General features: G+C 72.5%; 426 protein-coding genes, 8 tRNA genes, 1 other RNA gene and 2 riboswitches (2 of these 437 only partly in view). Of the genes, 261 read left to right on the top strand and 174 right to left on the bottom strand.

All coding sequences use genetic code 11. From position 1 onward, the window contains the following. The 4 genes from recD to GD748_RS03945 form a co-directional block, all read left to right on the top strand. On the top strand, window positions 1-786 hold the 3' end of the coding sequence (gene recD, locus GD748_RS03960; RefSeq protein ID WP_152193860.1) for an exodeoxyribonuclease V subunit alpha. It extends 1197 nt beyond the left edge of the window; only the last 786 of its 1983 coding nucleotides appear in the window; its start codon lies beyond the left edge, outside the window; the stop codon is at window positions 784-786. A gap of 182 nt (window positions 787-968) precedes the next feature. Next, window positions 969-1958, top strand: a complete 990-nt coding sequence (locus tag GD748_RS03955) for an alpha/beta hydrolase (RefSeq protein WP_152193859.1) — start codon at window positions 969-971, stop codon at window positions 1956-1958. Window positions 1959-2064: 106 nt separating this feature from the next. Continuing rightward, a complete protein-coding gene (locus tag GD748_RS03950) occupies window positions 2065-3153 on the top strand; it encodes a GmrSD restriction endonuclease domain-containing protein (RefSeq protein ID WP_226920725.1) in 1089 nt (362 codons plus the stop codon). Between the two features lie 42 nt (window positions 3154-3195). Next, window positions 3196-3804: a GNAT family N-acetyltransferase gene (locus GD748_RS03945; protein WP_152193858.1), complete on the top strand. Its 609-nt coding sequence runs from the start codon at window positions 3196-3198 to the stop codon at window positions 3802-3804. Here the strand turns inward: GD748_RS03945 and GD748_RS03940 are convergent. The 6 genes from GD748_RS03940 to GD748_RS03915 all read right to left on the bottom strand — a co-directional run bounded on the left by GD748_RS03940 (window position 3780) and on the right by GD748_RS03915 (window position 9237). Continuing rightward, a complete protein-coding gene (locus GD748_RS03940) occupies window positions 3780-4190 on the bottom strand; it encodes a VOC family protein (RefSeq protein WP_152193857.1) in 411 nt (136 codons plus the stop codon). The two genes, GD748_RS03945 and GD748_RS03940, sit on opposite strands and share 25 nt — an antisense overlap. A gap of 222 nt (window positions 4191-4412) precedes the next feature. Continuing rightward, window positions 4413-4850, bottom strand: coding sequence for an ester cyclase (locus tag GD748_RS03935; RefSeq protein WP_152193856.1), 438 nt, complete (start codon window positions 4848-4850; stop codon window positions 4413-4415). Between the two features lie 260 nt (window positions 4851-5110). Then, window positions 5111-6118 (bottom strand): LacI family DNA-binding transcriptional regulator, encoded by a 1008-nt coding sequence (locus tag GD748_RS03930; RefSeq protein WP_152193855.1) that lies wholly within the window; start codon window positions 6116-6118, stop codon window positions 5111-5113. A gap of 27 nt (window positions 6119-6145) precedes the next feature. Continuing rightward, window positions 6146-6898: an SDR family NAD(P)-dependent oxidoreductase gene (locus GD748_RS03925; RefSeq protein WP_226920723.1), complete on the bottom strand. Its 753-nt coding sequence runs from the start codon at window positions 6896-6898 to the stop codon at window positions 6146-6148. Then, the gene (locus GD748_RS03920) at window positions 6895-7674 is read right to left on the bottom strand and encodes an enoyl-CoA hydratase/isomerase family protein (protein WP_152193853.1); all 780 of its coding nucleotides are present in this window, start codon (window positions 7672-7674) and stop codon (window positions 6895-6897) included. Before GD748_RS03920 ends, GD748_RS03925 begins: the two co-directional genes overlap by 4 nt. Before the next feature lie 9 nt (window positions 7675-7683). Next, window positions 7684-9237: an acyl CoA:acetate/3-ketoacid CoA transferase gene (locus GD748_RS03915; RefSeq protein WP_152193852.1), complete on the bottom strand. Its 1554-nt coding sequence runs from the start codon at window positions 9235-9237 to the stop codon at window positions 7684-7686. A 437-nt stretch (window positions 9238-9674) separates the two neighbouring features. Between GD748_RS03915 and GD748_RS03910 the strand changes: the two genes are divergently transcribed. From GD748_RS03910 to GD748_RS03850, 13 genes are all read left to right on the top strand, one after another. Further along, window positions 9675-10718, top strand: a complete 1044-nt coding sequence (locus GD748_RS03910; RefSeq protein WP_152193851.1) for an ABC transporter substrate-binding protein — start codon at window positions 9675-9677, stop codon at window positions 10716-10718. Window positions 10719-10725: 7 nt separating this feature from the next. Then, window positions 10726-11496 carry an ABC transporter ATP-binding protein gene (locus tag GD748_RS03905; RefSeq protein ID WP_152193850.1) on the top strand — a complete coding sequence of 257 codons (771 nt, stop codon included), beginning with the start codon at window positions 10726-10728 and terminating at the stop codon, window positions 11494-11496. Between the two features lie 86 nt (window positions 11497-11582). Beyond that, window positions 11583-12320 (top strand): ABC transporter permease, encoded by a 738-nt coding sequence (locus GD748_RS03900; protein WP_226920721.1) that lies wholly within the window; start codon window positions 11583-11585, stop codon window positions 12318-12320. Next, complete coding sequence (locus GD748_RS03895) at window positions 12317-13003, top strand: GntR family transcriptional regulator (RefSeq protein ID WP_152193848.1); 687 nt, start codon at window positions 12317-12319, stop codon at window positions 13001-13003. Before GD748_RS03900 ends, GD748_RS03895 begins: the two co-directional genes overlap by 4 nt. Window positions 13004-13100: 97 nt before the next feature. Continuing rightward, complete coding sequence (locus GD748_RS03890) at window positions 13101-14186, top strand: Ldh family oxidoreductase (protein WP_152815360.1); 1086 nt, start codon at window positions 13101-13103, stop codon at window positions 14184-14186. Further along, window positions 14183-14911, top strand: coding sequence for an SDR family NAD(P)-dependent oxidoreductase (locus GD748_RS03885; RefSeq protein ID WP_152193847.1), 729 nt, complete (start codon window positions 14183-14185; stop codon window positions 14909-14911). The genes GD748_RS03890 and GD748_RS03885 overlap by 4 nt, the downstream gene beginning before the upstream one ends. Window positions 14912-14916: 5 nt before the next feature. Further along, the gene (locus GD748_RS03880; RefSeq protein WP_152193846.1) at window positions 14917-16557 is read left to right on the top strand and encodes an FAD-dependent monooxygenase; all 1641 of its coding nucleotides are present in this window, start codon (window positions 14917-14919) and stop codon (window positions 16555-16557) included. After that, complete coding sequence (locus GD748_RS19400; RefSeq protein ID WP_193312802.1) at window positions 16554-17249, top strand: cupin domain-containing protein; 696 nt, start codon at window positions 16554-16556, stop codon at window positions 17247-17249. The genes GD748_RS03880 and GD748_RS19400 overlap by 4 nt, the downstream gene beginning before the upstream one ends. Next, complete coding sequence (locus tag GD748_RS03870) at window positions 17246-17794, top strand: cupin domain-containing protein (RefSeq protein ID WP_152193845.1); 549 nt, start codon at window positions 17246-17248, stop codon at window positions 17792-17794. Before GD748_RS19400 ends, GD748_RS03870 begins: the two co-directional genes overlap by 4 nt. Before the next feature lie 65 nt (window positions 17795-17859). Then, complete coding sequence (locus tag GD748_RS03865) at window positions 17860-18264, top strand: RidA family protein (protein ID WP_152193844.1); 405 nt, start codon at window positions 17860-17862, stop codon at window positions 18262-18264. Beyond that, a complete protein-coding gene (locus tag GD748_RS03860) occupies window positions 18264-19157 on the top strand; it encodes a fumarylacetoacetate hydrolase family protein (protein ID WP_152193843.1) in 894 nt (297 codons plus the stop codon). The genes GD748_RS03865 and GD748_RS03860 overlap by 1 nt, the downstream gene beginning before the upstream one ends. Further along, window positions 19154-20092, top strand: coding sequence for an amidohydrolase family protein (locus tag GD748_RS03855; protein WP_152193842.1), 939 nt, complete (start codon window positions 19154-19156; stop codon window positions 20090-20092). Before GD748_RS03860 ends, GD748_RS03855 begins: the two co-directional genes overlap by 4 nt. A gap of 75 nt (window positions 20093-20167) precedes the next feature. Then, on the top strand, window positions 20168-21160 hold the full coding sequence (locus tag GD748_RS03850; protein WP_152193841.1) for a pirin family protein: 993 nt from the start codon (window positions 20168-20170) through the stop codon (window positions 21158-21160). 149 nt (window positions 21161-21309) lie between these two features. Here GD748_RS03850 and GD748_RS03845 read toward each other — a convergent pair whose 3' ends face one another. Together GD748_RS03845 and GD748_RS03840 are read right to left on the bottom strand one after the other, a co-directional pair. Continuing rightward, window positions 21310-22482, bottom strand: coding sequence for a Gfo/Idh/MocA family protein (locus GD748_RS03845; protein WP_152193840.1), 1173 nt, complete (start codon window positions 22480-22482; stop codon window positions 21310-21312). Window positions 22483-22611: 129 nt separating this feature from the next. Continuing rightward, entirely contained in the window at window positions 22612-24120 is a 1509-nt protein-coding gene (locus GD748_RS03840) for a glycoside-pentoside-hexuronide (GPH):cation symporter (RefSeq protein WP_152193839.1), read from the bottom strand. Between the two features lie 324 nt (window positions 24121-24444). Here GD748_RS03840 and GD748_RS03835 point away from each other — a divergent pair, with 324 nt between their 5' ends. The 4 genes from GD748_RS03835 to GD748_RS03820 all read left to right on the top strand — a co-directional run bounded on the left by GD748_RS03835 (window position 24445) and on the right by GD748_RS03820 (window position 28113). Further along, window positions 24445-25272 carry a sugar phosphate isomerase/epimerase family protein gene (locus GD748_RS03835; protein ID WP_152193838.1) on the top strand — a complete coding sequence of 276 codons (828 nt, stop codon included), beginning with the start codon at window positions 24445-24447 and terminating at the stop codon, window positions 25270-25272. Then, the gene (locus GD748_RS03830; RefSeq protein WP_152193837.1) at window positions 25269-26174 is read left to right on the top strand and encodes a sugar phosphate isomerase/epimerase family protein; all 906 of its coding nucleotides are present in this window, start codon (window positions 25269-25271) and stop codon (window positions 26172-26174) included. Before GD748_RS03835 ends, GD748_RS03830 begins: the two co-directional genes overlap by 4 nt. Window positions 26175-26185: 11 nt before the next feature. Next, entirely contained in the window at window positions 26186-27187 is a 1002-nt protein-coding gene (locus GD748_RS03825) for a Gfo/Idh/MocA family protein (protein WP_152193836.1), read from the top strand. Window positions 27188-27252: 65 nt separating this feature from the next. Continuing rightward, a complete protein-coding gene (locus tag GD748_RS03820) occupies window positions 27253-28113 on the top strand; it encodes a sugar phosphate isomerase/epimerase family protein (protein WP_193312801.1) in 861 nt (286 codons plus the stop codon). A 180-nt stretch (window positions 28114-28293) separates the two neighbouring features. Here the strand turns inward: GD748_RS03820 and GD748_RS03815 are convergent, their stop codons facing one another. From GD748_RS03815 to GD748_RS03775, 9 genes are all read right to left on the bottom strand, one after another. Beyond that, window positions 28294-29724, bottom strand: a complete 1431-nt coding sequence (locus GD748_RS03815) for a glycoside-pentoside-hexuronide (GPH):cation symporter (RefSeq protein ID WP_152193835.1) — start codon at window positions 29722-29724, stop codon at window positions 28294-28296. Window positions 29725-29765: 41 nt separating this feature from the next. Beyond that, a complete protein-coding gene (locus tag GD748_RS03810) occupies window positions 29766-30425 on the bottom strand; it encodes a cytidylate kinase-like family protein (protein ID WP_152193834.1) in 660 nt (219 codons plus the stop codon). 119 nt (window positions 30426-30544) lie between these two features. Further along, entirely contained in the window at window positions 30545-31777 is a 1233-nt protein-coding gene (locus tag GD748_RS03805; RefSeq protein ID WP_152193833.1) for a glycosyltransferase, read from the bottom strand. Continuing rightward, window positions 31777-32379: a TetR/AcrR family transcriptional regulator gene (locus tag GD748_RS03800; protein WP_152193832.1), complete on the bottom strand. Its 603-nt coding sequence runs from the start codon at window positions 32377-32379 to the stop codon at window positions 31777-31779. Before GD748_RS03800 ends, GD748_RS03805 begins: the two co-directional genes overlap by 1 nt. 100 nt (window positions 32380-32479) lie before the next feature. Next, window positions 32480-34579, bottom strand: a complete 2100-nt coding sequence (locus GD748_RS03795; RefSeq protein WP_152193831.1) for a glycoside hydrolase family 3 protein — start codon at window positions 34577-34579, stop codon at window positions 32480-32482. Window positions 34580-34660: 81 nt separating this feature from the next. Next, window positions 34661-35239: a thymidine kinase gene (locus GD748_RS03790; protein ID WP_152193830.1), complete on the bottom strand. Its 579-nt coding sequence runs from the start codon at window positions 35237-35239 to the stop codon at window positions 34661-34663. Window positions 35240-35295: 56 nt separating this feature from the next. Then, window positions 35296-36306, bottom strand: a complete 1011-nt coding sequence (locus tag GD748_RS03785; RefSeq protein ID WP_152193829.1) for an HNH endonuclease signature motif containing protein — start codon at window positions 36304-36306, stop codon at window positions 35296-35298. A gap of 90 nt (window positions 36307-36396) precedes the next feature. Further along, the gene (locus GD748_RS03780; RefSeq protein WP_152194363.1) at window positions 36397-37044 is read right to left on the bottom strand and encodes a DUF2306 domain-containing protein; all 648 of its coding nucleotides are present in this window, start codon (window positions 37042-37044) and stop codon (window positions 36397-36399) included. A 212-nt stretch (window positions 37045-37256) separates the two neighbouring features. Further along, the gene (locus GD748_RS03775; protein ID WP_193312799.1) at window positions 37257-37946 is read right to left on the bottom strand and encodes a hypothetical protein; all 690 of its coding nucleotides are present in this window, start codon (window positions 37944-37946) and stop codon (window positions 37257-37259) included. A 321-nt stretch (window positions 37947-38267) separates the two neighbouring features. Here GD748_RS03775 and GD748_RS03770 point away from each other — a divergent pair, with 321 nt between their 5' ends. From GD748_RS03770 to GD748_RS03755, 4 genes are all read left to right on the top strand, one after another. Further along, window positions 38268-39200 carry an ABC transporter ATP-binding protein gene (locus GD748_RS03770; RefSeq protein WP_152193828.1) on the top strand — a complete coding sequence of 311 codons (933 nt, stop codon included), beginning with the start codon at window positions 38268-38270 and terminating at the stop codon, window positions 39198-39200. Then, entirely contained in the window at window positions 39197-40060 is an 864-nt protein-coding gene (locus GD748_RS03765; protein ID WP_152193827.1) for an ABC transporter permease subunit, read from the top strand. The genes GD748_RS03770 and GD748_RS03765 overlap by 4 nt, the downstream gene beginning before the upstream one ends. A 202-nt stretch (window positions 40061-40262) precedes the next feature. Continuing rightward, window positions 40263-41087 (top strand): VOC family protein, encoded by an 825-nt coding sequence (locus tag GD748_RS03760; RefSeq protein WP_152193826.1) that lies wholly within the window; start codon window positions 40263-40265, stop codon window positions 41085-41087. Between the two features lie 129 nt (window positions 41088-41216). Then, on the top strand, window positions 41217-41765 hold the full coding sequence (locus GD748_RS03755; protein WP_152193825.1) for a DoxX family protein: 549 nt from the start codon (window positions 41217-41219) through the stop codon (window positions 41763-41765). A gap of 85 nt (window positions 41766-41850) precedes the next feature. On the opposite strand, the gene GD748_RS03750 is transcribed toward GD748_RS03755, so the two are convergent. Together GD748_RS03750 and GD748_RS03745 are read right to left on the bottom strand one after the other, a co-directional pair. Further along, the gene (locus GD748_RS03750) at window positions 41851-42282 is read right to left on the bottom strand and encodes a YkvA family protein (RefSeq protein ID WP_152193824.1); all 432 of its coding nucleotides are present in this window, start codon (window positions 42280-42282) and stop codon (window positions 41851-41853) included. A 167-nt stretch (window positions 42283-42449) separates the two neighbouring features. Continuing rightward, window positions 42450-44006 (bottom strand): serine hydrolase domain-containing protein, encoded by a 1557-nt coding sequence (locus GD748_RS03745; RefSeq protein ID WP_152193823.1) that lies wholly within the window; start codon window positions 44004-44006, stop codon window positions 42450-42452. Window positions 44007-44227: 221 nt separating this feature from the next. Between GD748_RS03745 and GD748_RS03740 the strand changes: the two genes are divergently transcribed. Further along, window positions 44228-44749, top strand: a complete 522-nt coding sequence (locus GD748_RS03740) for a DUF421 domain-containing protein (RefSeq protein WP_226920717.1) — start codon at window positions 44228-44230, stop codon at window positions 44747-44749. Between the two features lie 12 nt (window positions 44750-44761). Here the strand turns inward: GD748_RS03740 and GD748_RS03735 are convergent, their stop codons facing one another. The 4 genes from GD748_RS03735 to GD748_RS03720 all read right to left on the bottom strand — a co-directional run bounded on the left by GD748_RS03735 (window position 44762) and on the right by GD748_RS03720 (window position 48923). Further along, on the bottom strand, window positions 44762-45610 hold the full coding sequence (locus tag GD748_RS03735; protein WP_152193822.1) for a shikimate dehydrogenase family protein: 849 nt from the start codon (window positions 45608-45610) through the stop codon (window positions 44762-44764). Between the two features lie 30 nt (window positions 45611-45640). Beyond that, window positions 45641-46414 carry an enoyl-CoA hydratase/isomerase family protein gene (locus GD748_RS03730; RefSeq protein WP_152193821.1) on the bottom strand — a complete coding sequence of 258 codons (774 nt, stop codon included), beginning with the start codon at window positions 46412-46414 and terminating at the stop codon, window positions 45641-45643. Beyond that, on the bottom strand, window positions 46411-47985 hold the full coding sequence (locus tag GD748_RS03725) for an acyl CoA:acetate/3-ketoacid CoA transferase (protein ID WP_152193820.1): 1575 nt from the start codon (window positions 47983-47985) through the stop codon (window positions 46411-46413). Before GD748_RS03725 ends, GD748_RS03730 begins: the two co-directional genes overlap by 4 nt. Window positions 47986-48128: 143 nt before the next feature. Then, complete coding sequence (locus GD748_RS03720; RefSeq protein ID WP_152193819.1) at window positions 48129-48923, bottom strand: SDR family NAD(P)-dependent oxidoreductase; 795 nt, start codon at window positions 48921-48923, stop codon at window positions 48129-48131. A gap of 53 nt (window positions 48924-48976) precedes the next feature. Between GD748_RS03720 and GD748_RS03715 the strand changes: the two genes are divergently transcribed. From GD748_RS03715 to GD748_RS03700, 4 genes are all read left to right on the top strand, one after another. Then, complete coding sequence (locus GD748_RS03715; protein ID WP_152193818.1) at window positions 48977-50020, top strand: amidohydrolase family protein; 1044 nt, start codon at window positions 48977-48979, stop codon at window positions 50018-50020. A gap of 266 nt (window positions 50021-50286) precedes the next feature. Beyond that, window positions 50287-51486 carry a Gfo/Idh/MocA family protein gene (locus GD748_RS03710; RefSeq protein WP_152193817.1) on the top strand — a complete coding sequence of 400 codons (1200 nt, stop codon included), beginning with the start codon at window positions 50287-50289 and terminating at the stop codon, window positions 51484-51486. Then, the gene (locus GD748_RS03705; protein WP_152193816.1) at window positions 51483-52655 is read left to right on the top strand and encodes a dihydrodipicolinate synthase family protein; all 1173 of its coding nucleotides are present in this window, start codon (window positions 51483-51485) and stop codon (window positions 52653-52655) included. Before GD748_RS03710 ends, GD748_RS03705 begins: the two co-directional genes overlap by 4 nt. Window positions 52656-52657: 2 nt before the next feature. Further along, complete coding sequence (locus tag GD748_RS03700) at window positions 52658-53461, top strand: sugar phosphate isomerase/epimerase family protein (protein WP_152193815.1); 804 nt, start codon at window positions 52658-52660, stop codon at window positions 53459-53461. Window positions 53462-53465: 4 nt separating this feature from the next. On the opposite strand, the gene GD748_RS03695 is transcribed toward GD748_RS03700, so the two are convergent. Beyond that, window positions 53466-54518 carry a LacI family DNA-binding transcriptional regulator gene (locus tag GD748_RS03695; RefSeq protein ID WP_193312798.1) on the bottom strand — a complete coding sequence of 351 codons (1053 nt, stop codon included), beginning with the start codon at window positions 54516-54518 and terminating at the stop codon, window positions 53466-53468. Window positions 54519-54680: 162 nt separating this feature from the next. Between GD748_RS03695 and GD748_RS03690 the strand changes: the two genes are divergently transcribed. The 14 genes from GD748_RS03690 to GD748_RS03625 all read left to right on the top strand — a co-directional run bounded on the left by GD748_RS03690 (window position 54681) and on the right by GD748_RS03625 (window position 69328). Then, complete coding sequence (locus GD748_RS03690) at window positions 54681-56150, top strand: glucose-6-phosphate dehydrogenase (NADP(+)) (protein WP_152193813.1); 1470 nt, start codon at window positions 54681-54683, stop codon at window positions 56148-56150. A gap of 378 nt (window positions 56151-56528) precedes the next feature. Next, entirely contained in the window at window positions 56529-57779 is a 1251-nt protein-coding gene (locus GD748_RS03685) for an amino acid ABC transporter substrate-binding protein (RefSeq protein WP_152193812.1), read from the top strand. 4 nt (window positions 57780-57783) lie between these two features. After that, window positions 57784-58671, top strand: coding sequence for a branched-chain amino acid ABC transporter permease (locus tag GD748_RS03680; protein WP_152193811.1), 888 nt, complete (start codon window positions 57784-57786; stop codon window positions 58669-58671). Next, window positions 58655-59764 carry a branched-chain amino acid ABC transporter permease gene (locus GD748_RS03675; protein WP_226920715.1) on the top strand — a complete coding sequence of 370 codons (1110 nt, stop codon included), beginning with the start codon at window positions 58655-58657 and terminating at the stop codon, window positions 59762-59764. The genes GD748_RS03680 and GD748_RS03675 overlap by 17 nt, the downstream gene beginning before the upstream one ends. Continuing rightward, complete coding sequence (locus GD748_RS03670; RefSeq protein ID WP_226920713.1) at window positions 59751-60521, top strand: ABC transporter ATP-binding protein; 771 nt, start codon at window positions 59751-59753, stop codon at window positions 60519-60521. Before GD748_RS03675 ends, GD748_RS03670 begins: the two co-directional genes overlap by 14 nt. Beyond that, entirely contained in the window at window positions 60511-61248 is a 738-nt protein-coding gene (locus tag GD748_RS03665; RefSeq protein WP_152193810.1) for an ABC transporter ATP-binding protein, read from the top strand. The genes GD748_RS03670 and GD748_RS03665 overlap by 11 nt, the downstream gene beginning before the upstream one ends. A 106-nt stretch (window positions 61249-61354) precedes the next feature. After that, window positions 61355-62437 (top strand): DNA polymerase IV, encoded by a 1083-nt coding sequence (locus GD748_RS03660; protein WP_152193809.1) that lies wholly within the window; start codon window positions 61355-61357, stop codon window positions 62435-62437. Window positions 62438-62582: 145 nt separating this feature from the next. Beyond that, a complete protein-coding gene (locus GD748_RS03655) occupies window positions 62583-63245 on the top strand; it encodes a DUF192 domain-containing protein (RefSeq protein ID WP_152193808.1) in 663 nt (220 codons plus the stop codon). 116 nt (window positions 63246-63361) lie between these two features. Then, the gene (locus GD748_RS03650; protein ID WP_193312797.1) at window positions 63362-63937 is read left to right on the top strand and encodes a DUF998 domain-containing protein; all 576 of its coding nucleotides are present in this window, start codon (window positions 63362-63364) and stop codon (window positions 63935-63937) included. 50 nt (window positions 63938-63987) lie between these two features. After that, window positions 63988-64926, top strand: coding sequence for a PfkB family carbohydrate kinase (locus GD748_RS03645; protein WP_152193806.1), 939 nt, complete (start codon window positions 63988-63990; stop codon window positions 64924-64926). Between the two features lie 91 nt (window positions 64927-65017). Next, window positions 65018-66160: a hypothetical protein gene (locus tag GD748_RS19395; protein WP_193312796.1), complete on the top strand. Its 1143-nt coding sequence runs from the start codon at window positions 65018-65020 to the stop codon at window positions 66158-66160. A 189-nt stretch (window positions 66161-66349) separates the two neighbouring features. Further along, entirely contained in the window at window positions 66350-67291 is a 942-nt protein-coding gene (locus tag GD748_RS03635) for an alpha/beta hydrolase family protein (protein ID WP_152193805.1), read from the top strand. Window positions 67292-67353: 62 nt separating this feature from the next. After that, entirely contained in the window at window positions 67354-68073 is a 720-nt protein-coding gene (locus GD748_RS03630) for a hypothetical protein (RefSeq protein ID WP_152193804.1), read from the top strand. Window positions 68074-68128: 55 nt separating this feature from the next. Beyond that, window positions 68129-69328 carry a dipeptidase gene (locus GD748_RS03625; RefSeq protein ID WP_152193803.1) on the top strand — a complete coding sequence of 400 codons (1200 nt, stop codon included), beginning with the start codon at window positions 68129-68131 and terminating at the stop codon, window positions 69326-69328. A gap of 1 nt (window position 69329) precedes the next feature. Here GD748_RS03625 and GD748_RS03620 read toward each other — a convergent pair whose 3' ends face one another. The 6 genes from GD748_RS03620 to GD748_RS03595 form a co-directional block, all read right to left on the bottom strand. Then, window positions 69330-70349 (bottom strand): proline racemase family protein, encoded by a 1020-nt coding sequence (locus GD748_RS03620; protein WP_152193802.1) that lies wholly within the window; start codon window positions 70347-70349, stop codon window positions 69330-69332. Continuing rightward, window positions 70349-71806 carry an aldehyde dehydrogenase (NADP(+)) gene (locus GD748_RS03615; RefSeq protein ID WP_152193801.1) on the bottom strand — a complete coding sequence of 486 codons (1458 nt, stop codon included), beginning with the start codon at window positions 71804-71806 and terminating at the stop codon, window positions 70349-70351. The genes GD748_RS03620 and GD748_RS03615 overlap by 1 nt, the downstream gene beginning before the upstream one ends. Continuing rightward, window positions 71803-73284: an FAD-dependent oxidoreductase gene (locus GD748_RS20185; RefSeq protein ID WP_152193800.1), complete on the bottom strand. Its 1482-nt coding sequence runs from the start codon at window positions 73282-73284 to the stop codon at window positions 71803-71805. Before GD748_RS20185 ends, GD748_RS03615 begins: the two co-directional genes overlap by 4 nt. After that, window positions 73277-73525 carry a (2Fe-2S)-binding protein gene (locus GD748_RS20115; RefSeq protein WP_264372466.1) on the bottom strand — a complete coding sequence of 83 codons (249 nt, stop codon included), beginning with the start codon at window positions 73523-73525 and terminating at the stop codon, window positions 73277-73279. Before GD748_RS20115 ends, GD748_RS20185 begins: the two co-directional genes overlap by 8 nt. 317 nt (window positions 73526-73842) lie before the next feature. Continuing rightward, window positions 73843-74982, bottom strand: a complete 1140-nt coding sequence (locus GD748_RS03600) for an NAD(P)/FAD-dependent oxidoreductase (protein ID WP_152193798.1) — start codon at window positions 74980-74982, stop codon at window positions 73843-73845. Beyond that, window positions 74979-75980: a proline racemase family protein gene (locus tag GD748_RS03595; protein ID WP_152193797.1), complete on the bottom strand. Its 1002-nt coding sequence runs from the start codon at window positions 75978-75980 to the stop codon at window positions 74979-74981. The genes GD748_RS03600 and GD748_RS03595 overlap by 4 nt, the downstream gene beginning before the upstream one ends. Before the next feature lie 196 nt (window positions 75981-76176). Between GD748_RS03595 and GD748_RS03590 the strand changes: the two genes are divergently transcribed. The 7 genes from GD748_RS03590 to GD748_RS03565 all read left to right on the top strand — a co-directional run bounded on the left by GD748_RS03590 (window position 76177) and on the right by GD748_RS03565 (window position 83415). Then, window positions 76177-76860 (top strand): GntR family transcriptional regulator, encoded by a 684-nt coding sequence (locus GD748_RS03590; RefSeq protein WP_152193796.1) that lies wholly within the window; start codon window positions 76177-76179, stop codon window positions 76858-76860. Between the two features lie 286 nt (window positions 76861-77146). Then, entirely contained in the window at window positions 77147-78319 is a 1173-nt protein-coding gene (locus GD748_RS03585; RefSeq protein ID WP_152193795.1) for a branched-chain amino acid ABC transporter substrate-binding protein, read from the top strand. Between the two features lie 85 nt (window positions 78320-78404). Beyond that, entirely contained in the window at window positions 78405-79298 is an 894-nt protein-coding gene (locus GD748_RS03580; RefSeq protein WP_152193794.1) for a branched-chain amino acid ABC transporter permease, read from the top strand. 130 nt (window positions 79299-79428) lie between these two features. Next, window positions 79429-80466, top strand: coding sequence for a branched-chain amino acid ABC transporter permease (locus tag GD748_RS19390; RefSeq protein ID WP_452176679.1), 1038 nt, complete (start codon window positions 79429-79431; stop codon window positions 80464-80466). Continuing rightward, window positions 80463-81302, top strand: a complete 840-nt coding sequence (locus GD748_RS19385; protein WP_193312794.1) for an ABC transporter ATP-binding protein — start codon at window positions 80463-80465, stop codon at window positions 81300-81302. Before GD748_RS19390 ends, GD748_RS19385 begins: the two co-directional genes overlap by 4 nt. Further along, window positions 81299-82009 carry an ABC transporter ATP-binding protein gene (locus GD748_RS03570; RefSeq protein WP_152193793.1) on the top strand — a complete coding sequence of 237 codons (711 nt, stop codon included), beginning with the start codon at window positions 81299-81301 and terminating at the stop codon, window positions 82007-82009. Before GD748_RS19385 ends, GD748_RS03570 begins: the two co-directional genes overlap by 4 nt. A 467-nt stretch (window positions 82010-82476) precedes the next feature. Beyond that, a complete protein-coding gene (locus GD748_RS03565; protein WP_152193792.1) occupies window positions 82477-83415 on the top strand; it encodes a dihydrodipicolinate synthase family protein in 939 nt (312 codons plus the stop codon). Between the two features lie 282 nt (window positions 83416-83697). Here GD748_RS03565 and GD748_RS03560 read toward each other — a convergent pair whose 3' ends face one another. From GD748_RS03560 to GD748_RS03530, 7 genes are all read right to left on the bottom strand, one after another. After that, window positions 83698-85842 carry a M6 family metallopeptidase gene (locus GD748_RS03560; protein WP_152193791.1) on the bottom strand — a complete coding sequence of 715 codons (2145 nt, stop codon included), beginning with the start codon at window positions 85840-85842 and terminating at the stop codon, window positions 83698-83700. A gap of 266 nt (window positions 85843-86108) precedes the next feature. Next, window positions 86109-87605, bottom strand: a complete 1497-nt coding sequence (locus GD748_RS03555; RefSeq protein WP_152193790.1) for an ATP/GTP-binding protein — start codon at window positions 87603-87605, stop codon at window positions 86109-86111. Further along, the gene (locus tag GD748_RS03550; RefSeq protein WP_193312793.1) at window positions 87602-89119 is read right to left on the bottom strand and encodes an SCO6880 family protein; all 1518 of its coding nucleotides are present in this window, start codon (window positions 89117-89119) and stop codon (window positions 87602-87604) included. The genes GD748_RS03555 and GD748_RS03550 overlap by 4 nt, the downstream gene beginning before the upstream one ends. Beyond that, window positions 89094-90659: a hypothetical protein gene (locus GD748_RS03545; protein WP_152193789.1), complete on the bottom strand. Its 1566-nt coding sequence runs from the start codon at window positions 90657-90659 to the stop codon at window positions 89094-89096. The genes GD748_RS03550 and GD748_RS03545 overlap by 26 nt, the downstream gene beginning before the upstream one ends. Further along, complete coding sequence (locus GD748_RS03540) at window positions 90656-91375, bottom strand: hypothetical protein (RefSeq protein WP_152193788.1); 720 nt, start codon at window positions 91373-91375, stop codon at window positions 90656-90658. The genes GD748_RS03545 and GD748_RS03540 overlap by 4 nt, the downstream gene beginning before the upstream one ends. A gap of 15 nt (window positions 91376-91390) precedes the next feature. Continuing rightward, on the bottom strand, window positions 91391-91690 hold the full coding sequence (locus tag GD748_RS03535; protein WP_226920711.1) for a hypothetical protein: 300 nt from the start codon (window positions 91688-91690) through the stop codon (window positions 91391-91393). A 1-nt stretch (window position 91691) separates the two neighbouring features. Next, window positions 91692-92276 (bottom strand): DUF6668 family protein, encoded by a 585-nt coding sequence (locus tag GD748_RS03530; protein WP_152193787.1) that lies wholly within the window; start codon window positions 92274-92276, stop codon window positions 91692-91694. A 164-nt stretch (window positions 92277-92440) separates the two neighbouring features. Here GD748_RS03530 and GD748_RS20110 point away from each other — a divergent pair, with 164 nt between their 5' ends. The 6 genes from GD748_RS20110 (at window position 92441) to GD748_RS03500 (ending at window position 96551) form a co-directional block, all read left to right on the top strand. Beyond that, window positions 92441-93001 carry a hypothetical protein gene (locus GD748_RS20110; protein ID WP_152193786.1) on the top strand — a complete coding sequence of 187 codons (561 nt, stop codon included), beginning with the start codon at window positions 92441-92443 and terminating at the stop codon, window positions 92999-93001. Window position 93002: 1 nt separating this feature from the next. Next, on the top strand, window positions 93003-94085 hold the full coding sequence (locus tag GD748_RS03520; RefSeq protein WP_152193785.1) for a M23 family metallopeptidase: 1083 nt from the start codon (window positions 93003-93005) through the stop codon (window positions 94083-94085). Window positions 94086-94189: 104 nt separating this feature from the next. Further along, the gene (locus GD748_RS03515; RefSeq protein WP_152193784.1) at window positions 94190-94471 is read left to right on the top strand and encodes a hypothetical protein; all 282 of its coding nucleotides are present in this window, start codon (window positions 94190-94192) and stop codon (window positions 94469-94471) included. A 108-nt stretch (window positions 94472-94579) separates the two neighbouring features. Then, window positions 94580-95473 carry a hypothetical protein gene (locus GD748_RS03510; RefSeq protein ID WP_152193783.1) on the top strand — a complete coding sequence of 298 codons (894 nt, stop codon included), beginning with the start codon at window positions 94580-94582 and terminating at the stop codon, window positions 95471-95473. Further along, window positions 95470-95907 (top strand): phage holin family protein, encoded by a 438-nt coding sequence (locus GD748_RS03505; RefSeq protein WP_152193782.1) that lies wholly within the window; start codon window positions 95470-95472, stop codon window positions 95905-95907. Before GD748_RS03510 ends, GD748_RS03505 begins: the two co-directional genes overlap by 4 nt. Continuing rightward, window positions 95904-96551 (top strand): DUF3618 domain-containing protein, encoded by a 648-nt coding sequence (locus GD748_RS03500; protein ID WP_152193781.1) that lies wholly within the window; start codon window positions 95904-95906, stop codon window positions 96549-96551. Before GD748_RS03505 ends, GD748_RS03500 begins: the two co-directional genes overlap by 4 nt. 60 nt (window positions 96552-96611) lie before the next feature. Here GD748_RS03500 and GD748_RS03495 read toward each other — a convergent pair whose 3' ends face one another. Both GD748_RS03495 and GD748_RS03490 read right to left on the bottom strand, forming a co-directional pair. Next, window positions 96612-97712, bottom strand: a complete 1101-nt coding sequence (locus tag GD748_RS03495) for an App1 family protein (protein ID WP_152193780.1) — start codon at window positions 97710-97712, stop codon at window positions 96612-96614. 161 nt (window positions 97713-97873) lie between these two features. Then, a complete protein-coding gene (locus GD748_RS03490) occupies window positions 97874-98107 on the bottom strand; it encodes a DUF6458 family protein (RefSeq protein ID WP_152193779.1) in 234 nt (77 codons plus the stop codon). A 296-nt stretch (window positions 98108-98403) separates the two neighbouring features. On the opposite strand from GD748_RS03490, the gene GD748_RS03485 reads away from it, so the two are divergent. From GD748_RS03485 to GD748_RS03475, 3 genes are all read left to right on the top strand, one after another. Beyond that, the gene (locus GD748_RS03485) at window positions 98404-99993 is read left to right on the top strand and encodes an OmpA family protein (RefSeq protein ID WP_152193778.1); all 1590 of its coding nucleotides are present in this window, start codon (window positions 98404-98406) and stop codon (window positions 99991-99993) included. A 252-nt stretch (window positions 99994-100245) separates the two neighbouring features. Then, window positions 100246-100920, top strand: a complete 675-nt coding sequence (locus tag GD748_RS03480; protein WP_152193777.1) for a maleylpyruvate isomerase family mycothiol-dependent enzyme — start codon at window positions 100246-100248, stop codon at window positions 100918-100920. Between the two features lie 29 nt (window positions 100921-100949). Next, window positions 100950-101573: a maleylpyruvate isomerase family mycothiol-dependent enzyme gene (locus GD748_RS03475; protein WP_193312846.1), complete on the top strand. Its 624-nt coding sequence runs from the start codon at window positions 100950-100952 to the stop codon at window positions 101571-101573. 55 nt (window positions 101574-101628) lie between these two features. On the opposite strand, the gene GD748_RS03470 is transcribed toward GD748_RS03475, so the two are convergent. From GD748_RS03470 to GD748_RS03435, 8 genes are all read right to left on the bottom strand, one after another. Further along, window positions 101629-102411: an amino acid ABC transporter ATP-binding protein gene (locus GD748_RS03470; protein ID WP_152193775.1), complete on the bottom strand. Its 783-nt coding sequence runs from the start codon at window positions 102409-102411 to the stop codon at window positions 101629-101631. After that, a complete protein-coding gene (locus tag GD748_RS03465) occupies window positions 102408-103193 on the bottom strand; it encodes an amino acid ABC transporter permease (RefSeq protein ID WP_152193774.1) in 786 nt (261 codons plus the stop codon). Before GD748_RS03465 ends, GD748_RS03470 begins: the two co-directional genes overlap by 4 nt. Before the next feature lie 6 nt (window positions 103194-103199). After that, window positions 103200-104024, bottom strand: coding sequence for an ABC transporter substrate-binding protein (locus GD748_RS03460; RefSeq protein ID WP_152193773.1), 825 nt, complete (start codon window positions 104022-104024; stop codon window positions 103200-103202). Window positions 104025-104333: 309 nt separating this feature from the next. Beyond that, window positions 104334-105242, bottom strand: a complete 909-nt coding sequence (locus GD748_RS03455; protein ID WP_226920709.1) for a sugar kinase — start codon at window positions 105240-105242, stop codon at window positions 104334-104336. A 167-nt stretch (window positions 105243-105409) separates the two neighbouring features. Next, window positions 105410-106102 (bottom strand): bifunctional 4-hydroxy-2-oxoglutarate aldolase/2-dehydro-3-deoxy-phosphogluconate aldolase, encoded by a 693-nt coding sequence (gene eda / locus GD748_RS03450; RefSeq protein WP_152193771.1) that lies wholly within the window; start codon window positions 106100-106102, stop codon window positions 105410-105412. 4 nt (window positions 106103-106106) lie between these two features. After that, window positions 106107-107078, bottom strand: a complete 972-nt coding sequence (locus GD748_RS03445; protein ID WP_152193770.1) for a C-terminal binding protein — start codon at window positions 107076-107078, stop codon at window positions 106107-106109. 31 nt (window positions 107079-107109) lie between these two features. Beyond that, the gene (locus GD748_RS03440) at window positions 107110-108135 is read right to left on the bottom strand and encodes a zinc-binding dehydrogenase (protein WP_152193769.1); all 1026 of its coding nucleotides are present in this window, start codon (window positions 108133-108135) and stop codon (window positions 107110-107112) included. Window positions 108136-108192: 57 nt separating this feature from the next. Beyond that, on the bottom strand, window positions 108193-108960 hold the full coding sequence (locus tag GD748_RS03435) for an SDR family oxidoreductase (protein ID WP_152193768.1): 768 nt from the start codon (window positions 108958-108960) through the stop codon (window positions 108193-108195). 335 nt (window positions 108961-109295) lie between these two features. On the opposite strand from GD748_RS03435, the gene kduI reads away from it, so the two are divergent. Then, window positions 109296-110123: a 5-dehydro-4-deoxy-D-glucuronate isomerase gene (gene kduI, locus GD748_RS03430; protein WP_152194357.1), complete on the top strand. Its 828-nt coding sequence runs from the start codon at window positions 109296-109298 to the stop codon at window positions 110121-110123. 164 nt (window positions 110124-110287) lie between these two features. On the opposite strand, the gene GD748_RS03425 is transcribed toward kduI, so the two are convergent. Next, window positions 110288-111649, bottom strand: a complete 1362-nt coding sequence (locus tag GD748_RS03425; RefSeq protein WP_152193767.1) for an enolase C-terminal domain-like protein — start codon at window positions 111647-111649, stop codon at window positions 110288-110290. 572 nt (window positions 111650-112221) lie between these two features. On the opposite strand from GD748_RS03425, the gene GD748_RS03420 reads away from it, so the two are divergent. The 5 genes from GD748_RS03420 (at window position 112222) to GD748_RS03400 (ending at window position 117283) form a co-directional block, all read left to right on the top strand. After that, the gene (locus GD748_RS03420) at window positions 112222-113301 is read left to right on the top strand and encodes a TRAP transporter substrate-binding protein (RefSeq protein ID WP_152193766.1); all 1080 of its coding nucleotides are present in this window, start codon (window positions 112222-112224) and stop codon (window positions 113299-113301) included. Window positions 113302-113430: 129 nt separating this feature from the next. Then, window positions 113431-113961 (top strand): TRAP transporter small permease, encoded by a 531-nt coding sequence (locus tag GD748_RS03415; RefSeq protein ID WP_152193765.1) that lies wholly within the window; start codon window positions 113431-113433, stop codon window positions 113959-113961. A gap of 2 nt (window positions 113962-113963) precedes the next feature. Next, window positions 113964-115274: a TRAP transporter large permease gene (locus tag GD748_RS03410; protein WP_152193764.1), complete on the top strand. Its 1311-nt coding sequence runs from the start codon at window positions 113964-113966 to the stop codon at window positions 115272-115274. Between the two features lie 321 nt (window positions 115275-115595). Beyond that, a complete protein-coding gene (locus GD748_RS03405) occupies window positions 115596-116489 on the top strand; it encodes an aldo/keto reductase (protein WP_152193763.1) in 894 nt (297 codons plus the stop codon). Between the two features lie 47 nt (window positions 116490-116536). Beyond that, window positions 116537-117283, top strand: a complete 747-nt coding sequence (locus GD748_RS03400) for a FadR/GntR family transcriptional regulator (protein WP_152193762.1) — start codon at window positions 116537-116539, stop codon at window positions 117281-117283. A 247-nt stretch (window positions 117284-117530) separates the two neighbouring features. Here the strand turns inward: GD748_RS03400 and GD748_RS03395 are convergent, their stop codons facing one another. The 4 genes from GD748_RS03395 to GD748_RS03380 form a co-directional block, all read right to left on the bottom strand. After that, window positions 117531-118910, bottom strand: a complete 1380-nt coding sequence (locus GD748_RS03395) for a GntP family permease (protein WP_152193761.1) — start codon at window positions 118908-118910, stop codon at window positions 117531-117533. 290 nt (window positions 118911-119200) lie between these two features. Continuing rightward, complete coding sequence (locus GD748_RS03390; RefSeq protein ID WP_152193760.1) at window positions 119201-119713, bottom strand: gluconokinase; 513 nt, start codon at window positions 119711-119713, stop codon at window positions 119201-119203. Window positions 119714-119938: 225 nt separating this feature from the next. Next, entirely contained in the window at window positions 119939-121681 is a 1743-nt protein-coding gene (locus GD748_RS03385; protein WP_152193759.1) for a pyruvate dehydrogenase, read from the bottom strand. 80 nt (window positions 121682-121761) lie between these two features. Beyond that, window positions 121762-122979, bottom strand: a complete 1218-nt coding sequence (locus GD748_RS03380) for an MFS transporter (protein WP_226920705.1) — start codon at window positions 122977-122979, stop codon at window positions 121762-121764. Window positions 122980-123256: 277 nt separating this feature from the next. On the opposite strand from GD748_RS03380, the gene GD748_RS20105 reads away from it, so the two are divergent. The 4 genes from GD748_RS20105 (at window position 123257) to GD748_RS03365 (ending at window position 125657) form a co-directional block, all read left to right on the top strand. Further along, complete coding sequence (locus GD748_RS20105; RefSeq protein ID WP_264372465.1) at window positions 123257-123382, top strand: hypothetical protein; 126 nt, start codon at window positions 123257-123259, stop codon at window positions 123380-123382. A gap of 20 nt (window positions 123383-123402) precedes the next feature. Next, window positions 123403-123852, top strand: a complete 450-nt coding sequence (locus GD748_RS03375) for a nucleoside deaminase (protein ID WP_152193757.1) — start codon at window positions 123403-123405, stop codon at window positions 123850-123852. A gap of 178 nt (window positions 123853-124030) precedes the next feature. After that, window positions 124031-124975, top strand: coding sequence for an alpha/beta hydrolase (locus tag GD748_RS03370; protein WP_152193756.1), 945 nt, complete (start codon window positions 124031-124033; stop codon window positions 124973-124975). Between the two features lie 97 nt (window positions 124976-125072). Further along, window positions 125073-125657, top strand: a complete 585-nt coding sequence (locus GD748_RS03365) for a sugar O-acetyltransferase (protein ID WP_193312792.1) — start codon at window positions 125073-125075, stop codon at window positions 125655-125657. A gap of 175 nt (window positions 125658-125832) precedes the next feature. Here GD748_RS03365 and pgm read toward each other — a convergent pair whose 3' ends face one another. After that, a complete protein-coding gene (gene pgm / locus GD748_RS03360) occupies window positions 125833-127512 on the bottom strand; it encodes a phosphoglucomutase (alpha-D-glucose-1,6-bisphosphate-dependent) (RefSeq protein WP_152193755.1) in 1680 nt (559 codons plus the stop codon). 166 nt (window positions 127513-127678) lie between these two features. Here pgm and GD748_RS03355 point away from each other — a divergent pair, with 166 nt between their 5' ends. The 3 genes from GD748_RS03355 (at window position 127679) to GD748_RS03345 (ending at window position 129879) form a co-directional block, all read left to right on the top strand. Next, a complete protein-coding gene (locus tag GD748_RS03355; RefSeq protein ID WP_152193754.1) occupies window positions 127679-128029 on the top strand; it encodes a rhodanese-like domain-containing protein in 351 nt (116 codons plus the stop codon). A gap of 27 nt (window positions 128030-128056) precedes the next feature. Then, entirely contained in the window at window positions 128057-128932 is an 876-nt protein-coding gene (locus GD748_RS03350; protein WP_152193753.1) for a DUF5926 family protein, read from the top strand. Window positions 128933-129054: 122 nt separating this feature from the next. After that, on the top strand, window positions 129055-129879 hold the full coding sequence (locus tag GD748_RS03345) for a glycosyltransferase family 2 protein (protein WP_226920703.1): 825 nt from the start codon (window positions 129055-129057) through the stop codon (window positions 129877-129879). On the opposite strand, the gene GD748_RS03340 is transcribed toward GD748_RS03345, so the two are convergent. Beyond that, window positions 129825-132602 carry a hypothetical protein gene (locus GD748_RS03340; protein ID WP_152193752.1) on the bottom strand — a complete coding sequence of 926 codons (2778 nt, stop codon included), beginning with the start codon at window positions 132600-132602 and terminating at the stop codon, window positions 129825-129827. The genes GD748_RS03345 and GD748_RS03340 overlap by 55 nt on opposite strands. Window positions 132603-132721: 119 nt before the next feature. On the opposite strand from GD748_RS03340, the gene pheA reads away from it, so the two are divergent. Beyond that, window positions 132722-133726 (top strand): prephenate dehydratase, encoded by a 1005-nt coding sequence (pheA, locus tag GD748_RS03335; protein WP_152193751.1) that lies wholly within the window; start codon window positions 132722-132724, stop codon window positions 133724-133726. Window positions 133727-133888: 162 nt separating this feature from the next. Here pheA and GD748_RS03330 read toward each other — a convergent pair whose 3' ends face one another. Further along, window positions 133889-135151: a diacylglycerol/lipid kinase family protein gene (locus GD748_RS03330; protein WP_152193750.1), complete on the bottom strand. Its 1263-nt coding sequence runs from the start codon at window positions 135149-135151 to the stop codon at window positions 133889-133891. A 103-nt stretch (window positions 135152-135254) separates the two neighbouring features. Here GD748_RS03330 and serS point away from each other — a divergent pair, with 103 nt between their 5' ends. From serS to GD748_RS03305, 5 genes are all read left to right on the top strand, one after another. Beyond that, complete coding sequence (gene serS / locus GD748_RS03325) at window positions 135255-136523, top strand: serine--tRNA ligase (protein WP_152193749.1); 1269 nt, start codon at window positions 135255-135257, stop codon at window positions 136521-136523. Beyond that, complete coding sequence (locus tag GD748_RS03320; protein ID WP_152193748.1) at window positions 136520-137401, top strand: HAD family hydrolase; 882 nt, start codon at window positions 136520-136522, stop codon at window positions 137399-137401. Before serS ends, GD748_RS03320 begins: the two co-directional genes overlap by 4 nt. 320 nt (window positions 137402-137721) lie before the next feature. Next, complete coding sequence (locus GD748_RS03315) at window positions 137722-139113, top strand: ABC transporter substrate-binding protein (RefSeq protein WP_152193747.1); 1392 nt, start codon at window positions 137722-137724, stop codon at window positions 139111-139113. Window positions 139114-139197: 84 nt separating this feature from the next. Beyond that, window positions 139198-140184 carry a carbohydrate ABC transporter permease gene (locus tag GD748_RS03310; protein ID WP_152193746.1) on the top strand — a complete coding sequence of 329 codons (987 nt, stop codon included), beginning with the start codon at window positions 139198-139200 and terminating at the stop codon, window positions 140182-140184. Next, window positions 140181-141131 (top strand): carbohydrate ABC transporter permease, encoded by a 951-nt coding sequence (locus GD748_RS03305; protein ID WP_152193745.1) that lies wholly within the window; start codon window positions 140181-140183, stop codon window positions 141129-141131. Before GD748_RS03310 ends, GD748_RS03305 begins: the two co-directional genes overlap by 4 nt. A 146-nt stretch (window positions 141132-141277) precedes the next feature. Here the strand turns inward: GD748_RS03305 and GD748_RS03300 are convergent, their stop codons facing one another. After that, the gene (locus tag GD748_RS03300) at window positions 141278-142246 is read right to left on the bottom strand and encodes an NAD(P)H-quinone oxidoreductase (RefSeq protein ID WP_152193744.1); all 969 of its coding nucleotides are present in this window, start codon (window positions 142244-142246) and stop codon (window positions 141278-141280) included. Between the two features lie 214 nt (window positions 142247-142460). Here GD748_RS03300 and GD748_RS03295 point away from each other — a divergent pair. The 6 genes from GD748_RS03295 (at window position 142461) to GD748_RS03270 (ending at window position 148425) form a co-directional block, all read left to right on the top strand. Beyond that, window positions 142461-142545 (top strand) — tRNA-Ser (locus GD748_RS03295). A gap of 272 nt (window positions 142546-142817) precedes the next feature. Further along, entirely contained in the window at window positions 142818-144329 is a 1512-nt protein-coding gene (locus GD748_RS03290) for a right-handed parallel beta-helix repeat-containing protein (RefSeq protein ID WP_152193743.1), read from the top strand. A gap of 77 nt (window positions 144330-144406) precedes the next feature. Continuing rightward, window positions 144407-144495, top strand: a tRNA-Ser gene (locus GD748_RS03285). Window positions 144496-144600: 105 nt separating this feature from the next. Further along, window positions 144601-145356: a DUF5995 family protein gene (locus GD748_RS03280; RefSeq protein ID WP_152193742.1), complete on the top strand. Its 756-nt coding sequence runs from the start codon at window positions 144601-144603 to the stop codon at window positions 145354-145356. 87 nt (window positions 145357-145443) lie between these two features. Next, window positions 145444-145516, top strand: a tRNA-Arg gene (locus GD748_RS03275). A 395-nt stretch (window positions 145517-145911) separates the two neighbouring features. After that, entirely contained in the window at window positions 145912-148425 is a 2514-nt protein-coding gene (locus GD748_RS03270; RefSeq protein WP_152193741.1) for a right-handed parallel beta-helix repeat-containing protein, read from the top strand. Here GD748_RS03270 and GD748_RS19775 read toward each other — a convergent pair. Continuing rightward, window positions 148422-149027, bottom strand: coding sequence for a TetR family transcriptional regulator (locus tag GD748_RS19775; protein ID WP_226920701.1), 606 nt, complete (start codon window positions 149025-149027; stop codon window positions 148422-148424). The genes GD748_RS03270 and GD748_RS19775 overlap by 4 nt on opposite strands. Before the next feature lie 113 nt (window positions 149028-149140). On the opposite strand from GD748_RS19775, the gene GD748_RS03260 reads away from it, so the two are divergent. Then, window positions 149141-150670 carry an MDR family MFS transporter gene (locus GD748_RS03260; RefSeq protein ID WP_152193740.1) on the top strand — a complete coding sequence of 510 codons (1530 nt, stop codon included), beginning with the start codon at window positions 149141-149143 and terminating at the stop codon, window positions 150668-150670. A 74-nt stretch (window positions 150671-150744) separates the two neighbouring features. Here the strand turns inward: GD748_RS03260 and GD748_RS03255 are convergent, their stop codons facing one another. Together GD748_RS03255 and GD748_RS03250 are read right to left on the bottom strand one after the other, a co-directional pair. Further along, complete coding sequence (locus GD748_RS03255) at window positions 150745-151020, bottom strand: hypothetical protein (protein WP_152193739.1); 276 nt, start codon at window positions 151018-151020, stop codon at window positions 150745-150747. A gap of 205 nt (window positions 151021-151225) precedes the next feature. After that, window positions 151226-151882, bottom strand: coding sequence for a hypothetical protein (locus GD748_RS03250; protein WP_193312791.1), 657 nt, complete (start codon window positions 151880-151882; stop codon window positions 151226-151228). On the opposite strand from GD748_RS03250, the gene GD748_RS20230 reads away from it, so the two are divergent. From GD748_RS20230 to GD748_RS03225, 6 genes are all read left to right on the top strand, one after another. Continuing rightward, window positions 151862-152305 (top strand): AAA family ATPase, encoded by a 444-nt coding sequence (locus GD748_RS20230; RefSeq protein WP_405002659.1) that lies wholly within the window; start codon window positions 151862-151864, stop codon window positions 152303-152305. The two genes, GD748_RS03250 and GD748_RS20230, sit on opposite strands and share 21 nt — an antisense overlap. 91 nt (window positions 152306-152396) lie before the next feature. Next, window positions 152397-153251, top strand: coding sequence for a GntR family transcriptional regulator (locus tag GD748_RS03245; RefSeq protein ID WP_152193738.1), 855 nt, complete (start codon window positions 152397-152399; stop codon window positions 153249-153251). Further along, entirely contained in the window at window positions 153248-154774 is a 1527-nt protein-coding gene (locus GD748_RS03240; protein WP_152193737.1) for an MmgE/PrpD family protein, read from the top strand. The genes GD748_RS03245 and GD748_RS03240 overlap by 4 nt, the downstream gene beginning before the upstream one ends. Then, window positions 154774-155673, top strand: coding sequence for a methylisocitrate lyase (gene prpB / locus GD748_RS03235; protein ID WP_152193736.1), 900 nt, complete (start codon window positions 154774-154776; stop codon window positions 155671-155673). Before GD748_RS03240 ends, prpB begins: the two co-directional genes overlap by 1 nt. A gap of 124 nt (window positions 155674-155797) precedes the next feature. After that, window positions 155798-156934 (top strand): bifunctional 2-methylcitrate synthase/citrate synthase, encoded by a 1137-nt coding sequence (locus GD748_RS03230; protein WP_152193735.1) that lies wholly within the window; start codon window positions 155798-155800, stop codon window positions 156932-156934. 80 nt (window positions 156935-157014) lie between these two features. Continuing rightward, window positions 157015-158757 carry a DUF429 domain-containing protein gene (locus GD748_RS03225; protein WP_152193734.1) on the top strand — a complete coding sequence of 581 codons (1743 nt, stop codon included), beginning with the start codon at window positions 157015-157017 and terminating at the stop codon, window positions 158755-158757. 5 nt (window positions 158758-158762) lie between these two features. Here the strand turns inward: GD748_RS03225 and GD748_RS03220 are convergent, their stop codons facing one another. The 4 genes from GD748_RS03220 to GD748_RS03205 form a co-directional block, all read right to left on the bottom strand. Further along, the gene (locus GD748_RS03220; protein ID WP_152193733.1) at window positions 158763-158993 is read right to left on the bottom strand and encodes a hypothetical protein; all 231 of its coding nucleotides are present in this window, start codon (window positions 158991-158993) and stop codon (window positions 158763-158765) included. A gap of 127 nt (window positions 158994-159120) precedes the next feature. Beyond that, a complete protein-coding gene (locus tag GD748_RS03215) occupies window positions 159121-160443 on the bottom strand; it encodes an FtsX-like permease family protein (protein WP_152193732.1) in 1323 nt (440 codons plus the stop codon). Next, a complete protein-coding gene (locus tag GD748_RS03210) occupies window positions 160440-161174 on the bottom strand; it encodes an ABC transporter ATP-binding protein (RefSeq protein WP_152193731.1) in 735 nt (244 codons plus the stop codon). Before GD748_RS03210 ends, GD748_RS03215 begins: the two co-directional genes overlap by 4 nt. A 234-nt stretch (window positions 161175-161408) precedes the next feature. Then, window positions 161409-161813: an OsmC family protein gene (locus GD748_RS03205; RefSeq protein WP_226920858.1), complete on the bottom strand. Its 405-nt coding sequence runs from the start codon at window positions 161811-161813 to the stop codon at window positions 161409-161411. Between the two features lie 525 nt (window positions 161814-162338). Here GD748_RS03205 and GD748_RS03200 point away from each other — a divergent pair. The 4 genes from GD748_RS03200 to GD748_RS03185 all read left to right on the top strand — a co-directional run bounded on the left by GD748_RS03200 (window position 162339) and on the right by GD748_RS03185 (window position 164500). Then, window positions 162339-162683, top strand: coding sequence for a DUF488 domain-containing protein (locus tag GD748_RS03200; RefSeq protein WP_152194354.1), 345 nt, complete (start codon window positions 162339-162341; stop codon window positions 162681-162683). Window positions 162684-162747: 64 nt separating this feature from the next. Then, window positions 162748-163389, top strand: a complete 642-nt coding sequence (locus GD748_RS03195) for a hypothetical protein (RefSeq protein WP_152193729.1) — start codon at window positions 162748-162750, stop codon at window positions 163387-163389. Beyond that, window positions 163386-163964, top strand: a complete 579-nt coding sequence (locus GD748_RS03190; protein ID WP_152193728.1) for a DUF4352 domain-containing protein — start codon at window positions 163386-163388, stop codon at window positions 163962-163964. The genes GD748_RS03195 and GD748_RS03190 overlap by 4 nt, the downstream gene beginning before the upstream one ends. Next, window positions 163961-164500, top strand: coding sequence for a hypothetical protein (locus GD748_RS03185; RefSeq protein WP_152193727.1), 540 nt, complete (start codon window positions 163961-163963; stop codon window positions 164498-164500). The genes GD748_RS03190 and GD748_RS03185 overlap by 4 nt, the downstream gene beginning before the upstream one ends. Here GD748_RS03185 and GD748_RS03180 read toward each other — a convergent pair. The 12 genes from GD748_RS03180 to GD748_RS03125 all read right to left on the bottom strand — a co-directional run bounded on the left by GD748_RS03180 (window position 164414) and on the right by GD748_RS03125 (window position 181264). Beyond that, on the bottom strand, window positions 164414-165769 hold the full coding sequence (locus GD748_RS03180; RefSeq protein ID WP_152193726.1) for a hypothetical protein: 1356 nt from the start codon (window positions 165767-165769) through the stop codon (window positions 164414-164416). The genes GD748_RS03185 and GD748_RS03180 overlap by 87 nt on opposite strands. 95 nt (window positions 165770-165864) lie before the next feature. After that, entirely contained in the window at window positions 165865-167670 is a 1806-nt protein-coding gene (ctaD, locus tag GD748_RS03175; RefSeq protein ID WP_152193725.1) for an aa3-type cytochrome oxidase subunit I, read from the bottom strand. A 267-nt stretch (window positions 167671-167937) separates the two neighbouring features. Then, the gene (locus GD748_RS03170; protein ID WP_152193724.1) at window positions 167938-169197 is read right to left on the bottom strand and encodes an ABC transporter ATP-binding protein; all 1260 of its coding nucleotides are present in this window, start codon (window positions 169195-169197) and stop codon (window positions 167938-167940) included. Continuing rightward, entirely contained in the window at window positions 169194-170000 is an 807-nt protein-coding gene (locus tag GD748_RS03165) for an ABC transporter permease (protein WP_193312790.1), read from the bottom strand. Before GD748_RS03165 ends, GD748_RS03170 begins: the two co-directional genes overlap by 4 nt. A gap of 11 nt (window positions 170001-170011) precedes the next feature. Further along, window positions 170012-170785 (bottom strand): molybdate ABC transporter substrate-binding protein, encoded by a 774-nt coding sequence (modA, locus tag GD748_RS03160; RefSeq protein WP_226920697.1) that lies wholly within the window; start codon window positions 170783-170785, stop codon window positions 170012-170014. Window positions 170786-170978: 193 nt separating this feature from the next. Then, window positions 170979-171383, bottom strand: a complete 405-nt coding sequence (locus tag GD748_RS03155; RefSeq protein ID WP_152193722.1) for a TOBE domain-containing protein — start codon at window positions 171381-171383, stop codon at window positions 170979-170981. 154 nt (window positions 171384-171537) lie between these two features. Beyond that, window positions 171538-172656: a maleylacetate reductase gene (locus tag GD748_RS03150; protein ID WP_152193721.1), complete on the bottom strand. Its 1119-nt coding sequence runs from the start codon at window positions 172654-172656 to the stop codon at window positions 171538-171540. A 175-nt stretch (window positions 172657-172831) separates the two neighbouring features. Next, window positions 172832-173611, bottom strand: coding sequence for a respiratory nitrate reductase subunit gamma (narI, locus tag GD748_RS03145; RefSeq protein WP_152193720.1), 780 nt, complete (start codon window positions 173609-173611; stop codon window positions 172832-172834). After that, window positions 173608-174306 carry a nitrate reductase molybdenum cofactor assembly chaperone gene (gene narJ, locus GD748_RS03140; RefSeq protein WP_152193719.1) on the bottom strand — a complete coding sequence of 233 codons (699 nt, stop codon included), beginning with the start codon at window positions 174304-174306 and terminating at the stop codon, window positions 173608-173610. The genes narI and narJ overlap by 4 nt, the downstream gene beginning before the upstream one ends. Beyond that, window positions 174303-176186 carry a nitrate reductase subunit beta gene (gene narH, locus GD748_RS03135; RefSeq protein WP_226920695.1) on the bottom strand — a complete coding sequence of 628 codons (1884 nt, stop codon included), beginning with the start codon at window positions 176184-176186 and terminating at the stop codon, window positions 174303-174305. Before narH ends, narJ begins: the two co-directional genes overlap by 4 nt. A 108-nt stretch (window positions 176187-176294) precedes the next feature. Next, on the bottom strand, window positions 176295-180065 hold the full coding sequence (locus tag GD748_RS03130) for a nitrate reductase subunit alpha (protein WP_152193718.1): 3771 nt from the start codon (window positions 180063-180065) through the stop codon (window positions 176295-176297). Window positions 180066-180112: 47 nt separating this feature from the next. Beyond that, window positions 180113-181264, bottom strand: a complete 1152-nt coding sequence (locus GD748_RS03125) for an MFS transporter (RefSeq protein WP_452176678.1) — start codon at window positions 181262-181264, stop codon at window positions 180113-180115. 566 nt (window positions 181265-181830) lie between these two features. Between GD748_RS03125 and GD748_RS19770 the strand changes: the two genes are divergently transcribed. Then, a complete protein-coding gene (locus tag GD748_RS19770) occupies window positions 181831-182388 on the top strand; it encodes a MogA/MoaB family molybdenum cofactor biosynthesis protein (RefSeq protein ID WP_452176672.1) in 558 nt (185 codons plus the stop codon). Beyond that, a complete protein-coding gene (locus tag GD748_RS03115; protein ID WP_152193715.1) occupies window positions 182385-183338 on the top strand; it encodes a sulfite exporter TauE/SafE family protein in 954 nt (317 codons plus the stop codon). The genes GD748_RS19770 and GD748_RS03115 overlap by 4 nt, the downstream gene beginning before the upstream one ends. A 240-nt stretch (window positions 183339-183578) precedes the next feature. Here the strand turns inward: GD748_RS03115 and mobA are convergent, their stop codons facing one another. From mobA to GD748_RS03095, 4 genes are read right to left on the bottom strand one after another with little or no spacing between them, the layout of a single operon-like run. Beyond that, on the bottom strand, window positions 183579-184238 hold the full coding sequence (gene mobA, locus GD748_RS03110; protein ID WP_152193714.1) for a molybdenum cofactor guanylyltransferase: 660 nt from the start codon (window positions 184236-184238) through the stop codon (window positions 183579-183581). After that, entirely contained in the window at window positions 184238-184711 is a 474-nt protein-coding gene (moaC, locus tag GD748_RS03105; protein ID WP_152194352.1) for a cyclic pyranopterin monophosphate synthase MoaC, read from the bottom strand. Before moaC ends, mobA begins: the two co-directional genes overlap by 1 nt. 5 nt (window positions 184712-184716) lie before the next feature. Beyond that, window positions 184717-186000 (bottom strand): molybdopterin molybdotransferase MoeA, encoded by a 1284-nt coding sequence (locus tag GD748_RS03100; protein WP_152193713.1) that lies wholly within the window; start codon window positions 185998-186000, stop codon window positions 184717-184719. Between the two features lie 25 nt (window positions 186001-186025). Beyond that, on the bottom strand, window positions 186026-187399 hold the full coding sequence (locus tag GD748_RS03095; RefSeq protein ID WP_152193712.1) for a ThiF family adenylyltransferase: 1374 nt from the start codon (window positions 187397-187399) through the stop codon (window positions 186026-186028). Window positions 187400-187494: 95 nt separating this feature from the next. Here GD748_RS03095 and GD748_RS03090 point away from each other — a divergent pair, with 95 nt between their 5' ends. The 7 genes from GD748_RS03090 to GD748_RS03060 all read left to right on the top strand — a co-directional run bounded on the left by GD748_RS03090 (window position 187495) and on the right by GD748_RS03060 (window position 192970). After that, window positions 187495-188253, top strand: coding sequence for a hypothetical protein (locus GD748_RS03090; protein WP_152193711.1), 759 nt, complete (start codon window positions 187495-187497; stop codon window positions 188251-188253). A gap of 34 nt (window positions 188254-188287) precedes the next feature. Continuing rightward, window positions 188288-188806 carry a DinB family protein gene (locus GD748_RS03085; RefSeq protein ID WP_152193710.1) on the top strand — a complete coding sequence of 173 codons (519 nt, stop codon included), beginning with the start codon at window positions 188288-188290 and terminating at the stop codon, window positions 188804-188806. A gap of 88 nt (window positions 188807-188894) precedes the next feature. After that, window positions 188895-189176 carry a DUF7218 family protein gene (locus tag GD748_RS03080; RefSeq protein WP_152193709.1) on the top strand — a complete coding sequence of 94 codons (282 nt, stop codon included), beginning with the start codon at window positions 188895-188897 and terminating at the stop codon, window positions 189174-189176. A gap of 211 nt (window positions 189177-189387) precedes the next feature. After that, complete coding sequence (locus tag GD748_RS03075) at window positions 189388-189804, top strand: VOC family protein (protein ID WP_152193708.1); 417 nt, start codon at window positions 189388-189390, stop codon at window positions 189802-189804. Window positions 189805-189879: 75 nt separating this feature from the next. Beyond that, window positions 189880-190476: a LysE/ArgO family amino acid transporter gene (locus GD748_RS03070; RefSeq protein ID WP_152193707.1), complete on the top strand. Its 597-nt coding sequence runs from the start codon at window positions 189880-189882 to the stop codon at window positions 190474-190476. Between the two features lie 191 nt (window positions 190477-190667). After that, the gene (locus GD748_RS03065; protein ID WP_193312789.1) at window positions 190668-191168 is read left to right on the top strand and encodes a MarR family winged helix-turn-helix transcriptional regulator; all 501 of its coding nucleotides are present in this window, start codon (window positions 190668-190670) and stop codon (window positions 191166-191168) included. Further along, on the top strand, window positions 191165-192970 hold the full coding sequence (locus GD748_RS03060) for an MDR family MFS transporter (RefSeq protein ID WP_226920693.1): 1806 nt from the start codon (window positions 191165-191167) through the stop codon (window positions 192968-192970). Before GD748_RS03065 ends, GD748_RS03060 begins: the two co-directional genes overlap by 4 nt. Before the next feature lie 11 nt (window positions 192971-192981). Here GD748_RS03060 and GD748_RS03055 read toward each other — a convergent pair whose 3' ends face one another. Both GD748_RS03055 and GD748_RS03050 read right to left on the bottom strand, forming a co-directional pair. Further along, window positions 192982-194028, bottom strand: a complete 1047-nt coding sequence (locus tag GD748_RS03055) for an alpha/beta hydrolase (RefSeq protein WP_226920691.1) — start codon at window positions 194026-194028, stop codon at window positions 192982-192984. 81 nt (window positions 194029-194109) lie between these two features. After that, the gene (locus tag GD748_RS03050) at window positions 194110-194739 is read right to left on the bottom strand and encodes a TetR/AcrR family transcriptional regulator (protein ID WP_193312788.1); all 630 of its coding nucleotides are present in this window, start codon (window positions 194737-194739) and stop codon (window positions 194110-194112) included. Window positions 194740-195180: 441 nt separating this feature from the next. On the opposite strand from GD748_RS03050, the gene GD748_RS03045 reads away from it, so the two are divergent. The 9 genes from GD748_RS03045 to GD748_RS03005 all read left to right on the top strand — a co-directional run bounded on the left by GD748_RS03045 (window position 195181) and on the right by GD748_RS03005 (window position 203099). Beyond that, window positions 195181-195393, top strand: coding sequence for a Flp family type IVb pilin (locus GD748_RS03045; protein ID WP_226920854.1), 213 nt, complete (start codon window positions 195181-195183; stop codon window positions 195391-195393). Between the two features lie 97 nt (window positions 195394-195490). Further along, entirely contained in the window at window positions 195491-195880 is a 390-nt protein-coding gene (locus GD748_RS03040) for a TadE family protein (RefSeq protein WP_152193703.1), read from the top strand. Then, window positions 195868-196815 (top strand): pilus assembly protein TadG-related protein, encoded by a 948-nt coding sequence (locus GD748_RS03035; RefSeq protein ID WP_152193702.1) that lies wholly within the window; start codon window positions 195868-195870, stop codon window positions 196813-196815. The genes GD748_RS03040 and GD748_RS03035 overlap by 13 nt, the downstream gene beginning before the upstream one ends. Before the next feature lie 13 nt (window positions 196816-196828). Next, window positions 196829-197548, top strand: coding sequence for a Flp pilus assembly protein CpaB (gene cpaB, locus GD748_RS03030; RefSeq protein WP_152193701.1), 720 nt, complete (start codon window positions 196829-196831; stop codon window positions 197546-197548). Continuing rightward, window positions 197545-198813 carry an AAA family ATPase gene (locus GD748_RS03025; RefSeq protein WP_152193700.1) on the top strand — a complete coding sequence of 423 codons (1269 nt, stop codon included), beginning with the start codon at window positions 197545-197547 and terminating at the stop codon, window positions 198811-198813. Before cpaB ends, GD748_RS03025 begins: the two co-directional genes overlap by 4 nt. A 356-nt stretch (window positions 198814-199169) precedes the next feature. Next, window positions 199170-200525, top strand: coding sequence for a CpaF family protein (locus tag GD748_RS03020; RefSeq protein ID WP_452176677.1), 1356 nt, complete (start codon window positions 199170-199172; stop codon window positions 200523-200525). Then, complete coding sequence (locus tag GD748_RS03015; RefSeq protein ID WP_152193699.1) at window positions 200522-201472, top strand: type II secretion system F family protein; 951 nt, start codon at window positions 200522-200524, stop codon at window positions 201470-201472. Before GD748_RS03020 ends, GD748_RS03015 begins: the two co-directional genes overlap by 4 nt. A gap of 27 nt (window positions 201473-201499) precedes the next feature. After that, window positions 201500-202387 carry a type II secretion system F family protein gene (locus GD748_RS03010; RefSeq protein ID WP_152193698.1) on the top strand — a complete coding sequence of 296 codons (888 nt, stop codon included), beginning with the start codon at window positions 201500-201502 and terminating at the stop codon, window positions 202385-202387. 67 nt (window positions 202388-202454) lie between these two features. Next, the gene (locus GD748_RS03005; RefSeq protein ID WP_152193697.1) at window positions 202455-203099 is read left to right on the top strand and encodes a prepilin peptidase; all 645 of its coding nucleotides are present in this window, start codon (window positions 202455-202457) and stop codon (window positions 203097-203099) included. Window positions 203100-203251: 152 nt separating this feature from the next. On the opposite strand, the gene GD748_RS03000 is transcribed toward GD748_RS03005, so the two are convergent. Continuing rightward, window positions 203252-203701 (bottom strand): SRPBCC family protein, encoded by a 450-nt coding sequence (locus tag GD748_RS03000; RefSeq protein ID WP_152193696.1) that lies wholly within the window; start codon window positions 203699-203701, stop codon window positions 203252-203254. 146 nt (window positions 203702-203847) lie between these two features. Continuing rightward, window positions 203848-203930: riboswitch (SAM riboswitch) on the top strand. Window positions 203931-203938: 8 nt separating this feature from the next. Between GD748_RS03000 and GD748_RS02995 the strand changes: the two genes are divergently transcribed. Beyond that, on the top strand, window positions 203939-205261 hold the full coding sequence (locus GD748_RS02995; RefSeq protein ID WP_152193695.1) for an O-succinylhomoserine sulfhydrylase: 1323 nt from the start codon (window positions 203939-203941) through the stop codon (window positions 205259-205261). Between the two features lie 191 nt (window positions 205262-205452). Here the strand turns inward: GD748_RS02995 and upp are convergent, their stop codons facing one another. Continuing rightward, window positions 205453-206091, bottom strand: a complete 639-nt coding sequence (gene upp / locus GD748_RS02990; protein ID WP_152193694.1) for a uracil phosphoribosyltransferase — start codon at window positions 206089-206091, stop codon at window positions 205453-205455. 298 nt (window positions 206092-206389) lie between these two features. On the opposite strand from upp, the gene GD748_RS02985 reads away from it, so the two are divergent. From GD748_RS02985 to GD748_RS02975, 3 genes are all read left to right on the top strand, one after another. Continuing rightward, window positions 206390-206878 (top strand): nucleoside deaminase, encoded by a 489-nt coding sequence (locus tag GD748_RS02985; protein ID WP_405002658.1) that lies wholly within the window; start codon window positions 206390-206392, stop codon window positions 206876-206878. A 26-nt stretch (window positions 206879-206904) separates the two neighbouring features. Next, a complete protein-coding gene (locus tag GD748_RS02980) occupies window positions 206905-207171 on the top strand; it encodes an acylphosphatase (RefSeq protein ID WP_152815407.1) in 267 nt (88 codons plus the stop codon). 125 nt (window positions 207172-207296) lie between these two features. Then, window positions 207297-208451: a cytochrome P450 gene (locus GD748_RS02975; RefSeq protein WP_152193692.1), complete on the top strand. Its 1155-nt coding sequence runs from the start codon at window positions 207297-207299 to the stop codon at window positions 208449-208451. 166 nt (window positions 208452-208617) lie between these two features. Here GD748_RS02975 and GD748_RS02970 read toward each other — a convergent pair whose 3' ends face one another. Beyond that, complete coding sequence (locus tag GD748_RS02970) at window positions 208618-209616, bottom strand: Sir2 family NAD-dependent protein deacetylase (protein WP_152193691.1); 999 nt, start codon at window positions 209614-209616, stop codon at window positions 208618-208620. A 74-nt stretch (window positions 209617-209690) separates the two neighbouring features. On the opposite strand from GD748_RS02970, the gene GD748_RS02965 reads away from it, so the two are divergent. Beyond that, entirely contained in the window at window positions 209691-210143 is a 453-nt protein-coding gene (locus GD748_RS02965; protein WP_152193690.1) for a hypothetical protein, read from the top strand. 28 nt (window positions 210144-210171) lie between these two features. After that, window positions 210172-211326 (top strand): NAD(P)/FAD-dependent oxidoreductase, encoded by a 1155-nt coding sequence (locus GD748_RS02960; protein ID WP_152193689.1) that lies wholly within the window; start codon window positions 210172-210174, stop codon window positions 211324-211326. A gap of 27 nt (window positions 211327-211353) precedes the next feature. Here GD748_RS02960 and GD748_RS02955 read toward each other — a convergent pair whose 3' ends face one another. Together GD748_RS02955 and GD748_RS02950 are read right to left on the bottom strand one after the other, a co-directional pair. Further along, window positions 211354-212376 (bottom strand): adenosine deaminase, encoded by a 1023-nt coding sequence (locus GD748_RS02955; RefSeq protein WP_152193688.1) that lies wholly within the window; start codon window positions 212374-212376, stop codon window positions 211354-211356. 25 nt (window positions 212377-212401) lie between these two features. Continuing rightward, window positions 212402-212980 carry a protoglobin domain-containing protein gene (locus GD748_RS02950; RefSeq protein ID WP_152193687.1) on the bottom strand — a complete coding sequence of 193 codons (579 nt, stop codon included), beginning with the start codon at window positions 212978-212980 and terminating at the stop codon, window positions 212402-212404. A 133-nt stretch (window positions 212981-213113) separates the two neighbouring features. Between GD748_RS02950 and GD748_RS02945 the strand changes: the two genes are divergently transcribed. After that, window positions 213114-213199: transfer RNA gene (locus GD748_RS02945), tRNA-Ser, on the top strand. 152 nt (window positions 213200-213351) lie between these two features. Here GD748_RS02945 and GD748_RS02940 read toward each other — a convergent pair. Next, window positions 213352-214059, bottom strand: a complete 708-nt coding sequence (locus tag GD748_RS02940; protein ID WP_152193686.1) for a hypothetical protein — start codon at window positions 214057-214059, stop codon at window positions 213352-213354. A 106-nt stretch (window positions 214060-214165) separates the two neighbouring features. Then, window positions 214166-214993 carry an HAD family hydrolase gene (locus GD748_RS02935; RefSeq protein ID WP_152193685.1) on the bottom strand — a complete coding sequence of 276 codons (828 nt, stop codon included), beginning with the start codon at window positions 214991-214993 and terminating at the stop codon, window positions 214166-214168. A gap of 223 nt (window positions 214994-215216) precedes the next feature. Between GD748_RS02935 and GD748_RS02930 the strand changes: the two genes are divergently transcribed. Genes GD748_RS02930 through GD748_RS02920 form a run of 3 tightly spaced genes read left to right on the top strand, consistent with a single transcriptional unit; the run spans window position 215217 to window position 217799 of the window. Next, on the top strand, window positions 215217-216188 hold the full coding sequence (locus tag GD748_RS02930; protein ID WP_152193684.1) for a zinc-dependent alcohol dehydrogenase: 972 nt from the start codon (window positions 215217-215219) through the stop codon (window positions 216186-216188). Next, window positions 216188-216565 carry a 6-pyruvoyl trahydropterin synthase family protein gene (locus GD748_RS02925; protein ID WP_152193683.1) on the top strand — a complete coding sequence of 126 codons (378 nt, stop codon included), beginning with the start codon at window positions 216188-216190 and terminating at the stop codon, window positions 216563-216565. The genes GD748_RS02930 and GD748_RS02925 overlap by 1 nt, the downstream gene beginning before the upstream one ends. Window positions 216566-216587: 22 nt before the next feature. Then, a complete protein-coding gene (locus GD748_RS02920; RefSeq protein WP_152193682.1) occupies window positions 216588-217799 on the top strand; it encodes a glycosyltransferase family 4 protein in 1212 nt (403 codons plus the stop codon). A gap of 80 nt (window positions 217800-217879) precedes the next feature. Here the strand turns inward: GD748_RS02920 and ribA are convergent, their stop codons facing one another. The 4 genes from ribA to GD748_RS02900 all read right to left on the bottom strand — a co-directional run bounded on the left by ribA (window position 217880) and on the right by GD748_RS02900 (window position 221569). Continuing rightward, on the bottom strand, window positions 217880-219277 hold the full coding sequence (gene ribA / locus GD748_RS02915) for a GTP cyclohydrolase II (protein WP_226920687.1): 1398 nt from the start codon (window positions 219275-219277) through the stop codon (window positions 217880-217882). Window positions 219278-219424: 147 nt separating this feature from the next. Then, window positions 219425-220417, bottom strand: coding sequence for a bile acid:sodium symporter family protein (locus tag GD748_RS02910; RefSeq protein ID WP_152193681.1), 993 nt, complete (start codon window positions 220415-220417; stop codon window positions 219425-219427). 150 nt (window positions 220418-220567) lie between these two features. Next, window positions 220568-221065 carry a GNAT family N-acetyltransferase gene (locus tag GD748_RS02905; protein ID WP_152193680.1) on the bottom strand — a complete coding sequence of 166 codons (498 nt, stop codon included), beginning with the start codon at window positions 221063-221065 and terminating at the stop codon, window positions 220568-220570. 9 nt (window positions 221066-221074) lie between these two features. Next, window positions 221075-221569 (bottom strand): MarR family winged helix-turn-helix transcriptional regulator, encoded by a 495-nt coding sequence (locus tag GD748_RS02900; protein ID WP_226920686.1) that lies wholly within the window; start codon window positions 221567-221569, stop codon window positions 221075-221077. A 113-nt stretch (window positions 221570-221682) separates the two neighbouring features. Between GD748_RS02900 and GD748_RS02895 the strand changes: the two genes are divergently transcribed. Beyond that, window positions 221683-222582 carry an EamA family transporter gene (locus GD748_RS02895; protein ID WP_152193678.1) on the top strand — a complete coding sequence of 300 codons (900 nt, stop codon included), beginning with the start codon at window positions 221683-221685 and terminating at the stop codon, window positions 222580-222582. Window positions 222583-222671: 89 nt separating this feature from the next. On the opposite strand, the gene GD748_RS02890 is transcribed toward GD748_RS02895, so the two are convergent. Together GD748_RS02890 and GD748_RS02885 are read right to left on the bottom strand one after the other, a co-directional pair. After that, on the bottom strand, window positions 222672-223541 hold the full coding sequence (locus GD748_RS02890) for a Sir2 family NAD-dependent protein deacetylase (protein WP_152193677.1): 870 nt from the start codon (window positions 223539-223541) through the stop codon (window positions 222672-222674). Next, window positions 223538-224269 (bottom strand): glutamine amidotransferase, encoded by a 732-nt coding sequence (locus GD748_RS02885; protein WP_152193676.1) that lies wholly within the window; start codon window positions 224267-224269, stop codon window positions 223538-223540. The genes GD748_RS02890 and GD748_RS02885 overlap by 4 nt, the downstream gene beginning before the upstream one ends. A 154-nt stretch (window positions 224270-224423) precedes the next feature. Between GD748_RS02885 and GD748_RS02880 the strand changes: the two genes are divergently transcribed. Both GD748_RS02880 and GD748_RS02875 read left to right on the top strand, forming a co-directional pair. Next, window positions 224424-225872, top strand: coding sequence for a NupC/NupG family nucleoside CNT transporter (locus GD748_RS02880; RefSeq protein ID WP_227659347.1), 1449 nt, complete (start codon window positions 224424-224426; stop codon window positions 225870-225872). Window positions 225873-226123: 251 nt separating this feature from the next. Next, a complete protein-coding gene (locus GD748_RS02875) occupies window positions 226124-227458 on the top strand; it encodes a uracil-xanthine permease family protein (protein ID WP_152193675.1) in 1335 nt (444 codons plus the stop codon). A 136-nt stretch (window positions 227459-227594) separates the two neighbouring features. On the opposite strand, the gene GD748_RS02870 is transcribed toward GD748_RS02875, so the two are convergent. The 4 genes from GD748_RS02870 to GD748_RS02855 all read right to left on the bottom strand — a co-directional run bounded on the left by GD748_RS02870 (window position 227595) and on the right by GD748_RS02855 (window position 229954). After that, window positions 227595-228236: a LytR C-terminal domain-containing protein gene (locus GD748_RS02870; protein WP_152193674.1), complete on the bottom strand. Its 642-nt coding sequence runs from the start codon at window positions 228234-228236 to the stop codon at window positions 227595-227597. 19 nt (window positions 228237-228255) lie between these two features. After that, entirely contained in the window at window positions 228256-228579 is a 324-nt protein-coding gene (locus GD748_RS02865) for a type II toxin-antitoxin system VapB family antitoxin (protein WP_152193673.1), read from the bottom strand. Window positions 228580-228686: 107 nt separating this feature from the next. Next, the gene (locus GD748_RS02860) at window positions 228687-229508 is read right to left on the bottom strand and encodes a C40 family peptidase (protein ID WP_152193672.1); all 822 of its coding nucleotides are present in this window, start codon (window positions 229506-229508) and stop codon (window positions 228687-228689) included. A gap of 3 nt (window positions 229509-229511) precedes the next feature. Continuing rightward, a riboswitch (cyclic di-AMP (ydaO/yuaA leader) is annotated at window positions 229512-229660 on the bottom strand. Between the two features lie 209 nt (window positions 229661-229869). Then, window positions 229870-229954: transfer RNA gene (locus tag GD748_RS02855), tRNA-Ser, on the bottom strand. 297 nt (window positions 229955-230251) lie between these two features. Here GD748_RS02855 and ffs point away from each other — a divergent pair. The 6 genes from ffs (at window position 230252) to GD748_RS02825 (ending at window position 237175) form a co-directional block, all read left to right on the top strand. After that, an RNA gene (gene ffs, locus GD748_RS02850) (signal recognition particle sRNA small type) lies at window positions 230252-230348 on the top strand. A 66-nt stretch (window positions 230349-230414) separates the two neighbouring features. After that, window positions 230415-233177, top strand: coding sequence for a DNA polymerase III subunit gamma and tau (locus tag GD748_RS02845; RefSeq protein WP_152193671.1), 2763 nt, complete (start codon window positions 230415-230417; stop codon window positions 233175-233177). Window positions 233178-233187: 10 nt separating this feature from the next. Continuing rightward, entirely contained in the window at window positions 233188-233787 is a 600-nt protein-coding gene (gene recR, locus GD748_RS02840) for a recombination mediator RecR (RefSeq protein WP_152193670.1), read from the top strand. A 5-nt stretch (window positions 233788-233792) separates the two neighbouring features. Next, complete coding sequence (locus GD748_RS02835) at window positions 233793-234575, top strand: sulfite exporter TauE/SafE family protein (protein WP_152194346.1); 783 nt, start codon at window positions 233793-233795, stop codon at window positions 234573-234575. 261 nt (window positions 234576-234836) lie between these two features. Beyond that, a complete protein-coding gene (locus GD748_RS02830) occupies window positions 234837-236114 on the top strand; it encodes an aspartate kinase (protein ID WP_152193669.1) in 1278 nt (425 codons plus the stop codon). Next, window positions 236111-237175, top strand: a complete 1065-nt coding sequence (locus tag GD748_RS02825; RefSeq protein ID WP_152193668.1) for an aspartate-semialdehyde dehydrogenase — start codon at window positions 236111-236113, stop codon at window positions 237173-237175. The genes GD748_RS02830 and GD748_RS02825 overlap by 4 nt, the downstream gene beginning before the upstream one ends. A 68-nt stretch (window positions 237176-237243) precedes the next feature. On the opposite strand, the gene GD748_RS02820 is transcribed toward GD748_RS02825, so the two are convergent. Continuing rightward, window positions 237244-237840 (bottom strand): hypothetical protein, encoded by a 597-nt coding sequence (locus GD748_RS02820; RefSeq protein WP_152193667.1) that lies wholly within the window; start codon window positions 237838-237840, stop codon window positions 237244-237246. A 43-nt stretch (window positions 237841-237883) separates the two neighbouring features. Then, window positions 237884-238249 carry a VOC family protein gene (locus GD748_RS02815; RefSeq protein ID WP_152193666.1) on the bottom strand — a complete coding sequence of 122 codons (366 nt, stop codon included), beginning with the start codon at window positions 238247-238249 and terminating at the stop codon, window positions 237884-237886. 128 nt (window positions 238250-238377) lie between these two features. On the opposite strand from GD748_RS02815, the gene GD748_RS02810 reads away from it, so the two are divergent. Then, the gene (locus GD748_RS02810; protein WP_152193665.1) at window positions 238378-240105 is read left to right on the top strand and encodes an alkaline phosphatase D family protein; all 1728 of its coding nucleotides are present in this window, start codon (window positions 238378-238380) and stop codon (window positions 240103-240105) included. Between the two features lie 103 nt (window positions 240106-240208). On the opposite strand, the gene GD748_RS02805 is transcribed toward GD748_RS02810, so the two are convergent. From GD748_RS02805 to GD748_RS02790, 4 genes are all read right to left on the bottom strand, one after another. Continuing rightward, complete coding sequence (locus GD748_RS02805; protein WP_152193664.1) at window positions 240209-240730, bottom strand: hypothetical protein; 522 nt, start codon at window positions 240728-240730, stop codon at window positions 240209-240211. Next, window positions 240727-241425 carry an FAD-dependent monooxygenase family protein gene (locus GD748_RS02800; RefSeq protein WP_152193663.1) on the bottom strand — a complete coding sequence of 233 codons (699 nt, stop codon included), beginning with the start codon at window positions 241423-241425 and terminating at the stop codon, window positions 240727-240729. Before GD748_RS02800 ends, GD748_RS02805 begins: the two co-directional genes overlap by 4 nt. A gap of 193 nt (window positions 241426-241618) precedes the next feature. Further along, window positions 241619-243484, bottom strand: a complete 1866-nt coding sequence (locus GD748_RS02795) for a S9 family peptidase (RefSeq protein ID WP_152193662.1) — start codon at window positions 243482-243484, stop codon at window positions 241619-241621. Between the two features lie 29 nt (window positions 243485-243513). Then, entirely contained in the window at window positions 243514-243990 is a 477-nt protein-coding gene (locus tag GD748_RS02790) for a nucleoside deaminase (protein WP_152193661.1), read from the bottom strand. 237 nt (window positions 243991-244227) lie between these two features. Between GD748_RS02790 and GD748_RS02785 the strand changes: the two genes are divergently transcribed. Beyond that, window positions 244228-245112 (top strand): universal stress protein, encoded by an 885-nt coding sequence (locus tag GD748_RS02785; protein ID WP_152193660.1) that lies wholly within the window; start codon window positions 244228-244230, stop codon window positions 245110-245112. A 30-nt stretch (window positions 245113-245142) separates the two neighbouring features. Here the strand turns inward: GD748_RS02785 and GD748_RS02780 are convergent, their stop codons facing one another. The 3 genes from GD748_RS02780 to GD748_RS02770 all read right to left on the bottom strand — a co-directional run bounded on the left by GD748_RS02780 (window position 245143) and on the right by GD748_RS02770 (window position 248527). After that, window positions 245143-245628 carry an NUDIX hydrolase gene (locus GD748_RS02780; RefSeq protein ID WP_152193659.1) on the bottom strand — a complete coding sequence of 162 codons (486 nt, stop codon included), beginning with the start codon at window positions 245626-245628 and terminating at the stop codon, window positions 245143-245145. Between the two features lie 72 nt (window positions 245629-245700). Beyond that, complete coding sequence (locus GD748_RS02775) at window positions 245701-247707, bottom strand: PhoX family protein (protein ID WP_152193658.1); 2007 nt, start codon at window positions 247705-247707, stop codon at window positions 245701-245703. 241 nt (window positions 247708-247948) lie between these two features. Continuing rightward, window positions 247949-248527 (bottom strand): TetR/AcrR family transcriptional regulator, encoded by a 579-nt coding sequence (locus GD748_RS02770; protein WP_152193657.1) that lies wholly within the window; start codon window positions 248525-248527, stop codon window positions 247949-247951. 91 nt (window positions 248528-248618) lie between these two features. On the opposite strand from GD748_RS02770, the gene GD748_RS02765 reads away from it, so the two are divergent. Beyond that, on the top strand, window positions 248619-249065 hold the full coding sequence (locus tag GD748_RS02765; RefSeq protein WP_152193656.1) for a DUF1772 domain-containing protein: 447 nt from the start codon (window positions 248619-248621) through the stop codon (window positions 249063-249065). Between the two features lie 65 nt (window positions 249066-249130). On the opposite strand, the gene GD748_RS02760 is transcribed toward GD748_RS02765, so the two are convergent. After that, on the bottom strand, window positions 249131-250651 hold the full coding sequence (locus GD748_RS02760) for a DUF4041 domain-containing protein (protein WP_152193655.1): 1521 nt from the start codon (window positions 250649-250651) through the stop codon (window positions 249131-249133). A gap of 66 nt (window positions 250652-250717) precedes the next feature. Continuing rightward, window positions 250718-251977 (bottom strand): hypothetical protein, encoded by a 1260-nt coding sequence (locus GD748_RS02755; RefSeq protein WP_152193654.1) that lies wholly within the window; start codon window positions 251975-251977, stop codon window positions 250718-250720. Window positions 251978-252167: 190 nt separating this feature from the next. Here GD748_RS02755 and GD748_RS02750 point away from each other — a divergent pair, with 190 nt between their 5' ends. Continuing rightward, complete coding sequence (locus GD748_RS02750; protein ID WP_152193653.1) at window positions 252168-252407, top strand: hypothetical protein; 240 nt, start codon at window positions 252168-252170, stop codon at window positions 252405-252407. 88 nt (window positions 252408-252495) lie between these two features. Here the strand turns inward: GD748_RS02750 and GD748_RS02745 are convergent. From GD748_RS02745 to GD748_RS02735, 3 genes are all read right to left on the bottom strand, one after another. Next, window positions 252496-252569 (bottom strand) — tRNA-Pro (locus GD748_RS02745). Window positions 252570-252698: 129 nt separating this feature from the next. After that, complete coding sequence (locus GD748_RS02740) at window positions 252699-253577, bottom strand: metallophosphoesterase (protein ID WP_152193652.1); 879 nt, start codon at window positions 253575-253577, stop codon at window positions 252699-252701. Window positions 253578-253669: 92 nt separating this feature from the next. Continuing rightward, the gene (locus tag GD748_RS02735; RefSeq protein ID WP_226920682.1) at window positions 253670-256153 is read right to left on the bottom strand and encodes a penicillin-binding protein; all 2484 of its coding nucleotides are present in this window, start codon (window positions 256151-256153) and stop codon (window positions 253670-253672) included. 224 nt (window positions 256154-256377) lie between these two features. On the opposite strand from GD748_RS02735, the gene GD748_RS02730 reads away from it, so the two are divergent. The 3 genes from GD748_RS02730 (at window position 256378) to GD748_RS02720 (ending at window position 257582) form a co-directional block, all read left to right on the top strand. Further along, window positions 256378-256722: a WhiB family transcriptional regulator gene (locus GD748_RS02730; RefSeq protein WP_152193651.1), complete on the top strand. Its 345-nt coding sequence runs from the start codon at window positions 256378-256380 to the stop codon at window positions 256720-256722. A gap of 231 nt (window positions 256723-256953) precedes the next feature. Continuing rightward, the gene (locus GD748_RS02725; protein ID WP_152193650.1) at window positions 256954-257118 is read left to right on the top strand and encodes a DUF4177 domain-containing protein; all 165 of its coding nucleotides are present in this window, start codon (window positions 256954-256956) and stop codon (window positions 257116-257118) included. After that, complete coding sequence (locus GD748_RS02720; protein ID WP_152193649.1) at window positions 257115-257582, top strand: RidA family protein; 468 nt, start codon at window positions 257115-257117, stop codon at window positions 257580-257582. Before GD748_RS02725 ends, GD748_RS02720 begins: the two co-directional genes overlap by 4 nt. 165 nt (window positions 257583-257747) lie before the next feature. Here the strand turns inward: GD748_RS02720 and GD748_RS02715 are convergent, their stop codons facing one another. After that, the gene (locus GD748_RS02715; protein ID WP_152193648.1) at window positions 257748-258437 is read right to left on the bottom strand and encodes a Crp/Fnr family transcriptional regulator; all 690 of its coding nucleotides are present in this window, start codon (window positions 258435-258437) and stop codon (window positions 257748-257750) included. A gap of 121 nt (window positions 258438-258558) precedes the next feature. Between GD748_RS02715 and nth the strand changes: the two genes are divergently transcribed. Then, window positions 258559-259266 (top strand): endonuclease III, encoded by a 708-nt coding sequence (gene nth, locus GD748_RS02710; protein WP_152193647.1) that lies wholly within the window; start codon window positions 258559-258561, stop codon window positions 259264-259266. 88 nt (window positions 259267-259354) lie between these two features. Here nth and GD748_RS02705 read toward each other — a convergent pair whose 3' ends face one another. From GD748_RS02705 to GD748_RS02680, 6 genes are all read right to left on the bottom strand, one after another. After that, window positions 259355-260266, bottom strand: coding sequence for an alpha/beta fold hydrolase (locus GD748_RS02705; protein ID WP_152193646.1), 912 nt, complete (start codon window positions 260264-260266; stop codon window positions 259355-259357). Window positions 260267-260323: 57 nt separating this feature from the next. Then, window positions 260324-260647: a branched-chain amino acid transporter permease gene (locus tag GD748_RS02700; protein WP_152193645.1), complete on the bottom strand. Its 324-nt coding sequence runs from the start codon at window positions 260645-260647 to the stop codon at window positions 260324-260326. After that, a complete protein-coding gene (locus GD748_RS02695; protein WP_226920680.1) occupies window positions 260640-261539 on the bottom strand; it encodes an AzlC family ABC transporter permease in 900 nt (299 codons plus the stop codon). The genes GD748_RS02700 and GD748_RS02695 overlap by 8 nt, the downstream gene beginning before the upstream one ends. 53 nt (window positions 261540-261592) lie before the next feature. Then, window positions 261593-263584, bottom strand: coding sequence for an acetate--CoA ligase (gene acs / locus GD748_RS02690; protein WP_152193644.1), 1992 nt, complete (start codon window positions 263582-263584; stop codon window positions 261593-261595). Between the two features lie 134 nt (window positions 263585-263718). Beyond that, window positions 263719-264693, bottom strand: a complete 975-nt coding sequence (locus tag GD748_RS02685) for a hypothetical protein (RefSeq protein ID WP_152193643.1) — start codon at window positions 264691-264693, stop codon at window positions 263719-263721. Between the two features lie 184 nt (window positions 264694-264877). Beyond that, window positions 264878-265861 (bottom strand): hypothetical protein, encoded by a 984-nt coding sequence (locus GD748_RS02680; protein ID WP_152193642.1) that lies wholly within the window; start codon window positions 265859-265861, stop codon window positions 264878-264880. Between the two features lie 427 nt (window positions 265862-266288). Between GD748_RS02680 and ssd the strand changes: the two genes are divergently transcribed. The 7 genes from ssd (at window position 266289) to GD748_RS19765 (ending at window position 271548) form a co-directional block, all read left to right on the top strand. Next, window positions 266289-267302 (top strand): septum site-determining protein Ssd, encoded by a 1014-nt coding sequence (ssd, locus tag GD748_RS02675; protein WP_152193641.1) that lies wholly within the window; start codon window positions 266289-266291, stop codon window positions 267300-267302. Continuing rightward, the gene (locus GD748_RS02670; protein WP_319593293.1) at window positions 267299-268789 is read left to right on the top strand and encodes a TadA family conjugal transfer-associated ATPase; all 1491 of its coding nucleotides are present in this window, start codon (window positions 267299-267301) and stop codon (window positions 268787-268789) included. The genes ssd and GD748_RS02670 overlap by 4 nt, the downstream gene beginning before the upstream one ends. Next, a complete protein-coding gene (locus tag GD748_RS02665) occupies window positions 268786-269610 on the top strand; it encodes a type II secretion protein F (RefSeq protein ID WP_152193640.1) in 825 nt (274 codons plus the stop codon). Before GD748_RS02670 ends, GD748_RS02665 begins: the two co-directional genes overlap by 4 nt. 110 nt (window positions 269611-269720) lie before the next feature. Further along, the gene (locus GD748_RS02660; RefSeq protein WP_226920678.1) at window positions 269721-270170 is read left to right on the top strand and encodes a type II secretion system F family protein; all 450 of its coding nucleotides are present in this window, start codon (window positions 269721-269723) and stop codon (window positions 270168-270170) included. Between the two features lie 159 nt (window positions 270171-270329). Beyond that, a complete protein-coding gene (locus GD748_RS02655) occupies window positions 270330-270551 on the top strand; it encodes a DUF4244 domain-containing protein (protein ID WP_152193639.1) in 222 nt (73 codons plus the stop codon). Then, window positions 270548-270946 (top strand): TadE family type IV pilus minor pilin, encoded by a 399-nt coding sequence (locus GD748_RS02650; RefSeq protein WP_152193638.1) that lies wholly within the window; start codon window positions 270548-270550, stop codon window positions 270944-270946. The genes GD748_RS02655 and GD748_RS02650 overlap by 4 nt, the downstream gene beginning before the upstream one ends. Before the next feature lie 2 nt (window positions 270947-270948). After that, entirely contained in the window at window positions 270949-271548 is a 600-nt protein-coding gene (locus GD748_RS19765) for an Rv3654c family TadE-like protein (RefSeq protein WP_226920676.1), read from the top strand. 136 nt (window positions 271549-271684) lie between these two features. On the opposite strand, the gene GD748_RS02640 is transcribed toward GD748_RS19765, so the two are convergent. Beyond that, entirely contained in the window at window positions 271685-274144 is a 2460-nt protein-coding gene (locus GD748_RS02640) for a DEAD/DEAH box helicase (RefSeq protein WP_152193637.1), read from the bottom strand. Between the two features lie 232 nt (window positions 274145-274376). On the opposite strand from GD748_RS02640, the gene GD748_RS02635 reads away from it, so the two are divergent. The 4 genes from GD748_RS02635 to GD748_RS02620 all read left to right on the top strand — a co-directional run bounded on the left by GD748_RS02635 (window position 274377) and on the right by GD748_RS02620 (window position 282652). Beyond that, window positions 274377-274739 carry an STAS domain-containing protein gene (locus GD748_RS02635; protein WP_152193636.1) on the top strand — a complete coding sequence of 121 codons (363 nt, stop codon included), beginning with the start codon at window positions 274377-274379 and terminating at the stop codon, window positions 274737-274739. Window positions 274740-275250: 511 nt separating this feature from the next. Further along, complete coding sequence (locus GD748_RS02630; protein ID WP_152193635.1) at window positions 275251-277629, top strand: sodium-translocating pyrophosphatase; 2379 nt, start codon at window positions 275251-275253, stop codon at window positions 277627-277629. A 215-nt stretch (window positions 277630-277844) separates the two neighbouring features. Beyond that, window positions 277845-279425 (top strand): DUF7059 domain-containing protein, encoded by a 1581-nt coding sequence (locus GD748_RS02625; protein WP_152193634.1) that lies wholly within the window; start codon window positions 277845-277847, stop codon window positions 279423-279425. Between the two features lie 404 nt (window positions 279426-279829). Continuing rightward, window positions 279830-282652 carry an HNH endonuclease signature motif containing protein gene (locus tag GD748_RS02620; RefSeq protein WP_152193633.1) on the top strand — a complete coding sequence of 941 codons (2823 nt, stop codon included), beginning with the start codon at window positions 279830-279832 and terminating at the stop codon, window positions 282650-282652. A gap of 213 nt (window positions 282653-282865) precedes the next feature. On the opposite strand, the gene GD748_RS02615 is transcribed toward GD748_RS02620, so the two are convergent. Next, window positions 282866-286510 (bottom strand): methylmalonyl-CoA mutase family protein, encoded by a 3645-nt coding sequence (locus GD748_RS02615; protein WP_152193632.1) that lies wholly within the window; start codon window positions 286508-286510, stop codon window positions 282866-282868. 293 nt (window positions 286511-286803) lie between these two features. Here GD748_RS02615 and GD748_RS02610 point away from each other — a divergent pair, with 293 nt between their 5' ends. Further along, window positions 286804-287709 carry a phosphatase PAP2 family protein gene (locus GD748_RS02610; protein WP_193312787.1) on the top strand — a complete coding sequence of 302 codons (906 nt, stop codon included), beginning with the start codon at window positions 286804-286806 and terminating at the stop codon, window positions 287707-287709. Window positions 287710-287916: 207 nt separating this feature from the next. Here the strand turns inward: GD748_RS02610 and GD748_RS02605 are convergent, their stop codons facing one another. Next, complete coding sequence (locus tag GD748_RS02605; protein WP_152193630.1) at window positions 287917-289089, bottom strand: YihY/virulence factor BrkB family protein; 1173 nt, start codon at window positions 289087-289089, stop codon at window positions 287917-287919. 248 nt (window positions 289090-289337) lie between these two features. Between GD748_RS02605 and topA the strand changes: the two genes are divergently transcribed. From topA to GD748_RS02590, 3 genes are all read left to right on the top strand, one after another. Next, complete coding sequence (gene topA / locus GD748_RS02600) at window positions 289338-292100, top strand: type I DNA topoisomerase (RefSeq protein WP_152193629.1); 2763 nt, start codon at window positions 289338-289340, stop codon at window positions 292098-292100. Next, on the top strand, window positions 292100-292435 hold the full coding sequence (locus GD748_RS02595) for a hypothetical protein (protein ID WP_152193628.1): 336 nt from the start codon (window positions 292100-292102) through the stop codon (window positions 292433-292435). Before topA ends, GD748_RS02595 begins: the two co-directional genes overlap by 1 nt. Window positions 292436-292556: 121 nt before the next feature. Beyond that, on the top strand, window positions 292557-293600 hold the full coding sequence (locus GD748_RS02590) for a Gfo/Idh/MocA family protein (RefSeq protein WP_152193627.1): 1044 nt from the start codon (window positions 292557-292559) through the stop codon (window positions 293598-293600). 117 nt (window positions 293601-293717) lie between these two features. Here GD748_RS02590 and GD748_RS02585 read toward each other — a convergent pair whose 3' ends face one another. Together GD748_RS02585 and GD748_RS02580 are read right to left on the bottom strand one after the other, a co-directional pair. Then, window positions 293718-295019, bottom strand: coding sequence for an RNA polymerase sigma factor (locus tag GD748_RS02585; protein WP_152194341.1), 1302 nt, complete (start codon window positions 295017-295019; stop codon window positions 293718-293720). Beyond that, window positions 295016-295393 carry a YciI family protein gene (locus GD748_RS02580; protein WP_152193626.1) on the bottom strand — a complete coding sequence of 126 codons (378 nt, stop codon included), beginning with the start codon at window positions 295391-295393 and terminating at the stop codon, window positions 295016-295018. Before GD748_RS02580 ends, GD748_RS02585 begins: the two co-directional genes overlap by 4 nt. 149 nt (window positions 295394-295542) lie before the next feature. On the opposite strand from GD748_RS02580, the gene tmk reads away from it, so the two are divergent. The 9 genes from tmk to GD748_RS02540 all read left to right on the top strand — a co-directional run bounded on the left by tmk (window position 295543) and on the right by GD748_RS02540 (window position 303767). After that, the gene (gene tmk, locus GD748_RS02575; RefSeq protein ID WP_152193625.1) at window positions 295543-296238 is read left to right on the top strand and encodes a dTMP kinase; all 696 of its coding nucleotides are present in this window, start codon (window positions 295543-295545) and stop codon (window positions 296236-296238) included. Further along, window positions 296235-297407, top strand: coding sequence for a DNA polymerase III subunit delta' (locus tag GD748_RS02570; protein ID WP_152193624.1), 1173 nt, complete (start codon window positions 296235-296237; stop codon window positions 297405-297407). The genes tmk and GD748_RS02570 overlap by 4 nt, the downstream gene beginning before the upstream one ends. Window positions 297408-297555: 148 nt before the next feature. Further along, window positions 297556-299091 carry an alpha/beta hydrolase gene (locus GD748_RS02565; protein WP_152193623.1) on the top strand — a complete coding sequence of 512 codons (1536 nt, stop codon included), beginning with the start codon at window positions 297556-297558 and terminating at the stop codon, window positions 299089-299091. Window positions 299092-299192: 101 nt separating this feature from the next. Continuing rightward, window positions 299193-299265 (top strand) — tRNA-Thr (locus GD748_RS02560). A gap of 710 nt (window positions 299266-299975) precedes the next feature. Beyond that, the gene (locus tag GD748_RS19380) at window positions 299976-300134 is read left to right on the top strand and encodes a hypothetical protein (RefSeq protein ID WP_193312786.1); all 159 of its coding nucleotides are present in this window, start codon (window positions 299976-299978) and stop codon (window positions 300132-300134) included. Between the two features lie 159 nt (window positions 300135-300293). Continuing rightward, window positions 300294-300632 carry a histone-like nucleoid-structuring protein Lsr2 gene (locus tag GD748_RS02555; RefSeq protein WP_152193622.1) on the top strand — a complete coding sequence of 113 codons (339 nt, stop codon included), beginning with the start codon at window positions 300294-300296 and terminating at the stop codon, window positions 300630-300632. Window positions 300633-300736: 104 nt separating this feature from the next. Continuing rightward, the gene (locus tag GD748_RS02550; RefSeq protein ID WP_152193621.1) at window positions 300737-301474 is read left to right on the top strand and encodes a phosphoglyceromutase; all 738 of its coding nucleotides are present in this window, start codon (window positions 300737-300739) and stop codon (window positions 301472-301474) included. 234 nt (window positions 301475-301708) lie between these two features. After that, complete coding sequence (locus tag GD748_RS02545) at window positions 301709-302467, top strand: SDR family oxidoreductase (protein ID WP_152193620.1); 759 nt, start codon at window positions 301709-301711, stop codon at window positions 302465-302467. A 10-nt stretch (window positions 302468-302477) separates the two neighbouring features. After that, on the top strand, window positions 302478-303767 hold the full coding sequence (locus tag GD748_RS02540; RefSeq protein ID WP_152193619.1) for an MFS transporter: 1290 nt from the start codon (window positions 302478-302480) through the stop codon (window positions 303765-303767). A 72-nt stretch (window positions 303768-303839) separates the two neighbouring features. On the opposite strand, the gene phoU is transcribed toward GD748_RS02540, so the two are convergent. After that, window positions 303840-304523, bottom strand: a complete 684-nt coding sequence (gene phoU / locus GD748_RS02535) for a phosphate signaling complex protein PhoU (protein ID WP_152193618.1) — start codon at window positions 304521-304523, stop codon at window positions 303840-303842. 164 nt (window positions 304524-304687) lie between these two features. On the opposite strand from phoU, the gene GD748_RS02530 reads away from it, so the two are divergent. Together GD748_RS02530 and GD748_RS02525 are read left to right on the top strand one after the other, a co-directional pair. Next, complete coding sequence (locus GD748_RS02530; protein WP_152193617.1) at window positions 304688-305896, top strand: sensor histidine kinase; 1209 nt, start codon at window positions 304688-304690, stop codon at window positions 305894-305896. Beyond that, window positions 305893-306591 (top strand): response regulator transcription factor, encoded by a 699-nt coding sequence (locus GD748_RS02525; protein WP_152193616.1) that lies wholly within the window; start codon window positions 305893-305895, stop codon window positions 306589-306591. The genes GD748_RS02530 and GD748_RS02525 overlap by 4 nt, the downstream gene beginning before the upstream one ends. Window positions 306592-306811: 220 nt before the next feature. Here GD748_RS02525 and GD748_RS02520 read toward each other — a convergent pair whose 3' ends face one another. After that, on the bottom strand, window positions 306812-307288 hold the full coding sequence (locus GD748_RS02520) for a hypothetical protein (protein ID WP_152193615.1): 477 nt from the start codon (window positions 307286-307288) through the stop codon (window positions 306812-306814). A gap of 197 nt (window positions 307289-307485) precedes the next feature. On the opposite strand from GD748_RS02520, the gene GD748_RS02515 reads away from it, so the two are divergent. From GD748_RS02515 to ispF, 3 genes are read left to right on the top strand one after another with little or no spacing between them, the layout of a single operon-like run. Further along, window positions 307486-307968: a CarD family transcriptional regulator gene (locus tag GD748_RS02515; protein WP_152193614.1), complete on the top strand. Its 483-nt coding sequence runs from the start codon at window positions 307486-307488 to the stop codon at window positions 307966-307968. Between the two features lie 36 nt (window positions 307969-308004). Then, entirely contained in the window at window positions 308005-308763 is a 759-nt protein-coding gene (gene ispD / locus GD748_RS02510) for a 2-C-methyl-D-erythritol 4-phosphate cytidylyltransferase (protein ID WP_152193613.1), read from the top strand. A 5-nt stretch (window positions 308764-308768) separates the two neighbouring features. Further along, window positions 308769-309266: a 2-C-methyl-D-erythritol 2,4-cyclodiphosphate synthase gene (gene ispF, locus GD748_RS02505; protein ID WP_152193612.1), complete on the top strand. Its 498-nt coding sequence runs from the start codon at window positions 308769-308771 to the stop codon at window positions 309264-309266. A gap of 4 nt (window positions 309267-309270) precedes the next feature. Here ispF and GD748_RS02500 read toward each other — a convergent pair whose 3' ends face one another. Then, window positions 309271-310596, bottom strand: coding sequence for an MFS transporter (locus GD748_RS02500; protein WP_226920674.1), 1326 nt, complete (start codon window positions 310594-310596; stop codon window positions 309271-309273). 105 nt (window positions 310597-310701) lie between these two features. Here GD748_RS02500 and cysS point away from each other — a divergent pair, with 105 nt between their 5' ends. The 3 genes from cysS to GD748_RS02485 all read left to right on the top strand — a co-directional run bounded on the left by cysS (window position 310702) and on the right by GD748_RS02485 (window position 314596). Beyond that, window positions 310702-312150, top strand: coding sequence for a cysteine--tRNA ligase (gene cysS, locus GD748_RS02495; RefSeq protein ID WP_152193611.1), 1449 nt, complete (start codon window positions 310702-310704; stop codon window positions 312148-312150). After that, window positions 312150-313253 (top strand): 23S rRNA (guanosine(2251)-2'-O)-methyltransferase RlmB, encoded by a 1104-nt coding sequence (rlmB, locus tag GD748_RS02490; protein WP_152193610.1) that lies wholly within the window; start codon window positions 312150-312152, stop codon window positions 313251-313253. The genes cysS and rlmB overlap by 1 nt, the downstream gene beginning before the upstream one ends. 182 nt (window positions 313254-313435) lie before the next feature. Further along, window positions 313436-314596 carry a hypothetical protein gene (locus tag GD748_RS02485; RefSeq protein WP_152193609.1) on the top strand — a complete coding sequence of 387 codons (1161 nt, stop codon included), beginning with the start codon at window positions 313436-313438 and terminating at the stop codon, window positions 314594-314596. Window positions 314597-314668: 72 nt separating this feature from the next. Here GD748_RS02485 and GD748_RS02480 read toward each other — a convergent pair whose 3' ends face one another. From GD748_RS02480 to GD748_RS02465, 4 genes are all read right to left on the bottom strand, one after another. Further along, entirely contained in the window at window positions 314669-315910 is a 1242-nt protein-coding gene (locus GD748_RS02480) for a DUF4032 domain-containing protein (RefSeq protein ID WP_152193608.1), read from the bottom strand. Window positions 315911-316346: 436 nt separating this feature from the next. Continuing rightward, the gene (locus GD748_RS02475) at window positions 316347-317474 is read right to left on the bottom strand and encodes an ABC transporter ATP-binding protein (RefSeq protein WP_152193607.1); all 1128 of its coding nucleotides are present in this window, start codon (window positions 317472-317474) and stop codon (window positions 316347-316349) included. 140 nt (window positions 317475-317614) lie between these two features. Next, the gene (otsB, locus tag GD748_RS02470; protein WP_193312785.1) at window positions 317615-318502 is read right to left on the bottom strand and encodes a trehalose-phosphatase; all 888 of its coding nucleotides are present in this window, start codon (window positions 318500-318502) and stop codon (window positions 317615-317617) included. Continuing rightward, window positions 318499-319902 (bottom strand): alpha,alpha-trehalose-phosphate synthase (UDP-forming), encoded by a 1404-nt coding sequence (locus GD748_RS02465; RefSeq protein ID WP_405002657.1) that lies wholly within the window; start codon window positions 319900-319902, stop codon window positions 318499-318501. Before GD748_RS02465 ends, otsB begins: the two co-directional genes overlap by 4 nt. Window positions 319903-320444: 542 nt before the next feature. On the opposite strand from GD748_RS02465, the gene GD748_RS02460 reads away from it, so the two are divergent. The 5 genes from GD748_RS02460 to GD748_RS02440 all read left to right on the top strand — a co-directional run bounded on the left by GD748_RS02460 (window position 320445) and on the right by GD748_RS02440 (window position 325937). Then, complete coding sequence (locus GD748_RS02460) at window positions 320445-321497, top strand: hypothetical protein (protein ID WP_152193604.1); 1053 nt, start codon at window positions 320445-320447, stop codon at window positions 321495-321497. 323 nt (window positions 321498-321820) lie between these two features. Beyond that, on the top strand, window positions 321821-324013 hold the full coding sequence (locus tag GD748_RS02455; RefSeq protein ID WP_152193603.1) for a serine/threonine-protein kinase: 2193 nt from the start codon (window positions 321821-321823) through the stop codon (window positions 324011-324013). 264 nt (window positions 324014-324277) lie between these two features. Further along, window positions 324278-324769: a hypothetical protein gene (locus tag GD748_RS02450; RefSeq protein ID WP_152193602.1), complete on the top strand. Its 492-nt coding sequence runs from the start codon at window positions 324278-324280 to the stop codon at window positions 324767-324769. A 55-nt stretch (window positions 324770-324824) separates the two neighbouring features. Continuing rightward, window positions 324825-325628 carry a DsbA family protein gene (locus tag GD748_RS02445; RefSeq protein ID WP_152193601.1) on the top strand — a complete coding sequence of 268 codons (804 nt, stop codon included), beginning with the start codon at window positions 324825-324827 and terminating at the stop codon, window positions 325626-325628. Window positions 325629-325865: 237 nt separating this feature from the next. Next, window positions 325866-325937 (top strand) — tRNA-Thr (locus GD748_RS02440). A gap of 171 nt (window positions 325938-326108) precedes the next feature. Here GD748_RS02440 and GD748_RS02435 read toward each other — a convergent pair. The 3 genes from GD748_RS02435 to GD748_RS02425 form a co-directional block, all read right to left on the bottom strand. Beyond that, entirely contained in the window at window positions 326109-326858 is a 750-nt protein-coding gene (locus GD748_RS02435; RefSeq protein ID WP_226920672.1) for a Crp/Fnr family transcriptional regulator, read from the bottom strand. Window positions 326859-326946: 88 nt separating this feature from the next. Next, complete coding sequence (locus GD748_RS02430) at window positions 326947-327192, bottom strand: hypothetical protein (RefSeq protein WP_152193600.1); 246 nt, start codon at window positions 327190-327192, stop codon at window positions 326947-326949. Window positions 327193-327351: 159 nt separating this feature from the next. After that, on the bottom strand, window positions 327352-328029 hold the full coding sequence (locus GD748_RS02425; protein WP_152193599.1) for a uracil-DNA glycosylase: 678 nt from the start codon (window positions 328027-328029) through the stop codon (window positions 327352-327354). Window positions 328030-328176: 147 nt separating this feature from the next. Here GD748_RS02425 and GD748_RS02420 point away from each other — a divergent pair, with 147 nt between their 5' ends. The 3 genes from GD748_RS02420 to GD748_RS02410 are packed head-to-tail and all read left to right on the top strand — an operon-like array spanning window position 328177 to window position 330668. Next, window positions 328177-328482 carry a DUF3263 domain-containing protein gene (locus GD748_RS02420; RefSeq protein ID WP_152193598.1) on the top strand — a complete coding sequence of 102 codons (306 nt, stop codon included), beginning with the start codon at window positions 328177-328179 and terminating at the stop codon, window positions 328480-328482. Between the two features lie 51 nt (window positions 328483-328533). After that, complete coding sequence (locus GD748_RS02415) at window positions 328534-329175, top strand: LytR C-terminal domain-containing protein (RefSeq protein ID WP_226920847.1); 642 nt, start codon at window positions 328534-328536, stop codon at window positions 329173-329175. Window positions 329176-329177: 2 nt separating this feature from the next. Then, window positions 329178-330668: a phytoene desaturase family protein gene (locus tag GD748_RS02410; RefSeq protein ID WP_152193596.1), complete on the top strand. Its 1491-nt coding sequence runs from the start codon at window positions 329178-329180 to the stop codon at window positions 330666-330668. Window positions 330669-330697: 29 nt separating this feature from the next. On the opposite strand, the gene GD748_RS02405 is transcribed toward GD748_RS02410, so the two are convergent. Genes GD748_RS02405 through GD748_RS02390 form a run of 4 tightly spaced genes read right to left on the bottom strand, consistent with a single transcriptional unit; the run spans window position 330698 to window position 334019 of the window. Continuing rightward, window positions 330698-331108 carry a flagellar assembly protein FliW gene (locus GD748_RS02405; protein WP_152193595.1) on the bottom strand — a complete coding sequence of 137 codons (411 nt, stop codon included), beginning with the start codon at window positions 331106-331108 and terminating at the stop codon, window positions 330698-330700. Beyond that, window positions 331105-332037 carry a flagellar hook-associated protein FlgL gene (gene flgL / locus GD748_RS02400; RefSeq protein WP_152193594.1) on the bottom strand — a complete coding sequence of 311 codons (933 nt, stop codon included), beginning with the start codon at window positions 332035-332037 and terminating at the stop codon, window positions 331105-331107. The genes GD748_RS02405 and flgL overlap by 4 nt, the downstream gene beginning before the upstream one ends. Before the next feature lie 2 nt (window positions 332038-332039). After that, window positions 332040-333527 carry a flagellar hook-associated protein FlgK gene (gene flgK, locus GD748_RS02395; protein ID WP_152193593.1) on the bottom strand — a complete coding sequence of 496 codons (1488 nt, stop codon included), beginning with the start codon at window positions 333525-333527 and terminating at the stop codon, window positions 332040-332042. 9 nt (window positions 333528-333536) lie between these two features. Beyond that, the gene (locus GD748_RS02390) at window positions 333537-334019 is read right to left on the bottom strand and encodes a flagellar protein FlgN (RefSeq protein ID WP_152193592.1); all 483 of its coding nucleotides are present in this window, start codon (window positions 334017-334019) and stop codon (window positions 333537-333539) included. A gap of 479 nt (window positions 334020-334498) precedes the next feature. On the opposite strand from GD748_RS02390, the gene GD748_RS02385 reads away from it, so the two are divergent. From GD748_RS02385 to GD748_RS02185, 40 genes are all read left to right on the top strand, one after another. Next, entirely contained in the window at window positions 334499-335368 is an 870-nt protein-coding gene (locus GD748_RS02385; RefSeq protein ID WP_226920671.1) for a sigma-70 family RNA polymerase sigma factor, read from the top strand. Window positions 335369-335473: 105 nt separating this feature from the next. Further along, window positions 335474-336613: a flagellin N-terminal helical domain-containing protein gene (locus tag GD748_RS02380; protein ID WP_152193591.1), complete on the top strand. Its 1140-nt coding sequence runs from the start codon at window positions 335474-335476 to the stop codon at window positions 336611-336613. A 116-nt stretch (window positions 336614-336729) separates the two neighbouring features. Then, entirely contained in the window at window positions 336730-338175 is a 1446-nt protein-coding gene (gene fliD, locus GD748_RS02375; protein ID WP_152193590.1) for a flagellar filament capping protein FliD, read from the top strand. 8 nt (window positions 338176-338183) lie between these two features. Continuing rightward, window positions 338184-338651, top strand: coding sequence for a flagellar export chaperone FliS (gene fliS / locus GD748_RS02370; RefSeq protein ID WP_152193589.1), 468 nt, complete (start codon window positions 338184-338186; stop codon window positions 338649-338651). A gap of 154 nt (window positions 338652-338805) precedes the next feature. Beyond that, on the top strand, window positions 338806-339147 hold the full coding sequence (locus tag GD748_RS02365) for a hypothetical protein (RefSeq protein ID WP_152193588.1): 342 nt from the start codon (window positions 338806-338808) through the stop codon (window positions 339145-339147). 298 nt (window positions 339148-339445) lie between these two features. Continuing rightward, window positions 339446-339787, top strand: a complete 342-nt coding sequence (locus tag GD748_RS02360) for a flagellar basal body rod protein FlgB (RefSeq protein ID WP_152193587.1) — start codon at window positions 339446-339448, stop codon at window positions 339785-339787. Next, window positions 339787-340188 (top strand): flagellar basal body rod protein FlgC, encoded by a 402-nt coding sequence (flgC, locus tag GD748_RS02355; RefSeq protein ID WP_152193586.1) that lies wholly within the window; start codon window positions 339787-339789, stop codon window positions 340186-340188. The genes GD748_RS02360 and flgC overlap by 1 nt, the downstream gene beginning before the upstream one ends. After that, entirely contained in the window at window positions 340188-340514 is a 327-nt protein-coding gene (fliE, locus tag GD748_RS02350) for a flagellar hook-basal body complex protein FliE (RefSeq protein WP_152193585.1), read from the top strand. The genes flgC and fliE overlap by 1 nt, the downstream gene beginning before the upstream one ends. Continuing rightward, window positions 340514-342088: a flagellar basal-body MS-ring/collar protein FliF gene (gene fliF, locus GD748_RS02345; protein WP_152193584.1), complete on the top strand. Its 1575-nt coding sequence runs from the start codon at window positions 340514-340516 to the stop codon at window positions 342086-342088. The genes fliE and fliF overlap by 1 nt, the downstream gene beginning before the upstream one ends. After that, complete coding sequence (fliG, locus tag GD748_RS02340) at window positions 342085-343122, top strand: flagellar motor switch protein FliG (RefSeq protein WP_152193583.1); 1038 nt, start codon at window positions 342085-342087, stop codon at window positions 343120-343122. The genes fliF and fliG overlap by 4 nt, the downstream gene beginning before the upstream one ends. Further along, window positions 343112-343834 carry a FliH/SctL family protein gene (locus tag GD748_RS02335; RefSeq protein ID WP_152193582.1) on the top strand — a complete coding sequence of 241 codons (723 nt, stop codon included), beginning with the start codon at window positions 343112-343114 and terminating at the stop codon, window positions 343832-343834. Before fliG ends, GD748_RS02335 begins: the two co-directional genes overlap by 11 nt. Next, a complete protein-coding gene (locus GD748_RS02330; RefSeq protein WP_152193581.1) occupies window positions 343831-345150 on the top strand; it encodes a FliI/YscN family ATPase in 1320 nt (439 codons plus the stop codon). Before GD748_RS02335 ends, GD748_RS02330 begins: the two co-directional genes overlap by 4 nt. Next, window positions 345147-345569: a flagellar FliJ family protein gene (locus GD748_RS02325; RefSeq protein WP_152193580.1), complete on the top strand. Its 423-nt coding sequence runs from the start codon at window positions 345147-345149 to the stop codon at window positions 345567-345569. Before GD748_RS02330 ends, GD748_RS02325 begins: the two co-directional genes overlap by 4 nt. Then, window positions 345566-346291, top strand: coding sequence for a C40 family peptidase (locus tag GD748_RS02320; RefSeq protein WP_193721672.1), 726 nt, complete (start codon window positions 345566-345568; stop codon window positions 346289-346291). The genes GD748_RS02325 and GD748_RS02320 overlap by 4 nt, the downstream gene beginning before the upstream one ends. Continuing rightward, a complete protein-coding gene (locus GD748_RS02315; protein WP_152193579.1) occupies window positions 346288-347874 on the top strand; it encodes a flagellar hook-length control protein FliK in 1587 nt (528 codons plus the stop codon). The genes GD748_RS02320 and GD748_RS02315 overlap by 4 nt, the downstream gene beginning before the upstream one ends. Before the next feature lie 8 nt (window positions 347875-347882). Further along, window positions 347883-348416, top strand: a complete 534-nt coding sequence (locus GD748_RS02310; protein WP_152193578.1) for a flagellar hook assembly protein FlgD — start codon at window positions 347883-347885, stop codon at window positions 348414-348416. A 54-nt stretch (window positions 348417-348470) separates the two neighbouring features. Next, window positions 348471-349652 (top strand): flagellar hook protein FlgE, encoded by a 1182-nt coding sequence (locus tag GD748_RS02305; RefSeq protein WP_152193577.1) that lies wholly within the window; start codon window positions 348471-348473, stop codon window positions 349650-349652. 309 nt (window positions 349653-349961) lie between these two features. Next, window positions 349962-350234: a flagellar FlbD family protein gene (locus tag GD748_RS02300; RefSeq protein ID WP_152193576.1), complete on the top strand. Its 273-nt coding sequence runs from the start codon at window positions 349962-349964 to the stop codon at window positions 350232-350234. Then, the gene (locus GD748_RS02295) at window positions 350235-350999 is read left to right on the top strand and encodes a motility protein A (protein WP_152193575.1); all 765 of its coding nucleotides are present in this window, start codon (window positions 350235-350237) and stop codon (window positions 350997-350999) included. Further along, window positions 350996-351844, top strand: coding sequence for an OmpA/MotB family protein (locus tag GD748_RS02290; protein WP_152193574.1), 849 nt, complete (start codon window positions 350996-350998; stop codon window positions 351842-351844). Before GD748_RS02295 ends, GD748_RS02290 begins: the two co-directional genes overlap by 4 nt. 23 nt (window positions 351845-351867) lie before the next feature. Next, a complete protein-coding gene (locus tag GD748_RS02285) occupies window positions 351868-352365 on the top strand; it encodes a flagellar basal body-associated FliL family protein (RefSeq protein ID WP_152193573.1) in 498 nt (165 codons plus the stop codon). Window positions 352366-352425: 60 nt separating this feature from the next. After that, the gene (locus tag GD748_RS02280; protein WP_226920669.1) at window positions 352426-353343 is read left to right on the top strand and encodes a flagellar motor switch protein FliM; all 918 of its coding nucleotides are present in this window, start codon (window positions 352426-352428) and stop codon (window positions 353341-353343) included. Then, complete coding sequence (gene fliN, locus GD748_RS02275) at window positions 353340-354029, top strand: flagellar motor switch protein FliN (protein ID WP_152193572.1); 690 nt, start codon at window positions 353340-353342, stop codon at window positions 354027-354029. The genes GD748_RS02280 and fliN overlap by 4 nt, the downstream gene beginning before the upstream one ends. Then, the gene (locus tag GD748_RS02270; protein WP_193312784.1) at window positions 354029-354634 is read left to right on the top strand and encodes a FliO/MopB family protein; all 606 of its coding nucleotides are present in this window, start codon (window positions 354029-354031) and stop codon (window positions 354632-354634) included. Before fliN ends, GD748_RS02270 begins: the two co-directional genes overlap by 1 nt. Continuing rightward, entirely contained in the window at window positions 354631-355593 is a 963-nt protein-coding gene (fliP, locus tag GD748_RS02265; RefSeq protein WP_152193571.1) for a flagellar type III secretion system pore protein FliP, read from the top strand. Before GD748_RS02270 ends, fliP begins: the two co-directional genes overlap by 4 nt. Further along, complete coding sequence (locus GD748_RS02260; RefSeq protein ID WP_152193570.1) at window positions 355593-355865, top strand: flagellar biosynthetic protein FliQ; 273 nt, start codon at window positions 355593-355595, stop codon at window positions 355863-355865. The genes fliP and GD748_RS02260 overlap by 1 nt, the downstream gene beginning before the upstream one ends. A gap of 8 nt (window positions 355866-355873) precedes the next feature. Beyond that, the gene (locus GD748_RS02255) at window positions 355874-356611 is read left to right on the top strand and encodes a flagellar biosynthetic protein FliR (protein WP_405002656.1); all 738 of its coding nucleotides are present in this window, start codon (window positions 355874-355876) and stop codon (window positions 356609-356611) included. Continuing rightward, on the top strand, window positions 356608-357708 hold the full coding sequence (locus tag GD748_RS02250; protein ID WP_152193568.1) for an EscU/YscU/HrcU family type III secretion system export apparatus switch protein: 1101 nt from the start codon (window positions 356608-356610) through the stop codon (window positions 357706-357708). Before GD748_RS02255 ends, GD748_RS02250 begins: the two co-directional genes overlap by 4 nt. Further along, window positions 357705-359762 carry a flagellar biosynthesis protein FlhA gene (flhA, locus tag GD748_RS02245; protein WP_152193567.1) on the top strand — a complete coding sequence of 686 codons (2058 nt, stop codon included), beginning with the start codon at window positions 357705-357707 and terminating at the stop codon, window positions 359760-359762. The genes GD748_RS02250 and flhA overlap by 4 nt, the downstream gene beginning before the upstream one ends. After that, window positions 359737-361017 carry a hypothetical protein gene (locus GD748_RS02240; protein ID WP_152193566.1) on the top strand — a complete coding sequence of 427 codons (1281 nt, stop codon included), beginning with the start codon at window positions 359737-359739 and terminating at the stop codon, window positions 361015-361017. The genes flhA and GD748_RS02240 overlap by 26 nt, the downstream gene beginning before the upstream one ends. A gap of 73 nt (window positions 361018-361090) precedes the next feature. Further along, window positions 361091-361336, top strand: a complete 246-nt coding sequence (csrA, locus tag GD748_RS02235) for a carbon storage regulator CsrA (protein ID WP_152193565.1) — start codon at window positions 361091-361093, stop codon at window positions 361334-361336. A gap of 94 nt (window positions 361337-361430) precedes the next feature. Next, a complete protein-coding gene (locus tag GD748_RS02230) occupies window positions 361431-363938 on the top strand; it encodes a chemotaxis protein CheW (RefSeq protein ID WP_193312783.1) in 2508 nt (835 codons plus the stop codon). After that, the gene (locus GD748_RS02225; protein WP_152193563.1) at window positions 363935-364348 is read left to right on the top strand and encodes a chemotaxis protein CheW; all 414 of its coding nucleotides are present in this window, start codon (window positions 363935-363937) and stop codon (window positions 364346-364348) included. Before GD748_RS02230 ends, GD748_RS02225 begins: the two co-directional genes overlap by 4 nt. Window positions 364349-364386: 38 nt before the next feature. After that, window positions 364387-366318, top strand: a complete 1932-nt coding sequence (locus GD748_RS19760) for a methyl-accepting chemotaxis protein (protein WP_226920667.1) — start codon at window positions 364387-364389, stop codon at window positions 366316-366318. 65 nt (window positions 366319-366383) lie between these two features. Then, window positions 366384-367451 (top strand): chemotaxis-specific protein-glutamate methyltransferase CheB, encoded by a 1068-nt coding sequence (gene cheB / locus GD748_RS02210; RefSeq protein ID WP_264372463.1) that lies wholly within the window; start codon window positions 366384-366386, stop codon window positions 367449-367451. Further along, window positions 367448-368263, top strand: a complete 816-nt coding sequence (locus GD748_RS02205) for a CheR family methyltransferase (RefSeq protein ID WP_152193560.1) — start codon at window positions 367448-367450, stop codon at window positions 368261-368263. Before cheB ends, GD748_RS02205 begins: the two co-directional genes overlap by 4 nt. Beyond that, window positions 368260-368658 (top strand): response regulator, encoded by a 399-nt coding sequence (locus GD748_RS02200; protein ID WP_152193559.1) that lies wholly within the window; start codon window positions 368260-368262, stop codon window positions 368656-368658. Before GD748_RS02205 ends, GD748_RS02200 begins: the two co-directional genes overlap by 4 nt. Next, window positions 368655-369242, top strand: coding sequence for a chemotaxis protein CheX (locus GD748_RS02195; RefSeq protein WP_152193558.1), 588 nt, complete (start codon window positions 368655-368657; stop codon window positions 369240-369242). Before GD748_RS02200 ends, GD748_RS02195 begins: the two co-directional genes overlap by 4 nt. A gap of 20 nt (window positions 369243-369262) precedes the next feature. Beyond that, window positions 369263-369622, top strand: coding sequence for a response regulator (locus GD748_RS02190; protein WP_152193557.1), 360 nt, complete (start codon window positions 369263-369265; stop codon window positions 369620-369622). Further along, window positions 369619-370104 carry a hypothetical protein gene (locus GD748_RS02185; protein WP_226920665.1) on the top strand — a complete coding sequence of 162 codons (486 nt, stop codon included), beginning with the start codon at window positions 369619-369621 and terminating at the stop codon, window positions 370102-370104. Before GD748_RS02190 ends, GD748_RS02185 begins: the two co-directional genes overlap by 4 nt. 77 nt (window positions 370105-370181) lie before the next feature. Here GD748_RS02185 and GD748_RS02180 read toward each other — a convergent pair whose 3' ends face one another. From GD748_RS02180 to GD748_RS02165, 4 genes are all read right to left on the bottom strand, one after another. Next, window positions 370182-371003, bottom strand: coding sequence for an SGNH/GDSL hydrolase family protein (locus tag GD748_RS02180; RefSeq protein ID WP_226920663.1), 822 nt, complete (start codon window positions 371001-371003; stop codon window positions 370182-370184). Next, the gene (locus tag GD748_RS02175) at window positions 371000-372472 is read right to left on the bottom strand and encodes a glycoside hydrolase family 15 protein (protein WP_152193556.1); all 1473 of its coding nucleotides are present in this window, start codon (window positions 372470-372472) and stop codon (window positions 371000-371002) included. The genes GD748_RS02180 and GD748_RS02175 overlap by 4 nt, the downstream gene beginning before the upstream one ends. A 57-nt stretch (window positions 372473-372529) precedes the next feature. Next, complete coding sequence (locus tag GD748_RS02170; RefSeq protein WP_152193555.1) at window positions 372530-373117, bottom strand: COG4315 family predicted lipoprotein; 588 nt, start codon at window positions 373115-373117, stop codon at window positions 372530-372532. A gap of 92 nt (window positions 373118-373209) precedes the next feature. Next, window positions 373210-373779, bottom strand: a complete 570-nt coding sequence (locus GD748_RS02165; RefSeq protein WP_152193554.1) for a COG4315 family predicted lipoprotein — start codon at window positions 373777-373779, stop codon at window positions 373210-373212. A 245-nt stretch (window positions 373780-374024) separates the two neighbouring features. Here GD748_RS02165 and GD748_RS02160 point away from each other — a divergent pair, with 245 nt between their 5' ends. From GD748_RS02160 to groL, 3 genes are all read left to right on the top strand, one after another. Continuing rightward, window positions 374025-374600, top strand: coding sequence for an RNA polymerase sigma factor (locus tag GD748_RS02160; RefSeq protein ID WP_226920661.1), 576 nt, complete (start codon window positions 374025-374027; stop codon window positions 374598-374600). Further along, window positions 374593-375279: a cupin domain-containing protein gene (locus tag GD748_RS02155; protein WP_152193552.1), complete on the top strand. Its 687-nt coding sequence runs from the start codon at window positions 374593-374595 to the stop codon at window positions 375277-375279. The genes GD748_RS02160 and GD748_RS02155 overlap by 8 nt, the downstream gene beginning before the upstream one ends. Before the next feature lie 253 nt (window positions 375280-375532). After that, a complete protein-coding gene (gene groL / locus GD748_RS02150; protein ID WP_152193551.1) occupies window positions 375533-377161 on the top strand; it encodes a chaperonin GroEL in 1629 nt (542 codons plus the stop codon). A 314-nt stretch (window positions 377162-377475) separates the two neighbouring features. On the opposite strand, the gene GD748_RS02145 is transcribed toward groL, so the two are convergent. Next, the gene (locus GD748_RS02145) at window positions 377476-377916 is read right to left on the bottom strand and encodes a hypothetical protein (RefSeq protein ID WP_152193550.1); all 441 of its coding nucleotides are present in this window, start codon (window positions 377914-377916) and stop codon (window positions 377476-377478) included. Window positions 377917-378205: 289 nt separating this feature from the next. Between GD748_RS02145 and GD748_RS19375 the strand changes: the two genes are divergently transcribed. The 3 genes from GD748_RS19375 to GD748_RS02130 are packed head-to-tail and all read left to right on the top strand — an operon-like array spanning window position 378206 to window position 380623. Then, a complete protein-coding gene (locus GD748_RS19375) occupies window positions 378206-378571 on the top strand; it encodes a YciI family protein (RefSeq protein WP_193312782.1) in 366 nt (121 codons plus the stop codon). Beyond that, window positions 378568-379902: an RNA polymerase sigma factor gene (locus tag GD748_RS02135; protein ID WP_152193548.1), complete on the top strand. Its 1335-nt coding sequence runs from the start codon at window positions 378568-378570 to the stop codon at window positions 379900-379902. The genes GD748_RS19375 and GD748_RS02135 overlap by 4 nt, the downstream gene beginning before the upstream one ends. 55 nt (window positions 379903-379957) lie before the next feature. Next, complete coding sequence (locus tag GD748_RS02130; RefSeq protein WP_152193547.1) at window positions 379958-380623, top strand: DUF998 domain-containing protein; 666 nt, start codon at window positions 379958-379960, stop codon at window positions 380621-380623. A 105-nt stretch (window positions 380624-380728) separates the two neighbouring features. Here GD748_RS02130 and GD748_RS02125 read toward each other — a convergent pair whose 3' ends face one another. Next, window positions 380729-382366 carry a multicopper oxidase family protein gene (locus GD748_RS02125; protein ID WP_152193546.1) on the bottom strand — a complete coding sequence of 546 codons (1638 nt, stop codon included), beginning with the start codon at window positions 382364-382366 and terminating at the stop codon, window positions 380729-380731. Next, a complete protein-coding gene (locus GD748_RS02120; RefSeq protein WP_226920659.1) occupies window positions 382363-382929 on the bottom strand; it encodes a hypothetical protein in 567 nt (188 codons plus the stop codon). Before GD748_RS02120 ends, GD748_RS02125 begins: the two co-directional genes overlap by 4 nt. A 155-nt stretch (window positions 382930-383084) precedes the next feature. Between GD748_RS02120 and GD748_RS02115 the strand changes: the two genes are divergently transcribed. Genes GD748_RS02115 through GD748_RS02105 form a run of 3 tightly spaced genes read left to right on the top strand, consistent with a single transcriptional unit; the run spans window position 383085 to window position 385595 of the window. Continuing rightward, the gene (locus tag GD748_RS02115; protein ID WP_226920657.1) at window positions 383085-384425 is read left to right on the top strand and encodes a sensor histidine kinase; all 1341 of its coding nucleotides are present in this window, start codon (window positions 383085-383087) and stop codon (window positions 384423-384425) included. Continuing rightward, the gene (locus GD748_RS02110; RefSeq protein ID WP_152193545.1) at window positions 384422-385081 is read left to right on the top strand and encodes a response regulator transcription factor; all 660 of its coding nucleotides are present in this window, start codon (window positions 384422-384424) and stop codon (window positions 385079-385081) included. Before GD748_RS02115 ends, GD748_RS02110 begins: the two co-directional genes overlap by 4 nt. A gap of 46 nt (window positions 385082-385127) precedes the next feature. Next, the gene (locus GD748_RS02105; protein WP_152193544.1) at window positions 385128-385595 is read left to right on the top strand and encodes a UPF0158 family protein; all 468 of its coding nucleotides are present in this window, start codon (window positions 385128-385130) and stop codon (window positions 385593-385595) included. A 29-nt stretch (window positions 385596-385624) separates the two neighbouring features. Here GD748_RS02105 and GD748_RS02100 read toward each other — a convergent pair whose 3' ends face one another. The 4 genes from GD748_RS02100 to GD748_RS20180 form a co-directional block, all read right to left on the bottom strand. Next, window positions 385625-385906, bottom strand: a complete 282-nt coding sequence (locus tag GD748_RS02100; RefSeq protein ID WP_152193543.1) for a dsRBD fold-containing protein — start codon at window positions 385904-385906, stop codon at window positions 385625-385627. A gap of 215 nt (window positions 385907-386121) precedes the next feature. Continuing rightward, complete coding sequence (locus GD748_RS02095; protein WP_152193542.1) at window positions 386122-387030, bottom strand: DUF4031 domain-containing protein; 909 nt, start codon at window positions 387028-387030, stop codon at window positions 386122-386124. 45 nt (window positions 387031-387075) lie between these two features. Beyond that, window positions 387076-387366, bottom strand: a complete 291-nt coding sequence (locus GD748_RS02090; protein WP_152193541.1) for a WXG100 family type VII secretion target — start codon at window positions 387364-387366, stop codon at window positions 387076-387078. Window positions 387367-387679: 313 nt separating this feature from the next. Continuing rightward, complete coding sequence (locus GD748_RS20180) at window positions 387680-389467, bottom strand: HD domain-containing protein (RefSeq protein WP_193312781.1); 1788 nt, start codon at window positions 389465-389467, stop codon at window positions 387680-387682. 159 nt (window positions 389468-389626) lie between these two features. Here GD748_RS20180 and GD748_RS02080 point away from each other — a divergent pair, with 159 nt between their 5' ends. The 5 genes from GD748_RS02080 (at window position 389627) to GD748_RS02060 (ending at window position 395995) form a co-directional block, all read left to right on the top strand. After that, window positions 389627-391894, top strand: a complete 2268-nt coding sequence (locus GD748_RS02080; protein WP_152193540.1) for an HAD-IB family hydrolase — start codon at window positions 389627-389629, stop codon at window positions 391892-391894. Continuing rightward, window positions 391891-392724: an SDR family NAD(P)-dependent oxidoreductase gene (locus tag GD748_RS02075; RefSeq protein WP_152193539.1), complete on the top strand. Its 834-nt coding sequence runs from the start codon at window positions 391891-391893 to the stop codon at window positions 392722-392724. Before GD748_RS02080 ends, GD748_RS02075 begins: the two co-directional genes overlap by 4 nt. Next, window positions 392721-393464, top strand: a complete 744-nt coding sequence (locus tag GD748_RS02070) for a lysophospholipid acyltransferase family protein (RefSeq protein WP_152193538.1) — start codon at window positions 392721-392723, stop codon at window positions 393462-393464. The genes GD748_RS02075 and GD748_RS02070 overlap by 4 nt, the downstream gene beginning before the upstream one ends. After that, window positions 393461-395149 carry an FAD-binding oxidoreductase gene (locus GD748_RS02065; RefSeq protein ID WP_152193537.1) on the top strand — a complete coding sequence of 563 codons (1689 nt, stop codon included), beginning with the start codon at window positions 393461-393463 and terminating at the stop codon, window positions 395147-395149. The genes GD748_RS02070 and GD748_RS02065 overlap by 4 nt, the downstream gene beginning before the upstream one ends. 231 nt (window positions 395150-395380) lie before the next feature. Then, a complete protein-coding gene (locus GD748_RS02060) occupies window positions 395381-395995 on the top strand; it encodes a methyltransferase domain-containing protein (protein ID WP_193312780.1) in 615 nt (204 codons plus the stop codon). Here GD748_RS02060 and GD748_RS02055 read toward each other — a convergent pair. The 8 genes from GD748_RS02055 to GD748_RS02020 form a co-directional block, all read right to left on the bottom strand. Next, a complete protein-coding gene (locus GD748_RS02055) occupies window positions 395992-397653 on the bottom strand; it encodes a sensor histidine kinase (RefSeq protein WP_226920656.1) in 1662 nt (553 codons plus the stop codon). The genes GD748_RS02060 and GD748_RS02055 overlap by 4 nt on opposite strands. After that, window positions 397653-398414: a response regulator transcription factor gene (locus GD748_RS02050; RefSeq protein WP_152193536.1), complete on the bottom strand. Its 762-nt coding sequence runs from the start codon at window positions 398412-398414 to the stop codon at window positions 397653-397655. Before GD748_RS02050 ends, GD748_RS02055 begins: the two co-directional genes overlap by 1 nt. 79 nt (window positions 398415-398493) lie before the next feature. Next, window positions 398494-398697 (bottom strand): hypothetical protein, encoded by a 204-nt coding sequence (locus GD748_RS02045; protein WP_152193535.1) that lies wholly within the window; start codon window positions 398695-398697, stop codon window positions 398494-398496. Then, entirely contained in the window at window positions 398694-399545 is an 852-nt protein-coding gene (locus GD748_RS02040) for a PhzF family phenazine biosynthesis protein (protein WP_152193534.1), read from the bottom strand. Before GD748_RS02040 ends, GD748_RS02045 begins: the two co-directional genes overlap by 4 nt. Window positions 399546-399622: 77 nt before the next feature. Then, window positions 399623-401152 (bottom strand): HNH endonuclease signature motif containing protein, encoded by a 1530-nt coding sequence (locus GD748_RS02035; protein WP_193312779.1) that lies wholly within the window; start codon window positions 401150-401152, stop codon window positions 399623-399625. Window positions 401153-401445: 293 nt separating this feature from the next. After that, on the bottom strand, window positions 401446-403158 hold the full coding sequence (locus GD748_RS02030; RefSeq protein ID WP_226920654.1) for an amidohydrolase: 1713 nt from the start codon (window positions 403156-403158) through the stop codon (window positions 401446-401448). 171 nt (window positions 403159-403329) lie between these two features. Continuing rightward, window positions 403330-403896: an NYN domain-containing protein gene (locus GD748_RS02025; RefSeq protein ID WP_152193532.1), complete on the bottom strand. Its 567-nt coding sequence runs from the start codon at window positions 403894-403896 to the stop codon at window positions 403330-403332. Window positions 403897-403964: 68 nt separating this feature from the next. After that, entirely contained in the window at window positions 403965-404744 is a 780-nt protein-coding gene (locus GD748_RS02020) for a hypothetical protein (RefSeq protein WP_226920652.1), read from the bottom strand. Window positions 404745-405147: 403 nt separating this feature from the next. Between GD748_RS02020 and GD748_RS02015 the strand changes: the two genes are divergently transcribed. Then, on the top strand, window positions 405148-406212 hold the full coding sequence (locus GD748_RS02015; RefSeq protein WP_452176676.1) for a Glu/Leu/Phe/Val family dehydrogenase: 1065 nt from the start codon (window positions 405148-405150) through the stop codon (window positions 406210-406212). A 114-nt stretch (window positions 406213-406326) separates the two neighbouring features. Here the strand turns inward: GD748_RS02015 and GD748_RS02010 are convergent, their stop codons facing one another. From GD748_RS02010 to GD748_RS02000, 3 genes are all read right to left on the bottom strand, one after another. Then, on the bottom strand, window positions 406327-407895 hold the full coding sequence (locus GD748_RS02010; RefSeq protein WP_152193531.1) for an FMN-binding glutamate synthase family protein: 1569 nt from the start codon (window positions 407893-407895) through the stop codon (window positions 406327-406329). Window positions 407896-408208: 313 nt separating this feature from the next. Further along, entirely contained in the window at window positions 408209-409009 is an 801-nt protein-coding gene (locus tag GD748_RS02005; RefSeq protein ID WP_152193530.1) for a PspA/IM30 family protein, read from the bottom strand. Between the two features lie 87 nt (window positions 409010-409096). Then, the gene (locus GD748_RS02000) at window positions 409097-411124 is read right to left on the bottom strand and encodes a TPM domain-containing protein (protein WP_193312778.1); all 2028 of its coding nucleotides are present in this window, start codon (window positions 411122-411124) and stop codon (window positions 409097-409099) included. 141 nt (window positions 411125-411265) lie between these two features. Between GD748_RS02000 and GD748_RS01995 the strand changes: the two genes are divergently transcribed. Beyond that, window positions 411266-412036: a type 1 glutamine amidotransferase gene (locus GD748_RS01995; RefSeq protein WP_152193528.1), complete on the top strand. Its 771-nt coding sequence runs from the start codon at window positions 411266-411268 to the stop codon at window positions 412034-412036. Between the two features lie 121 nt (window positions 412037-412157). On the opposite strand, the gene GD748_RS01990 is transcribed toward GD748_RS01995, so the two are convergent. Genes GD748_RS01990 through GD748_RS01975 form a run of 4 tightly spaced genes read right to left on the bottom strand, consistent with a single transcriptional unit; the run spans window position 412158 to window position 417427 of the window. Continuing rightward, entirely contained in the window at window positions 412158-413957 is a 1800-nt protein-coding gene (locus tag GD748_RS01990; protein ID WP_152193527.1) for an SLC13 family permease, read from the bottom strand. A 12-nt stretch (window positions 413958-413969) separates the two neighbouring features. After that, entirely contained in the window at window positions 413970-414455 is a 486-nt protein-coding gene (locus tag GD748_RS01985) for a DUF1269 domain-containing protein (RefSeq protein ID WP_152193526.1), read from the bottom strand. A gap of 57 nt (window positions 414456-414512) precedes the next feature. Next, the gene (locus GD748_RS01980; protein WP_152193525.1) at window positions 414513-416066 is read right to left on the bottom strand and encodes a YfcC family protein; all 1554 of its coding nucleotides are present in this window, start codon (window positions 416064-416066) and stop codon (window positions 414513-414515) included. Then, a complete protein-coding gene (locus GD748_RS01975) occupies window positions 416063-417427 on the bottom strand; it encodes a M20/M25/M40 family metallo-hydrolase (protein ID WP_152193524.1) in 1365 nt (454 codons plus the stop codon). Before GD748_RS01975 ends, GD748_RS01980 begins: the two co-directional genes overlap by 4 nt. 166 nt (window positions 417428-417593) lie before the next feature. On the opposite strand from GD748_RS01975, the gene GD748_RS01970 reads away from it, so the two are divergent. After that, the gene (locus tag GD748_RS01970) at window positions 417594-420416 is read left to right on the top strand and encodes a LuxR C-terminal-related transcriptional regulator (protein WP_193312777.1); all 2823 of its coding nucleotides are present in this window, start codon (window positions 417594-417596) and stop codon (window positions 420414-420416) included. Between the two features lie 12 nt (window positions 420417-420428). Here the strand turns inward: GD748_RS01970 and GD748_RS01965 are convergent, their stop codons facing one another. Then, a complete protein-coding gene (locus GD748_RS01965; RefSeq protein WP_152193522.1) occupies window positions 420429-421649 on the bottom strand; it encodes an ROK family protein in 1221 nt (406 codons plus the stop codon). Window positions 421650-421757: 108 nt separating this feature from the next. Between GD748_RS01965 and GD748_RS01960 the strand changes: the two genes are divergently transcribed. The 6 genes from GD748_RS01960 (at window position 421758) to GD748_RS01935 (ending at window position 429032) form a co-directional block, all read left to right on the top strand. Further along, on the top strand, window positions 421758-423278 hold the full coding sequence (locus GD748_RS01960) for a sugar ABC transporter ATP-binding protein (protein WP_152193521.1): 1521 nt from the start codon (window positions 421758-421760) through the stop codon (window positions 423276-423278). Beyond that, window positions 423275-424351 carry an ABC transporter permease gene (locus GD748_RS01955; protein ID WP_152193520.1) on the top strand — a complete coding sequence of 359 codons (1077 nt, stop codon included), beginning with the start codon at window positions 423275-423277 and terminating at the stop codon, window positions 424349-424351. Before GD748_RS01960 ends, GD748_RS01955 begins: the two co-directional genes overlap by 4 nt. Window positions 424352-424484: 133 nt before the next feature. Further along, window positions 424485-425540: a substrate-binding domain-containing protein gene (locus tag GD748_RS01950; RefSeq protein ID WP_152193519.1), complete on the top strand. Its 1056-nt coding sequence runs from the start codon at window positions 424485-424487 to the stop codon at window positions 425538-425540. 82 nt (window positions 425541-425622) lie between these two features. Beyond that, window positions 425623-426888: a Gfo/Idh/MocA family protein gene (locus GD748_RS01945; RefSeq protein WP_152193518.1), complete on the top strand. Its 1266-nt coding sequence runs from the start codon at window positions 425623-425625 to the stop codon at window positions 426886-426888. Window position 426889: 1 nt separating this feature from the next. After that, window positions 426890-427894, top strand: coding sequence for a sugar phosphate isomerase/epimerase family protein (locus GD748_RS01940; protein WP_152193517.1), 1005 nt, complete (start codon window positions 426890-426892; stop codon window positions 427892-427894). Window positions 427895-428105: 211 nt separating this feature from the next. Further along, a complete protein-coding gene (locus GD748_RS01935) occupies window positions 428106-429032 on the top strand; it encodes a sugar phosphate isomerase/epimerase family protein (protein ID WP_152193516.1) in 927 nt (308 codons plus the stop codon). 174 nt (window positions 429033-429206) lie between these two features. Here the strand turns inward: GD748_RS01935 and GD748_RS01930 are convergent, their stop codons facing one another. Further along, window positions 429207-430850, bottom strand: a complete 1644-nt coding sequence (locus GD748_RS01930; protein WP_152193515.1) for a DNA repair helicase XPB — start codon at window positions 430848-430850, stop codon at window positions 429207-429209. 180 nt (window positions 430851-431030) lie between these two features. Between GD748_RS01930 and GD748_RS01925 the strand changes: the two genes are divergently transcribed. After that, window positions 431031-432233 (top strand): aminotransferase class I/II-fold pyridoxal phosphate-dependent enzyme, encoded by a 1203-nt coding sequence (locus GD748_RS01925; protein ID WP_319593292.1) that lies wholly within the window; start codon window positions 431031-431033, stop codon window positions 432231-432233. Between the two features lie 115 nt (window positions 432234-432348). Here GD748_RS01925 and GD748_RS01920 read toward each other — a convergent pair whose 3' ends face one another. After that, window positions 432349-432756, bottom strand: a complete 408-nt coding sequence (locus GD748_RS01920; RefSeq protein ID WP_452176675.1) for an HIT family protein — start codon at window positions 432754-432756, stop codon at window positions 432349-432351. An 89-nt stretch (window positions 432757-432845) separates the two neighbouring features. Beyond that, entirely contained in the window at window positions 432846-433250 is a 405-nt protein-coding gene (locus tag GD748_RS01915) for a DUF2237 family protein (protein ID WP_152193513.1), read from the bottom strand. Window positions 433251-433492: 242 nt separating this feature from the next. On the opposite strand from GD748_RS01915, the gene GD748_RS01910 reads away from it, so the two are divergent. The 5 genes from GD748_RS01910 (at window position 433493) to GD748_RS01890 (ending at window position 439114) form a co-directional block, all read left to right on the top strand. Continuing rightward, entirely contained in the window at window positions 433493-434788 is a 1296-nt protein-coding gene (locus GD748_RS01910) for an ABC transporter substrate-binding protein (protein WP_193312776.1), read from the top strand. 107 nt (window positions 434789-434895) lie between these two features. Then, window positions 434896-435768, top strand: coding sequence for a carbohydrate ABC transporter permease (locus GD748_RS01905; RefSeq protein WP_226920648.1), 873 nt, complete (start codon window positions 434896-434898; stop codon window positions 435766-435768). Window positions 435769-435871: 103 nt separating this feature from the next. After that, on the top strand, window positions 435872-436633 hold the full coding sequence (locus GD748_RS01900; protein ID WP_452176674.1) for a carbohydrate ABC transporter permease: 762 nt from the start codon (window positions 435872-435874) through the stop codon (window positions 436631-436633). Then, the gene (locus tag GD748_RS01895) at window positions 436630-437697 is read left to right on the top strand and encodes a Gfo/Idh/MocA family protein (protein ID WP_152193509.1); all 1068 of its coding nucleotides are present in this window, start codon (window positions 436630-436632) and stop codon (window positions 437695-437697) included. The genes GD748_RS01900 and GD748_RS01895 overlap by 4 nt, the downstream gene beginning before the upstream one ends. A gap of 196 nt (window positions 437698-437893) precedes the next feature. Continuing rightward, window positions 437894-439114: a hypothetical protein gene (locus GD748_RS01890; protein WP_152193508.1), complete on the top strand. Its 1221-nt coding sequence runs from the start codon at window positions 437894-437896 to the stop codon at window positions 439112-439114. Between the two features lie 100 nt (window positions 439115-439214). On the opposite strand, the gene GD748_RS01885 is transcribed toward GD748_RS01890, so the two are convergent. The 6 genes from GD748_RS01885 to GD748_RS01860 all read right to left on the bottom strand — a co-directional run bounded on the left by GD748_RS01885 (window position 439215) and on the right by GD748_RS01860 (window position 449091). Beyond that, the gene (locus tag GD748_RS01885; RefSeq protein ID WP_152193507.1) at window positions 439215-439658 is read right to left on the bottom strand and encodes a hypothetical protein; all 444 of its coding nucleotides are present in this window, start codon (window positions 439656-439658) and stop codon (window positions 439215-439217) included. 240 nt (window positions 439659-439898) lie between these two features. After that, window positions 439899-441653: a hypothetical protein gene (locus tag GD748_RS01880; RefSeq protein WP_152193506.1), complete on the bottom strand. Its 1755-nt coding sequence runs from the start codon at window positions 441651-441653 to the stop codon at window positions 439899-439901. Between the two features lie 425 nt (window positions 441654-442078). Then, complete coding sequence (locus GD748_RS01875; protein WP_152193505.1) at window positions 442079-442561, bottom strand: hypothetical protein; 483 nt, start codon at window positions 442559-442561, stop codon at window positions 442079-442081. Then, window positions 442558-445017: a molybdopterin oxidoreductase family protein gene (locus tag GD748_RS01870; RefSeq protein ID WP_152193504.1), complete on the bottom strand. Its 2460-nt coding sequence runs from the start codon at window positions 445015-445017 to the stop codon at window positions 442558-442560. The genes GD748_RS01875 and GD748_RS01870 overlap by 4 nt, the downstream gene beginning before the upstream one ends. A 217-nt stretch (window positions 445018-445234) precedes the next feature. Next, window positions 445235-447838 carry a helicase-associated domain-containing protein gene (locus tag GD748_RS01865; protein ID WP_152193503.1) on the bottom strand — a complete coding sequence of 868 codons (2604 nt, stop codon included), beginning with the start codon at window positions 447836-447838 and terminating at the stop codon, window positions 445235-445237. Window positions 447839-447960: 122 nt separating this feature from the next. Beyond that, entirely contained in the window at window positions 447961-449091 is a 1131-nt protein-coding gene (locus GD748_RS01860) for a hypothetical protein (protein WP_152193502.1), read from the bottom strand. Between the two features lie 256 nt (window positions 449092-449347). On the opposite strand from GD748_RS01860, the gene GD748_RS01855 reads away from it, so the two are divergent. The 11 genes from GD748_RS01855 to GD748_RS01810 all read left to right on the top strand — a co-directional run. Beyond that, window positions 449348-449722, top strand: coding sequence for a cold-shock protein (locus tag GD748_RS01855; protein WP_152193501.1), 375 nt, complete (start codon window positions 449348-449350; stop codon window positions 449720-449722). Between the two features lie 79 nt (window positions 449723-449801). Next, window positions 449802-450794 (top strand): DUF3027 domain-containing protein, encoded by a 993-nt coding sequence (locus GD748_RS01850; protein ID WP_152193500.1) that lies wholly within the window; start codon window positions 449802-449804, stop codon window positions 450792-450794. 454 nt (window positions 450795-451248) lie between these two features. Continuing rightward, complete coding sequence (locus GD748_RS01845) at window positions 451249-451638, top strand: hypothetical protein (protein WP_152193499.1); 390 nt, start codon at window positions 451249-451251, stop codon at window positions 451636-451638. Window positions 451639-451783: 145 nt separating this feature from the next. After that, entirely contained in the window at window positions 451784-453514 is a 1731-nt protein-coding gene (locus tag GD748_RS01840) for a sensor histidine kinase (protein WP_152193498.1), read from the top strand. Then, window positions 453511-454722 carry a GGDEF domain-containing protein gene (locus tag GD748_RS01835; protein ID WP_152193497.1) on the top strand — a complete coding sequence of 404 codons (1212 nt, stop codon included), beginning with the start codon at window positions 453511-453513 and terminating at the stop codon, window positions 454720-454722. The genes GD748_RS01840 and GD748_RS01835 overlap by 4 nt, the downstream gene beginning before the upstream one ends. Window positions 454723-454867: 145 nt before the next feature. Further along, on the top strand, window positions 454868-455473 hold the full coding sequence (locus GD748_RS01830; protein ID WP_152193496.1) for an alternate-type signal peptide domain-containing protein: 606 nt from the start codon (window positions 454868-454870) through the stop codon (window positions 455471-455473). Window positions 455474-455566: 93 nt separating this feature from the next. Beyond that, the gene (locus GD748_RS01825; RefSeq protein ID WP_152193495.1) at window positions 455567-456160 is read left to right on the top strand and encodes a TasA family protein; all 594 of its coding nucleotides are present in this window, start codon (window positions 455567-455569) and stop codon (window positions 456158-456160) included. Window position 456161: 1 nt separating this feature from the next. After that, window positions 456162-457103 carry a hypothetical protein gene (locus GD748_RS19365; protein WP_193312775.1) on the top strand — a complete coding sequence of 314 codons (942 nt, stop codon included), beginning with the start codon at window positions 456162-456164 and terminating at the stop codon, window positions 457101-457103. Beyond that, window positions 457100-457732 (top strand): signal peptidase I, encoded by a 633-nt coding sequence (locus GD748_RS01820; RefSeq protein WP_193312774.1) that lies wholly within the window; start codon window positions 457100-457102, stop codon window positions 457730-457732. The genes GD748_RS19365 and GD748_RS01820 overlap by 4 nt, the downstream gene beginning before the upstream one ends. Further along, on the top strand, window positions 457729-458088 hold the full coding sequence (locus GD748_RS01815; protein ID WP_152193493.1) for a hypothetical protein: 360 nt from the start codon (window positions 457729-457731) through the stop codon (window positions 458086-458088). The genes GD748_RS01820 and GD748_RS01815 overlap by 4 nt, the downstream gene beginning before the upstream one ends. 245 nt (window positions 458089-458333) lie before the next feature. Next, window positions 458334-458409, top strand: the start of a protein-coding gene (locus tag GD748_RS01810) for an Hpt domain-containing protein (RefSeq protein WP_152193492.1). The gene runs 266 nt beyond the window's last position; the window shows 76 of its 342 coding nt (coding positions 1-76); its start codon is at window positions 458334-458336; the stop codon falls past the right edge of the window.

Here is a 458409-nt window from a genome sequence, read left to right as displayed (position 1 = left end):
ACCACCGTCTACCGCCAGGAGGAAGGCAGCGCCATCCTCCCGCTCGCCGCGGCCATCCGGGCCGGCGACGCCGAGGCCGCGCTCGCCCAGCTGCGGGCCGGGTCCACGTCGGTCCGGCTCGTCGAGGTCGACGGGGACCGGATCACCGAGGCAGACGTCGCCGGGGTACGGGCCGACGCCGAGCAGGCGGGTGCCGCGCTCGTCGAGGCGGCCCGCCGCGGGGACGGCGCCGCGGCGCTGCTGGCGCTCAGCGCCCACCGGCTGATGCTCGCCCACCGCCGCGGGCCCGCGGGCGTCGCGCACTGGTCCGCGCTCGTCGAGGACTGGGTGGCCGAGGCCGCAGGCCCCGACCCTGATGCTCCCGCCGCTCTCGACCGCCGGGCCGGGCCCGCTCCCTGGCACCCTGGCCGACCGCTGCTCGTGACGGCCAACGACCGCGAGACCGGGTTGTACAACGGGGACACCGGGGTCGTGGTCTCCGACGGCGAGGGCGGCGTCACCGCCGTCTTCGGCGACCCGGCCGGCCCGGTACGCGTGCGCCCGCACCGGCTGCCCGCGGTGGAGACGGTCCACGCGATGACCGTCCACCGCGGTCAGGGCAGCCAGTTCACCAAGGTCTCGATCGTCCTGCCGCCGGCCACGTCGCCGCTGCTGACCCGCGAGCTGCTCTACACAGCCGTCACCCGGGCGAGCGAGTCCGTGCGCGTCGTCGGCTCGGAGGAGGCGGTGCGCAAGGCCGTGGAGACCCCGGTGCGCCGGGCCAGCGGGCTGTGCGAGCGGCTCTGAACCGCACCCTCCCGCCGTAGTCCCGGCCGCCCGTTGCCACCGCGCCTCGTGTGTGTCGAGCACGAGGTGCGAGGAGGCCGTCTTAGCAACGAGCACGTGCGCGGGCACCTGACGGACCTTGTGGCTGGGCGGTGCGCGCGTGACCATGGTCGCTGCGTGGGTGACGCGAAGGAGCGTTCGGCATGGCACTGCCGTGGAGGGTTCGGGCCCTGGGGTGGACGGTGCGCACCGTCGTGGGGCCGTACGCCAAGATGTCCGACGCCAAGCGACAGGTGCTGCAGGCGCACGACGGTCCCCGCTGGGTCGGCGGGCTCATCAACGGCAGACCGGACCCGGCGGCAACGGCCACCGACATCACGGTGCCCGGACCGGCCGGAGCGATCCCGGCGCGCCTGTACCGGCCGCCCGGCCGGCACGACGGACAGCGTGCCCCGGTCGTCGTCGTCATCGCCGGCGGCGGCTTCGTCTTCGGCCACCCGGAGATCATCGCGTGGCTGGCGAGCCGGCTGAGCACACGGCTCCGCGCCGTCGTCGTGGTGCCGCGGTACCGGTTGGCCCCCGAGCACCCGGCCCCCGCCGCGGGGGAGGACTGCTACGCCGTGACCTCCTGGGCGGCGGCGAACGCCGAGCCGCTCGGGGGCGACGGCGAGCGGCTGGCCGTCGTCGGGGAGAGCTCGGGCGCGAACCTGGCGGCCGTCGTGACCCTCATGGCACGGGAGCGCCACGGTCCGGCGATCCGGGCGCAAGGGCTGCTCCAGGGCGGTTTCGACCTGCGCCCGACCGCGCCGGCGATGACCTCCCAGGTCACGTGGCCCTTCGGGCGGGCGAGCGACGCGCGAGACACCGTCCCCGCGTATGTCGGTGCGCACGGGGACGCGGCCGACCTGCTCATCTCCCCGCTGCTGGCGCCGGACCACTCCGGTCTCCCCGCGGCGTTCGTGCTGACGAGCGACCACGACTACCTCAGGGAGGACGGCGAGCGCTACGCGCAGGCGCTGCGGGCGGCAGGTGTGCCGGTCGAGCACGCGCACTTCGACGACAGCCCGCACGGCATCTTCTCGTTCCCCGCGTGGTGCGCGGCATCGGGGCCGGCACTCGACCGGCTCACGGAGTTCCTGAGTCGCGAGCTGGCGCCGGTCACGGCACAGGGAGCTGCCGACGCCTCGGGATGACCCGACCGCCGACGAGTCCGGCAACCACCGTGAGATAACGCACTGTCCACTCCGAAACCTATGCCGTTCACGCCCGGAAAGCTGTGCGGTTGGCTAGCGTCGAAGGGTGTTCAAGAAGGTCGGTCCCAAGCGTCGCTCGCGGTGGCGCACCCCGCTCGTCGCCGCGGCAGTGGTGGCCGTGCTCGTCGGCGGTGCGAGCGCGTTCGACGACCCGGTCGAGAACGCACCGGTGGCCGTCGAGGCGCCGACGGCCGTCGAGACGCCGACGGGCGACAGCGGCACCGAAGCAGCTGCGACCCCGGATGCGATCACGCCGTCACCCTCGCCCTCGGCCGCCCCGTCCGTCGCGCCGTCGCCCACGCCGACCCTGCCGGCGGAACCGGTCGCCGCGGCCGGGACCGCACTGGCCGCCGTCGCCGACCTCGAGGTGAAGGGACGCGCGCCCAAGACCGGCTACGACCGGGACCTGTTCGCCTACCGCGAGTACGACCAGGACCGCAACGGCTGCGACATCCGCAACGACATCCTGCGCCGGGACCTTGCCGACCTCGTGACCGGCGTCGGTACCAACGGGTGCGTGGTGGAGACCGGCACGCTCGACGACCCGTACTCCGGCACGCCCATCGCCTTCACCCGCGGCTCCAGCACCTCCGGCCAGGTGCAGATCGACCACGTCGTCGCGCTGTCGGACGCCTGGCAGAAAGGCGCCCAGTCCTGGGACGTGACCACCATGCGCGAGTTCGGCAACGACCCGCTCAACCTGCTCGCCGCCGACGGGCCGCTCAACGCGCAGAAGGGCGACGGCGACGCCGCCACCTGGCTGCCGCCGAACAAGGTCTTCCGGTGCGGCTACGTGGCTCGTCAGGTCGCCGTGAAGCGCGAGTACGACCTGTGGCTGACCGAGGCGGAGCGTGACGCGATGGTCCGGGTGCTCGGCGACTGCCCGGCGCAGGAGCTGCCCTCGCGCGAGACCGCCCCGCTGATGCCCGAGCTGGCCGCACCTTCCCCCGCCGCACCGGCGCCTGCCGTCGAGGCTCCCGCGCCGGCGGCGGACGCGGCGGGTGCCCAGGACCCGCGCTTCGACTCGTGCAAGGACGCGAAGGCGGCGGGCTACGGCCCGTACGTCTCCGGCGTCGACCCGGAGTATGGCTGGTACCGCGACGGCGACTCCGACGGGACCGTCTGCGAGGGCTGAGTCGGCCGTGACGGTGTCGGCGGTCGGTGGTTCAGTGGTGCCATGAGCTGGGAGACGCATCCTGTGACCGCCGACCGCTTCGAGGACTTCGCCGACGTCATCAACCCGAACCGTCGCGAGAACCACTGCTGGTGCCTCTCGCACCGGCTCCGGACCAAGGACATCGAGGAGCTCGGCGGCGGCTCGCGCGAGAAGGCCATGCGGTCGCTGTGCGAGCGGGAGAACCCGCCCGGCGTCGTGACCTACCTCGACGGCGTCCCCGTCGGATGGTGCAACGTCGGCGCGCGCACCGACATCCCGCGGCTGGCGGGCTCGAAGCTGATCCGGCCGGTCGACGACGTCCCGGTGTGGAGCGTCATCTGCCTCGTCGTCCGCAGCGGCCACCGCAGAAAGGGTGTGACCGGTCAGCTGATCGACGGCGCGGTAGCCTACGCGGCCTCGCGCGGCGCACCCGCCGTCGAGGCGTATCCCGTGGACCCCGACGGGCGCATGGACACGACCATGGCGTTCGTCGGCACCCGGTCGATGTTCGAGCGGGCCGGCTTCCGGGTCATCGGCACGACCGACGCGGTGGCGAGCAGGATGCCGCGGCTGGTCATGCGTCGGGACATCAGCGGATCGGACGGTCAGCTCGTCGCTTCAGCCTCGTAGCCGACGAGCCAGTGGAGGCCGTAACGGTCGACGACCTGACCGTCGGAGGCGCCCCAGGGGCGCACCTGGAGCGGGTCGACCACCCGGCCGCCATCGGCGAGGGCCTCGAACCAGCTCCGCATCGTGGCGGGCGCAGCCGTACCGAGGAGCGACAGCATCAGACCTTCGCACCGCACCGGCCGTCCGTCCGCCGAGGCATCGGCTGCGTAGAGAGTGACCGGGCCGTCCATCAGCTGACCGTGGGCGACGGCGTCGGCAGGACCGTCGTCCCTGTTGAACTCGGCGAAGGTGTGCACCTGTACGGTGCCACCGAAGATCTCGCCGTAGTAAGTCAGGGCGTCTCGTGCGGTGCCGGGAAAGTGGATGTACAGCGTGAGGCTCGTCACAGGACGCATAGTAGCCATGCCCCGACAGGCGCCTCGCACCAGTGGGCACCATGCGGCACCGGACGTGCGCCGCGCCCGTACCAGCGGGGCATCAGGCGGCACCGGACGTGCGCCGCGCCGGCGCGTGCGACCGTTCAGTGTGCGCCCGAGACCGCGCCGCAGGAGAGCACCACGGCAGGCGGGGTGTGCTTTCTGCGCGGCTCGGGTGGCGTGAGAGTTCGCTCAGTCGGTCAGGCCGACCTGCCTCTGAAAGGTGGCGCTGTCGTAGAAGAGGTACTCCTCGACGATCCGGCCGTTTCGCCACTTCGCCGCCGTGGAGTACAGGACGTCGAAGGCCTTGCCCGTGGGTGCCACCTCGGTCCCGTCCGGGAACTTCCACGGCGCGGTGAAGGTCCCGGTGAACCGGGTGACGAAGCAGGTGAAGTCGCCCTCGCCGAAGAGGATGTCGTAGGGGCGGTTGGTCACCTTGTTGTCCGGGAAGGCCTCGCAGAAGGCGATCGCCTCGGCCCGGTGGTCCACGCCGCCGTGGGTCGGGGAGTCCTCCTGCCCGGGCCAGTAGACGACGCAGTCCGGGTCGTGGAGCTCGTCGAACCTGTCCCAGTCCCTGCCGTTCCACGCGTCGTCCGTCTGCTGCATGCGTTCAGCGTTCTCGGTGGTCATCGGATCCTCCTGCCGTCGCCCGGCCCCCGCCGTCGGGTCCGTGAGCCTGCGACCGACCCGGGATGCCGGTGAGCTGGGGCGCCCCGCTCGGGCGCGCCCTGGATGTCGGTGCGAGCCCCTGTTCCTGGTGCTCGCGTGGTGCGGTCCTCTCAGGTCCGCGCACGAGTGCGAGCCCCGCCAGTGGGGGCCCGAGTGTCTCAGCGCCTACGGCAGACAGTCTGCGCCGAACCGGTCCCCTCTGGCAACGGAGCTGCGGGCGGTCACCCCCGCCCGCGCGGCGGGCCGGTGGAGGCGCGGACCACGAGCTCCGCGCTGAGCGGGGCGGGGGAGCGGCTCGGCCGTCCCGTCATCCGTTCGTGGAGGAGCTCCCACCCGAGCCGGCCGAGCTCCTCGCGCGGGGTTGCGACGGTGGTCAGCGCGGGGGAGGAGAACCCGCTGAAGGCGATGTCGTCGAACCCGGTGACCGAGACGTCCTCCGGCACGCGCACGCCGCGCTGGCCGAGCCGGTGCAGGGCACCGAGGGCGACCAGGTCGTTGTAGCCGGCGATCGCTGTCGGCTCGTGCGCCAGCGCCGCGTCGGTGGCGTCGCGCCCGGCCTCGATCGTGCCGCCGGCCGGCACGACGACGACCTCGAGACCCAGGTCGGCCGCCTCGAGCGCGGCCTCCTGGCGGATGGTGTTCTGCAGCGCCGCCGCAGGACCGCCGAGGTAGACGACGCGCCGGTGCCCCAGCTCGGCGAGGTGCTGGTACAGGGCGAGCATGCCGCCGCGGTTGTCCACGGTGGCGTCGGGCAGCGGGCCGGCGGCGTGCGGGCCGATGAGCGTCACCGCCGGCTTGGCGGTCGCGGCGAGGGCGTCGAGCTGCGCCCGCGCCTGTCGCGGCGCGACGAGGACGAGGGCGTCGACGAACCGCAGGAGGTCCTCGACGAGGTCGCGCTCGGCGGCGGGATCCTCCATCGAGTCCGAGACGACCATCCGGTAGCCGCCCGCGGCGCTGGCCCGGCCGAGGCCGCGGATGACGTCGTAGAAGTAGGGGTTGGACAGGTTGGGGACGACGACGCCGACCGAGCGGGAGCTGCCCGTGGCGAGGCTGCGGGCCATCTGGTTCGGCTGGTAGCCCAGCCGCTGCGCCGCGGTGAGGACCTGCTCGCGGCGCTCGGCGGAGACGTTCGCGGCGCCGGCCATCACGCGGCTGACGGTCGCCACGGAGACGCCGGCCTCCTGGGCGACCGACCGCACGGTCACGGAGCCGCTGTTCGACCTGCTCATCGTCCTCCCCTCAGGTTCCCGGCGCTCTCAGACGAGCGCGTACCCGCCGTCGACCGGCAGCGTGTGCCCGGTGACGAACCCGGCGGCGTCCGACAGCAGGAACATGGCCGGCCCGGTGACGTCCGCCGGGTCGCCGAGGCGGCCCATCGGCGTCCGCTCGACGATCCGGTCGTGGTTCTCCGGCAGGCTCAGCATCTCCTGGGTCATCTCGGTGACGATGTAGCCCGGCGCGATCGCGTTGATCCGCGGGCCGGTGCGGCCCAGCTCCGCGGCGAGCCCGCGGATGAGGTGGGACAAGCCCGCCTTGACCGCGCCGTAGGGGACGATGCCGGGGACAGCCCGGTCGGCGGACATCGAGGAGATGGCGAGCACGCTGCCCGGCCGGCCCCGGGTTCCCTGCTGGAGGGCGCCGAGGAGCCCACGGACCGACCGGTAGAACGCCGAGAGGTTGATGTCGAGGAGGCGGGTCCAGTCCTCCTCCGCGATGTCCACGGCCGCCGTGCGGACCTGGATGCCGGCGGCGGTGACGAGGTGGTCCAGTCCCCGCCCGTCCAGCCAGGCGAGGACCTGGTCCGCCAGGTCGGGGGCGGCGACGTCGGCCACCAGACCGGTCGCGCCGGCCGTGGCGGCGACCTCGGTGACGGCCGGGTTGCGGTCGACGAAGAGCACGTCGGTACCCGCGGCGGCGAGCGCCTGGGCGATGTCGCGGCCGATCCCGCTGGCGGCCCCGGTGACCGCGGCGGTACGGCTGGCGAACTCGCTCATCGAAGGCTCGCTCATCGGACAGTCGCCTTCGCGGCGGCCCGCGCGGCCTTCGCCGCGGCGAAGTCGGCCATCCGCCCGGCGAATTCCGGCCCCTGCAGGGTGTGCTCGGCCAGCTCGTTCAGGGCCGCCTCGGAGTCGCGGACGCCGAGGTCGAGCAGCTCGCGGTTGAGCCACCGCTTGGACCGGGCGACGGCGTCGGGAGCCCCGGCCCGGACGCCGTCGAGCACGCGACCGAGGGTCTCCTCGACGGCACCGGCGTCGACCGCGTAGGTCGCGAGGCCGAGGTCCTTGGCCTCGGTGTGGCCGAGGCTGTCACCGGCGAGGGCGAGTCGGGCGCCGAGCCGGCGGGCGGAGGCGTACGGCATGGCGCCGAAGTACACGGTCGCCCACACCCCGATCCTCGCCTCGGGCAGGCCGAACGTGGCGTTCGAGCCGGCGATGACGATGTCGCTCCACGTGACGAGCTCGACCCCGCCGCCCAGGGCCGAGCCCTCGACGACGGCGATCACGGGCAGCGGCGACTCGGCGATCGCCCGGAAGGTCGGCAGCATGCCGGTCACGAAGTAGTCCTTCGCGTCCTGCTCGCCGTCCAGCGCTGCCATCGAGTCGATGTCGTTCCCGGCGCAGAAGGAGCGGGCGTCCCCACGCAGGACGATCGCCCGGTTCGCGGGGTTCCCCGACGCGGCCTCGACCCCCTCGCGCAGCGAGGTCCACGCGGCGAGGTCCATCGAGTTGCGCTTGTGCGGGCGGTCGAACGTGATGACGACGTGGTCGTCGTGCTGGGCAATCATGGGGATCTCCTATCGGCCGACGGGCTGCAGGTCGGTGGTCAGCGGCGCGAACACCTCGGCGGGCATGAGGCGGACGTCCCGGACGATCGGGCGGAAGTCGAGCAGGTCGAGGACGTCGCGCTCGACGTCGATCCCGGGGGCGACCTCGATGAGCTCGAGGCCCTCCTCGGTCAGCTCGAAGACGCACCGCTCGGTGACGTACAGGGCACGGCGGCCCTCCCGGGCGGCGAACGGCCCGGAGTAGGTGATCTCCTCGACGTCGGGGACGAACTTGGCGATCTGCCCCTCGGAGTCGATGACCAGCCGGCCGTCCTCGAGATGGACCTTGAGCCCCTTCGCACGGAAGGCGCCGCAGAAGACGGCGGTGCGGGCGTTGGAGCTGATGTCCACGAACCCGCCCGGACCCATGACCTTGCCGCCGAACGCCGAGACGTTGATGTTGCCGTGCCGGTCGGCCTGCGCCATGCCCAGGCACGTGACGTCGATGAGACCGCCGGAGAAGATGTCGAACTGCACGGCGGAGCTCACCCGGGCCGAGGGACCGGTGGACATGCCGAACAGGTCGCCGAGCTCGGGGACGCCGTCGTAGAGGCCCTGCTCGACGGCGAGCTGGACGCTGCTCAGGCGACCCTGCTCGCGCAGGATGTTGCCGACGTCGGCGCTCATCCCGAACCCGAGGTTGAGGACGTCGCCGGCGTTGACCTCCAGTGCGGCGCGGCGGGCCACGATCGCGCGGATCGGGTCGCTCACCCCGGAGGGTCCGACGAGCGCCTCGGGGGCGACCGGCGCGAAGAGCTCGGGGTCCTCCTCGGTGAGGTAGGTCTGGGTCTGCTCGGGCGCGACGACGACGTAGTCGACGAGGGCGGCCGGGATGAGGACCCGGCGGGGGTCGAGCTGGCCGGCGACCTTGCGCTTGACCTGGACGATGACGATCCCGCCGGACCCGCGGGCGGCCTGCGCGGCCTCGAGGGCGTCGAGGACCGCCGGCTCGGAGTCCGCGGCGATGTTGCCGCGCTCGTCGACCTCGGTGCCGCGCACCAGCGCGACGTCGACGTGGAACGGCTTGTAGCGCAGGTAGTCCGCGCCGTCGAGCTCGAGCACCTCGACGAGGTCCTCCGTGGCGGCGGCGTTGGCGCGGCAGCCCTTCTGGCGCGGGTCAGCGAAGGTGTGGAGGCCGGTGCGGGTGATGTACCCGGGGCGGCGGGCGCCGGACTCGCGGTACAGGTGGGTGATGACGCCGGCCGGCATGACGTAGGCGGCGATCTTGTTCTCGGCGGCCAGGCCCATCATCGTCGGCGACCAGGTCCAGTGGCCGCCGACGACCTTCCTGACCATCCCCTCGTGGGCGAAGCCGTTGACGCCGCGGGAGCCTCGGTCGCCGACGCCGAGCGCGTGGATGAGCGTGAGGTTCTGCGGTGAGGCGGTCTGGACGAACCGCTCCTCGACCGCCGCGATCACCGCCGTCGGCTCGAGCATCCCGCCGCCGTTCGCGGCCAGCGCCACCGTCCCGCCGTCGGGCACCTGGGCTGCCGCCTCCGTGGCGCTGACGAACTGCACCGTCATCCTTGACCTCCTCGTTCAGAACCGCTGTGTAACCGGTTACAACAACGCCAATGTAACCGGATACATCGGTGCCTTTGCAAGCCAGTTCCCGGTTGTTGCCCCCGAGGTGACGGTTCGCCAGTTCACTTAGACCTGCCCAAAAGGGGGCGTCGCAGACGGATGCTCAAGTCGGTCGACCACCTGCGCTGTCCGGACGTTGCGCACGGTGTTCGCGTCGCGTTGAGGAGGTCGAGGGCGTCGGCAGATCTGACACTTGACATCTGATCAAATATGCCTAAAGATGATGTGTGGGCGGTCACACCATGTCGTCCATCGCCACAAGCGACTACTTGCCAACGATGACAGGGAACCCGTACGAGCCTGACGACAGCGGGCCACGGTCTCCTACTCAGGGGTGGACGAGGACCGTCCGCCGAGTACCGAGCGACAGGACAACCATGAACACACGACGACGTGCGCTGAACACCACCGCGGCCCTCGCGGGCATCTTCGCCCTCGCTGCGTGCAGCGCGACCTCTGGACAGACCGACGAAGCTTCCGGGGGCGCTACTGACGGCACGTCCTCAACGTCGCGGTCCGAGACCGACGAGGTCACCTACCTCACCTCCTTCAATACCTTCGGGCGGGACGCATACGTCTACGTCGCCTCGGAGAAGGGCTATTTCGAGGAGGCAGGTATCGACGTCACGATCCAGCCGGGATCTGGCACGGTCGACGTCATGAAGCTTGTCGCCTCGGGCAGCGCCGACTTCGGCACAGGCGACTTCTCCACGGTGGTCGTCACGGTCGCCAACGAGGACCTGCCCGTCACCACCGTCGGTGTCATCCACCAGAAGTCACTCGCCGCGATCGTCACCCTCGGCGACAGGGGCATCGCCGAACCCACAGATCTCGAGGGCAAGCAGATCGGTGACCAGCCGGGCTCGACGAACGAGGTCATCTTCCCGACCTACGCCGCTGCCGCCGGGCTCGACCCTGCGACCGTCGAGTTCGTCCCGGCGGCACCTCCAGCGCTGCCTCAGCTCTTGGTCAGTGGTCAGGTAGACGGAATCGGTCAGTTCGTAGTCGGTGAGCCGCTCATTGCCGCCGCCGCGTCGGGCAAGGACGTGGTCGTCCTTCCCTACGGTGACGTCCTGCCGGAGCTGTACGGCAACGTTCTCGTCACCTCCGAGGAGCTTGCCGGCTCTGACCCCGAGCTCGTCAGCCGATTCACCGAGGCGCTGTTGAAGGGCCTCGAGTACTCCATCGAGAACCCCGAAGAGACTGGCGAGATCCTCAAGAAGTACCAGCCAACTCAGGACGCCGACGTCGCCGCCACCGAGGTCGAACTGATGGCGCCATATGTCGACGTCGATGGCACAGACATCGGAGCGATCGACCAAGCCCGCGTCCAGTCCGTCATCGACATCATGGCTCCGGCGCTGGAGACCGAGATCGCCCCGGCCGATGTTGTCGACTTCGACCTCGCACCTGGGGAGTGAGGTAGCCGTGATCTCTATCGACCAGGTCTCCCAGGTGTTCGAGACGAAGTCGGGCACGGTCCATGCGTTGGAGAACATCAATCTCGAGGTTGGCACCAACGAGTTCGTCACTCTCGTGGGGCGTTCGGGCTGCGGAAAGTCCACCCTCCTGCGGGTGATCTCCGGACTCATCACCCCCACGGCGGGGACGGTGATGGTGGGGGGCGAACCCGTGACGTCGCCCCGACGGGACGTGAGCGTGATGTTCCAGCGACCGGCCCTCCTGCCGTGGCGCAGCGTCGTCGAGAACATCATGCTGCCGGTGGAAGTCTTGAAGCTGGACCGGCGCACGCATCGGGCTCGCGCACACGATCTCGTCGAGCTCGCGGGCCTCAAGGGGTTCGAGGACAAGCTCCCGCACGAGCTCTCCGGGGGTATGCAGCAGAGGGTGTCCCTGTGCCGCTCACTCATCCAGCAGCCACAAGTGCTCCTGATGGACGAACCGTTCTCCGCTCTGGACGCCCTCACCCGTGAAGAGCTCTCCGTCGAGCTGCAGCGCATCGTCGCCGAGGAGAGCACCACGATCGTCTTCGTCACGCACTCCATCGACGAGGCTGTTCTCCTTGCCGACCGGGTGGTGGTCCTCAGCCCCCGACCGGGCCGGCTGCGCGAGATCGTGGAGGTGGACATCCCGCGTCCGCGCTCCCTTGGTCAGACGGCTCACGCCGACGAGGTCACGAAGGTCAGTGCCCGGCTGCACGACCTCCTCATGCCCGAGAGTGAAGGAGTCGCAGCATGACCGCCGTGACCGCTACCGGGAGTGCGGCCACTGGCCGCGCGGAGCCGCAACGTGGGCGTCGTCGGGGTGGCCGCAGTATCGCCGCCGTGGGCCTACCGGTCCTCGCCGTCGTCCTCATCGTCGCCCTGTGGTGGCTGGCAACCGTCCTCTTCAGCATTCCTGAGTACCTCGTGCCCGGCCCCCACGTCGTGGTTGCCACCATCGTCGAGCTCGGCCCCTACCTTCTCGAGCAGGCGTGGGTCACCCTGGGGGAGACCGTTATCGGCTTCGTCCTCTCTATCGTCATCGGGGTCCCGGTGGCCATGGCCATCTCCCGGTTCGTGATTGTCGAACGGATGCTCTACCCGCTGCTGCTAGCCGTGAACTCGGTGCCGAAGGTGGCCATCGCCCCGATTCTCGTCGTCTGGATGGGGTTCGGACAGACGCCGAAGATCGTCATGGTGATCCTGCTGTGCTTCTTCCCGATCGTCCTCTCGACGGTCTCCGGCCTGCGCTCGACGCCGTCCGAACTAGTTGAGCTCTCTCGCTCGCTCGACGCCTCGGAGATGCAGGAGTTCCGCAAGATCCGCTTCTGGTGGGCGTTGCCCCAGATCTTCGTAGGGCTGAAGAACGCAATCTCGCTGGCTGTCATCGGTGCGGTCATCGCGGAGTTTGTCGGAGCCTCCTCGGGACTCGGTTTCGTCATCGTGCAGTCCGGAGCGAGCGCGGACACGGCACTGGCATTCGCAGCGATCGTGCTGCTCGCCCTGATGAGCATCATCCTGTTCTACCTGCTTGTATGGCTGGAGAAGATGTTGCTGCCGTGGGCGGAGGAGCACCGATGAGCACGTCGAGCCAACTCTTCGATCTCGCCGAGGCCGGCACCGGGATCCAACGCACGCTCGCTGAGCGGGTGGCTGTCGAGCTGCACCGGGCGATCCTGCGAGGGGACTTCGAGGCGGGCGCCTGGCTGCGGATCCAGGAGATTGCCGAGCACTACGAGACCAGCGCCATGCCGGTCCGTGAGGCCCTGCGCCGTCTCGGAGCCCTCGGTCTCGTCGAGGTGGTCCCGCACCGGGGAGCGCGGGTGGCCGAGCTGTCGGTGGCCGACCTGGAGGACACGTACGCGACGCGTCTGGCCCTTGAGCCGATCGTTGTTGCAGCAGCAGCCCGGCGGTTCACCTCCGGCCAGGCCGCCGAGGCTGGTCGCGCGCTGGACCGTCACGAGGAGCTGCTCGACGCGCGAGAGATCGATGCCGCCCGTGCCGCGCACACAGAGTTCCACTTCCTCCTCTACCGCGCGTCCGGCTCGCGCTGGCTGCTGCGTGCGATCGACCCGGTGTGGCAGAACAGTGAGCGGTATCGCTTCGCCGCGCCGCGGGATCGCGATGCACAGGAGCGCAGCCACGCCGAGCACAGCGAGATTCTCCGAGCCTGCGTGGAGCACGATCCCGAAGCCGCTGCCGAGGCGATGATGCGCCATCTGAATGGTGCGATGGAACGCATGCGTCACGCCATGACGTCCTGACACAGGCTGGCCACCCTCATCGACTGACCACCCTCATCGATCAGCACACCTCCCGGTGCAGCGTCTTGATCAGATATCAAACCGAAGGAACCTCACGTTGACCACACGAACGACAGTGCGTCCCGAATGGCTGGCTGACGCGACCGCGACGGTGTTCGAGGGCGCCGGCCTCAACAGTCGGCAGGCTCGAGTGCTCGCGGACAGCCTCGTCGACGCCGACCTGCACGGCGTTGCCTCTCACGGCGTCATGCTGGTCCCGATGTACGTCTCGCGCCTGAGGAACGGCTCGGTCACGCTTGCCGAGACGGCCGACGTCGTGCGTGACGACGGCGGTGCCGCCGCCGTTCTGGATGGCGCTCACGCGTTGGGACAGTTCACGGGGGCCCAGGCGATGACGCTCGCCGTGGAGAAGGCAAAGCGGCTGGGCGTCGGGGCGGTCACGGTACGTCACGCCTTTCACTTCGGCCGGGCGCTTCCCTATGCCGAGCTGGCTGCCGAGCAGGGGTGCATCGGCGTCGCCATGGCCAACACGCGACCCTTGATGCCCGCCCATGGCGGCGCCGAGGCGGTCGTCGGCAACAACCCGCTCGCCATCGCTGTCCCCGGTGGTGAAGGAGCGGGCTTCGGACTCGACATGGCGCTGTCTGAAGCGGCTCTGGGAAAGATCCGTATCGCTGCTGCCGAGGGCAGATCGATCCCTGACACCTGGGCGACGGACGAGCACGGGCTGCCGACCGAGGACCCTGCTGCGGCACTTGCCGGCCTTCTGCTTCCCGTCGGTGGCGCCAAGGGGTTCGGCCTCGCCCTCGTCGTAGACATCCTGGCGGGTGTCCTCTCGGGCGGCGCATTCGGTGACGCGGTTGCCCCCTTGTACAAGGACACGACGGTGCCCAACGACTGCTCGCACTTCTTCCTCGCCCTGGACGTCGAGCACTTCGTCGGCCGCGCCGGTTTCGACGCTGGGGTTGCCCAGCTCGCCGCGGCCGTCCTCGGCTCGCGCCCGCGTCCCGGGGTCGAGCGCATCATGCTCCCCGGTCAACCCGAGGCCGAACGTGCTCGCCGCACCGCTGTCGATGGCATTGCGCTGGACCCGACCACCCTCGCCGGGCTGCACGCGGCTGCCGCCGAGGTCGGGGTGACCCTGCCCGCGCCGGTCTCGCACAGCGTGGGGGCCGTCCGATGAGGGCCACCTTCGACGCCACCGGCGAGGTCGTCGTCGTCACCGGCGGGGCCAACGGGATCGGTGCCGCGCTCGCGCGCGCCGTGGGTGACTCCGGCGGCAGTGCCGTGGTGCTCGACGTCGCCCACTCCCGCGACCTGGAGGGGGCACCGGGCGTGCGCCAGCTCCCGGTCGACGTCGCAGATCGTGAGGCTGTGCGCGCCGCCGTCGCCGACGTTGTCACTGAGCATGGCTACGTCTCCGGTCTCGTCGCCGGCGCCGCCATCCAGCCGCGCACGACGGTGTCAGAGATGTCCCCGGCCGAGTGGCAGAGGGTCCTCGGAGTCAACCTCGACGGCGTGGTCTGGGCCTGCCAGGCCGTGCTGCCGTCCATGGTCGCCCGACGCGGTGGATCGATCGTCATGTTCACCTCCGGCCTGGCGCACATGGGCCGCGCCGGGGCCGCTGCCTATGCGGCGAGCAAGGGCGCGCTCATCCCGTTCGCCAAGTCGCTTGCCGCCGAGGTCGCCGAGCACCGTGTCCGGGTCAACGTCCTGGCGCCCGGCGTCATCGACACGCCGCAGTTCCAGGCCGCGAACCCCACCGGGGGCGAACGCGAGCACTGGACCCGCACCACCGGGATCGGCACTCCGGAGGATGTGGTCGGGCCCCTGCTCTTCCTGTTGTCGGAAGCTGCCACGATGACCGGCTCGACGTTGAGCCGTGACCGGTCCTACGCGAAGGAGTGACATCCATGACGCCCACCCTTGCTGCACCGGTCGACGACACCCTGCCCGTGGTTGTCGTCGGTGCGGGACCGATCGGCCTGATCACCGCGCTCGGCCTGAAGCACTACGGCGTGCCGGTCACCGTCCTCGAAGAGGACGACCAGCTCTCGCTGGACACGAAGGCCGGCACGGTCCTCACCCGCACCATCGAGGTTCTTGACCGCTATGGCGCCGCCGTGCCGGTGCTGCGCGCCGCTCTGCGAATGGACGAGATCGGCGAGGTGAACCGAGCCACGAACACCGCCGCACCTAGCGTGAAGATGGACGTCCTTGCCGGCGAAACCAGGTACCCGTTCGTGCTCAACATCCCTCAGAACAGTCTCGAACGCGTACTCGAAGAGGTTCTGCGCGACAGGGACCCGCAGGCGCTGCGGCTACGGACCAGGGTTACCGGGCTGGTCCAGCACCCCGACCGGGTCACCCTCACCGTGACCGACGAGCACGGGACCCGCGAACTCGACGCCAGGTACGTCCTGGCTTGCGACGGCGGCCGGTCGAGCATCCGCGAGGGTCTCGGCATCACGGTCGAGGGCAAGACGCTCGAGGACCGGTACATGCTTGTCGACCTGAAGGTCGACCTCGACGTCGACAACCCGCGCGACTACCCCTACCTCGCCTACTTCGCCGACCCTGAGGAATGGATGATCCTGGTGCGTCAACCGCACTGCTGGCGATTCCTCTTCCCGCTGGCGCCCGGCGCGGTCGAGCCGGGGCCCGAGGAGCTCCGGGACAAGGCACTGCGATTCATCGGCGATGTCGACGACGTCGAGGTGCTCGGTACAAACGTGTACACCGTGCACCAGCGCGTCGCGAACCGGTGGAGCGAGGGCCGTGTCTTCCTCATGGGTGATGCGGCGCACCTCATCACCCCCATGTGGGCGCTCGGCCTCAACACCGGCGTGCTGGACGCCTCGAACCTGCCCTGGCGCCTCGCCTGGGTGTTGCGCGGATGGGCGGACCCGGCCCTGCTGGGTGGCTATGAGGCCGAGCAGTCGAGCGTGGCGATCAAGGGCTCGGGGCAGATGGCCGAGAACGCCAGGCTCGCCATGGGTGGCGCCGACGGTGCTGAGCGGGAGAGCACTTCGGGCTGGGGCTGGGCAATGACCCGGTCGCTCCTCGGCGTCTCGCTCGACGTGGACGGCACGGGTGACTGGTCGATGGTCAAGGAAGGTGAGCCCCAGGCCGTGCGCGTGGGCGACCGGATGCCGGACGTGGCCGTCTACGGGATCGACGGCGATGAGACGCACCTGCACCGGCTCGCGGGTGACAGCTTCGTCGCCCTCCATTTCGCCGACGCCCGGCGCCGACCCACGCTACCCGTCGGGGGCACACCCGGCCTGACTCACCTGCTGGTCAGCCGGTGGGATGCGCCGCACGACTCTGGGCTCCGGGACCGGGCATGTTTCGATCCGGGCGACCGGCTGCGCAAGCGCCTGGGCGTGGGAGAGGGCACCGTCGTCCTCCTCCGACCGGACGCCCACATCGCCGCGATCGCGGCCTGGAGCAGCGGCTCCGACGTGGCTGAGCAGATCTACGACCGGATCGTCCACCCGGGCAGCCAGGCCACTACCAGCGAATCTCAGCGACTTCAGGAGGTCCACTCATGAACCATGTCGTCACCGCTCCGGACGGTACCGAGATCACCCTCGTCGGCGTCGGGACAAGCGTGATCTTCGACAACGGGCCGGTGCGGGTGTGGGACGTCGTTCTGCCTGCGGGCGGCACTCATCCGTGGCACCAGCACCACAATCCGTACGTCGTGCTGTCGGTCGCCGGATCCTCCGGGCGGATGGACTGGCTCGACGGCAGCGAACCGCGCCACGTCTCCGAGTACCCCGGTGGCGTCGTATTCCGTCCTGTCTCGCCGATCCACCGGCTCACGAACACTGGCGGAACCCGTTACCGCAACCGACTCATCGAGCTGAAGGACCTCGGCGAGACCCGGGAGGCGGGAGTCCTGGACGTAGGGCCAGGTGCTCGCAGTGTCGCCGGGGACGCTCCGGACCTGCCGGTACCGGACGACGGCCGCGTCCCGGTCATCGGCACCGAGTACGTCAGGGTGTGGACGTTGCTCGTTCCGGCCGGGACTCAACGCACCCTTGAGCTCGACGACTCGCCGCACGTCCTTGCCGAGCTCGACGCCGAGCTCGAGGGAGAGGCCCTGGCCGCTTCGGTCAGCTTCCACGAGGGCGGGGCACGAGAGCTCGTCAACGACACCGACGGCGACCGAACCTACTTCATCGTCGCACTGGACTACCTGGCTCACCACGGCAGCACCACCTCGAAGGAGATCTCATGACCGACACGGGCGTATCCGCGCTCCCGCTCGTCCCGACGCCGCCCAGACCGGAGGCCGTCGACGCACACGAGTGGGCCGAGAACCTCTCCGAGCCCGCCCGGTACGAGGGAGAGGCCCCCGACCGTTCCCGTGAGCAGGCCGGCCCAGTCCTTGACGGTGAAGCCTCCTTCCGCTTCCGTGAAGTACTTGTGCACACGGGTGACCTGGAGTGGGTCGACAAGACTCTCGCCGGCCTGAGCCACAAGACGCTGTGGCGCAACGAGGACACCGGCGCCTCGATCACGCTGGTGAGATTTGAGAAGGGCTCAGGCATCCCCAGCCGACACTCCCATGCCTCGAACCAGTTCATGTTCTGCCTGTCCGGCAAGTACACCTATGTGCCGACCGACTTCACCCTCACCCCGGGATCCTTCTACTGGAACCCACGGGGGAGCATGCACGGACCGACCCTCGCCGAGGAGGAGACCGTGCTGCTCGAGGTCTACGACGGCCCGCACTACCCGACCCAGCCGAGCTGGTACACAGACCCGGCCGACGCCCGCTGAGGGCAACACCGACGCCCACTTACGGGCACCGACGACCCCGACGGGGTACTGAAAGGAAAGACACCTTGAGCAAGACAGAGGTTCGTAGCGAGAAGCTGGCCGTCCCGAACGGGCACTTCTCCCAGGCGACGGCGATCAAGGCCGAGGGCACGATGGTCTTCATCTCCGGGATGACCGCCCGCAACGCCACCGGCGGAGTCACAGGCGTCGGAGACGTCTCCGCGCAGACCCACCAGGTGTGCCAGAACCTGCAGGGCGCCGTCGAGGCTGCGGGTGGCACGATGGACGACATCGTCCGGGTGGACGTCTACGTCCGGAACATGGAGGACTTCAAGGCTATCCACGCCGTGCGTACCCAGTACTTCACCGGCGTCGCACCTGCCTCGACGATGGTTGAGGTCTCGAAGTTCGTGAACAAGGACTACCTCATCGAGATCAACGCCATCGCCGTTCTGCCCCAGGCGTCCTGATGCGCTACGGAGCTACCCGTCACGGCGGAGAACGGCGCACGTTCCTGATCGAGGGGGAGGAGGCGCTCGTGCTTCCGGCGGGCGCCCCCACCCCCGACGACATCGTTCGCGAGGCGGCGGCCCGGGAGGCCGCCGCCTCTGCGGCAGGCAGCTCTGAGCGGCTGCCGATCGACGAGCTTGATCTGCTCGTACCGCTGACCCGCTTCAACCGTGACATCTTGTGCACCGGGTGGAACTACTGGGATCACTTCGAGGAGTCGAAGGGCAAGCGCGAGGGGCAGGATCCCGTCGAACGGCCGGCGCATCCGACCTTCTTCACCAAGGGCCCACTCAGCGCCACCGGACCACACGACCCGATCGCCTGGGACCCGCAGGTCTCCGGGAAGTGGGACTACGAGGCGGAGGTCGCCGTCGTGATCGGTCGAGGCGGGCGGTCAATTCCCCCTGAGCGGGCGATGGATCACGTCGGCGCAGTGCTGGTGGCCAACGACGTCTCTCAACGTGACCTCCAGCGGGCCCACGGCGGTCAGTGGCTCAAGGGCAAGAGTCTCGACTCGACAATGCCGCTCGGTCCGTGGCTCACCACGCCCGACGAGGTGGACGTCGCCGACCTGCGCATCACGCTCGAGCTCAACGGTAGGGAGCTGCAGTCAGCGAGCACGCGCCAGATGGCGTTCGCCGTTGAGCAGATCATCGCCGAGCTGAGCTGGGGCATGACCCTGCTGCCGGGAGACGTCATCCTGACCGGGACGCCGAGCGGCATCGGTAACGCCCGTGAGCCGCAGGTCTTCATGAACGGTGGAGACGTACTCGTCACACGTGTCGAGGGTCTGGGCGAGCTGCGCAACACCGTGACCGCGTCCTCGCTGTCCGAGTACGTGGTGGTGGGATGACCGCGACGGACATCCACACCCACCTGATCCCGGTGCTCCCCGCCGACGTCCTCGCTGCTTCCGGGCTGCGGGACGTCGGCGGGCGGGTGGCGGTGGGGGATCATGTCATCGGTCCGGAGGAGATCTACGAGCCGGCCAGCCTGGTCGCATGGCTGGAGCGCGTTGGACTGGAGCGCGCCCTTGTGTCGATCCCGCCACCGCTCTACCGGCAGGGTCTGGAATTCGCCGATGCCGCGCGCTGGGTCCCGGCAGTGAACGACGCTCTCGCCGCCTCCACCGAGAGTCATCCAGCCCTGGTTCCACTGGTCTACCTGCCCTTCGAGCATCCCGAGCTCGCCCTCGCGGAGATCGACCGAGTGGGGGCAGGGTGTGCAGGCTTCACCGCCGCGGCCGGCGGAGGGTCTGTCAGCCTGGCCGACCGGCGCCTGGATCAGGTATGGCGCCGCATCGTCGACCTCGATGCGCCCGTCGTGCTGCATCCAGGCGCCTCCCCGGACCAGCGCCTGACGCAGTTCTACCTCGGTAATCTGCTGGGTAACCCGGTCGAGTCGGGGTTGGCCGCTGCCGAGCTGCTCCTCGGCGGTGTGCTCGACCGTTATCCCGAGCTCCGAATCGCCCTGGTCCACTGCGGGGGCGTGCTGCCTGCGGTGCTTGGGCGCTACCAACGTGGTGTGGACGCCCGCCGGCCCGGAGTCGGGCGTGAAGGAGCGGATCTGCGGAGGGAGGCGGCTCGGCTCTGGGTTGACTGCCTTGCCCACGATCCCCGGGTCGTCGATCTCGCGGCTGAGATCGTCGGTGAGGAACACCTCCTCGTCGGGAGCGATTGGCCCTTCCCGATGGGGACGGACGATCCGCTCGGTCTGCTCGGTCACCGCGGCGCTGCTGCTGTTTCCCGTGCGGCCTCCAGCAATGCTGCCGTGTTCCTCGGCGAGTGAGCTGCACGCTCGGGTCTGCGCCGCTGCGTGCCTGCCCGGCCGTCGGGAACGGCGTCGGTTGCCTACGCTGAGAAGATGACGAACCTCGAGACCCGGCCGCAGGAGCACGTGTGCACCACCGGCCCCGGCACGTCCGCCGTCGAGCTGGTCGAGCCACGCGAGGTCCCGCTCGGCGGCCCGAGGGCGATGACGGTGCGTCGCACGCTCCCCACGAGAGCCCGTTCGCTCATCGGCCCGTTCTGCTTCGCCGACCACTACGGCCCGGACGACATCTCGGTCACCGGCGGGATGGACGTGGCCCCGCACCCGCACACCGGGCTGCAGACGGTGACCTGGCTGTTCGAGGGCAAGGTCCTGCACCAGGACGCGCTCGGCTCGGTGCAGACGATCGAGCCCGGACAGCTCAACCTCATGACGGCGGGGCACGGGATCTGCCACTCCGAGGAAGGCACCCTCAAGAGGTTCCCCGGACAGGGACGGATCGCCGGGGTGCAGCTGTGGACCGCCATGCCGGACGCCGACCGGCAGGGGGAGCGCGACTTCGAGCACGTCGCCGAGGTCCCTACGGTCGAGCTCGACGCCGCCACCGTCCAGGTCTTCATGGGCACCCTTGCCGGGGTCACCTCGCCGGCGCGCGCCTACTCCCCGCTCGTCGCCGCCCAGGTCGACATCCCCGCCGGCGCCACCGTGCACCTGCCCGTCGACCCGGCGTTCGAGCACGGGATCCTCGTCGACGACGGCGACCTCACCGCGGCGGGCACCGAGGTGCCCGCCTCCTGGCTCGCCTACCTCGCCCCGGGTCGGGAGGAGATCGTCCTGGTCGCCGGCGAGCACCCGGTGCGGGCGGTCCTCTTCGGTGGCACCCCGTTCGGCGAGCAGATCCTCATGTGGTGGAACTTCGTCGGCCGCACCCACGACGAGGTCGTCGAGGCCCGGCGGCTGTGGCAGGCCGCGATCGCCGGCGACGCCGAGGGTGTCGCCCGGTTCGGCCGGGTCACCGGCTACGACGGTCCCGACCTGCCGGCCCCGGACCTGCCGAACGTCCGCCTCCGTCCGCGCGATCGATGACGTCCCCGAGCGCCGAGATCACGACGAGGTCGCTGATGTGGTCGCAATGACGACCAGTTCAGCGACCTCGTGCGCGTCACGCCGGAGGGCTTGGCGCGAGTCGCGCCGGAAGGCCAGGTGCGCACCGCGCGCCGGAGGCGGCGGTCGTGTCAGGCCTTCTGTCGCTCCGGGAACTTGCCCTCCTCGCGGATGCGCTTGTTGAGCTCGGTGAGGTAGAGGTCCTCGTCGAGGTCGAGCGGGACCTCCTGCCCGGTCCAGGACGACAGGTGGATGGCGTTGGCCAGGCGCACGCCGTTGATGCCGTCGGACCCGGGCGCGAGCAGCGGGGTGCCGTCGAGGATGTTCGCGGCGAAGTTCTCCAGCACGCCCGCGTGCTGCCCGCCCCAGGCGGACTCGAACTCGATCGTCTCGGTCGTGTAGAGGTCTTCGGTGTTCGCCTGCCCCATGAACAGCTTCATCACGTCCTCCATGTCCATGGACGCCGACAGCTCGGTCTCGTCCTTGACGAGGCGGGTGACGGTGGCGGTCTTGGAGCCGTCGACGACGATCTTGCCCTTGTCGCCGAGGATCTCGAACCGGTCGGTGCCGACCAGGTCGTGCACTGCGGTGACGAACGTGCCGGTCGCGCCGTCGCCGTAGTCGACCACCGCTGTGACCTCGTCCTCGACGGCGATGTCCCGGCGGAACCCGTAGGCCACCTTGGCGTACACCGACTTCGGGACCCCGCAGATCCACTGCCACAGGTCCAGCTGGTGCGGGGCCTGGTTGACCAGCACCCCGCCACCCTCACCGCCCCAGGTCGCGCGCCAGGCGGACTGGTCGTAGTAGCCCTGCGGACGCCACCACGTGGTGATGATCCAGTTCGTGCGCCGGATCGCCCCGATCTCGCCGGCGTCGACGATCTCCTTGATCTTGCGGTACAGCGGGTTGTTGCGCTGGTTGAACATGATCCCGAACGTGAGCTCGGGCTTGGTCGCGGCGAACGCGTTGAGCTCCTTGACCTGGGCGGTGTAGACCCCGGCGGGCTTCTCCACCAGGGCGTGGATCCCCGCGGCGAGCGCGTCGATGCCCATCTGCGGGTGGAGGTAGTGCGGCACGCACGTCACGACCGCGTCGACGTCGCCGGAGGCCAGCACCGTGGCGTAGTCCTCGTAGACCGGGACACCGGGGTACTCCGCCGCGGCCTTGTCCCGCTTGGCCGGGTCGGGGTCCACGATCGCCCCGATCTCCATGTTCGGGACCTGACCGTCCTTGATCAGCTTGGCGTACATCCCGCCCTGCGCTCCGAGCCCGATGATCCCGAGCCTGACCTTCTTCGTCATGGTGACCTCTCCGTTCGATCGTGCCTGTGGATGGCTTGTGAGCCCCGGGCCGGCCATGTCGGCCTGGTCCCGTTCGGGCCGGGCCCCGGCCGGTTCGTGGCCCGGGCGTCGCGTGTCGTCGAGATGCTGTCAGTGTGCCGCGTCGGCGGCCTCGGCCGCCTTGCGAGCCTCGGTCTCCGCGGTGATCTCCTTGAAGCGCTTGTCGGTGAGCGGGTACTTCCACATCACGACGAGGGTGAGCAGCGCGAGCGCGGCCGGCACCAGGCCGGTGGCCACCCGGATGCCCTGCAGGGCCTCGTCGGTCTGGATCGCGGCGGTGCCGACGTAGCCGGTGAAGCCGATGATGCCGGCCGCGCCGGCGCCGCCGAACGCCTGGCCGAGCTTGCGGATGAAGGAGAACACGGCGTACGTGGTGCCCTCGGTGCGGCGACCGGTCTTCCACTCGCCGTACTCGATGGTGTCGGCCTCCATGGCCCACATGAGCGTGTTGACCAGGCCGAGCCCGACGCCGACGAGGAAGTAGCCGACGACGGCCATCCACGGCGCGGAGGCCGGGGTGACGAACAGCAGCAGGGCGCCGACGATGAAGGCGACGGCGCCGCCGAGGTAGCCCGTGCGCTTGCCGAACCGTCCCACGATCTTGGCGATGAAGGGGGCGAGCACGAAGATCGCGCCGGTCTGCACGATCGTGAAGACCGCGAAGAGGCTGCCGTTGCCGAGCACGTCGCGGGCGTAGTAGATCCCCATGGTGCTGAAGGCGATGAACGAGGTGAGGAAGAGCAGCGAGCCGACGCACAGCCAGATGAGCGGCTTGTTCTTGCGCAGCGTGTCGACGGCCTCGCGCAGGGTGGCCTTGTCCTGGGCAGGGCGGGCGACCTGCTCCTTGGCGGTGAAGAAGGTGGTCAGGTACAGCGCCATGCCGACGAAGACGAAGATGAGCGTGATCGTGGTCAGCGCACCCTGCAGACCGGTCGAGGCCTCGGCCACCGCGGCGGCCTTGGCGGCGTCGAGCTGGGCCTGGGTGGCCGCGGCCTCGCCGCCCAGCGCCTCGACCTTGGCCTCGTAGAGGCTTGTCGAGCTCCACCGCTGGACCTGCGGGGCGACGACGAGGGCCAGCACGAGGCCGGTCGCCGCGGCGCCGACGGAGCGGAAGGTGGCGAGCTTGGCGCGCTCGGTGGGGACCTGGGTCATCGCCGCGGCGAGGGAGCCGTAGGGGATGTTGACCATCGAGTACAGCATCGCCAGGACGCCGTAGGACAGGTACGCCCAGAACAGCTTCATGGTGAGGCTGTCGGCCTGCGGGAGGCTGAAGACCCACACGCTCGAGAGCAGCAGCGGCAACGAGGACCACAGGATCCAGGGTCGGAACTTGCCCCACCGGGTGCTCGTCCGGTCGACCCAGCGACCGACGATGACGTCGCCGATGCCGTCCCAGATCCGCACGATCAGGAAGATCGGCGCGGCGTAGGCGGCGGGGATGCCGACGACGTCGGTGTAGTAGAGGAGCAGGAACATCGACGCCATGGTGAAGGCGAGGTTGTTCCCGGCGTCACCGGCTGCGTAGCCGAGGTACGCGCCGAGGCCGAGCTTCTTCGGCGGCGCGGCGGCCGGAGCCGCGGGGGCCTGTGTTGCGGTCATGGAAGGGATTCCTTGTCGTCAGCGCCTGAGTCGGCGCGGTCGGCACCGTTGCGTCGCCAACTGTGTGCCTCGGCCGTGGCAACCGACCACGAGTTGCCACAAGTTGCCAAGGCAACGGCCGCGCGCCAGTCACGGTGCACCCTTCGCACACCGGCGGGCGTGGCGGCGTCGTCGCAGGTCAACGGCGCTCCTGACGGCGGAGGCGGCGCACCCGGGCCGGCCCTCGGGAGGTGGCAACAACTGGCAACGGGTGGCCCGGGTGGCGTCGACCGCGCAGAGTAGGGCGGGACAGCCCACCGCCCACGCTCACCGAGGAGCACCACCATGTGGACCCTTTCCGGATTCTCCGACGAGATCTCTCCCGACCTCGAGGAGCAGTGCTCCCTCGTGGCGAAGCTCGGCCTGTCCTACCTGGAGTTCCGCAGCGCGTGGGGCACCAACGTCCTCGACCTCGACGACGCCCAGCTGGCCCGCGCCAAGGAGATCCTCGACTCCCACGGCCTGAAGGTCTCCAGCATCGGCTCCCCGATCGGGAAGATCTTCGTCGACGAGGACTTCGACGCCCACCTCGAGCGCGCCCGTCACGCCGTCGACGTCGCCGACCACTTCGGCGCGAGGTACATCCGGATCTTCTCCTTCTTCATCCGTGAGGGCGACGACCCCGACGACCACCGCGACGAGGTGCTGCGTCGTATGCGCGCGCTCGCCGAGGTGGCCGAGGCCGGCGACGTCGTGCTGCTGCACGAGAACGAGAAGGAGATCTACGGTGACATCCCGCGCCGCTGCGTCGACATCCTGCAGTCCGTCGGCTCGCCGCACCTGCGCGCCGCCTGGGACGCCGCCAACTTCGTGCAGGTGGGGGTGCGCCCTTTCACCGAGGCGTTCGCCGACATCCGCCCGTACCTGGAGTACGTCCAGATCAAGGACGCGCACCTGGCCGACGGCGAGGTGGTCGCCGCTGGGCGCGGCGACGGCGAGGTCCGCGAGACCATCCGGGCCCTGCGCGAGGACGGCTTCGACGGCTTCTTCTCCCTCGAGCCGCACCTGTCGCAGGCCCACAGCCTCGGCGGGTTCTCCGGGCCTGAGCTCTTCACCGAGGCGTTCGAGGCGTTCACCGACCTGTTGAAGGCCGAGGGCATCGAGTACCGATGAGCACGACGACGTCGCGGCGCACCCGACCACGCCTGGCCGCCAGCCCGATGGCCTACGCGTACGTGCCGCTCACCCTCGCGCCGCTGGAGCAGCTGGCGCAGGCGTTCGCCGACCTGCACGACATCGGGTTCACCGCGGTGCGGTCGGACGTCCCGCAGGAGCTGCCGCTGGACGACTACGCCCACTGGCTCGACACCTATGACCTCAGCCCCGCGACCGGGATCTTCGCCGCCACGTTCGACGGTGAGGAGGAGCTCGCCCACGTCCTCGAGCGGGCCCGGCGCACCGCCGCCCAGCACACCGAGCTCGGTCTCGACCGGGTCATGCTGCTCGCCGACCCGGTGCCCGCCCGCAGGGCCCGGCCCGCCGTCGGTGCCGACTTCGACGCCGCGCGCCTGGACCGCGTCGTCGAGGAGATCGGCACCGTCGCGCGCACCCTCGCGGCGGAGGGGCTGCGTCCCCTGCTGCACCCGCGCGTGAGCGGCCTCGTCGAGACCGAGCGGGAGGTCCGCGCAGTGCTCGACACCCTCGGTCCGGACGTCATCGGCTTCGGTCCGGACACCGGCCACCTGCGGTGGGCCGGCATGGACCCCGTGGCCATGGTGACCCGGTACGCCGAGCGGGTCGGCGCCGTGCACCTCAGCGACGTCTACGGCGACTACGCCCAGCCCACCCGCCGCGGCCGGGGCAAGAGCTACGACGAGCTCGTCGCCACCTGCCGCGTCTGGGCCGAGCCCGGCAGCGGCGTCGTCGACCTGAACGGCGTCCTCCGGGCGCTGCCGGCGAGCTTCGACGGCGACCTGGTCGTCGAGATCGAGCGCGCCAGCATCTTCTCCGTCTACGAGGCGTACCGGACGGCGCACGAGTGGGCCGCGCAGGCCCCCGTCCCGGTCGGCGTCTGAAGGAGCACGACATGCCCACAGCAGCAGTCATCGGGTGCGGCGACGTCGCCACCGTCCACTTCGAGGCCATCGCCGCGATCGACGACATCGACCTCGTCGCCGTGTGCGACACCGACCCGGACGTCCTCGCGGCCGCCGTCGAGGCCTACGGCGTGCCCGGGTTCGCCGACCACCGCGCCCTCCTGGCCGAGATGCGTCCCGACGTCGTCCACGTCTGCACGCCTCACGACCAGCACGTGCCGGTGGCGCTGGACTGCCTGGCCGCCGGGGTGAACGTGCTGACGGAGAAGCCGCTCGCGCACACCCTCGAGGACGCCGAGCGTCTCGTCGCCGCCGCCGAGGAGGGCGAGGCCCGCATCGGTGTGTGCTTCCAGAACCGGTACAACGCGACGTCGCAGGCTGCCCGGGAGGTGCTCGACTCCGGCGAGCTCGGCAAGGTCGTCGGTGCCACCGCCACCGTCATGTGGACCCGAACGCCCGACTACTACCGCGCCAAGCCCTGGCGCGGGAGGTGGGAGACCGCGGGCGGCGGGCTGCTCATCAACCAGGCCATCCACACCCTCGACCTGCTGCAGTGGCTCGTCGGCGACGTCACCGGCGTCGCCGGGCACGCCGCCACCCGCGTCTACGGCGACGTCATCGAGGTCGAGGACAGCGCCGAGGTGGTCCTGAGCCATGCCGACGGCGCCCGCAGCGTCTTCTTCGGGACGCTCGGCAACGTCGTCAACGCCCCCGTCACCCTGGACATCACCGCCGAGCGCGGGGCGCTGTCGCTGCGCGGCGACCTGACCATCACCTACGCCGACGGCCGGGTCGAGACGGTGGCCGAGCGGCAGGCGCCGTCGGGCGGGCGCTCCTACTGGGGTGTCTCCCACGAGCTGCTCATCCGTGACTTCTACGCCCGTCTCGGCGACGCCGAACCCTTCTGGATCAGCCCGCGCGAGGCGATGAAGTCGCTGCGCATCCTCAAGGACGTCTACGCCCAGAGCTTCGGGCCGGCCGCGATCGGCTGACCCACCCGCACGAACCGCCGACCTGCACCGGCCGGCGTCCCGCCCCTCGAAGAGGAGACCCACCAATGGCCACCATCGGCGTCCAGATGATGATGCTCAAGTCCAAGGTCGAGGAGTCCGGCCCCTACGAGACGCTGCGCCGTCTCAAGGAGATCGGGTTCAGCGCCGTCGAGGTCTCGCAGATCCCGATGACGGCGGAGAACGTCGCCGAGATGGCCCGCGCCCGGGAGGAGCTCGGCATCGACTTCGCCGCGCTCTCCGCCGCGATGGAGGCCCCCAAGGGCGCCGGCAACGACGCCCTGACGACCGACTTCGACAAGATCGTCGCCGACGCGAAGACCCTGCGGGCGGACATGCTGCGCATCGGCATGATGCCGTTCCCGGCCATGGCCTCCCACGGGGCGCTGCTGGAGTTCTGCCACGCCGCCGACGAGATGGCCGTCCGTCTCGCCGACGAGGGGATCGGGCTGTACTACCACAACCACCATCTCGAGTTCGCGAAGGTTGACGGCCGCTCGATCCTGGACATCATCCGCGACGAGGCGCCGAACATGCGCCTGGAGATCGACGTCCACTGGGTCCAGCGCGGCGGCAAGGACCCCGTGCGCACCCTGCAGAAGTACGCCGGCCTCGTGGACCTCGTGCACCTGAAGGACTACCGCATCGGCGCGATGGACCCGGCCGCGTTCGACGCGCTCGCGGCCGGCGACTTCCAGGCCTTCATGCAGGCCTTCACCGGTGTGGTCCAGTTCGGCGAGGTCGGCGAGGGCAACCTCGACTGGCGCGAGATCATCGACCAGGCCCTCGAGTCCGGCGCGAAGTACCTCCTGATCGAGCAGGACGACCAGTACGGCCGCGACCCGTTCGACTGCCTCGTCACCTCGCACGACAACCTCGTGGCGCTGGGGTACGAGAAGCTGCTCTGACCCGTCCTGCGCGGCGGTGGGTTCGCCCTCCGAGGGCGGGCGTCCCCGCACCTGTCGCAGGTCGTGGCTCGACGTCTTGCGCTGACGTCGGGCGGCCCGCCGCAGTCTCACGGGAGTCCGGGCGCCGTCGCAGGTCGTGACTCGACGCCTCGCGCTGACGTCGGGTGGCCCTTCGGGGCCTCACGCCTCCCGGTCGGCGGCCCGCCGCGCGGCGATCTCGCCGGTGATCTCCTGGAACTTCGCCTCGGTGAGCGGGTAGAAGGCCATCACCAGCAGCGAGAGCAGCATGAACCCGCCGACCAGCCCGCCCGCGACCAGCTGGATGTTGTCCGCCACCCCCGCCTCCTGCGTCTCCCCGGAGGAGGCGCGGGCGGCGCTGAACCCGGCCCAGGTCAGGCCGAAACCGCCGACGAACCCGCCGAGCGCCTGCCCCATCTTCCGCGTGAAGGAGAAGACGGCGTAGGTGGTGCCCTCGGTGCGGTTGCCGGTCTTCCACTCGCCGTACTCCACCGTGTCCGCCTCGAGCGCCCACATGAGGGTGTTCACGCCGTTGATGCCGATACCGATGAGGAAGAACGCGACAGGGCCCCAGAGCGGCGTCGTCGGCAGCGGTGCCAAGGCGAGCACGACGGCGCCCACCAGGCTGACGCCGCCGAAGATCAGGTAGCCGGCGCGCTTGCCGATGGTTCGGACCACGGTGGGGATGAGCGGGCCGACGACGAAGATCGCGATCGTCTGCGCCAGGATGTTCCAGGCGATGAACCCGGCGTCCTGCTGGACGTAGATGGCGATGTAGGTGCCGAGGGTGCCGACGGCGGTCAGGCCGGTGAGGAACAGGACGGCACCCGCGGAGAGCCACAGCAGCGGCTTGTTCGACGTCAGGGTCTTCAGGCTGTCGCGGAACGACACCGTCGCCGTCGGGCGGGCCACCTGCTCCTGGGTGTTGAAGACCAGGAAGAGGTACAGCGCCATACCGACGACGACGAAGCCGGCCGTGGTGATGAACAGGGACCGCTGGAGCGCGTCGGGGTCGTTCGCGTTGCCCTGGATCTGCGGCGAGATGATGAAGGCCAGGGCCAGCACGGCGAGCGCCGCGCCGTAGCTGCGGAAGGTGGCGAGCTTTCCGCGCTCGGCCGGCACCTGCGTCAGGGCGGGAGCCATCGAGCCGTACGGGATGTTCACCAGCGTGTAGAAGATCGACCCCATCAGCAGGTACGTGACGTACATGTACACGATCGCGGCGGTGCCGGAGATGTCCGGGAAGAACACCTGGGCGGAGTAGATCGCCATGCTCGACAGCAGCAGCGGCAGCGAGAACCACAGGATGAACGGCTTGAACTTGCCGAGCCGACCAGGCTTCTTGGCGTCGACGAGCCGGCCGGTGACGACGTCGGTGATCGCGTCGACGAACCGCACGATGAGGAACATCGTCCCGATCACGGCGCCCTCGACGCCGACGACGTTCGTGTAGTACAGGATCAGGAAGAACGAGGCCATCGTGAACGAGAGGTTGTTCGCGGCGTCCCCGGCGGCGTAGGCGAGGTAGTTCCGCGTCGTGAGCTTGCGGGGCACCACGACGTCGGTGTCGGTGCGCGGAGTCGTCCTGTCCATGGTGTGGCCCCCTCGACGTGCTGCTCAGGTGGTTCGACAGGTCACTGGATGGTGGCCCGGACGGCGTTGACGATGGCGGCGGCCGCCGCCTCGAGCGGGATGCGGCTGGTGTTGATGACGATGTCGTACCGGTCGGGCAGGCGCGGGTCCCACCCGTAGAGCACCTTCGACATGTCGGCCCGGACCTCGTCCTCACGCTTCTGGCGCTGCGTGGCGCGGGCGGCGTCGATCCCGGCCTCCTCGGCGGCGCGTGCCACGCGGTCCCCGGTGGCGCCGGTGAGGAGCACGTGCAGCGTGGCGGGTCGCTCGGCGAGGATCACCGTGGCGTTGCGTCCGACGATCACCCCGCCGTCGTCCGCGCTCGCCCACACCGCCTTGTTGTTGTCCGTCACCAGGTCGCGCTTCTGCTGCTGGGTGGCGATGACGTCGCGGCCCTCGAAGCCGCCGTACGCGCCGCCCATCGCAGCGAACACGGTGGCCAGCGTGGCGCTGTTCTTCAGGGCCGCCTCGGGCCCGCCCTCGATGTCCTCCGAGCTGAACGCCTGGGGGTGGAACGGGACGCCGAGCGCGTCCGCGACCTGCCGACCGACCTGCGTGGCCCCCGCGCCGTAGTACTCGAAGATCGTCACGACCGGCTTGCCGGCCGTGCCCTGGTGCTCCGCGGCGTGCCGCGGGGTCCTGAGCGCTGAGCTGTCAGACATGGCGACCTCCTCGTCGAAGTCTCAAGGCACAAGGTAGCGCGACCCGACGTCCGGTGGGCAGCGAACGGCCGAGCCTGGTCCGCGTGCTGACCCGCACCCCTGACCTCGACCAGACCGACCTAAACCCGGGCGGGCCGGAGCAGCTCCTCCACCGCCGTCGCGCCCGCGGCCGGACCGCCGGCGGCCGCGTAGCCGTGGGCCACGCGCCGTGCGCCCGCCGTCTTGGTGGCCGCCTCCCGGACCTTCGCTCGCAGGCGCTCCGGCGTCAGCCGCGCGGCCGGCAGCCGGGTGCCGCTGTCGGAGGTGACGACGCGGGCCGCCACCTCGAGCTGGTCCCTGCCGAACGGCACGACGCAGACGGGGACGCCGCGCGCGAGCGCCTTCTGGGTGCTGCCCATCCCGCCGTGGGTGACCGCCACGGCGGCACGCTCCAGCACCGGGCCGTGGGGGACGAAGTCCACGACGTGGGCGTTCGCCGGCACGGCGGTCCTGGCACTGGCGCGGGCGGGCATCGTAGCCACCACTGTGTACGGCTCGTCGGCGAGACCCTCCAGCGCGGACCGCACGAGTGCCTCGTCGGCCTGGTACTCCGAGGACGTCGTCACCAGGACGACGTCGCCCTCGAGCTCGTCGAGCCACCCGGGGCGCTCCGCCGGCGGTTCCCACGACATCGCGCCGATCATCCGCACCCGCTCGCCCCAGTCGGGGTGCGCGTACTCGAACGGCTCGGCCGTCGCGACCAGCATGACCGGCGCCCGGCGGAAGAACTCGTCCGCCGTCGAGATGGGGCCGAGGCCTCGCTCGGCGCGCAGCGTGTTGATCCGGGGCGTCATGGCCTTCTCGGTGGTCCCGATGACGAGCGGCCGGACGACGGCGTCGCGTGCGCGGCCGAGCAGGCCGGGGCTCGGCAGCAGGCCGGGCCCGAACGGCGGCGTGCCGGCCGAGCGGATCGGCGGTGTGTAGGGGCTGAAGGTGGCCCACGGCCGGCCCCACGCCTCGGCGGCGAGCAGTGCACCCCAGGCGTTGATGTCGACCACGACGGCGTCCGGAGCCACCTCGGTCAGGGCGCGGTCGAGGTCAGGGCCGTCGAGCGCGGCCCGTTCGGTGAAGGTCTGCACGGCGGACCGGAGGGCTGCCCGGGCGTTGCCTGCCCGGAAGTCGGACGGGAGCACCCGGCCCACGCGCGGGTCGATCGGCTCGGCGGCCAGGCCGAGATCGCGCAGCATCCCGACGTGGTCGCCGAGGGTCCGCACGTGGACGTCGTGGCCGCGGTCTCGGAGCTCGAGGAGGAGCGGCACGGTGGGGAACAGGTGCCCGATGGCGGGCGAGGTGTAGGCGAGAACGGTAGCCATCACGGCCTCCCGGTCAGGGGCTCGAGCAGCTCGAGCAGGGCGATGGTGGTCTGGCGGCGGCTGAGACCGGCGTCGCGGCGCAGCAGCTTCCAGGTGTGGACGTCGCAGACGGCGACCAGCTGGGCCAGGCGGCGGTCGCGGTCGACCCCCGTCTGGCCGGAGAGGTATGGCCCGAAGACCCGAAGGCACCAGGCGCGGTGGTACTCGCGTCCGGCACGGGCGAGGGCACCGATCGTGGGGGAGGCGTCCTCCTCCGAGAGGAGACGCAGCGCGATGGGTGCCGTGCGCTCGTAGTGCTCGACGAGGTTCGCCACGATGCCGGGCAGGTCTCCGGCGGGTGCCTGGTCGCGCAGGACGGCGACGGCCGCGACCTCCCGCTCGGCGGCCGCGGCGACGAGTCCCTCCTTGTCGCCGAAGCGGCGGATGACGGTCTGGACCGTCACGCCGGCGCCTCGGGCTACCCGTCCCAGGGTGATGAGGGAGTAGGGAGTGCTGATGAACAGCTCGACGACGGCGTCGAGGATCCGTTCCGCGGTCTCGGCAGCGGACCGGGCACGCTCGCGCATCACGTACGGCCGCGTCGTCGCGTCCGGAGCTTTCATGTGAACGAGACTAACTTCAATGGTGCGGTCGGACAAGGGTCCAGGGCGACGGACGGGGCGGCACGGACCTGGTCCGCACCGCCCCGTCCGGCAGGTGCTCTCAGAAGTCCTGCAGCCCGTAGCCGAAGGTGTACTGCGCGCCGGTGGCGTCGGTGTAGGCGTACCCGGTCGGCTCCTCGGCGCCGGGGATGTCCGAGTTCTTGGCGAGCACGGCCTCGCGGCTGGCGGGGATCGTGTAGGGCAGCTTCCCGCTGGGTGTGACCTCGCCGCGCACCAGGTCGACCAGGGCGTCGGTGAGGGCGCCGAACGTCCCGACGACGGCGGCGGCCTTCGGCCCGACCTGGTCGAGCAGCCAGGGGTTGGTGAAGCCCACCGCGAGGATGGTGGGAACCGTCTCCTCGATCTCGATGACACGGTCGGCGTCGATGCCGGTCGCGGCGTCGAGCGCGATCGAGAGCTCCTTGCCGGGCTTGTCGGCCAGCAGGGACATCGCCGGGCGCACCCAGGCCAGGGCGTGCGTGGCGCCTTCCAGCGTGGTGACGACCTCGATGCCGGAGTCGGCGCCGAGCGCCTCGGCCACCTCGCCGGCGATCTGCTCGGTCTCGTCCTGCGGGTCGGAGCCGGTGAACACCTCGACGTACAGGCGCACGCTGCCGGCCTCCGCGACGGCGTCCGCCACGGCGGGGTCGTCGGCGGAGGCGGCAACGGCGTCGCCCCCGTTCCCGCCCCCGACCAGCGGGAGCAGGTCGCGGTCGTTGCGCAGAAGCACGAGGGAGCGGCGGTGCGCCTCGTCGGCGACGGCCTGGATGTCGGCGTCCGCGGCGATGACCTGCGCCTCGTCCGGGTCGACGTAGGGGTTCTCGAAGAGGCCGAGGTCGAACATCTCGGCCAGGAGGTAGCCCACGCTGCGGTCGAGGTCCGCCTCGGTGACGAGGCCCTGGGAGACGGCGTCGAGCAGCGGCCGGGGGTTGCCGTCGCCGGCGAAGGCGTTGACGCCGGCGTCGATGGCCTTGGCGAAGCGCTCCGTGCGGGTGAGGGACTCCACGCCCCATGGCATGCCGGTGGAGATGCCGGTGTCGGAGTTGACGTAGCCGGTGAATCCGAGCTCGCCGCGCAGCACCTCGGTGATGAGGTACTTGTCGTAGGCGAAGCCGACCTCCTCGAACTCGCGCCCACCGCGGAGCTGCGGGGCGGACATCGCGTTGTTCGTCGTCGCGTAGTACGGCATGACCGAGGTGGTGCCGGCCTCGATCGCGGCCTTGAACACCGGCAGGTGGTAGCGGTAGAGGCTGCCCTCGGTGGGGTAGGGCTGGAACCGGCCGTGCTCGAAGTGGGGGTCGTGGCCCTTGTCGCGGGGGCCGCCGCCGGGGAAGTGCTTGGTGGTCATGGACACGGAGTGGGTGCCGAGCTGCTCGCCCTGGAACCCGCGGGTGATGGCACCGATCAGCTGCGCGGCGAGCTCGGGGTTCTCGCCGAACGTGCCGTCGGAGCGGGACCACCGCGGCTCGGTGACGATGTCCGCCATGTACATGTAGCCCTTGGTGATGCCGGCGGAGCGCCACTGCCGACCGGCGAGGCGGCCGAACTCCTCGACGAGCCCGGGGTCCTGGGTGGCGGCGAGGCCGAGCTCGCCGGGCCACTGCGACATCTGGTCCGCGGCCTCGGCGATGCCGAAGAGCTTGACTGTGGAGACGTGGTTGCGAGGGTTGGAGACCATGACGACGGGGATGCCGAGCGGGGTGGACTCGGCCACCTCCTGCAGGGCGTTGACCCAGGTGGCGAGGTCGAACGACGTGGGGTTGTCGCGGATGATCAGGTAGCGCAGCCCGAGCTCCTTGATGGCCTTCTCGGAGCCGGCGTAGTCGAGGACCGGCGGGTCGAAATGGTGGGTGGAGGACGACTCGTCCGCCCACATGTTGGTGTCCGACCACTTCTCGTGGGTGTTCAGCAGGCCCTGGTCCGGGTCGCCGATGATCTTCGAGGCACCCATGTAGTGCGAGGTGATGAGCATCGTGCCCACCTTGTCCTCGACGGACATGCGCGGGAGCAGGTCGGCAACGCGCTCGGCGACGGGCAGCCGCCAGTCCTCGTAGGGGTCGAGGCGGCCATTGCCGTTGAGGTCCTTGAACTGCAGGCCGTCGACGTCGAGCACCTGGCTCGCGCGGGCACCGAGGGCGGGCTGGTTCGTGGTGGGCGACATGGGGAGTCCTCTCAGGCGGCGGTCATGCCCAGTGTCTCCGTTCTCGACGGCGGACGCTCGTCGCGCGCCCGCCGTGCGAGATCAGTCGCGCAGCTCGAGGTGGCGCCGACAGCGCGCCTGGTAGGACTCGGTGCCGCCGACGTGAGCAGCAGTCGGAATGCTGGCGTCGCCCACATCACCGGCGACGACACGCTGGTGGAAGGCGGCGTCCTGACCGCAGACTGCGCAGACGGCCGTCAGCTTGGTGACGTCCTCGGCGAGGGCCATGAGCGAGGCGAGCGGCTCGAACGGGCGGCCGTCGAAGGTGACGCACAGACCGGCGACGACGACGGTCGTGCCCCGAAGGACGAGGTCACCTACGACAGGGATCAGGTCGTTGCCGAAGAACTGCGCCTCGTCGATGGCGAGGAGGTCGAGCTGGCGACCGTCGACGAGCCGCACCACCGAGCTCGCGTCCGGAACGGAGTGCGAGGAGACGCTGAGCCCGGAGTGCGAGGCCACCTGACCGGCGCCGTGCCGCTCGTCGAGCGCGTGGTTGACGACCTCGACGGCGAGCCCGGCGAGCTGTGCCCGGCGCACGCGCCGCAGCAACTCCTCGGACTTCCCGGCGAACATCGGCCCGCAGACCACCTGGAGCCGGCCCAATGAGTCTCCATGCATGCGGGAAGTGTATGGATGCTGCGCGAAGCCTTTGAGGGAAGGACGCAAGCCCACGTTTAGGAACGAGCACTCATGCTGGCTTGGTCGTGCGCGCCCCGGTGCTCGTCCCAGTGCTTGCCGAGCCACTCAACCTGCTCGTCCAGGAGTCGCAATGTCAGTCGTTCGTCGTGGAGCCGAGCATATTGCGGGAACCTCGCCAGGTCGTTCGCGACGTCGATCCGGAGCTTCGATGGATCGACCGCGAGCATCCCATCGTCGAACAGCCGATGAATGTCCCGCCGGAGCATTAGTCCGCCGTGATTGAAGTGACTCCCTAGCTCGGCGTAGCTGTAAAGATGTCCAGCTTCCAAAACACGCGCGGGTGCGCCCCCAGTGAACGCACACGCACTTCCCTGGGTAGCCAGGAGGTGCTCACGGAATTGCCGCTGCCCCCTGCGGACTCGGACCAGCGCCTGGGTGAATCCCTGTGGTAGAGCGACGTGCACGCCGGATACTGGCTGCCAACTGAGGTCGACGCGCGCAGTCACGCGTTCGACGGCACGACCGGCACCTTTCGCGATCAGCGACCTCCGTAAGGCGGCCCAGTCGAGTGGGCGCATCGCGTTGATGTCGCCAGCGTTCACAGCTAAGGACCGGATTTCCTTCTCTCCGAGGAGACCGTCGAGTGACGTCCACGCTGCGTCGTACCTTGCCCTGTACAGGCCCACCTCAACGACGTCGATGACGGGACTGGCGAACTCGTGGCGGCACTTCATGCACCGATACGGCGGAACGACCTTCTTACGTGGTGGGCTGATCCGAGTCGTGTTGCAGGCTGGGCACCGGTGAAGCAGCTTTGGACCACGCGAGGTCTCGATCTCCTCGATCACCGAGACGCCGAGTAAACGCTCCTTGTCCCACAGCGCGATGAGATCGCCGACACGGAGGTTCTTGAAATTCGGAACGTTGCTGTCCCACGAGTAGTAGGCGTCGAACTGGTCGTCATATCCGGAGTTGCCTCCGTGACCGCGGTTATCGCCCGCAGCCATGAGCAACCATGCTCGCTGCTGGGGAACGCCGCTCTCCATGCGGATTAGCTTGGCACAAACGGACGGGTGCTCAGGTCAAAGCATTCCAGCCGTGCTCGCACGGTTCGCTTGGTGCCGCCTCTGGATCGTTCACACGTGCTGCCTCCCCGTGGCGACGACGGACCGGGCGCCGCGGGCCGGCTGCTTGCGGGCGGGCCGCCGATGGGTCGGACGCCTGCGGATGGCCCACTCGGCGACGACCAGGTTGATCGACCACGCGGTGCCCATGAGCAGGGCGTTGCTCAGCTCGGTCCGGCCGAAGATCTCACCGCCGATCCACAGGGTGAACACCTGCGTCCCGGCGCCAAGCCCGAGGGCGTAGGCGCGCGTCATCCAGGCCCGGTGCCGGGCGATCTCTCGACGTCGGATCGCGACGAAGGCGAGCACGATGCTCACCACCATCGCCGTCGCGAAGGCCATCCGGAACAGGTACAGCAGGTCGCCGGAGCCCTCGATGCGTGGATAGAACTGGGCCATCCACAGCGCCGAGCCGGCCACCGTGAGCCCTGCCACGACCAGCACCCGTCCGGCTCCGCGGTGCCACCTGGGCCAGCGTCGTCGGATGTTCGGGGAGAACTGGAACGCGCCCACGAGCGTGTAGAGCGTCGCGCTGACCACGTGCAGCACCACCGGCAGGGGCGAGGCGACGAATCGTGCGTTGGCTGCCGTCACCTCGGGGTCGCCCGAGAGCTCGGCCAGGCGGACGGACCCGGCGATCACCGGGATGAGGCTGAGCATGATCAGCCCGGTGATCACGAGCCACGTGTGTCGCCCTTGGGCGGGCCGCTGCGCTGTGCCACGGGTCGGCGGCCGCACAGTGCCGCCGATCGGCCGCTGTGCTGTGCCGCGGGTCGCCCGTCGCGCATTGCCGCGCGTCGGGGCGGTGTAGGGGCGGGCGGTGGACCGGACCGCCACGTCGGCAGGTCGCTCGTCCATGTCGGTGCCCGTCCTCACTCGGCGGCGGCGCGGTCGAGGCGACGGCCGCGCACGTCGGACGGGGTACCCGTGCCCGCGTCTCGGCGGTCTGACCAGAGCGAGTACCCGAGCCAGGCCACGGCGAGCCCGGTCGGGACGGCGGCGAACCGGCCGGCGTCGTGCGGCAGCATCGGGATGGCGAGCGTCGCCAGCGACCCGACGGCGAGCAGGACGCCCGCCCAGCGCTCCAGGACGCGGGCGCGGAAGACCGCGATGCCGAACGCGACGCCGGCGAGCAGGTAGATCCCGCCGACGACCGGGTTGAGCGTCTCGAGGGCGGCGAGGCTGCCGTCCGCCGGCACGCCGCCGAAGATGCCGAGGAAGTCCTCCGTGAATTCCGGTGCCGTCGTCGCCAGCGTCGGGACGAGGAACGCCTCGACGAACGTGAATGCCACCACTGCTAGGTAGAAGCAGCTGAGCATGAGGTAGCCGACCAGCCCGAGCACGCCGGTCTCCCGGACCTGTCGGAGGTAGATCCCGGTGACACCGGCGAGGCCGAGGACAGCCATGCCGATCGTCAGGCAGGCGACGACGAACCAGGCACTGCCGGTCACCGTCGCCAGGTCGTCGTCGGGGTGGATGAACTGGATCCCGACGTACAGCAGGCCCGACGCGACGGCGGCGAGGCCGGCCGCGCGAGTCAGGCCCGTGGGTGTGATGGTCATCGTCCTTCTCCTCGTTCTGGTCGGCGCGCGGTCGTTGCCGCGGGATGGCCCAGAACCTATGGAGAGGCGTGGTGATGCGTCCTCACCACATGTGGTGAATGGCGTGGTGAACTTTGGTGAGGTCGATTCCCGTCCGGTCCGGAGGCCGTCGAGAGCGGCCGGACCCTGACGCCGGCCCGGGTGAAACCTCAGGGGCAGATCAGGGCCGGTCCCCGATCCCTCAGACGCGACGCGTCGATTGACTGGTCCCCGACACCAACGGTGCGGAAGACGGCGAGCGTGCCGGTGACGCACGGCCGACCACGACAGAGGGCGCAGACCATGATCGAGGCACAGAACCTCACCAAGCGTTACGGCGACAAGACCGCCGTCGACGGCATCAGCTTCACCATCCCGCCCGGCACGGTGACCGGGTTCCTCGGCCCCAACGGAGCCGGCAAGTCCACGACGATGCGGATGATCGTCGGGCTGGACCGTCCGACGTCGGGCACCGTGACGGTCAACGGCCGCGCGTACGCGCAGCACCGGTCGCCGCTCCGTGAGGTCGGTGCGCTGCTGGACGCCAAGGCCGTGCACACCGGCCGCAGCGCACGCTCGCACCTGCGGACCATGGCCGCCACGCACGGCCTTCCCGCCCGGCGCGTGGACGAGGTCATCGAGATGACCGGGCTCGGCGCCGTGGCCAAGAAGCGCGTCGGGGGGTTCTCCCTCGGGATGGGCCAGCGCCTCGGCATCGCCTCGGCCCTGCTCGGCGACCCGCGCACGCTCATCCTGGACGAGCCGGTCAACGGTCTCGACCCCGAGGGCGTGAAGTGGGTGCGCACACTCGTGCGCCACCTCGCCGCCGAGGGCCGCACCGTGTTCCTCTCCTCGCACCTCATGAGCGAGATGGCCCAGACCGCAGACCAGCTGCTGGTGATCGGCCGCGGGAAGATCATCGCCGCCGGACCGGTCCAGGACGTGATCGACGGTGTCCAGGACGCCTCCGTGCACGTGCGCTCCCCGCGCGCCGCCGAGCTCGCCGACCTGGCCCGGTCCGCCGGCGCCTCCGTCACCACGACCGAGCCCGGCACGTTCGACGCCCGTGGCGTGACCGCCGAGACGATCGGCAACGCCGCCGCCCGGCGCGGCATCGCCGTCCACGAGCTCACGATCCGTCGGGCGAGCCTGGAGGAGGCCTACATGAACCTCACCCAGGACGCCGTCGAGTACCGCTCCGAGACCACCCACGAGGCCATGGAGGCCGTCAGATGACCACCACAACCACCCCGACGCCGGCACGGTCCGCCGCGGCGCCGACCACTCCCGCCCGGACGGCCGGCTCGGCCGTCGACGCTCACCTCCGCTTCGGCGGAGTGCTGCGTGGCGAACGGATCAAGCTGCTCTCTCTTCGCTCGACGTGGTGGACCCTCGGGATCACCGTCGTCCTCATGGGCCTGCTCGCCCTCGCCCAGGCGGCCTCGGCAGAGTTCATCGTCGAGGGCTCTGGCGACCTGTCGCTGCACGGCGCCGAGTTCGTGACCGGCGGCTACCAGCTCGGGATGGTCACCGTCGCCGTCCTCGGCGTCCTGCTCGTCACGGGCGAGTACTCCACGGGGATGATCCGTTCGACCCTCGCTGCCGTCCCGAGCCGGCTGCCGGTGCTTGCCGCCAAGGCGGTGGCGCTGTCGGTCGTCATCGTGATCGTCAGCGCGGTGAGCCTGGCCGTCAGCTACGTCGTGACCATGCCGTTCCTGAGCGACTACGACCTCGTGCCGTCGCTGGGCGACTCGGGCACCTGGCAGCTCTTCGGCGGCATGGCGTTCTTCTTCGTCGCCGTCGCCCTGTTCGCGCTGGGGATCGGCACGCTCCTGCGACACACCGCCGGGGCGATCACCGTCGTCCTCGCCGTGCTCCTGCTCCTGCCGATGATCCTGCAGTTCATCAACCTCGACTGGGTCCAGGACGTGCTGGGCTACATGCCGCTGCCGGCCGCGATGTCCTTCCTGACCATCAGCGGGGCGTTCGGCGGCAACGAGGCACTCACGGCCTGGCAGGGGGTGGCGGTCGTCAGTGCCTACGCCGTCGCCGCGCTCGCCGCCGGCGCGATCAGCCTGCGCCGCCGGGACGCCTGACTCGTATCGGCCTGACGGCCGCAGTCCCGACGAGGCCCCGCCCCACCCGGACGGGGCCTCGTCGTGGGCGCGGCGGTGCCGTGCGCGCACGTCGGCACGGCCTCGTCCGACGCCCGCACGCCGGACGGCGCGGTGCCCGGGCACGGCTGTGCCGCATGCTGTGGTCGGAGCTTGCCGGGCGGTCGACACGGACGCCCGGTCCGTGACTACCGAGAGGCTGACGACAGTGATCTACGAGATGAACCACGTCGGCATCCAGGTGGAGGACCTCGACGCCTCGCTCGGGTTCTACCAGGGCGTGCTCGGCGGCAGGACGGTGTGGTCGACCGAGATCGCCGCCGTCGAGCTCGACATCGTCTACGTGGAGATCGCCGGCGGGCTCGTCGAGCTGCTCCACTTCCGCGCCCCGCGGCCGGGAACGACGTACGGGATCGACCACGTCGCCTTCCTGTCGGACGACCTCGACGCCGACTTCGCCGGGCTGGTGGGCGCCGGCTACGAGGCGCTGGTCGAGCCACGTACCGCTGGCTCCGGCGTCGGGCGCAACGCGTTCGTCGCCGACGCCTACGGCAACCGCGTCGAGATCCTCCAGCGGGACCTCGAGCTGCGCGACGAGCCCAGCCCGAACGAGCTGGTCGAGGCCATCGACCACGTCTGCGTCCGGGCCGGCGACCTGGACCGGGCGCGGGAGTTCTACCACGAGCGGATGGGGCTCGAGATCCTGCGCGAGGTGCAGGTGCCCGGATCCGACGTCGCCCTCACCTACCTCGCCGTCGGGAACGACGTCGTCGAGCTGTTGCACACGGACGAGACAGCGGGCAAACCGTTCCCGCACCTGGCGCTCCGGGTGACGAACGTCGAGGCCGCCGCCGAGAGGCTGGGCGAGCTGGGGGTCTCGGTCCGGCGCCTGCCGCGGCCCGGTGACGACGACCTCGCCAGGGCCGCCGACCTCGTCGACCCCGACGGCGTGCGCATCGAGATCCTCGACCGGCCGTCGCTGCTCGACGGGTTCCGCGGCCAGGGGTGAGGCGCAGGTCACCACGGCCCCGCACGTCACCGGGACGTTGGCCCCACGAACCCGACATTCTGGACCGGGATGCTTGAGCCATAGGAAGTTCCACCTCAGGAACTCCACCTGTTGCTCAAGGAGAGCATGATGGCCACCATCACCGAGACGTTCCCCAGCACCGCGCCCACCACCGTCTACCAGGAGGAGGTCGTCACCTCCGCAGCGGCCCGCAAGGCCCTGGCCGTCGGCAGGATCGTGATTGGCTGGACGTTCCTCTGGGCCTTCGTCGACAAGCTCTTCGGTCTGGGGTTCGCCACCCCAGCCGAGCGTGCCTGGATCAACGGCGGCACTCCCGCCCAGGGGTTCATCGGCGGCATCGAGGGCCCGTTCGCGGAGTTCTTCCAGATCTTCGCCAACCCGTTCGGTGACGTCCTGTTCATGGCCGGCCTGCTCGGCATCGGGGTCGCGATGGTCACCGGCGCCGGCCTGAAGATCGCCGCCGCGACCGGCTCGCTGCTCATGCTCTTCATGTACCTCGCGATGATCCCGGTGGCCGTCGGTGGCACCAACCCCATCACCGACTCGCACTGGATCGAGGCGATGGTCCTGATCATCTCGGCGGTGACCCTCTCCGGCGACACGTGGGGGATCGGCAAGTGGTGGGCCGGCAAGGTCGGCAACAGCTGGCTGCGTTGATCGTCACCAGCACCCATGCGCGCAGGAGCCCCGGCCGACCGGCCGGGGCTCTTGTGCATGGTCTCCTCGGTCACCGCGCTCGACGTCACCGGTCCTTGTGATTGTCCAGGCCGGTGAGGCGGACGACGGTGGCGAAGCCGGCTTCGGTGCCGGGCCAGTGGTTGCGCACCACGTCGATCCCGGCGCGGCGGACGACGCCGCGAAGCACGATGGTGACGACGATGGCGTCGTCGGCGTAGCCCAAGACGGGGATGAAGTCGGGGATCAGGTCGACCGGGAGCGCGAGGTAAGCGAGCAGCAGTGCGAGCCGGACGCGGACCCCGCGCGGCAGGTTCTTGTCGCCCGCGAGGCGACGCACGAGCCGGAGCCCGTCGGGCAGTATCCGCAGCGCCTCGCGCAAAAGTCCTCCGCGGGGCCGTGCGACGAGCAGTGCGAGGACGAGGATGAGCCAGGCCAGCAGCAGGGCGGAGCCGACGCCGATCAGCAGATCTGACCAGAACGAGCCCGCAGAACCCAATGCCCAACCGCTGACCCACGACCAGCCATCGCCGCTCGACCGACCTATCACTCGCCGATGCTACGACCGCGCCGATGCTACGACTTCGCCGGGACCACTCACCGGTAGCCGAGCGCCGCCCGGCACGGGCCGAGGAGTGCTTGGCCAACCCCTGGCGGCGGCGCCGGCTACCTCCGCTGATTGGGTTGGACCGGTGGCGCCGTCGCGGCGATGTGCGAGAGCGACATGGCGAGAGCGCCGGCGTCGAGGAGGCCGACGTCGCGGTTGACGAAGGCAGCGGCGACGACGCCCTGGTCCACCTTGCAGTGCGCCTGTGCGCGGTAGCCGGGCATCTCGGCGGCCCGGCCGACGGCGGGGGTGTCGTCCGCCTCGGACATGTCGACCAGGCCGAGGCCGAAGCTGTCCAGCTCCCAGCTCCACCGCTCCGGGTCGAAGGTGGTCATCTCGGTCAGCGACTGCGCCGACACGATGTCGCCGCCGCAGAGCCGGCCCCACCACCGGGCGAGGCTGGCCGCGTCCGACGCGAGCGCCTGGCCCGCACCGGTGCGCGTCACCTCGTTGAGCGACGGCACTGCCCCGCCCAGAACGGCGAGGTCCATGGTGGCTCCGTCGCTCGCGACGGGCAGCGCCACCGGCCCGGTCAGCTCCTCGACGGGCTGGACGAGAAACCCCTCGGACCCCGGTCCACCCAGCACGTCACGGCGCAGGACGGTGGCCAGGGACCGTCCGGTCACCTCCTCGACGAGGAGCCCGAGGAGCAAGTAGTTGATGCTCGAGTACTCCATCAGCTCACCGGGCGAGAGACGCTCGGACGGGATCAGTGCCAGGACCTCCTCGGGAGTCCAGACCCGGCGCGGATCGTCGAGAGCGCGGTCCGCCCTGCGCAGCCCCAGCAGTCCGCTCCGCATGCCGAGCAGGTCGCGCACGCTCGCCCCGTTCGACACGAACGGAAGGTTGTCCGGCAGGTGCGTCACGGCGCGGTCCTCCAGCCGTACGCGGCCGCGCTCCACCAGACGCATGACCTGCGCGGCCACGACGGCCTCCGAGAGGGTGCCGAGCGGGAACCGGTGGGCGGTCGTCATCGGCCCACCGTCGCCGGACGTGCCTGCCGCGCCGGACCAGGTGCCGTGCTCGGCGCTGATCACCGCCGCGCTGACCCCGCCTGTGCCGGCCGCGGCGACCAGCTCGTCCAGGTCCGCCTGGAGCGCGTCTGCGAGCCACGGTCGGACGGGTCTCGCCGGCAGGATCGCGAGCTCCGCCGTCGGGAACGGAGAGGGGAAGCGGGTGAGGGGACCGCCTTCCGGGTCCCTTCCCGTGGTCTGCGGCGAGAATTCCTCACTGGGATCTGGCTTCCGCGGGTCGGGTACCGGCTCCTCGGGTATGCGGTCGGCGTGGTCGTCCGGGCCGGGTCCTGCTGCGGGACCCTGCGGTCCTGGTCCTGGTCCTGGTCCTGGTCCTGGTCCTGGTCCTGGTCCTGGTCCTGGTCCTGGTCCTGGTCCCGGTGCCGCCGTCGAGCCCTGCGTCTCGGCCGGCGGGGAGGCCGGGCCGTCCGGTGCGGCCGGCGGGTCGGTGCAGGCCCCGAGCGCCAGCAGGAGCGAGACCGCCGCCACGACGCCGTCGGCAAGCGCGTGCCCCGACCTGGCGACGTACGCCCGAGGTTCGAGCGGCCCGCCGTGCCCGCTCCTCGCCGGCTTCCGCCGACCGACGCCGTGAAGGACGCCCATCGGAAAAGTATGCGCGCCCGGGGAAGCCGTTGACGAGACGCGACGACTCCGGCGAGGGCCGGTTGCCCCCGACAGTGAAGCCGCCGAGCCCCACCGAGCCGGTGGAGCCGGCGGGTGGCCCGCCTGAACGACGACTCGGCCCTCGGCCGGTGGCCGTCAGGACCAGGACACCTGAGGATGAGTGGGAGTCACGATGTCAGCTCAAGAGTCTGGGGTAACGGATGCCGGCCTGGGACGCGATGTTCACGACCTCCACACCGGTGCTGGAGCTCATCCTCCGCGGCACGGTGACCTTCCTCGCCCTCATCGTCGCCCTGCGGGTGGTCGGGCAACGAGAGTCGGGCGGGCTCGGCCTCACCGACCTGCTCGTGGTCGTCCTCGTCGCCGACGCTGCCAGTGCCGGTCTCCGCGGCGGGGCGGACTCCATCACGGACAGCTTCGTGCTCGTGGCGACGATCTTGTTCTGGAGCGTGGCACTCGACGCATTGGCCTATCGCTGGCCACGGTTCGCCCGCCTCGCCAAGGCCAGACCCAAGGCGCTCATCCGGGACGGCGAGCTCGACCACCGAGTCATGCGACGCGAGTTCATGACGCTTGAGGAGGTACTCTCGCAGCTCCGGCTCCACGGGATTACCGACCCCGCCGTGGTGAGCCGCGCCTACGTGGAGCCGAACGGCATGATCAGCGTCATTCGTCGGGACCAGGCCGAGCCCGACACCCCGGTGGTGCCACCGACCGCGTGAGTCGCGGGGGTGTCAGGGGCGGGCGTCCGGGTCGGCGAGGAACGGCTCTACGGCGTCACGCATGACCTCGGTCTGGTCCGGTGTGCCGGTCCACCGGGAGAACGCGGCGACCGCCTGGGCGATGAGCATGTGCTCGCCGTTCGCCGCGCGGTGCCCGGCGGCGCGGGCCTGCCGGACGAGCTCCGTGGTGCGGGGGAGGTAGACGACGTCGAAGACGGCGGCGTGCGGCGCGAGCGAGTCGACCGGGACCACCGGGCCGACGCTCAGCATCCCGACCGACGTCGCGTTGACGAAGAGGTCCGCCTCCGCGAGCCGGGAGGCGAGGGCGTCGTCGTCGAACGAGATGGGCTCGATGGCAAAGACGTCCGCGTACTCGTCCGCGAGGCGCGCGGAGTCCTCCCGCCGCAGGTCGGCCACCGTGAGCGAGACCGGCTGCTCGGTGGCGAGCCCGTACACCGCGGCGTGCGCGACGCCGCCCGAGCCGGCCACCACCACGCGGGACTCGGCGATCGGCTTGTCGAGCACCTGCCGCACGGCCGTCATGAAGCCGATGACGTCGGTGTTGAAGCCGACGAGGGTGCCGTCGTCGCGGATCTCGACGCTGTTGACCGCGCCTATCGCGCGCGCGGCCGGCTCGATCTGGTCGAGCAGCGGCATGATCGCCTGCTTGTGCGGGGCGGTGATCTGGAACCCGTACCAGCGCTCGGCGCGGGCCCGGTCGACCTCGGCGGCGAGCTCGTCCGCGGTGACCTCGCGCAGGACGTACTCGCCGTCGATGCCGGTCGAGGCGAAGGCGGCGTTGTGCATGGCGGGTGAGTGCTGACGCGTGAGCGGCAGACCGAAGAGCGCGGCGGTGCGCATGGGGTCCTCCCCGGGGCTGGTTGTCGGTGGCTAGCTGTCGGTGAACTGGGCGGAACGCTTCTCCTTGAAGGCGCGGGCGCCCTCGAGCATGTCCTGGGTGGAGAAGACTTCCTCGGACGCGTCGAGCTCGAGGGCGAGGCCGTCGTCGAGGGAGCGGTCGAGGGACTCGTCGATGAGCCGCTTCGCGAGGCGGGCGGCCCGCGGGCCGCGCGTGGCGATCTCGTCGGCGAGCTCGCGGGCCCGGGCGAGCGCGCCGCCGGTCGGGGTCACCTCGTTGACCAGGCCCAGCTGCTCGGCGCGCTCGGCGGTGAGGACCTGACCGAGCAGGATCATCTCCTTCGCCCGCGCCAGCCCGACGACGCGGGCGAGGCGCTGGGTGCCACCGCTGCCGGGCAGCACGCCCAGCTTGAGCTCGGGCAGGCCCAGCTTGGACTTCTCGCTCGCCACCCGCAGGTCGCAGGCCAGCGCGAGCTCGAGCCCGCCGCCGAGGGCGTGCCCCTCGATGGCCGCGATCGTCGGGACCGCCGTCCGGGCGAGCTGGCGGTACACGAGCCCCTCCAGCAGGAGCTTGTCCTCGGCGACCCGGCCGTGCAGGGCCTCGAACTCCGCGATGTCGGAGCCGGCGCAGAAGGCGCGCCCGCCGGCGCCCGTGACGATCAGCGCCCGCGCCGCGGCGTGCCTCGCGACGGCGGTCAGCGCGTCCCGCAGCTCGACCGTCAGCTCGCGGCTGACGACGTTCATCGGCGGGTTGTCCAGGACGATCTCGCAGGTGGTGCCCAGCGTCACCTCGACCAGGGATGTCATCGGCGGGTCTCTCCCATGCGTGCGAAGTCGGCAGCCAGCCCCATCGGGCCCGGCCGGAAGATCCGGGGGTCCATCGGCGCCAGGTCCGGCGACACACGTGGCCGGAAGCCCATGTGCGCGAGCACGTCGCGCTCGACGTCGAGCCCCTCGGCGATCTCGATCAGCTCGAGGCCGTCCGCTGTCAGGGCGAACACCGCGCGTTCGGTGACGTAGCGGACCCGCTGGCCCCGGGCCAGGGCCGCGGCACCGCTGAAGGTGATCTCCTGGACGTCGGGCACGAACTTGTGCTGGCTGCCCTCCTGCCGGATCGCGAGGTGCCCGTCGTCGACGTCTACCTTGAGCCCACGGGCGGTGAACGTGCCGACGAAGCAGAGCTTCTTCGTGCGGTTCGCGATGTTGATGAAGCCACCCGGTCCGCGTGGCCGGTCGTCGAAGGCATGGACGTTGACGTTGCCGTGGGAGTCCACCTGGGCGAAGGAGAGGCTGGCGATGTCGAGCCCGCCGCCGTCGTAGAAGTCGAACATCGACGGCTGCTCGAGCATCGCCTGGAAGTTCACCCCGGCGCCGCCGTCGGGACCGCCGGCCGGAGCACCGCCGAAGATGCCCTGCTCGACCGTCAGCGTCAGGTCCTCGGTCACGCCCTCGCGGGCGGCGATGGCGCCGATCTGCTGGCTGATGCCGAAGCCGAGGTTGCAGATGTCGCCGGGGGCGAACTCCAGCAGGGACCGCCGGCCGATGACCCGGCGCACGTCCAGCGGGGCGTCGGCGGCGCCGTCGGGCGGGGCCTGGCGCAGCTGGCCGGCGTAGTACGGGGAGAACTCGGTCAGGTAGGTCTGGGTCTGGACCGGGTCGACGTAGACGTAGTTCACCAGCGCCCCGGGGATGCGTACGTCCCGGGGCCGCAGGCTGCGCCGCTGGGCGAGCGACTTGACCTGGGCGATCACGATGCCGCCGTTGTTGTGCGCGGCCATCGCCAGGGCGAGGGAGTCGCCGTGGACCGCCTCGCCGTCCATGACGAGGTTGCCGTCCTCGTCGGCGACGGTCGCCCGGATGACCGCGACGTCGATGGGCAGGGCGTGGAAGAAGAGCCACTCGCGGCCTGCGAGCTCGATGACCTCGACGACGTCCTCGGTCGTGACGGCGTTCTGGCGTCCGCCGCCGTTGCGCGGGTCGACGTAGGTGCCCAGGCCGACGTCGGTGATCAGCCCGGGCCGGCCGGCGGCCATCTCGCGGCACAGCGCCGAGAGCACCCCCTGCGGCAGGGAGTAGGCCTGGATCTGCTCCGCCCGCACCAGTGCGCCGAGCTCGGGCTCGTTGCCGATGTTGCTGCCGATCGTGCGTGCGTGCAGGCCGGGCAGGGCGAGCTGTGACATGCCGCGCGAGGCGAAGTCCCCGATGCCGACCACCCGGACGGTGGTGAGGTCCCTGGGGGAGGCGTGCTCGGTGTAGCGGTGGGCCAGCTCGTCGATGAACAGCTGCGGCACGGCGTGGCCCGCCCCGGAACCGCCGATCCACACCGCGTCGCGGTCACGGACGAGCCCGACCGCATCGGTGACGCTGAGAACTTCCATTTCTCCTGACCTTCTTCGACGAGTGGGTTCGACCTGTGACGCGCTCGCGGCGGGTGCGCCAGGGTGTGTGGTCCGGTGGCGCGCTCCCGGGCGTGTGCCGCCCGGCCGGGCGGCGCCCTACGGCGCCCCCCGGTGGTGGCGCCCTAGGGCATGAGCCCGCCGGCGTTCGGGCACAGGGTCTGCCCCAGGAAGAGCGCGCCGTCGTCGGAGAGGAGGAAGACGACGGCGTCCGCGACCTCCCCGGGCTCGGCGAAGCGGCCCAGCGGCAGCTCGGCCATGCGCTTGCGGCCGACCTCGCCGTCCATGACGGTGCGCCCCATGTCGGTGTTCATGACGCCCGGGGAGACGGCGTTGGCGCGGATGCCGCGCTGGCCGAACTCCCGCGAGATCGACTTGACCAGAGCGATGGAGCCCGCCTTGGCGCTGGCGTAGTGCGCGACACCGGGCCAGCCGACCTGACCGAGCCGGGAGGCGATGTTGACGATTGAGCCGCCGCCCTGGGCGAGCATGTGCGGGATCACGGCCTGGCTCGCCACGAACGCGCTGGTGAGGTCGGTGCGCATGACGTCGTCCCACTGGTCCTCGGTGATCTCGAGGAACGGGTGCTCGGGCATGACGCCGGCGTTGTTGACGAGCCCGTCGATCCGGCCGAACCGCTCGTTCGCCCAGGCGACCGTGGCGCGGACCTCCGCGGAGTCGCGGACGTCGCACTGCCGGATCTCGGCGTTCACGCCGCGCTCGCGGACCTCGTCGAGCGTGCGCCCGGCGGGCTCGTTGCTGGTGTGAAAGGTGAAGGCGACGTCGCCGCCGGCGTCGGCGACGGCAAGGGCGACCGAGCGGCCCAGGCCCTTGGCGCCGCCGGTCACGAGCACCACCTTGCCGGCGAGGCGGCCGGCGGTCGTGGCAGCGGCGGTCGGGGTGGCACGTGTCATCGTCATTGATCCACATCTCCTGCAGGAAGCGCTTTCAGTTTTCTGTACACTCTCACGGCATGGACATCGTGGCAAGAGGTCTTGCGCAGGTCGGTTCGGAAAGCGCGCCGGTCTACGACGTGCACGCCCACACGCTGCCCGCAGCGCTGCTGGACGTCGGTGCCAGGTCGGGCGAGCCGACGTACGAGGTCCTCGAGGGGGCGGACGGCCTGCGCCTGCGGATCGGCGAGCGCAGCGTCGGCCCGGTGCCGCACGCGCTGACGGACGTGGCCGGCCGCGTGGCGGCGATGGACCGCTCCGGCGTCGACGTCCAGGTGCTCTCGCCCTGGCTGGAGCTGTACCCCGAGGACCTGCCGGCCGGAGCCGCCGCGAACCACGCCAGGGCGGTCAACGACGCCCTGGCGGCCGAGGTGCGCGCGCTGCCCGACCGGCTCGTCGGGATGGCGATGGTGGCGCTGCAGGACGCCGGCGAGGCCGCCGCGGAGCTCACCCGAGCCGTGGTGGACCTGGGCATGTGCGGCGCGATCCTGCCGACGGCGACCCACACGTCGGAGCTGGCGGACCCGCGTCTGGACCCGCTCTGGGCCAGGGCGGCCCAGCATCGGGCGCTGCTGATGCTGCACCCGTTCACGCCGCTGTCGGCGCCACGGCTGCGTGCCCACGGCATCGGCGATGCTCTGGGTACGCCGCTGGAGGGTGCCGTGGCCGTGGCCGCGCTGCTGCGCGCCGGCGTGCTCGACCGCCACCCCGGGCTGCGGCTGTGCGCCGTGCACGGCGGTGGCCCGCTGCCCGCGATGGCCGGACGCCTCGACGCCCTCTGGGCGTTCGCCGGCCGACCCGCTTCGTCCGCCGCACCGTCGGACGACCTGCGCCGGCTCTACTTCGACACGCTCACCCACGGGGACCAGGCGCTGCGGTGGCTGTGGGAGTTCGCGGGCACCGACCGGCTGCTCCTCGGCAGCGACTACCCCTTCCCGACGGGCGAGGCCGACCCGGTCGGGCGCGTGGACGGCCTGGACGCGGCCGGCGAGGTGGACAGGGCGGCGATCCGAGGCGGCAACGTCGCCCGTCTCCTGGCAGAGGTCCGGCGCGAGCGTCCCTGACGACCGGCCGCTCAGGTGTGAGTGCGCCCGGTGACCGGGGGGCCGGAGCTCGGCGGCGCGGCCGCGCGGCGGTGCGGCGCGGCGGGCCGGCCCGGCGGCGCGGCGCGTCGACGCGCCGGACAGCGCCGGCGTCTCGACGACCCGGGCGGCGTCTCCCGAGGGCGCTCGGTCGAGGCCCGGCGGCGGTGAGGTCCTTGACACCTGGGACCGCCGCCGTATAGAAAGCGCTTACAGACAAAGACGTCCACACCTCATTGGAGAGAACCATGGAAGACATCCGGCTGGGCATCATCATGAACGGCGTCACGGGGAGGATGGGGACGCGTCAGCACCTCGACCGCTCGATCGTCGCGATCCGGGAGCAGGGCGGAATCGACCTCGGTGACGGCCGACGCATCGTCGTCGACCCGATCCTCGTGGGCCGCAACCCCGACAAGCTGGCCGACCTCGCCGCGCGCTACGGCGTGACGCGGTGGACGACCGACCTCGCGGCGGCGCTGTCGAACCCCGACGACCAGATCTACTTCGACGCACAGACCACCGAGCGTCGGGCCGAGTCGATCAAGCAGGCCATCGCCGCGGGCAAGCACATCTTCTGCGAGAAGCCGACGGCCACCTCGCTCGCCGACGCGCTCGAGCTGGCGCGCCTTGCCGACGAGGCCGGCGTGAAGTCCGGCGTCGTGCAGGACAAGCTCTTCCTGCCCGGCATCCAGAAGCTCAAGCGCCTCATCGACGGCGGCTTCTTCGGCGACCTGCTCAGCCTCCGTCTGAACTTCGGCTACTGGGTGTTCGAGGGCGACTGGCAGCACCTGAACCGCCCGTCGTGGAACTACCGCAAGGAGGACGGCGGCGGCCTGATCCTGGACATGTACCCGCACTGGCGCTACGTCCTGGACAACCTCCTCGGTCCGGTCCGGTCCGTGCTGTGCCACGCGCAGGTGCACATCCCGCGCCGCTGGGACGAGTCGGGCAACGAGTACGTCGCCACCGCCGAGGACGCCGCGTACGGCATGTTCAAGTTCGACTCCGACGTCGTCGCGCAGTTCACGACGTCGTGGGCGACGCGGCCCTACCGCGACGAGATCGCCGAGTGGCAGCTCGACGGCACCCTCGGCAGTGCCATCGCCGGGCTGCGTGACTGCCGCATCCAGTCGCGCGGCGCGACGCCGATGCCGGTCTGGAACCCGGACATCCCCAACCCGATCGACTTCCGCGCGGGGTGGCAGGAGGTGCCGGACAACGGCGAGTTCGACAACGCGTTCAAGGTGCAGTGGGAGATGTTCCTCAAGTACGTCGTCGGCGCCGACAAGGCCTTCCCCTGGGACCTCCTGGAGGGGGCCAAGGGTGTCCAGCTGGCCGAGCTCGCGCTGCAGTCGGTCGAGGAGCGGCGCTGGGTCGACGTGCCGGAGCTGACGATCCCGCAGCGCGCGAGCCAGGGCGAGGTGCTCGAGCCGGTGCGCTCGTGACAGCCCGGATCCGCCTCGCCGGGCCGGGCGGGTCGACGCAGGACCACGTGCTGACCGGTCCCGCGGAGCCGCTGCCGACGCGCCTGGAGCCGGCGACCTCCCGGGTGGCGTACTCCGCGGCGCACGTGGTGCTCGACCCGCTGGCGGACGCCTCCCCGGTCACGGCGCCGGCCATCGACTGGGAGGCGACGCTGCGGTTCCGCCACCACGTGTGGGACCTCGGCCTCGGGGTCGCCGACGCCATGGACACCGCGCAGCGGGGCATGGGCCTGCCGCTCGAGTCCGCCCACGAGCTGATCCGCCGCTCGGCGGCGGAGGCGACCGCCCGTGGCGCGCGGGTGGCCTGCGGCGCCGGCACCGACCGGCTGGTCCCCGGCGTCGCGACCGTCGAGGACGTCGTCGAGGCGTACCTCGAGGAGACCGCGTTCATCGAGGACAGCGGCGCGGAGGTCATCCTCATGGCGAGCCGGGCGCTGGCCGCGGCGGCACGCGGGCCGGAGGACTACCTCGCGGTCTACGGCCGCGTGCTGGAGCAGGCCTCCGGCCCAGTGATCCTGCACTGGCACGGTGCCGTCTTCGACCCGCAGCTGCAGGGCTACTGGGGGTCGGACGACCTCGACCGGGCCACCGAGACGGTGGTGGAGCTCATCGCCGCCAACCGGGAGAAGGTGGCGGGGATCAAGATCTCGCTCCTGGACGAGCAGCGCGAGATCGACCTCAGGCGCCGCCTGCCCGCCGGGGTGCGGATGTTCACGGGGGACGACTTCAACTACCCCAACCTCATCAAGGGCGACGAGCACTCCGCGAGCGACGCGCTGCTCGGCATCTTCGACCCCATCGCCCCGGTGGCGGCGGCCGCGCTGCAGGCGCTGGACGGCGGCGACGTCGACCGGTACGACGAGCTGTTCGCACCGACGGTGCCGCTGGCTCGCAAGGTGTTCGAGGCGCCGACGTTCCACTACAAGACCGGGGTGGTCTTCCTCGCCTACCTGCGGGGGTTCCAGGACCACTTCCGGATGGTCGGCGGTCTCGAGGGGGCCCGCTCGGTGGCCCACCTGAGCGAGCTGTTCCGGCTGGCCGACCGGGCCGGCCTCCTCGCCGACCCGGACCTGGCCGTGCAGCGGATGCTGCCGGTCCTCGCTCTCAACGGAATCGACGGAAGGATCTGACAATGGCCGACCCCCAGCGTCTGAGCATCAACCAGATCACGGTCAAGAACTGGGACCTCGAGCAGACCGCGGCCGGCCTGGCCCGGCACGGGATCGGCGGGATCGGCCTGTGGGTCGACAAGGTCGAGGAGGTCGGGCTGCCGCGGGCGGTGGAGATCGTCCGCTCGCACGACCTCAGCGTCTCCAGCATCTGCCGGGCCGGCTTCTTCACCGAGCCGACGGGCAACGGCGCCGTGAGCGACGACAACCGCCGGGCGATCGAGATCGCGCACGAGACCGGCGCCGACTGCCTCTACATCGTCTGCGGCGGGCTCGGGCCGGACAACGACCTCCGCGGCGCACGGCAGCGTTCCCAGGACGGGCTCGCCGCCATGGCAGAGGTCGCGCGCGACGCGGGCGTCGCCCTCGCGCTCGAGCCGCTCCACCCGATGATGGCCGCCGAGCGGGGAGTCGTCGTCACGCTCGACCAGGCGCTGGACATGGCCGAGGCGGTCGGCGACGACGTCGGCGTCGCCGTCGACTCCTACAACGTGTGGTGGGACCCTCGCCTGGACGCCGCGATCCAGCGGGCCGGCGAGAAGGTCATCAGCTACCAGATCTGCGACTGGCTCGTCCCGCAGCCGCACCCGTTGTTCGGGCGCGGCATCCCGGGCGACGGCGTCATCGACCTGACGGCCCTGGGCGCGTCGGTCGACGCCACCGGGTACTCCGGGCCGATCGAGGTGGAGATCTTCAACGAGGAGGTCTGGGCGAGCGACCCCGACGACGTGCTCGACGCCGTCGCCGCCGGGTTCGCACGGGTCTGAGGCGTCAGCCGTCGTGGGCGGCGACCCGGGCGGGCACCGGCGCCGTGCTCGCCCGCATGACCACCGTGCCGTCGATCGAGATCGACCGACGGATCGAGCTGTCCTCGACCATGGCGAGCTCGACCGCCTGCTGCCCGATCAGCTCGAGCGGCACGCTGACGGTGCTCAGCGCCGGCGTGATCTGGGCGGCGAGCGGGATGTCACCGAAGCCGGCGACGGACACCTCGCCCGGGACGTCGACCCCGTTCTGCTGCAGACCGGCGATCAGTCCCGCGGCGACCACGTCGAAGGCGGCGAAGACGCAGGTGGGGCGCTCCGGCTGCGCGGCGATCAGCTCGGCCAGCCGGAGGCCGCCCTCCCGGGTCATGTCGACGTGATGCACCGAACCCTTCGGCAGCTCGAGGCCACGGTCCTGCAGGCCGAGGCGAAAGCCCTTGAGCCGGTCGCGGGCCGTGGTCAGCCGGGCCGGCCCGGTGGCGACCGCGAACCTCGTGTGCCCGAGGTCCGCGAGCGTGTGGGCGAGCTCGCGGGAGCCCGACTCGTTCTCCAGCACGATGCGGTGGCCGACGCCGCGGTCGCCGACCACGGACACGACCACTCCGCCGGTCTCCTCGAACCGCGTGAGCTCGGTCTCGATCGGCTCGAAGGCGGACCTGTTGATGAAGCCGCTGCCGGCCATGATGATGGCCCGCGGGCGCTGTGCGCGGAGGAGCTTGACGTACTTCAGCTCCTGCGACGGGTCGCGGTACGTGCACACGATGGTCACGAACAGGCCGTGCGCCTCGGCGGTTCGCACGATGGCTCCGGCCATCAGCGCGAAGTACGCGTCACGGATGTCGTGGAGGACCAGGCCGATCGTCGTGGAGGTCGCGCTGGCGAGCGCCTGGGCGTGGAAGTTCGGCTCGTAGCCCAGCTCGGCGGCGGCGGCCAGCACCCGCTCGCGCAGCGCCGGCCGGCCGGTGTAGCCACCCTGGGAGTTCAGCACCCGGCTGGCTGTCGCGAGCGAGACCTGCGCCTGGGCGGCCACGTCCGCGAGCCTGACAGCTGCTCTCTTCACGCCTTCCCACCTTCTGTTCTCTCCCGCCCGTCGCGGGTGCGGACGGTCCGGGAACCGTAGCGTCCTGTTGACCGTACGTCGCTGCAACCCTAGTGTGCGGAGAAAGCGCTTTCAATCGAGACGTTCGCATCGACGCGGACGACCCGCGTCAGAGGAGGCCCCGTGACCATCTCCGCATCAGTGCTCGCGCCCCCGGCGGTTCCGACCGGGGCGCCTGCCCGAGACGGTGGGGCAGCGGCTCCGACGGCGCCGGCCTGCGCCGCGCTGACCGTCGTCCTCTTCGGTGTCACCGGGGACCTGGCACGGCGCAAGCTCCTGCCGGCGCTCACCCGGCTCGCGGACGGCTACGCACCCGTGACGCCCGTGCGGCTGCTGGGGGTCGGACGCTCCGAGATCCCGGTAGACGCCTTTCGTGCGGCCGCGGGTCTCGACGGCACCGGCGCCCTCGAGGTCGATTACGTCGGCGGGGGCTATGGAGATGCGGCCACCTACGAGCGCATCCGCCGCCGGCTCGTCGCGGCCCGTCCGGGCGGCGGCGAGGTGGTCGTCTTCTACGTGGCGACCCCGCCCGAGGCGTTCGAAGCCATCGTCGAGAACCTCGGGCGGCTGTGCGACCACGTCCGCGGTGCGGGTCGGCAGTGCCGGGTGCTCATCGAGAAGCCGTTCGGCGAGGACCTGACCAGCGCGCGGGAGCTGCTCGCGCACGTGACGCGCTCGATCCGCAGCGACGAGCTGCTGCTGGTCGACCACTACCTCGCCAAGCCGGAGGTCCGTCAGCTCGAGCGGCTACGGATCGTCAGCGACAGGCTGGCCGGCCGGCTCGACCGGTCCTCCGTGGCGCACGTGCAGATCACGATCGCCGAGACGCTCGGCGTCGACGGCCGTGGTGGGTTCTACGACCGGGTCGGCGCGTTGCGGGACGTCATCCAGAACCACGGTCTGCAGCTGTGCGCCGCGGTGCTCTCCGCGCGTCGCGACGTGTCGGGACGGGCGACCAGCTGGCCGGACCGGCGGCTCCGGGCGCTCGAGCAGCTGTCCGTCGACACCCGGCCCGACGGGACGCACGCCGCCGTGCGCGGCCAGTACGGCCCGGTGCCCGGCTCGTTCGTACGGGCCTACGCCGACGAGTCGGGGGTGGCCGACGGGACACGGACCGAGACCTTCGCGGCGCTGCGGCTGCGCTCGTCCGACCCGCGCTGGGCGGGCGTGCCGGTCTATCTGCGCACCGGCAAGCGCCTCGCGCAGGCCGTGTGCGACATCCGGATCCAGCTCCGGGGCGCGGCCGACGGCGCCACCCGTCCGGGGCGCGCGGAGGGTGACGTGATCCATGTGAGCATCAAGGGAGATCCATTCGTCCGGATGGTCACCGGCGGACGGACCCTCGACCTGGCATCGGCCGACCCGGCCCTGGCGCAGGACTACGTGCACATCTTCCACAGCGCCACGGTGGGCGAGCGCGGGACCTTCCCCGACCACGGCGAGATGCTGCGGTCCTGGGAGATCGTCGAGCCGGTCATCCGCGAGTGGGAGGGCGGCGGACCCGTCGCGGTGTACCCCGCCGGCAGCTGGGGGCCGGAGGAGGCCGGCCTCGTCATGGCGGGCTCGCACGTGTGGTCCCGGCCGCGTGCGTAGCGACCACGGTTCCGCCCGAGGCGGCAGCCGCAGCTCCTGCGCGCCGTCGCCCGGGGCGGCGGCTCCCACGCGCCGTCACCCGGGCGCACCTCTCACGCGCCGTCGCCCGAGCGGCAGCTCCCGCTCGCCGTCGCCCGGGCGTGGCTCTCACGCGCTGTCGCTCGGGCGTCCCGAAACCGCCGGTCTTGGAGCTCCCGCTCGCCGTCGCCTGGCCGGCAGCGCCCTGCTGCGGTGTGCCGGCTGGGCTCCGCGAGCCGATACGCAATTGATATGCGCCAAGTGGACCAAAACCCTTGCGCCGGCCTCGGAGAACCTCTACGTTGCCTGAAAGCGCTTTCGATTGCGCTTGCCACACCCACGATGAAGTAGGAGGCAAAGATGTCAACAAGGAAGTTGGCTCGATGGAGTGCGCTGGCTGGTGCAGCGGCTCTTGTACTCGCCGCTTGCGGTTCGACGGACGCCACCGGTGACGGTGGGACCGGTGACGCCACGGGCGACAGCGCCGGCAACGACGACCCCATCGTCATCGGCATCTCGCTCCCGCTGACCGGTGACTTCGCCGAGCCCGGCAAGGGCGTGCAGCGCGGCTACCAGACCTGGGCGCAGGTGGTGAACGACAACGGCGGTCTGCTCGGCCGCCAGGTGGAGCTCAAGATCCTCGACGACGCGTCCGACGCGGCCCGGGTGGTCTCCGACTACGAGGCGCTCATCGCGCAGGACCAGGTCGACCTGGTGGTCGGCCCCTTCTCCACCAGGCTCGTCGTGCCCGCCTCCCGCGTGGCGAACGAGTACGGCATGCTCTTCGTGGAGCCGGCCGCGGCGGCCGCGGAGGTCTTCGAGAACGGCTTCGACAACATCTTCTACGCCGCGCCCGCCATCGCGCCGGACCACTACAACCACCTGCTGGACTACATCGAGGCCATGCCGGAGGACGAGCGGCCCAAGACCGCTGCCGTCGCGGCCCAGGACGACCCGTTCGCCCAGGGCACGGCCTACGGCATGCGGGACGGGCTCGTCGAGCTCGGCGTCGAGATCGTGGTGGACGAGGTGTACCCGCCGAACGCCACCGACATGAACGCGATCGCGGCACAGATCGCCGACGCCGACCCGGACGTGCTCATCGGCGGCACCCTCTACCAGGACGCGGTGAACATGATCCTGGCCCTGCAGCAGCTGGACTACCAGCCGAAGATGGCGATGTTCAGCACCGCGCCGACGAACACCGAGTTCGTCGAGGCGGTCGGGGACGCCGCCGAGGGCGTCATCGCCCCCACGGGCTACTCCATCGAGTCGCCGTTCCCGTCGAACGAGGAGTTCGTCGCCGCGAACATCGAGCTGCACGGCCAGGAGCCGGCCGAGGACGAGGCCAACGCGTACACCACCGGCCAGGTCGTCGCCGCGGCGGTCGAGGCGGTCGGGTGCGCCGAGCAGGGTGAGTGCCAGCAGAAGCTCATCGACTGGCTGCACGAGAACGAGGTCGACACGGTCGTCGGTCCGCTCGCCTGGGACGAGGCCGGTCGCCCGAACGGCGCCCACCTGATCCAGCAGTACATCGACGGAGAGATCACGATCGTGCTGCCCGCCGACGCCGCCGAGGCCGAGCTGGTCTACCCCAAGCCCGAGTGGTGAGTTCATGTTCTCCGGAGCTCTGATCTTCCAGAGCCTGATCCTCGGGATCCTGCTAGGAGGGCTCTACGCCCTCCTAGCAGCGGGGCTCACGCTCTACTTCGGCATCATGCGGGTGGTGATGCTGGCGCACTCCGCCTTCATCATCCTCTCCGCCTACGTCGCCTGGCGCTTCCACGAGGTGACCGGGCTCGACCCGCTGCTCTCGCTGCTCGGCACCGTCCCGATCTTCTTCGCGGTCGGGTACCTCACCCAGAGGTTCCTGCTCGCGCGCCTGAAGCCGGCGACGATGACGATGATGTCCGTGCTGCTGACCTTCGCGATCGCCCTGGTGATCGAGGGGGCACTCGGCATGGCCTACACCGGGACCCAGCGCCGCATCAACATCTCCTACAGCGCCTCGAGCGTGGAGTTCTTCGGCGCGCAGATCCCGGTCGTGCAGATCATCTCGTTCGGGCTCGCCGCGGTGAGCCTGGGCGTGCTGTACCTCGTCATGAAGAAGACCCGGCTCGGTCGGGCGCTGCGCGCGACGATCCAGCACCCCGAGGCCGCACAGCTCGTGGGTATCGACACCAACCGGGCGGCGGGCATCGGGTTCGGCCTCGGGCTCGCCACCGCGGCCGTCGGCGGTGCGGCACTGGCCCTGCAGGCCACGATCTATCCCTCGCTGCACTGGCACTGGATCGGGCCGCTCATGGCGATCATCGTCGTCGGCGGGCTCGGCTCGATCCCCGGGGCCGCCATCGCGGCCATGCTGCTGGGGATCCTGCTCGTGATGCTCCAGCTCCCGCTGGGTTCCACGTGGGCCCAGACCGTCTTCTACCTCGCCCTGTTCCTCACCCTGATGGTGCGGCCGCAGGGGTTCTTCGGAGGTCGCCTTGCTCAGCGTTTCTGAGACCCGGACCAGGGCCGGGCGCACCCCGGCCGCCGAGCGGGACCGGACGAGTTCTGGCCGACGCCGCCGCAACATCCTGACGATCGCCGTCGTGATCGCGATCCTCGCGACGTGGCCGTTCCTCGCCCCGAACCCGTACATGCTCAGCGCGGGCGTGATCGTGCTGAACTTCGCCGTCTTCGCCACCGGCTGGAACATCATGGGTGGCTTCACCGGCTACATCTCGCTCGGGCACGCCGCGTTCTTCGGCCTGGGTGCCTACGGCACCGGGCTGCTCATCATCAACACCGGGATGAACAGCTTCCTGGCGCTGGCGCTCGCGGCCGTGGGGGTCGTCGTGATCGCGGTCCCGGTCGGCTACGCGGCGCTGAAGGTGCGTGGGGCGTCCTTCGTGATCGTCACGATCGCGCTCGTCCTCGTGCTCCAGCTGGTCTTCCAGAGCTGGCGCAGCTTCACGGGCGGGTCCGAGGGCCTGTTCGTGCCCCGTCCGTTCCCGGACCTGCTCCGGCCGCAGCACCACCAGGTCTTCTACTTCATCTTCCTGGGCGTGCTCGCCCTCGCCCTGCTGGCGTGGGCGGTCGTGAACCACTCCCGGTTCGGCGCCGGCCTCAAGGCGGTGCGCGAGGACGAGGACAAGGCCGAGTCGCTCGGTATCCCGACCGGAACGCTCAAGCTCGTGGCCTTCGCGGTGTCGGCGTTCGTCGTCGCCGTCTCCGGCGGTCTCTACGCGCTGTGGTTCGCCGACCTGGACCCGATCTTCCAGTTCGACGTCGTGCTCAGCGCACAGGTCGTGCTCATGGCCCTGCTCGGCGGCACCCGGTACCTGTTCGGCCCGCTGCTCGGCGCCGTCGTGATCGGCGTGGCGCTGGAGTACTTCCTCCTCAACTACGGCGAGACGCAGTTCCACCTCATCGCCACCGGCCTCCTGCTGGGCGTCGTGGTCCTGTTCCTCCCCGACGGCGTCCTCACCGGCGCGCAGCAGCTGGTCCAACGCGTCCGCGGCAAGGGGGCGACGTCCATCCGGGAGATGACCGCCGAGGAGCTGCGGGCCGAGCAGGAGCGAAAGGAGAAGTCCGGAGATGACCATGACTGAGCAGACCCCCACCACGGCGGTGGCCACGTCCATCCTGACCACCGACAGGCTCACCAAGTCCTTCGGCGGGGTCCACGCGGTCAACGAGGCCTCCGTGACCTTCCTGGACGGCAAGATCAACGGCTTGATCGGCCCGAACGGGTCGGGCAAGACGACGTTCTTCAACTGCGTGACCGGGATGATCAAGCCCGACTCGGGCTCGGTCCAGCTCCGCGGGCGGGACATCACCCGGTGGGCGCCGCACAAGATCGCCCGCGCCGGCCTCGGCCGCAGCTTCCAGCTGTGCCGGACGTTCCCGCGCATGACGGTGCTGGAGAACATGCTCGTCGCCGTCCAGCCGCACACCCTGGGGGACTACCTGGGCGGCAGCCACGCCCCGTCCACGGTCGAGCGCGCCCGGGCGATGCTCGCCCGGGTCGGCATCGACCACCTGGAGAACGCCGAGGCCAGGGACCTCTCCTACGGCCAGCAGAAGCTGCTGGAGCTGGGCTCGACCCTGATGTCCGACCCGCCGTTCGTCATGCTCGACGAGCCCGCCGGCGGCGTGAACCCCTCCCTCATCGAGCGCATCGCCGTGCTCATCCGCGAGCTCAACGACGAGGGCACCACCTTCCTCATCGTCGAGCACAACATGGATCTGATCATGAAGCTGTGCGACCACATCGTCGTCTTCGACCGCGGTGCGCCCATCGCCACCGGGACGGCCGACGTCATCCAGTCCGACCCGCGAGTCCTGGAGGCCTACCTTGGCGTCTGACGTGATCCTCGAGCTGACCGACATCGAGGCCGGATACGGCAAGGCGGCGCTGGTCCTGCGCGGGCTGTCGGTGCAGGTCCCGCGCGGCACCGTCGTCTGCCTCGTGGGGCCCAACGGTGCGGGCAAGTCCACCGTCCTGAAGGTCGCCTCCGGCCTGCTCAGGCCCCGCTCCGGGACCATCCGTCTCAACGGGGAGGACGTGACCGGTCAGGGCCCGCAGGCGCTCCTGCGCGCCGGCCTGTCGCACGTGCTGCAGGGCCACAGCGTGTTCCGCGAGATGACTGTCGAGGAGAACGTCATGCTCGGCGGGTACTCGGTGGCCGACCAGTCGCTCCTCGCCGAACGTGCCGACTTCGTCAAGACGATCTTCCCCGTCGTCGCCGACCGGTGGGCGCAGACTGCCGGTCTGCTCTCCGGCGGCCAGCAGAAGCAGGTGGAGTTCGCCCGGGCGCTCATGGTGCGGCCCGACGTCGTCCTCCTCGACGAGCCGTCCATGGGCCTGGACCCGAAGAAGACCACGACGGTCTTCGAGCAGGTCGCCCGCATGCGCGACGCGGGGGTCGCCGTCCTCATCGTCGAGCAGAACGCCCGACGGGCGCTGGAGATGGCGGACATCGGCTGCGTGCTCGACCTCGGGAAGGTCTTCACCTCCGGCCCTGCCCAGGAGCTCCTCGCCGACCCGAAGCTGAGCGACCTCTACCTGGGCGGTCGGCCCGCGACGACGTGATGGAGCCGCGCGTCGGGCCGGGCCCCCGTCCCGCCGGCGCGCGACGACGGAGTGCGCGACGACGTAATGGCCTGACATCCGTGGCGCCGGCGACGACACTCGTCCCATGAACGACGGCGCCAGGCCCTGGGTGCTGCACGTCGACCTGGACCAGTTCATCGCGGCGGTCGAGGTGCTGCGGCACCCCGAGCTCGCGGGGCTGCCCCTCGTCGTCGGTGGCCGCGGCGACCCCACGGAGCGGGCCGTCGTGGCCACCGCGTCCTACGAGGCCCGCGAGCTGGGCGTCGGCTCCGGCATGCCGATGAAGATCGCCGTCCGCAAGGCGCCGGACGCGGTCTTCCTGCCGGTGGACGCACCCGCCTACGAGGCGGCGTCGGAGCAGGTGATGGCCGCCTTGCGCGACCTGGGCGCCGTCGTCGAGGTGCTCGGCTGGGACGAGGCGTTCCTCGGCGCCGTCACCGACGACCCCGAGGCGCTCGCCCGCCGCGCGCAGGAGGCGGTGCTGGGCTCGACCGCGCTGCACTGCTCGGTGGGGATCGGGGACAACAAGGTCCGCGCCAAGATCGCGACCGGCTTCGGCAAGCCGCGCGGGGTGTTCCGGCTGACCGAGGACAGCTGGTTCGAGGTGATGGGGGAGCGCCCGACGCGCGACCTGTGGGGCGTGGGCGCGAAGGTCTCCAAGCGCCTGGCCGCGCACGGGATCACGACCGTCGCCCAGCTGGCCGCCGCCGACACCGGCGAGCTGGTCGCGGAGTTCGGCCCGCGGATGGGGCGCTGGTACGGCGAGCTCGGTCACGGCGTCGGGCCCGCCGTCGTCGACGACAGCCCCTGGGTCGCGAGGGGCCACAGCCGCGAGACCACCTACCAGCACAACCTCACGACACCCGAGGAGGTCGAGGCCGCGGTGCGCGAGCTCGCCACCCAGGTGTTCGAGGACACGGCCCGTGAGGGACGCCCGGTCTTCCGGGTCACCCTCAAGGTGCGCTACGCGCCGTTCGTCACCAAGGCCATCGGCCACAAGCTGCCGGCGCCGACGGGCGAGCGCGACCTGGTCGTGGCCGCGGCGGTGGCGCTCGCGGACCGGATCGACCACGACCGCGAGGTGCGCCTGCTGGGCGTGCGCGCCGAGATGGTCATGCCGGAGGAGGGGGACCCGGCCGAGCGGACACCCGTGCGCGGCCGGCTGTGAGCGCCTCGTCCTAGCGCTCCTCCCCGTGCCGGCCGACGACGGCGGCGTCCGTCCGCGTCACGGCCGGTGGTGGCGACCTCTTCCGTCGTGACGCCCGGTGGTGGCGACCCCTTCCGTCGTGACGGCCGGGCTGGTGAGATGAGGCATGACGAGGGGGCGCGGGTCCTGCCCGGCGGCAGCCGCGGCGATCGCGCTCGTCCTCCTCGCGGGCTGCTCGGGACCGGCCCCGAGCTCCGACCCGTCGCCGCGTCCGACCGGGCACGAGAGCGCCGCGGTCGGTGGGCCGGAAGACCCGGCTGGCGCACCGAGCGCGACCGCGCGCGAGCGGCAGAGCGTGACGCCGACGCCTACCCCTGGCGCCGGGCCGTCGGGCTCGACACGGCCGACCACGCCGGCAGGCTCGACACCGCCGGCCACGCCGTCCGGCTCGACGACGACGGTCACGGTCGGTGAGCTGGTGTTCACGGTCGAGGTGGCCGACGACGCAGCCACCCAACGGCGCGGCCTCTCCGGCCGCACCTCGCTCGCTGCCGGGACCGGGATGCTCTTCCGGTTCGACGAGCCCGCGACGCGCACGTTCTGGATGCCCGACATGGCGTTCGCCGTCGACATCGCCTGGATCTCTGACGGCGCGGCCGTCGGTGTCGACACCATGACCCCCTGCGTCGAGGAGGATCCTGCCGACTGCGAGCGGTGGTCCTCGCCCGGCCCGGTCGACGCCGCCCTGGAGGTGCCCGCCGGTGCCCTCGACGCCGTGGCACCGGGCACCCCGGTCGACCTCTCGGGTCTCGGACCCGGGGCCTCGTGACGAACCGGGACGTGCGGGCGCGCCGGCCGCGCGGTTCGACCCGTAGCCGGCCGACGCGCGCATCACCCGCGAGCGGCGGGCGACCGTCGGACGCGCGCCTGCTGGTCTGCGGCGTCGTGGCCGGTCCTCTCTTCCTCGCCGTCCTCCTCGCGCAGGCACTGTGGCGGCCGGGGTTCGACCTCGGGGTCCATGCCATCTCGCTGCTCAGCCGCGGCGAGCTCGGCTGGACCCAGACCACCACGTTCGTCGTGACCGGGCTGCTGGTCGTCGCCGCGGGTGCCGGGATGCGCCGGACGGTGCCCGGTGCGAGCGGCACACTCGCGGGTGTGCTGGTGACGGTCATGGGCGTCGGCCTGGTGCTGACAGGCATCTTCGTGGTCGATCCCGGCGTCGGATTCCCGCCGGGTGGCCCGCCGCCGGCGGGCACGGTGTCCTGGCAGGGTGCCCTGCACGACGTCGGGACCGCGCTGGCGCTCAACGGCGGGGTCGGCGCGGCGCTCGTGCTCGCGTGGCACGCCGCCCGTACCGGAGCACAGGCGGCCGCAGCGGCCTGCCTGGTTGCCGCCGTCGCGGTCGCGGCGCTCGCCTGGTGGGGCGGACCCGGTGTCCCGCTGCGCGTGAGCGTGGCGGCGACGGTGCTCACCGCCTGGCTCACGGCGGCCTCGCTGGCGTTGCTCCGACGACGCAGGTGACGGGCGGTGGCCCTGTTGCGGCCCGGTTCCCGTGCCGAGACGCTGGCGGGGTGGCGGAGATCGTGGTGGTCGGACAGGTCGCGCGAGACCTTGTGCTGAAGGTCGAGGAGATCCCGGACGAGGGCGGCTCGACGGAGGTGCTCGAACGCCTGGAGCTGCTCGGCGGCGCTGCGAACCAGGCCGTGGGCGCTCGCCAGCTCGGGTGGTCCTCGGCGCTCGTGGGCGTGGTCGGCGACGACGGTGCCGGGCGGGCGGTGCTGGCCTCCGCCCGCGAGGACGGTCTGGATGTGACGGGCGTGGGCGTCCGGGCGGGCGGGACGACGGCGCTCTACGTCGACGTCGTCGAGTCCGGCGGCGTTCGGCGCCTCCTCGAGCACGTGCCCGAGGACGTTCTCCTGACCCCGGCGGACGTGCGGGCCGCGGAGCCGGTGCTCTCGGCGGCACGCGCAGTCCTCGTCGAGCTCCGGCAGCCGGGCGATGCCGTCCGCGACGCCATGGGTGCCGCAGCGCGCGGCGGCGCGCTCGTCCTCGTGGACGGCCACCCGGAGGACTCCCGCGTCCGTGACGCCGTCCTGAGCTCGGCCACCGTGGTCCGGGCCGACGATGCCGAGGCGGCCGCCCTGGCCGGACGCGAGCTCGATGACGTCCGGGACGCCGTGGCGGCAGCGAGGGACCTCGTGTCACGTGGCCCGGCGATCGTGGCCCTCGCCGTCGGGAGCGAGGGCAACGTGGTCGCGTGGGACGGCGGGCACGCGGTCCTCCCGCTGCTGGGCGGTGCACCGGTTGACCCCACCGGCGGCGGGGACGCCTTCGTCGTCGGCCTGGTGACCGCGCTGCTGCGGGGCGCGGACCCCGAGACGGCCGGGTGGGAGGCCTCGGCCGCCGCTGCCCTGACCGTGGGCCGGCTCGGCGGACGCCCCGAGCTGGACGCGGACCGGGTCGCGGCCGTCGCGCAGGCCGGCAGGCGCGAGGCCGCCCGGCCGAGCTGAGCGTCGCCTGGACCGCCCCGACCGGCGGGGGTCCGCACCGGGCGCGGAAAGGACCCTGCCAGGAGCGGCATCTCGACGTAGTCTCGGACGCGTGGGGAAGGCAACCGGGGGAGCCGCGCTCGCCGCAGCGCTCTGCCTCCTGCTGGGCGCGTGCACCTCGGGCGAGCCGGGAGGTGAGGTCGCCGGACCTGCCGGTCCGACGGCGTCACCGACGTCGGAGCCGTCGCAGCGCCCGGACGCGGACCCCGCGTCGCCCACCACGGACGAACCCGCTCCGTCCCCGAGCGACCCGGTCGCGCCGCCGGAGGACGTACCGGAACCCGAGACACCCGAGAGGCCGCCCGGCCAGGCCACGCCGGACGGCCCTGCGCCCGACCCGGCACCCGGGGTCCCGGACGACCCGGCCTCCACCGCGCCGCCCGCGCCCAGCCCACGACCCACCCCTGCACCCAGCCCCACCGTGCCGGAACGGGTCGCGGGGCCGACGGAGGTGCTCGCCTTCCGGCAGACGGCCGAGTGGTCCGACGGCCTCGCGATCACGGTGGGCCGGCCGACGGAGTACGCGGCCGCCGACGACGAGCCGACTCCCGCGCCGACGGCCACCGAAGGTGCCGTCCCCGACGCCGCGACGGACTCGGTCCGGCCGGACACGAGCAGCAGGTCGGCCCCTACCCGGGAGCGATCGGGCCCCACGGCACCGGCACCGCCCGCACCAGTGCCGACGTCACCGGCGCCGGCCGGGGCAGCTCCCACGGCGCCGACGCAGGCCGCGGCGACCGCGACGGTGCAGACCGCAGCAGCGGCGACCGCGACGGCGCAGACCGCAGCAGCGGCGACGGCGCGGACCGCAGCAGCGGCGACGGCGCGGACGGCAGCAGCGGCGACCACGACGGCGCGGACCGCAGCCGCGGCGACCGCGACGGCTCCTGCCCCGGGTCCCGGTACGGCCACGCCGGCCGGCACCGTGCTCGTCGTCGACCTCCGGGTCAGCAACGGCACCGACGGCGACGTCAACACCTCGATCTTCGTGGCCATGACGAGCGGTGGGGCGGACGCCGAGCCGGTCTACGACACCGACGCGGGACTGACCGGGCCCCCGGGCACGATGCTCCCGCCCGGCGGGGAGGTCACGTTCGTGCTCGCGTTCGAGGCCAAGGACCCGGACGACCTCGTCCTCGACGTCCAGCCGGCCTACCACTACGACCCGGCCGTCTTCGCCGGGTCCGCCGGCTGACCCCGGCGAGCTGACCCCGGCGAGCTGACACCGACCAGCTGAGCCCGGCCGCCTGAACCCCGGGACTGGGTCTCGAGGAGGATCCGCGGCGAGAAGCTCCTCCTCACGACCGAGAGGCACCCGCGTCGGCGGCTGTCACTCTGGGTCCAGCCACACCCGGCTTCAGCACCAGTCCTGAGGAACCGAGCCATGATCGAGACCAATCTGACCTTCGAGTCCGGCAGCCACACGCTCGCCGGCACCCTGACCACGCCCGCCGGCACGGGCCCGTTCCCGACCGTCCTCCTCATCCCGGGATCCGGACCCGTCGACCGGGACTCCGACCACAAGCGCATGCCCCTGGGCGTCACCCGCGAGCTCGCCGAGGCGCTCGACCGGGCCGGCGTCGCGACCTTCCGCTACGACAAGCGAGGGGTCGGCCAGAGCACCGGCCGCTGGCGCGCCGCCGGTTTCCTCGACAACATCGACGACGCCCGGGCAGCCCTCGACACCGCCCGCGCGAGGCCTGAGGTGGACGCGGACCAGGTCATCCTGCTCGGTCACTCCGAGGGTGCGCTGCTCGCCACCGCCGTGGCCGGTGCCACCGGGACGGTCGCCGGCGTCGTCCTCGTCAGCCCCTCCGCGAAGCCCGGTGACGAGGCGCTGGCCTGGCAGGCGGAGCAGATCGGTCCGACCCTGCCCAAGCCGGTCCAGCTGGTGCTGAGGCTGCTGCGGACCGACCTGGCGACGAGGTCCGCCAAGAACCGCGCGAAGATCCGGCAGACGACAGCCGACGAGGCGTGGGTGGACGGCACGAAGCTCAACGCGCGCTGGACGCGCGAGTTCATGGCCTACGACCCGGGCCCCGACCTCGCGAAGATCACCGTCCCCGTCCTCGCGGTGACCGGCACCAAGGATCTCCAGGTCGACGTCGCAGACCTCGAGCGGGTCGCGGACCTCGTACCGGGTCCGGTCGAGACGCACGCCGTCGCCGACGTCAACCACATCCTGCGCTCACAGCCCGGGCCGGCGTCGCTGAGCACCTACAAGAAGGACATCCGCCGCCCGGTGGACCCTCGCGTGGTCGAGCACGTCACCGACTGGGTGTCCCGGCAGGTCCGTGCGGCCGGGAGGGTTGGCGGCGCCGAGTAGGACCGGTAGGTCGGGCCGTTCGTCCCCGGCGACGGCTCGGACGGGTCCGCTACCCTTCGGCCATGGACCAGCGCGGGTACACGGGCGGTGCCCCTGTCGGCACGCTGCCCGACCTCGCCCCGGCCACCGTCCCGCCGCCGGGGCGGACCGCGACCGTGGTGCGCGTGCTCATCGCCGTCGGGCTCGTGCTCGGCTGGGCCAACTCGTTCATGCAACCTGTTGAACGGTCGGTCGACCACCTGCTGCAGGAGCTCGCCGACGGTCGCGTGACGGAGCTGACGATCGAACGCCCGCCCGACCTGCCCGACGCGCAGGCGCAGGGGCAGTGGCGGGTGGAGTGGTCCGGCGAGGGCCGCCCCGGCTACGCGTACTACGAGTTCAACAGCCTCGACGGCATGCCCGAGGTCGACGAGGGCGCGGAGATCCTCACCGCGGCCGACGCCTCGCCGTCGCCGGTATCGGTGACGGTCCGTCAGGACTACTTCGGCCCGACCGGGACGGTGTGGCACCCGGTGACCATCGCCGCACTGGCGGTCCTGCTGCTGCTCGTGCTGGGACCGCAGCCACGGCTGGCCACCAAGTGGGCGTGGTTCTGGCTGGCGATGACCGCGGCGCCGCTCTGGCTGGTCTTCGTCCTGCTCGAGCCGACCCCGCTCGGGGCCCGCCGCCCGGCGCCGTTGCCCGCCCGGCGGCTGACCGGCGGCTGGGCGTTCCTGATCAGCATCACGCTGCTGCCGTTCGCCCTGGGGCTCCTGCCCGGCTACGACGAGCTCTTCCGCTGAGCCGGTCCAGCATGCTCGCTGGTGCTCGCGCGCGGCCATGGCAGACAATCGGCCCATGACCGACACCGCCGCACTCGTCGACGACGTCCTGTCCACCACGCCGCTCATCGACGGCCACAACGACCTCGCGTCCGCGCTGCGCAGCACCGCCGGCTACAGCGTCGACGACCTCGACGCCGACCGCCCCGAGCTGCACACCGACATCCCCCGGCTGCGCGCCGGGCGGGTCGGCGCCCAGTTCTGGTCCGTGTTCGTCCCCTCCACCCTGACCGGCGGCGACGCCGTGCTGTCCACGCTCGAGCAGATCGACGCGGTGCACCGCATGCTCGCCCGCTACCCCGAGACGTTCACGCTCGCCTGCACCGCCGACGACGTGCTGGCCGCGTTCGGCGCCGGCCGGATCGCCTCGCTCCTCGGCGCTGAGGGCGGTCACTCGATCGGCGGCTCCCTCGGGGCGCTGCGCATGTTCGCCCGGCTCGGCGTGCGGTACATGACCCTGACCCACAACGACAACGTCGAGTGGGCCGACTCCGCCACCGACGAGCCGGCCGCGGGCGGTCTCACCGACGTCGGCCGCGCGGTCGTCGCCGAGATGAACCGCCTCGGCATGCTCGTCGACCTCTCCCACACCGCCGAGTCCACCCAGCTCGACGCGCTCGCGGCCACGACCGCGCCGGTGATCTTCTCCCACTCCTCCTGCCGCGCCGTGTGCGACCACCCGCGCAACGCCTCCGACGAGGTCCTCCGCCGGCTCGCCGGCAACGGGGGAGTGCTCCAGGTGACGTTCGTGCCCAAGTTCGTCTCGAACGAGGTCGCCCGGTGGGGCGCCGAGTCCAGGGCGGCCCTCGGCGGCGGGGACTGGCCCTGGCCGCGGGCACCACGGCCCGGCGAGGACCCGGCCGCCGTCGCCGCGGATAACGCGGGCGCGGACCCCGACGCCGCGCGCCGGGCCGCGTGGGAGGCCGACCACCCGCGGCCGGAGGCGGGCATCGACGACGTCGTCGCCCACCTGGAGCACGCCCGAGAGGTGGCCGGCATCGAGCACATCGGTCTGGGCGGCGACTACGACGGCGTCGACCGGCTGCCCCGCGGGCTCGAGGACGTCGCGGGGTACCCGCGGCTGCTCGAGGCGCTCGCCGCGCGCGGCTGGTCCCGCGACGACCTCGCCGCCCTGGCCGGCGGGAACGTGCTCCGGGTGCTGCGCGACGCCGACGACGTCGCCACCGAGACGCTCTGGCCGACCGCGGCGGGGTAGCTCATCGCAGCACGAACCCGGTGCCCACCTCGTCGTCGTCTGCGAGCACGAACCGGTGCTCACCCGTCATCGAGGCCCGTCCCGTGACCTCCGGCACGACGGCGGCCCGGCCGGCGACGTCCACGTGCTCACGGACCCGGGCGGTGAACCGGGTGCCGACGACCGAGTCGTGGGTGAGCGTCTCGCCGTCGCCGAGCCGCCCCTCGGCCACGAGCAGCGGCAGCCGCGCCGAGGTGCCCGACCCGCACGCGGACCGGTCGACCTCGCCGTCGGCGAAGACGGTGACGTTGCGCTGGTGCGGCCCGTCGGGCGTCCGGCCGAGGTCGTCGTAGAGGATCGTGCCGTAGATGCCGGACAGGCGCGGGTCGTCCGGGTGCTGCGCGGCGGGGGAGTCGTTGAGCGCCCACTTCACCGCCCGGCCGGCGGCGATGAGCTCGCCGTAGTGCTCGGGCGTCACCTCGAGCCCGAACGCCGACGCCGGCACCGACGCGTACAGCGCGCCGCCGTAGCTGACGTCCGCGACCACCGTGCCCAGCGGCGTCGCCACCTCGATCCCACGGGCCACCACCCAGGACGGGACGTTGACGAACGTCGCGCCCGTGACCTTGCCGCCGGTGACGTGGACCCGGGCGGTGACCCGGCCGGAGGGGACGTCGATGACGACGTCGGTGTCACCGTCCGGCGCCGCCGGCACCACCCCGTGCTCCACCGCCCAGACGCCGAGCGCGATGGTGCCGTGCCCGCACGCCGTGGAGTAGCCGTCCTTGTGCCAGAACAGCACGCCCAGGTGGGCGCCGTCGTCGTCCGGCGGCACGAGGAACCCGCCGTACATGTCGGCGTGGCCGCGCGGCTCCTGGACGAGAACCTGCCGGTACCTGTCGATCTCGGCGCTGCCCTGCGCCGTCACGCGGCGGTCGGCCACGGACAGGCCGGGGATGTCCGGCACCCCCGCGGTGACGATCCGGAACGGCTCGCCGCCGGTGTGGTAGTCGACGGTCGTGACGGAGAAGGACGCCGCCATCAGACCTCCAGGACGCCGTCGACCCGGCGCGGCACGCCGAGCGGGTTGTTCTCGCGCAGCGCCGCCGGCAGGAAGCGCTCCGGCATGTCCTGGTAGGCGACCGGCCGGAGGAACCGGGAGATCGCCGCCGTCCCGACCGACGTCGTGCCCGGGGCCGTCGTCGCCGGGTAGGGCCCGCCGTGCTGCTGCGCGTGGGTGACCGAGACCCCGGTCGGCCAGCCGTTCCACAGCACCCGGCCCGCCTTGCCGGCGAGCGCATCGACGAGGTCGGCGACGTCGTCGTCCTCGCTGCCCTGGACGGTGGCGGTCAGCTGTCCCTCGAGCAGCTCGGCCAGGGCGGGCAGCTCGGCGGCGTCGTCGTACTCGATCACGAGCGCCGTCGGGCCGAAGCACTCCGCGGCCAGCTCGTCGACTGCGCCGCGGAACTGCTCCGCCGTCGTCGCCAGGACCGTCGGGGACGTGGGCGAGCCGGCCGGGTCGGCGCCCTCGGCCAGGACCCGGACCGCGGCGTGGTCGCGCAGCTCCGCGAGACGCTCGACGTAGCCGCCGTGCAGCCGGTCGTTGAGCATCGGTGCGGCGGCGGGCAGCGACGCGGCGGCCAGCCGGTCGGCCAGGCCCGCGGCGGCCGGGACGAAGAGCAGGCCGGGCTTGGTGCAGAACTGGCCGACCCCCATGGTGAACGAGCCGACGAACCCGGTCACGATCTCGTCCGGCCGCGCGGCAGCGGCCGCCGGGGTGACGAAGGTGGGGTTGACCGAGCCCATCTCGCCGTAGAAGGGGATCGGCTCGGGGCGGGCGGAGGCGATGTCGAACAGCGCCCGACCGCCGCCGATGGACCCGGTGAACGCCCCGGCCCGCACCGCCGGGTGCTCCAGCGCGGCGGTGCCGGCGTCCTGGCCGAAGACGACCGCGAAGACCCCGTCCGGGGCGCCGGCGCCGCGCAGGGCCTCGACGACGATCTCCCCGGTGCGGGCGGACAGGCGCGGGTGGCCGGGGTGCGCCTTGAGGATGACCGGGCAGCCGGCGGCCAGGGCGGAGGCGGTGTCCCCGCCGGCGACCGAGAACGCGAACGGGAAGTTCGACGCGGCGAAGACGACGACGGGCCCGAGCGGCTCGTTGACCCGGCGCAGGTCCGGCCGCGCCCCCATCGGCCAGTCGGCGTCGGCGTGGTCGATGCGGGCGTCGAGGTACGAGCCCTCGGTGAGCACCTCCCCGAACAGGCGCAGCTGGAAGGTGGTGCGGAACAGCTCGCCCTTCAGCCGGGCCTCGGGCAGGTGCGTCTCCTCCGCGGCGAGGCCGACGAGCTCGGGCCCGGCGGCGTCGAGGGCGTCGGCGACTGCGCCCAGGGCCTCGGCGCGTGCGGCCGGGGTGAGCGCGCCCCAGGCCGGGGCGGCTGCGGCGGCGGTGCCGACGATGCGGTCGACGTCGGCCTGGGTGGTCTCGGCGGTCGTCGTCATGGGGTTGCCTCCTCGTTCGGTGCCGCCCGGTCCAGCGCGGCGAGGGTGCCGAGCGGGACGTGGGCGGCGAGCGGGCGCCGGCTCGAGGCCAGCAGATCGTCCTCGGTGATCTCACGGTCGGTCAGGTGCGCGAGCAGGCCGGCCGCGGGCCAGCCGCAGATGCGTCCCTGGCAGCGTCCCATGCCGACGCGGGCGAGGGAGCGGGCCGAGCGGGGGTCGTCGGCGCCGAGGTCGCGGCACGCGGCGCGCAGCTGCGAGGCGGTGACCTCCTCGCACCGGCACACGAGCGTGTCACCGTCGACCCACGACTGCCACCGGCGGGGCACGGGGTAGACGGCGTGCATGGCGCGGGCGAAGGCGCGGTGCCGCACGACGTCGCGGCGGCGGGCGGGGTCCGGCTGCGCGCCGGCGGCGGCCCGGCCGGCGATGTGGCCCTCGGCGACGGCGAGCACCGCACCGCCGACCCCGGTGGCCTCCCCGGCCACGTAGAGGCCCGGCACGCTGGAGCGTTGCGCCGGGTCGACCCGGACGACGAGGGAGCCGTCGGCGCCGATCGCCGTGGCGACGCCGAGCATCAGCGGCAGCTCGAGCTGCGGGGTGAAGCCCCAGCCCAGGGCGACGGTGTCGGCGTCGACGGTCGTCTCCTGACCGATGACCAGGCCGTCGGCGTCGGTGCGGGCGAGGCGCACCCCGGTCACGCGGCCGTCACCGAGGACCTCGGTGACGACGGTGCGGGTGCGCAGCCGCACGCCGTGCCGGGCGAGGCGCGCGGCGTACCCGGCGGCCTGGCCGAGCTTGGCGCCCTGGCGCAGGGCGGTCCCGATCCGCCGGGTCCACCCGCGCGGGTCGGCCGCCTCGCACAGGGCCACGACGTCGGCCCCGGCGTCGGCCAGACCGGCGGCGACCGGGAGCAGGAACGGCCCGGTTCCGGCGACGACGACGCGGCGGCCGGTCAGCACGCCGTGCCCCTTGAGCAGCGCCTGGGCGCCGCCGGCGGCGACGACGCCGGGCAGGTCCCAGCCGGGGACCGGCAGCTGGCGGTCGTACGCGCCCGGGGCCAGCACGACGCGCCGGGCCAGCACCTCGCCCGGCGCCGGCGTGGTGCCGCCGGCGGGCAGCACGGGGGTGGTGCGCAGGCGGAAGAGGTCGCCGTCACGCTCGGCGAGCCACACCGACGTCCACGGCCGGTGCTCGGCCCGGCCGGTCCGGCTGGCCGCGCCGAGGCGGTCGCGCAGGTCGAGGAAGACCGACCAGTCGTGGTGGCCGTGCCCGTCGGGCTCGTGGAAGGCATCGTCCCGGTGGCGCCAGTACTGCCCGCCGAGCTGACCGGCGGCGTCGAGGAGCACGACGTCGGCGCCCGCCTCGGCGGCGGAGACGGCGGCGGCCAGGCCGGCGGGCCCGCCTCCCACGACGGCGACGTCGACGACGCGGGTTGCGCCCAGGGACCGCGCCTCGGGGCCGGTGGTCTGCTCACGCATTGCCGTCACCGCTCTCGAGCACCATGCCCTCGGTCATCGGGACCAGGCACGCGCGCTGGTTGGGGGCGCCGTCGACGGTGAGCAGGCAGTCGTGGCACACACCGATCCCGCAGAAGATCCCCCGCGGCCGCCCCTCCCGCCGGGTGGTGCGCCAGGTGGTGATGCCTGCGGCGACCAGGGCGGCGCCGACGGACTGGCCTGGTTCGCCGACCAGCTCGGCGCCGTCGAACGTCGCCCGCACCGCCGGCCCGCTCCCCGCGCCGTGATCGGTCCGGCCCCGCCGAGTGGCACGAAGTGCACCGCTGTCGGGCGCGGAGTCGGTGCCGAACGTGTCACTCGACGCCCGGCCCCGCCGAGTGGCACGAAGTGCACCGCTGTCGGGCGCGGAGTCGGTGCCGAACGTGTCACTCGGCGTCGAGTTGCGCCGAGTGGCACGAACAGCACCACCGTCGGGCGTCCGACCCGTGCCGAACGTGTCGCTCGGCGCGTCGGTGGTGGCCGGCGGGGCCGTGTCGGCGCCGGTGGCGGGGGGCGGGGTCTCGTCGGGGCGGGGAGCGCTCATGCGAACCTCTCCGGGGCGAAGGGGGCCAGCGGCAGGGCGGTCGGCGCCGACGTGAGCGCCTGCACGAGCAGGGCGGCGGTCCCGGCGGCCAGGCCGATCCCCGCACCCTCGTGCCCGGCGGCGTGCCACAGCCCGGGGGCCCGCGGGTCGGGCCCGATCACGGGCAGGTGGTCCGGACAGTACGGGCGGAACCCGTGGTAGTGCCGCATGACGGCGACGCCGGCCAGCGCGGGGAAGAGGTGGACGGCGGCCGCGGCCATCCGGGCCAGCGCGGGCACGGAGACGGCACTGTCGAACCCGACGCGTTCCCGGGTGGAGCCCACGAGCACCGTGCCCGACGGCGTCCCCTCGACAACGGGGGAGGACTGCAGCGCGGCGTCGGAGCTGGCGACGTCGGAGACGTACTCCGCGGCATAGACCTTGTGCCGCACCATCACCGGCACCGGCTCGGTGACCAGGACGAACCCCCGTCGCGGCAGCACCGGCAGGTCGATGTCCGCCAGCGCGGCTACCTCCCGCGACCACGGTCCGGCCGCGTTGAGCACCGCCCCGGCGGAGAGGTCGCCGGCCGCGGTGCGGACTCCGACGACCCGCTCGCCGTCCCGGAGGAACCCGGTGACCTCGGTGCCCGGCCGCACCAGGGCGCCTGCGCCGCGGGCCAGCCGCAGCAGGTGGGCGACGGCGAGCATCGGCATCAGCTGGGCGTCCTGCGGGTAGTGCACGCCGCCGGCGAGCCCGCCGGCCAGGTGCGGCTCGAGGTCGTGCAGGTCATCGGCCGCCACCTCGGTCGCGGCGACGCCGGCGCCCCGCTGGACCTCCGCCAGCGCCGTGAGCGCGCCCAAGCTGGTCTCCGACGCGGCGACGACGAGGCCGCCCTTGGCCTCGAACTCCCAGGAGTCAGCGTGCTCGCCCAGCTCGGTGCGCCACACCTCGTTGGAGTACCGGGCCAGGTCCAGCTCCGGGCCGAGCTCCTTGTCCGAGACGAGGATGTTGCCCTCCCCGTGCGAGGACGTGCCCGACGCCGGCCGGCCGCGGTCGACGACGGTCACGGCGAGCCCGGCCCGGGCGGCGAGGTACGCCGTCGCCGCCCCGACGATGCCGGCGCCGACGATCAGCAGGTCGGGCGCGCGGCTCACAGCAGGAAGCCGGCGGGGAACGGGTCGGTGGGGTCGAGGAAGTACTGGGCCGTGCCGGTGATCCACGCCCGGCCGGTGATCGTCGGCACGACGGCGGGCCGGCCGGCCACCTCGGTCTCCTCGACCAGGCGACCGACGAACCGGGTGCCGATGTAGGACTCGTTGACGAAGTCCTCGCCGATGCCGAGCTCGCCGCGCGCGTGCAGCTGGGCCATCCGCGCGCTCGTGCCGGTCCCGCACGGTGACCGGTCGAACCAGCCGGGGTGGATCGCCATCGCGTGCCGGGAGTGCTGCGCGGTCGAGCCCGGCGCCTTGAGGTAGACGTGGTGGCAGCCGCGGATGTCCGTCCGCTCGGGGTGGACCGGCTCGTCGGCCTCGTTGATGGCGTCCATGATCGCCAGGCCGGCGCCGAGCAGCCGGTCCTTGGCGGCCCGCTCGAACGGCAGGCCGAGCTGTTCCAGGTCGACGACGGCGTAGAAGTTGCCGCCGAACGCGAGGTCGTAGTCGACGGCGCCGAGGCCCGGCACCTCGACCTGCCCGCCGAGGGTGTGCGCGAAGGAGGGCACGTTGCGGATGGTCACCGACGTCGCGGATCCGTCCTCGACGGCGACGTCGGCGACGACGAGCCCGGCCGGGGTGTCCAGCCGCACGGTGGTCACCGGCTCGGTCACCTCGACCATGCCGGTCTCGACCAGCACGGTGGCCACGCCGATGGTGCCGTGCCCGCACATGGGCAGCAGGCCGGAGACCTCGATGTACAGGACGCCGTAGTCGGCGTCGGGCCGGGTCGGCGGCTGGAGGATCGCGCCGCTCATCGAGGCGTGCCCGCGCGGCTCGTACATGAGCAGGGTGCGCAGGTGGTCGGAGTTCTCCATGAACCACGTGCGGCGCTCGGCCATCGTCGCACCGGGGATGACGCCGAAGCCGCCGGTGATGACCCGCGTCGGCATACCCTCGGTGTGGGAGTCGACGGCGTGGAAGACCTTGCTCGTCCGCATGGCGTCCTCTCCGCGTGCTCTTGGCCGGCGGCTGCTGCGTCCCGGCGACGAAAAGGTCGGTGCCGGTCGCTGTGCCGGCACCGCCCAGAGGCAATACAGTGTGACATACCACCACGCGTGTTGTGACGCGCGCCACCGGCGGCCCGGTCCATACTGGGCAGCCTCCCAAACTGGGCAGCCCCGCCAAGGAGACGCCATGACAGCAGCCTCACCGTTCGCCCCGGTCGTGCACGCGGCGAGCCTGCGCACGCTCGTCGAGGACTCGGTGGCCGGGGCCATCGTCGCCGGGCAGCTGCCACCCGGCGAGCTCGTCTCGGTGCCGGCCCTGGCCGCGAAGTTCGACGTCTCCGCCACCCCGGTGCGTGAGGCGATGATCAACCTCCAGCACCGCGGGTTCGTCGAACCGGTACGGAACAAGGGCTTCCGCGTGACCGCCGTCTCCGAGCAGGACCTGAACGAGATCGTCCAGCTCCGCCGGCTCATCGAGCCCCCGGTGGTCCGCGACCTGGCGGGTGCCGTCGGGGCCGAGGACGCCCAGCGCCTGCGCGTGCTCGCCCGGGCCATCACCGACGCCGCCGACGCCGGCGACATGCCGCAGTACCTCGCCGCCGACGTCGAGTTCCACCGCGAGCTCGTCGCCCTCGGCGGCAACCGGCGCATCGCCGAGCTGGTCACCGAGCTGCGCCGCGAGACGCGCCTGACCGGGCTGTCCGACCTGGTCAACACCGACCGGCTCGCCGAGTCCGCCGCCGAGCACGAGCGACTGCTCGAGCTCCTCGAGGCCGGTGACGCAGCGGGTGCGGAAGAGCTCATGGACCGCCACATCGGCCACGTCCTCGGCTGGTGGTCCGGCAATCCCGAGCCCACGACCACCGCCTGAGACGACCTTTCGAGCGCCGCCCGGCTGCGCCCGGTGGAGGAGATCGTCTCGTGGTCGAGATCGTTTCTGGTCGGCGAAACCGGGCTGGCACCGACGGTGCAACGCGTGTGTTCGTCGACGACGCACGGTCTCGGCACTGCTGACGTGCGGCGGCGTGGGGCGCACAGTTCGGTAACGAATCTGTCTCAGATCGCCGAGTGGTGTGTCACAGGTCACCGGCACTTGTAATGTGTGACATCCCATCGCCCCCACCTCCGGGGCGATTCTCGTTGCGGAAGGACAGACAATGACGAACCCCTTCTCGCGCCGGGGCCGCGTTCTGGCTCTCGGCGCGGTCGCGGCTCTCGCGCTCGGTGCCTGCTCGGGCGGTGTGACCGGCGGCGACGAAGACGCCACCGGCGACGAGGGCCCGATCACCCTCGGCATGCTCGCACCGTTCTCCGGCTCGGAGGCCGCCTTCGGCCCCTACATGGAGAACGGCGCCCAGATGGCCATCGACGAGATCAACGAGGCGGGCGGCGTTCTCGGCCGCGACCTCGAGCTCGTCACCGAGGACGACGCCTGCGACGCCACGAGCGCCACTGCCGCGGCCAACAAGCTCATCACCGAGGGCATCGTCGCCTCGGTGGGCGGCTACTGCTCCGGCGCGACGCTGCCCACCCTCCCCATCTTCGCCCAGGCCGGCGTGCCGATGGTGATCCCGGCGGCGAACTCCAACCAGCTCGTCGACGCCGACGAGGAGGGCATCTTCCTCATCAACGGCACCGGCGACCAGCAGGCCCAGGCCGCGCTCGCGTGGGCCGAGAAGCAGGGCGTGCAGCGCCTGGCCCTGGTCGACGACAACACCGACTACTCCGCCGACCTCGCCGCCGCCGTCGCCGAGCAGGCCGCGGAGACCGACATCGAGATCGTCCTGGAGGAGTCCGTCACCGCCGGCGAGTCCGACTACTCCGCCAACGTCAACTCGATCATCTCGGCCGACCCCGACATGATCTACTGGACCGGCTACTACCAGGAGGGTGGCCTCATCGCCTCCCAGCTGGCGTCGGCCGGCTACGACGGCGAGCTCCTCGTCGCCGACGGCACCGTGGACGCGCAGTTCGCCGAGATCGCCGGCGCCGCCGGTGAGGGCGTCGAGGGCACGTTCACCCAGACCCCGGACATGCTCGAGGGCGCCGGCGACTGGATCGCCGAGTACGAGGAGCTCTACGGCGAGGGGCCCGGCCCCTACTCGACCCAGGCCTACGACGCCGTGCGCGTGGTCGCCGAGGCGATCGAGCAGGCCGGCAGCACCGAGTCGGACGCGGTCATCGAGGCCATCAAGGCGATCGACGGCCTGGAGCTGTTCTCCGGCCCGCTGAAGTTCACCGAGGAGGGCACGCTCGCCGAGGGCGGCTTCGCCATCGTCGAGGTCGGCCCGGAGGGCGACTTCGTCCTCCTCGACGACCTGCAGGGGTGATCCGGCGCGGTCCGGTCGGGCGCACCGCGCGCCCGCCCGGACCGCCCACACCTGTCCCCAGCCCGCCCTCCGGGAGGACACTGTCGTGCTCCAGCTCGTCGTCGACGGACTCTTCGTCGGCTCCTTCTACGCCCTCGTCGCCCTGGGCTACTCGATGGTCTACGGGATCATCAAGCTCCTGAACTTCGCCCACGGCGACGTCTACATGGTCGGCGCCTTCGTCGGCTTCATCGCCCTCAGCTCGCTCACCGGCCTGGCCGCCACCGGCGGGCTCGCCTCGATCCTCGTCGTCCTGCTCATCGCCATGGCGCTGACCGGCATCATGGGCGTGACGATCGAGCGGGTCGCGTACCGGCCGCTGCGGTCGAGCCCGCGCCTCGCGGTGCTCATCACCGCCGTCGGCGTCTCGTTCATCCTCGAGTACGGCGTGCGCCAGATCATGGGGCCGAACCCCCAGGTCTACCCCGTGCGCCTGAGCGGGGAGACCTTCAGCCTCCTCGGCGCCCGCATCACGCTGCCGCAGATCATCCTGTTCGGCGTGGCCGCCGTCCTCATGGTGGCGCTGAACTACCTGGTGATGCGCTCGCGCGACGGCCGAGCCATGCGGGCCATCGCCCTGGACCCGCAGGCCGCCAAGCTCATGGGCGTCAACGTCGACGCCGTCATCTCCCGGACGTTCTTCATCGGCTCCGCCCTCGCGGGCGCAGCCGGCGTCATGGCCGGCGCCTACTACGGCACGATCGACTTCCTCATGGGGTTCGTGATCGGCCTGAAGGCGTTCACGGCGGCGGTCATCGGGGGCATCGGCAACCTCTACGGGGCCATGCTCGGCGGGATCCTGCTCGGCCTGCTCGAGTCCTTCGGGACGAACTTCCTCGGCGGCGAGTGGCGTGACGTCTTCTCCTTCGCCTGCCTGATCCTCTTCCTCTCCTTCCGGCCCACCGGGATCCTCGGTGCCCGCGTCGTGGAACGGATGTGACGCCATGACCGACACACAGACCACTCCCGTGCCCGCCGGGGTCCGCGGCCTCAGCTACCGGCTCCGCCCGCCCGCGCCGACGCGCGAGCGCCCCGCCCCCGAGCGTGGGCTGCTCCAGCCGCGCCGGTTCATGGGCGCGGCCGGCGGGGCCCTGCTGCTGCTCGCCCTCGCGGTGCCGTTCATCAACGCGTCCCCGTACGTCATCTCCATCGGGACCTCGGCGTTCATCTACATCATGCTGGCGATGGGGCTGAACATCGTCGTCGGGTACGCCGGCCTGCTGGACCTGGGGTACTACGCGTTCTTCGCCGTCGGCGCGTACACCTCGGGCGTGCTCGCCACCAACGACATGCCGCTGGTGTTCACGATCCCGTTCGTGATCGTGGCGTGCATCGGCGCCGGCATCATCATCGGTGGGCCGACCCTGCGCCTGCGCAGCGACTACCTCGCCATCGTGACGCTGGGCTTCGGTGAGATCATCCGGCTCACCGCCAACAACCTCGAGATCACCGGCGGCCCGTCCGGCATCAGCGGCATCCCGACCTTCTCGTTCTTCGGCTGGTCGTACCGCGACGGCCTCGACCTGTTCGGGATCCACTTCAACGGCAACATCCTGCTGTACTACACGGCCGTCCTGGCCGGCGGCGGGTTCACCGTGCTCGCCGTCTCCCGGCTGGGCCGCGGCCGGCTCGGGCGGGCGTGGCGGGCGATCAAGGACGACGAGGACGCCGCCGAGGCGATGGGGATCAACACCTACCTCACCAAGCTCGCCGCCTACATCCTCGGCGCGATCTTCGGCGGGCTCGCCGGCATCCTCATGAGCGCCCACCAGTCGGCGATCAGCCCGACGTCGTTCATCTTCCTCAACTCGGCGCTGCTGCTCATGGCCGTGGTGCTCGGCGGTATGGGCTCCACGCCGGGTGTCATCATCGGCGCGCTCGTCATCTCCCTGGCACCGGAGCTGCTGCGCGACTTCGCGAGCTGGCGGTTCCTCCTCTTCGGTCTGCTGCTCGTGCTGATGATGATCTTCCGCCCGCAGGGTGTGTGGCCGTCCACGGCGGTGCTGCCATTCCTGCGCTACCGGCGTGGCCAACGCTCGCCCCGGGAGGGGTTCAGGACGCACGCCCCGGACAACGAGAACGTCGACCGGTCGGAGGAGCAGGCATGAGCGAGCACACGACGGCGGTCACGGCACCTGCCGGCACGATCGCGGACGCCGGCGACGGGCCGCTGCTCCAGGTGCGCGACCTCCGGCTGAGCTTCGGCGGCGTCAAGGCCGTCGACGGTCTGACGTTCGACGCACACGCGGGGCAGATCATCTCCGTGATCGGCCCCAACGGTGCGGGCAAGACGAGCGCGTTCAACTGCATCACCGGCTTCTACCGGGCGACCGGCGGGGAGATCCTCTTCGCCGGCGAGAACATCATGAAGCGCCTGCCGTCGACGATCGCGAAGGGCGGCCTGGCCCGCACGTTCCAGAACGTGCGGATGTTCCGGGAGATGACCGTCGTCGACAACGTCAAGACGGCGATGCACGCGCGGATCAGCCAGAACGTCTTCGACGCCATCCTGCACACGCCGCGGTACCGGCGGGTGGAGCGCCAGGCGCTCGAGGACGCCCGCGGGTGGCTGGACTTCGTCGGGTTCTCCCACGACGAGGACCTGCTCGCCGCCCAGCTGCCCTACGGCGAGCAGCGCCGCGTCGAGATCGCCCGCGCGCTGGCGTCCCAGCCGCGCATGCTGCTCCTGGACGAGCCGGCCGCCGGGCTCAACCACAGCGAGAAGCAGGACCTCATCGACCTCATCCGCCGCATCCGCGACCTCGGGGTCGGCATCGTGCTCATCGAGCACGACATGGGGCTGGTCATGAACATCTCCGAGCGCGTCGTCGTGCTCAACTTCGGCAGGGAGATCGCCGACGGCACGCCTGAGGAGGTGCGCCGCAACCCCGAGGTCATCGAGGCGTACCTCGGTGCCGAGGAGACCGAGGAGGAGGGCCAGTGAGCACCGAGCTCGTGGTCGAGGACGTCGACCTGTTCTACGGCCGGGTGCAGGCGCTGCGGGGCCTGAGCCTGACCGTCGGCACGGGGGAGGTCGTCGCGCTGCTGGGGAACAACGGCGCCGGCAAGACCTCGACCCTGTCGATGCTGTCCGGCCTCTACCGGCCCCACAAGGGCACGGTGACCTGGCAGGGCGAGGACATCACGAGGACCACGCCGTGGGACCTGGTGCGCCGGGGCCTGGTGCAGGTGCCAGAGGGGCGGCGGATCTTCTCCACGATGTCCGTCCACGAGAACCTCCAGCTCGGCGGGTACCAGGTGCGCGACCCGAAGGACCTCGCCGAGCGGATCGACGCGGTCTACGAGATGCTCCCGCGGCTGGGGGAGCGCAAGAACCAGCAGGGCGGCACGCTCTCGGGGGGCGAGCAGCAGATGCTCGCGATCGGCCGCGCCCACGTGGGGCGGCCACGGCTGCTCCTGCTGGACGAGCCGTCGATGGGTCTGGCGCCGCTGGTGGTCAAGCAGGTCATGGAGCTCGTCAAGAGCATCAACGACGACGGCACCACGATCCTCCTCGTCGAGCAGAACGCCCGGGCGGCGCTGCGTATCGCCCACCGGGCCTACGTCATCGAGTCCGGGCGGGTGGCGCTCTCCGGGCCGGCGTCCGAGCTGGCCCAGGACCGGGCGGTCATCGAGGCGTACATGGGCTGAGGCGTGGTGCCCGGCGGCCCTGTGCCGCCGGGCACGTGAAGGTGCTGGTCGCCCATCCGGCCGCGGCTGGCGGCTCGGGCTCGCACCTGGTAGACGGCCCCGACGTCGCGTGGCCGGCCCACCGGGCCATCGGCCCCGCACTCGGGGCCGCTCCGTCCGGTCCGGGCGAGATCACCGAAGCAGACCGGCGCGGTTGCGGAAAGTTGTCCGGATAGTCCGTACGGATGTTCCGCGGGTAAGGGGGGTCGTAGCACTCCCGCACGGAGGTTTCACGCACCAAGGCGCGGTCGCACTCCGCATGGAGGGGCCGTCGCAGCACCCGACGTTCCGCGGCCAGGCGGCGGCGCAGCAGCCCCAGAACAACGGTGCGCATCGCAAGTGCTGGCGGGAAGCGTTCTCGTCCAGTAGGGTGTGACATATTACAGATGCCGAGCATCGATGCCGGCACGACTCGAAGGGTGTGGACAATGGCTGAGCTCAACCTCGGCGGCGTGGTCGTCGCGACCGCCCTGCCGTACAAGGAGGACCCCGCGGCGCCCGCCGGCCTGGCGGTCGACTACGACCGGTTCGCCGAGCACTGCAGCTGGCTGATCGACAACGGCTGCCGCGGAGTGGGCCCGAACGGGTCGCTCGGCGAGTACTCCTCGCTCACCGACGAGGAGCGCCGCAAGGTCGTGCAGACCGCGGTCGAGGCGGTCGGTGGCCGCGGCGTCGTGGTCGCCGGGGTGCACGGGGCCGGATGGCACCAGGCCAAGCACTGGGCCGAGCTCGCCGCAGAGGACGGCGCCGACGGCGTCCTGTGCCTGCCGCCCACGATGTACCGCTCCGACCGGCGCGGCGTCGTCGAGCACTTCGAGAAGGTCGCCGAGGCGGGCCTGCCGATGATGATCTACAACAACCCGATCGACACGAAGGTCGACCTGGTCCCCGACCTCGTCGCCGAGCTCGCCGGCATCGAGAACGTCGTCGCCATCAAGGAGTTCAGCACCGACGTGCGCCGGGCGTTCGAGATCGCCGACGCCTGCGAGGCCGCGGGCACCAGCATCGACGTCATCGCCGGCGCCGACGACGTGCTGTTCGAGTCCATGGTCGACGGCGCGGTCGGCTGGTTCGGTGGCTACCCCAACGTGTTCCCGGCCGAGACCGTCGCGGTCTACAACCACATGGTCGAGGGCCGTTACGCGGAGGCTCGCGAGATCTACCGCCGCCTCATCGCCGCCTTCCGCTGGGACTCCAAGGTCGAGTTCGTCCAGGCCATCAAGCTGGGCATGGACATGGTCGGTCGCTACGGCGGCCCGTGCCGTCCGCCGCGCACGGCGCTGACCCCGGCGATGGAGGCCCAGGTCCGCGCCGACACCCAGCGCGCGCTCGACGCGCTCGCGGCCGTGCAGCCCGTGAGCGTGTGACGACCACGCAGGAGTGACTCCGGGCCGGTGCACCTACGGGTGCCCGGCCCGGAGCCGTGCCGGGAGCGCGCCGAACTGCACGCGCCGTCGCGGATCGCGCCGGGGCCCCGCCACGCCGGCCGGGAGCCGTGCCGGCAGCACGCGGAACCACACGCGCCGCGTCGAGGATCGCCCTGTGGCCCCGCCGCGCGCCACAGACGCGGGGTCCGGCCCGCCGGCCCGACCGCCACAGACGCGGGGGTCGGGCCCACCGGCCCGACCCCCGCGTCCCGCCGGAGCGGGCTACCGGCGCCCGTTCACCTTGACCACGTCGTAGTCGTACGTGGCGTCCAGGGAGCTGAGGTCCCCGGTCGGCATGTTGGACACGACGACGACGAAGTCGCTGTTCGGCCCGTTCGCGCACCTGGTGTCCAGCATGTACGTGGAGATCTGGTCGCCCGTGAAGCGGTACACGAAGTTGCCCGCCTCGTCGGTGAGCTCGCCCGGGCTGACAGTGCCCGGTGTGAGGTCGCAGGTGGAGATCACCTGCAGGGACCAGTTGTTCTCCTGCCTGCCGTCGGTCTCGATCCAGCCGCCCTCCTCGTCGACGACGTCGGCCGCCGCGCCGTCGACCGTGACGTCGTCGATGAACCAGCCGGTGTCGACGTACGCGGCGTCGGTGGAGTACCGCCACCGCAGGTCGGTCGCACCCTCCGGCACGGTCACCGAGTACTGCAGGTACTGCGGCTCGTCGACGAAGTACTCCCCGCCCGAGGTGCCGGTGATGCCGTTGCCCTCGGTGTTGTTCCCGTGCGGGTCCTCGTTCGTCGAGACGACGGCGCCGGCGGCGTCGGTCACCTCCAGGGTGACCCACTCGCCGTCGACCAGGGCCTCGACGAAGCCGAAGTCCCAGCCCTCCTCGATGAAGTGCCAGTTCCAGAAGCTGACGGTCTCGCCGCCGGTCACCGGCGTGGCCAGGTCGAGCGTGTTGTCCGACTGGCTGGCGTCGCCGCCCCACCAGTGGTCGGGGCCGCTGTGCGGCGCCACCTGGGCGAAGTCCTCGCCGGTGAACTCGAGGCTGACCCGCGGGCCGGGGTTGCGGAACTTCTCGTACGAGACGCCGAACGGCAGTGCGGTGCCGGACGGCCGGTTCGCCGCCCGGTCCCACTTCGCCGGCGGCTGGGCGCCCTGGTAGTTCCCGCGGTCGTCGAAGAACTCGTTGTTCGCGAGGTCGATGGTCCACCCGCCGGAGGCCGGGCCGAGGTCGAAGTTCTCCAGGTCCCACAGCGCCGAGGCCTCGTCGTCGAGGTACATCGTCACGGCCCAGTCCTGGAAGAGGTCCTGCGCGGAGCGGAGGTCCGAGCCGGTCTGGGCGTTGAACGCGTCGATGGCGCTCTGCACCCCGTCCATGCTGTTCGCCTGCTCCTCGAAGATCAGCTTGATGAGCAGGTCGCCGGCCGCGCCGTCGTACTCCAGGTCCGGCTCGAGGCTGCCGTCACCGTTGCCGCCGGCCTGCTCCCACAGGTAGGCGAAGTAGCTGAACGACGCACCGTAGTTCTCGAGGCCGCCGGCCCACCGGGTCAGGGAGGTCTCCCGGTGGAAGACCTGCTGGTACGTCAGGTGGCTGCCCGTCATGTCGTAGCCGTTGAGGAAGGCGGCGACGTCGGCCAGGCCCTCGTCCACCCAGGACAGCTCGCCGGGGTCGGAGTAGTTCATCAGCAGGTGCTCGAGCTCGTGGGCGATGACGCCCTCGTACAGCTCGGGCGAGTCGTTGACCGGGTCGTCGTCGCCCCACGGTGCGGTGCTCGGGTCCGAGCCCACCCGGTTCGCCCAGTCGTAGGCGTCGAGGACGATGACGTTCATGCCCAGGCTGTTCGCGAAGTCCGGGGCGAAGTAGCCGGCCGTGTAGCTGGTGACCGCGCAGTCGTAGTAACTGTCGTCCTGGACGTTGTAGACCAGCGTCACCAGTGAGTCGCTGCTCGGGTCGTCCGGGTCGGCCGCGTCCATCGGGCCGAAGTGCTCCTCGTCCACCCGGACGATCTGGCCGCTCAGCTCGTCGCCGAGGTAGTCGATCTGCCCCTGGGTGAGGGTGTAGTCAGCGGGATCGCTGGTCGCGCACGGGACGAACTCGTCGCCGGGGTTGTGGTCGAAGGCCGGGTCGAGGCTGTGCGTCCCCACGACGTCCTCGAACGTGCCGGTCGGGACGTAGACGTACACGGGGGTGCCGTCTGCGGTGGTGTTCGAGTACGCCAGCTCGAACGGCTGGTAGTACGTGCCACCGGCGGCGGAGTCGTTGATCGGGACGGTGATCGTCTCATCACCGGCGCTGCCGAGGTCTGCCGGCGGCACCGATGAGTGGTCGGCCAGGGCGGGTGACGCCAGACCGGCCATCGCGAGCGCAGCGGTGGCGGAGGTCCCGACCACCGTGCGCGTGAGTGACTGTCGCATGAGTTCCCCTCTACGCCCCTGGCGGGGCGAGTTGTCTCAGCCCGGGGCAGGCACTGCAGGGTCGTCGCCGACCGTTCCCCGGGGCGATGCGGACGGAGCGGGCACGACGCCGTGCCCGGCGGTCACGGTAGCCGCTCCGGTTCGTGCGCTCTAGAGGACGGAAGCGCCCCGATTCTTCTTCCCCTGCGCACGCCACGCAGGTCCGTATCCGGTGCCAGGTCAGTAGACGGTGCTCAGGCCCCGGCGCGCCGGCCCGAGCTGCGCCGTCACGCCTCGATCTCGTCCCGCTCCACCCGAGCGACGCGCGACATCTCGCGCCAACGCTTGTTGGTGTCGTGGATGCCCATCTCGACGCTGGTGAGCTGGACCTGCACGGGGATGCCCGGTCGGCCGCCCACCTTGACGAGGAACTTCCCGCGACCGGGCGGCTCCGTCTCCCGGTTGTGGATCGGGTCCCAGGCGGGCGGGTCCTGCCAGCCGATCAGCATCTCCTGCTCGGCGCGGGACATCGGCACCGCCTGGGTCAGCATGGCCATCTCCGCCCCGGGCAGGCCGCCGGCGATGACCATCCCGGAGCGCTCGACGAACCCGCGGGCCTTCATCCGGTCCTCCTCCGCCGGCAGCGCCAGGAGGTCGGACATGGTGTGAGAGATCATCGCGGTCCCCACCCCCCGGGTGCGGTTGAGCCGGGTGAGGGCGTCGACCCGGTCGACGATCCCGCGCCCGGCCCGCAGCACCCGCCAGAGCTCGTCCAGGACGACGAAGTAGTGCCGGCGCGGCTCCACACCGGCGTCGGCCAGCGCGTTGGCGACGTTGACCATGCCGAACCCGGCGGACCAGCACGCCAGCATCACCGCGGCCTGCAGGTCGGTCTGGGCGTCGTCGATGTGGCTCACGTCGTAGACCACGGGGCGGTCCCGGCGCATCGGGCTCGACGTGGGGTGCGAGAACGTCCGCCCCAGCCGGCCGCCGTCGACCAGGCCGATCAGCGACGCCTCGAGGTTCTCGGTCAGGACCTGGTACCTGTCGAGCGAGCCACGGTCCAGCGCGACCTGGCGCACGTCCTCGGGGGCCTCGCGGATCACCGCCAGCAGGTCCGGCAGCACCGGCACGCCCACGTGCCGCTCGTCCAGCACGCGCAGCGCACGGTCGAGGATCGTCTCCTCGCGGTCGCTCGGCGGCTGGGCGCGCAGGATCGTGAGCAGGGACGAGACCATCGTCAGCCGCCGCTCGTGCGCGTCGGCGAGCACCAGCTGCCGCGCGGTCCCCGTCAGGACGGCGGCCGCCGACGTCGCCTCGCCAGGGTCGAGGACGTTGATGTGCCCCCGTGCGCCGCCGAGCGTGATGACCTGGCCGCCCAGCGCCTCGATGAGGTCGACGTAGTCCGGCTTGAGGTCGCCGAGCACCAGCGGCATCACGCCGTAGCCGGCGAGCCCGGCCGCCATCCGCCGCACCAGCGTCGACTTGCCCAGGCCCGGCAGACCGAGCACGAAGGCGGACGGGTTGGAGATGAGGTTGGCCCGCTGGAACCACGAGACCGGGTCGCAGCACACCGTCGCGCCGGACGTCATGTTCCGGCCGAGCGGCACACCCACCATCGGGGTGCCGGAGCCGATCGCGTACGGCCACAGCCCGCACACCTGGCGGGTCGAGCCGCGCCACTCCGGCACCGGCTGGACCTCCGTCGAGCGGCCCCGGCCCAGCCCGGGCCATCCGCGCGGGCCGGGCCGGCGCTGCTGCGCCGTGGCCTGCCGGTCGCTCACAGCCGGTCCCTGACCTGGCCGGGCAGCGCCAGGTGCCGGGGCAGGACCAGGCCCAGGGGCAGCGCGGCGGCGAAGGCGGAGTCCTGCGAGCCGTAGACCGGACGCAGCCGCAGGCGGGCCGTCGCCGAGAGGTTCTCCACCGCGGCGTGGGCGTCCGCAGCCCGTGCGACGTCCAGCACCGTGGCCGTGACCAGCATGCCGAAGTTCACCAGGCCGGCCCCGGCCGCCTCCTCCTGGGCGGTCAGCGCCGCCGCGCGGGTGGCGAGCACGTCGCGGGCGGTGGGCTTGTCCGAGGACGTCTGGCGGAACTGGGCGGCACGCAGGTCCGCCTCGACGATCGCCGCGGCGCTGGCGGCGTCGATCGGTCGGTAGAGCAGGGTCACCCGCTTGCGCGCGACGTCCCGGTGCGGGGCGAGCAGCCGGGCCAGGATCGAGGACTGGACGTTGCCGCGCGGCGCCCCGGTCATCGCCCAGGTCACCGACAGCCCGGAGTCGTGCCGGTAGTCGTCCCAGGTGGCCTCGGCGGCCGACGGCCCGACGTCGGACCACGAGAGCGCTGTCGCCTCACCACGGGCGTGCAGCTCGTCGATGGCCGTGGCCGACGCCGGGTCGTAGGCGACGCGCACCAGCTCGCAGAGCTCCTGGGCGTCCAGCGGGTGCGCCGGACCGGCGCCGGTGGCCTGCAGCTCACCCGTCAGGCCGGGCAGTCGGGCGCCGAGCTCGCGGGCGAGCTCGGCGGCGCTGCGCTTCTTCCCGCCCCGGGCCGCCGCGAAGCTCAGCGCCACGTACGCGCGGACAGTGGAGGAGCCGCTCGGGTAGTCGCGCACCGTCTCGGCGAGCAGCGCGCGGGCGAACTCCGGGGCGTCGGGGTCGATGTTGGTGGCGACCTCGCGGCGCAGACGGGTGCCCGTGTCGGGGGCGGTCTCGACGGTCACCGAGGCGGCGACGATCCCGGGTTCGTCACCGAGGTTGGCCAGCCACAGCCCCCAGTCCGAGACCCAGGCGTCCACCTGCTCCTCGTCCACCAGGGCCGCGCCGTCGGGCTCGGTGCCGATGACGATCGTGAACGTGGAGGTCGACGGGACGCGCAGCAGCGCGAAGCGGCGGCCGTAGGAGTCGGAGTGCTCGCTGAGCTTCGACGCCGCCGCCAGGCCGGGCAGCTGGTTGGTGCCCCACGGCACCTGGCCCAGCGGCCCGGAGCGGTACAGGTGCTCCCCGGCCGAGCGCTGGCGCCACCACCCGACGCGGGCGGAGCCCTTGTCGAGCGCGTTGAGGCCGTGCTTGTCGCGCACCGCGATCGCCATGAGGAGAACGGCCAGGCCGGCCGCCACGGCGAGGCCGCGGAGCAGGTCCGAGAGCATGACGACCAGGACGACGACGATCAGGCCGCCCATGAGGATCATCGTCCCGACCGTGCCCAGCCCCATCAGGCCCGGACTCGTGGGCCGGCGCCAGTTGCCGTAGGTGCGGGGCACGTGGTGCCCTGGCTCAGCGGTGGCCGGCACGCGAACCATCTCCCTCGGTGCTCAGGTGCGCCGGACCGGGATCGGCCGGTCCTGTCTCGGCCGGACCCTCGGGCTCGGCCGACTCGTGCTCCTCAGTCTCGCGCGGCGCCGTCTCGCCCGCGCGGGATCCGCGGCTCTCGTCCAGGGCGTCGGCGGCGCCCGGCGGGGTCGCCGGACCGTCACGGCCGCTGGGACCGCCCTCGAGCGCACCGCCCGGGCCCGCGTGACGACCGCCGTCCTGGCCGCCCGCCGGCGCCAGGACCGCGGAGCTGCCGGGCAGTCCGACCGCCCCGCTGGGCCCCGCCGCCGGGCGGAGCCGGTGCACGGAGACCGCCCCGGTGGGCATCGCGGCCGACGTCCCGGGCGGCAGGGTCGTGGCGGCCGGCGTGGCCGACGGTGCGACGGTGCCGACGAGCGGTGCGACGACGCTCATCAGCGCCGGCAGGGCCATCAGTGCGAGGACCATGAGGATGATGCCCGCGAGCACCGGCACCAACCCGGTGCCGTCGTCGGCGAAGAGGTTCTGCTCGGTGAGCTGGAACGCGGTGGCGTAGACGATGGCCGCGGCCGGCTTGTACAGGACGAAGGCGACGATCCAGGCGATGACGCGGTAGAACCACGACCGGCCCACGGCGGTGTTCGTGAACGAGGCCGACAGCGGGAAGATGCCCGCCAGGATCACCAGCATCGCCCCGCGCAGGACCAGCAGCATGATCTGCACGAACGCCGCGACCACCGCGATGAGCCCGAGCACGATGATCAGCAGCACGCCCATGGTGTCGGAGAAGGTCAGCATCGCGGTGACCTGTGCGCCGAAGTCCGCGCCGCCCGTGACCCGCTCGAGGAGCCACAGGGCGAAGGAGTCCGCGGCCACGACGGCGAGCGCGATGACCGTCAGCCCAGCACCGGCGACGACCACCAGCGTCAGCAGCGAGCGCACGAGGTCGCGGCCCGCGGCGGCGCGCTGCTCCCACGCCATCTTCGCGCCGGCGACGATCACGGCGAGCACGGCCATGGCGGCGGTGAACCACCACAGGGCGTTCTGGGTCGTGGCGACGGGCGCGGAGCCGGTGGACGCGAACCGCTCGGCGGGCACCAGCGCCGCCACCAGCCCGGAGGCCGCGGAGATGAGGATGACCCCGCCGAGCACGACGCCGAGCCGGCCCAGGTGGCGCTCGCCGTCGCCGCGCCGCCCGGCCAGGGCCATCCACGCGCCGAGCGCGACGATGGACAGGACCGCCACGCCCAGGGAGACCCAGACGACGTAGCCGAGGACCGTCTCGACCGCGGCGACCGACTCCGGCGCGACCTCGCCGGCCTCGATCGCGCCCTCGCCGTCGCCGGTGAGCGACGGCGTGGCGACGTCCACCCACATCGTGCCCAGCGCCCCGAGCGTGGTGTCGAGCGCCTCCATGACGGCGCTCGCGAGCTCGTCGAGGGCGGTCGAGCCGCCGTCGACCTGCCAGCCGGCCGTCGCGCAGGAGACGTCGAGCGGGTCGCAGCCGGGGTCGGCCGGCAGGGTGGGGGTCGGGTCCGGGGTGGCCATCACGCCCCCGACCACAGGGTGTAGCCGGCCAGGTCGGGCACCTGGGTGGGTGGGCTGCCGAGCCGGCCGTCCTCGGTGAGGCGGACCTTCCAGTCCCCGTCCTGCCAGATCAGGTCGACGACGAAGCTGCCCAGGGCGCCGTCGCCGACGCTGATGGCGATGTCCACCGAGGCGCGCTCGCCGGTGTAGCCGAGCATGCGGAAGCCGCGCAGCTGGTAGCGCGCGGCGGGGCTGGGGGAGTCGTCGGGCTCGGTCAGGCGGACCAGCGCGGCGTCCCGGCCGGGTCCGGCGGCGGTCATCGTCTCGGTCATGCGGGGCACGAGCAGGTCGGTCGAGCCCATCGCGACCACGTTGGCGGCGGCGACCAGCGCCCCGACGGGGGTGCGGGCGTAGCAGGTGCGCAGCCCGTCGTCGGCCACGACCCCGGGGCCCGCGCCGGGGACCTCGGGAGCCGCGACCGTGCCGACGAGGCTCCAGCTGGTGGTGGCGGGGGCGCGGACGACGGTGCCGTCGAGCTCGACCTGCGCCAGGCCGCACACCGAGGCCATGTCCGGTTCCGCCGTCGGCGTGGCCGACGGGACGGGCACGGGTGGGTCCGCCCGGTCGGCACCACCCGCCTGGGTGGCGGCGAGCCAGACGGCGAGCACGACGAGGCCGACGACGAGCACGGCCGAGACGAGGAACGCCGGCCTGGCCCATACGTTGCGCTCGTCCTCCATGCGTCCACCGCCGGCTCAGGCCAGTGCACCGACGAGGAAGTAGGCGGCGCTGATGACGATCACGCCCGCGAGCGCCATGCCGATGCGGCCGAGGTGCTCGCCGCCCTCGCCGCGCCGCGAGTTCACGGCCATCAGGGCGCCGGCGACGATCAGGCCGAGCACGCAGATCCCCAGGGCGACCCACTTCGACCAGGCGAGCACCTCGAGGAAGCCCTCGGTGCCCGGTGGCGCCTCGCCACGGCCGGGGTCGGGGACGTTCGTGAGGACGAGGACGTGGGCCGCCGTCAGGAGCTCCAGGGCGCCGGCGGGGACCACGTCAGCCTTTCCCCGGGCGAGCGCCGGTGAGGAGGGAGCTCAGGTCGCGGCGCAGGCGGTCGAGGGCGGCCGGTGCGGTGGTGGGCTCCCCGGTCAGCCGCCAGGAGGGCACCCACGGCACCGACCACGTCCGGGGCACGCCGCCGGCCACGAGCCGTGCGAAGTCACGCAGCGGGGTGGGCGTGCGGCCGGGGGCGTCGGCCATGAGGACGAGGCCGAGCAGCTGCACGCCCGGCACGTCCCCGGCGGCCCACTGGGTGGCCGCCACCTGTGCGGCCCGCAGCCCGGTGAGGCTGGTGCGGGCGACGAGCACGACGTCGTGCGGCGCGTCGGTGCCGGGGGGAACCGGCCAGGCGTGGTCGGCGGCAGCCGAGCCGCCCACCAGGGCGGCGAGAGTGGACTCACCGGCTCCGCCGTGGGCGCCGAGCCACCAGGGCTGCGCCCGTCGCGGACGCACCCGGACCGCGAGGGCGTGCTCGGGAGAGGGGACGCCGCGCTGCGGCATAGCCGGCCCGGTGGGCACCGGGAAGGTGACGCTCGCCTCGACGGTACCGGCCCGCCGGTCCTCGACCCGGTTCAGCCCCATGTGCCGATCCCCCGTCTCTCCGCACGATCGTGCGGAGCTGTCGCTGTCGAACCCTCATCATGCGTCTTTCTCAGCCATCATGGTGACCCAGTTCACTCTATTGGGACAGTGCAACGGGGGAGGCGATCTCGCCCGCGCACGTGGTACCGGGGAATGAGGTGGTGGTGGGATCCACCCGCACTGCCGTTCGGGCTGCGGCGGCCGCGCTCGTGGTGGCCGTGCTCCTGCCGGCGTGCACCGGCCCGGGGCCCGGTCCGGCCCCGACCACCGTCGCCCCGTCCCCGACGCCCACCGGCGCGGCCACCACGCCCGTGCCTGCGCCGTCCGCCCCGGCCGGCGCCCCGCTGCACGCGCCCGGGGACGAGGAGGTGACCGGGGCGCCGGTGCCGGTCTGGGACGACGCCTCCCGTGCGCAGGCGCGGACGGTGGCAGGGGAGGCGATGCGGCTCTACGCCCGTCCCGCCGCCGACCCCGAGCAGTGGTGGGCGGAGCTCTCCGGTCTGCTGACCCCCGGGGCGCAGCAGGACTACCAGTGGGTCCAGCCCGCCTCGATCCCCGCGACGACGGTGAGCGGCGAACCGGTCGTGGCCGAGGAGCCGAGCGTCTACCTCGCGCGGGTGGACGTCGCCACCGACGTCGGCGTCTACCAGGTTCTCCTCTCCCGCCAGGACGGCCCCACGGACTGGCTGGTCGAGCGGATCACGCCGCCCGAGGGGGCGGGCTGAGATGCGTGCGGCGGTCGTGGCAGCGGTGCTCGCCCTGGCGGCGAGCCTGGTCGCCGTCGTCGCGCTCGTGCTGTACATCGACGCCGAGGACGACGCCCTCGCCGCGTGCAACGTGGGCGGCCCGGGCATCCGGGTGGAGCTGGCCGGGGCGGAGCTGGCGGAGATCAACGGCTACGGCGGCGTCCAGCTCGCCAACGCCGCGGCGATCATCAACGCCGGCGCGGACCTGGGCCTGAGCGTGCGTGACCAGACGATCGGTGTGATGACCGCGATGGGGGAGTCGAGCCTGCAGGTGCTCGACCACGGCGACCTCGCCGGGCCGGACTCGCGGGGCCTGTTCCAGCAGCGCGACAACGGTGCCTGGGGCACCTACGAGGAGCGGATGGATCCCACCGCGTCGGCGACGATGTTCTTCGAGAAGCTGGCCGCCGTCGCCGATCGTGGCCTGCTGCCGCCGACGATCGTCGCGCACCGCGTCCAGGTCAACGCCGACCCCTACCACTACGAGCGGTACTGGCGCGACGCCGTCGCCGTCGTGAACGGGCTCGCCGGGGAGGACCTGGCGGCCCTGGCCGCGTCGGCGGGGCCGAGCCCGTGCTCGGCCCTGTCCGTCGGGGCGGTCACCGCGGAGGGCTGGACGTCGCCGATCCTGGGCAACGTCCGCTACTCCTCCGCGTTCGGTCAGCGCGTGCACCCGATCACCGGGCAGCTGACCCTGCACTCGGGTGCCGACCTCGCGGCCCCGGACGGGCACCCGATCTACGCGGCGGCCGACGGGATCGTCACCGTCGCCGGGCCGTCCTCCGGCGGGAACTCCGGGTACATGGTCGCCGTCGACCACGGCGGCGGCGTCCAGTCCAGGTACGTCCATCCCTGGCCGAGCGGGATCCTGGTGCGGGTGGGTGACGTCGTCACCGCCGGCCAGCAGATCGCCCGCGTGGGCTCCTCCGGCAACTCCACCGGGCCGCACCTGCACTTCGAGATCCGGGTCGGCGGGATCCCCGTCGAGCCGATCCGGTTCCTCGCCGACCGCGGCGTCGAGCTGCCCGGGACGCGGCGCGCCACGGTGGCCGCCGCGGGCTGAGGCGAGAGGTGGGCGCCTTTCTGCGGCGGAGGACGCCCGGCGGTGGAAGGATCGGGGGACAGGGCACCCCGGCGGGCGCCTCCTGCGAGCCACAGGAGGAGACGATGACGGCCTTCGAGTCTCCGCGGGCCCGGCGGGAGCGCGAGCGTGCCGCCCGTCACCGGGCGTTCGACGAGCTCGCCCAGCTGGTCTCCGAGGGCGTGGTGCCGCACGACGTCGCCGTCGCCATGTTCCGCGAGCTGGCGCCGCGCAGCGTCCAGGACACCCTGCCCTTCGACGACCCCGACCTGCGGCGGCACGAGCACCAGTACGACCCGGTGGTGGGCCAGGAGTGGTGCCTGCAGTGCAACAGCACGGCGGAGAGCTGCCGGGCCGGCGGCCTCTGACACGTCTCCGCGCCGATTCTCGCCTGGGTGCGACAGCGGGCGTATCAGGGCTTACCTTGTTCAAGAGCGTTGCGCAAACGCTTCACTGGGCCAAGGAAGGGACTGACCATGACTGAGGGGACAAGCCGTCCGGGAGACCCGTTCGGTACGGGTGGCGACGCAGGTCGTGCGACGACCCCGCCGCCGACGAGCCAGCCGCCGGCGTACCCGCCGGTGCGCGAGCCGGGGGCCGGAGCGGCGGTCGTACCGCCGACGGACGAGCCGCAGGGCACGAAGGACACCGCCAAGGAGGAGGCGTCCCACCTGGCCGGCACGGCCAAGGAGGATGCCGGGCAGGTCAAGGACACGGCCAAGGACGCGGCGAAGGAGACGGCGCACGAGGCCACCGACCAGGCCAGGCGCGCCGCCACCGAGGCCAAGAACCAGGCCAAGGACCTGTTCGACCAGACCCGCGGTGAGCTCACCGAGCAGACGAGCTCCCAGCAGCGTCGCCTCGCGGGCGGGCTGCGCAGCTTCTCGGGCGAGCTGAGCTCGATGGCCGACGGCTCGCAGGAGCAGGGGCTCGCCACGGACCTGGCGAAGCAGGCGTCGTCCTACGTGGACAAGGTCGGGCGCTGGCTCGAGGACCGCGAGCCGGGCGACGTGCTCGACGAGGTCTCGCGCTACGCCCGGCGTCACCCCGGCACCTTCATGGTGATTGCAGCCGGGCTCGGGCTGGTCGCCGGACGGGTGGCACGCAGCCTCAAGGACAGCAGCAGCGGGGGTGAGTCAGGCGGCGGTGCGTCCGGCTACGGATCCGTCGGGACCCAGGCCGGCTCCACGTCCCGGCCCGCACCGGCGGGGTACCCGGCCGACTACGGCACGGGCGGGCGGTACCGGGCGGGCGAGCAGGTGACCACCGAGTACGCACCGCCCGGCGGCACGCCGACGACGGGGACGACCGGCCCGGCATACACCGCGCCGACGGACCCGCCGGTGCCCGGCACCGGTGGCGTCCGATGACCGCCCCCGACGGCCCCGGCCGCACGAACGACGCCCCGCAGGCGTCCGTCGGGGAGCTCTTCGGTGAGGTCAGCAAGGATCTCTCGGCGCTGGTGCGTCAGGAGATCGCCCTGGCCAAGGCCGAGACCGCCGACTCGGCGAAGAAGGCCGGCAAGGGGGCGGGGATGTTCGGCGGCGCCGCCTGGGCCGCGCACTTCTTCCTCCTCTTCGCCTCCCTCGCCCTGTGGTGGGCGCTCGGGGCGATGATCGGAGACGGCGACGACAACCCGGCCCTCGGCTGGGCGGCGCTGATCGTCGCCGTCATCTGGGCCGTCGTCGCCGCCGTGCTGGCCATGCAGGGCAAGAAGCAGATGAAGCGTGTCCGGGGCGTCCCCCAGACCGCCGACACCGTCAAGAAGATCCCGGATGCACTCAAGGGAGAGAACAAGCCATGACCACGAGCAACGACCCGGACCAGATCCGTGCCGACATCGAGCGCACCAGGGCAGAGCTGAGCGACGACGTCGACGCCCTGACCGACAAGGTCAGCCCTTCGCGGGTGGCCGAACGCCAGACCGAGAAGGTCAAGAACAAGGTCGGCGGTGTGCGGGACAAGATCTTCGGCGCCGCCGACGACGCCCGCGGGAGCGTCTCCGACCGTGCTGACTCGCTCAGGGACAGCGCGGGCTCGCTGAAGGACAGCGCCCGCGAGGCGCCGCACGAGCTCAAGGCCCAGGCCGAGGGCAACCCTGTCGCCGCCGGCCTGATCGCGTTCGGCGTCGGGCTCCTCGCCGCCTCGCTCATCCCCTCCTCCCGCAAGGAGCAGGAGCTGGTGGGGCAGGTCAAGGAGAGCGACGCCCTCCACGAGGTCACCGAGGAGGCCAAGGGCATGGGCCAGGAGATGGCCGACCACCTCCGTGAGCCGGCGAAGGAGGCGGCGGAGCAGGTCAAGGCCACCGCCACCGAGGGGGCCCAGCAGGTCAAGGACACCGCGACCAGCGGGGCCGAGGACGTCAAGGGCGAGGCCCAGGGCGCGACCGAGGACGTCCGTGGCCAGGCGCAGGACTCCAAGGACCGGATCCAGGACAGCCGCGGCTGACCTGCAGCACGGACGGCGTCCCGGGGAGCACTCCTCGGGACGCCGTTCTGCGTGGCCGGGCTACCGCTCGACGGCAGCCGCGGCCCGCCGCTCGTCGACGACCTTCGGCAGCAGCGTGGCCAGGGCGTGACCGTCACGACCCTGCACCGTCGGGACGCCGTGCTCGGCGGTGGCGTTGCGCAGCGCGGTGGGCTCCTCGATCGCCTCGGTCGTGCCGTGCGCCAGGACCTGCTCGGCCGGGCTGAGCTGGCGGATCGCGATCGCGCCGATGTGACGGGGGTGCTCGCGGGCGATCTCGTCGTAGATCATCGGGTCGTGCTGGCCGTCGTCGCCGACCAGCACCCACCGGATGTCCGGGAACGTGATGAGCAGGTTCCGCAGCTGGGTACGCTTGTGCTCCACGCCCGAGCGGAACAGTCCTGTCGGTGTCGGCCCCCAGTCCGTCATGAGCATCGGCCCCTCCGGGTACCCGTTCTTGTCCATGAAGCGCCGCAGCGTCGGTGCCGTGTTCCAGGCGCCGGTGGAGAGGTAGAAGACCGGCGCGGTCGGGTGGTCGGCCAGCACCTGCCGGTAGAGGTCGGCCATGCCGGGCACCGCGCGGCGGGCCGAGGTGTGGCGCACGAACGTGTTCCAGGCGGCGATGAGCGCGCGCGGCAGCATCGTGACCATGATGGTGTCGTCGATGTCCGAGACGATGCCGGTGCGCACCTCGGGGTCGACCACGAGCACCTCGGCGGTGACGGGCTCGGCCGCACGGGCGTCGATGACGACCTCGTGCCAGCCAGGCTCCAGCCCGTGGTCGCGGACCATGACGTCGATGTAGCCGCCGCGGTCCGTCGTCGAGCGGATCTCCTGCCCGCCGGCCCGCACCGTGACGGGCAGGAAGCCGACCTGGGCGGTGAAGAAGGACCGCCAGCCGCGCTGCGCCTCGGCGGCGACGTTGATCGGGCCGACCGGTGCGGTCTCGTCCGCCTCCTCCGGGTCCTCGGCCTCGGTGTGCGGGTCGGACATGACCACCCGGCCGAGCACGTGCAGGGAACGCACCGAGCCGTACCCGGTGAGACCGATGACTCGTGGGCGCCAGCCCCGGTCCTTGAGGTAGACGACGCTCTTGCGGTTGATCGCGTCCTCGACGGAGGCGGCGATGCGCGACAGGCCCATGGGAGCCACGCTAACGGCCCACGGCCCGCTCGGCTCTCTCTCGTGCCGTGCGAGCGCGGTCGGTGGCGGGAGATCGTCGCCCGGAGATCGAAGGGCCGGCCCACGCGTGCGCGCGGGACCGGCCCTGTGGTCCGCCGTCGGTCGGCGGAGCCTTCCGCGGGTCAGACCGTCCCGTCACCGTGGAGGTGGCGGTCGTCGCGGCGCTCGACCCGTTCCGTGTGGGTGGTGTTGGTGCGCTGGCTGTGCATGATCAGCGCGATGATCAGGGCGATCACACCAGCGCCCATGCAGATGTAGCCGACCATCGTCAGGTCGACACCCTCGATCACGTCGGACACCGCGAAAGCCAGGATGGCGCCGATCACGATGAGGAAGATTCCCCCTCCGATACCCATGCGTCGCTCCTTCTTCTGTGGACCCGGCGGTGCGGGTCTGGTGTCGCCAGTGTGTCGTGGGGGGTGCTCGGCCGCATCCGGAGCGGCGTCGTAGCGCCGATCGCCTCATACGTGTGAGGGGGCCCGATCGCGCAGGCGTATGCCAAGGAGCCGTGGGCGGGCGAGCCAGGGAGCCGGTCGGCTCAAGCGTGTACCAAGGAACCGGTCGCGTCAGGCGTGTACCAAGGAACCGGTCGCCTCATGCGTGTGCCGAGGTCCGGTCCGGCCTGCGGGATCCCCTTGCCTAGGATGTGGACGTGCTGACTCCCTCCCTCCGTGCCGTCGTCGGGTCTGTCGGAATCGCGCTGGCGCTCGCAGCGTGCTCGGGGACGGAACCGGCCTCAGAAGGACCTACGGCTCCCGCAGAGACTGCCGAGGCGTCCGCCGCCCAGGACGAGACGAGCAGCCCCGAGACCGCGGAGGCGGTCGTCGTCGACGGGGAGATCGATGGCGCGACGGTCGAGCTGGGCCTCGGCCCTGTCGTCCGGGACGGCGAGCTCGCCGTGCTCCCGGTCTCGATCACGGCGACAGGTGGCGGGGAGGATATCTACCTGCCGGTCCAGTTCGGCTTCACCTGGACCGGTACGGGACCGGCACGTCCGACGAACCTGCGGCTGGTCGACACCGAGGAGCGCACCGTCTCGCTCACGGCCCACGACGCCGAGGGGGTACGAGCGGTCGAGAACGAGGAGAAGTTCGCCCGGGTGGGCGGCGAGACGGTCGTCTTCCACGCCGTGTTCGCGGCCCCCTCGACAGACACCACGGCGGTGCTCGTCCCCCACCTCGGTCTCGTCGACGATGTGCCGGTCGTCGACGAGGGGGAGGTGGGCGTGGCGGAGGTCGCCGCCATGATCGACGCGACGCCGGAGGAGCTCACCGCCCCGGTCCGGCCGCTCGCCGTCTACCGCGAGGTCGACGAGGGCACCGTGCGGACCCGGGAGGTCGAGGACGTCACGACCGTCGCCATCGCCACCGACGTCCTCTTCGCACCGGACTCCGCAGATCTCTCCCCGGAGGCCGACGCCGCCCTCGAGGCCGCCGGCAGGGACCTGGCCGGCGCTGACCCCGGCGAGCTGACCGTGGTGGGGCACACCGACGACGTGGGAACCGAGCAGCACAACCAGGAGCTCTCGCAGCGGCGCGCGGACGCCGTGGCGACCCGGCTGGGCGAGCTGGTCGACCTCTCGTCCTTCGAGGTCACGGTGGAGGGGCGCGCCTTCCGCGACCCCGCCGTCGACGGCACCTCCGCCGAGGCGCGGGCGCTGAACCGGCGCGTCGAGCTGGAGTTCGCGACCCCGGACCCGAGCAGTGCGCAGGCCGAGCCCGAGCCGTCCGCCGGTGCTCTGCCGGCCGCCACCGGTCCGGTCGGCAACGTCGACGAGGGTGTCGTCGTCGGTTACCGGGAGTGGGACGGCGAGGTGAAGATCGACGTGGAGCGGATCCGCCGGGTGGGTCGGACGCTCGTCGGGGACCTGCGTGTCGAGCGTGTCGCGGGCGAGCCCGCGATCGCCGGCTGGGCGGTCAACCAGGGCACCAAGGACGCCCGCGGGGCGTGGAACCCCCAGCTCCAGATGGCTGCCACCGGGGTCACCCTGCTCGTCGGGGACCAGCGGGTCTTCCCCCTCGACTACGCCCTGCGCGACGAGGACGACGCCGATCGTCACCCGCTGGCGGAGCTGGAGATGCGCGGCGTGCTCGAGGTGGGTGGCTGGGACACGGCAACCGTCGTGTGGCCCGACGTGGGCGCGGACACGGTGACCGTCGACATGCCGGCGACCCTGGTGGCCGGGGAACGCACCACCTCCGGTGCGCAGTGGCGCATCACGGACGTGCCGATCGAGGAGTAGCCGCCGACCTGTGCCTCGGCTGTCCTCGGCGCGTCGTCCGCCTGGGTCTGTCGAGCCATTTCGCTGCCGAAGTGGTCGCTATAGCAACCGATCTGGCAGTGAAGCTCGCTCGGGTGACGAGAGTCCGGCGTCGCGAACGTGGTCCTGTGCAGTCAAGGAGCAGTCTCGAGATGGGCGCCGGGCGCGACATCTTCGGGCAGACTTCGGACGGACCGCACCCGGGCCCGAGCCCGCACCGTCGAGGGAGCCGTATTGCGCAGGTCATCGAGAGCCCTCTGGGAAGTCGTCCACGACGAGCGACGGCGGCTGGTCGGCCACCTCGCCGACCTGAGCGTCGCGCAGTGGGGCACCGCGTCGCTGTGCCCCGGCTGGGACGTCCATGACGTGCTGGCACATCTGGTGGACACCGCCCTGACGGGCAGGCTCTCGTTCGTGCGCGACATGATCGCTGCACGGATGGACTTCGACCGTGCGAACGAGCGTGGGATCGCCCGGGCCAGGAGGGCGAACCCGCGCGAGACGCTGGCGGAGCTGCGACGTGCGGCCGACCTGAGTCGCACGCCGCCGGCGAGCCTGGACACCAGGCTGGTCGAGGCGGTCGTGCACGGCGAGGACATCCGTCGCCCGCTTGGCATCGGGGCCGCCTACCCGCACTGGGCCGTGGCGCGCGCCCTCGCCTACCAGCTGCGCACGCCGGTCCGCTTCGGGGGTGGGCGGGAACGGGCCGCCGGACTCATGCTGGTCGACACCTCCACCGGGACGACACATGGCACGGGTCCGGGGGTCGAAGCGGCGGCCGTCGACCTGCTCATGGCGGTGTCCGGTCGCCCCGTCGCCCCGTCGCGTCTCACCGGAGCCGGTGTGGCCCGGCTCGTGCCCGAGGACATGCCTCACCCCGACCCGCCGGACCAGACGGGCCGACCTTGACCTCCACCACCGACGCCCGGCTCTGGGCGATGATCCACTCAGCCCGCCGCAGCCTCGCCGAGGACCTGGCCCACCTCGGTGCGGAGCAGTGGCACACACCCTCGTTGTGCTCCGACTGGGACGTCGAGCACGTGGTGGCCCACCTGACCGCTGGGGCCACCGTCGGGCGTCTGCGCTGGCTACGGTCCATCGTCGGTGCCCGCTTCCGCCCGGCGGTGCACAACGAGCGGCGGCTCCGTGAGCAGCTCGGCGCCACGCCGGCACAGACGCTCGAGCGGTTCCGGGCCGTCGTCGAGAGCACGACCGCGCCATCGAAGGACACCGCCGCCTACCTCGGGGAAGTTCTCGTCCACAGCCAGGACGTCCGGGTGCCGCTCGGTATCCAGAGCGAGCCTGACGTCGATGCGCTCACGCACGTCGCGCACTTCTTCGCCCGGCGCGACTTCGCCGTTCAGAGCCGGTCGATGGTGCGCGGCCTGCGGCTGCGCGCGACCGACGGGAGGTTTGCGGTCGGCGACGGCCCGGCCGTCGAAGGTCCGACACTCGCCCTGGTGATGACGATGGCCGGCCGGGACGCCTACGTCGGCCAGCTCGACGGCCCCGGCCGGACGACCGTCGAGGGACGGCTCGGGACCGGACCAGCCTCCGGCTAAGCAGCGTGAACGTCGTACCGGGTGCACAGGTGTCAGGTGCGGGGGCAGGTGCGGGTCAGAGCACCTTGGACAAGAACGCCTGGGTGCGCTGGTGGCGCGGGTTCGCCAGCACCTCGGCCGGGTCGCCCTCCTCGACGATGACGCCGTCGTCCATGAAGATCAGGCGGTCGCCGACCTCGCGGGCGAAGCCCATCTCGTGGGTGACGACCATCATCGTCATCCCGGAGGACGCGAGGTCCTGCATCACCTCGAGCACCTCGCCGACGAGCTCGGGGTCCAGGGCCGAGGTGGGCTCGTCGAAGAGCATCATGTCCGGGTTCATGCACAGCGAGCGGGCGATGGCGACCCGCTGCTGCTGGCCGCCCGACAGGTGCCCGGGGTGGTCGGTGGCCTTCTCCGCCAGCCCGACCCGCTCGAGCATCGCGCGGGCGACCTCCTGCGACTCCTTCTTCGGCCGGCGCAGCACCCGCTCCTGGGCGACCGTCAGGTTGCGCAGCACCGTCATGTGCGGGAACAGGTTGAACTGCTGGAACACCATGCCGATGCGGGTGCGGATGCGGTCGATGTCGACGTCCTCGTCGAGGATGTCCGTGCCCTCGATGCGGATCGACCCGCTGGTCGGCTGCTCGAGCAGGTTGACCGTGCGGAGCAGCGTCGACTTGCCCGACCCGGACGGCCCGACGACGCACACCACCTCGCCGGGCCGGACGAGCAGGTCGATCCCCTTGAGCACCTCGTTGTCGCCGAAGCTCTTGTGCAGGTCGCGGATCTCGATCGCGGCGACGTCGGACGCCGGGTTGTCGACGCTGCTCGGGTCACGTGGGGTGCCTGTGGTCATCGGGTCTTCGCCAGCTTCCTCTCCAGGACCGCGACCAGCCGCGTCAGCGGGATGGTGACGAGCAGGTAGAGCATCGCGGCCATGATCAGCGGCGTGCCGTTCGCGTGCGTGGTCAGCCCGTCTCGGGCGAAGGTGGTCAGCTCCTTGGTGAACACGGTCGAGCCGGCGATGAACAGCAGCGAGGTGTCCTTGAGCAGCAGGACGAACTCGTTGGTCATCGGCGGGATCGTGATCCGCATGCCCTGCGGCAGGATCACCCAGAACATCGTCTTGGTGGGGGACATGCCGAGCGAGCGGGCGGCCTCGGCCTGGCCCTTCGGCACCGCCTCGATGCCGGACCGGATCACCTCGGCCATATAGGCCGAGGCCACGAGGATGAGCCCGACCAGGCCCGCGCCGACCTGGCCTCCCGGCACCCGCACGCCCAGGGCGATCGGCAGCATGTACGCCATCGCGAAGATCGTCAGCAGCGCCGGGACCCCGCGGAACAGCTCGATGTAGGCGGTCGCGAACCAGCGGTACGGCCCGACGGAGGAGAGCTTGAGCAGGGCCATGAACACGCCGAGCAGCAGCCCGCCGGCGAAGGAGATGACCGTGAACAGGATCGTGTTCTTCAGCGCGATCGTGATGATCCCGGGCAGCTGCTCGCGTGCGACGTCCCAGCGGAAGAACTGGTTGATGATGCGTTCCCAGTCCGTGGCCACGAGGACGAGCACCACCACCGCGACGAAGATCGCGTAGTTGGTGCCCCGGTACAGGCGCCGGCGGGTGGACCTGCGCATCGGACGTCAGGAACCGTCGGCGCTGAAGTACGAGTCGTAGATCTCCTGGTAGGTGCCGTCGTCGCGCAGCGCCTGCAGCTCGGCGTTGACGGCCTCGAGCAGCTCGGGCTTCAGGTCCTTGCCGAAGGCGAAGCCGTACTGCTCACCCGTGTCGTACTCCTCGACGAGGAGGTAGTTCTCGTCCGCCTTGGCGTGCTCGACGTTGACGGGCTGGTCCTGGAGGATCGCGCCGATCTGGCCGGCCTGGAGCGCGGGCCAGAGCTCGCCGTCACCGGGGTACTCCGCGAGGGTGGTGCCCTCCGGCACGTTCTCCTCGGCGTAGGCCTGGCCGGTGGTGCCCTGCTGGACGCCGACGGTGACGCCGGCGAGGTCGTCGATCGACTCGATGCCGGAGTCGGCCGGGACCAGCAGCGACTGCAGCGAGTCGTAGTACGGGTCCGAGAAGTCGATGTTGGCCTGGCGCTCCTCGGTGATCGTGATGGCCGAGGCACCGATGTCGCACTGCCCGGCGGCGAGCGTGGTGCCCGACTGGAGGGCGTCGAAGCTGACGTCCGCGACGGTGAGCTCCAGGTCCAGGTTGTCGGCGATCGCCTGGAGGAGGTCGATGTCGAAGCCGCTGTAGCCGCTCGGGGTGCTGGAGTCCTCCATCTCGAACGGCACGTAGGGGACCTCGGAGCAGGCGGTGAGGGTGCCGGCCTCGACGAGGTCGAACTCCTGCCCGCCGGCCGCGGTGCCGCCGTCGGTGGTCTCCTCGCCGCCACCCCCGCAGGCGCTGAGGACGAGGGCGGCCGCCGCAGCCGCGATACCGAGTCGGATCTGACGTGCGGTCATGGTTCGCCTCCCGGGCGGTGGTGTGCTGAGCCGGCCGATCAACCCGACGTGACCACGACGATGGTGCCACGGCGGTTCGTCGGTGCTCGGCGAATCCTCCCGCAGAACATGACCCTGGTCATAGCCGTCCCACGATGTGGCGTGTCGGCCGGGCGGTTCCGAGCGGCGAGTCCGTCGATGCACCGGCAGACGTCGACGGTTCCGCGCGGCGAGCGGCTTGGTGGCCGGACCCCGCGGGACAACGGTGAGGATCCGGTGCATCTATCGCACCGGATCCTCACCGTCGACGAGCTGGCGGAGGCCGAAGGGCTATCGAGTCTCGGGTCGCACCGTCGGGCCGTGCCCGGAGCGGTAGTCGTTCGGTGACCCGAGCACCCACGCGGCGAGCGAGTGACCCAGCGCGAGACGGTCCTCGGCGCCGTCGCCGCGCAGCAGCGCCGCGAGGTAGCCGCCACCGAACGCGTCGCCGGCGCCCACGGACTCGACGACGTCGACCCTGCGGGCGGGCACCCTGGTGATGACCTCGGTCGCGCTCGTGCGGTCGACCTCGACCGCCTCGACGTCGCCGTCCTTGACCACGACGCGCCCGGCGCCCGGGAACAGGGCAGCGATCTCCTCGGCGGTCGGCGTGCCCCAGAGCACCTCGGCCTCGTCGCGCCCCACGAGCACGACGTCGGCCCGGTCGGCCAGCGGCTGGATCGTCGCCGCCGCCTCCGCCGTCGACCACAGGGCCGGGCGGTAGTTGACGTCGAGCGAGACCCCGGCGCCGGCGGCCCGCGCGGCGTCGACGACGGCCGGCAGCAGGGCACGGCAGGTCGGCGACAGCGCCGGGGTGATGCCCGAGACGTGCACCCAGCGGGCGCTCGCCATCGGCCAGCCGGCCACGTGCTCGGGCGACAGACGGGAGGCCGCCGAGCCCTTGCGGTAGTAGTAGACCTTCCTGCCCGGGTCCTTGACGTAGACGCCGGTGTTCGCGTCCGGGTCGCGGCTCACCCAGCGCGTGTCCACCCCGGAGGCGGCGATCGCGGCGAGCAGCCGGTCGCCGAGCGGGTCGGCACCGAGCGCGGAGACCCACGCTGTCCGCACACCGAGCTCGGCCAGGTGCTGGGCGAGGTTCGACTCGGCTCCGCCCGGCGAGACGGAGAAGGTCTCGGCCGTCACGAGCGGGCCCGCGTCGGTGGACGTCACCATCGCCATCGTCTCGCCGATGCACAGCACCTCGGGAAGCCCTGGTGCAGTCTCGGAAAGCCCTGGTGCAGTCTCGGGAAGCCGTGGTGCGGGCTCGGCAAGCCCGGGTGCCGGCTCGGGAAGCCCAGGTGCCGCCTCGGGAAGCCCTGGTGCCGGTTCCCGGCCGCCGGACGGAGCGCCGGTGCCCGACGGGTCGGTCATGAGCCGGCCACCAGGGCCACGGCGCCCGCGGTCAGGCGCTCGACCTGCGCGAAGTCACCGGCGGCGACGGCGGAGCCGGGAACCATCCACGACCCCCCGGCCGCCAGGACGGCGGGCACCGCGAGGTAGTCGGCCACGTTCGACTCCTTGATCCCGCCGGTGGGGACGAACCTCATCTGCGGGAACGGGCCGGTCAGCGCCTTGATCGCGGCGACGCCGCCGGAGGACTCGGCCGGGAAGAACTTCACCGTGCGCAGGCCCATCGTCAGGGCCGCCTGCACCTCGGTGGCGGTCGCCGTCCCGGGCAGCACGAGCACGCCGTGCTCCTGGCAGCGCTCGACCACCGCCCGGCTCAGCCCGGGGGAGACGACGAAGCGGGCCCCGGCGGCCACCGCGGTGTCCACCTGCTCCGGCGTCACGACCGTGCCGGCGCCCACGAGCAGGTTCGGCCCGTCGGGCTCGGTCAGTCCGGCGTCGACCATGGCGCGGACGGAGTCGGCGGCCGCCGCGGTCCGGAAGGTCACCTCGGCGACCGGCAGTCCGCCGGCCACCAGTGCGGCGCCCAGCCCGGCGGCGTCGGCGGCGTCCTCGAGGACGACCACGGGCAGCAGCCGATGGGCGCTGATGCGCGTCAGGAGCGCGGCGTCGGCGGCGGAGGTCTCCCCGCCGCCGAGGATGGCGTCGGTCATGCGATCAGGCTCCCGTGCCGGCGAGCACGGCCGGGTTGAGGACGTTGCGCGGCGTGCGCCCGGCGACCACGTCGACGACGTTCTGGATGGTGCGGCGCTTGAGCTCGGCGTAGGACTCCTCCGAGTAGAAGGCCGAGTGCGGGGTGAGCAGCACCCGGTCGAAGGTGGTCAGCGGGTGGTCCGCCGGCAGCGGCTCCGTCTCGAACACGTCCAGGCCGGCGCCCAGGATCTGGCCGGAGCGCAGCGCCTCCACGAGGGCGTCGGTGTCGACGACGCCGCCGCGCGAGGTGTTGACGACGATCGCGTCGCGGCGCATGGTGCCGAGCCGGGCGGCGTCGATCAGGTGGTGGGTCGCCGGGACGAGCGGGACGTGGATCGACAGGACCTGCGAGCGGCGCAGCAGCTCCTCGAGGTCCACGACCTCGTAGCCCTCGGCGGTGGTCCCCGGCTCGAGCAGCGGGTCGGTGACGATGACCTCGAACCCGAGGCCGGCGGCCTTGCGGGCGGTGGCGGTGCCGATGGCGCCGAGGCCCAGGACCCCGAAGGTGCGACCGGCGATCGTGTACACGGGCTGCGACGGGGTCAGGTCGGCGCTGCCGGCACGCACCCCGCGGTCCAGGACGCCGATGCCGCGGTTGACGGCCAGGGCCAGCGCGATGGCGTGGTCCGAGACCGCCTCGGTGCCGTAGTCCGGCACGTTGCACACCGCGATGCCGCGGGCGGTGGCGGCCTCGACGTCGACGGTGTCCACCCCGACGCCGTAGCGGCCGATGGCGCGCAGGCCGGGCAGGGCGTCCATGACCTCTGCGGTGATCTGGCCGTACTGCACGACGAGCCCGTCCGCGCCGGCGGAGCTCGCGATGACCTCGGTCGGGCTGGTGCCGTTGCCGAGGATCAGCTCGGCGCCCTCGGCGTCGGCCACCGCCTGCTCGATGTCGATCGAGGCGTGGTCGCAGTCTGTGATGACGATCTTCATGGGTGCTCCTCGTTCGGTGGGTTCTCGGCGCTCAGGCCTGCTCGGGGTCCTGCCACAGGGACACGACGACCTTGCCCGACGCCTGCGAGTCCTTCGCGGCGGCGAAGGCGTCGAGGGCGCTCACGGCCGGGATGTCGTGGGTGATGACGTCCTCGAACGCAGGGTTCGCGTCCAGCATCGCCACCGCCTCGTCGATCTCGTCGTTGAAGCGGAAGGAGCCGTGGACGGTGAGCTCCTTGGAGATCATCGGCGCGAGGTTGATGCCCTTCGGCTCGTTCGGGACCATCCCGACCTGGACGTAGGTGCCCGCGCGCCGCGCGGCGACCAGGGCGGCGTTGATGGCGGCGGGCACGCCGGAGCACTCGAGCACGACGTCGAACGCCATGGCCGGGATCTCCTCCTCGGTGACCTGGATCGTGCGGTGGACACCGAGGGCGCGGGCGCGCTCGAGGGGGCCGGGCAGGACGTCGGTGGCGACGACCTCGGCGGCCCCCTTGGCCAGTGCGGCCGCGGCCGTGAGCAGGCCGATCGGCCCGGACCCGGAGACCAGCACCCGCTTGCCCGCGACGCCGCCCGCGAGGGCGATGCCGTGCAGGCCCACGGCCAGCGGCTCGGCCAGGGCCGCCCGGCGCAGCGGCAGGGAGTCGGGCAGCACCCGGAGCATGTCCTTGGCGACGACGAGGTACTCGCTCATCCCGCCCTGGGTGTGCGGCCACGTCGAGGCGCTGCCGAGGTAGGCGCCGTTCGGCCAGAGGTGCCGGTGGTCCTCCAGCCCCGCCTCCGGGGTGCCGAAGGTCGCGGGGTGGATCGTGACCGGGGTGCCGGCGGCGAGCTCGCCGCTGGGGTCGAGGTCGACGGTGCCGGAGACCTCGTGACCGGGCACGAGCGGCTCGCGGACCACGAACGCGCCGTTGGCACCCTCGTTGTAGTAGTGCAGGTCGGAGCCGCAGATCCCGGCGAACGCCATGCGCAGGCGGACCTCTCCGGCTGCGGGCTCCGGGACGGGCAGCTCCTCCTCGCGCAGGTCCAGCTTGCCGTTGATGACGAGTGCTCTCATGGAAGTTCCTCGGTGGTGGTGCGTCGTGGAGTCGGGGTGCGGCGTACGGCGTGCGGATCAGACGACGGAGGTCATTCCGCCGTCGACGAAGATGTTCTGGCCGGAGACGAAGCTGGAGGCGTCCGAGGCGAGGAAGAGCAGGGCGCCGACGAGCTCGTCGACCTGTCCCCACCGCTGGGCCGGCGTGCGGCCAACGACCCAGGCGTTGAACGCCTCGTCCTCGACCAGCGCCTTGTTCATCTCGGTGGCGAAGTAGCCGGGGGAGATCGCGTTGACCTGGATGTTGAACCGGGCCAGGTCGGCGGCCATGCCCTTGGTGAGCATGACGATGCCGCCCTTGGTGGCCGCGTACGGGGCGATGGTCTGCCGGCCCAGCATCGACTGCACGGAACCGATGTTGACGACCTTGCCCGAGCCGCGCTCGGCCATCGCCCGCGTCACCTGCTGGGAGACGTAGAAGGCGCTGGAGAGGTTGGCGGCGACGATGTCGTCCCAGTCCGCGGGGTCGAACTCGTTGAACGGGGCGCGGCGCTGGATGCCGGCGTTGTTGACCAGCACGTCCGGGACGCCGTGCTCGGCGATCAGGGTGCCGATGCCGGCACGCACGGCGGCCTGGTCGGTCACGTCGAAGGAGACCGCGGGCGTCTCGGTCCCGGTGATCGCCGAGATCTGCTCACGGGCGGCCGCCAGCGCGTCACCCCCGCGCCCATGGAGCACGACCCGCGCGCCGGCCTCCGCCAGGCCCCTGGCCAGTGCGTTGCCGAGCCCGCGGGAGGAGCCGGTCACGAAGGCCAGCTTGCCGGTGATGTCGAACAGGGTACTCATCGTTGATCCTCAGACTCGTTCGGGTGGGCGCACCCGAACGATGGGGCGCCGACGGCGGTAGAGCGGGCGGCCGGGCCGGTACGTGCAGCTCGTTGTCCATCATCGCTGACGGTCGGAGCGGCCCCCCGAGACGCTCTGAGCCAAGGGTGCCATAAAGGTCATATCTTTTGCAACGGCCTGGCGCGCTGGAGACGGGTCGGCGCCCGGAATCTGGCGGGACTGCAGGAATCGTCCCCGTCCGCCACGGGGCTCCGGCCTCACCTTGGGGTCGAAAGGTATGATGATTGACGGAGCTGGATGGCTCCTCCCAGCAAGGACGCAACCCGGAGGTCGAGTTGGAAACCCGCTACGCCACATCCCCTGACGAGCTGCCCCTCATGGACACCGCCGCCATCCGCGAGCGGTTCCTCGTCGACGAGGTCTTCCGCGCCGGCGAGGTGACGGCGACCTACTCCCACCAGGACCGCGTCGTCATCCTGGGCGCCCAGCCCGGCCCCGACGGCCTCGAGCTGCCGACCTTCCCGGAGCTGCGCGCCGAGTTCTTCCTGCAGCGCCGCGAGGCGGGCGTCGTGAACGTGGGCGCACCCGGAACGATCGTCGCCGACGGCGTCGAGCACGAGATGGCGCACGGCGGCTGCCTCTACCTCGGACGCGGCACGCGCGAGGTGCGGTTCACCAGCGGCGACGAGGGAGACGCCCGCTTCTACGTCTTCTCGGCCCCCGCGCACACCGACTTCCCGACGACGGCGGTCGCTCCCGGTCAGGGCACCACCCGCGAGCTGGGCGAGCAGTCGACGTCGAACCGCCGCACGCTCAACCAGTACATCCACGCGAACGGCGTCCGCAGCTGCCAGGTCGTCATGGGCGTCACGACCCTCCACGACGGCTCCATGTGGAACACCCTCCCGGCGCACACGCACGACCGCCGGATGGAGGCGTACCTCTACTTCGACCTGCCCGACGACGCCCGCGTCGTGCACCTGATGGGCCAGCCGACCGAGACCCGCCACATCGTCATGGCGAACGAGCAGGCCGTTATCTCGCCCAGCTGGTCGATCCACAGCGGGGTGGGCACCCACGCCTACTCCTTCGTCTGGGCGATGGCCGGCGAGAACCAGGAGTTCGACGACATGGACCCCGCCGGCATCACCGACCTGCGGTAGTCCCGCGCGGCGAGACCCCGACCCCCGTCACGCCGCGTGGCGGGGGTCGGTCGCGTCAGACGGCGGCCGTACCGGCACCACGGAGCGGTAGTCCCACCTGGCGCGGTTGTCCGCGACGCCGACGACGTCGACCCCCGCCACTGCGCGTAGCGGGGGTCGACCCGTCAGACGGCAGCTGCGCCGGCAGGCACCGGCTCGCCCGCCGCGGTCGTCGTCGCGCCGGACCAGTACGCGCCGTCCGGGTAGCGGAACTCGGCGATCGACGCGGCCTTCATCTCCGTGTTGTACCCCGGCTCGCCGGTGACCTGGTAGGCGCCGTTCGCGACGCGGACCGGCTGCTCGAAGTGCTCGTGGAGGTGGTCGACGTACTCCGTCAGCCGCCCCTCACGCGTGCCGGAGATGGCGACAAAGTCGAGCATCGAGGCGTGCTGGACCATCTCGCACAGACCGACGCCCCCGGCGTGCGGGCACACCGGCACGTCGAACCTCGCCGCGAGGAGCAGCACCGCGACGATCTCGTTGATCGAGGCGAGCCGTCCCGCGTCGAGCTGGCAGAAGTCCATGGCGCCAGCCTCCATGAACTGCTTGAACATCACCCGGTTGTGGCAGTGCTCGCCGGTCGCGACACCGATCGGCGCGACGGCGTCGCGCACCTTGCGGTGGCCGAGGATGTCGTCGGGGCTCGTCGGCTCCTCGATCCACAGCGGGTTGAACTCGGCCAGCCGGCCGACCCACTCGATCGCGGTCGGGACGTCCCAGACCTGGTTGGCGTCGATCATGAGGGTGCGGTCGGGCCCGATCGTCTCGCGCGCCAGCCGGCAGCGCCGCACGTCCTCCTCGATGTCGGAGCCGACCTTGAGCTTGACGTGGGTCAGGCCGAGCTTCTCCTGCTCGTGGATGAGGCGGACCATCTTCTCGTCGGAGTAGCCGAGCCAGCCGGCCGCCGTCGTGTAGCAGGGGTACCCGGTCGCCTCGAGCTCGGCGATCCGCGCGGCCTTGCCGGGCTCCGCCGCCCGCAGGATCTCCAGCGCCTGCTCGCGGGTGAGGGCGTCGGCGAGGTATCGCAGGTCCGCGACGTCGACGAGCTGCTCGGGGGTCATCTCGGCCAGCATCCGCCAGACCGGCTTGCCCACGTGGCGGCCCGCGAGGTCCCAGGCCGCGTTCATGACGGCCGAGAGTGCCAGGTGGACGACGCCCTTCTCGGGGCCGAGCCAGCGCATCTGGGAGTCGGTGGTGAAGGACATGTAGGTCCCGCCCATGTCCACCGCCATCGCGGCCACGTCGACGCCGACCAGGCTCTGGGCGAGCTGCCGTGCGGCCTCGGTGACGAGGTCGTTGCCCCGTCCGATCGTGAACGTGATGCCGTACCCGGCGAGCGGGCGGCCCTGGGCGTCGGTGCCGTCGGTGGTCAGGGCGACGTAGACCGCGGAGTGGTCGCCGTCCTTGTTCATGGCGTCTGAGCCGTCGGCGGTCAGTGAGGTGGGGAAGCGGACGTCGGCGACGTCCACGGACGTGATCGTGGGCATGGGCCATCCTTTGGGGTCGGCACTGCGATGTGACCCATTCATCATACCTTTGATGGGCGTGAGGGGTGCTCCGGTGGTCGCCCCGGTGGCACGTGCGGCGCCGTCCGACGCCGTCAGCACCAGCGGCCGACGCTGTGAGCACCAACGTCCGACGCTGTCCGCGCCAACGGCCGGGAGTCGTACGAATCCGGCGCTCCGACAACGGTCACGGCAGACGCCGGCGCGGACTTGCCGCACGAGCCACACGGGGGCGGGCACGGCAGCCTGCCGACGGCGCTCGAGTGCCGGTCAGGGGGACGCTCCGTCTTGATTTGGTATCACCAGTTGACCCGCCTCCTCGAAAGGTATTACCTTCGTCACGTCAGCCGGACATGTTCCGTGTTCACCGCCGATCACCAGGAATCAGCAGCCCACCACGATGTGGGCGGCCGCTCCGGTGGAGGTCGTCGGACAGGCCGGCAACCGATCTCGCGTCAGGCGTTGTGTGCTGTCGCGAGGCGTCCTGAATCAACGGTGATCACGAGGCCCGGACCCGAGCGGTGTGCGGGCGACACAGAGGAGACAACAGGTAGATGAAGCGCACGAAGATGTACACGACCATCGCCGTCGCCACGGTCGCGGCCATGAGCCTCGCCGCGTGCGGTGGCTCCGGCGGTTCGGCCTCCGGGTCCGAGGGCGAGACGGGTGCGGCCGCCGACGGCGCCGTCGACGTCTCCGACGCGGAGACGCTCTGGAAGCTCGCCTTCAACCAGACCGACCAGCACCCGCAGTACCTCGCCGCCGAGCAGCTCGGTGAGGACCTGTACGAGGCGACCGACGGCCGGTACGCCATCGAGGTCTACCCCAACGAGGAGCTCGGCACCCAGTCCGACGTCGTGCAGAACCTCTCGGACGGCAGCGTCGAGATGATGTTCATCGGTGCGCCCGTGCTCGAGTCCTTCAACGAGGACTTCATCGTCTTCAACCTGCCCTACATGTTCGCCACCGAGGAGGCGCAGGCCGCCGTCCTCGGTGACGAGGCGGTCGTGGGCGAGCTGTACTCCTCGCTGGAGGACTCCAAGAACATCAGCGTCCTCGCCGGTGTCTCCGGCGGTGTCCGCAGCGTCTACAACAGCAAGCACCCGATCGTGGAGCCCGAGGACCTCGACGGTCTGAAGATCCGCGTCCAGCAGTCCGACTCCCAGGTCGCCATGATCGAGGCCATGGGCGCGGTGGCGTCCCCGATGGGTCAGGGCGAGGTCTACAGCGCCCTGCAGACCGGTGCGCTCGACGGCGCGGAGAACAACGAGACGGTCTTCGAGGCCCTCAAGCACAACGAGGTCTCCTCGTACTACTCCTACACCCGGCACCTGATGGTCCCGGACTACCTGCTCATCAACAGCGACATCCTCGGCGGGATGTCCGACGAGGACCGCGAGGCGTTCCTCGAGCTCGTCCCCGGCGCCGTCGAGTCGGTCAACGAGGGCATGAAGGAGTACGCGCAGTCCTCGCGCACCGCCGCGGAGTCCGCCGGTGCGGAGTTCAACGACGACGTCAACGTCGACGCCTTCCGGGAGCTCGTCGCCCCGGTCGTGGAGGGCGCCATCAACAACGACGTCCGCGAGGCCCTGTTCGAGGCCGTGCAGGCGGCCAACGAGGCCAACGCCGGCTGATCCACAGCTCGGTCCGAGGGACGACCTGGGGCGTACGGCGTCGCCGTACGCCCCAGGCGGCCCCGAGCGCGGCTGCCGAGGTGCAGCCGCGGCGTGCTCTGACCGACAACGCAAGGAAAGTGTGACCCCATGAAAGCCGTGCACAAGTTCCGGACGGCGATGGACGTGTTCCTCCGCTGGTTCTGCATCGTCCTGTTCGCCCTCATGATCCTGGTCGTCACCTGGCAGGTCGTCGCCCGGGCGACGGTCGGCGGCAACGCCTGGACCGAGGTGATGGCCCGCTTCCTGTTCATCTGGCAGGGCCTGGTCGGCGCGGCCTACGTGATCGGCGAGAAGGACGACGTCGCGATGGACTTCCTCGTCAAGCGCTTCCGGCCGGCCGTGGTCAAGGCCATCGAGATCTTCGCCCACTGCGTGGTCGGTGGCTTCGCCGTCTGGGTCATGATCTACGGCGGCGCCAAGTACATCGAGAGCACGTGGAACGACACCGTGCAGCTCCTGCCCTTCACGCAGGGCCAGATCTACCTCGTGCTGCCCATCACGGGCGCTCTCATCATCATCTACTCGCTCCTGCACATCATCGAGGTCATCTCCAAGACGGTCGTGGACCCTGCTGAGCAGGACGTCGATCTCGACGGCTACCTGGAAGAGGGGATCTGACCATGACCGATGCAGCACTCGTCGGGATCATCCTCATCGTCGGCATGTTCGGCCTGATGGCGCTCGGGGTCTCCGTCTCCATCTCCATCGGACTGCCTTCCGCTGTCGCCCTGCTCCTCCTCCTCGGGCCGGACCAGGGCATCTTCACCGCGGCCCAGAAGATCTTCAACGGCATCGACAACTTCGCCCTCCTGGCCATCCCGTTCTTCGTGCTGGCCGGCGCGATCATGAACCAGGGCGGCATCGCGACCCGGCTGATCAACCTCGCCAAGGTGATGGTCGGCCGGATGCCCGGGGCGCTCGCCCAGACCAACACGCTCGCGAACATGCTCTTCGGCTCGATCTCCGGCTCCGCACTCGCCGGTGCCGCGGCGGTCGGCTCCTCGATGGCCCCGTCCCAGCGCAAGGACGGCTACGACATGCGCTTCGCCGCCGCGGCGAACGTCGCCTCGGCCCCGGCCGGGATGCTGATCCCGCCGTCGAACGTGCTCATCGTGTACTCCCTGGTCTCCCAGGCTTCCGTCGGCGCGCTGTTCCTCGCCGGCTACATCCCGGGCATCCTCTGGGGCGCCGCGTGCATGCTCATCATCTGGCTGTACTCGCGCAAGCGTCCCGAGCTGCGGGGGAGCTCGCGACCGTCCCTGCGGACCGGGCTGCTCGTGCTCTGGCAGGCCGTGCCGTCCCTGATGCTGATCGTCGTCGTCATCGGCGGCATCGTCTTCGGGTACTTCACCCCCACCGAGGGTGCGGCCGTGGCGGTCATCTACGCGACAGTCCTGTCGCTGGTGTACCGGACCGTCACCGTGAAGGACTTCCCGAAGATCCTGCTGCAGGGGACCCGCACCAGCTCGGTGGTCATCTTCCTGATCGCGCTGTCGTCGATCATGTCCTACGCGATGACGTTCTCCGGCATCCCGCGTCTCGTCGGCAACTGGATGACGGAGTTCACCGACTCCAAGATCGTCTTCCTGCTCCTCATGGCGCTGATCCTGCTCATCATCGGGATCCCGCTAGACGCGACCCCCGCGGTGCTGATCTTCACGCCGATCTTCCTGCCCATCGCCATCGAGTACGGCATCCACCCGGTGCACCTCGGCATCATGATGGTCTTCAACATGTCGATCGCGGTGATCTCGCCGCCCTCGGCGCCGGTGCTGTTCGTCGGCGCGAAGGTCGCGAACGTGCCGGTCGAGCAGGTCATCGCCAAGCTCATGCCGTTCTTCCTCTCGCTCATCGCCATGCTGCTGATCATCCAGTTCGTCCCGGTGCTGACGATGTGGTTGCCGGAGCAGGCCGGCCTGATCTTCCCGTAGCCAGCCGTACCCGCCGGCCCGGACGCCGTCCCACGGACCGGGCCGGGCCGGCGGGTCCGGAACGCCGTCCGACGGCCGTCAGGTCGGCCGGGTCCGGAACGCAGTCGGCGGCCGCCACGCCGACGGGGGGCACTCCGTCGTCCCGGCCCCGCCGCCGTCCACCTACGCCGTCGTCCCACCTACGCCGTCGTCCCACCTACGCCGTCGTCCCACCTACGCCGTCGTCCCACCTACGCCGTCGTCCCACCTACGCCGTCGTCCCGGTCTGCTGATCCTGCTCGACGTCGCCTCGAACCCCGAACACGAAAGATGCTCCTGCACATGAACTCGCATCCAGTACCCACCATCGAGCTCAACACCGGGGCGCAGATCCCCCAGGTGGGCATCGGCACGTTCCAGGTCGACCCCGCCACCACCGGCGACGTCGTGCGGACCGCGCTCGAGGCGGGCTACCGCAGCATCGACACCGCCGCCCGCTACCTCAACGAGGCGGGCGTCGGCCGGGCCATCGCGGAGTCGGGGCTCGCGCGCCAGGACCTCTTCGTCGCCACGAAGCTCGCGAACACCGACCAGGGCTTCGACTCCACGCTGCGCGCGTTCGACGACTCCAGCACCGAGCTCGGCCTCGACGCCGTCGACCTCTACCTGATCCACTGGCCGTGCCCCGCCCGCGGGGAGTCCGCGAACAGCTGGCGCGCCATGGAACGGCTGCGGGACGAGGGACGCATCGCCGCCGTCGGGGTGTCGAACTTCCTCGCGCACCACCTCGCCGAGCTCATGGACGGCTCGTCGACAGTGCCGGCCGTCAACCAGGTGGAGCTGCACCCCTACCTGCAGCAGCGCGAGCTGCGCGAGTTCCACGCGGCCCACGGCATCGTCACCGAGGCGTGGAGCCCGCTCGCTCAGGGCGCCGTGCTGGCCGATCCGGCGATCGTCGGGATCGCCGAGCGCCTCGGCCGGTCCCCGGCCCAGGTGGTGCTGCGCTGGCACGTCCAGCTCGGCAACGTCGTCATCCCGAAGTCCGTGACGCCCGGGCGGCAGGCGGAGAACATCGCCCTGTTCGACTTCGCGCTCACCGAGGACGACATGGCGCTGATCGCGACCCTGGACCGCGGCGAGGACGGCCGCACCGGGTTCCACCCCGACCGGTTCAACGGTTTCCCGGCCGACTTCGAGGCCGCGACACCGAGCTGGAACATCCCTCCGGCGAAGTGACGCTTGCGCCGGTCGGGCATGCTAGGGGTAGAACGAGAAGGAGCAGCGTGGCTCGAGAGTCTGTGTACACGAGGGTGGTCGACGTGCTCGGCCACCGCATCGCGGCGGGTGAGCTGGTGGAGGGGGACGTCCTCAACCTGACCCAGCTCGAGTCGGCGTTCGGCGTCTCGCGCACGGTCGCCCGCGAGGCGATGCGGGAGCTGCAGTCCCTCGGCATGATCACCGCACGGCGCAGGGTGGGGCTCATCGTCAGTCCCATGTCGGACTGGGACGTGCTCAACCCGATGGTGATCCGGTGGCGCCTCGCCGGCCCCGGCCGCGACGAGCAGCTGCTGTCGCTGACGGACCTGCGCTCCGCCGTCGAGCCGACGGCGGCACGACTCGCCGCGAGCGACGCCACCGACACCCAGCGGGACCGGCTCCTGGCGCTCTCCGAACGGCTCGTCGAGCTCGGCCGTCGCGGGCTGGGCGACACGATGGAGTACCTGATGCTCGACGTCGAGTATCACCTGCTGCTCCTGCGCGCCAGCCACAACGAGATGCTGATCGCCTTCGAGCCGGCGATCGAGGCGACCCTGGTGGGACGCAACGAGCTCGGCCTCACCCCGCGTGACCCCACCCCGTCGGCCGTCGACAACCACCGCGAGGTCGCCCGCGCGATCCTTGCCGGGAACGAGGACCTGGCCGAGGAGAGCTCGCGGCGCATCGTCCGCATCGTGCGGTCCGAGCTGCCGCTCCAGGGGCGTGCCGCACGCGAGCACACGGCCGGACGCCCGGCCGTCCCCGCGCCCTAGGCCGTAGCGGGCCTCTGACCCCTGCACGCGCCCGTGCGGGTGCGGGCGCTCACCCGCATCACGCACGCCGGGCTGCGCCACGACACCCGGTGTGCCGAGACTGTTCTCGGGCCGGCGAGCCGACGGCGGCCCCTAGCACGTATCCGGGGGGCGTGCGTCGGCGGGGCCCAGCACGCATCCGGGCGGCCTGCGCCGGCGGGCCGACGGGGGACCGCACGCATCCGCGCGGGCCCGCCGTCGGCCGACCTCAGCCGATCGCGAAGATGACGAGGGTCAGCCCGAAGCCCAGGACGGACTGCAGCGTCTGCTGCACGGTCCAGGTCTTCAGGGTGGTCTTGACGTCCATGCCCATGAGTCGGCCGACCAGCCAGAACCCGGAGTCGTTCACGTGGCTGGCGAAGACCGAGCCCGCTGCCGTGGCCAGCGTGATCGCGACGATCTGCAGGACGCTGAAGTCGCCGGCGGTCACCGCGGGCGCCATGAGCCCGGCGGCCGTCACGAGCGCCACCGTCGCCGATCCCTGCGCCACCCGCAGGACGACGGCGATCACGTACGCGGCCACGACGACCGGCAGGCCGATGTCCGCGAGGGAGTCGGAGAGTGCCTCGCCGATGCCCGAGGTGCGCAGGACGCCACCGAACATGCCGCCGGCACCGGTGATGAGGATGACGGAGCAGACGGGACCGAGCGCGGAGTCGACGACCTTCTCCAGGGCGGTGCCGTGCTCGCCGCGACGGTTGCCGAGGACGAAGATCGACACCAGCACCGAGATCAGCAGGGCGATGGGCGCCGAGCCGATCGCGGAGAGCACCTGGACCCAGGTCTGGTTCTCGGCGTCGACCACGCCCGCGGCGTCGAGGAAGTCCAGGCCGGTGTTGAGGAAGATGAGAATGAGCGGCAGGAGCAGGATCGCGATGACCGTGCTCACGCTGGGCGGGTTCTCCTGGACGTCGTCGTCCTTGCTCCCGAACAGCGCCGGTACCGGAAGGATGAAGCGCCGGCCGACGAAGAGACCCCAGAGGTAACCCGAGACGTACCAGAGGGGGAACGCCATGACGATGCCGACGACGAGGACGAGCCCAAGGTTCGCGCCGTAGAGCTCGGTGGCGGCGACCGGGCCCGGGTGCGGCGGGACGAAGACGTGCATCACCGAGAAGGCGGCCGCGGCGGGCATGCCGTAGAGCAGCACGTTGTTCCCGAGCCGGCGGGCGACGGCGAAGATGATCGGCAGCATGACCACGAGGCCCGCGTCGAAGAAGATCGGGAAGCCCATGATGAGCGAGGCGAGCCCGAGGCCGAACGGCGCACGTTTCTCGCCGAAGACGTCGACCATCTTCTCGGCGAGCACCCGTGCGCCGCCGCTGTGCTCGACCATCTTGCCGAGCATGGCTCCTAGGCCGATCAGCAGCGCCACCGAGCCGAGCGTCCCGCCGAAGCTGGTCACCAGCGTGTCGACGATCGCGTTCGCCGGGATGCCGGTCGCGAACGCCGTCACGAGGGAGACCAGGATGAGCGTGAGGAACGCGTGCATCTTGAAGACGATGACCAGCACCAGGATCAGCGCGATGGCCGCCGCTGCGATCCCGAGGAGCGGTCCCGCTCCGAGTGTCTGGGTCCAACCTTCCATGGGGGCTCTCCCGTTCGTTCGGGAGCCGCCCGCGCACGCAGCGCACGAGCGGCCCGGTTCTCGGATCTCGCGTCGGTGACCCGGACCACAGCGGGCGTGCAGTTGCGGAACGGGTACCACCTGGACCCTAGAGCTAGCGGTCTGCGAGTGCCTCTCGAGAGCACGCGCCGGCGCGCCGCGACCTCGTGCGCGGGCGCCCCGGGATCGCGGCGGCGCCCAACAGGAAGTCGGTGCTTCGACCTTGGCCGAGCTCCTGGCCGACTACCGGCTGCCTCGAGGCGCCTGGACGGTCAGGCGTTCAGGCCGAGCCGCTCGACGATCTCGTCGGTGATCTCCGCCGGGGTGCCGGAGATGTCGACGCTGATGCCCGGCTCGTCCTCGCCGAGCGGCTCCAGCGTGGAGAACTGCGAGGGCAGGAGCGACGTCGGCATGAAGTGCCCGGCCCGCTTGCTCATCCGGTCGGCGATCAGCTCGGGCGAGCCGCTGAGGTGGACGAAGAAGACGTCGTCGTCGTCCCCCTGGAGGATGTCGCGGTAGACGCGCTTGAGGGCCGAGCAGGTGATGACCGTGTTGCGCCCCGCCTGGTCCTGCTCGTCCAGCCAGGTGCGGATCGCCCGCAGCCATGGCCAGCGGTCGTCGTCCTCCAGCGGGGTGCCGGCGCTCATCTTGTCGATGTTGGCCTGCGGGTGGAACTGGTCCGCCTCGGCGTAGACCCAGCCGAGCCGCTCGACCAGGAGCTGGGCGATCGTCGTCTTGCCTGAGCTGGCGACACCCATGATCACCAGGTGCTGGGGCTGCGTCATCGTCACGGTCCTCGAAGAAGTCTTGTGCGGGGGGCTCGGCCAAGGTTCTCACTGCAGGGGCGGTGGGCGCACGGTCTTGCCGTCAGTTGTCCTCGTGCTGCGCGTCCCGCGTCTGTCCCGCGTGCGTCCCGCCGGGCCAGGTCCGGCCGGTCCCGCGAGCCGGCGTCGGGCCTGTCGGGAGCTGCACGCAGCCTGGGCGGGGGCCCGACGGGCGCTTACGGGCGCCTACGGGCGCGGGATGTTGCGCAGGTTCGACCGGGCCATCGCCATCACCTCTCCCATGCCGCCGCCGAGGACCTGCTTGGTCATCGCCGTCGCGAAGCCCCGGATCTGACCGGACGTGATCGACGGCGGGATCGACAGCGCGTTGCCGTCGGTGAGGACCTCGATGAGTGCGGGGCCGGGCCTTCTCAGGCCGTCGGTCATGGCCTTGCGCAGGTCCTTGGGGTCCTCGACCTGCACGGCGGGGATGTCGAGGGCGAGCGCGACCTGGCGGTAGTCGACGGCGGGGGAGTCGGTGGCGTGGGACGGCAGCCCCTCCACGAGCATCTCGAGCTTGATCATGCCGAGCGAGGAGTTGTTGAACACGACCACCTTCACGGGCAGGTCGTAGTGGCGCAGCGTGATGAGCTCGCCGAGCAGCATCGAGAGACCGCCGTCGCCGGACATGGCCACCACCTGCCGGTCGCGGTCGGCGAAGGCGGCCCCGATGGCCTGCGGGAGCGCGTTCGCCATCGAGCCGTGCAGGAAGGAGCCGATCACGCGGCGCCGGCCGTTGGGCGTGAGGTACCGGGCGGCCCACACGTTGTTCATGCCGGTGTCGACGGTGAACACGGCGTCCTCCGCCGCGGCCTCGTCCAGCACGACGGCGGCGAACTCGGGGTGGATCGGCTTCGTCTTCTCCACGTTCTTCGTGTAGGCGCCGACCACCTTGGTCATGAGGCCCCCGTGCTTCTTGACCATCGAGTCGAGGAACTTGCGGCTGCGCTTGCGCCTGATCTGCGGGATCAGCAGGCGCATGGTCTCGCCGACGTCGCCGTGCACCGGCAGGTCCAGGCGGGTCCGTCGGCCGAGGTGGCTGGCGTCGATGTCGATCTGCGCGGTGCGGACGTCGGAGGGCAGGAAGGCGGTGTACGGGAAGTCCGTGCCGACCAGCACCAGCAGGTCGGCGCCCTCCATGGCGTCCTGGCAGGCGCCGTACCCGAGCAGCCCGGACATGCCGACGTCGAAGGGGTTGTCGTACTGGATGACCTCCTTGCCGCGCAGCGAGTGCCCCACCGGCGCGGCGGCGAGGTCGGCCAGCTCGAGCACGACGTCGTGGGCGCCCCGGGCGCCGGCGCCGACGAACAGCGTCACCTTCTTCGCGTCGTTGATCGCCTCGGCCAGCGCCGCGACGTCCTCGGCGTTCGGGACCACCCGGGCGGGGCACGCTCCTGGGATGAGGATGGGTGCGCCGTCGTCGTCGATCTCCTGGTCGGCGACGTCACCGGGCAGGGTGAGGACGGCGACTCCCGGGGCGGTCAGCGCGTGCTGGATCGCCGTGCGGGTGACCCGCGGCACCTGGGCGGCGGTGCCGATCATCTCCGAGTACACCGACGCCTCGGTGAACAGCCGGTCCGGGTGGGTCTCCTGGAAGAACTGCGTGCCGATCTCTGCGCTGGGGATGTGCGAGGCGATGGCGAGCACCGGCAGGCGCGAGCGGTTGGCGTCGTAGAGGCCGTTGATCAGGTGCAGGTTGCCCGGGCCGCAGGAGCCGGCGCACACAGCCAGGCTGCCGGTCATCTCCGCCTCGCCCGCCGCGGCGAAGGCGGCAGCCTCCTCGTGGCGCACGTTGACCCAGGTGATGCCGTCGGTGCGGCGCACGGCGTCGACGACGGGGTTGAGCGAGTCGCCCACGATGCCGTAGATCCGGGAGACTCCCGCGGCGACAAGCTGGTGGACGAGGTACTCGGCGACGGACGCGGCCATGGCGGTCTCCTTCGGGTAGGACGGAGTCGTTGTCGATCCTGCCCCGGTACCTGGAGTCCCGCAGTTCGGGAGGGTCGGTCCTACGCGTCGGGGACGTGCGCCGGGTCGCCGTGGTCGCGCCGGCGGATCATCGGGGCGGCGGCGAGCGCCGTGAGGACGGCCAGCACTCCGCAGACCAGGACGACGGTGAAGCCGCCGCGCGAGCTGCCGGAGTCGATGAGCGCCCCGGCCGCCGAGGACCCGATGGAGACGCCGAAGTTGATCCCCGTGCTCAGCCAGGTCAGGCCCTCGGTGAGCCGGTGCCGGACGACGATGTGCTGGACCATGGAGTTGCCGTTGATGATGGTCGGCGAGATCGCGAAGCCGGTCACGAACATCACCGCGGCCATGACCGCCAGGCTGCCGGCGAGCAGGAACAGCGAGGTGCCGACGGCGAGCACCAGCACGCCGAGGAGGAAGCGCCGCCAGGCCGGACCCGTCCAAACCTTGGCGCCGTAGAGCAGACCGGCGATGACCGAGCCCAGCGAGAAGACGCCGAGCAGCACGCCCGCCATGCCCGGGCTCCCGAGCTCGGCGGTGAATGCGACGACGGAGACGTCCGTCGCGCCGAAGATGCCGCCGACGAACATGAAGACGACGACGAGCCCGACCATCGCGCCCGAGCGCATCACCGAGCCACGGGGGCCGTGCGTCGTCACGACGACGGGCGTCGGCTCGGTACCGCGCTGGAGCAGGAAGGCGTAGCTGCCGACGACGACGATCACCGCGGCCGCCGCCACCCCGGCCCACGGCGTGACCGAGGTGGCCAGGGCGGTGGCGACCACCGGCCCGAGGACGAACGTGGACTCGTCGAGGGCGGACTCCAGCGAGTAGGCGCGGTGCAGCTCCCTCGGGGTGCGCACGATGCCCGTCCAGCGCGCGCGGACGAGGGCACCCGTCGCCCCGATGGTGGAGCCGATGAGGACGGCGCTCGCGTACAGGGTCCAGGTGGGTGCAGCCGTGACGGCGGCGACGACGAGGGCGACCATGCCGACGGCGCTGACCGTGATCGACGGCAGCATGACCCTCGCCTGCCCGTGCCGGTCGACCAGCCGGGCGAGCTGCGGCGCACAGACCGCCTGCGCGACGACGAACGTCGCGGAGACGGTGCCGGCCAGCCCGTACGACCCCGTCAGCGATGCCAGCATCAGCACGATGCTGATCCCCAGCATCGAGACCGGGAACCGGGCGAGCAGCCCGGCCGCGGAGAACGCCAGGGCGCCCGGCAGGGCGAGGATCTGGCGGTAGGGGTTCGGCACGGAGCGATTCTCGCACCGGCCCGATCGCAGGTGACCGGCAGGCGGCGCCGGGCGGCGGTGAGGTTGGCCACCGCCGACCCGCGGGGTCAGTGCGGGGTGTGTCGCGCCGGGGGTGTCTGCCTCGGCGCGCCGGGACCGGGGAGGCCACGCTCCTCCTGCACGATAGGGTCCGCGGCATGGACGGTCCGCGGCCAGGTGGCGATGATCTGAGGCTTGTCCTGCTCTCGGTCGCAGCCCTCGCGGCGACCGCCTTTCTCCTCTACGTGGTGCAGTGACCGTGGGGACTGCACCGACGACCACTCTGCGCGCGTGGGGCGAGAACGACCTGGGCGTGCTCGAAGGCGCCATGGGGCACCTGATGACCGCGCAGAACTGGCGCTACGACCTCGGCGGCTCTCGGTGACCCCACCGGTCGGACGGGCCGTGGCCTCCGACGCCGAGGCGCTCGCCGTCGCGCTGGCCGAGGCCCGGGCCGGACGCGCCGAGGGCGGGATCCCGATCGGTGCGGCACTAGTCGTCGACGGAACGGTGCTCGCCGTCGGTCGGAACCGCCGGGTCCAGGACGGTAGCCCGATCCTGCACGGCGAGACCGACTGCCTCGCCAACGCCGGCCGGCTGCCCGCAAGCGTCTACGGACGAGCCACGATGGTCACCACGTTGTCGCCGTGCGACATGTGCACCGGTGCGATCCTGCTCTACGGCATCCCTCGGGTCGTGATCGGTGAGAACCGCACCTTCTACGGCGGCGAGGACCTGCTGCGCTCTCGCGGCGTGGAGGTCGTCGTTCTGGACGACCCGGCGTGCGTGACGCTCATGAACGACTTCATCGCCGCCGAGCCGACGCTGTGGAACGAGGACATCGGCGAGGAGTGACCGCGTTCGCGACGATTCTCGCCCGATCGCCCGATCGCCCGATCGCCCGATCGCCCGCGCCGGCGTGGGTCGAGCCGGGCTCCAGCGTTCGGCCGAGCGCCCTCGAGGGAACCGGCCATGCCCGCTCGGTAACTATAGGAGTAGTGACAGCGAACTACGGTAGTAGTAGCGTTGTGTCATGGAGCGCGAGCGGCGCCCGCGAGGCGCAGAAGCTGGATCCGGTGCGAGAGCCGGGGAGCTGCCGCACCTCGACGGGGTCGAGCACCGCTTCGTCGACCTGCCGGGTCTGCGCATGCACGTCGCCCAGAGCGGCTCGGGCGAACCGCTGCTCCTCCTGCACGGGTTCCCGCAGCACTGGTGGGCGTGGCGCAAGGTCATCCCGGGCCTGGCCGCCCACTACCGCGTCATCTGTCCCGACCTCAGAGGTGCCGGCTGGACGGACGCCCCTGACCACGGGTACGAACGCGACCAGCTGATGGCCGACGTCGTCGGGCTGATCGACGAGCTCGGGCTCGACACGGTCCGTCTCGTGGGGCACGACGTGGGTGGCATCCTGGGCTTCCGCCTGTGCCTGGCTCATCCCGAGCGGATCCGGCAGTACGTGGCCGTGGCGGCTCCCCACCCGTACCCGAACCTGTCTCCCCGCATGCTGCTGTACATGTGGCGGCTGTGGCCCACGTTCGCCCTGGCCACGCCGAAGCTGGGGCCGCGGCTCCTCGGTTCAGGCAGACAGCGATTTCCCCGTCACCTCATGACCGCCGAGACCCCGGATCCGGACGTCTGGTCGGAGCAGGACCTCGACCTGTACGCCAGCAGGCTTCGCGACCCTGCTCGAGCCCGCGCGGCCGCAGCGCTGTACCGCGGCCTGGCCGTCGGTGAGAACCGCCGAGCCGCCGCCGGTGAGTACCGCGGCACTCGCCTCCGTACCCCCACCCTCGGCCTCTACGGGGTGGTCCTCTACGGCGGGGACGTAGAGGGTGGGAATCCGGGCGTCATCGGCGGTTACGAGGGCTACAGCGACGATTTCACCATGACGCGCATCCCTGGTGCCGGCTACTACATCCCGGAGGAGAAGCCGGAGGCCTTCCTCGCCCACACGCTCGAGTTCTTCGACGCGGCGTGACCTCGCCGCGGCGGGGCCCGAGCACCGGCGTGGGAACAGGCGGCCGTCCGGCCGGTGCGAGGGGCGTGGTGCCCACGGGTCTGGGTACCGTCGGAGAATGGCGGCGACGGAGAGTGACGACACCCGCACCATGCGCGAGCGGATGCTCGCCGGTGACCTCTACATCGCTGACGATCCCGAGCTGGGCGAGGCGAGCACGGCAGCTCTGGACCTCATGGACGCGTACAACGCGACGACCGTGCGCCAGGGTCCGCTCCGCCGTCGTCTCCTCGAGGAGCTGCTCGGCTCGATCGGCGAGGGGACCGAGATCCGCCCGCCCTTCTACGTGGACTACGGCTCGCAGATCACCATCGGGGCTCGCTGCTTCGCCAACTTCGGCCTCGTGGCGCTCGACGTCGCCCGGATCACCATCGGCGACGACGTCCAGCTCGGCCCGAACGTCCAGCTCCTCACGCCCACGCACCCCGTCGACCCGGAGCCGCGTCGCCAGAAGTGGGAGGCTGCGGAGCCCATCACGATCGGCGACAACGTCTGGCTCGGCGGCGGCGCGATCGTCTGCCCCGGTGTGACGATCGGCGAGAGCTCGGTGGTGGGTGCGGGCGCCGTCGTCACCAAGGACCTGCCGGCGAACGTGGTGGCGGTCGGCAACCCGGCTCGCGTGATCCGGCACCTCGACGACTGACCGGTCGCGTGGGGACGCGAGCCGTGAACGTCAGGCCGTCGACGGGCGGTGAGGACCCGTGCCTGCACCCGCTACGACGTGCGGGGCAGCGGCGACCTCGTCAACGTCGTCCTGGTGCCTACGTCGCCCGCTCCGTGCGGGGCCTGCGGCGACCTGGCCCCATCGTCCGGGGTGCCTACTCGCCCAGCGCCGCGTCGACGACCTGCTTCGCCTCGGCCTGCACCTGTGCCAGGTGCTCCTCGCCGCGGAAGGACTCGGCGTAGATCTTGTACACGTCCTCCGTCCCCGAGGGGCGGGCGGCGAACCAGGCGTTCTCGGTGGTGACCTTCAGGCCGCCGATGGCCTCGCCGTTGCCGGGCGCGTCGACGAGCCGGTCGGTGATCGGCTCGCCGGCGAGGTCGGTGGCTGCCACGTCGCTGGGCTGCAGCTTGCCGAGCTTGGTCTTCTGGGCCTTGGTGGCGGCGGCGTCGATGCGCGCGTAGGCGCTCGCGCCGTACCGCTCGACGAGCTCGCCGTGCAGCCGGCTGGGGGACTTCCCGGTCACCGCCAGGATCTCCGAGGCGAGGAGCGCCAGCAGGATGCCGTCCTTGTCGGTGGTCCACACCGTCCCGTCGGTCCGCAGGAAGGACGCCCCTGCCGACTCCTCGCCGCCGAAGCCGACGGAGCCGTCGATCAGGCCGGGCACGAAGTACTTGAAGCCCACCGGCACCTCGATCAGGGTGCGGCCGAGGCCCGCCGCGACGCGGTCGATGAGCGCCGAGGACACGAGGGTCTTGCCGATCGCGGCGCTCGCCGGCCAGTCCTTGCGGTGGCGGAAGAGGTAGTCGATCGCGACGGCGAGGTAGTGGTTCGGGTTCATCAGGCCGCCGTCGGGCGTGACGATGCCGTGCCGGTCGGAGTCGGCGTCGTTGCCTGTCGCGATGTCGTACGGCGCGGCCCCGCCGTCACCCTCCATCGTCCGGCGCAGCGAGGCCATCGCGGAGGGGGAGGAGCAGTCCATGCGGATCTTGCCGTCCCAGTCCAGCGTCATGAACGACCAGCGCGGGTCGACCTCGGGGTTCACCACCGTCAGGTCCAGGCCGTGCCGCTCGCCGACCGCCGCCCAGTACTCGACCGACGCCCCGCCGAGCGGGTCAGCCCCGATCCGTACCCCGGCGTCGCGGATCGCGTCCAGGTCCAGCACGTTGGCGAGGTCGTCGACGTAGGCGGTGAGGTAGTCGTTCCTGCGCGTGGTCTCGGCCGCGACCGCCCGCTCGAAGGGGACCCGCTCGACCTTCTCCCAGCCGGTCCGCAGGATCTCGTTCGCCCGGGCGGCGATCACCGACGTGGCGTCGGAGCCGGCCGGGCCGCCGTGCGGGGGGTTGTACTTGAAGCCGCCGTCGCGCGGAGGGTTGTGCGACGGCGTGACCACGATGCCGTCCGCCCGGCCCGGCCCCTCGGTCCGCACCCCGCCGGTGGTGCCCGCGCCGTTGGCGCGCAGGATCGCGTGCGAGACCGCCGGGGTGGGCGTGAAGGAGTCGCGGGCGTCGACGCGCACCTCGACCCCGGCCGCGGCCAGCACCTCGACGGCGGTGCGCCAGGCCGGCTCGGACAGGGCGTGGGTGTCCCGGCCGATGTAGAGGGGGCCGTCGATGCGCTGCGAGCGGCGGTACTCCACGATGGCAGCCGTCGTCGCGACGATGTGGGCCTCGTTGAACGCGCCGTCGAGGCTGGACCCGCGGTGGCCCGAGGTCCCGAACACCACCTGCTGGGCGGGGTCGTCGACGTCGGGGGTGCGGTCGTAGTAGGCGGAGAGGACCTGATCGACGTCGATGAGGTCCTCGGGCAGGGCGGTGGTGCCGGCGCGCTCGTGCATGCCCTGATCCTGCCACCGGCCGACGTTCCCGGCAGGCGAGATGAGATGCTCGTGGTTCCCGTCGCTGCTCGGTGTGCGCCGGGGGTCGAGCCGTTCGGCGGTGGCCCGCACCTGGTGGGCCGAGGGTGACGTGCACCGGTCCGGCGGCCCGCCTAGCCTGGGTCGTATGACACTCCCCGACGCCCCTGGCACCCCCGTGACCGTCGCAGACCTCGACCGTGAGAAGCCGGTCCCCGACGGTTACGTCCTGCTCGACGTGCGCGAGCAGGACGAGTGGGACGCCGGCCACGCGCCCGGGGCGGTGCACATCCCGATGGGCGACCTGCCCGAGCGCATCGACGACATCCCCGAGGGCGAGCTGCTCGTGGTCTGCCGGTCCGGCGGCCGGTCCGCCCGGTCGGTGGCCTGGCTCAACCAGGCGGGCTTCGACGCGTACAACCTCGAGGGCGGTATGAAGGACTGGCAGCAGGCAGGGCTGCCGCTCGAGTCCGTCGGCGGGACCCCCACCGTCGTCTGAGGGCCGCTGCCCGTACTCTTGGGCGCCATGGGTAAGAAGAGCCGCAAGCGTCAGTCCCGCCCCGAGGGCACCCCGAAGGTCAAGCGCCAGGAGGTGGCCTTCGTCGAGCGTCCCTTCGAGGGGCTGCCCGGCGAGACCGACCTCGTCGCGATGCGTGAGGTCGTCCCGGCCGCCACCGTCACGGTGCGTACCACCGCCGAGTACGGCGACCGCGAGGTCCAGCTCGTCACGCTGCTCCCGGACCTGCTGCCCGCGCTGCACCGCGAGGACGGCACCGTCCTGGTCGCGCTGCAGACGGGTATGCACACGGGCGACGCCTCCCGCGACGTCGCCGCCGCCCTGCTCGACGCCATCGAGCTCGAGCCCGGCTCCGCCCTCACCGCCGCCGAGCTGCCCGAGCCCGGACCCCGCCTGCAGGACGTCCTCGACCTCGAGGCGCCCTTCGAGGTCACCGTCCACGACAGCTTCGACTTCTGGCTCACCGACGAGGCGAAGCAGGACGGCGACGTCGCCGCCGCGCTCGAGCAGGCCAACGGCAACATCGTGCCCACGGTCAAGGTCGACGGCGTCGAGTCGGCGTACTGGTGCCGGATGGGCCGGGAGTTCCTGCGCTGGGCTCGCCCCGAGGACCAGGAGCTGGTGCTCGACGGCGTCGCCCGCCTGCATGCCGCCCGTGAGTCCGCCGTCGACGACGGCGCCAAGTTCGTCGGCGCCTTCCGCTCCTCCGGCATCCTCATCCCGGTGTGGGAGCTCGCCCCGGGCACGGAGGCCGAGGAGCTCACCGCTCCGGTGAAGGCGTTCGAGAAGAAGCTCGCGGCGGCGATCGCCCGCACCGAGCCGCTGAGCCCGGAGGAGCGCCGCGCCCGCGCCGGCATCGTCTCGCGCCAGGTCACGCTGCGCTGACCTGACGCGCGAACCCAGCATCTCTTCGAGCGGGGTGGCGTCGTTCCCGTACGTCATGGGCTGGTCAAGGGCCCGGGCGGGGCGGGTGCGCCGTTGGTCCGGATCGTGGATAGGCTTTACCCGTGAGGCAGGCAGCGAGGACCCAGCGGGTGGCAGTCGTCATCCCCGCGAAGGACGAGGCCGAGCGCATCGCCGCCACGGTCCGCGCCGCCCGGGCCATCCCGTACGTGGATCTCGTCCTCGTGGTCGACGACGGCTCCGAGGACGACACGCAGCATGCCGCCCGCGGCGCCGGCGCGGTCGTCGTGCGCCACTCCGTCAACCGGGGCAAGGCGTCCGCGATGGAGACGGGTGCGTCGGTGGTCGCCATGCGCGACGTCGAGGGCGCCCCGCCGCGGCTGCTTCTCTTCATCGACGCCGACCTCGGCGAGACTGCCGTGGCCACCGCCCCGCTGGTCCCGCCGGTGCTGGAGGAGCGGGCCGACTGCACGATCGCCGTGCTGCCTCCCCAGCCCGGTGCCGGAGGTCGCGGCATCGTCACCGGCCTCGCCCGTCGCGCCATCGTCCGGGCCACCGGGTGGAGCCCGACGCAGCCGTTGTCCGGGCAGCGCTGCCTGACCCGTGAGGCCTTCGACACCGCGACGCCGCTCTCGCGCGGCTGGGGGGTGGAGACCGGCATGACGATCGACCTGCTCGTCGCCGGGTTCACCGTCCAGGAGGTGCCCTGCGACCTGCGTCACCGGCCCTCGACGAACGACCTCGCGGGCCAGCTGCACCGGGGCGCCCAGTACCGCGACGTCGCGCTCGCGGTCAGCACCCGCAAGGTCCGCGGCGTGCGGGTGCCCGGCTCGCGTCGCGGCGACCGCCCCGCGAACCAGCGTCCCGGCCGGCCCTACCGGGCCTGGTCCACCCCGCCGGAGTCCCGGACGGCCGATCCCGCGGACTGACCGCCCGCCCCGCCGGCGTCACGGCCGGCCGGATCCGCGGACCGACCGGGTTCGCCGCCCTCTGGAGCGACAGTGCCTGTCGCCGGACCGACGGTGCCGGTCTCCGGACCGACCGCGTCCGTCTTCGGACCGTCCGCGCCGGCGTCCGGACCGTCCGCGCCGGTGTCCGGACCGTCCGCGCCGGTGTCCGGACCGACCGCGTCTGTTTCCGGAGCGCCCGCGCCACCCGCCGGAGTCATCGTCTGCGACGCGGCGCCGGCTGTCTGCGACAGCAGCCAGCCCGCCACCACGGCGACGAGCAGCGGCACGCTCAGCGCGATGCCGATCGCGGGGAGCACCACCCCCGAGTCGTTGACCGCGAACGCGATGGTGAAGGTCACCGCCAGCGCCACGAGCACCGGGCGGAGCATCACCCAGTCGCGGTCGATGCGCGAGCCGGGCCGGCCGACGAGCCAGCCGTAGCTGCCGCCGTCGGCGCTGCGCGCAGCGTTGCGCAGCGGTCGGGTGAGGAGGACGACGACGACGACGATCCCGCCGATGGCCAGGAAGGTCAGCGTGGAGCCGAAGAGGTTCTGCAGGTTCTGCGAGAGCTTGCGGCCGACGACGGCCCACAGCCCGCCGTCGAGCACGGTCTCGATGAAACGGCCGAGGTGGGAGCGCTCCGCGGGCGGGCGCAGCCAGTCGATCACCGAGAAGCTCACCGCCAGCACGGCCGTGACCCCGAGCACGACGACGATGCGGCGCCACGTCAGGCGTACCCCGAGCGCGAGGAGGGCGAGCACCAGGAAACCGGGGATCAGTGCCGGGGGGCCGCCGAAGTCGGCGCCGATCGTCGGCAGGCCGTCCAGCGCCACGGCGACGACGCCGATGACCAGCACCGCGGTGGCGGCTACGTACCGGCGGCTGCGGCGCACGAGCGGCTCGGCGACGCAGCCGGCGACGAGGATCGTCGAGGCCGCGAACAACGAGAAGGAGGAGTTGTTGAAGCCGTAGAACCGGCCGCCCACCTGCGGGGTGACGCCCATCAGCGACGAGAGCTGCAGCGTCGCGCCGGTGAGGACGTCCACCGCCAGCACCAGCGCGGTGAGGCCGGCGACCACCACGACCGGGGCGAGCAGGTGTCGGCGCCACGGCCCGAGCAGCGCCACGGCAGCGACGGCGGCGGCGACGAGGACAGTGGTTGCGTACAGCACGGTGCCCGGGCTCTCGGCCCGCCACCAGGGCAGGAGGTTGGCCAGGTAGGACGCTATCGGGATGGCCCCGACGGTGACGGAGACGGCCCGGATCGCCCGGAGCGCGGCCGCAGGACGGTGCGACCGGAGAGCCGTCGCGGCACGGGTGGCCGCCGGCGCGCTGTACCGGTCCAGCCGCGTCGCGGCGCGGTCGAGGAACTTGCGGTTCAGACCCAGGGTGACCACGCCGTACAGCAGCAGGTTCCCGAGGACGAGCGCGGAGTAGAACGGTCCCACGAGGGGCCTGATCTCCACCGAGTGGATCCCGACGTCGACCAGGTGGGCGACCCGGGCGGGGCCGGTGCGTCCGTCGTCGACGGTGCCGAGCGGGGCGCCGGCGAGCCCGGCCGGGGCGTCCACGCCGAGCATGCCGAGCACGGTCGGGGTGAGGTCGGTGGACTGGACCATCCCGGGCTGGCGGGTGGAGCGGGTGTTCAGCAGGGCGCCGTCGGCGGGCAGCTCCGGGTCGAGCGCCGGCCCCTCGGCCACGAGCAGCTGCATGAGCGACTGGGTGCCGGAGTCCGCGAGGGAGGCGACGACGACAGTCGCGTCGGGGGCGACCTGTTCGACGGCGTCCAGCACCGCCCCGACCCGCGCGTCGATGGCGGCCACCTGCTCGCTCCGCTCGGGGGAGCGCAGCAGCCACGCCTCGTCCGGCGGAGCGGTCGGGGTCTCGGCCGGGTCCGGCTCGGGCGGGACGTCCGTGTCCGGGGTCGCCCGGCCGACGTCGACGAGCGGGCGGTTGCGGTCGCGGATGCTGCCGACGTCGACCACCGCGAGGGCGTGCCCGGGCAGCACCTCCGCGACCTGCTCGTTCAGCCGGGCGGAGCTGGTGGCGGCGAACGTGTGGTCGCCGGCGACGACGCCCGCGCCGGTCGACAGCGCGATCGCGGCGCCCGGGCCGACCGCGACGGAGGGCACGTCCTGCTCGGTCAGCAGGTCGCCCAGCATGCCCGGGCTGGCGTCGTAGGCGTCGGCGGCGGCGGCATCGAGGTAGTCCGGCCAGCCGGGCACCGCCCCGTCCGCGGCCGGGTTGCCGAGCTCGCGGCAGGTGCCGTACTCCTCCATCGGCACGTCCGCGGAGCGCCGCCCGGCGGAGAGCGCGAGCCAGCCGTCCGCGGGGCAGGTGCTCGAGCGCACGGAACGCACGACCATGTTCGCGGCCGCCCCGGACTCGGCCAGCCTCCACAGGTTCGGCGTCGCCAGCGCGGTGAGGTCCTCCCAGCGCAGGCCGGTGGTGCCGATGACGACCAGGGGTGCGTCGACGTCGGCGACGATTGCCTCGGCGGCGGGCTCGGTGCCCGCCTCCTCGGCGGCGGTCACGGTTCCGCCGGCCCGCGCGGAGGTCGCGGTGCTCGCCTGTCCGGCGGGGTGTCTCTCGGTGGCGCCCGCGGGCAGCATCGGCAGGACGAACGGGAGCAGCATCCCCAGGGCGATGATCGCGGCGACGACCAGGACGACCCGTCGCTGCCTCTGCCGCCTGGTGCTCACCTTCGCAGCCTACGTGGGGTGCGTGCGGCGACGCAGGGGCTGCCACGGAGCGGCCGGGCAGCAACGACACGATGACGCGCGGCTAGGCTCGGCCGGAAGCCGTCACCCAGGAGGAACCGATGACCGAAGCCGGCGAGCGTCCGAGCAGCAGCTCCGGCGGGGCGACGCGTGCCCGCTACGCCTACCTGGGCCCGGAGGGCACCTTCACCCAGGCGGCGCTGCTGCAGGTCACCGGCGAGGACGAGTCGGACCTGGTGCCCTGCCCGGACGTCGTGACCGCGCTGGAGCTGGTGCGCCGGGGTGAGGCCGACTTCGCCGTCGTGCCGATCGAGAACTCGGTGGAGGGCGGCGTCAACGTCACCCTGGACACCTTGTCCACCGGTGAGCCGCTGGTCATCGTCGCCGAGATGCTCGTCCCGGTCACCTTCACGCTGTGCGCCCGACCCGGGACGACGCTGGACCAGGTCTCCCGGATCTCCACGCACCCGCACGCCTGGGCGCAGTGCCGCGGGTGGATCTCCGAGCACCTCGACGGGGCCGTCCACGTCCCGGCGACGTCGACCGCGGCGGCCGCCGCGCTGCTCGCCTCCCCGGAGCCGAACCCGGGCTTCGACGCGGCGCTCTGCTCGGACCTCTCGGCCCGCAAGTACGGGCTGGAGGTGCTCGCGAGCGGCGTGGCCGACAACCCGCACGCGGTGACCCGGTTCATCCTCGTGGCCGGTCCCGGACCCCTGCCCGAACCGACCGGGGCGGACAAGACCACGCTCATGGTGCACCTGCCGGACAACGAGGCCGGGGCGCTGCTGAACATGCTCGAGCAGTTCGCCGCCCGCGGCGTGAACCTCTCCCGCATCGAGTCCCGGCCCATCGGCGACTCGCTCGGCCGGTACTCGTTCTCCATCGACGCCGAGGGGCACGTGAGCGAGGAACGGCTGCAGGCAACGTTGATGGGCCTGCACCGGGTGTGCCCGACCGTGCGCTTCCTCGGCTCCTACCCCCGCGCGGACGCCCGCCGCCCGTACCTGCGCCCGGGCACGTTCGACGCCGACTTCCGGGCTGCGCGCGCCTGGGTGGCGTCCCTGCTGGAGCCCTCCACGAGCGACGTCGCCGCGCTGGAGGGCTAACCCGCTACGTCGCTGCGCTCGCAGGCGAGCGCGCTACGACGACTTCCCTGCCGAAATGGTCGCTGGAGCGACCACTTCGGCAGGGAAGTTGCTCCGCGCGCGGGTGGACTAGCGGCCTACGCCGTGCGAAGAAGTTGCTCCGCGCGCGGGTGGACCGGCGGCCTACGCCGTGCGAACCGTCAGCCCGCCCTTCTCGACCCGGGCGTGGATCGTCGTCGCGTAGCCGACGAGGTCGCCGTCGACCTGGACGTGCTCGGGCTCGTCGCACCGCACCACGACCGAGCGCGCCCGGCGGAACTCGATCGTGCCCGTCGAGTACGGCATGAGGTCCTTGCGGATCCCCAGCCCCTGGAGCGTGACCTTGCGCAGCAGGTCGGCCCAGCCGATCACACCGCCGCGGGTGTCGATGGCGGCGATGTCGAGCCAGCCGTCGTCGAGCTGGGCGTCCGGGAAGAGGACGACGCCGCCGGGCAGCCGGCCGCAGTTGGCGAACAGGATGGTCCGCGCGGTCACCGGGTCGTCGCCGGTGGACTCGCCCATCTCCACCCTCGCGTGGATCTTGCGGCCGGCCAGGTTCCGCACGCCCGCGACGAAGTACGCGATCCAGCCGAGCTTGGCCTTGAGCTCGTCGTCCGCGCCGGAGACCATGGCGGCGTCGAAGCCCAGACCACCGATGACGAGGAAGACGTGCTCCTTGTCCGGGTCGTCCGGCGTCGGGATCGCGCCGGCGTCGTCGGGGATGTCGACGCCCTCCGCGCCGGAGGTCGGGATCGCGGAGTCGAGCTCGGGCCCCTCGGCGGCCTCGCCAGAGTCGGTGCGCTCCGCCGACTTCGCCGTCGAGGCGTCCGACCGGCCGCGCACCTTCTCCTCGTCCGCGGGGGAGAGCGGCTCGGTGCGCAGCCAGCCGAGGTCCATGGCCCGGTTGCGCCCGGTCAGCGCCGTGGTGACCATGTCGCGCTGGCTGCCCAGCGGCAGCTCGAGGTTCCGGGCGAGCAGGTTCCCGGTGCCCAGGGGCACGAGACCCATCGGTACCCCGGAGCCCGCCAGCGCCTCGGCCACCGCGCGCACGGTCCCGTCACCGCCGGCGGCGACGACGACGGAGGCGCCGCGGCGGAGCGCCTCCTGCGCCTGACCGAGGCCGGGGTCGTCGACGGTGGTTTCGTACCAGAGCGGCTCGGGCAGCCCGACCTCGGCCGCCGTCCGGGTGAACGTCTCGCGCAGCGCCTCGCCGTCGGAGATCTTCGACGGGTTGAGGATGACGGCCGGGGGCCCGCTCGGCCGCGTGTCGTCGTGGCGGGTGTCCGGGTCGTCCTCGGAGAACGACGGGGTGCGGTTCTTGATCGCCCGCCACGCCATCACCCCGATGACGACGGCGGTGAGCGCCAGCACGAGGGCGGCGAGCGCCACCCACTGTTCCCAGGTCATGAGCGCACGCTATAGCGGCGGGACGCCAGCCGCCCGGCCTGAGCCGCTCGCCAGACGCCCGGCTACGACCGGGCGCGACGCGGCGCCCATTAGGCTCGGGAGCATGATCGACCTTCGTGCCCTGCGTGAGGACCCCGAGAAGGTCCGCGCCAGCCAGCGCGCCCGCCGCGCTGACGAGTCCCTCGTGGACGCCCTGCTCGACGCCGACGCCCGGCGCCGCGCCACCCTCGCCACGTTCGAGGAGCTGCGCGCCGAGCAGAAGCAGGTCTCCCGCTCCGTGGGCAAGGCGACGCCGGAGGAGCGCCCCGGCGTGCTGGCCCGCGCCAAGGAGCTCGCCGAGGGCGTCAAGGCCGCGGAGGCCGAGTCGAACGAGGCGGCGGCAGCCCTCGACGAGCTGCTCTACCAGGTGCCCAACGTCGTGGCCGACGGCGTCCCCGCCGGCGGCGAGGACGACTACGTGGTGCTGCGTCACGAGGGCACCGTGCGCGACTTCGCCGCCGAGGGCTTCACGCCCAAGGACCACCTCGACCTCGGCGAGGGCCTGAGGGCGATCGACACCAAGCGCGGCACCAAGGTCTCCGGCGCCCGCTTCTACTACCTCACCGGCATCGGGGCACGGCTGGAGCTCGCCCTGCTCAACGCCGCGATCGACCAGGGCCTGGCCAACGGCTTCACCCCGATGATCACCCCGACGCTCGTCAGCCCCCAGACGATGGCCGGCACGGGCTTCCTCGGCGCGCACGCCGACGAGGTCTACCACCTGGCCACCGACGACCTGTACCTCACCGGCACCTCCGAGGTCGCACTCGCCGGCTACCACGCCGACGAGATCCTCGACCTCGCCGACGGCCCGCTGCGCTACGCCGGCTGGTCCACCTGCTACCGCCGCGAGGCCGGGTCCTACGGCAAGGACACCCGCGGCATCATCCGGGTCCACCAGTTCAACAAGGTCGAGATGTTCTCCTACGTGCCGGTCGAGGAGGCCGAGGCGGAGCACGCCCGGCTGCTCGCCTGGGAGGAGGAGATGCTCGCGAAGGTCGAGCTGCCCTATCGGGTCATCGACACCGCGGCCGGGGACCTCGGCTCCTCCGCGGCGCGCAAGTTCGACTGCGAGGCTTGGCTGCCCACCCAGGAGCGCTGGATGGAGGTGACCTCCACCTCGAACTGCACCACGTTCCAGGCCCGCCGCCTGGGCATCCGCGAGCGCGGCGAGTCCGGCACGCGCCCGGTCGCCACGCTCAACGGCACCCTCGCGACCACCCGGTGGATCGTGGCGATCCTGGAGAACCACCAGCTGCCCGACGGCTCGGTCCGCGTGCCCGAGGGCCTGCGCGGCTACCTCGGCGGCCTGGAGGTCATCGAGCCCGCATGACGGGGACCAACGGCGTCCTGCCGGTGACCGAGCGAGCCGCCCGCTGGCGCGAGCTCGTTCCCGACTCCGTCCCCGTCGCGGGTCCGGACCTGCTCGTGGCGCTGGACATCGACGGGACCCTGCTGACGCACGACGGCGAGATGAGCGCCGAGGTCGTCTCCGCCGTCGCCGACCTGCGTGACATCGGCGCCAAGGTGGTCCTGGCCACCGGGCGCTCGGTGCAGGCCGTGACGCCGGTGGCCGCACGGCTGGGGCTCACCGAGGGGTACGCGGTGTGCTCCAACGGCGCGGTGTGCGTGCGGCTGGACGCCTCGCTCGACGCCGGCTACGAGCTGACCGACGTCATCACCTTCGACCCGGGCCCCGCGCTGCGGCTCCTGCGCCAGGAGCTGCCCGAGGGACTCTTCGCCGTCGAGGACCTGGGGCGTGGCTACAAGGTCACCGCGCCGTTCCCGATGGGCGAGCTCACCGGCGAGGTCCAGGTGGTCGACTTCGAGGAGCTTCTCGCCGCCCCGGCCACCCGTGTGACGCTGCGCGCCCCGCACCTGGACGCCGCGGACTTCGACGCGCTCGTGGACCGGATCGGGCTGCACGGCGTCAGCTACGCCGTCGGGTGGACGGCCTGGCTCGACATCTCGCCCGAGGGCGTCACGAAGGCCTCGGCGCTGGAGACGCTGCGCGGGCGCATGGACGTCGCCACGGGGTCAACGGTGGCCATGGGCGACGGCGGCAACGACCTGGAGATGCTCGGCTGGGCCGCGCACGGGGTCGCCATGGGCAACGCCGGCGAGCACGTGCGCGCGGTCGCCGACGCCGTCACCGGAGACGTCCTCGACGACGGCGCCGCCGTCGTGCTGCGCGCCCTGCTCGCCCGCTGAGCGACCGGCTGGCGACCAGCTCGCCAGCTGAGCCGCTCACCCGGCGTCCAGGTCCCCCCGCTGGCCGCCCCTACCGACAGCTCGTCACCCGAGCCGCAGTCCCGGGGCCAAGTCGGCCCGACGGTCGGCCCCGCACTACCAAGCTCCCGAGGGCCCGCACGCGGGACCAGAGGCACCGTGCGGGCGTCGCCGCCGCCAGGTGTTGTCGGATCGTTACCACGATCGGGCCTCATTATGTTGAAACTCACATCCGTTACGGCTTGAGTGGGCTTGGGAGCGCTTCCGCGCTCGTGGTAGAGGCGACGAGGAGAACCGTTGTGATGAGATCGACGACGAGACGGCGCACGGTCGCGAGCCTGGCCGGTGCCGCGGCGCTGGCCCTGACACTGGCCGCGTGCGGCGGTGCGGACGACCTGGGTGGCGGCGGAGGCGGCGGCGGTGACGGTGGGGACGACGCCACCGGCGCCAGCGAGGACTGCGCGGCATTCGAGGAGTACGGCTCCTTCGACGGGGAGAGCGTCTCCCTCTTCTCCTCGATCCGCGAGACCGAGGCCGACCAGCTGCAGGACACCTTCGCCCAGTTCACCGAGTGCACGGGCATCGAGGTCGTCCACAACGGGTCGGGCGAGTTCGAGCAGCAGCTCGTGGTGCAGGCCGAGGGTGGCAACGCCCCCGACCTGGCGATCATCCCGCAGCCCGGCCTGCTCACCCGCATGGTCAACGACGGCCACGTGAAGCCGGCGACCGAGGCGGTCGAGGCGAACGTGGACGAGGGCTGGACCGAGGAGTGGAAGACGTACGGAACTGTCGACGGCGAGTTCTACGCCGCCCCGCTCATGGCGTCGGTGAAGTCCTTCGTCTGGTACTCCCCGAGCCTGTTCGAGGAGAACGGCTACGAGGTCCCCGCCACCTGGGACGCCCTCATGGAGCTGACCGAGACCATCGCCGCGGACCACGGCTCCGACACGGTCAAGCCCTGGTGCGCCGGCATCGAGTCCGGCGGGGCGACGGGCTGGCCCGCGACCGACTTCATCGAGGACATGGTCCTGCGCTCGGCCGGGCCGGACGTCTACGACCAGTGGGTGGCGCACGAGATCCCGTTCAACGACCCGCAGATCGTCGAGGCCGTCGACATGGCCGGCGCGATCCTGAAGAACGACGAGTACGTCAACGGCGGCTTCGGCGACTCCCGCACCATCGCCACGACCTCGTTCAACGACGGCGGTCTGCCGATCCTCGACGGCGAGTGCTTCATGTACCGCATGGCCTCCTTCTACGAGGCGCAGTGGCCCGAGGGCACCGACGTCAGTCCCGAGGGTGACGTGTTCGCCTTCTACCTGCCGGGCACGACCGAGGACGAGTCCCCGCTCCTCACGGCCGGCGAGTTCGTCGCCCGGTTCAACGACGGCGAGGCCATCGAGGCCGTCCAGGCGTTCATGTCCTCGGCCGAGTGGGCGAACACCCGCGTCGAGATCGGCGGCGTGACCTCTGCGAACAAGGGCGTCGACCCGGAGCTCGCGTCCTCGGACGTGCTGCGCCTGGCGATCGACCTGCTGCAGGACGAGAGCACGGTGGCTCGCTTCGACGGGTCGGACATGATGCCGTCCGCGGTGGGCGCCGGTTCCTTCTGGTCCGGGATGGTCTCCTGGATCGACGGCGCCGACACCCAGACCGTGCTGGACGAGATCGAGGCCAGCTGGCCCGCGGGCTGACCGTCTGACACTGCGGGGGAGTGGCCGTCACGGCCGCTCCCCCGCGCTGTCGGTCCAGCTCTTCACCGGTGAAGGGGTGCTCGGATGGATTTCTTCCTCTATTCCAAGATGGGCCAGATGCTGCTGGCCGTCATTGTCTTCGCCGCGGTCGTGGCGGGCCTGCTGCTCGTCGCCCGGCTGGCGGACCGGCTCGCGGGACGCTCGCGGATGTTCTGGGCGCTGGTGGTCTTCGCCGGCCCCGCCCTGCTGCTCCTCGGCGTCGGGCTGATCTACCCGGCGATCCGCACGATCATCATGTCGTTCATGAACCGCAACTCCACGGAGTTCGTGGGGCTGGCGAACTACGAGTGGCTGTTCTCCAACGAGGACTCGCTGCAGGCCTTCATCAACACGTTCTGGTGGGTCGTACTCGTGCCGTTGGTCTCCACGACGGTGGGGCTGCTCTACGCGATCCTCGTCGACGGCAAGCGCTTCGAGAAGGTGGCGAAGTCGCTGCTGTTCATGCCGATGGCGATCTCCTTCGTCGGCGCGGGCATCATCTGGAAGTTCGTCTACGACTACCGCGGCGCCGCGCAGGACCAGATCGGGCTGCTCAACGCGGTCCTCACGACGATCGGGATCGAGCCCGTGCGGTTCCTCCAGGACGGACCCTGGAACACGTTCTTCCTCATCTTCGTCATGATCTGGATCCAGGCCGGTTTCGCCATGGTGCTCCTCTCCGCGGCGATCAAGGCGATCCCGACCGACATCGTCGAGGCCGCGCGGCTCGACGGCGTGAACCCGTGGCAGATGTTCGCCCGCATCACGGTGCCGTCGATCCGCCCGACCCTCGTGGTGGTCGTCTCGACGATCTCGATCGCCACGCTGAAGATCTTCGACATCCCGCGCACCATGACCGGCGGCCGGTTCGGCACCCAGGTGCTGGCGAACGCCATGTACGACCAGTCGTTCACGTTCGGCAACAACGGCTACGGCTCGGCCCTCGCGACGGCCATCTTCGTGCTCGTCATACCGATCGTGATCTACAACGTCCGGCAGATGCTGAAGAACAGGGAGGTGCGTGGGGCATGAGCGTCGCACCGGCCAACCCGGCCGTCACCGAACGAGGCAGGTCCGACACGCTGCCCGACCCGATGTCGACGCGCCCGGGCGCCGCCACCCGGGCGAAGTCCATGCTCACCAGCCGCCTCGCCTCCGGGGCCGCCATCGTCATCGCGATCCTGTGGACCGTGCCGACGGTCGGCCTCCTCGTCACCTCCGTGCGGCCGGAGGGGGAGATCCGCACCTCCGGCTGGTGGACCTTCTTCACCGAACCGAACTTCACCCTGGACAACTACCGGGAGGTGCTGTTCGGTCGGGCCTCGTCGGGCGACCTCGCCAGCTTCTTCCTCAACTCCCTGACCATCACGATCCCGGCGACGACCATCCCGCTCGTCCTGGCGGTCATGGCTGCCTACGCCTTCTCGGTGCTGCAGTGGCGCGGACGCGACACGGTGTTCGTCGTCGTCTTCGCCCTGCAGATCGTCCCGCTGCAGATGGCTCTGATCCCGTTGCTCCGGCTGTTCTCCGGGACCGCCGCCGCCGAGGCGTTCCCGTTCCTGGCGATCTGGGTGGCTCACTCGGTGTTCGCCCTGCCGCTCGCGATCTTCCTGCTGCACAACTTCATGGCGGAGATCCCGCGCGAGCTCATCGAGGCCGCGCGGGTCGACGGCGCGGGCCACGTCACCGTGTTCGTGCGGGTGATGATGCCGCTGCTGGTGCCGGCGATCGCGAGCTTCGCGATCTTCCAGTTCCTGTGGGTGTGGAACGACCTGCTCGTCGGGCTGACGTTCTCCGGCGGCAACAACCGGATCCAGCCGCTGACCGCACGGCTCGCCGAGATGGCCGGTTCACGAGGGCAGGACTACCACCTGCTCACCTCGGGTGCGTTCGTCTCGATCATCGTGCCGCTGATCGTGTTCATGGCTCTGCAGAAGTACTTCGTCCGCGGACTCCTCGCCGGGTCGGTCAAGGGCTGAGGTCGAGACGCCGGCCTCGGCTGCACCCAGGGCCTGGACCGCACAACAGGGAAGATCACCCTCTCCCACCCGTGGGAGTGGGTGATCTTCTTCGTTGTCGTCTCAGCCCTGTCCCGACCGATCGGGTCACAGCCGTACGGCCGATCTCAGGGGACCAGCAGCAGCTTTCCGAAGACCTCGCCGGAGTCCATGAGCTCGTGGGCGCGCGCGGCCTCGGCCAGCGGCAGCCGGTCGTGGACGACGGCGCGCAGCCGGCCGTCGTCGAGCATGGGCCAGGCCCGCTCCAGCACGTCGGCGACGATGGCGGCCTTCTCCTCGAGCGGGCGCGCCCGCAGGGTCGCGGCGTGCACGCTCGCCCGCCTGGTCAGCAGGCGGCCGAGGTCGAGCTCGCCCTTGCGGCCCTTCTGGGTGCCGATGACGACGAGGCGGCCACCGGTGGCCAGCATCCGCACGTTGTCCTCGAGACCGCCGGCGCCGAGAACGTCGAGGATGACGTCCACCCCACGTCCCTTGGTGGCCTCCTCGACGGCGGCGACGACGTCGTCGGACCGGTGGTCGATGGCGACGTCGGCCCCCAGCTCGCGGCAGCGTGCCGCGCGCTCCGCTCCGCCGGCCGTGGTCAGCACCCTGGCGCCGACGGCGACGGCGAGCTGGACGGCGATGGAGCCCACCCCGCCGGAGCCGCCCTGGATCAGGACCGTCTCGCCCGTGCGGAGCCCCCCAGTCCCCACGAGGTTCGCCCAGGCCGTGCACACCGCCTCGGGCAGGGCGGCCGCGTCGATCAGGTCCAGACCGGCGGGGACGGGCAGGAGCTGACCGGCCGGCACGGCGACGAGCTCGGCGTACCCACCGCCCGTCAGGAGCGCGCAGACCTCCTGGCCGATCTGCCAGCCCGTGACGGCGGCGCCGAGGGCGACGACCGTGCCGGAGACCTCCAGGCCGATGACGTCGCTCGCGCCGGGTGGCGGCGGGTAGTGCCCTGCCCGCTGGAGCAGGTCGGCCCGGTTGACCCCGGCCGCGGCGACGCGCACGAGGACCTCGCCCTCCGCGGGCTCCGGGTCCGGCACGGTGTCGAGGACGAGGTCGTTGCTGTCGGTGACGGTGATGACACGCATGGGCCCATCCTCGCGCACGAGACCGAGGTCGCCAGGTGGCCGACCCAGGCTGCGCCACCAGGTGGCCGACCCAGGCTGCGCCGGGCCCGGCCGCTGCTCGCCTAGACTGGTGGGCGCCGGTCCGGCCGACCGGCGCAGCACGTGCCCGAAGGGTTCGTACCGATATCCGGTACGAACCCTTCGGACAGAGTGTGCGCCCCGGTCGCCGCGGCAGGGAGGGCTGACAGAGCGGCCGAATGTGACGGTCTTGAAAACCGTTGTGGGGCAACCCACCAAGGGTTCGAATCCCTTGCCCTCCGCCCAACCTTCATTGAATTCCCGCCGATTCTGGCTCACGCGCGGCGAGCGCTCTGAGGCGCCGGACAAGGCGATTGGTGCAGAAATGGCGCACCCAGCGACGAATGCGCCCCGCCCTGCCGGAGCAGGACGGGTGAAGGCCGTTGTGCGACAACCCACCAAGGGTCGATTCCATTGCCCTCCGCCAGCGCGATCCCGAGGTGCAGGCGTGCACACCGACCGGTTCACTGGCAGCAGGGCACGAGGGAGTGCCTGCTGACGACGGGGGCCTTCCATGAGGTGTGCGACGGCGCGGGCGCAGGTGCTGGTCGGCGTCGCCGCCGCTGCCCTGGTGCTCGCCGGCTGTACCGACGACGGCAGCGACAGCCCGACGCCGGCACCGACCGAGAGCCCGACACCCGCACCGACCGCCTCGGCGGCGCCGAGCTCCGGTGACTGGTCCGCGCCCGGTCTGGTCGACCGCGCGGGCAGTCCCGTGGAGGTGCCGGTGCCGGAGCCGGCAACCGGGGAGTCGCTGGACGTCACGGACTTCGGCGCCGACCCGGAGCCGGACTCCGGCGATGACGCCGCCGCGATCCGCGACGCCATCGCCGCGGCCGAGGAGGGCGACGAGGTGGTGCTCCCCGCCGGCACCTACGACCTGCGCTCCACCGACGAGGACGACGAGGACGCGAACATCGTCCTGCGCAGCGGCGTGGACCTGCGCGGCGCCGGGGCTGACGAGACGATCCTCCGCACCTCGTTCGACGGCGAGGACGACAGCCGGGTCGTGCGCGGCCGGGCGGTCGAGGACGTCATCGTCGCCGACCTCACCATCACCTCCACCTACGACGGGCCGCTCGGGGAGGACCCGGACGACGACGACGCCGGCGGCGGACCCATGTTCGGGATCCACCTCGGTGCCCGGGACGGTCAGGGCAGTGCACGCGTGCTGATCGACGGCGTGCACGTCGAGCGATTCCAGCGGCACGGCATCTCGCTGAAGTCCAGCCGGGAGGTCACGATCACCGGCTGTCGGCTCGCGGACGCCACGAGCGTCGGGGCGGGCGGCTCCGGCTACGGGATCGCCGTCGAGGGGCAGGCGGACGAGCGTCTCTACGACGAGGACGACGACTCGCGCCACAACGTCGTCGTCGACAACACCTTCGACGGCGAGCACCTGCGGCACGCGATCCTCCTGCAGTTCCCCACCCACAACAACCTGGTGGCCGACAACGAGATCGACGGGAGCATCCTCGACGCGATCGACCTGCACGGTGAGGGCGAATACCTGAACGAGGTCCGCGGCAACACGGTGCGCGACGGCGAGCGGGCGGGGATCGCGCTGGGGAACTCGGGCGGCGAGAACAACAAGCACGACGCCACCGGCCCCGGCAACTGGGTGCACGAGAACGTCCTGGAGGGGAACCGGCAGGGGATCCTCGTCATCCTCGGGACACCGGACACGCTGGTCGAGAACAACGACATCACCGGCGGTGACGGCGCCGAGGTGGGCATCGAGCTGCGGAACGCGCCGGGCACCGTGGTTCGTGGCAACACGATCACCGACGCCGATGCCGAGGACTTCTGGGCCATCCGGCTGACGGAGGACGACGGCGCCGACGGTCGCGGCGTCGGCGTCCCGGAGGACGTCCGGATCGTCGGTAACACGATCATTGACAGTGCGAACGGCATCCGGGTCGACGCCGGCGAGGAGATCGAGATGGGCGAGAACGTGCTCCGTCGGATCGACGGCACGGAGGTGCGCGTGGCGGACCGGGCGGAGGTGTCCGGGCCGGACGCGTGACCGGCTCGCGGGAGTCAGCGTGCGGGTCCGGTGGTTTTGGTCGCGGCCGGTGCTCCCGCTACGCTGTCCGGTGACCGGGAGACGTCGCATAGTCTGGTCTAGTGCGCATCCCTGCTAAGGATGTGACGGGGTAACCCGTCCGTGGGTTCAAATCCCACCGTCTCCGCCGTGTGACGTCGCAAGACGTCGCGGACAGCCCGAACCCTCAGCCTGGGGTTCGGGCTTCGTCGTTCCCGACCGGCGCAGTCCTCGGCGCCCGTATCGTCCGGCCATGAGCTGGTTGAGGCGAGTGGTGCGCGCGATCGAGTCCCAGCTGCGGCGTCGTCGGCCCGAGCCGCTGCCGCCGGGTCAGCCGCCCACCGTCGCGGCCGTCGTCGAACGGTTGCGCGCGGTCCAGGCCGAGGGGGAGCCGGGCGACGGCGTCGCGGCCTTCAACGGGATGTACCTGCGCGTCACCGAGCTGGTGGGGAGCCGGATCGCCGAGGGAGCGTTCGTGAACCGGGAGTTCATGACCCGGCTCGACATCGTCTTCGCCACGCTCTACCTCGACCAGCTCACGGCTGCCCCGGACTCGGTGGCCCGTGCGTGGGCCCCGGTGTTCGAGCGGCGCAGCCACCGTTGCGAGCCGATCCAGTTCGCCCTGGCCGGGATGAACGCCCACATCAACCACGACCTGCCAGTCGCGCTCGTCCGGACGTGCCGCCAGCTCGGGCTCACGCTCGACCGGCCCGGCGTCCAGCAGGACTACGACGCGGTCTCCGCCATCCTCGCCGAGGTGCACGAGGAGGTGCGGCAGTCGTTCCTGCGGGGCGTGGCCCTCGACGTCGACCGCAGCCTCGCGCCGGTGGTGAGCCTCGTCGGCAACTGGAGCATCGCCCGCGCGCGGGACGCCGCGTGGGTCAACGCCGGCGTGCTCTGGCAGATCGACGGCATCCCGCACCTGCGCAAGGAGTTCCTGGACACGCTCGGCGGCTCCGTCGGGATGGTCGGCCGGTACCTGCTCACGCCGGTCGCCGAGCTCGTCTGAGTCGATGCGCGTGACCACCCTCACGGCGGGCGCGATTGGATCGTGCGGCAGCGGCGCGATAGCATCGACCCCGGCCCAAGCGGCCACGCGCCCGTAGCTCAATGGATAGAGCATCTGACTACGGATCAGAAGGTTGGGGGTTCGAGTCCCTCCGGGCGCACAGGAACAGCGCAACGACTCCCCTCTCTGGGCGGGCCGGCGCGGTCCTTGTCTGCCGGGCGATGGTCCGGAGGGCCGCCCGGAACGCAGTGACCGGCCGTCGCCGAAGGCGTGGCGTCTCACTCCTGGGGTGGTCTCCGCCACCGGGCCGCAGCGAAGCCTGAGCCGGCGCCCGGCGTGATCTTTCCTGCATGCGCGACCGATGATCGGCGCCAGGTGCTTGCCGATCTGACTGATGTGGACGTCCTGAGCGACCGGGACGTCCCGCACGTCGGTTCGCCCAGTCCCGCCCGGTCCTCGCGGGCCCGGGCAGCGATGGACACGAATGCCTAGCCGGAGAGACCCATGGCCCCGTCACCACGAGCCGCGCGACCAGCCCGCCGCGCGACGTCGCACATGTCACGGTGGCTCACGCTGCTCGCCGCACTCGTCCTGACGGCGTCCGCCGCGGGGGTCCCGGCTTCGGCGTCCACCGGCGTCACCGGAGGGACCGGCACGGCCTACCACCTCAACGACTCGTGGACCCCGAAAGGGAACTGGGCGTTCAACTACGGCCGGTCGACCGACACCGTCCTCGTCGGCGACTGGGACGGCGACGGCAGGGACACCCTCTCCACGCGTCGCGGGAACCGCTACGCGATCGACAACGTCCTCGGTGGTGGACGGGTGACCACGCTCCTCTACGGCAAGGCTGCGGACACGGTCCTCGTCGGCGACTGGGACGGTGACGGCCAGGACACCCTCGCCGTTCGTCGCGGCAGCGTCTATCACTTCAAGAACAGCATCAGCGGCGGGAACGCGGACCAGGTGGTCGTCTACGGCCGACCCGGCGACACGGTGCTGGTCGGCGACTGGGACGGGGACGGCCAGGACACCCTCGGCGTGCGCCGTGGCAAGGTCTACCACTTCAAGAACAGCATCAGCGGCGGTGTCGCGGACACCGTCATCGCGTACGGCAAGGCCGCCGACCAGGTCCTCGTGGGGGACTGGGACGGCGACGCCGACGACACCCTGACGGTGCGCAGGTCGCGCATGTACTACATGAAGGACTCCATCGCCGGCGGGCCGGCCGACCAGGTCCTCGCCTACGGCCGACCCGGCGACGTGACGTTGCTGGGCGACTGGGACGGGGACGGCAAGGACTCCCTGGGAGTGCGGCGCGCCGAGACGATCGCCGCGGGTGCCGTCTCGCTCCCGACGTCGAGGACCGGCTCGTCGGCCCCGCCCGCTGCGCCGACGCCACGTCCGACCCCGGCGCCCGAACCGGCGCCTGCCCCCTCGCCGAGGCCGACGCCGTCTCCCGAGCCGGAGCCGACGCCCGAACCCACACCGAAGCCGTCTCCGGAGCCGACGCCCGAACCCACACCGGAGCCGGCTCCGGAGCCGACGCCCGAGTCCTCACCGGATCCCGCGCCCGAGCCTGCTCCGGAGCCGGCGCCCTTCCCCGAGCCCGACGGCGCGGACCCGGTCGGCGACGAGCCGCTCGACCCCGTCGGTCCCGAGTTCCCCACCGAGCCGGTGGCAGCGCCGACCTCGGGCGACTGGTCCCTCCCCGGCCTCGTCGACCGCGGCGGCAACCCCGTCGTCGTGCCGACGCCGGTCGCCGCCACGGGCAGCCGCATCAACGTGCTCGAGCACGGTGCCGACCCGCGCGTCGGCACCGTGGACGACGCCGTCGCCATCCGCCGGGCGATCGACGTCGCGGAGCCCGGCGACGAGGTCTACCTGCCCGCCGGCTCCTACGACCTGCGCACCACCGACCCCGACGACGACAGCGCCGTCCTCAAGCTCACCTCCGGCGTCGACCTCGTCGGTGACGGACCGGGCCGGACGAGCCTCGTCTTCGACGTCCCGACCACCGCCGGCGTCGAGGTGATCGCCGGGGCCGGCGTCGAGGACGTCATCATCAGAGGCCTGACGATCACCTCGGCCGACGACGGCCCGCTGAGCACGGACACCGGGGACCGGAGCACCGGGCTCGGCTCCGCCGCCTACGGCATCTACCTCGGCACCAGGTCAGGCATCGGCTCGTCGAACGTGCTGATCGACCAGGTGCGGGTGGAACGGTTCCACCGGCACGGCATCTCTCTGAAGTCCTCGCGCGAGGTCACCGTGACCCGCTCGCACATCGCGAACGCCACGAGCGTCGGCCCCGGTGGCCGCGGCTACGGGATCGCCGTCGAGGGCAGCTCGCAGGGGAAGCGGTACGACGACCCGAACGACTCCCGGCACAACGTCATCGTCGGCAACACCTTCGACGGCGAGCACCTGCGGCACGCGATCGTGCTGCAGTTCGCCACCCACAACAACCTCCTCGCCGACAACCGCATCACCGGCAGCCTGCTCGACGCGATCGACGTGCACGGCCAGGACGAGTACCTCAACGAGATCGCGCACAACACCGTGACCGGCGGGTCGAGGGCCGGTATCGCCCTGGGGAACGCCGGCGGCACCACCCATCTGCACGACGCCTCGGGCCCAGGCAACTGGGTCCACCACAACACCCTGACGGGCAACCGGGACGGCATCCTCGTCGAGCTCGGCACGCCGGACACCTACATCGAGTTCAACACCATCACCGGAGGGACCGGATCGCAGCGCACCGGCGTCATCCTGGCCAACGCACCGGGCACCGTGCTGCGCGCCAACACCATCACCGGCAACACCGGCACGAGCTTCTGGGGCATCCGCCTCGTCCACGACGACGGCACCGACGGTCGTGCTGCCGGCAGCCCGCGCGGCGTCCTCATCGCCGACAACACGGTCACCGGGAACCACGGCGGCGTCCGGATCGACGCCGGCGAGGACATCCGGCTGACACGGAACGCGATCACCGGCAACCAGGAGAACCTGCGCATCGCGCCGCTCGCCACAGTGGTCCAGGGCGAGGCGGGACCCGCCCAGCCTTAGGCGACGACCTCCCGCAGAGCCTCGCGGCAGCGGCGATAGACCTCCGTCGGGTCGTTGACCTCACCTGCGACGGTCAGCTCGCCCCAGCGGTCCCAGCTCGCGCGCCACACGGCGACGGCGACCTCGGCGACGAGCAGCACGGTCACCGGGTCGTGGTCGGTGAGCAGCTCGGCGAGCCGGGCGCGCAGCCGTGCGGTGAGCGTCCGTTCCTGCGAGGCGGCGAGCGCCCGGAGGTCCGACTCGCGCGCCAGCAGCGCCGCGACGCGGCGGTGCTCGGCGAGCCCGGCCTCGTGCTCGCGGCCGATCACTGCCTCCATGGCGGCCTCGACGGCACGCATCGCGGCGGCGACGTCGTCGCCCGAGATCTCGAGCGTCTCGATCGCGTCCAGCAACCGGCGCTGGCCGGGCAGGGCTGCCTGCTCCTTGGTGGAGAAGTACCGGAAGAAGGTCCGCGGGGAGACGCCGGCCCGGTCGGCGATCTGCGGCACGGTCGTCTCGCGCACCCCCTGCTCCTCGAACAGCTGGAGCGCGGCCTGGTGGATCTCGTGCTGGGTGTCCAGGCGACGCCTGGTGCGCAGGTCCTGCGGGGCGTCGTCGGTCATGGGTCTTTCCTAGCGCATCGGCGGTGTGACCATCGGCACGCGTGTTGTCACCTTATGCCAAAGTGGCACGCCGTGCCATGATCGGGCGTTCTCGAAACTAGGAAGAAGGTCCCATGACAAACGCTCAGGCACGAGAGGCGCTCACCGTCACCGAGCTCCCGTCGGCGATCGAGTCGGAGAAGGTCACCACCCGCGTCGGGCCGGTGCTCGCCGTCCTCGTGATCTCCGCGTTCATCATGATGCTCAACGAGACCGCGCTCAGTGTGGCCCTGCCCCCGATCATGGCCGACCTCCAGGTCACGGCCACCGCCGGCCAGTGGCTCACGACGGGCTTCATGCTCACGATGGCCGTGATCATCCCGACCACCGGCTTCCTCATCCAGCGCTTCACCACGCGGGCCCTGTTCACGGCGGCGATCCTGCTCTTCGTGGTCGGCACGGCGGTGGCCGTCGTCGCCCCGACCTTCGCGGTCCTGCTCGCGGCCCGCGTCGTTCAGGCCGCCGGCACCGCGATCATCCTGCCGCTGCTCATGACGACGACGCTGACCTCGGTGCCGGTCGAGAAGCGCGGCATGATGATGGGCCTGAACTCGGTGGTCATCTCCATGGCCCCCGCCATCGGCCCGACCGTGTCCGGCATCGTCGTCGACGGCATGGGCTGGCGCTGGATGTTCGGCCTCATGCTGCCGATCGGCCTCCTCGCCCTCGTCCTCGGTCTCGTCCTCATCCGCACGACCAACGAGACGATCAGGGCGCGCATGGACGCGCTCTCGGTCGTCCTCGCGGCACTCGGCTTCGGCGGACTCGTCTACGCCCTTGCCTCGCTGGGCGCCGTGCTGGGCGGCAACCTCGCCCCGCTCGCGGCGGCGGCCGTCGGCGTCGTCGGTCTGGTGCTCTTCGTGGTCCGCCAGGTGCGGCTGCAGCGCACCGGGAACGCACTGCTGGACCTGCGCCCGTTCACGGTGCACAACTTCCGCGTCTCGATCGTCGTCGTCGTCATCGCCATGGCCACGATGCTCGGCACCGTAGTGGTGCTGCCGATCTACCTGCAGACCGGTCTCGACGTCGGCATCATGACCACCGGCCTGCTGCTGCTCCCCGGTGGCCTGATCCAGGGCATCCTCTCGCCCTTCGTCGGCAGGGTCTACGACGCCGTCGGCCCGCGCCCGGTGGTCGTCCCCGGTGCGATCCTGCTCGCGGCCGGCCAGTGGTGGCTCAGCACGGTCGGCCCCGACACCTCGCTCGGGCTCGTCGTCGCCATGCACCTGGTGTTCTGCATCGGCATGGCGATGATCATGACCCCGCTCATGACCGTCTCGCTCGGCTCCCTGCCGCGCAACCTCTACCCGCACGGCAGCGCCATCATGAACACGCTGCAGCAGCTGGCCGGTGCGGCGGGCACCGCGCTGCTCGTCGCGGCCATGACCATCGGCGCTGCCGCGGCGGCCGCCGGAGGTGTGGCCGAGCCCGCCGCCCTGGTCTCCGGCACGCAGGACGTGTTCGTCCTCGGCGGCATCCTCGGCCTCGTCGCCGTGGGGAGCGCACCCTTCGTGCGGCGCCTGCGCGGCGACGTCGGGCGGTCCGCGACGGCCGAGCCGGTCGTGGACGAGGCGGTCACCGCCCGCGAGATGGTCGACGCCTGATCGGTTGCTGAAGAGGCCGGCCCGGACGATGCGTCCGGGCCGGCCTCAGCCGTGAGTATTCGCCCGGGCGACGCTCAGGACCGTCGGCGGCCCGCGGAACGCGCGGAACCGGCGGTGCCGGAGAAGATCGTGGAGACGCCGAGCATGAACCCGAAGTCGTACCAGTTCCCGTTGTTGACGACCTCGTAGACGCTGACGTCGTCGTCGAACAGCGAGACGATGAACGTGACGGGGGTGATGAGCCCGTGCCACAGGCCGGACCAGAACCCGGCCTGGTCCGGACCGGCCGCCGCGTTCGGGCCGGCCGCGCAGGCGGCCAGCACGAGGGCGACGGCGAGTAGCGCCGGCACGACCCACGGGAGTCGTCGTGCGCGGCCGGAGCCGGTAGTCGGGTGTGGTCGTCGCCATGTGGGAACGTTCGTGCGGTCGTCGAGCGTCATCGGTACGACTTCCTCTCTGACGTGGCCCGGAGCCGGGCCGTGGGCGGAGGTTGCCTCCAGCATCCGCTCCAGCGGTGCGCGCCGGAAGGGAATCAGGTCCTCGGGCAGTGCGTCGCTAGTCGGCGTTCTCGGTCGAGCTGATGGAGGTGCGCGGCCCGTCTGTCGTGGCCGTCTCACCGCGGCCCCGCGACGAGAGCCGTTGGCGCATGACGACGAAGGTGGCGACGGCCATGAGGGCGCCGGCGACGACGACCAGTGCGACCCCGCCGCCACGTCCCGCGACCTCGTCGATCAGGGTGCGGGTCTGCGAGGTGGGGTCCGCGAGGACGACGGCGACGAAGACGGCGACGAGGACACCTGCGGACACGGTCGCCACCCGTGTCCACCGCCCGGTCAGGCCGAGACGCTCGCGCAGGATCCGGGCGGCCTTGACGATGCGGCCGACCCGGACGATCCGTAGCGCCCCGACGACGCGCAGCAGCCGGAGGAGCTGTACCGGCCCGAGCGCCAGCAGGGCGCCGACGATCACCAGGCCGGTGAGCCCCAGCAGCCAGGCGCGCCGGGTGAGCCACTCGAGCTTGTCGGCGGAGACGGCGAAGAGCACCACCGCCTCGGCGACGAGCACGGCCCCGCTGGCCCACGTGGCGACCGTCCCGACCGAGCGGTACGGCTCGTCGAGCAGGGTGAGGAACACGGCCGGCACAGAGGCCAGGGCTGCGACGAGGACGGGCGTCGCCAGGCGTTCCTCCCAGTGCTTCTCCCGCTCCTGCATCGATCTCCACGGTACCGGGCTGCCGAAGCCCTCGGCCGATACTCCGGAGATGGTCGGACCGCAGCGTTGTGGCGTCGAGCCGTGAGAGTCGGACGCGTCCACCTTCTGTACGGCCTCGGCGGCTCGGGCAAGACGACGCGCGCCCGGGAGCTGTGCCAGGACGGACGAGCGGTGCGTCTCACGCTCGACGAGTGGATGATCCGGCTCTATCCCGACGTCGCGTTCGACTCCAGTACGGGCCGCGCGCCGAGACCGTCAAGGATCTCGTGTGGTCGGTGGCCGAGTAGGTCCTGCAGGCCGGTCACGACGTGGTGCTGGACTGGAACAGCTGGTCACGAGCCAGGCGTGCGTGGGCCGTCCAGCGAGCCCAGGTGCGTCGAGACGATCGGGGCCGACACCGTGCAGCGCACGGATCACACGTAGTTTGTGTGCATAGTGCGTCTTCGGTCGGCAATGACGCGGGGATGTCGGACGTTTTGTATACAAACTCCGACAGTGGGGCTATGTTGGCTCTGTGCGTGCGAGCGAACGGGTCTACGGCGTGCTGCGGGAGGAGATCGTCTCCTGGCGGCTCCGGCCGGGCGCCGTGCTCAGCGAGGTGGAGCAGGCCGAGCGGCTCGGTGTCTCCCGCACGCCGCTGCGGGAGGCGCTGGGGCGACTGGCCGCCGACGGCCTCGCCGTCGTCGGCAAGGGGCGCACGCTGGTGGTCTCCGACCTGCAGGCGGCAGACGTGCGCCACCTCTTCGAGCTGCGCGAGGCGCTCGAGGTCCAGGCCGCCAGGCTCGCCGCGCGCCGCGCCGACGCCGCGGTGTTCGCCGCGCTGCGCGAGGAGTTCGCCGTCGCGCCGGCTCTGCTCAGCGCCTCCGACCCGGACCGCCGCGCCTACTACGACCTCGTCGCCCGGCTCGACGCCGCGGTCGACGCGGCGATGGACAGCCCGTACCTGCGGCGCTCGCTTGCCTCGCTCCGTACCCACGTGGCCCGCGCCCGGCGCCTCTCCCGGGACAACCCCGACCGGCTGGTGCGGGCCGCGCACGAGCACCTGCTCATCGTCGAGGCGATCGCCGAGGGCAACGAGACCCTCGCGGCGCAGGCCACCGCCGTCCACCTGCGCGCGAGCCTCGCCACCGTCCTGCACAGCCTCTCCCAGCCTGCCGGCGACGGGCCGGAGCGTGAGGGTGCGCCCGAGGCCCGCCACGAGCGCCAGCCCGTCGACGACGGGCACGAGCACGACGACGGGCACGAGCACGAGCACATCCGCGAGCCGGCCGACGAGCACGACCACGTCCGCGAGCCGGCCGACGAGCACGACCTGACCGAGCGGGCGTCGACGCCCGCACAGCAACAGCCCCTAGGAGCCGCCCGGTGATCACCCACGACGTCCGCGTCCACCCCAGCGCCGACAACCTGCCCCGCACGGAACAGCTCGCCTGGAAGCTCGCCGAGCTCGCCGTCGACCCGGTCGAGGTGAGCGGCGAGGTGACCGACATGGTCATCAACCGCGTCATCGACAACGCCGCCGTCGCCACCGCCTCCCTCGTGCGCACCCCGCCGGCCGCCGCCCGCGCCCAGGCGCTGCGTCACCCCTACAGCCCGGGCGCCACAGTCTTCGGCGTCGACGCCGGCACGCGGGTCAGCCCGGAGTGGGCGGCCTGGGCCAACGGTGTGGCCGTGCGCGAGCTCGACTACCACGACACCTTCCTGGCGGCCGAGTACTCCCACCCGGGCGACAACATCCCGCCGATCGTCGCCGTCGCCCAGCATCTAGCCGCGGCCCGCGGCCTGACCGGCGCGCAGCTGGTGCGCGGCATCGCCACCGGCTACGAGATCCAGGTCGACCTCGTGCGGGCGATCAGCCTGCACAAGCACAAGATCGACCACGTCGCCCACCTCGGACCGGCCGCCGCCGCCGGTATCGGGACCCTCCTCGGTCTCGACGCCGAGACGATCTTCCAGGCCATCGGCCAGGCCCTGCACACCACCACCGCCACTCGCCAGTCCCGCAAGGGCGAGATCTCCAGCTGGAAGGCCTACGCACCGGCCTTCGCCGGCAAGGTGGCCGTCGAGGCGGTCGACCGGGCCATGCGCGGCCAGACCTCGCCGACCCCGATCTACGAGGGGGAGGACGGCGTCATCGCCTGGCTCCTCGACGGGCCCGACGCCGCCTACCAGGTCGCCTTGCCCGGGCCCGGCGAGGCCAAGACCGCGATCCTGGACACCTACACCAAGGAGCACTCGGCCGAGTACCAGGCCCAGGCCCTCATCGACCTCGCCCGCCGGGTCGGCACCGAGCACCCCTACCTGCGCGACGCCGACAACGTCGAGAGCATCGTCCTGCACACCTCGCACCACACCCACCACGTCATCGGCTCCGGCGCCAACGACCCGCAGAAGTACGACCCCGACGCCTCCCGCGAGACGCTCGACCACTCCATCCCGTACATCCTGGCCGTCGCCCTGCAGGACGGCGCCTGGCACCACGTGGACTCCTACGCCCCCGAGCGGGCGGCACGGCCGGACACCGTGGAGCTGTGGCGCAAGATCACGACGGCGGAGGACCCGGCCTGGACCAGCCGGTACCACTCGACCGACCCGGCCGAGAAGGCCTTCGGCGGCCGCCTCGAGGTCACGCTCGCCGACGGCGGACGGATCGTCGAGGAGATCGCCGTCGCCGACGCCCACCCGCTCGGTGCGCGGCCCTTCGCCCGCGAGCAGTACGTGCACAAGTTCCGCACCCTCGCCGACGGCGTCCTGGCGCCCGACGAGATCGACCGGTTCCTCGACGTCGCGCAGCGGCTGCCCGAGCTCGGCCCGGACGACCTCGGCGGCCTGACCGTCGTCGCGCCGGCCGGCTACCTCGACACCGTCACCACCCCGGAGGGGATCTTCTGATGCTCTACTCGACGACCAGCCCGGCCGACAAGCGCGCCCGGCTGCGCGAGCGCCTCGCCGGCGACGAGCCGCTGCTCTTCCCCGGCGCCTTCAACCCGCTCTCGGCGCGGCTGATCCAGGACAAGGAGTTCGACGGCGTCTACATCTCCGGCGCCGTCATCGCCGCCGACCTCGGGCTGCCCGACATCGGCCTGACCACGCTGACCGAGGTGGCCGGGCGCAGCCAGCAGATCGCGCGGATGACCGACCTGCCCGCGCTCGTCGACGCCGACACCGGCTTCGGCGAGCCGATGAACGTGGCCCGGACCGTCCAGACCCTCGAGGACGCCGGGGTGGCCGGCCTGCACATCGAGGACCAGGTCAACCCCAAGCGCTGCGGGCACCTGGACGGCAAGCAGGTGGTCGACGCGAGCACCGCGACCCGGCGCATCCGCGCCGCCGCCGACGCCCGCCGGGACCCGAACCTGCTCATCATGGCCCGCACCGACATCCGCGGCGTCCACGGCTTCGACGCCGCCGTCGACCGGGCGAAGGCGCTCGTCGACGCCGGCGCCGACGCCATCTTCCCCGAGGCCATGCGCGACCTCGCCGAGTTCGAGGCGATCGCCAGGGCCGTCGATGTGCCCGTCCTGGCCAACATGACCGAGTTCGGCAAGTCCAAGCTGTTCACCACCAGCCAGCTCGCCGCCGTCGGCGTCTCGATCGTGATCTTCCCCGTCTCGCTGCTCCGCCTCGCCATGGGAGCCGCCGAGCGCGGGCTGGAGACCATCCGTCGCGAGGGCTCCCTGACCTCCGAGCTGGAGAACATGCAGCACCGCGCCCGGCTCTACGAGCTCGTCGACTACGCCGGCTACAACCATTTCGACACCGACATCTTCAACTTCACCCTCGAGCGCTGACCGAGCCGGAGCTGCCGCCCCAGCCCGGACCACCCACCAGAGCAGGCACCCACCCCCGATACTGGGGAGGATCGCCCCGTGACGAACGAGGGGGATCTTCCCCGGTCCCGCGAAGGAGCGAGACATGAGCCAGGCCGAGAAGACCGGTGCGCAGACCGAGCCCGAGATCCGCAAGGGGCTGGTGGGCGTCGTCGCCGACGCCACAGCCATCTCCAAGGTCAACCCGGAGAGCAACTCGCTGCTCTACCGCGGCTACCCCGTGCAGGAGCTCGCCGCGCGGTGCAGCTTCGAGGAGGTCGCCTACCTGCTCTGGCACGGTGAGCTGCCCACACCCGAGCAGCTGAGCTCCTTGGAGGCGGCCGGCCGGGGGCAGCGGGCGCTCGCGGACAACGTGCGGGCCGCCGTCGACCTCGTCCCGACGACGGCGCACCCGATGGACGTGCTGCGCACCGCCGTCTCCGTGATCGGCGCCGCCGACCCGGCCGCCGAGGACTCCTCGCCGCAGGCGAACCTCGACAAGTCCGTCCGGCTCCTGAGCCAGATCCCCGCCGTCGTCGCCTACGACCAGCGGCGCCGCCGCGGCCAGGAGCTCGTGCCGCCGCGCGAGGACCTCGGGTACGTGGAGAACTTCCTGCACATGACCTTCGGGGAGGTCCCCGACGCCGTCGTCGTCGACGCCTTCCGCGTCTCGCTGATCCTCTACGCAGAGCACTCCTTCAACGCCTCGACCTTCACCGCCCGGGTCATCACCTCCACCCTCGCGGACCTGTACTCCGCGGTGGTCGGCGCGATCGGGGCGCTCAAGGGGCCGCTCCACGGCGGCGCGAACGAGGCCGTCATGCACGTCTTCGAGGAGATCGGCGACGCCGAGAAGGCCGAGGCCTGGCTCGAGCAGGCGCTCGCGGACAAGCGCAAGATCATGGGCTTCGGCCACCGCGTCTACAAGCACGGCGACTCGAGGGTGCCGACCATGAAGGCCGCCCTCGACACCCTCGTCGAGCACTACGACCGGCCCGACCTCGCCGCGCTCTACGACAACCTCGAGGCGGCGATGACCAGCCGCAAGAGCATCCTGCCGAACCTCGACTACCCCTCCGGCCCGGCGTACCACCTCATGGGGTTCGACACCGCGACGTTCACGCCCCTGTTCGTCGCCGCCCGCGTCACCGGCTGGACGGCGCACATCATGGAGCAGCTCGCCGACAACGCCCTGATCCGCCCGCTCAGCGCGTACGACGGCCCGCCCGAGCGGCACCTCTGAGCGGCCCGGCGGGCACCCACCCGCCGGCGGGGGCGGCCGGCCGTGCCGCCCCGGTCGGTGGGGCAGGGCAGAGTGTCCCCATGCACTTCGTCGGTATCGACCTCGCCTGGGGCGAGAAGGCACCCACCGGGCTGGCGGTCGTCGACGCCGACGGCGCGCTCGTCCACCTCTCCGCGCAGACGACGGACGAGACGATCGCCACGGCGCTCGCCGAGTTCCCCGGTCCGTGCCTCGTGGCGATCGACGCGCCGCTGGTGGTGAGGAACCCGACCGGCAACCGGCCCGCCGAGGCCGCCCTCAACAAGGACTTCGCCCGGTTCGACGCCGGCGCGCACCCGGCCAACACCGGCAAGCCGGAGTTCGCGGACACGCCGCGCGGGGCTCGGCTGGCGAAGGTGCTCGGCCTGGACATCAACCCGGCGTCCGGCCGGGACCGGCGGGCCATCGAGGTCTACCCGCACCCGGCCACGGTGGCGCTGTTCCGGCTCGGCCGGACGCTGAAGTACAAGCACAAGCCCGGCCGCAGCCTGGCCGAGCTCCGCGACGCGCTGCTGACCCTCATGCGGCACATCGAGTCCCTGGCCGACGCCGACCCACCCCTGAAGGTGACCGGGCACCCGGCGTGGCAGGACCTGCTGGCACGGGTGGCAGCGGCCCAGCGCAAGAGCGACCTGCGCCGGGCGGAGGACCAGGTCGACGCCGTGCTCTGCGCCTACGTGGCGCGCTACGCCGTCGCCCACCCGGAGCTGACGACGACGTACGGGGACCTGCAGAACGGCTACATCGTCACGCCCACGCTGCCGGCAGGGCACGTGCCCGCACCACGGCCGCCGGCCGTGCGCCCGGACCCGGTGCAGCAGGCGGTCCAGACCTACGCCGAGCAGCGTCCGGCGGTGGTCCGGGCGACCGAGGGGTACGTCGACCTCATCACCGGGCTGCTCGACGAGGCGGGTATCAACTACCTCACCATCGCCGGCCGGACGAAGTCGGTGGCGTCGTTCGCCGGGAAGGCGGCCCGCACGCTCGACGGCGCACCGGTGTACCCGGACCCGCTGCGCCAGATCACCGACCAGGTGGGGGTGCGGGTGATCACCTACGTGCTGAGCGACGTCGACTCGGTCGTCGAGCTGCTGGCGGACCAGCTGGTGGTGCTCGAGGACCGCGACATGGGGCTGGAGACCGCGAACGCCGGCCGCTACGGCTACTCCAGCCGCCACCTGCTCATCACCCTCGGCGAGGAGGCGGCCGCCGAGCACGCCGAGCTGCGCGGGCGGCCCGCCTCCGTCCAGGTGCGCACCGTCCTGCAGCACGCCTGGGCCGAGTTCGAGCACGACATCCGCTACAAGGGATCCGTCCCGGCCGAGCACGCGCCGGACCTCGACCGGAGGTTCACGCTCGCGGCCGGGCTGCTGGACCTGGCCGACCGCGAGTTCTCCACCATCCAGGACCGGCTCCAGGAGAGCATGACGGGCCGGCAGCCGGAGGCGGACGCGGCCGACCCGCGGATCAGCGCCCAGGACCTCGCGGCGTTCCTCGCCGGACGGTTCGCCGGGACGGGCTGGTCGCGCACCGAGCACTACGAGTGGATCTCCGGCCTGCTGCTCGAGCTGGGCGTCACGTCGCTGCAGGAGCTCGGTTCCCTGCTCGGCGCGGTGGACGGCGCCAGGATCCTGGACCGGATGGGCTACCGCTACCCGCCCGGCGCGGTCCGCCGTCTCGACGACGCCCTGCTCGACGTCTTCGGCGACCGGTACGTGCAGCTGTACGGCAACGGGCACCGCGTGGACGCGCTGCGCTCGCGGCTGGAGAAGCTACGCGCCTGAGGCGGTCAGAGCCGCTCGATACGGGGGCTGTTGAGGTCCACGCGGCGTGCGTTGCCGTGCCCGAAGTCGACGATGACGGAGTTCGGGCCGTCGAGGGCGACCACCCGGCCCAAGCCGTGCCGGTCGTGGCACACCTGCGCACCGACGGGGATCGGCTCGCCCTGCGGCGCCTGCCGGCCGGCGTTGAACGGGCTGTTCGGCAGGTGCGGACGGGAGCTCGTTCGTGAGGAGGCCATATGTCCATCATGCGCCCACGGCTCCGGGAAGGGAACCTCCGGACGTTCACGTGGAGGTAAAGCGCTCGTAACCCGGCCGGCGAATCCCAGGTCCTGGCTCGGTCGTGACCTTCTGGTGCGGCGGAACTCACGCCAGCACGGTGCGCACCACCCGCCGGCTCGTCAGCGTCCCGACGAGCACCAGCAGCACGGCCGCGCTCACGCACAGCACGAGCTGGACCATCACGGGGACCGAGGTCAGCAGCGTCAGGCCGAACGCCGGCAGCAGGAACACCGAGGCCGCGGCGCCGGACAGGGCGACGGCGGCCAGCAGCGGGATCGTCGTCTCCCGGACCCGGGCGGCGTCCAGCACCCGCAGATCGGTGCCCGCGAGGTGCAGGGCGCGGTACTCGCCACGCTGGTCGATCACCCGCCCGGCCTGCATGACAGCCGTCGAGACGGCCGCCAGGATCCCGGCGATCCCGAGCGTGAGGAAACCGCCGGTGGCCAGGTCGGCGAGGAGCTGCGCCTCGGCCGGGTCGGCCGCCCGGCCGGCGTCGAACATGGCGCTCGCCGTGGTGAGACCGGCGACGAAGGTGGCGAGCGCGACCCCGCCGACGCTGCGCCAGGCGGTCTTCGGCGAGTCGAGCACGCGGCGAGCGGCGATCAGCGTCGCGGGCCCGCGAGCCCGCCGCAGCGTCACTCGGCCGATCAGGGACATGACGAACGGGCCGATCACGTTCAACGTCGCGAAGCCCACGACCACCAGCGCGATGAGCACCGCGACCTCCGCGAGACCGAGGGAGAACATCACGACGAACGCCGCAGCCGTGACACCGAGAGGGAGGACGCGCGACCAGTGCAGGCCCTTCGGCGACACCCGCGCGGCCACGCCGAGCGGACTGATCGCGACAGTACGCAGACTGGTCACCGCCGAAGCCACGGAGACGGCGACGACGGCCGCCACCGCGGCGGGGACCATCCACCACGGCACGAGCAGCTCGCCGAGGTCGAACGCACGGCCCTGGAAGCGCAGCTGCATGACCGCCGGCAGCAGCCCCAGATGGCCGACGACGCCGATGAGCGCACCGGCCAGGGCCTGTGCGGCCGCGTCGAGGATCGTCAGGAGCGAGACCTGGCCCGTGGTGGCACCGGCCAGGCGTAGCGCGGCGAGACGGCTGTCGCGCCGGGCGACGGCCAGCCGCGAGGCGGCCCCGCCGAGGGTCAGGAGGGGCACGGCGAGCAGGGCGGTCGCCGTGCCGGCCAGAAGGGGGTAGGACGTGGCGGAGGAGCCCGGGGCGGCGGCCGCCGCCCGGTCCAGGAGCGCCCCGAGGCCGCCGAGGACTACGAGCAGCACCGCCGTCGTGACGGCGAAGGCGACGAGCGCGAGGACGGTGGTGAGGCCCTGCGGGTCGGAGCGGCCGGCGCTGCGACGGCGCAGCAGCCACCACATCCGGACGGCGGCCCTCATCGAGCCACCACCGGGCCGGCGGTGGCCGCGGGGGCAGCGCCGTTGCGTGACTCGCTGACGACACGGCCGTCCCGCATGCCGATGACCCGCGAGCACCAGCGGGCCACCTGCTCGTCGTGGGTGACCACGACCAGGGCCGCGCCGGTGCCGTGCGCGGCGCCTGTCAGCACCCGCAGCACCTCCTGGCCCGAGGCCTGGTCCAGGGCGCCGGTGGGCTCGTCGGCGAAGATGACGCCGGGGGACGCGACCATCGCCCGGGCGACGGCGACCCGCTGGGCCTGCCCACCGGAGAGCTCGCCCGGCCGGCGTCCCTCCATGCCGGCGAGCCCCAGCCAGGCGAGCCAGCGGCGCGCGGTCGCCACGGCCTCGGTGCGGGCGGTGCCTCGCAGCATCAGGGGAAGTGCGGCGTTCTCGTCGGCCGGCAGCTCAGGGAGGAGCTGGCCGGACTGGAAGACGAAGCCGAAGTCGGTGCGCCGCAGGGCGGTGCGGTCCGCGTCGGACAGGGCGCCCAGCCGGCGTCCGCGCCACACCACCTCTCCCGACGTCGGCCGCACGATGCCCGCCAGGGCGTGCAGCAGAGTCGTCTTGCCGGAGCCCGAAGGCCCCATGACGGCGACCGACTCGCCCGGGTGGATCGTCAGGTCGACGCCGGCGAGCGCCGTCGTCGTGGCGGCGGCGGAGCCGTAGGTCTTGGTCACGGCGTGCGCGGTGAGTGTTGCGGGTTCTGGCATGGCACCAGCCTCGCCCGCCGCACCGCTCCCCGCGTCGGCCCGCGGTGCGGTTCTCGGTGGGCAGCATCAGCTTCAGGTCTGGCGCACCGGTCCACCCTGGGACTGAGCCGGACCAAGAGACGCCGAACGGCGACCCGTGGAGACTTCTCCGGACAATCCTGACGAAGTCTCCACGAGCCGTCCGAGGTCGGGTTCCGTGGCGTCGGACGGACGTGTCGGCGGCGCCTCGAGGGCTCAGGCGGTCGGGCGGACCTGCCACACCTCACGGATGTCGACGCCGGCGTCCTTGATGAGGTTGAACACCGGGCAGCGGCGGAGGACGAGCGCCTTGAGCTCGTCGAGCTCGGCCTCGGGCACGTCCGTGGTGAGCGTGAGCGTCAGCGTGAGCTCCTGGAAGTGGGGCGAGACGTCGGCGGTGCCGAGGAAGCCGCGCAGGTCGATGGAGCCGGTGGCGTGGGTGTCGAGGGCCTCGACGGTGACGCCCAGCTCCTTCGCGACGGTCTCGACGACGACCGTCACGCAGCCGCTGAGCGAGCCGAGGAGGTACTCGATGGGGTTGGCGGATTCGTCGGTGCCGCCGAACGACGTCGGCTCGGCGACGACGAAGCTGAAGTGGCGGGCCTCGACGGCGGTGGACAGCTGCCCCTTCCAGGATCCTTCGGCGGTGAAGTCGGCCAGGCGGGGGGGTGGGGTCGGTCGTGGTTGCGGTGGTCGTGGTCATGGTTCTCTCCGATGGGTGCGACGAAGCGCGTCCCGGGCCGGGACGCGATGGACGGGGTTCCCGCACACCGGCGCCGACGGTCAGGACCGACCGGCGCGCGCGGCGTGCGGGCGGCGCATTCGCCGGGTCGCGGACGGGCGACCGGTCACGTGGCCGAGGTGCTCGTGCATCGCGGTCGCTCCTTCCGCTCGTCGGTGGCACGACCGTGCGAGGGCGAGCGCGGCAGCTGCCCGGACGACTCCGGCGGCGAGACCGACCGGAGCTGCTGTCCCACGGTTCGGGACCGTCGGTGTCCGCCCTTCCCCGGGCCGGACCAGGGCGGTACTGCGGACCGGGTTCGCCGGATGGTCGGGACCGGTGGGTTCGGCTCACCGCATGGTCGGGGCCGGTCGGCCCAGGCTCACCGGATGGTCGGGACCGGTGGGTCCGGGCGACACTGGGGCATGGACCTCCGCCTCGCCCGCGTCTACGACCCGCCGACCGACGACGACGGCTACCGCGTGCTCGTGGACCGGCTCTGGCCGCGCGGGATCAAGAAGGCCGACGCCCACGTGGACGCCTGGCACAAGGACGTCGGCCCCTCCGACGAGCTGCGGAAGTGGTTCGGCCACGACCCGGCCCGGTTCGACGAGTTCGCCGAGAGGTACCGTGCCGAGCTCGCGAGCAACCCGGCGCTGGCCGAGCTTCGCGAGACGGTGAGGCGGCACCCGCGGGTGACCCTGCTCTACGGCGCCAAGGACACCGAGCACAACCAGGCGGTGGTGCTCGCCGACGTGCTCAGAACATGACGCCGGGTCGACGGACGGCTGGACAGGCCGACGGTCGGCGGCAGGCCGTCGATATCCTGCGGCCGTGGGGGAGAACGGGACGACGCCGGTGCGCGCGGCCGCGCGCCGGTGGTCAGCCACCGGTGCCGGCCGTGCGGCCCTGGCGGTCGCCGGTGCCCTCGGCCTCGCCGTGTCCGTCACCGCGGCCCTCGGTGGCTTCCGTGCCGTGCCGCCCGAGGAGCTCCTGGTCGTGGTTGCCGGGGAGCCGGTCGACCTGGGGCCGGTCGCGGTCACGGTGCTCGACCACCTCGTCAGCGACGAGGTGGAGACGTCCCGGCTGGAGACCATCGACGGCGCCGGCGCCTGGCTCGTCGTCCGCGCACGGGTCGAGGTGCTCGACGACGCGACCCACGACGTGCTGCCCGACGTCCTCCTCCCGCCGCCGGGGACAACGCTGACCGACCGTCCGGAGATGCAGGTCCTCCTGCGCGACGGCACCTCTCTCCCGCAGGGGCATCCCGGGCTGGCGGAGGAGATCGCCTACCTGTGGCCGGTCGCCGAGCCGGGAGCCGTCCCGGCGCGGCTCGAGCTCGAGCTGCTCGGCTCCACCCCGTACTTCAGCCCCGCCTACGGCCGCGAGATGTGGGGCAGCCCGGAACCGGTGGCCCGGGTCGGCGTCCCCTCGACCGTCGAGGTCCCCGAGGTGCTCGTCGAGGAAGTCCTGTGAGCCGCCGCACCGCGACGGGGCCGGCCGTGCGCGAACGGGTTACCGTCCTCGTCCTCGCCGCCGTCGTGCTCGCCGGCGGGCTGTTCGTCAACCACGCCGAGCGTGCGTGGTCGTCCACCCGTCCGTTCGAGTCCACCGGGCCGGCCGGGGAGCCCGTCCCGGTGTGGCCCGGCACCGTGACGGTGCACGGTGCGCGCGCCGCCGCGACGCTCGACGACGGGTATGGCGGCACGCTCACCACCACCGGCGCCTGGGTGGCCGTCGACCTCTCGGTCACCGGCGGGGACCAGCCGCTGCGCACCGCGGCCTTCTGGCTCGAGGACGGCTCCGGCCGCACCTTCGACGCCACCCGGCGCGTGGCCGGCAACTATCCCGGGGTCGCCCAGCCGGGATCGCCGGTGCGGACGGAGGTCGTCTTCGAGGTCCCGCGCGACGCCCTGGGCGAGGTCGACGTGCACGTCTCGACGCTGGCCGTGCCGCAGCTGTCGGCGGTCGCGGGGGTCCCGGTCGTCGTCGACGGGGTCGATCCGGGACCGCTGTCCACGCGCGGGCCCGAGCTGGGACCCGCGCGGTGAACCGCCGGAACCGCGTCGCCCTGCTGGCGCTCGTCCCCGCGCTCGCGGCGCTCGGGTGGTCGGTCGGCGACGGCGCGTACGAGGGCTGGTGGGTGCGCGAGCCGCACCTCGCAGTCGGGCCCGGCGCGGACGGCTGGGCGAGCATCGACGGCACGCAGGCGCGCCTGGACCGCGTGGAGCGGGTCGGCACCCGCGAGACCCTCTCCGGCGAGACCTGGGAGCCGCCGGCCGGCTACGACGTGTGGCGGCTCGTGGTCGACGTGCGCAGCGACCTCGAGGACCCTCGGTACTGCGACGTCCGCGTGCTCGACGACGTCGGCCGCATCTTCACCCCGCCCGACCGTGTGCCGGAGATCCCCGGGGCGTACGTGTCGACCAGCCTGTCCTGCGGGTTCGTGGGCCCCGACGAGGAGCCGGCGGACGAGACCTACGTCGTCCTGCCGGCGGGGTCAGACCCGGCGCAGGTCCAGCTCTTCTCCACCAGTGCCGGCGACGACGCCCTCGGCCCGCACTTCTTCGCCCTGCCCGTGCCGTGAGGTGCCGCCGAGGCGCAGGCCGCCGGGCAGACCGAGGTCGCGCAGCAGCGAGTCGACGGCGGACGCCACCAGCGCGAGCGTGAGGACGCGGACGACGACGACGCCGACCGCCTCCAGGTAGGGGAAGAGCGCGGCCCACGCGACCGGGGACTGTGGGCCGACGAGCACGCGGACCAGCTCTGTCAGCAGCACGTCCGCGGCGTCGGTCACGAGGAACGCCAGGCAGAAGACCAGGACCGGCCGCCACCCCGCCCGGGCGACGAGCACGGTCGCTCCTGCCACCCCGCCGAACTGCCGCTCCGGGTCGGTGAGCAGCCGCAGGGCGCGGTCGGTGCGCGCGTCACCGAGGCGGCCCACCAGCGGCCGGGCCGCCCGGGTGGCGCGCAGGTCGCCCGCCCGCAGCACCCGGGCCGCCTGCACGCCGTAGATGATCGCAGCGAGCGCGAGCCATGCCAGCGGGACGAGGAAGGCGGTCAGTGCGGCGGCGACGAGCAGCCCGGCACCGGCGAGGAGCGCCTCGACGAAGGCGCCGAGGCCGGGCCAGCCGGCCGCGACCGAGGCCCACCAGGCGTCCAGTCCCGCACCGACCCGGCGGCTGCTCCACCAGCCGCTCGCGCCGTCGACCACGACGGTCACCACGAAGGCACCGAGCACGAGCCACACGACCTCGCAGTACCCGGCCACCAGGCGCAGCGTCGAGCGGCGCAGCTCGTGCCCCGGCGGTGTGCGGACCGCCAGGCGGACGAGGACCCTGCGCGCCACGAACGCCACCGCGACGGTGAGCACGACGGCGGCCGAGGTCCCGGCGGGCAGGCGCGTGACGACGTCGGAGTCGGTCGAGGCGGGTGCGAACCCCATCGACGCGATGTCCTCGACCGTCGCCATCCCGAAGGTGATCACGTCCTCGGCGAGGTTGCCGTCGTTCTGGTAGATGACGAGGAAGGGCAGCATGACGGCCGCGGTGCCCACGAGGAGCGCCACGACCGGATGCTCCGTGGCGGACCGCCGTCGCATGACCAGCAGCATCCCGACGACGGTGAGGAGCTGGACGAACGGGGCCAGCGCGAGAACCATCTGGCTCAGCACGGAGGACCACCGCGAGACCAGCACCGCCGTGGAGAGCACGAGGTCGCGCGAGGCCACGCCGACGACGGCGAGCAGCACCAGGAGCGGCCAGTGCGCGGCGAGCAGACGGCCGGCGTCGGCCACCACCGCCGCGCCGGCCCGCAGGACGGTCGTCCCAGACGCGGTCGGGCTCGGCTGGCTCACGCTCGCCAGGGTAACCGGGGCGTCGGGCATCGGTCGGCGTCCGCCCGCCGTTTGGCTGCGCCGGGGTTACCGCCAGTCGTCGTGGGTGCGTCGGGTTACCGCCAGCCGCCGGCGCCGTCGCCATCGCCACGCTCACGTGGGTCGGGATGCTCCTTCGAGCGCCGGTCGACGAGGTTCTCCCGGCCGCCGACCTCCGGGCCCGCGTAGAGGGAGTCGAGCACGTCGCGGTTGGGCTCGGCCTGGTCCATGTTGGCGACCTCGGGGTGGTGCAGGTCGAACGCCGGGCGCTCGGACCGGATCCGGGGCAGCGAGGTGAAGTTGTGCCGCGGGAGCGGGGAGGCGGTGGCCCACTCCAGGGAGTTGCCGAAGCCCCACGGGTCGTCCACGAAGACCGTGCGCGGGCCGCGCTGGGTCACGTAGACGTTCCACAGGAACGGCAGGGTCGAGAGCGCGATCAGGAACGCGCCGACCGTGGAGATCTGGTTGTAGAGCGTGAAGCCGTCCTCGGGCATGTAGTCGGCGTAGCGGCGTGGCATGCCCTGCACGCCCAGCCAGTGCTGGACGAGGAAGGTGGTGTGGAAGCCGATGAACAGCAGCCAGAAGTTGATCTTGCCCAGCCGCTCGTCGAGCATCCGGCCGGTCCACTTCGGCCACCAGAAGTAGAAGCCGGAGTACATCGCGAACACCACGGTGCCGAAGACGACGTAGTGGAAGTGGGCGACGACGAAGTAGGTGTCCTGGACCTGGAAGTCCATCGCCGGGCTGGACAGGATGATCCCGGTCAGCCCGCCGAACAGGAACGTCACGAGGAACCCGAGCGAGAACAGCATGGAAGCCTCGAAGGTCACCTGCCCGCGCCACATCGTGCCGACCCAGTTGAAGAACTTCACGCCGGTGGGCACCGCGATGAACATCGTCATCAGCGAGAAGAACGCCAGCATCACCCCGCCGGTGGTGAACATGTGGTGCGCCCACACGGTCATGGACAGGGCGGCGATCGCGATCGTGGCGAAGATCAGGCCCTTGTAGCCGAAGATCGGCTTGCGGGAGAAGACGGGGATGACCTCGGAGACGATCCCGAAGAACGGCAGGGCGATGACGTAGACCTCGGGGTGGCCGAAGAACCAGAACAGGTGCTGCCACAGCAGCGCGCCGCCGGCCTCGGGGTTGTAGATCTGACCGCCGAGGATCCGGTCGACGGCGAGGCCGAAGAGCGCGGCGGCGAGCACCGGGAACGCCATGAGCACCAGCAGCGAGGTGATCAGCGTGTTCCAGGTGAAGATCGGCATCCGGAACATCGTCATGCCCGGGGCGCGCAGCGTGATGATCGTGGCGATGAAGTTGACCGCGCCGAAGATCGTGGCGAAACCGGTCATCGCCAGGCCGAGGACCCACAGGTCGCCGCCGAGACCGGGCGAGAACATCTCCCACGACAGGGGCGCGTAGGCCGTCCAGCCGAAGCTCGCCGCACCCTTCGGGGTCAGGAACCCGCCGACCACGAGGAGTCCGCCGAAGACGTAGAGCCAGTAGGACATCATGTTCAGCCGCGGGAACGCCACGTCCGGCGCCCCGATCTGGATCGGCACCATGACGTTCGCGAAGCCGGTGAAGAGCGAGGTCGCGAACAGGAACATCATGATCGTGCCGTGCATGGTGAACAGCTGGTTGTACTGCTCGTGGGACTGCACGAGGTCGATGCCGGGCGTGAACAGCTCGGCACGGATCAGCATCGCGAGCACGCCGCCGATCACGAAGAACACGAACGACGAGATCAGGTACATGTACCCGATCACCTTGTGATCGGTGGACGTGATCCAGGAGACGATCGTCTTGCCCAGGCTCTGGCGCTCGGGGCGCAGGCCGGGCAGGGCCTCGCGCCGCGTTCCGGTGACGGTGGCCATCAGACCTGGCCCCCGTGCGTCGTCGTCGACATGTGGGTCATGCTGCACTCCAGGAAGAGCCGGAAAACCCCGATCCGCCCACTGTGCTCCTGATCCGGTGGTGACGCAACGGGTCCAGGCGCGCCACTGTGCGTCCGGACGGAGCGGTCGTCGAGGACAGGTCTGGTCCGACAGCGCGTCCGGAGTGCCGTCGCCGCTCGTCCCGACCGGCACGATCATGTGGAAGCACACCTCGGCCCCCTCCGACCGCTCGCGCGACGGCCGGCGTCACGCGGGGTAGATCTGCACCTCCGCCGCCTTGACGGCGTACACCACCGGCTGCCCGGGCGCGAGGGCCAGGCTCGCCACCGACGCGGGCGTGATGTCCGCCGCGAGCACCTGCCCGGTCGGCGTCGCGGCCCGTACCCGCACGAGCTCCCCCTGCTGCTCCAGCGTGGTGACCGTGACGGCGAGCGTGTTGCGCGGGCTTCCTCCGGGGGCGTGCCGGTGCACGGCCACCGAGCGCGGGCTGAAGGTCGCAGCGACGGCCGAGCCCGGTCGGCACGCCGGGTCGGCCAGGCCGTGCAGGACCAGTGCCGTCGACGGGTGCCGGTCGGTGCCGGCACGGTCAGCTCCCGGCGGGACTCCGCGACCTCTCGGCACGTGGCCGGTGAGCACCGCCGCATCAGGCCCGGTGCCGGTCAGGGTGCCGGCGACGAGGTTCGTGCCGGCCAGCGCGGCCGCGAAACGCGACCGTGGCCGGGTGAGCACCTCCAGGGCCGGGCCGTGCTCCGCCACCCGGCCCTCCTCGAGGACGACGACGGCGTCCGCGACCGCCAGCACGTCGAGCAGGTCGTGGGTGACCAGTACCGCCGACCGACCCGTGCCCCGCAGCACCTCGCGCAGCAGCTGACGCATCGCGGCGGCGGAGTCGACGTCCAACGCCGAGAGCGGCTCGTCTAGGAGGATCAGCTCGGGGTCGGTCGCGAGGGCCCGCGCGAGGGCCACCCGCTGAGCCTGGCCGCCGGAGAGCCGCGCGGGCCGCCGTCGGGCGAGCTCACCCGCCCCGACGCGGTCGAGCAGGTCGTGGGCCAGCCGCTCGGCCGCCCGCCGGCCCGTCCCCGTGGCTCGCGGCCCGAAGGCCACGTTGGCCACGGCATCGAGGTGCGGGAACAGCAGGGCCTCCTGCGCGAGCAGCGACACGCGGCGGGCGTGCGCGGGCACCCACGTGTGATCGTCGGCCACGGTGCGGCCGGCGATCCGGACGCGACCCGAACCCGGGCGCAGCGTGCCCGCCGCCAGCGCCAGCAGGGTCGACTTGCCGGCACCGTTCGCACCGAGGACGGCGAGGACCTGGCCGGCAGGTACCTCGACGTCGAGGTGGACGTCCCGCTCGGGTGACGCGGCGTGCACCGCCAGGGCCGGCGGGGTCTGCGACGGTGTGGCCTGCCCGGACGGCGGTTGCCCGTGCCCGGGTGGCGGGTGCGGGGGCCCGGACGGTGGTTGCCCGTGCCCCGAGGCCGCGGGGTCCGGCGGGTGCGTCGTCATCGGTCCCCCCGCGCGCCTCGCTGGGTGGCGATCACCATGACGGCGGCGACCGCGATGAGCACCACGGACAGCGCCACGGCGGCGTCCGGGTCGGTCTCGCGCTGCAGGTAGATCTCCAGCGGCAGCGTCCGGGTGACCCCCTGGAGGGACCCGGCGAAGGTCAGCGTCGCCCCGAACTCGCCGAGCGAGCGGGCGAAGGCCAGCGCCGTCCCCGAGCCGAGCGCCGGGAGGAGGAGCGGGAGCGTCACCCGGCGCAGCACCGTCGTCGGACGCGCCCCGAGCGTGGCCGCGACGTCCTCGTAGCGATGCCCCGCCGTGCGCACGGCACCCTCGAGCGAGATGACCAGGAAGGGCAGGGAGACGAACGCCTGGGCGATCACGACGGCGGTGGTCGAGAACGCGATGTCGATCCCGAGCATCTCGAGCCGAGCTCCCAGGAGCCCGCGCCGGCCCAGGGTGGTCAGCAGTGCCAGGCCGGAGACGACCGGCGGCAGCACCAGCGGCAGCAGCACGATTGTGCGCAGCACCCGGCGGCCGGGCAGGTCCACCCGAGCGAGCACGAGAGCCAGCGGCACACCGACGACGACCACGATCGCGGTCGCGGCGGCCGAGGTCCGCAGACTCAGGAGGAGGGCGTCGACCGAGGCGTCGGAGGCGAGCAGGGCGGGGAACCGGGTCCAGGGCACGCGCAGCAGCAGCCCCGCCACGGGGCCGGCGACGAGCAGCACGGCCAGGCCGGCCGGGAGCAGCACCCAGCGGGGCAGGCCGCCGTCGGTGCGGCGGCGCGGCGGCAGGTTGGTCACGGCGCGGCCCGTCACGGCAGGCGGAACCCCGTGTCGCTGAGGATCTCCCGGCCTGCCTCGCTCGACAGCGCCTCGATCCACAGCTCGGCGAGCTCCGGCTCGGCGGCATCGGCCACCGTGGCGACCGGGTAGCGGTTGACGACGTCCTGCGCGCCGGGGATCTCCAGGACGTCCACCGCGTCCCCGGCGCCCGCCGCGTCCGTCGCGTAGACGAGCCCGGCGTCGGCCTGCCCGGAGGTCACCTTGCCCAGGACGTCGGTCACGTTGGACTCCTCGCTCACCGGGCTGATCTCGACGCCGAGAAGACCCGTCAGCTCGGCGGTGGCGGCCCCGCACGGCACCTGGGGGGCACACACGACGAGGTCTGCGCCGTCGAGACTGACGTCCAGGCCGGTGATGCCGGCCGGGTTCCCGGCGGGGGTCACGAGGGTCAGGACGTTCTCGGCGAAGAGCCCGGGCTCGCCGTCGATCACCCCCTCGGCCACCGCGTTCGCCATCGTCTGCTCGTCCGCCGTGGCGAGGACGTCCGCCGGTGCACCCGCCACCACCTGCGAGACGAGGTCCGAGGAGCCGGCGAACGAGAACGTGATCGACAGCTCCGGGTGCTGCTGCTCGAGCAGCGTCGCGATCTCCTCGAAGACCGAGTGCAGCGAGGCGGCGGCGAAGACCGTGAGGTCGCCCGACGGGCCGGGGGCCGCGGTGCCCGACCGGTTGCCGTCGGCAGGGGTGCCGGCCGGGCGGTCCGCGGCCGAGGTGCACGCGCCCAGCGTCGCGAGGCCGGCCACGGCTGCCACCACACCGACGGCGCGGGCGGCGGCTGTGTGCCTTCCGCGTGCGCCAGGCCGCGCGGACTCGGCGCGCGCGGGAGTCCCGGGACCCGGGCGGAGGTGCTCGGGGGAGGCTTCGAGACGGCGCCGGTCGGTCCGGACGGGCGTCTCGAGCCGGCGTCGGCCGGGCGGCCGGGGCGCACTGGTCACGTCAGCCTCGCGGGGTCTCGACGATGACCGTCGTCGCCTTGACGACCGCGGTGGCGAGGCTCCCCGGCTCGAGCCGCAGCTCCTCGGCGGCCTCGCTGCTCATGAGAGAGACGACGCGGTAGGGCCCGCACTGCAGCTCGACCTGCGCCATCACGCCGTCGGCCGTGACCCGGGTGACGAGGCCGGTGAAGCGGTTGCGTGCGGAGCGGCCGACCGGGTCGGCGCCGGGCACGTCCGTGCGGACGGCGATCTCCTGGGCATGACGCGCCAGGTCGGCGCCGTCGACGACCTTGCGGCCGGCGTCGTCGGTCGTGGCGGCCAGGCGGCCGTCGTCGACCCAGCGTCGGACGGTGTCGTCGCTGACGCCGAGCAGTCCGGCGGCCTCGCTGATCCGATAATGCGGCATGCGGCACACGATACACGCGCATCTGCGGTCCGCTAGGGGGTGGTGATCCGATTCCGCGGGTCCCCGCAGGTCACGCGGGACCGCTGCCGAGCTGCGCGACGCACCAGGCTGTCCCGGCGGCCGTGCAGCCCCGTCGAGAAGCGTGCTGGAGCCGTCAGGCCGCGCGTTCTCCGTAGGCGGCAGTGAGGACGGCGCGCACCTCGTTCTTGCCGACCGGCCGCGGGTTGTCGATGGGTAGCGTCGCGCTCACCCGGTCGACCGCCTCGTCGAGCTGGCGGAAGTGCAGGCCGATCTGGGCGAGCGTCCGCGGCGCCGCGACCGACGCGGCAAGGCCCCGGAGGCCGGAGACGGCCTCGTCCGCGTCCAGCGCGCGGGCGATCCGGCCGGCGACCGCCGGCACGGCGGGAGCGTTGAGCGCCAGCACGTGGGGGAGCACCACCGCGTGCAGCGCGGCGTGCGGGAGGTTGAACGCCCCGCCGAGCACGTGGCAGATCTTGTGGTGCAACCCGGAACCGGCGGCCGCGAGGGTCGCCCCGGCGAGGTACGCGCCGTAGAGCAGCTGCTCGCCGGCGGCGGTGGGCGTGCCGGCCCACACCCCGACCGGGTCGGTCAGTGCGTTCTCCGGCGCCTGGGCACGGGCGAGCCCCTCCGGCCCGACGCCGCGCAGGCCCGCGGCGAGTGCCCGCACCGCCTCGTCGGCCATGGCCGAGCTGATCGGGTTCGCACCCGGCGCCCAGTAGGCCTCGACGGCGTGCGCGAGGGCGTTGATGCCGGAGGCGACCGCGAGGGTCCGGGGCAGCTGGTCGGTCAGGTCGGGATCGAGCACGACGGTGCGGGGCCGGACCGCAGCGTCCTCGCCGGTCTCCTTGCGGCCCTCGCGGGTGAGACCCCACACCGGGGTCGCCTCCGAGCCCGCGTACGTCGTGGGCACGGCGAGGATCGGCACACGCAGGTCGCGGGCGACGATCTTGGCCGTGCCGGTCGCCGATCCGCCGCCGAGGCTCAGCAGCAGGTCCGGCCGGGCATCACGCGCACGGGCGACGGCACGGTCGGCGACAGGCGCCGGCACGTGCTCCTCGGCGTCTGCGAAGAACGAGACGACCGCGTCGGCGAACGGTGTCACGGCGGTGTGCGCGAGCGACTGGTGAACCTTGCCGGTGAGGACCATGACGCGGCTCGCACCGAGCCTGTCGATCTCACCGGGCAGGGCGGTGCGCACCGTGCCGCGGCCGAAGACGACGCGGGTCGGCGCTGTCTCGTAGACGAACTCCATCGGTGCCTCCTGCTCGCCGCGGGTGCTGCCCTCATTCTGGCCCGATCGCGGCACGACCGGTGCGCTGTCACGACCGATGGCCCAGCCTGCCGCCGCGCAGTGCCTGCCGGGACGGCGAAGGCCGGCCACCCGCGGTGACCGGCCTTCGCAGCGGGACGGATCGGGACCCGGGCGTTCAGGACTTGGTGCTCGTGGGCCGTCGCCGGCCCCTGGGAGCCGTCGACGGCTCCCAGCCCGGGCGTGGCTCGCGGGTGCCGTGGGCGCGCTCGTCGTCGCGGGAGCGGTACACGATGTACGGCCGGGTGGAGTACTGGACCGGTGCGGAGAACGCGTGCACCAGCCGGGTGAACGGCCAGATCATGAACAGCAGGAAGGCCGCCGTGATGTGCAGCTTGAAGGGCAGCGGCACGTCCGCCATGAGCTCGGGCATGGGCTGGAAGTACAGCAGCGACCGCAGCCACGGCGAGATCGTCTCGCGGTAGTCGTAGCCGTGCGCGTCGCCCAGGATCTGCGTCTGCACGGTGGCCCACATGCCGAGCAGGATCGGCACGGCGAGCAGCACGTACATGAGCTTGTCGACGCGGGTGGTGGCCAGGAAGACCGGGCCGGTCACGCGCCTGCGGTAGATCAGCAGCGCGAGCCCGACGATCGTCATCAGTCCCGCGATCGAGCCCATGTAGGTGGCGACGAAGTGGTACGCCACCTCCTTGAAGCCCACCGCCTCGGTCCAGTCCTTGGGGATGAGCAGCCCCATGAAGTGCCCCAGGCCCACGAAGATGATGCCGAAGTGGAACAGGGGCGAGCCCAGGCGCAGGATGTTCTTCTCGTACAGCTCCGACGACCTGGTGGTCCAGCCGAACTTGTCGTATCGGTAGCGCCAGATCAGCCCGACGACGAACACGGCCATCGCGACGTACGGGAAGACGACCCACAGCAGAATCGTGCCGGCACTCATGCCCGCACCTCCTCGTTCCGCGCCCCGCCCGGGGCGAACGGTTCCAGCGGTCCCATGGCGCTCAGGCCGACCATCTCGGTGGGCGGTCCGGCGGTGATCAGCTGCAGCAGCCGGTCCTCGGTCTCGGCGCTGGGCCTCGGCAGCACCAGGCACACCGCCTCGACGACGGCGGCGTAGGGGCTGCCCATCGACGTCAGGGCCGAGCGCAGCACCTCGATCCCCTCGCGGTGCGAGGCCAGCAGGGCAGTCCCGAGCTCGGCGTCGCCGGCGGCGGTGAACTCCAGCACGATCGGCAGGAAGTCCGGCAGCTCGTTGCGGTCCAGCTCGAAGCCGCCGGCGCGGTAGGCCTCGACGAAGCGCACCAGCGCGGTGCCGCGGCGGCGGGTGTCCCCGGTGAGGAAGTACGACAGGTACATCGAGCACTTGCGCTTGAGGTCGAAGGTCTCGACGTAGTGCCGGGCCAGCGCCTGCGGGTCCCGGCCGAGCGCCACCTCGAGGAAGCCGGCGAGGCGCTCGCGCACGGGCGCCGGCAGGCCCCCGATGCCCCCGGCGACGACGGCCATGCGCTCGAGCCGCTCCGCCGTCGGGTAGTCCAGCAGGACGGACGCCGCCATGCAGGTCAGGGCCCGCTCCCGGTCGGTGACCGGGACGGGCTGCAGCGGCGTCAGACCGGGAACCCGCAGGAAGCTGCTCATCGTGGCTCCTCGGGCCGGGCGTCCGGCGCCGGGTCCTCGCCCGGCGCCGCGGGCTCGTCGGGTGCGGACCGGCCCTGGGTGCCGTGCGTCGCGGCCAGGCCGGCGACGTCGTCGGTCGGGTGCGCGTCGTCGGTCGCCACCCCGGGGAAGCCTCCGGGGTAGGGGTCGTCGGCGAACGTCCCTGGGGCGGCGTCGGGGTCGGCGACGGCGAGCGCGGTGGGTGGCGTGGCCAGGGGCTGCTGGGGCGGGAAGAGCCCGTCGGTGCGGCCGCCGCGCCCGTCCCAGTTGAGCAGGTTCACCCGGGTGGGGCCGGTCGGCGTGTGCGGGTCGTCCGCCGTCTGCCGCTGCTTGAGCGCGTGGAAGTTCTCCACGCTCGCCGGCGAGGGCTGGCCGGAGGAGGAGCCGAACGGCCCGCTGCCGCCCATGCCCGGCCCGCCCTCGAAGTCGAGCGAGCAGGCCATCTCCTCCAAGTTGGCGGCGGCCTCGGCGTGGGCGGTGGGGATGACGTACCGGTCCTCGTACTTGGCGATGGCGAGCAGCCGGTACATCGCCTCGATCTCGGCGCCGGTCATGCCCACCGCGGCGGCCGTCTCCTCTTTCGGGGCGTTGCCCAGGTTGATGTCGCGCATGTAGGAGCGCATGGCGGCCAGGCGGCGCAGCACCTTCTCCACCGGCCCCGTGTCCCCGGCGCTGAAGAGCTCGGCGAGGTACTCGAGCGGGATCCGCATGGTGGAGATGGCCGTGAGCAGCGTCTTGGCGTCCTCGCCGTCGTTGCCCGAGGAGGTGACGACGTCGACCACGGGGCTCAGCGGCGGGACGTACCAGACCATCGGGAGGGTCCGGTACTCCGGGTGCAGCGGCAGGGCGATCTCGTAGTCGGAGATCAGCTTCCAGATGGGGCTCGACTGCGCCGCGGTGATCCAGTCCTCGGCGATCCCGTCCCGGCGGGCCGCGGCGACGACCTCGGGGTCGTGCGGGTCCAGGAACACCGAGCGCTGGGCGGCCAGCAGGTCGTGCTCGTTCTCGACGGCGGCCGCCTCGCCGACCCGGTCGGCGTCGTACAGGACCAGGCCGATGTAGCGCAGCCGGCCCACGCAGGTCTCCGAGCACACGGTGGGCAGGCCGACCTCGATGCGCGGGTAGCACAGCGTGCACTTCTCGGCCTTGCCGGTCTTGTGGTTGAAGTACATCTTCTTGTACGGGCAGCCCGTGATGCACATGCGCCAGCCGCGGCACTGCTCCTGGTCGACGAGGACGATGCCGTCCTCCTCGCGCTTGTAGATGGCGCCGGACGGGCAGGAGGCCACGCACGAGGGGTTGAGGCAGTGCTCGCAGATGCGCGGCAGGTAGAACATGAAGCTCTTCTCGAACTCCATGGCCACGTGGTCGCTCATGTGCTTCAGGACCGGGTCCTGGGTGGCGATCTCCTGCGAGCCGCCCAGGTTGTCGTCCCAGTTGGCCGACCACTCGATCTTGTGGTCCTCGCCGGTGAGCAGGGACTTGGGCCGGGCCACCGGGGTGTGCCGGGAGTCCGCCGGGGCGGACAGGAGCATGTCGTACTCGTAGGTCCAGGGCTCGTAGTAGTCCTGGATGGTCGGCATCTTCGGGTTGGAGAAGATGGTGGCGAGCTTCTTCAGGCGTCCGCCCGCGCGCAGCTTGAGCTTGCCGCGCTTGTTGCGGACCCAGCCGCCCTGCCACTCCTCCTGGTCCTCGTAGCGCCGGGGGTAGCCGAGGCCGGGGCGGGTCTCGACGTTGTTGAACCACACGTACTCCATGCCCGTGCGGTTCGTCCACGCCTGCTTGCACGTGACCGAGCACGTGTGGCACCCGATGCACTTGTCGATGTTCATCACCATCGACATCTGCGCCATGACCTTCATAGGGTCACGCTCCCCCTTCGCTCGTACCTCGCTGCGGAGTTCGCCGTTCCGTCATACGGTCACGCTCGCCCTCGTTCGTACCTCGCTGCGGAGCTCGCCGTTCCGTCATCAGTACTGCACCTCCTGGCTGCGGCGGCGGATGACCGTGACCTCGTCGCGCTGGTTGCCGGTCGGGCCGATGTAGTTGAACGCGTAGGACAGCTGCGCGTAGCCACCGATGAGGTGGCTGGGCTTGAGCAGCACGCGGGTCAGGGAGTTGTGGATGCCGCCGCGGTTGCCGGACGTCTCGGCGAGCGGGACGTCGATCGTGCGGTCCGTGGCGTGGTGCATGTACACCGTCCCCTCCGGCATGCGGTGGGAGACCACCGACCGGGCCACGACGACGCCGTTGCGGTTGTACGCCTCGATCCACTCGTTGTCCTTGACGCCGATCTTCGCCGCGTCCTTCGGGGACATCCAGATGTTCGGGCCGCCGCGGGAGAGCGAGAGCATGAACAGGTTGTCCTGGTACTCGGAGTGGATCGACCACTTCGAGTGCGGCGTGAGGTAGCGCACGGCCACCTCGGCATGGCCCTCGGAGCCCGGGGCCCCGGTGGGTGAGGTGTCGCCCGGGATCGCGTCGCCGAACAGGCGGTGCATGTCCAGCGGCGGCCGGAAGACCGGCAGGTTCTCCCCGATCTCGCTCATCCAGTCGTGGTCGAGGAAGAAGTGCTGGCGGCCGGTCAGGGTGTGCCACGGCTTGAGGCGCTCGACGTTGATGACGAAGGCCGAGTACCGCCGTCCGCCGTGCTCGGAGCCGGACCACTCCGGCGAGGTCACCACGGCCTGCGGGCGCAGCTGCGTGTCGGCGAACGTGATCCGGGTGCCGGCGTGGTCGGCGGAGAGGTCCGCGAGCTTCGTGCCGGTGCGCTGCTCCACGTTCTCGAAGCCCTGGGTGGCCAGGCGCCCGTTGGTCGTGCCCGAGAAGGACAGGATCATCTCGCAGGCCTTGGTGTCCTTGTCCAGCAGGGGGCGCCCGGCCGCGATCCCCGACGTCGCCCGGCCGTTCTTCTTGCCGAGCGCCTGCACCTCCTCGGTCGGGTCGAACTTCACCCCCTTGGTCATCATGCCGATGGAGTCCGGCAGGGGCCCGAGGGCGTTGAACTTCGCGGAGATGTTGGGGTAGTCCCGCTCGATCACGATGAGCTTCGGCATCGTGACGCCGGGCGTGGGTGGCAGCTCGTCCATCGCGGCGACGGCGCCCCGCGGGGTGGCCAGCTCGTCCGGGGTGTCGTGCGCCAGCGGTGCGGCGATCACGTCGCGGTGGACCCCCAGGTGCCCGGCGGAGAGCTCGCCGACCTTCGCCGCGAGCTGCTGGAAGATCGCGAAGTCGGTCCGCGTCTCCCACGGCGGGTTGATCGCCGGCGTGAAGGCGTGCACGAACGGGTGCATGTCGGTGCTGGAGAGGTCGAACTTCTCGTACCAGGTCGCGGCCGGCAGCACGACGTCGGAGAACAGGGTCGTCGACGTCATACGGAAGTCGATGGTGGTGAGCAGGTCGACCTTGCCCTCGGGTGCCGTCTCCCGCCAGACCATGTCCCGCGGGCGGCGCTCGGGCCCGGACTCGGGCGCCCGGACGGACGCCTCGGTGCCGAGCAGGTGCTTGAGGAAGTACTCGTTGCCCTTGGCGGAGGAGCCGAGGATGTTCGAGCGCCACACGGTGAGCACCCGGGGGAAGTTCTCGGGGGCGTCGGGGTCCTCGACGGCGTAGCGCAGGTTCCCGGCGACGAGCTCGTCGACGATGTGCTGGGGGACCTCCTTGCCGGCCTGCGCCGCCTCCTGCGTGATGAGCAGCGGATTCTTGTCGAAGGTGGGGAAGCTCGGCGTCCACCCGCGCTTGACGGCCTCGACCAGGGTGTCCGCCGTCGTGCGCCCGGAGAAGGTGCCGCGGGCGAGCGGGGAGGCGAGGGTGTCGGCCGGCAGCCCGTCGTAGCGCCACTGGTCGGTTGCCAGGTACCAGAACGACGTCGCCGTCATCTGCCGGGCCGGGCGCTGCCAGTCCAGGGCGAAGGCGTACTGCTGGAAGCCGGTGATCGGCCGGACCTTCTCCTGGCCCACGTAGTGCGCCCACCCGCCGCCGTTGACGCCCTGGCAACCGGTCATCGTCGTCAGCGCGATCATGGCGCGGTAGATGGTGTCGGCGTGGAAGTAGTGGTTGACGCCGGCGCCCATGATGATCATCGACCGGCCGTCCGAGTCGACCGCGTTCTGGGCGAACTCGCGCCCGATGCGCACGGCGGCCGCGGCCGGCACGCCGGTCAGCTCCTCCTGCCACGCCGGGGTGCCGGGGGTGGAGGTGTCGTCGTAGCCGGCCGGCCAGGTGCCGGGCAGCCCGTCGCGGGCGACGCCGTACTGGGCGAGCAGCAGGTCGTAGACCGTGGTGACGAGCCGCCCGCCGACCCGGCGGGCGGGGACGCCGCGGCGGACGGCACCGGCGCCGCCGGTGTGCGCGCCGGCCTCGCCGGACTCCGCCGTCGGGGCGATGTCGAAGCGGGGCAGGTCGACGGCGACGGGCTCGGCGTCGGCGAGGTCCGCCAGGGTCAGGACGGGGTCGGTCGTGCCGAGGTCGAGGTTCCACCGGCCGGCGCCGTCGGGGCCGAAGCGGTCGCCGAGGGTGCCGTTCGGGACGACGGGCGTGCCGTCGTCGTCGAGCAGGACGGTGCGGAACGCCGGGTTCTCGGCCTTCGCCAGGTGCCCGTGGTCGGCGTCGTCGGCGAGGTCCGCGGCGGTGAGGAACTTGCCCGGGACGTAGGCGCCGTCGCGCTCGTCGAGGGTGACGAGGAAGGGGGAGTCGGTGAACCGCTTCATGTACTCCATGAAGCGCGGGGTGCGGTCCCGGACGTGGAACTCGCTGAGGATCACGTGCCCCATCGCCAGGGCGAGCGCGCCGTCGGTACCCGGGTGCACTGCCAGCCACTCGTCCGCGAACTTGGTGTTGTCGGCGTAGTCGGGGGAGACGGCGACGACCTTCTGCCCGCGGTAGCGCGCCTCGGTCATGTAGTGCGCGTCCGGGGTGCGGGTGACCGGGATGTTCGAGCCCCACATCATCAGGTAGGCGGAGTTGAACCAGTCGGCGGACTCGGGCACGTCGGTCTGGTCTCCCCAGATCTGCGGCGAGGCCATCGGCAGGTCGGCGTACCAGTCGTAGAAGGACAGCATGTGGCCGCCCATCAGCGAGTAGAAGCGCGAGCCGGCGCCATAGGAGACCTGGGACATCGCCGGGATCGGGGTGAAGCCGGCCAGCCGGTCCGGTCCGTACTGACGGGTGGTGTAGACGTGCGCGGCGGCGACGAGCTCCTCGACCTCGTCCCACGTGGCGCGCACGAGCCCGCCCTTGCCGCGGGCGGCCTTGTACTGCTTGGCGCGCGCGGGGTCCTCGACGACGTCGGCCCAGGCGTCGACGGGATCGGCGAACCGCGTCCTGGCCTCGCGGTAGAGGTTGAGCAGGGTGGCCCGCACGTAGGGGTACCGCACCCGGGTGGGGGAGTAGGTGTACCAGGAGAAGGCCGCGCCGCGCGGGCAGCCGCGCGGCTCGTACTCGGGCATGTCCGCGCCGACCGAGGGGTAGTCGGTCTGCTGCGTCTCCCAGGTGATGATGCCGTCCTTGACGTAGACCTTCCAGGAGCACGAGCCCGTGCAGTTCACGCCGTGGGTCGAGCGCACGACCTTGTCGTGGGACCAGCGGTCCCGGTAGAACGCGTCGCCCTCGCGGCCCCCCTCGAGGAAGACCGCGCGCAGGTCCGGCGAGGCCTTCGCCCGCCGGAGGAAGGTGCCGAGCTTGAGAAGGGCCTCCTCGCCGGCGCCGCCGGTCACTGATCCCTCGGGCTTCGTCGTCGTCATCTCTTCTCTCGTCCTTCCGTCAGGGGCGGCGCGGGCCGGGCCGCGTCTCAGTCGGTCCTCGAGGCGCGACGTACCGGCCACCAGGTGAAGGCGGCTATCGCGAAGGCTGACACGGCCAGCAGCACCAGGCCGAGGGTGTACTCGCCGGTCGCGCTGTACACGGCGCCCATGACCAGCGGCGGGAAGAAGCCGCCGAGGCCGCCGGCGGCGCCGACGATGCCGGTGACCGAGCCGACCTTGTCGGCCGGGGCGACCTTCGACACGAGCGCGAAGCAGGCGCCGGAGGCGGCACCGAGCGTGGCGGCGAGACCGAGGAAGGCCACCGTGCCGGCCGGCAGGAGCTCGAGCTCGAGGGAGGCCAGCGCCGCCATGGCGCCGGCGACCACGAAGCACACGGTCAGCACCGGCACCGGGTGCCACCGGTCGGAGAGCCAGCCACCGACCGGACGGGCGACGACGGCGAGCACCACGAACCCGGCGGTGCGCAGCGACGCGTCCCCGCGGCTGAGGTCGAACGCGGTGGTGAGATAGGTGGGCAGGTAGACGCTGAACGCCACGAACCCGCCGAAGCCCAGCGCGTAGATGAGGGCGAGCTGGCCGGTCGCGGGGAGCTTCACCGTCGCCCACGTGCGGGCGAAGAAGGAGCCCGTCGGTGCGGCCCGGCCCGGTGCGTCCCGCACCAGGGCCCAGGCGAGCACCGCGTAGGCGGCGAGCAGCACGGAGACCAGGATGAACGGCGCGGACCGACCGTAGGCGTCGGCGATCGCCACGGTGGTGAAGGCCGCCACCGCGGTGCCGGCGGTGCCCATCCCGAAGATGCCGAGCGCGGTGCCGCGCCGTTCGGGGGTGAACCACCGGTTGACGAAGGGCACGCCGATCGCGAAGGTCGTGCCGCCCAGGCCCAGGAAGAACCCGCCGACGATGAGCAGCGGGAAGCTGCTGGCGAGGAGGCCGACGAAGAGCGTGGGGATGATCGTCAGCAGGGTGACGACGGGGAACATCACGCGGGCGCCGAACCTGTCGGTCAGCGCTCCGACCGGGATGCGGCCGAGGGAACCGACGATGACGGGCACCGCCACGGCGACGGAGACCTCGATGGGGTCGAGGTCGAGCTCGGCACGGTAGACGTCGCCGAGCGGCCCGATGAGGGACCAGGCCCAGAAGTTCAGCATGAAGCCGAGCGTCGCGAGCACGAGCATCAGGTTCGGGCGGTTGGTCGCCTCCGTGACCGGTACCTCGCTGCGGGACGGGACGGCGGACATCTGGCTCCCCTGCTCGTGCTGCTGTGCGGCCCGGCGACGTGGCCGGCCGTGCGCCTGATTATGCACGTCGGCGGCGGTTTGATCTACCGCGCGCCGACCATTCCCGTCGGTATTTGAATTAGGTGACGAGAGGCTTTCGTAAAATTGTCCGCGAGAAGATGCGACTCTGTGATTTTCACGGTATTGGTCCGGATCGACCCGGTGTGACCAAGACGACGTCCGGTCGTGGAAGCCGCAGGATAGCGGGACTTTCGTCCCAGGGTCCGAGGACTCTTCGGCCGTCCGGGCGGGTGGGCGGAGGTGGCGAGTGGGACCGTGCCGCGGGTCGTCCGGTGCTTTGTTGCGGTGTCGCCGCGCGTTGTCCGTCGTTCAGCCGGAGTTTATCTCGATGTCGAACTACCGGGGGTATTTGTGCTGATTCTTCCGGTGCGGGCGACGTGCTCCCTCGCCGCCCGTCGCGGGCACCCGGGAGCCGGCAGCCCACCGCTCGGTACCGTGGGGTCGTGCCTCATCACCACACGCCCCGGCCGGAGCGGCCTGCCCATCGGCCCTCGGGCGCGGCGGTGATCCGCGGCGTCGTCGTGACGGTCTCGGACCGGTGTGCGCGCGGAGAGGCGGAGGACCGTTCCGGCCCCCTCGCCGCCGAGCTTCTCGCCGAGGTCGGCGTGGTGGCCGACGTCGTGGTCGTCCCCGACGGTGCCGGCCACGTGGAGAGCGCCCTGCGGACGGCGCTCGGCCGCGGCGCACGCGTGGTGGTGACGACCGGCGGCACCGGGATCTCGCCCCGGGACCGGACCCCCGAGGGGACCCGTCCGGTCCTGAGCCGCGAGCTCCCCGGCATCGCCGAGGCGATTCGCGCCCGTGGGGCCGCCGCCGTACCGGCAGCCGTGCTCTCCCGGGGGCTCGCGGGGATCGCGTCCGGACGCGACGGCGAGGCGCTCGTCGTCAACGTCCCGGGCTCGCCCGGTGGGGTGCGCGACGCCGTCGCGGTCGTCGGCCCGCTCGTGCAGCACGTGGTCGACCAGCTGCGTGGCGGCGACCACCGCGTGGTCCGCGCGTGACCCTGCTGGCTGCGCTCATCGGGCTGGCGGTCGGTGCGGTCGTCGGCGCCCTCGGCGGTGGGGGCGGCATCCTCACCGTCCCGATCCTCGTCTACCTCCTCGGCCTCGACCCCCACGCGGCGGCGACCGCCTCGTTGGTCATCGTGGGCGCGACCTCGCTGGCGGCGCTCGTGCCGCACGCGCTCCGGCACCATGTGCGCGGGCGTGAGGGGCTTGCCTTCGGGGTGCTCGGAGCGGTCTGGGCGTATCTCGGTGCGCGGCTGTCGGTCGCGGTGGCGCCCGGGGTCCTGATGGCTGCCTTCGCGGGGCTGCTGGTGGTCGTCGCGGTCCTCATGCTGCGCCGCTCCTGGCTGGCTGCCCGGATCCGCCGGGGCGGCGGTGAGACGGCCGAGGCGGCCGACGCGGACGAGGCGGCCGAGACGGACGAGGCGGCCGAGACGGACGAAAGCGACCCGAGAGCGATCGACGCGCCGCCGGACGAGGTGACGGAGACCGCCGCTGGGGTCGACGCGGCGGGACCGGCCGGGACCGGTTCGACGCCGGCCGCACGGGGAGCCGCACGCGGCATCCGCCGCGCCGTCGTCGTGCTCCTCGCCGCCTCGCTCACGGGTCTGCTCACCGGGTTCTTCGGTGTGGGCGGCGGCTTCGCCGTCGTGCCGGCGCTGGTCCTGGTGCTGAGGGTCGGCATGCGCGAGGCCGTCGGCACCTCACTGCTGGTCATCGTGCTGAACTCGGTCACCGGGCTCGCCGGTCGTGCGTCCGAGCTCGCCGCGGTCGACTGGCCGCTCGTCGTCGCCTTCGCCCTGGCGTCCATGGTCGGCGGGCTGCTCGGTGCGCGGTTCTCCCGGCGTGCGTCGGCCGACCGGCTCTCGCTCGCCTTCGGTGTCCTCCTGGCCGTCGTCGCCGTCGCCACGGCGGTCCAAGCCCTGCCGGACCTGCTCGCCGGGTGATGACCCGGGGCGCCGTTAGGTCGTTGAGCATTCAACGAGATAGGGTGGGTGGGCGGGCCATCGGTCCGCTCACGTGCCCAAGGGCGTGCTCGGAGACACATCCCGAACAACGCTGGAGTGCCAATGCGAAGCTACATCTCCTGGATCGCCGACGTCATCGCGCAGTACGAGCTGGCCGACCGCGACCCGGTCACCTTCGTCATCTGACGCCTGCCCCGTCGGCAGACGCCGAACGCCCCGTCACGGAAGTGGCGGGGCCTTGTCGTGCCCGGCGCCGCCCGCCCCCTCGAGGTCGCGCAGCTGCTCCCAGGTGTCGACGTCGGCCGCCTCTCCGGGCCGTGCGGGCACCGCGACGAGGGTGAGCCGGCGAGCGACCGCCCGTACCGGCATGCCGCGAACGTCCTCGCCGGCCAGCGCCGCCCGCAGGCGGTCGGTGCGGTAGACCGCGACGAGCCACTGCTCCCGACGGGCGTCGTCGACCAGGCACGCGCCGTCCGGGCGCGCCGCGCCGTCGTCCCCGGTGCCCGCGGCCGCCGCGAGGAGGCGTGGCACCGCGGCGCCCGCGCCGGGCACGTCGCACGCGAGGACGAGGACGACGGGCGCGGGGGCGGGGCCGAGCGCGGCGAGCCCCGCCGCGACACCGGCCACGGGTCCGCCGTGGGGCGGGTCCTCCAGGGCCCGGACCACCCCGGCCGGCACATCGACCGCAGGCGGCGCGACGACGACGACCCGGCCGGCGCCCGCCGTCGCACCGAGCGCGTGGTCGAGCAGGCGCCGTCCGTGCAGGGTGACCTCCGGCTTCGCGGCACCGCCGAGGCGTCGTCCCGTCCCGCCCGCGAGGACCACCGCGTCGAAGGCAGGTCCGGCCGCGGGTCCGGCCGGGGCGGGCCCCGAGGTCATCAGTCGCTCGGCCGGCGCCAGTCGCCGGAGCGGCCGCCGGACTTGGCGACGACCTTGACGCCGGTGATCTCGGCCGAGCGGTCCACGCCCTTGACCATGTCCACCACCGCCAGCGCGGCGACGGACACGGCGGTCAGCGCCTCCATCTCCACACCGGTGCGGTCGGCCGTGCGCACCGTGGCGGTGATGACCACGCGGTCCTCGGCGAGCTCAAGGTCGACGCTCGCGCCGTGCACGCCGATGGTGTGCGCCAGGGGGAGCAGCTCGGGCGTCTTCTTCGCCGCGGCGATCCCGGCGACGCGCGCGACGGCGAGCACGTCGCCCTTGGGGACCGTGCCCTCGCGCAGCGCGTCCATCACCGTGGCGGAGCAGCGGACCTCGCCGGTGGCCACCGCCTCGCGAACCGTCGGCTGCTTGGCGGTGACGTCGACCATCCGGGCGTGCCCGGCGTCGTCGAGGTGGGTCAGGCGGATCTCGTTCACGGCACCATCATGACGGTCACGACGTCCCCCACCGCCACGGACTCGACGTCGGCCTCGACGATCGCGAGCGCGTGGGCCCGGGCAAGGGAGGCCACCAGGTGCGAGCCCGAGCCGCCCGCCGCGGCCGGATGGGCGAGCAGCACCCTGGTGCCGGCGTCGTCCTCGCTCTCCTCGAGCACCACGGGCATGTACTGACGACGCCCTGGCGGGCACGTCCAGCCGACCTCCACCACGGCCTCGAGCAGCGGCGGGCGCAGGGTCTCGGGCTCGTCGGTGGTGCCCTGGCCGGACATGACCCGCAGCGCCGGCTCGACGAAGGCCAGGTAGCTGACGAAGACGCTCACCGGGTTGCCCGGCAGGCAGAAGATCGGCACCGCGCGGCCGCCGTCGCGCAGCACGCCGAAGCCCTGCGGCTTGCCCGGCTGCATGGCGACGGCGGAGAAGGTGACCTCGCCGAGCGGGGCGAGGACCTCCTTGACGACGTCGTAGGCGCCGGCGCTGACGCCGCCGGTGGTGACGATCGCGTCGACGTCGGGCAGGCTGTCGCGCAGCCGCGCCCGCAGCGCCCCGGCGTCGTCCACCACGGAGCCCAGCGGCACGGGCCGTGCCCCGGAGGTGGCGGCCAGGCCGGCCACCAGGGTCGAGTTCGAGTCGGGGATCTGGCCGTGCTCCAGCGCCGTGCCAGGGGCGACGAGCTCGGAGCCGGTGGACAGCACCCCGAGCCGCACCCGCGGACGCACCGGCAGCGTGCCGTGCCCGGTCGAGGCGGCGGTGGACAGCTCGCGGGCGCCGAGCTCGACGCCGGCCGGGAGGACCGGCGCGCCGACGGAGACGTCCTCGCCTGCCCGGCGCAGGTGTGCGCCCACCGCCGCGGACGCGCGGATCTCGACCACCTCGGGCAGCGCGCTGCCCGCCCCCGGGCCCACGTGCTGGTCGGTCTGCTCGACCGGGACGATCGTGTCCGCCCCGGGCGGCATCGGGGCGCCGGTCATGATGCGTACCGCCGTGCCGGGCAGGACCTCGGGACGCTCGCCCGAGCCGGCGGGCAGGTCCGCGACCACGTGCAGCCGCACCGGCGTCGTCCCGGCCGCCGTCGCCACGTCCTCGGTGCGCACCGCGTAGCCGTCCATGGCGGAGTTGTCGAAGGGTGGCACGGCGAGCGTGGCGACCACGTCCTCGGCGAGCACGCAGTCCAGCGCCTCGGTGAGCGGGACCTGCCGCGGCTCGAGCGGGGCGACGGCGGCCAGCACGGCAGCCCGGTGCTCCTCGACGGTGATCATGTGGCCCTCTCGGTCGTCGGTTCGCTCAGTAGGTGGGCAGGGTGGGGTCGATGTCGGCCACCCACGCCAGCACGCCGCCCTCGACGTTGACGGCTCGGGCCCCGGCGTCGGTGAGCGCGCGGACCGCCTGTGCCGAGCGCTGCCCGCTGCGGCAGTGCACGACCAGCTCGCGCGCGACCCCGCCGGGATGGGCGAGGTCGAGCCGGTGCACCGCGGACTCCGGGTCTGCCAGGACCTCGGCGAGGGGGATGGACACGGCGCCGGGGATCGTGACGATGCTGCGCTCGGGGACCTCGCGCACGTCCAGCAGGACGAAGTCGTCGCTGCCGCGCTCGCGGGCGGCGAGGCGCTGGGCGAGCGTGCGGACGGTGATCACCGGCAGCGCGGTCGCGGCGGGGGGCGTGGACCCCGGTACGGCGCACAGAGCTGCCGCCGGGCTGCCCGGCGGGCTGCCGGCCGGGTCGTAGCCGAGCTCGACGAGGCTCGCCGGTGCGTGGGCGCCGGCGCGGGGCCGCACGGGCAGCTCGCTCCACCGGGCCGCGAGGACGTCGAGGACGAGCACCCGGCCGAGCAGCGGCTCGCCGGTGCCCGTGATGAGCTTGACCGCCTCGGCGGCCATGATCGAGCCGACCTGCCCGCACATCGCCCCGAGGACCCCGGCCTGCCCGCAGGACGGGGTCGTGCCCTCCGGCGGCGGCGTGGGGAAGAGGTCACGCAGGGTGACGCCGGCCGGGCGGGCGGCACCGTCGTCGGGCGACGTCGTGTCCCCGCTCGCTGCGCCGTCGGGGGACGGCGGCGCACCTCCGGTGCGACCGGCGACGGGCGCGGGACCGCTTGCTGCGCCGTCGGGCCCGATGGCTGCCGGGCGCGGGCGGGACCAGAAGACGGCCACCTGGGCGTCGAAGCGCAGGATCGATGCCCAGACCAGCGGGATGCCCAGCTCGGCGCAGACGTCGTTGACGAGGTACCGGGTGGGGAAGTTGTCGGTGCCGTCGAGGACGAGGTCGTAGCCGGCGAGGATCTCGTGGGCGTTCGCGGCATCCAGGCGCAGGTGGTGCCGGATCACCTCGACGTCGGGGTTGAGGCCCGCGATCTGCTCGGCGGCGGAGTCGACCTTCGGGCGGCCGACGTCGGCGAGGGAGTGGATGACCTGGCGCTGGAGGTTCGAGGCGTCCACGACGTCGTCGTCGACGATCCCGATGCGGCCGACGCCCGCCGCGGCGAGGTACTGCAGGGCGGGGGAGCCGAGCCCGCCGGCGCCCATGACGAGCACGCGGGCGGCGAGCAGCCGGCGCTGGCCGACGTCGCCGAGCTGGCAGAGCAGGAGGTGGCGGGAGTAGCGCTGCACCTGCTCGCGGGTCAGCGGCGGACCCGGGTCGACGAGGGGCAGCAGGCGCATGGGTTCACTGTAGGCAGGTCTGCCGACGGGCGCGGCGGGCGCAGGCTGCGCCGCGGGCCGCGGCGCGACGGGGAGGGCTGCGCCACCATGGGGGTGTGGAAGACATCGAGCTCGTGCGGGCGGCCGACGGGGACTTCGAGAACTGGATCGCGCCCCGCCTCGGACCGTTCGGCGGCTGGGTCGGCTCGGTGGTCCCCAGGGGCTTCGATGCCTACGTACGCATCCTCCACCCGAGCCCCGCACGCGGCGGCGAGTGGGTGACCTGGGCCGAGATCGTCCGCCGGAACGGACGCCGGATGCACGCACTCGCCCAGTGGGAGGCGATCGCGGCGCCAGCCGTCGCGGCTGTCCCGGCGCCCGAGGCCGCATGGGCGCCTGACATCGGCAACCTGCCCCAGCACTGCCTGCACGCCCTGCTCGACGTCCTCGAGCCCTTCACCCCTGCGACAAAGACGTGCTTCTCCGCGCTGTGGGACGGCTACGGCCAGCTCCAGCAGCTCGTTCCCTACGGTTTCACCGCCCACGGGTTCGCCGAGTTCGACCGGTCCGGACCGCGCGCGCACGCCTCGTTGCAGATCCCGCAGCGCGAGTACCTCGTCTACCGCGCCCCGCTGCGCGCGGCCGCACTGATGGGCGACTGGCCGGCGAGTGACTGGTTCATCCCTCAGAGCCCGAACCTGTTCTGGCCGCAGGACACCTCCTGGTGCGTGGCCACCGAGATCGACTTCGACTCCACCGTCGTCGGCGGGAGTGCCGAGCTCGTTTCGGCGATCCTGGCGGACCCGCGGCTGGAGAGCTGGCAGGTCTCGACCGGCGACTCGCTGGCCTCCGACGGGGACAAGATCAACACCTAGTGTGGTCCGAACGGGACCATCGGGAGGAGCCGTCATGGCGATCGAGCCGGACACCAAGGACTGGACATGGGTGCTCCAGCGCCGCTGCGACGAGTGCGGCGCCGAGGTGGCCGCACAGACGCCGGCGAGCGTCGCCGAGACGCTGCAGGACGCGGTCGGTCGCTGGCAGGCGGTGCTGGCCCGACCGGACGTGACCGAGCGGCCCGACGAGTCGACCTGGTCTCCGCTGGAGTACGGCGCGCACGTCACCGACGTCTTCGCGGTCATGGGCGGTCGCCTGGCGCTCATGCTCGAGCAGGACGAGCCGACGTTCCCGGACTGGGACCAGGACGCAGCGGCGGCGGCCGGACGCTACGGCGAGCAGGACCCGGCCGCGGTCTCGCAGAAGCTGGCGGATGCCGGCCGCCGCGTGGCGCAGGAGTTCGCCGCGGTGCCCCCGCACGAGTGGGAGCGGCCCGGGCTGCGCTCGAACGGTTCCCACTTCACCGTGCGCACGCTCAGCCAGTACCTCCTGCACGACGTGCTGCACCACCTCCACGACGTGCGAGGCTGACCCGCCGTCTCTCGTCTCGGGACGCCCGTCCCGAGATGCGGGCCGTCCCGAGGCGCTCCAGACTGGACGGGACCGAGAGGAGTGCGACGTGCCGAAGAACTCAGACAAGGGCGACCCGGGCCCCAGCGTGAAGGACAAGGACGTCTACGAGGCGGTCCGCGAGGACGGTGCCTCGAAGGAGAAGGCGGCCCGTATCGCCAACGCCTCGGCGCGAGACTCTCGCGAGAAGGTGGGGGAGCGGGGCGGGGAGTCTCAGGCCTACGAGGACTGGACCGTCGACGAGCTCCAGGACCGCGCCAAGGAGATCGGCATCGAGGGTCGCTCCGACATGAAGAAGGACGAGCTGATCAAGGCGCTGCGCAACCACTGAGCGCCCACCAGCGGGTGGTCGGGACCTCCGGCCCGGCCAGCGGTGGCATCGGCGCGCGGTCGGGGGACGGACGGACCGCGGCGGCACGGACAGAGCAGGGGGGTGTCTGTGCCGTCGTCGGTCGTCCGGCCTGACGACGTGGCAGACGCGACGGCGACACCGCGCGGAATACCCGTGACACGCCCGTCCGAAGGGAGAAGGGTGACGACGCATGACCTCCTTCGTCTCGCACACCACCTTCGACTGCAGCGACGCGTACGAGCTGAGCACATGGTGGAAGAACCTCCTCGGCTACGTCGATCTCGACGACGACCCGAACCGGCCGGGCGACGAGGAGTGCATGATCCGCGACCCGGACACCGACCACCGGCTGCTGTTCATCGAGGTGCCCGAGGGCAAGGTCGTCAAGAACCGCGTCCACCTCGACCTCCGGCCACGAGACGGCACCCGTGACGAAGAGGTGGAACGCATACGTCGGTCCGGTGCCCGTGAGCTGGCGGACCGCCGCGGGCAGTACGGTCCCGGATCGGGCTGGGTGGTCTTCGCCGACCCGGAGGGCAACGAGTTCTGCGTCCTGATGTCCACCCAGGAGCGGGCCGCCTGGCAACCCACGGGTGCGACGGAGTAGGCGGCTCGGGTGCTGAGCGTCCGGCCCGGGGGCTGGGTGTCCGGCCCGGGCGCTGCACCCCGCTAAGTTCGGTCCGTGACCGCAGCTGTGTCCGGCCTGCTGACCGGCCTCGCCCTCATCGTGGCCATCGGCGCCCAGAACGCCTACGTCCTCAGGCAGGGCCTGACTCGTACCCACGTCGGCCTCGTCGTCGCCATCTGCGCCGTGTCGGACGCCCTGCTCATCCTGATCGGTGTGAGCGGCGTGGGGGTGCTCGTTCAGGAGAGCCCGGCGGTGCTGACGGCGCTCCGGTGGATCGGCGCCGCGTACCTTGCCGCCTACGGTGCCCGGTCGCTGTGGAAGGCGCGTCGGCCGCAAGCTCTCGACCCGCTGGAGAGCGGCGGCTCGGGGCGCCGCACGGTGGTCGCCACCACGCTCGCGCTCACCTACCTCAACCCGCACGTGTACCTCGACACGGTCCTCATGCTCGGCTCCGTCGCGAACCAGTACGGCGACGGACGCTGGCTGTTCGCCGCCGGCGCCGTCTGCGGCAGCGTCCTCTGGTTCACGACCCTCGGGTTCGGTGCCCGCGCCGTCTCCCCGGTGATGAGGCGGCCCGGCACCTGGCGGGTTCTCGACGTCGTCATCGGCGTCGTGATGATCGCGCTGGCCGTCATGCTGCTCCTGGGCTGAAGGGGCGGCGGTCGAGCCGCGGGAGAAACAGGGGCGCCACCACCCACCGAGCGGCAGGCCGGACTAACCGGTCCGTGGGGCCGTGGTTGAGCCGGCCGGCGCCGCCCGGCACCGAGAGGCGGCAGGTGACGTGACGAGAAGCACCTGGTGCAAATTAGTTGCATGGTGCATGTAGATGTATGGTGGTAGCCATGTCCGGAACGTCCGAATCCCGACGCGTCGCGTCCGTGCGCGTCCTGGACGAGCTCGCCGCGCTCGGGCGCCGTAGCCGCGGGTCGTCCGAGCTCGTGGCCCGTCGCTTCGACCTCCAGCCCACGCAGGTGCAGCTCCTGCTGACCCTGAGCCGGAGCGGGGAGTGCCGTGTCGCGAGCCTCGCCGAGGCGCAGCTCGTCGACCCCTCGGTGGTCAGCCGGCAGGCGGCCGGGCTCGAGCGCCTCGGGCTCATCGCCCGGCGCCCCGACCCTGAGGACGGGCGGGCCGCCCTGGTCTCTCTGACCGACGCCGGCCGGGAGCGGGTGCGCCGAGTGCGTGACCTGCACGTGCGCGCCGTCGCCGAGTCCATGGCGCAGTGGCCGGTCGAGCGCATCTCCCGGCTCGCCGACGACCTCGCCGCCCTCACCCAGGCGTCCACGGACGCCTATGCCCGTCTCTCCGCACTTCCGCACACCGAACCAGCCAAGGACCCTGCGTGAGCAAGAAGAAGGACCTCACCGCCAAGAAGATCTACGCCGGCATGAGCCCGGCACAGGCGGCGGCTGCGCATGCCGAGCACCAGCAGATCCTCAAGGTTCTCACCGGGCTGCTGATCACCCTGTTCGTCGCGATGCTGTCCAACACCGTGGTCGGCAACGCGCTGCCGGTGATCGTCGCCGAGATCGGGGGCACGCAGCAGCAGTACACCTGGATCATCACCTCGGCGATCCTCGCCTCGACGGCGGTGACCCCGATCGCCGGCAAGCTCGCCGACCTCACCGACAAGAAGAAGCTGCTCCTGGCCGCCATGGGGCTCTTCACGCTCGGCTCGCTCTTGTCCGGCGCAGCCACCTCGGCGGGCATGCTCATCGGCGTCCGGATCATCCAGGGACTGGGCATGGGGGCGCTCCAGGTCCTGGTGCAGATCATCATCGCCACGATCATCCCGCCCCGGCAGCGCGGCCGTTACAACGGGTACATGGGCGCCGTCATGGCCGTCGCTACTGTGTCCGGACCGCTCATCGGCGGCATCATCGTCGACATCCCGTGGCTCGGCTGGCGCTGGTGCTACTGGAGCGCCATCCCCTTCATGCTGCTCGCGATGGGAGTCATCTGGCGCAACCTCAAGGTCCCGGGCGAGGGTCGGCCGGGCGCGAAGATCGACTGGCTGGGCGCGGCCCTGATCTCCGTCGCCGCCACGCTGGTGCTGGTGTGGGTCTCCTTCGCCGACCACGCCTTCGCATGGGCGTCGTGGCAGACCGCCGCGATGGTCGGTGGTGCGGTTCTCGTGGTCGCCCTGTTCGTCCTCGTCGAGCTGCGGGCAGACGAGCCGGTCGTCCCGATGAAGATCCTCACCGAGCGCACCACCGTGCTGGCCATCATCGCCAGCCTGGCGGTCGGCACCGTCATGTTCGGTGCCAACGTCTTCCTCGGCCAGTACTTCCAGATCGGCCGTGGGTACTCCCCGACGGTCGCCGGCTGGCTCGGCCTGCCGCTGATGGTCGGCCTGCTCGTCTCCTCCACCGTCGCCGGAAGGCTCGTGACCGCCAGTGGCCGGTGGAAGCCGTACGTCGTGGGCGGCTCCGCCCTGCTCGCGCTCGGCATGACCCTGATGGCCACCGTCGGGGCGACCACGAACCTGGGGCTCATCGGCCTGTACCTGCTCATCGCCGGCGTCGGCCTCGGTGCGTCCATGCAGAACCTCGTGCTGGCTGTGCAGAACACCGTCCCGGTCAGCGACGTCGGCGCCGCGACCTCCACCGTGACGTTCTTCCGGACGCTCGGCGGTGCGATGGGCATCCAGGTGCTGGGCGCCATCTACGCGCTACGGGTCACCGACCTCGCCCGGGCCGGTTACGCCGAGCAGGGGGTCGACGCCGCGGCGCTGGACGCGTCGACGTCGTCCCTGGACCTCAGCACCCTGCCGGACGCGGCCGCCCGGGTCATCACCGACGCGTACGGCGACGGCATCGGCATGCTCTTCGGGATCGCCGCGGCGGTCTCCATCATCGGCCTTGTCGCCGTCTGCTTCATGCGCGGCACCGAGCTGCGCAGCACCTGGGACGCCCCCACGGAGGTCCGCGAGGTGCTCGAGGGGGAGGACCCCGGCACGACGGCGGCACTCGCCGGCCAGCCGGCGGCCGACACCGTCGATCTCCTCGAAGAGCCGTCCGATGCCGAGCCGTCCGATGCCGAGCCGTCTGACGCTGAGCCGCCTGACGCTGAGCCGTCCGACGTCGACTCGTCCGACGTCGAGGCCGGGGCAACCGACGAGCCGGAGATTCCGGCCGAGCGCCGGTAGGACGTGCGCCTTCAGTCGGGCACGGGTGCTGGCAGCTTCGAGCTCGCCCACTCGATGGCGCTGCGCGTGTAGTACTCCCGGCCCGGCTCCGGGCCGAGGGCGAGGTCGTGGATGCCGCCGGGCACCTGCAGGATCGTCACGTCCTCGCCGATCATCGGCGCCCGCGAGATCATCTGCGCCACGTCGAGCACGACGTCGGAGGTGGACAGGTCGGCCGGTCCGGGATCCTTGCTGTCCCCGGTCCGGGTCGAGCAGCACAGCAGCACCGGTACGGAGACGTCCAGCCCGCGGCCGATCTCTGCCTGCGCCCGGCGCACGGACCGGATGAACCCGGCGCGCGCCGGAAAGCCCTCGTGCGGCTTGAGGGTGAGGTCGAAGTCCCAGTCGCCGCCGGTGTCCACATGCAGGTAGCGGCCGTAGGCCTGCTCCAGGGCCCCGATCCGCAGGCTGGGCAGCCAGGCTCCCAGCCGGTCGACCGCCGCCGTGACCGGCACCCGCTGGACCCAGCCGGCGTTGAGGTCCAGCCACGGCGAGTTGAGCACGACGGCGTCCACGCTCCCAGGGTGGTCCGATGCCCACAGCACCGCCTGCAGGCCGCCGGTGGAGTGCCCCAGCAGCACCACCGGCCGGTGTCCGTCGCCGCGGACGAGCTCCAGCGCGGCGCCGATCTCCTCGTCGTGCACCCGCAGGTCCCGCACGTCGTTCGGGCGGGGGTGGCCGTTGGTCGAGCGACCCGTGCGGCGCACGTCCAGCGCGTAGAAGTCGTACCCGGAGTCGATCCACGCCTGGGCGTGCTCAGCCTGGTGGAAGTAGTCGGTGAAACCGGAGAGGTACAGGACCGCCCGCGGCGCGGAGCCGGCGCCCTCCTGGTGCACGAGGGTGGCGACGTCGGGTGCACCGGGTTCCTCGCCGCCGTCGGTGCGCCGGCCGAGGCCGATCGTCCGCGCCACCCACGGCGGACCCAGGAGATCCTCGACGACGTCGGGCAGCGGGGCGGCATGGCGGCCCCCTGGCTCCGTCTCGGCAGCGGACAGGTCCTCGGCGTCGGACGAGCTCATGCCCCGATCATGTCAGGAGGCTCCGCTGGTGGCGCCCTCACCGACTCACGGTCCGGACCGTGCGCCGGGCCGCTCGCCGTGTCAGTCCGCGGAACCGGCCGGTCGCGGGGAAGGCAGGCCGTCGCTGAACTGGTTGAACGCCGTCTGGAGGAGCTCGGGCAGCTGATCGGGCTTCGCGCCCGCACGGCCCCAGATCCGTACGGACGACCGGACGGCCGACACGGCTGCCGCCGCGACCAGCCAGGGATACACGTCGTTCTCGACGTCTGTCCCGGTCAGGTCGGCCACGCGCGCGCGGAGCGCTTCCTCCAGCGTGTCGTACGCGGCCGTCTGGTGGGGCCGCAACGAGGGGTAGCGGTCGACGAGGTCCACGATCTGCAGGGCGACGCGGAGCTGCTCCGGGGTGCGGGTCCCCACGAACTCGGAGAACAGCTCGCACAGAGTGGTCAACGGGCGTTCGCCCTCCCCGCGGGCGCCGAACGTGTCGACGACCTCGAGCCAGTCGGGTGTGCCTGCGGCCACCACTGCCTCGTCCTTGGAGGAGAAGTAGTTCGAGACGGTGCGCGGGGAGACGAAGGCGAGCTGGGCGATCTCGTCGACCGTGACGCTGTCCAGGCCCTTCTCCAGGGTGAGCTGAAGAGCGGCACCCGCGATGTTCTCGCGGGTCATCTGCTTCTTCAGCTCCCGCAGACCGGGCTCAGGTGCGCTCATGGAACCCAATATATCCGATCGTGCAGACCCGGCGAACTTGCTCATGAGGTAAATGACCGACGTCGCGCGGGTTGTCACCCGGTCGCGGTCGGCGAGTTGGTGGCGCGAGTCGAGCGTCGCCGTCGGTCTCCGGGGAGTCGGGCAACCGGGCCTGGACCGCAGGACGAGGTCGTCGGCTTCCGCGTCGGCATGCGAATCCGGGCCTTCTGACGAATTCTGGACGCGAAGGTGGGTAACTCGCGACACGGTTCTGAACGGTTCAGCAAAGGCAAGTTGGACAACTACGCAAGTGTGCTCCAACACAAAGGTTGCGTGATTCGCAAAGTACCCCCACACTCGACATCGACACCGGATCGACCGACCCGGTGGAGATCACACAGGTCCGGTCCGAGGCCGGAACGTCAACTCAAGGAAGACACCATGAACCGTGCAGCTGCATTCATGACCACCCTGCTCACCGTGGTGGGCGACCGCTTCGAGGGCCGCAAGGACCGTGGCGCCACCGCCGTCGAGTACGGCCTGATGGTCGGCCTCATCGCCGTCGTCATCATCGGCGCCGTCAGCCTGCTGGGCGACGAGCTCAGCGGCCTGTTCGAGAACGTCCAGACCGAGCTGAGCGAGGTCTCCCCGACCGAGGGCTCGACCGCGGGCTGAGCCTCGATGCCGGCGCGGTCACCGGCGCGGCGGTCGTGACAGCGACCGCTGCGCCGGGACCGGCACCGGAAGACCGAATCCGCTGGAGGGGCAAGTGATGAGCAAGCATCAGGACGAGCGCGGCGCTGCGGCCGTCGAGTTCGCCCTCGTCGTGCCCCTGCTGATCCTGCTCGTGCTCGGGATCGCCGAGTTCGGGCGGGCCTACCACCTGCAGACCACGCTGTCCGGCGCGGCCCGGGAGGGCGTGCGGGTGATGGCCCTGCAGGACGATGCCGCAGCGGCCCGCGCCACCGCCAGGGCGGCCGCGCCCGGGCTCGACCTGACCGACACCCAGATCGAGGTGTCACCGAGCAGCTGTGCGGTCAGCGCCACCAGCCCGGTGGCACAGGCGACCGTCACCGTGACCTACCCGATGGACTTCATCACCGGCGCCTTCGGCGCCGACCTCACCCTGACCGGCAAGGGGACCATGCGATGCAACGGCTGAAGGACGAGCGCGGGGCCGTCAACGTCGTCGTCGCCCTGCTCCTGGTGCCGATGCTCGCGTTCGGCGCCATCACCGTAGACGTCGCGGCCATGTGGGCCGAGAAGCAGCAGCTCCAGACCGGCGCGGACGCCGCGGCACTGGCCGTCGCGCAGGACTGCGCGCGCAACGACTGCGGTCCCGCCGCGACGACCGCCCAGAGTCTGGCGGAGGCGAACATCGACGACGGCGAGGCCACTGCCTCGATCGTCGGTCCGGCACCCAGCCCGTCCTCAGGCAGCGTCACGGTGCAGACCTCCGGGGTCCGCGAGCACTGGTTCGCCCCGGTGCTCGGCATCGACGAGAGCACCATCACGACTCAGGCCACCGCCAGCTGGGGCGCACCCACCGGCGGCACGGCCGTCCTGCCGCTCGCGTTCTCCTGGTGCGAGTTCCAGGCGCAGACCGGTGGCGGGCTGCCCTCGAGCACCACCGAGCGCACCATCTACTTCACCAAGAGCTCGGGCACCAGCTGCACGGGTCCCTCGAACAACCTCGTGCCCGGCGGGTTCGGGTGGCTCACCGTCAACGCGGGCTCCTGCCAGACCACCAGCGCGATCGGACAGGTGCTGTGGTCCGACACCGGCGAGAACGTGCCCAGCGGCTGCTCGACTGCCGACTTCACGGCCGTCCAGGGCGACACCGTCCTGCTGCCGATCTTCGACTCGAGCGGCGGCACCGGCTCCAGCGCCTGGTACCGGCTGTACGGCTACGCAGCGTTCGTCGTCACCGGCTACCACTTCGTCGGGCAGTACTCCTGGAGCGCGAGCGGCACCTGCAAGGGGAACGTCCGCTGCGTGCAGGGCTACTTCACCGAGTTCGTCGACTTGTCCGCCGACTTCGACCACGGCACGTCAGCACCGCAGCTCGGTGCCGCCGTGGTCTCCCTGACCAGCTGAGGAGAGCCGAGCCTTGACACGTCGTATCGTCGCCGCCCTCGCCGCGGTCCTGCTCGCCGTCGTCGGCGCCGTGCTGCTCGTGGGCTACGTCGCCGGTGCCGACCAGCGCGCCATGGCCGGGATGGAGACCACCCCCGTCCTCGAGGTGGTCGAGCCGGTCGCCGCGGGAACGCCGGCGGCGGAGCTCGCCGAGCTCGTCACCGTCGCGGACGTGCCGCGCAGCATGGTCGCCAGCGGGGCCGTCGCGAGCCTCACGGAGATCGACGGACTGGTCGCCACCACGGACCTGCTGCCCGGCGAACAGCTGCTCGGCAGCCGTTTCGCCGACCCGGCCTCCCTCGTCGACCCCGCACGCGTGGAGGTCCCGGCGGGCATGCACGAGGTCTCGGTCCTGCTGGAGTCCCAGCGGGTGCTCGGCAGCAGCCTCGCCGCCGGCGACACCGTCGGTGTGTTCATCACCCGGTCCGGCGAGACCCACCTCGCCCTGCACAAGGTCCTCGTGACCCGCGTCCAGGGTGGGATCACCCCGCCCACGCCGACCGCGGAGGGCGCCGAAGCGGTGCCGGCACCGGTCCCGCAGGGCAGCGTGATGGTTACGCTCGCCGTCGCGGCCCCGGACGCCGAGCGCATCGTCTGGGCCGCCGAGCACGGCGGGATCTGGCTCTCCGCCGAGCCGGGCGACGCCCCCGAGGACGGCACCCGCGCCGTGAACGAGACGAGCGTGTACGAATGAGCCGTATCGCCCTGGCCACCGAGTCCGCCGACCTCCGCCAGCGTGTCCAGCACGCCAGCGGCGAGGCTGTCCTCGCCCTGACGACCGGTGCGCTGCGCACCGAGCCGGCGCACCTGTTCGGCCCGCCGGACGCCGCCGCCCCCGAGGTCCTCGTGCTCGACGCCGGCCCGGGTGCCGACGAGGCGCTCGCCCTCGCCGCACGGGTCGAGGCGGGCTACCCGGGGACCGCCGTGGTCCTCGTCAGCGACCGGCCGGCGGAGATCGGTCTGGCTGCCCTGCGCTCCGGGGTGCACGACATCCTCGAGCCTGGTGCCGACGTCGCGGACATCCGGTCCGTGCTGGACCGCGCGGCCCGGGCCTCGCGGGCTCGAGCCGCCGCTGCGACGGGGCGCCACGACGACGACGCTGCCGCCGCGCGCGGTCGCGTGATCAGCGTCGTCTCGCCCAAGGGCGGGGTCGGCAAGACCACCGTGGCGACGAATCTCGCCGTCGGCCTGGCCCGGGCGGAGCCGGACTCGACCGTGCTGGTCGACCTGGACATCCAGTTCGGCGACGTCGCGTCGGCGCTGAACCTGCGTGCCGAGTACTCCCTCGCCGACGCCGTCCACGGCCCGGCGAGCCGCGACACCATGGTGCTCAAGACATTCCTCACCGTTCACGAGACCGGGCTGTACGTGCTCTGCGGCTCCGACTCGCCCGCCGCTGCCGACGCCGTGACCGCCGAGGACGTCGGCAGACTGCTCGCGATGCTCGCCTCGGAGTTCCGCCACGTCGTGGTGGACACCGCGCCGGGACTCTCGGAGCACACCCTTGCCGCGATGGACGAGACCAGCGACCTCGTGCTGGTGACCAGCATGGACGTGCCCGGCGTACGAGGCATGCGCAAGGAGCTGGACACCCTCGACGCCCTGGGGATGTTCCCCGACGCCCGGTACGTGGCGCTGAACTTCGCCGACCGTCGCGGGGGACTGTCCGTCGCCGACGTCGAGGCCACCCTCGGCACCGGCGTGGACCTGGTGCTGCCGCGTTCCCGGGCGGCTCTCGCCTCTGTCAACGCCGGCGTGCCGCTGCTCCAGAGCGAGGTCCGGGACCCCGTGACCAAGCACCTGCGCACCCTCGTCCGCCGCTACACCACGCCCGAGGCGGCTGCCGTGCGGACGACCGTGCCGGCCGCCGTGTCGACGACCGGTGCGCGGGAGGTCGCCGGGCAGGGCGCAGCGGCGTCCGGCCGGCGGAAGGCGCGTCACCGCGGAGGCAGGCGATGAAGCTGTCCGAACGACTCACCGCGGCCAAGGCGCCGGCCGTGGCCGGCACCGTACCGACGGGCGCGACACCATCGACCGGCACCCCGGAGGGCGGTGCGATCGCGGCCGCACCAGTGGGCGGTGCCCCGGTGGCCGGCGCGCGCGCGGACCACCCAGCTGTGGACCACACACCGGTGGACGGCACGCGTGCGGCCGGCGTGCCCGCGGACGGCACGCGGGTGGCCGACGTGCCCGCGGACCGCACGCCGGTGGCCGGTGCACCCATACCCGACCTGTCCCCGGCGGGCCACGTGCCGGCCGGCCCGCCCGCCACGGTGCCCGTCGGTTCCGCCACCCAGCCTCCGCAGCACCGGTCCCTGTCCGCGCGCACGTCCGCCGTCGAGGCCCCACGGCCTGCCGGCCCTGCTGCGCCGGTGCCCGGCAGCGATGCGCTGACCAAGCTCAAGGAGCACGCCGCGGCCGCCCTGTTCGAGCGGATCGGTGCGCGCCTGAACGACCCCTCGCTGGACGAGGAGCAGCTCCACGCCCTTGTCCGCGGCGAGCTGAACCACGTGGTCGAAGAGACGAAGGTTCCGCTCACCGGCGAGCAGCGGAAGCGGCTGATCAGCAACGTCCAGGACGACGTGCTGGGCCACGGACCGCTCGAGGGCCTGCTCGCCGACCCCACGGTCACCGAGATCATGGTCAACGGGCCGGACATGGTCTACGTCGAGCAGAACGGCAGGCTCAGGCGTTCCGAGACCCGCTTCTCCTCCGAGGACCACCTGCGCCGCGTCATCGAACGCATCGTCTCGCGGGTAGGACGGCGCATCGACGAGTCCTCCCCCCTCGTCGACGCACGCCTGGCGGACGGCTCCCGGGTCAACGCCGTCGTCCCGCCGCTCGCCTTCAACGGCTCGTCCCTGACGATCCGCAAGTTCTCCAAGGACCCGTTCAAGGTCAACGACCTCATCGGGTTCGGCACCCTCACCCCCGAGATGGCCGAGCTGCTCCGCGCGTGCGTCGAGGCGCGACTGAACGTCATCGTCTCCGGCGGTACGGGCACGGGCAAGACGACCCTGCTCAACGTGCTGTCCTCCTTCATCCCGGAGGGGGAGCGCATCGTCACGATCGAGGACGCCGTCGAGCTCCAGCTGCAGCAGGACCATGTCGTCCGCCTGGAGAGCCGGCCGCCGAACATCGAGGGCAAGGGCGAGATCAGCATCCGCGACCTCGTGCGCAACTCGCTGCGCATGCGTCCTGACCGCATCGTCGTGGGCGAGGTCCGCGGCGGGGAGACCCTGGACATGCTCCAGGCGATGAACACCGGCCACGACGGTTCCCTGTCAACGGTGCACGCGAACTCGCCGCGGGACGCCATCGCCCGCCTGGAGACCCTCGTGCTCATGGCCGGCATGGACCTGCCGCTGCGTGCCATCCGCGAGCAGATCGCCTCGGCCGTCGACGTCATCGTCCAGCTGACCCGCCTGCGGGACGGTACGCGCCGGGTGACCGCCGTCACCGAGGTCCAGGGGATGGAGGGCCAGACCGTGACCCTGCAGGACGCCTTCCTCTTCGACTACTCCGCCGGTGTCGGCGCCGACGGGCGCTTCCTCGGCAGGCCGGTGGCGACAGGCGTCCGGCCGCGATTCACGGACCGCTTCGACGAGCTGGGCATCACCGTGTCCCCGCAGGTCTTCGCGACCGCCGCCACGGCGAGGGACGCCCGATGACCACCCTGCCCGCCTCGGGGTCGGCCCTTCTCGGCGTCGGCCTCGTCATCCTGGCGGTCGCGATCGGGGCGTACCTCGCTCTGAGCCCACGGCCGGTCCAGGTGCCACCGGAGCGACGGCGTCCGCGCACGAAGCAGCCGCCGAGCCTGCTCACCAGGGCGACGGGCGCCGCCACGCGCGCCATCGACCGTGTCCTTCGTCGGCGTGGCGGGCCGGTGTCCGCCGAGGCGCTCGAGCGGGCCGGCGTCGCCATGCGGGTGCAGGACTTCACCCTGCTGGTCATCGCCGGTGCGCTCGGCGCCGCCGCGACCGGCCTGCTGCTGGGCGGGCCCGCGCTCGCCGTCGTCCTCGCGGTGGCCGCCCCCCTGGTCGCCAAGGTCTACCTCGGTCGCCTGGCCGCACGTCGGCAGCAGGCCTTCGCCGACCAGCTCGACGACTCGCTGCAGCTCATGGCGAGCAACCTGCGGGCCGGGCACAGCCTCCTGCAGGCGCTGGACTCCGTGGCGCGCGAGGCAGAGGAGCCGACGTCGGTCGAGTTCGCCCGGATCGTCAACGAGACGCGGGTGGGTCGCCCGCTGGCGCGCGCCCTCGAGGAGGTGTCGCAGCGCATGGCGAGCGAGGACTTCGACTGGGTCACCCAGGCGATCGCGATCAACCGTGAGGTGGGCGGGAACCTGGCCGAGGTGCTCGACGGCGTGGGGCACACCATCCGTGAACGCGGCCGGCTGCGCCGACAGGTCAGCGCGCTAAGCGCGGAGGGCAGGCTCTCGGCCCTCATCCTCATGGCGCTGCCGTTCGGGATCACCGCCTTCCTCGCCGTGGCGAACCCCGCGTACCTCGCCGCCTTCACCGAGAGCGTCCTCGGCTACGCACTCATCGGCATCTCCCTGGTGATGCTCGCGGTCGGCGGCGTGTGGCTCCGCAAGGTCGTCAGCTTCAAGTTCTGAGCTCTGCCGTCCCCAGAAAGGAATCCTGTGCCGCCCCTTGTCCTGGTCGCCGTCGCGGCCGTCAGCGTCTCGCTGCCGCTGCTCGTCTGGTCCGTCGTCGCCCGGCCGGACCGGGCGCGCCAGCAGGTGGTGAGCAACCTCCGGCGCGGGCTGGAACCGGCGGAGCCGGCCGACGACGGCAGCTCGGCGGCCGCCCGGGCGCTGGCGGCCACGGCGCGGCGTCTCACGCCGAGGTCGTCGCTGGCTCGCATCGAGCGGCTGCTCTCCCGGGCCGGGCGGCCCGAGCACTGGTCGTCGGAGCGCGTGGTCGTGGCCAAGCTCCTGCTGGCCGTCCTCGCTGGAGCGCTCGGCCTGCTCTACCTCGGCGCCGAACCGACCGCCCTGTCGTTCCTGCTGGTCGCCGTCGTGGCGGTGGTGGCCTACTTCCTGCCCGAGCTGCTGCTGCACAGCCGGGGCCAGGAGCGCAGCGAGACGATCGCGCTGGAGCTGGCCGACACCCTGGACCAGATGACGATCGCCGTCGAGGCCGGGCTGGGTTTCGACGCAGCCGTGGCGCGCGCGGGCAGGAACGGCACCGGTCCGCTCGCCGCGGAGCTCGTCCGGACCGTGCAGGACATCCAGATGGGGCAGTCCCGCCGCCAGGCCTACGACTCCCTGGCCAGGCGCACCGACGTGGCGGACCTGCGCCGCTTCATCCGGGCGGTGGTCCAGGCCGACACCTACGGCATCGCGATCGCGGACGTGCTGCGTACCCAGGCCGCCGAGATGAGGATCAAGCGGCGTCAGCGCGCCGAGGAGAAGGCCATGCAGATCCCCGTGAAGGTGATCTTCCCGCTCCTGCTGTGCATCCTCCCGGTCCTGTTCGTCGTGCTGCTCGGACCAGCGGTGATGGATATCGTCGCCGCGTTCAGCTGACCCGTCCCGGGCCCGCCCGCGGGCTGCGACGAACGACCGAGATGTACGTGGAGGGAGCACCGGACGCATGCCGTGGCCGATCGTCCTGCTGACCGCCGTCGGGACCGGCGTCGCCGGCGCCGCACTGACGCCGTGGGCCCGCCGCCTGGCGGCCACCGACTCCGCCTGGGTGAGCCGCAGGACCCCCGTGCTGGTCGCCGTGCTCGCCGGGGCCGGCGTCGCGACCCTCGCGAGCTCCTGGGCGGAGCTGGTGGCCTTCGCGCTCCTCGCGGTGGCGTGCGCCCTCCTCGTGGCCATCGACCTCGCGGTCTACCGGTTGCCGGACCGCATCATCGGCCCGACCTACGTGCTCTTCCTCGGTGCCCTCACGATCGCGTCCGCCGTCGAGGGCGACTTCTCGCGCCTGGGACGCGCGGCGGCAGCGGCGGGGATCGTGACCTTCGCGTACTTCGTGCTCGCACTGATCTCCCCCTCCGGCATCGGGCTGGGAGACGTCAAGCTCTCCGGGCTGCTCGGGGGATTCCTCGGCTGGCTCGGCTGGAGCGAGGTCGTGCTCGGCACGCTCGCCGCATTCGCCCTCGGCGGTGTTCTCGCCCTCCTGCTGCTCGTCACCGGGGCGGCGAACCGCCACAGCGCCTTCCCGTTCGGTCCGTGGATGGTCGCCGGTACCGGTGTCGGGGCAGTATGGGGCGCCGCACTCGTCGGTGGGTAGTCCGGCAACCGCGACCGCCGGCGGGCCGTGCGCCTCGTCCGGGCGGGGCGACTCGGCGACCGCCCCGACCGACGTGCCGGTGGGCCCGCACCTCGTCGGGACGGGCGACCTCGGCGACCGCCCCGACCGACGGCGTCGGGGCGGGCACGCACCTAACGCCGCGTGCCTCGCTCCAGCAGCGCCTTGAGCCGGGCGAGGTCCTTGGTGGTGGCGCGGCGCATCGCGGCCTCGACGACCGGTGCCGCGAGCCTGGCGAACCCTGCCGGCCGGCCGGTGTTGCGCAGGCTCATCCGCGTGCCGTCGCCCGCCGGCGTCCAGGTGTAGGTCGTCTCCATGGGGAACGGGCCCTGGGCGGTGCGCATCACGAGTCGCTGCCCCGCGACCAGCTCGACCACCTCGTACGTGTAGGCCAGCCGCCGACCGAGGAAGTGGGCCACGAAGTCCATCCGGGAGCCGACCCGGACCGGCGGCTCGGTGCGCCACCGGACGCTGCTGATGTTGGCGTACCACTCCGGTGCATGGCTGGGGTCCCCGGCAAAGCCGGCCACCTCGTCGACCGGTCGGCCGATCAGCGCCTCGACGCGCACGTCCACCACGGCCATGGGCCGACCCTACCGGCGCCCGGTCACCCTGGCCGGAGCCGGGGCGGCTCCGTGCCGTCGTCCCACTCCGCGGACGATGCCTCGGCCCGGGTCTCAGGATCCGGGGAAGCCTGGACCGGGGGCGGGGTGACGGACCACGATCGGGCGAACCATCCAGAGCGGCCGAGGGACCTGGCCCGGCGACGCCGCAGCAACCCGGTACGGGTGCTACCGCCAGGACCGATGGAGGAGCGCACCATGTCCGAGCTGCCTGGCTGTCCGACCGACCTACCGTACTGTCCGCCGGACCTCCCGCGACCGGCGACCGACCCTGCCGGCCTGCGCGCCGCCACGCTCGCGGTGCGCGGCGGGCAGTACCGCAGCGCCTTCCAGGAGACCTCGGAGGCCCTGTACCTGACGCAGGGATTCGTCTACGACCACGCCGCAGAGGCCGAGGCCGCCTTCGCCGAGGACATCGAGCGCTACACCTACTCGCGCTACACCAACCCGACCGTCACGACCTTCGAGGAGCGCCTCGCCCTGATCGAGGGGGCCGAGGACTGCTACGCCACCGCGACCGGCATGTCCGCCGTCTTCACCGCGATCGCCGCGCTGGTGCGCTCCGGCTCGCGCATCGTGTCCGCCCGCGAGCTCTTCGGGTCCACCCTGGTGGTCCTCGACGACGTGCTGGCCCGCTGGGGCGTGCGCACCGACTACGTCACGGGCACCGACCTCGACCAGTGGGCCGCCGCGCTGGCGACGCCCGCCGACGTCGTCTTCCTCGAGTCGCCGTCGAACCCCATGCAGGACGTCCTGGACGTGCCCGCGATCGCCCGGCTCGCCCACGCCGCTGGCGCCGTCGTCATCCTCGACAACGTCTTCGCCACCCCGGTGCTGCAGAAGCCCCTCGAGCTCGGGGCCGACGTCGTCGTCTACTCGGCGACCAAGCACATCGACGGCCAGGGCCGCGTGATGGGCGGGGCCGTGCTCGGCACCCGCGAGTACGTGCGCGGGCCGCTGCAGTCGTTGATGCGCACCACCGGACCCACCCTGGCGCCGTTCAACGCCTGGGTGCTCGCCAAGGGGCTGGAGACGATGCCGCTGCGCGTCCGCGCCCAGAACGCGGCGGCGCTCGAGCTGGCCGCCTGGCTCGAGGACCGGCCCGGGGTGGCGTCGGTGCGCTACCCGTTCCTCGCCTCGCACCCCCAGCACGACCTGGCCAGGGCGCAGATGTCCGGCGGCGGCACGATCGTCACGTTCACGCTCGACGGCGCAGCCTCCTCGAGCGCCGACGTCGCCGCGCGCGCGGACGTGGACCGCACGTTCGCCTTCCTCGACGCCCTGCGGGTCATCGACATCTCCAACAACCTCGGGGACGCCAAGTCGATGGTCACGCACCCGGCGACGACGACGCACCGGCGGGTCGCCCCGGCCACGCGCGACGCCCTCGGCATCGCGCCGACCACCGTGCGGCTGTCCGTCGGGCTCGAGGACGTCGAGGACCTGCGCGAGGACCTCGACGGCGCGCTGCAGGTGTTCCGCGCCACGCACGCCCGGGCGCGGCAGTCGGTCGCGCCGTAGCGCGGTGCCGCCCCGTCCGCGCTCCCGGACTGGATGATGGTGAGGTTTCGGTGCGGATTCCGCACCGAATCCTCACCGCAGCGTGCCCGGGCCGCCGCGGCGCCCGGGCTTCGCCGGTACCACCGCGGACGGGGAGCGGCAGGCGGCCGCGGTGGCGCGCGGGGAGGCGCCGGGGTCGTGCCCGGCGCTGGTCAGTCGACGACGCCGTAGAGGCGGTCCCCGGCGTCGCCCAGCCCGGGGACGATGTAGGAGTGCTCGTTGAGCCGCTCGTCCACGGCCGCGGTCACGATCGTCACGTCGCCGCGGTCCCCGATGGCCTCGTCGAGGGTGCGCAGCCCCTCGGGGGCGGCGAGCAGGCAGATGGCGGTGACGTCGCGCGCGCCCTTCTCCAGCAGGAAGTTGATCGCCGCGATGAGGGTGTGGCCCGTGGCCAGCATCGGGTCGAGCACGTAGCACTGCCGGCCGGAGAGGTCGTCGGGCAGCCGGTTGGCGTAAGTGATCGCCTCGAGGGTCTGCTCGTCGCGCTGCATCCCGAGGAAGCCGACCTCGGCGGTGGGCAGCAGCCGGGTCATCCCCTCGAGCATGCCCAGGCCGGCCCGCAGGATCGGCACCACGAGCGGCCGCGGGGACGCCAGGTGCGTGCCGACGGTCTCCGCGACCGGGGTGGTGACCTCCACCTGCTCGACCCGGACGTCGCGGGTCGCCTCGTAGGCCAGCAGGGTGACGAGCTCGTCGACCAGGAGCCGGAAGGTGGGGGACTCCGTGCGCTCGTCGCGCAGGACGGTGAGCTTGTGGGCGATCAGCGGGTGGTCCGCGACGTGCAGGCGCATGCGCCCAAACTACCGTCCCTGGTCCGCGCGTCAGCGAGGCTGCCCTGCGGCACCCGTTCGCTGCCGCCGTGGGGACCCGTACGCGACCGGGCGCACGCCGCGCCCGGCGTACTCCCGACCAGTGCGGCGGGGCGGGCAACCCGTGCCCGGCGGACTCCTGACCAGTGCGGCCGGGCGGGCAACCCGCGCCGGGTGGGCTCCCGGCCGGTGCGGCCGGGCGGGCAACCCGTGCCCGGCGGACTCCCGACCTGTGCGGCCGGGTGGCGGCCAGGTCGCACGCCTGCGACATCATGGGGGCATGACCGCCGCCAGCGGGGCGCCCGCACCGCCCTCCGACGCCGCGCTCGCCGGCGCCATGGGCGTGGCGCTGGACCTCGCCCGCGAGGCGGTCGGCGACGGCGACGTGCCGATCGGCGCCGTCGTCCTGGGCCCGGCCGGCGAGGTGCTCGGGCGGGGTCGCAACCGCCGCGAGGCCGACGGCGACCCCACCGCGCACGCCGAGATCCTCGCCCTGCGGGAGGCGTCGGCGGCGCTGGGCAGCTGGCGGCTGTCCGGCTGCACGCTCGTGGTGACCCTGGAGCCGTGCACCATGTGCGCTGGGGCGGCCGTCCTCGCCCGGGTCGACCGGGTGGTGCTCGGCGCGTGGGACCCCAAGGCCGGCGCGACCGGGTCGGTGCGCGACGTGGTCCGCGACGCCCGGCTCAACCACCGGGTCGAGGTGCTCGCCGGGGTGCGCGAGGCCGAGTGCGCGGCGCTGCTGCGCGACTTCTTCACCGACCTGCGCTGACCGGGGCCCGGCGGCACACTGTGACCATGATCCGCCGTCGCGTGGTGGTCCACGGCCGGGTGCAGGGCGTGGGCTTCCGTTATGCCTGCGAGGTGCAGGCCGGCCGCCTCGGCGTGGGCGGACGCGTCCGCAACCTCGACGACGGCACGGTCGAGGCGGTCGTCGAGGGCGACGACGTCGCCGTCGACGCGCTGATCGCCTGGCTGCACCAGGGCCCGCGGCACGCGGAGGTCACCCGCGTGGAGGTGCACGACGAGGAGCCCGAGGGGCTGTCCGGGTTCGTCGCGGAATGAGGGGGTCCGGGCGGTTTGCGGCGCGGCGGACATCACCTCGGACGCGGCCGGTGGCCCCCGACGGCGGGGCTATGGTCGAGGAGTCAGCGAACGAACGGGGGCGGTGACGCCCGTCAGGGGGAGCCATGACCGTGGACGAACGCATCGACTGGGACCCGCGCTCCGGCGAGGTGCAGGGCGACCAGATCGCCGCGTACGACGAGATGCGCGGGAAGTGCCCGGTCGCGCACAGCGCCTACGGCAACTGGACGGTGTTCGGGCACGCGGACACCTTGGCGATCCTGCAGGACCACGAGACGTACTCCAACGAGGTCTCCGCGCACCTGTCCGTGCCCAACGGCATGGACCCGCCCACCCATACCGTGTTCCGCCAGATCGTCGACCGCTACTACACACCGGAGAAGATGGCCGCGTTCGAGCCGGCCTGCCGGGCGATCGCCGCGGCACTGGTGGCGCAGCTGCCCCGCACCGGCGAGGCCGAGTTCATGGCCGAGCTCGCCGAGCCCTTCGCGAACCACGTCCAGTGCGCCTTCATGGGGTGGCCGGAGAGCCTGCGCGAGCCGCTGCGCGAGTGGACGAAGAAGAACCACCGCGCGACGCTCGCGCTGGACCGGGCCGCCATGTCCGCCGTCGCCCTGGAGTTCGACGGCTACATCCGCGACCAGCTCGACGTCCGTCGGGCCGCCGGCGCGGACGCCCCGCAGGACGCGACCACCGAGCTGCTGACCGAGACGGTCGACGGCCGCCCGCTCACCGACGAGGAGATCGTCTCCATCGTCCGCAACTGGACGGTGGGCGAGCTCGGCACCATCGCCGCCAGCGTCGGGATCATCGCCGAGTACCTGGCCACCCACCCCGAGGTCCAGCAGCAGCTGCGGGAGAACCCGGCCGTGCTCGAGCACGCCACCGACGAGATCCTGCGCATCCACGCGCCGCTGATCGCGAACCGCCGTCGCACGACGAAGCCGGTGACCATCGGCGACCGGGAGATCCCGGCGGGGGAGAAGGTCATGGTGCTGTGGGCCTCGGCCAACCGCGACGAGTCCGTCTTCGGCGACCCGGACGAGTTCCGCCTCGACCGCGACCCGGCCGACAACCTCCTGTACGGCACCGGCATCCACTACTGCCCGGGCGCACCGTTGGCCCGCCTTGAGCTGCGGGTGATCCTCGAGGAGCTGTTCGCGGCGACGACGGCGATCGAGCCCGCCGAGGGTGCGGTCCCGGCGCGCGCGGCCTACCCCGGCAGCGGCTACACCGTGCTGCCGCTCCGTATCCGCTGACGGACGGCGCCTCCGGTCAGGGGCCGGAGACGGCTGGCGCCTCCAGTCAGGGACCGGAGGCGCCCGCTCCATGACCTCCGCGGCCCGGCACGTGTAGTGGTGAGGATTCGGTGCAGATGCGGCACCGAATCCTCACCGACGTCGGCCGCGGAACCGAGGGCGGCGGCTATGGGGCGGTCAGAGCGGCGGCGAGCAGCGGCAGGGCGGTGGTGGTGCCGGCGTGGAGGCGCACCGTCGCGAGGTCGTCGCCGCGGGTCGCGCCCCTGTTGATGATCGCCACCGGCTTGCCCGCCTTGGCCGCCCGGCGCACGAACCGCAGACCGCTCATCACCGCGAGCGACGAGCCCGCCACCAGCAGGGCGTCGGCGTCGTCGACCAGGGCGTACGCCGCCTCCACGCGGTGGCGCGGGGTGTTGTCGCCGAAGAAGACGACGTCCGGCTTGAGGATGCCGCCGCAGCGCGAGCAGTCCGCCACCTCGAAGTCGGCGGTCGACTCCAGCACGACGTCGGCGTCCGGGGCGACCTCGAGGTCGGCCACGCCCTCGAACCGCCCGAAGTGCGGGTTGAGCGCCACCAGGACGGCGTCGTGCTCCTCGCGGGAGACGGTCTTCCCGCAGCTCAGGCACACCACCGTGTCGTAGCGACCGTGGAGGTGGACGACCGTACGCGACCCTGCCCGCAGATGGAGCAGGTCGATGTTCTGCGTGATCAGGCCCGTGAGCAGGTCGGCGTCCTCCATGGCGGCCAGCGCGACGTGGCCGGCGTTCGGGCGCGCGGCGTGCAGGTGGCGCCAGCCCAGGTGGTTGCGTGCCCAGTAGTGGCGACGGAACGCTGCCGAGGAGACGAACTGCTGGTGGGTCATCGGGTGCCGCGGCGGCGCGCCGGGGGAGCGGTAGTCGGGGATGCCGGAGTCCGTGGACAGTCCCGCCCCGGTCAGGACCGCCAGCCGGCGCCCGGCCAGCGAGGCGACGACCGGTGCCAGTGCGGCGTCGACGTCCTCGGGGTCGGGCGGGTGGTCCGTCGTCGGCGGCGGGACGGGTGCGGGCTTGATGACGAACCGCGGCGGCGCGTCCGCGTGCGTACGCGGGAACAGCTCGGCGACGGTGTGGTGGCCGTGCCCATGCCCGTGCCCCGGCCGGTCCGGCGGATCGTCGGCGCTGCTCATGCGGCCAGGCTACGACGGCGCAGCCTCCGGCGTGCCGTGAGGCGGCCGGCGCCAGGTGGTCCTACCGTCTGGTCATGGACGCGGAGCGGATCGCTGCACCGGAGGACCTCTACGTTCGCGGGCGCGACGTCGTCACGTCCTACCTGGCCGGCGCGGACGTGACCTGGGACGCCGACGACGAGGACGTCGTCGAGGCCCTGAGCCGCTCCGGCCGGCACCGGCGCATCCGCGTCTCGGTGACCGACGGGCCCGGCTGGACCGTGTCGTGGTACTTCGCCCGGCCCGGTCCGACCGTGTTCCCCGACGGGTGGTGGGCGTTCGTCCGGGTCGACGCGGCGGCGCAGCGGGAGTCCGAGGTCTACCTCGCCCCGGAGAACGAGGTGCGCGAGCTCCTGCACCGGATCGTCAGCGACGAGACCTTCGACGAGCGCAACCCCGACCTCGTCGAGGCCGAGCAGGTACGGCTCGACGACGACGACCTGCGGCCGCTGCTGCGGACCTGGGCGGAGCTGACGCTCACCGACTGACCGGCCGCCCGGCCTTAGCATCGCCGGTATGCGTTGCATCGTGATCGGAGCCGGTGCCTGGGGACTTCCGGCGGCGGCCGAGCTCGCCCGCCGCGGGCACGACGTCGTCCTCGTGGACCGCTACGGGCTCGCGAGCCCGCTGTCCTCCTCGTCCGGACAGACCCGGCTGTGGCGGCTGACCCACCCCGACGCCGTGCGGGTCCGCCTGGCGCGCCGCGGCGTCGAGGCGATGGAGCGGCTGGCCGCACGCAGCGGCACGGAGGTCTTCCTGCGCCGGGGCCTGCTCTGGCGCGACGACGTCTCGCTGCCGGCGGTGACGGCGGCGTTCGACGCCGAGGGGGTGCCGTACGAGGTCGTCGAGCCCGACGACGTCGGCCGGTACTTCCCGGGGCTGCGGCCCGACGGGCGCGCCGCGGTCTGGCAGCCCGACGCCGGCCCGGTGCTGGCGGAGGAAGCCCTGCGTGCCCAGGCCGGCCTGCTCACCGGCGCCGGCGCCGAGGTCCTCGTGGGGCCCGTCGCGAGCGAGGTGCGCACGACCGCCGCCGGGCCGCAGGTGGTGTGCGCGGACGGACGGGTGCTGCGCGGGGACGCCGTCGTCCTCGCCCCGGGACCGGGCGCCGGGCCGCTGCTGCGCTCCGTCGGCGTCGAGCTACCGCTGCGGCCTCGGCTGGAGCAGGTGGATCACGTGGGCGACCCCACCGACCCGGGCTCGACCGATCACCTCGCGTGCCTCTTCGACGGGCCGCGGCCCGGGCGGGACGGGCAGGACGAGCCCGCCATGTACGCCATGCCGACGCCCGGGCAGGGCTACAAGATCGGCATGGACCACGCCGTGCGCGACCTGGAGCCCGGCGACGAGGACCGCACGCCCGACCCCGCTCTCACCGACCGCGTCCTCGCCCGGGTCCGCCGCGACCTGACGGCCCTGGAACCCAGCCCGCTCGGCGCGCAGGTCTGCTCCTGGACGCTGTCACCGGACGGGCGGTTCGTCATCGACCGGCTGCCCGGCGGGGTGGTCCTGGCGTGCGGGGACTCCGGCGAGGGGTTCAAGTTCTCTGCGCTGATGGGCGACGTGCTGGCCGACCTCGCCGAGGGCCGCGCGGTGGACGACGACGTGGCGACGTTCTCGCTCGCCCGGTTCGCCGGCGGCGTCGAGCCGGCGGAGCACGTCCTGGGTCGCTGACCGGCGGCCGCGCCCGCGGCGGGATCCTCAGGCCCGGGCGACGTACTCGTCGATCTCGGCGAGGTACCGAGCCTTGTCGGCGTCGTCGAGCCACGACGCCTCGAAGGAGTTGCGGGCGAGCTGCACGACGTCGTCGCGCGAGAGGCCGGCCTTCGCCGCGAGCGCCTCGTAGTTGCCCGCGACGTAGGCGCCGAAGTACGCCGGGTCGTCGGAGTTGACCGTCACCTTCACTCCCTGGCGCAGCAGGTCGACGATCTCGGTGGCCTTCATGTCGTCGGTGACGAAGCTGTTCGAGACCGGGCAGCAGGTCAGGCCCAGACCTCGCTCGCGGACGGCGTCGACCAGGCGGGGGTCCTCGACGACGTTGGTGCCGTGGTCGATGCGGTCGACGCCGATGTCCTCGAGGACCTGACGGATGTTCTCGATGCTGCCGACCTGGTCGATGTCGCAGTGCATCGTGAGCCGGTAGCCGAGCTCGCGGGCCCGGGCGAACGACTCGGCGAACTTCGACGGCGGGTTGTCGCGCTCGTCGGAGTCGAGCCCGACACCGACGATGAGGTCGCGGAAGGGGACCGAGGCCTCCAGGGTCTCGGCGGCGCTCTCGGCGGAGTGGTCCCGCAGGAAGCACAGGATCAGTGCGGAGGAGATCCCGAGCGAGTCCCTGGCGTCGACGGTGGCGCGGTGGTAGCCGGTGACGACTGCCTCGAATGGCACGCCGCGGCTCGTGTGGGCCTGCGGGTCGAAGAACATCTCGGCATGGCGGACTCCCTCCGCGGCGGCGCGCTGGAGGTAGGCGTGGGCGAGGTCGTAGAAGTCCCGCTCGGTCTGCAGGACGTTCATCGCCGGGTAGTACACGGCGAGGAAGCTAGCGAGGGAGTCGAACTCGTAGGTCGCCCGGACCTCCTCGACGCTCTTCTGGTCGAGCTCGATCCCGTTGCGCGCGGCCAGCTGGAGCTTGAGCTCGGGCTCGAGCGTGCCCTCGAGGTGCAGGTGCAGCTCGGCCTTGGGCAGGCCGGCGATGAACTCGGGCGTGGGAGGCGTCGTCGTCATCCGGCCATCCTGCCAGGGCGCGCGCTCACCACAGCTGCGCCGCGTACGGCCGCGACCACAGGGCGACCTGCAGGATCACCGACTTCCGCCAGGCCTCGTGCATCGCCTCGACCGTCTCGGCCGGCAGCCCCGACTTCTCCAGGAACGGCCGGATCGTGGCGGTGATCGGGTAGATCAGCGTGATGACGTGCCGCAGCGGCACGTAGGAGGTGGACTCCACGGCGTCGGTCCGGTTCTTCCGCGCCGGCGTGTGCCGCAGGGCGATCTCCTCTTGGTAGGCCAGCCACCTCGCGTCGTACGGGCGCTCGCAGGTGTCGCGGATCCACTGGCCGAAGCGGGTGCGCACCCGCGCGAGGTAGTCGTCGTGGGGCTCGCCGTCGGCACCCGTGAACGGGTGGAGCAGATGGCGGTGGCTGCCGACGAAGTCGTACCAGACGTCCAGGACGTCCTCGACCTGGTCGGAGAGCACGTCTCCCGCCTGCTTCAGGGCGACCTCGTCGTCCGGCCCGAAGAGGACGTTCTCCCGGAGCTGCTGCAGCTCCTCTGCGGACACCGGCGACGGCGCGGCGGCGTCGTAGTCGTAACCCGGGATGGTGGTGGCCATAGCTCCTCCTCGAGCAGGGACTGTGCTCGCGACGCTACCCCCGAGGTAGCGGGGACGGAAGGGCGGGCGTGAGGAGTCGCACTGCCGGCCGGTTTGGGACGCCGGACGCCCGGCAGGTAGCATCACCCGGCGAGGTAGCGTGTCCGAGCGGCCTAAGGAGCACGCCTCGAAAGCGTGTGAGGTTAACAGCCTCCGTGGGTTCAAATCCCACCGCTACCGCCGGCCGAGAGGCCCGGGAACCGTTGGAGACCAGCGGTTGCCGGGCCTCTCGTCATGTCGCCCGCCGGTCGCGCCTGGTCGCGCTCCCCGGGCAAGCCTTCCGCGGCCCTTCCGCGGCGCTCGTCACGCGAGGCACCCATCGACGGCGCTCGTCACGCGAGCCGCGCCCCGACGGCCGCACCGGAGGCATGGCGTGAGCGCCGCCGCCACAGCAGCACGCCTGTCCACAGCATCCATATCCACATGAGGAACGCGCCGAACGAGAGAGTGTCCTGCAGCTCGCGCATCGAGGGCGCCGACGCCAGGGCCGCGGCCACCGCCGAGAGCCCGGCCAGGAGGCCGAGCACGTGCAGGGCCACCGGGAAGTCGCGCGTTCGCCACATCGCCCACACCGTGATGACGAGGGCCATTCCGGTCGGCCCGTAGAGCAGCGTGTTCACGACGCTCGACCCGGCGTCCAGGGCGACGACGGCAACGGCCGCGCCGCCGTCGGCGGCCACCGCGGCGGCAGCGGCGAGGCCGTAGGCGGTGACCTCCAGGACGACGCCGAGCAGCATCGCCGCGACAGCGAGGTCCATCAACGGGTGGGCGTGTCCGCTCGCCCGCAGCACCGAGCGGATGCCGATCACCACCAGCACACGCCCTATCAGGACGAGACTGAACCACCCGGCCATGAACCCGAGTGCGCCCGCCTCCCCGGCGTAGAGCGCCAGGGTCTCCTCCGGGGCTGAGTCCGGCGGGGCCGGCAGGACGCCCGAGTCGGCGGTGAGGATCGCCACCCACTCGAGGAGATAGAGCACTGCTCCGGCCAGCACCAGCCGGGACCCGACGGGAGCTGCGGAGCGTACGACGTCGACCATGGCGATCCTCTCGTCCTGCGCGTCGGAGCCCCCCGCGCCGCGTCGCCCGCGCCGTTGCGGGTGCGCAGATCTTGGCGGACGACCGGCACAACGGCAAGGTCTCGGGTCAGGCGGGGCGGGCGGTCCGCGCCGCGAGCAGCGCCTCGACCAGCTCGGCCACCGCCTCCTCGCCGTGGTGCCCGATGTGCAGGCGGGCCAGGTCGCGCACGGCGGAGCGGGCGTTGCCCATGGCGACCGGGAAGCCGACCTGCGAGAGCCACACCAGGTCGTTCTCGCCGTCGCCGACCCCGGCCACCTCGGCGGGGTCCAGCCCGACGTCCGCGAGCACCACCTGCAGCGCCACCCACTTGTCGGCGTCGCTCGGGCTGAGGTCGAAGACCGTGTCCATCGACCGGGTCATCCGCGGGAACGCCGCCCGGATCTCGCCGTCGAGGGCATCCAGGGTCGCGGGTTCCCCGATGATCGCCGCCTTCATCGTCGAGGTGTACGGCAGCGCGTCGCGGGGGACCGCGAGCGTCGTCGAGTCGGGGTTGACCTCGCGGAGGAGGTCGTAGACGAGGCTGCCCTCGGGCACCACCATCGCGTCCGCGGTGAACAGGCTCGGTTCGATCGGGCGGCCGTCGCAGAAGCCGACGACGGCGCGCGCCTCCACCTCCGGCAGGGTGGCCGTGTGCAGCGGCACGGTCTTGCGGGTGTCGACGGCGACCGCGCCGTTGGACGCGACCGCGTGGCCGTCGATCCCGGCGCCGGCGAAGATCGCCAGGGCCTCGCTGAGGATCCGCCCGGTGATGACGATCGGCTCGACGCCGGCGGCCCGCAGGTCGGCCAGGGCCCGGAGCGTGCGCACCGTGACGCGGTGGTCCGTCCCAGCGAGCGTGCCGTCCACGTCGAACGCGACGGCACGGACGTCGAGGAGCTCCTCGGGCACGTTCATACGGGGCTGCTTCCTTCACCAGACGGGATACCACCACCGTATCCGTGCGGCAGCGCCGCGCGTCGCCCGGGCGGGACACTGCCCCGGTGATCCCGGCCACCGAGGCAGTCGCACGCTCCGGGTGCGCCGTCGGCCGGGCACGACACGGCCGCGGTGATCCCGGCCACCGGGCCGGCCGCACGCTCCGGGTGCGCCGTCGGCCGGGCACGACACAATCGAGCCCATGTGGACCGCGTACTGGACGACTGCGCCGCGTCGCGGGGAGCTGCGCACGGAGCCGGCGCGCGAGCCCGCCGCCGACGAGGCCCTCGTGCGCACGCTGCGCTCCGGCGTGAGCCGCGGGACCGAGATGCTGGTGCACGCCGGTCGCGTGCCGGCCGAGGTGGCCGAGACCATGCGCGCACCGTTCCAGGACGGCGACCTGCCCGGGCCGGTGAAGTACGGCTACCTCTCGGTCGGCGTCGTCGAGGAGGGGCCGGCCGAGCTGGTCGGGCGGCGGGTGTTCTGCCTCCACCCGCACCAGGACCGCTACGTGGTGCCGGCGACCGCGCTGACGCCCGTGCCCGACGACGTCCCGACCGACCGGGCAGTGCTCGCCGGGGCCGTGGAGACCGCCGTCAACGCGCTGTGGGACGCGGCCCCGCGGCTCGGCGACCGGGTCGCCGTCGTCGGGGCCGGGATGATCGGCGCGTCGGTGACGGCGCTGCTGCGCTCCTTCCCGCTCGACCGGCTCCAGCTCGTGGACGTCGACCCCGCGCGTGCCGAGCTGGCCCGGGCGCTCGGCGTCGAGTGGGTCCGCCCCGAGGACGCCGCCGGCGACTGCGACCTGGTGATCCACTGCTCCGCCTCCGAGGCCGGCCTGGCCCGCGGTCTCGAGCTGCTCGGCGACGAGGGCGAGCTCGTCGAGATGAGCTGGTACGGCACCGCCGCGCCGCGCGTGCCGCTCGGCGGGACGTTCCACGCTCGCCGCCTGAGCCTGCGCGCCAGCCAGGTGGGCGCCGTCGCCGCGTCCAGGCGGGCACGCCGCACGACGGCGGACCGCCTCGCCCTGGCGATGCGGCAGCTCGCCGACCCGGTCTTCGACACCTTCCTCACCGGCCGCTCCGACTTCGCCGATCTCCCGGCCACCATGGAGCGGCTCTACGCCGGTGACGGAGCGATGTGCCACGTAATCGTCTACCCCGAAGGAGCCTGATGTTCGCCCTCACCGTGCGCGACCACATGATGATCGCCCATTCCCTGCCCCACCCGGCGTTCGGTCCCGCGCAGGGCCTGCACGGCGCGACCTTCGTGGTGGAGCTGACGATCCGGCGCGCGGAGCTCGGTCCCGAGGCGATCGTGATGGACATCGGCGAGGCGACCGGCCTGCTCAAGGACGCCATCGCGGACCTGGACTACTCCAACCTCGACGAGCACCCCGATCTCGCGGGCACCCTCACCACCACCGAGGCGCTCGCCCGGCTCGTGGCCGAGCGCGTCGCCGCCCGGCTGGTGGTCGGGACGTACGCGGGCCTGGAGGTCACCCTGCGCGAGCATCCCGACGCGTGGGCGACGTACAGCCGCGAGCTGTGAGCCCCGCGGCAGGGTGGCCGTGATGCTCGAGCGGCTGGACTTCGTGACCTGGGACCGCACGGGTCCGAGCGGGGGCAACACCTACGACCGCGAGCTCGTCGCGGCGCTGCGCCGGGCGGGTACCGACGTCACCGTCCGGGCGCTGCCGGGCTCCTGGCCCACGCCCGGGGAGCAGGACCTCCGCGAGCTCGGGCACGTGCTCGCCGCGCAGCCGCTGAGCCTCGTGGACGGCGTCGTGGCGAGCGGGGCGCCGGGGCCCGTGGGCGCCGCGGTCGCGGCGGGCCACCGGGTCTGCGTGCTCGTCCACATGGCGGTGGCCGACGAGACGGGGCTGGGAACCGTCGAGCGCGCCCGTCGCGAGGAGGCCGAGGGGCGTGCCCTACGGGCGGCGACCGCGGTGGTTGCCACCAGCCGGGGCGCGGCCGCGGACCTGAGCGTCCGTCACGGGCTGACGCACGTGCACGTCGCCCGGCCGGGTGCATCGCCGGCACCGCTGTCCGGCGGCTCGACGCCGCCGCGCATCCTCGCCGTCGCGAACCTCACCGCGACCAAGGACCCGCTGACGCTCGTCCGCGCGCTGGCCCGCGTGGCGGACCTGGACTGGTCGGCGAGCCTGGTGGGCTCGCCGGAGGTGGCTCCCGACTACGCCGCGCGCGTTCGTGCGGTGGTCGCCACGCTCGGTCTCGGCGACCGGGTGCTGCTGCCCGGGACGCTCGAGGGCGCCGCGCTGGCGACCCAGTGGGCCGACGCCGACCTGCTCGTGCTCCCCTCCCGTACGGAGACCTTCGGTCTGGTGGTGCTGGAGGCGCTGGCGCACGGAGTGCCCGCCGTCGTGCCTGCCGGTACCGGAGCGGTGGAGGCCCTCGGCATGGGCTCGTCGGCCGAGCTCGGCAGGGACGACAGCGTTGCGTCAGCGCCGGCAGCCTCCCCGCCTGGTCGAAAGATGCCGTTCGAGAGCTCTCCCCGCGGCTGGCTGCCGGGGGAGAACTCTCCCCGCGGTTGGCTGCCGGCGGAGAGCTCTTCCCACGGCTGGTTGCCGTTCGAGGGCTCGCTGCCGGGCTGCGCGGTGGCACCGGGCGATCCGGAGACGCTCGCGGAGGTGCTGCGTACCTGGCTGACCGATCCCGAGCTGCGGCACGCCTGGCGCCGCACCGCCGTCGACCGCCGTCGCCGGCTCCCCGGCTGGGACGCCACGGCGGCGGCGGTGCTCGGGGCGATCTCCGGACAACGGTGAGGGTTCGATGCATCTATCGCACCGATTCCTCACCGATCCGGGATCCGTCGGCTGCACACGCTCGGCTGACGGTGCCGGTCTCAGGACTGGTCGGTCGACACCGTAGGGGTGCGCATGGCCGCCAGGTCGAACTCCGTGCAGACGTCCTCGCCCAGGACGAACCGGCGCACCGGGGCGCTGAGCGCGTCCGCCAGCCGGTCGGAGCCGTCGAACCGGATCCCGGGGACGCCGTCGCCGATGAGCAGCGGCGCCGTCGTGAGGAACAGGCGGTCCAGCAGCCCCGCGGTGAGGAAGGCCGAGACGAGCCGGCCGCCGCCCTCGACGAGCACGCGGCCCAGCCCCCGGGACCGCAGCAGCTCCAGCACCGCGGCCGGGTCGAACCCCGCCTCCGTGACGGGCAGCCGAACCACCTCGACGTGCCCCGGCATCTCGGCCGGCACGCCGGCGCCCGGGGCCACGCACCACAGGGTGGGGGCGTCGTCGGCGGTCAGGACGCGCGCGCCGGCAGGGACGCGGGCGCGGGGGTCGAGCACGACGCGCGCCGGTGACGGGCCGGCCACCGCCCGGGTGGTGAGGCGGGGGTCGTCGGCGACCACCGTGGCGGCACCGACCACCACCGCGTCGACCAGCGCCCGCAGCCGGTGCAGGTGCTCACGGTCCTGCTCGCCGGTGACGAACTCGGCGTCGCCGGTCCGGGCGGCGATGAACCCGTCCAGGCTCTGCCCGAGCTGCGCGACGGTCAGCTCGGTCCCGGCGGCGACGAGCGGGGCGTACCGGTCCAGCACCACGGAGTCCGGGCCGGCCACGGCGTGCACCGGCACCCTGCCGGCGACCAGCTCGGACCACACGTCCGGCGCGGGCCCGAGGCTGTCGTGCCGCATGCGCCGGCGCTTGGTGCTCAGGTAGAAGGAGTTCTCGGGCCGGTCGGCCACCGGCAGCGTCTGCCGGGCGACGACGTCGATGCCCAGCGCGTCCAGTCGTTCGGCCTTCTCCGGGTTGGACGAGAGCAGCCGGATCCGGGTGGCGCCGAGATCGTGCAGGATGTCCGCGACCTCGTCGTACTCGCGGGCGTCCGCGGGGTAGCCGAGCTCGAGGTTGGCGTCCACCGTGTCCAGGCCGGCGTCCTGGAGGGCGTACGCGCGGAGCTTGGCGAGCAGGCCGATCCCGCGGCCCTCGTGCCCGCGCACGTAGACCACCATGCCGCGGCCCTCGGCGGCGACCGTGGCCAGGGCGGCGTCGAGCTGCTCGCCGCAGTCGCAGCGGCGCGAGCCGAAGGCGTCCCCGGTCAGGCACTCCGAGTGCACCCGCACCAGCGGGGCGACGCCGTCCAGGCCGTCGTCGGCGACGTCTCCCATCACCAGGGCGACGTGGCCGAGGCCGCCCGCGCCGTCGTACCCGTGCATGGCGAAGGTGCCGTGCGCGGTCGGCAGCGTGGTCGAGACCGTCCGGCGCACGCCGAGTCCAGGAGCGTCAGTCACCCCGAAACTGTGGCACACAGCGGCGCGGGCGGCTCGGCGATGGGCCGTCCCCGCCTCACGACGACGAGACGAGGGACGGCGGTGGCCCGGCACCGAGGTGTCGGTGCCGGGCCGTCCGAGGGTGGGCACGGCGCTGTGCCCGTCCGCTCAGGACGCGATGCCGGCCGGCTCGCGCGTCGGCTCGGCGGCCAGCGGACGACGGCGCAGGATCGCGGCGAGGATGGCACCCGAGATGTTGTGCCACACCGAGAACACGGCGCCCGGCAGAGCAGCCAGCGGGCTGAAGTGCACCGCCGCCAGGCCGGCGGCGAGACCGGAGTTCTGCATGCCGACCTCGACGGCCACGGTGCGGCGGACGCGCTCCGGCTGCCTGGTGACCGCTGCGAAGCCGTAGCCGATCGCGTAGCCGAGGCAGTTGTGCAGCACGACCGCCGCCAGCACGAGCAGCCCGGCCTCGACGATCTTTTCCGCGCTGCCCGCGACGACGGCCACGACCACCAGGGTGATCGCGACGACCGAGAGCCACGGCAGCCCGGGCAGGGCCTTGTTGACGAACCTCGGCAGCGCCAGCCGGACGATCAGGCCGAGCGCGACGGGGAGCAGGACGATCTGCACGATCGACTTGGCCATGCCGACGCCGTCGACCGGCATGTACTGACCGGCCAGCCACAGCGTGAGGACCGGCGTGAACAGCGGTGCGAGCAGGGTGGAGACCGAGGTCATGGTCACCGACAGGGCGGTGTCGCCCTTGGCGAGGTACGTCACCACGTTCGACGACGTCCCGCCGGGCGCGCAGCCCACCAGGATGACGCCGGCCGCCAGCTCCGGCGGCAGCTGCAGCACCCAGGAGACGCCCAGGCCGAGCAGCGGCATGATCGAGTACTGGGCGATCACGCCGAGGAGCACGGGCAGCGGCCGGGTGACCACGAGCTTGAAGTCGGGCAGGGTGAGGGTCAGGCCCATCCCGAACATGATGATCCCGAGCAGCGTGTTGATCGCGCTGCCCAGCGGGCTGAACGTGTCCGGGAAGAAGAACGCGATCGCCGCTCCGGCGAGGATCAGCACCGGGAAGAGGGTGACCGCGACGCGTGCGCTGCGGTCCTCCGCGGAGAGGGTCGAGGTGGCCTGAGGAGTGCTCATGGGGCGGCACTGTAGCTCACCTTGTCCATTTGATGGACGGCCTCATCCATGATGCGAGACAAAGCCGGAGCCGCCGCGCGGGCCGGGCGTCCGCAGCCCGGCCGTGACGGCAAGGTCGCGCACGCCACGCCGGGCCGCCCGCGCAGGCACTCAGCGCACCATTCGTACCTCGACCAGATCGTTCAGGTCGCTGTCGACCTGCTCGGTGCCGTCCGGGTGGAAGCCGTTGCGCCGGTAGAAGGCTCGCGCGCGCGGGTTATCCCGGGCTACCCACAGCTGGGCGGCCTCGTCGCCGAGCACCGCGTCGAGGAGGGCCTGCCCGGCGCCGGTGCCGTGGTGGTCGGCGAGCACGTAGATGCTGAACAGGTGCAGCTCTCGCGCGGGCTCGGCATCGGGGCTCGGGCCCGCGAACGCGAAGCCGATGACCGTCCCGTCCCGCTCGGCGACCATCAGCCGGGTCGTGTCGTCGGCTCGCCCGACGAGCCGGCGCCACATGCCCTTGCGTCGCTCGAGCGCGGCGTCGTCGTAGAAGCTCTCCGGGAGCAGCTGCGCATACGTCTCGCGCCAGCCCTGGTTCTGCACGGCGGCGATCGCGTCGGCGTCGCCTGCCCCGGGGCGACGGACCGAGGTCGGTTCCGGGCTGCTCATGACCTCACCCTACGAACGGGTCTCGGACGAGTCGCCGGACCCCTCGAGGAAGCGCTCGAGCAGGCCGGCGAGCTGGCGCTGCTCGCTCGGGCGGAGTGGGGCGAGCAACGCGCGTTCGTTCTCCAGGTGTCCGACGACGACCTCGTCGACCAGTGCGAGCCCCTCGGGGGTCAGCGTGACCAGGACGCTGCGCCGATTCTCGGTGTCGGTCCGGCGGGCGAGGAGCCCCTTGTCCTCGAGCCGGGCCAGGCGGTTCGTCATGGCGGCGTTCGTCACCATCGTCGACCTCGCCAGCGAGCCGGGCGTCAGGGTGAACGGTTTGCCCGCGCGCCGCAGCGTGGCAAGGACGTCGAACTCGCCCGACTGCAGGTCGTGCGCGGCGAAGTACGCCCGGGTCGACCGGGCGATGAGCTCCTGCGCTCGCGCGATGCGCCCGACGATCCCCATCGGCGCGGCGTCGAGGTCCGGCCGCTCCCGCCGCCACTGCTCCAGATAGTCGCTCACTCGGTCGGCCACGAGGTTGCGTCCCTTCGATCTCAAACTGTTTGACGAAGAACCTAGCAACACCCTACTCTGTTCGAGATAGAACCCTTCGACATCAAACAATCGAGATGTAGATGCCATCCTCGACCGCACGAGCGCTCACGATCTCGACGGTGCTCGCGCCGGTCGTCTGGGGCACGACGTATGCGACCACCACGCTGTTCCTGCCGGACGGGCACCCGCTGTGGTCCGGCGTGCTCCGTGCTCTACCGGCCGGCCTGATCGCGCTGGCGCTGAGCCGCTCGCTCCCGCGCGGCGCGTGGTGGTGGCGGAGCCTCGTGCTCGGAACCCTGAACATCGGCGCCTTCTTCCCGCTGCTGTTCGTGGCCGCCTACCTGCTGCCCGGTGGGATCGCGGCGGTCCTCGGGGCGACGAGCCCGCTGATCATCGCGGCGCTCGCGCTACCGCTGCTGGGGGAACGACCGACCTGGTGGCGACTCGGCTGGGGCGTTCTCGCCGTCGTCGGCGTGGCACTCGCCGTGCTGGGCCCCGCCGTGGCGCTCAACCCCGTCGGGGTGCTGGCCGGCGTCGTGGGGACGACGTCCATGGCGCTCGGTACCGTGCTGAGCAAGCGCTGGGGCCGCCCCGCCGGGCCGGTCGCCTACGCCGGCTGGCAGCTCACCGCGGGCGGACTCGTGATCCTGCCCGTCGCGCTCTGGCTCGAGGGCCCTCCGCCCGAGCTCGACGCCGCCGCCGTCGGTGGCTATCTGTGGCTCGGCCTGGTCGGTGCCCTGGTCGCCTACGTCCTGTGGTTCCGTGGCGTCGGCCGGCTGCCCGTCGGAGCGGTCGCGTTCCTGCCGCTGGTGTCCCCGCTGGTCGCCACCGTCCTCGGCTGGGCGGTCCTCGACGAGTCCCTCACGGCCGTCCAGGCGAGCGGCCTCGCACTGGCGCTGGTCGCCGTGACGTGCGCCCAGCAGGTACCCGTTCGCCTCACCCGTGTCCCTGCCGGCGCCACTCTGGAGAAGATCGCCTGAACCTCTCGTCCTCGCGCCTCGACGAGCTCGAGAGGCCGACGGTGTGCGGCGGGAGCCGTCGGTGGTCCGGCGGCGACCCGCGTGGGCAGTCAGGCGCCCTGCGCGAGCCGCTCGGCCACGCCGCCGAGCACCTCGCCGGTGCCGCCGGTCACCCGGACGGTCGCGTGCCGGTCCGCCGCGGTGGGGCCGTGGTTGACGACGACGACGTCACGGCCGAGGTCGAGCGCCTCCTGGACCATCCACATCCCGGTCTGCACCGCGAGCGACGTCCCGGCGACGAGCAAGACGTCACTCTCCTCGACGAGGGCGAAGGAGCGTTCCATCTCGTCGGCCGGCAGGAGCTCGCCGAAGAAGACGACGTCGGGCTTGAGCGTGCCGCCGCACCGGTCGCACGGCGCCGTCTCGAAGGTGCACACGATGGCCCGCGACTCGTCGGCGGCCGGCAGCACCTCGACCTCCGCGAGCGAGGCGACGGCAACCAGCCCCGGGTTGAGGGACCGGAGCCGTGCGTCCAGCTCGGCGCGGGAGCTGCGGTCGCCGCAGTCGAGGCAGACCACCCGGTCGTAGGCGCCGTGCAGCTCGTGCACGCGGCGCGAGCCGGCCCGGGTGTGGAGCCGGTCGACGTTCTGGGTGATCACCCCGCCGACGAGCCCGCCGGCCTCCAGCTCGGCGAGTGCACGGTGCCCCGCCGTCGGCGCCAGCCGCTCGAGCAGGGACCAGCCCGCCTGGTTGCGGGCCCAGCAGTAGCGGCGCCAGTGCTCGGCCCCCACGAACTGCTGGTAGCTGATCGGTTCGCGCTCCGGCACGCCCGAGCCGCGGTAGTCCGGCAGGCCCGCCTCGGTGGAGAGGCCGGCTCCGGTGAGCGCGACGGTGCGTCGCCCGCGCAGGAGGTCGGCGACCTCGGCCACCGCACGGGCGAGCTCGTCGGCACCCAGTGGCGGGCGGGTCGACGTGGTCATCGGGCGTAGCGGCTGACGAAGTTGCGGATCAGCAGCGGCGGGACCACGACTCCGGCGTCGGCGACCTCGGACTCGATCTGCTCCTGCTCCGCCGGGTCGTAGTAGCCGGCGTCGCGGTAGATCCGGATGCGCTCGATGATCCCCGGAACGTCCAGCTCGGGGTGGAACTGCGTGCCGTAGAGGTTCGCGCCGACACGGAACATCTGCACGGGGCAGAGCTCGGAACGCGCGAGCAGGACGGCGTGCTCCGGCAGGTGGCTGACGGCCTCCTTGTGGCCGACGAAGGCACGGAAGAACCGCGGCAGGCCTGCCAGCAGCGGGTCGGCGACCCCCTCCTCGGTGAGCTCGATGGTCGGGGCGCTGATCGGCTCGGCGTGGGTGCCGTCGATCGCGGCACCCTGGTGCCGGGCGAGCGTGCCGATGCCGTAGCAGGCGCCCAGGAACGGGAAGTCGGCGGCGACGACGGCGTCGAGCAGGCCCGCGAGCTCGGCCTCCACCCGGCGCTGGGTGTCCGACTTGTGCTCGGTGGGGATCGACCCGGTGTAGGGGCTTCCGCCGACGATGATGCCGGAATAGTCGTCGAGGTCCACCGGGGGCAGGTTCACGGAGTCGAGCCGGATCCGGACGAGCTCGTGCTCGGCCAGACCGCCGTAGCGCAGGAACGCCTCGTACTCGCTGTCCGCGGCGGCGTCCTCGGGCCGCGTGGCCAGGAGCAGGAAGGGCTTCACGGGGTCGATCCTATTTGGCCGCCGCCGCGTCGCCGTCGTCGTCGCAGGCCGTGCTCCGCGCGCGCGGGTGCGCGCGCTCTGACACGGTGGGACGCGGGTGCACGCCCGCACCGTGCGCCCGGGACCGGAATGTCAGATCGAGGAGGATCTCGTGCTGCACGTGCTCTGGGGACTGGGCGGCATGGTGTTCGTCCTGGCAGTGGCGGTGCTGTTCTCGGTCGACCGGCGCAAGATCAGGCTCCGCACCGTAGGGCTGGCGCTCGCGATCCAGGTCGTCTTCGCGGTGCTCGTGCTCTATATCCCTGCCGGACGCGCCGTGCTCGAGACCGTCAGCAAGGGCGTGCAGGAAGTGATCAACACCTCCCGTGCCGGCATCGACTTCCTCTTCGGCCCGATCCTGCCCGAGGAGGGGTCGGTCTTCGCCTTCCAGGTGCTGCCGGTGATCGTGTTCTTCGCCGCGCTGACCGCGGTGCTCTACCACCTCGGGGTCCTGCAGTGGGTCGTGAAGATCATCGGTGGCGGCCTGGCCAAGCTTCTCGGCACCACCGAGTCCGAGTCGATGAACGCCGCCGCGAACATCTTCGTCGGCCAGACCGAGGCGCCCCTGGTGATTCGGCCCTACATCGCCGGCATGAGCCGCTCGGAGCTGTTCGCGGTGATGGCAGGAGGCCTGACCACCGTCGCCGGCTCCGTGCTGGTCGGGTACGCCCTGCTCGGCGCGGAGCTCGACTACCTCATCGCGGCGAGCTTCATGGCCGCGCCGGCGGCCCTGCTCATGGCGAAGATCCTGGTCCCCGCAGGGAGCTTGGAGGAGAGTCCGGCCGCCGCGACGGAGAACCCGGCCGCCGAGGCGCAGAACCCGGCCGCCGTGGCGCAGAACCCGGCCGCCGCGAGAGAGAACCCGGCCGCGGTGGCGGTGGCACCCGGTGCTGCGAGCGCCGAGCAGCCGGAGCTGACCCGGCCGGGGGTGCGCGCCTGGCTGCTGAACGGTGGCCGGCGTGGGGCCTCGTCTGCGGCCACGGCCGAGCTCGCCCGGCGCGGCGGCCCCGGCTCCGCCGTCGAGACTGACGAGGACGAGGACGACGACGGCCCGACCAACGTCATCGACGCGGCGGCCCAGGGCGCCTCGGACGGGTTGCAGCTGGCGCTGAACGTGGGCGCGATGCTGCTGGCGTTCATCTCGTTGATCGCCCTCGGCAACCTCATCCTGGGAGCCGTCGGCGGGATCTTCGGGCTGGACGTCACGATCGAGCAGATCCTCGGCTACGTCTTCGCCCCCGTGATGTTCATCGTCGGCGTGCCGTGGGCGGAGGCCGTCGACGCGGGGAGCTTCCTGGGCCAGAAGGTGATCCTCAACGAGTTCGTGGCCTTCGCCGACTTCGCACCCCAGGCGGGGGACTTCTCGGACAAGGCGCAGGCCGTGATCACCTTCGCGCTGACCGGGTTCGCCAACCTCGGTTCGCTGGCGATCCTGCTCGGCGGGCTCGGCGGCATCGCCCCGGACCGCCGGTCCGACATCGCCCGGCTCGGGATGCGGGCCGTGCTCGCCGGCACGCTCGGTAACCTCATGAGCGCCGCAATCGCTGGCGTCCTGATCGGTTGACGGTCACGGCCGACGGCTGACGGCTGATGGGCTGACGGCTGACGGCTGACGGCTGATGGGCTGACGGCTGACGGCTGACGGCTGACGGCTGACGGCGGACGGCTGACGGCGGACGGCGGACGGCGTCGGAGCCTGGCCGCCGCACGACCGTGTCGCCGCGGACCCCGTGCCAAGGCGCCCCCATGGACCGCTAGCGTGTGGTCCCGAGCCGCCCGGGTGGGCGCCTGGAGCGACGATCAGCGGGAGGTGCCATGGCAGGCAAGGGTTTCGGCAGATGGACGGTGCACGGTGACGGTCGTGGCCTCGCCCCCGGCGCCGTCGTCGCCCCGGACGAGCGGCTGAGCTGGCCGGCCACGATCGGCATCGGCGCCCAGCACGTGGTGGCCATGTTCGGAGCCACGTTCCTCGTGCCGCTGCTCACCGGGTTCCCGCCGGCAACCACCCTGTTCTTCTCCGCCATCGGCACGGTGCTCTTCCTCATCATTACCGCCGGCCGGGTGCCCAGCTACCTCGGTTCGAGCTTCGCGCTCATCGCGCCGATCACCGCGGCGACGGCCTCGGACGGGATGTCCTCGGCGCTCGGCGGCGTGGTCGCCGTCGGTGCGCTGCTCGCGATCGTGGGTCTGGTGGTGCACTTCGCCGGCGCACGCTGGATCGACATCGTCATGCCACCGATCGTCACCGGCGCGATCGTGGCCCTCATCGGACTGAACCTCGCCCCGACCGCGTGGACGAACGTCCAGGCGGCCCCGTTCACGGCGCTGGTGACGATCGCCGCGATCGTGCTCATCACCGTGCTGTTCCGAGGCATCCTCGGCCGGCTCTCGATCCTGCTCGGCGTCCTGGTCGGCTATGCCACCGCCTGGATCCGCGACGAGGTCGACACGAGCAAGATCGGCGAGGCCGCGTGGTTCGGGCTGCCGGAGTTCACCACGCCGACGTTCGAGCCCGCCCTGCTCGGGCTCTTCCTGCCGGTTGTGCTCGTCCTGGTCGCCGAGAACGTCGGGCACGTGAAGTCCGTCTCGGCGATGACCGGGCAGAACCTCGACGACGTCACGGGCCGCGCACTCTTCGCCGACGGCCTCTCGACCGTGCTCGCCGGCGCCGGCGGCGGTTCTGGCACCACCACCTACGCCGAGAACATCGGCGTGATGGCCGCGACCCGCGTCTACTCCACCGCCGCCTACCTGGTGGCCGCCGTCGTCGCGTTCGCGCTGAGCATGTCGCCGAAGTTCGGCGAGGTCATCGCCACCATCCCGACCGGGGTGCTCGGCGGGGCAGCGACGGTGCTCTACGGAATGATCGGCACGCTCGGCGTGCGCATCTGGGTGCAGAACCGCGTCGACTTCTCCGACCCGGTGAACCTCAACACCGCGGCCATCGCGATCGTCATCGGCATCGCCAACTACACCTGGGTGATCGGGGAGACCCGGTTCGAGGGCATCGCGCTCGGCTCGGCGGCGGCGATCATCATCTATCACGTGATGCGTCAGATCGCCCGGGCCCGCGGCACGAGCCAGGAGGCGGCGAGCCCCGCCTCGGCACCGGCGGGGACCGAGCTGAACCGAGGTGAGCCGCAGCACTGACGGCGGCGTCAGCCTCGGGGCGGCGCGCCGGCCATGGCCGAGCTGAACCGAGGTGAGCCCCAGCGCTGACAGCGGCGTCGGCCTCGGGGCGGCGCGCCGGCCATGGCCGTGCGCGCCGGCCGGGGGCCGTGATCCGTCAGCCCTGGGCCGGCGCCTCGGTCGGCTCCCCGGCCGTGGGCTGGGTCACGGGGGTGCAGTCCTCCGGTGCGGTCAACGGGGCTGCGGGGTCAAGAGCGGCGATCTCGTCGGCGGCCAGCATGGCCTCGTAGCCGCCACCCAGGACGACGTCGACGCTCTCGTCGGCACGCGTTGACTCGAGGGTGACGACCGACCCCGGGAAGAGGCGCGCGAGGGAGTAGGCGGCTGTGACGCCGATCGGGCCTGCCACGATCTGCACGACGCCGGGGTAGGAGCCGCCTGGCCAGTTCGCCTGCTGGTTGACCAGCACCCCGACCTGGCCCAACGCACTGCCCGTCGCGGCCGCGAGACCCGACCGGTCGGTGCCGTTGTAGACGTTCGCCGTGATGGAGGCGAGCTCCAGCGGGACCGCCCCCTCGGGGAGGCAGGGCTGCTGGATCTGCTGCTCGGTTGGTTCCTCGCTGCTGAACTCGCGCGTGAACGGCGCCGGGAGCAGGCCGCTCCACATCGCCGCCGCGACGAGACCGATCACCAGCAGGACCGTGATGAGCCCACCGAAGATGACGGTCTGGCGCTGCTGCAGCCGACGTCGCCTGGCTGCGCGGCGCTGCTCGACGTCGTTCGTGGAGGGGGCTGTCACAGGAGGCACGGTAGCCGAGTCAGGCCGGCGGGACGGGGACGCCCGCGTCGTCGAGCTCGAGGATCCGCGCGTGCAGGACGAGACGCTGCTGCAGCGCCGCGCGCAGGGCCCGGTGCAGGCCGTCCTCGAGGTAGAGCTCGCCGCGCCACGAGACGACGTGGGCGAACAGGTCACCGTAGAACGTCGAGTCCGAGGACAGCAGCGAGCGCAGGTCGAGCTGGCTCTTGGTCGTCACGAGCTGGTCGAGGCGCACCTGCCGCGGCGGGATCGGCGCCCAGTCGCGAGGTGTGCTCAGTCCGTGGTCCGGATACGGGCGCCCGTCGCCCACGGCCTTGAACATCACCCGTCGATCCTAGGGGCGCGTGCCACGTGGTGCACGGCCCCTCGCCGGGCCGGCCCGGGACCCGCGTGGTGCGCGGAACCCGGCCGAGCGCCGTCGAGAGGGGTCTGTCAGCCCACGCGGATGAACACCGGGTTCGCCAGGTAGATCGGCGACTCGTGCAGCGGGGTGCCGGGGTTGCGTGCGGCGATGTGGTTGCCGCCGCCGGTGTAGATGCCGACGTGCCCAGGTCCCCAGACCAGGTCGCCCGGACGGGCCTCGGCTGCCGAGACCACGGTGCCCGCGTTCCGCTGCGCCGAGGAGGAGCGCGGCAGGGAGATCCCGACCTGGGCGAAGACGTACTGGGTGAAGCCCGAGCAGTCGAACCCGGCAGGGGTGGCGCCGCCGTACGCGTACGGGGTGCCGATGTACTGGCGCGCGATGTTCACGATCGCCGACGCGGAGGCCGCCGGTGCCGGTGGGGGTGGCGGGGCAGGTGCGGCGGCCGGGGCTGGTTCCGCGGCGGGTGCCGGTTCGGCGGCGGGTGCCGGCGCCAGCTCGGCCCGCTCGGCGGAGCGCGACGCGGCAGGCGCCTCGCGCACGGCCTCGACCACCGGCTCGGGTACCGGCGGCGGCGGTGGCGGCGGGGGAGGCGTGGCCTCGGCGGTGGCGATCGCGTCGACCGACCACGTGATGTCGGTCGGGATGCTCACGCGCACGCCGGTCACCATCGCGGACACGGCGTCCGCGCTGATCGTTGTGACGTCGGCGCGCGGACGCATGGTGGCCGTCGGGGCGGCGGTGGCGGTGGTCGCCGCCATGGTCAGCACGAGACTGGAGGAGGCGACGGTCAGCAGGCCGCGCCGGGTGGCGGGACCGGGCACGAGCGAGAACAGCTGGGCGGCGGGTCGGCGGGCGGCGCGATGACGCGCTCCGGAGATCTTGGTCGGCACAGGCGTACCTCTCCTGGCTGCCTGCGGAGTCAGCTGTCGGGTTCGGACGGGAGAACGCCCGGCGCGACCGTCCTTGGCCGCACTTCACCCCGAGGACCCGGTCTCCCGGGCCCGTACACGTGGGTCCTCCGCCCCTGCCGCAGGTGTTCGAGGGCCCCGGACGACGGCAGGGCTCGGCATTCCGCCCGGAGGCTCCACGAGGAGGGATCGTGGAGCGAGGGTGACGCTACCGCGAGTCCGTGCGGAATGTCACGTTTTGGTCACGACGTGTGGACGACCGTGCGCGGGCGGGCCGTGAGGACGACGAACGCCCCGCGACCGTGATGGTCCTCGGGGCGTCGGGCCGGCTGTGCGCCGGCAGCGGAGGATGGGGGATTCGAACCCCCGAGGGCGTTAACCCAACACGCTTTCCAAGCGTGCGCCATAGGCCACTAGGCGAATCCTCCTGGAGAAAGACGCCTCGCGGCGGACTTTCAGGTGTCGAGAGTACCTGAAGCTCTGCACGCTCTCGACCACGCAGGCGGTCCCGGTGACGTGCCGTTCCTCACCGTGCGCACGACCGCGTCCCTCGCGGGGAGCGCGTCCGCGTCCCTCACGGTGCGCACTCCGCGTGCCTTGCGGGGAGCGCGTCCGCGTGCCGTTGCGCCCGGCATCCTGCTCCTACCGGTCTGGTCGCCGTGGAGCGCGCTCGGGTCGCCGTGGGGCGCGTGTGACTCGCGCGCGGACGGTCGGCTAGACTCGCCGCCGACCCCTCGTGCGGCGTCATCTTGCCGAACTCCCCCAGGGCCGGAAGGCAGCAAGGGTAGGTGAGCTCTGGCGGGTGCACGGGGGGTCCTTCTCGTCCCTGTCCACCGCGCTGACCGGGACGTGTGCCAGGTGTGGGTATGCGCGGATAAGGTCGTCCCCGTGAGCACCGCCCTGTACCGCCGCTACCGGCCCGAGACCTTCCAGGAGGTCATCGGCCAGGAGCACGTGACCGAGCCGCTGATGGCTGCGCTCCGGGCGGACCGGGTCACCCACGCCTACCTGTTCTCCGGGCCGCGCGGCTGCGGGAAGACGACGTCGGCACGCATCTTCGCGCGCTGCCTCAACTGTGCGCAGGGCCCCACCGACACCCCGTGCGGGACATGCGACTCGTGCGTCGAGCTGGCGCGCGGTGGCGCCGGCTCCCTCGACGTCGTCGAGATGGACGCGGCCTCCCACGGCGGCGTGGACGACGCCCGGGAGCTGCGTGAGCGCGCCAGCTTCGCCCCCGCGCGCGACCGCTTCAAGATCTTCATCATCGACGAGGCCCACATGGTCAGCCCGCAGGGCTTCAACGCCCTGCTGAAGCTGGTCGAGGAGCCGCCCGACCACGTGAAGTTCGTCTTCGCGACCACCGAGCCGGACAAGGTCATCGGCACGATCCGCTCGCGCACGCACCACTACCCGTTCCGCCTCGTGCCGCCCGAGCAGCTGCTGACCTACCTCGAGCAGCTGTGCGCCGCCGAGGGCGTGCAGGTCGGCGGGGGAGTGCTGCCGATGGTCGTGCGCGCCGGCGGCGGGTCGGTCCGCGACACCCTCTCCGTGCTCGACCAGCTCATCGCCGGCGCCCAGGACGGCGGACTCGACTACGACCGCGCCGTGGCCCTGCTCGGGTACACCGACGCCGCGCTGCTGGACGATGTCGTCGATGCCATGGCTGCGCGCGACGGCGCGAGCCTCTTCCGGGTCGTCGACCGTGTCATCGAGTCGGGCCACGACCCGCGCCGCTTCGTGGAGGACCTGCTCCAGCGGCTCCGCGACCTGGTGGTCATCGCGATGGCCGGCGAGCACGCCGCTGCCGCCCTGCGCGGCGTGCCGAGCGACCAGCTCGAGCGCATGCGTGCCCAGGCCCAGCACCTCGGCGCCGCGCAGATCTCTCGCGCCGCCGACCTGGTCAACGACGCCCTCACGGAGATGAGCGGGGCCACCTCGCCGCGGTTGCAGCTCGAGCTGCTCTGCGCGCGGATCCTGCTGCCGGGGGCGGACGAGGGGGACGCCGGCTACGGCGCCCGGCTGGACCGCCTCGAGCGCAGCGTGGTCGACGGCGGCACGGCGCTGCCCCCGGCACGCTCAGCCGCGTCGCGCCAGTCCTCGTCGGCGCCGCCCGTACCAGCCGGAGCACCGGCCGCGCCGGCCCCGGGCGCTGCCCCGGCGGCAGGGTCCGGGGGCGGCGCACCGAGCGGGTCGGGCACACCGGCACCGACCGTTCCGGCGCCCGACGGCCCCGCGTCTGCTGCCGCGGCGTCCGCTGCCCCAGCACCTGCCGCTTCGGCCGCTGCCGCTCCGGCACCGGCCGGCCCCGCATCTGCCGCGCCAGTGCCTGCCACGGCAGCCCCGACCTCGGCCACCGGCCCTCGGGCCGGCGAGACACCCGGCACGTCCGGTGGGCCCGCCTCGGCTCCGGCGCCCACCGAGCCGGGCCAGACGCCGGCTTCTGAGCCTGCTGCGTCGACGGCGCCCCCGATCGGGGCAGACGAGCCGCCGGCAACGTCCGCCGCACCGGCCGGCCCGCCGGTACCGTCCGACCCGACGGCACCGTCCGGCCCGCGCGAGCCCGCTGGTGCACCCCGGGGCCCCGCCCAGGTCGACGACGGTCAGCCCGCGCGTCCGGCCGCCGCACCGGAGAGCGGCGCCGACGCCGAGATGATCCGCCGCCGCTGGCCGGAGGTGATCGCCACCCTCTCCCGCCTCAAGCGCTCCACCTGGGCGCTCGTCTCCCAGAACGCCCAGGCCGGCGAGGTCGCCAACGGTGCGCTCCACCTGATCTTCTCCACCGCAGGGCTCGCGACGGCGTTCCGCAACGGACCGCACGCTGAGCACGTCCAGCGTGCGCTGTCCGAGACACTCGGTGTCCAGCTGCGCGTCGTGGGGGTCGTCGAGGACGGCTCCGGCCGCCCCGGTGGTGGCGGCGGGGGGCCGAGCGGTGGCGACCGGCCCGTCGTGACCGCCCCGACGCCGTCCAGCGCCGTCCTCGACGCCCGCTCCAGCTGGGCGAGCCCGGCCACCTCGGGCCAAACAGCGCCGACGACGGCTCGCCCGTCGGCGGCGCAGCCGCCCGCACCGTCGGCCTCGTCGGGTCCCGGCGCGGCCACGAACGGCTTCGCCGGACCGACTGCGGTCCTCACCGCCACGCCGCGTACCGCCGGGTCCGCCCCCGAGGCGGCGCGATCGACCCGTCGCACGGCGGAGGTGCCGTCCGAGGAGGACGACTACCCGCTGCCGCCCGAGCCGGTCGACGACGACCCGGGACCGCCCGCGGACCTGCACGCGTCAGCCGGTGCCCAGCCGTCCGCCGCAACGGCGTCGGGGGGAGCCACGCAGGGCTCAGCCGCGACCCAATTGTCCACTGCTAGCCAGGCCTCTGCCGCAACCCAGGCCTCTGCGGCGACGCAGGCCTCTGCCGCAACCCAGGCCTCCGCCGCCACCCCGGGGGAGGCGGGCTCACGCGGCCGATGGAACGACCGGTCCGCGTCGCCCGAGGCCACCCGTCGCCCGACCGTGTCCCCCGCCGACGACGTCGCCTCCCTCGACGACCCCGACGCCGAGGGCTCCGGGATGGTCGGCGCGCCGCTGGTCGCCAAGGTGCTCGGCGGCACGGTGATCGAGGAGCTGTCGGTGGCGCCGGGCGGTCCCGCCGCGCCGTAGGCTGGCAGGTGTGTATGAAGGCGCGGTCCAGGACCTGATCGACGAGCTCGGCCGACTCCCCGGCGTGGGACCCAAGAGCGCGCAGCGCATCGCCTTCCACGTGCTCTCGGCCGACACGGAGGACGTCGCACGCCTCGCCCACGCGCTCACGGAGGTCAAGGCGAAGGTCCGGTTCTGCGAGATCTGCGGCAACGTGTCCGAGGAGGCGCAGTGCCGGATCTGCACCGACCCACGCCGCAACCCCACTGTGCTGTGCGTCGTGGAGGAGGCCAAGGACGTCGTCGCCATCGAGCGCACCCGCGAGTTCCGCGGCAAGTACCACGTGCTCGGCGGCGCCATCAACCCGATCGACGGAGTCGGCCCGGACGACCTGCGGATCCGCGAGCTCATGACCCGGCTCGCCGACGGCGAGGTCCAGGAGGTCATCATCGCCACGGACCCCAACATCGAGGGCGAGGCCACCGCCACCTACCTCGCCCGCATGCTCCGCGGGATGGGCGTCCCCGTCTCCCGCCTCGCCTCCGGCCTGCCGGTGGGCGGCGACCTCGAGTACGCCGACGAGGTGACCCTCGGCAGGGCCTTCGAGGGCCGCCGCCTCATCGACTCGTGACCGGCGTGCTGGAGATCGACGCCCTCACCATCCTGCTGCTGGTCCTCGCCGGGCTGACCGCCGGGTGGGTGGACGCCGTCGTGGGGGGCGGCGGGCTCATCCAGCTGCCCGCCCTGCTCCTGGTCCCTGGCATCAGCCCGGTGCAGGCGCTGGCGACGAACAAGGTCGGCTCCATCATGGGCACCTCGGTGAGCTCGCTGACGTACTACCGCCGGGTCGGGCCGGACATGCGCACCGCCGGCCCGATGGCCCTCGCCGCCTTCGCCGCGGCGATCGGCGGCGCCGCGGTCGCCAGCCAGATCCCGGCCGAGCTCTTCACGCCGATCATCCTGGTCGTCTGCATCGCCGTCGCCGCCTGGACCCTCGCCCGGCCGTCCGTGGGCAGGACCACGGCGCTGCGGTGGGAGGGGAACCGGCACGTCTGGACCGCGCTCGGGCTCGGCCTCGTGATCGGCGCGTACGACGGCATGCTCGGACCCGGCACCGGCAGCTTCCTCGTGATCGCCCTCGTCGGGGTGCTCGGGTACGCGTTCCTCCCCGCAACGGCCATCGCGAAGATCGTCAACTTCGCGACCAATGCCGGGGCGCTCCTCTTCTTCGTGCCCCACGGCGCCGTCGTCTGGTCGCTCGGGCTCGCGGTCGGCGCCGCCAACCTCGTGGGCGCCTACATCGGCGCCCGCATGGCCGTGGCCAGGGGCAGCGGCTTCGTGCGCGTGATCTTCGTCGTCGTCGTGGGTGCGCTCGTGCTCCGCCTCGGCTGGCAGACGTTCCAGCAGTACTGGAGCTGACCACGCCCTGGGACTACCGAGACCCGGCCCACCCGTAACGGTGAGGAATCGGTGTGCCAGGCGCATCGTTCTCTCACCGTTGTGCCAGATGCACCGGTTGCGGCCATCCCCGTGCGGGGGACCAAGTGAGTCACGTCACGCCCCGTCCGTCATGCGGATCAGGATCTGACCGGAGCGTGAGACGCACCTAGACTGTCCCGATCAGTCCCGTCGGCGGAGCGCGCCTGCCCGCTGATCCCCGATCCACCCGGAGCTGAATCAGTGCCCCTCGTTGTGCAGAAGTTCGGCGGCTCGTCGGTCGCCGACGCCGCCAGCATCCAGCGCGTCGCGAGGCGGGTGGTGGAGACCAGACGGGCTGGGAACGACGTCGTCGTCGTCGTCTCGGCCATGGGTGACACGACCGACGACCTGCTCGACCTCGCCGGCCAGATCACCGACGACGCCCCCGCCCGCGAGATGGACATCCTGCTCACGGCGGGCGAGCGGATCTCGATGTCGCTGCTCGCCATGGCCATCGACGCCCAGGGCGTGAAGGCCCGGTCCTACACGGGCCAGCAGGCGGGGCTGCGCACCGACACCCGCTACGGCAAGGCCTCGATCGTCGGCGTCGTCCCCGAGCGCATCACCCGGGCGGTCACCGAGGGCCAGGTCGCGATCGTCGCCGGCTTCCAGGGCGTCAACGAGCTCAACGACGTCACCACCCTGGGACGCGGAGGCTCCGACACCACCGCCGTCGCCCTCGCCGCGGCCCTCGAGGCCGACGTCTGCGAGATCTACACCGACGTCGACGGGCTCTTCACGGCCGACCCGCGCATCGTGCCGAGCGCACGCCGGGTCCAGCACATCACCTACGAGGAGACGCTCGAGCTCGCCGCGCACGGCGCGAAGATCCTGCACCTGCGGGCCGTCGAGTACGCCCGCCGCTACGGCGTGCCGCTGCACGTGCGCTCGTCGTTCTCGAACAAGGAAGGCACCTGGGTCGCAGACACCGCCGCGACCTCGGCCGAGGAGGAAGCCATGGAAGACCCGATCATCTCCGGCGTCGCGCACGACCGCAGCCAGGGCAAGATCACCGTCGTCGGCGTGCCCGACGTCCCCGGTATCGCTGCGAAGCTCTTCGAGGTCGTCGCCGCGGCGGACGCGAACATCGACATGATCGTGCAGAACGTCTCCACCCAGCGCACCGGGCTGACGGACATCTCCTTCACCCTGCCCGAGGCCGACGGCATGGCGACGATGAAGGCCATCCAGGGGGCCGCCGAGACCCTGCAGTACTCCGAGGTCCGCTACGACGACCAGATCGGCAAGCTCTCGCTGGTCGGCGCCGGCATGCGCTCCCACCCGGGCGTCTCCGCCAAGCTCTTCGGCGCCCTCTCCGCCGCCGGCGTCAACATCGAGATGATCTCGACCTCGGAGATCCGCATCTCCGTCGTGACCCGGGCGGACCACCTGGACAACGCCGTGCGCGCCGTCCATACCGCCTTCGACCTCGACACCGCCGAGTCCGAGGCCGTCGTCTACGGAGGGAGCGGACGATGAGCGAGCAGACCCCGCGTGAGCTGACCGTCGCCATCGTCGGTGCGACCGGGCAGGTCGGCACCGTGATGCGCGCGCTGCTCGAGGAGCGCGCGTTCCCGGCGACGGCGGTGCGCTTCTTCTCCTCCGCCCGCTCGGCCGGCAAGACCCTGCCCTTCAGGGGTGCGGACGTCGTCGTCGAGGACGTGGCGACGGCGGACCTGAGCGGCATCGACATCGCCATCTTCTCCGCCGGTGCGACGGCGTCGCGCGAGTTCGCGCCGCAGTTCGCCGCGGCGGGCGCCGTCGTGGTCGACAACTCCTCCGCGTTCCGCAAGGACCCGCAGGTGCCCCTGGTCGTCTCCGAGGTGAACCCGCACGCGATGGCCGAGCGGCCCAAGGGCATCATCGCCAACCCGAACTGCACGACCATGGCCGCGATGCCGATCCTCAAGGTGCTCGACACCGAGGCCGGGCTCGAGCGCCTCGTCGTCTCGACCTACCAGGCGGTCTCCGGCTCCGGCGTCGCCGGGGTCAAGGAGCTCGAGGGGCAGGTGCGTGCCGCCGTCGACCAGGACCTCACCGGTCTGGCGCTGGACGGCAAGGCCGTGACCTTCCCCGAGCCGGAGAAGTACGTCGCGCCGATCGCCTTCGACGTCGTCGCGCTGGCCGGCTCGATCGTCGACGACGGCTCCGGCGAGACCGACGAGGAGCAGAAGCTGCGCAACGAGTCGCGCAAGATCCTCGAGCTGCCGGGCCTGCCCGTCTCCGGCACCTGCGTGCGCGTGCCGGTGTTCACCGGGCACGCCCTGTCGATCAACGCCGAGTTCGCGCGCCCGCTCAGTCCCGAGCGCGCCACCGAGCTGCTGGCCGAGGCGCCGGGCGTCGAGCTCTCCGACGTCCCCACCCCGCTGCAGGCCGCCGGTGCGGACCCGAGCTTCGTGGGCCGCATCCGCGCCGACCAGTCGGTGCCGGAGGGGCGTGGCCTCGCGCTGTTCGTCGCGAACGACAACCTGCGCAAGGGTGCCGCGCTGAACACCGTGCAGATCGCGGAGCTGCTGGCCGCGGAGCTGCTCGCCGTCTGAGGTCGGGCTGCGCGGCTGCGCGGCTGCGCGGGGGAGGGCCGCGGAGCCGGCCGACCACGGCCCCGGATCTACCCGCAGGACTCCGAGGGGGTCCGGTCCTGCATGGTCACGAGGTGCAGGACCGGGTCCAGCGGGACGGTGACGGTGCGGGTCAGGCCGAGCCGGGTGACCGCGAGGTCGACAAGCTCGCGCGTGATCCCGCTCCCGGCTTCGAGGTGCAGGCACGCGGGCCAGTCCTGGGTGATTCGGACAGCGAAGCCCTCGCCGCCGGCCACCCGGACGCTGGGCGTCGCGTCACCGAGCACGCCGCGCTCTCGCTCGTACGACATGAGCTCGACGGTGAGCGCGTCGTCACCGACGGCGTCGCCCGGCTCGGCCGCGCGGACGGTGACGGGCAGCCGTCCGTCGTTGACGAAGGTGTAGAGCGCCACGGCGTCACCGGGATCGGGTCCGGTCACCTGGTAGGCCTGCCTGGTGTCCAGAGCCGTCAGGGTCAGCGCGTCGCCGTGCTGCGTCAGCTGGCCCGGCCCGACCCGTGGGGGCAGGAGGACGACGGCGGCGACCAGAGCGAGGGCGAGCACCAGCGCGGCGAGGATCACCGGCCGCCGGTCCGAACGACGCGCGGGCCCGTCGAGAGCCGGCGCCGGGCCGGTGGCGAGTGACATGGCCGGATCATGCCAGAGGAGAGGCCTGCCCACGCGGCATTCTCTAGGCCTTCGCCCAGACGCCGAGCTCGTTGCCGCTCGGGTCCTGGAAGTGGAACCGGCGTCCACCGGGGAACTCGTACGGGCCCTGGATGACCAGACCGCCCGCCTGCTCGACGGCGGTCACTGTGGCATCGAGATCCTCGGAGAACAGCAGCACGAGCGGTCCGCCCGGCCGGATGTCGGTCCCGAGGCGCAGCCCACCCGCCTCATCGCTGCCCGCCGGTCCCTGGATCCCGGTGTACTCCGGCCCGTAGTCGGTGAAGACCCATCCGAAGGCAGCGGCGTAGAACGCCTTGGCGCTCTCCATGTCGCTCACGGTCAGCTCGACGTAGTGGATCGGGTGATGGCGCGGCGCCTGGTCGGTCATGTCCGACATTGTCGTCGACGAGCGTGACCGGCCGCCTCCGGGTGCCGTCCGGCGCGCCCCGGCGTCGCCCCGGCGCCGCCCCGACGGAGCCCGGCGAACGCGGGCCGTCACGACTATCGTCGCCTCGTATGGACCCCGTGCGCGGAACGGAGGCGCCGCGGCTGCTGCTCGGACCGCTGCTGCGGCACGTCGACGCGACCAGCGCCACGGTCTGGGTCGAGACCGACCGGCCGTGCGACGTCGTCCTCCGTGCCGGCGGCCGGAGCGAGCGCGAGCGCACCTGGGCAGTCCACGGCCACCACTACGCGCTGGTCGCACTCACCGGGCTGGAACCCGCCTCGGAGCACCCGTACGAGGTCCTCCTCGACGACCGGTCCGTCTGGCCCGAGCCGGAGAGCCGGTTCCCGCCGAGCGTGATCCGCACGATCCGCCCGGACGCGTCGCTGCGCCTCGCGTTCGGGTCCTGCCGTCGCTGCGCGCCGGACGACGACCGCGCCCGCCGGGCCTTCGGTGTCGACGCGCTCGCGGGTATGGCCGAGCGGATGGCCGTCACCGCGCACGAGGAGTGGCCCGACGCCCTGTTCCTCGCCGGGGACCAGATCTACGCCGACGACCCCTCGCCGGAGCTCGTCGAGCGGCTGAAGGCGGCGCACGTCGACGGCGACCGGGCCGTGCGGGCCGAGGTGCAGAACTTCGAGGAGTACACCTGGCTGTATCACGAGAGCTGGACGCCGCCGCCGGTGCGGTGGCTGCTCTCCACCGTCCCGAGTGCGATGATCCTCGACGACCACGACCTTCGGGACGACTGGAACTCCTCGCTCTCGTGGCGGGAGTGGGCCACCGCCCAGGACTGGTGGCGGGGCCGGGTGACCGGGGCGTTCGCGTCGTACTGGATCTACCAGCACCTCGGGAACCTCTCCCCGGACGAGCTCGAGCAGGACCGTATGTGGGCCCTCGTGCGCGGGACGACGGACGACGCCGCGCGCACCGACGCGCTCGATGCCTTCGCCTGGCGCTCGGACGCGGAGCCGACGAGCGTCCGCTGGAGCTTCTACCGCGACTTCGGTACCCCGGACCACCGGATCCGGCTCGTGGTGGTGGACTCGCGGTGCTCGCGACGGCTCGGTCCCGACGAACGCTCCATGGTCGACGACGACGAGTGGCAGTGGGTGCTCGACCACGCGCGGGCGGGCAACCTCGACCACCTGCTGATCGGCACGACGCTGCCGTTCCTGCTCCCGCACGGCATCCACCACCTGGAGGGATGGAACGAGGCCGTCACCTCCCGCCGCACCTGGCGACCGGTGGTGGCGCGGTTCGGTGAGGTGCTCCGACGCGCCGTCGACCTCGAGCACTGGGCCGCCTTCCGCGGCTCGTTCGACAGCATGGTCGACCTCCTCGAGGACGTCATCCGTGGCGCCGACCCGCCGGCCAGCGTGCTGGTGCTCTCCGGTGACGTCCACTGCTCCTACACCGCTCGCGCCGAGCTACGGACGGACCATCCGGCGACGGCGGTGCACCAGCTGACGCAGTCACCGTTCCGCAACCCGATGGAGACTCCGCTGCGCCTGGCCTACGCCGCCCTCGACGTCGCCCCGGTCCGTCTCCTGTGGCACAAGATGGCCAGGTCCGCGCGGGTCACGGAGGTGCCGCTCAGGTGGGACGTCGACCACGGCCCGTGGTTCGTCAACGGCGTCATGACGCTGGTGATCTCCGGCAGGGACGCGCGGGTCGACGTCGACGGTGCGACGGTCCGCGCCGGTCGGCCGTGGCTCTCGCCGACGGCGTCGATCCCCCTGACGACCGCCACGCCGAGCGGGAGGGCGGGGTTCGCGGACGAGCGCGCCGCCGTCTGAGACCTGCCGGCGCGAGGCTGCAGGCCACCGAGGGCCGCGGGTCCCTCGGTAGCGGCCGCGCACTCGGCGGAGCCGCGGAACCTCGGTGGAGCCGGGCAGCACCTCAGTAGATGTGGAGCTTGTCCAGGAGCGCGAAGGTGTCGTCCAGGGTCTCGAACAGGTCCTTGTTGTGCTTGATCATCTTGCTGCGCATGTAGACGCGCAGCCACTGCTTGTACATGAAGCTCTCGTACCGGTCGAACTTCTCCGTCAGCTGCAGGTCCGGCTGGCCGATGAGGCCGGCGAGGAACATCGCGCACTCGAACCCCAGCGATATCGACTGGAAGTACGGCGAGCCGATCGCCGAGTCGCCGGCCAGAAATGCCGGCGACGTCGCGAACGGGTGGACCGACCCGGCCGCGTGCCAGCTCCGGCTGGTCACGTTGCGGGCGTGGTAGAGGTCCAGCGGGATCCGGACGATCTCGAGCTCGCCGAGTATCTCCCCGCCGGTCTCGTTCTTGATCCGGTCGATGAACCGGTCCATGGACACAGTGACGCCGGGGAAGTTGTCCCGCAGCCATGCGCTGTCGAACGTCGACGGCATCGCCCGGAACTCGTCCTCGGTGATGTTCACGATGCCCGTCACGTGGCTGACGCCCTGGTCGTAGTAGGTCCGGTGGACCCAGGGATGAACTTGTAGCTGTCGTTCTCGGCGTTCTTGTAGTACTTGCAGTACTCGTCGCAGTGATACGTCTGGCTGTACAGGAAGGTGATCACCAGGGCGTACTCGAGTCGGAGCCGGAAGAGGTTCGTCTCGCCCCCGGGGCCGCCGAAGGCGGGGGACATGTGGTCCCGCAGGAGGGACCTGCTGCCCGTGCAGTCGATCAGGATGTCGTCCGGCCCCACCATCGCCAGCGCGTCCGGTGCCGTGATCTCACCGGCGACCCGCTCGACCGAGGAGGTCCCGCGCCGGTCGATCAGGTCGCTGAGAGCCTGCTCGATCGCGTTGAGCGGGCAGAAGCCCAGCGTCCACTGGAGCAGGAGCGACCTCAGGTCCGACGGGATCAGCTTTCTGGAGGCGACACCTTCCTCGAGGTCGGTGCGGTCGAAGACGGCCTCGACGTTCTCCTCGTCGATGTAGTCGATGCAGTAGCTCTCGACGGAGTCCGCCACGAGGTAGCTGTCGAGCTTGACCATGCGGGTCCGGGTGTACCGGGGACGCTTCTCGTAGAGGTGCACGGCGTAGTCGCCCGTGGTCTGCAGCAAGGCCGTCAGCATGAGACCGACGGGGCCGCCACCGATGATGTGGACCGGGCGGGGCGTTGACGTCTCGAGGGGCATTCGGCCGCTCCTCACGCGGGAGAGACGCGGGAGTACCAGCGGCGCAGCGGGGGCTCCGCGCAGCGCGCACCACCGTTGGTGCGTGCAGCGGCCAGATTAGCACCGCGACGTCGTACCCCGGTCTGGCCGGCCGCGGTCGCGAGGACGAGGCGGGTGCTGGCAACAGGTGGCAGGTGGCAGGTGCCGTGCCCCGTCACCCGGCCGGCAGGTGACGGGCGACGAAGTCGAGCTGCCGGCGCAGCTGCCCGACCTCCTCGTCGTCGACCACCGACCCGTGGCCCGCGCCGTAGGTGTACAGCTCGACGGGCGCGTCGTGGTCGGTACGGCCGCGCAGCGCGTCCACGTAGCGGTGGATCTGCCCCAGCGGGCAGCGTGGGTCGTTCAGCCCGGCCATGATGAGCACCGGTGCGCGGACGGCGTCGACGTAGGTGATCGGGCTCGACTCGCGGTAGCGCCCGGGCACCTCGGCGGGGGAGCCGCCGAACAGCGAGCGGTCGAAGGCCTGCAGGTCCGGCATCTCTTCCGCGTAGGCGGTGACATAGTCCGCCACCGGCACGTCGGCCAGGCCGACCGCCCACCGCTCCGGCTGGGTGCCCAGGCCCAGGAGCGTGAGGTAGCCGCCCCAGGACGCCCCTGCGAGGACGGAGCGCGCCGGGTCGGCGACTCCCTCGGCGACGAGGTGGTCGTGGACGGCGGCGATGTCTTCGAGCTCGGTGAGCCCGACGCGGCCCTCCAGGGCGTCGCGCCACGCGGTGCCGTAGCCGGTCGACCCGCGGTAGTTGACGCTCACGACGGCGAAGCCGTGGTCCACCCAGGCGGCCAGGTGCGGGGAGAACGAGTCGGACCGGTGCCACGCCGGACCACCGTGGACGTCGACGACCACCGGGTACGGGGCGCTGCCTGTCGGGGGCACGCGCAGCAGCGCGTGCACCCGGCCGCCCGGGCCGTCCGCCCACACGTCCCGCACCGGCACCGACGGTGCGGGGCGCACGCCGCCGACCGTCACGACCTCCCGGCCGGTGCCGGCCGAGAGGACGCGGCGCGGGGTGGCCGCGGAGGACCACCGCAGCCAGACGTCGCCGTCGGGCCGCGGGCCGGCCTCGGAGACGCTGCCGTCGGCCGGTCCGACCGGCGTCGTCGCACCCGTGACGAGGCTGTGCCGGTACAGGCGGGTGCGGGCGTGATGGTCGACGGCGACCAGGAGGGTGCGACCGTCGGCGTACCACCACGCCTCGGTCACGTCGCCGGGCAGCGCCTCGCCGCCGCTCGTCAGCACCACGTCGCGGGTCTGCGCCGTCGACAGGTCCCAGATCAGCAGCTCGGCCCGTCCGTGGCGCTCGTGCCCGACGAGGAGGCGGGCGTCGCCGTCGAGCGGGGCGAAGTCGATCGCGACGAGGCCCTTCCCGGGGCCGTCGTCGAGGTCGGCCACCACGGCGCCGGTGTCCGAGCGCAGCACCCGCAGCGCGAGGTGGCGGTTGTCCCCGCGCTCGGAGTGCTCGATCGCGGTGAGGTTTCCGTCGTGCGACAGGGCGGACGCGACGGCGTCGTTGGCGTGGTGGTAGAGCAGCACCGGTACGTCGGTGCCGGGCTCGCTCGCGCCGACGACGACCTGGTGGATGGTCGTCCCGTGCTCGTCGATCCGGCCGACGACGGCGGTACCGTCCCGGGCGAGCAGCAGCCCGGCGGGATAGGAGTCGGGCAGGTCGATCGGGTCCTGCACGGCGTGCCCTGGCGGTGAGCCGAAGGGCTGACGGCGCCACCGGCCCCACTCGTCGCCGTCGGTGTCGTCGAACCACCACACCCACTGCCCGTGCGGGTCGATGGTGCACTCGGTGGTGCCCTGCGCCCGGTCGGTCAGCGGTATCAGCCGCCCGGTGCCCACCTCGAAGGAGTGGACCTGCAGGACTCCGCGGTTCGTGGCGACCACGCAGGCACGGTCGGGTGCGTACTCGGCCCACTCGGGCAGGTCGACCTGGCGTGCGCGCAGGCGCAGCTCCCACGCGGGTGGCGGCCAGGCGCCTGGGTCCTGGGACCGGACGGTCGGTACGGCGGTGCTCATGCTCGAAGCGTAGATCGCCGGCCCGCGCCTCAGTGCGCCGTGCGGTGGCGGCGGTGCAGGTCGTGGACCTCCTCGTCCAGGCCGTCGACGGGTCCGTCGACGACGACGCCCGGCGCGACGGCCGTCACCGGTAGCGGGGCGACCGGCCCGGGCTCGACGCCGAGGTCGTCGAGCCAGCCGACGAGCTGGGCGCCGGAGGCGACGAAGACGATGCGTCCCAGCCCCACCCAGGCGTGCGCGGCCGCGCACATCGGGCAGTGCTCGCCGGAGGTGTAGACGGTGGCGGACGCCCGCTCGGCTGCGTCCAGGTGGACCGCGGCCCACCTGGCGAGAGCGATCTCGGGGTGCGCCGTGGGGTCTCCGTCGGAGACCACGCGGTTGCGGTCCTCGGCGAGCACGGCTCCGTCCGCGCTGACCAGCACGGACCCGAAGGGCTCGTCTCCCGCCTCGAGGGCCTCTCGGGCGAGCTCGACGCAGCGGCGGAGGTGGTCGTCAGCGGTGGCCATGAAGCCCATGATGGCAGTGCGGCAGTGCGGCAGTGCGCCGGATGCGACGGTCGGACAGCGCACCGAGGCGGAGCCGGTCGCGCCGCTGGCCGAGGCGTTGCCCGGTCGCCGCTCGATGCGGCCGAGGAGGTCGCGGACCGGCGCCCCGCTGACCGCCCGGCGCGGCGGTACGGACCGTGCCACCCTGGTCGCACGAGTCCCGGCGACCGCCGGGAGGTCTGCAGCGGGAGGTCGTCGATGACGAGCCAGCTACCGGCACCCGGCGTGGTGGTGGGCACGGACGGGTCCGAGCACGCGGAGCTGGCGGTGGACGTGGCCGCCGAGGAGGCGGTGCGGCGCGGCGTCGCGCTGCAGATCGTCTACGTCTTCCCGTGGATGGCCAGGGCGCAGCGCTGGGAGTGGTCGCCTCCCGCCGACGCGCTCGCTGCCGCCGAGTCGATCGCCGACCGTTCGGCGGCCCGGGTCGGGGACGCCCACCCCGGCCTGCCGGTGGACGGCCGGATGCTCGTGGACGACCCGGTCACGGCCCTGATCGAGGCCTCGACCTCCGCCGACGTCGTGGTCGTCGGGGCACGCGGCCGGGGCAGCGCGGTCCGGCCGCTGCTCGGCTCGGTCTCGGAGAAGGTGGCCGCTCACGCCCACGGGCCGGTCATCGTGGTGCACGAGCGCCCGCCGCACCCGGACGGCCCGGTGGCGGTGGGGATGGACCCGGGCGAGGGGGCGCCCGAGGCGGTCGAGTTCGCCCTCGAGGAGGCGCGACGGCGCGGCGTCGGCCTGCTGGTGGTCCAGGGCAGACAGCACGAGTCGTTCAGCGGCGATGCGGACGAGCGCCTCGTCGAGCAGTTCGACACCCTCCTCGCCAAGGTTCACCGTGCCAGCGACGAGCGGGTCGAGAGCTGGCGCACACGCTTCCCCGACGTCGAGCTCGAGGTCCGCCGCACCACCGGACACCCGGTGGAGGCGCTGGCGGAGGCGGCCGCCGAGGCGGGCGTGCTCGTCGTCGGGAGCCGTGGGCGGGGCGGTCTGGCGAGCTTCTTCCTCGGCTCGGTCAGTCGGGGCGTGCTGCAGAAGGCGCCGCTGGTCGCCGTCGTACGGGTCCACCACGAGAGGGCGCGTCGCTGAGAGTCTCACCGGCGGGAGGCGTCGGCACGCTCAGCGCTCGAAGTACGGCCCCGCCGTGGGATCCGCGCGGTACGCCAGCGTCCGTTCCAGGCGCTCGCGGGAGGTCGGCGCCATGTCCGCCGGCAGGGCATCGAGAGCGAACCAGGCGACGTCGGTGGACTCGTCGTCGCCGACACCCGCGGTGCCGTCGACGTACCGGCACAGGAAGGTCAGGTCCAGGTACTGCGACACGTCCCCGTTGGGATAGGTGACGCGGTGCCCGGAGGAGACGGCGGTCAGCGCCAGCACCTCGGCGTCCACGCCGGTCTCCTCGGCGATCTCGCGCCGCAGCCCGACGGCGGGCTCCTCACCTGGTTCGAGGATGCCCGACACCAGTGCCCAGAGCCCGTTGTCGGCCCGACGCCCGAGCAGCAGGCGGTCGTCGTCGTCGAGGACGACGGCGGTGACGCCGGGGAGCCAGAGCAGGGCGTGCCCGACATGTGAGCGCAGCTCGGCGACGAACGGGGGGACGGGCATCGGGTCAGCCTACGACGCGGGCGGGCCGCCGACCGGTGAGGTCGACGGCCCGCCCGGCGCGAGCATCCGCGATCAGCCGTGGCCGATCTTCTTGCCGTCGAGGCGGTACGCGACCACCACCGACGGGCGGGGCACCTGACCTCCGCCGTCCGGCCAGCTCGACAGGCGGGTCTCGAAGGACGCGCCGCCGTACTCGCCCGGGTGCTGGACGGCGACGAGGACGCGCTCGTCGGTGACGATCGGCCCGCAGGTCTCGCCGCCGCGGGGGACGGTGAGGAACGTCTTGACCTGCCCGCGCCGGCTGCCCTTCACGGCGACGGCGTGGAGGGCGTCGTTGGCGCCGATGGTGCCGTTCTGGCCGTCCGTGCTGATCCAGAGGTTGCCGTGCCTGTCGAAGGCGAGGTTGTCGGGGCACGAGATCGGCGAGACCTGGGTCTTGTCGTACCCGGCGAAGTAGGTGTCCTCGTCCTCCGGGTTGCCGCAGAGCAGGAAGATGTCCCAGGTGAACGTCGACGACGTCGCGTCGTTCCGTCCGTCGACGAGCTCGATGACGTGTCCGTGCTTGTTGCTCGGGCGCGGGTTGGGTGCGTTGAGCTGGGCGGCGGACCGGGCTGTGTTGTTGGTCAGTGCGACATAGACGACGCCGGTCTTCGGGCTGGGCTCGACGTCCTCGGGGCGGTCCATCGTGGTCGCGCCGACGGCGTCGCCCGCCTGGCGGGTGAACAGCAGGACCTCGACGCCCGTCATGCCGGGCACGTGAGAGGTGGCGGTGTCGCCGGTGGAGGTGACCAGCGGGATCCACTCGCCGGATCCGTCGTCGGCGAACCGCGCGACGTAGAGGGTGCCGTTGTCGAGGAGCGTGGCGTTGTGCGCGACGTCGTTGCTCCGGTAGGCGTCCCGGGTCACGAACTTGTACAGGTAGTCGAAACGCTCGTCGTCGCCCATGTAGAGCGCGGCCCGGCGACCCGGGGTGAGGCTCACGGTGGCCGCCTCGTGCTTGAAGCGCCCGAGCGCCGTGCGCTTGCGCGGGGTCGAGGTGGGGTCGTACGGGTCGACCTCGACGATCCAGCCGAACCGGTTGACCTCGTTGGGCTCGGCGGACAGGTCGAAGCGGGTGTCGAACCGCTCCCACTTGCGCTCGGAGGCGCCGCCGGGCAGGCCGTAGCGGGCGAGCCGCTGCCTGGTGGCGGAGTCGGTCACGCCGTCGGCGTTCGCGAAGTACTGGTTGAAGTTCTCCTCGGCGGTCAGCCAGGTGCCCCACGGGCTCAGGCCGCCGGCGCAGTTGTTGAGCGTGCCGAGCACGACGCGGCCGGACGGGTCGGCGGAGGTTCGCACGAGCTCGGCGCCGGCCACCGGGCCGGTCAGCTCGAACTCGTCGGTCGCGGTGAACCGGCGGTTGAGGGGATGGTCGACGACGGGGTCGAGGCCACCGTTGCGCGGCCCGCGGTGCCGACCGGTGACGGCGACGACGCTCAGGCCGTGAGCCGCCCAGGAGACCTCCACCTGCTCGCGGGTGGGGTTCGCCGCGTCGTAGCCGCCGAACATCATGACCTCGTCGGTGTACTCGTGGTTGACGACCATCAGGTGCTCGTCCTGCTCGAGCGGCAGCAGCCCGACGTGGTCGTTGTTGTAGCCGAACTGGCGCGCCTGGGCGGCAGCGGTCAGGTTCGCGGGGTCGAAGTCGGCGGCGTCGGAGAAGAGCTTGTCGCCCCAGCGGATCACCGGCTCGGACGTGTAGCCGGCCGGCACGCTGACCGCGTCGACGAAGTTCGGGGCGACGGCGTCGAAGCGCAGCCCCACGGCGTCGGGGCCTCCGACGGCGGGCGCGGCCTGGGCGCCCTGCCTGCCCATCATGGGCACGGCGGCGGTGGCCGCGGCCACGACAGCGCCGGCCCGGAGGACCGATCGGCGGGAGAAGGCGCGGGCCGCGACGTCGCCGAAGTACTCGTTCGCGGAGGTGTTGGGCACCGGGTGGAAGCAGGCGTCGCCGCAGCGGAACCGGCAGGTGAGGGCGGACCGGCCGCCGTCGTGCGCGGGCAGCAACGGAAGCGGGCGGCGGCCGGGGACGGTCGTGCTCATGGGAGCTCCTAGTCGTCGTCGAGGTGCTGGCGACGCTAGGCAGGGAAGGTGTCCGGCTCGGCACGGCGCGTTGACCAGCCGGTGACGGGAAGTGGTCGGCTGGGGGTCGCTGTTGGGTCTGGAGCTCTATGGGGGACGCGGTGGGGCGGCGTCGACGTGGAGTGCAACGCGACCGACGAGCGGGATCGCAGCACCGGTATCGATTAGTGATCAGTCGGCCGGATGCCCGACGGACGGTGCGTCAGACCATGGCGAGCCGGTCCACAAGTAGTGTCACCCTCCGTTGGGTGTCCTCCGGCGGCAGCCGTCCCGCCCGGGTGAGGGTGGCCAGCCCGTGCAGGGCCGCCCAGAACACCTCGGTGAACAGTGCCGGATGGACGCTGTCCCCAGCGACCTCGCCGAGCGTCTCCAGCAGGGCGGCGAAGGCGTCCTTCAGTGGCTCCGGGGTGTTCTCGTTCGCGAACGCCAGACCGCCGTCGAGCCGGAACATGGCGTCATAGACGGCCGGGTTGCGCTCAGCGAACTCGAGGTAGGTGCCGGCGAGGGTGAGGACCCGGGTGCGACGGCCGTCCGCGGAGGAGGCTCCGGCTCGCAGCGCCGCCGCCAGCTCGGCGGCGCCCTCAAGGGCGACGGCGCCGATGATCTCGCGCTTACCGCGGAAGTGACTGTAGAGGACGGGCTGGCTGTACTCGATGCGCTCGGCGAGACGGCGGGTGGTGACCGCGTCCCAGCCCTGCTGCTCGGCGATCTCGCGGGCCGTCGTCACAATGAGGCGCTCGCGGACAACCCGCTCTCGCTCCTTGCGTGCCTGCACGGACATGAGTCGATCCTAGCATCGCTAGACAACCGAGCGAGGGCAGTACTAGCGTTGCCGCGTCATCTAGCGGCGCTAGATTCCAGGAGGAGTCATCATGCTTGACGCACTTGAGGTCGCCACCACCGTGGTCGTCGGCCTGCTCGCAGGGGTGGAGTTTTCCGTCGCCTTCGTCGTCAACCCGATTCTCGACGCGCTCCCCAGTGACAGCAGCCAGCGTGGCAGAAGCCACGGAGGCCGCATGCTCGGTGTCGTCATGCCGTTCTGGTACATCGGCTCGCTGGCCCTGAGCGGGGTGTGGGCCGTCGGCGGGTGGCACCAAGACGGCGCGCGCCTCGTCGTCGTCGCCGGCGCGCTGCTGATCCTCAGCGTGGTCATGTCGCTCCTCCTGCTCGTCCCGATCAACAACCGGGGGAAGACGTGGACGACCGAGAGCCGGCCCGAGGACTGGAAGGAGCAGATGAGCCGCTGGGACCGTTTCCACTACGTCCGCGTAGCAGTCCTCATCGCCGCCTTCACGCTGCTGGTCACCGCCCTCGCCTGAATTCGCAGGCCACCACCATAAAACGGTCGACGTGATCCTCGGTGCTCGGCGCGCAGGGAGGCGGCTCAGTATCCTTTAGCGGGGCCGATCGAATCCGCTATTGGCCATGAAGACTGGGATTGGTGGTATTGCGTTGCTTCGGGTTGATCGACGTATTCGAGCAGATTTCCCACCCTTTTAGTGAGCGCGTCTCGAACCTGTTCGGGAGTGGCGAAGAAGAACTCTCGGCGTGGGTTTACCTGGTTCACGCGTCCGGCGGCGAACTCCTTGTGAAGTTCAGTCTCCAGGGTGACGGCATCCTCAGAGAAGTACAGGGCATGCACGTCGAAGGGGAACGGGACTGAAGCATCTCCAAGTTCTCGAACCCGGTCCATTGGGTCGAGTCTCCGTGTCATGCCGATCTTGACGACGTGACCACCAAACGTGCCGATGTTTGATATGACGTAGACGTAGCCCGCACGAATGTTCGCGGCCCGGTAGTCGTTATCGGCAATGGCTCGCTCGATGCCGGCGAGGCGTCGCTCAAGGTCTTCGTAATCGTCTGCCTTGCCCTGTCGACGCAATGCCTCTAGTGCGTTCAGATAGTGGGAGCGCTCCTTCTCGAGGCGTTCGCGCTCGGCGGCAAGTTCTTGTTCGGCCCGGCGTTCCTCACGGAGTCGCTCGCGTTCTTCGCGGGCTGCCTCACGCTCCTCCTGAATCTTCATCATGTGGTCGGAGACGAGTTCAATTTCTTCGATCCGCAACGCGTGGTACGTCTCAGACACCTTCAACCCCATCATGGTGCCGAGTTTGGCGATCGTATCGGCCGAGGTAGTGAGTCGTTTTACGGCGGATGAGGCTGTGCCCGCACGGAGAGAACGAACGCAATTGTCGGCCTCTGCGTTGTAGGCACGCAGCATAAGCCTGGAGAAATCGGATACCATCTTACGCCCCTGAGCTAGGGAGTTGTTGTAGGAGAATCGCTCCGAGGCTTCGATAGCTGCCTTGTCACGGACGGCGCCGCGGATGCGTTCGCGAAGGTCGGCAAGGCGTTCCTTATACGCGGCTGCGGTTTCGAGCGGATGATGGTACTCGTAGATGCCGACCTGCTGAAGGAGGACTGCATCGTTGAGTTCGACGAGTTCGTTGCGCAGGTCGGCAATCTGGGACCTGAGTTTCTTGTCCTCTTCGGCGCTGGCCCCTGCTCGGACTTGGTGATGAGCGGGTCGGTCGCGTTCATCGTCCAGTTGGTCGCGGAGTTGGTGCTCGCGCGTTCGCAGTTCCGCTATCTCGCTCCGTAGTCGGCTGATCTCTGCCTCTTGGGCTGAGTTGACGGGGCCTGCTTCATCGGTATCAGAGACAGGTCTGCCATGCGGGCTCGCAATTGGAATTGTGTTGTCGTCTTGCACTTCTGGGCCTTGCTCGACCTCGGCCTTAGGTGCACCCGTCTGTGCGGATTCTTCGTTGCTGTCATTGTCGGGGACCCAGAAACTCCAGCCGTTGGGCGCTGGAGGCCACGCCGGGTCCGGTTGCCAGTCAGAAGCCGGGGTCCACCCGACTGGAGCAGGTGGCCAGCCTGGAGGCGTATTGAATCTGAAGCCGATCATGGATGTATGGTCCCCTCTTCCTCCTAGCTGCCTGCAACCTCGACGTTGGCGATACTCCGCGGGGCGTTAGTGTGAACGCACGCCGAGCGTAGTGCTGATGGCGGTCAGGCCGCGCGGGTCCTTAGACAGAGCTGCCCCGAAATGCTTGAGGGTTTCAGCAGGGGTGACCCGGTACAGGTCAATGCCCTCAAAGTCTTCCCGCGCCACGGCAACGGCTAGGAGTGGGGTGAAGGTGTCAGTGCCAGTGGCGGGATCGATGTGATTGGTTCCAGCGGCCAGAGAGATGGTTTCGACATGACGGTTCCGGTCAGCTTCGAACACCTCGTGAAGGGTCCTCAAGGCCGTGTTGTGTAGCAGGCCGGCATACCGGTCCTTCTGCTCCTTCAGCGGCTGAGCTGATTCGGAAATTTCATCGCGGGCACGAACGTACTTGAACCCCCTGGTCGTGGGAATCTGGTCCGGACTAGGGAGCTCAAGGTCTATGCGTAGTTCACGGGCGGCTTCGTCGTATTCGTACTCATAGCCGATTTCTATGCCGTCCGGGTAGACGGAGTTGCCCAGGACGATCCCGATGTACTCGTCTACTGCATCGGCTCTCCCTCCCGCGAGGCCAATGATGAGCGCGTCAAGTTGGGCGTTGTCATCGTCAACTTGTTGTTGCCGCTGCGCACACTCCTCAGCGTAGGCGGCCTGGTCAATTGCCAGCAGTCGGGCTCTTTCGGCCTCCGCTTCGGAATGGGCAGCAAGTTGTTCGAGCTGCCTCCGAGGAGTGGCGGCAACCTCAGCCTGCCAGGCGGCGTGTGCGGCGGCGTGGGCCGCCTGGGCTTCCTCGATGGCAACTGCATGCTTCTTCTTCCGCCCGAACAACCCCGACGGGGCGTCAGGCTCGATGTAGACCGGCTCGGGCGGGGCAACGATCGTAGGAGGCTGCGGCCTCGGTTCCTGGTGCGCGGAGCGAAACGGCGTGTGATCGGCGTGCTTGCGTAGCTTTTCGAGGTCGACGTAGTCGTCAACGTCAAGGGTGAAAGTGAGGATGCTGTCGATGTCGGCGAGTTGGCCGGTGAGTTCAGCGTTGGCGGACGCGGCAATCGACTCCATGGCTTCGATGTGGAGACGCTTGGCTTCCTTCTCAGCTGCAGCTTGCGTCCTTGCATCGGCTCGAGCCGCGGCTTGCTGTGCCCGGACAGCCGCGGCCTTTGCACGTTCGGCTTCCTTCCGGGCGCGTTGCCGATCCCGTTCTGCGGCGGCCGTGGCGTGTTGCTTCTGCCGTTGAGCGACAGCTGCTTGGTGCTGAATCTCGGCAAGAAATCCGCGCTTGCGTCCCATCAGACGTGCTTCTCTCTACTCTGAGGTGTCCCTGACCAGGATTCTAGGGTGGTGACGGATAGCGCGTCCCGCATTAGACGCTCTGTGAGTCCGCAAAAGCGGTACCACGCGATCCAACGCTCCCGCTCAGTTCAACTGAGGCGGGCTCGCGGGGCGCGGCCACATCCGCGCAGCGTCGGGCGCTGCCTACATGCTCAGCCGAGGCCCGCGCGGCCGCACGCTCCACGACCTGCGGCAACGTTGGATCCTGCGCGGCGTTCCCCTCACGACCGTTCAGGCGTGGCTCGGGCACGGCTCGATCGAGATCACCGCTTGCTACCTGCACCACCTCGGCGACTCCGACGACCGCTCGGCGCTGCAACTGCTCAACGGCGTCTCGGCGCGACGTGCCCGACCGGCCCGTCCAGGGGCAGGGGTGATTCTGGGGTGATTTTCGGCCACCGCCTCGCGTGCGGAGCAGGCGAACGGTAAGGCCCCTGGTCCGCGTCGCCGCAGGCCAGGGGCCTCATGTCACCGAGTCGGGGTGGCGGGATTCGAACCCACGACCTCTTCGTCCCGAACGAAGCGCGCTACCAAGCTGCGCCACACCCCGGTGGAACCGGATCAGGATAGCCGAGGCCGGCCGCCGTCGTGAAACTGGCCGCGCCGGATGAGATGCACACCACGCCGGTACCCCATGACATCCGCGACCACGCGGTTGGTGGCCGACGGTGGACCCGGTCTAATCGGCCCGCGGGACGAGCGTGAGCAACGACGCCTCCGGCCGGCACGCGAAGCGCACCGGCGTGTACGGGCTCGTCCCGAGTCCTGCGGAGACGTGCAGCCACGTGGAGCTCGTGCCACCGTCGGTGTCCGGCCGCGGACCGGGCCAGCCGTGCAGACCCGACGCGCGCTCGCGGTCGAGGTCGCAGTTGGTCACCAGAGCGCCGTAGAAGGGGACGCAGAGCTGTCCGCCGTGGGTGTGCCCGGCGAGGACGAGCCCACAGCCGTCGGCGTGCATCTGGTCGAGAACCCTCGTGTAGGGCGCATGGCTCACCCCGATGTGCAGCGCCCGGGCGTCCGTCCCGTCCGGCTGTCCGTCGTGCCGTCGGGCGCTGTGCGCGGGCCCGGGCGGGGCCGGGAAGCGGTCCCGCTCCATGTGCGGGTCATCGACTCCCACCAGCGTGACCCGGGTGCCGCGCAGCCGGAGCTCGTCGCGCCGGTTGGTCAGGTCCTTCCAGCCCGCGCGACGGAAGGCGGCGGCAAGCTCGGGTGCCGGGAGGGGCCGGTGCTCGAGCGGCTTCGTCCGTGCGTCGGGGAGGAGGTAGCGCGCGGGGTTCTTGGGCCGCGGGGCGAAGTAGTCGTTCGACCCGAGCACGAACGCCCCGGGCCGGTCGAGCAACGGCGCGTACGCCTCGAGCACCGCCGGCACCGCGTCCGGGTGGGCCATGTTGTCCCCGGTGGTGATGACCAGGTCCGGGTCCACCCGTGCGAGATCACGGACCCAGGCGATCTTGTGGCGCTGGCTGGGGACGAGGTGCAGGTCGGACAGGTGCAGCACCCGCAGGGGCGCGGCGCCGGTCGGCAGCACCGGCACGGTGTACCGGCGCAGCGTGAACATCGACGCCTCGGCCAGGGCCCACCCGAACGCCGTGGCACCGGCGAGGACGGCGGCACCGAGGCCGGCGGCCGCACGCCGGGCAGCGACGGTGCTCAGTCGTCGCCCCCGCCGTCGTTGCCGTTGCCCCGGCCGTTGTTGCCGCCGCCGTTGCCGTTGCCGTTGCCGTTGCCGCCGCCGTTGTTGCCGTCGCCACCGTCATCGCCGCCGTCGTCGCCTCCGCCGTCGCCGCCGTCATCCTCCTCGTCGGGCGGCGGGGGCGGGGGCTCGGGCGGGCCGGAGCTCGGGATGATGGTGATTCGCGTGCCGGGGGAGACCTGGGCGCCGGACGCGGGCTGCGTGGCTGCCACCCCGCCTGCCTGCCAGGAGGACTCCACCGGCGAGCCGATCTGCACCTGGAAGCCGGCGCCGGCCAGGATCGACTGCGCGTCGGACACCGAGCGGCCGACGACGTTAGGCACGCGGACCCGCTCGCCGAAGAGCTGTCGGGGCGAGACCTGCGGGAACTGCTCGACCGGCTGGCCCTCCAGCGCCCGAGCGGTGTACTGCGAGAACACCTGCGCCGGGTAGAGGCCACCGAAGACCTCGCGGTGGAACTGGCCGTTGATGGTCGAGTTGAACATCGAGCGGTTGGACTCGACATGGCCCATCCAGATCGCCGTGGCGAGCTGCGGGGTGTAGCCGGCGAACCAGGCCGCGGAGTCGTCGTTCGCCGTACCGGTCTTGCCGGCGGCCGGACGGCCCGGCACCACTGCCCGGAACCCGGTCGAGGACGGCCGGGGCGAGACCACTTCCTGCAGCGCATGGTTGACGCCGTTGACGATTGCCGGCTCGAGCACCTGCGAGCACGTCGACTCCGGGGTGGCGACGACGTTGCCCGAGCGGTCGGTGATCTCCGTGATGGCCATCGGCTCGCAGGTGACGCCGCCCGCGGCCAGGGTGGCGAAGGCCGTCGCCTGGCTCAGCGGGGTCACGTTGTTGGTCCCGAGAACTGCCGACGGGTTCGGGATCAGCGGCTCGCCGGTGCCGGTCTTCAGACCCATGCTCTCGGCGTTGTCGATGATCGCGCACATGTCCATCTGGTTGGCCATCTCCGCGAAGGAGACGTTGACCGAGCGTCGGGTGCTCTCCAGCACCGTCATCCGGCCGCCGCCGATGCCCTCGAGGTTCTTCGGCGACCAGTCGTCGCGACGGGTCGGGTCGCAGGAGATGGTCCACGACTCTCGCGGGTACGTCTGGTTGGACGAGTCCACCCGGTCCATCAGCGAGTGCCCGGTCTCGAGCCACTCGATGAGCGTGAAGACCTTGAAGGACGAGCCCGACTGGTAGCCGGTGCCGCCACCGTGGCTCTGCCCGACGTTGAGGTTCAGCTTGAGCGCGCCGGGGTCCTCCTCGGTGGCGTTGCCGTAGTTGGTGTTCTGCACCATCGCCTGGATCTTGCCCGTGCCCGGCTCGACCGAGGACAGCGCCATGTTCACGTCGGAGGGGTCGTTGACCGGCACGTTCGCGACGACGGCGTCGTAGGCGGCCTGCTGCTTGGCCGGGTCGAGGGTCGTCTTGATGACCAGGCCGCCCCGGTAGAGGGCCTGACGGCGGTCGTCGGCGTCCTCGCCCCACGCGTCGGACTGGATCAGCTCGTCGACGACGTACTCGCAGAAGTAGGCCGAGATCCCTGCTGCCGCGCAGGTGCTCGACGACGGGGTGACGTTGAGCATGTCCTCGATCGGCAGGGCGACCGCCTCGTCGTACTCGGCCTCGGTGATGAAGCCCTGGGCGCGCATGGTCCTCAGCACGGTGTCGCGCCGCTTCTTGGCGTTCTCCGGGTTGCGGACCGGGTCGTGCCGGGCGGGGGACTGCGTGATGCCGGCCAGCATGGCCGACTCCGCGATGGTCAGGTCCGCGGCAGGCTTGCTGAAGTAGTACTGCGCCGCCGTCTCGACGCCGTACTGGGACGGGCCGAACTGCGCGATGTTCAGGTAGCCCTCGAGGATCTTCTCCTTGCCGACCTGCTGCTCGAGGCCGATCGACAGCCGCGCCTCCTCCAGCTTGCGGCCGATCGTCGGCGCGGTCGCCTCCCGGATCGCCTCTTCGTCGCCCGACACCCGGCCGGCCTCGATGAGCACGTTCTTGACGTACTGCTGGGTCAGGGTGGAGCCGCCCTCGGTCTGGCCGCCGGCGAGGTTGTTGACGAGGGCGCGCATGATGCCCTCGGGGTCGATGCCGTTGTGGTCGTAGAAGCGGCGGTCCTCGATCGCGACGACGGCGTTGCGCATGTGCGGCGAGACCTCGTCGAGACTGACGTTGATGCGGTTGTCGGCGTAGATGGTCGCCAGCTCGGAGCCATCCGCGGCGAGGATCACACTGCCCTGCGAGGGCTCGGCGATCGCCAGCTCGCTCGGCAGGTCCTCGAACAGGTCTGTCGTGGCCTGGCTGACGGTGCCGGCGGCGCCGACGGCGGGCATGACCAGGCCGGCGGTGAGCACGCCGCCGAGGCCCGCGACGAGCAGGAAGGCGAGCAGCATCACCAGCAGCTGCGCCGGCTTGACAGCACGGCCCGGCGCGGAAGAGGGAGACGACATGGGCTCCAGGGTACGTGGCGCACCTGGGAGAGTGCCCTGCGGCAGGCCGTGGAACCGCTCACGGACTGTTCGGCCCCCCTCGGAACGGTGCAGTTTCAGGTGATCAACGCTTCAAACATCGCGGTTTGGTCACGAACCTTTCCTGTTACGTGCGTCACATATAGCGTCGGCCCCAGACATCGCCGGTGACACGCCGGATGCGAGGTTCGAGGTCGGGAGGCCCGATGACTGTCAACGAGGACCAGACGTGGGCGCTGCGCGCCGCGTGCGCCGCTGCCGAGCCGGACGCGCTGTTCGTCCGCGGGGCGGCCCAGCGCCAGGTGCGCGAGCTCTGTTTCAGCTGTGAGGTCAGGATGGAGTGCTTGGCCGACGCACTGAGCTCCCAGACCAGCTTCGGGGTCTGGGGCGGGCTCACCGAGCGTGAGCGGCGGGCGTTGCTGCGCCGTTACCCGGAGGTCACGGACTGGGCGGCCTGGCTGCGTCGCGACGACGACGAGCTGGTGACCGAGCTCCGCGAGCAGCGCGCACCGCGGATCATCGCGCGTGCGCGCGCCGAACGCACCGCCTGACGAGCCTCGGGACGCTCACCCGCACCGCCAGACGAGCCCAGACACCGCCTGACGTGCCCGTGATGCTCACCCGCACCGCCTGACGAGCTCACGCATCGCCTGGCGAGCCCGGGCATGCTCACTCGGGCCGCTCGACGGTGGAGCGGAACGCGGCCCCCAGCCCTGCCGGCGCCTGGCCGGGCCGCGCTCGCGCAGCGGCTGCTGCTCGGGGGCCGCCCCTAGGATGTCGTCATGACGACATGGGAGTACGCCACCATTCCGCTGCTGATCCACAACACGAAGGCGATCCTCGACCAGTGGGGAGCCGACGGCTGGGAGCTCGTCCAGGTGGTGCCCGGCCCGGCCGGGTCCAACAACCTGGTCGCCTACCTAAAGCGTCCGCGGGGTGAGCAGTGAGCATCGCCGACCGACTGGCCGAGCTCGGCCTGACCCTGCCGCAGGTGGTCGCGCCCGTCGCCGCCTACGTCCCCGCCGTGCGTCACGGTGACGTCGTCCACACCGCCGGGCAGCTCCCCATGGTCGACGGCGCCCTCGCGCTGACCGGGAAGGTGGGCGACTCGCCCGGCTCGGTCACGCCCGAGCAGGCCAAGGACGCCGCGCGCACCTGTGCGCTCAACGCCCTCGCCGCCGTCGCCGATCAGATCGGCGACCTCGAGAAGGTCGAGCGGGTCGTCAAGGTGACCGGATTCGTCGCCTCCGAGCCGTCGTTCACCGGCCAGCCCGGCGTGATCAACGGCGCCTCGGAGCTCCTCGGTGAGATCTTCGGCGACGCCGGCCGGCACGCGCGCTCCGCCGTCGGGGTAGCCGTCCTCCCGCTGGACGCCCCCGTCGAGGTGGAGATCGTCGTCGCCGTCCGCTGACCGCACGACGAAAGCCCGTTCGACGGCCGACGACGGCACCGCCGAGCTGCAAGCAGCCAAGGTCGCTGAAGTGGTCGTAATAGCGACCACTTCAGCGACCTCACGACGGACGAAGGCGCCTCCTCCCGACCGCGAAGAGGCGCCTTCGTCCGTCCTACGGCAGGCTCAGCGCGCCCGGCGACGCAGCCGGTCGACGTCGAGCAGCAGCACGGCCCGGCCCTCGAGACGGATCCAGCCGCGGGATACGAACTCGGCCAGGGACTTGTTGACCGTCTCGCGGGAGGCGCCGACGAGCTGGGCGAGCTCCTCCTGGGTGAGGTCGTGCGGGACGTGCACGCCCTCGTCGGTCGTCTGGCCGAAGCGGTCGGCCAGGTCCAGCAGCGCCTTCGCCACACGCCCGGGGACGTCGGAGAACACGAGGTCGGCGAGGGACTCGTTGGTGCGGCGCAGCCGCTGGGCGAGCGCCTTGAGCATGTGCTTGGCGAGCTCCGGCCGCGACTCGAGGAACGTCATGAGCGCACCGTGCTCGAGCTGCAGCATCCGCGTGCCGGCCACCGCCGTCGCCGTCGTCGAGCGCGGGCCCGGGTCGAACAGGGTGAGCTCGCCGAGCAGCTCACCGGGCCCCAGGACGGCCAGCAGGTTCTCCCGGCCGTCCGACGCCGTGTGGCCGAGCTTCACCTTCCCGTCCAGCAGGATGTAGAGGCGGTCGCCGGGGTCCCCCTCGTTGAACAGCGTCTCCCCACGGCGCAGGGTGGTCTCGCTCATCAGGGAGCGCAGCTCGGCCTGGCCCTGCTCGTCCAGTGCGTCGAAGAGCGGCACGGTGCCGATCACGTTCTGTTCCACGGTGGATCCCATCTGCCGGCGGGCGGTACGCGGCTCGGGGCGCACCCGGCGCCCCGATCCGCCACCATCCTGCCACTCAACGTGATCCCGGGCACACGGTCGCTCGTGCGCGGCGCGCCGCTAGCCTGGGGTGATGACCGCAGCGCCACGCCGGCCCCGATCGAAGAAGGCCGCCCGCGAGCAGGCCCGAGCCGTCGACGAGCTGCTGACCGACGCCTGGCCCGACGCGCGCTGCGAGCTCGACTTCACCACCCCGCTCGAGCTGCTCGTGGCCACGGTGCTCTCCGCCCAGACCACCGATGTACGCGTCAACCAGGTGACGCCGACCCTCTTCCGCATGTATCCCGACGCCGCCGCCTACGCCGGCGCGCCGCGCGAGGAGCTCGAGGAGGTGCTGCGCCCGCTCGGGTTCTTCCGCGCCAAGGCGAGCTCGCTGCAGGGGATCGGCGCCGCCCTGCTCGAGCAGCACGACGGCGAGGTGCCCAGCACGCTCGAGGAGCTCGTCAAGCTGCCCGGCGTCGGGCGCAAGACCGCGAACGTGGTGCTCGGCAACGCCTTCGGCGTGCCGGGCATCACGGTGGACACCCACGTCGGTCGCCTGGCGCGGCGGCTCGGCTGGACGAAGGAGAAGGACCCGGGCAAGGTCGAGCACGCCATCGGCGAGCTGCTCCCGCCCGAGGAGTGGACGATGGCCTGCCACCGGCTGATCTTCCACGGCCGGCGCGTGTGCCACTCGCGCAAGCCGGCGTGTGGGGCGTGCGTGCTCGCGGGGCTGTGCCCCTCCTACGGGATCGGCGAGACGGACCCCGAGGCCGCTCGCGCGATGGTGACCGTTCCCTGACCGCAGCGCCCCGTCCGGCCGGTGGTCCCCTGACCGCAGCGTCCCGTCCGGCCGGTGGTCCCCTGACCGCAGCGCCCCGGACGGCCGCTCACGCCAGGCCGGCGAGGAAGTCCAGGAGCAGCTCGGTGACCTGGTCGGGCGCCTCCTCGGGCAGGAAGTGACCGGCGTCGTCGACGACCGACCGGTGCAGCGGCCCGGTGACGAAGTCCGCGTCCTTGGCGAAGGTACGGGCCGGCAGGAGCGGGTCCCGGCCGCCCCGGACGGTCAGCACGGGCACGGTGATCGGCGCGGAGACCGTCTCGAGGAAACGGCGTCCGTCCGCGCGCGGCGTCGAGCGGACGAGCCAGCGGAAGTGCTCCATGGTGGCGTGCGCCGCGAACGGCAGACCCATCGCCTCGGTGTACAGGCCCGACTGGGAGGTGGCGCCGTCGTTGCCGGGGGCCGACCACGCTCGGAGCAGCCGCTCGACGAGGTCGCCGCGGACGATGGCGTGCTCGGGGAACCAGGGCACCTGGAAGTGGAGCAGCCTGCCCAGCGCGCGCAGCGGGACGCGGTTGCGGGCACGGTGGAGCGGCAGCGGGTGCGGGTTGGCGAGCACGGCCACGGCGCGGGTGAGATCGGGCGCCACGTGCGGCATGGACCAGGCGACCGTGCCACCGAAGCCGTGCCCGACCACGACTGCGTCCCGCGCGCCCAGGGAACGGACGACACCGGCCACGTCGCGGGCGAACACCGAGGTCTCGTGCCGGTCCGGGGGCTTGTCCGATCCCGCGAAGCCACGCAGGTCCATGGCGACGACGGGGTGACCCGCACCGGCGAGCGCGGGGATCTGGTGGCGCCACGCCCACCAGAACTGGGGGAAGGCGTGCAGCAGGACCACCAGCGGTCGGTCCGTGCGGAGGGTGCCGGCGGTGACGACGTGGAACTGGGCGCCGTTGGCTGCGACGTCCCGGTGCTCCCAGGGACCGGGGACCAGCACGCAGCTCGAGTCGGCGACCACGGTCGGCAGGCTACCGGTCGCCTCACCTGCCGGAGCACCACGCGCCGAGCGACGCCGTCAGACGAGCGCCAGGACCGCCATGTACGTGGCAGTGCCGGCGATGATGCTGAGCATGGCGTTGCGACGCCACAGGTGCAGGCCGGCGGTGACGGCCACACCGGCGATCTCCGGCAGCCCGTGCGGTGCGGCGGTGAGGTCCACGGTCGAGAGCGTGTACACGACGAGGATCGCCATGACGCCCAGCGGCATCGTGCGCGACAGGTGGTCGACGAGCTCGGAGTCGCGCACCTTCCGCAGCGCCACGAACGGCGCCAGACGCAGCGCGTAGGTGACGGCGCCGATGACCAGCAGCGTCAGGAGGATCTGCAGCGGGCTAGGCACGCGTGTCTCCGCCCGTCTCGTCCGGGGATTCGCCGGAGGGGGCGTCGCCGGATCTGGCTCCGCCGGATCGTGCACCGCCGGATCGGATCCCGCCGGATGGGGCGCCGCCTGATGGGGTCCCGCCGGATGGGGCCGCGCCGTCGTCAGCCCCGCCGAGGTGGCCGGGGCGACGGCGCCGGCTCACGACCACCCGGGCGGCGAGCACCACGACGAAGCCGGTCAGCGCGAGCACGAGCATGCCGCCCGGGGCGGCCGCCAGCGCCAGTCCCGCGCACGCGAGGGCGATCAGGAGGGTGGGCAGGTCCGGTGCGGCCCGGTAGGCGTCGATCGTCAGGACCACGAAGAGCGCGGTCAGGGCGAAGCCGAGGCCCTCGACGTCGAGTCCGAGGCCCGCCCCGAGCAGCGCGCCGGCGGTGGAGCCGGTCACCCAGTACAGCTGGCACAGGATCTGGGTAGCCAGCACCCTGGTGCCGGTCAGGCCCTGCCGCGGTTTGGTGGCGAGCAGGGCGTAGGCCTCGTCCGTCAGCGCGTGCACGCCGTACAGGCGCCCGAGGCCGGAGCGGATGACGCGCAGCGGGAAGCTCAGCCCGTAGAACACGTGCCGGAAGTTGACGAAGAACGTGGTTGCGGCGACCTGGGCCAGACCCGCACCGCCGGTGACGAGACCGATCGCGAGGAACTCCATCGACCCGGCGTAGATGAGCACCGAGAACACCGGTGCCCACCACCACGCCAGCCCGCTGTTGACGAGCAGGACGCCGAACGCGGCGCCGAGCGGGAGATAGCCCATGCCGGCGCCGAGGGTGTCCCTGACCGCGAGGCCGATCTCCCGACGGCGGTAGGCGCGCAGGTCCACCGCACCCCGCTCGGCGGGCTCGGGCGAGGCGGACATGGACCCAGACTAGGTCGCGGCGCACCCGCCGGTGCGCCGCGACCGGGCGGCGGCTACTTGCCCATGCCCTGGCTGATCTTGTCCATCACGGAGGAGTCGGCCAGGGTCGTGACGTCGCCGGCCTCGCGGCCCTCGGCGATGTCACGCAGCAGGCGGCGCATGATCTTGCCGGACCGGGTCTTGGGCAGCTCGGCGACGACGAGGATGGACCGTGGCTTCGCGATCGGCCCGATCTCCTTCGCCACGTGCGCGCGCAGCTCGGCGACGACGTCCTCGCCCTCGCCGATCTCGTCGACCCGCTCCAGAGCGTCCGAGCGCAGGATCACGAATGCCACGACGGCCTGGCCGGTGGTGTCGTCCTTGGCGCCCACCACGGCGGCCTCGGCCACGATCGGGTGGGAGACGAGGGCGGACTCGATCTCCGTCGTCGACAGACGGTGGCCGGAGACGTTCATGACGTCGTCGACCCGGCCGAGGAGCCAGATGTCGCCGTCCTCGTCCTTCTTGGCGCCGTCGCCGGCGAAGTACTTGCCCTCGAAGCGCGACCAGTAGGTCTCCGCGAACCGCTGCGGGTCGCCCCAGATGCCGCGGAGCATCGCCGGCCACGGCTCCGTCAGGACCAGGTAGCCGCCGTCGCCGTCGGGCACCGAGCGCCCGGCCTCGTCGAAGACGTCGGCGGAGATGCCCGGCAGCGGGGTCTGCGCGGAACCGGGCTTGGCGGCCGTCACGCCGGGCAGCGGCGAGATCATGATGGCGCCCGTCTCGGTCTGCCACCACGTGTCCACCACCGGGGTCGTGCCGGCGCCGATGGTCTCGCGGTACCAGATCCAGGCCTCGGGGTTGATGGGCTCGCCCACGGAGCCGAGGACCCGCAGCGAGGACAGGTCGTGGCGGGCGGGGAACTCCGCACCCCACTTCATGCACGTGCGGATCGCCGTCGGGGCGGTGTAGAGGATGGAGACCTTGTACTTCTCGACGATCTCCCACCACCGGTCCTTGTCCGGGGTGTCCGGGGTGCCCTCGTAGATGACCTGGGTGGCACCGTTGATGAGCGGCCCGTACGTGACGTAGGAGTGGCCGGTCACCCAGCCGATGTCCGCCGTGCACCAGTACACGTCGGTCTCGGGCTTGAGGTCGAACACGTACTTGTGGGTGAAGGCGCACTGGGTCAGGTAACCGCCGGTGGTGTGCAGGATGCCCTTGGGCTTCCCGGTGGTGCCGGAGGTGTAGAGGATGAACAGCGGGTGCTCGGCGTCCACCGGCACCGGCGTGTGCTCGGGCGAGGCCTCCGCGAGGGCGTCGGCCCACTTCTTGTCCCGGCCCTCGGTCCATGCCACGTCCTGGCCGGTCCGCTCGACGACGAGCACGTGCTCGACCGGGGTGCCCTTGGCGATCGCGTCGTCGACGGCGGGCTTGAGGGCGCTGGGCTTGCCGCGGCGGTAGCCGCCGTCGGCCGTGATGACCACCCGGGCCTCGGCGTCGTTGATGCGGCTGTGCAGCGCCTCGGCGGAGAAGCCGCCGAAGATCACCGAGTGCGGGGCGCCGATCCGGGCGCAGGCGAGCATGGCGATGACGGCCTCGGGGATCATGGGCAGGTAGATCGCCACCCGGTCGCCGGTCTTGACGCCGAGCGCCTCCAGCGCGTTGGCGGCGCGGGAGACCTGCTCCTTGAGGTCGGCGTAGGTGAGCGTGCGGGTGTCGCCCGGCTCGCCCTCGAAGTGGAGCGCGACCCGGTCGCCGAGCCCTGCGTCCACGTGCCGGTCGACGGCGTTGTAGGCGGCGTTCAGCTCACCGTCACCGAACCAGCGGGCCACCGGTGCGCCGGAGAAGTCCACGACCTCGGTGAAGTCCTTGGACCAGGTGAGCAGGTCGCGGGCCTGCTCGGCCCAGAATCCCTCGCGGTCGGCCTTGGCGCGGTCGTACATCTCCGCGGTGGCGTTCGCCTGCGCGGCGAACTCCTCGCTGGGCGGGAAGGCCCGCGTCTCGTGGAGGAGGTTCTCCAGGCCGCTCTCCGGCGTGGTGCTGGCGGGGTCGTGCTGGGACATCGATGTCCTCCGTGGAGTGGTTCGCTTCCGGACCGCAGCCACGGCGGCGTGCCGTGGCTCACAGGGCTGTCCGCATCAAGATATCGAAGTCGGGCACGAGCGCCAGAATCGGTCCCGTGACCGCGCCGCGTCGGTCAGGCGCGAGGGGTGCCGTGGCGCCCCGCACGCTCCTCGCGTCGTGCACGGGCCTCGCGAGAGCGCTCCTCCGAGCGGCCCAGGCGGCGGGCGCCGTGCGAGACGACACCGACCAGGATCAGCGCCAGGCCGTACAGGGCGATGCGTCCGGCCGGACCGTCCGCGGTGAGGTGGTGGGCGACGTTGCCGCCGAGGTCGTTGAAGCCGCGCAGCCACTCAAGCGCCGGCTCGAGGACCTCCCGGGTCAGACCCGGCACGACGACGAAGGCCAGGCCTGCGAGGAGCACGACGACGCCCGTGACGATGGCGCCGACGGACGACCAGCGCGCCAGCAAGAGCACCGCGGCGACGACCACCAGGGCGGCGACCAGCTCGATCAGGGCGGCAGGGTTGAGGTCGCCCGTCTCCCACGGCGAGTCCTCACCGAGCGTCAGCCGGGCTCCGGCGTCGGCCACGAGGTACCAGGCGATCGGGACCAGGAGGATCGAGAGGACCAGCGCCAGCACGTGGGCGCCGGCCCTCGACCGGGGCGCCGCCTGGGTGGCGCCGTCGAGGAGCACGTCGGTGGTGGGCTCGGGCTGGTCGCGCCAGCGCTCCCGCAGCGCGGCGTCGTCGCCGGCACGGTCGGGCGTGACGGCGGAGCTCCCCCTGGAGGGGCTGAGCCGGCGGGTCTCCGCCGCGCCGGTCGACGGGGCGTCCGCCACGCCGGTCGACGGGGCGGCGGCCGCGTCGTCGCCGTGCAGCCCGAGGAAGCCCCTCCGGCGCACGGCAGTGGTCTCGGTCTCGGACTCCGCGTCTGTGCGGGCGGGGGCGTCGGAGCCAGGGGAGACGTCGGCCCGCGCCGGGGCGGCCTGGCCGGCCGTGGCGTCGCCGGTCGTGGCGTCGTGGTCGATCCGACCGGCGCTCGCCGGGCCGGTGGGCTCGCTGCCGGGTGTCTCGGACTCGGCGCGGTGGTCGGGACTGGGGGTGCTCACGGGGCCTCCTGGATAGGTCGTTCCCACGCTACCGAGCACCGGTGGGGGCGACCACGGGGGCGCGCCGCGCGCAGCACTCCCGCTCCTGCGTCGGTTCGATGCCCCGCCAGAGGCGGATCCCCGCCCCTGCGTGGGTTCCAACGCCCGCCGCGGGCGAATCTGCCCGCGCCTACCCGTCGACTGGTCACCTGGCCGTCAGTGCCAGGTCCACCCGTTCGTACCGCCGACCGGCGCGCCTGGCCCAGTGGGCCGCCGCACCGCCGATCGCAAGGGTCAGGCCGAGCAGGAGCAGCGTGCCGGTGACCGTCAGGAGCGGCCCGCCGGTCAGCCGGAACAGCGTCTCCACCACGGGCGCGAGCACCTCGGGCGAGCCCGGCCGGGTGAACCACAGCGCCGCCATGGCGGGCGCGACGAGCAGCCCCCAGCCGGCCACCTGCGGCCCGAGGGAGGAGACCGCCCCCACCAGCGCGGCGGCCGCGAGGAGCACCGACGCGCCGACCAGCACCGGCACGGTCCAGCCCGGACCGCCGGCCCCCGCGTCGCGGGCCAGCACCAAGAGCGCGACGACGGTGGCGACCAGAGCCAGCACCGTGCCGAGGACGTGCGCCCACCGGCGGGAGCCCGGCGGCACCGGTGCCTCACCGACCTGAGTGCCGCGGGTCTGACGTGCCTCGACCCGCTCCTGCCGGCGACCGGCCCGGCGGGCCAGATGCACCGCCATGCCGCCGGCCACCATCGTGACCCCGAGCACCGCGACCGGCGCGAAGTACAGCGGACCGGTCAGCGCGACGCCGAGAGTCGCGGGGACACCGGACGTCGCGTCGGTCAGAGCAGGTCCGACCGCGTCGCGGCCGAGATGTCCGGCGACGCCCCAGACGAGCCCGCCGACCACCAGGGCGAGGCTCGATCCCAGGGCAGCGACCGCGGCGAGGCCGGCGAGCACCGCCACGCCGAGCAGCAGGTAGGCGAGCCCCAGGAGTCCCGCACCGCCGGTGAGCTCGGACCAGCCGAGCGCCACGAGGACCAGGAACACGGGCGGGAGCAGCAGCCCCGCGACGATGCCGACGACGTGCCCTGCCCTTCGCGAGCGCGGCGGCACGGGCGGGTAGGTGCTGCCGTAGGACCGGTTCGGGTCGGCCGCCTGAGGTGGTTCGTCCTGGTTGCTCAACGGTCCTCCGTTCCGCCATCGGCAGCCTATCGCCGCAGGCCCCGGCCCTGCCCCTGGTACCGGCGGCTCGCCCGAGGCGCTGTCGGCACGCGGGCTATCACCTGCGCGCGGAGGACGGGAGGGCGTGGTCACGGTGACGCGCGCCCGTCCACAGCGGTGGCGGCGTCGTACCCGTCCACACCCTGTCGGCGCGGCGGGTCCGGTCCGCGCCAAGGTCGGGAGCGACGTCGGGACGACGGCGACAGGGTTGGGAGCGACGTCGGGACGACGGCGACTGGGTCGGGATCGACGTCGGGACGCCGGCGACGCCGGGCCGGCCGGAGCAGCGGCGCGACGTCCCGACGACAGCAGGAGGACGTCTCGACGACAGCAGGACGACGTCTCGACGGCACGAGGACGTCCCGACGACGGAGGAGAAAGGACCGGGATGGGAACGAGCACGCGAATGGCGGAGGTGGTGCTGCGCACCGGCGACGGTGTGCTCGCCGACCAGGTCCGCCGACTCACCGACCTCGCCGGGATCGCTCTCGTGGTCGTGCCCGAGGACCGGGTGCTTCCAGCGGCCGCGGTGACCCTCGACGCCGGCCCCACGGGCGACCTGGCCGTCCGGGTGGATCCGGTGCGGGTGCAGCCGGCCGCGGTGACGGACGCCGTCCCCACGTCCGTGCGGCTGCCTGCAGACGATGCGACGCTGCTGGACGTCCTGGTCATGGCCGGGACGCCGCACCGCGCCCGGACGGTCGGGGTGGTGGGTGCGCACGGTGGGGCGGGTGCCTCCGTGCTGGCAGCTGGTCTGGCCCGCGCGTGCGTCGGCGCCGGAGCGGCGACGGCTCTGGTGGACCTCGACCCGGCAGGCGGCGGCCTCGACGTCCTGCTGGGGCTCGAGCACGACCCCGGCAGGCGCTGGGCCGACGTGCACGGCGAGCGCGGCGCCCTGCTTCCCGAGCAGCTCGCCCTGGCGCTGCCCACCTGGCACCTCGTGCGGGTGCTGTCCGGGGACCGGCGCGGCGGGGCCCAGGCGGAAGACCTCGTCGTCCGCTCTGCCGTGCGCGCCCTGGGCCAGGGGCACGACGTCGTCGTGCTGGATCTCCCGCGTCAGGTCCTGGCGCCCGGGCCCGCGCAGGAGCTGTGGCTGGGCTGGTGCGCCGACCTCGTCCTTCTCACCTGCGGTGGCGTGCGCGGCGGGGCCGCCGCCCAGGCCGTCGGCGGGCTCGCCGGCACCGCGGTCCCCGTCGACCGGGTCCACCTCGTGGTGCGCGAGCGGGGCCAGGACGCCGAGGACATCGCCGCCGCGGCCGGGCTGGCTCTGACGGCCAGGATGCGTGACGAGCGGGCACTGCCCGCCGGCATCGAGCACGGCGTCACGCCCGGCGACCAGCGGCGCGGGGGCGTCATGACGACTGCGCGCGCCCTGGTCGAGAAGCTGGGTCTCGACCCGTGAGCGCCCCAGCGCAGGTGGCGCGCGTGCGGACCGCGCTGGCGCGTGGTGCGAGCCTGACCGGGGCCCTCGGTGACGCCGACACCGGCGTCGGCGCCGCCGGCCTGCTGCGGCTCGACACCGAGGTGCGCGCCCAGCTCCGTGGCGGCGGCCCGGTCCTCCAGCCGCTGCTCGAGGACCCACTGGTCACCGACGTCCTCGTCAACGGCACCGACGGCGTCTGGGTGGACCGCGGTGCCGGCCTCGAGAGGGTCGACGTCACGGACGCGACATTCGACGACGCCGCGGCGGTCCGTTCGCTGGCCGCCCGGCTCGCCGCCGCGTGCGGGCAGCGCCTCGACGACGCCAGCCCCGTGGTGGACGGCTCGCTGCCGGACGGCACCCGGCTGCACGCCGTCCTGCCGCCGCTCTCGGCCACCGGCACGCTAATCTCGTTGCGCACCCATCGCACCCGGGTGCTCACCCTCGACCAGCTCGTCGCCTGCGGCACCGTGCCGGGCGCCCTCGCGCCTGTCCTGGGTGCGCTGGTCGACCGTCGTGCCAACGTGCTGGTCTCCGGCGCCACCGGTTCCGGCAAGACCACCCTGCTCGCGGCGCTGCTGTCCCTGGTGGGGCACGGGGAGCGGATCGTGTGCATCGAGGAGTCCGCCGAGCTGCGTCCGACGCACCCCCATGTGGTTCACCTGCAGGTGCGCCGCGCCAACGTCCAGCAGGTGGGGGAGGTGCCGCTCAGCGACCTCGTCCGGGCGGCCATGCGGATGCGGCCCGACCGCATCGTGCTGGGCGAGTGCCGGGGGCCGGAGGTCCGCGACGTCCTCGGCGCGCTCAACACCGGGCACGACGGCGGCTGGGCCACCGTGCACGCGAACACCTCGGCCGACGTGCCCGCCAGGCTGGTGGCACTCGGCGCCCTGGCCGGCCTGGCGGAGGCCACCATGACCGCTCAGGCCGTCAGCGCGCTCGACGCCGTACTCCACCTGCGCCGGGCCGAGACCGGGCTGCGGCGCCTCGTGGAGGTCGGCGTGCTGGACCGGCGCGGCCCCGAGCTCGTCTGCGAGACCGCGCTGTCGGTCGGCACCGACGGCGCTGTCCGCCACGGTGCCGGCTGGCCGCGGCTCGCCGCCCGGCTCGGCCTCTCCGAGGGCGCGCGGCCTGGTCCGTCCGACGGCGCCCGGCTCGGCCTTTCCGAGGGTGCGCGGCCTGGTCCGTCCGACGGCGCCCGGCTCCGTCCGTCCGAGGGTGTGCGGCCTGGCCCCTCCGACGGCGCCCGGCTCGGCCTTTCCGAGAGCGTGCGGCCTGGCCCGTCCGACGGCGCCCGATTCCGTCCGTCCGAGGGCGTGGCCGGTCCGGCTCCCGGGGCCGGCGAGGCAGTCGGCGATCGCGGCTCAGCCGCACAGTTGCCCGGCGATGCCGAGCCGGCCGCGCAGCCGCGGCCCGCGGTGTTCGTCGCCGGCGGTCGCGGCCGGCACGCTGCCGGCCTGGCGACGTGACCGTCGCGCTCGCCGTCGGGGGGCTGCTCGCCCTCGCGGTCGCGCTGCTGGTACCGGCTCGCCGGCCACCCGGGACGACGCCTCCCACCCGTCACCTCGGCGCGGTCCCCGACCGCCGGCTGGTCCGGCGCAGGCGCGGTGGGCGTGGGCACCGGCCGGCGGAGCCGGACCTCGGCGTCGTCGTCACCGAGGTGGCCACCCGTCTGCGTGCGGGCGCCGACGTCGAGAGTGCCTGGCGCGAGACCTTCGCCCGTATCGGTATCACCAGCGGCCGGGACGGTCCCGACGACGACGGGGTCCCCGGGCCGCTCGCCGAGCTGGCCCGGCGCCAGGTCGAGCTGGAGGGGGTGCCTCGGATGCTCCGGCGCCTCGTCCGTCGTCCGGGCGTCGGCGTCACCACGGCCGGTGCACTGCCGGGCGCACTTGCCGCCTGCCGCCTCACCCACGAGCTCGGTGCTCCGCTGGCGCAGGTCCTCGAGCGCTGTGCCCACGGGCTGACCGAGGCAGGCAACGCCCGTGCGGCGCGGTCGGTCGCCCTTGCCGGGCCACGCTCGACGGCGCGGCTGCTCGGGTGGTTGCCGCTGCTCGGGCTCGTCCTCGGGGCGGCTGTGGGCGCGGACCCGGTCGCCGTGCTCCTGGGCGGGGGGCTCGGCAGCGTCTGCCTCGTGGGCGGCGTCGCCCTCATGGTGCTCGGCCGGCGGTGGGTCGCCACGCTCGAGCGTGCGGCGACCGCTGCCGGCGAATCCTTCCGGTCGGCCCGCCGGACCGGACCCGCCGCAGCCGAGCCTGGCCGAGACTCCCGTCGGAGAGCGAGGCAATGATGGTGGCGGTACTGCTCGTTCTGGCAGTGCTTGCCGCTCTGCCCTGGGCGCTGGCCGACCGGCAGGCGCGCACCGTGCGACCATGTCGGCGGGTCCGGCGTCCTGCTCCCGTGAACGGTGACGTCGACGTCGCGGTCCTGCTCGACCTTGCCGACGCGGCACTCGGGGCCGGCGCGGCGGTCCCCGGCACGCTGCAGGCGCTCGGCCGGGCCGTCAGCGGTCCGGATCCGGCAGCCCCGGGGGCGGCGCTGCGGCAGGCGGGCAGTGCGCTGCTCCTGGGCGCTCCCTGGGAGGAGGCCTGGGCGGGGGCGCCGCGCCACCTCGCCCCGCTGGCGGACGCCCTCGAACCTGCCTGGCTCGACGGGGCCGCGCCTGGGCCCCTGCTCCGGCAGGCCGCCGGATCTGTCCGGGCGACCCGTCACCGGCAGGCCCAGGAGGCTGCGGCGCGGCTGGGTGTGCGGCTCGTGCTGCCGCTCGGGCTGTGCTTCCTCCCGGCGTTCGTCCTGCTCGGTCTGGTCCCGGTGGTGATCGCCGCGGGCGGCGGGATCCTCGGTGGCTGACGGCTCCACAACCGGTGCTGCTGCCGTCGCCTCCACAGCGTCGCGCCGGTCCGGCGCGCTGCGGTCCCGTCCGGCCGCAGGCTCGGTCACGACGACCGGCGACCCGTCGGTCGTGAACCGGGAAGGCGCCCCGGAAGGGGCAGACGGAAGGAGAGCACGATGAGGACAGTTCGACACCGCTGGGGACGGGCCCGGGTGGCGCTCGGCCGGCGGATCAACGGGCTCCGTGCCGACGGCGAGGCCGGCATGGCCACCGCCGAGTACGCCATCGGCACAGTGGCGGCCGCGTCGCTCGCGAGCATCCTGCTCTGGATCCTCAAGAGCGACTGGGTCCGTGAGCTCATCGCGGACCTCATCCGCAAGGCGCTCGGTCTGGGATGAGCCGGAGACCACGCCCGTGGGTGGGCGGCGGCTCGCGCCTCCGCCTGCCCCCGGGCGACCGGGAGGGCGGCGGGGTGACCGCCGAGCTCGCCATCGTGCTGCCGGGGGTGGTCCTCCTGCTCGTCGCCCTGCTGACGGCCGCGAGCGCTGCGCTCACCCAGGTGCGGGTCGCGGACGCGGCGCGGGCCGGTGCTCGGGCGGCCGCCCTCGGCGAGAGCTCCGCCGTCGTCTCGGACGTCGCGCAGGAGCTCGCCGGGGCCGGTGCCGAGGTCGTCGTCGGCGACGACGGCCGCTACGTCGTCGTCGAGGTCTCCACCGAGCTGGACGGTCCCCTCGGGCTCGCCGACCTGCGGGCCCGCGCGAGCGCCCGCGCCGTGCCGGAGCCCGGGGAGTGAGCGTGTCCAGGCATCGTCTGGTCGACGGCGGTCATCGCCGGGCCGACGGCGGTCATCGTCGGGCCGACGGCGGTCATCGTCGGGCCGACGGCGGTCAGCGTCGGGTCGACGGCGGTCCGGCCGGCCCTGGCCGTGGCCGTCGCCGTGACCCGACCGTCAGCGGTAGCTGTGAGGACGGCTCGAGCGGTCAGCCGGTCGCCGGCGATCACGGTGACCGCGGTGCGAGACAGGTCGGCATCGGCGGCGCGCGCGAGCGTGGCTCCGGCACCGTGCTGGGACTCGCGCTGGTGGCCGTGCTGCTTGTGCTCACGCTCACCGTCGTCGGTGTGGCCCGTGCCGTGCACGCGCGCGGCACCGCCCAGACCGCCGCCGACCTCGGGGCGCTCGCCGCCGCCACCGCCCTGCACCGGGTGGGCGGTCCGGCAGGTGACCCGTGCGCCGTCGCCGGGGAGGTGGTGGTGGCCAACGAGGCCGAGCTCGTCGGTTGCACTGTCACCGGCGACGAGGTGCGGGTGACCACGCGCGTGCCGATCATTGGTGCGACGGGCGAACTGCTTCTCGCCCGGGCGACGGCGCGGGCCGGACCCGCGGAGAACTGGTGAGCAAGCCGCTCCTCAGCCGGCGTGCAGGGCGGCACTCGCTCGGTCAGCCGGTGCGTATGGCGGCACTCGCTCGGTCAGCCGGTGCGCATGGCGGCACTCGCTCGGTCAGCCGGTGCGCATGGCGGCACTCGCTCGGTCAGCCGGCGTGCACGGCGGCACTCGCTCGGTCGGCCGGTGCGCAGCGCAGCAGGAGGCGCAGCAGCCGCACGGCACCGGACTTGTCGAGCGGGGAGTTGCCGTTGCCGCACTTGGGGGACTGCACGCAGCTCGGGCACCCGTCGGCGCACCCGCAGGCCGTGATCGCCTCCAGGGTCGCGCGCAGCCACTTGGTCGCCGCGCGGTAGCCGCGCTCCGCGAAGCCGGCGCCACCCGGGTAGCCGTCGTGCACGAAGACGGTGGGCTGCCCCGTCTGCGGGTGGACCGCCGTCGAGAGCCCACCGATGTCCCACCGGTCGCAGGTCGCCAGCAGGGGCAGCAGGCCGATCGAGGCGTGCTCCGCGGCGTGCAACGACCCCGGCAGGGCATCCTTGCCGACCCCGGCCGCCTCGCACGCCTCGGCCGACAGCGTCCACCACACCGCGGTGGTCGGCAGCACCCGCTCCGGCAGCTCGAGCGGGTACGAGCCGATGATGTCCATGCCGGGCAGCCGGCGTTTGTCGTAGCCGGTGACCTGGCTGGTGACCTCGACGTCGCCGAAGGCCCAGGTCACATTCGTGCCCTCGGACTCCCACCGCTCCTGCTTGCGGGTGCCGAGGATCCGGACGCTCGACGACGAACGGGCCTTGGTCCGGTGGCCGAGCTCGTCGTCCTCGTGGACGAGCGCGACGTCGTCGTCCAGGGCGTCGACGACGAACGTGCGCCCCTGGTGGATGTACACGGCGCCCGGATGGACGGTGGCGTCCGCGCGCGCGCCGTCGACGGTGCCGAGCACCGTCCCGGTGCCGGTCTCGACCACCTGCACGGGCTGGACGCCCCCGCCGCGCAGGTCGGTGAGGTCCTGCGGGCGCTCGGTCCGTGCGAAGTTCCAGAACCAGCCGCCCGGGCGGGCGCGCAGCAGGCCGCGGCGACCGAGCTCGACCAGCAGCGAGTCGTCGGGCAGGCCGAAGCGGGGCAGGTCGTCAGGGGTGAGCGGGGTCTCGGCGGCGGCCGCGCACAGGTGCGGGGCGAGCACGTACGGGTTGGCCGGGTCGAAGGTGGTCGCCTCCACGCCCGCGCCGAAGATCGCCTCCGGATGGTGGACGAGGAACCCGTCGAGCGGGTCCTCGCTCGCCACGAGCACCGCCACGCCCTCGGCGCCGGCCCGGCCGGCGCGACCGGCCTGCTGCCACATCGAGACCCGTGTGCCCGGCCAGCCGGCGATCACGACGGCGTCGAGGCCGGCAACGTCGACGCCGAGCTCGAGCGCGTTGGTGGTGGCCAGCGCCAGCAGCTCGCCCGAGCGAAGGGCCCGCTCCAGCTCACGGCGCTCCTCGGGCAGGTACCCGCCGCGGTAGGCCGCCACGCGGGCCGCCAGGTCGGTGTCGACCTCGCGCAGGTGCCGACGGGTCTGCTCGGCGATGACCTCGGCCCCGTAGCGCGACCGGACGAAGACCAGGGTCCGCGCCCCGGCGGCGACCAGGTCGGCGAGCAGGTCCGACGCCTCCGCGGTCGCGCTGCGCCGGGGACCGTCCTCGAGCACCTCCTGGTCCGGGCCCTCGGCGCCGAGGTCCACACCCTCGCCGGGCCACGCGGCGGCCCAGCCGGGGGAGAGGGCGGGCTGCCAGAGCGCGATGGTCCGCCGTCCGGCCGGGGCGGTGTCCTCGGTGACCGCGACGACCTCCTCCTCGGGCACCCCGACGAGGCGTGCCGCCGTGAGCGCGGGCTCGGCCGTGGTGGCGGAGGCGGCAACGACCGTGGGTGTCGCGCCGTAGTGCTCCGCGACGCGCAGCAGCCGGCGCAGCACCAGGGCGACGTGCGCGCCGAGGACCCCGCGGTAGGCGTGGCACTCGTCGACGACGACGTAGCGCAGGCCGCGCAGCAGCCGCTGCCAGCGGCGGTGGGAGGGCAGCATCGAGAAGTGCAGGAAGTCGGGGTTCGACAGGACGACGTCGGCGTGGTCGCGGGCCCAGTCGCGCTCGGTCAGGGGGGTGTCGCCGTCGCAGGTGGTGACCCGGACGCCGCGAAGCTGGGCGGCGGCGAGCAGCCGGTCGAGCCCGGCGAGCTGGTCGGCGGCGAGCGCCTTGGTGGGGGAGAGGTACAGGGTGGTGGGCCGGCGGTTGTAGGTGCCGATGCTGCCGGCGGCAGGGCTGGCCGCCTGGGCGGCCCCCGCGCGCACCGCCGAGAGGACCGGCAGCCAGGCGGCCAGCGACTTGCCCGACCCGGTTCCGGTCGCGATGACCGTGTGCCGGCCCGACCAGGCCGCCTCGGCGGCGGTGACCTGGTGGACCCACGGCTGCTCGACGCCCGAGCGGCGGTAGCCGGTGATGAGGTCCGGGTCGGCCCAGGGGGGCCATTCGGCGGTCTGCCCGGGGCGTGCGGGCAGCTGCTCCAGGTGGACCAGGCGGCCGTCGCGCGCGCCGGTGGCGCGCAGCAGCTCGACGAGGTCCGGGCGGGGCATGTCCCCAGTGTGCGCCACGTGAGAGGCCTCGCAGGACGAGTGGTGACGGTGCCTGGCGGCTCGTTTCCGACGTCGTGCATCCAGACCTCGTGGCGGCGCCCGGAGCCGCCCGGAGCGCCGGGATGTCCGGACCGTCACCGGCGATGGGGAGAACTCCCCGGCCCAAGTGGTTCCGGTGCCGGTCGGGGCGTGGAACTATCGGCTCACCGACGGTCCCGGGAGGGGGGAACGGATGGCTCTGAGCGTCTGCCCGCATCGTGTGGGCGGCTTTCCCGTCATCTCGGTGGCCGGGGAGCTCGACGTCACGAACGCCGATCAGCTCGGCGACGCCGTGGAACGGGCCCTCGACGACCTGCCCAGCACGCTCGTCGTCGACCTCGGCGACGTGACGTTCATCGACTCGGCCGGGGTGCATGCCGTCGTCCGGCCCAGGACGATGATGGTGACTCTCCGCACGCGCCTGCACGTGGTCGCCGACGCTGACCAGGTCCGCGAGACCTTTGCGCTCATGGGCCTCGCCGACACCGTGCCGCTGCACCGCACGCTCGACGGGGCGCTGCGGTGCGCCGCTGGCAGGCATCCCGAACCTGCCTGACCGCCCCGTCTCACCTGACCGCCCCGTCTCACCTGGCCGCCCGGAACCAGCTTTGGCCGCCCACCTCGTACCTCACCACCGGTCGCTCCGCCCGACCGGCCAGGTCGCTCCGCCCGGCCAGGTCGCTCCGCCGAACCGGCCAGGTCGCCCGAGCTGCTAGCGACCGCCTCTGCCGGAGCACCCGGAACGTCTGTCCGGATAATCCTGACTACGGTTCCATGCGCTCCGGCACCTGATCGACCCCGTCGCCTCACAGAGACGTGCTTCTCCATCGAGTGACCATCTAGGGGCTTCAGCGAGCCACGATCACCGCCGAAATCGACCAGTTTCGCCCGATTCTGGCCCGATGCGCACGCCCGCCGGCGGGCCCGCCCAGGCCGGTGCAGTCTCCGACGACGGTCCGGATTGGTAGGAGAGACGCCGTCACCCAGGTAGGCTCCGCACGGAAAACTACTCACCGCTCGCGGCGACGCCGCTGTGGGCCGGTGCGCTGCGCTGCCAAGGAGGGCGGATGCTTGAGCTGGGGGCTACGAGCCTGATCATCGTCGGGACCATCGCGGGTATCGCGGTCGTCTCACTCGCGATCGCGGTGGTGCTGCGCCGTCAGGTGCTGGCCGCGGACGAGGGAACACCGCGGATGCGCGAGATCGCCGGGGCGATCCAAGAGGGCGCGCAGGCCTACCTGCGCAGACAGTTCCGGACGCTCGGCATATTCGCCGTCGTCGTCTTCGGGCTGCTGTTCCTGCTGCCCGCGGACCCGGAGATCAAGCTCGGCCGTGCGATCGCCTTCCTCTTCGGCGCCGGGTTCTCGGCGGCGATCGGCTATCTCGGCATGTCGCTGGCGGTGAAGGCCAACGTGCGCGTCGCCTCCGCGGCCACCCGCTCCGGCGGTCGCGCCGAGGGTGCGCGGATCGCGTTCCGCACCGGTGGCGTCGTCGGCATGAGCGTCGTCGGCCTCGGCCTGCTCGGTGCGGCCGGCGTGGTGCTCATCTACCGCGGCGAGGCCCCGGCGGTGCTCGAGGGCTTCGGCTTCGGCGCCGCTCTGCTGGCGATGTTCATGCGGGTCGGCGGCGGCATCTTCACCAAGGCCGCCGACGTCGGCGCGGACCTGGTAGGCAAGGTCGAGCAGGGCATCCCCGAGGACGACCCGCGCAACGCGGCCACCATCGCCGACAACGTCGGCGACAACGTGGGCGACTGCGCCGGCATGGCCGCCGACCTGTTCGAGTCCTACGCCGTGATGCTCGTGGCCTCCCTCATCCTCGGCAAGGCCGCCATGGGCGAGCAGGGTCTGATCCTGCCGCTCATCGTCACCGCCATCGGTGCGCTCGTGGCCGTGCTGGGTGTCTTCATCACGCGAGTCCGCGGCAACGAGTCCGGCCTGACGGCCATCAACCGCGGCTTCTACATCTCGGCGCTCGTGGGTGTCCTGCTCGCCGCCATCGCGGCCTTCATCTACCTGCCCGGCACGTTCGGGGCCATCCCCGGGATCAGCGAGGACCTGGCCGGCCACGGCGGTGACCCACGGCTGATCGTGAGTGCCGCCGTCGTCGTGGGTGTCGTGCTCGCCGGCGTCATCCTGTGGCTGACCGGCTACTTCACCGGGACCACCTCCAAGCCGACCCTGCACGTGGCCTCGACCTCGCGCACCGGCGCGGCGACCGTCGTGCTCTCCGGCATCGGCGTGGGCTTCCAGTCCGCGGTCTACACGGCCGGCATCATCGCCGCCGCCATCTGCGGCGTCTTCCTCATCGCGGGCGGAAACATCTGGCTGGCCCTGTTCCTCATCGCGCTGGCCGGCTGCGGCCTGCTGACGACGGTGGGCGTCATCGTCGCCATGGACACCTTCGGCCCCGTCAGCGACAACGCCCAGGGCATCGCCGAGATGTCCGGCGACGTCGACGAGGAGGGCGCCCAGGTCCTCACCGACCTCGACGCCGTCGGCAACACCACCAAGGCCATCACCAAGGGCATCGCGATCGCGACGGCGGTGCTCGCGGCCACCGCGCTGTTCGGCTCCTACGCCGACGCCGTGGCCATCGCGCTCGGCGAGATCGCCGAGGCGGGCACCCAGATGGCCGACGGGGTCGTCGGCGCGATGGTCACCTACGAGATCATCTCCCCGATCACCCTGGTGGGCGTGATCCTGGGTGGCGCGACGGTGTTCCTCTTCTCGGGTCTGGCGATCGACGCCGTCACCCGGGCGGCCGGGGCCATCGTCTTCGAGGTGCGGCGCCAGTTCCGCGAGTTCCCCGGGATCATGACGGGCCAGACCCGGCCGGACTACGCGCGCGTGGTCGACATCTGCACGAAGGACTCGCTGCGCGAGCTGGCCACCCCCGGGCTGCTGGCCGCGTTCGCCCCGATCGCCGTCGGCTTCGGTCTCGGCGTGGGTCCGCTGGCCGGGTTCCTCGCCGGTGCTATCGGCGCGGGCGTGCTCATGGCCGTCTTCCTGGCCAACGCCGGCGGCGCGTGGGACAACGCCAAGAAGATCGTCGAGGACGGTCACTACGGCGGCAAGGGCTCCGAGGCGCACGCGGCCGTGGTCATCGGCGACACGGTGGGTGACCCGTTCAAGGACACCGCCGGCCCGGCGATCAACCCGTTGCTCAAGGTGATGAACCTGGTCTCGCTGCTCATCGCGCCCGCGGTGGTGCAGATGAGCGTCCCGGCCGACACCAACCACGCCGTCCGCATCGGAATCGCGCTGGTCGCCGCGGCGATCGCGCTGGGCGCGGTCTGGGCGTCGCGGCGCCGGGCCGGCAAGATCGACACGGCCGAGGAGATCGACAACACCATCGCGACGGAGTCGAACCCGCCCGAGCCTCACGCGACCACCGCGCCCGGCGAGGCCGTCGAGTCCGCCACGGAACGGGTCGAGCGCCGCTGAGACAGGCCGCGAGCCGTACGGACGCCGTGCCCGGCACCCGCAGCGGTGCCGGGCACGGCGTTCCTGATGTTCGCACCGTGCACGGTTCCGACGTGTGCCGATGTCCGTGACCCGTGACCCGTGACCCGTGCCCCGTGCCCCGTGACGCGTGACCCGTGACCCGCGACTCGTGGCCTGGGCGTACCTCTTGTCAGCTCCGTCCCTAGTCTGGGGCGATGAACACCCTTCCCAGCCCGCACCCACCGGCGGGCGGGCCAGTCGAGATCGACGGACTCCGCGCAGACCTCGAGCGGGCGGGGTTCACGGTCGACGGCGTCGCCGAGGTAGTCGGCGACGTGGCCGGCGCGGCGCTCCTGCGGGAGCAGCGGCTGCCTGCACTGCGTGCAGCGCGGTCAAGCTCCGATGTGGTCGCCGTCCTGCTGCGGCTCTTCGTCCTCGGAGACGCGGTCGGCCGGGCAGAGCTGGATGCCGCGCTGCCCGGGACGACGACGACCGGGGCCGAGCGGCTCGGACTGGTGCAATCGGCCGGGGGCGGCGACGACGATCCCGTGCGCGCCGTCGTCGACCTGCGTCCGTACGCCGCCCAGGACGCGGCGGGTGCTGCGCACTGGTGGGTGACCTCGGACCTCGGTGAGCTGGCCACCGGTGCGGCGCTCCGCGCCGACCACGTGCTGGGCATCGGCGGCGCCTCGCTCACGCTGGCCCAGATCACTGTGCGTACGTCCCGACGGCGGACGCTGGACCTCGGCACCGGGTGCGGCGTGCAGGCGCTGCACGCCACCCGGCACAGCGACCAGGTGACGGCGACCGACATCTCTGCTCGCGCGCTCGCCTTCGCCGCGTTCAACGCGGCCCTGGCGGGGGTCGACGTCGAGCTGCGGGAAGGCTCGATGCTCGCCCCGGTGGCAGGGGAGCAGTTCGACCTGGTGGTCTCGAACCCGCCGTTCGTCATCACGCCGCGCGCGGCGTACGACGCCGGCCTGCCGGTGATGGAGTACCGCGACGCCGGTCACGGTGGCGATGACCTCGTCGCCGATCTGGTCCGCGGCGTCGGAGCGCACCTGGCGCCGGGCGGCGTGGCCCAGCTGCTCGGCAACTGGGAGCACCACGCGGGCGAGGACTGGCGCGAGCGGGTGCAGGGGTGGCTGACCGACGAGGGTCTCGACGCCTGGATCGTCGAGCGCGAGGTGCAGGACCCGGCCGAGTACGCGGAGCTGTGGCTGCGCGACGGCGGGATGCGGCCCGAGGTCGACCGGGCGGCCTACGAGGCCGCTTACGCCGCGTGGCTGGCCGACTTCGCGGCGCGCGGCGTGGAGGGGGTGGGGTTCGGCTACCTGCTGATCGGTCGACCAGAAGCCGCACGGGCACCGTGGCGGCGCGTGGAGGAGGTGACCGGGCCGGTGCGCCAGCCGCTCGGCACGCACATGGCGGAGGTGCTCGCGGTGCGGAGCTGGCTCGCGGACCTGGAGGCAGTGCGTCCCGGCGGTCAGGTCGGGGCGGAGCTCGCCGACGAGCGGCTGGTTGTCGCCGGCGACGTCACCGAGGAGCGGTTCCTCGTCCCGGGTGCGAGCGATCCTCAGGTCCTTCAGCTGCGTCAGGGTGGCGGGCTGGGCAGGGTGGTGCGCCCTGGAACGCTTGTCGCTGGAGCCGTCGGGGCCTGCGACGGCGAGCTGACCGTCGGGCAGATCGTCGGTGGGCTCGCGGCACTTCTCGACCTGCGGGCGGACGACGTCGCACGCGAGGTCCTTCCGGCCGCCCGGGCCCTGGTGGTGGACGGCTTCCTGCGCCCGGCGTGACTCTCCACCGCTGTGACCTGCTGGGTGCATCCGTTCTTCGTGCCGTGGTCGATGAGCTCGTCACCGACACCTCCGTCGTCGCCGCGGCCACCACCACCCGCCGACGCCGCCGCCGCTACAGCCGGCGCTGCCACCGACGCGCGCCGATACCGCCGCCACAGCCGGCACCGCCGCCGCCACGCGCCGATACCGCTGCCACAGCCGGCACCGCCGCCGCCACGCGCCGATACCGCTGCCACAGCCGGCACCGCCGCCGCCACGCGTCGATACCGCTGGCACAGCCGGCACCGCCGCCCCTGCCACAGCCGTCGTCGACCGGTTCGGACGGGCACGCGGTGGGTGGCAGATCCACAGAGGTGGGGAGCGCGGACTCGAATGTCAGTGGTCGCGCATAGGTTCGATACATGTCGAGGTGGACGGGTTCGCAAGGTGGTGACACCGGTGGGTTCTGCTGCGAGCAGGACGGTTACGGTGGCCGCCCGTGCTCGCACCTGCGTGAGTTCGCGCTCGCGGTGGCGGCGCAGGAACGGGTCGAGCGTACGCGGCGGCTGTCCCGGTTGGGTTTCATAGGGTTGGTCGAGGCGGCGGACGAGGGTGACTCGGCCGCGCTGGAGGCGCTGGAGGTACTCCTCGACGGCCCGGAGGACGACGGGCCGGGCAGCCCGCCGCCCACGAGCGCGGACCCGTTGGCCGACGACCCACGGTTCTACCCGCTCCGCGACGACGGCGGGGTCCACCCGACCGGTACCGGCGCCGCCGCCGGTGCTGGGGCCGTCCATACCGGCACCATCGCTACCCCTGATGTCGCCCATTCCGTCGATGCCGTCGACGGTGTCGGCTCGGCCGACTCATCTGCTCCGACCTCGGTCGAGGGCATTGATTCCGTGGCAGTCGTTTCGGCCGATGACACCGCCGCCGCTCCAGGCACCGCGTCCGTTCGTGACACCGCCGGCGACAGCACCGGCACCGTCATCGAGGTCGACATCGACGACGCCGATACATGCGACGTCGGTGGGTCGTGGTCGCGGGTGCTGGACCGGCCGTTGACGGAGGTCTTCGCGCAGGTCGAGGCCGAGTCCGGTCGCAATCTCGGGATCAGCCTGACCGCGCTGGGGCAGGCGAAAGCGGGTCCGGTCCTGGCCGCGCTGCTCGCCGGGGTGGACCAGGACCAGATCGACCGGTTCGCGACGCTGGAGATCCTGGCCGGATACAAACGGATCGAGGCCTGGGCCGCCGCCGCCGCAGCACGGACCGCCTCGACCCTGGCGGACAAGGCCACCACGTTCCACCACCCGTCACTGCCGGAGAAGATCGACGCCACCGGGGAGGAGATCGCCCTGCGGCTGGCGATCTCCAAGACCGAGGCCAGAGACCTGGTCACCGTCGGGCACGGCCTGACCCGGGCGTTCACCCAGACCGGTGCCGCACTGGCGGCCGGGGCGATCGACTTCCGCAAAGCGGCCAAGATCGTCACCACGTTGCAGCACGCCCCGGGCCCGGTGGCTGCCGAGGTCGAGGCCGAGGTCCTGCACCAGGCCGACGGGCGCACCCCCTCCCAGCTCCAGGGCGACCTGAACAAGGCTCTGATCGCCGTGGACCCCGAGGACGCCCAGGACCGTCATGCCCGGGCCCGGGCGGGCCGGCACGTCAACCACACCAAGGCCCTGCCCGACGGCATGGCCTCCCTCTACGCCGTCCTGCCGGCCGAGGACTGTGTCACCGTCGACCTGGCCCTAGACGCGATCGCGACCACCGCCAAGGCCGCCGGCGATACCCGCACCATGTCCCAGCTCCGCGCCGACGCCATGGCCGCCATGGCCCGCGGCACCATCCACACCGGCTGGACCGGCCCACCACCACACCACACCACCACCACCGCAGACGCGCCGAAACGGAACGGCCCGACCGGTCCCGGCACGAGCGCGCCGCCCGCCGTGTCGCCGACGCCGCCGCCGACCGATGACGCCGCCCCCTCGGCCCCGGACAGTGCCGTCGAGCAGGACCCCGATGCCTCCGCCAGCACGCGCTGCCTCTCCTCCGGCAGTGCTGGGGCGGTCGGCCACCCTCCCGGCGCTGAGCAGACCAGGCAGAGCGCCCGATCCGGTCGGACAGCCGCCGCGGACAGATCAGGATCAGGGTCCGAGGGGACAGCTGTGCCCACCAGGCCGCCCGAGGGGCGAGCCGATGATCCACCACCGGGTCGACCGGACGAAGACGGCGCGGTGCCGCCGTGGTGGCCCTTCCTCCAGACCGGCGAACCGATGCGCTGTGGCAGCCCGGCCACCACCCACACCCAGATCAAGGTCACCGTCCCCCTCAGCGTCCTCCTCGCCGGCCAGAATGCCGACCGCGCCGGTACGGGCGACGGCAGCTCGGGCGACGGCGGCTCGGGCGACGGCAGCTCGGGCGAGGGCGGCTCGGGCGACGGCGGCTCGGGCGACGGCAGCAGCGCCAGCGACGGCCGCAAATGCACCACCGATGGCACCTCCACCGCCGATCACATCGGCGCCGACGACAGCGGCAACGCCCCCAACGGCCACAGCTGCACTTGCGGCGCCACCAGCGCCACGAGCAGCAACGGCAGCGGCACCGGCGAGAGCGGCAGCGGCTGCGGTGGGTTGGTCGACGGGCGCGACCGCGGCGATGACCCCACCACCGCCGCCGAGCCGTTCGACGACCCCCTTCCCGAGGTCGCGGTCCTGCACGGCTACGGACCGATCACCGGCGACGTCGCCCGCGCCCTGGCCGTCGGCGGCACCTGGCGGCGCCTGGTCACCGACCCCGTCACCGGGACCGTCCTGGACCACGGCCGCACCAGGTACCGGCCTCCCGAGGACCTCCAAGAGCACGTCCGTCTACGCGACACCACCTGCGTCCTGCCGGGCTGCTCGGTCCCGGCCCAGCGCTGCCAGATCGACCACACGATCCCGTGGTCCCAGGGCGGGCACACGGCCGATACAAACCACGGACCGCTGTGCACCCGCGACCACACCCTCAAGACCGTCGGTGCCTTCACCGTCGTCCAACCCCAGCCCGGCATTTTCGAATGGACCACCCCCACCGGCCACGTCTACCGACGCGAGACCGACGGCACCATCACCATGCTCCCCGCCCGACGCACACCACCCACGGCAGACAGTCCTGACGATGGGCCGACGCGGCAGCGCGGGGAGGACCCGTGGAACCAGCACGGATCTCAGGCGGACGACGACGTCCCGCCCTTCTGATGTGGCGAGCGCCCTGATGTGGACACCACGGAGGCCCACCGGGCTCAAAGAAGAGGTCCCACCGGGTTCATGGAGATGCCGAGACCCCAGCTCGACGACGAGAGCGACAGCGGGGAGGCTCTCGCCGTCGATCGGCGCCGGGTTCGGCTCGAATGAGATCGTGCCGACCTCGACATCCCGGCCCATCACGGGAAGGTGACTGGCCGCCCGCCGCTACATGTTCCGCCGGTACTGCCCGCCGACGTCGTAGAGGGCGTGGGTGATCTGGCCGAGGCTGTGGGTCTTGACGGCCTCCATCAGCGCCGTGAAAACGTTCTGCCGATCCCTGGCGGTTTGCTGCAGATCGGTCAGTCCGGACGGCGCGAGGGGATTCCGGGCAAGCTGCCAGGACGCGACGTCGGCGATCTGCTGCTGCTTCTCCGCCTCGCTGCTCCGGATCAGCTCGATGGGGCTCTCGATCTCACCCGCGTGCTCCCGAGGCAGGAACGTGTTCACCCCGACGAGCGGCAACGAGCCGTCGTGCTTCTTGAGCTCGTAGAGCAGCGACTCCTCCTGGATCTTCCCGCGCTGGTACATGGTGTCCATCGCGCCGAGCACCCCGCCGCGCTCGCTGATGGCGTCGAACTCCTGGTAGACGGCCTCCTCCACCAGGTCGGTGAGCTCCTCGAGGACGAAGCTGCCCTGCCAGGGGTTCTCGTTGAAGTTCAGTCCGAGCTCCTTGTTGATGATCATCTGGATCGCCACGGCCCGACGCACGCTCTCCTCGGTCGGCGTCGTCACGGCCTCGTCGTAGGCGTTGGTGTGCAGGCTGTTGCAGTTGTCGAATATCGCGTAGAGCGCCTGCAGCGTCGTGCGGATGTCGTTGAACTGGATCTCTTGCGCGTGCAATGACCGCCCCGACGTCTGCACGTGGTACTTCAGCATCTGGCTGCGCGGGCCGGCGCCGTACCTCTCATGCATCGCCCGCGCCCAGATCCGACGCGCGACCCGTCCGATGACCGCGTACTCGGGGTCCATGCCGTTGGAGAAGAAGAACGACAGATGCGGTGCGACGTCGTCGATGGCCATGCCCCGCGCGAGGTAGTACTCGACGATCGTGAACCCGTTGCTCAGCGTGAACGCCAGCTGGCTGATGGGGTTCGCCCCCGCCTCGGCGATGTGATAGCCGGAGATCGAGACCGAGTAGAAGTTCCGCACGTGCCTGTCGATGAAGTACTGCTGGATGTCACCCATCATCCGCATCGCGAACTCTGTGCTGAAGATGCACGTGTTCTGGGCCTGGTCCTCCTTGAGGATGTCCGCCTGCACCGTCCCCCGCACTGCGGCCAGGGTCTCGGCGCTGATGCGTGCGTAGGTCTCCGCGTCGACCAGCTGGTCGCCGGTCACTCCGAGGAGCGCCAGGCCGAGCCCGTCGTTACCAGGTGGCAAGGGCCCCGCGTAGGTCGGGCGCGCACGTCCCTCGAAGAGCTCGTCGAGCCGGCGCTCCGCCGCTGTCCACCGGGCAGGATCGGCCCTCAGGTACTTCTCCACCTGCTGGTCGATCGCAGTATTGAGGAACATCGCCAGGATGATCGGCGCCGGACCGTTGATCGTCATCGACACCGAGGTCGTCGGCGAACACAGGTCGAAGCCCGAGTACAGCTTCTTCATGGCGTCGAGCGTCGGAACGTTGACGCCGGAGTTGCCGACCTTGCCGTAGATGTCCGGCCGGATCGCGGGATCCTCCCCGTACAGCGTCACCGAGTCGAACGCCGTCGACAGCCGTGCCACGTCCTGGCCATCGCTGAGGTAGTGGAACCGCCGGTTCGTCCGCTCCGGGGTGCCCTCACCGGCGAACATGCGGGTCGGGTCCTCGCCGGTGCGACGGTACGGGTAGACGCCGCCGGTGTACGGGTACCCACCCGGCAGGTTCTCCTTGTGCAGGAAGGTCAGCAGGTCGCCCCAGCTGCGGTACGTCGGTGCGGCGACCTTGGGTACCCGCTCGCCGCTGAGCGAGGGGCGGTAGTTCTCCACCCGCAGCGTCCGGCCCCGCACCTGGTACTCGCCGACCTCCTCCGTGACGGCCCGCCGCCGTTCGGGCCAGGCCCGCAGCAGCTCCAGCGACTCGGCGGTCAGGGACCGCACCGCGTCGTCGTAGCGCTGCCGCAGCGTGAGGAGCGTCCGGTCCGGCTCCGGCTCGACGTCCCGGGTCGCTGATCCGCCGGCGTCGCCTGAATTACCGGCGTCGTCTGAACCACCGGCGTCGACAGCACCCGCTCTCGACGTCAGGTCCGCCGGGTCGTACGGCGCCAGCTGCTCGGGCAGTCGAGCGTCACCGAGCTCCTGCAGCGAGATCCAGCAGGCCTGGGCCCTGTCCGCAGCCTCAGACTGCCGGTCGATCGACGCACTGATGCTCCGCCCCTGCTCGGCGATCTCCGCGAGGTAGCGCACCCGGTGCCCGGGGATCAGCACCGTCGCCCGCGGCTCCCGGACGGAGGTGTCCAGATGCGGACGCCAGTCCACGGATCGCCGCTCTACGCCGTCGGGCAGCACCTCACGCAGCAGCCTGCACAGGTTCGTGAACATCCAGGTGATCCCCGGATCGTTGAACTGGCTCGCGATCGTCGGGTAGACGGGTATCTCGTCGTCGTCCACGTCGAACGCGACCCGGTTGCGGCGCCACTGCTTGCGCACGTCGCGCAGGGCGTCCTCGGCCCCGCGCCGGTCGTACTTGTTGAGCACGACTAGGTCGGCGTAGTCGATCATGTCGATCTTCTCGAGCTGACTCGCGGCGCCGTAGTCGCTGGTCATCACGTAGACCGGCAGGTCCACGAGCTCGACCACCGCCGAGTCGCCCTGCCCGATTCCCGCCGTCTCGACGACGACCAGGTCGTACCCGGCCGACCGCAGGAGCGCGATGGAGTCCGCGAGCACGGCGCTGGTCGCGACGTCGCGACGGCGGGTGGCCATCGAGCGCAGGAACACCCGGTCGCTGCGCAGCGAGTTCATCCGGATCCGGTCGCCCAGCAGAGCGCCGCCGGTGCGCCGACGCGTCGGGTCGACCGAGAGGACGGCGATCCGCATCTTCGGGAACGTCGTGAGGAACCGGTTGAGCAGCTCGTCGATGACCGAGGACTTGCCCGCCCCACCCGTCCCGGTGATGCCGACGACCGGTGCCGCTGCGCCGGCCGCCGCCCACGCGCTCCGCATCTCCTCGAGCTCAGCCCTGTCGTGCACGCCGTCCTCGAGGTCGCTGAGCAGGCGGCCCACGGCGGCCTCGTCGTCGATGTCGACCGGCCACTCAAGACCGACGGACCCGGCCGGCGCCGCTGCCCCGACCGACACCGTCGACCCGGCCGGCGCGACCGCCCCGACCGTGCCGGCCGGCGACCCGAGTGACGCCCCAGCCCCCGGCCGTTCCTCACGGGCGCGCTCCGTCCGGGCCACGACGTCCGCGATCATCTCGACCAGGCCCATCCTCATGCCGTCGTCGGGATGGTAGATCCGCTCGACCCCGTAGGCCTCGAGCTCGGCGATCTCCTGGTGCGTGATCGTCCCGCCACCGCCGGCGAAGACCCGCACGTGCCCGGCACCGCGCTCGGCGAGCATGTCCACCATGTACCGCAAGTACTCGACGTGGCCGCCCTGGTAGGAGGAGATCGCGATCGCGTCGGCGTCCTCCTGCAGCGCGGCCCGCACCACGTCCTCTACCGACCGGTCGTGGCCGAGGTGGACGACCTCGGCGCCCTGGTCCTGGATGAGCCGGCGCATGATGTTGATGGCGGCGTCGTGGCCGTCGAACAGGCTGGCGGCGGTGATGAACCGCAGCGGGCTCACGGCGGCCGGGGCCACGGTGGACTGGGCGGCGGGCATGGTCATGGAGCCTCCACACGTCGTCGGGCGGGTCCTGAAGTCTATCTCGGCGGGCGTGACGTCGGTCTCCCGCCGAGCGGGCGGTGCTTGAACGGCGGGGTGCGGCGCCGGCAGTGCTTGAACGGTGGAGCGGCGAGCCTGCAGTGATTGAACGGTGCCCGCCAGCCGACTGTGCTTTGAACGGCCGGCGCGCAACGCATCCCACCCCGACTACGTGCGGGCGCATGTGGTGCGCGTCTCGCCCTGCTCCGTGGCTCGTCTCGCGACCGTACGTCGCCGGGCCGGGATACCGTTGCGGCGTGCCCCAGACCACCGGCCCGGACGGGCACCTCTCCCGCGACGGCGCAAGCCGGGCCGTCGCCCTGGCGCTCGCCGTCCTGGCCGGTGCCGCAGTGGTCGCCGTGTGGTGGTTCTTCGTCACGACGGCGACCGGCCAGCACGTCGACGAGGTCGCGTTCGAGGGCGCCACTATCGGTCGCTGGCGCCTGGCCGAGAGCGCCCAGAGCGTCCTGGACGTCGTCTCGGTGCCATTCCTCGTCCTGGTCATCCTCGTCGGCGTGCTGGTGGCCGTCCTCAGGCGTCGGTGGCTGCTCGCCGTCGCGGTCGGCGTGATGGTCGGGGCGGCCAACGTGACCACCCAGCTGCTTAAGTACGGGCTGTTCACCCGACCTGAGCTCGGCGTATCCGAGATCGAGACCAACTCCCTGCCGAGCGGCCACACCACCGTTGCCGCGTCGGTGGCCGCGGCCGCGATACTCGTCGCGCCGCCACGGTGGCGCTGGCTCGCCGCACTCCTCGGGGCGCTCTACACCGGCGCCACCGGCGTCGCCACCATGGTCGGTGGCTGGCACCGGGCGTCCGACGTCGTCGCCGGAGTGCTGGTGGTCACCGCCTGGCTGCTCCTTGCCCAGGCAGTGGTCGGCACCGGTGGCGGTGCCCGGCGAGGCGGGGCGAGGGCGGACGCCGCCGCGGCCACCGGCCGGGCGGCGCGCACCACCAGGCTGACCGTGCACCTGCTCGCAATCGTCGGCGTCGGTGCGGGGCTCGTGGCGCTGCTGAGCATGCTCGTCATCAGCCAGGCCGATGGCGAGTCCCGGACCGAGCTCCTGCTCGCCTACGGGGGTGCGAGCGTCGGCGTCGTCGGCGTCACCTGCCTCGCAGTGCTCGCCCCGCTCGTGCTGGGCACGCGCGAGCTGCGACGGTAAGCCCACCGGACCGGGCGCAGAAAGGTGGTGCCCAACTGCTCGTCCTGAGTGCCCGCGAGCTTCGACGGTAAGCCAACCGGATCGGGCGCACGAAGGTGGTGCCGAACCGCTCGTCCTGAGTAGCCGCGAGCGGTGACGAGGGGCGGCGCGCACAGGGCGCGCGCGGATTCGCGGGCCGAGGGGAACTCTCGGCGGAGTCTGGCGACGTCAGCCCCGGGCATCCTCGTTGCGACTGTCGCCGCGAGCGCCGGTGCCAGTGCCAGTGCCAGAGCCAGTGCGAGCGTCAGTGCCAGTGCCAGTGCCAGTGCCAGTGCCAGTGCCGGTGCCGGTGCCGGTGTGGTGGTCACCTTTGGGCCGGTCGTCGTCGAACCAGCCGTGCGACTCGCGCAGGCTCTTGGCCCGAGCCTGGTCCGCCGCGCGCCGTCGGGCGGCCCGCTCGGTGGCCCGGCTGTCCCGGACCGGCAGCTGGATCGCCACGTCGGCCCGGATCCCCGCGACGAGCTGGCGGGCGCGGGCGATCTCGGTGTCGAGCTCGGCGCCGAGCAGCAGCGCCATGTTGATGATCCACAGCCACACGCAGAACACGACGACACCCGCCAGCGCCGTGCCGTAGGTGATGTCGAAGCGGTCGAAGGTCTGGATGTAGAGCCGCAGCACCAACGACACCAGAGCGACGAGCGCGAGGGCGACGACGGAGCCCGGCGACAGCAGCCGGAACCTGGGGTGCCGCACGTTCGGGGTCGCGTAGTACAGCAGGTCGACCATCAGCACGCCGGCGAGCAGCAGCACCGGCGTGCGGGCCACCTCCCAGACCAGCACCGTCGTGTCGCCGAGCCCGAGCACCGTGCCGATAGCCCGCGCCACCGGCCCCGAGACGACCAGCAGCAGCGCCACGAGCGTCCCGAACGCCACCAGGATCACCGTGGTGAGCAGGTGCCAGGCGGTCAGGCGCCACAGCGGTCGCCCCTCGTGGACGCCGTAGATCTGGTTCATGGCCCGGCCGAACGCCCCGACGTACCCCGCGGAGATCCACAGCGCCGTGGCCAGGCCGAGCGTGAACGAGAGCCCCGCGGCGGGGTGCCGCAGCACCGCCGTCACCGGTGCGCTGATCGTCTCGAGCGCCTCCTCGTCGGGCGCGAGGATGGTCAGCACGTCCAGCACCGCCTGTGTCGAGGACTCGCCCTGCCCGATCAGCGCCAGCACCGAGGTCAGGGCGACGGCGAGCGGCGGGATCGACAGCACGCCGAAGAACGTCATGCTCGCCGCACGGTCCCAGCACTCGTCGGCGAGGAACTCACGGACGGCCTTGCCGGCGATGAAGCGCTTCGACGGGCGCCGTCCCACCACCGCCGGCCTGACCGCCGGCCCCGTCTGCGCCATGACCCACCTCCCGCCCGATGTCAACGAAAGCACCACCGTGACGCCACCGCGCGCCGGGGCGCTCCGGTGAGCCCGACTGCCCGTAGGTCGCGGTGACGTTGTACCGTCAGCCGCGAACCCCCGGGTCGTCGTCACGACGCCCACCCCGACGGCCGGCCCCGAGGGCCGACCCGGATGCCAGCCACGGCCGGCCCGGATGCCAGCCCCGAGGCCGGCCCGGACGCCAGCCACCAAGAAGGAAGGTCCGCGTGACCAGCTCCCGCAAGCTCGTGATCGTCGAGTCGCCCGCCAAGGCCCGCACCATCGGCGGCTACCTCGGCCCCGACTTCGACGTCGAGGCCAGCGTCGGGCACATCCGCGACCTGCCCCAGCCCTCCGAGCTCCCCGCCGACATGAAGAAGGGGCCGTACGGCAAGTTCGCCGTCGACGTCGAGGGCGACTTCGACCCCTACTACGTCGTCGACTCGGACAAGAAGAAGAAGGTCACCGAGCTCAAGCGCCTGCTCAAGGACTCCGACGAGCTCTACCTCGCCACGGACGAGGACCGCGAGGGAGAGGCCATCGCCTGGCACCTCCTCGACGTCCTCAAGCCGAAGGTGCCGGTCAAGCGGATGGTCTTCCACGAGATCACCAAGGAGGCCATCACCCGCGCCCTCGACAGCACGCGCGAGCTCGACACCCGGCTCGTGGACGCGCAGGAGACCCGCCGCATCCTCGACCGCCTCGTCGGCTACGAGGTCTCCCCGCTGCTCTGGCGCAAGATCAAGCCCGGCATCTCCGCGGGCCGCGTGCAGTCCGTCGCCACCCGCATGGTCGTCGAGCGCGAGCGCGAGCGCATGGCCTTCCGCTCGGCGTCCTACTGGGACGTCAAGGGCACCTTCACCGGCGGCCCCGCGGACGACCGCACCGCGTTCACCGCCCGGCTCGTCACCCTGGACGGGAAGAAGGTCGCCGCCGGCCGTGACTTCGGCGACGACGGCCTGCTCAAGCCCGCCGCCGCCAAGGCCGGCACGGTCCACCTCGACCAGGCGCTCGCCACCGAGGTCGCCACCGCCCTCGAGCGCGTCGAGGCCCGCGTCGCCTCGATGGAGACCAAGCCTTACACCCGTCGGCCGGCCGCCCCCTTCACCACCTCCACCCTCCAGCAGGAGGCTTCTCGCAAGCTTCGGATGAGCGCCCGGGAGACCATGCGCACGGCGCAGGGCCTGTACGAGAACGGCTTCATCACCTACATGCGCACCGACTCCTCGGCGCTGTCCGGGCAGGCGATCTCCGCCGCCCGCCGCCAGGCCGCGGAGCTCTACGGCAGCGAGTACGTGCCGGAGAAGCCGCGCGTGTACGGCGCCAAGTCCAAGGGTGCGCAGGAGGCCCACGAGGCCATCCGCCCCGCCGGTGACTCCTTCCGCACGCCGGCCCAGGTCGCCGGCAAGCTCAGCGGCGCCCAGTTCCGCCTCTATGAGCTCATCTGGAAGCGCACCGTCGCCTCGCAGATGGCCGACGCCCGTGGCTCCACCGCCACCGTGCGGCTCGCCGCGAGGCCGGAGCTCGCCGGCGACGGCGGCACCCGCACCGCCGCGGCCGAGCTGACGGCGTCCGGCACGGTCATCACCTTCCGCGGCTTCATGGCTGCCTACGAGGAGGGGCGCGACGCCGACCGGTACGAGAAGGACGACAAGGACGCCCGGCTGCCGAAGGTCAGCGAGGGCGACGCCGTCACCACGGACGAGGTCACCGCAGAGGGGCACGAGACCACCCCGCCACCGCGCTACACCGAGGCGTCGCTGGTCAAAGCCATGGAGGAGCGCGGCATCGGCCGGCCCTCCACCTACGCCGCGACGATCTCGGTGATCACCGACCGCGGCTACGTCGAGCGCCGCGGCCAGGCGCTCGTGCCGACCTGGCTGGCCTTCTCCGTGGTGCGCCTGCTCGAGGAGAACCTGCCGCGCCTGGTGGACTACGACTTCACCGCCGAGATGGAGTCCGACCTGGACCGCATCGCCGCCGGCGCCGAGGACCGGGTCGGCTGGCTCGCCCGCTTCTACCGCGGCGACGACGCCACCGACCGGCCGGGGCTGAAGAACCTCGTCGAGGGGCTGGGCGACATCGACGCCCGCGCCGTCAACAGCATCGACATCGGCGGCGGCATCACCCTGCGCGTGGGTCGCTACGGTCCGTACCTCGAGACCGCCGGCACCGACGGGCAGGAGGGCCGGCGCGCGTCCGTGCCCGACGAAGTCGCGCCCGACGAGCTCACCGTCGACAAGGCCCGAGAGCTCCTCGAGAAGCAGGCCGACGACGGCCGCGAGCTCGGCACCGACCCCGCCACCGGGCACACGATCATCGCGAAGAACGGGCGCTTCGGCCCCTACGTCACCGAGGTCCTGCCCGAGGACGACGACGCCACCGACGCTGCGCCGTCGGGGACCGCGGCGAAGAAGAAGCCCGCCAAGAAGGCGGCGAAGGTCAAGCCGCGCACCGGGTCGCTGCTCAAGTCGATGCAGCTGGAGACGGTCGACCTCGAGCAGGCCCTCAAGCTGCTGAGCCTGCCGCGGGTGGTCGGCGCCGACACCGAGGGGGTGGAGATCACCGCGCAGAACGGCCGCTACGGCCCCTACCTCAAGAAGGGCACCGACTCGCGCTCGCTGGCCACCGAGGAGCAGATCTTCGACATCACCCTGGAGGAGGCGCTCGCGATCTACGCCCAGCCCAAGACACGGCGGGGCGCCACCGCCAAGCCGCCACTCCGCGAGCTGGGCGAGGACCCCACCACGGGCAGGCCGGTGGTCGTCAAGGACGGGCGGTTCGGCCCCTACGTGACCGACGGCGAGACGAACGCGACCCTGCGCAAGGACGACGACGTCGAGTCGATCACCCCCGAGCGCGGATACGACCTCCTCGCCGAGAAGCGTGCCAAGGGACCCGCCAAGAAGCCGGCCCGCAAGCCCGCCGCGAGGAAGACGACGACCAAGAAGGCGGCGACCACCCGCAAGAGCCCGGCGAAGAAGGCCTGATGGCGCACCGGACGCCCCCGGCACGCACCTTCGTGGTGCTTGCCGTGATCTCCGGCTCGGTGATCGCCGCGTCGGTGCTGGCCTGGGTCATGCACCTGATCCCCTTCGAGGTCTTCATCGGCGTGGTCGGCCTCGTCGTGGTGGTCGAGGCGATCGTGATCCTGCGGACCGTCAGCCGCGTCCGCGCCGAGGCCGCCGACCGCCGCGTCGCCGGGAGCGAGAGCCCGGCCCGGGCCGACCGCGACCCCGACACCGACGTGAACACCCTCGGCGCCTCCGGTGCCGACGAGCTCGGCTACGACCCGATGGCCAAGTTCCGCCCGCCGAACGACTGACAGCCGTCGGCGCCCACGCGGAGGTGCCCGACGTCAGGCACCCCGAGGCTGCCGAGACCCGCCGTCCGGCACACCCCACGGCGCGCGGCCCGCCCCCGAGCTCACCGCGTAGCCTGACCCCATGAGCGCCCAGGCGACGACGCCCACCCTGCCCGTCCCGCCCGATCCGCACGACGCCCCGCCGCTGCGCTGGGGGATCCTCGGTGCCGGCGGCATCGCCAACCGGTTCGCCCGCGAGGTCCCGGAGAGGTCGGCACAGCAGGTCGTGGCGGTGGGCTCGCGCAGCCTCGACCGGGCCGCCGCGTTCGCCGCGACGCACGGCATCGGCTCCGTGCACGGCGGCTACGCCGAGCTCGTGGCCGACCCGCAGGTCGACGCCGTCTACGTGGCCACCCCGCACAGCCTCCACCACGAGCACGCCCTCCTCGCCCTGGAGGCCGGCAAGCACGTGCTGGTGGAGAAGGCCTTCACCCGCAACGCCGCCGAGGCCCGCGAGGTCCTCGCCGCGGCCGAGGCGCGGGGGCTCTTCGCGATGGAGGCGATGTGGTCGCGGTTCCTGCCGCACCTGGTGGCCCTGCGCGCCGTCGTCGCGTCCGGCTCCCTCGGCGAGATCCTGTCCGTGCACGCGGACCACGGCCAGCGCCTGGACAAGGTCGAACGGCTCCTGGCGCCCGAGCTCGCCGGCGGGGCCCTGCTCGACCTCGGCGTCTACCCCGTGTCCTTCGTCCACAGCCTGCTCGGCGCACCCGCCGGGGTCCACGCCGCCGGGGTGCTCACCGACCGCGGGGTCGACGCCCACGAGGCGATCACGCTCACCTACACCGGCGAGCACGAGCGGGTCGTCGCCGTGTGCACGGCGAACATGTGGGCCCGCAGCGCCAGCTCCGCCTCCGTCGTCGGCACCGCAGGGCGGATCGACGTCGCCGGTGCCTTCTTCGTCCCCAACAGCTTCGTCGTCACGCCGTACGACGGCGAGCGGTGGATGTGGCCGCGGCCCGGGGACGTCGACGGCGGCGGCTTCCAGCACCAGGCCGCCGAGGTCGCCCGGTGCGTGGCCGCCGGCGAGCTGCAGTCGGAGACCATGCCGTGGCAGGCCACGATCGAGGTCATGGAGACGATGGACGAGGTGCGTCGTCAGCTCGGGGTGGCCTACCCGGGGGAGTGAAGACCGGCGGCGGGTGCTTGCGCGCGGGTGCCCTGAGCTACCGCCCGGGGTGCTTGCGCGCGGGGTGCCCTGACCTATCGCGGCCCGCCGGGTGCTTGCGCGCAGTGCCGTGCGCCATCACGGCCCGCCGGATGCTTGCGCGGGGCCCGGGCGATCGCGGGCGAGACCTGGCCGCGGCTGTCGCGGGTGAGACGTGTCCGCCTCGGCCTGAGCGCGACGCTCCGACAGGTACGCCCGGACGCGCGGGTCCGGCGTGAGCTCGATGGCCCGGTCGTACGCCGCCGCAGCGCCACCCTGATCACCCGAGCGGGCGAGCAGGTCCGCGCGCGCCGCGTGGAGGGGCTGGAACCCCTCGCCCGGGGCGGCGAGCTCCTCCAGCAGCGCCAGCCCTGCCGCCGGTCCGTCCAGGTGGGCGACGACGGCGGCGTGCGCGACGCGGGCGCCCAGGCTCGGCGCCGTCCTCAGCAGGGCGGCGTAGAGCGCACGCAGCGCCGCCCAGTCGGTCCGCCCGGTGCGCAGCCGCTCGCAGTGGACCGCCTGGATCGCCGCCTCCAGGCGGAACCGGCCGGGTGCCCCGGTGCGGCCGGTCCGGTCCGCCCGGCGCAGGTACCCCTCGCCCTCGGCGACCAGGACGGCGTCCCACGTCGACGGGTCCTGGTCCTCGAGCGGCACGTACCGCGCCGTCGCGCGCGTGGTCCGCGCGAGCGAGAGGGTGACGAGCGCCGCCAGTCCCCAGGCCTCCGGCTCGGTCTCCAGCAGCGTCGCGAGCGTGACGGCGAGGTAGTGCGCCTCCCCGGCGAGGGACATCGCCTCGGCCGCCTCCGGCCAGGCGATGGCGTAGCAGCCGTAGACCGCCTCCAGCACCGCGGGAAGTCGCTCGGGCATCGCCTCGACCCCGGGAACCACGAACGGGATCCCGGCTCGTCGGATCCGTCGTTTGGCGCGGACGAGCCGCTGGGCCATCGTCGCGGCCGGCACGGCGTAGGCCGCCGCGATCTGGGCGGCTTCGAACCCGAGGACCGTCTGCAGCATCAGCGGGGTCCGGACGGGCTCCGCCAGCGCCGGGTGCGCGCAGACGAACAGCAGCTCCAGCCGGCGGTCGGGGAGCGCGTCGAGGTCGAGGTCGAGGCTCACGCCGAGACCGCGGTCGGTGGCGGCGTCGAGCGGTGCGGCGGTGCGGTGGGCCGCCGATCGCCAGACGTCACGCTGCCGGTTCCTGGCCACGGTGAGCAACCACCCCTCGGGGTTGTCGGGGACGCCGTCGCGCGGCCACGTCCGCAGCGCCCGCTCGAAGGCATCCGAGAGCGCGTCCTCGGCGAGCGCGAGGTCGCCGGCCGGTGCCGCCAGGATCGCGACCAGCCGCCCGTAGGAGGTGCGTGCGGCCAGCTCGGCCGCCGCCCGCACCTCGGTGGGCGTCACGTGCTCGGGCGCCACACGCCGTCGACGACGTGGGTCGCGCCGGGCCGGATCTCCACCGGGCCCCACGCGATCGACGGCGCCTGGCGCGCCCACGCGAGGGCGGCGTCCAGGTCGGGGACGTCGATGACGACGGTGCCGCCGAGCTGCTCCTTCGTGTCCGCGAACGGACCGTCCTGGATCTGCAGCCGGTCGTCGACGAGGCGCAGCGTCGTCGTCTCCGAGGAGGGTTGCAGCACCTCGGCGCTGATCAGCACCCGGGCCCGCTCCAGCGTCTCGGCGTAGGCGGCGAAGGCGCGCATCCCCTCCTCGATCGCCTCGGCGCCCAGGTCCTCCCCGGTCGCCTCGGGGTAGTGCAGCAGCAGCGTGTAGCGCATGGGTCCATCCTCCTCGGTCGATCGGATGCTGACACTGCCGTGACGATCGAGGGCCCCGACGATCGACACCCCGCCGGGACGGATGTCCGACCTCCGCCCGGCTGAGGACGACGGCGGGAGGTGTCCTCTCCCACGGCTACCCTGACCGGGTGAGTCCCGAGGTCCCCGCCGCCGTCCCTTCCGCCGCCGATCGTGCGCACCCTGGGCGCCTCGTCTCGCTCGAGGGTGGTGACGGCGCCGGCAAGACGACCCAGCGCGACCTCCTCGGGGCCTGGCTCACCGACCTCGGGCACGAGGTGGTCCTCACTCGCGAGCCCGGCGGGACGGCCCTCGGGCAGGTGCTGCGCGACGCCGTCCTGCACGGCGAGGACGTCGACCCGCGCACCGAGGCGCTGCTCTACGCCACCGACCGCGCCCACCACGTGCACAGCCTCGTGCGGCCGGCGCTGGCGCGTGGCGCCGTCGTCGTCACCGACCGGTACCTCGACTCCTCGGTGGCCTACCAGGGAGCGGCTCGCTCGCTCGGCGACGAGGAGATCCGCGACCTCTCGCTGTGGGCGACCCGCGGGCTGCTGCCCGACCTGACGGTGCTGCTGGACCTCGACCCCGCGATCGCCGCTGCCCGGCGCACGGGTGCGCCCGACCGGCTCGAGCGCGAGTCCCTGGACTTCCACGCCCGCGTGCGCGAGCACTTCCTGGCGCTCGCCGCTGCCGAGCCGGACCGCTTCCTCGTCCTCGACGCCGCCGCGGCGCCGCAAGAGATCCACGCCGCCGTCCGCGCCCGGCTCGCTCCGCTGCTGCCCGCACCGGCCTCCGCGGCCGGTTCGTCCGGGACCGCCCGATGAGCGTCTGGGACGAGGTCGTCGGCCAGGAGCAGGTCGTCGCCACCCTCCGCGCCGCCGTGGACGCGTCCCGCCAGGCGACGGACGACTCGGCCACCCGGTCCATGACCCATGCCTGGCTCATCACGGGTCCCCCCGGTTCTGGCCGGTCGGTGGCCGCCCGGGCGTTCGCCGCCGCCCTGCAGTGCACCGACCCGGACGAGCCCGGCTGCGGGCACTGTCACGGCTGCACGACGGCGCTGGCCGGCACGCACGCCGACGTCGCCCTGATCTCGACCGAGAAGGTCGTCTTCAGCATCGACGAGATCCGCCCGCTCGTCTCCCAGGCGCAGCGCGCGCCGGCGCAGGGCCGGTGGCGCGTGATGCTCATGGAGGACGCCGACCGCATGATCGAGCGCACGTCGAACGTGCTCCTCAAGGCCGTCGAGGAGCCTCCGCCGCGCACGGTCTGGCTCCTGTGCGCACCCAGCCCGGAGGACGTCATCACCACGATCAGGTCGCGCTGCCGGGCCGTGCACCTGCGGGTCCCCGACCCGCGCGCCGTCGCCGACCTCCTGGTGCGGCGCGACGGCCTCGACCCCGACGTCGCCCTGAGCGCCGCACGCGCCGCCCAGTCCCACGTCGGCCTGGCCCGGCGCCTGGCGCGTGACCCGGAGGCCCGTGAGCGCCGTCGTCGGCTGCTCGCCGTCCCGACGGCGATCCGCGGGGTCGGTGACGCCGTGCTCGCCGCCGCCGACCTGATCGAGGTCGCCGGCGCCGACGCCAAGGCAGCCACCGAGGAGCGCGACGCCGCGGAGAAGGCCGAGCTGCTGCGCAACCTCGGTGCCGAGGCCGGTGCCCGGCTGCCTCCTGCCCTGCGCAGCCAGGTCACTCAGCTCGAGGGCGAGCAGAAGCGGCGCGCGACCCGCGCCCAGCGCGACGTGCTAGACCGGTCCATGGTGGATCTGCTCTCGCTCTACCGTGACGTCCTCGTCGTCCAGCTCGGCGCGGACGTCGACCTCGTCAACTCCGCGTTCGGCGACGAGATACGCCGGCTCGCGGCCGGCACGACGCCGGAGCAGACGGTGCGGCGCATGGATGCGGTAGGGGTGGCGCGCGAGCGGCTGGCGGCGAACGTCGCTCCGCTCCTCGCCGTCGAGGCGATGATGGTCGCCCTGCGACCCCAGGGCTGAGGAAGCATGCCGCAGCTGTGCCCGAGGCGGTGTGTGTTCTCCCACACCCCCGGATGGCAGGCCAGGTCACGGGTCTGGCAGCAGGTCACGGCGTAGCGGTCTGTGGGGCAGCGCGTCCGGCATCTTCTCCGCCAGGTAGCGTGCAGACGTGCCCGCTTCCCGCCCTGCCCGCGTTCTTGTCGCCCTCGCTGCCGCCGCGCTCACGCTGTCGGCCTGCTCCGCCGAGCCGGATCGGGGCGACGACCCGACGGTGACACAGGTGGGGCCCGACGCCGCACCGGGCTCCTCGGTGCCCGCCGGCCTCGAGGAGTACTACGGCCAGGAGCTGACCTGGGAGGCGTGCGGGGACTTCGAGTGTGCCGAGGCGACCGTCCCGCTCGACTACGAGGCGCCCGACGGCGAGAGCATCACCCTGGCGCTCAAGCGGCTGTCGAGCGACGACGACGCGCGGGTCGGATCCTTGCTGATCAACCCGGGCGGGCCCGGCAGCTCGGCCCTGGACCTGGTCGAGGCGGCGCCCGCCATGTTCGGTGCTGACCTGCTCGCCGCATACGACGTCGTCGGGTTCGACCCGCGCGGAGTGGGGGACTCCACGGCGATCGACTGCGTGAGCGACGCCGAGCTTGACCGGCTGCGCAGCGCGTCCTACGACACCGAGACCGACGAGGGCCTGCGCGCCTACCGCGCGGACTCCGAACTCATCGCCGACGGCTGTGCCGAGGGCTCCGGGGACCTGGTCGCACACGTCGACACGGTCTCGGCCGCGCGCGACATGGACGTGCTGCGCCACCTGCTCGGCGAGGAGCGGCTGGACTACCTGGGCTTCTCCTACGGCACGTTCCTCGGTGCGACGTACGCCGACCTGTTCCCCGAGCAGGTGGGAAACCTCGTGCTCGACGGTGCGATGGATCCCTCCCTCGACAGCCACCAGATGACCCTCGACCAGGCGATCGGCTTCGAGGAGGCGCTGCGGGCCTACGTCGCGGACTGCCAGGCCGGCTCGGAGTGCCCGCTCACCGGAGACGTGGACGGCGGCGTCGAGCAGGTCCAGACGCTGCTGGAGCTCACCGGGGACACCCCGTTGCCCACGGCCTCCGACCGAGACCTGACTGCCTCGCTCGCCCTGTCCGGCATCCTGCTGCCGCTGTACGACAGCACCACGTGGTTCGTCCTCACGGCCGCATTGGAGCAGGCCATGAACGAGCGCGACGGCTCCCAGCTGCTCTTCCTCGCCGACCTCATGGCCTCGCGCGAGGCCGACGGCACCTACTCCAGCAACTCCACGGAGGCCAACTGGGCGATCAACTGCCTCGACCATCCCAGCACCGGCGACCTCGCCGACTGGGAGGTGCAGGCGGACGAGCTCGCCGAGGCCGCCCCCACGTTCGGGCCGGCGCTGAGCTATGGCGGCATGCTGTGCGACAGCTGGCCGGCCGAGGGAGTCGACGCCGGCGCCCTGACGGCCGCGGGCTCCGCGCCGATCATGGTCGTCGGCACCACGGGCGACCCGGCCACGCCCTACCAGTGGAGCGTCAGCCTTGCCGAGCAGCTGGAGAACGGCTTCCTCGTCACCTACGAGGGCGAGGGGCACACCGCCTACGGCCGGTCCAACGACTGCATCGCCGGCGCGGTCGAGGACTTCCTGATCCACGGCACGGTCCCCGAGGAGGGACTCACCTGCTGAGTGCAGGCTCACTTTGTCTGAGGGCAGGCTCACTTTGTCCGTGGCCCGGTTGCCCCGGTACAGTGGTCCGCGCTGCGTCCCGCCGCCCGGCGGACGCGCACGCCGCCTTAGCTCAGTCGGCAGAGCGATTCACTCGTAATGAATAGGTCAAGGGTTCGATTCCCTTAGGCGGCTCCGTTCGGCCCGGTCCCGGTTCCCCGGTACCGGGCCGAGCCGTATCCGGCGGGTCCGTTCTCCGGCGCTGGGCCGTGCCGTATCCAGTGGGCCCTTGCAACCACGAAGCGATCAATGGTTTGCCGCGTGCCGGTGGCCTCGAAACCGTCGCCGTCGACCGGATCTGGGCAAGGCGGCATCGAAATAGCTCGGTGGCCGAATCTCGACGACGGTTCGGTCGCCCGGCGATGATGGTTCGCCGAGGGGGAATCGGCCACGGAAGTTTCGGTCGCGCAGGGCCGTGAATTAACGGGTGGCGGGCATCGTGCCCGAATGTCCTCATTTTGGGAATGGGTAGTTCTCCCCACCGCGCCGTCGCCCGGCACCGGGGTAATCGCGGCGCCTGCAATCGCGCGAGATCACGGACCGGCCGGCCGCATGTGCGGAGACTGAGAGATGTCGCACTATTGCAAACTGCGACAGACCCTGCTGCGCGCTGCGCCCGTGCGCCCACCGCGCCGCCGTGCGGCTACCGCATTGTTGTGCGCCGACCGTGCGGCGACCGCGCAGTCGCGCGCCGGCGTTGTGCGGCCACGACGCCGCTGCGCGACGACCAAGCCGCCGTGCGGCGACCAGGCCACCGTGCAGCGACCGCGCTGTCGCGCGCCGGCGGCGGCTCGGCCGCACCCGTGACCTGACGCGGCCGACAGTGCAGCGCGTACACTCGCCACGTGGACTACGTCATCGCGCTGATCCCCCCGATCGGCACCGGAATTCTCTTCTACGTGGTGATCCGCGCCTTCGTGAACGCCGACCGGAACGAGCGCGCTGCGATACAGCGGCTCGAGAACGAGGGCACGTCGGAGGATTCTTCCGCGCCGGCGGTTTGACGAAAGCTCGACGGGTTTGGCCGAAAAGCCGTCCACAGTCGCGCGACCCGACGTGACAATTCTTCGGGTGCCAATTAGTGTCTGTCCACGGACACGATCTCTGTATCGTGCTCACGGGAGCATCCCGTTTCCCGTGAATGACGACAAGAAGGCACACACATGGCGCAGAAGGTGCAAGTTCAGCTCATCGACGACATTGACGGTGCGCCCGCGGACGAGACCGTCACCTTTGCCCTCGACGGAATCTCCTACGAGATCGACCTGACGGATGCACACGCCAATGCCCTGCGCGAGTCTTTCGCCGAGTGGGTGGGCCACGCCCGCCGCGCCGGCGGCCGCCGCGCCACGGCGAGGCGGGGCAGCGGGTCCACCGGTGCCCGCGCCGCGTCCTCGGACGCAGGCAAGATCCGCGAGTGGGCCCGAACCAACGGGTACGAAGTCTCCGAGCGCGGTCGAATCTCCGCCGAGATCCGCGAGGCCTACGAGAAGGCCAACTGACCTCGACCTCTGACGGCCGGCCGCTCCCGCAAGGGGACGGCCGGCCGTCGCCGTCGACGGGCGCCCACGCAGCGCACTCCGATGATGATGGGACAATGGTCCGCATGACCTACACCCTGGTACTGCTCCGCCACGGCGAGAGCGAGTGGAACGCCAAGAACCTGTTCACCGGCTGGGTGGACGTGCCGCTCTCCGAGAAGGGCACCGAGGAGGCCACGCGAGGCGGGCAGCTCCTCGTCGACGCCGGCGTCGCCCCGGACGTCGTGCACACCTCCTTGCTCCGCCGGGCGATCTCGACCGCGAACCTCGCACTCGACGCTGCGGACCTGCACTGGATCCCCGTCAAGCGGAACTGGCGCCTCAACGAGCGGCACTACGGGGCGCTCCAGGGCAAGAACAAGAAGGAGATCCGCGACGAGTACGGCGAGGAGCAGTTCATGCTCTGGCGCCGCTCCTACGACGTGCCGCCGCCCGAGATCGAGCTCGGCTCCCAGTTCTCCCAGGACTCCGACGTCCGCTACGCCGGCGAGCCCATCCCGCGCAGCGAGTGCCTCAAGGACGTCCTCGAGCGCGCCATGCCGTACTGGGACGCCGAGATCGTGCCTGACCTCAAGGCCGGCAAGACGGTGCTCGTCGCCGCGCACGGCAACTCGCTGCGCGCCATCATCAAGCACCTCGACGGGATCGACGACGAGACCATCGCCGGCCTGAACGTTCCGACCGGCATCCCGCTGGTCTACGAGCTGGACGAGGAGCTGCGCCCGACCGTCAGGGGCGGGAAGTACCTGGATCCTGCCGCCGCCGAGGCCGCCATCGCGGCAGTCGCGAACCAGGGCAAGTAGCGGCTCGCGAGCAGACACAGGCGGTCGCCGCACCGGACCGCCTAGCCGAACCCTGACCCGAGCAGAGGGCCCCGTATCAGCGCAACGCGCTGCTGCGGGGCCCTCGTGGCAGAGCGCGCGGGTGGCGGGCGGCTGCGCGGGCCGGCACCGGACCGTGGGCCCGACGTGCGAGCGTGAACTCGGCCGCACCTGTCCCCGAAGGCGGAGCCGTGTGCCCCGTGCCACAGTGACTGCATGGCACAGCGCGTACTTGTCACAGCCGGGGCCGGCGGAATCGGACAGGCCATCGCACGGGCGTTCGCGGACAGCGGCGCCCGGGTTCACATCGCGGACATCGACGCCGACGCCGTCGGTGCCCTCACCGCCGCCGACGAGAACATCACCGGGTCGGTGGGCGACATCAGCAAGACCGAGGACCTCGACGTCCTGTTCCGGGACGTGAGCGCCAACCTCGGCGGGCTGGACGTCCTGGTCAACAACGCGGGAATCGCGGGGGCCACCACGCCCGTCGAGGAGTATCCGCGGGACACCTGGGACGCCGTCATCAACGTCAACCTCAACGGCACCTTCCTCGTCACCCAGCGGGCGGTCCCGCTGCTCAAGGAGGCCGGCGGCGGGTCGATCCTCGTCATGTCCTCCCTCGCCGGGCGCTTCGGGTACCCGAACCGGATCGCCTACTCGACCACGAAGTGGGGCCTGGTGGGCTTCACCAAGACCCTTGCCCTCGAGCTGGGGGAGTTCGGCATCACCGCCAACTCCATCCACCCTGGCGCGGTCGAGGGCCCACGCATCCGCAACGTGCTGGCGGGTCGCGCCGACGCGAACGGCACCACGGTGGACGAGGAGGTGAGCAAGGCGCTGGACAACCAGTCGATCCGGCAGTTCACCGACCCGGCGGACATCGCCGCGCTCGCGCTCTTCCTCGCCGGCCCGCACGCCCGCACGATCTCCGGCCAGCTCTTCCCCATCGACGGCGACTCCAAGCACGCCTGACCCGACTGCCATGTCCACCGCACCGGAACCCACGTCCGACCCGGACGCCGTCGTGCGCCGAGGGGAAGCGCACCCGAGCCGGAGCCTGTGGACAGGGCGCGCCGCGATCCTCGTGGGGCTCGTGCTGCTCGGCATCGGCCTGCGCTACGCCGTCACAGGCCTCTCGCCGCTGCTGACCACGGTCACCGAGGAGCTCGGGATCGGCACGGCGGGTGCCACCTTCATCGGCATGCTGCCCACGCTCAGCTTCGGGATCGGGGGCTTCGCCGCCCCCGTCATCGCCCGCCGGATCGGCCCGGAGTCCACGGCCCTGGTGGCTGTCGTCCTCGCGGCGTTCGGGGCGCTGCTGCGGCCGTTCATCGGCAGCCCGGCCGCCTTCATGGCGCTGACCTTCGTCGCCCTGCTGGGGATGGGGTTCGGCAACGTCCTGGGGGCGCCGCTGGTCAAGAAGCACTTCGCCGACCGCCAGGCGTCGATGATCACGATGTTCAGCCTGCTCATGCAGGCCGGTGCCACGCTCCCGGCGATCACCGCGATCCCCGTCGCCAACGTCACGAGCTGGCAGATCTCCCTGGCCTCGTGGGGTGTGCTGTCGCTCCTCGCCGTCGTGCCGTGGCTGGTGGCGGTGGTCGGCGAACGACGACGCGGCAGCGCGACCGCCGGCGTCGAGGACGCGGGCGCGAAGACAGGACCGAAGCTCGGGCTCGCCCACCTGCTGCGCAGCCCGGTCGCTCTCGGCACCGCGCTCTTCTACGCGACGGCGTCGCTCAACATCTACGCGATGCTCGCCTGGATGCCGACGATCCTCCAGGGACTTGGCCTGGACGAGGCCAGCGCCGCGACGGCGTTCTCCGTCTACACCTTCATGACGTTGCCGATGGCGGTCGTGACGCCGCTGCTCGCCAACAAGGTCAAGAACCCCACCGCGCTGGCCGTCGTCATGGCTGCGGTCGGGCCGATCGGCTACCTCGGGATCATCTTCGACATCGGCCCGATGTGGCTTGCGGCGCTCGTCGCGGGTCTGGCTGGTGGAGCGTTCCCGCTGGCCATCGCCATGTTCAACCTGCGCAGCCGCACGCCGGCCGGCTCCGCTGCCATGGGCGGCTTCGCGATGGGCAGCGGGTACCTCATCGGCACGCTCGGTCCGCTGCTCGGTGGTTGGCTGTTCGGCGTCACCGGGGACTGGCGGGTGCCGCTGTGGGTCTACGTCGCCAGCTTCGTCCCGATGGCGATCGGCGGCATCGTCATGGCCCGGCCGGGCAGGTACGTCGAGGACACCCGCCAACCGGCGGCGGCGTGACCCGACGCGGCCGCGCGGATGGCCGCGTCCGCGCCCGTCGGTACCCGCCGAATCGACGGCGCACGCACCACCTCAGTCGTGGTGCGCCTCCTGCTCGGCGGGGTTGACGACCTCGTTCGTGAGGTCGCCGGTGACCAGGTAGGAGATGCGGCGGGCCACCGAGACCCCGTGGTCGCCGAAGCGCTCCAGGTAGCGGCCCAGGAGCACCGCGTCGACGAGCTGCTGACGCGTCATCGGCACGTCGTCGTCGAGGATCACCTGGAAGGACTCGCGGTGGAGCTGGTCGAGGACGTCGTCGTCGGCCTCGATGCTCGCGGCGAGCGCGAGGTCGCGCGTCTCGAGGAGCTGGGTCACCTGCTGGCTGACCAGGGTGGCCTGACGGGCCATCTTGATCAGGATCTCCCGCATGGGGCCCGGCGTCGGGTTCTCCGGGTAGCGGCCCCGGGCGACGTACGCGACGTGGCGGGCGAGGTCGCCCATCCGCTCGAGCGTCGCCGACAGGCGCAGACCCGAGACGACGATGCGCAGGTCGGTGGCGACCGGCCCCTGCCGGGCGAGCAGCGAGATGCCCTGCTCGTCGAGCTGGCGCTCGAGCTCGTCGATGCGCCGGTCGGCGTCGATGACCTGCTCGGCGAGGGTGAGGTCGGCCGTCTCCAGGGCCGCCGTCGCCCGTTCGATGGCGGTCGCCACCTGTCGGGACATGCGCGTCAGGTCGTCGCCGAGCTGCTGCATCTCTTGCTTGAAGATCACTCGCACCGATGGGCTCCTTGCGTCGACATCTCCGCCGGTGGGCGGGGCGGTTCCTCCTGCCAGCCTAGTCAAGCGAGCCGGCGTGAACGACTGGTGGCGCGCGCCTGAACAGCGGGTGACCCCGCGCAACCGTTGCGATCGACCGCAGGATCGGGGCTTACGCTCAGGGCGTGGAGCAGATCTGGCAGGTGATCGGCGTGGCCGCGCTGGCCCTGTTCGTCGTCGCCGTCGCGCTGGTGGCCTTCCGCGTCAGCGAACGCGATCGACGCCGCCCCGTCGAGGCCGGCGACAACGAGCACGACGACGTCATCTCCGTGCTCAGCGTCCTGCCGCAGGCGGTGGTCGTGCTCGACGACGACGACCACGTGGCACGCGCGAGCGCCGCGGCCTACGCCTTCGGGCTCGTGCGCGACGACGCCCTCGCGCATCCGCAGGTGCTCCAGATGGTCACCGCCCTCCGCCGCGACGGCACCATCCGCGACGACGAGCTCACACTCGTCCGCGGGCCCGTGCACGGCGCCGGCACCCTGCGGATGCAGGTACGGGTGGCGCCGCTGCGGGGCGGACGCGTGCTCGTCCTCGCCGAGGACCGCACGCAGGCCCGCCGGGTGGAGGAGATGCGGCGCGACTTCGTCGCCAACGTCTCCCACGAGCTCAAGACCCCGGTGGGCGCCATCGGGCTGCTGGCCGAGACCGTCGCCGAGAGCGCCGACGACCCCGAGACGGTGCGCTACTTCGCCGGCCGGATGAGCAAGGAGTCGCGCCGGCTCGGCTCGCTCGTCCAGGAGATCATCGAGCTGTCCCGCCTCCAGTCCCCCGACGCCCTCGTGGACCCCGAGCTGGTGGAGGTCGACGCCGTCGTCCAGGAGGCCGTCGACCGGGTGCAGGTCGAGGCGGCCGCCCGCAAGGTCACCCTGGTGCCCGGCGGGACACCGGGACTGCGCGTCTACGGCGACGAGGCGCTGCTCACCACTGCCGTGCGCAACCTCCTCGACAACGCCGTGCGGTACTCCTCGCCGACGTCCCGGGTCTCGGTCGGCGTCTCCCGCGACGACGCCCTGGTGCGCATCGCCGTCGTCGACCAGGGCACCGGCATCCCGGAGGAGATGCGCGAGCGCGTCTTCGAGCGCTTCTACCGCCTCGACGACGCCCGCTCGCGCGAGACCGGCGGCTCCGGCCTGGGCCTGAGCATCGTCAAGCACATCGCCAACGACCACGGGGGCCGCGTCGAGCTGTGGTCGACCGAGGGGCGTGGCTCGACGTTCACCCTCGTGCTTCCCGAGGCCTACGGCCCCAGCAGCCCCGACGACGCGCTCGAGACGACCGAAGCGACCATCGCGACCCCGCGGACCGACCTGATGGAGGACACGAACCGATGACGACGATCCTGGTGGTGGAGGACGAGGAGTCCTACCGGGAGCCGCTCACCTTCAAGCTGCGCAAGGACGGGTACGAGGTGGCGGCCGTGGCCGACGGCCCCGCCGCGCTCACGGCGTACGACCGCGGCGGGATCGACATCGTCCTGCTCGACATGATGCTCCCGGGGCTCTCCGGCACCGAGGTGTGCCGGGAGCTGCGCCGGCGCAGCGACGTGCCGATCATCATGGTCACCGCGAAGGACAGCGAGATCGACAAGGTGGTCGGCCTCGAGCTCGGCGCCGACGACTACGTCACCAAGCCGTACTCCTACCGCGAGCTGGTCGCCCGGGTGCGCGCGGTGCTGCGTCGGGGCGCCGGCAAGGACGACCTCTCCGAGCCTGCGGTGCTGTCGCTCGGGCGCGTGAGCATGGACGTCGAGCGGCACGAGGTCGCGGTGGACGGCGAGCCGGTGGCGATGCCGCTGCGCGAGTTCGAGCTGCTCGAGATGTTCCTGCGCAACCCGGACCGGGTCCTCACCCGCGGTCAGCTCATCGACCGGATCTGGGGCGAGAACTACGTCGGGGACACCAAGACCCTGGACGTCCACGTCAAGCGGGTGCGCGGCAAGATCGAGGAGGACCCGGCGCGCCCGGCACTGCTGCAGACCGTCCGTGGGCTCGGCTACAAGCTCGTCTCGCCGGAGGAGGCGGAATAGCCCGGGCCCGCAGCGCGCTGGCGGCCGAGGCGACTAGGGCCATGCCCTGCGTCCGCCGGGCGCGTGACGGCGTGCACGAGGCGTTCGTGGGTGCCCGCCCAGCCGGACAACCGCTACCGGGGGACGGCTACTGAGGGACCAACCTGGGACGGAGTCGGTACCCCGTACCTGAGGGGCCGGGTCGGTCCCTGAGGGGCGGGGTCGGTCCCGGAGGGAATCGTCAGGCCTGGTCGAGGTAGTCGCCGTAGGGCGGGATGGTGCCGTCCAGGACCGGGACCGCGACCTGCTGGGCACCGGCGGTCGGCATCTCCACGGTCGCCGTGATGTTCGCGCCCGGGGCCGCCTCGACGCTCTCCGTCGTGATCCCGGCGTCGGTGAAGTTCACGGTGCCGCCCGCCTCGACGCGGACCGGGACGGCGCCGCCGGACTCGCCGAACGTGAAGGCGACCTCGACGTCCTCCTTCGAGCGGTTCACCACGGCCCCGAGGAGGTGGCCCTCCTCGCCCTCGCCGGTGGTGAGGATCATGAGGTTCTCCACCGAGACGAACTCGGTGACCGCCACGCGGACGCCGTCGCTGGGCGCGTACGGGTCCTGGGTCGTGATCGGGTTGGCCACCGAGCAGCCGGCCAGGACGAGCACGGCGGCGACGGCGGCCGCAGCGGCGGCCAGGCGGGTGCGGCGGATGGTGCGGGCCACGGAGATCTCCTTCGTCGTGTAGCGGAGATGCGCGCGGCGCCCTCCCAGGGGGAGGTTACCGGAGAGACCGCGGCGTCCGGCGCGGCGGGCCGGGGGGCCTGGCGCGCGGAAACTGTCATGTTCCTCACGAGCCGCAGAATGACGCCATTTTGACGTGCTAGAATGGGGGCCGATCACGACTGAGGGAGCACCAGGAAATGACCTTCGCTGTCGGCGAGACCGTCGTCTACCCGCACCACGGGGCCGCGCTCATCGAGGATATCTCGACGCGTGTCATCCGCGGGGAGGAGAAGCTCTACCTCCACCTCCGGGTCGCCCAGGGCGACCTGACCATCCAGGTGCCTGCGGAGAACGTCGACCTCGTCGGCGTCCGCGACGTCGTGGGCAAGGACGGCCTGGAGAAGGTCTTCGACGTGCTCCGCGCGCCGTACACCGAGGAGCCGACCAACTGGTCGCGCCGCTACAAGGCCAACGTCGAGAAGATCGCCTCCGGTGACGTCATCAAGGTGGCCGAGGTCGTGCGCGACCTGTCCCGCCGCGACACCGACCGTGGTCTCTCCGCCGGCGAGAAGCGCATGCTGGCCAAGGCCCGTCAGATCCTCGTCTCCGAGCTCGCGCTCGCGGAGAAGACCGAGGAGGACAAGGCCGAGGCCATCCTCGACGACGTCCTCGCCTCCTGATCCCGACGCCCTGACCGGCGCCCGGGCCGCGCGGCGATGACCTCCGCTGCCATCCTCACCGCGGCCGGCTCCGGCACGCGGCTGGGGCGTCCCGTCCCCAAGGCGCTCGTCGAGCTCGCCGGCGTACCGCTCGTCGTGCGGGCCGCCCAGGGCCTCGCGGCTGCCGACTGCCTGACGTCCCTCGTCGTCACCGTGCCGCCCGCCGAGGTCGGCACCGTCACGGCCCTCTTCGCCGGCGGTCTCGTGCCCGGCACCCCGCTGACGGTGCAGGTCGTGGCGGGCGGGCCGACCCGGCAGGCCTCTGTGGCAGCCGGGCTGAGCGCGCTGGCCCAGGACGTCGACGTGGTCCTCGTCCACGACGCCGCCCGGTGCCTCACCCCGCCGGAGCTCGTCCGCGGCGTCGAGGCGGCGGTGCGCGGCGGGCACCGCGCCGTCGTGCCCGCGGTCCCGGTCACCGACACCGTCAAGGAGGTCGGTCCCGCGGACACCACGGGTGCCGAGCCCGTGCGCGGAACCGTCGAGCGGACCCGGCTCCGCGCCGTCCAGACACCGCAGGGCTTCGACCGGCTGCTGCTCGAGGAGGCCCACGCCGCCGGTGCCGGCCGTGCGGGCGACGAGCGGGCTGCCGTCTCCGACGACGCGGGCCTGGTCGAGGCGCTCGGGGAGCCGGTCTGGGTGGTCCCCGGTGACGAGCGGGCCATGAAGATCACCACCCCGCGCGACCTCGCCCTGGCCCACGTGCTGCTCGGGCACGAGGCGGCGGACCGGCCGGCAGGGCACGCGCCGCTACCCTGAGCGCCATGCAGCTGCCCCGCACCGGCATCGGGACCGACGTCCACGCCTTCGCGCCCGCCGGCTCCGGCCGGCCGATGCGGCTGGCCTGCCTGGACTGGCCCGGTGAGGTCGGTCTGGCCGGGCACTCCGACGCCGACGTCGCCGCGCACGCCGCGTGCGACGCGCTCTTCTCGGCCGCCGGTCTGGGCGACCTGGGCAGCCAGTTCGGCACCTCCGACCCCGAGTGGGCCGGTGCCTCGGGCGCCGCGATGCTCACCGAGACCGCCCGGCGGGTGCGTGCCGACGGCTGGGAGATCGCCAACGTCGCCGTCCAGGTCATCGGCGAGCGGCCACGGATCGGGCGCCGTCGCGCCGAGGCCGAGTCGGCGATGGCCGATGCGCTCGACGCCCCCGTCTCGCTCAGCGCGACCACCACCGACGGGTTGGGGTTCACGGGCCGCGGCGAGGGCGTGGCCGCCGTCGCCAGCGCGCTCCTGGTGCGCGCACCGCTCGAGGCGGCCTGACGCCTCAGCGTGCCCGGGACGTCAGCCCGGGCACCCGCAGCGGCCAGAAGGCGAGCAGCCCGAGCGCCAGGGTGAGCACGATGCCCAGCATCCCCATCCGGGCGCCGGCGACCGCGGTGAAGATGGCGATGAGCGCCGGGGAGATGAAGCTGACCGCACGTCCGGCGGTGGCGTACAGGCCGAAGGTCTCGTTGGCCTCGTCGGCGGGCATCATGCGGGTGAGCAGGGTGCGGGATGCCGACTGCACGGCACCGACGAGGGCGGCGATGCCCATGCCGAACACCCAGAACACCGCGGTGGAGTCGAAGGCGACGATGATCAGGCCGAAGACGATCATGGCGGTCAGCGCCCCGACGATCACCGGTCGTGGCCCCACCCGGTCGTCCACCTTGCCGAAGACCCAGGTCCCGATGGCGGCGATGACGTTGGCCGCGATCCCGAACACCGCCACGTCCACGGTGTCCATGCCGTAGGAGGTGGCTGCGATGACCCCCGCGAACGCGAACACCGCGCCGAGGCCGTCGCGGTAGACCGCCGAGGAGAGCAGGAAGTGCAGCAGGTGCCGCTCGGTGCGCCACATGCGGACCACCCGGGCGATGATGTCGCGGTAGGCCTGGAGCGGCCGGAAGGGCTCGCGCACCCGGGCGGTGTCCGGCACCTCCCGCGGTCCCCAGACCATCACCGGGATCGAGAACACCAGGAACCAGCCCGCGCACAGCAGCGCCACGGCGCGGGCGTTCTGGGCGTCCTCGGTGGGCACGCCCAGCATCCCGCCGTCGAGGATGAAACCGAACAGGGCGATGACCAGGGCGACGACGCCCCCGACGTAGCCCAGCGCCCACGCGGTGCCGGAGATCCGGCCGACCGTGGTGGGGCTGGAGATCTGCAGCAGCATCCCGTTGTAGAACACGCCGGCGATCTCGGCGATCACCGACGCCAGGGCGATCAGCGTCACGCCGAGCAGGAGGTAGGAGTTCTCCGGCTTGACGAACCACATCGCCGCCATCGACGCGACGACGCCGAGCGTGGCGATGGTCAGCAGCAGCCGCCGGTTGCGCACCCGGTCCGCCCACGCCCCCATCAGCGGCGCGAGCAGCGCGACGAGGATGCCGGCGACCGTCTGGGCGTTGGAGTACACCTGCTGGCCGTTCTCCGGGTCCGCGGCGACCGTGCCGGTGACGTAGACCGAGAACACGAAGGACAGGATCACCGTGTTGAACGCGTTGGACCCGAGGTCCCACAGGCTCCAGGCGGCGATCGTGCGGCGCGGGGCCGGCTCGGGCGGGAGCTCGCTGACCGGTGGCGGCTCGGGCGCGTTCAGGTTGGTCACGTGTCGCACCGTAGCGCCCGCGGGTGAGCGAGACGTGACGAACCTCCGCGACGGGGGGAGCCCCCGCCCAGGTGGGAGCACCGGCCGCGCCGGTAGCCTGGGCGGGTGAGCCTGAACCTGTACGACTCCGCGACGCGGTCGGTGCGCCCCTTCGAGCCCCTCGAGCCCGGCCGGGCCGGCATCTACCTGTGCGGCGCGACCGTGCAGGGCTCGCCGCACATCGGCCACATGCGTGCGTCCATCGCGTTCGACGTGCTCGTGCGCTGGCTGCGGCGCTCCGGCCTCGACGTCACCCTCGTGCGCAACGTGACCGACATCGACGACAAGATCCTGGCCAAGTCCGCCGGGGCGGACCGGCCCTGGTGGGCGTGGGCGTACCGCTTCGAGCAGGAGTTCACCGCCGCGTACGACGCGCTCGGCGTGCTGCGCCCCACGTACGAGCCCCGCGCCACCGGCCACGTCACCGAGATGGTCGAGCTGATGGAGCGCCTGCTCGAGCGCGGCCACGCCTACCGCGGCGAGGCCGGCAACGTGTACTTCGACGTGCGTTCGCTGCCCGACTACGGCGCCCTGACGCGCCAGGCGCTCGAGAACATGTCGGTCGTCGACGAGGGCGACGGCGAGCCCGACAAGCGCGACCCGCGTGACTTCGCGCTGTGGAAGGCCCCGCGACCCGGCGAGCCGGCGACGGCGGCCTGGCCGACCCCGTTCGGGCGCGGCCGGCCCGGCTGGCACCTGGAGTGCTCGGCCATGGCGCAGCGCTACCTGGGGGAGACGTTCGACATCCATGGCGGCGGCATCGACCTGCGGTTCCCGCACCACGAGAACGAGCAGGCGCAGTCCCACGCGGCCGGCTACGACTTCGCCCGGTACTGGGTCCACAACGCGTGGGTGACCACCGGCGGCGAGAAGATGAGCAAGTCGCTCGGCAACTCCCTGGTGGTCGCCGAGGTGCTGCGCGAGACCCCGGCGGCGGTGCTGCGCTACGCCCTGGGAACCGTGCACTACCGCTCGACCGTCGAGTTCTCCGACGCCACCCTCGCCGAGGCGGCCGGCTCCTGGGAGCGGTTCTCCGGTTTCGTCGCCCGCGCCGTCGAGCGCGTCGGGGAGGTGCCCGCCGAGGAGGTGGCGGGCCAGAGCCCGGCCGAGCTCCCTGGCGCCTTCGTCGAGGCGATGGACGACGACCTCAACATCTCCGCCGCGCTCGCGGTGGTGCACGAGCAGCTGCGGGCCGGCAACACCGCGCTCGCCGAGCACGACGACATCGGCGCCCGCGCCGCCCAGCTGCAGGTGCGGGCGATGCTGGACGTGCTCGGGCTGGACCCGCTGGCCGAGCCGTGGCGCTCCGGCGGCAGCAGCGCCGGCGGGGCCGGCTCGCCGGAGCACGACGCGCTCGACTCGCTGGTCTCGGCAGTGCTCGCCGAGCGTGTCGAGGCCCGCAAGGACAAGGACTGGGCGCGTGCCGACGCGCTGCGCGACCGGCTGGCCGAGGCCGGCGTCGTGGTCGAGGACTCTGCCGGCGGCGCCCGCTGGCACCTGAAGGGAACACACTGATGGCCGGAAACTCCCAACGCCGAGGCGCCGTGCGCAAGCCGGGCTCGAAGAAGGGGCAGACCGTCGGCTCCGGCGGCCAGCGCCGTCAGGGCCTCGAGGGTCGCGGGCCCACCCCCAAGGCGACCGACCGGCCGTACCACCCCGCCGCGAAGAAGAAGGCGGCCGCGGAACGCAAGGAGGCCAAGCGCACCGGTGGCCGCGACGGAAAGGTCGCCGGCCGCGGCCCCGCACGGGACGCCGGCCGCGGCGCCTCGCGGGACGTCGGCCGGGCCACCGGGCGTGATGTCGGCCGAGACGCTCGCGAGGGTGCCCGCAGCGCGGCGCACACCGCCAAGGTCCGTGACGCGCTCGGCGTCGGCGGGGACCACGAGATCATCGGTGGCCGCAACCCGGTCACCGAGGCCGTGCGCTCGGGCATCCCGATGAGCAAGGTCTTCCTCGCCGGCAACATGGCCTCCGACGAGCGCGTGGCCGAGGTGGTCCGCACCGCGACCGCCCTCGGCACGCCGCTGATCGAGGTCTCGCGCTCGGACCTGGACCACCTGACCGACGGAGGCGTCCACCAGGGCGTGGCCATCGAGGTGCCGCCCTACGCCTACCGCGACGTGGCCGACCTGCTGGCGCGTGCCGAGCGCGCCAACCACCCCGCGCTCGTCGTCGCCCTGGACGGCGTGACGGACCCGCACAACCTCGGGGCGGTGCTGCGCAGCGCCGGTGCCTTCGGCGCCGACGGCGTCCTGGTGCCCGAGCGACGCTCTGCCGGTGTCAACGCCGCCGCGTGGAAGGTGTCCGCCGGGGCGGCAGCACGCGTGCCGGTGGCCCGCGCGACCAACCTCGTCCGGGCGCTGAAGGAGCTCAAGGAGGCGGGCTGCTTCGTCGTCGGGCTCGACGGCGACGGCGCCACCGCCGTCGGTGACCTCGAGCTGGCCACCGAGCCGTTGGTGCTCGTCACCGGCTCGGAGGGCAAGGGGCTGAGCCGGCTCGTGAAGGAGACCTGCGACGTCGTCGCCTCGATCCCGATCGCCGCGTCCGTCGAGTCCCTCAACGCGGCTGTCGCGACCGGCATCGCGCTGTACGAGGTCTCGCGCCGCCGCTCGGGCTGATCTCGGAGCGCGGCCGCCGCCCGCCGCCCGACCCGGCGCGGTGGCGTAGGCGCTCGGCGTCGCCGTCGCCGTCGCCGGTCGGCGTGGCCCGCCACGGCGTCGTCCGCGCGTCCCGCCGCGCGACCGGTGCCTCCGGAGTCCTCTACGGTTGGATGACCGACCGTCGAGCAGGGAGCTAGGACATGGGCGCCACCGATGACGCGCGCTGGATCCGCACCGAGGGTGCGATGGTCGCGCAGACCCTCGATCCGGACGCCGTCGCCGCCCACCTGGCCGGCGCCGGAGTGGTCGCCCGGCTCGAGTGGTACCCCGGCACGGAGCACCTGCTCTCCGTCTCCGTCTTCACTGACGAGGACGGTCGTCTCGGCACGGCCGACGCCTCGGGTGCGGTGACGCCGGGGTCGGGCGTGGCGGAGCTGGCCGACGAGCTGGGCACGGCCTTCGACGCCGACGTGCTCATGGCCGGCGTGCACCCCGAGGGCAGGCACGAGGCTCCTGACTGGAGCATCACCGGCGAGCCGCCCGAGGTCGCCGTCGGCCCCGGCGCGCGTGCTGCCACGCCGGCCGACGGGATCCCGGAGGTCGTCGAGAGCGAGGACACCGAGCACGACGCCCGCACGGTGGTCGTGACATCCATGGCCGCCCACCAGGTGCCGCTGCACGCCACCCTCCTCGGCCGGACCGTGACCGCGGCCGAGGTGGAGCTCGGCGGGCAGCCCCGCCGCCTCGTCGCCACCACCGGGCCCGGGCGCGAGCTCGGCGTGCTCGGCTGGGACCCGGACGCCTACCCGGTGCTGCGGCTGCAGGTGGACGACGAGGACCGCACCGCCCTGCTGCTCACGGGGCCGGAGTCCGGCGACGACGACGCAGACGACGGTGTCGCGCTGTTCAGCTGGGCGATGCGCAGCCGCTTCGTCCACGGCGCCGCCACCCGGGTGGAGGGCAGTGACGCGGAACGGCTCGCCACCCATGTTCTCGGGGACGACGACGATGCCGTCGCGTTCGCCGCGGCGGTGCCCGGGGCCGACGCGGACGCCGTGGCACACGCGCTGACGGTGCCGGGCGCGGAGGGCCTGGCTGCCTTCGTCGCCGCGCTCGGGCTGCCCGCCACGGTCACGGAGGTGCTCGAGGGACGCGCCGACCCCGGTGGGCTGCCCGGCGCCCGCGCGCACGAGGCGGAGCGGCTGCCGCGCGCCGCCGCCCACTCGGCCCGGATGGCGCTCGAGGGCGCCCCGCTGCCACCGCCGCCCTCGCCTACTACCGTCCGGGCGTCCGTGGCCGGCCTCGTCGCGGTCACGGCCGTCGTCGTGGCGGCCGTCGTGCTGCGTCGTCGTCGGCGCTGACGAGTCCGCGCTGAGGAGTCGGCGCTGACGCGTCGGCGCCGACGGCGTGGCTCAGCCGATCAGGCCGGCCGACTACCCCTCGATTGCCTGGATCTCGGCCGTGCTGCGGTCCAGGAACGCCCGCTCGTCGGGTCGGTGGCGCAGCACGTTCTCGGTGTAGGAGCGCACCGCCTCCGTCATGGGGACGTCGCGCCGCTGCTGCTGGGAGATGAACCAGCGGTGCTCGAGGACCTCGTGGAAGATCTCCGCCGGCTCGAGCTTGCGGCGCATCTCGCGGGGGACGGCTCGCACGGTGGGGTTGAAGACCTCGTCGAGCCAGTCGTGCGCCACGAAGGTGGCGTCCTCGCTCTGCCGGTCGGTCTCGGCCCGGTAGGCATTGAGGTCGTTGAGCATGCGGCGAGCCTGGTTCTCCTGGACGTCCAGGCCGGTCAGCCGCATGATCTGGCGGTGGTAGTGCCCGGCATCGACGACCTTGGGCTGGATCGAGACGGTCGTGCCGCCGACGTCGGTGGTGATCGCCAGCTCGCCGACGTCGTAACCGAGATCGTTCAGTCGGTTGATGCGGGCGGTCACGCGCCAGCGCTCGGCCGACTCGAAGGACTCCACGTGGGTGAGCTCGGCCCACAGCGACTCGTACCGCTCGACGATCTGGTTGCCCACCTCGATGACGTCGACGTCCTCGTCCAGCATCTCTCCGGCCTGGAGGTCCATCAGCTCGCCGATGATGTTGGTGCGTGCGAGGTCGAGGTCGTAGCTGCGCTGGCCGGGGGTGAGGTTGGGGTGGATCTCGCCGGTCTCCGCGTCGACCAGGTACGCGGCGAAGGCGCCGGCGTCGCGGCGGAACAGGGTGTTCGAGAGGGAGACGTCGCCCCAGTAGAAGCCCAGGAGGTGCAGGCGCACGAGCAGCACGGCGAGCGCATCGATGAGTCGGCCGGCGGTCTCGCTACGCATGTACTGGCTGAACAGCGCCCGGTACGGCAGCGAGTACTGCAGGTGCTCGGTGACGAGCACGGAGTTCAGCTCCTCGCCGGCGGGGGTGGTGCGGCCGGTGATCACGGCCAGCGGCACGACGGACGGTGCATCCATCCGGCCGAGGGACCGCAGCTGCTCGTACTCGTGATAGGCGACCGTCTCGCCGATCTCCTTGACGGCGAGGACCCGGCCGGCGAGCTTGACGAACCGCACGACGTGGCGCGAGATACCGCGCGGGAGCGCGGCCAGGACGTCCTCGGGCCACTCCTCGAGCGGCACCTCCCAGGGCAGGTCGAGCAGCGCGGGCTCCACCCTGGCGGCGGTGATCTGCAGCTGCGCCATGGGGCCCATTCTCCCAGGTCGGTCGCTCGTCACGGACGGGCGGGGGAGTGGTCGGGGTGTGAGTTTCGTCCGGTCCGACCGGACTGGTCCGCCGGTGCGACGCCGCGCGTGTTCACCGCCAAACATGTCACGGTCGTGCCGATCCGGCCACTGAGATCGCTGAAGCGGTCGCTATAGCGACCACTTCAGCGACTCCGTTGCTCACGACGCGCACCCATGGGTTGCTCTGGACACGCGCCGACGGCGGAGGGGCGGGTCCGTGTGGGATCCGCCCCGACGGCGAAGGGGCGGGTCCGGGACGCGCACCGACGGGTTGCTCAGGACCCGCACCGACGGCGAAGGGGCGGGTCCGTGCGGGACCCGCCCCTTCGTCGGTCGATCAGTCAGACGCCGTGCCGCCGGGCTGGGACCGGCTGACGTCGGCGTCCGGGCCGGGTCAGATCGGCAGACGCTGACCGGTGGCCGAGGAGAACACGTGCTGCTCGCCCTCGCGGATGCGCACGTGGATCGTGTCACCCTTCATCGGCACGTCGCGCGGGTCGATGCGCACGATGACCTGGTCGGAGTCCTCGCCCGAGCCGAGGTGCTCGTTGAGCTCGCGCGAACCGGCCAGCTCGCCGTAGACGAAGGCGTCCGAGCCGAGCTCCTCGACGAGGTTGACCGTCACCGGCAGCGAGCCGTTCTCGCCGGCGGAGACCCGGTCCAGGGACTCGGGCCGGAACCCGAGGATGACCTTGCCGTTGTCGGCGTCGCTGAGCGCGTCGATGGTGGTGCGAGACAGCGGCACGTTGGCCTCACCGAGCACGGCGTGGCCGTCGGCGATCTTGAAGTCCCCGAGGTTCATGGCCGGGGAGCCGATGAAGCCGGCGACGAACACGTTGGCCGGGGTGTCGTACATCTCCCGCGGGGTGCCGACCTGCTGGAGCAGACCGTCCTTGAGGACCGCGATGCGGTCGCCCATCGTCAGCGCCTCGGTCTGGTCGTGGGTGACGTAGACCGTGGTGACGCCGAGGCGGCGCTGCAGCGAGGCGATCTGGGTACGGGTCTGCACACGCAGCTTGGCGTCCAGGTTGGACAGCGGCTCGTCCATGAGGAACACCCGCGGCTGACGCACGATCGCGCGGCCCATGGCCACGCGCTGACGCTGACCGCCGGAGAGCGCCTTCGGCTTGCGCTGGAGGTACTCGCTCAGGTCGAGGATCTTCGCGGCCTCCTTCACGCGCTGCTCGATCTCGGCCTTCGGCGTGCCGGCGATCTTGAGCGCGAAGCCCATGTTGTCGGCGACGGACATGTGCGGGTAGAGCGCGTAGTTCTGGAAGACCATGGCGATGTCACGGTCCTTGGGCTGGACGTCGGTGACGTCGCGGTCACCGATGAAGATCCGGCCGGAGTTGACGTCCTCGAGCCCGGCGAGCATCCGCAGCGAGGTGGACTTGCCGCAGCCGGAGGGGCCGACCAGAACGAGGAACTCGCCGTCGGCGACCTCGAGGTCGAGCGAGTCGACGGCGGGCCGCTCGGAGCCCGGGTAGACGCGGGTGGCTTTGTCGAAGGTGACTGAGGCCATGGTGATGTACATCCCTTCACCGGCAGGTACGTGCCGGACGATCCGTTGTGAAAGGTGTCAGGTCGTGTCCGCTCTGACACAGCGAGCCGTCGCGAGCGCGTGCCCGCGACAGCTGCCAGGTCAATAGTGACACACCTTCGTCAGGACGGTGTGACCGAGGTCGCTCGGCGCAGCTCCACCAGGCGCACGAGCACCGCGGAGAGCTCCTCCGGGTCGGCCACCCGGTAGGCCGCAGCGGTGTCGCCGTCACCGACCTTGATCGAGACGTCGGGCTCGGCGAGGACGGCGAAGGCGTCCTCGTCGGTGGTGTCGTCACCGGCGTAGAGCACCGCCTCGGCCCCGACGGCGGAGCGCAGCTGCACGAGCGCGTCGCCCTTGGTGACCTCCAGGACCGCCATCTCGACCACCTCCTTGCCGACGACGACGTGCACGCCGTCGTGCGCGGCGGGGCCGTCCAGGACCGCCCGGGTGAGCCGTTCCCCGTCCGCCGGTGCCGCGGGCCGGGTGTGCAGGACGACGGCGGCCGGCTTGGCCTGCACCCACGCGCCCTCCACCGTGGCCGCGAGCTCCTCCGTCTCGCGCAGCAGCCGCGCGCGCAGCTCCGCCTGCTCCGTGGTCAGGTCCACCGGGTCGGCGTCGAGCACGGTGCCGCCGTCGGGGGAGTCCACGGCCCGTCCCCACTGGGCCCCGTGCGAGCCGATCACCCGGGTGCCGGCGGGCAGCCCGGCGAGCGCGACCAGGTCGCCGGCCTCGCGCCCGGAGACGAGGACGACCTCCACGCCCGGCAGCGTCGTCAGGTCGGCCACGGCCTGCGCGGACAGCGGCAGCATGGCCGACGTCGTCGGGTCGAGGACGATGGGCGCCAGGGCGCCGTCGAAGTCGAGGGCGACGACGATCGTCCCGGCGGCCGTGAAGGTCCGCAGCGCGTTGTCGAGCCCCTCCTCCAGGTGGGCGGCGAACAGCGGCGCGTCGACCCCGGGACCGGGGACCCCGGCGTCGGGCTGGGGGAGGTTCGGGTCGATCGTCACGGTGTCTCCTGGTGGGGTGCGGTCATCGCGAGGTAGCCGAGGAAGTCGTCGGCCCAGCGCCGGACGTCGTGCTCGATGACCCGCTTGCGCAGGTTCCGCATCCGCCGTCGGCCCTCCTTCGGCTCCATGGTGACTGCGCGCATGATCGTGGCCTTGGTGCCGTCGATGTCGTGCGGGTTGATCATCAGCGCCTGGCCCAGCTCGTCGGCGGCGCCGGTGAACTCGCTGAGCACCAGGGCCCCGCCGAGGTCGGAACGGGCGGCGATGTACTCCTTGGCCACGAGGTTCATGCCGTCGCGCAGGGAGGTCACGAGCATGACGTCGGCGGCCCGGTACAGGGCCGCCATCTCCTCCATCGGGTAGGAGTGGTGCATGTAGTGCACGGCGGCGCGGCCCAGCGCGCCGAACTCACCGTTGATCCGGCCGACCGTGCCCTCGACCTCGTCACGGAGCATGCGGTACTGCTCCACGCGCTCGCGCGAGGGGCTGGCCACCTGGACCATGCAGGACTCCGGGGCGTGGAGCTGGCCGTCCTCGAGGAGCTCGCCGAAGGCCTTGAGACGGTGCTGGATGCCCTTGGTGTAGTCGAGCCGGTCGACCCCCAGCAGGAGGACCTCCGGGCTGCCGAGCTCCGTGCGGATCTCCTGGGCGCGCGCGAGCACCTCCGGGGTGCGGGCGAGCTCGTCGAAGGCGGCGGCGTCGATCGAGATCGGGAACGCCTGGGCGCGCACCTGCCGGTCCGGGCGCGACCACCGGCCCGGGATGGTCACCTGCGGGCCACGGACCTGCAGGTCGGTCAGGCGGCGCACCGAGCGCAGGAAGTTCGCCGCGTCGCCGGGGCGCTGGAAGCCGACCAGGTCGGCGCCGAGCAGGCCCTCGACGACCTGCCGCCGCCAGGGCAGCTGGCCGAAGATCTCCACCGGCGGGAAGGGGATGTGGTTGAAGAAGCCGATCTTGACGTCCGGCCGCAGCAGTCGCAGCACCGACGGGACCAGCTGGAGCTGGTAGTCGTGCACCCACACGGTCCCACCGGGTGCCACGGCCTCAGCGGCGGCGGCGGCGAAGCGGCGGTTGACCGAGACGTAGGCGTTCCACCAGGTGCGGTGGTACTCCGGGGGGACGATGACGTCGTGGTAGAGCGGCCAGAGCGTGCCGTTGGAGAAGCCCTCGTAGTAGTCGGCGACCTCGCGCTCGCTCAGCGGCACCGGCCACAGCCGCATGCCCTCGCCGTCGAACGGCTCGTGCTCGAACCCCGCGGTGCCGGACCAGCCCACCCAGGCGCCGGCGTTCTGCCGCATGATCGGCGCCAGGGCTGTCACCAGCCCACCGGGCGAGCGCTCCCAGGTCAGCGACCCGTCGTGGGCGACAGTGATGTCGACCGGCAGACGGTTGGCGACCACGACGAAATCATGTTCTCCGGATGGCAAGGGTGACTCAGCTCCTTCAGGGTCTCCCTGCCACGGTATCCGGCGGCTCCCGCTCCTGCGCGGCGGGGTGCGGGCCGCGCTCGTGCGGTCGGCGGGTCTCTGGGTGGGCTGGGGTGTGCTCGCGCTGTCGGCCCGGGTTTCGTGCGCAGGCTGGGCGGGTCGCTCGCGTCCGCGGGGTTGAGAACGCATGCGGTGGACGAGCACGCATGTTGCCGCATGCGTGCTCGTCCACAACGTGCGGTTTCACTCGTGGAGTCGCGCCCGGGGGCGCTTCGCGCCGCACATGTCCTCGCCGGCGCAGCACACTTCGCCCGTGGTCCAGTGCACGCCGGTCGCCGGAGGCCCGCTCGCCGTGGCCCTGCGTACTCTCGCTCCACACCGGTTCTGCGGTCGCCGGCAGCCGGCACGCCTTGGCCCCCGAGGTCTCGCTCCACAGCCGTCCACCGCTGCCACGCTCTTCACAGCGCCGCCCGCCCGGCCGCTGAGCTCTAACCACCAGCAGCCAGGCTCGCGCCATGCAGAGAAAGCCATCGCCCGGCTCGCCTCGTCCGCTGCCCCAGGTTGAGCGATCGTCTCGGGACAACCAGGCGGAGATCCGGCTGGCGGAGGGGCGAGGCGAGCTCGTGCGGGCCACGCGCGGTGCCTATCTCAGACCGACCGCCGACGCCGAGCCGTGGCGTCACGCCGAGGAGCTGGCGCTGGCCAGGTGCGTCGGGATCGCCGCACGGAGCAGAGGGAGAGCCGTCTTCTCGCATGAGACGGCGGCGCTCCTCCACGGGTGCTGGCTGTGGCGGCTGCCCGAGCAGACGCACCTGACCGTGGGCGTTACCGTCGGCAGCAGCCGCACGACCGGGATCGTCCGACACTGTGCACCTGTCGATGCCGCGGAGGTTGTCGAGCTCGGGGACATGCGAGTGACGTCGCTCGACCGAACCGTCGTCGACTGCGCCAGCACGATGCACCCGCGCGACGCCCTCGTGGTCGCGGACAGCGCGTTGCGGATGCTGGTCGGCCCTGACCGGCGTGACCGTGCCGGCAGCGACCGCCGAGCCGCGGAGGTCCGGACTCGGTGGCTGTCCCTGCTGGACGTCCGTCGAGGGCGCCGCGGGGTCGTGCGCGCGCGGGCGGTGATCGCGCGTGCTGAGCCGTGGCCGGAGTCGCCGGGCGAGAGCGTCCTGAGGTGGCTGGCTCTGTCCGTCGGCCTTCCCGCGCCGGAGCTGCAGCTCCTGGTGCAGACAAGTATCGGAGCGTTCTACACCGACATGGGTTGGCTCGTTGACCGCCGCCTGCCATCAGGGAAGCGCGAGAGGCGCGTCGCGCTCCACGCGGAGTTCGACGGTGCGGTGAAGTACGGCGGCGCGGAGGGCAGGGACGCCCTGGTGCGGGAGAAGCGGCGCGAGGATGCCATCCGTGAGGTCTCCGCACCGGTGAGCAGATTCGATGCCGCCGACCTCAAGCGGCCCAGAGAGTGCGCTCGCCGCCTGCTCGATCGGCTGCCCGCGGTATTCCGGCGGTCGCTCAAACCTGTTCCCGAGCTGTGGCCACTTCGGGGAGCACGGCTCGAATGACGCAGACCGGCGGTGGAGGCGGTAGCGACGCGGAGACCGACTCGAGGTCGAGACCGTGTCTCCCACTGAGTCCGTGTCTCCCGCCGACTCCCGGTTCCTCCTGCCGAGACCGAGTCTCCGGCTGAGACCGTGTCTGTGTAGAAGTCTCGGGACATCGTGGGCAGTTCTGTCTCAGGACTCTGAGACGGTGTCTGTGGCTGAGACCGTGTCAGGTGGTCGAGCATGCCTGCGGCTGGCATCGTCTCCAAGAGGCACGGTGAGGGCGGCAGGCGGGGGGTTGGCAATCGAACCGTCGGTACCGGCGCGGTAGGTAGGTTGAGGTCATGACCGCGTCGGAGGAGCAGCAGCGCGAGGTGGGTGGCTACCGGCTGCTCCGGCGCATCGGCTCCGGTGGCATGGGCACCGTCCACGAGGCCGTCGACGCCGACGGCCACCGGGTGGCACTGAAGCTGCTGCACCCGCACATCGGCACCGACCCGCAGGCGCGCCGACGGCTCGCGCGGGAGGTCAACCTGCTGCACCGGGTGCGCGACGCCGGCGTGGCGCGGGTGCTGGACGCCGAGGTCGAGGACGCGGAGGCCTTCGTCGTCACCGAGCTCGTGGACGGGCCGACCCTGGAGGACGACGTCGCGGCCGACGGCCCGTTCTCACCGGAGGAGCTTGCCAACCTCGCGCACGGACTCGCCGACGCGCTGCGGGCGATCCACGACGTCGGCGTCGTCCACCGTGACCTGAAACCGGGCAACGTGATGATGAGTGCCGACCGCGGTCCGGTGCTCATCGACTTCGGGATCGCGCAGGTGGCCGACGACGCACGCCTCACCCAGACCGGGATGGTCACCGGGACCCCCGGTTACCTCGACCCGGAGGTCATCGCCGGCGCGGAGCCCAGCCCCGTGTGCGACTGGTGGGGCTGGGCGGCGGTGCTCGTGTTCGCCGCGACCGGACGCCCGCCGTTCGGCCGTGGACCAACGGGCGCCGTCCTGGCGCGGGTGGCCACCGGCCGGACCGACACCGACGGGCTCGACGACGTGACGGCCCGCGCGCTGCGGGCCGCGCTGGATCCCGACCCGGCGCGGCGCCTCGACGCCGACGGTGTGCTCTCGGTCCTCGACGGCACCTGGGACGACGCGGCGCTCACCCAGGTGATCGGCACGGGCGACGGCGGAGCCGCCGGTGCCGCCGGTGGCGTCGGGCCGGCCGGCGGAGCGGCGGCTGCCGGTGCTGGGGGTGCGGTGGCCGGTGCGGCCCTCGGCGGAGCCGGCGGGACGGCCGCCGTCCCGATGGCGGGGGTGAGCTCGGAATCGGCCACTCGGGCCATCCCCGCTGGGTCCGTCACGCGGCGGCTTCCGGACGGGCCGGACACGCGGCGGCTCCCGGGCGAGCCGGACACGCGACGGCTTTCCGACGGGGCGACGATCGGTGCCATGCCGGACGGAGCGGCGACGCGTGCCGAGCCGGAGGGGCAGACGACGCGTGCCGTGCGCCGCGAGGCCCTGGAGGAGTCGCAGCCCCACTGGCTCGGCGCTGGGTCGGCCCCTGACGGGTCAGCGACGCACGTCTTTCCCTCGCGTGACGGCGACCACGCCGCGCCGTCCTACCCGGTCGAGGCGCCACAGTCCTACCCGGCGCAGCCCACCCGGGTGCTGCCGCAGGACGCGCGCACCGCTGCTCCGGCGACCTCCGCACAGCGCGCACCGGCATACCCGGGACCGACGTACGCCGAGCAGCCGACCCGCGTCGACGGCGGGCTGGCCCCGTACGCGCAGCCCGGCCGGCCGACGCCGAGCTCGCAGCCCGGCGACCACCCGGACCGATCCCCGGCGGGGTACTGGCCGGGTGCGGGTGCCCCTTCCGACCACGAGCTCGGCTTCCCCGGCGGTTTCCCCGACGGTCACCTCCCGGGAGGCCCTCAGCAGGCTCCGACCTGGGCCGTTCCGCCGCGGCGCCGCACGTTGACGGTCGCCGGGGTAGGGCTCGGCCTGAGCGCAGCCGCCGCCCCCTTCCCAGGGATCTTTCTCGTGATCACCGCCGTCCTGCTGGTCATCACCTCCACGACCGGCTGGTCCGGACGCTCGCGCCGGTCCGCCCGGCTGCGGCGCGGACGCCGGTCGGGCGACGACGCCCGCATGCTCGCCGGTCTGCCTTGGCACCTGCTCCGCGGTGTGCTCTCCGTCCTGCCCGGGGCGATCCTCGGCTCGCTCGCCGGCGCGGCCACGTGGTGGCTGGGCAGCTCCGCCACCTTCGCGCCCGACCCGGCCGTGGTGGAGGCGACGGTGCGCTCGGGCGCCGGGCTCGTCACTCTGCTCGTGGCCTGGCTGACGCCGACCAGCCGGGTCGCCCGCGAGGGGGCCCGCGCAATGGTGGACGTGCTCACGCCGACCCGCGGCTTCCGCACGCTGCTGGTGGTGCTCGTGCTCGGTGTCGCGTCCGTCGTCGCCCTCCAGCTGCTGCTGGGCGCCTCGCCCACGCCGCTGTGGTCGCCGCTGCCCGATCCGGCCGAGTTCGGGATCTGAGTGCCGGGTCGGCTCAGACGCCGCCAGCGGGTGGCCGGTGGCGTCCGGCCTTGGTCGTTACGCCCCGGTGCGCGAGGTGAGCGGTACCCCTCGGTGGTGGGGCTGCGCGAGGTGAGCCGTTCCGCCCCGTGGGTCGCGCTGCAAAGGTGAGGCCCGTCGCAGGCCGAGGTGAGCGGTTCCGCCCCGCGGTCGCCCTTCCGCTGTGAGCCGTTCCGCTCCGCGGTCGCGGCGCACCCGCGGCCGCGTGCACCGTACGCTTGTGGGGTGATCGAGCGACGCGCGCGGTGGCGATCGGGCCTTGCCCTGACCGCCGTCGTCGTCGTGCCCGTGGTGCTCGCCTTCCTCAGCGGGCTCGCCACGGTCCACACCTGTCTGCCGGTCTCGGGCACGTGGGCCCAGATGGGCCTGCGGCTCGCGCTGCTGCACCCCGACGCCGCCTGCCCCCAGGGCACCCTGGCCGTCGGCGCCACGACGGGGCAGGCCATGACCGTCGTCGTCGCCGTCGCGGTACCTGCCGTGCTCGCGCACCTCGCGCTGATCAGCGGCGCCGCCGGCCTCGTCGGCTCGGTCCGGCGCGTGATCCTCGCCGCCGCGCACCGCGTCAGCCGCGCGCTGGCACCGTCGGCGCCGCGCCACCCCGACCTGCCAACCGCGCCCGGCCCCGTCGTGCGTCCCGCCGCCGTGCCGGTGCGGACCGTGGCCAGCCGCCGGCCGCACCGTCGCGGACCGCCGGTGCTCGCCGGGACCCTCGGCTGAGCCGAGCCGCGTCCCCTGCCGGCCCTCTCATCCTCTGCAACGACAGGAAGATCCCATGCCCAGCTCATCCTCCAACATGACCAAGGCCGAGCGCCGCGAGGCCGCCCGCGAGCAGGCCCGCCAGCTCCGCGAGGCCCAGGCCAAGCGTGAGAAGCGCAACCGCAACCTCATCATCGTCGGCGTGATCGCCCTCGTGGTGGTCGTCGGCATCGCCCTGTACGCGATCATCAGCCAGGGCACCAGGTCCGCCATCGAGTCGGTCGACAACGTCCCGGCCAACTCCTCCGTCGACGACGGCGGAATCCCCCTCGGCTCGGAGCTGGTCGCCGGCACGTCCAACGACGGCGCGCCGGTCCTGGACGTCTACCTCGACTTCTCCTGCCCGCACTGCGGGACCTTCGAGGAGGTCAACGCCGAGGACATCAACGAGGTCGTCTCCGCCGGCGAGGCGACTGTGGTCTACCACCCGGTGGCGATCCTGGACCGCACCGGCAACTGGTCGGGCTTCTCCGGCCGGGCCGCGCAGGCCGCCGCCGTCGTTGCCGACCAGGCTCCCGAGGCGTACAACGACTTCCAGTCGGCCCTGTTCGAGCTCATCGCCAACGCCACCAGCGCGGAGCCGACCGACGAGGAGATCGCCGCGGCCGCGGTCGAGGCGGGCGTGCCCCAGGAGGTCGCCGACACGCTGACGGTCCCGCTCGAGGAGCGCCCGTTCACCGAGTGGGTTCAGGCCACGACCCAGCAGTTCAGCCGCGACGGGTACTCCGGCACCCCGACCGTGATGATCGACGGCGACACCATCGAGCCCGAGCTCTGGGGTCAGCCCGGCGCCCTGGCCGAGGAGCTCCGCGCGAGCTGACCCCTGGGCCCGCCGCCGGTGCGGCGGCGGGCCCCCCCAGCGGTCTTCGCCGACCGGCTTCGGAACTGGGGGACGACGCGCGGCCGGCTCCCGGCCGTCAGGATGCGGTTCGCCGTCCGGCTGGCGTCGTGCCTCCGCCCCTGGTCGGCTCCTCGTCTTCCATAGATTGACGGGTGCCGTTGTCGTGGACGGGACGACATCGCGCGCCCACGACATGGCAGACTCGTCCCCGGTCTTGCCGCCTTAGCTCAGTGGTAGAGCACCCGCCTTGTAAGCGGACGGTCGTCGGTTCGAATCCGACAGGCGGCTCTGAAAGTGAGTTCAGGCAGCAGCCTGGACGGCGATCCGAGCGCAACGCATTGCGATGTGGTGGGCGCTCGCAATCGACGTGGTGCGGCGATCGCTCTCGAACGGGTGGCCATCTGCCGTCGACCTGGCTGGCCGATCGCCGTCGCCAGGAACCGGCGGGGTCGCCGTCGATCAGTCGCCGTCGACGACTGCTGTCAGGCGCTCGCGGTCGAGGATCGCGGTCCATCGACGGCCCGAGTCGATCACGCCCTCCTGGCGCAGACGGCTCATCACCCGCGACACCGACTCCGGCGTCGAGCCGGTCATGGCCGCCAGGTCGGTCCGGCTCAGCGGCACCTGCAGCAGCGTGCCACCACCACCGGGCCGCTCCTGACCGAGCTTGTCCGCCAGCCGCAGCAACGTCGTCGCGACCCGTTGGGCCACCGTCCCCGTGGAGATCTGCCCGACGTCGGAGCGTGCCCTGGCGAGCCGGCCCGCAACGTCGTCGAGCACCCGCAGCGCGACCTCGGGGTGCTCGGTGAGCACGGCGCGGAAGCCCGCAGGGTCGATCCGCAGGGCACAGGACGTGGTCAGCGCCTCGGCGTTCTCGCCGTAGACCGGCTCGCCCAGCGTGCCCAGGGCGCCGAAGAGGTCACCCGGCGTGAGGACGTCGGTGAGCACCTCATGCCCGCCGGGGGTGGGCTGGGTGATCTTCACGCGACCGGCGGCGAGCACGTACAGATGCTGCGCGGGCTCCCCGGCGGCGTACAGCGGGTCGCCCTCGGCCCAGGAGAGGGAGACCATCCGAGCGTCGATGTCGGCCAGCTGGTCCTGCGTGAGGCCGGTGAAGTAGGGGACCTGACCGAGCACCTGCATGCGGACCGGCAACGGGCAGTGGTGGGGCTGAGCACAGGTGCTGCGCAGCGGGACGTGGCGGCTCACGACCTCACCGTACGTCCGGCCCGTCGCGCGATGTCAGGACCCGGCCGGGGAGGTCTCGCTCACCGTGGCGACTCGTACGGGTCGGTGGTCAGACGATGCTGCCGGCGTCCTGGCCGGACTCGCCGTGGACGAAGTCGTCCTCGACGTCCGGTCCGGCACCGACCAGCTCGGCGTCCGGGCCGGAACGCTCCGCGTCGGTGCGCGGCGCCGCCGTCGCCCGGCCACCGGCGAGGACGTCACGGGCCGCGGCGCTGTGCGCGGGCAGGACGAGCCCGCGGTGGACGAGTGCGTCGGTGACCAGGTCGGGTCGCTGCCCGGGCTCGCGCGTGATCATGGTCCCCAGCTCCTCGGTCCGTGTGGGACGAACGGATGGTCTCCGGGTCGGTCGACCACCCATGGCCGCATGATGCTCCTTCAGGAGCCCCTCTCGCGAGCGGGGCTCGCCGGTCGGACGTCGCTGCCGGGCGGGAGACGCACCGATCGGCGCCCGTCGTCAGGCCAGCGACCAGTCGACCGGTTCGGCCCCGAGACGGGCGAGAAGGTCGTTGGCGCGCGAGAACGGCCGCGAGCCGAAGAACCCGCGCGACGCGGAGAGAGGGCTCGGGTGCGCCGAGGTGATGACCGGCGTCGAGCCGAGCATCGGCGTCAGGGTGGCGGCGTCGCGGCCCCACAAAACCGCCACCAATGGGCCCGGTCGGGCGACCAGGGCGTGGATCGCGTGCTCGGTGACCTGCTCCCAGCCCTTGCGGCGGTGTGACGCCGGCGCCCCGGGACGCACGGTGAGCACCCGGTTGAGCAGCATGACGCCGTGCCGTGCCCACGGGGTCAGGTCACCGGTGGTGGGCACGGGCAGGCCGAGGTCGTCGTGGAGCTCGCGGTAGATGTTCTGGAGGGAACGGGGCACCGGTCGGACGTGGGGCTGGACGGAGAACGACAGGCCCATCGGGTGGCCGGGCGTCGGGTAGGGGTCCTGGCCGACGATCAGCACCCGCACTTGGTCCATGGGGTACGTGAACGCGCGCAGCACGTCCGTGCCGGCGGGCAGGTAGTCGTGACCTGCGGCGAGCTCGCCGCGCAGGAAGTCGCCCATGGCGTGGATCTGCGGCTCGACCGGTGCGAGCGCGCGGGCCCATCCGGGGTCGACGAGGTCGGCTAGCGGAGCGGCGTGCACGGTGGCGAGGGTAGCGGGGACCTGCGGCCCGCCCCGAGGACGTCCCGGCGTGGCGCCGCGCCGACGGAATGACACGCTTGTACTTCGCCCTCTAGCATGGGCACGGCCCCGCTGTGGCGGGGGCACGCCGACGTTCCTGGAGGAGAGATGGCCGCAGCGCACGCGCACGCCCCGCACGCCCCCACCCCGGGCGACGCCGCACCGTCCCTGACCGAGACCGAGCGGGAGATCCTCGGGTTCGAGAGGCAGTGGTGGAAGTACGCCGGTGCCAAGGAGACCGCGATCCGCGAGCTCTTCGACATGAGCGCCACGCGGTACTACCAGGTCCTCAACCAGCTCCTGGACTCCGAGGCGGCGCTCGCCACCGACCCCATGCTCGTCAAGCGGCTCCGCCGGATGCGCGCCTCCCGCCAGCGGGAGCGCAGCTCGCGCCGGCTGAGCAGCCCGCTCTGAGTGCCGGGTCGGCCCGCGGTGGTCTGACCGGATAACCTGCACACCGTGAGCATGCACAACCGCGAGGACTACCCCGAGGACGAGTTCGACGTCGCCGGCCGCGACCGCATCCCCCAGGGTGTCCACCGCGGTGCCCGCCCGATGTGGCGGACGCTGCTGCCGATCGTCGCGATCGTGGTGCTCGCGCCGCTCCTCGCGTGGGGTGCGATCAGCCTGCTGGGCGGCGCCGGCGAGGAGGAGCCGCCGCCGACGGCCACCACCGCCGGCGAGGAGACAGACCCGGCCGGGGAGCCCACGGGCGGTCCGACCGGGGAGCCGACCGACGGCGCAGCCACGGACGAGCCGACCGACGACGGCGCCACGGACGGCGAGCCCACCGACGAGCCCACCGACGGCGCCGGCGGTGACGTCCAGCTCGACGCGAGCATCGTCGTCCTCAACGGGGCGGGCATCAACGGACTGGCCGGGGAGGCCGTCACCGAGCTCTCCGGCGCCGGCTTCACCGGGGGCTCGGCCGCCGACTACGCCTCGGCCGCGCCGGCCAGCACCACGCTCTATTACAACAACGCCGAGCTGCAGGCCACCGCTGAGGAGGTCGCCGACGTGCTCGGCATCACCGATCTCGTCGAGTCCGCCAGCGCCACCCAGACCGTCGACATCGCGGTCGTGCTGCGCGCCGACTTCGCCGGGTAGCCGTGCCGTCGCCGCGCGAGGTGCACGACGCCGTCGTCGTCGGCTCCGGGCCCGGCGGCCTGGCCGCCGCGGTCACGCTGGCTCGCGCCGGGCTGGACGTCCTCGTGCTGGAGGCCCAACCCGTCCTCGGTGGCGGGGCGCGCACCCTCGACCTCGGCCTCGCACCCGGCCTCGTGCACGACGTCTGCTCGGCGATCCACCCCCTCGCGCTCGCGAGCCCCTTCCTGCGCGCGTTCGACCTGCGGCAGCGCGGCGTCGAGCTCGTCGTGCCCGAGCTGTCCTACGCGCAGCCGCTCGAGGGCCGTGACGCCGGCCTGGCCTACCACGACCTCGAGCGCACCGTGGCCGGCCTCGGCGCCGACGGAGCCGCCTGGCGCCGTCTGCTCGGCCCGCTGGTGGAGCAGGCCGACGCGACCGTCGCGCTCGGCCTCGGCGACCACCGCTCGATCCCGCCGGAGGTGCTCAGCCCCGGCGGTGCCCAGGCCGCCGTCTCCTTCGGTGCCGCGCTGCTCGAGCAGGGGACGAGGTTGTGGGACGCGCGCTTCCGCGGCGACGTCGCCCCGGCCTTGCTCAGCGGCGTCGCCGCCCACGCCATCACCACCCTGCCCTCGCTCGCCGGCGCCGGGACCGCGCTGCTGCTCGGCTCGCTGGCGCACTCGGTCGGCTGGGTGATGCCGGTCGGCGGCAGCCAGGCCATCACCGACGCCCTCGCCGCCGACCTGACGGCGCACGGCGGGCAGGTGCGGACGTCGTCGCCGGTGACCACCTGGCGCGAGCTGCCCCGGGCACGGGCGTACCTGTTCGACACGACCCCGCGAACCCTCGTGCAGGTGTGGGGCGAGCGGATGCGCCCCTCCGTGCGCAGCGCCCTTGAGCGCTTCCGGTACGGCGACGCCGCCGCGAAGGTCGACTTCGTGCTCTCCGGCCCCGTGCCCTGGGCCGACGGGCGCGTGGGCGGCGCCTCGACCGTGCACGTGGCCGGCACCCGCGCCGAGATGGTCGCGGCCGAGGCCGACGTTGCCGCCGGGCGGCACGCCGAGCGCCCGGTGACGCTGCTGTCCGACCCGAGCGTGGCCGCCCCGTCCCGGGAGGTCGCCGGCCTGCGCCCGCTGTGGACCTACGCGCACGTGCCCGCCGGGTCGGACCGGGACGTCACCGAGGCGGTCGCTGCGCAGATCGAGCGCTTCGCTCCGGGCTTCCGCGACGTCGTCGTGACCTCCCGGTGCATCCCCGCGTCGGAGATGTCCGCGCACAACGCGAACTATCCCGGCGGTGACATCGCCGCCGGTGCGGTCACCATGCCGCGGATGGTGACCGGGCCACGGTTCGCGTGGCATGCCTACGACGGCGGCGTGCCGGGGGTGTACCTGTGCTCGTCGTCGACCCCGCCGGGTCCGGGCGTCCACGGGATGACCGGCTGGTTCGCGGCTCGACGGGCCCTGAGGCAGCGGTTCGGGATCCGCACCGCGCCGGAGCTGGGACCCGCCGGCTGACCGGCGGCGACGCCTCAGACGACGACGTCTCAGGCGGCGACGAGCGGTGCCCGCAGCGGCCACTGGTCGCCGTCGAGCACGGTCTGCACGGCGGCACCGGTGGTGGCGTTGACCAGCACCGGGGCGAGCAGGTTCGCGGTGTGCGGGATCTCGCCGGCGGCGGGGTGGACGACGACGAGGACGGTCGGGGCCGCGCCGTCGAGACCCAGCTCGGCCAGGGCCTCGGCGTCGAGCTCGGGCGTGTAGCCGGGGAAGAAGGGCGCCGGGTCGAGCAGGAAGAGCCGCGTCTCGGGCGACTCCTTGCTGCGCAGGGTGAACAGCTGACCGGAGGCGTCCAGCGGCGTCAGCACGAAGCGGTGCAGGTCGCCGAGGCCGGGCGGGGGAGTGGTGAAGGTCAGCTCGGTGCCGGTGGTGCCCGTCTCGGTGGTCGGGGTGCTCATCGCAGGAAGTCCAGCAGGCTCGGCTGAAGGGTGCGCTGGGTGGCGCTGAGGGCGGCCTGGTAGGCGACCTCCTGCATCTTCAGCTGCACGATCGTCTCGGCGAGGTCGACGTCCTCCACGCTGGTGAGCTGGCTCTGCAGGGTGACCTCGCGGGCGGAGATGGCCTCCTGCGCCTCGAGGACCTGCTTGTAGCGCGTGCCCATGGCGGCCACCTCGCCGAGCATGGCGTCCATCCGCGTGTCGATCTCGCTGAGCCGTCCGCCCACGTCCACCCCGTTCCGCAGGTCGGCCGCGATGTTCCCGAGCAGGGCGAAGACCGACTCGTCGCCGTTGCCGAACACCGTAGCGCCGTCGGAGTCGACCCGGACGGTGGTGTTGTCGGCGATCCGACGCTCGACGCCGCCGGTCCCCGCGCCGGTGAACGTGTAGACCGGGACCGTGCGCTCGTCGGGCGTGCCCGCGTCGATCACGGTCTCGGTCATGGTGAACGCCTCGCCCGCGTTCGACGTCCCGGCGAAGACGGACCGGCCGAGGTAGGTCGCGTTGGCCTGTGCCCGTAGCGCCTCGGCCGTCGCGTCCAGCTCGGCCGCGAGCGCGTCCCGGGCGGTCTGGCTCAGCGAGCCGGAGCTGGCGCCCTGCACGGTGAGGTCGCGGGCCTGGCGCAGCAGCGAGGTGGAGGAGAGCAGCGCGGTGTCGACGGTGCTCAGCCAGCCGACGGCGTCGGCCGCGTTGCGGGCGTGCTGCGCCGTCGCCCGCTGGTCGCCGCGGATGCGCATGGCGTCGACGGTGCCGGCCGGGTCGTCGGAGGGCTTGGTGATCGCCTTGCCCGAGGACGCCTGCTGCTGCAGCTCCGACATCCGTGAGAGGTTGCTCTGCAGGTGCCGCAGCGTCGCCTGCTGCATGCCCTGCTGCGTGATGCGTCCGATCATGGCTACCTCCCGACCACGCCGGTGCGGTTGATGAGTGTGTCGAGGGTCTGGTCGATGGTGGTGAGCACGCGGGCCGCAGCCTCGTAGGCGCGCTGGCTGGCGAGCAGGTTGACCGTCTCCTCGTCCAGGTTCACCCCGGCCTGCGAGAGCATGAGTCCCTCGGCCACCGCCCGGGTGGTCTCGGCGTTGGCGGCCCGCTGGCCGGCGGTACGGGTCTGCACGCCGAGGTCCACCACGGCCTGCGACCAGATCTCGCTCGCACTGCCGGTCTCGTTGGTGAGCTGGGAGATCCGGTCCGCGACCGACCCGTCCAGGGGCCCGTTGGCCGGATCGGCGACGGCGATGTGCATCGGGTCCGTGATCGCAACGCCCAGGCGCAGCGCGGCGGGCAGGGCGGCCAGCTCGGCGGGCAGGGCGCCATCTTCCGGGAAGCCGCTGAAGAAGTCTCCGCCCTCTGTCGTTCCGTCGGTCCGCAGCGCGCCGCGGTGGAGCGAGTTGACCGACGTCGCGAGCTTCTCGGCCACCCTGTCGTACCCGGCGGCCACCCCCGCGAGGACGCCGCCGTTGCCGTCGGCGTCTGCCGGTGCGAGGACGGTGAGCAGGCCGGAGAGGCGCCCGCCGCCGGCAGTGATGGGGGAGCCGGATTCGGCCCACGCGAGCCGCACCGGACCGCTGTGCGGGTCGACGGCGTCTCCCGCGGTCCACCCGGTCAGGCCGTCGAAGTTGTGGGCGCCCTGCACCGTGATGTGGTTGGCCGAGTCACCGCGCACCAGGGCGTTGCCGCCGACCATGACGTCGACCGTGCCGTCGTCGTGGTGGCGGACCTCGCCGCCGACCAGCGAGGACAGGGCGGTCAGCAGCTGGGCGCGCTCGTCCATCAGGGAGTTCGGGCTGCCGCCGGAGACGGTGACGGCCCGGATGCGGGCGTTGAGGTCGGCGACGGCGTCCGCGGCGGTGTTCACCTCGACGGCGACGGCGTCGGCCTGGGCGCGGGCGGAGTCCCACTGGGAGGCGACGTCGCGGTAGCCGGTAGCGATGCGGGTGACGAGCGAGGTGGCGTTCTCGAGGAGGACCGCCCGGGCGGCCGGGTCGTCCGGGCGGTTGGCCACGTCCTCCCAGGACGTGAAGAACTCGGACAGCTGGGCGGCCAGTCCGTTCTCACCGGGCTCGGCGAGCGTCGTCTCCACCAGCGACAACGCCTGGGCGACGGTGGCGAGGTGGGCGGACGAGGACGTCTCCTGCCGGAGCCGAGCGTCGAGGAAGATGTCGCCGAGCCGGTCGATCGAGAGCACCTGGACGCCGCCGTTGACGGCGTTGCCGGTGCCCGCGAAAGAGACCGCCGCCGAGCCCTCGAGGCCCTGCAGGTTGGCGCGCTGACGCGTGTAGCCCGGCGTGTTGACGTTGGCGATGTTCTGCCCGGCGACGTCGATCGCCTGTCGGTGGGCGATCAGGGCCGAAAGGGCGCCGTTCAGGCCGGAGAAGGTACTCATCGGCGTTCCTCAGGAGGTCTCGTCGAGCAGCTGTGCGCCGGCGGAGGGCGGCGTGGTGGCTCCGGTGGGGTCGTACGTCTGCACGCTCTCGTGCAGACCCATCAGCGTCTCCTGCGTCGCCCGGTGGGAGCTGCTGAGGAGGTCGCGGTTGCTCTGGGCGAGGTCGGAGATCTCGCCGGTGATCCGGATGAAGGCTTCCCGGTGCTCGGAGAGGATCCCGTCCCAGGGGGCCGGCGCCGTCCGGGCGAGCTCCAGCAGCGAGGCGTCGGGGTCGACGCCCAGGGTGCCGGTGAGCGCGTCGATCTCGGCTGCGCGACCGAGCTCCGCCTCGCGGATCAGCTCGAGGACGTGCTCGACCTCGCGCGTGGCGAGCGGGAGCCGCGTGGTTCGTCCGCTGGTGAGCAGCAGCTGCTCGACCTCGAGCTTGAACACGAGCTGCTCGAGGAGCTCGCGCTCGCGCCAGAGGATGTCTGACAGGGCCTTCAAGGTCATGTCCACCTCCGTGCTCGCTGGGTCGTTGCGGTCGTACTCAGATCATCGACCAGGAATCGGCCGTTGTGAGAGGAACTGCCGGTCGGTTCAGGCTACGCCGCGGGCGACGGCGTACGCGTACCGGCGCCCGCCCGCTGGTCGCCGGCCCCGCACGAGATGCCGTGCCGGCGTCGTCGGACCTGCCCCGCCCAGTACCTCATCGAAATGACTCTGAGAACGTAAACATTCGGTATCCGAGCGGTGGAGTTGAGTCGAATCTCGTGTGATGCGCGCAACATTCTTGCTCGAGATGCTTGCCGTAGACCTTTGCGGTATGGGATCGTCCGCTTGTCTGAAGATCATGGCCCTCGGGGGACGGCGAGATCCGTGACGACGTGGTGTCCCGTATTTTCGGACATCCCGGTTCGGGCACTGTTGTTGTTGACCGCCAGTCCATGTTCGGGTCAGACCCGCGCGGACTTCTCGATGGAGCCTGACACGTGACGATCCGCCGCACCGAGCAGGACGAGCTCGCCGAGCAGGACCAACTCATCGTCGAGCACCTCCCCGTGGTGGGCTACCACGTGAGCGAGATGATCCGTCGCGTCCCCGCTCATGTGCAGCGCGACGAGCTGGCGGCGGCCGGGTCGCTCGCCCTGGTGCAGGCCGCCCGCGCCTTCGACCCCGAGCTCGGGGTCCCGTTCGGCCGGTACGCGGCCGTGCGGGTCCGCGGTGCGATCGTCGACGAGTTGCGCGGGATGGACTGGGCCTCCCGCGGCGCGCGGCAGCGTGCCCGTCAGCTGACCGCGACCTCGGACAGCCTCACTGCCGCACTCGGCCGGAAGCCCACCCGTGAGGAGCTCGCGGCCGCGATGGACATCGACGCGGCCGAGGTCGAGGCGATCCGCGGCGACGCCGAGCGTCGGGTGCTCTCCCTGGAGGCTGACGACTCGAACGTCGCCGGCACCCTCAGCAGCGACGCGCTCGGCCCGGAGGAGCGGCTGCTCGTCGACGAGAAGCTGCACTACCTCGCCGCCGCGGTGGTCGAGCTGCCGGATCGGCTGCGCCAGGTGGTGGAGGAGCTGTTCTTCCACGACCGGCCGGTCGTCGAGCTCGCGGCGGAGCTGGGCGTCACGCAGTCCCGGATCAGCCAGCTGCGCTCTCAGGCGCTCAGCATGCTCAAGGACGGCATCAACTCCTCCCTCGCCCCCGAGCTGGCGCCGGCGCCGGCACCGGCGCCCGGTGTGGCCGAGCGCCGTCGGCAGGCCTACTACGCAGCGGTGGCCGAGCGGGCCGCCGGTGCGGCGTCACGGAGCGCGGAGTCGCGCGTTCGTGCCGAGCGTCCGTCGCTGGTCGCCGACGCCGTCTGAAAACCTTCGCCAAACTCCTCACACTTCCTGGTTCCCGGCCGATCTAGCCGGTGACTGCCCACGGATGGGCTGTTTCAAGAACCGTCTTCAGGAAGAAGAAGAGCCATGGCATTCTCTGTCAACAACAACATCGCGGCGACGAACGCGTACCGCAACCTCGCCTCCACCCAGAACGACCTGAGCTCCTCCCTGGAGAAGCTCTCCAGCGGTTTCCGCATCAACCGCGCGGCCGACGACGCCGCCGGCCTGGCCATCTCCGAGGGCCTGCGCTCGCAGGTCGGCGGTCTCCAGGTGGCCGTCCGCAACGCCCAGGACGGCATCTCCGTCGTCCAGACCGCTGAGGGTGCGCTCACCGAGACGCACGCCATCCTCCAGCGGATGCGTGACCTGTCCGTCCAGGCCGCCAACACCGGTGGTCTGAGCGCCGACGCCAAGGGCAACATCCAGACCGAGCTCGACGAGCTCAAGGCCGAGCTGACCCGGATCGCGGACACCACCCAGTTCAACGGGACCAACCTCCTCGACGGCACCTACAGCGGCACCTTCCAGGTGGGGGCCAACGCCGGCGAGAAGATCGACGTGGACGTGACGCAGTCGATGAGCGCTGCGGGTCTCGGTGTCGACGCCATCGACGTCGAGTCCGGTTCGGCGACCTGGACCGCCGGCCCCGGTTCGGTCGACTTCGCTGCCGCGACCGCGCCCGCCACCGCGATCACGATTGCTCACAACGGCTCCACGCACGAGATCGACCTGACCGGGTGGGCGACCGGCGGCACGTCCACCGATGCGGCAAAGAACCACGCTCTGACGCAGCAGGCGTTCGACCGTCAGCTGTCGGGTACGCAGCTCAGCGCCAAGGTCGACGAGTTCGGCGGCGTCACGATCACTGGTCCCAGCGGCGCAGCCGAGACCGACGTCACCATCGCCGGGCTCACGGCGACCTACGCTGCGGACTCGGGCACCTCCGGCGGCGAGGCGGCTATCGGCGTCCTCGACGCCGCCATCCAGACCGTCTCGGACGTGCGTGCAGACCTCGGTGCCAAGCAGAACCGCCTCGACCACACGATCAACAGCCTCAACGTGTCGATCGAGAACCTGTCCGCCTCGGAGTCCCGCATCCGTGACACCGACATGGCTCAGGAGATGGCGAGCTTCACCCGCTCGCAGATCCTGTCCCAGGCCGGCACCGCGATGCTCGCCCAGGCCAACCAGATCCCGCAGGGCATCCTCCAGCTCCTGCAGTGATCATCGCCGGGCGCAGCCCGGTAGCGCACGGAGCATGATCGCGACCGGCGGCCTGTCCACCCGGACAGGCCGCCGGCCGCACAAGCAGGACCATCCCCACCACGGAAGGCGGACCGATGTCGAGCCTGGCCATCGACGGCCTGATCAGCGGCCTGGACACCACCAGCCTGATCAACAGCCTCATGCAGCTCGAGGCCGCCCCGCAGACCCTCCTGAAGAACAAGTCCTCCGAGGCGTCGCGGATCGTCAACGCCCTGCAGGCGCTCAACACCAAGGTCGCCTCCCTCGCCACCTCGGCCACGGACGCCGCCTCGGCCGAGTCCTGGACCAAGCAGACCGTCACCTCGTCCGCGGACTCCGTCACCGCCACGGCGGGCACCGGCGCCCAGCCCTCCACGCTCCAGCTCAAGGTCGACCGGCTCGCCACCGGCCAGGTCTCGATGACGAACCTGGCCGCACCCGGCGTCGACCTCGGCACGCCCCCCACCCTGACGGTGGTGCGCGGCGGCGAGATCTTCACCATCGAGGCGACCGGCAGCTCCGCCACCGAGATGGCGGAGGCCATCAACAAGGTCAAGGACCTCGGCCTCAGCGCCGTCGCCGTCCGCGTCGGCAACGCCGTCGACGGCGGGGAGCCCGAGTACCGGCTCCAGCTCTCCGGCGTGACCGGCGAGTCCAACGCGTTCGAGGTGTACGCCGGCGACGCCGTCGCCAACGGCCACATCGACTCCGACGGCAACGACCTGGGCTCCGCCGGCGCGGCCCGCCTCGTCGACAGCACCACCGCAGCCGTCAAGGCGCAGGACGCCCAGATCACCCTCTGGCCGGACGCGACCCTCGCCGAGGGCGAGGAGTACATCACCCTCACCAGCGGCACCAACAGCTTCGCCGAGGTCCTGCCGGGCGTCAGCTTCACCGTCAGCGAGGTCGCCGCCGAGGGGGACGAGCCGGTCACGCTCACCGTGGAGCGCGACGACGCCGCGTCCACCAAGATGGTCTCCGGACTCATCAACAACGTGAACCTCGTGCTCGCCGAGATCGCCTCGCGCACCAGTGCCACGACCTCCACCTCGGACGACGGCCGCGAGGTCGTCACCGGCGGCATCCTCTCGGGCAACAGCGCCGTGCGCGGTCTCTCGGACCAGGTCCGCTCGGCGATCTCCATGCCGGTGGACGGGCGTTCGCCCGCCGAGGTCGGCATCACCCTCGAGCGCTCCGGCGAGCTCACCTTCGACGAGGAGGCCTTCGCCGCCGCGCTCGCCGCCGATCCCGAGGGCACGCAGGCCCTCGTCGCCGCCATCGCCCAGCGCGTCGCCGACGTCGCGGACGGCGCCTCGGACCCGATCGACGGCACGCTCAGCCTCCAGCTCACCTCGCAGGAGGGGCGGGTCAAGGACCTCGGCGCGCAGATCGCCGAGTGGGACAACCGCCTCGCCACCCGCCGCATCGGCCTCGAGCGCACGTACGCCCAGCTCGAGGTCACCCTCTCTCAGCTGCAGTCGCAGTCCGACTGGCTCACCAGCCAGCTCTCGGGCCTGCCGCAGTGGAACACGAAGGACTAGGGGTCACCATGAACCAGGCCGCTCTGCTCAACCGCTTCCGCGCCGAGGCCGTCGCCACCGCCACGCCCGCCAAGCTCCTGACCATGCTCTACGACCGGCTGGTCCTCGACCTCGACCGGGGGATCGCCGCCATCGCGGCCGACGACCGGGCCGCCGTCAACACCCACCTCAACCACGCCCAGGACATCATCCACGAGCTGCGCGCCAGCCTGGACCTCGACGCCTGGGACGGCGCCCGCGGGCTGATGGACCTGTACAACTACATCTTCGTCGAGCTGGTCAGCGCGAACATCGCCCGCGACGCCGCCCGCGTCACCGCCTGCCGCGACCTGCTGATCCCGCTGCGCGACGCCTGGCACGAGGCTGCCGCCTCGACGACGGCGAACGGCGCCGCGGTCCCAGCGGCTCCTGCCGCCGCGCCGCGGGCGGCCGACGCGGCCACGGACCGGCGGATCGGGGAGCTCGGTGTCGCCTGACACGGCGGGACGTCCCGCCGTCGACGATCAGACGTCGGACGGTCCTGCCCGGTCCACCGCCGGGAACGGCATCGACGCACCGGCAGCCGCACCCGCCCCGGCTGATTCCGTGACACCTCTTCCGACCACGAGCCGCCCCGCCCCGGCCGGCTCTGTGACTTCCCGACCGGCGACGAGCGGCCCCGCCTCTGACGACCTGTTCCACGAGCGCTGGGTTGCCGCGCTGACCGCGCTCGAGGTCGACGTGGACGAGGCCGAGCGGTCGCTCACCGGCGACCACGTCCCGGCCGGCCGTGACCCGTGGACGCCGCCCGGCGGACTCGGCCCCCTGCCTGCCGCCCTGCGCACCCGCGCCGAGGAGCTGCTCGCGCGACAGCTCGAGGTCGCCCGGCAGGTCACCGAGGCCGCGAGCATGGGCCGTCGCCAGGCCCGGGCCGTCCAGGCCATGCGCGCCAACGGCCCCGCCCGTCCCGTCTACGTCGACATGGCAGGCTGACGTGGACGTCGAGTAACCCAGCGCGCCCCGACGGCGTACCCCAGACACCGGCCCGACGTCGGCGCCGGCACCGACCCGACGGTGGGCCGGGCGCCTGCCCCGGACAACGGCCCGGCACCAGGTCGACGGCGGCTTTACCACCACGGCGGCAGAGGCGCCACCGGACTGGATGGGGAGAACTCCCCATAAACCTCTCAACACCTTCTCGGGCCTGCCGATCGTTGAGGGCGAGCACGGATCGCTCACCGAGCAGGCCATGGATCGGCCGACACACCCGCGTCACAGATGGGGCTCTGCCGTGTTCGACTCCGTGGGATCGGTGGCCATGAGGAGTGCGCTCGACGCGCTCTCGCTGCGCCAGCGTGTCATCGCCGACAACATCGCCAACGCCCAGACCCCGGGTTTCCTCGCCGGCCGGGTCTCCTTCGAGGACGAGCTCGCGGCCGCCGTCGAGCGCGGTGACGGCTCGGTCCGCGGCACCGTCGAGCGCTCGCTCGAGCCCACCCGTCCGGACGGCAACAACGTCAACCTCGACACCGAGACGCTGTCCAACGTCGACACGAACCTGCGGTACCAGCTGGCCATCCGCTCGGTCGACGGCTCCTTCAGCGCCATCCGCACGGCGATGAGGACCAGCTGATGCCCACGTTCGACGCGATCGGCATCGCCGGCACCGGCATGACCGTCAGCCGGAAGTGGCTCGACGCCGTCAGCGACAACCTCGCGAACATGTCCACCGTCAGCGCCACCACCGACGACGCGTTCCAGGCCCGCTACGTGGTCGCGCAGAGCGTCGAGTACGGCGAGCCCGCCGGCGTGCAGGTGGCCGGCATCGAGCTCGGCGACGCCGAGGGCCGCCTGGTCCACGAGCCGGACCACCCGCTCGCCGACGAGGACGGGTACGTGCGCTACCCGGACATCGACATGGCCTCCCAGATGACGCAGCTGATCATGGCCCAGCGCGGCTACCAGGCGAACGCCGCCGTGGTGGACCGCGCCAAGGAGTCCTACACCGCCGCCCTGCAGATCGGGAAGAACTGATGTCCGTACCCTCCATCGGGGGCATCCTCCCCACCGTTCCCACGGCGCCGACCACGTCCCTCGCCGACATCCTCGAGCCGGGCGCACCGCGCTCGTCCGACGGCGGAGCCTCCTTCGGTGCGTCCCTCGCCGCGGCCGTTGACGGGCTGTCCGCCGCGCAGCAGGCCAAGACCGAGCTCGGCATCCGGGCCGTCACCGGTGACCTCGCCGACGTGCACGACTACACCATCGCCTCCACCGAGGCCGCCGTCGCCCTCGAGCTGACCGCCGCGATCCGCAACAAGGCGGTCGACGCCTTCAACGAGATCATGCGGATGCAGGCCTGATGCCCGCCGCGGTCACCGGCTTCTTCGGACGCCTCAAGAAGACCTGGGACGAGTTCAGCCTGCCCCAGCGCACCCTCGTCATCCTGGGGCTGGCCGTCCTCGCGCTCGGCGTCGCGGCCCTGGTGACCTGGACCAGCCGCCCCACCCTGAGCCCGGTCTTCACCAACCTCTCCGCCGAGGACGCGTCCGCCGTCGTCGACCAGCTCGAGGCCGAGGGCGTCACCTACGAGCTGGCCGCCGGCGGCTCGACGGTCCTGGTGCCCGCCGAGCAGCTCTACGACCTGCGGATCTCCCTGGCCGCCTCCGGGCTGCCCACCTCCCAGGACGGCTACTCCCTGCTCGACGACATGTCCATGACCAGCTCGGACTTCCAGCAGCAGGTCACCTACCAGCGGGCGCTGGAGGGTGAGCTGGCCCGCACCATCGAGTCCATCAACGGCGTCAACACCTCCACCGTGCACCTGGCCCTGCCCGAGGAGAGCGTCTTCGTCGACCGCGCGGTCGACCCCACCGCGTCCGTGTTCGTCCAGCTCGAGACCGGCGCCACGATGGACAACAACGCCGTGCAGGCGGTGGTCAACCTCGTCTCCTCCTCCGTCCCGCACATGGAGCCCACCGGGGTCTCCGTCATCGACGCCGAGGGCAGCGTCCTGACCGCGACCGGCGCCGGCGGACCAGGCGGCGGGGGTGACTCCGACTACGAGGACGGTGTCCGCGGCGCCGTCCAGGCGATGCTCGACCAGGTCGTCGGCCCGGGCAACGCCGTGGTCGCCGTCCAGGCAGAGTTCAGCCGCGACGCCACCGAGCGCGTCACGGAGACCTTCACCCCGGCCGAGGGGGCCCCGCCGCTGTCGGAGTCCACCAGCACCGAGGAGTACACCGGCGGCGGCCAGGTGGTCGGCGGCGTCCTCGGGCCCGACAACATCGCCGTGCCCAACGAGGGCGCGGAGGACGGCACCTACACCCGCGAGGACTCGGTGCTCAACAACCCGGTCAACAAGGTCACCGAGCAGACCACGATCAACCCGGGCGGCGTCAGCCGTCAGTCGGTCTCGGTGATCGTCGACGCCCAGGCCGGCGCCGGTATCGACCTGCTGACGCTCGAGCGCATGGTCACGGCCGCCGCCGGCATCGACGCCGAGCGCGGCGACGTCGTCGAGGTCTCCCGCATGGCCTTCGACTCCTCCGCCGCCGAGGCCGCCGAGGAGGCGCTGACCGCCGCCGAGGAGGCGGCCGAGGCCGAGCGCGAGGCCGCCCTCCTGCGTCAGCTGATCATCGCCGCCGTCGCCCTGGTCGTGGTGCTGGTCATCGCGGTCATGGTCCGCCGCGCCCGGCGCGAGCGCCGGGAGGAGATCGACCTCGCCGAGCTGCGCCTGCTCGAGGCCGAGAGCTTCGGCGAGCTCACCACCGGTGACGAGACAATGGCGCTCGACGCGCCGCCGGTCCCGGCCGCCCTGGCCGCCCGGCAGCCCACCGCCGCCGACGACGCCCGCGCCGAGATCGCCGCGCTGGCGACGGCCGACCCGGCGGTCGTGGCCAAGCAGCTGCGCGAGTGGCTGGCGGTGCGCCGATGAGCACCCAGCTCGCCCCCACGGGCGCCTCCGGGACGCTGACCAGCGCGCAGAAGGCGGCCGTCGTGCTGCTGCAGATCGGCCACGAGCGCGCCGCGAAGGTCCTCGCCGAACTCAGCCCCTCCGAGGTCGAGGAGATCACCGCCGAGATCGTCCGGATGGAGGAGGTTCCCGCCTCCACCGCCGACGCCGTGGTGAGCGAGTTCCACCGTCAGGTCACCACCGGTGAGCCGACCATCGGGCACGGCGGCCTCGAGTACGCCCAGCGTCTGCTCGAGGCGTCCTTCGGCGCCGAGCGTGCCGCCGGGGTGCTGGACCGGCTCTCCACCATGATGGCCGGGCAGCCGTTCGACTTCCTCCAGCACGCCGACGCCCGGCAGGTGCAGTCCCTCATCGCCGGCGAGCACCCGCAGACCGTGGCCTTGGTGCTCGCGCACCTGCGCCCGGACCGGGCCTCGGCGATCCTGGCGGGCCTCACGCCCGAGCTGCGCTCCGACGTCGCCCACCGCATCGCCCTGATGGAGCGCGCCTCCCCGGAGGTGGTGGCCATCGTGGCCGACAACCTCCAGCACAAGGCGACCAGCGTGCTCAGCTCCGGCGACCTCACCGCCGTCGGCGGGGTGCAGCCGCTGGTGGAGATCCTCAACCGCTCCGACCCGGGCACCGAGAAGCAGATCCTCGAGGGCCTGGGCGAGCGTGACGCCGCGCTTGCCGACGAGGTGCGCGGCCTGATGTTCACGTTCGAGGACATCATCCTGCTCGACGACCGCGCCGTGCAGCTCGTGCTGCGCCAGACCGAGATCTCCACCCTCGCCCTGGCGCTCAAGGGCGCCCCGACGACCGTCTCCGACAAGACCCGGCGCAACCTCTCCGAGCGTGCCCGGGAGAACCTCGCCGAGGAGATGGAGATGGCCGGCCCGGTGCGCGTCTCCGAGGTCCAGGAGGCCCGCGGCGCCATCGTCACGGTCATCCGCACGCTCGAGGAGAGCGGTCAGATCGTCATCCGCCGCGAGGGCGAGGACGACTATGTCTCCTGAGACCGCCTTCCTCCCGCTGGCCCTGCGCGCCACGGAGACCGCGCCCGAGGACGACGGCGCCACGTTCGTCCCGCTCGCCTTCCGGCCCGCTGAGCCCGCACCCGAGGACGACGGCGCCAGCTTCGTCCCGGCGCCCGTCGCCGCCCAGCAGCCCACCACCGAGTCGGCCAGCGGGTACAGCTCCGGCTACGCGGCCGGGTGGGCGGCCGGCACCCGGGCCGCGGCCCGTGCCGCGGCGGTCGAGCAGCGCAGGGCCGCCGAGGTCGAGGCGGTCCGTGCCGCCGGCCGGGCAGCGGACGCCGAGGCCGCACTCGCCGCCCTGGCCCGGGCCGCGGACGCCGCGCGCGACCGGTCCGTCCCCGTGGTGGCCGAGGCCACCCAGACCCTCGCGCGCGCCGCCGTCGAGCTCGCGGAGGCGCTGCTCGGCGCCGAGCTTGCCGACGGCCCCACCGCCGCGCGGACCGCCCTGGCCCGTGCCCTGGCCGAGCCGCACGGCGCCGACGTCGTGCGGGTGCGGCTGCACCCGGCGGACCACGAGCTGGTCGTGTCCGCGACCGACGCGGACCTGGCCGTGCCCGCCGGGATCGAGCTCGTCGCCGACGCGTCGCTCGCGCGCGGCGAGGCGGTCGGCGAGCTCGAGGCCGGCTACCTCGACGCGCGTCTGGGTACCGCCGTCGAGCGTGCCCGGACCGCCCTGGGGGTGGACCGGTGAGCGTGGCGACCACCCGGTGGGAGCGGGCCGTCGCCGCCGCCGCACCGCAGCGGGTCGGGACCGTCCGCTCCGTCGTCGGGCTCTCCGTGGACGTGGCCGGGCTGTCCTGCGCGGTCGGCGACCTCGTCGACATCGAGTCCGGCGCCGGGACCATCGGCGCGGAGGTGGTGGCCCTGGAGGGATCCGGCGCGCGCTGCATGCCGCTCGGCTCCCTCGACGGGCTGCGCGTCGGCGCCCCGGTGCGCTCGACCGGCACGCCGCTGTCGGTGCCCGTGGGGCACGCACTGCTCGGCCGGGTCGTGGACGGCCTGGGCCGGCCGATCGACGGCCGCGGACCCATCGTCACCTCCGAGCACGTGCCGGTCGCCGGGCAGGCGCCCGGAGCCCTGGACCGGGCGCGGGTCGACACCTCGCTCGAGCTCGGTGTCCGGGTGCTGGACACCCTGGTGACCGTGGGCCGGGGCCAGCGCATCGGCCTGTTCGCCGGCTCCGGCGTCGGCAAGTCGTCCCTGCTGTCGATGGTCGCCCGCGGCACCGAGGCCGAGGTCTCCGTCATCGCCCTGGTCGGGGAGCGCGGCCGTGAGGTCCGCGAGTTCCTCGAGGACGACCTCGGCCCCGAGGGTCTGGCCCGCTCCGTCGTCGTCGTCGCCACCTCCGACGAGCCGCCCGTTGTCCGCCTGCGCGCCGCCTTCACCGCCACGCGGATCGCGGAGCACTTCCGCGACGGCGGCTCGCACGTGGTCCTGATGATGGACTCCCTCACCCGGGCCGCCATGGCGCAGCGCGAGATCGGCCTCTCGGTCGGCGAGCCGCCCGCCACCCGCGGGTACCCGCCGTCGACGTTCTCGATGCTCGCCCAGCTCCTGGAGCGGGCAGGCACGGGCCGGACCGGCTCGGTCACCGGCATCTACACGGTGCTCGTCGACGGCGATGACCACAACGAGCCGATCGCCGACAGCGCCCGCTCCATCCTCGACGGCCACGTGGTCCTGGACCGCAAGCTCGCCGTCGTCGGGCACTACCCGTCGGTGGACGCCGTCGCCTCCGTCTCCCGGGTCGCCTCCCGGGTGACCGACCCGCAGCAGCGGGCCCTGGCCACCGCGCTGCGCTCCGTGCTCGCGGCCCGCCGCCAGGCCCAGGACCTCCTCGACGTCGGTGCCTACGTCTCCGGCTCGAACCCGCGGGTGGACGCGGCGGTGAGCCACACCGAGCAGATCGACGCCTTTCTGCGCCAGCGCATGGACGAGCCCGCACCGGCCGCCGGCTCCTGGGCGCAGCTCGCCGCGCTGGTGCACAGCATGGGGGTGGCGGCATGAGCCGGTTCCGCCTCGCCGGGCTGCTGCGTCTGCGCGACCTGCAGGAGGAGCAGGCCGCCGCCGAGCTGGCCGAGCGCACCCGGCGCCGCGCCGCCGCCGACGCCCGTGCCCAGCAGGCGCAGCGCCTGCTGGTCGGCAGCGAGATCGTCGGGGGCGACGCCGCCGCCTGGCGCGTGTCCGTCGCCACCCGCGCCGCCCGGAGCGCGGCCGTGGCCGACGCCCAGGCCGGGGCCGCCGCGGCCACCGCCGAGGAGGTCCGCGCCCAGGGGGAGTGGTCCACCGCCCGCCAGCGCAGCACCACCCTGGAGAAGCTCGCCGAGAAGCACCGCACCGCGGTGACCGAGGCGGAGAACCACAGCGAGCAGCTGACCCTCGACGAGCTGGCGGTCCAGCGCGCCACCCGACAGGAGGAACGATGAGCGGGATCGCCGCCGTGCACGCCCGGATCGCCGAGATCCAGAGCCAGATCCAGGCCGTCAGCTCCCCGCCGACGGCGGCCTCGGCCACCTCCGGCCAGGCCTTCGCCTCCACCCTGAGCGCCGCCGTCGCCACCGAGCAGGCTGCCGCCGTGCTCGGCGGCACCACCGCCGGAGGTGCGCTGTCCGGTCTCGCCGGGACGACGGGCCTCGCGGGTCTCGGCGGCCTCGCCGGTGCCGCCGGCACGACGACGACCGGCCCGACGAGCGGCCCGGCCCAGCCCGGCACCGGCGCGGCGCTGGTGGAGTCGGCCAAGAAGTACCTGGGCGTGCCCTACGTGTGGGGCGGCGAGTCCCTCGCCGAGGGCGGCCTCGACTGCTCCGGCCTGGTCCAGCTCGCGTTCAAGGACATGGGGATCGACGTGCCGCGGGTAGCCCGCCAGCAGATGCACATCGGCACCGAGGTCCCCTCCCTCGCCCAGGCCCAGCCCGGTGACCTGATCGTCACCCGCGGGGGCGGGCACATCGGCATCTACCTCGGCGACAACAAGCTGCTGCACGCCCCGCGCCCGGGCGAGCAGGTCGAGATCCGGGAGATGTTCGAGACCGACGCCACCATCGACACCATCCGTCGTGTGCTGCCGACCGGGGGCCCGGCGCAGACCGCTGCCGGCACGGTGGACGTCTCCCGCCTGGCGGTCGAGCTCGCGGCAGGTGGGCTGTGAGCATCTTGATCACGCCGGGCATGGTCGGGCCGGCCCGTCCGGGCGCCGGCCCCGGTGCCTCACGCGGCGACGGCGGAGCAGCCTTCGAGAGTGCCCTCGCCGCCGAGCTGGGACCCACGCGGTCGGCCAGCAGCGAACGGCCGGCGGCCGAGCGCTCGCGCAGCGATCGCACCGGGGCGTCGCGCACCGACGACGCGGCGACCGACCGACCCAGCCGGGATCCCCACGTCACCGAGCCGGCCCGCCAGGAGCCCGAGGGCGACGCGGCCGGCTCGGCGGGAGCGACCGCGGTCGACGGCGCCGCCGACGCCACGGCGGTCGACAGGGCCGCCGAGGCCACCGCGCCGAGGGCCGGGGCCGGCAGCGGCACTGCGACCGGCAGCGGGTCTGCGACCGGCAGCGGGACCGGCTCAGGTGCGGGGACCGGCTCGGTGGCCGGCACCGGCCCCGACGCAGCGGCCGTTGCTCCGGTAGCGGCCTCGACCACCGCACGAGGCACCGGGCCGAACGCAGCGGTCGTCGCCGGCGCCGGCGGGTCCGTCGCCGCAGCCGGCGGGTCCGTAGCGGTCGCCACCGCTCCCGCCGCGCTCGCCACCGCTCCCGCCGCGCTCGCCACCACCACCACCACCACCGGCGGCGGCACCGCGAGCTCCGCGGCGCACCCGTCCACAGCGTCCGGCGCGGCGGCCACCGTCGCGAGCGCCGGACCGACACCTGCGCCGAACGGCGTCGTCCCGGCACCCTCCGGACGGCCGACGTCGGCGGCGCAGGAGGCTCCCGGGTCCGCCGCCCCGCACCTCGGGGCGGCGGCCTCCGGCGGAGCCGGTGCTACCGGCCCGCTGGCCACCGGGGCCGTCCCCGCAGACGGCGCGACAGCCGTTGCGGACATGAGGGCCACGCCGTCCGGGGCCGCCGCGCCGGCTCCGGCCGGTCCGGCTGCCGGCGGAACCCTGACCGGTGCCGCCGCGCTCGCGCCGCAGGCGGATGCGGGTGCTCCCCTCACCGCACCGACGACCGGTGCCGCGGCGACCACCGGCCCGCCTGCCGGCGCAGAGACGACCGGTGCCGCGCAGAGCGCTGCCGCCGGTGCACCGGCCCCGGCCGCCTCCGCCACCCCGGCGGCCCAGCCGGCGTCGGCGCCGACCCCGCCGCCGGCGCGGACCGACGTGCCGCTGGCCGGTCAGCTCACGCCGGCGCTCGCCCGGCTGCGGACGGCGCCGGAGGGTACCCACGTGCTGAACCTGCGGATCGACCCCGAGCACCTGGGGCCGGTGCGGATCACCGCCCACATCGCCCCGGAGGGGGTGCGCATCGAGCTGCTCGGCGCCACCGAGCAGGCGCGCGAGGCACTGCGCGTCACCCTGACCGACCTGCGCCGCGACCTCGCCGCCACCGGTCTGCACGCCGACCTCGAGCTCGCGGAGGAGCGCGGCGGTGACGCGGCCGACTCGCAGCGCGGTCACGAGCCCGGTGATCCGGCGCCCACCGGTGCCCGCGGCACCACCCGAGCGGGTGACGCCACCGGCGCCGCTCCGCCGTCGCCCCGTCCTGTCCACCCCGGCACCGTCGACCTGTTCGCCTGAGGAGCCTCATGACCGTCAACCCCGTCTCCGGCCTAACCGCGCAGTACACCGCTCCGCCTGCCACCGAGGCGCCGACGCAGACGTTGGACAAGGACGCCTTCCTCCAGCTGCTGGTCGCGTCGCTGAAGTACCAGGACCCCAGCGAGCCGCTGTCGACGTCCGAGCTCATGGCGCAGACCACCCAGCTCGCCACGATGGAGCAGCTGACCGAGATGACGCAGCTGTCGCAGCAGACCTTCGCGCTCCAGCAGCGCGGCTCGGCCGCCGGTCTCGTCGGTCAGCAGGTCGCGTACTTCGACGGCGAGAAGATCGTGTCCGGCACGGTCGACGCCGTCGACCTCTCCGGCGAGGTCCCGGTCCTCGTCGTGGGCGGGGTGGGCGTGCCGCTGGACGCCATCAGCGCAATCGCCGGCGCACCCACCGGTGGTGCGCCCACCGACCCCGGGGACGACGCGTCGCCCGAGACCGACCCGGACGGGGCCGACGACGGTCCCGCCGATCCCGATGCGGGCGCCGGCACGGCCGACTCACCCATCGCCTGACCTGCCCGCCCCCACGAACCCGACCTGCACCCGCCCCACCGAAGGGAACCTCTCATGCTCCGCTCGCTCTTCTCCGGCATCTCGAGCCTCCGCTCCCACCAGACGATGCTCGACGTCACCGGCAACAACATCGCCAACGTCAACACCACCGGCTTCAAGGCGGGGCGTACGCAGTTCCAGGACACCCTGTCCCAGATGATCGAGGCCGGCGGCGCCCCGCAGGCCGGCAACGGCGGCACCAACCCGGCGCAGGTCGGCCTCGGTGTGCAGGTCGCCGGCATCACGAACGACTACACGCCCGGCGCCGCGCAGCAGACCGGCCGCGCGCTGGACATGATGATCTCCGGCGACGGCTTCTTCGTGGTCCAGCTCGGCGGGGAGCAGCTCTACACCCGGGCCGGCGCGTTCAGCCTGGACGGCAACGGCCAGCTCGTCACCGCCGAGGGGGCGTTCGTCCAGGGCTGGACCGCCGACGTGGGCGGGAACGTCGACCTCAACGGTCCGCTGGGCAACGTCACGCTGCCCATCGCGAGCATCATGGGCGCCCAGGCCACCACCACGGCCACGTTCACCGGCAACCTGCCCGCCGACGCCGAGGACGGCACCGTGCTCGAACGGACCATCGAGGTCCACGACGCCGACGGCACCGCGCGCGAGCTGAAGGTCACGTTCACCCACAGCGACGCGGACGGTTGGAGCTACTCGGCCGACCTCGACGGCGCCACCAGCACCGGTTCGCTCAGCTTCGGCGCCGACGGCCTGCTCACCGGCGACCCGAGCTTCGCGATCGGCGGCATCGACTCCGTCGACCTGTCCCAGCTCACCGGCTTCGCGGGGCTGACCACCGTCGAGGCCACCTCGCAGAACGGCCAGGCGGCCGGCACGCTGCAGTCCTTCAGCCTCAACCCCGACGGCACGCTCATCGGCTCCTTCTCCAACGGCCTCAAGCAGACCGTGGCCCAGCTTGCCGTCGGCAACGTCGCCAACACCGCCGGCATGGAGAAGGCGGGCAGCTCGCTGCTGCGCACCTCGGTCAACTCCGGCGAGGCCCAGATCGGGATCGCCGGCACCGGCGGCCGCGGCACCCTGGCCGGCAACTCCCTCGAGATGTCCAACGTGGACCTCTCGCAGGAGTTCACCAACCTGATCATCGCCCAGCGCGGCTTCCAGGCCGGCTCCCGCATCATCACCACCTCCGACGAGCTCCTCCAGGAGCTGGTGAACCTCAAGCGCTGACGTCGACGACTGCTGACGACGAGGCCCGGCCGGGCAACCGGCCGGGCCTCGTCGCACGCATGCCCGGGCATACCCACCCTGCGCCGAACGACACGTTCCGGTTGCCCGCGGGCGTCTGGGCCGGTGCGGAACGTGTCGCTCGGCGGTGGGTGGGTGCGCGGGCGCCAGCGTGGAGTGCGCCCGCGCGGGATGCCGCCGCCGCGGAACCCTCATCACCGGACGGTCCCGGCCGATCTAGTGGGGTGCAGGCTCATGGAAGGGCCTGCCGGGGCTCATGGATGGGCCCCGGTTTAACAGGATGGAACCACCGTGATCATCGTGAGGCGCCTCAACGGCCAGCCGTTCGCGATCAACCCTGACCTGATCGAGCGGATCGAAGCGACACCGGACACGATCCTGGTGCTGCTCGACGGCACCAAGTACATCGTGAACGAGCCGATGGACGAGGTCGTCCGCCTCATCGAGGAGCACCGGGCCGCCGTCGTCGCCCGCTCCCTCCGCCGCCCGGCGACGTCAGAGACCGCCCCGCCCCGCGGGACCGGCGACGTGGTTCCGCTGCCGACCCGACACCGGGGAGAGTAGATGGATCCGGCAACCATCGTCGGCCTCGTCGTCGCCTTCGTGGCGGTGTGGGGGGCCATGACGCTCGAGGGCACGCACGTCACCTCGATCCTGCTGCCCGGCCCCATGCTGCTGGTCTTCGTCGGCACCATCGGCGCCGGCCTCGCCGGCGGCATGCTCAAGGACGGGCTCGCGGCCGTCAAGGCGCTCCCGCGTGCGTTCACGTCCAAGGCGCCGAGGCAGGGCGCGACCATCCCCACCATCGTGGCGCTGTCCGACCGGGCGCGGCGCGAGGGCCTGCTCGCCCTGGAGGACGAGTCCCGCGAGATCGAGGACGACTTCCTGCGCGACGGGCTCATCGCCGCCATCGACGGCGCCGACCCGGAGGAGCTGCGCACCCTCCTCGAGGACCGCATCGAGACCAAGCGGAGCCAGGACCGGGTGGCCTCGAAGTTCTTCAACGACCTCGGCGGGTACGCCCCCACCATCGGCATCATCGGCACGGTGGTCTCCCTCGTCCACGTCCTGGAGAACCTCACCGACCCCGGCAGCCTCGGGCCGCTGATCGCCGCGGCCTTCGTCGCCACCCTGTGGGGCATCCTCTCCGCCAACATGATCTGGCTGCCCATCGGCGGCCGGCTCCGGCGGCTCTCCGACCTCGAGTGCGCGCAGATGGAGGTCACCCTCGAGGGGCTGCTCGCCCTGCAGTCCGGCGCGAACCCGCGCATGGTCAGCGACCGGCTGCACTCCCTGGTCCCCGCGAGCGAGGCCGAGCAGGCGGCATGAGGTCCACCAGGCGGCGCCGCGGCGGGGCGGAGGAGGAGCACGCGAACACCGAGCGGTGGACCACCAGCTACATGGACATGGTCACCGTCATGATGTGTCTGTTCATCGTGCTCTTCGCCATCAGCCAGGTGGACCAGCAGAAGTTCTTCGCCCTGCGCGAGTCCCTCGCCGCCAGCTTCGGGCAGCCCTCCAGCACCAACCTGCAGGTCCTCGACGGCGGAAAGGGAGTCCTCGCGGCCGACTCGGTCGTCCCGGACCCGCCGGACGTCACCAACGAGTCCGGCGGCCCCGTCCAGGGCGCCGAGCACGCCGGCAACCTGATCCAGGCCGAGGCGGAGGTGGCCGAGCTCCTCGAGCTGCGCAACCGCCTCGCCCAGGCGCTCGAGAGCCGGGACGCGGCCAGCGACGTGACCTTCGCCATCACCGACCGCGGCCTCGTCATCGGTCTCGTCAGCGAGGACGTCTTCTTCGGCGCCGAGAGCGCCGTGCTGACCGAGGACTCGCGCACCGTCATCGACGCGCTCTCGCCGATCCTCGCCGAGGACACGCACCCGTTGTCCATCGAGGGGCACGCGAACATCCTCCCGGTCACCGGGCGGTACGAGACCAACTGGGAGCTCTCCGCGGACCGGGCCACCCAGGTGCTGCGCCGGATGGTCGAGCAGGGCGGCGTGGCGGCGGGCCGCACCCGGGCGATCGGGTTCGGCGACGCCCACCCGCTGCCCGAGTCGCACCTCGACCCGCTGACCGTCAACCGTCGCGTGGACGTCGTCGTGCTCTCCGACGCGCCGGAGGCGGTCCGCGCCCTCATGCCCCAGGTGGTCGCCGAGGCGGAAGGAGTCTGACATGGACGTGGAGGTTCTCTGAGATGGCTGAGCAACGAGTGGTCGGACGCCCCGTCAACGTCACCGGCTCGCCGGCCGACAGCGGGCGGCGCGGCGTGAGCGACACCGAGGCCCCGGCCCCCCGGCGCGGCCGCAAGGCCCTGGTCGTGCTGGCTGTCCTGGTGCTGGCGCTGGTGGGCGTCGCGGCCTACCTCCTGCTGCGCCCGTCCGACGCCGGCGCCGTCGACACCGCCCCCGAGCCGGGTGTCGTCGTGCCGATCGACCCGGTCAGCGTCAACCTCGCCGACGGGCACTACCTGCGGCTCGGCTTCTCCGTGCAGATGACCGCCGACGCGCACGGCGAGATCAGCACCGCCCGCGCCCTCGACGTGGCCATCGCCCACTACTCCGGCCGGACGATGGCCGAGGTCAACGACACCGCCCGCCGGGCCGAGCTCAAGACGGAGCTGGTCACCCTGCTCGCCGAGACCTTCGAGGAGGAGGTGATGGACGTCTACCTCACCGACTTCGTCACACAGTGAGGACCTGACTCCACCTCCCGTTTCCCTCAAGACGACCGCACACCGGCCGATGAGCCAGGTGTGACGGTCCGATCCAGCGTGCCCGCCGCCGGCAAGGGTCCGGCGGCCTACGACTTCCGGCGACCCATGACGCTGGCCCGGGAGCACGCGCGCCTGCTGGAGATGGCGTTCGGCACCTTCGCGCGGCACTGGGCCAACCAGCTCGTCGCGCGCCTGCGCGTGAGCGTCCAGGCCAGCGTGACCGGCGTGGAGATGCGCTCCTACGACGAGTACATCGCCTCGCTGCCCACCACCACGACCATGGTGGTCTGCACCGTCGAGCCCGGCCGGCGCACCGCCGTCGTCCAGTTCCCGCTCGACTCCGCGCTGATCTGGGTCGACCAGATGCTCGGCGGACCCGGCAACCCGGGCGCGGTGGCCGAGCGTGAGCTCACCGAGATCGAGCAGCAGCTCATCCGCGAGCTGCTCCGGCGCACCCTGACGGACCTGAACTACTCCTTCGCCGGCATCCTCCCCCTGGACGCCGAGCTGCGGAACATCCAGTACACGCCGCAGTTCATCCAGGCGGCCGAGGCCTCCACGCCGGTGATCACCGCGCGCTTCGAGCTGCAGGTCGAGGGCCAGGCCGTTCCGGCCACCGTCATGATCCCCGCCGAGGGGCTCATCACCGCCCTGCGCGACGGCGAGCACCACGAGACCCGCACGGCCGAGGAGCTCGCCCAGGAGGCGACCCAGAAGGACCTGCTCGCGGTCGCCGTGCAGGAGGTGCCGGTCGACGTCAGCGTGCGCTTCCGGCCCGTCACCGTCCACCCGCGCGAGGTCGTGCAGCTCGCCGTCGGGGACCTGCTGCCCCTGCACCACCCTGCCGCCCAGCCGCTCGACGTGGTGGTCGGCAAGCGCGTCCTCGCCCAGGCTGCCGCCGGCACGCACGGGTCCCGTCTGGCCGGCCTGGTCGTCCACGTCAAGGAGAACTCATGAACCCGACCGCCTCCACCACCGGGCTGCGTGCCGCCGAGGCGCTGGCCGGCCTGCTGCCCTCCACCGTGCCGCTCGCGGCCCGCCCGGCCGGGCCCGGCGAGCGTCCTGCCGGAGACGGCGTCGCCGTCGTCGCCAGCTTCGTGGGGCAGACCAGCGCCGAGCTCGTCGTCGTCGCGCAGCAGGCGGTCACCGAGGCGATGGCCGTGGGCAACCTGTCCCTGGCCGAGGCGCTGCGTCCCGCCCTGGAAGCCGCCGCCAAGGCTCTCGGTCCCGGGGTGCTCGGCGCCGCCGCGACCCGCCCCGTCGCCGAGGTCCTCACCGGCGCCGACGTCGTCGTGCACGCACTGGAGGCCCAGGGCGTCGTCCAGGCGTGGTTCGGGCTGCGCGAGCGTCCGGCGCTCAGCAGCAACGGCACCGCGGCCCCCGCCAGCTCCCCGGCGAGCATGCGGGTGCTCTACGACGTCGAGATGACCCTGACCACCGAGATCGGTCGCACCCGGCTGCCCGTCCGCGAAGTCCTCGGGCTCACCCCGGGCTCGGTGCTCGAGCTGGACCGCGCCGCCGGCAGCCCCGCCGACATCATGGTCAACGGGCGACTGATCGCCCGGGGCGAGGTCGTCGTCGTCGACGACGAGTACGCCGTCCGCGTCAGCGAGATCGTGCCCGCCACGGAGATATTGGGCTAGTGGTCGACACCCTGCTGGTCGGGCTGCGCGTCGTCCTCTCGCTCGCGATAGTCCTCGCCGTCCTGTGGTTCTGCGCCCGCCAGCTCGGCGGGCGTGGCCAGGCGACCCGTCGGGTGCCCATCACCGTCCTCGGCCGGCAGTCCCTCGGCCGGCACTCCGGCATCAGCGTGGTCGAGGTCGCCGGCCGCACCCTGGTGATCGGCGTCAGCGACGCGGGCGTGCGGCTGCTCACCGAGGTTGACACCCCAGCCGTCGAGGAGGGCGCCGACGCCGCCGCGGCAGGTGGCGTCGCCGGACGTGCCGTCGACGGCGCCGGCGACGAGGACCGCCCCGACGGCGCCGACGTCGCGGCCCTGGCCGCGGGGGCCACCCGCCGCTCGGTGGCGTCCCGGCGCAGCCAGCTGCGGCTCGCGACGGCGCCGGAGGCCCGGACCGAGGACAGCTTCGCCGCGATCCTCGCCGAGCAGGACCCCGCACCGCGTCACCGCGCCCGCCGCCGGGAGACCGCCGCGCCGACCGGCACCGGCCCGCTCGCCGGCTCGATCCTGGACCCGGCGAGCTGGACCCGCACCCGCGCCGTGCTGCAGGACCGGGGCCGGCGATGACCGCAGCCGCACCCGCGGCACGGCCCTGCTCGACGCCGGACGCCGGCCGGACCGTGCTCGCCGCGCGCGCCGACCGCGTGCTCGCCGCGCCGGAGGCCGACCACGTGCTCGTCGCGCCGGACGCCGGCCGGACCGTGCTCGCCACCCCCGGCGGCGAGAGGCGCGTCGCCGCGGGAACGGCCGTGCGCACGCTCGCGCTCGCCGTCGTCGTCGCCCTCGGCCTGGTCGTGCTCGGCGCCACCGCCGCCCTGGGGGCCCCGGTCGACCCCGTCCCGCCGACGGACCCGGCCGCCCCGGACGAGCCGCTGGTCAGCATCAACCTCGATGGCTCCTCGGCGCCGTCGACCTCGATCGTGGTGCTGCTGGGCATCACCCTGCTCGCCGTCGCGCCGTCGCTGCTGCTGATGATGACGAGCTTCACCAAGATCTTCGTCGTCCTGGCGCTGACCCGGAACGCCCTCGGTCTGCAGGGCGTGCCGCCCAACCAGGTGCTCGCCGGCCTCGGCCTGTTCCTGTCCATCTTCATCATGGCGCCGGTGCTGGGGGACGTGAACTCCGCCGCCGTGCAGCCCTACCTCGACGGCGGCATGACCTTCACCGAGGCGCTCGGCGCCGCCGAGGCCCCGTTGCGCACCTTCATGCTCGGGCAGACCCGCGAGGAGGACATCGCGCTGCTCACCCGGGCCGCGGAGCTGCCCAACCCGGCCAGCCCCGACGTCGTGCCCATGCAGACCCTCATCCCCGCCTTCATGCTCTCCGAGCTGCGGGCGGCCTTCATCATCGGCTTCGTCATCTTCGTGCCCTTCCTCGTCATCGACCTCGTCGTCTCCGCGGCGCTGATGAGCATGGGCATGATGATGCTGCCGCCGGTGATGGTGTCACTGCCCTTCAAGATCCTGCTGTTCGTCCTCGTCGACGGCTGGGGTCTGATCGTCACCTCGCTGGTCGGGAGCTACTGATGGACACCACCGCCGTCCTCGACATCGGGGCCATGGGTCTCGAGCTCGCCGCGAAGCTCGCGATGCCGATCCTCGTCACCGCCCTGGTGGTCGGCTTCGCCGTCTCGCTGCTCCAGTCCGTCACCCAGATCCAGGAGATCACGCTCAGCTTCGTGCCCAAGGCGGTCGCGGTCGGCGTCGCCCTGATGCTGGCCGGGAACTGGATGATGTCCGAGCTCGTCATGACCACCCACGCCCTCTTCGACCGCATACCCCAGCTCTTGGCCGGCTGATGGACCTCGTGAGCGACCTCGAGCCACTGGTCCTGGCCGCGGTCCGGGTGACGGTCTTCCTCGTCCTGGCCCCGCCGTTCTCGCACGGCGGCGTCCCCGGACCGGTCAAGGCGATGCTCGGCGTCGGCCTCGCCCTGGCGCTGCAGCCGGACCTCGCCGAGGGCGGGCTGGGCACCGCCGCGTTCCTCGGGCAGCTGATCTCCGAGGCCGTCATCGGCGGAGGCCTCGCCCTGCTGGTGATGATCATCTTCGCCGCCGTCCAGTCCGCCGGTCGGCTCATCGACGTCTTCGGCGGCTTCGAGATGGGCGTGGCCTTCGACCCGATGCTGATGACCTCCGGCGGCCCCTTCGCCAAGCTGTACACCTTCGCGGCGACGGTGCTCCTCTTCGTCTCCGACGGCTACCAGCTGGTCGTCGGCGGGCTGGCCCGCACCTTCGCGGCCCTCCCGCTGGGCGCCAGCCTGGACCTCGGCCGGCTCGCCTCGAGCATGACGGACGCGCTGACCCAGATGTTCCTCGCCGCGCTCCAGGTCGCCGGCCCGCTCATCGCCGTCCTCTTCCTCGCCGACGTCGGGCTCGGTCTGCTCACCCGCGTCGCCCCGGCGCTCAACGCGTTCGCGCTCGGCTTCCCGCTGAAGATCCTCATCACCCTGGTGCTCGGCACCGTCGCGCTGCTCGCGCTGCCGCGGGTGGTCACCTGGCTCGCCGAGCAGGCGCTCGGCTCGGTCGTGGAGGTGACCGGATGAGCTCCTCCGCGCAGGAGAAGACGGAGCAGGCCACCCCGCAGCGCATGAAGAAGGTGCGCGACGAGGGCGGCCTCGGCCGCTCCCAGGACCTCTCCGCCTGGCTCGTCGTCGGCGCCGCGGCGCTCGCGCTGCCCGCGGCGATCTCCGCCGCGGCCGACGCCGGGCGCGAGCAGGTCCACCAGGTGCGCAACGTCGTCGAGGCCCCCGAGACGGCGACGGCGGTCCAGGCCCTCTCCGACGGCCTCGGCTCGGTCCTGCTCACCCTCGTGCCCGTGCTCGCCGCCGCCGCGCTCGCCGCGATCATCGGCTCGGCCGCCCAGGGCGGGGTGCACGTCTCCGGGAAGAGGCTCAAGCCCAAGTTCACCAACTTCAACCTGGTCAAGGGCCTCAAGCGCATCCTCGGCCCGCAGGCCTGGTGGCAGGGCGCCAAGGCGCTGCTCAAGACGCTCGTCGTCGGCGCCGTGCTCTACCTCGCCATCGCCGGCATGGTCCCCCTCGTGCTGCGCTCGGGCACCGTCTCGCTGAGCCAGGTGATCGGCGAGGTGGGCGACCGGGTCGCCAGCCTGTTCATCTGGGCGGTCGTGGCCGGGCTCGCGCTCGCCGTCCTCGACGTCGTCGTGGTGATCCGCCGCAACCGCAAGCAGACCCGGATGTCGAGGCAAGAGGTCAAGGAGGAGAACAAGTCCTCCGAGGGCGACCCGCACGTCAAGGGCCAGCGCCGCGCCCTGCAGCTCGCCATGTCACGCAACCGCATGATGGCCGCGGTGGCCGACGCCGACGTCGTCGTCGTCAACCCCACCCACGTGGCCGTCGCCCTGCGCTACCAGCCCGGCGAGGGCGCCCCCCGGGTCGTCGCCAAGGGCCAGGGCCACATCGCCGCCAAGATCCGCGAGCGGGCCGCCGAGCACCACGTCACGGTCGTGCAGGACATCACGCTCGCCCGCACCCTCAACGCCGCCTGCGAGATCGGCCACGAGGTGCCCGAGCACCTGTACGAGGCCGTCGCCCGGGTGCTCGCCTTCGTGATGTCCCTGCGCCGCCGCGGCGCCGCCGCCGGCACCCACCGCGTCCCGCCCCCAGGAAAGGCCCGGCAGTGAAGAACAAGAAGCTGGCCCAGGCCCTCGCGCCCGTCGGCGTCGTGGCCATCGTCATGATGCTGGTCGTCCCGCTGCCGGCCGGGCTCCTCGACGTCCTCATCGCGGTCAACATCACCGTCTCCGTGCTCGTGCTGCTCACCACGATGTACATCAAGAAGCCGCTCGAGTTCTCGATCTTCCCCTCGCTGGTGCTCATCGCCACGCTCTTCCGGCTCGGGCTCAACGTGGCCTCCACCCGGCTGGTGCTGCGCGACGCCTACGCCGGAGAGGTCATCAACGCGTTCGGGCACTTCGTGGTCGGCGGCTCGCTGGTCATCGGCCTGGTGATCTTCATGATCCTGGTGGTCATCCAGTTCGCGGTGATCACCAACGGCGCCGGCCGGGCCGCCGAGGTCAGCGCCCGCTTCACGCTCGACGCGATGCCCGGCAAGCAGATGGCCATCGACGCCGACCTCAACGCCGGTCTCATCGACGAGCACGAGGCCCGGCGCCGCCGCGCGGAGGTGGCCGCCGAGGCCGACTTCCACGGCGCGATGGACGGTGCGTCGAAGTTCGTCAAGGGTGACGCCATCGCCGGTGTGGTCATCACGATCATCAACCTCGTCGGCGGCTTCATCATCGGCATGCTCCAGCACGGCATGAGCGCCACCGAGTCGATCGAGACCTACGCGATCCTCACCGTCGGTGACGGCCTGGTCACCCAGATCCCCGCCCTGCTGATGTCGGTCGCCACCGGCCTGGTCGTGACCCGGGCGACGGCGGAGGCGGACATGGGCTCGGCGGCCTCCGCTCAGCTGCTGCAGTCCCGCAACGCCCTGACCATCGCCGGCGGGGCCGCCGTCGTGATGGCGATCATCCCGGGCATCCCGAAGCTGCCGTTCATCGTCGTCGGCGCGATCCTGCTCCTCCTCGCCCAACGGGTCGGCGCCAAGGAGAAGCAGGAGGCGACGGCGGAGCAGACCGAGGCCGCAGGCACCGCCCTGGCACCGGCGCCCGAGACCACCGAGCAGCTCCTCGAGCAGATGCAGGTCCACGCCCTGGAGATCCTCCTGGCGCCCGACCTGGTGGACCTCGTCGGCGGCTCGGCCGACCAGGACCTGCTCGCCCGGGTGCGGGCGCTGCGCCGCAAGACCGCCCTGGAGATGGGGTTCGTGCTCCCGCCGGTGCGCACCCGCGACTCGCTCGACCTGCCCACCGCCACGTACTCGGTCAAGATGTCCGGCGTCGAGGTCGGGCGGGGCCAGGCGCCGGCGGGGCGGATGCTGGCGCTGGGCGACGGGCTGGACAACCTGCCCGGCACGCTCGTGCACGAGCCCGTCTTCGGGCTGCCCGGCAAGTGGATCCCGGCCGAGCTGCGGCACAGCGCCGAGATGGCCGGCGCCACCGTGGTCGACCGGACGTCCGTGGTCATCACCCACCTGTCCTCGATCGTGAACCAGCACGCGCCTCGCCTGCTGGGGCGCGAGGACGTCCGGGTCCTCAACGAGGGGCTGAAGCAGCACAACCCGTCGGTGGTCGAGGAGCTCGTGCCCGGCATGCTCGGGCTGGGGGAGGTCCAGCGGGTGCTGCAGGGGCTGCTCGCCGAGCAGGTGCCCATCCTCGACCTCGGCCGCATCTACGAGGCGCTCAGCCTGCGGGCCAAGGTCGCCACCGACCCCGAGGGGCTGGTCGAGGCCGCCCGGGTGGCGCTGGGGGAGACCATCGTCGACCGCAACGCCACCGACCGGGTGCTGCGCGTGCTGACCATCGACCCGGCCACCGAGCAGATCCTCCTCGAGGCGCTGCGTCCCGGCGACGCGGGCACCCAGCTCTCGCTGTCCCCGGACCGGGTCGAGAGCCTGCTCGAGTCGGTGCGCGCCCAGGTGCAGGCGGCCGAGGCCGGTGGTAAGCAGGTGGTGCTCGTGTGCGCTCCGGCGATCCGCCCGGCGCTGCGCCGCATCACGGTGCTCGCCGTCGCGCACCTGGCGGTGCTCTCCTACAGCGAGGTCTCGGGCACCTCGTTGACCATCGAGACGGTCGGAGTGGTCGGTGTCGGACACGCTATTGCTGCTTGACGGCGACGAGCTCGACCCGCTCCTGGCCCGGGCGCGCGAGCTCGGCGGCCGCGTCCAGCGCGCGGAACGGGTCCGGCGCGGCGTCGGCCCCTTCGCCAAGAACCGCTACGAGGTGACCGTCGAGGTCGCCGACGACGCCGGTGGGGCCGGGGGTGCCGGACCGGCAGCCACGCCGCGCGGTGGTCGGCCGGCCGGCGCAGCGGGGGCCGGTGCCGGGGCTGGCGGCGCGGCGCGGCCCGGGCCTGGAGGAGCGTCCGGCGCCGGTGCGGCCGGCCTGGCGGCGCTGCTCGCCGCCGCCGAGGCGGGCGACGGCGTCGGCGAGGCGGTGGCCGCGCCCAGCTGGGCACCGGTGCGCCACGCGAGCGCCGAGCCGGGTGTCGAGGCGCGGGCGAACACGCCGGGCCGTGGGACGACGTCGGCGGCACCGGACGCCGTCGCCGCCGCTGGGCGGAAGTCGGCCGGTGCGGACGGGACCGGAGCCGGTGCACGATCGGACGGGGCGGCCCGCCCTGGTCCGGCCGCCGTCGGGACCGCTGCCACGGCTGGGGCCCGGACCGCCGGCACCGCCCGACCGGCCGTCGCCGCGCACGGCTCGGCCGTCGAGCGGCTGCACGACCTCGGCGTGCCGGGACGGCTCCTCCCCACCGCCGCCCGGCTCGGCCGGGACCCGCTCGAGGCGCTCCTGGCGCTGAGCGCGCGGCTGCCCCGCCCGCCGCGCCCGATGCTGCGGCCGGGCCGCGTCGTCGCCGTCGTCGGTGGGGCGGAAGAGGTCCTCGAGACAGCTGCGCAGCTGTTGATCCGGCTGCGCGAGCACCCCTTCAAGCTGGTCTCGGTCGGTGCCGAGAGCGCGCTGCCGGGCAGCGACGCGCGGCTGAGCAGCCCGCGCCGGTCGGCCCGCCTTCGGGCGGACAGCGCAGACGAGGTCCTGCTGGTCCTCGCCGACACCCGCTCGGCCGGGACCGAGCGTCGGCTCGTGGAGAACGTCCTGGCCGCGCTGGCCCCGGACCAGATCTGGGCCGCGCTGGACGCACGACGCTCGCCGGGCGAGCTGGCCGCCCAGCTCGCCGAGCTCCCCGTGCCGCGCGTCGACGCCATCGCCGGCCAGCACACCTGGCGGGCTCACCGGCCCGGAGACCTGCTGGGCCTGGGGCCTGGGGTCGGCTGGCTCGACGGGCTCGTGGCAACCCCGGTGCTGTGGGCGGCGCTGCTCCAGGAGGCCCTCGCCCGGGCGGACGAGCCGGGCCCGGACCAGTAGGCCCGGCCGCCGCGTCCTCCGTGCGCCGGGCGCCGCCTGTGCCCAGCCGCCCCGAGGAGATAGTGTCGACGCCGTGCTGGTGCTGAGCAGACGAGTGGGCGAGCAGATCGTCATCGGCGACGACATCGTGCTCACCGTCGTCGACGTGCGCAACGACACCGTCCGGCTGGGGATCGACGCCCCGCGCAGCGTCAGCGTCAACCGTGCCGAGGTCCGCCAGGCCGTCGAGGAGGCCAACCGGGAGGCCGCTGCCGCCGTCGACGACGACGCCGTCGCGGCCCTGCGCGCGCTCACCGCACCGCGCGAGCCGGAGCGGTAGTACCGCCGGACCTCTCACATCCCCAGCGCCCGGGCCGATATCTCCACTGAGGGCGGGGCCCGCTCGGTCGTGGCCCGGTTTGGTGGAGGTGACAGTGGACGACGTCGACGAGATCGTCCGGGAGTTCCTCCTCGAGAGCGGCGAGAACCTCGACCAGATCGACAAGGACCTCCTGGCGCTCGAGCGTGACCCCGAGACGCCCGGGCGTCTGAGCAGCATCTTCCGTGCGGTCCACACCATCAAGGGCACCAGCGGGTTCCTGGGCCTGACCGACCTCGTCGACGTCACCCACGCGGGCGAGACGCTGCTCGGCGAGCTGCGCGACGGTGACCGCACCCTGACCCCCGCGACCATCACGGTGCTCTGGAGCTTGGTCGACAACGTCCGCGCCCACCTGGACGCCGTCAGCACGGGCGAGGGTGACGGCGCCGTCGACTGCACCGGCATCCTCGACCAGCTCGCCGACGTGCGGGCCGGCCGGACCCCGCGGAGGGACGGACCCCGGACCTCGGCAGCGGCAAGTCCCGCGGCGGGTGCGCCGGTGACGGGTGCTTCGGCGGCGGGTGCGCCGGCGGCGGGCGCGCCGGCGGCGGGCGCGCCGGCGGCGGGCGCTCCCGGCGTCGCTCCCGCGACGGCGGAGCCTACGAGTGGCCGCGACGATGTGCCCGACAACCCCGCCCCGGACACCACGCCCTGGACGGCCACGACCCCGGTCGAGCCGTCGTGGTCGACACCGGCACCGCCGTCGCCCACACTCGCCGCAGCGGCGACGAGGGCTGAGACCATGTCGTCGTCGTCGTCGTCGTCGCCGTCGCCGTTGCAGGCACAGGCACCCGTACAGGCGCAGTCGCCGACACAACCCGCGCCCGCCGTGAGCGGGGCCGCTGCGAAGCGTCAGCCGGCGTCGTCCGCGCCGTCGTCACCGGCACGCCCCGCCGAGACGAGCGTCCGGGTGCGCACCACGCTCCTGGACAACCTCATCGAGGACGTCAGCGAGCTCGTCGTGCTGCGCAACCAGATCGACCGGCTCGCCGAGGGCGCCGGCAACGACGTGCTCACCCACGCCGCGCACCGCCTGCACATGCTCACCGGCGAGCTCCAGGACCGGGTGCTGCGTACCCGGATGCAGCCCGTCGACAGCGTCTTCTCCGGGCTTCCCCGGCTCGTGCGTGACCTCGCGAACGCGTGCGGCCGACAGGTGCGGCTCGAGCTCAGCGGCCACGAGACCGAGGCGGACCGCAGCCTGCTGGAGGCCGTCCGGGACCCCCTCACCCACCTGGTGCGCAACGCCGTCGACCACGGCATCGAGCCGCCCGCCGACCGCGTGGCCGCGGGCAAGGACATCACCGGCAACGTCACCGTGCAGGCGATCCACTCGGGCGGGCACGTCGTCATCGAGGTCGCCGACGACGGCCGCGGCATCGACCCCGACAAGGTCGCCGCGAAAGCGGTGGCCACCGGGCGGCGCACCGCCGCGCAGATCGCCGCGATGTCCCGCACGGAGATCCTCGAGCTGCTGTTCGAGCCCGGGATGTCCACGGCGGACACGGTCAGCACCGTGTCCGGACGCGGCGTCGGCATGGACGTGGTGCGCACCAACGTCGAGGAGGTCGGGGGGACCGTCGACTTCGACAGCACGCCCGGCCGGGGCACCACCTGGCACCTGCGGGTCCCGCTCACCGTGGCTGTCATGCCGGTGCTGACGGTGGAGTGCGCCGGCCACGTCCTCGCGCTGTCGCAGGTCACCCTGCGCGAGCTCGTCACGCTGCGTCCTGACGGCCGGGACGTGGAGCAGCTCGGCACCGCCCCGGTGTACCGGCTGCGGGACGAGCTGCTGCCGGTCGTCCGCCTGGACGGCCAGCTGGGGCTGCGCAGCACCGGCCCGGACGGCGGCATCCTCGTGGTCCTCAAGGCGCACGGCCGCCGCTTCGGCCTCGTGGTCGACCGGGTGCTGTCCACCGGCGAGGTCGTGGTGAACCCGCTGGCCCGGCACGTGCGCCAGGTCGGGCTGTACTCCGGCGCGACGGTCCTCGGTGACGGACGGGTGGCCCTCATCCTCGACGCCCGCGAGATCGCGCGGCGCTCCCACCTCGTCCGCGACGTGGCCCCCGCCCTCAGCCGGTCGGAGTCGAAGGTGCCGGCAGCCCCGGTCGAGCAGATGCTCGTGGCCGGCACGCGCCTCGGCCGGCGTGTGGCCGCCCCGCTGCGGGCAGTGCGCCGGATCGAGCGGGTGGCGCCGAGCCGGCTCGAGCCGCTGGGCCGCCACGAGGTGCTGCGGATGCGTGAGGGCATCGTGCCCGTCGTGCGGCTGGACCGGGTGGTCGGCGAGCCGGTCGCACCGGACCCCGACGAGCTCGTCGTCGTGCTCTACCAGCGCGACGCTCGCACGATCGCCCTCGTCGTCGACGCCGTCCTCGACATCGTCGACGACGACCGCGGGCGGCACAGCGCCATCGAGGACACCGGCCTGCTCGGCGCCACGGTGCTCGACGACCACGTCACCGGGCTGCTCGACGGCGCGGCGCTCGTCGCCGCCGTGGAGCCCACCTTCTACGGCGACGACGGTGCGGCCGACGCGCTGCGCGAGCTGGTGGGCCGATGACCTCCCTCGTGACCCTCACCATCGCCGGCCGGCGGTACGGCGTCGACGTCGTCCACGTCCGTGAGGCGATGCGGGCACCGCGCCGCACGCCGGTCCCTCTGGCGCCGGCGGTGGTCGCAGGCATGGTGAACCTGCGCGGCCGGGCGCTGACCTGCCTCGACCTCCGGCCCCGCCTCGAGCTTCCGGCCGCCCCCGCCGACCAGGAGCCGATGCTCGTGGTCGCCGATGTCGGCGGCGAGCAGGTGGGGCTCCTCGTGGACGCCGTCGGAGACGTCACCGACGTCGACGAGGACCGGGTGGAGCCGCCGCCCGACACGCTCGTCCCGCCGCTCAACGGCTACATCCGAGGGGCACTCCCGGATCCCGACGGACTGCTGCTCGTCCTCGACCTCGAAGCCGTGACCGCATGAGACCCGACTTCCGCCCCGTCACCGCAAGGAGCACGACCATGTCGTCAGACCACGACCACGCCGTCCCGGGCGCGATCCCCGGCACCGGCGCGACCACCGTCGCCGGCCCGACCGCCGTCGCCACCGTGTCGGCGGACGAGGCCGCGACGACGTCGGCAGCGACCCCCGCCACGGCCGCGGCGGGCGCGGACCCCGACGCCGCGGCGCCTGACGCCACCGGCGGGGTGCCCGGCGGCACGGTCGCGGCAGCCCGCGTCAGGGACGGTGCGGCATTCGCTCCCGGCGGTGCGCCTCTCGGTGAGGGCGGCGCGGCGGACGGCGGCACGGGCGCCGACCGCACCGACGGGCGTCGTCGCGGAGTGGCCAAGGGCGGGTCGCGCCGGCCCGCGCGGGCGACCGGGCGCCGAAGGTTCACCTCCATCCGGGCACGGATCTTCACCATCGTGCTGCTCCTGGTGCTGGTCGTCATCGGCACGTCCGTCTACGCGACGTCCGTGATGCGCACCATGGTCGCGAACACCGACGAGCTCGCCATGGTCCAGAGCGACATCGTCGCCGGGCGCGACGCGGTGGAGAACGGCGCGCTGCGCTCCCAGCTGCTCGTCGTGCAGATCTCGGAGCGGGAGAACCTCTTCACCGAGGAGCAGCTGATCGCCGAGCTCGAGAAGGTCACCGCGGAGGTCGACGCGGCGATCGAGACCTTCTCGCAGACTCCTGCCGGGGCCTCGCCGCACTGGGCCGAGTTCCGCGACGCGTGGGGGGAGTGGTCGGCGCTGCGCGACGAGACGCTGGTGCCCAACGGCCTCCACGAGTTCTACTCCCGCAGCGCGGAGGACAGCAGCGACGCCCTCGCCGAGCGGTACACCGCCGCCCTCGACGGGCTGCAGGTGGAGATCGCCGAGGAGGTCGACCGGATCTCGGCCGCCGCGCACGAGCGCACGCAGCGGGGCATCGCGATCCTCGTGACCGTCTCCGCGCTCGCGCTGGTGGTCGCTCTGGTCGCGGGATACCGGCTCGCCCACTCCATCAGGGCCTCGCTGCGCCGGGTCGGGCAGTCGATCGACGCCCTCGCCGACGGCGACCTCACCGTGCCGACCGAGGTCCGCACCCGTGACGAGGTCGGCCGGATGGCCCGGTCGCTCAGCCGGGCCCAGACGAACCTGCGGGCGGTCGTCGGGGAGCTGGCGGTCACCTCGCACACCGTCGCGGACGCCGCTCACGCCCTCTCGGCCGCCGGCACGCAGTTCGCCTCCGGCACGGAGGACGTCACCTCGCAGGCCGGCGTCGTCGCGACGGCCGCGGAGCAGGTGTCCCACAACGTCCAGGCCGTGGCGGCGGGTGCCGAGCAGATGGGTGTCTCGATCCAGGAGATCGCGACCAACGCCAACGAGGCCGCCGACGTCGCCACCCGGGCCACCGACGTCGTCGGCACCACCAACGAGACGGTCACCAAGCTCGGCGTCAGCTCGCAGGAGATCGGGAAGGTCGTGCGCGTCATCACGTCCATCGCCGAGCAGACCAACCTCCTCGCCCTCAACGCGACCATCGAGGCGGCCCGGGCCGGTGACGCCGGCCGTGGCTTCGCCGTCGTCGCGAGCGAGGTCAAGGAGCTCGCCCAGGAGACCGCCCGCGCGACGGAGGACATCGCGCGGCGTGTGCAGGCCATCCAGTCCGACTCGGCCGACGCCGTCGAGGCCCTCGCGGAGATCTCGCAGATCGTCGGCTCCATCAGCAGCTACCAGCTCACGATCGCCTCGGCCGTGGAGGAGCAGACGGCCACGACGAACGAGATGCTGCGCGGGCTGGGCGAGGTGGCTACCGGCTCCGGGGAGATCGCCGGCAACATCGCGCACGTCGCCGACACCACGGCCGCGAACCAGGGGGCGCTCAACCAGCTCAACGGCTCCATCGCCAGGCTGGCCCAGATGTCGTCCGACCTGCGCGCCCGGGTCGCGCAGTTCCGGTACTGATGAGCGACCGGCCCGCCGGGGCGCCACCCGCGGGGGCGCCGCCGACAGGCGTGCCGCCTGCGAGGGTGCGGGTCCTCGTCGTCGACGACTCCGCGGTCATGCGCCGCCTCGTCGCCGGCGCGCTGCGGCGTGACCCCACCGTCGACGTCATCGGCAACGCCGCCGACGGGCGCAGCGCGCTCGGTCAGGTCGTCGAGCTGCTTCCCGACGTCGTGACGATGGACGTGGAGATGCCCGAGCTGGACGGCATCTCCGCGGTGCGCGCGCTGCGCCGCGCCGGGCTGCGGGTGCCGGTCATCATGCTCTCCACGCTCACCGAGCGCGGTGCCGACGCCACCCTCGACGCCCTCGCCGCCGGTGCCAGCGACTACGTCACCAAGCCCGGCACGAGCCGGAGCCTGAACGAGTCGCTCTTCCGGCTCGCGCGCGACCTGCTCCCGCGGGTCCACGCCCTGGTCGCCGGTTCCGCGGCCGCGGACCTGGCGGCGCCGGCCGACCCCGGTGTGCCCGACGTCGTGGCGCGCGAGATCCGCGCGGTCGTGGTGGGCAGCTCGACCGGCGGGCCGGAGGCCCTCTCGCGGATCTTCGGCGCCCTCGAGGCTCCGGTCGCCGTCCCCGTCCTCGTGGTCCAGCACATGCCGCCGGTCTTCACCCGCCAGCTCGCCGCCAGGCTGGACCGCGGCGGACCCACCCGGGTGCACGAGGCGGTGCACGGCACGGTGCTCGAGGCCGGCCACGCCTACATCGCGCCGGGGGACCGGCACCTGAGCGTCGCCCGGCACGCCGACCGGGTCTACGCCGTCGTCGACGACGGTGCGCCCGTGCACTTCTACCGCCCGTCCGTGGACGTGCTGTTCCGGTCGGCCGCCGAGGTCTACGGCGCCGGGCTGCACGCCGTCGTGCTGACCGGGATGGGCACCGACGGCGCCGACGGCGCCGCGGCGGTGGTGGCCGCGGGCGGCACCGTGACGGTGCAGGACGCCGAGTCCGCCGTCGTGTGGGGGATGCCCGGGGCCGTGGTCACGGCCGGCCACGCGCACCGGGTGAGCTCGCTCGACTCCATCGCGAGAGCACTGGCCGTCCTCGGGCAGCCGGTGACGAGCGACGCGACCAGCTGGGAGGTCACCGGATGAGCATGTCGTCCTCGTCGTTCAGCTACGTCACGTCGCTGCTGCGGCGTACCTGTGCCGTCGACCTGCACCGGGGCAAGCGGTACCTGGTCGAGTCGCGGCTCGCGCGGCTCGCCCACGCCCGCGGGCACACCGGGGCCGACGCCGTCGACAGGTACGTCGGCCGGCTGCGCGCCGGTGCCGACCGGAACGAGGCCGAGCGCGTGGTCGAGGCCCTCATGACGACCGAGACGAGCTGGTTCCGCGACGGCAGCCCGTTCGCCGCGCTGGACCTGCTGCTCGGCGCGTTGCCCGCCCGGACCGGCGGCCCCCGGCTCTGGTCGGCCGGCTGCTCGACCGGGCAGGAGCCGTACTCGCTCGCGATGGTGCTGCTCGACAACGACGTGCCCGACTTCTCCGTCCTGGCCACGGACCTGTCGGCGGCGGTGCTCCGGCAGGCCTGCACGGGGCGGTACACGGAGCACGAGCTCGCCCGCGGCCTGCCGGACGGGGTGCTGGAACGGCACTTCCGGCCGGCGGGGGAGCGGTGGCAGGTCAGCGCCGCCGTCCGCTCGCGCGTCACGTTCCGGCGGCACAACCTGCTCGACCCCGGCGGCCCCGGCGGCACGTTCGACATCGTGTTCCTGCGACACGTCCTCATGCACCTCGACCTGGCGGCGCGGGCCGCGGTGCTCGGCCGCGTGCGGCGACACCTGGTGCCCGGCGGTCTCGTCGTGCTCGGTGCCGGCGAGACTCCGGTGGGCGTCGACGACTCCTGGCGTCGGCTCACCCTTCCCGGCGTCAGCGCGTACCGGCTCGCGGAGAGTGCGGCATGAGGGCGCTCGTGGTGGACGACTCCCGCACGATGCGGCGGATCATCTCCGCCTACCTCGGCGACCTCGGGCTCGAGACGCTGACGGCGACCGACGGCCAGGACGCGCTCGCGCTCCTCACCGCCCACGGGACGAGCGGACCCGACGGCGTCCACCTCGTCTGCATCGACTGGCACATGCCCGTGATGGACGGGCTGTCGCTCGTCGGCGAGATCCGCGCCCGGCGCGACTGGCGGGACCTCACGATGCTGATGATCACGTCGGAGCGGGAGCACATCCAGGTGGTGCGCGCGCTCGCGGCGGGCGCGCACGAGTACCTGACGAAACCCTTCACCGCTGACGAGCTGCGCGCCAAGCTCGAGCTCCTCGGCCTGGTCGGGCGGGGTGTCGGGCGATGACCGGCGCGGACATGGTGGCGGGACGGGTCGCGCCCGTCGGTGCGGACATGGTGGCGGGACGGGTCGCGCCCGACGTCGGGGACATGGTGGCGGGACGCGTCGCCGGCCCGGACATCGCTACGGGCGTGATCGCGCCGGCGGGCACGGCACTGCCGGCTGCCGGGGAGGTCGTGGCGGCCCTGCGCGAGATCTTCGCCACGATGATCGACGGCGAACCCGGCCATCTGGCCGTCGAGACGGGGGAGGCGCACTCCTTCGCCGACCCGCTGCATGCGTGGGTCGACACCTCGGGCACGTACGCTGCTCGTACGGTGCTCATCACCGAGCCGACCACCGCCGCCCGCCTGACCAGGGCGATGTGCGGTGCCGGCCCGGAGGAGGAGCTGGAGCCGGACGAGATCGCCGACGCGCTCGGTGAGATCGTGAACATGCTTGCGGGTAGTGTCGCGGCCGCGCGCCCCACCGGCGGCGGCCTCGGGCTGCCGCAGGTGTCGAGGGCCCGACCGGACGGCAGCGCTGGGCCGGAGGCCGACCTGCTGTGGCACGGTGCGGGGATCACCGTCGCGGTGCTGCAGCCTGGCTGAGACGACAGGAGAAGGTGAACATGAAGGTGCTGGTGGCCGACGACAGCCGGGTGATGCGCCGGATCGTCGCGCGCACCCTCCGTCAGGCCGGCTACGACGGGTGGCAGGTGATCGAGGCCGGTGACGGCGCCGAGGCGCTCGCGCTCGCGCACCAGGAGGCACCGGACCTCGTGCTGACCGACTGGAACATGCCGGAGATGTCCGGGCTCGACCTCGTGCGGGCGCTCCGGGCGAGCGGCTCGACCGTCCCGGTCGGGTTCGTGACGTCGGAGGGGTCGAACCAGATGCGTGCGCTCGCCGAGGAGGCCGGTGCCCAGTTCCTCATCGCCAAGCCGTTCACGCCCGAGACGTTCCGCGAGAGCCTCGAGCCGCACCTGTGAGAGAGACACCGCTGCCGAGCACCAAGGGACTGCGCGACCTGCTCGTCGGGATGCTCGGGCGCGACATCACCGTGGCGGAGCCGCCCGACCCGGTCACCGCGGCCACGCCGGGCGGGGTCGTGGTGGGCGTCTACGTCCGGGAGGGCCTGCGCACCGCAGCGCTCGTCGCGCTGGACCTGCCGCTGGCCGCACGGGCGGGCGCCGCGCTCGCGCTGCTGCCCCCGCGCGTGGCCGACCGGGCCGTCGAGGCCCAGCATCTCGACGACGCGCTCGCGGAGAACGTCTCGGAGGTGCTCAACGTCATCTCCTCGCTGCTCAACACCGACGACGCCCCGCACGTGCGCCTGTACCGCGTGCACGGCCCGGCCGGGCTCCTGCCGGCCGACGTGGCGGGCTGGCTGCGCGGCTACGGCCGCCGGACGGACGTCGCGTTCGACATCCGGGGCTACGGCGAGGGCGCCGTCTCCGTCGTCGTGCTGTAGCGACTCCGCGACCAGCGCTCACCCTCGCCGCGTGCGCCGTCTCCGTCGTCGTGCTGTAGCGGCTCGGTGACCAGCCCTCACCCTCGCTGCGTGCGCTCGATCACGACGGGGACGGCGTGCTTGGGCCGGCGTGCGTCCCCCGAGGACCGACGGCGCAGCCGGCGCCCGACCCACGGCCCCGCGTGGGTGCGCACCCATGTCAGGTCGCCACGAAGACGCTCGGCACGCGCGACCGGCGGCAGCGGCTCCAGCGGGTCGTCCCAGGCGGGGTCGTCGGCGCCCAGGCCGAGCGCGACCAGCGCGGCCTGCGTGACCCGCTCGTGGCCGGCCGTGGTCAGGTGGATGCGGTCCGCGGCCCACATGCGCCAGTCGTGCAGCGATCGCATGCCCCAGACGTCGAGCACGTACGCGTCGTGGCGCCGGGCGATCGACCAGACGTGGCTGTTGTAGACGGCGGTGCGGGACCGGGTGGCCCGCAGCACGCCCGACCCGCGGGTGTCCATCCCGGTGGCGAGCAGCACGTCCGTCCCCGTTGCCCGCAGCCGCCGCACGGCGCCCTCGAGCCGGCCGGCCAGCGCGTCGGGGTCGGAGCCGGGGCGCAGCAGGTCGTTCCCCCCGCCGATCAGGGACACCAGATCGGGCGCCAGCTCCAGGGCAGCAGGCACCTGCTCGGCGACGATCTCCCCGAGGAGCCGGCCGCGCACCGCGAGGTTGGCGTACTCCAGGGGCTGCTCGCGCCGTCGGGCGAGCCGCTCGGCGAGCAGGTCCGCCCAGCCGCGCGGGAGACCGGGGGTGGCGGGGTCGACGTCCCAGAGCCCCTCGGTCATGGAGTCGCCCAGCGCCACGTACCGCGCCCACCGGGACGCGTCGTCGGTCCTTGGCGCGGCGTCGGTGCTCACAGCTCTCCGGCCTCCTCCAGGGCCGCGACCGCGAGGAGGACGTTCGCGCTCGACCAGGTCAGCGGAGCGACCGCGGCCGGTGCCCCGTTGGCCAGCACCTTCTCCGGGATCGCCCCGGACGCCGTGCGGTGCTCGCTGATCCAGTCGAGCCAGTCGGCCGCCAGCTCGGGGTGCCCGTTCGCGGCCGCGGTGAGGGCGTAGAGGGTGGTCTCCGGGGTCCAGCTGATCCCGTCGCGCTTCCACCCCGCGCCGGGGGCGAGCCCGCCGGCGGGCCGGGCCATCTCCGCGGCGGAGCTCAGCCAGGCGTCCTCTGCGCCGCTCGGCGGCTCGCCGACGAACGGCGGCAGCAGCATCGCGGTGGCGGCGTCGCGCCCGTCGGAGCCGAAGAGCGAGGTCATCGGGCCACCGTCCCCGGCGTAGCGGGTGTAGCCCTCCGGGCCGAAGGTCTCCTCGACGGCCGCGTGCACCTGCGCGGCCCGCTCGGCGGCGGCGTCGGCCTCGGCGGTGAGGCCGGCGTCGCGGTAGATGGTGGTCGCGTGCTCGAGGCCGGCCAGCAGCGGCGCGACGGTGCCCAGGGTCAGCTCGTCCTCGCGCACCTCCCAGTAGTCGGCCGACGGCGGCGGCAGGTGCGGCGCGTCCGAGGTGAGCTCGAGGATGTGCTCGGTGGAGGCGTCGACGAGGGGACGGAGCTCGGCGAACACCTCGGCACGTTCGTCGGCGTCCGCGGTCTCGGCGAGGACCGTGGCGGCGGACCAGAGCGTCCAGCCGTTGCCGTCGAGCTGGATGCCGCGCCCGTCCGGCGGCCCCGAACCGTCGGGGAGGTACCGCGCCTGGAACCCGCCGGCCTCGCTGCGGGCGTCCGCCACGAAGCCGAGCACGTCCACCGCGTCCTCGAGGTGCCCGGTGCGCGCCAGCGCGGCCGCCACGAAGGAGGCGTCGCGGGGCCACACGTAGCGCCAGCGGTCGGTCCAGCCGGCCACGGCCGCGCCCTCGACGGCCGTGGTGGTGCGCCCGTCCTCCTCGAACGTCGCACCGGTCAGGGTGTGGATGTCCAGCAGCGCGCCCGTGACGAGGTCCTCGTAGGCCGTGCCGGCCCCGGGCACCTCGCCCGCGGCGAGCCAGGCGCGCTGGGCCTCGGCGAGCTCGACGGCGCGCGGGTCGTCGGCGTCGGCCGCCAGCACCCGGCTGCCCGGCAGGTACTCGGCCTGCTCGCGGGCCGGGACGTCCGAGACGGACCCGTCGGCCTGCAGGTGCACCCCGTCGAGATACAGGTCGATGAACGCCTCGGTGGACTCCGTCGCCTTCAGATGGACGGACCAGGCCGCTGCCGCGACGTACAGCGCCACCGCCAGCGCCGCGGCGACCCAGCGCTGCCACGGCCGTCGGCGTGCGGGCCGCCCGTCCGCTGCGTCTATGCCGTCAGGGACGGCCAGCGCGTCGGTACGGGTGCTCACGACGGCGGTACTCACCGAAGGAGCCTACGCGAAGCCGCCGCGACGACGGGGGCTGTCGTCGCGGCGGAGCTCTCATCTCGCCGCCACGGGCTCGCCGTCGGCGCCCACCACGAACCACACGTCGTTGAAGCCCTGGCCGGTGGTGTCGCCGGGTTCGGCGTCCTGGGCGAAGTAGTACAGCGGACGGTCGGCGTAGCTGGCCTGCGTGGTCCCGTCCGACCGCTCCAGGGTGCCGAGGAGATCGGCCTCGAGGCCCGGGCCGGCAGTGACGTCTCCGGGAACCGGTGGCCAGAGGTCGAGGCAGGAGTCCTCGCAGGTGCTCGTGCCGGCGGAGTCGTTGGTGAAGATGTAGAGGGTCATGCCTCCCGCGTCAGCCAGGATCTGCCCGAGGTCCGTCTCGACGAGGGCCAGCGGCCCCGTGCCGGGACTGTCGGCGCCCGAACCGCTGTCGTCGCCGGTGTCGGCGCCGTCCGTCGCGTCGCTCCCGAGGCCGTCGAGACCGTAGCCGCGGCCTCCCGTGTCCGTACCGCCGTCGACCTCGCCGCCGGGCGGGGCGTCGGCGTCCGTGTCGCCGCAGGCCGCGAGCACGCCCGCCAGCAGCAGCAGTGCACCTGTGGTCCGCAGGACGCTGCGCGGGTCCAGGCCTCGGTGTCCCTTCATGGTTCCCTCCGCGTTGCTCGTGCCGGGATCTGCGACGTCGCTCAGCCGGGCGAGCCGCCGCCGTCTCGCGAGGCCGAGCCGAGCCGTCGCCGTCAGGGCATCGTCATGATGGCCTCGCCGTCGGCACCGATCACGTACCAGACCTCGTTGACGCCCTGGCCCGTGGTGTCGCCGGGCGCGGTGTCGTTCTGCCAGTAGTACAGCGGCCAGTCGTTGTAGCTGGCCTGGATGGAGCCGTCGGAGCGTTCGATGGTCCCCACCAGCGCCTGGTCGACCCCCTCGCCGGCCCCGACCTCGCCCTCCAGCGGCGGCCACGCGACCAGGCAGTCGCCCTCGCAGACGCTGGTGCCGGGGGAGTCGTTGGTGAACAGGTACAGGGTCATGCCCTCGCCGTCGACGAGGATCTGCCCCAGGTCCGTCTCCGCGAGCTCCAGCGTGGCGGCGCCGGCAGCGGTACCGTCGTCATCGCCGGTTGCCTCGTCGGTGGCCTCCTCGGTCATGTCCCCGGTCGTGTCCTCGGTGGCCTCCTCGCTGGTGGCGGCCTCGGTGGTGGCGTCGGTGGCGCCGCCGGGGTCGTCGCCGCCGTCGTCCCCGCACGCCGCGAGGACCCCGCCCAGCAGCAGCACCGCTGTCGCGGCCCGCAGGCCGCCTCGTGCACTCATGATTCCCTCCGGAGGTTGGGTCGATGAGGTGGTCGAAGCGGTCCCCGGCCGAGGAGCCGCCGAGGGTGGTACGTCCGGGGGGCGCCCCGGGATGGCGGTCCGGGGCGAGCGGACGTCGGAGGACCGCGGCCGCCGACCTGACGACCCCTCGCACGGCTCCCGACGAGGCCGGCGGCGACCGTGTGCCGGCGGGCCCTGGTGGACCTGGCGCAATCCCGACGGCGGCCGGGGCCGTACCTGATGATGTGCAGCTCTTCCCGCGGACCGACCGGGCGGCCGACGCGGCGCTGGTCGACGGCCTTGCGGTGGACGACCCGAACGCGGCCGAGGCCTTCGTGCGCCGCTTCCAGGGTGCGGTCTTCGGTCTGGCGGTGTCGATCACGCGGGACCGGGCGCTGGCGGAGGACGTGAGCCAGGAGGTCTTCGTGCGTGCGTGGCGGGCGGCGGCGAGCTACGACGTCCGTCGCGCGTCGGTGCTCACCTGGCTGCTGACGATCACGCGCAACGCCGCCATCGATGCCGTGCGGGCCCGGCGCTCCGCCCCGACGGAAGCCGACGCGCTCGAGCAGCTGCTCGACGCGACGATGCGGCCGCCGGACCCTGAGGAGGTCGCGCTGCGCGGCCTGGAGAGCGCGCAGGCGACCGAACGGCTGCTCCAGATCCCCGCGGAGCAGGCGCGGGCCGTAGTCCTGGCGGTGGTCGGCGGGCTGACGGCGAAGGAGGTCGGGGAGCACGAGGGCATCCCCCTGGGGACGGCCAAGACCCGGATCCGCACCGGACTGAAACGGGTGCGGCAGGCGATGGAGGAAGAACGTGGCTGAGCGGCACCCCGAGCAGGACGTGCTCGTGGACCTCGCGCTGGGCGAGGTCGACGGGCCGGAGCAGGATGCGCTCGCCCGCCACCTCGCCGCCTGCGACGTCTGCCGTGCCGACTACTCCGACGTCGCCGCAGGACTCGAGCACGTGCTCACCGCCGCTCCCCGCACTTCGCCGCCGCCGGGCTTCGACGCCCGCGCGCTCGCCGCCATCGGCTTGACCCCGACGGCGGACGCTCACCCGAAGTCGGCCCGCCAGTCCCGGGACGTCCCGAGGTGGTCGTTGCGCCGTCGCACCTTCGTGCTGGCCGCGGCCGCCGCCGGGCTCGGTGTGGCACTCGGGGTGGGCGCGGCCACGGTTCTCGGACCGCCGGGGGACGAGCCGCCGTCGGTCGCGGTGAGCTCCGGAACGCCCCTGCGGACGTCCGACGGCGACGTCGTCGGGCAGGTCTCCGCCGCGGTGCAGGGCGGCGAGCGGGTGCTCGTGGTCGACATCACCGGTGCGCCCGAGGGAGCCAGCTACGACTGCCGGGTGCTCGTCGACGGCGGCGACCCGGTCCACGTCGGCCGGTGGACGCTGCGCTCCGGCGGTCCGACGGTCTGGGTCGTGCCTGCTCCCGACGGCGCGTCCGGCGTGGAGCTGGTGGCGGACAGCGGCGCCGTCTGGTCCGCTGCCTCTCTCTGAGCCGCCGACGAAGCGCTCGTCCGGTCGCCGTCCCCGGCCGGACGGGCCGTCGTGGTTCCTCCGACAGCGGAACGCATCTTGCACTCGGGTGGTGAGAGTGCCAATATCGAGTTAGCACTCTCGACACGAGAGTGACAACAGCAACCGGCTGGCCGGTGAGGCCTGGGCCGTGGCGGGACGTGACCGCCATGACCCTGGTCGTCCGTCGCGGGCGCTCGCCAGCCACACCCACCACCTAAGTGGAGGAATCAGCATGGCCAAGACCATCGCCTTCAACGAGGAGGCCCGTCGCGGCATGGAGCGGGGTCTCAACACCCTCGCCGACACCGTCAAGGTCACCCTCGGCCCCAAGGGCCGCAACGTCGTCCTGGAGAAGAAGTGGGGCGCCCCCACGATCACCAACGACGGCGTGTCCATCGCCAAGGAGATCGAGCTCGAGGAGCCGTACGAGAAGATCGGCGCCGAGCTCGTCAAGGAGGTCGCCAAGAAGACCGACGACGTCGCAGGTGACGGCACCACCACCGCCACCGTCCTGGCCCAGGCGCTCGTGCGCGAGGGTCTGCGCAACGTCGCCGCCGGCGCCAACCCGATCGCCCTCAAGCGGGGCATCGAGAAGGCTGTCGAGGCGGTCACCGAGCACCTGTTCAAGCAGGCCAAGGAGATCGAGACCAAGGACCAGATCGCTGCCACCGCCGCGATCTCCGCCGGCGACCCGGCCATCGGCGAGCTCATCGCCGAGGCCCTGGACAAGGTCGGCAAGGAGGGCGTCGTCACCGTCGAGGAGTCGCAGACCTTCGGCCTCGAGCTCGAGCTCACCGAGGGCATGCGCTTCGACAAGGGCTACCTGTCGCCGTACTTCGTCACCGACGCCGAGCGTCAGGAGGTCGTCCTCGAGGACGCCTACGTGCTCCTCGTCGAGTCGAAGATCTCCAACGTCAAGGACCTGCTGCCGCTGCTGGAGAAGGTCATCCAGTCCGGCAAGCCGCTGGCGATCATCGCCGAGGACGTCGAGGGCGAGGCCCTGGCCACGCTCGTCGTCAACAAGATCCGCGGCACCTTCAAGTCGGCCGCCGTCAAGGCTCCCGGCTTCGGTGACCGCCGCAAGGCGATGCTGCAGGACATGGCCATCCTCACCGGTGGTCAGGTCATCTCCGAGACCGTCGGCCTCAAGCTCGAGAACGCCGACCTCGACCTGCTCGGTCGCGCCCGCAAGGTCGTCATGACCAAGGACGAGACCACCATCGTCGAGGGTGCCGGCGACACCGACCAGATCGAGGGCCGCGTCGCCCAGATCCGCGGTGAGATCGACAACTCCGACAGCGACTACGACCGCGAGAAGCTGCAGGAGCGCCTGGCGAAGCTGGCCGGCGGCGTTGCCGTCATCAAGGCCGGTGCCGCCACCGAGGTCGAGCTCAAGGAGCGCAAGCACCGCATCGAGGACGCGGTGCGCAACGCCAAGGCCGCCGTCGAGGAGGGCATCGTCGCCGGTGGTGGCGTCGCTCTCATCCAGGCCGCCAAGGACGCGTTCGAGGGTCTGTCCCTCGAGGGTGACGAGGCGACCGGCGCGAACATCGTGCGTGTCGCGGTGGACGCCCCGCTCAAGCAGATCGCCATCAACGCCGGCCTCGAGGGCGGCGTCGTCGCGGAGAAGGTGCGCAGCCTCCCCGCCGGCTCCGGCCTCAACGCCGCGACCGGTGTCTACGAGGACCTCCTCGCCGCCGGCGTGAACGACCCGGTCAAGGTGACCCGCTCTGCCCTGCAGAACGCGGCCTCCATCGCCGGTCTGTTCCTCACCACCGAGGCCGTCGTGGCCGACAAGCCGGAGAAGGCCGCCGCGCCTGCCGGTGGTGGCGAGCCGGACATGGGCGGCATGGGCTTCTGATCCCGCCCCGCTGACGGCGGCCCAGGCCGTCTGAACAGCACAACGCCGGAGGGCGGCACCCCACGAGGGTGCCGCCCTTCGGTGCGTCCGGGGAGGCCCCGGTGATGCGCCCAGCGGCGATGCGCCGGGGCAGCGCCCAAGCGGGAGCCCGGACGTCACAGCCCGAGCGAGAGCCCGCACGCTGCCACTGCACCGCGGCACCACCCCACCCCGCCACCGACGCGCACTGGCTGAAGAGTTCGTACCGACATCCGGTACGAACTCTTCGGGATACCGGCGCCTGGGGTGGGGAACCTCGATGGGCAGGCGACCGGTCAACCCACTCTTGTCATCGTGGAGTCGTACCCGCCTCCGCCGGGGTACACCCAGCTGCCGTCGAGGACGGTGCCGTCCTCGTCGAAGCGGCCCCGGAAGTAGGCGGGCGAGCCGTGCTGCCCGGCCCAGATGGTGAGCTCATCGCCATCGAGCTCGTAGACGTAGTCCAGCGTGTTGCCCTGGCTGTCGTAGAACCGGGAGTGGACGTGCTCGGACGGCTCCTCCATGAACGGGCGCAGCCGGCCGATGACTTCCAGGCCTGATGTCTTCTCGCCGTACTGCTCCAGCTCGACCCGCTGGAGGAGGAAGTAGCCGCCGTCCATCCACTCGTAGGTCACGGTGCCCTCGGCGCCTCCGGTCACGGTCCACGTGCCGACCAGGCGGTCCAGGGCGGCGACGTCGTCGCTCACCGGGTACTGGATGATCTCGATCTCGCTCATGATGTGCTCCTCCGTGTCAGTCGATCGGCTCTGTGCAGAGCTGTCATGCCCTGCACAGGAGACGTCGGAGCCACCAGGACGATCTCGACATCGCGCGTGGTGCTTCACCTCGGCCGAAGGCAGTTCCCACGCACCTGCCCGGAGTCGGGACCGGGCGCCCGGTCCGAGCTCTAGGCTGGGGGCAACGTCGATGCCGACGTCAGCTCACGGTGATGTCGAAGCCGTGGCGCCTGCTCCGACGTCCCCGGTGCGCGAGCCGACCAGGGCTCACCGTCTACGAGGAGCGATCGTGAAGTACATCATGCTTGCCTACGGCACCCAGGCCGACTGGGACATGGGCGCCGAGTACCAGAAGCAGCATCCCGACGAGCAGTACGGCCCGGCGGACTCCTTCGCCCAGGCGCTCATCGAGTCGGGGGAGTTCGTCTACGCCGGCGGTCTTGCCGACCCGACCCACACCCAGACGATCGAGCTGCGCGAGGGTGTGCCGGTTGTGACCGACGGTCCGTACGCCGAGGCCAAGGAGTTCCTCGTCAGCTTCGGCGTCGTGGACGTCGCGAGCCACGACCGGGCCGTGGAGATCGCGGCCCAGATGTGCCAGGCGTTCGGGCGGGTGGAGATGCGGCCCCTCGAGGACGACGGCGCCCAGGAGTGAGCGCGACGCCGCGCGCGAGCGGGCCGGACACCGAGGTGCTGCTGCGCCGGCTGGCGTCGCAGGTCCTCGGTGCGCTCGTGCGCCGCTACGGCCACTTCGACCTCGCGGAGGACGCCGTCCAGGAGGCGATGCTGGCGGCCGCCACCCAGTGGCCGGCGCACGGCAGGCCCGAGAACCCGCGCGCCTGGCTCGTCACGGTGGCCTCCCGTCGGCTGACTGACCTCTTGCGCGCGGACCAGGCGCGCCGGCGCCGGGAGGACGACATGGCGGTCCGGTTGCTGCCGGAAGAGTATCTGGCGCCCGCGGCGGATTCCGCACGCACCGGTGAGCAGGACGACTCGCTCGTCCTGCTCTTTCTCTGCTGCCACCCCGCGCTGACCCTGCCCTCCCAGATCGCCCTGACGCTACGTGCCGTCGGCGGGCTCACGACGACGGAGATCGCGCGGGCGTTCCTCGTGCCCGAGACCACGATGGGGCAGCGCATCAGCCGGGCGAAACAGCGCCTCCAGGAGTCGGGGGCCAGGTTCCGGCTGCCGCCGTCGGAGGATGCGGCTGGTCGCCTCGGCGCGGTCCTGCACGTCCTGTATCTCATCTTCAACGAGGGGTACACCTCCACCGCGGCCAGCACGACCCACCGTGCCGAGCTCGCCGGTGAGGCCGTGCGTCTGGCGCGCATCCTGCATGAGGCGCTGCCCGAGGACGCCGAGGTCACCGGCCTGCTCGCCCTCATGCTGCTGACGGAGGCCAGGACGCCGGCGCGCACCGGACCGGACGGAGACCTCGTCTCGCTGGCCGACCAGGACCGCGCACTGTGGGATGCAGACGCCGTCGCCGAGGGCACGGCACTGCTGACCGAGGCACTCTCGCGAGGCCGGCCCGGTGCGTACCAGCTGCAGGCCGCGATCGCCGCCGTCCACGACGAGGCACGCACCGCCGAGGACACCGACTGGGCGCAGATCCTTGCGCTGTACGACCTGCTGGAGCGGCTCGGCGACAACCCGGTCGTGCATCTCAACCGCGCCGTCGCGACGGCGATGGTGCACGGGCCACGGGTGGGTCTGGCCCTGATCGGTGAGCTCGAGAGCGACCCCCGGATGGCTCGCAGCCATCGCTTGGAGGCTGTGCGGGCCCACCTCCTGCAGATGGCCGGTGAGCCGGTTGCTGCGGCCGAGCACTACCGCCGTGCCGCACGGATGACGACCTCACCGCCGGAGCAGCGGTACCTCCGCGCGCGGGCGGAGGCGTTGGAGGGCGGGGGCCGCGGAGTGGTGCCCCGGGACCTGACGAGCCACGACCCGCTGGGCGACCTCCCCGGGAACGTCGAAACGTGATGCTCGGCTCCGACGTCCCGGACGACCACGCACCATCTCGCAGGAAGGGACGATCATGAGCACCACAACTCCACGCGTCGCCAGCCCGTCGCGAGTCACGAGCAGAACAACCGGGAGGCTGCTTGCCGGCGCGATGCTGGCCGCACCTCTGTTCGTCGGCGTCGCGGCGACCCAGGTGCTCGCCCGGGACGGCTTCGACCTCACCCGTCACCCCCTGAGCCTGTTGAGCACCGGACCCGGTGGTTGGGTCCAGATCGCCAACTTCGTTCTCACCGGGCTCCTCGTCATCGGGTTTGCCGTAGGACTGCGACGGATGCGCCGCTCCGGGCGCGCCGGCACCTGGGGGCCGATCCTCTTCGGTGTCCTCGGCGTCGGGCTCGTCGCGGCCGGAGTCTTCGTCGCCGATCCCGGCCTCGGCTTCCCGCCAGGGACCCCGGAGGTCACGGAACCGACCTGGCACGGCACTGCGCACAACATCGCCGCGCTGCTGGCGACCGACCCGGCGACCATCGGCTGTGTCGTGCTCGCCCGTCGCTTCTCCCGGGACGGCGAGCGGCGTTGGGCTGTCGCCTCGGTGGCGATGGCTGTCGCCGTCCTCCTCGTCGGTTGGTGGCCCGACCCCGGCAGCATCAGCATCCGGCTGGCCGTCGTCGTGACCCTGCTGCTCGGGTACGTGTCCCTCGTCGCGGCGAAGCTCCGCCGGGAGATGGCGCCACGCTGAGCTCGAGAACCCATCGCGTCCGGCCGACCTCTTGTCGAGAGGTCGGCCGGACCTCGGCAGTGGCGCACGTCGGCTCGTGCCGGTGGTGGCTGTCGTCGCGGGCGGTCAGTGGTGGTCGTGACCACGAGGGTCGTCCGCGAGACGGTCCGTCGCTGTTCGGTGGTCGCCGTGCTCGACGTGCTCGCTGTCGCCGCCGCTGCCGTCCTTGGTGCTGGTGCCACTGTCACCGTGAGCCGCACCGCCGCGCCCGCCGTGGCCCGCCGGTGGCCCCTCGGGGTCCTGCCCCGGCTCGACGACGAGGAACTGGCCCATCAGCCCCTCGTCCTCGTGCAGGAGCAGGTGGCAGTGGAACATGTAGGGCCAGGTCGGGTCGGCATAGTCCTCGAACCGCATGATCAGGCGGTAGGTGCGCCGCGGCTCGAGATAGACGGTGTCCTTGCGGCCGGCGAGGTCGGGTGGCGGTGGCTCGCCGTCGATGTCGAGGATCTCGAACTGCACGTCGTGCACGTGGAAGTTGTGCGGCGAGAGGTTGACGTTGCGGACCTCCCAGATCTCCGTGGAGCCGACCTCGACGACCTCGTCGATGCGGCCCATGTCCATCTTCTGCCCGTTGATCTTCCGGCCGTCGAGCTCGAACGTGCGCGTCACCGTCGCGTCGGACTCGGCGAGGCCGAACTCGGCCAGCTTGGAGGCGACCGGTTCCGACGGGGCCAGCTCGGACGCGGCGCGGAGCTCGAGGACGTCGAACGAGTCGTTCGCGCCGACCGCGAACGGGGCCGCCACCGCGCCGAGCTCCGGCTCGAAGGACCGCAGCCGCGCGGTTGTGCCCGGCTCCATCTCCACGACGATCTCGGCCCGCTCGCCCGGCGAGAGTCGTACCCGGTCGGTCGTGACCGGTGCCCGGAGCAGCCCACCGTCGGTGGCGACGAGCTGGACCGTGCGGTCCTCGAAGCCGAACGCGTAGGTCCGGGCGGTCGACCCGTTGAGCAGGCGCAGCCGCACCCGTTCGGTGGTGACGTCGTGGTAGGCGCCGACCGTGCCGTTGACCATCACCGTGCTGCCCAGCAGCCCGACCTCGTTGCCGTCGGAGTCCAGCTCGAGGGCGCCGTCGTCCGCGATGACCTTGTCCTGCACGATCACCGGGACGTCGTCCACGCCGTACTCGTCAGGCAGGCCGGCCGACGCCGTCTCGGCGTCGTCGAGGATGAACATCCCGGCCAGCCCGCGGTAGACGTGCTCCTCGGTCCGCCCGTGCGGGTGCGGGTGGTACCACAGCGTGGCACCGGGCTGGTCGATCTCCCAGTGCGGGCGCCAGGTGCCGCCCGGCTCGATCTCCTGGTGGGGTCCGCCGTCCATCTCCGGCGGCAGGTGCATCCCGTGCCAGTGGACCGACGTCGCCTCGTCGAGCTCGTTGGCGACCTCGACGGCGACCTCCTCGCCGCGCTCGGCGCGCAGGGTGGGGCCGAGATGGTCTCCGTTGAAGCCCCAGGTCTCGGACTCTTTGCCCGGCAGGAACGAGGTGCTGCCCTCCTGCGCGGTGAGCTCGAAGATGCGGACGCCGTCCTCGACCCGGGACTCCGCCAGGGGTGGGATCGTCAGCTCGGTGGAGAATTCGGCGGGCTCGTCGACCGAGGAGATCGAGCCGGGGACGGCCCCGCAGCCAGCCGCGACCAGGCCTGCGACGGCGGCACCTGCCGCGAGACGGACGCCGCGACGGCGGACCGAGGCGGTCGTCGTCCTCATGACCGTCCTCCCCGCACGTTCTGGACGACGAGGGCGAGGAGGCCGGCCAGGAAGCCGTAGAACGCGTCGAGTGCCAGCATCGGTGCCATCGCCCACGGGATCGCACTCAGCGGGATGCCACCATCGCCCAGCGCCGGGCCGAGCACGATGCCCAGCACCAGGAGGTAGACGCCGTAGGCCACACCGGCGAGAGTCAGTGTGAGCACCGGGCGTGGCGCTCTGCCCAGGCCGACGACGCCGACCCAGACCAGGGCCACGGCCAGGGCGACGACCAACGGCGTGGCCTGACGACCGATCGCGTCCGCCAGGCCGGTCAGCTGCATCAGGGGCCACAGCAGCGCAACCGCGCCCAGGCCCAGGACGAGCGGCCAGCTCAGCGGGTCGGACCGACGGGCCGGTGTCCTCGCGCCGGGGCCCGGGACGGGAGCGCCCGGTGCGGGGCCCGCCGGCCGGACGGCCGGACCGGAGCCGGCCTGACCGTGCTCACCGGTGCTGTTGCCGGGCCGACGAGCGCTCGCGTTGCCGGCGTTCCAGGGCTCGTTCTCAGGAGTGTTGGTGTTCATGCTGTCGACGCTACGAACGAGCGGCCGTGGGCCACATCGGCCCGTGGGCGTCTCTCCGGACCGCTTCCGGCGGACACCTCGGTCGCCTCGGAGCGACGTGCCCTGACGACCTGGGGCGGATGTCCCCGAGGACCCTGACTTCGTAGCCTTTGCAGATGCAACGTTCCGGCGCCCGGCACCCTGACGTGGATCCTCGTCTGGTCGACGCGGTGCTGGCGGCGGGCATGACGATCGCCGTCGCCGTCGTGATAGCCGCCGATCTGGAAGGCACCGGGCGGGCGGGACCGGGGGCCTACCTCTTCGCCGTGGCGTTCGGCGGCCTCGTGCTCGCCCGACGGCGGTTCCCGCGCGCCGTGCTCGTCGCCACGGTGCTGGGCATCTTCGTGTACTACATCTTCGGCTTCCCGCCGATCGGCATCGCCCTGCCGGCGGTGGCCGCGCTGTACTCGGCGGCAGAGCTGGGACGGACCCGGTGGGCGATCGGTGCCGGCGCCGTCCTCGTCGTGGTCTCCGCCTTCTTCCGCGTGGACGAAGGGCAGCCGACCTCCTACCTGTACAGCTACGAGCTGATCACCAACGTCGCGCTGATCGCCGCCGCCATCGCGCTGGGCATCAGCGTGCGCGCCAGCCGGGTCTCGCGCGAGCACCAGGAGCGGTTGCGCGTCGTCATGGCGGCCGAGCAGGCCCAGGCGGCGGAGCGGAGGCTGCAGGCCGAACGCGTGCGCATCGCCCGTGACCTGCACGACGCGGTCGGGCACACCATGTCCGTCATCTCCGTCCACGCCGCGGTCGCCGCCGAGGCCGTCGGTCAGGACGACGACGCCGCCGGCCGCGCGATCGAGCAGGTGCGCACCGCCACCTCGGACACGATGCGCGAGCTGCGTTCGACCGTGCGCCTGCTCCGCTCACCCGGCGCCTCCGCCGACCCGCCGCACGGGGCGACGTTGACCGGGCTCGACGCTCTCGTGCGCTCGACCGAGGAGGCGGGGATCGAGGTCACCGCGCAGGTGGACGTCCCGCCCGGCGTGCTCGACAGCGCCATCGACGCCGCGGCGTACCGGATCGTGCAGGAGTCCTTGACCAACGTCCTGCGCCACTCGGGCGCTGCGCACGCCGAGGTGCGGGCGCTGATCGCCGGAGACCTGCTCGTCCTGACCATCACCGACGACGGCGCCGGCGACGTGCGGGGCGGCACAGCAGCCTCGCACGACCCGAGGGACGCCGGACACGGACGCAGCGCCCGTCGCGACGGCGGCGACGGCCGTGGTGGCGAGGACGGCGGGGTGGGGGCTCCGCCGTCGGCTGGGCAGGGTCTGGCGGGCGTGCGGGTACGGGGCGCGCTGCACGGCGGCGGGGTGGGGGCTCCGCCGTCGGCTGGGCAGGGCCTGGCGGGTATGCGGGAACGGGCCAAGCTGCTCGGCGGCGAGCTGCAGGCCGGTCCCGAACGGGGCGGCTTCGTGGTGCGCGCGGAGCTACCGGTGAGACTGGTCCCATGATCCGGATCGTTCTCGTCGATGACCAGGAGCTGGTGCGTACCGGGCTGCGGACCCTCGCGGAGCACGACGGCGACATCACCGTGGTCGCCGAGGCGGCCACCGGCAGGTCCGGGCTGGCGCGGGTGCGCGAGATGCGCCCCGACGTGGTGCTGATGGATGTCCGCATGCCCGAGATGGACGGGCTCGCGGCGACCCGGGAGATCGTCGCAGACCCGGACCTCCGGACGGTCAAGGTGATGATCCTGACGACCTTCGACGAGGACGAGCAGGTCTTCGAGGCCATCCGTGCCGGTGCCGCCGGTTACCTGCTCAAGGACATCGCCCCGGCCGAGCTGCGCCGCGCCGTCAGGGTGGTGGCGGACGGGCAGTCGCTGCTGTCGCCGTCGGTGACGCGGACGGTGATGCATTCGCTGGCGACCGGCCCGCGCCGCGCGGTGGACAACGGACGGCTGGCCGGCCTGACGGAGCGCGAACGGGAGGTCCTCGAGCAGGTCGGGCGCGGACTGACCAACGACGAGATCGCCCGGGCCCTCTATCTCAGCCCGGCAACCGCCCGGACCTACGTCAGCCGGCTCCTCGGCAAGCTCGACGCCCGAGACCGGGCGCAGCTGGTGATCCTGGCGTACGAGACCGGGCTGGTGAGTCCCGGCGGATGACGAGGCTGGGTGACGCGGGCGGCGTACCCGCGTAGCGTGCGTGGCTGTGACGGACGACGAGGCGGGTGGAACGATGCTGGACCTGGCGGTGGTCGATCTGGACATGCTCGAGAGTGCGTTGGAGGACCGCTCGTACGAGAGCACGTGGTTCCTCGACCGGCAGACCGGCGAGGTCATCTACCGACCCGACGACCTCGCGGGCGAGTTCGAGGAAGAGATGGAGGACCGCGACCTGGTGGTGATCGAGGCCGACGACCCACATGCGGCCTACCGGGACATGGCCGACTTCGTCGCCGGCATCGCCGACGAGCGCACGCGCGAGCTGCTGACCGTCGCGATCCAGGGTCCGGGCGCGTTCCGTCGCTTCAAGGACACCCTGTACCGCTACCCGGACCTCTGGGACGAGTTCTCCGGGATCCGCAGGGTCGCCGAGCGCCGCCGCGCGATCGAGTGGCTGCGCGACAACGAGCTCGTCGCGGACGCCGACGCCGACGCGGCGCTCGCCGAGCTCTGACCGACCCACGCCGCCAGTCGTGGCTCGCCCTACCTGGGCAGCACGACGCGATGATGCTCGATCGCCGAGATGTCGTCCGAGGTGGCCCGCAGCAGCCGGTCGGCGAGGTCGCGCAGCGCCCGTGCGGCCGCGAGCTCCTCACCGATCTCCTCGATGTCCTGGTCCTCAGGGTTGCGGCGGGCCCGTCCGTAGCCGTTCAGGGTGGCGCCGGCCGCCGTGGTCAGCACCGCATGGGCGGTGGTGACGGGTTCGTCCGAGCGCACCTCGTCGGCGCTGAAGAGCTGGATCTCGACGTTCCACGACCTGGCCATGACTCCTCCGAGTGGTCGCCGGCCGTGACCGGCAGCGTCGCCGTGGCCGGGGCTGTCCTCCCATGGTCCGCCGTCCGGGCGTCCGCCGCCAGGGCGCGTCCCGTTCTGTGTGGTCGCCGCTCCGGGGACTGGCTCGCATGCCCGCCTCCTCGAACGCCGATCAGCTCTGCAACGCCCCGGGACTGGGGGCGCATGCCCCCGCCCTCGAGCGCCGATCAGCTCTGCAACGCCCCGAGCTCGGCGGCGATGTTCTCCCGGGCGCGTTGCTCCCACCGCCGGAACCCGGCCGCCGTGGTGAAGAGCCTGTCGTGTCCGAGCAGGTCCGCGAGCACGGCTGCTCGTCCGCGGCGGAAGTCGGCGTCGGGGACGTGTGCGTACTCGGCTCGCACGGCAGAGCCGTATATGCGGTACCGGGCGGGCGCGGCGGCCAGGATCGCCAGGTCTGCGTCGCAGAGCGCGGCGCCGGCGGGGTCGTCCGGGCCGGGGGAGTGCCCGGCCGTGAGTCGCACGAGCCGGCTCACCTCCGTCACCTCGGCGGCGGGTACGCCGACCGTGCGCAGCCGGTCCTCGGCGAGCATCGCCGACGCCTCCTCGTCGACGCCGGGAACACCGTCGTAGACGGCGTCATGGAACCACGCGGCCAGTCGCACCGACCGGGTCACCTCCTCGCCGTCGTCGCCGAGGTCGTCGAGGTGGCGCAGGACGTCGTGAAGGTGGACGAGGTCGTGGTAGCGGCGGTGCGGCTCGCTCCATCGTGCGATCAGCTCCTCACCCAGCTCGGCCCACCCCGGCGGCGGCTCGTCCACGAGCGCGGCCCAGCGGCCGGCGAGCTCCGCGCGACGGCGGCGCGCGGTCTCGTCAGCGCGGTCGGCCCCGCGCACCCGCAGCCCTGACCCGCGCAACCGGGAGAGCAGGACACGCCCCTCGACACGCTCCGCGCCGGCTTCGACCAGATCGTCGATGCGCTCGGCGGGTACGTCGTAGTGGTCGAGGTCGAAGGCCCGCCGCGGCACGCCGTTCGACCGCGCGAAGGCGTGCAGCTCCACCAGCGAGGTGTCGGAGACCAGGTGCGCCCAGACGGTGCCGTGCGCGGGCCAGCGGGGCGGGTCGACGAGGATGGCCACACCTGGATGCTATGAGTGGCGCGGCCGCGTGGCAGCCGGGGTCCTTCAGCGGGCGAACAGCCCCTGCGCGGATGCCTCGGCGTCGGCGTAGGTGCGCGAGGCGGCGTCGAGCGAGAGGGTGATCTGCTCGAGCGACGACTCCACCTGTGCCTGGGTGGCCCGCCACTGGTCGGCGCAGCCACCGAACGCCGCCGCGGCGGTGCCCGTCCAGCTGGCCTGGAGCTGGAGGAGGTGGTTCATCATCGCCGCCACCTCCGCACGGATGGTCGAGGTGGTCGTGCGGGTCTGCGCGGCGGCGAGGGCCACCTCGGCGCTGTCGACCTGGAAGCGGGCCATCGTCTGCTCCGTCTCGTCCGGCCGCACCCCGACGGTGCGGCGACAGCTCGAAGCTAGGGACATCGGCACGAGCCGGGACGGCAGCGGCGCTCGCCCTGTGGACGACGCGGCAGGAACCGGGTGCTGTGGAACGGGCACCAGCGTCGGAGCTGCCGGCCCCAGCTGATCCGCGGCCCGGCCGTCGCGAGACGTGCGGCCCGCACCGCGGCGCTCCGTCCTTCTGACGTGCGGAGCACCTCAGCGCTCCGCGCGCCCTCCTGACGTGCGGCCCGCACCTCAGCGCTCGGCGTGCCCTTCTGACGTGCGGAGCACCTCAGCGCTCCGCGCGCCCCTTCTTTCGGCCCTTCCGGTCCTTGCGGTCCTTGCGTCGCGGTCGGTCGTAGTCCGGCTCGCGCTCGATGCCGTGGAGCGGTGCGTCGTCGACGCGCGTGCGTGCACCGGTCAGCGGGTCAGGCTCGATCATCCGCGGCACGTCGTCCACGGCCGGTCGGTGCTCGAGCGGCACGTGGGACGCCGCCGCCTCGGCCGGGCTGGCACCGGTCACCGCCTCACGCGGGGTGACCGAGCTGGGTGCGGACGCCGGCGAGGCGCCCGTGCCTGGGAACGCCGGTGAGTCCGCCGTCCGTGCCGGCGCCGGCGAGTCAGCCGTCCTCGGCGACACCGCGGACTCCGCCGTCCGTGCCGACAGCGAAGAGGCCGCCGTCCGCGCCGACGTGACGCCGTCGCCCTGGCCGGTCCGGCGCTCGCGCAACCCCATCGCGCCCGCCCGCTCGGCGCGTGCGGCGGCCAGTCGCTCGCGCTGCCGGCGCTCGCGCTCGGCGCGCTCGCGGCCGAGCCGTACGGCCGCCTCGATGCGCCCTCGCGACGACCGTGCGATCTCCTCACGATCGGACGTCGCCTCGTCGTCGCCCCGACGGCGCGGCGCGTCGAGCTCTTCCGGCAGGGCCTCGAGCGAGGACGACCGGCCCGCTGCGCGGGATGCGGCCCGGCCGGAGGACGGCAACCCGAGGGCGGGCCCGGAGGTCCATGTCCCGGTGGCGGGCTCGGAGCTCCGGAAGGCGGGCTCGGAGCCGCGCGTCTCGCCGGCGGGCTCGGACGTCCGTGTCCCTGCGGCGGGTTCGGAGGCGGGTGTCTCGCCGGCGGGCGCCTCGGCGGCAGCCTGCCCGGTGGCCGACGCGTCGTCACCGACCTCGTCCCCCTGCGCCGTCGCGGCTGCACCCTCCCGACGGGGCGCACGGTTGCCGGCGGACGACGGTGTGCCGTGCCCCGCCCAGCCCGGGAGCGAGCTCGGCGGGGCCGAGGTGAACGTGTGGGGGACGGACGTGTCGCCGTCGTCCGCCCGTGGCTCTTCCTGCGTGATCTCGCCCTGCGCGGCCTCGGCCGCGGCCACCGAGTCCTCCGGCCCGGCCTCGCCCAGCCGGGCGTGCTCGGCGTGCAGCCGGTCCAGCTCGGCGGAGAGGTTCTCCCGGGCCGCGTCCTCCCACTGGGCGCCCATCGGGGAGACGAAGATGTCTCGCCGGTTCAGCAGCTTGGTGACGATGGCCGTGCGGGCCTCGACGTAGTGGCGGGCGGGGAGGTGCGCGTACTCCGCGCGCACGGCCTTGCGGTACGCCTGGTACTTCTGCGGCTCCGAGGCGAGCACCGCCAGGTCGGCGTCGCACAGTGCCAGGCAGTCGATGTCACGCCGGCTGGCCTCGTGCCGCTTGAGGTTCAGGATGAGCTCGCCGATGCGTGCCGTGACCCGTTCCGGGACGCCGAGCGCCCCGAGCTCGGCGGTCGCCAGCTCGGCCGAGGCCTCCTCGTCCTCGCCGCCGCTGCGCGAGTAGGCCTTGCGCGCCACCGAGCTGAAGACGGCGCCGTGGTACCAGGCGGCGAGCCGCACGGTGTCGGGATGGTGCGTCTCCTCGGCGAGCTCGTCGACCCGGGCGAGGACGTCGATGAGGTGCCGGAGGTTGTGGAAGTGCCGGTCGGCCGCCTGCCAGCGGTCCAGCAGACGCCGGCACGTGGATTCGATCTCCTCGCGGGGGGCGGTGGCCCCGACGGCGAGCACGCTGCGGACGAACGCTGCGGGCAACCATTGCGGTACGTCGGTGACGCCCATGGCTCCGATCCTTGCAGGTCTCGTTCGGACGCGGAGATCGTAGACCTTCGTGACGCCCGCTCCTTCCACCAGCGTAGGCATCGTGGCGAGCATCACGCCCGGCGGTCCGGGGACGGCGGTGGCTCGGGCGAGGGCGGCGACCCCGGTAGAGTTCGCCGAATGTCACAACCGTTGGACTCCTCGCACGTGCTGCTGACGGGCGGTACGGGCTTCGTCGGCCAGGCCGTGCTGGAGAAGCTCCTCTCCGCCTACCCCACCACCCGGATCAGCCTGCTCGTTCGTCCGCGCGGCGACCTCACCGCCGAGCGCCGGGTCCAGAAGCTGCTGCGCAAGCCGATCTTCAAGGCGTGGCGCAAGCAGGTGGGCGAGGAGAACGCGGCCGCGATCTTCGCCGAGCGCGTCGCGGTCGTCTCCGGCGACCTCGGTGACGTCCCGCCCCTCTCGGGCGACATCGACGTCGTCATCCACTCCGCGTCCACGGTGTCCTTCGACCTGCCCGTCGACGAGGCCTTCACCGCCAACGTCGGCGGCCCGGTCTCGCTCTACCAGGCCCTGATCGACTCCGGCGCCGACCCGCACGTCGTCCACGTGTCCACCAGCTACGTCGCGGGCCTGCGCAAGGGCGTGGCCGAGGAGCGTGCGCTGGACCACGAGATCGACCGCGACCTCGAGCTCGCCTCCGCCGTCATCGCCCGCGAGGAGGCCGAGGCGGCCTCCCGCACGCCGGAGGTGCTCGGCCGGCTCCTCGAGGAGGCGAAGAAGGAGCACCGCCGCGCCGGCGCGGGCGCAGTCTCGGCCGCGGCGGAGGAGAAGCGGCAGGCCTGGGTCCGCGACCAGCTCGTCGAGCACGGCCGCACCCGCGCTCTCTCGCTGGGCTGGCCCGACGTCTACACGTTCACCAAGGCCATGGGCGAGCGCGTCGCCGAGGAGATGTGGGCCGGCACCGGGCACCGGCTGTCCGTCGTCCGCCCGACGATCATCGAGTCGGCCCTCAAGCACCCCTACCCGGGCTGGATCGACGGCTTCAAGGTCGCCGACCCGCTGATCGCCGCCTACGGACGCGGCCTCCTCCCGGAGTTCCCGGCGCTCGCCGACACCGTGCTGGACATCATCCCGGTGGACTTCGTCGTCAACGCCATCCTGGCCGCCGCTGCCGCCCCGCCGCCGGCCGAGGACTCCCACTACTTCCAGGTCAGCTCGAGCATCACCAACCCGTTGCGCCTCGGTCAGCTCGTCCACCTGGTGCGCGAGTACTTCTCCGCCAACCCGCTCAAGGACGCCGAGGGCGCTCACGTGGCCGTCCCGGCCTGGTCGTTCCCGCACCGCGGCGCCGTCGAGCGCGCGCTCGGCCGTCGTGAGAAGGCGGTCGACCTGGCCGACCGGGCGGTCGGCCGGCTCCCCGCCAACGAGCGCACCCGCGGCTGGATGTCCGCGTTGTACAAGGCCCGCCGCGACCTCGGCACGCTGCGCAAGTTCACCTCGCTGTACCAGCCGTACACCCAGACCGAGGTGATCTTCGACGACGCCCGCACGCGCGAGCTGCACGCCTCCCTGCCCGCCGAGCGGCGTGCCGAGCACGGCTTCGACGTCACGGAGATCGACTGGCGCCACTACCTCCAGGAGGTCCACATCCCCGGGGTGCCCGGGCTGATGCGCGACCGTGGCGCCAAGGAGGCTCCCGCCGCGCCAGCCGAGCTGCCCCGCCGCACCGACGTGCTGGCGGTCTTCGACCTCCAGCGCACGGTCGCCGCCGCGACGCTGGTCGAGCAGTACCTGTGGGTCGAGCTGGCCGCCCGGCCGCCGTCGAGCTGGGCGACGAACCTCGCGAACCTCGTGGCCCTCGGGCCGCGCTACCTCCAGGCCGAGCGCCGCGACCGCAGCGACTTCATCCGCACGTTCATGCGCCGCTACGAGGGCGCCGACGAGGCGGAGCTGCGCGCCGTCATCGCCCGCACCGTCACCCCGTCGCTGCGCCGCGGCCTCCTCACCGACGCGATCGAGCAGATCCGGGCGCACCGCGCGGCCGGTCACCGCACGGTGCTGGTCACCGGCGAGATCGACGTCTTCGTCGAGCCGCTCGCGCCGCTCTTCGACGAGATCGTCGCCGGGAAGATGGAGACCGACGACGACGGGCGCTGGACCGGGCACCTGGCCACCTCTCCGCTCGTGGGGGAGGCCCGCGCCGCCTGGTTGCGCCGCTACGCGCGCGAGCACGGCCTGGACCTGGCGGAGTCCTATGCTTACGGGGACAGCTATGCGGACCGGTCGTGGCTCGAGGTCGCCGGACACCCCAACGCCGTGAACCCCGACGCCAGCCTCTACCGGTACGCGCGGGCGCGGCGCTGGCCGATCCACACCTGGACCGCCACCGCCGAGGGCCGGCTGTCCCCGGTCCTGCGCAGCATCAAGGGAGCACGCAAGGCATGAGTCAGGCCAGCTCACCCCGCCCGACGGCGGCACGTGCGTCGGCACCCGAGGGTTCCGTCCTCCGCGGGCGCGCCCTCGTCACCGGGGGGACCTCCGGCATCGGTCTCGCCTTCGCCCGGGCGCTGGCCGCTCGAGGCTGCGACCTGGTGCTGGTGGCGCGGGACGAGGCCCGGCTGGCCAAGACCGCCGAGCAGCTGCGCTGGCGCTACGGTGTCGAGGTGGAGACCGTCGTGGCCGACCTCGCCGACCGGGAGGCCCTCCAGGCCGTCGCCGCGAGGCTCGGGGACACCACCACGCCGGTGGACATCCTGGTCAACAACGCGGGCAAGGGGGTGCACGTCCCGCTGCTCGCCGAGGACACCTCCGAGCACGAGCACGCCCTGGACCTCATGATCCGCGCGGTGCTCGTCCTCGGTGCCGCGGCCGGCCGGGCCATGAAGGCCCGCGGGCACGGTGTCATCGTCAACGTGACCTCCGTCGCCGGGCTCATCCCGATGGGGTCGTACTCGGCCGTGAAGTCGTGGGTGCGCACGTACTCGGAGTCGCTCTCCCTGGAGCTCGCCGGCACCGGCGTGACCGTCACCGCGCTGCTGCCCGGCTGGGTGCGGACGGAGTTCCACGAGCGGGCCGGCATCCGCGCCAGCTCCATCCCGGACGCGCTGTGGCTGGAGGCCGACCGGGTGGTCGCCGACTGCCTCGCCGACGTGGAGAAGGGCAAGGTCCGGTCGGTGCCGTCCAAGCGTTTCCAGGCGCTGGCCTTCCTCGCCGAGCACGCACCCCGCCCGCTGGTGCGCCAGGCCACCGCCGTCATCAAGGGGAGCCGACGATGAGCCACCGCGTCCCGAGCCTCAAGCGCTACCACGCCGGCTGGCACCGCGCCGCCCGCTACGTGGCGCAGCGGATGGTGCTGCGCCCGGTGGTGCGCACCGTCACCCGCACCACCGTGGAGGGGCTGGACAACCTCGACGGGCTGGACGAGGCCTACGTCGTCGTCGCCAACCACTGCAGCCACCTCGACACCGCCGTCCTGGTCACCTCGTTGCCCAAGACGGTGACCAAGCACCTCGCCGTCGGCGCAGCGGCCGACTACTTCTTCAGCCGCTGGTACATGAAGGCGGCGACCTCGCTGTTCTTCAACACCTACCCGATCCACCGCACCTCCGGCGGCAAGCGCACCGGCAAGGGCCTGTCCCAGCGACTCCTGGGCGAGGGCGTCCCGCTGCTGATCTTCCCCGAGGGCACCCGCTCGCGCGACGGCGCGATGAAGCGCTTCAAGCCGGGCGCGGCCACCCTGTGCGTGGCCAAGTCGGTCCCGTGCGTGCCGGTCGCGCTGCTCGGCACCTACGAGGCCATGCCGGTCGGACGGAACTGGCCGGTTCCCGGGCGCCCACGGGTGCGGATGCTCGTCGGGCGGCCCATGCGCCCGCGCCCGGGGGAGAAGGCGCGCGACTTCAACGACCGCGTCGCGGCCCGGGTCGAGACCATGCTCGCCATGCAGACGCCGTACGTGCTCGGCGACACCCGCCCGGGCCGCGAGGTCGGCGACAACCAGCAGGAGGAGGCTTCATGAACGGTGTCCAGCACCAGAAGTGGTGGGGCTGGGGGGTCGAGGGCATCGCCTTCAACTACCGCGACAAGCCCAAGATGGCACCGTTCGTGATGGACAAGGTCGGGATCGACCTCTCCGCGCCCGGCACCCCGCCACCGGCGTTCGAGGAGATCGCCGTCCCGGCACCGCGGCTCGGTGACGAGCTCGCCGTGACGCTGCGGGCCGCCGTCGGGGACGAGCAGGTGGTCACCGACGACATGGACCGTGTGGTGCACACCTACGGCAAGGGACTGGCGGACCTGGTGCGGGTGCGTGCCGGGGACCTGCCGCGGGTGCCCGACGTCGTGGTCTACCCCGCCGACGAGGACCAGGTGTGCGCCGTCGTCGACGCCGTGGTGGCCGCCGACGCCGTGCTCATCCCGTTCGGGGGCGGCTCGAACATCTCCGGCTCGCTGACCCCGCCGCCGGCCGAGGAGCGCACCGTCGTCTCGCTCGACCTCGGGCGGCTCAACCGGGTGCTGGAGGTCGACGAGTCCGCCGGGCTCGCGCGCATCCAGGCCGGCGTGCTCGGGCCGGACATGGAGGAGCAGCTGAACGCGCGCGGCTGGACGATGGGGCACCAGCCGGACAGCTTCCGCCACTCGACCCTCGGCGGCTGGATCGCCACGCGCTCGTCGGGCATGCAGTCCGACAAGTACGGCGACATCGCCGACATCACCCGCGGGCTGCGGATGGTCCAGCCGGGCAAGGTCGTGGTGCTGCGGCCGCTGCCGTCGACGTCGTCCGGACCGAGCGTGCGCGAGATGATCCTCGGCTCCGAGGGGCGCCTGGGCGTCATCACCGAGGCGTGGGTCAACGTGCACCGGATGCCGGAGAACCGCGACATCATCGCCTACCTGTACCCGAGCTGGACCGCCGCGCTCGCGGCGATGCAGGAGATCTCGACGTCGGACGCCCACCCCACGGTCACGCGTGTCTCGGACGCGAACGAGACGGCGTTCTCGTTCTCGACGCAGAAGAAGTCCAAGGGTGTCTCCGGCAAGGTGCAGAAGGTGCTCTTCGACGTGCTGCAGCGGCGCGGCTGGGACCTCGACGCCGTGTGCCTGTCCTACGTGGGCTACGAGGGCGGCGACGCCCGGGTGAAGGCCGAGAAGTCGGTCGTGGGCAAGATCGTCAAGAAGCACGGCGGCATCAAGCTCGGTCGCGGGCCAGGCGCGCTGTACGACCAGAAGAAGTTCGACACGCCCTACATCCGTGACTTCCTGCTCGACATCGGCGCCATGGGGGACGTCTCGGAGACGGCCGCGCCGTGGTCGAAGCTGCAGGACGTGTACTCCGGGACGTTCCGCTCCGCCAAGGAGGCGTTCGACCAGATCGGGTGCCGCGGGTTCATCATGTGCCACCTCTCGCACAGCTATCACTCCGGCGCGTGCCTGTACTTCACGTTCGCATTCGCGCCCGGTACCGACGTGGCGGCGGAGCAGCTCGAGAAGTACTGGGTGGTCAAGAACGCGATCCAGCAGTCGTTCATCGACACCGGCGCCACGATCTCGCACCACCACGGGGTGGGCACCGACCACGCGCACTGGCTCGAGGAGGACATCTCCACGGCCGGCACGGACGTCATGGTCGCCCTGCTGCGCGGCGTCGACCCGGGCCGGAACCTCAACCCGGGGACCATCCTGCCCGCGCACCGGGAGTGGTGACGCACCGCGAGGGTGACGCACCGCGAGGGTGACGCACCGCGGGTGGTGATGCGCCGCGAGTTGTGGGGTTGCCCCCTAGCGGTGGCGCACCGCTAGTGCGGCACGCCGCGAGTGGTGGCGTGCGCCTAGTGGTGGCACGCCGCTCGTGGTGACTCGCCGCTTTCGATGACCCGGCTGGTGGTGGCGGATACTGGCCGCATGCCCGGCTGCTGCGACCCAGGTGCGTACGACGTGCCCTTCTCCGAGGCGAACGCGCGGCGCGACGCTGCGCGCTACCGCCGCCGCGGGCTGGACCGGGTGTCGGCGGCGATCGTCGACCAGGTCGTCGCGCGCGGCGTCGAGGGCCGGACGGTGCTGGAGATCGGGGCGGGTGTCGGGGTGCTGTCCGTCGAGCTTCTGCGGCGGGGAGCCGGTTCGGCGACGTGCCTCGAGCTCGCCACGACCTACGAACGTGAGGCCGCCGCTCTCGCCGGTGAGGCGGGGGTCTCCGACCGGATCGTCCGGCGGCGCGCGGACATCGTCGCCGACCCGGCCGCGGTCGCCCCGGCCGACGTCGTCGTCCTGAACAGGGTGGTGTGCTGCTACCCCGACGACGTCGCGCTGCTCGAGGCGGCGGCGAGCCATGCCCGTGAGCTCGTCGTGCTGAGCTTTCCGCGGCCGGACGGGCTCACCCGTGCGATCGTCGCGGTGTCCAACGCGGTCGTCGCTCTGTCCGGGACGTCCTTCCGCGGGTACGTGCATCCGTGGACTCGGATGCTCGACACCCTCCAGCGGTGCGGGTCAGCGGTCCGGCTGGTTCGCCGGGGCCTGGTCTGGCACGTCGCGGTCGGCGTCCGGCCGGGCTAGGGCTCGACCGGTCCGGAGACCGGCAGGGCCACCTGGACTGTCGTGCCCCCGCCCGGAGTCGGTACCACCCGTACCGCACCGCCGTGGGCGCCGAGGACGGCGGCCACGATCGCCAGGCCGAGCCCCGAACCTCCGGAGCTGCGCGTGCGGGAGGGATCCACGCGGTAGAAGCGCTCGAACACCCGGTCGGCGTCCGCCGAGGCGATGCCCGGTCCGTGGTCACGCACCTCGAGCTGCGCCCAGCCGGGCTCGATCATCCCGACGGCGACCTCGACGGCGGTACCCGTCGGGGTGTGCTGAAGCACGTTGCCCATGAGGTTGGCGACGACCTGTCGGATCCGGTTCGCGTCCGCGGTGACAACGACCGGGCCGGGCGCCGGGGTCGCGGCGCCCCGGTCGCCGGGCGAGGTGCCGTCGTCGTACGTGCCGCCGTCGTACGTGGCGACGGGTGGCGAGCCGGCACTGCCGGGAACGGCCGTGCGTGGTGCGGTGGCGCCGTCGGGCGAGGTCGCGGGTGCCGTGGTGGTGCCGCCTGACGCTGGGACAGGCGGCGAGCCCGCGCCGCCGGCCGCAGGAACGGCGAGGGGGACGACGTCGACCGGCCGGGTCGGGTCCTGGGCGTGCAGGTCGGCCGCGGCGTCCCGGGCGATCGCGGCGAGGTCGACACGGTCGAGGTGGAGGGGGCGGCCCTCGTCCAGCCGGGCGAGCTGCAGCAGGTCCTCGACCAGCACACCCATCCGCTTGGCCTCGGACTCGATGCGACCCATCGCCTGGGGCACGTCGTTCTCGCTGACCCCGCCCATCCGGTAGAGCTCGCCGTAGCCGCGGATGGTCGCGAGCGGGGTGCGCAGCTCGTGGGAGGCGTCGGAGACGAAGCGTCGCATCCGCTGCTCGGACGCGGTGCGGGCGGCGAAGGACTGCTCGATCTGGGCCAGCATGACGTTCAGCGAGCCGGCCAGCGAGCCGACCTCCGTCGTCGCCGGGAGGGTGGGGACCCGACGGGACAGGTCGCCCGCGGCGATGGCGCCCGCCGTCGACTCGATCTCGCGCAGCGGGCGCAGCGCGCGGCGCACGGCAACGAGCGCCGCGACGGCGCCGACCGCCACGATGACGATGCCGGACAGGAGGATCAGCCAGCTGGTGCGGCCGATCGTCAGGTCGACCTGGGCGAGCGGCACCGCGACGGTCACCGCCCCGACGGTCGGTCCGCCCGGCACCTCGCTGACCGGCAGCGTGGTGGCCCGCCAGCGCACCAGCGAGTTCTCGCCGGGGACCGTGACGGGCTCGCGGTCGGCGTCGCCGAGCGAGTCCAGATCGACGGTGTCCACCGCGGGCCGGCCGACCGAGTCCTCGGTCTGGGGGTTGATGAACACGGCTACGGTCTCGTCGCCGACTTGAACTCGCACGTAGTAGTCGGACGGGAGCACATAGTTGGGGCTCACGCGGCCGGCGGTGAGCTGGTCCACGGTGCGTTGGCCGAGGTCGCCGGCGGAGTCGGTCAGGTTCTGGTCGACCTGACTGATGAGGTGCGAACGCAGGAGCGTCATCGTCGTCGCCCCGGCGGTGACGAGCCCGACGAGCAGGAGGCCGGTGATGATGGCGACGAGCCGTGCGCTGAGCGGGACGGCACGCCAGCGCTGATGCAGGCGGGCAAGCATCAGCGCGGCTGCCGGCGGAGCACGTAACCGACGCCGCGCCGGGTGTGGATGAGCGGCTCGAGCTGGGAGGCTGCTGCACCGGACAGTCCCAGGTTGTCGGCGGAGTCGATCTTGCGGCGCAGGTAGGAGATGTAGGACTCCACGATCGCGGCGTCCCCGGCGAAGTCGTAGTCCCAGACGTGGTCGAGGATCTGGGTCTTGGAGACGACGCGCTCGGCGTTGATCATCAGGTAGCGCAGGAGCTTGAACTCGGTGGGGGAGAGCTCGACGAGCCGGCCGGCGCGGCGCACCTCGTGGGCGTCCTCGTCGAGCTCGAGGTCGGCGTAGGCGAGGGTGGCGCCGTCGTTCTCCTGCGGGGGACGGGTGCGGCGGAGGACTGCTCGGATGCGGGCGACGACCTCCTCGAGGCTGAAGGGTTTGGTGACGTAGTCGTCGCCGCCGACGGTCAGTCCCTGGACCTTGTCGGACATGTCGTCGCGGGCGGTCAGGAACAGCACGGGGATCGTCTCGCCGCGTGCCCGCAGGCGGCGTAGCACGGTGAAGCCGTCCATGTCGGGGAGCATCACGTCCAGCACGACGAGGTCGGGCGGGTTCTGGGCGGCGGTGCTCAGCGCCTCGTTGCCGTCGGCGGCGGTGTCGACCTCGAACCCGGCGAAGCGCAGCGACGCGGAGAGCAGCTCGCGGATGCTCGGTTCGTCGTCGACCACGAGCAGCCGAGCCTCGGTCGCCTCGGTGCTCGTCGAACGGGTGCTGAGGTCCATGCCGACCAGTCTTGCGCGCCTGGCTGGAGGTTGCCTGGGAGCGGCCTGGGGGGACGCCGGAAGTGGGAGGGCCGAGCGGTCAGAAGATCAGGGCGGTGTAGAGCACCAGGGTGGCGATCAGGACGGCGGCGACGACGCCGGCGAGGACGCGGTGCCAGAGGGGCCGCAACGGTGTCGGCTCCGGCTCGGCGGCGCCGGTCCAGCCCTGGTCGGCGCCTGTCCACCTCTCCTCGGCGCCATTCCAGCCCTCGTCGGCGGCGGCCCAGCGGTCCGGCTCGCTCACAGCAGGACCGAGCCGGAGATCCGGGTGGCGGTGTCGCCAGCGACCCAGACCTCGCCCTGCGCAGTGCTCACGTGCACCCGACCCGACCGCCCGAGCACGGTGCCCTGTGCCGCGACGTAGGTGGACGGGGCGAGGCCGGCGTCGGTGAGCCACCGGCCGAGCCCGGCATTGAGGCTTCCGGTGACCGGGTCCTCCACCCCGGTGCCCATGATCGCCCGGACCTCGAAGTCGGGACGATCATCGACGCCGGCGGCGCCGTCGTCGTCGGGGAAGGCGCCGACGACACCGACGAAGAGGTCACCGAGCGCCTGGTGGTCGGGGCGGATGGCGAGAACCTCGTCCGCAGACGCGACCAGGAGACCGAGCCACTGCGGCCCGTTGACGAGCCAGGAGGAGTCGAGGATGTCGGCAGGGGCGAGCCGCAGCCCCGCAGCGGCCTGCGCGAGGGTGGCAGCGTCGGCGGGCTCGTACCGGGTCAGCTCGGGACCGGCGAAGGCCCAGCGGCCGTCCGACTGCCTCAGTGGCACGAGCCCCTGCGCGCACTCCTGAACCAGGTGGCCGCTGCTGCGCGGCTGTCCGCCCGCCTCGAGCCACGCGTGTGCCGAGCCGAGGGTCGGATGCCCGGCGAAGGGCAGCTCCTCGGCGGTGGTGAAGATCCGGACGCGGTAGTCGGCCTCGGGTGTGGTCGGTGGCAGGAGGAAGGTGGTCTCGGAGAGGTTGGTCCAGGCTGCGAAGCGCTGCATCTCCGTGTCGGACAGTCCGTCGCCGTCGATGACGACGGCGACCGGGTTGCCGCCGAACGGCTCGGCGGAGAAGACATCGACCTGGGCGAAGCGGCGAGTGTGCACCTGCCCAAGGTACTCAGTGGTGCGGCGCCAACGGCGTGCGGGCGGTCACGCACGGCGCATCCTGGGCGTGTCGCGCGTCAGGTTGCGTGGGGTGTGGGTTCGATGGTGGTGCCGTCGCGGCGGGTGAAGTGCCAGTGGGTGCCGCGGTTCTCGATGGTGATGCGTCGTTTGTGGACGAAGTCGTGGTGGTGCCAGCAGAGCAGGATGCCGTGTTTGAGGTCGGTGGTGCCGTGCTGGGACCACCACCAGATCGCGTGGTGGATCTCGCCCTCGCCTGGTGGGGCGTCGCAGCCGGGGTAGCGGCAGGTGCGGTCGCGGGCGATGATCGCGCGGGTCTGGGCGGTGGTGAAGAGGCGTTTCTCTCTGCCGGTGTCCAGCACCTCGGAGGCGGGCCCGAAGACGACGCGGTGGACCTCGCTGGTGCAGGCGATGCGGGCCAGCAGGGACGGGGCAAGCGGGGTGCCGTCGTCGAAGGTCGCGGGTTCGACCTCGGTCATGGCGGCGGGGTCGAGGTCGGCACCGATGACTGCCTCGGGCAGCGGTTGCCCGCACCCGCAGGTCCCTGGCTCCTGGTCGGTGGGTGTTCCGGTCCCGAGAGCGAGGGCGGTCGCGTCGAGCAGGTCGCCGGCGCCGGTCGGGTCGTGCGCGTCGTCGGCCACCGCGCCGTGACCGGTGCTGTCGTCGTCCTCGCCCCGCGGTGCCCCGAACGCCGCGCCGGGGTGGGTCGGGAGCGGGCAGCCGGGGTGGCGGCGGGTGGGTGCGGACGCGGCGATCAGGCGCTGGAGGGTCTCGAAGGGGACGTGGACGCTGAGGTGGGGGCGGATGCGGGCGCCGGGGCGCAGCGTCCCGGAGTCCAGGGCCAGGTGGGCCAGGGAGGCCAGGGCGCCGGCGTAGCGTTGCCCGGCGGTGCGGTGGTCACCGGCGGCGGGGGTGCCGACCCGGGCGTCCAGGGCGGCCCGCACGGCCTCGCCGGAGGCCTTGGACAGCCACCCGCCGGGGACGTAGCCGTCGGTGGTCTCGGCCAGGTAGAACTCTTCCCGGTCGGACTCGGCGACGTAGGCGCGGTCGGCGGCGTCGGGGTCGGCGCGCAGCCCCCAGTGCTTGAGCACGATCGTGAAGGCCGAGGCGTCCAACGACCTGGCCTGGGCGAGGAGGAAGTCCTCTCCGACGGCCGGGTCGGTCAGCTTCGCCCGCCGGGCTTCGGTGTCGGTGGTGTGCTTGACCAGGGCGGCGGCGTGGTCGGCGCTGATCTGAGCGTCGGCGAGGGCGGCGGCGGTGGCGGGCAGGTGGTCGCGCAGCGCCCTGGCCTGGCGCACCTGCGCCGTGGCGGTGGACTTGTGCCGGCCCGTGCGGGCCCGGTACCAGGTCGGCATGGACCGGGCGCCGTCCAGCGCCCAGAGCCCGCCGGCCTCGATCGTGGCCAGCGCCCGGGCGGTGAGGGCCTCGACCTGCCGGTGGGCGTGCTCGAGGTCGTCCAGGGCATCCATCACCGCCTGCCCGGGCACGGTGTGCAGGTCGATCCCGGCGAGCCCGCACAGCAGCTCCTGGACCTGGGACAGGCCCGCCGCCAGCGCCGCGGCCGGGCCGGCGTCGTCGATCGGGGACATCGGGGCCTCCCTGCCACGCCACGTCGTCGGGGTACGAAGAACGGGTCGTTCAACCACCCCCACCGTATCGAACGCACGTTCATGAATGCAAGAGGAAATGGTGCGTGAATTAAATTTGTGGAAAGGGTGGCAACAACGCCCCACTGTGGATAAACCGGCCTGTGGAAACGTTGGCATCTCGCGGCTTCTGTGGATGCGACGGTAACAATGCAACGCTCACACGGAAGGGTCATCAACTTCGCTGACGTGCCTCGCCGAAATGGCGTAGATCCGGCAGCTGTCGCATTCGGAATTCAGAGGTTTCGGTAGGTCGTCCGGCCGGCGACCAGCGTCGCAGCCACCGGCATCGCACGTAGATGAGCCGCCATCGCCGCCGTGTCCAACGTTGCGTCTACGCGAGCACGGACGCCCCGCGACGTGACGGCAGAGTCGGAGGCGTCCGGGGCCACGGGAGCAACCGGCACGAGCCCGGGACCAGCCAGCGGATCAGCGTCCAGCAGCACGATGTCGCCACGGGAACCGGCCTCCACGGTGCCCTGCCCGTCGGTCGACGCCGCCAGCGCCTCGACCGCCGTGATGTGCTGCTCCGGGTGCCAAGCAGGACGCTCGTCCCCGCTGCGGTGCACGGCAGCCGCCATCGCCAGCCACGGGTCCAGCGGCGCCACCGGTGCGTCGGAGCCGAACGCGACGCGGGCGCCCGCATCGAGGAGCTCGCGCAGCACGAACACCCGGCCGCCTCGTCCGGGCCAGCGGTCCTCGGTGATGTCGCGGTCGTCGAGCAGGTGCGCGGGCTGGATGCTCGCCACCACGTCGAGCGCAGCGAACCGCGACGCCTGGCCGGGCGACAAGAGCTGCGCGTGCTCGACCGACCCGCTCGCGCCGGCCTCCTCGATCGCGTCCAGCGCGATACCCACGGCCGCGTCGCCGATCGCATGGATCGCGACGGCGAGCCCGCCCGCGGTGGCCCGCCGCACCAGGTCGACGAGCTCGTCCGGCGCCACGTTCTGCACCCCGTGCGGGTGCGCGGGATCCAACGGGTGCGAGTACGGGGCGACGGTGTGCGCCGTCGCCGTGTTGAGCGAACCGTCGGAGATCACCTTCAGCGGTCCCATGGTCAGCAGCCCCCGGCCGCCGTGCAGCCGGTCCCCGGTGCGGAGGCCGGCGGCGAGGATATCGTCGAGGCGGTCGGCGTAGGTGGCGGTGCGCAGGCGCAGCAGGTCGAGACCGGCCGCGACCCGTCCCGGCCAGTCCTGGGCGTTCGCGGCCCACTCCATGTCGGTGATGCCGACGATCCCGCGGGCGGCCGCCTCGTCCATCGCGCGTCGGTACCCGGCGGTCGGGTCGGGGCCCGGCAGCTGGGCGAGCCGGGTCAGCGCGGCGAACCAGTCGTTCTCCCGCACGAGGCCGTCGTCGTCGGACGTCGGCGGGACGTCGAGCAGCTGGCGGGCACGGCTCGAGAGCCACCCGCAGTGCACGTCGCCGGACATCAGGATCACCGGCACGTCGCCGGCGACGGCGTCGAGCGCGGCCAGCGACGCGTTGTCGGGCCAGAGGGCGTGCCGGAAGCCGTAGCCGACCGCGGGGAGGTCGCGCCGTGACGGTGTGGTGGCCAGCAGGTCGCGCACCAGCGTCAGGGTCTCGGCGGCACTTCCTGCTGCCGAGACGTCGAGCCGGCCGAAGGTCTGGGACCACTGCGTCAGGTGCACGTGCTGGTCCCACAGGCCGGGAACCACCCAACGGCCCGCAGCCTCGATCACGTCCTCGCCGGGGGCGCGCTCCAGGTGCGGCGCCGCCTCGGTGACGACGCCGTCGACGATCCGCAGGTCCAGCGGGCCGGAGGGGGGCGCCGCTCGGGTCGCGCCAGCTTGCGACGTCGTCGGGCCGGGACGGGTCGTCCGTCCATCACTTCCGGGAGTCGGCCCTGGCGGGCGCGCCGACGGCACCGTCACGGGCCGCGCCTCGCGGATCAGGACCGAGCCGGTCAGGTCTGCGTCGGGTGAGCTCATCGCAACGGCCCCCAGCGGCCGGCCGCGACGGCGGCGAGGAGCGCGAACGTCCTCATCGGACCGGTCCGGCCGACCGCAGACCGCGACGGCGATGACCGGGGCACGACCGCGCACGCCTCGCGTCGAGGACGGGAGGTCTCATCGGTGCCCTCCGGAGCGCTCGTCGGCCGGTCAGAGGTAGCGCGTGGGGTCGAACATGGTGAGCGGGATGATCCGCACGCGCGGCAGCACCGTTCGGAACGCGCCGATGTCGTCCTCGAGGTCGTAGATGTGCAGTCCCCGCTCGGTCAGGCCGGCCAGCTCGCCGTTGAGGAACTCACGGAAGCAGAGCACACCGACGCGGCGGCCGGCGTCCAGGAGCCGTTCCACCTGGGGGATGTAGTCGCCGTCGTGCGAGGCGAGCAGCACGTCGCCCTCGCCCTGCTCGAGGATGGCGTCCATCGTGCGCTGGATACCGATGTCGACGACCTTCTCCGCGGAGGTGCCGGCCAGCGGGATGGGGTGGAAGTCCATGGCCAGCAGCGCCTGGACGAAGCTCATCGGCATCTGTCCGTTGGAGGCGTTGAGGAAGAACAGGCCCCGCGCCGCCTCGTCCCAGATGTCGTGGGTGAAGTGCAGGATGCGGTCCCACCGGGGGCGCTCCTCCGGCGTGGGGCGACGGCCCAGCACGCTCATGCCGAGGGTGGCGTCGATGTTCTCACCGTCGACGAGCAGGTAGGTGGTGCGGGTGTCGGACATGAGGTCAGCGTAATGGCGCCGGGGCGCGAATCTTGCGTGGCGCGGCCGGGTGACCTGCGGCGGGGGTCTCAGCCCTGCGTCGGTCCGGGTTGGCCCTGTGTCGGTCCGGGTTGGCTCTCGGTCGTCGGCCCGGGGCGGTGCTCGGTGCCGCGGGAGGGGTTCTGGCCGAGCGCTCCGGCGATGCGGTGCTCGATGTTCTCGGTGGCGGCCTCGGGCACGACGATGAGGCCCTCGAGCTCACGCATCGCACGCCGGTACGCGGTCTGGCGCTCGGCGTGGGTGGCGCCGCGGTCCTCGGCGAGCGCTATGAGCTTGCGCGCGCGGGCCAGCACCTCTCGCTCGGTGTCGGTGAAGTCGGAGGTCCGCCGCCTGCGCGCCTCGCGCTCGGCGACGTCCCACGCGAGCGCCAGGTCCTGCACGGCGGAGCGGTACGTGACGAACCGGTCGGCGTCCTTCAGCCGTCTGGGATCCGCGGGCCGCAGCCCGTCCGCGTGCCGCTTCGCCCGGTGGAAGTCGACGGTGAGCGGCTCGCGCATGTCGCTGATCATCGGGTAGTCGATCAGCTTCGCGACGTCGAGCTCGTACGCGAGCCAGCGGCGCTGGACTTCGTCGTGCTCGGCGAGCACGCGCTCGACGTCGGCGGAGGTGACCTTGCCCAACGGGGCCGGCTCCGGTGCGGGCGGCGGGACCTGCTGCGCCTGGCCGTACTTGATCCGGGCCAGCTCGATCTTGTCCCTGCGACGGCGCTCGTCCCACTCCTGGAGGCCCTTGATCCCTCCGCCGATGACGCCACCCAGCGGGAAGACCAGCCACCAGAAGTTACCGATCCAGCCCCAGAACCCTTCCACCCCTCGAGCCTAGCGCCGGTGGTCCGCCGGGCCGGGCGGCCGGTTCCTCCTGCCGGGTCCGGCGGCGAGACCGCGGGTCCGGCGGCGGCACCGAGGGTGCCGGCCGCGAGACCGAGGGTGCCGGCGACCGCGCCGTGCTCGCCCAGCGCCCGGCGGCGTGCGGGTCGTGGCAGTGCGCCGAAGAGGTTCGCGCGCGACCGTGCGCCCACCTGCCGGTCCGGTTCGCGCGGATTACCCTGGAGGCAACGGTGACCGTGCCACCACCCAGGGCCCGGCGCCGACTCATCCACGAGATGACGAAGGAGTCCTGACCGTGACCACCCTGTCGCGCCCAGACGCGCATCCGAGACCCGCCACGCACAGCCCGGCCACCGAGTTCCGCGCCCCGGGACCGTTCGACCCGCTGCACGGTCACGAGCAGGTCGTCTACTGCAACGACGCCGCCACGGGGCTGCGCGCGATCATCGCGATCCATTCAACGGCCATGGGGCCGGCCCTCGGCGGCACCCGCTTCTACCCGTACGAGAGCGAGGACGACGCTCTCGCCGACGTCCTTCGGCTGTCCAAGGGCATGACCTACAAGAACGCGCTCGCCGGGCTCGACCTGGGCGGCGGCAAGGCCGTCATCATCGGCGACCCGACCCGCGACAAGTCCGAGGCGCTGCTGCGTGCCTACGGCCGCTTCGTCGAGTCGCTCGGCGGCCGGTACATCACGGCGTGCGACGTCGGCACGGTGGTCGCCGACATGGACGTGATCTCGCGCGAGACCTCCTCGGTCGCCGGCCGGAGCGAGCCTCACGGCGGTGCCGGTGACCCGTCCGTGCTCACCGCGTTCGGCGTCTTCACCTCGATGCGCGCCTGCGCCGAGCACGTGTGGGGCCAGGCCACCCTGCGTGGACGCACCGTGGGCATCTCGGGCGTGGGCAAGGTCGGCCACATCCTCGCCGAGCACCTCGTGGCCGACGGCGCCCACGTCGTCGTCACGGACGTCAACGATGCGGCGCTCGAGGCGGTGCGCGCCGCCCACCCCGAGATCGAGGCCGTGCCCAGCACCGAGGCGCTCGTCCGGGCACCGCTGGACGTGTACGCCCCGTGCGCGCTCGGCGGAGCGCTCGACGCCGACACCATCGACGCGCTCAGCGCCCGGATCGTCTGCGGCTCGGCGAACAACCAGCTCGCCGACGACGGCGAGGCAGGCCTGCCCGAGCGGCTCGTCGAGCGCGGCATCACCTATGCGCCCGACTTCCTCGTCAACTCCGGCGGCGTCATCCAGGTGAGCGACGAGCTCGAGGGGTTCGACTTCGAACGGGCCAAGCACCGCGTGGAGGGCCTGTTCGGCGCCACCAGCGCCGTGCTGCGGAGGGCCGACGAGCAGAGCATCAGCCCCGCCTTCGCCGCGGACCACCTCGCCGAGGAACGCATCACGACCGTCGGGAGGAACGGGCCGTACCTGCCGCGACGGCGCTGACGGTCTCCGTACAGGGCTCGGCTGTCGGTCCCGCCCGGTCGGTGCGTCTCGTCGGCGGGCTGCTCCGCCGTCGGTGGGCAATGCCCTGCCCGGCGCCGACCTCCGGCACGTCGCTCAGCTCTGGCTGGTCCCCGACTCAGCGGCCGAGCCGCCCTGCGGCGCCTCCGTGGTCATCAGCGCGGTCAGCTCGGCCTGCTGGGCGTCGGACGGCAGGCCCCAGCCCGGTCGGTACCCGACGACGTCGCGCAAGGGCCGGCCGTGCAGGTTCCCCTCGAGGATCTCGACGTCGTCGATGTCGATCAGGCCGGGGTGGAGCACGCCGCACGACTCGGCGACCTTGAGCAGGTCCCGCCGGAGGGTACGCACGTACCCGGCGAGGCGCACCGACTTGATCGTCGGGTCGAGCCCGTGCGTGAGCCACGGGTTCTGGGTGGCGACACCGACGGGGCACGTGTCCGTGTGGCACTTCTGGGCCTGGATGCACCCGATGGCGAGCATCGCCTCGCGCGCGACGCCGAGCAGGTCGCAGCCGAGCGCCATGGCGACGATCGCGTTGTCGGCCAGGCCGACCTTGCCGGAGCCGACGAACGTGATGCGGTCGGTGAGCCCCGCCTCGGCGAAGATGCCGTACACCCGCGGGAAGCCGATCCTGAACGGCAGGGATACCGAGTCGCTGAACGTCATCGGTGCCGCGCCGGTCCCGCCCTCGCCGCCGTCGATCGTGATGAAGTCGACGCCGCGCTGGCCGTCGGCCATGGCCTCGGCGAGCTCGCGCCAGACGTCGAGATCGCCCACCGCGGACTTGATGCCCACCGGGAGCCCGGTGGCGTCCGCGAGCAGCTCGACCCAGTCCAGCATGCTGTCCACGTCGCTGAACTCGGCGTGCCGGGAGGGGCTGATGCAGTCCTTCCCGGGCCGGACACCTCGGATCTCGGCGATCTCCTCAGAGACCTTCGCGGCGGGCAGCACGCCTCCGAGGCCGGGCTTGGCTCCCTGGCTCAGCTTGATCTCCAGCGCCCGCACGGGGGCCGATGCCACCAGGTCCGTCAGCCGCCGGAGGTCGAAGGCGCCGTCGAGGTCCCGGCAGCCGAAGTAGGCGGTGCCGATCTGGAACATCAGGTCGCCGCCGTGGCGGTGGTGCGGGGAGAGACCGCCCTCGCCGGTGTTGTGCAGGGCGCCGGTCATTGCCGCCCCCTCGTTGATGGCACGGACGGCGCTGCCCGAGAGCGACCCGAAGCTCATCGCCGAGACGTTGACGACCGACTGCGGGCGGAAAGCATGTGCCCGCCCCCGGGCGCCGCCGAGGACCTTCGCAGAGGGCAGCCGGACCTCCTCGCCCGCCTCCGGCGCCGAGGGCGGCGCGACGCGCGTGAAGGTGCGGTGCTTGATGATCGGATAGCCCTCGGCGTTCTCGACGTCGTTGTCGGTGCCGAAGCCGAAGTAGTTGTTCTCCCCCTTCGCCGAGGCATAGATCCAGCGGCGCTGGTCGCGGGTGAAGGGCCGCTCCTCGTCGTTGCCGGCGACGACGTACTGCCGCAGCTCGGGACCGATCGCCTCGATCGCGTACCGGGCATGCCCGATCACCGGGAAGTTGCGCAGCAGGGTGCGTCGCCGCTGGAGGAGGTCGTGGGCGGCCAGGCCGACAAGACCGGCGGCGGGGATGAGCGCTCGGGACCACCTCATGACTCGCAGTGTGCTCGCGCCGCCGCAGGTCCGCACCAGCAGAGGGGCTAGGTCCGAGTCCGCCACGCAGGGGAGGAGTGCCGGCTTCGAGCCGGTGCCAGGAAGCGCTCGGCGACGGGCCGGGGCTTCACCACGACGGCGGCGCCCGGCGGGCCGGGCTCCACCACGACGGCGGCGCCCTGCGCCCGGCGGGCCGGGCACCGGGCGGAGGTACCAGCCCGTAGAGAACGGACCAGGCCCCCACCCGAGGGTGAGGGCCTGGTGAGACGCGCCGCGCAGGGGCGGGCAGTGCGTCGGTACCGCTGGCGGTGGGTCAGTAGGTCGTCTTGTCCTCGTCCGGCGTCGGGACGGCCGATCCCTCGTCGGTGGCGGTAGCACCGAGCTGCGGCGCAGCAGACGTTCCACCGCCCTTGAGCGCAGCCAGGCGCGCCTCGATCTCGGCGTTGCGGCCGTAGTCCTCGAGCTCGGCGAACTGGGACTCCAGCGACGCGCCCTGGAGCTCGGCGTGACCGGCGACCCGGGCCTCCTCGCGGCGGACCTGCTCCTCGTAGCGGGAGATCTCCGACGTCGGGTCCATGATGTTGATCGAGGAGATGGCGCCCTGCACGGTCGCCTGGGCCTCCGCGGTCTTCGCGCGGGCGACGAGCTGGTCGCGCTTGGACTTCAGCTCGTCCAGCTTGGTGCGCATCTGGGTCAGACCGACCTTGAGCTTCTCGACGACCTCGTTCTGCGAGTCGATCATCGGCTCGGCGGCCTTGGCCTCGTTCTCGGCGGTGATCTGCTTGCCGATGGCGATCTTGGCCAGGTCGTCGAAGCGGGAGGCCTCGCCGGCGTCACCGGAACCGCGCAGCTCCTCGGCCTTCGACGAGGCTGCGAGCGCCTTCTGACCCCAGTCGCGGGCCTCGGCCATGTCTGCGGAGTGGTCCTGCTCGGCCAGGCGCAGGTTGCCGATCGTCACGGCGACAGCGTCCTCGGCCTCGGCGATGGAGGAGGTGTAGTCCCGCACCAGCTGGTCCAGCATCTTCTCCGGGTCCTCGGCCCGGTCCAGCAGCGAGTTGATGTTCGCGCGGGTGAGCTGGGCGATGCGGCCCAGGATGCTCTGCTTCTCTGCCATGGTGATGCCCTTCTTGGTTGGGGTCTCGCGAAGAATTGTGGGTCAGTCTGTCGGGGCGCGCGTGCCGGCGCGCGCCGTCGTCGTCAGTCAGAAGCGCCCTCCGCCGCCGCCGAAGCCGCCTCCACCGAAGCCACCGCCCCCGCCGCCGAACCCGCCGCCGCCGAAGCCGCCACCGAAGCCACCGCCGCCGCCCCACCCGCCGTGGTGACCACCGCCGCCGAGGACGCCGCCGAGGATGCCACCCAGGACCAGGGAGCCCACGTCGAGACCGCCACGTCGGCCGCCCCCGAAGCCACCCCCGAACCCGCCGCCCCACGGGTCGTCGTAGCGGCTGGTGTCACGCTCGGCCAGCTGCTGGGCGGCGGCGGCCATCTGCTCGGCCTGCGCAACCCTCTGCATCGCCGCGACCGGGTCCGAGCCGGACAGCCGGTTGGCCTCCGTAGCCAGCCTCGTGGCCTCCGACAGCCGGGTGCGGGCCTCGGTGCCGACCGAGCCGCGCCGGGTGGCGATGTAGTCCGAGACCGCGCGGATCTGCGAGTTCAGCCGTCCGAGCCGGTCGTGCAGCTGGGCGGCGGCACGCCGGTTGTTCTCGTCGGCCTGACGCACGCTCGCCAGGGCGGCGTCGATGGCGGTCTCCGCGGAATGGAGGCGTTGCAGCGCGGCGAGCGGGTCGCCGCCCGTCCGTGCCTCGTGCCCCTGCGCGATGGCGGCCTCGGCGGCCTTGCGGCGCGCGACGACCGTCGGGTCGTTCGGCGCGAGCCGGTTCGCGTCCTGGACGTCGGCGGTGATCGAGGCGAGCGCGGTGTCGAGCCGCGAGCCGGCCTCGGCCAGCGCGTCCCCCGCGCCGTGGACCGCCTTGAGCAGCCGGTCCGCCTGCCCGATGGCCTCCTCGGCCACCCGGGCGTGGGTGACGGCAGTTGCGCGGTCCCCGGCGTCGACGCTGGCGCGGCCGGTGGCCACCGACTCGTGGGCAGCGACGAGCAGTGCCTTGGCCTGGTCCGGGTTCCTCGACACCGAGGCGAGCGCCCCGGCGGGGTACTGGTTGGCCAGGCGGGCGAGCTGGGCGCGCGCGCCCTCGATCTGGCGCTCGACCTCCCGGGCCCGCTGGTCCAGCTCACTCAGGATCTGCGGCGTGCGCGCCTGCATGTTGCGCAGCTTGACGAACTGCTCGGCCTGGGCCGAGAGGGTCGAGTCGATCTCGCCGGTGAGCTGGAGGATCTCGGCGTACATCCCGCGCTGCTGCTGCTCGGTCTCGGGGACGTCGTCGTCGAGCTGCTGGCGGATCGTGAACGCCCGCTGCGCCTTGCCCTTGGCCTCCTCGAGCGCCGCGGTGAAGGCATCGGTGGCCTGCAGACCGAACTGCGCCTTGGCGAAGCCGAGCTCCTCCTCGGAGCTGCGGATCGCGTCGTCGGCGCCCAGCAGGGCCGAGCCCGCCCGGTTGGCCAGCTGCTCCGTCGGCAGGTTCAGCGGGTGGTCCGGCGGGAGCTGGCGACGGCGCTCGCGGGGCTGCCCGCCATCGTCGTCCTTCTTCTTGCGGAAGACGAAGAACAGCCCGATGCCGCCGATGACGACGAGACCGAGCAGACCGATGGTCAGCAGGCTGCCGAACCCGCCGCCACCCCCTGTGGCGCCGCCGAGACCGCCGTCCGCAGCGTCGCCGATGCCCTCGGCGAAGCCGATCGCCGCCTGGGCCCAGTCGTCGTCGCCGAGCGCCGGCTGGACCTCCTCACGGATGACCTCGCGGACCTGGTCCTCGCTGATCGGCGAGCTGTTGTGCCGCGCGAACCCGTAGGAGCGGTCCTCCACCGCCACTGCGAGCAGGATGTTGTCCGGTCCGAGGTTGGACTGGGTGGCGGTGTCGACAGCCCACTGCGGGGCGCTCATCCCGTCGAAGGTCTCGACGAAGGCGACGAAGACCATCTGCCCGGTCTCGGCCTCCACCTCGTCGAAGGCGGCCTGGATCTCACCGGGGTCGTCGAGCACCCCGGCCGTGTCGGTCACCTGCTCGTCGAGGAAGGTCGGCGGCTCCGCCGCGGCAGGGCCCGCGAGGGCCAGGGCAGGGGCGGTGACCAGGGCGGCGACGGCCAGGGTCCGCGCGGCGGCGACGAGTCTCACACGGTGATCCTCTCGGGCGGGCGGAATCGGCGCAACGCTGCCGCGGCCACGTTCGCGCCCGGCGGAGAGGGGGAACCCGGCGCGACCCGTGCGCGGGGTTGCCGCGAGACCCGTGCCACGGTGCGGGGTTACCGTTCTGTGGTGAGTACGAACCCCACTCCCGCGGTGCTGACCGTCGTGCAGCCCGACGAGCAGGTTCCCCTCGACCGCTTCGCCGACTGGCTCGACGGCGTCGAGCTGCGGATCGTGCGCCCGTTCGCCGGCGAGGACGTGCCCGGCGCCGACCAGGTCGGCTCGGGGCTGCTGGTCCTCGGCGGCAAGATGAACGCGCAGGACGACGAGGTCGCCCCCTGGCTGCCCGCCGTCCGGCAGCTGCTGGTCGACGCCGTCGAGCGCGGTGTGCCCACCCTCGGGATCTGTCTCGGCCACCAGCTGCTCGCCGAGGCCACGGGCGGGCGGGTCGTCGTGGCAGCACCTCCTGGGCGCGAGGCCGGGATCGTGGAGATCTCCTGGCGCGCGGAGGCCGCCGACGACCCGGTGCTCGGTGCCGCCGTCCGCGCGGGCTCCGCCGGGGACCGGCGCGGGGCGTCCGGGCTGGCCGACAGCTTCGGCACGGCCCGCCAGCCGGCGATGCACGCCGACGCCGTCGTCGAGCTCCCCCCGGGCGCGGTCTGGCTCGCCTACTCGCACGCCTATCCGTTCCAGGCCATGCGGCTCGGCTCGGCGCTCGGCGTGCAGTTCCATCCTGAGGCCTCGCCCGAGCTGCTCGCGCGCTGGTCCGCCGACAAGGACGATGTCGACACCGACGCCCTGGTGGCGGCCGCCCGTGAGCACGACGCCGAGGTCTCGGCGGTCGGCCGGGCCATCGCGCAGGCGTTCGCCGCCCAGGTCCGCGGCGTCCGGCGCGCCTGAACCGGGCCGCTCACCGGGAAGTCTCGGCGAGGCGGCTCGGGTCTGGGCAGCACGACGGTGCACCGCGGACCTGTGAGGCGACGCCCGTGCCCGTACCGACCGACCCGAGGGCCGGCGATCGTCACAGCGGCCACACCAGCGGTATGACGAGGAGCGCGACCCCCAGCCAGGCGACCAGCACCGGCAGACCGAACCGCCAGTAGTCGCCGAACCGGTAGCCGCCGGGCGCCATGACCATCATGTTCGCCGGTGTGGCGATCGGGGTCAGGAACGACGACGCGCCGGCGACCGCGACCGTCATGAGCACCGGCTCGACGGCGGTCCCGGACTCGAGCGCTGCCACCACCGCGATGGGCACGACGATGAGAACGGTGGCGGTGTTCGAGACGACCTGACCGAGCGCGGCGGTGAGCACGAAGAGAGCGGTCAGCAGCAGGTACGGGCTGCCCTGGCCGACCGCCCCGATGAGGTGCCCGGCGATGAGGTCGGCCGCACCGGTGGACTGGATCGCCGTCGAGAGCGGTATGAGCCCGCCGAGCAGGACGACCGTCTCCCACGACACCGACCGGTACGCCTGGTGCGGGCTGACGACCCGCAGCAGCACCATGGCGGCGGCCGCGCCCAGCGAGGCCACGGCCGGCGGCACCGCCTCGGTGACGAGCAGCACCACCATGACCGCCAGCACGGCCACCGCCTCCGCCGCCCGCAGCCCCAGCGGCACAGCCTGGCGCCGCAGCTCCGACGGCGCATCCACGACCAGGATGTCGCGGTCGTCGACCAGGGTGTCGATGGCGCTCCACCGCCCGTGCAGGAGGAGGGCGTCGCCCTCGGTGAGCCGGGTCGGGCGCGCGCCCCGGTCCCGCCCGAGGTGCTGCACGGCCAGGACGGTGATCTCGCCGAGCCGGACCATGCCGGGGAACACGGTCTCACCCACGAGCGGCGAACGGGGCGGGACCACGACCTCCACGACGCCGGCCTCCCGCCTGAGCAGGTCGTCGGGGCCGGGACGGACGGGGCCCGGCCCCATGGCAAGGTCGTGCGCCGCGGCGAACTCCTCCACCGCAGCACGGGGGCCGGCGAGGACCAGCGCGTCGTCGTCGGCGAGCCGGTGCCCCTCGGTGGCGCTCCCGCCCGCGGCGGTCTGGACCCCGACCAGCCGCGCTCCTTCGAGGGAGAGGTCGCGGACCGTGGTGCCCGTGAGGGAGGAACCGAGGCCCACCAGGAGCCGGAAGACGTCCGAGCCCGCGGTGTAGTGGCCCGCCAGCGTGCGCGCGTGACCGCTGAGGTCCGTCGGTGCCGCACCGGCGCGCACGGGCAGCAGTCGCGGGCCGACGGTGACCGCCAGGATCACCGTGACCACCAGCAGGGGCAGGCCCACCGCGGCGAAGGAGAAGTACCCGAAGCGGCCGCGACCGGCGTCGGCCAGGGCGTCGGAGACGATGACGTTGACCGGGCTGCCGGAGAGCGCGAGCAGGGAGCCGGCATGCGCGGCGAAGGCCAGCGGCAGGAGCATGTGGCCCGGTGCGTGCCCGTTCCGCACAGCCATGACGACGACCATCGGCAGCAGGGCGGCCACCGACCCGTTCGGGCTGATGAAGGCCGTGAGCACGGCGGCCAGGACCATGACGGCGACGAGCAGCGCGGACCGTCCCGTCCCCGCCCGCCCCGTGATGGCCTGCCCCGCCCAGGTGGTGACACCCGTGGCGTCGAGCCCCTCCGAGACCACGAAGAGGCCGGCGACGAAGAGCACCACCGGGTCGCCGAAGCCGCCGAGAGCCTGTCCGGCGTCGAGGAGGCCCGTGGCGTACAGGGCGAGCGCCGTCAGGACCGCCACCACCCCCACCGGGAGGCGGTTCCAGACGAAGACCGCGACGGCGGCGGCCAGGACGAGCAGGCTCGTGACCGCCGGGTCGAGGGTCATGGCTGCCCGGGGTCAGGACGCGCTGAGCTCGGCCGCGAGCTCCTTCTCGTCCTCGTCGGAGAGCGAGGTCTGCAGGACGGTGCCGCCGTACTCGGCCAGGGCCGCGGCGAACTTGTCCTCGGTGATCTTGGTGGCCATCACGACGACGGCGGCCCGCCCCGGCTCCAGCATCTCGCCCACCCGCGCCCGGAAGGACTGGTTGATCCCCGACTTGCTGAGCTTGCCGGTCAGGGCGCCGAGCGCGCCGCCGACGAGGAAGCCGATGCCGGGGGCGAGGAAGAGCAGGCCGATGATCATTCCCCACACGGCGCCCGAGGAGGCGGAGGCCCCGACGATGCGCCCCGGGGTGTCCACGTGCTGCTTGCCGTCGTCGTCGACGCGCACGACGGCCAGACCGGAGAGCGTGACGATGTAGTCGCGCTGCAGGTCCAGGACCTTCTGGTACGCCTTCTCGGCCGTGGCGTGGTCGTCGTAGCCGAGGACGATGAGCTCGGACATGGGTGGTGCTCCGTTCCGTGAGGTCGTCCGGTGCCGGGGTCCCGGCCCGGGTCTGGATCAGCCGACGGTCGCGGCCAGGACGAGGACGACGGCGACGGCGACGGCGACGACGCCCAGGAACGGGGCGACGAAGCGCAGGTACTTGTCGTAGCCGACGCCCGCGATGGCGAGTCCGCCCACGACGACGACGTTGGTGGGGGAGACGAGCAGCATGAATCCGTGCCCCATCTGGTACGCGGTGATCGTCAGGGCCCGGCTGACCCCGGCGAAGTCGCTGAGCGGGGCGAGCAGCGGCATCGCGAGGGTGGCGTGGCCGGAGGAGGAAGGGATGAGGAAGGCGAGCGGGGCGTTGACGACCGAGACGAGAACGGCGAAGACGCCCGCGGACGCGCCGCTGACCGCCTGCTCCATCGCGTTCAGGACGGTGTCCAGCGTCTGGGTGTTGGACATGATGACCGCGACGCCGCGGGCCAGGACGATGACGATGGCGGGCCCCATCATGTCGCCCATGCCCTGGGTGACGAGCGAGACCAGACGCTTCTCGCCCATCCTCGATACGAGGCCGACGGCGATCGTGGCGACGAGGAAGAGGACCACGAGCTGCGGGAACCACCAGCCGAGCTCGAACCAGTACGGCTCGGCGGCGGTCTCGTGCACCTGGTCGTACTCCGCCGGGCCGGCCGTCGCGCCGAGGATCGCCGACCACGGGATGACGGAGAAGATCAGCAGACCGAAGGTCACCCCGGTGATGACCAGCACCCACTTCTGAGCCGAGGTGAGCCGCTCGGTGATGACCGGTCCGGCCGGGGGTGCGGCGTCGGCGGGGTCGAGGCCGACGAGGGAGCGGGAGGGGTCCCGCCTGACCCGGCGGGCGTAGCGCAGCACGTACAGGATGGCCAGCGTCGTGAGCAGCAGCCACAGGATGACCCGGAGAACGATCCCGTCGCCGATGGAGATCCCGGCCTCGTCGGAGGCCACGCCGATGGAGAACGGGTTGACGGTGGACGCCATGGCGCCGATCAGGGCGCCGAGGATGATCATGCCCGCGGCCACCATCTTGTCGTAACCGAGGGCGAGCATGAGCGGCACGAGCAGCGCGTAGAACCCGAACGTCTCCACCGAGAACCCCATCGTGGAGCCCAGCAGGGAGAACAGCGCCATCACGACGACGATGAGGAGCCATCCGCGGTCGCCCAGCCGGGCGGCGAGCTGGCCGACGGCGACCTCGAGGCTGCGGGTCGCGAAGCTGACGGAGATGAACGCCCCGAGGGCCAGGATGAAGACGACGACGCCGATGGAGCCGAAGAGCGCACCGAGGTTCTCCGTGTCGATGAACCCGGTGTCGAGGTCCTGGACGCCGTAGACGCCGTTGACCGGGGCGAGGAGCAGCTGCTGGACGCGTTCACCGAAGGTGAGGGGGGAATCGACCCGCTCGTAGGACCCGGCGATCGGCGCGCCGTCGGCGTCCGTCTGGTAGGTGCCGGCGGGGATCAGCAGGGCTGCCACCCACACGAGCACCATGACGACCGCCAGCACCGTCACCGCGCCGGGGAACTGGAAGGACTTCTTGGCCGGGGCGTCGCGGTCCACGTCGGCCTCGACGGCACTCATCGCTGATCTCCTCTCCGGGGCCAGCTCGCGGCGTACAGGTCGAAGAACAGCGCCTTCGTCAGCACCGCGCGCTCGAGCTCGTCGAGCAGGACCCGCTCGTTGGGGGCGTGGATGTTCGCGTAGGAGTCGGTGGCGCCCAGCAGGAGCTTCTCGGCCTCCGGGACCGCCTCGTGCAGGGCCATCACCAGCGGGATCGACCCGCCGCCGGCCATCAGCTGAGGCTCCGCGTCCCACGCGCGGCCGAGGGCAGCCATCGCGGCGTCGAAGGCCGGCCCCTCCCGCCCGGCGGCGAAGCCGTTGCCGACCTCGCCCGCAGTCACGGTGGCCGCGATCCCGAAGGGCCGCTGGGCCTGCAGGTGCGCCACGACGGCGGCCTGGGCCTCGGCCGCGGCCTGGGCAGGGTGCACCCGCACGTTGAGGGAGGCGCGCGCGTGGGCCGCCACGGCGTTGATCGGTGCGGCGCTCGGCGGCGCGTCGAGCCCGACGACGGTGATCGCCGGACCGGACCAGATGCGGCTCCCGAGCCCGCCGGTGCCGAGGAGCGGGACGTCGTCGGCGATCTCGGCGAGCTCGCGGAACTCCGCGTCGGTGTAGGTGGTGCCGGACCACTCCTCCCGGCGCAGGCCCGGCACGGCGACGTCGCCGGACGGCTCGTGCAGCGAGGCGAGCAGGTGGATCATCGCCAGCCGGGCGTCCGGGGCGGCGCCGCCGTACTGGCCCGAGTGCTTGTCGCCGGCAAGGGTGCGGATCTCGACGTCGACCTGCGCCGAGCCGCGCAGCGCCACGGTCAGGGTGGGGGTGCCCGGACGCACGCTCCCGACGTCGGCGATGACCATCGCGTCCGCGCGGAAGAGGTCCGGGGCCTCGGGCGGGTAGGTGTCGAACGGGCTGCCGACCTCCTCCTGCCCCTCCACGACCACCACGACACCCACCGGCGGGCGCCCGTCCCAGGCCCGCAGCGCCCCGACGATGCCGACGACGTTCGCCTTCGAGTCCGCGGTGCCGCGCCCGTACAGGGCGCCGTCCCGCTCGACCGGCTCGAAGGGCGGGCTGTCCCACAGCGACTCGTCGCCGGCCGGCACGACGTCGTAGTGGGTGTAGAGCAGCACCGTCGGTGCGCCCTCGGGTGCCGGGATCCGCGCGACGACGACGGGGGCGGTCTTGCCCTCGATGCGCAGGTCGCTCACCTCCGCCCCGACGTCACGCAGCATGCCGGCGACGAGGTCGTGAGCGGCGAAGAGCGGCTCGGCGGCCGCGCCGGGACCCGAGACCGAGGGGATCGCGGTCAGCTCCTTGAGGTCGGCGACGAGGGCGGGCATCATCGCGCGGACACGTGCCGGGAGCGTGCTGGCGGTGTTCATGTGTGCCTCGCACCGGGCCGGGAGCAGGACGGGTCGTGCCGGCCGGATCGGGACGGGCCGGGTCGGACGGTCCAACGGTGGCGCGACCCCGCCCCGCCACGGATCACCCGCTGCGGGTAGTTCGGGTCCACAATGGGCACGGGTACCGACCGACGGGGGCGGGACGATGACGGGTGCGCGACCGTTCGACAGCCGGCTCGCCGTGCCGCTGCCTCCCGCCCGGCCGGTGGTGCGCGAACGGCTCCGCCGCCTGCTCGACGTCGCGGCCGCCGGTCCGGTCACCGTGGTGACGGGGGCCGCCGGTACCGGCAAGACGTGCGCCGTCGCCGACTGGGCCCGCCATGCCCGTGAGCCCGTCGCCTGGGCCACCCTCGACCGGGCCGACAACGACCCGGCCCGGCTGCGGACGACGATCCGCGCGGCGGCCGACGAGGCCCTGGCCGCACGGGTTCCGACGGTCGAGCACGGCGGTGCCGGCGCCGACCTCGACGACGTGGCCGACCACCCCCTCCCGGACATGTCCGCGAGCACGCTCGCCGGCCAGGAGCTGGTCCTGGTGCTGGACGACGTCCACGAGATCGACGACCCGGGCGCGCTCGCCGTCCTCGACGTCCTCCTGAACCGGCGGGTCCCGGGCCTCCACGTGGTGCTGGTCGCCCGCCACGTCCTGGCGCTGTCGCTGTCCCGGCTCCGCGTGGACGGCGGCCTGGCCGAGGTCCGCGGCGCCGAGCTCGCGCTCACCGAGACCGAGGCGGGCCGGCTGCTGGTCGCCCACGGAGCTCGCCTGCCTCCACGTGAGCTGGCCTTGCTGCTCGAGACGACGCGAGGCTGGGCGGCCGGGCTCAGGATCGCCGCCATGACCCTCGCCGACGCGGCCGACCCCGCGGACGCGGTCCGCCGCTTCGACGGGAGCCACGCAGTCGTGACCGGGTACCTGCTGGACGAGGTCCTGGCCCGGGCGGCGCCCGCGTGCGTCGAGCTCCTGCTGGGGACGTGCGTCGTGACGCAGCTGTGCGGCCCGCTGGCCCGCGCGCTGACCGGCCGGTCGGATGCCGGAGCGCTCCTGGAGTCCCTCGCGGCCGCCAACGCACTCGTCGAGCGTGTCGACGGCGGATGGTTCCGCTACCACCCGATGCTGCGGCAGATGCTCCGCGCCCGCCTGGACATCGCCGGGCCTGAGCGCGCCGCGGAGCAGCACCGGCGGGCGAGCGCCTGGTTCGAGGGAGCCGCGGAGCCGCTGGCTGCCCTCGAGCACGCCGTGGCGGCCGCGGACTGGTCGCTGGCAGGCGTGGTGATGATGCGCTCGGCCGTCGTCGCCATGTTCTCCGCCGACCGGGGACCGCTCGCCGCGCTCGTGGACCGGATCCCCGACGCCGTCGCCGTCGGCCGGCCCGAGCTGGAGGCCGCGCGAGCCGTCGGCGCCTACTGCCGGGACGAGCCGGAGGCGGTCCACTACCACCTCGACCGAGCACGCGCCGGTGCGCCGGCGCTGCCCGAGCCCCGACGCAGGCTCCTGCTGCTGACCACCAGCGTCCTGGCGGCGTTCACCGCCCGGGACGAGGGGGACGCGGCGGCGCTCGGCGAGCACGGGGCCGAGGCCGCGGCGCTCGTAGCGGAGCTGCCGGCAGATGCCGCCCCGGGCTGGTCCCGGTACCGCAAGCTGCCGCTGGTGCTCTGGGCGACCGGGGAGATGTGGCTCGGGCACCCGGAGCGTGCCGCGTCCCATCTCGCGCAGGCGCGGCCCGAGGCGGGGCTCGAGCAGCTCTCCGTGTTCGGCCGGGCCCATCTCGGCGGGTACCTGGCCCTCGCCACGGCCGCCCGCGGCCAGATCGTCCAGGCGCGCCGGATCGCCACCGGGGTGCTGCGAACCGCCGAGGCGGAGGGGTCGGCCGCGGCCCCGGACGCCGCCGTCGCGTGGCTCGCCCTCGCAGTCGTGGAGCTCGCCCGTGGCGACCTCGACGGGACGGCCCGTGCTCTTGCCGGCGGTGAGCGCAGCCTCGCCACCGCCGTCGACCCATTCGTCCGGGTGTGCCTGACGCTGGTCGCGGCGGGCCGGGCGGTGGTCGCCGGCGACCAGGGGCGGGCGCGAGGGCTGGTGGCGGAGGCGGACGAGGAGCTGGTGCAGCTGCGCGGCGCCGAGCTGGTCCACCGTCTCCGTTCCGTCGTCGCCGCCGCGGGAGAGCTGTCGGTGGGCCGGGCGGTGCCGGCGGCGGACATCCTGCTCGTCGGCCGTCCGGCCGGCGCGGACGGTGTGGAGGGAGCGGCGGGCGCGGACGGTCCGGCCGGCGGGGACGGCGCGGACGGCGCGGGCGGCGTAGACGGTGCGGGCGGTGCGGGCGGCGTAGACGGTGCGGGCGGCGTAGACGGCGGGGACGGCGAGGGCGGCGTGGACGGCCTGGGCGGCGTGGACGGTGCGCTCAGCCGTGAGCTGGCGGTCCTGCGGGCCGAGGCCATGCTCTCGACCGGGGAGGAGTCCCGGGCGCGCGAGCTGCTCGGTCGGCTCGCGCGGGCTCCGGGCGTGGCTGGTGTGGAGGCGTGCCTGGTCCTGGCGGTGGACGCCGACCGGCGGCGCCGCGACGGGGAGGCCGCCGATGCGGTGGCCCGCGCCCTGGACCTCGCGGCCCGCGACGACGTGCTCGCTCCCTTCCTGCACCAGGAGCCACGCCTCGATCACCTCCTGCACCGGCACGCGCAGGTGGTCGGGACGCACCGGGCTCTCGTCGAGTCGGTCCTGGCCCGGCGTGGGCGAGCGTCCTTGCCCGGGAAGCGGCCGGACGTCCCGCTGACCCCGCGCGAGCTCAGCGTCCTGGCGGGCCTGTCGGCGATGGCCACCAACGACGAGATCGCCGCGGAGCTGAGCATCACCGTCAACACCGTCAAGCACCACCTGAAGTCGATCTACCGCAAGCTCGGCGTCGAGAACCGCCGGGACGCCGTCCGTGCCGTGCGTCGGCTCGACCTGCTGCCGGCACGGGCGCACCTGGTGTAGCGGCGTCGGTCCTCAGCCCGCGTCGGGGCCGGCGATGGCGTTGATGCCCTCGGGGGAGAGCACGTGCTGGGTGACCAGCGCCGACGCGCCGAGCACGCCGGCCCGACCCTCGGTCCGCGAGCCGACGATCCGCAGGTGCTGGGTGGCCAGCGGCAGCGACCGGCTGTAGACCGACTCCCGGATACCGGCGAGCAGGTGCTCACCGACTGCGGCCACGACCCCGCCGATGACGATGACCGACGGGTTGAGCAGGTTCACCAGCCCGGCGAGCACGGCACCGATCTCCCGGCCCGCCTGGCGCACGGACTGGACGGCGACCCGGTCCCCGGAGCGGACCAGCTCGACGAGGTCGGCGTTGGTCGAGATCTCGTAGCCCTGCTCGCGCAGCTTCGCGGCCACCGCGGCGCCGGATGCGACCGCCTCGAGGCAGCCGACGTTCCCGCACGTGCAGAGCGTGTCGTTGCCGTCGGGCACCGCGATGTGGCCGAGGTCGCCGGCCGCACCCTGGGCGCCGCGCTGGAGCCGGCCGTCGCTGATGATCCCGGCGCCGATGCCGGAGGCGATCTTGACGAGGACCATGTCCTCGACGTCGGGGTAGACGGTCTCGTGCTCGCCCAGGGCCATGATGTTGACGTCGTTGTCGACGAGGATCGGGACCGGGAACGTCTCCCGCAGGTGCCCAGGGACGTCGAAGCGGTCCCACCCGGGCATGACCGGCGGGCTCGTCGGACGGCCGGAGTCGTGCTCGACCGGCCCGGGCAGCCCGATGCCGACGCCGGCCAGGTCGGCGAGCGGCCGGCCGACCTCGCCGATCAGTCGGAGCGCCACGTCGGTGACGGCGCCGAGCACGGCGGCCGGTCCGGCGGCGATGTCCTGGTCGAGCATCTGCTCGACGAGGACGCGGTTGGCGAGGTCCGTCAGGGCCACGCGGGCGTGGCTGACGCCGAGATCCACGGCGAGGACGAAGCGGGCGCCGGGGTTGAAGGCGAACGTCGCCGGTGGCCGCCCGCCCGTCGAGGCCGCCTCGCCGGTCGGCGCGACGAGGGTGGAGCCGAGCAGGTCCTCGACACGCGCGGAGATGGTCGAGCGGGCAAGACCCGTGACTGCCGCGAGATCGGCCCGAGTGCGCGGCGCGCCGTCGCGGAGGAGCTGGAAGAGGCTGCCGGCGCTGCTGGGGAGCGCCTGTGGCGTCCCGGGGCGGGGCCGAGCGGCCGCAGCGTGCGAGATGGCCATGCTGCGAATTGAACCACGGGGTCTTCGGTTTGTCTCGGCCGCATAACGGTGAACAGGCACGCGCGGCTTTTGCTTGACGCGCGACAGAAGTCCTCCTAGGTTGTCCGCATGGTCACAGCAGACCCCACCCAGCCGCTCCTTCAGATGCGCGGGATCGTCAAGCACTTCCCGGGCGCCAAGGCGCTCGACGGCGTCGACCTCGACATCCGCGCCGGCGAGGTGCACTGCCTCCTCGGTCAGAACGGGGCCGGCAAGTCCACCCTCATCAAGACGCTCGCCGGCGCCCACCGGCCCGACCGCGGCGAGATCCTCTGGCAGGGCGAGCCGGTCACGATCTCCTCGCCCGAGGCCGCCCTGGAGCTCGGCGTCGCCACCATGTACCAGGAGCTCGACGTCGTCGACGGGCTCAGCGTCGCGGAGAACATCTTCCTCGGCCACGAGCTCGCCAGCGGTGGCCTGCTCCGCCGTGCCGAGGCGCACGAGCGCACCCGCGAGCTGCTCCGCCGCCTCGGCCACCCCGAGATCCCGCCCTCTCGGGAGGTCGGCCGGCTCTCCGCGGCCGGCAAGCAGATCGTCTCCATGGCCCGAGCGCTCTCCCGCGACGCCAAGGTCATCGTGATGGACGAACCCTCGGCGGTCCTCGACCCGGAGGAGGTCGCGAACCTGTTCCGCGTCGTCCGGTCCGTGAGCGCCGACGGCGTCGCCGTCGTGTACATCTCGCACCGGCTCGACGAGATCCGCCAGATCGGGGACCGCATCACGGTCCTCAAGGACGGTCGCACCGTCGCCTCCGGCCTCGCCGTCGCCGAGACCCCGACGGCCAGGCTCATCCCGCTCATGACCGGTCGCGACGTCGAGACGAACTTCGGCGGCGCCCCAGGCGGGGCGACGGCGGACGAGCCGGTCCTCGAGGTGGAGAGCCTCGGCCTGGCGGGCGTCTTCCGGGACGTCTCGTTCAGCGTCCGACCGGGGGAGATCGTCGGTCTCGCCGGCCTGGTCGGCGCCGGACGGTCGGAGATCCTCGAGACCGTCTACGGCGCCCGCACGGCCACCACCGGAACGGTCCGGGTCAACGGGCGCACGCTGCGGCGCGGTTCGGTGACCGCCGCGGTCGACGCGGGGATCGGCCTGGCACCGGAGGAGCGCAAGAGCCAGGGGCTCCTTCTCGACGAGCCCGTCTTCCGCAACATCACCCTGTCCACCTTCGGGCGGTTCGCCCGTGGCGGCTTCCTCGACGAGCGTGCCGAGCGCGCCGCCGCCGAGCAGCAGATCACGGCGCTCCAGCTGGCCCCGGCCGACCCGCGACGCACCACCCGCACCCTCTCCGGCGGCAACCAGCAGAAAGCGATGCTCGCCCGCTGGCTCGTCCACGGCTGCAACGTCCTGCTGCTGGACGAGCCCACCCGGGGCGTCGACGTCGGCGCCCGCGCCGAGATCTACACCCTTGTCCGCCGGCTCGCCGCCGAGGGAGCCGCGATCGTCGTGGTCTCCAGCGAGATCGAGGAGGTGCTCGGCCTCGCCGACCACGTCCTGGTCATCGCCGACGGCGACGTCGCCCACGCCGGCCCGGCGGACCAGATCGACGAGCACCGCGTGCTCGACCTCGTCATGGAAGGAACCCACGCATGACCGAGAACCAGTCGGCGGGCACCGTCCCGGCCGGCGGCGCTCCCGAGACCGGGCTGCCGCCGAGCAACCGCGACCTCAGCCCACCCCCGCAGCGGAGCGGGCGCCTGCCCACGTTCCGGCTCGGGGGCCTGGGCCACAGCCTGGGCCTGATCATCGCCCTGGCCGCGCTCCTGCTCATCGGTGTCCTCACCTCGGGCGAGCGCTTCGTCAGCATCGACAACGTCATGGTCATCCTGCGCGAGGCCGCCGTCATCGGCGTCATCAGCATCGGTGTCACGTTCGTCATCACCGCCGGCGGGATCGACCTGTCGGTCGGCTCCGTCATGGGGCTGGCGACCGTATGGGCGTCGACGCTGGCGACCCAGACGATGGCGACGGACACCCACTGGGTCGTCATGGTCTTCACCGCGCTCGCCGTCGGCACCGCCGCGGGGCTCGTCAACGGGGTGATCGTCGCCTACGGCCGGGTCGTCTCGTTCATCGCGACCCTCGCGATGCTCGTCGCCGCCCGGGGCCTGGCGGAGATCATCTCAAACCGCCGCAGCCAGATCGTCACGGTCGAGGGCTTCCTCGACTTCTTCCGGGCCGACGTCATCGGCGTCCCGGTGATCGTCTGGATCTTCTTCCTCGTGGCGGTCGGCGGGTGGGTCCTGCTCGCTCGCACGACGTTCGGGCGGCGCACGATCGCCGTCGGCGGCAACCCGGAGGCCGCCCGGCTGGCCGGTATCAAGGTGCAGCGGCACACCATGTGGGTCTTCGCGCTCTCCGGGCTCACCGCCGGCATCGCCGCGCTCATGATGCTCGGCCGGACCACCGCCGGCACCTCCACCAACGGCCTCCTCTACGAGCTCGACGCCATCGCAGCGGTGGTGGTTGGCGGGACGCTCCTCATCGGCGGACGCGGCACGATCGTCGGCACCGTCCTCGGTGTCCTCGTCTTCGCCGTCCTGACGAACATCTTCATCCAGAACAACCTGTCCCCCTCCGCCCAGCAGCTGGCCAAGGGCGCGATCATCGTGATCGCCGTCCTCCTCCAGCAGCGCTTCGCCTCCCGTGCGAGGTCATCCACCTGACCGCCGGCCCGGCGGCGCAGGAGGCGGACCGTCCGCCGCCGCCGGGCCCCGACCACACGGTCCGCGCAGCCGTCGCACCGAGCGACACCCCGATCCGCATCCCCACCAGCTCATCCGTCGAAGGAGACCCACCATGTCCGCGACCACCCGTCGCATCGCCACCCCTGTGGTGCTGCTCGCCTCCGTGGCCCTGCTCGCCGCGTGCACGTCCAACACCCCGGAACAGACCACCGAGACCGCGAACGGCGGGACGACCGAGAACACGAACGCCGGCAGCAGCAACGACGAGTCCGGCGAGACCGTCACCATCGGCTTCTCCGCCCCCGCCGCCGACCACGGCTGGATGGGTGCCATCACCACCGCCGCCATCGCGGAGGCCGAGAGCTTCGAGGACATCGACCTGCAGGTCGCCGAGGGCACGAACGACGTCAACACGCAGATCTCCCAGGTGGAGACGTTCATCAACGACGGCGTCGACGCCATCGTCCTGCTGCCCTACGACGGCGCAGCCCTCACCGAGGTGGCCGTCGAGGCGATGGAGGCCGGGATCCCGGTGATCAACGTCGACCGCGAGTTCTCCCGTCCCGAGGCCGCCCGCGTGACCGTCCTCGGCGACAACTACGGCATGGGCCGCAGCGCCGGTCAGTTCATCTGCGAGCGGCTCGACGGCCAGGAGGACGCCGTGGTCGCCGAGATCGCCGGCATCGACAACCTGCCGCTGACCCAGGACCGCAGCCAGGGCTTCGCGGACGCGCTGGCCGAGTGCGACCTGGACGTGGACCGTCGCGTCGCCGGTGACTTCACCCCCCAGGGCGGCGAGTCCGCCACGTCCAACCTGCTCCAGGCCGCGCCGCAGATCGACGCGATCTGGAACCACGACGACGACCAGGGCATCGGCGTCCTGGCGGCGATCGAGAACGCCGGCCGCGACGAGTTCTTCCTGGTCGGTGGCGCCGGTTCGGCCAACATGATGCGGGAGATCCAGGACGGCGACTCGGTCGTCGAGGCGACCGTCATCTACCCGGCCACCCAGGCCGCCGACGGCATCCGCCTGGCCCGCCTGCTCGCCCAGGACAAGGCGATGTCCGACCTCGTCGAGGTCGAGGTGCCGCGCCTCGTCCAGCTCTACGCCCCGGTGGTCACGGCCGACAACGTCGACCAGTACCTGCCGACCGCGTTCGAGTCCTGACGTCGCCGGACCGGCCCGGGCCGCACGCGCGGCCCGGGCCGGCCGGTACCCGGCGCGCCGGCGCCGGAGAGGGAGACACATCATGAGCCAAGCAGCAGCACGCCCCCCGCTCCGGGTGGCGATGGTGGGGTACGCCTTCATGGGGCGCGCCCATTCCCAGGGCTGGCGGGGGGCACCGCGGTTCTTCGACCTGCCGAGCGAGCCGGTGATGCAGGTGCTCGTCGGCCGCTCCGCCGACCGGGCCCGCGCCGCCGCCGACACCCTCGGCTGGGCGGAGGTGGAGACCGACTGGCGCCGCGTCCTCGAGCGCGACGACATCGATCTCGTCGACATCTGCACGCCCGGCAGCACCCACGCCGAGATCGCGACCGCCGCGCTCGCCGCCGGCAAGCACGTCCTCGTCGAGAAGCCGATGGCGAACACGCTGGCCGAGGCGGAGGCCATGGCCGCCGCTGCCGACCGGGCGGCCGCCGGTGGCACGATGGCGATGGTCGGGTTCACCTACCGCCGGGTGCCGGCGATCGCCCTGGCCCGCGACCTCGTCGCCGAGGGACGGATCGGCAAGGTCCGGCAGGTGCGCTGCCAGTACCTGCAGGACTGGCTCGCCGACGACGGCGCCCCGCTGTCCTGGCGCACCGACAAGGCCAAGGCCGGATCTGGCGCACTCGGCGACATCGGCGCCCACATCGTCGACCTGACCCACTTCATCACCGGGCAGAGGGTGGCCGGCGTCTCCGGACGGCTCGACACCCTCGTCGCCGAGCGGCCGGTGGCGGAGAGCTTCTCCGGCCTCAGCGGCCGGGGCGGCAGCGAGCGCGGCCCGGTGACCGTCGACGACGTCGCCATGTTCACCGGTGAGCTGACCGGCGGCGCTCCCGCGATCTTCGAGGCCACCCGGTTCGCGTGGGGCCGGAAGAACGCCATGCGGATCGAGGTCAACGGGTCCGAGGGCTCCCTGGCCTTCGACTTCGAGGACATGAACGTCCTCAGCCTCTACGACGCGCGCGAGGACGCCCGCACCGGTGGCTTCCGACGGATCATCGTCACCGAGCCCGACCACCCCTACGTCGGCAGCTGGTGGCCGGCCGGTCACGGGCTCGGCTACGAGCACGGCTTCGTCCACCAGGCCGTCGACCTCGTCCGGGCGCTGAGCGCGGGCGAGCAGCCCACGCCGTCCTTCGCCGACGGGCTGGCGGTGCAGCGGGTGCTCGACGCCGTCGAGCGCTCCGCCGGGAACCGCAGCGTGTACACCGAGATCCCCGCCCACCGTCCGGCTCCGGCCACGGGCAGCACCGGCGCGGTGGGCGACGAGGTCCCCGCTCCCGCGGGGCAGAGCAGAGGAGCGTGAGATGGCACGACCGATCACCCTGTTCACCGGCCAGTGGGCCGACCTGCCGTTCGAGGAGGTCGCGCGCCTGGCGTCGGAGTGGGGCTACGACGGCCTCGAGATCGCCTGCTGGGGCGACCACCTCGACCCGTGGCGCGGCGCAGAGGACGCCGACTACGTCCAGGGCAAGCTCGACGTCCTCGAGCGGTACGGCCTCAAGGTCTGGGCGATCTCCAACCACCTCAAGGGCCAGGCGGTCTGCGACGACCCCATCGACCAGCGGCACCGCGACCTCCTCTCGGACAAGGTCTGGGGCGACGGCGACCCCGAGGGCATCCGGCAGCGGGCCGCCGAGGAGATGAAGCTGACCGCCCGGACCGCCGCCCGGCTGGGCGTCAAGACCGTGGTCGGCTTCACCGGCTCGTCGATCTGGAAGTACGTCGCGATGTTCCCGCCGGTCTCGCAGGACCTCATCGACGCCGGCTACCAGGACTTCGCTGACCGGTGGAACCCGATCCTGGACGTCTTCGACGAGGTCGGCGTGCGCTTCGCCCACGAGGTGCACCCGTCGGAGATCGCCTACGACTACTGGACGACCGTGCGCACCCTCGAGGCCATCGGGCACCGCGAGGCCTTCGGGCTGAACTGGGACCCGAGCCACTTCGTCTGGCAGGACCTCGACCCGGTCGGGTTCATGTGGGACTTCAAGGACCGGATCTACCACGTGGACTGCAAGGACGCGAAGCGCCGGGTCGGCAACGGGCGCAACGGCCGGCTCGGCTCGCACCTGCCCTGGGCAGACCCGCGCCGCGGCTGGGACTTCGTCTCCACCGGGCACGGCGACGTCCCGTGGGAGGACTCCTTCCGGATGCTCAACACCATCGGCTACGACGGGCCGATCTCGGTGGAGTGGGAGGACGCCGGCATGGACCGTCTCGTCGGTGCGCCCGAGGCGCTGGAGTTCATCCGTCGCAACGCCTTCGACCCGCCGTCGGCCGCCTTCGACGCAGCCTTCTCCACCCGCTGACCCGCACCGCGCCCGTGCCGGCCCCGCCGACGCCGGCGCGCTCGTTGTGGCGTGCGCTCGACCCTCCCGAGCACGCGCTCGTCCGGATGGCCATCCGGACAAAGACGGCGCCCAGGCGCCAGGGCACGTCGCGCTCGCGGCGTGGCCAGGGTGCGTGAGCACCCGCCAGGACGACGACACCGTCGCCGTCGAACGACACCCAGGAGGAATCTTGACCCTGTCCACAAAGAACCGTCGCAACGCCGTCGTCGGGGCCGCAGGCACCATCGCCATGGCCGCCGGCCTCCTCGCCGCGGCACCCGCCGTGGCGGCTCCGGCCAGCGACAACGCCAACAGCAACGCCCAGTGCGCCGGCCGCAGCGTGCCGGCGAGCAAGATCTCGTTCCAGATGTACAGCTACGCCGGCTGGACCGGCTGGGGCGGAGAGAACACCGAACAGGTTCTCGCCGAGCTGGCCGAGGTCGGCTACCGGAACATCGAGCCCTTCGGAGGCACCTTCGACGGGCTCAGCGCCGGCGAGGTCACAGACCTGCTCGACGAGTACGGACTGAAGGCACCGACCTCGCACGGCAGCACCGACGAGGCGAGCTGGGACACCACCCTGGACTACGCCAAAGAGGTCGGTCAGAGATACATGGGCTCCGGCGGGTTCGCCTCGCCGGGGATCGGCACGTACGAGGACGTGCTCGCCACCGCGGCGACGCTCGACCGCCTCGGCGAGAGGTCGGTGAAGAACGGCACCGGCAAGATCTTCGGGCACAACCACGGGTCCGAGTTCACGACGACGTACACCGACCCGGAGACCGGCGACGTGAAGAGCGCCTGGGAGATCATCGTCGAGAACACCGACCCCCGGTACGTGACCTTCCAGCTCGACACCTACTGGGCTGCCGACGCCGGGGTCGACGTCGCCGCCCTCATCGAGGAGCACGGCGACCGTATCGAGCTGCTCCACATCAAGGACGGCGACCTGAACGGCACCCAGACGGACGTCGGCGAGGGCGTCATGGAGTGGGGGCCGATCCTCGAGGCCGCCCAGGGCCACGTGAAGTACTACGTCATCGAGCAGGACGGCGCGGAGCCGAGCATCGACTTCGCCGAGGAGAGCTTCGACTTCCTCACCTGCTTCAGCTTCTGACCCGGACCGGCGGCGTCGGACGCCTGGCGCCTGACGCCTGAGCACCTGGCGACGCAGAACGAAGCATCGCGGGCCCGTCCGTCCGGACGGGCCCGCGGTGTCTGTCGGTCGAGCGGCGTGTCCCGCCGGTCGTGCCTCCACGACGGGCGGGCCGTCAGTGCCGGCGCCGGTTCCTCAGGCGGGTGCGAGGTCCTCGGCGTCGACGATCGTGTAGGCGTAGCCCTGCTCGGCGAGGAACCGCTGGCGGTGGGCGGCGAAGTCCTGGTCAACCGTGTCGCGGGCGATGACGGCGTAGAAGTGCGCCGTCTTGCCGTCGGCCTTCGGGCGCATCAGTCGGCCGAGGCGCTGGGCCTCCTCCTGGCGCGAGCCGAAGGATCCCGAGACCTGCACGGCCACCGACGCCTCCGGCAGGTCGATGGAGAAGTTCGCGACCTTAGACACCACCAGCACCTGGACCTCCCCGGTGCGGAACGCCTCGAACAGTCGCTGCCGCTCGGTCACGGTGGTCTGGCCGGTGATCAGCGGCGCGCCGAGGGACTCGGCGAGCTCCTCGAGCTGGTCGATGTACTGCCCGATCACCAGGGTCTGCTCGCCCGGGTGCTTGTCGAGGATCTGCTTGACGACCCGCGTCTTGCCCGGCGCCGATGCGGCGAGGCGGTAGCGCTCCTCGGGCTCGGCGGTCGCGTAGACCATGCGGTCGTGGTCCGGCAGGGTCAGCCGCACCTCGATGCACTCTGCCGGCGCGATGTACCCCTGCGCCTCGATGTCCTTCCACGGGGCGTCGTAGCGCTTCGGCCCGATGAGCGAGAACACCTCGTCCTCGCGGCCGTCCTCGCGCACGAGCGTCGCGGTCAGCCCGAGGCGCCGGCGCGCCTGCAGGTCGGCCGTCATCCGGAAGATCGGCGCGGGCAGCAGGTGCACCTCGTCGTAGAGGATCAGGCCCCAGTCGTGGGCGTCGAGCAGCTCGAGGTGGGTGTACACGCCCTTCCGCTTCGTCGTGAGCACCTGGTACGTGGCGATCGTGACGGCGCGGACGTCCTTGCGGGAGCCGGAGTACTCGCCGATCTCGTCCTCGGTCAGCGTGGTGCGCCGCACGAGCTCCTCGCGCCACTGCCGGGCGGAGACGGTGTTGGTGACGAGGATCAGCGTCGTGGTCTTCGACCGGGCCATCGCACCGGCGCCGACCAGGGTCTTGCCGGCCCCGCAGGGCAGCACGACGACGCCGGAGCCGCCGTGCCAGAACGTGTCGACGGCCTCCTCCTGGTAGGGCCGCAGGTGCCAGCCGTCCTGGTCGAGCGCGATGGGGTGCGCCTCGCCGTCGACGTACCCGGCCAGGTCCTCCGCGGGCCAGCCGAGCTTGAGCAGGACCTGCTTGAGGTGTCCGCGCTCCGAGGGGTGGACCACCACGTCCTCGTCGTCGAGCCGCTCGCCCAGCAGGCCCTTGACCCGCTTGGAGCGCAGCACCTCCTCGAGGACGGGCTTGTCCAGCGCGTGCAGAACGAGCCCTTGGGTGGGGTGCTTGACCAGCTGCAGACGCCCGTAGCGGTCCATCGTGTCCGCGACGTCGACCAGCAGCGCGTGCGGGACCGGGTAGCGCGAGTACTCGATGAGCGCGTTGACCACCTGCTCGGCGTCGTGCCCCGCGGCCCGGGCGTTCCACAGGCCGAGCGGGGTGAGCCGGTAGGTGTGCACGTGCTCGGGCGCGCGCTCGAGCTCGGCGAAGGGGGCGATCGCGCGCCGCGCCTCGGTCGCGCGCGGGTGGTCGACCTCGAGGAGGAGTGACTTGTCGGACTGGACGATCAATGGGCCGTCGGGCATCCGGCCATTGTCCCCTGCGCGTGCGGTCCTGTGCAGGGGCAGGTCACGTGCGGCCGATCACTCGCGCCCCGGGCCACGGTCGGTGGCGCGTGTACTCGTCGCGGCAGGGGCCGGTGAGGTCGCGGCACGGTCGGACCCGGGCGCCATGTGGGAGTCTGGTGGCCGAGCAGGAGGTCAGCCGTGAGTCCCAAGGTCGCCGCCCGTGCGGCTGTGCCCGCGTTCGAGGTCATGCGCATCCTCGACCGGGTCGCCGAGCTGCGGGCAGCCGGTCGCGACGTCGTCTCGCTCTGCGCGGGAGAGCCCTCCAGCGGGGCCCCCGAAGCCGTCCATCGCCGGGCCGCGCAGATCCACACCGACCGCACCGAGCTCGGCTACAGCTCCGCGCTCGGGGTGCGGCCGCTGCGGACGGCCATCGCCGGGCACTACCGCCGCTGGTACGGCCTCGAGGTCTCGGCCGAGGACGTGGCCATCACCACCGGCTCGTCCGGCGCGTTCGTGCTCGCCTTCCTCGCCGCCTTCGACGTCGGCGACCGGGTGGCGCTCGCCCGGCCCGGCTACCCCGCCTACCGCAACATCCTGAATGCCCTGGGGTGCGAGGTCGTCGAGATCGACTGCGGGCCGGCCGAGCGCTTCCAGCCCACACCGGCAGCCTTGGACGCCGCCGTCGCCCTCGGCGGACCGCTCGACGGGCTGATCCTCGCCTCGCCCGCCAACCCGACCGGCACGATGGTCTCCCGGGCCGAGCTCGCGGCGATCACGAGCTGGTGCGCCGAGCACGGCGTACGCCTGGTCAGCGACGAGATCTACCACGGCATCACGTACCCCGAGGACCCCGCCGCCCCGGACGCCAAGGGAGTCTGCGCCTGGGAGCTGGACCGCTCCGGCGTCGTGATCTCCTCGTTCAGCAAGTACTGGGGCATGACCGGCTGGCGGCTCGGCTGGGCGCTCATGCCGCCCGACCTCGCCGGGGCCTTCGACGCGCTCGCGGGCAACGTCGCCCTGTGCCCGCCGGTGCCGGCCCAGCTCGCCGCCGCCGAGGCGTTCTCCGAGTCCGCGTACGCCGAGGCGGAGGAGCGGGTGGCCGGCTTCGCCGAGACGCGTCAGCTGCTGCTGGGCCGGCTCGACCGGCTGGGCTGGGGACCGGTGGCCCCGGCCGACGGCGCGTTCTACCTCTACGCCGACCTCGGCACGCGCCTCGCGGGCTTCGCCGACTCCGCCGCCTGGTGCACCGCGCTGCTGGAGGAGGAAGGTGTCGCGGTCGTGCCGGGCAACGACTTCGACGCGGTCAACGGCGGCCGCTTCGTCCGGCTCTCGCTCGCGGCCGGCTCACCAGCGGTGGCCGAGGCTGTCGACCGGATCGTGCGGTTCCAGGAACGTCACTGACCGACGCGTGCACGGGCGCCGCCCGGCGCCACGCGGCGCCGTGACCGGCCGGGCGGCGCGCCACGTCGACAGGGAGCATGACGAGCACCTCCGCCCGCCGTACACGCGGAGCCGCTCAGTCCGGCTCGAGCACGGCGCGCAGCCGCTCGGCGTAGTCCGCGGCCTCGGCGTCGTCGGCGTACTTCGTGCGCGGCCAGAAGAAGCCGCGCAGGCCGTCGCCCTTCGTGCGCGGCACGACGTGCGCGTGCAGGTGCGCAACCGACTGGCTGACCACGTTGTTGACGGCGACGAAGGACCCCTGCGCACCGAGACCGTCCACCACCCCGGCGGCGAGGCGCTGCACGGCGGCCAGGTACGGGCCGAGCAGGTCGGCCGGCAGATCGGGGAGCGTGACCACGTGCCGGCGTGGCACGAGGAGCGTGTGGCCCTTGAACACCGGCCGCGCGTCGAGGAAGGCGACGGCGTCGTCGGTCTCCAGGACCACGTGGGCCGGCTCCTCGCCCGCCACGATCCGGCAGAACAGGCAGCCGGCGGATGACGTCGCCGATCGGCTCGCGCCCGGGCTCGAGCGGGCGTCGTCCTGGCTGTTGCCGGCGGCGGGCCGGGACGGCGTCACGCCGGCGGCTCCGGGTCGTCCAGGGCCGCGACGTCGTCCGGGACGTCGACGGCGTACCGGCGCAGCACGTCGAGCGGGACGACCTCCAGCGCGCGTTCGTGCGTGCACGCCAGCACCACCGGGGCGGCCACCCCCTCCTGGTGCGCCTGCAACCAGCGGACGGCCACCACGCACCACCTGTCGCCCGGTCGCAGTCCCGGGAAGAGCCACTCCGGCCGCGGGGTGCTCAGGTCGTTGCCCACCTGGGCCTGGTACGCCAGGAACTCCGCCGTCATCACGACGCAGATGCTGTGGTTGCCGAGGTCCTCCTCGCCCGCGACGCAGCGTCCGGTCCGGTAGTAGCCCGTCACCGGGTCGGTGCCGCACTCGCCCAGGTTCTCGCCGAGGACGTTGCGCTCCATCTCGCCATTATGCAAGTACGACTGCGGACCGCCCGGTCTCGGGGTGCGGCTGGACCCGACCGACCGGACTCCCCAGGTGTGGGCCGCCTCGCCGGGCCTGCAGCGGGCAGTGGCCACGATCGTCCCGGTGAAGTGCTTGACGGGCCCCGGCTACCTGATTACAGTCCAGACCGTAATTAAGACTTCATCCGTCTCGCAGCACACAGCCGTGCCGGTCGGCGAGGCCGATCCAGGAGGAACCCGTGAAATCGAAAGCAGCCCTCGGTGGCTTGGTGGTCTCAGTCCTCGCGCTCGGCCTGACGGCCTGCTCGGGGGGCGCGGGCGCGAGCCCCGGGGGATCGGCCACGTCCGCCGGCTCGGACGAGAACGACCCCGTCACGCTCGTCTACGGCATGTGGAACGTCAACCAGGAGCCCACCTTCCGCGCGATGGCCGACGCCTTCGAGGACGAGCACCCCAACGTCACCGTCGAGATCGAGCTGACACCGGTCAGCGAGTACTGGACGAAGCTGCAGACCGCCGTCCAGGGTGGATCGGCGCCGGACGTCTTCTGGATGAACCACCTCCAGCTCCCCCTCTACGCCACGAACGGCGTCGTGACGCCCATCGACGATCTCATCGCCTCCGCCGGCATCGACACCTCCCAGTACCCCGAGACGAGCCTCGGCCTCTACACGTTCGACGGTGCCCAGTACGGCCTCCCGCAGGACCTCGACACGATCGGCCTCTGGTACAACAAGGACCTCTTCGACGCCGCCGGGCTCGAGTACCCGGACGCCGACTGGACCTGGGACGACGTCGAGACCGCCGCCGCAGAGCTGACGGACGCGGACAACGGTGTCTTCGGCATCGCCTCGAGCCTGGACTCGCAGTCGAACTACTACAACACCATCTGGCAGGCCGGTGGCGAGATCCTCAACGAGGACGACACGGCGAGCGGCTGGGACACCGAGGCCAACCGGGCCGGCATCGAGTACTGGACCAACTTCATCGACCAGGGCTACTCACCCACCCTCGCCCAGCTGAGCGAGACCACCGCGGACCAGATGTTCCCCAGCGGGAAGCTCGCGATGTACTACAGCGGCACCTGGAACGTCGGTCCCTACACGGACGACCCGGCCATCGCCGAGATGGCGGACGTCGCACCTCTTCCCGCCGGCGAGCAGGAGGCGGTCGTCGTCGGCTCGCTGACGTCGGTGGTCAACGCCGAGAGCGCCAACCCCGAGGTCGCCGCGGAGTTCGCGGCGTTCGTCGCCTCGGAGACGGCGGCCCGCATCCGCGTCGAGATGCAGGACAAGGCTCCGGCCTACGGGGAGCTGTGGCGCGAGTGGGCCGCGTCCTCGCCGTTCGCCCTCGAGACGCTGATGGAGGAGTCGCTGGCTGCCTCGCACCAGCTCCCGGCATCGCTCAACACGGCGGAGTGGACCAACGTCGAGCTCGACACGCTCACCCAGATCTACTCGGGGCAGCTCGACCTCGAGGACGGTCTGACCGGCCTGAAGGCGGAGGTCGACGACATCCTCGCCGACGCGAAATGATCGAGACCCAGGCACCGGCCACGCCCGCCCTCGCCACGGCGAGGGCGGGCGTGCCCGCGGGGCGGCCGGGCCGGGGCGCCCGCCGAGGCCGCGGCAGTCGCAGGCGCGTGCGGGGTCACACCCTGTGGGGCTACCTCATGATCGCGCCCCTCGGTATCGGGCTCGTCATCTTCTACCTCGGTCCGGCCGTGCAGACCTTCGTCTACAGCTTCTCCGAGTGGGGGGCCTTCGGCGGGCAGACCTTCAACGGTCTGGAGAACTACCGGAACCTCTTCGGCGACGCCGAGTTCGTGCGGACGATGTGGAACTCGGTGATCTACACCGCCGGGGTCATCCTCTCCATCCCGATCAGCATCGCGATCGCCGCGATCGTCAACCGCCCCGGGCTCAGGGCGGCCGGGCTCTACCAGACCCTCTACTTCATCCCCATGGTCACCATGCCGGTGGCCGTCGCGATCATGTGGCGGTGGATCTACAACGGTGACTACGGGATCCTCAACAGCGCCCTGGCGCTGGTCGGTATCGACGGGCCGCACTGGATCACCGATCCGGACACCGTCCGGTTCGCGATGGTGATCGTCGGCATCTGGTCGGTGATCGGGTACAACGTCGTCATCCTCTCCGCCGGCATGAAGGGCATCCCCGCCGAGCTGTACGAGGCGGCCGAGCTGGACGGTGCCGGGCCGTTCCGGCGCTTCCGGTCGGTGACCCTGCCGCTGCTGAGCCCGACGACGTTCTTCCTGCTCGTCATCACCACCATGCGCGCGCTGCAGGTCTTCGACCTCGTGTTCATCATGATCGGACGCATCAACCCCGCGCTCCCGCAGGCGAAGACGGTGGTCTTCCTCTTCTTCGAGCAGGCGTTCCAGGAGAACGACCGCGGGTCCGGGGCGGCCGTGGCGGTGCTGCTGTTCGTCGTGATCATGGCGCTCACCCTGGTGCAGTTCTCCCTGCAGAAACGGATGGTCCACTATGAGTGAACGCGTACGACGGCGCGTCCACGACGATCGTGTCCAGCGCCGGCGTGGTCGCGCGGGCGCCGACGTCGCGTCACACGTCGTGCTCGGCGTCGGTGCGGTGCTCATGGTCGTGCCGTTCGTCTGGCAGCTCCTCACGAGTCTGAAGACGTACACCGAGTCCATCCGCGTGCCCCTCACGATCCTGCCCGAGCTCTGGGACTTCGCGAACTACGCCGAGGTGTTCGAGATCCTGCCGTTCGGGCAGATGTTCCTGAACACGGTGCTCATGACCCTCGGGCGGACCGTCGCGCAGCTCGCGTTCTGCGCCATGGCGGCGTACGCGTTCGCCCGGCTGACCTTTCCCGGTCGCGACGTCCTGTTCATCGTCTTCCTGTCGGTGCTCATGGTGCCCGTCGAGCTGCTGCTGCTCCCGCAGTACCAGATCATGGCGAGCCTCGGCTGGCTCAACACGATCCAGGCCCTCATCGCGCCGGGGATGTTCAACGTGTTCGGCACGTTCCTCCTGCGGCAGTACTTCCTGACGCTGCCGAGGGCACTCGACGAGGCTGCCGAGCTCGACGGGTGCAACCCGGGGCAGGTGTTCTGGCACGTCCTGCTCCCGCTGGCCCGGCCCGGCCTGGTCACGGTCGCGGTCCTCGCGGTCCTCTACTCCTGGAACGAGCTCATGTGGCCGTTGATCGTCAACACGAGGCAGTCCTCGATGACGCTCACGGCCGGTCTGGCGACCCTGCAGGGCGACCAGATCACCGACTACCCGGTCATCATGGCCGGCAGCGTCATGGCCACCATCCCGCTGCTCATCCTGTTCATGGTGCTGCAGAAGCAGGTCATCAGCGGGTTCGCGTCGAGCGGGATCAAGGGATGAGCCGTGGTCTCGGGGTGCTCGTCGTCGGCGCGGGGCACTACGGCTCCGTGCACGCCGACGCGCTCGCCCGGGCGGCCGGAGTCCGCCTCGCCGGCGTCGTCGACGACGACGCCCGGCGGGCGCACCGCCTGGCCGGCCACCACGACGTGCCCGCATGGACGGACCTCGACGTCGCGATCGAGCAGTCCGGGGCCGACGTCGCAGCCGTCGTGGTGCCGACGGTCCACCACGCCGACGTCGCCGCCCACGCGCTGCGCGGGGGCCTCCACGTCGTCGTCGAGAAGCCGGTCTGCCTCGACATGGCCGACGTCCACCGCCTCGACGCGGAGGCACTTCGCCAGGGCAAGGTCATCGACGTCATCAGCCAGAGACGGTTCCAGGCCGGGATCTACGCGGCCAAGCAGGCGGTCGACGCCGGCGTGCTCGGTCGAGTCACGAGTGCCCAGTGCGACACCAGCGTGTGGCGGGACGCGACCTACTTCACCGAGTCGCCCTGGCGCGGCGACCCCGCGCGCGGCGGCGGGAACCTGTTCAACCACGGGATGCACGCGCTGGACCTGCTGCTGTGGTTCCTCGGTGACGCCCAGGAGGTGGCGGGATGGCGGTCGGCGAGCCGCGTCCCGGGCGTTGCGGTCGAGGAGCTGCTCGTCGCGACGCTCCGCTTCGACGAGGTGCTGGCCACTCTGCACGCCAGCCTCGTCTCGTTCCCGGGCAACCGGATGCGACTCACCGTCACCGGCGAACGGGGCACCCTCGACCTCGACGGTGGGGATGCGACGCTCGTGCACCTCGATGCAGTGACCGGCGAGGTCGTCCGCAGGTCCTGGCCCTCGGCCGATCCCGACACCGCCCTGCGCGCCCAGTACGAAGACCTCGTCCACGTGGTGGCCGGCGTGCGGTCACCGCGGGTCGGCCTCGCGGCCGGCGCACGTACGGTGCTCACGGCGTCGGCCCTGCTGACGTCCGCGGCCCGCGGTGGCTCGCCGGTCGAGGTCGAGACGCCGGCCCTGGGCGGCCGCCCGACCGTCGTCACCGGTGCTGCGGCGACCTCAGCACCCCTGTGACCTGCCGCCCCGGCCGCACGGACGGACGTGCGCCGGCGTCCTTCGGCAGCCGGCGCACCGCAGGCGTTCCCTATAGTGGGCGGATCCTCGGGCTCGGTCGGTCCAGGTGCCGAGGCGGCGACCGTGGATCGGAGGCCGACGGCGGGCGAGCTGTGACCGCGCCCGGACGCGGGACCGATCCGGAGAGGGGACGAGCGTGATCATCGGGGTGGTCGGTGCCCAGGATCTCGTCCCCGTCGTCAGCGTCGCGGTGCGCGACGCCCTCGGCGTCCGGACGGTGGAAGCCGGTGTCGCCCGTGAGGAGGACACGCTCGACGCCGTCGCATCCGTGACCCCGCAGGTCGACGCGCTGCTGTTCACAGGCATCGCGCCGTACACGGTCGCCAGCGGGTCGCTCACCAGACCGGCCACGTTCGTCGACTACACCGGCACGACGCTGCTCCGTGCACTGCTGCTCCACCAGGTCGCCCGTCCGGCGCTGCAGTGGCTCTCGATCGACACGCTGCCGGCAGCGGACACGATCGGAACCCTGGTCCAGTCCGGCTACGACGCCGACAAGATCGACGTCCTGCCGTTCCGGCGCGACGGGGACACGGCCAAGTTCGTGGACTTCCACACCGCGTTCGCCGCGGCGCACCCCGACGCACTGACAGTGACGTGCCACTCCCAGACGTTTGCCGCGCTGGTCGGGGCGGGCGTCCCCGCCGTCCATCTGGTGCCGTCGGAGACGTCGATCGTCGGCGCGGCCCGCCTCCTGCTCCAGGAGGCGAACAGCGCGCTCGGTGCGGACTCCTCGGTGGTGATCGCCCAGGTCCGGCGCCGGGACGACCGCAGAGTCACGGACGAGGCGTTGCAGGGCATGGCGGTGCGGCTCGCCGGGACCGCCGTCAGCGACCTCGAGGGTCGGCAGTTTGTCGTGACCACGCGAGGGATGCTCCTGCAGGCCTCGGAGGGGCTGAGCCGGCTCTCCGGCCTGTGGGTGGCCGATGCCTACGACGTCCACATCGGGGTCGGTATCGGCAACACGGCCGGGGAGTCGTTCCGGCTGGCCGGGCACGCGATGACGCGGGCGGCGACGCGCCCCGGGTCGGCGGCCGTGGTCGAGACGCGCGGCAGCTCGGTCGTGCTGACCCCGGGGCGACCGGCCGCCGCGGAGCCTCCCCAGGAGTCCTTGTCGACGATCGCGCACCGCACCGGACTGTCGGTGCAGACCCTCGTCAAGGTGCGCGACGCCGTCGGCCCGGAGCGCGACGGGGTGACCACGCAGAGCCTCGCCGAGGTGCTCGAGGTGAAGCCGCGCACCGCACGCCGGTGGTTGACCAGCCTCGAGAACGGCGGGTTCGCCCGTCGGACCGGGACGCTGCGCAGCGGGGTCGCGGGCAGGCCTCTGGAGACGTACGAGCTGCTGCTGCCGTGACCGGCCGGCCGGCCGGGCGGGGGCTGCCCACCCGGCCGGCCGGACGGTCTGCCCACCCGCCCGGCCGGTCTGTCCGCCCGCCGGCCGGGGGCCGGGGTCGTCAGTCGGACAGCACGTGGCTGTAGTCCGCGCCGCTGACCGTCAGCAGCGACGGCGCACGCATCGGCTCGCCGTCGACGAGGCGGTACAGCGGGTCCCGGGCGACGAGGTCCGTCGCGACCTCCAGGACCGTCCCGGCGGGCGTGGTGATGCTCGCCGTGCGCACCGTCTCGGTGGCGGCCATCGACACCGGGGCGGCGGCCACCGCCTCGCCGAGAGCGTGCGCCTCCTCCGCGTCGGCGCAGTCTGCCGCCTGGAGGTATGCCGTCACCGGTGCGGAGTCGGTCTCCAGGCGTATCGGCGTCGCCGACGTGAACTGGGTGATGGTGAATCGCGCCATCCCGTGCTCCAGGCCCGCCTCGTCGACGACCAGGGAGGCGGTCGGCGTCTGGCCGTGGATGCCCGCCGCGCCGATCGAGCGGATGGCGGCGCACGCCTGTCCCACCTGCACGACCACGGTGGAGGTCAGCGACGCCGGGGTCTCGCCGACGGTCGACGTGTCGACCGGCTCGCCGTCCAGGAGAACCAGGTCGGCCGTGGCCGGGAGCAGGACGCTGGTGGTGTAGCTGGGGACCCGTTGGCCCGACGGATTCAGGTCGAGCTGGGTCAGCAGCGATCCCTTGTGCTGGGCGGTGGTCGGGAAGAGCGGCGCGTGCAGCGGCGCCGACCCGGAGTAGGTCTTGCCTTACGGGTCGGTGTTCCAGGACGGCACGATCGAGATGGTGCCCGTCGTGCGATCCCCGGCCAGCTCCAGGTTGATCGGCTTGTCGTACGGGGTGGGGCCGCCGGCACCCGGGATGACGTTGGTGAACGTCTCGCTGGTGCTGCCCAGCGCCCAGCGCGGGGTGACGTAGTTGTACCGGTCGAGGAACGCGTTGGCGTCCGTGCGCGCGGTGACCTCCTTGACCGGGGCGACTGCCAGGGCGTACATGCGGTGGTCGGGGTGGTAGACGTGCTCGCCGTAGTAGCTCTGGATCACCTGGTAGTTGAACGTGGTGTACGCGACCGGCAGCGGCATCGACTGCCAGCCCTCGATGGTGAGGAAGTACGAGACCGGCCCCGTGCCGTGGGTGAAGTCGTAGTCGCGCGAGTGCGACCCGGAGAGCGACTCCCGGCCGGGGAAGTAGTTCGCCGCGATGTCGTACCAGAAGAGGTCCAGGACCTGGGCGAGCTCCGAGCGGAGGTCGTCGTCCGTGACGTACGAGTGGCCCATCATGAGCGCGCCGAGATCGATGCCGTAGTAGACCGGGGAGCCGTACTCCCTGATGCCGTGCTCGCGGGTGTAGTCCACCCAGGCGCGCCAGTAGTCGAGCCCCTGCTGGTAGAGCACGTCGTCGCCGATCGCCTGGCCGACGAGGATCATCTGGATGTCTCGGAGCAGCCGGGCGTTGGTGTAGCCGAGCTGGGCGTGCGGCTCGTCGACGGTGAAGTACGAGGCGGCGCGCACTCGCTCTTCGATCTCGTCACGCTGGGCGGCGGTGAAGAGCTGGACGTCGTCGGAGTTCAGGATGCCGGCGAGCATCAGGAGCGTGAAGGACGTCGAGTTGATGTCGGTCGAGCCGTTCCGGGTCAGGCCGACGGTGACTCCCTCGCCGGTGGTGCTCTCGGTCCAGACGCCGGGTTCGTCCACGTCGCCGACGAGGTCCGACCCACTAAGGCCGATCTGGTCGAAGTGGATGGACACGGGGAGCTGGGCGACGCCGCGGTTCTCGAGCAGCCGGAACTCGACCGTCGCCTCGCCGGCGTCGCCGACGGCGTCGGTCACGTCCACCGAGATCTCGCGCCAGCTCTCGTCGGTCGTGGTGACGTCCTCCTGCCACACGACCTGGCCGTTCACGAGGGCCTGGAGGAAGTGGTAGTTCTGGCTGGCGTACAGGTAGGTGGTGCGTAGCCGTGCCGTCAGGACGTGGCTGCCAGGCGTGACGTCCGCGGTCTGGCTGATCGAGGCCGAGCTTCCGGCAGTCGTGCGGGTGTACGGGGCGACGGCGAGCTGGTAGCAGCTCAGCCCGTACCAGCAGTTCCCCCAGAGGTTCTGTGTGAACATCCCGTAGTCCTCGGCCGTCGGGTCCATGTTCTGGTGGTCGAACACGAGCCGGAGGACCTCCCAGGCAGCCTCCGGATCCTCATGGTCGCGAAGCTCGGACGCCACGACGCTCATGAGGGCGCGTGAGGTCACCGTCGCCTCGCGGTCCCACATCTGTTCTGCGGTCCGGTCGATGGCCTCCTGGACGCCGCCGCGGTGGATCTCGAGGCGGTCCTCCCAGCCGCTGCGGACGTTGCCTCCGGGGCCCCCGGCCCAGGGGGGTGGGTCGGCGGCGGCCGCTCGACCGGGATCGGCGACGGCAGCACCGGGGCCGACGACGGCGCCGAGCAGGATGAGCGGCAGCGCGGCGGTGAGGCTGAGCAGGGATGTGACGAGACGTCGTTGTTTCGGGTTCACAGGGATCCTCGATTGTCGATGCGGATGCTCCGGATGGCCTGCCGACGACGCAGGCGACTGTCAGGACGACGACGTCCGGACGGGAATACGGTCTGGACTGTAATCCCGACGTGGCGCCAACCGCAAGGGTCGGGGGTGCTGGCCGGGGGAGACACGGATGCCGGCGGCATCCGGGCTGTCACCGGCGTCGTCGGTGGTGGTTCAACCCGTACATCCGGCCACGGGGTACGGGGAGAGCGAGCGGCGGGCGTTCTGACCACTTCCGACGGGCGCCGAGAACGGCGCCCGAGTCTCCTGCCCGGCTCCCGGGACCGGTCAGGCGGTCAGCGGACCACCAGCACGGTCAGCGGTCAGGTCAGCTGACCATCAGCACGGTCAGCGGTCAGGCGGTCAACTGACCACCAGCACGGTCAGCGGTCAGGCGGTCAGCTGACCAGCACCTGGGTCGCGGACTCCTTCAGCTTGGCGTTGGCCCACCGCATCTGGCGGAGGTTGTCGGGGTGGCACCGCTCGCACAGAGCGAGCAGGTCCCGGTGCTTGATGCCCTGCGCCGCCTGGGCCAGCAGCTCCCAGTCCACCGACACCCCGGCGGCCTTCATGTAGAGCTCGCGCAGGTCCCGCAGCAGCAGCAGCCCGGGGGTCCTGGCCCGGCCGGCCAGCTCGCTGCCCTTGTCGAGCGCCCGCTCCACGACGGTGAGCTCGCCCTTCGGGTCCGGGTCGAGCTTCTCGCCGTAGTCCGCGGCGATCTCGGCGATCTCGCGCACGTGGCGCTGCGACCACTCGGCGAGGTCCCGGCCGACGTGGAAGATGTCGTGGTCGGCCTTGTGCCGATCGGCGACCTGGAGCAGCTCGTGGGCCAGGTCGTTCTCCGAGCGGTGCAGCTCTTTGAGGGCGAGCCCGATCTTCATCGCGTGCCTCCGGTTGTGGCCGGCTCTTCCTCGACGCCGGAGCCCGCGTCCCCGCGAGTCGGCGGGACGTCGTCCGCGAGAGGTGCCGAGGCGGTGGTCGTGGGGGCGGACGACGGCGTGCCGTCCCCGGCCTCGACCAGGGACACCCGGCAGGCCGCCGTCTTGAAGATCGGCTGCTTCGACGCCGGGTCCCACTCGGTGATGGTGAGCTCGTTGGCGGCCCGACCTGGGCCGTCGGGCTCGTGGCTCCCGCGGTCCCAGTAGCCGTAGTGGAACGGCAGGAACGCGACACCGTCGCGGATGCCGGTGACCCGAGCCCTCGCGCGCACGCTGCCGCGAGGCGTGGTGATCTCGGTGAGGTCGCCCTCGTGCAGGCCGAGCAGCTCGGCGTCGCCGGCGGAGACCTCCACCCAGACCTCGGGGGCGGCGGCCTGGAGCTGTGGGGCGCGGCCGGTCTTGGTCCGGGTATGGAAGTGGTAGACCGTGCGGCCGGTGATGAGCTGGAGCGGGTAGTCCGGGCTGGGCAGCTCGTGCGGCGGGACGTACGCGGCGGCCTTGATGATCGCCCGGCCTTCCGGGTTCAGGGCCTTGTACTCGGTCGGCTCCACCGGTGCCCCGGTGACGAGGTCGCGGCCGTAGCTCTCGCAGTACTGCGGGTCGGCGAAGAAGCGTCCGTCGCCATAGAGCCGTTCGGTGCCGTCGGGGGCGTCGTCGGTGCACGGCCACTGGATGCCGCTGCCGCCGCGGAGCCTGCCGTAGCTGATGCCGGTGTAGTCGCAGGGCCGGCCGCGGCTGCACTCCTTCCACGCCTCGAACGCCTCCTCCGGCGTCGACCACTTCACGAGCGGGGCGCCGTCCTTGTCGGTCAGCTCCATGCGACGGGCGAAGTCGAGGAAGATGTCGAGGTCGGGGCGCGCCTCGCCGGGCGGCTCGACCGCCTTCTCGGAGAGGTGGACGGTGCGGTCGGTGTTGGTGAAGGTGCCGGTCTTCTCGCCCCATGTCGCGGCAGGCAGGACGACGTCGGCGAGCTGCGCCGTCTCCGAGAGGAAGATGTCCTGCACCACCAGGAAGAGTCTCTTCTGGCTGAGGATCGAGCGGATGCGGTGCAGCTCGGGCAGGGAGACCGCCGGGTTGGTGGCCTGGACCCACATCAGGCGGATCGAGCCCTCCTCGACGTAGCGCATCATCTGCATCACGTGCGTCGGCGGGGAGTAGTGCGGGATGTCCATAGGGTCGACGTTCCACACCCGCGCCAGGTCCGCCACGTGGGCGTCGTTGGACCAGTTCCGGAACCCGGGCAGGTCGCCGTCGGCGCCGGCCTCGCGGGTGTTCTCCGCCGTCGGCTGGCCGTTCATCTGCAGCAGCCCGCAGCCTGGCCGGCCGAGCATGCCGCGGAGGATGTGGATGTTGTTCACCTGCACGGCCGCCGCCGTGGCCTGGTGCGACTGGTAGAAGCCCTGCAGGACCGTCGACATCAGCCGCTCGGTGGTGCCGATCAGTCGGGCCGCCTCGCGCAGGTCGGCCGCCGGCACGTCGCAGATCGTGGCGACCTTCTCCGGGGGGTAGTCCGCGACCCGCTTCACGAGCTCGTCGTAGCCGACGGCGTGGGCGTCGACGTAGTCGTGGTCCACCCAGTCGTTGGCGACGATCTCGTGCAGGAGCCCGTTCATCAGCGCGACGTTCGTCCCCGGCCGCGGCGCCAGGTGCACGGTGGCGGCGCGGGCGACAGGCGTGGGGCGGGGGTCGACGCAGACGACGGCGGGCGGGTTCGGGCCCGCCAGACGGTCCAGCACCCGCGCCCACAGCACCGTCTGCGTCTCGGCCATGTTGTGGCCGAACAGGGCGATCACGTCGGCGTGGTCGACGTCCGTGTACGAGCCGGGCTGCCCGTCGCACGCGAAGGACTCCTTCAGGGCCGCGGCCGCCGTGGCGGTGCAGAGCCGGGTGTTCCCGTCCACGTGGTTCGTCCCCAGCCCGCCGTGGGCGACGACCCCGAGGGTGTAGTACTCCTCGAGGAAGAGCTGACCGGTTGTGTAGAAGCCGAGGGCGCTCGGCCCCTGCTCCTCGAGCAGCTCCTTCGTCCGGTCGACGACGCGGCCCATCGCCTCCTCCCACGACGCCTCGACGAGCTTGCCCCTCTTCCGCACGAGCGGGCGGGTGAGCCGGTCCGGCGAGGCGTTCGCCTGCCACCCGAACAGGTCCTTCGGGCCGAGACGGCCGTGGTTCACGCGGTCCGCCGCGCGCCCGCGCACCCCGACCATCCGGTCGCCCCGCACGGCGATGTCCAGCGCGTCGCCGTTCGAGTGCAGGATCGAGGCGGACTGCACCCAGCGGTCGACGTCCGCGGGCGCGACGCCCTCGGCGAGATGCGTATCCACCCGGACGGGCCACTCCTGCCCGCGCGCGTACGGGGTCCGGGTGCCCCACACGTCCGCGATCCGGTCGACCTCGGTCATCCGGCACCTCCTCATGCCTGGCGACGACCCCGGGCGGGAGCCGCCTCTGACGGCCCTGGAGGGAGCCGGCACTGCTGGCCAGGCAACACCCGCCACCCGCTCGCCGCAACACCTGGCGGGCCGGCGCCCTGCTCGACGGCTAGACGGCGACGGCGGCGGCCGGTGGCGGCTCGACAGGCCGGCCCGGTCGGCGGACGGGTGCCGCGGGCCGGGCGGTTCAGTCGGCGGGCAAGGGGGCGACGGCGGAGATCCGGTGGATCGCGACGGTCATCTCGGTCTCGCGGTCGGCGTCCGCCATGCGCACCCGGCCGCCGTCGACGCTGAGCGCGCGCACGCGGCGCCGTTCGGGGGTGCCACGGGCGCCGACGACGACGATCTCGAGCGTCTCCCCGGTGCCCGCGGCCTCGCGAAGGATCGTCAGGGCGTGGACCGGGTCGGTGGCGGCGGGGGCGCCGTCCGCGCGGCGCTCGGCGTCGCGGCGCGCCTGCTCCTCACCAGCACGCAGGCGGGCCACGACGTCGCCCAGGTGGGCGTCGTCGAGCACCCGGGCGTAGGTGCCGGCCGACGCGCCGGGATAGGTGGGCAGCCCGCGTGGCACCCGGTGACCCCGCCTGCCGATGCCGCGGGACGGTCGTGCCGCACCGGCGCCGCGAGCTGGCACGGGACCGCCGTCGAACCCGTCCAGCACCACGACGCCGTCGGGACCCTCGAGCACCGGGGCCAGCCCCGCCTCGCGCAGCACGTCGAGCACCTCGCCGGGCGGAGCCGGCGAGACGAGGACGGTCGGTGCGATCGTCCGCAGGCCCAACGAGGCGAGGGCCGGGTTGCCGGTCAGCTCGGTCGCCAGCGCGCCGTCGTCCACGCGCAGGTAGGCGCCTGCCGCACCGACTCGCACCTGTCCGTGGCGCCGTGCCGCGTCGCGCACCAGGTACTCCAGCGCCTGGGGCAGAGGTGTCCGGGAGTAGCCGGCGAGCGCGTCGAGGAGCTCGGTCGCGCCGACGCCGGCGTCGAGCGCACGGCGCACCGACTCGGGCGTGAACCGCACGGTCAGCGCCGAGCCGCGGGACTCCACCTCGGTGCACAGCGTCAGCAGCGCGGCCAGCTCCGGCAGCGGCCGCCCGGGGACGACGGCGGTGAGGTCGCCCTGGACGAGCAGGTCGCCGACCGGGTCGGGCAGCGCCGCCTCGAGAGCCGCCGCGATCTCGTCCTCGGACCCGCCCCCGGCGAGCGTGCGGCCCGCCGCCGTCAGCGCTCCCGCGCCGGTGATGCCCAGGGTCTCGGCCTCGGTGAGGACCGCGGTGACGGTCGACGCCGGGGCGGTCGCGCGCGGCCGGTCCCAGACGAGGAGCTCGTGCACCTGTGCGGCGCTCGCGGCCCGGCCCGCGGGCACCGTGGTCAGCGTCGCCAGGATGCGCCGGCGCAGCTCGAGCGCCCAGCCGCGTTCGAGCGTGGGTTCCAGCGCGGCGCTCAGGGCAGAGCCGTGGTCGCTGCGGGTACCGATGAGCCACGGGGTGCGCGGCGTCGCTGCCCAGGCCCGCGCGAGCTGCGTCCACCGCAGCGGCAGCGGGTCGGCGAGCCAGTCGTCGGCCGTCCGCGCGGGCGTCCAGACCACCTGCTCGTCGCCGTCCTGGCTGAGCAGCCCGGCCATGGCGGCGAGCTCGGCGACCAGCGCTGCCCGGGTCTCGTCCACCTCGAGGGCGGCGGCGGTGCGGCGCAGCTCACGCACCCCGACCCCGCCGGCGCGCAGCACGGTCGCGGGCTCGTGCTGCCAGGTCCGGAGCAGCGCGGCGACCAGTCGCACGATCTCCTCCGCCGCCCGGGCGCCCTCGGCGGCGACGACCACGGCGGGGATGCGTCGCAGGTCGTCGACTGTCGGCGGCTCAGGGGCGGATCGGTGCGTGCGCCCGCCGCGGGCGGCCAGCGCGACCTCCCTGGGCAGCACGAGCTGGGTGGGGGAGAGGCGGCGCAGCAGCCCGTGCTCCAGCAGCCAGGCGGCTCCCTCGGGCGGTGCGCCGGCACTCACCGTGCCGACCGGCGGTCCCCACGTCAGTGCGTCCAGGGTGCCGACGGCGGACGGGGGTGCCTCCTTCATCGTCCGGCGCAGGGCCCCGGCCGTCGTCGGCGGCGCCGTGACGGTGCTCGTCGCGGTGCCGGCCGCGTCCGTCGTCGTGGTGCCGCCCGGGCCCGTCGTCGTGGTCTCTGCCGTGTCCGTCGGGGTGGGGGCAGTGCTCGTCGCGGCGCGCCCTCGGGTGACGACGTCGCCCGAGGTCGGTGCCGGTGGCGTCGTCGCGTGGGCGCCGGCAGCGTCGAGGTCGGCGAGCGTCGGTCCGAGACCGACCGGGTGCGGCCCGAGCGCCTCCACGAGGGCGGCGACCGGCTCGCCGTCGACCACGAGCGCGAGCTCCCGCAGGCGGGACAGGGCCGGTCCGGCGTCGACCCCGACGGCCTTGCCCAGTGCGGCCGCAGTCACCGCCCTGACGGGTGCGAGGGCCGCCACGGCCTCGGCGACGGCGATCTCGACCGTGTCCATCGTGCTAAGCGCCCGCTCCACGCTGGGCCGGGCGGACGCGCGCGCCGCCAGGCCGGTGAGCGACGAGGGGGCAGGTGTGGCGAGGTCCGGACGGGCGGCCAGCAGCCGGGCGAGCGCGGCGTCGTCCCGGCCGGTCAGCTCGGCGACCAGCGCCGCCGTCGTCGCCACCCTCGAGTGCTGCGCGGTGCGGTGGACGACGCCGCGGCCGCGCCCGGCGTCATGGGCGGCAGGGCGGCCAGACGTGCCGCGGGAGCGCTCCGCACGCCGCTGCGCCACCCCGTCCGTAGTCATCCGCACCACCTTACGGCGGGCGGGTGCGGCGATCACCTGGGGCGCTCGGCCGGTTCCTCGCGCGGTGGCGAGGCAGTGCCAAGAGCGAGCGTAGTGTGGCGCCACCCCGGGGACGTGCTCGGTCAGGCCCGCGGGGTCTCGAGACCGCGCTGGTCGCGCGAGATCTCGTGTGCGGCCAGTGCCGCGCGGACCGCCGCGTTGTCGGGTGCGACGCCGCGGGTGGCGGGTCTCTGCCAGACGTGCCCGTCGTGCGCCGCTTCGAGCACCTCCTCGACCGGCCCTGGTACCGAGAGGTAGTGGAGCTCCAGGTGTGCGTCGGCATCGGCCAGCTCCCACGGGTCGTGCCCGCTGACGGGATGCACGCTGACCTCCGGGAGGCCCTGCGTCGTGATGGCAGTCTGCTCGACGACGCCCACCACTACGTCCGCGAACCCCGCCGCGCGCCGCACGACGACCCACACGCCGGCGCCGTCCACGAGCACCAGCGGTGTCCCGATGCTCACGAGGATGTCGCGCCAGGACGCTCGACCGTCGATGCGGCCGCGGCGCTGGTGCGGACGACGGCCATCGCTGGGCGGGATGCCGTCACGGTCGACGAGCAGGTCGATGTCGGCCGGCCGCTCCGTGAGCGCCGCTCTCTCCGCGGACGGCAGCGTCTGCTCCTCCCTGGCCGGCACGGTCTCGTCGGTCTGCGAGCCGACCGTGGCCGCGGCATCCTCGGCCGTCCCCGCCGACCAGTCCGGGGCCGGCGGAGCCGGCTCTTCGACGAACGGCAGCCGCAGACCGGCGCTCTGTACTCGCTCGAGCACCCAGGCCGGCGTCGCCGCACGGGTCCTGGGGAACCGCGAGTAGTCGTCGACGAGGTCCTCGGCACTCACCCGGGGCTGGTCGTCCACGACGTAGTGCGGCTCGTCGTCGTAGTTGAACGAGGCGTCCATCGAGATCCGGGGGTCCGGCCAGCCGGTGGCGCCGAGTGTGACGATCGCCGACTGCGGCGCCCCCACCGGGTGCCGGTAGGTCACCTGCCGCAGCTCGTCCGCGTCCGCCTGGAGCGGTCCGCCGGGCTCGACGGGACCCACCCAGCCGGTCGACCGGGTCCCGTGCCGGACGACGAACCCGACGTCCCAGGCGCGACCCCGCGCGGTGAGATGCACCTGCATCTGGTCCCATCCGGGCGTCCCCTGGCCGGCGGCCCACCGGGAGATCTCGGACAGGATCTGCTGCTGGCGGATCATCGGCGGGACGTCGGGCATCGGCTCTCCGGGTTCACTGCCGTGCGGTGCGCACGGTTCCCCGACCCTCTCGCACGGGCGGTCCCGGACGCGACCGCCTGGCAGGGGAGAACTACCCACCCGACCGCCGAGGAAGACGCGACGGTCCGCGCGAAGCTCACGTCCGCCGTCGGGAGAATCTCGCCGCTGTCGGCCGCTGCGACCGGTACTCTTGAGAGCAGAAGTGGCGCCGGTGAGCCGGCGCCTTCGTCACGTGAGTAGAACTGAGGTCTGTCCCGTGCCTACCGGCAAGGTCAAGTGGTACGACGCCGACAAGGGTTTCGGCTTCATCGCCGCCGACGACGGCGGCGAGGTGTTCCTGCACGCCTCCGCGCTGCCGCACGGTGTGGTCCCCAAGCCCGGCGCCAAGCTGGACTTCGGCGTCGCGGACGGCCGCCGCGGCCCCTCGGCCCTGTCGGTGACGGTGCTGGAGGAGCCGCCGTCGGTCGCCAAGGCGCACCGTCGCCCGGCGGAGGACATGGTGCCGATCGTCGAGGACCTCATCAAGGCGCTGGACCGCGCGTCGAACTCCTTGCACCGCGGCCGCTACCCCGAGAACGGCCGCCAGCTCGCCCAGGTCCTGCGGGTCGTCGCGGACTCCTTCGACGCCTGATCTCCCCACCGTCCCGCGGGGGCGCCGTCCAGGCGGACGGTGCCCTCGTGCGTCGCGGCCAACCTCTAGACTGGATCCCGTGCCTCCTGCCACGAAGACCCCCCGCGCGACCGCACGTCCTGCCAAGGAAGCGATCCTCGCCGGTGCGGTCGACCTCGCCCGTGCCGCCGCCGAGGAGCTCGCGCTGCCCGGCCAGGTCGGCGACCACCGGGGCGTCGTGGTCGAGGGCGAACGGCTGCTCACCCACGTCTTCGAGTCGCTCGTTCCTGGCTACAAGGGCTGGCACTGGGCGGTCACGGTCGCCCGGCCGCCGCGCGGACGCACTGCCACCGTGTGCGAGGCCGAGCTCCTGCCCGGTGACGGCGCGCTCCTCGCCCCGCAGTGGGTGCCGTGGTCCGAGCGCCTCCGACCCGAGGACGTCGGCCCGACCGACGTGCTGCCTTACGTCGAGGACGACGAGCGCCTCGAGCAGGGCTACGAGGCCACCGGCGAGGACGCCGACGAGCTGGCGATCTTCGAGCTCGGGCTCGGTCGTGCGCGCGTGCTCTCCGCCGAGGGACGTGCCCAGGCGCTGACCCGCTGGTACGACGGCGACCGGGGTCCGCAGGCCCCGGCCGCCCGGGCCGCTGCCGCGCCCTGCTCGACCTGTGGCTTCTTCATGAAGCTCGCGGGTTCGCCGCGCACCGTCTTCGGCGTCTGCGCGAACGAGTGGTCGCCCGACGACGGTCGCGTCGTCTCGATGGACCACGGCTGCGGCGCGCACTCCGAGACGCAGGCGCCCGAGCCGGCGCCGTTGTGGCAGTCCTCCCGGCCGGTGGTCGACGAGCGTGACCTCGAGGTGATCGAGGCACGCCCGGTGCTGCCGTCGGTGGTCGACGGCGCAGCGCCGAGCCGCGGGATCACCGCGCGGGAGCCCGGCGAACCGGATGCGTCCCGTGAGCGGGATGTACCCGGCGAGACGGACGTGGCCAGCGAGCCGGACGTGCCCGACGTGCCCGGCGAGCTCGCCGCGGAGGGCGAGTCGGAGTCCACGGCCGACGCCGTGTCCGACGTCGACCGGCCCGACCGCTGACGGCGGCTCGTAGCCCCGAGGACGCCGCCGCCCGCTGACGCGGGCGACCTCAGCGCCACCACCCCCTGCGGAGAGGGGGCTCGGCGCTGCGGCCCAGGCACGCCGCCGCTTGCCGACGCGGGCGACCTCGTACCGCAACGCCCTGCGACGGGTGGTCTCCGCCGCTCTGAGCACGCCGCCGAACGACGCCGCTGACGCGGGCGACCTCGGCGCCGCCTCCCCTGGGCGGGGTGGTCTCGGCGCTGCCTCTCCGGGAACGCGCCGCCTGGACAGATGCCGCACCGGGCGGACCCCGGACGGACAGACCCTTCCCCGGCAGCTCGACCGGGCCCTCACCCGCCCACCCCTGGGTGGGAGCCGCGCGATTCACCCCCCGATCACCCCCGGGGCGCAGCACCAGCACGCTGGTGCGCTGGTGGGCTGGGGAACCTGCACGGCGGGGAGGAGTCGACGTATGGACGCACTGGTCCGGACGCGGGTGCTGCGCACCCTCGGGCAGGAGATCGGGCACGCCCACGCGAGGCAGTTCGCCCGACGCTACCTCGAGATGCTGGACCGCCGGCTCGTCCACCTCTCGCGCGCCCTCGAACGGGCCGACGCCGAGCGGGCGCTCACCGTCTCCCTCGGGCTCGCCACGGCGAGCGCCATGGTGGGGGCCGGGGCGCTGTCGGAGCAGGCCGGCGCGATCGTGCCCGCGCTGCGCGCCGGGGACGTCGCACCCGCCCGTGCAGCGCTCCCGCAGATCAGGATGCTCGCGGTCGGCACCGCGGAGGCCCTGGCAGCGGAGCTCCGGGCACCCCGGGAGCGGGTGGCGCCGCGCACGCTCGGCCACGCCAGGGCCTGAGCCTCACGGCTAGAGCCTCACTGCCTGAGGCTGACGGCCCGAGCCTCCAACGACGACGCCACTTCGCCCCCAGCGCCACGCTCCCGGCCACGGCCGACCGGCCGCGCACGCCCGCGGACGACCGCCGTCCCGATATCCTTGGCCCATGTCGCCGGGCAGACCCACGGGTGAGCGCAGCAGTCCCGTGGCGCCGGCCGAGCCGCCCGCCACGCGCGCTGTGCCGGCACGCCCGGCCGACCGCTCACGCCGCGTGGCCGCTCCGCGTGCCGCCGGCGGCCACCTGAGCGTCTTCCTGCGCCAGCTGCCGTTCGCCTCGGTGATGCTGGTGATCGTGGTGGGCGTCGCGGTCTTCGACGCGCTCCTGCTGAGCGACGACCACTTCTTCACCGGCCTGATCCTGGCTCTGGCCGCGACCGCCCTGTCGATCATCGTGCCGTGGCGCCGCATGCCCCGGCCCTGGGTCGCGCTGGTCCCGCTGCTGGACATGGTCGCGATCGCCTTCCTCGGGGAGTCCGGGTTCCGCTCCAGCTCGCTGCTCGTGCTGCCGGTGCTCTGGATGGCGTCCTCCTTCGGCGCCCGGGGACTGGTGCTGGCCGTCCTGGCGGGCGGTGCCGCCGCGTGGGGGTCCGACCTCCTGGACCCCACGGGCTTCGAGCCGCTCGAGGTGCAGCGCCTGTTCCTGATGCCGGCGGTCCTGGCCGCCGTCGGCCTCTACGTCCATCTTGCCGAACGTCGTTCCACCGCACGCCGGGACCTGCTGGGACGCCAGAGCGCGTTGGTCGAGGAAGCCTTGAGCGACGCCCGCCGCCAGCAGCGCATCCTGGAGGGGATCCTCAACACCATCGACGTCGGCGTGGTCACCCTCGACGCCGACGGCCGCATCACCACGATCAACCGTGCGCACGCCGCCGTGGTCGGCAGCCGGCTCAAGATCGGCGACCACGTGACCGTCCACGGCGGAGTCGACGGGTACGCGGCCGACGGCACCACGCCGCTGGGCACCGAGGGCTCGCCCCTGGTGCGCGTCAGCCGCGGCGAGGCGCTCGAGCGCGAGCTCACCTGGTGGGACCAGGGCGACGGCACCCGCCGGGCGTTCCGCATCTCCGGCGCCGGCCTGCGGGACGACGACGGTGCCTGGGCGGGCGCCGTGGTCGCCTACCAGGACCTCACCGACGAGATGGCGGCGCTGGCCCAGCGCGAGGACTTCGTCTCCTCCGTCTCGCACGAGCTCCGTTCCCCGCTGACGTCGATGCTCGGCTACCTCGAGCTCGCTCTCGACGATCCGCACCTGCCCGGGCCCGTGCGCAGCCATCTGCAGGTGGTCGAGCGCAACTCCGAGCGGCTCGAGCGGCTGATCGCCGACCTGCTCACGGCCGCGGAGGCCCGCTCCGCACCCGTGCAGCTCGTGCGCGCCGCGCTGGACCTGAGCGAGGTGGTGGCCGAGGCGGTCCAGAACCAGCTCCCGCGCGCGGACGCCGCAGAGGTCACCCTGAGGAACCACGTCGCGACGTCCTGCGTGATCGGGGGCGACCGGACCCGCCTGACCCAGGTGGTGGACAACCTGGTCTCGAACGCCATCAAGTACTCGCTGCCCGGCGGGACGGTCACTCTCAGCCTCGAGCGCGACGCGACGTCGGTGCGGCTGGTCGTCGCGGACCGCGGCATCGGCATCGCCGAGGCCGACCAGGAGAAGCTGTTCTCCCGGTTCTACCGCGCCGAGACCGTGCGCCAGGGCCCGGTCGCCGGCATCGGGCTCGGGCTGCACATCTCGCAGCTGATCGTCGAGCGGCACGGCGGCCGCATCGAGCTGGCCAGCACGCTAGGCGTCGGCACGACCGTCGAGATCGTCCTGCCCACGGAGGTGGCGGAGGCATGATCCTGGACCTGACGACCGTGCAGGCGGTCGCCGCCGTCGTCGTCCTCACCAGCTCGGTGGTGTTCCTCTCCGAGGTGTGGGCGCGCGACGGTGACACGGTCGACCGGCTGTGGTCTATGGCCTTCCTCGCCGCCGTGGCGACCGGCGTCGCCTACCTGGCCGCCACGATCGACCCGGCGCTGTGGTGGGCCAACGCGGTGGGCAACGGCGCGAGCGTGCTGACCACGTTCGCGATGTGGAGCGGTGTGCGGGCACACCTGGGACGCCGTCCGCTGGTCGAGGTCTCGCTCGCGGCAGCCGTCGTGGCGCTGCTCGCCACCGTCGTGCAGGGGCCCGACGGCGGACCGTGGGCGGGCGGCATCGTGGTCCTGCTCGGCACCGCGGCCGGCGGCCTGCTCGGAGGTGCGGCACTCGTGCGCGGCGGTGCGGTGCGCCTGCGCGCCGCGGTCCTCCTCGCCGTCGTGCTGATCACCGCCGGGGTGTTCTACGCGGTACGCGCCGTCGTCTACCTCGTCGCGGGACCGGAGTCGGCCGCCTTCCGGCTGTACCTCGGCACCGAGGTCACCACGGTCGTGGTGGTGCTGCTCGTCAACGGGGCCGCGTTCTCGATGGTGGTGCTGCGGGGCAGGTACGCGCGTGACCGCCAGGACGCCGCCCGCAACTTCGACCCGATGACCGGTGCCCGCACCGGCGTCTCGTTCCAGCCTCGCGCGCACGAGCAGCTGCGGGACGCCGCGGCGAGCGGTCGGCCGGTCGCGCTGGTGGCGATCGCGCCGGAGGGCGTGGGGCAGATCGCGGTGGCCTTCGGCCGCGAGTTCGCCGACCAGGCGCTGGTGACGGCCGGCGAGATCACGCAGATGCTGCTGCCACCGCGTGCCCTGATCGGGCGCGACGAGCTCGACGGGCAGGCGTTCCAGGTGCTGCTGCCCGGGTACAGCGCGGCGGATGCGCAGGCCTGGGCGACGCAGGTGCGCAAGGAGCTCATCGACACCCCGCTGGACGTGCCCGGCAGCCGGCTCCGGCTCACGGCGAGCGTCGGCATCGCCACGGACCGGACGGACGGCTACGCCCTCGAGGCGCTCTGCGACTCCGCCCGGCGGACCTCGCAGGCGGCGCTCGGCGCGGGCGGGAACCGGGTGCTCGTGGCCGGCGAGTCCGACAGAACGGACAGATCGCCCGGTGCGGACGGCCCTGACGTGCAGTCTTGAGGTGATCTTGAGGTGACCTGAAGGTCGGCCTGGGCCGAGGTTGAGGTCGGCACGCCACGATGGGCGTCGGTGCCGGGCGAAGGACTCGCCCAGGCAGCGGCGACGGATCGCCGGCACCCCACCGCGATCGTCTCGAAGGACACCCATGCCCACTCACGCCTCTGCCCACGTCGCCCGCAGCCGCAAGACCAAGGCCATCGCCGCCGGGATCGGAGGCATCGTCCTGCTCGCCGGCGGCGGCGCCTCGTTCGCCGCCTGGCAGGACTCGGAGATGCGTGCGGGCGCCATCCGGGCCGGCGAGCTGAGCCTGGAGTCCGCGGGCGGCACCTGGACCCTGAACGGCGTCGGCTCCGCAGCTTCCGTCGACTCCTTCACCATCGTCCCGGGCGACGTCCTGACCTACTCCGACACCGTCACGCTCACGGCGACCGGCGACAACATCGACGCCACCCTGAGGACGCAGCTCGGCACTATCACGGGTGGTGGCGAGCACGGTGACCTCAGGGACGACCTCGTGGCCACGTTCTCGATCAGCGGCCTGAAGAACGACGCGGGAGACGTCGTCGTCGGCGGCAGGACCGTGAACGCCTCCGACGCGGAGATCATGCACATCGACGAGCCGGTCACCGGCACCATCGACATCAGCGCGACCGTGACCTTCCCGGACCGGGAGGGGCAGGGCGGCCAGGGTGAGTGGATCAGCTTCGAGAACACCGGCCTCGTGCTCGAGCAGAACCTCACGCAGCAGTAGGCACCGCACCGCACCGACCAGGCCACGACCCAGAGCCCGTCCGGTCGCCCCCGAGCCAGGGCGACCCGGGCACCGACCACCAGAGGAGCTGACGTGCGCGTCGTCCCCGGGCACCTCGTGCGTGCCTGCGTCGCCGGTGTGCTGGCGATCGGGCTGCTCGGCGGTGGCGCGGGAACCTATGCCGCCTGGTCGGACACCGAGACCCACGCCGGCCGGGTCGCCGCCGGCGAGCTCGGCCTGGATGCCGGCAGCACCACGATCGCCGTCATCAGGCCGAGCGCCGACGGGTCGGCCCCCGCGACCCTCCCGGGGGACGCACCGCTCGTCGCCGGCGACACCCTGCGCATCACGACGGAGGTCACGGTCCGGGCGCGGGGAACGAGCCTGGCGGCGACCCTCCTGCTCGACCTCGACGGCCTCTTCGGGACACAGGCGCCGGAGCTCGCGGAGGTGCTGCGCCGCGACCTCGTCGTCGACGTCGAGATGCGCGGCCCGAGCGGCTCGGTGCGGCAGGCGCCGGCCGGCGGGCCATGGTCGGTCACGGAGGCCGATCACGGCGCGACGGTGACCGCGACGATCGAGACGACCCTTCCCGCGACGGCGCCGGACGGCGCGGCCTGGGGCACCGCGCTCCAGGGCCGCTCCACCGCCGGCGCAGTCCGCTGGTCCCTCACCCAGGAGGCGTGAGATGCACCGCTCGCACCGCCGTCGGCCCCTCGTCGCGCTGCTCGCACTCGCCGTCGTCCTGGTGTGCGCGGCGACCGTGCTGCGGCCGACCTCGACCACCCAGGCACGGTGGCACGACGAGGAGACGATCGCCGTCGCCGTCGCGACCGACACGGTGGCGCTGCACGTCACCCCGGGCGAGAGCCGGGCCACCTTCGCGCTCGCCGGGACCAGCGCCGTCGAGTGGGCGCCTCGCGAGGTGTCCGTCGCGGCCGGCGCCATCCCCCTGACGGCTGCCGACCTCGCCGGGTCGACCGTCGGCTACGCCCTGCCCGACGCCGGAGCGTGCCTCCCCGGGCAGGTGCCGGACTTCGCCGCAGACCTGACGGCGGTGCCGCCGACGGCGACCACCTTCCCGGTGACCGGCGGCTCGCCGGTCCCGCTCGAGCCCGGGGGCGTGGCGGCGCTGTGCCTCGTCGTGGAGCCTGGCAGCGCGCTGCGCGCGGCGCACCCCGGCACGTCGCTCCGCGTGACGACCGCCGTCGCCAGTCGTGCTCGCGGTCCGGCCTCGTGGACCTCGAGCGCCGCGTGGACCGGCGAGGTCCTCGTCCCGGCGCTGCCGACCGTCACCGCCACGTGCGCGACGGTGACGGAGCGTGGACCATGGTGGAAGCGGTCGCACGTCCAGCTCGCGTGGGGCTTGTCGGAGACAGACGGTGCCACCACGCAGTCGATCGCGCTCTGGCAGGTGCAGCGACGGGCCGGGGACGGGTGGGAGCCCGTCGGGGCGGACCTGGCGGCCGACACCGCGGCCACCACGGTGACGGGCTGGGACTTCCCGCAGCAGGACTGGGAGATCGTCTACGACCTGCGGATCGTGGCGGTCCTCGAGGGCGGCACGACGATCACGAGCGACGAGCTGCGGGTCGGCGCGCTCGTCGGCACCGCATGGTGCGCCCGATGAGGGGCCGCCACACCCGTGCCCAGGGCACCGCGAGCACGCAGGTGATCCTCCGGCGGGTCGGCAACGCGGTGCTGTGGCTGCTGCTGGCGACGGTGGCCGCCGTCGCCTTCGCCGTCGTCCTGCTGCCTCGCCTGCTGGGCTGGGTGCCGCTGTCTGTCCTCAGCGGTTCGATGGAGCCGGCGATCCCCACCGGGAGCCAGGTGGTCGTCGAGGCCGTCGAGAGCGACGCGGATGCCGCCGAGCTCGCCCTGGGGGACGTCATCACCTTCATGCCCTTCCCGGACGACACCACCCTGGTCACCCACCGCATCGTCGGACGCACCCTGGCCGCGGACGGCACGGTGGCCTTCACCACCAAGGGCGACGCCAACGACGCGGCCGACCCGTGGACGGTGACAACGGTCCAGATCCGCGGAGTCGCGCACTACCATGTGCCGTACGCCGGGCATCTCGCCACCGTCCTCGACGGCGACCAGAAGCGGACCGGGGCGGTCGTCGGAGCCGCGGCCCTGTTCAGCTACGCCGGGATGCAGCTGCTCTCGGCCGTCCGAGAGCGACGCCGACGCGGGCGCGGCCGGGGGAGACGGCGAAAGGAACGGGTCATGACCGAGCACGAGCTGCGCGCATGAGCGCAATCCTCGACCCCACGCCGTTGCGCTGCCTCTGCGACGACGTCGGTCCGTACGCCGCGAAGGACTTCGCCGGCCGCTGGCTCGACACCCTCGAACCGCGCGTCACGCGCCTGCGCCAGGCGGTCCTCGAGGGGGACGTCGACGAGAGCTATGCCGCGGCGCTCAGCCTGCAGACCTCGTCGTTGATGGTTGGCGCCGAGCTGCTGGCCCGGCATGCCCAGGTCTTCGCCCGGGCCGCCCTGCAGGGGCTCGGCTGGCCCGCGCTGCGTGCGCTCGCCGAGCTCACGACCACCGCACGGATGACGACGTCGGAGCTGACCGACGCGATGGCGGCCACGGCGCGCCGAGGCTGAGCACGATCCGCGGCACGAGGCGGGCTGAGCACGATCGCCTGCGCATCGCGGACTGAGCGCGATCCGCTGCACTGCAGGTTGAGCACGATCCGCGGCGCCGGTGACCTCTGAGCCGCCGGCCTCACCCCACGTGGCGACCGCGGCGCAGGAGGGTGAGCCGGCGTCCTCATCCCGCAATCGTCCGGGTCGGCCGCGGACCTCAGCCGCGTGCGGTGCTGTGCTGGTCGCCGGACGAGGGAGGCGCGATGGTGCGTACCGACGCACTGCACGAGATGGCGGCGGACCTCGGGGCGGAGGTTGCCCGCAACTTCGCGCTCCTCT

Source organism: Georgenia subflava (assembly GCF_009193155.1).
GTDB classification, from domain to species: domain Bacteria; phylum Actinomycetota; class Actinomycetes; order Actinomycetales; family Actinomycetaceae; genus Georgenia; species Georgenia subflava.
Note: the sequence above shows the minus strand (reverse complement) of the source record. Positions and strands in the feature narration are given on the sequence as shown.

Coding starts and splice junctions, on each gene's coding strand:
- GD748_RS03170 (WP_152193724.1), bottom strand. CDS start 169,197: ATGACGACGCACCCGCCGGACCCCGCGGCCTCGGGGCACGGGCAACCA.
- GD748_RS03200 (WP_152194354.1), top strand. CDS start 162,339: ATGGACCTCCGCCTCGCCCGCGTCTACGACCCGCCGACCGACGACGAC.
- GD748_RS02930 (WP_152193684.1), top strand. CDS start 215,217: ATGTGGACCGCGTACTGGACGACTGCGCCGCGTCGCGGGGAGCTGCGC.
- GD748_RS02165 (WP_152193554.1), bottom strand. CDS start 373,779: ATGAGTGCACGAGGCGGCCTGCGGGCCGCGACAGCGGTGCTGCTGCTG.
- GD748_RS03775 (WP_193312799.1), bottom strand. CDS start 37,946: ATGACCATCACACCCACGGGCCTGACTCGCGCGGCCGGCCTCGCCGCC.
- GD748_RS03280 (WP_152193742.1), top strand. CDS start 144,601: ATGAGCTGGTTGAGGCGAGTGGTGCGCGCGATCGAGTCCCAGCTGCGG.
- GD748_RS02770 (WP_152193657.1), bottom strand. CDS start 248,527: ATGTCCGTGCAGGCACGCAAGGAGCGAGAGCGGGTTGTCCGCGAGCGC.
- GD748_RS02620 (WP_152193633.1), top strand. CDS start 279,830: ATGTCGAGGTGGACGGGTTCGCAAGGTGGTGACACCGGTGGGTTCTGC.
- GD748_RS03290 (WP_152193743.1), top strand. CDS start 142,818: ATGAGGTGTGCGACGGCGCGGGCGCAGGTGCTGGTCGGCGTCGCCGCC.
- GD748_RS03920 (WP_152193853.1), bottom strand. CDS start 7,674: ATGATTGCCCAGCACGACGACCACGTCGTCATCACGTTCGACCGCCCG.
- GD748_RS01965 (WP_152193522.1), bottom strand. CDS start 421,649: ATGGCCATCTCGCACGCTGCGGCCGCTCGGCCCCGCCCCGGGACGCCA.
- GD748_RS02290 (WP_152193574.1), top strand. CDS start 350,996: ATGAGGTCCACCAGGCGGCGCCGCGGCGGGGCGGAGGAGGAGCACGCG.
- GD748_RS02115 (WP_226920657.1), top strand. CDS start 383,085: ATGCAACGTTCCGGCGCCCGGCACCCTGACGTGGATCCTCGTCTGGTC.
- GD748_RS02170 (WP_152193555.1), bottom strand. CDS start 373,117: ATGAAGGGACACCGAGGCCTGGACCCGCGCAGCGTCCTGCGGACCACA.
- GD748_RS03795 (WP_152193831.1), bottom strand. CDS start 34,579: ATGTCGCCCACCACGAACCAGCCCGCCCTCGGTGCCCGCGCGAGCCAG.
- GD748_RS02325 (WP_152193580.1), top strand. CDS start 345,147: ATGAGCCGGTTCCGCCTCGCCGGGCTGCTGCGTCTGCGCGACCTGCAG.
- GD748_RS03385 (WP_152193759.1), bottom strand. CDS start 121,681: ATGGCCGCGTCCGTCGCCGAGTACCTCGTCCACCAGCTTGTCGCCGCG.
- GD748_RS02090 (WP_152193541.1), bottom strand. CDS start 387,366: ATGGCCCGCTTCCAGGTCGACAGCGCCGAGGTGGCCCTCGCCGCCGCG.
- GD748_RS02065 (WP_152193537.1), top strand. CDS start 393,461: ATGAACGGTGTCCAGCACCAGAAGTGGTGGGGCTGGGGGGTCGAGGGC.
- GD748_RS02335 (WP_152193582.1), top strand. CDS start 343,112: ATGTCTCCTGAGACCGCCTTCCTCCCGCTGGCCCTGCGCGCCACGGAG.
- GD748_RS03590 (WP_152193796.1), top strand. CDS start 76,177: ATGACAGCAGCCTCACCGTTCGCCCCGGTCGTGCACGCGGCGAGCCTG.
- GD748_RS02730 (WP_152193651.1), top strand. CDS start 256,378: ATGACTGTCAACGAGGACCAGACGTGGGCGCTGCGCGCCGCGTGCGCC.
- GD748_RS02890 (WP_152193677.1), bottom strand. CDS start 223,541: ATGACCACGTCGACCCGCCCGCCACTGGGTGCCGACGAGCTCGCCCGT.
- GD748_RS03790 (WP_152193830.1), bottom strand. CDS start 35,239: ATGCATGGAGACTCATTGGGCCGGCTCCAGGTGGTCTGCGGGCCGATG.
- GD748_RS02955 (WP_152193688.1), bottom strand. CDS start 212,376: ATGACGACGACGCCTCCCACGCCCGAGTTCATCGCCGGCCTGCCCAAG.
- GD748_RS03730 (WP_152193821.1), bottom strand. CDS start 46,414: ATGACATCCCTGGTCGAGGTGACGCTGGGCACCACCTGCGAGATCGTC.
- GD748_RS01865 (WP_152193503.1), bottom strand. CDS start 447,838: ATGACTACGGACGGGGTGGCGCAGCGGCGTGCGGAGCGCTCCCGCGGC.
- GD748_RS03315 (WP_152193747.1), top strand. CDS start 137,722: ATGAGATCGACGACGAGACGGCGCACGGTCGCGAGCCTGGCCGGTGCC.
- GD748_RS03460 (WP_152193773.1), bottom strand. CDS start 104,024: ATGACCGCACGTCAGATCCGACTCGGTATCGCGGCTGCGGCGGCCGCC.
- GD748_RS03620 (WP_152193802.1), bottom strand. CDS start 70,349: ATGGCGGCGTCCTTCTCCGTCACGACCGTCGACTACCACACCGGCGGC.
- GD748_RS19760 (WP_226920667.1), top strand. CDS start 364,387: ATGTCGTCAGACCACGACCACGCCGTCCCGGGCGCGATCCCCGGCACC.
- GD748_RS03930 (WP_152193855.1), bottom strand. CDS start 6,118: ATGAGCAGGTCGAACAGCGGCTCCGTGACCGTGCGGTCGGTCGCCCAG.
- GD748_RS02630 (WP_152193635.1), top strand. CDS start 275,251: ATGCTTGAGCTGGGGGCTACGAGCCTGATCATCGTCGGGACCATCGCG.
- GD748_RS20185 (WP_152193800.1), bottom strand. CDS start 73,284: ATGCGTGAGCAGACCACCGGCCCCGAGGCGCGGTCCCTGGGCGCAACC.
- GD748_RS03395 (WP_152193761.1), bottom strand. CDS start 118,910: ATGGAAGGTTGGACCCAGACACTCGGAGCGGGACCGCTCCTCGGGATC.
- GD748_RS03635 (WP_152193805.1), top strand. CDS start 66,350: ATGATCGAGACCAATCTGACCTTCGAGTCCGGCAGCCACACGCTCGCC.
- GD748_RS03500 (WP_152193781.1), top strand. CDS start 95,904: ATGACCACGAGCAACGACCCGGACCAGATCCGTGCCGACATCGAGCGC.
- GD748_RS03800 (WP_152193832.1), bottom strand. CDS start 32,379: ATGAAAGCTCCGGACGCGACGACGCGGCCGTACGTGATGCGCGAGCGT.
- GD748_RS02725 (WP_152193650.1), top strand. CDS start 256,954: ATGACGACATGGGAGTACGCCACCATTCCGCTGCTGATCCACAACACG.
- GD748_RS03490 (WP_152193779.1), bottom strand. CDS start 98,107: ATGGGTATCGGAGGGGGAATCTTCCTCATCGTGATCGGCGCCATCCTG.
- rlmB (WP_152193610.1), top strand. CDS start 312,150: ATGGCCGGAAACTCCCAACGCCGAGGCGCCGTGCGCAAGCCGGGCTCG.
- GD748_RS03000 (WP_152193696.1), bottom strand. CDS start 203,701: ATGGCCGTGGTGGACGTGCGCGTCGAGGCGCTGATCGGCCGACCGGTC.
- GD748_RS02080 (WP_152193540.1), top strand. CDS start 389,627: ATGTCACAACCGTTGGACTCCTCGCACGTGCTGCTGACGGGCGGTACG.
- GD748_RS02935 (WP_152193685.1), bottom strand. CDS start 214,993: ATGAACGTGCCCGAGGAGCTCCTCGACGTCCGTGCCGTCGCGTTCGAC.
- upp (WP_152193694.1), bottom strand. CDS start 206,091: ATGCGCCTGCACGTCGCGGACCACCCGCTGATCGCCCACAAGCTCACC.
- GD748_RS02590 (WP_152193627.1), top strand. CDS start 292,557: ATGAGCGCCCAGGCGACGACGCCCACCCTGCCCGTCCCGCCCGATCCG.
- nth (WP_152193647.1), top strand. CDS start 258,559: ATGACCGCAGCGCCACGCCGGCCCCGATCGAAGAAGGCCGCCCGCGAG.
- GD748_RS03685 (WP_152193812.1), top strand. CDS start 56,529: ATGTCAACAAGGAAGTTGGCTCGATGGAGTGCGCTGGCTGGTGCAGCG.
- GD748_RS03815 (WP_152193835.1), bottom strand. CDS start 29,724: ATGGACAGGACGACTCCGCGCACCGACACCGACGTCGTGGTGCCCCGC.
- GD748_RS02650 (WP_152193638.1), top strand. CDS start 270,548: ATGAGCCGGAGACCACGCCCGTGGGTGGGCGGCGGCTCGCGCCTCCGC.
- GD748_RS03215 (WP_152193732.1), bottom strand. CDS start 160,443: ATGAGGGCCGCCGTCCGGATGTGGTGGCTGCTGCGCCGTCGCAGCGCC.
- GD748_RS01950 (WP_152193519.1), top strand. CDS start 424,485: ATGTCCGCGACCACCCGTCGCATCGCCACCCCTGTGGTGCTGCTCGCC.
- GD748_RS03745 (WP_152193823.1), bottom strand. CDS start 44,006: ATGGGCGTCCTTCACGGCGTCGGTCGGCGGAAGCCGGCGAGGAGCGGG.
- GD748_RS03945 (WP_152193858.1), top strand. CDS start 3,196: ATGAGCTGGGAGACGCATCCTGTGACCGCCGACCGCTTCGAGGACTTC.
- GD748_RS03885 (WP_152193847.1), top strand. CDS start 14,183: ATGAGGGCCACCTTCGACGCCACCGGCGAGGTCGTCGTCGTCACCGGC.
- GD748_RS03260 (WP_152193740.1), top strand. CDS start 149,141: ATGACAAACGCTCAGGCACGAGAGGCGCTCACCGTCACCGAGCTCCCG.
- pheA (WP_152193751.1), top strand. CDS start 132,722: ATGACCGAAGCCGGCGAGCGTCCGAGCAGCAGCTCCGGCGGGGCGACG.
- GD748_RS03220 (WP_152193733.1), bottom strand. CDS start 158,993: ATGGCCTCCTCACGAACGAGCTCCCGTCCGCACCTGCCGAACAGCCCG.
- GD748_RS02460 (WP_152193604.1), top strand. CDS start 320,445: ATGCAGAGAAAGCCATCGCCCGGCTCGCCTCGTCCGCTGCCCCAGGTT.
- GD748_RS03560 (WP_152193791.1), bottom strand. CDS start 85,842: ATGCGACAGTCACTCACGCGCACGGTGGTCGGGACCTCCGCCACCGCT.
- GD748_RS03700 (WP_152193815.1), top strand. CDS start 52,658: ATGGCCGACCCCCAGCGTCTGAGCATCAACCAGATCACGGTCAAGAAC.
- GD748_RS02780 (WP_152193659.1), bottom strand. CDS start 245,628: ATGCCCGTCCCCCCGTTCGTCGCCGAGCTGCGCTCACATGTCGGGCAC.
- GD748_RS02025 (WP_152193532.1), bottom strand. CDS start 403,896: ATGTCCGACACCCGCACCACCTACCTGCTCGTCGACGGTGAGAACATC.
- GD748_RS03860 (WP_152193843.1), top strand. CDS start 18,264: ATGCGCTACGGAGCTACCCGTCACGGCGGAGAACGGCGCACGTTCCTG.
- GD748_RS02615 (WP_152193632.1), bottom strand. CDS start 286,510: ATGACCATGCCCGCCGCCCAGTCCACCGTGGCCCCGGCCGCCGTGAGC.
- GD748_RS02795 (WP_152193662.1), bottom strand. CDS start 243,484: ATGAGCACCGCCGTACCGACCGTCCGGTCCCAGGACCCAGGCGCCTGG.
- GD748_RS01930 (WP_152193515.1), bottom strand. CDS start 430,850: ATGCCCGACGGCCCATTGATCGTCCAGTCCGACAAGTCACTCCTCCTC.
- GD748_RS02130 (WP_152193547.1), top strand. CDS start 379,958: ATGAGCACCACAACTCCACGCGTCGCCAGCCCGTCGCGAGTCACGAGC.
- GD748_RS02775 (WP_152193658.1), bottom strand. CDS start 247,707: ATGAGCACGACCGTCCCCGGCCGCCGCCCGCTTCCGTTGCTGCCCGCG.
- GD748_RS02715 (WP_152193648.1), bottom strand. CDS start 258,437: ATGGGATCCACCGTGGAACAGAACGTGATCGGCACCGTGCCGCTCTTC.
- fliG (WP_152193583.1), top strand. CDS start 342,085: ATGAGCACCCAGCTCGCCCCCACGGGCGCCTCCGGGACGCTGACCAGC.
- GD748_RS01970 (WP_193312777.1), top strand. CDS start 417,594: ATGACGGGTGCGCGACCGTTCGACAGCCGGCTCGCCGTGCCGCTGCCT.
- GD748_RS03475 (WP_193312846.1), top strand. CDS start 100,950: ATGATCCACTCAGCCCGCCGCAGCCTCGCCGAGGACCTGGCCCACCTC.
- GD748_RS02295 (WP_152193575.1), top strand. CDS start 350,235: ATGGATCCGGCAACCATCGTCGGCCTCGTCGTCGCCTTCGTGGCGGTG.
- GD748_RS03585 (WP_152193795.1), top strand. CDS start 77,147: ATGACGAACCCCTTCTCGCGCCGGGGCCGCGTTCTGGCTCTCGGCGCG.
- GD748_RS03765 (WP_152193827.1), top strand. CDS start 39,197: ATGACCACCACAACCACCCCGACGCCGGCACGGTCCGCCGCGGCGCCG.
- GD748_RS03915 (WP_152193852.1), bottom strand. CDS start 9,237: ATGACGGTGCAGTTCGTCAGCGCCACGGAGGCGGCAGCCCAGGTGCCC.
- ispD (WP_152193613.1), top strand. CDS start 308,005: ATGACCTCCGCTGCCATCCTCACCGCGGCCGGCTCCGGCACGCGGCTG.
- GD748_RS03225 (WP_152193734.1), top strand. CDS start 157,015: ATGCACTTCGTCGGTATCGACCTCGCCTGGGGCGAGAAGGCACCCACC.
- GD748_RS02250 (WP_152193568.1), top strand. CDS start 356,608: ATGAGCTCCTCCGCGCAGGAGAAGACGGAGCAGGCCACCCCGCAGCGC.
- GD748_RS02285 (WP_152193573.1), top strand. CDS start 351,868: ATGGCTGAGCAACGAGTGGTCGGACGCCCCGTCAACGTCACCGGCTCG.
- GD748_RS02950 (WP_152193687.1), bottom strand. CDS start 212,980: ATGGCCACCACCATCCCGGGTTACGACTACGACGCCGCCGCGCCGTCG.
- GD748_RS01820 (WP_193312774.1), top strand. CDS start 457,100: ATGAGGGGCCGCCACACCCGTGCCCAGGGCACCGCGAGCACGCAGGTG.
- GD748_RS02595 (WP_152193628.1), top strand. CDS start 292,100: ATGGCGCACCGGACGCCCCCGGCACGCACCTTCGTGGTGCTTGCCGTG.
- GD748_RS02695 (WP_226920680.1), bottom strand. CDS start 261,539: ATGTCCGCCTCGCCCGAGCCCGCCGAGCGGGGTGCGGTGGACCTGCGC.
- GD748_RS03425 (WP_152193767.1), bottom strand. CDS start 111,649: ATGCCCACGATCACGTCCGTGGACGTCGCCGACGTCCGCTTCCCCACC.
- GD748_RS02760 (WP_152193655.1), bottom strand. CDS start 250,651: ATGATCGGCTTCAGATTCAATACGCCTCCAGGCTGGCCACCTGCTCCA.
- GD748_RS02540 (WP_152193619.1), top strand. CDS start 302,478: ATGTCCACCGCACCGGAACCCACGTCCGACCCGGACGCCGTCGTGCGC.
- GD748_RS19385 (WP_193312794.1), top strand. CDS start 80,463: ATGAGCGAGCACACGACGGCGGTCACGGCACCTGCCGGCACGATCGCG.
- GD748_RS02260 (WP_152193570.1), top strand. CDS start 355,593: ATGGACACCACCGCCGTCCTCGACATCGGGGCCATGGGTCTCGAGCTC.
- GD748_RS03015 (WP_152193699.1), top strand. CDS start 200,522: ATGACCACCCTGCCCGCCTCGGGGTCGGCCCTTCTCGGCGTCGGCCTC.
- GD748_RS01960 (WP_152193521.1), top strand. CDS start 421,758: ATGGTCACAGCAGACCCCACCCAGCCGCTCCTTCAGATGCGCGGGATC.
- fliE (WP_152193585.1), top strand. CDS start 340,188: ATGTCCGTACCCTCCATCGGGGGCATCCTCCCCACCGTTCCCACGGCG.
- GD748_RS02030 (WP_226920654.1), bottom strand. CDS start 403,158: ATGAGCTCACCCGACGCAGACCTGACCGGCTCGGTCCTGATCCGCGAG.
- GD748_RS02125 (WP_152193546.1), bottom strand. CDS start 382,366: ATGAGGACGACGACCGCCTCGGTCCGCCGTCGCGGCGTCCGTCTCGCG.
- GD748_RS03630 (WP_152193804.1), top strand. CDS start 67,354: ATGGACCAGCGCGGGTACACGGGCGGTGCCCCTGTCGGCACGCTGCCC.
- GD748_RS03350 (WP_152193753.1), top strand. CDS start 128,057: ATGGGTAAGAAGAGCCGCAAGCGTCAGTCCCGCCCCGAGGGCACCCCG.
- GD748_RS01915 (WP_152193513.1), bottom strand. CDS start 433,250: ATGGAGCGCAACGTCCTCGGCGAGAACCTGGGCGAGTGCGGCACCGAC.
- GD748_RS01990 (WP_152193527.1), bottom strand. CDS start 413,957: ATGACCCTCGACCCGGCGGTCACGAGCCTGCTCGTCCTGGCCGCCGCC.
- GD748_RS02820 (WP_152193667.1), bottom strand. CDS start 237,840: ATGTCACTCGCCACCGGCCCGGCGCCGGCTCTCGACGGGCCCGCGCGT.
- prpB (WP_152193736.1), top strand. CDS start 154,774: ATGCTCTACTCGACGACCAGCCCGGCCGACAAGCGCGCCCGGCTGCGC.
- GD748_RS02195 (WP_152193558.1), top strand. CDS start 368,655: ATGACCGGCGCGGACATGGTGGCGGGACGGGTCGCGCCCGTCGGTGCG.
- GD748_RS03405 (WP_152193763.1), top strand. CDS start 115,596: ATGAACTCGCATCCAGTACCCACCATCGAGCTCAACACCGGGGCGCAG.
- GD748_RS19400 (WP_193312802.1), top strand. CDS start 16,554: ATGAACCATGTCGTCACCGCTCCGGACGGTACCGAGATCACCCTCGTC.
- GD748_RS03550 (WP_193312793.1), bottom strand. CDS start 89,119: ATGGTTCGCGTGCCGGCCACCGCTGAGCCAGGGCACCACGTGCCCCGC.
- GD748_RS03510 (WP_152193783.1), top strand. CDS start 94,580: ATGACTGAGGGGACAAGCCGTCCGGGAGACCCGTTCGGTACGGGTGGC.
- GD748_RS03440 (WP_152193769.1), bottom strand. CDS start 108,135: ATGAGAGCACTCGTCATCAACGGCAAGCTGGACCTGCGCGAGGAGGAG.
- GD748_RS03725 (WP_152193820.1), bottom strand. CDS start 47,985: ATGGAAGTTCTCAGCGTCACCGATGCGGTCGGGCTCGTCCGTGACCGC.
- GD748_RS03125 (WP_452176678.1), bottom strand. CDS start 181,264: ATGCTCGTGCTCGCGACGCTCGGCTTCATGCTGAACTTCTGGGCCTGG.
- GD748_RS02790 (WP_152193661.1), bottom strand. CDS start 243,990: ATGGCCACCGCTGACGACCACCTCCGCCGCTGCGTCGAGCTCGCCCGA.
- GD748_RS02640 (WP_152193637.1), bottom strand. CDS start 274,144: ATGCCCCGCCCGGACCTCGTCGAGCTGCTGCGCGCCACCGGCGCGCGC.
- GD748_RS02925 (WP_152193683.1), top strand. CDS start 216,188: ATGTTCGCCCTCACCGTGCGCGACCACATGATGATCGCCCATTCCCTG.
- GD748_RS02055 (WP_226920656.1), bottom strand. CDS start 397,653: ATGCTTGCCCGCCTGCATCAGCGCTGGCGTGCCGTCCCGCTCAGCGCA.
- GD748_RS01870 (WP_152193504.1), bottom strand. CDS start 445,017: ATGACCGAGGTCGACCGGATCGCGGACGTGTGGGGCACCCGGACCCCG.
- GD748_RS19365 (WP_193312775.1), top strand. CDS start 456,162: ATGCACCGCTCGCACCGCCGTCGGCCCCTCGTCGCGCTGCTCGCACTC.
- GD748_RS03435 (WP_152193768.1), bottom strand. CDS start 108,960: ATGAGTACCCTGTTCGACATCACCGGCAAGCTGGCCTTCGTGACCGGC.
- fliF (WP_152193584.1), top strand. CDS start 340,514: ATGCCCGCCGCGGTCACCGGCTTCTTCGGACGCCTCAAGAAGACCTGG.
- GD748_RS02225 (WP_152193563.1), top strand. CDS start 363,935: ATGACCTCCCTCGTGACCCTCACCATCGCCGGCCGGCGGTACGGCGTC.
- GD748_RS02190 (WP_152193557.1), top strand. CDS start 369,263: ATGAAGGTGCTGGTGGCCGACGACAGCCGGGTGATGCGCCGGATCGTC.
- GD748_RS03025 (WP_152193700.1), top strand. CDS start 197,545: ATGAGCCGTATCGCCCTGGCCACCGAGTCCGCCGACCTCCGCCAGCGT.
- narI (WP_152193720.1), bottom strand. CDS start 173,611: ATGAGTGCCGGCACGATTCTGCTGTGGGTCGTCTTCCCGTACGTCGCG.
- GD748_RS02825 (WP_152193668.1), top strand. CDS start 236,111: ATGAGCGAGCAGACCCCGCGTGAGCTGACCGTCGCCATCGTCGGTGCG.
- GD748_RS03100 (WP_152193713.1), bottom strand. CDS start 186,000: ATGATCACCGTCGAGGAGCACCGGGCTGCCGTGCTGGCCGCCGTCGCC.
- GD748_RS02100 (WP_152193543.1), bottom strand. CDS start 385,906: ATGGCCAGGTCGTGGAACGTCGAGATCCAGCTCTTCAGCGCCGACGAG.
- GD748_RS02120 (WP_226920659.1), bottom strand. CDS start 382,929: ATGAACACCAACACTCCTGAGAACGAGCCCTGGAACGCCGGCAACGCG.
- GD748_RS03840 (WP_152193839.1), bottom strand. CDS start 24,120: ATGACCGCAACACAGGCCCCCGCGGCTCCGGCCGCCGCGCCGCCGAAG.
- GD748_RS03065 (WP_193312789.1), top strand. CDS start 190,668: ATGTCCGGAACGTCCGAATCCCGACGCGTCGCGTCCGTGCGCGTCCTG.
- GD748_RS02550 (WP_152193621.1), top strand. CDS start 300,737: ATGACCTACACCCTGGTACTGCTCCGCCACGGCGAGAGCGAGTGGAAC.
- GD748_RS19775 (WP_226920701.1), bottom strand. CDS start 149,027: ATGACCGACGACGCCCCGCAGGACCTGCGCACCAGGCGTCGCCTGGAC.
- GD748_RS02995 (WP_152193695.1), top strand. CDS start 203,939: ATGTCCGAGCTGCCTGGCTGTCCGACCGACCTACCGTACTGTCCGCCG.
- GD748_RS01980 (WP_152193525.1), bottom strand. CDS start 416,066: ATGAGTGCCGTCGAGGCCGACGTGGACCGCGACGCCCCGGCCAAGAAG.
- GD748_RS02875 (WP_152193675.1), top strand. CDS start 226,124: ATGGCAGGCAAGGGTTTCGGCAGATGGACGGTGCACGGTGACGGTCGT.
- GD748_RS02895 (WP_152193678.1), top strand. CDS start 221,683: ATGCCATCCTCGACCGCACGAGCGCTCACGATCTCGACGGTGCTCGCG.
- GD748_RS03515 (WP_152193784.1), top strand. CDS start 94,190: ATGACGGCCTTCGAGTCTCCGCGGGCCCGGCGGGAGCGCGAGCGTGCC.
- GD748_RS03045 (WP_226920854.1), top strand. CDS start 195,181: ATGACCACCCTGCTCACCGTGGTGGGCGACCGCTTCGAGGGCCGCAAG.
- GD748_RS03040 (WP_152193703.1), top strand. CDS start 195,491: ATGAGCAAGCATCAGGACGAGCGCGGCGCTGCGGCCGTCGAGTTCGCC.
- GD748_RS02415 (WP_226920847.1), top strand. CDS start 328,534: ATGCACAACCGCGAGGACTACCCCGAGGACGAGTTCGACGTCGCCGGC.
- GD748_RS02960 (WP_152193689.1), top strand. CDS start 210,172: ATGCGTTGCATCGTGATCGGAGCCGGTGCCTGGGGACTTCCGGCGGCG.
- GD748_RS03540 (WP_152193788.1), bottom strand. CDS start 91,375: ATGGAGGACGAGCGCAACGTATGGGCCAGGCCGGCGTTCCTCGTCTCG.
- GD748_RS01835 (WP_152193497.1), top strand. CDS start 453,511: ATGATCCTGGACCTGACGACCGTGCAGGCGGTCGCCGCCGTCGTCGTC.
- GD748_RS02050 (WP_152193536.1), bottom strand. CDS start 398,414: ATGGACCTCAGCACCCGTTCGACGAGCACCGAGGCGACCGAGGCTCGG.
- GD748_RS03150 (WP_152193721.1), bottom strand. CDS start 172,656: ATGGAGTTCGTCTACGAGACAGCGCCGACCCGCGTCGTCTTCGGCCGC.
- GD748_RS02380 (WP_152193591.1), top strand. CDS start 335,474: ATGGCATTCTCTGTCAACAACAACATCGCGGCGACGAACGCGTACCGC.
- GD748_RS01955 (WP_152193520.1), top strand. CDS start 423,275: ATGACCGAGAACCAGTCGGCGGGCACCGTCCCGGCCGGCGGCGCTCCC.
- GD748_RS03935 (WP_152193856.1), bottom strand. CDS start 4,850: ATGACCACCGAGAACGCTGAACGCATGCAGCAGACGGACGACGCGTGG.
- GD748_RS03670 (WP_226920713.1), top strand. CDS start 59,751: ATGACCATGACTGAGCAGACCCCCACCACGGCGGTGGCCACGTCCATC.
- GD748_RS01830 (WP_152193496.1), top strand. CDS start 454,868: ATGCCCACTCACGCCTCTGCCCACGTCGCCCGCAGCCGCAAGACCAAG.
- GD748_RS03870 (WP_152193845.1), top strand. CDS start 17,246: ATGACCGACACGGGCGTATCCGCGCTCCCGCTCGTCCCGACGCCGCCC.
- GD748_RS02980 (WP_152815407.1), top strand. CDS start 206,905: ATGATCCGCCGTCGCGTGGTGGTCCACGGCCGGGTGCAGGGCGTGGGC.
- GD748_RS02810 (WP_152193665.1), top strand. CDS start 238,378: ATGGACCCCGTGCGCGGAACGGAGGCGCCGCGGCTGCTGCTCGGACCG.
- flgL (WP_152193594.1), bottom strand. CDS start 332,037: ATGATCGGACGCATCACGCAGCAGGGCATGCAGCAGGCGACGCTGCGG.
- GD748_RS02765 (WP_152193656.1), top strand. CDS start 248,619: ATGCTTGACGCACTTGAGGTCGCCACCACCGTGGTCGTCGGCCTGCTC.
- GD748_RS02075 (WP_152193539.1), top strand. CDS start 391,891: ATGAGTCAGGCCAGCTCACCCCGCCCGACGGCGGCACGTGCGTCGGCA.
- narJ (WP_152193719.1), bottom strand. CDS start 174,306: ATGAGCAGCTTCCTGCGGGTTCCCGGTCTGACGCCGCTGCAGCCCGTC.
- GD748_RS02905 (WP_152193680.1), bottom strand. CDS start 221,065: ATGAGCAGCCCGGAACCGACCTCGGTCCGTCGCCCCGGGGCAGGCGAC.
- fliS (WP_152193589.1), top strand. CDS start 338,184: ATGAACCAGGCCGCTCTGCTCAACCGCTTCCGCGCCGAGGCCGTCGCC.
- GD748_RS03470 (WP_152193775.1), bottom strand. CDS start 102,411: ATGACCACAGGCACCCCACGTGACCCGAGCAGCGTCGACAACCCGGCG.
- GD748_RS02635 (WP_152193636.1), top strand. CDS start 274,377: ATGGCTCTGAGCGTCTGCCCGCATCGTGTGGGCGGCTTTCCCGTCATC.
- GD748_RS02070 (WP_152193538.1), top strand. CDS start 392,721: ATGAGCCACCGCGTCCCGAGCCTCAAGCGCTACCACGCCGGCTGGCAC.
- GD748_RS03835 (WP_152193838.1), top strand. CDS start 24,445: ATGTGGACCCTTTCCGGATTCTCCGACGAGATCTCTCCCGACCTCGAG.
- GD748_RS03615 (WP_152193801.1), bottom strand. CDS start 71,806: ATGACGACGACCGCCGAGACCACCCAGGCCGACGTCGACCGCATCGTC.
- ispF (WP_152193612.1), top strand. CDS start 308,769: ATGCAGCTGCCCCGCACCGGCATCGGGACCGACGTCCACGCCTTCGCG.
- GD748_RS03820 (WP_193312801.1), top strand. CDS start 27,253: ATGGCCACCATCGGCGTCCAGATGATGATGCTCAAGTCCAAGGTCGAG.
- GD748_RS03520 (WP_152193785.1), top strand. CDS start 93,003: ATGCGTGCGGCGGTCGTGGCAGCGGTGCTCGCCCTGGCGGCGAGCCTG.
- GD748_RS02545 (WP_152193620.1), top strand. CDS start 301,709: ATGGCACAGCGCGTACTTGTCACAGCCGGGGCCGGCGGAATCGGACAG.
- GD748_RS02815 (WP_152193666.1), bottom strand. CDS start 238,249: ATGACCGACCAGGCGCCGCGCCATCACCCGATCCACTACGTCGAGCTG.
- GD748_RS03830 (WP_152193837.1), top strand. CDS start 25,269: ATGAGCACGACGACGTCGCGGCGCACCCGACCACGCCTGGCCGCCAGC.
- GD748_RS03370 (WP_152193756.1), top strand. CDS start 124,031: ATGGAGCGCGAGCGGCGCCCGCGAGGCGCAGAAGCTGGATCCGGTGCG.
- GD748_RS03410 (WP_152193764.1), top strand. CDS start 113,964: ATGACCGATGCAGCACTCGTCGGGATCATCCTCATCGTCGGCATGTTC.
- flgC (WP_152193586.1), top strand. CDS start 339,787: ATGCCCACGTTCGACGCGATCGGCATCGCCGGCACCGGCATGACCGTC.
- GD748_RS01840 (WP_152193498.1), top strand. CDS start 451,784: ATGTCGCCGGGCAGACCCACGGGTGAGCGCAGCAGTCCCGTGGCGCCG.
- GD748_RS03130 (WP_152193718.1), bottom strand. CDS start 180,065: ATGACGACGACGAAGCCCGAGGGATCAGTGACCGGCGGCGCCGGCGAG.
- GD748_RS03785 (WP_152193829.1), bottom strand. CDS start 36,306: ATGGAGAGCGGCGTTCCCCAGCAGCGAGCATGGTTGCTCATGGCTGCG.
- GD748_RS03210 (WP_152193731.1), bottom strand. CDS start 161,174: ATGCCAGAACCCGCAACACTCACCGCGCACGCCGTGACCAAGACCTAC.
- GD748_RS03660 (WP_152193809.1), top strand. CDS start 61,355: ATGAACGACGGCGCCAGGCCCTGGGTGCTGCACGTCGACCTGGACCAG.
- mobA (WP_152193714.1), bottom strand. CDS start 184,238: ATGACCTCGGGGCCCGCCCCGGCCGGACCCGCGGCCGGACCTGCCTTC.
- GD748_RS02755 (WP_152193654.1), bottom strand. CDS start 251,977: ATGGGACGCAAGCGCGGATTTCTTGCCGAGATTCAGCACCAAGCAGCT.
- GD748_RS02310 (WP_152193578.1), top strand. CDS start 347,883: ATGACCGTCAACCCCGTCTCCGGCCTAACCGCGCAGTACACCGCTCCG.
- GD748_RS02200 (WP_152193559.1), top strand. CDS start 368,260: ATGAGGGCGCTCGTGGTGGACGACTCCCGCACGATGCGGCGGATCATC.
- GD748_RS03825 (WP_152193836.1), top strand. CDS start 26,186: ATGCCCACAGCAGCAGTCATCGGGTGCGGCGACGTCGCCACCGTCCAC.
- narH (WP_226920695.1), bottom strand. CDS start 176,186: ATGAAGGTCATGGCGCAGATGTCGATGGTGATGAACATCGACAAGTGC.
- GD748_RS02205 (WP_152193560.1), top strand. CDS start 367,448: ATGAGCATGTCGTCCTCGTCGTTCAGCTACGTCACGTCGCTGCTGCGG.
- GD748_RS03850 (WP_152193841.1), top strand. CDS start 20,168: ATGACGAACCTCGAGACCCGGCCGCAGGAGCACGTGTGCACCACCGGC.
- flgK (WP_152193593.1), bottom strand. CDS start 333,527: ATGAGTACCTTCTCCGGCCTGAACGGCGCCCTTTCGGCCCTGATCGCC.
- GD748_RS03715 (WP_152193818.1), top strand. CDS start 48,977: ATGGACATCGTGGCAAGAGGTCTTGCGCAGGTCGGTTCGGAAAGCGCG.
- GD748_RS20180 (WP_193312781.1), bottom strand. CDS start 389,467: ATGGGCGTCACCGACGTACCGCAATGGTTGCCCGCAGCGTTCGTCCGC.
- GD748_RS03390 (WP_152193760.1), bottom strand. CDS start 119,713: ATGACGCAGCCCCAGCACCTGGTGATCATGGGTGTCGCCAGCTCAGGC.
- GD748_RS03740 (WP_226920717.1), top strand. CDS start 44,228: ATGCCGGCCTGGGACGCGATGTTCACGACCTCCACACCGGTGCTGGAG.
- GD748_RS03310 (WP_152193746.1), top strand. CDS start 139,198: ATGGATTTCTTCCTCTATTCCAAGATGGGCCAGATGCTGCTGGCCGTC.
- GD748_RS03680 (WP_152193811.1), top strand. CDS start 57,784: ATGTTCTCCGGAGCTCTGATCTTCCAGAGCCTGATCCTCGGGATCCTG.
- GD748_RS02320 (WP_193721672.1), top strand. CDS start 345,566: ATGAGCGGGATCGCCGCCGTGCACGCCCGGATCGCCGAGATCCAGAGC.
- pgm (WP_152193755.1), bottom strand. CDS start 127,512: ATGCACGAGCGCGCCGGCACCACCGCCCTGCCCGAGGACCTCATCGAC.
- GD748_RS02800 (WP_152193663.1), bottom strand. CDS start 241,425: ATGCCCCTCGAGACGTCAACGCCCCGCCCGGTCCACATCATCGGTGGC.
- GD748_RS02975 (WP_152193692.1), top strand. CDS start 207,297: ATGACCGTGGACGAACGCATCGACTGGGACCCGCGCTCCGGCGAGGTG.
- GD748_RS03445 (WP_152193770.1), bottom strand. CDS start 107,078: ATGAAGATCGTCATCACAGACTGCGACCACGCCTCGATCGACATCGAG.
- GD748_RS02920 (WP_152193682.1), top strand. CDS start 216,588: ATGCTCGAGCGGCTGGACTTCGTGACCTGGGACCGCACGGGTCCGAGC.
- GD748_RS02580 (WP_152193626.1), bottom strand. CDS start 295,393: ATGCGCTACACGCTGCTGCTGCACTACCCCGAGGCGACCGGGGAGGAC.
- GD748_RS03075 (WP_152193708.1), top strand. CDS start 189,388: ATGACCTCCTTCGTCTCGCACACCACCTTCGACTGCAGCGACGCGTAC.
- GD748_RS02390 (WP_152193592.1), bottom strand. CDS start 334,019: ATGACCTTGAAGGCCCTGTCAGACATCCTCTGGCGCGAGCGCGAGCTC.
- GD748_RS03710 (WP_152193817.1), top strand. CDS start 50,287: ATGGAAGACATCCGGCTGGGCATCATCATGAACGGCGTCACGGGGAGG.
- GD748_RS03155 (WP_152193722.1), bottom strand. CDS start 171,383: ATGCCGCATTATCGGATCAGCGAGGCCGCCGGACTGCTCGGCGTCAGC.
- GD748_RS02740 (WP_152193652.1), bottom strand. CDS start 253,577: ATGTTCACGCTGCGCCGGTACACCGTGCCGGTGCTGCCGACCGGCGCC.
- GD748_RS02005 (WP_152193530.1), bottom strand. CDS start 409,009: ATGGCAGAGAAGCAGAGCATCCTGGGCCGCATCGCCCAGCTCACCCGC.
- GD748_RS03735 (WP_152193822.1), bottom strand. CDS start 45,610: ATGCGCACCGCCGCGCTCTTCGGTCTGCCGCTCACGCGTCAGCACTCA.
- GD748_RS02605 (WP_152193630.1), bottom strand. CDS start 289,089: ATGGCGCAGACGGGGCCGGCGGTCAGGCCGGCGGTGGTGGGACGGCGC.
- GD748_RS03305 (WP_152193745.1), top strand. CDS start 140,181: ATGAGCGTCGCACCGGCCAACCCGGCCGTCACCGAACGAGGCAGGTCC.
- GD748_RS03720 (WP_152193819.1), bottom strand. CDS start 48,923: ATGACGATGACACGTGCCACCCCGACCGCCGCTGCCACGACCGCCGGC.
- GD748_RS01875 (WP_152193505.1), bottom strand. CDS start 442,561: ATGAAGATCGGGCTCGCCCTCAAAGAGCTGCACCGCTCGGAGAACGAC.
- GD748_RS01940 (WP_152193517.1), top strand. CDS start 426,890: ATGGCACGACCGATCACCCTGTTCACCGGCCAGTGGGCCGACCTGCCG.
- GD748_RS03420 (WP_152193766.1), top strand. CDS start 112,222: ATGAAGCGCACGAAGATGTACACGACCATCGCCGTCGCCACGGTCGCG.
- GD748_RS03355 (WP_152193754.1), top strand. CDS start 127,679: ATGACACTCCCCGACGCCCCTGGCACCCCCGTGACCGTCGCAGACCTC.
- GD748_RS03855 (WP_152193842.1), top strand. CDS start 19,154: ATGACCGCGACGGACATCCACACCCACCTGATCCCGGTGCTCCCCGCC.
- GD748_RS03925 (WP_226920723.1), bottom strand. CDS start 6,898: ATGAGCGAGCCTTCGATGAGCGAGTTCGCCAGCCGTACCGCCGCGGTC.
- GD748_RS02785 (WP_152193660.1), top strand. CDS start 244,228: ATGACGAGCCAGCTACCGGCACCCGGCGTGGTGGTGGGCACGGACGGG.
- serS (WP_152193749.1), top strand. CDS start 135,255: ATGATCGACCTTCGTGCCCTGCGTGAGGACCCCGAGAAGGTCCGCGCC.
- GD748_RS03095 (WP_152193712.1), bottom strand. CDS start 187,399: ATGCGCCTGCTGCCCCTCGTCGACCCGGGTCCGCCGCTGACCCGCGAG.
- GD748_RS02430 (WP_152193600.1), bottom strand. CDS start 327,192: ATGATCACGCGCGAGCCCGGGCAGCGACCCGACCTGGTCACCGACGCA.
- GD748_RS02305 (WP_152193577.1), top strand. CDS start 348,471: ATGCTCCGCTCGCTCTTCTCCGGCATCTCGAGCCTCCGCTCCCACCAG.
- GD748_RS02625 (WP_152193634.1), top strand. CDS start 277,845: ATGAACACCCTTCCCAGCCCGCACCCACCGGCGGGCGGGCCAGTCGAG.
- GD748_RS03495 (WP_152193780.1), bottom strand. CDS start 97,712: ATGGGCCTGTCGCGCATCGCCGCCTCCGTCGAGGACGCGATCAACCGC.
- GD748_RS03230 (WP_152193735.1), top strand. CDS start 155,798: ATGAGCCAGGCCGAGAAGACCGGTGCGCAGACCGAGCCCGAGATCCGC.
- GD748_RS01975 (WP_152193524.1), bottom strand. CDS start 417,427: ATGAACACCGCCAGCACGCTCCCGGCACGTGTCCGCGCGATGATGCCC.
- GD748_RS03085 (WP_152193710.1), top strand. CDS start 188,288: ATGGCGATCGAGCCGGACACCAAGGACTGGACATGGGTGCTCCAGCGC.
- GD748_RS03250 (WP_193312791.1), bottom strand. CDS start 151,882: ATGCAGGAGCGGGAGAAGCACTGGGAGGAACGCCTGGCGACGCCCGTC.
- GD748_RS02405 (WP_152193595.1), bottom strand. CDS start 331,108: ATGAGCACCCCGACCACCGAGACGGGCACCACCGGCACCGAGCTGACC.
- GD748_RS01985 (WP_152193526.1), bottom strand. CDS start 414,455: ATGTCCGAGCTCATCGTCCTCGGCTACGACGACCACGCCACGGCCGAG.
- fliD (WP_152193590.1), top strand. CDS start 336,730: ATGTCGAGCCTGGCCATCGACGGCCTGATCAGCGGCCTGGACACCACC.
- GD748_RS02110 (WP_152193545.1), top strand. CDS start 384,422: ATGATCCGGATCGTTCTCGTCGATGACCAGGAGCTGGTGCGTACCGGG.
- GD748_RS01860 (WP_152193502.1), bottom strand. CDS start 449,091: ATGCCCGACGTCCCGCCGATGATCCGCCAGCAGCAGATCCTGTCCGAG.
- GD748_RS02965 (WP_152193690.1), top strand. CDS start 209,691: ATGGACGCGGAGCGGATCGCTGCACCGGAGGACCTCTACGTTCGCGGG.
- GD748_RS01895 (WP_152193509.1), top strand. CDS start 436,630: ATGAGCCGTGGTCTCGGGGTGCTCGTCGTCGGCGCGGGGCACTACGGC.
- GD748_RS03365 (WP_193312792.1), top strand. CDS start 125,073: ATGGCGGCGACGGAGAGTGACGACACCCGCACCATGCGCGAGCGGATG.
- GD748_RS02420 (WP_152193598.1), top strand. CDS start 328,177: ATGGCCGCAGCGCACGCGCACGCCCCGCACGCCCCCACCCCGGGCGAC.
- GD748_RS03845 (WP_152193840.1), bottom strand. CDS start 22,482: ATGACGAAGAAGGTCAGGCTCGGGATCATCGGGCTCGGAGCGCAGGGC.
- eda (WP_152193771.1), bottom strand. CDS start 106,102: ATGACCGACGCCATCCTCGGCGGCGGGGAGACCTCCGCCGCCGACGCC.
- GD748_RS02910 (WP_152193681.1), bottom strand. CDS start 220,417: ATGAGCACTCCTCAGGCCACCTCGACCCTCTCCGCGGAGGACCGCAGC.
- GD748_RS03005 (WP_152193697.1), top strand. CDS start 202,455: ATGCCGTGGCCGATCGTCCTGCTGACCGCCGTCGGGACCGGCGTCGCC.
- GD748_RS01945 (WP_152193518.1), top strand. CDS start 425,623: ATGAGCCAAGCAGCAGCACGCCCCCCGCTCCGGGTGGCGATGGTGGGG.
- fliN (WP_152193572.1), top strand. CDS start 353,340: ATGAACCCGACCGCCTCCACCACCGGGCTGCGTGCCGCCGAGGCGCTG.
- GD748_RS02455 (WP_152193603.1), top strand. CDS start 321,821: ATGACCGCGTCGGAGGAGCAGCAGCGCGAGGTGGGTGGCTACCGGCTG.
- acs (WP_152193644.1), bottom strand. CDS start 263,584: ATGTCCCAGCACGACCCCGCCAGCACCACGCCGGAGAGCGGCCTGGAG.
- GD748_RS03805 (WP_152193833.1), bottom strand. CDS start 31,777: ATGGCTACCGTTCTCGCCTACACCTCGCCCGCCATCGGGCACCTGTTC.
- GD748_RS03770 (WP_152193828.1), top strand. CDS start 38,268: ATGATCGAGGCACAGAACCTCACCAAGCGTTACGGCGACAAGACCGCC.
- GD748_RS02475 (WP_152193607.1), bottom strand. CDS start 317,474: ATGGCCTCAGTCACCTTCGACAAAGCCACCCGCGTCTACCCGGGCTCC.
- GD748_RS03050 (WP_193312788.1), bottom strand. CDS start 194,739: ATGAGCGCACCTGAGCCCGGTCTGCGGGAGCTGAAGAAGCAGATGACC.
- GD748_RS03530 (WP_152193787.1), bottom strand. CDS start 92,276: ATGGGGCTGAACCGGGTCGAGGACCGGCGGGCCGGTACCGTCGAGGCG.
- GD748_RS02940 (WP_152193686.1), bottom strand. CDS start 214,059: ATGGTCGACGTCGTACGCTCCGCAGCTCCCGTCGGGTCCCGGCTGGTG.
- GD748_RS03330 (WP_152193750.1), bottom strand. CDS start 135,151: ATGACCTGGGAACAGTGGGTGGCGCTCGCCGCCCTCGTGCTGGCGCTC.
- GD748_RS02485 (WP_152193609.1), top strand. CDS start 313,436: ATGGGCGCCACCGATGACGCGCGCTGGATCCGCACCGAGGGTGCGATG.
- GD748_RS03320 (WP_152193748.1), top strand. CDS start 136,520: ATGACGGGGACCAACGGCGTCCTGCCGGTGACCGAGCGAGCCGCCCGC.
- GD748_RS03625 (WP_152193803.1), top strand. CDS start 68,129: ATGACCGACACCGCCGCACTCGTCGACGACGTCCTGTCCACCACGCCG.
- GD748_RS03880 (WP_152193846.1), top strand. CDS start 14,917: ATGACGCCCACCCTTGCTGCACCGGTCGACGACACCCTGCCCGTGGTT.
- GD748_RS02480 (WP_152193608.1), bottom strand. CDS start 315,910: ATGGCGCAGCTGCAGATCACCGCCGCCAGGGTGGAGCCCGCGCTGCTC.
- GD748_RS03415 (WP_152193765.1), top strand. CDS start 113,431: ATGAAAGCCGTGCACAAGTTCCGGACGGCGATGGACGTGTTCCTCCGC.
- GD748_RS03655 (WP_152193808.1), top strand. CDS start 62,583: ATGACGAGGGGGCGCGGGTCCTGCCCGGCGGCAGCCGCGGCGATCGCG.
- GD748_RS03565 (WP_152193792.1), top strand. CDS start 82,477: ATGGCTGAGCTCAACCTCGGCGGCGTGGTCGTCGCGACCGCCCTGCCG.
- GD748_RS03910 (WP_152193851.1), top strand. CDS start 9,675: ATGAACACACGACGACGTGCGCTGAACACCACCGCGGCCCTCGCGGGC.
- GD748_RS02655 (WP_152193639.1), top strand. CDS start 270,330: ATGAGGACAGTTCGACACCGCTGGGGACGGGCCCGGGTGGCGCTCGGC.
- GD748_RS02515 (WP_152193614.1), top strand. CDS start 307,486: ATGACCTTCGCTGTCGGCGAGACCGTCGTCTACCCGCACCACGGGGCC.
- GD748_RS03780 (WP_152194363.1), bottom strand. CDS start 37,044: ATGCTCAGCCTCATCCCGGTGATCGCCGGGTCCGTCCGCCTGGCCGAG.
- ssd (WP_152193641.1), top strand. CDS start 266,289: ATGGGAACGAGCACGCGAATGGCGGAGGTGGTGCTGCGCACCGGCGAC.
- GD748_RS03055 (WP_226920691.1), bottom strand. CDS start 194,028: ATGAGCTCGTCCGACGCCGAGGACCTGTCCGCTGCCGAGACGGAGCCA.
- GD748_RS03270 (WP_152193741.1), top strand. CDS start 145,912: ATGTCACGGTGGCTCACGCTGCTCGCCGCACTCGTCCTGACGGCGTCC.
- GD748_RS02010 (WP_152193531.1), bottom strand. CDS start 407,895: ATGAGGTGGTCCCGAGCGCTCATCCCCGCCGCCGGTCTTGTCGGCCTG.
- GD748_RS01815 (WP_152193493.1), top strand. CDS start 457,729: ATGAGCGCAATCCTCGACCCCACGCCGTTGCGCTGCCTCTGCGACGAC.
- GD748_RS03895 (WP_152193848.1), top strand. CDS start 12,317: ATGAGCACGTCGAGCCAACTCTTCGATCTCGCCGAGGCCGGCACCGGG.
- GD748_RS02035 (WP_193312779.1), bottom strand. CDS start 401,152: ATGTCCCCGATCGACGACGCCGGCCCGGCCGCGGCGCTGGCGGCGGGC.
- GD748_RS03595 (WP_152193797.1), bottom strand. CDS start 75,980: ATGCGGACGAGCAAGGTCTTCCACGCCGTCGACTCCCACACCGAGGGT.
- fliP (WP_152193571.1), top strand. CDS start 354,631: ATGACCGCAGCCGCACCCGCGGCACGGCCCTGCTCGACGCCGGACGCC.
- GD748_RS02970 (WP_152193691.1), bottom strand. CDS start 209,616: ATGAGCAGCGCCGACGATCCGCCGGACCGGCCGGGGCACGGGCATGGG.
- GD748_RS02555 (WP_152193622.1), top strand. CDS start 300,294: ATGGCGCAGAAGGTGCAAGTTCAGCTCATCGACGACATTGACGGTGCG.
- GD748_RS03755 (WP_152193825.1), top strand. CDS start 41,217: ATGGCCACCATCACCGAGACGTTCCCCAGCACCGCGCCCACCACCGTC.
- GD748_RS02750 (WP_152193653.1), top strand. CDS start 252,168: ATGCTCAGCCGAGGCCCGCGCGGCCGCACGCTCCACGACCTGCGGCAA.
- GD748_RS03955 (WP_152193859.1), top strand. CDS start 969: ATGGCACTGCCGTGGAGGGTTCGGGCCCTGGGGTGGACGGTGCGCACC.
- GD748_RS02570 (WP_152193624.1), top strand. CDS start 296,235: ATGAGCGTCTGGGACGAGGTCGTCGGCCAGGAGCAGGTCGTCGCCACC.
- GD748_RS02735 (WP_226920682.1), bottom strand. CDS start 256,153: ATGTCGTCTCCCTCTTCCGCGCCGGGCCGTGCTGTCAAGCCGGCGCAG.
- GD748_RS03505 (WP_152193782.1), top strand. CDS start 95,470: ATGACCGCCCCCGACGGCCCCGGCCGCACGAACGACGCCCCGCAGGCG.
- GD748_RS02445 (WP_152193601.1), top strand. CDS start 324,825: ATGCCCAGCTCATCCTCCAACATGACCAAGGCCGAGCGCCGCGAGGCC.
- GD748_RS03035 (WP_152193702.1), top strand. CDS start 195,868: ATGCAACGGCTGAAGGACGAGCGCGGGGCCGTCAACGTCGTCGTCGCC.
- ctaD (WP_152193725.1), bottom strand. CDS start 167,670: ATGGCCACCGTCACCGGAACGCGGCGCGAGGCCCTGCCCGGCCTGCGC.
- GD748_RS02145 (WP_152193550.1), bottom strand. CDS start 377,916: ATGAGCGAGATCGAGATCATCCAGTACCCGGTGAGCGACGACGTCGCC.
- GD748_RS03810 (WP_152193834.1), bottom strand. CDS start 30,425: ATGTCTGACAGCTCAGCGCTCAGGACCCCGCGGCACGCCGCGGAGCAC.
- groL (WP_152193551.1), top strand. CDS start 375,533: ATGGCCAAGACCATCGCCTTCAACGAGGAGGCCCGTCGCGGCATGGAG.
- GD748_RS01845 (WP_152193499.1), top strand. CDS start 451,249: ATGGACGCACTGGTCCGGACGCGGGTGCTGCGCACCCTCGGGCAGGAG.
- GD748_RS01900 (WP_452176674.1), top strand. CDS start 435,872: ATGGTCGTGCCGTTCGTCTGGCAGCTCCTCACGAGTCTGAAGACGTAC.
- GD748_RS03300 (WP_152193744.1), bottom strand. CDS start 142,246: ATGCGTGTCATCACCGTCACCGACAGCAACGACCTCGTCCTCGACACC.
- GD748_RS02525 (WP_152193616.1), top strand. CDS start 305,893: ATGACGACGATCCTGGTGGTGGAGGACGAGGAGTCCTACCGGGAGCCG.
- GD748_RS19390 (WP_452176679.1), top strand. CDS start 79,429: ATGGGCGCGGCCGGCGGGGCCCTGCTGCTGCTCGCCCTCGCGGTGCCG.
- GD748_RS03465 (WP_152193774.1), bottom strand. CDS start 103,193: ATGCGCAGGTCCACCCGCCGGCGCCTGTACCGGGGCACCAACTACGCG.
- GD748_RS02985 (WP_405002658.1), top strand. CDS start 206,390: ATGACCGCCGCCAGCGGGGCGCCCGCACCGCCCTCCGACGCCGCGCTC.